We start from the raw sequence: 461,373 nt of genomic DNA on the forward strand, positions 1-461,373 counted from the left end.
TCGGGCCGCACGATGCGGATCGCCACGACGGAGCCGGGCGTGCAGTTCTACTCCGGCAACTTCCTGGACGGCACCCTCACCGGCCCCTCGGGCCGCACCTACCGCCAGGGCGACGGCCTGTGCCTGGAGACCCAGCACTTCCCGGACTCCCCGAACCAGCCGTCGTTCCCCTCGACGGTACTGCGCCCCGGCGACACCTACCGGTCGAGCACGGTACACAGCTTCTCGGCGCGCTGAGGGGGGCGGGGAGGCTTCCGCGGAGAAGGGCTTCGCCCCGCCCCTGAGGGCGGGGCGATTGGCTTACCTCGGCCCTTCGAGGAGCGGGACCGGCCCGTCCGCGACGGGGACGCCGAAGTCCGGGGTGCCGTCCGCCTTCCAGCCCAGGCGCTGGACGCGGGTGTGCCGGTTCGGGTCGTTCAGCGGATCGCCCACGATGTCCTTGTACTGGCGGGCGTGGTAGACGAGGACGTCGGTGCGGCCGTCCTCGGCGACGGTGAAGGAGTTGTGGCCGGGGCCGTACTGCTTGGTCCTGTCGTCGCTGGAGAAGACCGGCCGCGGCGACTTGGTCCAGGACCTCGGGTCCATCAGGTCGCTGCCCGCCTCGGCGGTGAGCAGGCCCATGCAGTAGTTGGCGTCGGTGGCGCTCGCCGAGTACGTCATGAAGACGCGGCCGTTGCGCTGGAGGAACGAGGCGCCCTCGTTCACCTTGAAGCCGACGCGCTCCCAGTCGTACTCGGGTGTCGTCAGTCGTACTTGAGGCCCGGTCAGTGTCCAGGGGCTGGCCATCCGGGAGAGGAAGACGGCCGTGTTGTTGTCCATGCCGGGCTCGTGCTGCGCCCACGACAGGTAGCGCGATCCCCGGTACGTGAAGGTGGTGGCGTCGAGCGAGAAGGTGTCCCAGGCCGTGGTGATCCGCCCCTTCTCCACCCAGGTGCCCTTGAACGGGTCGCGGTGGGAGTTCTCCAGGACCCACATGCGGATCTTCCACACGTCGTGGGCGGGCGCCGCGGCGAAGTAGATGTACCACTTGCCGTCGATGTGGTGGATCTCCGGCGCCCAGATGTGCGCCGCCATCTCACCGCTGGTGTGGCGCCGCCATACGACGGCCTCCTCGGCGGTGGCGATGCCGTGCAGGGTGCGGGCACGGCGCAGGATGACGCGGTCGTACTCGGGGGCGGTGGCGGTGAAGTAGTAGCGGCCGTCGCGGTGGCGGTGGATGTGGGGGTCGGCGCGGTGGGGCACGAGGGGGTTGGCGGGGCGGGCGGCCTTGGCGGCTTCCGGCGCGGCGGCGTGGGCGCTGCCCTGAGCGGCGGCGAGGGCGCCCGCCGCTGTGGCTGTCACCGCCAGGGAGCCCTTCAGCAGCACTCTGCGGGAAGCCAGTTCGCGGCCGTGGTCGTTCATGTGGTCTGCCTTTCGGGGGTGGAGGAGCTGGACGGATCTGCGGTCGTGGCGGGGCCTGGCGCGCCGCCGCCGAGTGCGCGGCGCAGCAGCGGCACGGCGGCCAGGCCGAGCACGGCGACGGCAAGCAGGAACACGAGGTCGGCAGCCAGAACGAGAGCCCGTACGTGGGCAGCGGGAACGCGAGGAAGAACAGCGCCGCCACAAGCACCCGCCGGTCGCGCAGGACGGCGAGGGTGCGGTACGGCTGCTCCCCGGCCGCCGCGCGGTCGGGCGCCAGCCGGCGTACACCGTCCGGGCCGCTCGGCAGCAGCACCAGGACGAGCGGCGCGACGAGTACGGCGGGAATGCCGGTGACGAGGAAGACCCACTGCCGGCCGTCGAGCCCCCACGCCCCGTCGAGGTCCATCAGCACGCCCATGAGCGGGTTGCCGAGGATGAAGGAGAGGGGCGCGGTGAGCATGACTAACGCCCTCCCTCCCTGGCCGGAGCGTCAGTAGGCCACGGGCCAGCCGCTGCCCCAGTTCAGGAGGTTCACGCCCAGCTTGGGCCTTCCGCCGTCCTGGCCGTCGTAGTAGTGGTAGACGAGCAGGTCGCCGTCCACGTCCTTCATGACCGACTGGCCGCCGGGGCCGATGTAGCGGCCGTGCGACTCCAGGACGGGCGTGCCGCCGTTGTCCGTCATCGCGACGCCGTTCTTGTCGCGGTAGGGGCCGGTCACGCTCGTGGCCCGGCCGGCCTTGATCTTGTACGTGGAGCCGGTGCCCGCGCAGCACGTGTCGTACGACGCGAACAGGTAGTAGTAGCCGTTGCGTTTGACGATGTACGGCGCCTCGACGGCCTTGGTGCCCGTCGGCCGGGAGGCGAGGGAGCGCCGCGCCGTGTCGCCCGCGTACCGCTTGCCGGTCGCCGGATCGACGCGGATCATCTTGATGCCCGTCCACCAACTGCCGAAGGACAGCCACCACTTGCCGTCGTCGTCCACGAAGAGGTTCGGGTCGATGGCGTTGTAGTCGCTGCCCGATCCTGACGTGTAGACCACGCCCTGGTCGCTCCAGCTGCCCGGCTCGCCCGTGGCCGACGTCGCGAGTCCGATCGCGGACGTGTTCGAGCCGAAGCTGGAGACGGAGTAGTACATCAGGTACTTGCCGCCGTGGTACGAGATGTCGGGCGCCCAGGCCTCCGGCACGGTGGAGTACCGCGACCACCAGGCGGGCCGGCTGCCGAAGGCGTCCGCGCCGCCCCTGAAGGCGGTCCGGTCGGTGGAGGAACGGTGGCTGATGCCTCCGGCGGTCGCGTAGAGCAGGTACTTGCCCGCCGGGGTGCGGACCATGGTCGGGTCGTGCAGGACGGTGTCCCCGGTGACGGTCCCGGGGTTGGGGTAGGCCGCCGCGGTGCCCGGTACGAGGGCGATCAGCGCGGCGGCGGGGAGGGCGAGAAGCGCGCGGCGTCTCACGGGGCGGGTGGTGCGCAGGAGGGTGCGCAGGTGGATGGGCGAGAGGGTGCGGCTCACACGGGTCTCCTAGGGTCGATGCGTTTCAACTGACCAACTGTTCGACCGTTCGGCTTCAGCCCAGCCTGATCACATTCCAGGACAGCGGCTCCAGGGTGGCGGTCAGGACGCCGTCGCTCAGCCGCGCGCCCGGTACGTCGTGCGGGGTGACGCGCTCCGGCTCGGCCAGCGTGTTGCGGGCCTCGGGGTCCGCGTCCGCCACGGCGCTGTGCTCGACGACGGCGGTCAACTCCGGCTCAATGAGAGCGACTTCGATGGGCAGCGGCTCGGTCTGGCCGCGGTTGACCGCGAAGACGGTGACGGTGCCGTCGTCGGCGCGGACCGCCGTGGCGTGCAGCAGGGGCACCTCGCCGAACTTCGCCGTCTCGTACGTCGGTGAGTCCACGCGCACGTCGAGGACCCGGCCGCGGCCGTACCGGGACGCCTGCGCGAAGGGGTAGAACGTCGTCTGGCGCCAGGCCGGGCCGCCCGGCTCGGTGAGGATCGGCGCGATGACGTTGACGAGCTGGGCGAGGCAGGCGACCGTCACCCGGTCGGCGTGGCGCAGCAGGGCGATCAGCAGCGAGCCGAAGACGACGGCGTCGGTGACGGTGTAGTTGTCCTCCAGGAGACGCGGGGCCTCCTGCCAGTCCTCCTCCGGCTGGAGCGCCGTGCGCCGCTGGTACCAGACGTTCCACTCGTCGAAGGAGAGGTTGATCCGCTTCTTCGACTTGAGGCGGGCCCCCACGTGGTCGCAGGTCGCGACGGCGTTCTCGATGAAGGACTCCATGTCGACGGCCGATGCGAGGAACGAGTCGCGGTCGCCGTCGATCTCCTCGTAGTAGGCGTGCAGGGAGATGTGGTCGACGAGGTCGTAGGTCTCGGCGAGCACGGTCGCCTCCCAGGCCGCGAAGGTCTCCATGGACTGGCCGGAGGAGCCGCAGGCGACGAGTTCCAGGGCCGGGTCGAGCTGCCGCATGGCGCGGGCGGTCTCGGCGGCGAGGCGGCCGTACTCCTCGGCGGTCTTGTGCCCGGTCTGCCAGGGCCCGTCCATCTCGTTGCCGAGGCACCAGAGCCGGATGCCGTAGGGGTCCTTGTCGCCGTGGGCGGCACGCAGGGCCGAAAGGGCCGTGCCCGAGGGGTGGTTGGCGTACTCCTGGAGTTCGAGGGCCTCGGCCACTCCCCTGGTGCCGAGGTTGACGGCCATCATCGGCTCCGCCTGCGGGCCCACCTTGCGGACGAAGCGGATGAACTCGGAGAGGCCGAAGCGGTTGGACTCCGTGGAGCGCCAGGCGAGGTCGAGCCGGCGCGGCCGTTCGTCGACGGGGCCGACGGAGTCCTCCCATTTGTAGCCGGAGACGAAGTTCCCGCCGGGGTAGCGGATGGCGGTGACACCCAGTTCGCGGATGAGGTCGAGGACGTCGCCGCGCAGGCCCGCCTCGTCCGCCGTGGGGTGGTCCGGCTCGTGGATGCCGGTGTAGACGCAGCGGCCGAGGTGTTCGACGAAGGAGCCGAAGAGCCGCGGGTCGACGTCGCCGACGGCGAAGTCGGGGTGGACGGTGAAGCGGGCGGGGCGCGCGGGTCGCGTCATGAGTTCCTCAACAGGTTGGCCGGGGGGCGAGTCTGGACCGGTGGGCGTCGTGCGTCAGTCGGTCTTGATCCGCAGGAACGTCACGGAGTGGGCGGGGAAGGTGTACGAGAAGGAGTCGTCGACTCCGGTGAGGACCGAGTCGACGGGCTTCACCGGCGACTTGTCCTTCGTGTTCTCGGCGGCCGGGTCCGCGGCCAGCGTGGTCACCCGCGCCTTCGGCGCGACCTTCATGCCCCGGCCGAGGTCGACCTTCGTGCGAGCCTGCTCGCCCTGGGCGTTGACGACCTTCACGATGAGGTCACCGGTCGCCTTGTCGCGCGTGACGACCTGGCGGAACGGCTCGGCGGGCTTGTCGTCGGTGAAGGAACCCCACTTCTTGCCGTCGAGGTAGAGCGTCACCTGACGGCCGCGCACCTCGACGCGCAGGTCGTAGCTGCGGCCCGGCTCGATCGCGGTGGTGTCCTCGATCACCGTCTGCTTGGCGCCGCCGACGGTCTTCTCGACGGCGGACCGGGTGTTGTTCCAGCCGCCGAGGTTCCACCAGTAGTGGTTGCCGGTGTCCTTGACGCCGAAGGCGACCATGAAGCCCTCCTTGCCGGACTTCTTGGTGGCCCTCACCTTCAGGTCGTAGTTCTGCCAGCCCTTGTCGCCGGCGGTGACCAGGGTGTTCTCAGCCGTCTCGTCGGACTGGACGTACGCGCCGTCCTCGACGGCCCACGTGCCCTTGCCCGCTGCCTTGGTCCAGCGGCTGTCACCTGCGGAGAAGTCGTCGGAGAACAGGGGCGTGCCGTCCGCGCCGGTCACCGAGACGTCGTCGTAGGCGGCGCTGGTGGCCCAGGTGGAGAGGCCGACGGCGCCGGTGATCGGGACCGAAGTGGTGGGCGTGCCGGTGGACTTGGACGGCACGACCTCGTCGCCGACGTTGCGCATGAAGAGCTTCTGCGTCTCGTAGTTGGCCGAGCCCCACGACTGGCCGTTGTCGAACCAGATCATGTTCGGCTTCCACTGGACGTAGTCCTCGTTGGCGAGCAGCGGCGCGTACGAGGCGAGCTTCACGACGTCCGCGTTGCGCTCCAGGCCGGTCATGAACGCGGCCTCGGAGAGGGCGTTGCCGAAGGTGTTGCCCTGCGAGGCGTACTCGCCGAGGAAGACCTTGGGGCCGCCCCGGTCGTAGGAGTCGTAGCGGTCATTGTTCTCCAGGAACCACTGCGGGCTGTTGTAGTAGTGCTCGTCGACCATCGCCACGTTCGCGTCGCGGTTGAGCTGCCACGCCTTGTCGAAGATGGAACCACTGTCGTCCGGGCCGGAGTTGGAGATGACGGTGATCTCCGGATGCTTGGCCTCGATGGCGGCCCGGAACTCCTTGAAGCGGGCGAAGAACTCCTCGGGGAGGTTCTCCTCGTTGCCGACTTCCAGGTGGGTGAGGCCGAAGGGCTTGGGGTGGCCCATGCGGGCGCGCTTCTTGCCCCACTCGCTGCTCACCGGTCCGTTGGCGAACTCGACGAGGTCGAGGGTGTCCTGGATGTGGCGCTTGAGGAGGGCCGGGTCGTCGGTGGCCTTGTTCTGGCCGCAGCCGGTCACCAGGGCGGGCACGACGGGCAGCGGCATGGCGCCGGTATCCTCGGCGAACTGGAAGTACTCGTAGTAACCGAGTCCGTAACTCTGGTTGTACCCCCAGAAGTTGGCGTTGGTGGCGCGCTTCTCGACCGGGCCTATGGTGTCCTTCCACTGATAGGAGCGCTCGCGCTGCCAGCCGGACTTGTCGTCGTACGCCTCGTGGCTTCCGGTGTTGACCAGGCAGCCGCCGGGGAAGCGCAGGAAGCCGGGTTTGAGGGCGGCGATCTTCTCGGCGAGGTCCTTGCGCAGGCCGTTCGGGCGGCCCTTGTAGGTGTCGTGGGGGAAGAGGGAGATCATGTCGAGCGCGGCGTCCGCCCCCGAGGTGACCGTCAGCCGGCCGGCGGCGGAGGTCCGGGTGGCGGTGAAGGCCGCCTTGTACTTGGCCCAGCCGCCGCGCGCGGTGACGCGGCGCGCGGCGGCGAGCTCGCCCGAGGCGTCGTGCAGGGTGGCCATCAGCGGCGCCCCGTCGGCGTGGTCCGTGCGGGCCCACACGGAGAAGTCATAGCGCTTGCCCTTCTCGACCGCGATGCCGGTGTTGTAGCCGGAGTTGGTGACGGACGAACCGGCGGCCAGGACCAGGTAGTTGCGGTTGCGTTCGTCGAGGCGGCCGCTGTCGTTCGCGACCTTCGCGGTGCCCTTGGTGTCCCAGGAGGTCAGCGGCGTGTAGGTCCGGTTGTCCGCGGGCTCGTACTCGAAGGACCTGTTCTGGACCAGCTCGGCGTAGAGCCCGCCGTCCGCGGCGCGGTTGATGTCCTCGTAGAAGACGCCGTACATCGTGTCGTCGATCTTCGCGCCGGTACCGGCGGCGTCGACGTCGATCGTGTAGTCGGCCGGCTCGGCCGCGGCACTCGGACCGACGGCGAGCGTGCCGGCCAGCAGGGCGGTGACGGTGAGCGCGAGGCTCCCTCGTCTGCGTGCCATGTCATCCCCAGGTGTTCGAAATCTCGGACGTTGGTCAGCAGTTCGAACGGAAACTTAGGAAGCGAAGGGATCTCCCGTCAACGCCTGGGACCAACCCTGCGCAAAGCGTTGACGCGCAAGGAGTTCGACTCTACGGTCCGTTCGAACTGACGGGCGTCATTCGGTATTTCGAACACGCTCGTCCCGGAACACCGCCGTCTCAGAGAGAGGGACGTACTGCCGTGCCTCCATCCCTTCCGACCCGCCGCGGCCTCCTCGGCGGTCTCGGAGCGCTCGCCGTCACCGGCAGCTTCGGCGTCGCGGCCGCTGGGCGCAGCGCCTCCGCCATCGCCTCGGACGCCGATGTCCGCGTCCGCTACTGGAACCTCTTCAGCGGCGGCGACGGCGTCAACATGATCGCCATGCTGGACGCGTTCCGGCGGGCCAACCCCCGTGTGGACGTGAAGGATTCGACGCTCCAGTGGGGCAATCCGTACTACACCAAGCTGGCCATGGCGGCCGCCGGACAGCGCGCCCCCGACCTCGCAGTGATGCACCTCGGCCGCATACCGGGTTTCGCGCCCGGCCGTCTCCTCGACCCCTGGGACGTGGGACTTCTCGCCCAATACGGCGTACGCGAGTCGGACTTCGACCGGGTGCTGTGGAAGCGCGCCGTCGTCGACGGCAAGCTCTACGGCCTGCCGCTCGACATCCACGCCCAGCTCTGCTTCTACCGCCGTGACGTGTGCGGGAAGGCCGGGCTCCTCGGCGACGACGGCGACCTGGCCGCCGTCTCCTCGCCCGAGGAGTGGTTCAGGGTGCTCAAGGCCGCCAAGAAGGCGACCAGGGGCGGCCTCCAGACTCTCGGGATGAAGGCCAACGAGCCCAACTTCAGCTGGTGGTTCTTCCTCTCCTTCTACACCCAGCTCGGCGGCACCTGCCTCAGCGCCGACGGCCGGGACGTCACCTTCGACACCGACAAGGCCGTCCAGGTCCTGGAGTTCCTCCGGCAGCACGTCACCGACGGCTACACCACACCCGTCGGCATCGCCGACGGCGAGATGTTCGTCAACGGCTCGCCCTTCACCTGGGAGGGCAACTGGTCCGTACCGGTCTTCGACGGCGCGCGGCTCGACTACGGCGCCACCCCGCTGCCGGCCGTCTTCGGCGGACCGGCCACCCACGCCGAGTCGCACTGCTTCGTCCTGCCCCACCAGGAGCGGCGCGGCGGCCCCACCGACGAGGGCGCCCACCAGCTGGCCGCGTACGTCGTCCGGCACGCCCTGGACTGGTCGCGCGGCGGCCATATCCCCGCGTACAAGCCGACGTTGAAGGACGCGCCGTACCTGGCGCTGAAGCCGCAGTCCGAGTACGTCTCCGCCATGGACCACATGGCGGTCGAGCCGGGCGTCTGGTTCGCGGGCTCCACCGGCATCCTCGCCCAGCGCATCGGACCGGCCGTCGCCGCCTCCAACTCCGGCTCCGCGAGGCCCGATTCCACGGCCCGGCGGATGCGCGGCGTCTTCGAGAAGCTCCTGACGATGAAGGACCCGATGGCGGGCCGGTCCGCGGCGGACCTGGCCGCGGCCCGCGCCGGAGGTGGCACCGTATGAGCACCGTCGACACCGCCCTGCGGCCGCCCGCCGCACGCCCAGCGGTCACCGTCCACGCCGACTCGGCGCGCACCCGCCTCGCCCGCCGCTTCCAGCACGGCGGCTGGTTCGTCGCCCCGTTCCTCGTCCTGTTCGCGCTGTTCGTGCTGCTGCCGATCGGGCGCGGGCTGTGGCTGAGCTTCACCGACGCCAACATCTCCGGCACCGGAGAGCGCTTCGTGGGGCTCGACAACTACCGGGAGGCCTTCGACACCCCGCTGATGTGGGAATCGCTGGGCCACAGCGCGTACTTCACGCTGCTCGTGGTGCCGTGCGTCGTCGTGCTCGCCTTCCTCCTCGCGATGCTCGCCCACCACATCGAGCGCGCCAAGTGGCTGTGGCGGCTGTGCTTCTTCGCACCGTTCCTGCTGCCGTCCACCGTCGCCGCCAACCTCTGGCAGTGGCTGTTCAACCCCGGCACCGGGATGATCAACCACGTCTTCGGCCTGGACACGCCGTGGCTGACCGACAAGTCCACCGCCATGCTCGCCGCGGTCATCACCACCCTGTGGTGGACGGTCGGTTTCAGCTTCCTACTGTTCCTCGCCGCCCTCCAGAACATCCCCCGGCACCTGTACGAGGCCGCCGCCCTGGACGGCGCGAACGCATGGCAGCGCATGGTGCACATCACCCTGCCGATGCTGCGCACCATCACCGGCCTCGTCGTCACCCTCCAGGTGCTGGCCTCGCTCCAGGTGTTCGACCAGGTCGTGGTGATGCAGGACTTCGGCCCCGGGCCGGAGGAATCGACCCGGACCTTCGTGCAGTACACCCTCGAAGAGGGCTTCACCAGCTACCGCGTGGGCTTCGCCTCCGCGATCTCCATCATCTTCTTCGTCCTCATCGCGGCCGTCGCCCTCGGCCGCATGTGGCTGCTGCGCAAGCGTGAGGAGGGCGTGCGATGAGTCAGGAACGTACGACAGGAAAGTGGACGCCGGGTCAGATCGTGCTCACGGCCCTCGGGACCGCCGTCTCGGCGGCGTGGCTCTCGCCGCTGCTGTGGGCGCTGTTCACGTCCCTGAAGTCGGAGACCGAGGCCGTCGCCGTGCCCACCCACTGGGTGCCGGAGGACTTCACGTTCCAGGCGTGGCGGGCCATCTTCGAGACCGGCAACATCACCGACTGGTTCGTGAACTCCGTCGTCGTCTCGGTCTGCGTCACGTTCGTCGTGGTGCTGGTGAGCGCGCTCGCCGGGTACGGCTTCGCGCGCACCGAGTTCCGCGGCAAGAACGCGCTGCTCGGTCTGGTCATGGCGGGTCTCATGGTGTCGCCCGCGGTGCTCGGCGTCCCGCTGTTCAGCACCGTCCAGTCGATGGGGATGGTCGACACGTACTGGGGCATGATCCTGCCGCAGTGCGCGCCCGCCGCGATGGTGTACATCCTCTACAAGTTCTTCCAGGGCGTCCCCAAGGAGCTGGAGGAGGCGGCGTTCATCGACGGCGCCGGGCGCTGGCGGGTCTTCTTCACCGTCGTCCTGCCGCTGTCACGCCCGTCTCTCGCGGCGGTCGGCATCTTCACCTTCATCGCGTCGTGGAACAACTTCCTGTGGCCCTACATGGTGACCAACAACCCCGACCTGATGACCATGCCGAACGGCATCGCGACGGTGATGAACTCCTACGGCATCCAGTGGGCGCAGCTGATGGCGGGCGGCCTGATGGCGGGGCTCCCGCTGATCATCGTCTTCGTCTTCTTCCAGCGGCAGATCGTCGCCGGGGTGGCGCACACGGGCCTGGCGGGGCAGTGAGCCGAGGGCGCCCCCGTCGGCGTCCGCCGGCGGGGGCCTCTCACGCGCGTGCCGGACTACTTGTAGGTGATGTCCGATGCCGTGAACTTGCAGTACGTGCCGTCGGGGCCACTGCCCGTCTCGACGGGCTCGGCACCGGTGTTGTTGCCGGTGAAGCGCAAGCACGTCTTGATCTTCTTGTTGCTGTCGCCGTGGATACGGATGTTGCGCAGCGCGACGGTGTCCTTGTAGTTGGTGTTGATGCCGACGATCGACTTGCCGGGGGCGGTGATGTCGGCGTCGTTGATGACGATGTTGCGCTGGTACTGCTTGGAGCAGTTGCCGCAGGTGCGGACCAGCTTCCCGAAGCCGGAGACCTGGAACTTGTTTACGACCAGTTTGCCCGCGCCGTTGAACTGGAAGACCTTGTCGTCGGCCTTGCGGGCGCCGCCGCCCTGCACGGCGTACGTCGAACCGGCCGAGGTCCCCTTGAACGTGGCGGCGTCCTCGCCGACATCCTCCCACCACACGTTCTGCAGCGTGCAGCTGCCCATGCAGTGGATGCCGTCGGCGGCGGGCGCGCCGATGATGACGTTCTTCAGGGTCGCCCCGTCCTTCAGCTTGAAGATCGGGTCCTGGCCCTCATCCTGGCCGTCGCCGCCGAGGGCGCCGCTGCCGTAGTAGCGCTTGAGGCCGCCGTCACGGGTGCCGGAGACCTCGATGGTCTTGGGCACGGCCTGCTGGTCCGTGGCCTGCGGCCAGGCGGTGGCCGCCCCCGCGGACGACATGAGGGAGGTGGTGACGAGGGCGGCGCCGGTCAGGCCGAGCGCCGCGACGCCGCCGATGACGGCGCGGCGGCGGGTGAGGGTGCGGCGGTGGCGTACGCGCCCGGTGGCGGTTGAAGTCATGTCCGGATTCCTTCGGTGGACAGAAGTGTGCGTCTTCTGGTCGCCACCGCCCGGCGAAGGGTTGCCCCTCAGAGGCAACCGTTCCTCAGAAGAAGTCACCCCGCCACTCGGTGCGTTCGGCCGCGGTGGCCGCCCGGATCGCGTACCGGTCGCCGCCCACGTCCCGCTTCCCCTCTCCGTGGTCGTACTGCCCGGCGAAGACGTGCTCGCCGGCCGGTACGGTCCGCCCCGCCTTGAGCGTCCACCGGTAGACGAGGAAGCCGTCGCGCTCCCCCACCGACACGTCGAAGTCCTCGACGGGCAGGGAGCGCCAGTTGCCGGTGTCGGCGACCTTGGCGCCGAGGGCGACGCGCAGTTCGACGGTGAGGGAGGTCAGCGGCTTGCGTGCCTTGAGGGTGATGTCGCTCTGGGACCAGTACGTGCTGGAGCCGGGGTCGATCGAGCCGTCCGCCCACAGCAGTTCGGCCGCCGGCACGGACTGCGGGCCGCGCGGCGGCTCGGCGGACTTCGGCGGCCCGGCGGACTTCGGCGGCTTCCGGGCCTCCGGGGCCCCTGACGTGGGGGCTTGGCGGGGGTGCCGCTCGGGCGCCTCGGCGGTGGCGGCGCCGCGGTGCGGCCGGGTGCGCTGGCGGCGGGGGGCGCGTCCGGCGTCGGGGTGGAGCTGGTGGCGACGGACTGCGGGTCGGGGTCCTCACTCCGCAGCGCGGAGGCCACGCCGTACCCGGCCACCGCGCAGACACCGGCGACGGCGGCGGTCGCGGTCACCACGCGCAGCCAGGACGCGCCCGCCCGCGGGGACGGCTTCGGGTGGTGCTCGGGGCGCTCCCCGCGGGCCATGCCCTGCTCGACGCGGGCGAGCATCCGCTCCCGGTCCGGCCGGTGTGCGTGGGCGGCGCCGCGCAGCCTCCTGCGCACTTCCTTGTCGTCGTCCCTCATGTGCTTCCCCCCGTGTCCGCCGTGACCGCGCGCACCCGTTCCCAGGTGGTGTGCGGACCGAGGCGTCGTTGCAGCTCGGCCATTCCCTTCGACGTCTGGCTCTTCACCGTACCCACCGAGACGCCGAGGGCCTGCGCGGTGTCCTTCTCCGAGAGGTCGAAGGCGTGCCGCAGGACCACGCAGGCCCGCTTGCGGAAGGGCAGCGCGCGCAGCGCGTCGCGTACGTCGACCACGGCCGGTATGTCGGGGTCCGCCACGTCCTCGCCGCGGCCGGACCAGAAGAGCGTGACGCGGCGGCGTTCGCGCACGGCGCTGCGGATGCGGCTGCGCGCCATGTTCGCGACGACCCCGCGGGCGTACGCGGCCGGGTGGTCGGCGGCGCGCACCCGGTCCCAGCGGTGCCAGAGCGCGAGCAGCGCGTCGGCCGCCAAGTCGTCCGCGCCGTCGCTCTCGCCGGTCAACAAGTGGGCCAGGCGGGCGAGTTCGGCGTAGTGCCGCTCGAAGAAGGCATGGAACTCGGCGGCCGCGTCGTCGGCGGCCACCGGCACGGAGGTCCCCTTTCCGCAAGCGGGCACTCTAGCCGGTCGTTCGGTTCGCGAAGACATCGGGCAGGGTCACCTCCCCCACGCCGTGGGCGACCGTGCGCCCGTCCACCGTGCGCACGTGGAAGGGCCGGCGGGAGCCGAGGGCGAGGACCTTGAGGCTGTCGCCGTGCCGGGTCGCGCGGAAGACCGCCGCGGGCCGCCCTTCGTGGTCGGGGACGGTCACTTCGGTGTCGTACGCCGCGTCGTACGCCATGTCAGACGCCGTGTCGGGGGCGGTCAGGAGGGTCAGCCCGTCGAGCCAGTCGCCGTCCGGGCGCTGCTCGTCGGCGCCGAGCGGCAGCAGCGCGCCGGGCCGGACGTACAGGGGAAGGCTGTCGAAGCCGTGGGTCTCGCGGCGCCAGCCGGGGCCCTGGACGCGCTCCCCGGTGAGGAGGTGGGTCCAGGTGCCGTCGGGGACGTAGAACTCCACCTCGCCCCCGGCCGTGAAGACCGGGGCGACGAGCAGGTCGGGGCCGAGCATGTACTGCCGGTCCAGGGTGCGGCAGGCCGGGTCGTCGGGGAACTCCAGGATCATCGGCCGCATCACGGGCACGCCGGTGCGGTGGGCCTCGCCGGCCGCCCCGTACAGGTAGGGCATGAGGCGGTGCTTGAGCTTGGTGAACTTCCGGGCCACGTCCACGGCTTCGTCGCCGAACGCCCACGGCACCCGGTAGGAGACGTTGCCGTGCAGGCGGCTGTGCGAGGACAGCAGTCCGAAGGCGAGCCAGCGTTTGAAGACCGCCGGGTCGGGTGTGCCCTCGAAGCCGCCGATGTCGTGGCTCCAGAAACCGAAGCCGCTCAGGGAGAGCGAGAGTCCGCCGCGCAGCGACTCGGCCATGGCGCCGAGCGAGGCGAAGCAGTCGCCGCCCCAGTGCACGGGGAACTGCTGGCCGCCCACCGTCGCGGAGCGCGCGAACAGCACGGCCTCGCCCGCTCCGCGCTCCTTCTCCAGGACTTCGAAGACGGTGCGGTTGTAGAGCTGCGTGTAGTAGTTGTGCATGCGCTCCGGGTCGGCGCCGTCGTGCCAGACGACGTCGGTGGGGACGCGCTCCCCGAAGTCGGTCTTGAAGCAGTCGACGCCTTGGTCGAGGAGGGTGCGCAGCTTGTCGGCGTACCACTCGCGGGCGGCCGGGTCGGTGAAGTCCACGAGCGCCATGCCGGGCTGCCACAGGTCCCACTGCCAGATGTCGCCGCCTGGCCGCCGGACCAAGTACCCGGCCGCGCGGGCCTCTTCGAAGAGCGCCGACTTCTGCGCGATGTACGGGTTGATCCACACGCTGACCTTGAGCCCGCGCTCGCGCAGTCGGCGGAGCATGCCCTGAGGGTCGGGGAAGACCTCGGGGTCCCACCGGAAGTCCGTCCACTGGTGCTCGCGCATCCAGAAGCAGTCGAAGTGGAAGACGGACAGCGGGATGCCGCGCTCGGCCATGCCGTCCACGAACGAGGTGACGGTCTCCTCGTCGTAGGGCGTGCAGAAGGAGGTGGTGAGCCACAGGCCGAACGACCAGGCGGGCGGCAGCGCGGGCCGCCCGGTGAGGGCGGTGTAGCGGCGCAGGACGTCCTTGGGCGTGGGCCCGGCGATGACGTAGTACTCCAGGCTCTGGTCCTCGACGCTGAACTGGACCTGGCCGACGGCCTCGGAGCCGATCTCGTAGGACACCTTGCCGGGGTGGTTGACGAAGACGCCGTAGCCGCGCGAGGAGAGGTGGAAGGGGATGTTCTTGTACGCCTGCTCGCTGCTGGTGCCGCCGTCGGCCTGCCAGATGTCGACGCCCTGGCCGTTCTTGACGTACGGGGTGAATCGCTCGCCGAGGCCGTAGATGAACTCCCCCACGTCAAGGGCGAGTTGCCCGACCATGTGATGCGTTCCGTCCGATGTGGTCGCGAAGGCGGTGCCCCTGCGCTCCACGGCGGTCAGCCGTCGCCCCTCGCCGTCGAGGAACTCCGGGCCCCAGGGCCCGGCGGCGTCCAGGCGCAGGGTGAGTGGGCCGCTGACGAGTTCGGTGACGGTGCCTTCGCGTACGGCGTGTCCCGCGCTGCCGGTGGTGTGCACCGTGAACTCCGGTCCGCGCGCGGCTTTTCCGGCGTGGTGGGTGGTTCGTACGCCAATCACTCCTTCGGCGGGCGAGAAGCATTCGACGGTGATGAGCGGCGAGTTGAGGGTGTCGCCGCGCTCGCGCACCCGCCGCACGGCGGCGTAGGCGGTGAACCTCCCCTCGCCCACGCGCACGTCGCGCACTTCGGTGGCGTATGAGGCGCGCACCCCGTCGCGCATCAGCCAGAAGCCGTCGGTGAACTTCATGCGGCATCCTCCCGCGGGGCGGTGTCGGTGAAGGCGATCCGTGCGAGCCTGACGGGACCGCGTAGCCGTACGCGCAGATCGCGCACGCCCGAGACGGCGAAGCCCGCGCTGCTCGACGTGTAGTGGTACGGGCCGCCGGTCGGCGTGACGGTGACGGTGGTGGCGGTGGTCCCCGCGATGAGGTCGACGGCGCCCTCGCCCGCGGCCTCGACCGTCACGGCGATGACGCCGTCCCCGAAGTCGCAGCACTGGTACATGAGTTCGCCCGTGCCGTCGCCCCTGGCGCGCACCGCGTCGCCCGACGTCGTCGTCCGGTCGACGAGTTCGGTGCCGCGCTGCGTGTCGTAGCCGTTCGCCGCCAGGCCGGCCCTCCGTACCGGCCTGGCGGCGAGCGGCTCGCCGGTGAGCTCGACCGGTGTCATCAGCCGGATGTCCTGGCTGGAGGCCCCGGCGAGCAGTTCGTACGTGCCCGGCGGCAGCGCCCAGCGGTCCTGGCGCACGTCCCAGAACCCCAGGTCACGCAGAGGCACCCGGAATTCGAGGCGGCGCCGGGCGCCGGGGGCGAGACGGACCCTGCGGTGCGCGGCGAGGCGCCGGTGCGGCAGGGCGATGGGCCCGCGGGGGGCGCGGGTGTAGAGCTGCGCCACCTCGTCGGCGGTGACGGCCCCGGTGTTGGTGAGGGTGAACGCCACGCGCAGGGTGCCGCCGTCGCGCTCGGCGGTCAGGTCCTCGTACCGGAAGGAGGAGTAGCCGAGGCCGTGCCCGAAGGGGTAGAGGGGCGTGCCGTCGAAGTACTGGTAGGTCTGCCGGGAGCCGACGATGTCGTAGTCGAGGAGGTCCGGCAGGTCGCTGTCGGCGGCGTACCAGGTCTGCGGCAGCCGCCCGGCCGGGGAGACGTCCCCGGCGATGACGCGGGCGAGCGCGGTGCCCGCGGTCTGACCGCCGTGCGCGGTCCACAGCAGCGCGGGCAGCTCGGCGTCGGCGGCTGCGACCGCGTAGGGGTAGGCGCTGATCAGGACGAGCGCGGTGCGGGGGTTGGCGGCGCGGGCGGCGCGCCACAGCCGTTCCTGGTGGGGCGGCAGGGCGAGGGTCGTGCGGTCCTGGGTCTCGCGGCCGTTGATGTGGGGGTCGTTCCCGGCGACGACGATCACGGTGTCCGCGTCCGCTGCGGCACGGGCCACGGCGTCCTCGCCGCGCTCCAGGACCTCGACCGTGAACAGCTCGGCGCGCTCGGCGGGAAGAACGTCGCCGTCCACGGCAACCTTCGCGCCGTCGGCGGCGACACAGACGTACCCACCCGTCCCCGTATGCCTGAGGAGAACCCCGCCCCCGTGCCCGCGCCCACCCTCAGGTCCGCCCACGCGGCCGTGCCCGCACCCACCCGCGAGTCCGCCCGTGTGCCCGCGCCCACCCGCGTACCCATCCGCGAGTCCGCCCACGCGGCCGTGCCCGCACCCACCCGCGAGTCCGCCCGTGTGCCCGCGCCCACCTTCGCGTCCGCCCGCGTCGCCGAGGCCGTGCCCATCCCCGCACCCATCCTCGCACCCACCCCCGTATCCGCCCTCCCGCCTCACCAGCGCGAACGTCTCCTGTACGACCCAGCCGCCCGGCTGGTCCGCCGACGCGCGGACGAAGCCGTCGGCGGCGACCGAGAGATAGCGCCCGTCGGGTGCCCGCAGCGTGCAGGCCCCATCGCCCCAGTCGACGAGGGCGAACTCGGTGGCGTGCGCCGCGTCCGCGCAGGTGCTGACCGGCGGCAGGTCGGTGCGGCCCGCGAGGAGCGCCGGGTCGAGGGCGCCCGCGGCCGCGCTCTCCTGCGCGCCCCCGGCCACCCTCGCCTGGGCGGCCGCGGCGGACGTCGGGGCCCGCAGCCAGCCGCCCGCGCACTTCAGGCGCACCCGGTCCACGCCCTCGGCGAAGAGCACCCGCTCGGCGCCGAAGCGCTCGCGCAGCCCGTCGAGGGCGGTGCTGCGCCGGATCAGGGTGCCGCTGTACCAGTCGGTCTTGCACTCGTCCGCGAGGAGGCCGACGACCGCGACGCGGGCGCCGCCGGACGGGGGCGCGAGGGGCAGCAGGCCGTCGTTCTTGAGCAGGACGACGGCCTGCTCGGCGGCCTCGCGGGCCAGCTCCCGGTGTTCGGGCGTGTCGAGGTCGCGCGGGCCCGCGGCCGCGTACGGGCCGCCGCCGGGGTCGAACTCGCCGAGCCGCAGGCGGACGGTGAGGTGGCGGCGTACGGCCGCGTCGATGTCGGAGTCGCTCAGCAGGCCCGCCTCCAGGGCGCGCCGCAGCCGTCCGACGACGATCTCCGGGTCCGTGCCGTGGTCGGTGAAGCTGTCGACGCCCGCGACGACGGCGGCGGCGACGGCCTCCTCGTGGGTGGCGAAGTAGTGCTGGCTGTCGACGAGGTTGCTGGGCGCGCCCGCGTCGGAGCAGACGAGCAGCTCCTCGTCGGTCCAGCGCCTCAACTGTTCGCGCAGGTAGGGCGACACGTGGTTGGGGCGGCCGTTGACGAGGTTGTAGGCGGGCATCACGCCGGCGACCGCGCCCGCCTCGACGGCGCCGCGGAAGGCGCGCAGGTCGTACTCGTGCAGGACGCGCGGGCTGACGGAGGCGTTGGAGGTGTCCCGGTCCGTCTCGTTGTTGTGGGCCAGCCAGTGCTTGAGTACGGGCGCGGTGCGCCAGTGCGTCGGATGGTCGCCGCGCAGGCCGCGGGTGTAGGCGGCGGCGAGGGCGGAGGTCAGGTGCGGGTCCTCCGCGTAGCCCTCCTCGTTTCTGCCCCACAGCGGGTGGCGCAGCAGGTTCACGGTGGGCGCCCAGACATTGAGGCCGACGCGCTCGTCGCGGGCGCGCATGGCCCGCGCCTCGACGGCGACGGCCTCACCGATCCTGCGCAGCAGGTCGTCGTTCCAGGTCGCGCCGAGCCCGACGGCCTGCGGGAAGACCGTCGCGGGCCCCATCCAGGCGACGCCATGCAGGGCTTCCTGGCCGGTGCGGAACGCCCCGATGCCGAGCCGGTCGACGGCGGGCGCGAACTGGTGCAGGAGGGCGAGGCGCTCGTCGGCGGTCAGCCGGGACAGCAGGTCGGCCACGCGCTTGTCCGGATCGAGTCCCGGATCACGGAACGGCGGCAGGCTCTCGGTCACGTGCGGGTCCCCTCGGCGGACGGTGAATCGGAGGCGATTTCCTCGAAGCGCTTCGATGCTCCGCGTTACTTGATGTCCATGTCAAGGCGCGAGGCAGGGAAGGCCCCGTTGAACCGCCCGAGACAAGGACGACCCTCAATTCACCCCTCACCCCGGCGACTTCTGGTTCGGGCCCTTGTGACAGCCCCGGGGTTCACTTAATCTCCCCAGCAACATCGAAGCGCTTCGATAGTCGACCGGCGGTATCCGCCGCGTGTCCGGGCGCGCGCCACGAAGGGTTGACGCAATGACGCCGAACTCCCCGTCCACCGGCTCCGGTCGGCACTCCACCGGCTCCAGTCGGCACGCCATCGACTCCGGTCCGCACTCCACCGGCCCCGGCCCGAACCGGAGAAGCTTCCTCGCCTCCTCAGGCTTCGCGGTGCTCGCCGTGGCCGGCGGGGCTCCGCTGCTCGCGGCGTGCGGAGGAGGCGGCGGGTCGAAGAACGAGGGCACGACGACGGGGAAGAAGCTCAAGGACCTGCTCCCGGCGTACGTCGCCTCGGACCTCGTCAGCCCGGACATCCCGGCCAGGAACGGCTCGGCCGCGGGTTTCACCAAGGCCCTGCCCGCGGCCGAGCTCAAGACGTCGGTGCCCGAACGGCTGGGTATGGGCGGAGAGTTCACTGTCATGTCGCCGATCTGGGGGAACGTGCCCAAGCGGGGCAACCCCTACTGGACCGCGATGGACAAGGCCGCGGGCGTCCGCGTCACGTGGCAGAACCAGCAGGGCGACACGTACGGCCAGAAGCTCGGCGCGGTCCTCGCCTCCAGCAGCGTGCCCGACGCGGTGGTCGTGCCCGGCTGGGAGCTGACCGGCAAGATCCCGAGCGCCATCGCCAACAAGTTCGCCGACCTCGGCCCCTACCTGAGCGGCGACAAGGTCAAGGAGTACCCGAACCTCGCCGCGATCCCGACCGGCGCCTGGCAGCGCTCGGTCTTCGGCGGCAAGCTGCGCGGCCTGCCGATGCCGTCCGCCACCACCCCGAACATCGCGCCCTTCCACCGCACGGACCTCTTCGAGAAGGAGGGGCTGAAGGCGCCCACCAGCGCCCAGCAGTTCTACGACCTGTGCAAGCAGCTCAACGCCCCGAAGAGCAAGGTGTGGGCGTGCGGCGACATGACGTGGGCCGCCTGGAACATCTTCGGGGTGCTGCCGGAGAAGCCGTACTACTGGAAGCTGGTCGACGGCAAGCTGGTGAACCGCTACGAGACCGACGAGTACCTCGAAGCCCTGGAGTGGTCGCGCAAGCTGTACTCGGCCGGCTTCGTCCACCCCGACGCGAAGGCGGAGACCGGCAGCATCGGCGACCTGTGCGCGGCGGGCAAGGTCTGGATGTACTGCCATGACCTCTCCGACTGGTACGGCAAGGCCGCCGTGCAGCGCGTGGACGACAAGAAGTTCCGCATGGAGGCCTTCGACTACTTCGCGCCCGACGGCGGAGCCCCCACGCTGTACGCGCGCCCGCCCGCCGACATCTGGACGTTCGTCAGCGAGAAGGCCGACGAGAAAACCGTCCGCGACATCCTCGCCCTCGCCAATTTCACCGCCGCGCCCTACGGTTCGAAGGAGCAGCGGCTGCGGATGTACGGCGTCGAGGGCGTCCACCACTCCCTGAAGGACGGCGTCCTCACCAAGAACGGCAAGGGCAACAACGAGGTCTTCTCGACGTACGAGTACCTGGCCTCGCCCGCGCCCTTCATCGCCTACGCCGATCTGCCGGACGTCACCCGGGGCATGGTCGGCTGGCAGCAGCGTCAGGGCGCGCACACGCGGAAGCCGCTCTTCCACGGCATGATGATCATCGAGCCGACGCGGTACACCGAGCTGAACGCCGAGTTCGAGGACCTGGAGAAGGACATCGTGCGGGGCCGCAGGAAGGTCTCCGACATGCGGCAGGCCGCTGCGGACTGGAAGTCGGGCGGCGGCGACAAGCTGCGCGACTGGTACAAGAAGCTACTCGATGGAACTGGGGCCACGGGCGAGACCGCGGCGGCCGGCGGCTCGGCGTCCTGACATGACACAGAGCACGGCTCGTCCGCCCACCGCCCAACGGAAAACCGCGCCCGCCGACGCCGCGCCCCCGCCCACGGCCTCGCCCCGGGTCGCGCTCCGCCACCGGCTGCGCCGCGACCGCGTCCTGCTCCTGATGGTGCTGCCCGCGCTGCTGCTCCTGCTCGTCTTCAACTACGTACCGCTGATCGGCAACGTCGTCGCCTTCCAGGACTACGACCCCTACATCGCGGACAACGCGTTCCAGGCGATGTCACAGAGCCCGTGGATCGGCTTCGAGCACTTCCGGCACATGGCCGAGGACCGGCTGTTCCGGCAGGCGGTCCGCAACACCCTCGCCATCTTCGTGATCCAGCTGACGCTGTTCTTCCCGGTCCCGGTGCTGCTCGCGCTGTTCGTCAACAGCTTCGTGCGCCCCCGGGTGCGGGCCGTCGCCCAGGCGATCCTCTACCTCCCGCACTTCTTCTCCTGGGTGCTCGTCATCACCGTGTTCCAGCAGATGTTCGGCGGGGCCGGCCTCGTCGCGCAGGTGCTGCGCGACCACGGCCACGAGGGCTTCGACCTGATGACCGACCCCGGCCTGTTCAAGTTCCTGGTCACCTTCGAGATGATCTGGAAGGACGCGGGCTGGGGCGTCATCGTCTTCCTCGCGGCCCTCGCCGCGGTCAGCCCCGACCTGTACGAGGCCGCCGCGATGGACGGCGCGAGCCGCTGGCGGCGTATCTGGCACATCCAACTGCCCGCGCTGCGCCCGGTGGTGGCGCTGCTACTCGTCCTCCAGGTCGGCAACGCCCTCACGGTCGGCTTCGAACAGATCCTGCTCCAGCGCACCGCGGTGGGTCCCACGGCTTCGGAGGTCCTGGACACGTATGTGTGGAACACCGGCCTGGACAACGGCAACTTCGGATACGGCGCCGCCATCGGCATCGTCAAGGGCGTCTTCGGCCTCCTGATGGTGCTCGGGGCCAACAAGGCCGCCCACCTCATGGGCGAACAGGGGGTCTACAAGCGATGAGCGTGCTCGACTTCGGCATCAGGCCCGGCAGCCGGTCCGGCCTGCGCCCGGTGTGGGAGGAGCCGCCGACCCGGGCCGGGCTCGCCACCAAGAGCGTGACGCTGACCCTGGTCTGCCTGGCCGTCCTCTTCCCGGTGTGGGTGGTGGTCGTCACCAGCCTCTCCTCGGTGAAGACGATCACCGAGACGGGCGGCCTGGTGGTGATCCCCCGCGGCGTCACCCTCATCCACTACCAGGAGCTGCTCGGCGGCGGCCAGGTCTCGCGGGCCGCGCTGGTCAGCGTGGGCGTCACGGTCACCGGCACGCTCTTCAGCATGGCGGTGTCCGTCCTGTGCGCGTACGGCCTCTCCCGCCCGGGGTCCGTGCTGCACCGCCCGATCCTGCTGTTGGTCATCGCCACGATGTTCTTCGGGGCCGGGCTGATTCCCACGTATCTGGTGGTGCAGGGCCTCGGGCTCACGGACACCTATCTGTCGCTGATCCTGCCGAGCGCGCTGAACGTCTTCAACATCCTCGTCCTGCGGGCGTTCTTCATGGGCACGGCCCAGGAGCTGATCGAGAGTGCCCGCATCGACGGCGCCGGGGACCTGCGCATCCTGTGGCGGATCGTCATGCCCCTCTCGCGGGCGGTGCTCGCGGTGATCACGCTCTTCTACGCGGTGGGGTACTGGAGCGCGTGGTTCAACGCCTCGATCTACCTCAGCGACCCGGACATGATGCCGCTCCAGAACGTCATGCAGCAGCTCGTCATCAAGCAGCAGCGGCCGACCGGCCTCAGCCAGGCGATCAACACCGGGCACCTGTCGCCGCTCGCCATCCAGATGGCCGTGATGGTGCTGGCGCTACTGCCGGTCGCCATCCTCTCGCCATTCGTGCAGCGGCACTTCAAGCAGGGCATGCTCACCGGCGCGGTGAAGGGCTGACCGGCGATGCCTTCCCTCGACGACGCCTCCCGCGGCCGCGTCCTGTTCGGCGGCGACTACAACCCCGAGCAGTGGCCCGAGGACGTCTGGGCACAGGACGCGCGGCTGATGCGGGAGGCCGGGGTCAACTCCGTCACCCTGGGCGTCTTCTCCTGGGCGAAGCTCGAACCCCGCCCCGGATCGCGGGAGTTCGGGTGGCTGGACCGGCTGATGGACCTGATGCACGACCACGGCATCGGCGTGGTCCTCGCCACGCCGACCTCCTCTCCCCCGCCGTGGCTCGGCCGGCTCCACCCCGAGACGCTGCCGCGTGACGAGAACGGCCAGGTCGAGTGGTGGGGCTCGCGTCAGCACTTCGCGCACTCCAGCGCCGCCTACCGCCACCACGCCGCCGCCCTCACGGAGGACCTCGCCGCACGTTACGCCCGCCATCCGGCGCTCACGATGTGGCACATCAACAACGAGTACTGCACCTACGACTGGGGGGAGACGGCGGCCGCCGCGTTCCGCCGCTGGCTTAGGGCACGATACGCCTCGCTCCGGGCTCTCAACTCCGCCTGGGGCACCGCCATTTGGGGGCAGAACTACGACGCCTGGGAGGAGGTCCTGCCGCCACGCCGCGCGCACTACATGAAGAACCCCACGCAGGTCCTCGACTTCAAGCGCTTCACGTCGGACGCCTTGCTGGAGTGCTACCGCGCCGAACGCGACATCGTCCGCGCCCACACCCCGCACCTGCCGGTCACCACCAACTTCATGCCGCTGTGGCAGGGCCAGGACGGCTGGAAGTGGGCCGCGCAGGAGGACGTCGTCTCGGTCGACCTCTACCCCGACCCCAGGGATCCGCTCGGCGGCCGGCAGGGGGCGCTCGTCCAGGACCTCACCCGCTCCCAGGCGGGCGGCGGCCCCTGGATGCTGATGGAGCAGGCGGCGGGCCCGGTCAACTGGCGCGGCGTGAACCATCCGAAGCCCGCCGGGCTGAACCGCCTCTGGTCCTGGCAGGCGGTGGCGCGCGGCGCCGACGCGGTCTGCTACTTCCAGTGGCGGCAGTCACGCCAGGGCGCCGAGAAGTTCCACTCGGGGATGCTCGGCCACGCGGGCGAGGAAGGCCGCACCTTCCAGGAGGTCAAGCGCCTCGGTGCCGAACTCGCCCGCGTCGGGCCCCGGGTGAGCGGGACCCGCGTACCCGCCGAGGTGGCGGTCCTGCACGACTGGGACTCCTGGTGGGCGGGGCAGCAGGACGGCCGCCCCTCCGCCCGCCTCGACCACGCCCAGGTGCTCGGCGCCTGGCACGCGGCCCTGTGGGAGGCCCACCTCACGGCCTCTTTCGCCCACCCCGGGCACGACCTGTCCGCGTACCGCATGGTCGTCGTCCCGCACCTCTACCTCCTCACCGACCCCGCGATCGCCGACCTCGTCGCGTACGTACGTCAGGGCGGTACCCTCGTCTGCGGTTTCTTCACGGGGGTGGCCGACGGCGACGACCGGGTGCGCCCCGGCGGCATGGACGCCCGGCTGCGGGCGCTGTTCGGCATCCGTACCGTGCAGGAGTGGTGGCCGCTGGAGGACGGGGAGAGCGTCGACTGCGGGGAGTTCACCGGCACGCTCTGGTCGGAGGAGCTGACCGCCGAGGACGATACGGCCGTGGAGGCCCGCTACCTGGACGGTGAGCTCGACGGGCTCCCCGCGGTGCTCCGCCGGGGCCGCGCCTGGTACGTCACCACTCTCCCCGAGCCGGCCGCCCTGCGCGATCTGCTGGCCCGGGTCGCGGCGCGGGCGGGCGTACGGCCCGCCCTGGACGGCCTCCCCCGGGACGTGGAGGCAGTGCGCCGCGGCGACCTGCTGTTCCTCCTGCACCACGGCCGCGGCGAGGTGGGCGTCGCGGTGCCGGGGCGCCACCGCGAGCTGCTGACCGGCGAGGTCGTCGAGGGGACCGTCACGTTGGGGCGGTACGGGGTGGCGGTGCTGGAGGCCGCGCCCCGCCGGGACTGAGGGCGCCCCCACCGGCTCACGGGCCGGTGGGGGCGTTCGCGCACTGTCAGAGGCCACCGGTCTGCACCAGGCGGTTGGGAGAGGACTTGGTCACCGTGAGGATGTCCTTCACCGACTTGTCGACGATCCAGTTGTAGACCTGGGCGGAGGTCGCCGACGGGTGGCGGGCCTTGAGAAGGGTGGCCACCCCGGCGACGTGGGGGCTGGCCATGGACGTGCCGTCCAGCGCCACGCTCCCGCCGCCGAGCCTGGCCGAGACGATGGCGGTGCCGGGGCCGTACATGTCGAGACAGGGGCCGTGGTTGGAGAAGGCCGCCTCCTGGTCCTGGTGGTTGGTGGCTCCGACGGTGAGGACTCGCTGGGCGCTCGCGGGCGAGACGTCGCACGCGTCGACCGCGTCGTTGCCCGCCGCGACGACCGGCAGGACACCGCTGTCCGAGAGAGCCGTCGCGGCCTGGTTGACGGCGTCGCTCCGCGGGCCGCCGAGGGAGCCGTTGAGGACCGCGGGCTGCCTGGCGTTCCTCGCCACCCAGTCGAAGCCGGCGATCATGCCGGCGTACGATCCCTTGCCGTCGCAGCCGAGGACGCGGACGCTGACCAGCCTCGCCTGCCGGGCGACGCCGTAGTTCGCCCCGCCGACGGTGCCGGCGACGTGCGTGCCGTGGCCGTTGCAGTCCTGGCCGTTCCTGCCGTCGCCCATCGCGTCGAAGCCGGGCACGGCACGGCCGCCGAACTCCGCGTGCCGGTAGTCGATGCCGGAGTCGAAGATGTAGGCCGTGGCACCGGCGCCGGTGCTGTTGACGTTGAACTGCTGGTTGAGCGGGAGGTAGGGCTGGTCGATGCGGTCCAGTCCCCAGCTGGCGGCCGGGACGCGGACCGCGGGCGCCGGGCCGACGGTGACCTCCGCGTCCTGCTCGACGGCCGCCACCTCCGGGAGGCCGCGCACGGCCGCGAGCTGCTTCGCGTCGAGCTTGGCCGCGAAGCCGCGCAGCACGTGCTGGTACTCATGGAGCGGGGTGACGCCGACCTGCTGGGTGATCCGGGTGGCCGTCGAGGTGGTGTCGGACTTCAGGGTGACGATGTACTGGTCCGCGATGGGCGCCGACGTGGTGCGCAGCGGTGCGGGCGTGGAGCGCGTCGGCGCCTTCGGACTCGGTTCGGCGGCCGAGGCGGGGAGGGCGGTGAGGGGGAGCAGCAGGAGCAGCGCCGCGCAAGCACAGCGGGCGGAGAGCCTCATTCAGTACTCCGTTCGGGAGTGTCTGCCACAAAGGTCCCTGTGTAGGGCTACAGAGGGACTTCTGTAGGGAAGCAGTACGAACCCTTAGCGGAATATCACCCTCAGGAGTGACGTGACTCCTTACGGTGGCGAACACCGCAATGCGCCCCCTGTGTCAGACCGGGGCGCCCCCCGAACTGGCCCGCACCGTCAGTTCCGGGGCGATCAGTGCGACGTCGTCCGCGCCCTGCCCCGCGAGTTTGGCGACGACGCGCTCCACGGCCCGGCGCCCCATCTCCTCGGCGGGGATGGAGACCGAGGTGAGCCGCACCGAGGCCTGGAGGGCCACCTGGTCCGGGCAGATGGCGATCACCGAGACGTCCTCGGGCACCGCGCGGCCCCGCTGGCGCAGCAGTCCGAGCAGCGGCTCCACGGCCGACTCGTTCTGCACGACGAAGCCCGTGGTGCCCGGCCGTTCGTCGAAGATCCGGGCGAGGGTGGCCGAGGTGGGCCCGTATCCCGCCTCGCAGGGCCGGTGCAGCAGCCGTACGCCCAGCTCGCGGGCCCTGCCGCGCAGTCCGTCGAGGGTGCGCTCGGCGAAGCCGGTGTGGCGTTCGTAGACGGCGGGGGCCTCGCCGATGACGGCGATGTCGCGGTGGCCGAGTCCGGCCAGGTGCTCCACGCAGAGCGCGCCCGTGGCGACGAAGTCGAGGTCGACGCAGGTGAGTCCGGTCGTGTCGGCGGGCAGTCCGATGAGCACGGCGGGCCGCGGGCTTTCGCGCAGCAGGGGGAGCCGCTCGTCGTCCAGTTCGACGTCCATGAGGATCATGGCGTCGGCGAGTCCGCTGCCGGTGACGCGGCGCACGGTCCGCGGGCCCTCGTCGCCGGTCAGGAGCAGTACGTCGTAGCCGTGGGCGCGGGCCGTGGTGGCGACGGCGATGGCGATCTCCATCATCACCGGTACGTACATGTCGGTGCGCAGCGGCATCATCAGCGCGATGACGTTGGACCTGCTGCTTGCCAGGGCGCGGGCGCCCGCGTTCGGGTGGTAGCCGAGCTGATGGATGCTGCGTTCGACGCGTTCCCGGGTGCCGGTGGAGATCGACCGCTTGCCGCTGAGGACGTAGCTCACCGTGCTGGCCGAGACTCCGGCGTGCCTGGCGACCTCGGCGAGGGTGACCATGCGGCTCTCCTGGACTGGACGACGGGACGACGCGACCGACCCTAAGGGGGCGCCCCTGGCCTGTCCATACGCTGAGTCGAAGCGCTTCGACTCCGGTGGGCAGGGGCGGGGCGCCCCGTGGTGCGGTCAGAGCGCCGGGTGCGCGTTCTTCAGGAGCTGCTGGAACTGGGCGGAGAACCAGTGGCCCGAGACCGGCGCGTCCGGCAGGGCGCCGGACCTGTTGTAGTTGTTGCGCGCGTTGCCCTCATAGGTGGGGTCGCACATCCGGTCGAAGCCCTTGCCCTCGTCGTTCGGGATCGCCTTGCTGGAGCCGTCGGACTCGCCCGGCGGCTTCATCCAGACATAGGCGTCGATGCCGGCCGCGGGTGCGGCCTTGGGGCGTTCGCCGAGGCCCGCGCCCGACTGGTTGCACCAGTTGCCGACGTGGATGCGGCGGTCGTAGCGGCCGCCGTTGACGTAGGAGTCGACGTCCGTCGTCGGGCCGGGCCGGGTGGGCTGTGCCGTGCCGCCCCAGCCGTTGCGGGAGGTGTCGATGAGCATGCCGATGCCGGACCGGAAGCCGGTGGCCACCAGCTGGTCGCGGAAGGCCTGGGCGAAGGAGAGCTCGTCGGTGTAGCGGTTCCAGTCGACCCACTTCGACTCGCGGACCGAGCGGCCGCCGACCGTGTCGCCGATGCGGAAGTTCTCCTCCTTCAGGGCGCTGTAGTTGGCGGTGTTGGTGATGAAGCCGTGGACGTTGTCGACGGTGCTGCCCTCGGCGGTGGCGGCCTGGTGGAAGACCTGCGCGGAGGCGGCGAAGTTGTCGTCCCAGCCGATCCAGCCGTGGTGGCCCGCGTCCACGTAGTTGTAGACGTTGGGCACGGCGCCCAGCTGCTTGAGGGCGTAGCCGACGCCCTTCACGTAGTTGCCGTTGGCCTTCATCAGGTCGCAGGCGGGGGTGGCGGTGGGCCGGCCGCCGGTGTTGGTGACGAGGTTGGGCAGTGAGTCGATCTCGACGGTCGTGACGATGCGCAGGTTCGCGTACTTCGCCTCGCCGAGGATCTTCGCGATCGGGTCGATGTAGTCCCGCTTGTAGCGGTCGATCTCGGTGGGGCCGAGCTCGCCGTTGGAGGCCAGGGCCGCGCAGTCCCGGCCCGGCAGGTTGTAGATGACCAACTGGACGACGCCAGCGCGCTGTTGGAGGGCCGCGTCGAGGTGCTGGCGCAGGCCCATCTTGCCGTTGCCGCCCGCGATCGCGGCGATCCGGTCGAGCCAGACGCCGGTGGGCTGGTTCGAGACGGCGGTGCCGCCCGGCTCGGCGGCGGCCTTCTTCGACCACTCGGGGTTCACGTAGACCTTGGCGCCCGCGTACGGGTTGTCGACGCGGGCGGCGGCCGCGGTGGCCCCTGCGGGCTCAGCGGGCTGGTCGGCGAGGGCGACGGCGGTGCCGCCGCTGAGCGCGACCACGGTGGACAGGGCGAGCAGGAGGGTGCGGGATCTTTGGAGGGTGTGTATACGTGTGCGGCTCATGTCGTCTCCGGTGCCTCTCAGGTGTCGAGGGCGCGCAGGTGGTCGCGCAGCCCGATGCCGAACGGGGTGGGTGTGCCGTCGTAGGAGCGGATCAGGGCCGGGCCCGAGGAGCAGTCCCAGGCGTTCCAGGTCCAGCCGAGGTAGGAGAGCCGGCGGTCGTCGAACCACTTCATGACGCGGTCGATGAAGCCGTGGGAGCAGGTGTTCTCGCCGATCTCGCCCGCGACGAGCGGGACGCGGGCGGCGACGGGGGCGAGGGCGCGGTTCCAGCAGTCCTCGTCCGCGCAGGCGTTGAAGTTGTAGACGTGCCAGGCCGCGGCGAGATTGCCCGCCGGGTCGTGGGGCGCGTGCCGGAGCCAGCCGCTCAGGTCGTTGGAGTACGCGATGCCGGCGGCCAGGACCAGGTTGCGGGCGCCCGTCCTGCGTACGGCGTCCAGCAGGTCCTGCATCCCGGCGACCTCGTAGCCGATGCCGGGGCAGGTGCCGCCGTCGCGCCAGCATGCCCAGGCCTGGGCGGTGGTGGGGGTCGCGCGGTCCGGATAGGGCTCGTTGAAGAGGTCGAAGACGACCTCGGGGTCGCTCTTGTAGGTGTGCGCCACCGAGGTCCAGAACGCCGGGGTGTGCGCGGCGCCCGGCATCGGCTTCTGGCAGCCGGCGTGGACGTCGTGGCAGCCGGCGGAGTTGCCGGTGTAGCGGCCGTGCGTCCAGTGCAGTTCGAGGATCGGGGTCATGCCGTGGGCCTGGACGCGCTGGACCAGGCCGTCGACGGCGGAGCGGTAGGCGGCGCCCCGGTAGCGGGGGTCGATGTTGGCGGTGCCGAGCCAGCACTCCTCGTTGAGGGGGATGCGTACGGTGTTGGCGTTCCACTCCGCGATGGCCTTGACGGAGGCGTCGTCGACGGGCCCGTCGAAGAAGCCCCAGCCCTGGACGCAGGCGAACTCGCCCCCGGAGCGGTTGACGCCGAGGAGGCGGTGGGGGGTGCCGTCCGCGCCGACGAGGCGGTTGCCCTCGACGTGCAGGACGGGCGGCGGTCCGGCCGCGGCGGGGCGCGCGGCCGCGGGGGTGGCGAGCCCGCCGGCGACGAGAAGGACGGCCAGCGCGGCGAGGGTGCGCAACAGCCGTTGTGGATGCCGCATGGACGACTCCTTTTCGGTCGGTGAACACGGACCTCTGACGTGCAGTCACCGCCGCGCAGAGAAAAGGTTGCCGGGTTTCCGGGAAATCCCGACGCGTTCGGCAGTCGAATGGATTCGACGACTCGATGCACGCGAGAACCCTTGACAACCCCAAGTGGCACCAGGATTTTGGGAGCGCTCCCACCCCCATCGGAAGAAGGACACCGGCATGCGTTCTTTCCCCGACCACGGAGAATCGAGACCGGAACCCAGCCGCCGCAGGGTGCTGGCCATGGGGGCCGCGGCGGCCGCGCTCCCCGTCGCGGCCGGCCTCGGTCTCGCAGGTCAGCCCGCCCACGCGCGGGCGGCGGCCACCCTTTACGAACAGCGGTTCCTCGACCTCTACGGAAAGATCACCAATCCGGCCAACGGATATTTCTCGCCAGAGGGCATTCCGTACCACTCCGTCGAGACGCTCATTGTCGAAGCCCCCGATCACGGGCATGAGACGACCTCGGAGGCGTACAGCTATCTGATATGGCTCCAGGCCATGTACGGCAAGGTCACCGGTGACTGGTCCCGGTTCAACTCGGCGTGGGAAACCATGGAGAAATTCATGATCCCCACCCGCGCGGACCAGCCGACGAACAGTTTCTACAATGCGGCGAAACCGGCTACGTACGCGCCCGAACGCGACACCCCTGCGCAGTACCCCTCACCCCTCGACCCCTCGGTCGCCCCCGGCGCCGACCCCCTCGCCGCCGAGCTGCGGAGCGCGTACGGCACCGACGACATCTACGGCATGCACTGGCTCCAGGACGTCGACAACACCTACGGCTTGGGCGGCTTTGGCACCGCGCCGACGTACATCAACACCTTCCAGCGCGGCCCCCAGGAGTCGGTCTGGGAGACGGTCACCCACCCGTGCCGCGACGACTTCACGCACGGCGGCAGGAACGGTTACCTGGATCTGTTCACCGGCGACGCCTCGTACGCCAGGCAGTGGAAGTTCACCAACGCGCCCGACGCCGACGCGCGTGCCGTACAGGCCGCGTACTGGGCGCACAAGTGGGCCACCGCGCAAGGGAAACAGGGGCAGGTCGCGGCGACCGTCGCGAAGGCCGCGAAGATGGGCGACTACCTGCGCTACGCGCTGTTCGACAAGTACTTCAAGAAGGTCGGCGACTGCACGTCACCGTCGGGCTGCGCGCCCGGCAGCGGCAAGAACAGCGCGCACTACCTGCTGTCCTGGTACTACGCGTGGGGCGGGGCCCTGGACACCTCGGCGGGCTGGGCGTGGCGCATCGGCTGCAGCCACAGCCACGGCGGCTACCAGAACCCCCTCGCCGCCCACGCCCTCTCCTCGTACGCGGCCCTCGCGCCCAAGTCGGCCACCGGCAGGGCGGACTGGGCGCAGAGCCTGAAGCGGCAGCTGGAGTTCTACCGCTGGCTCCAGTCCGCGGAGGGCGCCATCGCGGGCGGCGCGACCAACAGCTGGCAGGGCCGCTACGCGACGCCGCCGTCCGGCACGCCCACGTTCTACGGCATGTACTACGACGAGAAGCCCGTCTACCACGACCCGCCGTCCAACCAGTGGTTCGGATTCCAGGCCTGGTCGATGGAGCGGGTCGCCGCGTACTACCACCAGACGGGAGCCGCGGACGCCAAGGCCGTCCTCGACAAGTGGGTGTCCTGGGCGCTGGCGCACACCACGGTCGCCGCCGACGGCACATACCTCTTCCCCTCGACGCTCAGCTGGTCCGGGAAGCCCGACACCTGGCACCCGTCGCGGCCGGGCGCCAACGCGAATCTGCACGTCTCGGTCGTGGACCGCACCAACGACGTGGGCGTGGCGGGCGCCTACGCGCGCACGCTCGTCTACTACGCCGCCCGCTCCGGCCACGCCAGGGCGAAGGCGACCGCGAAGGCGCTGCTCGACGGCGCGTGGACGCACCACCAAGACGCCCGGGGCGTCGCGGTGCCGGAGAAGCGCGCCGACTACAACCGCTTCGACGACGCGGTGCACGTGCCGGGCGGCTGGAGCGGGCGGATGCCGAACGGCGACCCGGTGAACTCGTCGTCGACGTTCACCTCCATCCGCTCCTTCTACAAGAAGGACCCGGACTGGCCGAAGGTGCAGGCGTATCTGGCGGGCGGCAGCGCGCCCACCTTCACGTACCACCGCTTCTGGGCACAGGTCGACGTCGCCCTCGCCCTCGGCGCGTACGCGGAGCTGTTGGAGAGCTGAGCGCCCACTCCCCCACCTGATGTGCGAAGGGACCCCCATGCCCCCTGTGCCCCACGCGCACAGAGCGCGCGTACTCCCCGCTCTGATCGGCCTGCTCGGCGGCCTGCTCGTCGGCGGTCCGGTGGCGACCGCCGACGACCACGCCCCCGCGCGAGCGAAGGCCGCCACGGCCGCCGCGTACGACTGGAAGAACGTCCGCATCGACGGGGCGGCTTCGTCCCCGGCATCGTCTTCAACCGCTCCGAGCGCGACCTGGCCTACGCCCGCACCGACATCGGCGGCGCCTACCGCTGGCAGGAGCCGTCGAAGTCCTGGAAGCCGCTGCTGGACTCGGTGGGGTGGGAGGACTGGGGGCATACGGGCGTGGTGAGCCTGGCGTCCGACTCCGTCGACCCCGACCGGGTGTACGCGGCCGTCGGCGCGTACACCAACGACTGGGACCCCGGCAACGGCGCCGTGCTGCGCTCCACCGACCGGGGCGAGACCTGGCGCAAGGCGGACCTGCCGTTCAAGCTGGGCGGCAACATGCCGGGGCGCGGCATGGGCGAGCGGCTGGCCGTCGACCCGCACGACAACGACGTGCTCTACCTCGGTGCACCGAGCGGCAAGGGCCTGTGGCGCTCCACGGACGCGGGCGCCACCTGGAAGCAGGTGACGAACTTCCCGAACCCCGGCAACTTCCAGCAGGACCCGAGCGACACGAGCGGCTACAACTCCGACAACCAGGGCATCGTCTGGGTCACGTTCGACGAGTCGACGGGCTCGGGCGGCACGGAACCCCGAAAGACGCAGACGCTGTACGTGGGCGTCGCCGACAAGGCCAACTCCGTCTACAAGTCGGCGGACGGCGGGGGAAGTTGGTCGCGTGTGGACGGGCAGCCGACCGGGCTCCTCGCCCACAAGGGCGTCCTGGACGCGCAGAACGACTATCTCTACGTCGCGTACAGCGACCGGGCGGGGCCCTACGACGGCGGGAAGGGCCAGGTGTGGCGGTACGCGACGCGGACCGGCGAGTGGAAGGACATCAGCCCGGTCGCGGAGGCCGACACCCACTACGGCTTCAGCGGACTGAGCGTCGACCGGCAGAACCCGGGCACGGTCATGGTCACCGGCTACAGCTCCTGGTGGCCCGACACGCAGATCTTCCGGACCACGGACAGCGGCGCCAACTGGACGTCTGCGTGGGGCTATTCGTCGTACCCGACGCGCGAGAACCGCTACACCATGGACATCTCGTCCGTCCCCTGGCTCTCCTGGGGCGCGCGGCCCGCGCCGCCCGAGCAGTCCCCGAAGCTCGGATGGATGACGGAGTCCCTGGAGATCGATCCGTTCGACTCCGACCGCATGATGTACGGCACGGGCGCCACGGTCCACGGCACGGAGGACCTCACCGACTGGGACGACCCGGGCGGCAGGTTCACCGTCACGCCCATGGTGAAGGGGCTGGAGGAGACCGCCGTCAACGACCTCGTGGCTCCCCCGTCCGGGGCGCCGCTGCTGAGCGCGCTCGGGGACATCGGCGGCTTCCGGCACACGGACGTCACCAAGGTGCCGCCGCTGATGTACGCCTCGCCGAACTTCGCCTCGACCACGAGCCTCGACTACGCCGCGGCCAGGCCGGACGTGGTCATACGGTCCGGCAACGCCGACGCGGCGCCCCGTGTGGCCTTCTCCACGGACAACGGCGCCAACTGGACCGGCGGCCAGGAGCCGCCCGGCGTCACGGGCGGCGGCGCGGTGGCCGCCGCGGCCGACGGGAGCCGCTTCGTGTGGAGCCCGGAGGGCGCGGGGGTGCACACCGCCACCGGGCCGGGTTCGTCGTGGACGGCCGCCAAGGGAATCCCGCGGGGCGCGGTGGTCGAGGCGGACCGGGTGGACCCGAAGCGGTTCTACGGCTTCAAGACGGGCCGCTTCTACGTGAGTTCCGACGGCGGCGCGACCTTCACCGCGACGGCGGCGGCCGGCCTGCCGACCGAGGGGCCGGTGAAGTTCCAGGCCGTGCCGGGAAAGAAGGGCGACGTGTGGCTCGCGGGCGGCACGTCCGGCGGGACGTACGGCCTGTGGCACTCCACGGACGGCGGTACGAGCTTCACGAAGGTCGGCGGCGTCCAGGAGGCCGACACCATCGGCTTCGGCAAGGCGGCGCCCGGCGCCTCGTACCAGACGCTCTACACCAGCGCGAGGATCGGCGGTGTGCGCGGCATCTTCCGCTCCACGGACGCGGGCGCGAACTGGGTGCGCGTCAACGACGCGCGTCACCAGTGGGGTTGGACGGGCGCCGCCATCACCGGCGACCCGAAGGTCTTCGGCCGGGTGTACGTGGGGACGAACGGCCGCGGCATCGTGTACGGCGACACGGCGGCCAAGTAGGCGCGGCGGCCGCAGGGGCCGGTGGACCGGTCCCGCTCCCCGCAAGGGGGAAGGGGGACAACCCCCTACCGGAGCGGTGGGTGGCAGGATCGCCGCAGATGGGCGCGGACGGACATGCTGGGGGCCCGGCAGCGGACGCCGCCGGGCCCCCAGCGGTCGTAGGAGTTGGCTCGTGCGTGAGCAGGCATGGCAGAAGGTTGGTTCGTCCGGGCGGCGGGGCGGTCGGCGCGGAAGTGTGGCGGCGGCGGTCGCGGTGGCCGTGGGCGTCATGACGGCGGGGACGCTTCAGGCACCCGCGGTGTCCGCGGCCCCCCGGCCGGACACGGTCCAGCAAGGCCTGGACGCGCTGGTGCGCGCCGATGGCACGCCCGCCGCGCTGGCGAGCGTCACGGACCGCGAGGGGCGCGAACGTACCTACACCGCCGGGGTCGGGAACCTCGCGACCGGCGCGCCGGTGCCGCGGGACGGCCAGGTGCGGATCGGCAGCAACACCAAGACGTTCACCGCGGTGGTCGCACTGCAACTGGTCGCCGAAGGGAAGATCGCCCTGGATGCCTCGGTCGACACGTATCTGCCGGGCCTGGTGCGCGGGGAGAGCATCGACGGCCGTCGCATCACCGTCCGCCATCTCCTCCAGCAGACCAGCGGGCTGCCCAACTACACCGCGTACGACATCCAGCCGCGGTACCACGAACCCCGCGAACTCCTCGACATCGCGCTGCGGCACGAGGGCCACTTCCTTCCGGGGAAGAAGTGGGAGTACAGCAACACGAACTACGTGCTGGCCGGCCTGATCATCGAGAAGGTCACCCGCCACACCGTGGCCCAGGAGATCGACCGGCGCGTCATCCAACGCCTCGGGCTGCGGCACACCTACTTCCCCGCCCCCCGCGACGCGGCCATCCGCGGACCACACCCCAAGGGCTACTACCAGGACGCGCCGGGCACCGAGCTGGACGACATCACGGAGATCGACCCCTCCTGGGCGTGGGCGGCGGGCCAGCTGATCTCCACCAACTCCGACCTCAACCGGTTCTTCACCGCGCTCCTGGACGGCCGCCTCCTGCCGGCGGCCCAGCTCGCCCAGATGCGGACCACCGTCCGCGCCCCGTACTTCGGCGACGGCGCCCGCTACGGGCTGGGGATCGTCAGCAAACCCCTGTCGTGCGGCGGGCGTTCCTGGGGCCACGGCGGCAGCTTCCCCGGCTACGAGACCCGGGGCGGCGTCACCGCCGACGGCCGCGCGGCGAACGTCGCGGTGACCATGCAGCCGACCGCCGAGGCGACCGCCAAGCATCTGGAGAGCGTCGTGGACACGGCCCTGTGCCGCTGAAGCGAGCCACGCCCAGGACGCCCGGGCTCACCCTCCGCATCCACACCCGCCGCAACCGCCTCCGCCTCCGCCCCCGTCGCCGTCGCCGCAGAGGGACGAGCTTCCGTCGCACGACGCGTCACTGTCACGCGGCGCACCCTGGCCGGACACCCAACCACCGCCGCCCCCCACCGCACCGCCCGAGACCCAGCTCTCACCCTCGCCCCGCCGCGGCGCACACCGCCGCGCGCTCCGGCCCGACACGCGAGAAGTACCTGGGCGACTGGAGGCCGTACGCGTAAGAGATGCCTGGCGGCAACCCGGGCGGCCGCGGCGGCGACTGACGGGACAACACCCCCGCTCGCCCACCCCCTCTCCGGGAGCCTCGCGCGCTACCCGTTCCATCCCCGCAGACGCAGGAAGATCACACGCCTGGCGTGCGTGGCCGCATGGGGTCGGCGGAGGGGACCCAGGGGCGGGCCAGTTTGTAGTACGCGTCGGGGGCGCCGCTCGTGACAAGGGACCGCACCACGAGGTGACCGCGCGGGTTGGCGAAACAGGGCGGTCAGTGGAGCTTTCCTGCTCCCGCCCGGTGGCCCACCACGTACGGCACCGCGCGCGGATGGTCGACGTGGGTGCGCAGGTGGGGTGTCCAGTCCGCGCCGGAGCGGAGAGGGTTGTCGGGGAACTGAGCGTTGTGCGCGGCGATCAGGTCGGTCCGCCTGCCGTTGACGTGGTTGTGGTCGGCGGTGACCGGGGCCTCCTTCCACTTCTTCAGGATCCGCCCGGCGCTGACACCGGTCGGCAGCATGAACGCGTTGTGCTGCGCCACGAGTTGGGACTCCGCGCCGATGCCGAACGAGTACTGGTAACCGTCACGCGGGACGACGAAGTGGTTGTTGTAGGCGTCGACCTTGCCGAAGCGCACGCGCGGGGCGCGCTCGACGACGTCCCGGAAGAGGTTGTGGTGGAGCGTGACGCGGAGTTTGCCGCGGTCGGTGGCGCCCGCGCTGTCGCTGTTGCCGATCATGAGTGTCTTGTCGTGGTCGGCGAAGACGTTCCAGGAGACGGTGACGAGGTCGGCGCCGCGCACGATGTCCAGTTCGCCGTCGTGCCGCTGGTAGAGCTCGCCGTAGTAGGAGGGCAGCGAGCTGTCGGGGTGGGCGCCGTCGGTGAAGGTGTTGTGGTCCAGCCAGACGTGCGTGGAGCCGTACACCACCGCGCTGTCGTACTCCGAGTTCCAGGCACCCCGCGCCCCGTCCGCCGGGTCCCACTGGGGGAAGCAGTCGAGGGGGCTCTCCAGGGTGAGGTCGCGGACGATGACGTTGTCCGCGCCCTTGATCTGGAGGCTGCCGCCGGTGATCCCGGCGTGCGCGCCGACTCCGACGACGGTCGTGTCGGAGGGGATGTACGCCGTGACGGCCGCCGCCTGCCGGGCCGCCGAGGCCGCGCGCAGGTCCTCCTGCTCGCCGCTGACCGGCCGGTCCCTGCCCCACACCGCGGGGTCGTACGCGGCGAGGTACGTCGCGAAGTCGTACCCCTCGGCCTCGAACGCCGCGCAGCCGCCCGTCCCCGTGGCGTCCAGCGTGCCCTTGACCTTGATGATCCGGGGGCCTTCCCCGCCCGCGGAGAGCGCCGCCTTGAACTGCCGCCAAGTGGTGACGGTGTGCGTGCGCGCGGGCCCCGCGCCCGCGCCGCCGGTGGTGCCGCCGTCGGCGGAGGCCCAGCCGTCGTGGGCGGGCAGCACGTCCCGGGGGCCGTGGGCGGGCCCCGGGTGCGCCGTCGCGGTCCACGTCACGGGCATGGCGAGCGCGAGGGCCGTACAGCCCGCGACCACAAGGGAACGGACACGCGTCGTCATGATCTCTCCTCCGCCGGCCAGGTGATCCAGGACTCCGGGACCTCGTCGTCGAGGCGGCGCACGTCGCCCGGCGCGAGCACCCTGCGGTGCAGCAGCTCCGCCGCGACCAGGTGGGCCACGGCGATCGCGCCGGGCGGGTTGAAGTGGGTGTTGTCCTGCTCGGACGCGGTCCAGTTGAAGTACCGCTTCGTCTCCTCGGCGCCGAGCTTGCCCCACAGGGCGAGGGACAGCGCCTGGATGTCGAGGAGCGCCACGCCCTCCTCGGCGGCCAGGTCCCGCATCGCGGCCGGGTAGTCGCCGTGCGTGGGCACGGCGGTGCCGCCCTCGTCGAAGCGCCGGCGCTCCACGGAGGTCAGGAGCACGGGGCGTGCCCCACGCGCCCGCGCCCCCGCGACGTAGTGACGCAGGTGTTCCCGGTACGTCGTCCACGGCTCGGTGTACCGGGCGGGGTCCTCGCGCTTCTGGTCGTTGTGGCCGAACTGGACCAGGAGGAGGTCACCGGGGCCGATGGCGTCGAGGATCGCGGTGAGGCGGCCCTCGTCGACGAAGCTCTTCGAACTCCGGCCGTTCACCGCGTGGTTGGCGACGGTCAGCGCGGGACGCAGGAAGAAGGGCAGGGCCATGCCCCAGCCGGTCTCGGGCGCGGCGGGCGCGTACTTCTGGGCGGCGGTGGAGTCACCCGCGAGGTACAGCGTGCGGCGGCCCGGGCCCGCGGCGGTCACTGGTGCTCCTTCTTCCACTCGGCCTGCGCCTCGTCGAGCTGCTCCGCGAGCGAGTCAAGGAAGTCCTTCGCGGACATCTTGCCGAGGAGCACCTTCTGGAAGTCGGGCTCGTTCTCCGCCTTGCTGATGGTGTTCCAGTCGGGCAGGTGGTACGGCAGTTGCACGATCTTCAGGGAGCCGTCGTTCAGTGCCTCGGCGGCGAGCTTGGTGGGCTCGGACTTCTTCACCCACGGGTCCTTGGCGGCCTCGGTGTTGGCGGGGATGGCGCCCGCCGACTCGTTCCACTTGCTGTTGGACGTGTGCGAGGCGGCGAACTCGATGAACTTCCAGGCGGCCTTCTTGTTCTTGCTCGACTTGAACAGGCCCAGCCCGTCGACGGGGTTGGACACCTGGACGCGTACGCCCGCGCCGGTCGTCGGATTGGGCAGGCCGCGGAACGTGTCCTCGCCGAGCGCCTTCACGTGGTCCTGGTAGGAGCCGAGGTTGTGGCTGAGCATGCCGATCTGGCCGCTGTCCCACTGGGCGACCATCTTGGTGAAGTCGTTGTTGAGGTCGGCGGAGGGCGTGGCCTTCTTGTAGAGGGCCACGTACTTCTTCAGCGCCGCCACGTTTTTGGGATCGTTGACGGTTGTCGCGTCGCCGTCCCAGAAGTCGCCGATGCCGGACTGCCCGTACATCGCGTCGAGGGCCTGCGCGATGGAGCCCTCGCCGCCGCGGATGGTGTAGCCGAAGCGGTTGTTGTCCCGGTCGGTGAGCTTCTCGGCGGCCTCGTAGAACTTCTCCCAGGTGGTGGGCGCCGCCAGGCCCGCGGCCTTGAAGAGGTCGGTGCGGTAGTACAGGACGCCGTTGCTCGCGGACGTCGGGACGGTGTAGAGGTCGACGCCGCCGCCGGCCGCGCGGACGCTGTCCACCATCGCGGAGTTGAGCTTGCCGCGCAGCGCGCTCTTCTCGACGCGGTCGTCGAGCGGTTCCAGGGCGTCCTGCGCGGCGATCCCGGCGAGCATGGCGGCGCCGACGCCGCCGACGTCGGGAAGGCCGCCGCCCTGGATGGCGGTGTCGTACTTGGACTGGACGTTCTCGGCGGGCACACCCACGTACTTGACGTCGATGTCGGGGTTCTCTTTCTCGAAGTCCTCGATGATCTCCTGCCAGATGTCCTGGCGGACGGCCGTGTTGTTGTCCCAGAAGACGACCTCCCCTTTGCCGCTGCCCTCCCCGCCCTTGTCCCCGGCCGCGCCGCTGCCGTCGTCACCGCAGGCGGTGGCGGTCAGCGCGAGGGCGGCGGTCAGGGCGAGGGCGGCGGTCGTGCGGCGTCTGGTGCGCGGGGTCTTCTCGTTCATGTTCGTCATCGGCTCTCTTCTCGGGTTCGGGTCGCGTTTCAGTGGGTGATCCGGGAGAGGGTGCTTTGGGAGTGAGTGATGCGGGAGGGGGTGATGCGGAAGTGGGTGAACAGGGCCGTGCCCGTGGGGCCCGTGCCCTCGGGTGCCGCCGCGAACAGGCCGAGCAGCGCGCCGACCCAGCGCCAGGGCGTGGCGGCGAAGGCGGGGCCGCCGGTGGGCCGGAAGCCGTCGCCGGTCTCGGCGTGGAAGCGGCAGCGGGCGCCCTCGGTGACCTCGACGCGCAGCCGGGCCGTGCCGTGCGGCGCCGGGCGTGGCGGTGCGGCGTCCCGTTCGGCCTCCGTGCCCGCTTCGGCGAACCGGTGTACCAGGCGGACCGTGCCGCCCTCGTCCCGCTCCAGGCCCACCCATGAGTACGCGTCGCCGAGCACCGCCAACCCGGAGCGGGCGCCCGGCACTTCGGCGTCCAGGCGTAACTCCACCTCGACCGCGCACGGCCGCAGGGGCAGCCGCTGGGTGAGCGTGTGCGGCAGGGCGCGTACATCGTCGGCGCGCGCGGTGCGGACGCAGACCAGGCGCAGACCGTCCCCGGAGTGCGAAGTGGCCCAGCCGGTGCGGGGGTTGGCGGTCCACGACCACTGGGGGCCGTGCCGTCCGCCGGGGAAGTCGTCGCTCGTGGCGGGGGCGGACGGCGGCTGCGGCGGCAGGTGCGGCTTGCGGTGTACGTCCACGGGGGCACCCCCGTCCCCGAGCACCGGCCAGCCGTCGGCGCCCCACCGCATCGGCTGGAGGTGGACGACACGGCCGTACGCGCCGCGCTGCTGGAAGTGCAGGAACCAGTCCTCACCGGCCGCCGTGCGCACCCAGCCGCCCTGGTGCGGGCCGTTGACGTCGGTGCCGCCCTGCTGGAGGACGATGCGCTCCTCGTAGGGACCGTGGAAGGTGCGGGACCGGAAGGCGCCCTGCCACCCAGTCGCCACGCCGCCGGCCGGGGCGAGGATCCAGAACCAGCCGTCGTGCCGGTAGAGCTTCGGCCCTTCGATGGTGAACCAGCCGGGAAGCCGGTCACCATCGATCAACACCTTTCCTTCGTCGAGGAGTTCACGTCCGTCGGGGCTCATGCGATGGCCGGTGATCAGGTTCTTCACGCCGGACCGCGACTTGGCCCAGGCGTGCACGAGATAGGCCGCGCCGCTCTCCTCGTCCCACAGGGGGCAGGGGTCGATGAGGCCCTTGCCGGGCTTGAGGAGGTGCGGACGGGCCCAAGGACCGCGTATGCGCGGGGCGTTGATCTGGTACACGCCGTGGTCGGGGTCGCCCCAGAAGATCCAGTAACGCCCGTCGCGATGACGCAGGGACGGCGCCCACACCCCGCGGTCGTGCCGGGGAACGGTGAAGGCCTCGGCCGGTTCGAGGCGGTCCAGGGCGTGCCCGATGAGCGTCCAGTTGACAAGATCCCGGGAGTGCAGCAGCGGCAGCCCGGGAGACCGGCCGAAGCTGGACGCGGTGAGATAGAAGTCGTGCCCGACCCGCAGTACGTCGGGGTCCGACCAGTCGGCGGCGAGGACGGGGTTGCGGTAGGTTCCGTCGCCGAGGTCGCCGAGGTCGCCGAGGTCGCCGGTGGTGTCGGCGGCGGGCGTCCTCCTGCCGGGAGCGGCCGCGCTCACGCCGTCACCGCCTTGCGGACCAGGGCCGCCGCCTCGTCGCGGTTCAGGGTGCCGTCGGCGACGACGGTGACGACGCGGCGTACGAGCGTGTCGCTCGGGGAGATGGGCAGGCGGTCCTGGACTGCGAGGGAGGATCCGACGCCCGGGTATTCGGCGGCGCGTACGAACCATGGGTCTCGGCGGGTCCGGGCCGTGGCCCCGGCGAACACCAGTGTCCAGCCGTCCCCGGTCAGCGCCAGCCAGTCGGCACGGGCCGCGTGCGCGGACTCCTCGCCCTCCGCCTGCGGCGTGAAGACGCGTGGGGGACCGTCCGCCCTGGGGGCGCGCCAGAAGAAGCCGCCGTACGCGGCGCCCGGGCGGCCGTTGGTGGCCGGGCTGCCGAGGGACAGTTCGCCGCCGGTCGCGTTGGTGAGCGCGAACGTGAAGTCCAACGCCCATGCTGCGGCGGCCAGTTCGACGGCGGCGACCGTCCGCCGTTCGCGCAGCAGGACCTCGCCGCCCGCCGTCCAGTCGATGTCCTCGACGAAGCCGTCCGGGTCGCGCAGTTTGAACCCCCGGTGGTGCTGCACCCCGTGGTTGTCCAGCTCCGTCGGCCCCTGGCCGCGTACGAAGGTCCGCCCGCCCCAGAAGTTGTGTCCCGCCACATCGGGCACGGCGACCCCGGCCCCGAGGTGGTGCGGGTGGTCGTCGGGGGCCAGCCCCGTGACGGGCGTCCCGGCGAGCGTGGTGACGGGGTGCAGGTAGGGGCGGGGCGCCATGGCGCGGTCCAGGTCGGGCCGGATGACGTAGCGCGCCACCGGGCGCCCCGCGCAGCGCAGGAGAAGGGAGCCGGGCGGGGGCTGCGAGGAAGGGGAAGTGGTCATGACGTGTTCACCTCGTCGTGAAAGTCACCGGGAAAGTCACCGTGAAGGTCAGGGTGACGGTCACCGGAAGGGTCGTCCTGGCAGGGCGGGCGGGCCCAGGAGACGCCGAGTTCGGAGTAGAGGCAGAGCGTGTCGGCGGCGAGCGCGACCAGCCCGTCGATGCCCTCGACGACGCGCCGCCCGGCGCTCTCACCGGGAGCGCCGCGCCACGCGTCGGCGGGCAGCGCGACGGGGTCGGGTGCGCGCCTGACCGCCTCGACGACCCGCATGAAGGCGCCGGTGGTGGCGGGCGGCACCAGCAGCGGGGCGCGGCCCCTGAGGTGCTCGACCAGGTTCTCCAGGAGGTCGGTCCTGCCGTACAGGGCCGGTGAGCCCACGCTGTCCGTACCGCCGCGCCGCACCTGCACGCGGTCCTGCTTGTACCAGAAGGTGATGCGCCCCTCGCTGCCGTGTACCACGACGTACGGCTCCTCCGACGTGTCGGCGCACAGCGTCGCCGCGACGGTGATCCGGCCGCCGCCCGCCGTGGAGACCCGTACGCACGAGGTGTCGTCGGACTCGATGGCGTGGGCGCGGAAGAGTTCCGTCTCCACGTCCGTGACGTCCTCGGCGGCTGTGCTGCCCGCCAGGGCGAGGGCGGTGGCGACGGCGTGCGCGAGGGGGTTCGTCAGGACGCCGTCGACCACGTCCGCACCGCCCATACGGCGCCGCCCGGCCCACGGCGCCCGCCGGAAGTACGCCTCGTCGCGCACCCATACGCCGGCCCCGCCCACCCCGGTGACCTCGCCGATCGCCCCGTCGGCGACGAGCCGTCGGATGGCGGGGATCGCGTGCGAACCGAGCGACTGGAAGCCGATCTGGACGGCGGTCCCGGCCGCGGTGGCCCCGTCCGCCATCCGCCGGAACTCCGCGTACGAAGGCGCGGGCGGCTTCTCCAGGAGTACGTGGACGCCGCGCCGCGCGGCGGCGAGCGCCAGCTCGGTGTGAGTGGGGATGGGTGTGCAGACGACGGCGACGGCGGCGCAGGTCGAGTCGAGGAGCGCCGCGAAGTCGTCGGACTGCTCGACCGCGCCGAAGCCGACGAGTTCCTCACCGACCAGCGGTTTCAGTTCGCAGACGCCCACCAGGCGGACCAGACCGGCGAGTTGGAGGCGGCGGATGTTCTCCAGGTGCCGGCGGCCGTGGCCGTGGGCCCCCGCGAGGACGACGGGCAGCGGGAGCCGCAGCCCCCGCGTCGTGGCGCTCATCCCTTCACCGCCCCGGCGCTGAACCCGGTGACCAGCCACTTCTGGATGAAGGCGAAGACGATCACGACGGGCACGGCGGCGACGACACCGCCCGCGGCGAGCGCGCCGAGGTCGACGCTGTCGGCGCCCATCAGCGTGGCCAGACCGACCGGGATGGTCTGCTTGCCCTGGTCGCTGAGGAACATCAGGGCGAACAGGAAGTGGTTCCAGCTGTGCACGAAGGCGAAGGAGCCGACCGCGATGAGCCCGGGCCGCAGCATCGGCAGGACGACCGCGCAGAAGGCTCGGAAGCGTCCGCAGCCGTCGACCCAGGCGGCCTCTTCCAGGACGTAGGGCACGTTCTTGATGAACCCGCTGATGAGGATCATCGACAGCGGCAGCTGGAAGACGGTCTCGGCGACGATGACACTGCCCAGCGAGTTGATCATCCGCAGCTCGGCGAAGATCTCGAAGAGCGGTACGAGCATCAGCGCGCCCGGGATGAACTGCGAACAGAGCAGCGCCAGCATGAAGGCACGCTTGATCTTGAAGTCGAAGCGGGCCAGGGCGTAGCCGCCCGCGAGGGCGACGAGTGTGGTCATCACCATGGAGACGACGCCGACGAGCAGGCTGTTCTGGAAGAAGGTCGCGAAGCTGCGCTCGGTCCACACCTTGTCGAAGTGCTCGAAGGTGACCGGCCACGGCACGAGCGAGGTGGAGCCGGTGGGGCGCAGGGCGAAGAGCAGGATCCAGTAGAAGGGGATGAGGGTGAACAGGAGGTACAGCCCGAGGGGGGTGTAGATCTGCCAGCGGGGCGTGCGTCCGATGGCGGAGACCCTGGGCTTCTCCCTCGTCCCTGCCGGGCGGGTGGCGGTGGTGGCGGTCATCTGTCCTGGCCCCCGAACTTGCTGAGCCGCAGATACAGCAGCGAGCAGAAGAGAAGGATGACGAAGGCGATGGCGGTCAGCGCGGACGCGTAGCCGAAGTCGTGCGAGTCCACGGCGATGGACGCGATGCGCAGCGGCAGTGTCGTCGTCTCGCCGGCCGGGCCGCCGCCGGTGAGGGTGTAGAGCAGGTCGACGTTGTTGAACTCCCAGACCGCGCGCAGCAGCGTGGAGAGGATGATCGCGTCCTTCAGGTGCGGCAGCGTGATGTGGAAGAACTGCCGCCAGCGGCTCGCGCCGTCGACCTCGGCGGCCTCGTAGAGGTCCTTGGAGACGGACTGGAGGTCGGCGAGGATGAGGATCGCGAAGAAGGGGACGCCGCGCCAGAGTTCGGCGGCGACGACGGCGGGGAAGACCGTGCCGGTGTCGGAGAGCCAGGACGTGCCGTACGAGCCGATCCCGACGTCGGCGAGGTAACGGGTGATGCCCGTCTGGGAGTTGAAGATCAGCAGCCAGATGGTCGACGTGAGGACGCCGGAGACGGCCCACGGTGAGAAGACCAGGGCGCGGGCCATGGCGCGGCCCACGAAGGTCTGGTTGACGAGCAGCGCGAGCGCGAGGCCGAGCAGCAGTTGCAGCACGACCTCGACGGCCACCCACTGGAGGCTGAAGCCGAGCGTGTGCCAGAACTCGGGGTCGTCGGTGAAGGCGGTGACGAAGTTGTCGAGGCCCGCGAAGCCGTCGCGCCAGGGCTTGGTGGGGTTGTAGTGCCGCAGGCTGTAGTAGAAGACGCTGATGACCGGATAGGCGATGAAGCCGAGCATCAGCAGGGCGGCGGGGGCGATCAGCAGGTACGGGAGGCGGCGCGGGGGCGCCCCGACCCGCCGTCGCCCTCGCCGCGGCCCCCGGTCGGGCGGCGGCTGGGCTGTGCTCGGCGGTGGCTTCGCCACGGCTGCGGCCTGGGCCATGACACTTCTCCGATCGTGGATGTGCGGGTGAAGCGCTTCGCGCACGATGTTCGAAATCTCGGGCAAATAGGGGGACGGGGCGGGAGTTCAGCCCGCGTACGGATCCGGCACCGTGCCCGGCCTCGCCAGGAACGCGAAGTCGCAGCCCGTGTCGGCCTGCGTGACCTGCTCGCTGTAGAGCGCGCCGTACCCCCGCTCGTAACGGGCGGGCGGCGGCGTCCAGGCACGGCGACGGCGCGCCAGCTCCTGGTCGGACACCTCAAGACGCAGGCTGCGCGCAGCGACGTCGAGGGTGATCAGATCCCCCGTGCGCACCAGTGCGAGCGGCCCGCCGACGTACGACTCCGGCGCGACGTGCAACACGCAGGTGCCGTACGAGGTGCCGCTCATCCGCGCGTCGGAGATCCGCACCATGTCGCGCACGCCCCGCTTCAGCAGGTGGTCGGGGATGGGCAGCATGCCGTACTCGGGCATGCCGGGCCCGCCCTTGGGGCCCGAGCCGCGCAGGACCAGGACGTGGTCGGGCGTGATGCCGAGGGCCGGGTCGTGGATGGTGCGCTGCATCGTGCGGTAGTCGTCGAAGACGACGGCGGGGCCGGTGTGCCGCAGCAGGTGCGGCTCGGCGGCGATGTGCTTGATGACGGCGCCGTCCGGGCAGAGGTTGCCGCGCAGCACGGCGACGCCGCCCTCCTCGGCGACCGGGTTGTCGCGGGTGCGGATCACGTCCGCGTCGTGCACGCGTGCCCCCGCGAGCTGTTCGCGCAGGGTGTCGTGGCAGACCGTGGGCCGGTCCAGGTGCAGCAGGTCGGTGATGCGCGACAAGAAGCCGGGGAGTCCGCCGGCGAGGTGGAAGTCCTCCATCAGGTACCGCTCGCCGCCCGGCCGTACGTCGGCGAGCACCGGCACGGTGCGGGCGATCCGGTCGAAGTCGTCCAGCGTGAGCTGCACCCCGGCGCGTCCGGCCATCGCGGTGAGGTGGATGACGGCGTTGGTGGAGCCGCCGAGCCCGAGGACCGTGGTGACGGCGTCCGCGAAGGCGTGCGGCGTGAGGATCCGGGACAGCCTGCGGTCCTCGCGTACGAGGTCGACGATCCGCAGTCCCGACGCCGCCGCCATCCTGTCGTGCCCTGAGTCGACCGCCGGGATGGACGAGGCGCCGGGCACGGTCACGCCGAGCGCCTCCGCCGCCGCGGTGAGCGTCGAGGCGGTGCCCATGGTCATGCAGTGGCCCGGCGAGCGGGCGAGGCCGCTCTCCAGTTCGGTCAGCTCGCAGTCGCCGATGAGCCCGGCGCGGTGATCGTCCCAGTACTTCCACATGTCGGTGCCGGATCCGAGGGTCTCGCCCCGCCAGTGGCCCGGCAGCATGGGCCCGGCCGGCACGAAGACGGCGGGCAGGTCGACACTGGCGGCGCCCATGAGGAGCGCGGGCGTCGTCTTGTCGCAGCCGCCGAGGAGGACCGCGCCGTCGACCGGGTAGGAGCGGAGCAGTTCCTCGGTCTCCATGGCGAGGAGGTTGCGGTAGAGCATAGGGGTGGGCTTCTGGAAGGTCTCGCTGAGCGTGGAGACCGGGAACTCCAGGGGGAAGCCGCCCGCCTGCCACACCCCGCGCTTGACGGCCTGCGCGCGCTCGCGCAGGTGGGAGTGGCAGGGGTTGATGTCGGACCAGGTGTTGAGCACCGCGATGACGGGCTTGCCCAGGTGCTCCTCGGGGAGGTAGCCGAGCTGGCGGGTGCGGGCGCGGTGACTGAAGGAGCGCAGCCCCGAAGAGACGCTGTCGCCGTACCACTGACGGCTGCGCAGCTCCCGCCGCGTACGCTCTCCGGGCGCGCCGTTCACTGAGGCCTCTCCCCCTTCGGGCGCGCCGTTCACAGGGACCACCCCTCGACGATCGCCGCGACCTCGGCGCGCTCGGCCTCCGGCAGCAGACTGCTCGGCGCGCGCACGTCGCGGCGGCACAGGCCGAGGACGGCGAGGGCCTCCTTGACGACCGTGACGTTGTGCGCGGAGCCGTCGGCGGCCCGCAGTTCCTCGAAGCGGCGGATCCGCTCCCACACCTTCATGGCCTCGTCGTGGTCACCGGATCGAAGCGCTTCGATCATGCGCAGCGAAACGCCGGGGGCGACATTCACGAGGCCCGAGGTGAAACCGGTGGCGCCCGCCGAGAAGTACGAGGGCGCGTACGGCTCGGCGAGCCCCGCGACCCATACGAAGCGGTCGAGCCCCGCGTCGCGCGCGAACCCCGCGAACCGCGCCGCGTCCGGCACGGCGTACTTGACGCCGATGACGTTGGGGCAGGCGTCGGCGAGTTCGGCGAGGCGGGCACCCGGCAGGCCGGCGTCCCGCACGTAGGGGACGACCCCCAGGTCCGGCACGGCCTCGGCGATCGCCCGGTGGTAGGCGACCCAGCCCGCGTCGGAGACGTAGGGATGCACGGGCTGATGGACCATCACCATGCTCGCGCCGCGCTCCTCGGCGTGCCGGGCGGCGGTGACAGCGGTCGGCACGTCATGGCCCACGCCGGCGAGCACCACGGCCTCCCCGGCGGCTTCGGCGAGCGTCAACTCCACGACGTCCCGCCGCTCTTGGGGCGAGAGGGCGTAGAACTCGCCGGTGTTGCCGTTCGGCGTCAGGGTGCGCACCCCGCCGTCGAGCAGGCGGCGCAGGATCGTGCGGTGCGCCGCGCGGTCGACGGCGCCGTCCCGGGTGAAGGGCGTCACCGGGATCGCCACGACGTCGGCGAGTGCGGTGCGCTGCGTCTCGAACGTCACTGGGGTTCCCCTTCCCCGGGAAAGGCCCGGCGCACGAACGACTCGATGTGCTCGTGCAGGGCGCGCGCCGCCCCGTCCTGGTCCCCGGCGAGGGCGAGCCGCAGGATCCACTCGTGCTCGGTGGCCTCCCGGGCCCACGACGGGTCGGCGGCCCAGGCCACGGCGGAGACGAGCGCGGCCTGGTCCCGCACCCCGTCCAGCAGCCGCCCGAGGAGCGGGTTGCCGCAGTCCACGTACAGGGCGCGATGGAACTCCCGGTTGGCCAGGGAGCGTTCGGCCGCGTCCTCGGCGGCGTCGGCCCGCACCAGGGCCTCGCGCGCGGCATCGAGTGGGGCGCCGCGCAGCACGGTGCGGCGCAGCGCCTCGGGCTCCAGGAGCAGTCGTACGTCGTAGACCTCGCGCGCCATGGCGGCGTCCACGGTGCGCACGGTGACGCCCTTGTACTGACTCATCTCGACGAGCCCGGTACCGGCGAGGGTTTTCAGGGCCTCGCGCACGGGCGTCTTGGAGACGCCGTACGCGCGGGCGAGTTCCGTCTCGACCAGGGGCTGCCCGGGGCTCAACTCGCCGCTGAGGATGCGGTGTTTGATCGAGTCGAGCACGAACTGCGTGCGCGACGGAATCGGGACCGGGGGCGGCGCCGTGGCCGGGGTCGGGGTCGGGACGGACGTCATGGGCACCCTCAGATCTCGCGTATCGCGTCTCATATATGACGTACGAAGTACGACGCGTAGAAGCTAAGAGGGCGCCCGGGCTTCGTCAATGCTTCTGACAAAACCCTTCTGACAAGAGGGAGTTCGGGGTTCACAAACGGCTCAGCGGCCTCCGAACCGCCGTGCCGCGAGCAGGAGCCGGCGGTCGTAGCCGAACAGCGCCTGGTTCTCCGACGCGTTCCCGGACATCGCGGTCGGCGGCTTCGACGACTCCTCGGCCGCGCTCGGCGCGCACCCCGAGCTGACGACGATCCGTCGGCCCTGGGACCGCATCAGCGCGGCGACGGTACGGGTCCTCCTCGCCCGGATCGGTGGGGAGGAGCCGGCGGCGGTGACCCTGCCGACGGAGCGGGTGCGGCGCGGCTGAAGCCGTGCCTGGCCTGGGCGCGGTCCCCGACGACGGTGAAGCTCCGGGACGGGCAGCGCTGGAGCAGCATCTGCCATTCGGCGTCGGTCAGTTCCTGCTCCTCGTCCACGATGACGTGCGCGAACGGTCCGGCCAGCAGGTCAGGTTCGGCCGAGGGCAGCGCGTTCTCGTCGATCAGGCTGTCCTGGAGGTCCCGCCCGTGCAGCATGCCGAGGGCACCTTCGCTCTCGTCGATCTCGACGTTCTGGAGCAGGCTGCCCATGACGTCGGCCCGGCGCGCCCGCTCGGCGGCGACGGCGGCTTCCTGCCGCTGCTTGCGCGCGGACGCCTCCGAATCGCCGAACCACTGCCGTGCGGCGTCCAGGAGCGGCAGGTCGGAGATGGTCCAGGCCTGGGCGTCCGCGCGCTGGAGCCGGCGCACGTCGTCGGCGCTGGGCCAGGGGGCGCACTTGCGCAGACAGGCCGGTACGGACCACAGGTCACCGACGAGATCACTCGCCTCCAGCATCGGCCACGCGCGGTTGAGGGTGCCGATCAGTTCGCGGTCCTGGAGCAGCGACCTGCGCAGCAGGTGGGGCGGCGGGGCGCGCGGGCGCGGCGCGGCCCGCCGGGGTCAGGACCGTCAGCCCGCCCGGCGCACCACCAGCCATTTCGAGGGCAGTTCCATGCGCGTGCCGTCCGGCGTGAACTCGGTGGTGGCAAGGGGGAGTTCGCCGCTCGTGACGATGTCGAGTCCGGCCTCGGCCACGTACCGCGGCACGGCGTCGTCGACCACCTCGGCGGGGGCGATGCCGTGCGCGAAGATGGGGGCGAGCTTCGGCGGCGGGCCCCCGGGGGCCTGTGCGAGGCCCGTCAGGATGGGCTTGGCCGCCTCGGACAGTTCGACGAGGAAGGCCCTGCCGCGCTCACCGGTCAGCGTCGCGACGCTGTCGACAAGCGCCTGGCGGTCGTCGGGCTCGCACTGGTGGAGGACGCCGCGCATGTAGACGTTCACATCGCCCAGTTCCGCGTGCAGTTGCTCCGCCGCGCCCTTGTCGGCGGCGTCGAGCTGGCGGAACTCCGCCTGGTCCGCGGGGTCGGCGTGCCGGGCATGGGCGAGGGCGGCGACGGACAGGTCGACGCCGAGGACGTGCGGGAAGCGGTCGGCGAGGAAACGGGTCTGGGTGCCGTTGCCGCAGCCCAGGTCGACCATGGGCAGGTCGGTCGCGGCCACGTGCGGTTCGAACAGGGCGAGATGGACGCCGACGGTCAGTGCGGGCTCGGCGTCCCAGATGACGGCGCCCGGTTCGCCCGGGGCCTCGCGCCAGAACGCCTCCCAGGCCTCCCTGTACCGACTCGTGACGCTCATGCCCAGCTCCCCGGGGTGCGACGAGAGCCGCCGAAGCCGACGGCAAGATCGGTCTACCGCGCCCCGCTCCCGCGAACAAGGGCGTCCACGCGATCCTTCACGCCCCAATCACCTTCGGGGCAACGGCAGTTCGAACCAGACCGTCTTGCCGGAGTCGGTGCGGCTCGTGCCCCACTCCTTGGCGAGCGTGCTGACGACCCTGAGGCCGCGTCCGTACTCGTCGCCGGGGCCCGCGCTGAGCAGCGTGGGCAGCGCGGGGTCGTCGTCCTCGACCTCGCACAGCAGTGTCCCGGCGCGGACCAGGCGCAGGTCGAGGCGGCCGCTGCGGGCGTGGCGCACGACGTTGGTGACCAGCTCGCTCACGAGCAGCTCGGCGGTGTCGCCGAGGGCGTCGAGGGCGTCGAGGGACCAGGCCCGCAGCTGCGCACGGGTCAGCTCGCGGACCCGGCTCACCTCGCTCGGCTCGGGGGTGAGCCGCCAGCGCGCCACGTCGTCGCCCGCGATGCCGTTGAGCCGGGCCATCAGAAGGGCCACGTCGTCCTTGCGGCCGCCGTGCGGGTTCAGGGCGCGGATGATCGTGTCGCAGGCCTCGTCCATGGAGGCGGCGGGGTGCGCGGCGGACTCGGTGAGCGTGGCGAGGCCGACGCCGATGTCCTCGCCGCGGACCTCGACGAGTCCGTCGGTGCACATCAGGAGCCGGTCGCCGGGCGCGACCCGTACCCGTACCGACTCGAAGGGGACGCCACCCACGCCGATGGGCGCCCCGGTCGGCAGGTCGAGCAGTTCGCTGCGGCCGTCCTCGGCGCGGACCAGGACAGGCGGGATGTGACCGGCGTTGGCGAGGTTCAGCTCGCCGGCGATCGGATCGTAGACCGCGTAGAGGCACGTCGCGAGATAGTGCTCGCCGAGGCGCTGGGCGAGGTCGTCGAGGTTGCGCAGGAGCTGCTCGGGCGGCAGGTCCAGGGCGGCCATGGTCTGCACGGCCGTACGCAACTGCCCCATCATCGCGGCCGAGTTGAGGCCGTGGCCCATGACGTCGCCGACGACGAGCGCGGTGCGGGAGCCGGGCAGTTTGACGGAGTCGAACCAGTCGCCGCCGACCCGCCCGAGGAGCGTGCCGGGCAGATAGCGGGTGGCGATGTCGCAGCCGGACATGCGGGGCTGGATGTGCGGCAGCATGCTGTCCTGGAGGGTGTCGGCGACGCTCTCCTGGTAGGTGTACATGCGGGCGTTGTCGAGCACGAGGCCCGCGCGGGCGGCCAGTTCGGCGCCGGTGACGCGGTCCATGTCGTTGAAGACGGGCCGCTCCCGGTGGCGCAGCAGGATCATGAAGCCGAGCACCACGTTGCGGGCCTTGAGCGGTACGACGAGCATCGAGCGGTGGTTGATCAGCGGGCGGATGTCGCGCTTCTCGAACTGGGAGGCGATGGCGTTGCCCATCTCCTCGGTGATGCGCGGTACGAGCACCGGGTCGCCGGAGGTCATGCACTGGAAGAACGGCGTGTGTGCCGGGAAGGGCATGGACTCACCGACCGGCACGACGTCGTCCCAGCGGCCCGGCTCGTCGGTGTGCTCCACGGCGACCCGGTGCCACAGCGTGGTCTCGTCCGGCGGCCCCTCGGGGAACCCCTCGCCCGCGACGACCTGCTCGCGCAGATATGTGCCCGCGACATCCGTGAAGCGGGGCACGACCGCCCGGCTGACCTCCAGGATCGTGTGCGACAGGTCGAGGGAGGAACCGATGCGTCCGCTGACTTCGTTGAGGAATTCGAGGCGCTCGCGCACCGCCGCGTATTCGAGGTCCTCGCCCTCGTCGTCACCGGCGTCATGCTCGGCCGCGGGGAGTCCGTACGCGGCGGCCCGCTCGGCGCGCTGCCTGCGCGCCTTGCGCTCGTCGCGCCGGGCCACGCCCCAGTCCGGGGTGACGGGCACCCGGTCGTGCCGACTGAACTCCAGGACCGGATAGCCCAGTTCGAGGACCTGGGCGACGATGCGGGAGCTGTCGTCCACGCTCATGCTCGGCAGGATCTCGGGCAGCCGGGCCGCCAGCTCGTCCGCGCCCGGGAAGTCCGTGTGCAGGGCGAAGCCGGGCGCGATCCGCTCAACCTGCTCGACCAACTTGGCCTGCTCGCCGCGCGCGTCCCGCCCGGCCCGCGCAACCCTCTCGACCCGCTCGCTGCATGCGTCCCGCCCGGCCCGCTCAGCCTGCTCGCCGCGCGCGTCCCATCCGTCCCCGGGCCCCTCGTGCGCGGCCAGCTCAACCCGCTCGCCGTGCTCACCACGCCCGGCCCGCTCGCCACGCGCGTCCCACCCCGCCCGCTCAACCCACCCGACCCGCTCGGCCTGCTCGCCAGGCGCGTCCCACCCTGCCCGCTCAAGCCGCTCAAGCCGCTCGACCCGGTCGCCGCGCTCGTCCCGCCCGACCCCCTCGACCCGCTCGCCACGCGCGTCCCACCCCGCCCGCTCAACCCACCCGACCCGCTCGGCCTGCTCGCCACGCGCGTCCCACCCTGCCCGCTCAAGCCGCTCAAGCCGCTCGACCCGGTCGCCGCGCTCGTCCCGCCCGACCCCCTCGACCCGCTCGCCACGCGCGTCCCACCCCGCCCGCTCAACCCACCCGACCCGCTCGGCCTGCTCGCCAGGCGCGTCCCACCCTGCCCGCTCAAGCCGCTCAAGCCGCTCGACCCGGTCGCCGCGCTCGTCCCGCCCGACCCCCTCGACCCGCTCGCCGTGCTCGCCACCCACGTCCCACCCGGCCCCAGGCCCCTCGTGCGCGGCCAGCGCCTCGGCGTCGGCGGCGAGCACGAGCAGCCGCTCCGGCCCGGGGCCGACCAGCGGGTACGCCCACCAGATGACGTCCACCCGGGCGCTGCCACCCCTCGCCGGCCCGGTCAGCCGCGCCCGGCCCGCCGCGGGATAGGAGATGTGCCCACCGAGGGACGTCTCCAGGTCGGGGCCGAGCCCGGCGTATGCCCCATGGGGCTCATGGTCCTCACGGGCCTCACGGGCCCCGCGACTCTCACGCATCGCGCCGTGGACGGGGAGCAGATCGCCCGCAGGTCGGCCGACGGCCTCCTCCTTCGGGCATCCGAAAAGGCGGCGCGCTCCGGCGCTCCAGTGCGAGACGAGCCCCGCGCCGTCGACGACGACCACGGCCAGGGGGATGCGTCCGGCCACGGCACTCTGCGCCACCGGCCCGTCCGGAGTGCCTCGTTCCATGGCCCATGCTCCTTCCGTGGCGGCGCAAGATCTGAACCGCCACCAACCACCGTACGGCCGGAGCGGGTTGCCGTGCCGGGCAATGCGGTAATTGCCCGTGGCCGAAAAGCTCCGGCGCACGCCCCCCTGGACGCCCCCGTACGTCAGTCCTCGTGGCCCAGTTGAAGGTCCCGCTCGGTGCGTCCGCCGCCCGCGACCTGGAGGACCGTGGCGACCGGCGGGTAGCCCGCCGCGATGACGGTGTACTCGCCGGACGACAGGTCGACGAAGCGGAAGGTGCCGTCGAGCCCGGTGGTCAGGGTGTCGACGACGTTGCCCGCGGCGTCGAGCAGCGTCACGCGCGCGTCCTCGACGGCCCGGCCGCCGCCCGCCCGCACGGTGCCGCGCAGCACCGCGCCGCCCGCGAGCTCCACGTCCTGGCGGGTCTCGCGCGAGGCCTGCACGGTGACCGGCAGCGCGGCGGGACGGAAGGCGGGGGCGCTCGCCGCCAGGGTGTACTCGCCGGCCACCAGCTCGGTCATGACGTAACCGCCCTCGCGGCCGCTGCGAGTGGTGGCGACGACCTCGCCGCGGACGTCGGTGAGGGTGACGGCGGCATCCCGGACGGGCGTTCCGTCGGCGGTCGTCACGGTGCCCGCGAGGCGGCCCGCGCCGCCGAGGACCACGTCGAGTTCGACGGGCCGCTCGCCGACGGTGACCGTGACGGCCTGCGGCTGGTGCCCGCCGGCGGCCGCGATCAGCACGAACGACCCCGATCCCGGTGTCGAGAGGGCGTACCGCCCGTCCTCCCCGCTCGCGCCGCGCCCGATCTGCTGCCCGGTCACGTCGATGAGGGTGAGGGCCGCGCGGGGCACGACGGTGCCGTCGGGGTGCTGCACGGTGCCGCAGACCGGGACCCCGGCCGCGTACGCCGTCGTACGGGCGTGGGGGACGGTCACCGGCGCGGCGGCGGGTGCGTTGGGGGGAGTGGCGCTGGACAACAGGGGGGTCTCCTTGAGGAAGAAGGCGAGCAGCATGCCGAGGACGAGCACCGGCACCAGGTAGAGGAAGATCCGCGGCATCGCGTCGGCGTAGGCCTGGATGTAGCCCTCGCGCAGCGGCGCGGGCAGCGCGTGGACCAGCTGCGGGGTGAGGGACTCGGGGTCGGGCAGGTCCGGGTTCGCCCCGGCGGGGAGCCGGTCCGCGAGGATGCGGGCGAGACGGTCGGCGAAGAGCGTGCCGAAGAGCGCGGCGCCCACGCTGCCGCCGATCTGCCGGAAGTAGTTGTGCGCGCTGGTGGCCGTGCCGAGGTCGCCGGGGCGGACCGTGTTCTGCACGGCGAGGATCAGGACCGGCATGACCAGTCCGATGCCCGCGCCGAGGATCGCCATCCAGACGCTGTACGCGAGGCGGGACGTGTCGGCTTCGAGCCGCGAGAGGAACCACATGCCGACGACGGACAGGGCGCCGCCGAGCACCGGATAGATCTTGTAGCGCCCGGTGTGGCTGATGAGCTGCCCGGAGATGATCGAGGCGCCGACGACGCCGCCCATCATCGGCAGCATCAGGAGGCCGGACTCGGTGGCGCTCGCGCCGTCGACCATTTGCAGGAAGGTCGGCAGATAACTGGCCGCTCCGAAGAGGCCCACCCCGACGACCATGCCCACCAGGGAGGTGAGGTTGAAGACCGCGTCGCGGAACAGGCGCAGCGGAATGATCGGTTCTGCGGCGAACCTCTCGGTGAGGAGGAAGAGCAGGCTCGTCACCACGGCGCCCGCCCCGAGCCCGAGGATCAGCCGGTCGCCCCAGGCGTACTCGGTCCCGCCCCAGCTGGTGAGCAGCACCAGGCAGGTGGAGGCGGCGCCGAGCAGCAGCGCGCCGAGCACGTCGAACCGCCCCCTGCCGACGGGTTTCGGCAGCTTGAGGGCGAGGGTGACCACGAACAGCGTGACCAGGCCGAAGGGCACGTTGAAGTAGAAGCACCAGCGCCAGGAGGCATGGTCGGTGAAGAAGCCGCCGAGCAGGGGGCCCGCGACCGAGGCGAGGCCGAACGCGGCGCCGATCAGCCCCATGTAGCGGCCGCGCTGCCGGGGCGGCACGATGTCCGCGATGATCGCCTGTACGCCGATCATGAGGCCGCCCGCGCCGACGCCCTGGAGGGCGCGGAAGACGATGAGTTCGTCCATGGTGCGCGACCAGCCGGCGAGCGCGGAGCCGGCGACGAAGACGAGAATCGCGAACTGGAAGACGCCCTTGCGCCCGTAGAGGTCACCGAGCTTGCCGTAGATGGGCAGTCCGATGGTGGAGGTGAGCAGGTAGGCGGTGATCGCCCAGGACATCTTGTCCAGGCCGTGCAGCTCCCCGACGATCTTGGGGAGCGCGGTGGCGACGATCATCTGCTCCAGGGCGGCGAGCAGCAGGGCGAGCAGCAGCCCGACGAAGACCATGCGGACGCGGCGGGGGCTGAGCGCCTGTGCCGTCGCGCCGGCTGCCTGCGGTGGCTGTCCCGCCCCTCGGCCGTCCGGTGGCGCGGCCGCCTCGCCGTCCTGCCCGGAGGCCTTCGCCAGCGTCGTCCCACCCACGTACTGCTCCCCTCGTCGCGCCTGCGCCGCCAGCTTTCTCGCATTACGCGACAACTGGGAGCAAGCGCGACGAGTCGCTCTTCAGCGGGACCTCAGGGATGAACGCGCCGGTCGAAGCCCTACGGCGCGCGACGGAGCCGAGCGGAGAACCACTCGAAACGGTGAGCGTGACTACTTCTCCAGCTCGGTGGCGAGATTGCCGAGGACGGCGTCGTAGATCCGCCCGAGGCCCTTGGGCGCGAAGGTCTTCTCGAAGAAGCCGCCGATGCCGCCCGCGCCGTTCCACACGCTGGTGACGACCACGCGGGACTTGCCCTCGCCCGCCGGGGTGACGGTCCAGGTGGTGACCATGGAGGAGTTGCGGTCCTTCTCGACCAGCTCACCGTCGGTGGGCTCGGTGACCTCCAGAAGGCAGTCTCGAACCCGCTTGCTGGTGGCCTGGAGCTTCCAGTGGACCAGGGTGCCCTCGCCGTCGCCGCCTTCGCGTACCTCGTACTCGCTGAAGTGCTCCGAAAGGATCTTTCCGCGCGTGCCGCTGTAGTCGGCCAGCGCGTCGAAGACGTCGTCCGGCTGTGCCGCGATGATCCGCTCCGTGGTCGCCTCGACCTGCGCCATTGCACTTCCTCCAGCACTCGGTTTATCGGGGAGTTCAGGGAGAGCCAACCACCCGGCGCACCGGCCCCCCAAATCGGGGCCGCCGCCGGGACCCGTTCAGACGGGCAGCAGCCGCAGCGAGACCCAGAGCGCGACGGTCGCGAGGAGGAGGGCCGCGGGCGTGGTGAGCAGGCCGAGGCGGGTGAACTCCCGCAGAGGGACGTGGTGTTCGTGCTGGTGGGCGATGCGGCGCCAGAGCAGGGTGGCGAGGAGCCGGCGTAGGTGAGGTTCGGGCCGACGTTCACGCCGATGAGCACGGCGAGGACGGCTCCGGGGCCGGACGGCGCGGCCAGCGGGACCAGCGCCAGGACGGCCGGCAGGTTGTTGATGAGGTTGGCCAGGAGCGCGGCGACGGCGGCGGTGCCGAGCAGCGCGGGCAGGGCCGCGCCGTCCGGCAGGACGTGTCCGAGGGCGTCGCCGAGGCCGTTGTCGACGACGGCCCGCACGACGACCCCGAGGGCGAGGACGAAGGCGAGGAACGGCAGCGAGGCCGAGCGCAGGAGCGCGACCGCGGTGGTGCGCCGCCGCAGGAGGGCGCGCACGGCGAGCACGGCCGCCCCGGCCGCCGCGGCCCAGGCCGGGTCGACGCCGGCGGTGGAGGCGGCCGCGAACCCGGCGAGGGTGAGCGCCACGATGACCAGGGCGAAGCGCGGTGTCCGGGGCGGCTCCGCGGTGTCGCCGCCGTCGGCCGGGGCGTTGAGGTCGGCGGCGAAGAACCGCCGGAAGACGGCGTACTCGACCGCGATGGCGACCAGCCACGGCAGCGTCATCAGGAGGGCGAAGCGGGTGAAGCTCAGGCCGGTCGCGGCGAACGCCAGGAGGTTCGTGAGGTTCGAGACGGGCAGCAGGAGCGAGGCCGTGTTCGAGAGGTGGGCGCTCGCGTAGACGTGCGGCCGGGGCCGGGCGCCCATGCGGGCGGCGGTCGCGAAGACCACGGGGGTGAGCAGGACCACGGTGGCGTCCAGGCTGAGGGCCGCGGTGATGACCGAGGCGAGCCCGAAGACCGCGGCGAGCAGGCGGCGGGGGCGTCCCGCGGCCCGGCGTGCCATCCAGGTGCCGCAGGCGTGGAAGAGCCCTTCGTCTGCGCAGAGCTTGGCGAGCACCAGGACGGCCGCGAGGAAGCCGATCACGGGGCCGAGCCGGGCGGCCTCGTCCCGCACGTCGTCGAGCGGGATCGCCCCGGCCGCGACCACCACACCGGCGGCGGGTACGGCGAAGACGGCTTCCGGGCGGCCGAAGGGACGTACGACCGCGCAGATCAGCACCACAGCCAGGGCGACGACGGACAGGGACTCGACGAACATGCTTCCGATCATGCAACGGGCACGCGAGCGGTTCGTCGCCGGGCCGCCGGATCGCCGGGCCACCGGGCCGCCGGGCCGCACGATCAAGGGAACATGTGTTCTATTCTGGGGCCAGTGCTACCGAGGAGGCGTCATGCGCTGGGAGAACCTCTCCGACGGGCCGCGTCAGGGCACCGCTGATGCCGCGCTGTTCGGCGCGGACGCGGTGACGACACGGACCTTCGACACCCCCGAGTTCGCGGGGATCACCTTCCACGAGATCCGGGCCCGCTCGATCCTGAACCGCGTGCCGGGCGCGTCCCGTATGCCGTTCGAATGGACGGTCAATCCCTACCGGGGCTGCACGCACGCGTGCGTCTACTGTTTCGCGCGCAAGACCCACAGCTATCTGGACCTGGACACCGGCATCGGGTTCGACAGCCAGATCGTCGTCAAGGTCAACGCCGCCGAACTGCTGCGGCGCCGGCTCGCCTCGCCCCGCTGGCACGGCGACCACATCGCCATGGGCACGAACGTCGACTGCTACCAGCGCGCGGAGACGTGTTGCACACCCCGTCAAGAGCCGATGACCTGCGGAAACACGGGAACCCCGCCCCTACCGCGCTGCATCGCCGCAGTCATGGGAGGGGCGGGAGCTAGTCAGCGCGGGTCACGCGGGCATGGTCGCTAAACTCTCGCCGGTAGAGGTCATGGCCGGGGTTCCGGCCCGCGTGTCTCAGTGCCCAAGCCTGCGCATCCTCGGAATTCCCCTGCGGTCCGGACGACTCCCCGCACTCGTGCGTCATGCAGTGCAGTTCAGCGACGATCCCGCCCGCTGGTTCGTGGCGGATGGTGTGGTCTACGAATCGGTACACAGCGCGGGTCGTCATCAGTGCCCCTCGGGGTGCTTCCGCATGAGGACGTTGCAGTCAGACACGGTGGTCATGTCGCCACCCGTTCGGGCACGGTCACGAACGTTGGCCAGCTCTCGGCAACCGGCGCATCCGTCTACGGGCTTCGGCTCCAACTCCGCCACTCTGAGCGGGAGTTCGACCGGCGCTGTGCTGTACCTAGTCGGTTCGGTCATGCGGTCCATGATCCGGAATCCCATACGTAACGCGGTAGTTGACCAGGGTTGACTAATCTAGAAGCACTGCCAGTCAACCCCCAGAGGTTCGCCATGCGTGACGACTTTCCCGATCTTGCCCGCCGGGCACTGCGGGACGCCGGGTACTCCATGAAAGCCGCAGCGCGGGAAATGAACTATGACCCCGCATACCTCTCGCGTGTACTGAATGGCAAACAGCGCCCCTCGGAAAATCTGGCTAACGCCTTGGATTTCCTCGTTGGCGCCGGGGGTTCGCTGGCCGGAACCTTGCTCAGCGAAGACGACTCGGAACGCGTTGCCCGCAGTGCCGAGAATCCCTCTCGACTGGACGCCGGAACCGTTGACGCTCTCGCTGGCGTGCTGGCCGCTTACCGGCGACTGGACGACACAGCACCTCCCCGCAGCGTGATTCCGGCGACCATGGCGCAGATGCAGGAAGTTACGCGGATGCTCAAGGAAGCGCGCGGGCCGCATAGGGACCGCCTATCTGACGTAGCGTCAGAATGGGTCCAATTCACAGGATGGCTATTCGCACAAACGCGCGAATATCCGCAGGGGGTACGGCTGTTGAACGACGCCGTAGAACTTGCCGACGAAACAGGGAACGGCACCCTTGCCGCCCAAGCGCTCAATTTCAAGGGCTACATTGCGCGACAGCAGGGACGACCACAAGGTATTGCCCGCTGGTTCAGAGCAGCAGCGAATACACCCGGCGCGCACCCGGCACAGCGGATCGGGGATTACCTACAGGCAGCGGGCGGGCTCGCTGAAATGGGAGAGCAAGACGCAGCGCTGCGCATGGCCGAGGACGCCGAACGGCTCATGGACAAAGCCGCCGCACTCCCGCCGCCCGAAACCGCGTATTGGCTTACGCCGAACTTTAACCGGCTGAACATGGGGATTTGCACCCTGGCGCTGGGGAGGTACAGCGAGGCGGCCGACCATTTGCGTACCGGTCTCGCTGGCCTGCCTGATGAGCTACGCGACGCCCCTTGGACGTGGGAGCACAAGGACGCGCTACGCCGGGCCGTAGAAGCCGCCTAGCGCGGATACCACCCTTCAACGTTAAGGGGTGACAGGCGGTCGTTTGGGCGACCCAAAAACTTGTACAGATTCACGCCTGCTATACCAGTGCGGTGGCAAAAGGGCCTGAAAGGGAGGCACCCCCCAGGGTATTCCCGCAGAAAAGCCGAGAGACCGCCTACCACAGCGGGCAGACGGTCTCTCTAGCTAGTTCGGATTACTCGGTGTCGGCAAGTGCGCGGTACAGCGTGGCGCGGGAGACACCCAGGGCCTTAGCAATGGCCGAGACGCTTTCACCCTTAGCCTTGCGCGCTTTAGCAGCGGCCAGCTTGTCAGCGTCCATCACAGAGGGACGGCCACCGGTGCGCCCCTGAACCTTAGCAGCGTCCAGACCGGCGCGGGTGCGCTCAACGATCATGTCCCGCTCCAGCTCAGCAAAGGCAACCATCATCGTAAAGAAGAACTTGCCTTCCCCCTTGGGGGAGTAGCTACCGGCCAGCGTCCCCGTCAGAATCCGCAGGCTGATCCCACGGGCGTGCAAATCCTCGGCAATCGTGAGCACGTCCTTAGTGGAGCGGCCCAACCGGTCCAGCTTCCACACGCACAACGTGTCACCCTCGCGCATGTAGTCGAGAGCGGCTATCAGTCCGACGCGGTCGGCATTCTTCCCGCTGGCCTTGTCCTCGAAAATCCGGGAGCAACCAGCGTCGGTCAGAGCGTCCGCCTGAAGCTGCGCTTCCTGAGCGTTCGTGCTGACTCGCTTGTAGCCGATCAGAGTTCCGGAGTTCGTGTTCGTCGCCATGCGTAGATCGTCTCATAACTTGTCTCAAAACACCAGTCGTCTCGGGCTGGTTCTGAGACGGGTTTTGAACACTGTTTCCGGCCGGTGCGGGCCGTCGGCGGGGGTGTCTCACAAACCACCGTTTGATAGACGCCGAATCAGTGATCACGCGCGGTGACGGTCCGCCGGACCTCGCCGGGGCGGGGCGGGGCGGAGCGACACTGCCCGAGGGAATCAACATGACCGCACACCCGTTCTGACCTGGGGTTATGTTGTGAGTGTTGATTCCGACATAGAAAGTAGATCCCCTTAAGAGAACCTATAGAGGAACCCAAAACAGGTCTCAGGAACAGCACTCGACACACCGGCCCCTCTCCGCTGTGTTACGACGTTTTTCCAGCCCGCCGACCCTAGAAGCCCTGCGTGTCTCCTTAACGGCCTTTCGCAGCTTCCCCGGCAACTCCTTCCACCGAGGGGCTGCACGCCGCCTGAGTGGCCGTCTATGGCTTCCTGGGCATAGTAAAGGGGCCCCGCCCGGATCACTCTCCGAACGGGGCTCTTAGTTCCTGCTCAGGCAGCCGTGTCCCACGCGAGCTCATCAAGCCAATTGATCTCCATGCGGGAATCTCCGTCGAACTGGACTCCCCTCTTGGGTGCGCGCCGCACTCGGATTCGCCGGATTGCCAGCCTCAAGAGATCGCGCTTAAGCGGGAGGTCTGCCGCTTCCCATGCTTCCCGCTGTTGCCCCAGTTCCAGCAGAAACGAGATATCGACCGGCCCCGCGCCCTGTATGCCGTCGAGTTCCTTTTGTGCTGCCATGACGGCCGCGTTCGCCTCGGTTAGCTGGGGCGCGAAGAACCGTTCCGAGGGGCCGTCGAACAGTCCAGCGCGCCGGTCCTGCCACAGACGGGAGAGAACGCGCTCTGCGTCCGCCAGAGCGGCCCTAGCGGTCTGTTCTTCCTCGGATGCCTGCGGGTCCTTCCTGGCCGCCCAGCGCTCCGCCACGATGGCCAACAGCGGGTCGTCTAGGTCGGCGGAGTGGAGGCGGGCAGACCACCGCTGAAAGACGTACTCCTCGGCGCTGTACGCGGCGGCATTTGCGGGGGCCGGGCACACTCCGCCAGCGCGGGAGCGCCAACAGGCGTATGACGTTCCAGCACTCGGCATGGACGAGGAACACCCGCAGCATTCGAGTAGGTCAGTGAGCAGATGCTTTGCCTTCCATGACTCGGCGTCTGCCGGGGGCCCGTTCCCGCGTGAGGCCGCCTGAGCCTCGTTGTACTCGTCCTCTTCAAGCAGCGGCGGGCCGACCATGACGCTGACCTTTTCGCCGTTCTCGTTGAGGTAGAGCATCCGGCGCGACCGGTTGTCGGAGCGCCCGGTTATCTGCCAGCCGGCATACGCGGGGTTTCCGATCATGTTCGCCACGGTGCTGAACGCCCAGTTACCGCCAGTGGGAGACGGAACACCGCGCTCATTCAAGCGGCGTGCCATTTCTCGCTTGGTCACTCTGGCTACCGGCCATTCGTACGTGACCAGCCGGGCAATTTCCATCTTGGTTACGTGAGGCTCACCGGGGATGCCAGCGGACGTTTCCGGGTCGCGCTGTAGCTTCCGTTCCTCTATCTCCTCGCCGTCCTCATCGAACGCAGAGACCATGACCACACGCAGACCGTAGGGGGCTACCCCGCTAAGCCACTCGCCATTTTCGAGCTGGAACGTCTTGGTATTCCGCACACGCTCGCTCAGTACCTCGGTTTCCTCGCGGGCGTCCTCGGCTCGCCGGATGAGTTCCGAACGGTCCCGAGGGTTAGCGCTGTCCAGTCCGATCCCGGGGTTGTCGGCGTCGCCGTTGTCGATCAGCAAGCGGCGGGGGCGGCCGTCTGCGGGCTCTACGATTGAGAGAATGGCACCAGCACCCCGGCGGGTCCATCGGTCCAGCCGGAACACCCAAAGGGCTCCGATTTCGCCACGGTCCAAAGCCTGAAGGGCGAGATCCTGCTTAGGTACTTTCTTGGACCGGCGAAAGCGGGATGCCGATCCGACCTCGCGCCATACATGACGAACGGTCAGGCCGAGCAGTTCGGCTGTCTTGCGGCCTCGGGCTTCCTGCGCGCTGACCGAGATTTCCCGGCGACCGGTCTTGCTCTTGACCGCCTGACTCTTCCGACACACCAAGTCGATGAGGTGGCTTGTGTCGTCCGGCTGTGTGTTCATGCCGGACATATTCGCGGGTCAGGGCCGCTTAGGGAAGTGTGCAACCCTCTGAGGGCCGCTACCGCCTGATGCAGGGCATCATCGAGGCGCTGCGCGACCGCGGCAATCCCTTCTCGATCCTCACGAAGGGCACGCTGATCCTGCGCGACCTCGACCTGCTGCGGCAGGCCGCGGCCGTCACGGACGTCGGCATCTGCGTCTCCGTCGGCTTCACCGACCACGAACTGTGGCGCACCGTCGAGCCGGGCACGCCCGCCCCCGAGCGGCGCCTGGACGTGGTCCGCACCCTGACCGGGCACAGCATCGGCTGCGGGGTCCTGATGGCGCCCGTGATCCCGTTCCTGGGCGACCACCCCGACCAGCTGCGCGCCACGGTGCGGGCCATCGCCGCGTCCGGCGCGACCTCCGTGACCCCCCTCGTCCTGCACCTACGGCCCGGCGCGCGCGAGTGGTTCATGGCGTGGGTGGACCAGCACCACCCGCATCTGGTGCGGCGGTACGAGCGGCTGTACGCCGAGGGGGCCTATGCCCCGAAGTGGTACCAGCGCCGCATCACCCGCCACGTGCACGAGCTGGCCGAGGAGTTCGGCATCGGCCCCACGCGCGCGGGCGCCACGCGTCGCCTCCGGGTCCCCGAGGAGCGGGAGCCGACCGCCGGCCCCACCCAGCTCACGCTCCTGTAAGAGCGTCCTGCCAGAACGTCTGCTCCTTTCAGGTCATTCATCGACAGAACAGCCACTTCCGGACGGGGTTTCCGGGACGATGCGCCCGAGGCCGTGGCGTACACGGCCCCGGACCCTCCGCCCTGGGAAGCCTGATGAAGAAACGCGCCGCCGCCCTCTGCTCCCTCGCCGCGCTGACCGGAACCGCCGTGCCGGCCGCCGGGCTGTCGCCCACGGCGAGCACGGTGCCCGCACCGCGCACCGCACAGACCGCCCCGGCGCCCCCGCTCGCATGGAAGAAGTGCGCCACGAAGGCACATCCGTCGCTCCAGTGCGCGTCGTTGAAGGTCCCGCTCGACCATCAGCTGCCCTCGGGCGGACAGATCACCCTCGCCCTGTCGCGCGTCCCGCACACCGCGAAGACGTCCCAGGGGCCGCTCCTGGTGAACCCCGGCGGCCCGGGCGGCAGCGGGCTGACCATGGCCGGGACCGTGGCGAAGGCCCTGCCGAAGGAGGTGGCGGCGCAGTACGACGTCATCGGCTTCGACCCGCGCGGCGTCGGCAGGAGCGAGCCCGCGCTCAATTGCCGCCCCGGTCACTTCGCCCCGGTGCGGCCCGCCGGGATCCCCGTCACGCCGGCCCTGGAGCAGGCCAACCTCGACCGGGCGCGGGCCTTCGCACGGGCGTGCGCATCGAAGTACGCGGGTGTCCTGCCGTTCATCGACACGGTGAGCACAGCCAAGGACATGGACGCCATCCGCGCGGCCCTCGGCGCGCCGCGCCTGAACTATCTCGGCTACTCGTACGGCACGTATCTCGGCGCGGTCTACGCCAAGCTGTACCCGCACCGCGTGCGCCGCATGGCCCTCGACTCCGTGGTCGACCCGACGAGCGTCTGGTACGCCGCCAACCTCCGGCAGAACCTCGCCTTCGACGCCCGCCACAAGGCCCTCATGGCCTGGATCGCCCGGCACGACTCCGCGTACGGGCTTGGCAGGGACCCCGCGAAGGTCGAGGCCCAGTGGTACGCGATGCGGCGAGCGCTGGCCGAGCGTCCCGCGGGCGGCAAGGTGGGCGCCGCCGAACTGGAGGACACCTTCCTCCCCGGCGGCTACACCAACCGCTACTGGCCGCACCTGGCCGCCGCCTTCGCGGCGTACGTGAAGGACAAGGACACCGCCGCACTCCTGAAGGCGTACGAGACCTTCGGCGCGAGCGGCGCGGCCGGTGAGAACAGCTACAGCGTCTACACGGCCGTGCAGTGCAGGGACGCGCAGTGGCCGCGCGCCTGGCGGACCTGGCGCCGGGACCACGCGCGGGTCCACGCGAAGGCGCCGTTCGCCACCTGGAACAACGCCTGGTACAACGCTCCGTGCGCGTTCTGGCCGACGCGCCGTCTGAGCCCGCCGGACGTCTCCAACTCCGCGCTGGGGCCGGTCCTGCTCTTCCAGGCGACCGACGACCCGGCCACTCCGTACGAGGGTGCCGTCACCCTGCACCGCACGCTGGACGACTCGCGCCTGGTGGTCGAGCGGGGCGGCGGCAACCACGGCGTCACGTTGCGCGGGAACGCCTGCCTCGACCGGCACTTGGCGGCGTACCTGGCGACCGGCGAGGTGCCCGGCGGCAGCGGCGAGGCGGACGCGGGGTGCGCGGCGCTGCCGGACCCGAAGCCGTCACCCGCCCGTCAAGGCGCCGCCGGGCGCGGGGCGTTGTCAGTGCCGTGGTCCACCATGGGGGCATGAGCCGACCGACCCGGGTCAGCGCCTCGCGGCGGCGGGCGAGTGACTGGCGGACGTGCGCCGACGGGAAATGACCGATGCCGACGGCCTCAGCGTCGCGGAGGGGGCGCGGCAGCTGCGCGAGAGGCTCGTGCGGGGGCATACCGGCGCGGTGGACCTGATCGCCGAGCGCGCGGACCGGATCGCCGGCTGGGCCTGCGGCCCCGCGCCCGACACCCGCGCGCTGCTGTGTCCCTCAGGGGCGCGGGGAACTGCGCGCCCAGCCCCCCACACACACCCGCAGACCGACGAACAAACCGCACGCACCCCACCCCGCCTCACTCCGGCAGCCGCGCCAGCGCCGCCGCCGCCGCTGCCGCGAGGCGGGGGTGGGCGCAGGCCTCGGTCAGGACCGGGCGGGCCCGCGCGTCGCCCAGCGCTCCCAGGCCCTCCACGCAGGCGAGTGCGATCTTGCCGTAGGGGTCGTGCGGCGCGAGCCTTCGACGCAGGGTGGTGATGAGGGCGGGCGCCGACTCGGGGGCGCGCAGTTCCGTCAGCAGCCGCACGGGATGCAGGGCGTAGGCGACGCGGAGTTCGTTCGTCGCGAGGGCCGCCGCCGCGCGGGCCGTACGCGGATCGCCGAGGCGTGCCAGCGCGTGGGCCGCGGCGGCGCACCGCGGCGGGTCCCGGTGGTTGAGAAGGAGGACGAGCGACTCGAAGGCCCTGCGGTCACCGGCGACGCCGAGCCGGACCGCCGCCAACTCCCGGGCCCACAGCGGGCGGCCGGGAGAGACGAGCACCTCGGCCAGCTCGTCGAGATCACCGGTGGCGACCAGCTCCTCGTACTCCCGTGAGGCCCCCGCCTCGGCCCGTAAACGCCCGGTCACCGTCCGCAACTCCTCATCCATGAACGCGAGCCTAAGCCTTACCCGGCGGTCGCGACGTAGATCACAGGGAACCGGGATCAGGGAGGACTGGCGCGCTCGTTACCCGGCGGTTAATCTCATCTGAGCGGGGCACACTCCCCGTGAGCACGTCCTCACGACGGCCTGGTGACGCAGCCGCCGTGGGTGTCAGTCGGTTCGGTACCCCGGGTACCGAAGGGCACCTCAGGTGCCTCAGGTATCCAGTACGGCACGGCCCCGGGACAGGGCCGGCCGGCCTCTCACCGGGCGTGGACTCTGCGCCGCCCGGACACGACACCTCCCAAACCCCCGCACGCTCCGCGACAGTCGAAGTCGACAGCCGACGTGTCCGCGTGCGCCCCCTCAGTCGTCACTCTCTTCCTGGAGTCCACACATGGACGCTCCCTTGAACGCCCCCTCCCTGAACGACAGTGCGCCGAACGGCACCTCCCTGCACACGGTCGCCGTCATCGGTCTGGGCACGATGGGCACCGGAATCGCCGAGGTCCTGGCCCGTGCGGGCCGCGAGGTCATCGGCATCGACATCAGTCAGGCGGCGGCCACGCAGGCCGTCGCCTCCCTGGAGGCCTCCACGGCCCGCGCCGTGCGCGGTGAGCGGCTCACCGACGAGGAGCGGCGCGACGTCCTCGCCCGCTTCCGCACCTTCACCGACCTGCGGGCCGCCGCCGACGCCGACCTGGTCATCGAGGTCACCCCCGAGTCGTACGAGATCAAGCAGCAGGTCATCCGCGAGCTCGACGGCGTCGTGCGCCCCGACACGATCATCGCGACCGGCACCAACGCGCTGTCGGTGACCCGCCTCGCCGCCGAATCGGCGCGCCCGGAACGGGTTCTCGGCCTGCACTTCTTCAACCCGGCGCCCGCCATGAAGCTGGTCGAGGTCGTCTCGTCCGTGCTGACCTCGCCCGCCGCCGTCGCCACGGTCACCGAGCTGGCGCAGGCCCTCGGCAAGGAGCCCGTCGCGGTCGGCGACCGCCCCGGCTTCGTCGCCGACGGACTGCTCTTCGGCTACCTCAACCAGGCCGCCGCGATGTACGAGGCGAAGTACGCCTCCCGCGAGGACATCGACGCCGCCATGAAGCTGGGCTGCGGCCTGCCGATGGGCCCGCTCGCGCTGCTCGACCTGATCGGCGTGGACACCGCGCGCACGGTCCTGGACGCCATGTACGCCGAGTCGCACGACCGGCTGCACGCGCCCGCGCCGATCCTCAAGCAGCTCAGCGAGGCGGGCCTGACCGGCCGCAAGTCGGGCCGCGGCTTCTACACGTACGCCGAGCCGGGCAGCGCCGAGGTCGTGCCCGACGCGCTGACCCCGCTGGAGGGCGAACGGCACACGCGGGGACGTACCGTCCGCTCCGTGGGCGTCGCGGGTTCGGGGACGATGGCGTCCGGTATCGCGGAGGTCTTCGCCAAGGCCGGTTACGACGTGGTCCTGGCCGCCCGTACCGACGAGAAGGCCGAGACCGCCAAGGCCCGCGTCGGGAAGTCGCTCGCGCGCTCCGTCGACAAGGGCCGGCTGACGGCCGAGGCCGCCGCCCAGGCGCTGGAGCGGATCACTTCGGCCGGCTCCTACGAGGCGTTCGCCGACGTCGATCTGGCCCTGGAGGCCGTCGCCGAGGACCTGGAGATCAAGCGGCAGCTCTTCGCGACGCTCGACAAGGTCTGCAAGCCGGGCGCGATCCTCGCGACGACGACTTCCTCGCTGCCGGTGGTGGCCTGCGCCCGCGCCACCACGCGCCCGCGCGACGTGATCGGCATGCACTTCTTCAACCCGGCCCCGGCGATGAAGCTCGTCGAGGTGGTCCGCACCGTGCTGACCGCCGACGACGTGCACGCCACGGCCCGCGAGGTGTGCGCGACCATCCGCAAGCACCCGGTGGACTGCGGCGACCGCGCCGGGTTCATCGTGAACGCGCTGCTGTTCCCCTACCTCAACAACGCGATCAAGATGGTCCAGGAGCACTACGCGACGCTCGACGACATCGACGCCGCGATGAAGCTGGGCGGCGGCTACCCCATGGGCCCCTTCGAGCTCCTGGACGTCGTCGGCCTGGACGTCTCGCTGGCCATCGAGAAGGTCCTGCACCGCGAGTTCCGCGACCCGGGCCTGGCCCCGGCGCCGCTGCTCGAACACCTGGTGGCCGCGGGCTGCCTCGGCCGCAAGACGGGCCGTGGCTTCCGCGAATATGCCCGGCGCTGAGCGGGCCGAGGAGCACCCGGGGGCGCGGGCGGACTGGGGCGGGCTGCTCGGGCCCCCGGGCGGCCCCGTCCCGCGGGAGCACCGCGCCGTGCGTATGCAGTACGTTCATGGCATGTCCAAGGCCGCCAAGTCCTCACGTACGCCCGCCACGCCCGACGCCCCGGAGAGCGCCGCGGGCAGCCGCGCCGCCGCCCAACGGCTCAAGATGCGCAGGGAGCTGGCGGCGGCGGCCATGGAGCTCTTCGCGTCCAAGGGCTACGAGGCGACGACGGTCGACGAGATCGCCGCGCAGGCCGGGGTCGCCCGCCGGACCTTCTTCCGGCACTTCCGCTCCAAGGAAGAGGCGATCTTCCCGGACCACGACGACACCCTGATCCGCGCGGAGGCGGTGCTCAACGCCGCTCCCCCGCACGAGCACCCGCTGGACACGGTGTGCCGCGGCATCAAGGAAGTCATGAAGATGTACGCGGCCTCGCCCGCGGTCTCCGTGGAGCGCTACCGCCTCACCCGCGAGGTCCCGACGCTCCGGGAGCGCGAGATCGCCTCGGTGGCCCGTTACGAACGGCTCTTCACGCGCTATCTCCTGGGCCACTTCGACGAGCACGCGCACCACGACGGCAACGACGACCCGCTGCTCGCCGAGGTCGCCGCGTCCGCGGTCGTCACCGCCCACAACCACGTGCTGCGGCGCTGGCTGCGGGCCGGCGGCCAGGGCGACGTGGAGACGCAGCTGGACCACGCCTTCTCGATCGTGCGGCGCACGTTCGGCACGGGGATCGGGGCGGGCCGTGACACGCTGCCCGCGGCGGCCCCGGCGACGGTGTCCTCGCAGGGGGAGGTCCTCGTCACGGTGGCCCGGACGGACGCCCCCTTGGACGAGGTCATGCGGACCATCGAGAAGGCTCTCCGGGAGCGAGCGTCTTAGCCCGTTTCGCCCTTTTGATCCTCGGCTTTTGAGGGGGTGCTACCAACCGGTAGCACCCCCTCTGTCATGCCCCGACCCCCCTCTGACCTGCACTGATCGATCATCGGTCAAAAAGTTCTGGCACCGAGTGTCTTGCCGACTGGCACGCGGTGCCATACGTTGATGTTGTCCGGGCGGCCGGCGTGCAGAGATCATCCGTACGCCGGCTGTCCCCTCAAGCCACGGCTTGCGCGTCCGGACGCCTGCGTCACAGGCACCTCTCACGCCCCACCAAGGCGTTGCCGAGCTCCACCCCTTGGCCGAACCGACGGCACACCTCCAAAGCCCCGCCAGCACCCCACGAAACGTCGAGCAGCGTTCTCCCCAGACCGCTTCTTAGCCGGAGGCAACACCGTGAAGGAAATCCTGGACGCGATTCAGTCGCAGGACGCACAGTCCGCCGACTTCGCCGCTCTGCCCCTCCCCGACTCGTACCGCGCGATCACCGTGCACAAGGACGAGACGGAGATGTTCGCGGGCCTGGAGACACGCGACAAGGACCCGCGCAAGTCGATCCACCTCGACGACGTGCCGGTCCCCGAACTCGGCCCCGGCGAGGCCCTGGTGGCCGTCATGGCCTCCTCGGTGAACTACAACTCCGTGTGGACCTCGATCTTCGAGCCGGTCTCCACCTTCAGCTTCCTGGAGCGCTACGGCCGGCTCAGCGAGCTCACCAAGCGCCACGACCTGCCGTACCACATCATCGGCTCCGACCTCGCGGGCGTCGTGCTGCGCACCGGTCCCGGTGTGAACTCCTGGAAGCCCGGCGACGAGGTCGTCGCGCACTGCCTGAGCGTCGAGCTGGAGTCCTCCGACGGCCACAACGACACGATGCTCGACCCGGAGCAGCGCATCTGGGGCTTCGAGACCAACTTCGGCGGTCTCGCCGAGATCGCGCTCGTCAAGTCCAACCAGCTGATGCCGAAGCCGGACCACCTGAGCTGGGAGGAGGCCGCCTCCCCCGGCCTCGTGAACTCCACCGCGTACCGCCAGCTGGTCTCCCGCAACGGCGCCGCCATGAAGCAGGGTGACAACGTCCTGATCTGGGGCGCGAGCGGCGGACTCGGTTCGTACGCCACGCAGTTCGCGCTCGCGGGCGGCGCCAACCCCATCTGTGTGGTGAGCAGCCCCCAGAAGGCGGACATCTGCCGCGCCATGGGCGCCGAGGCGATCATCGACCGCAACGCCGAGGGCTACAAGTTCTGGAAGGACGAGCGCACCCAGGACCCCAAGGAGTGGAAGCGCTTCGGCAAGCGCATCCGCGAGCTGACCGGCGGCGAGGACATCGACATCGTCTTCGAGCACCCGGGCCGCGAGACCTTCGGCGCCTCGGTGTACGTCACCCGCAAGGGCGGCACCATCACCACCTGCGCCTCGACCTCGGGCTACATGCACGAGTACGACAACCGCTACCTGTGGATGTCCCTGAAGCGCATCATCGGCTCCCACTTCGCCAACTACCGCGAGGCGTGGGAGGCCAACCGCCTCATCGCCAAGGGCAAGATCCACCCCACGCTCTCGAAGGTGTACTCCCTGGAGGACACCGGCCAGGCCGCCTACGACGTCCACCGCAACCTCCACCAGGGCAAGGTCGGCGTCCTCGCGCTCGCCCCGCAGGAGGGCCTCGGCGTGCGGGACCCGGAGAAGCGGGCGCAGCACATCGACGCCATCAACCGCTTCCGCAACGTCTGAACGCCCTAAGGAGCAGCGGGACATGACAGAGCGCCAGAAGGACCGGCCGTGGCTCATGCGGACGTACGCCGGTCATTCCACGGCGGAGGCGTCCAACGAGCTGTACCGGCGCAACCTCGCCAAGGGTCAGACGGGCCTCTCGGTCGCCTTCGACCTGCCCACGCAGACCGGCTACGACCCCGACCACATCCTCGCCCGCGGCGAGGTCGGCCGGGTCGGCGTCCCGGTCTCGCATCTCGGCGACATGCGACGGCTGTTCCAGGACATCCCCCTGGAGCAGATGAACACCTCGATGACGATCAACGCCACGGCCATGTGGCTGCTGGCGCTCTATCAGGTGGTCGCGGAGGAGCAGGGCGCGGACATCACCAAGCTCCAGGGGACGACGCAGAACGACATCGTCAAGGAGTACCTGTCGCGCGGGACGCATGTCTTCCCGCCGGTTCCGTCGCTGCGGCTGACCACCGACATGATCACGTACACGGTGGCGCACATCCCCAAGTGGAACCCCATCAACATCTGTAGCTACCACCTCCAGGAGGCGGGGGCCACGCCGGTCCAGGAGATCGCGTACGCGATGTCCACCGCCATCGCGGTCCTCGATGCCGTACGCGACTCAGGGCAGGTCCCCGAGGAGAAGTTCGGGGACGTCGTGGCCCGCATCTCCTTCTTCGTGAACGCGGGCGTCCGCTTCATCGAGGAGATGTGCAAGATGCGGGCGTTCGGGCGGATCTGGGATCAGGTCACGCGCGAGCGGTACGGCATCGAGGACCCCAAGCAGCGCCGCTTCCGCTACGGCGTGCAGGTCAACTCGCTGGGCCTGACGGAGGCGCAGCCCGAGAACAACGTCCAGCGGATCGTGCTCGAAATGCTGGCCGTCACGCTCTCCAAGGACGCACGCGCGCGTGCCGTGCAGCTCCCCGCCTGGAACGAGGCGCTGGGTCTGCCGCGCCCGTGGGACCAGCAGTGGTCCCTGCGCATCCAGCAGGTCCTCGCACACGAGAGCGACCTCCTGGAGTACGAGGACATCTTCGACGGCTCGCACGTCGTCGAGGCCAAGGTCGCGTCCCTCGTCGAGGAGTCCCTCGCGGAGATGGCCCGTATCGAACAGATGGGCGGCGCGATGGCGGCCGTCGAGTCCGGCTACCTCAAGTCGCAGCTCGTCTCCTCGCACGCCGAGCGCAGGGCGCGCATCGAGTCCGGCGACGAGAAGATCGTCGGGGTGAACTCCTACGAGTCCACCGAGCCGAGCCCGCTCACCGCGGACCTGGACGCGGCGATCATGACGGTCGACCCGGCGGTCGAGGCACGTGTGGTGAACGCCCTCAAGGACTGGCGCGACAACCGCTATCAGCCGCCGTTCAACCACCCCCGCCCGTGCAAGGCCCTGGAGCGGCTCAAGGAAGTCGCCGCCGGGACGGGCAACCTCATGGAGGCCACCCTGGAGTGCGCACGCGCCGGTGTGACGACCGGCGAGTGGGCGGGTGCCCTGCGGGAGGTCTTCGGCGAGTTCCGGGCGCCCACGGGCGTCTCCAGCGCCCCCGTGGCCGTCACCGCGGAGGAGGGCACGCCGCTCGCCCTGGTCCGCGACAAGGTCGCCAAGACGGCCGCCGACCTCGGCACCGGCAAGCTCCGCTTCCTGGTGGGCAAGCCCGGCCTCGACGGGCACTCCAACGGCGCCGAGCAGATCGCGGTGCGCGCGCGGGACGCCGGCTTCGAGGTGGTCTATCAGGGGATCAGGCTCACACCCGAACAGATCGTCGACGCGGCGCTCGCCGAGGACGTGCACGCGGTGGGCCTGTCGATCCTCTCCGGCTCGCACGCCGAGCTGGTGCCGGACGTCCTGGTGCGCCTGCGCGCGGCCGGCGCCCACGACATCCCCGTCATCGCGGGCGGCATCATCCCCAACAGCGACGCCGAGGACCTGCGGGCGGCGGGCGTGGCCGCCGTCTTCACCCCCAAGGACTTCGGCATCACGGAGATCATCGGCCGTATCGTCGACGAGATCCGGAAAGCGAACAAGCTCGACCCTCTGGAGGTCCCCGCATGACCGCGCCCATCAACCGGCTCAGCCCGCGTCGCTCCTGCCTCGCGGTCCCCGGCTCCAACCCCCGCTTCCTGGAGAAGGCCCAGGGTCTGGCCGCCGACCAGGTCTTCCTCGACCTGGAGGACGCCTGCGCGCCGCTCGCCAAGCCGGAGGCCCGGCACACCATCGTGAAGTTCCTCAACGAGGGCGACTGGACAGGCAAGACGCGGGTCGTGCGCGTCAACGACTGGACGACCGAGTGGACGTACCGCGACGTGGTCACCGTCGTCGAGGGCGCCGGCCAGAACCTCGACTGCATCATGCTGCCGAAGGTGCAGACGGCCGACCAGATCATCGCCCTGGACCTGCTGCTCACCCAGATCGAGAAGACCATGGGCTTTGAGGTCGGCAAGATCGGCATCGAGGCGCAGATCGAGAACGCGCGCGGCCTCAACAACGTCAACGCCATCGCCGAGGCCTCCCCGCGCGTGGAGACCATCATCTTCGGCCCGGCCGACTTCATGGCCTCCATCAACATGAAGTCCCTGGTCGTCGGCGAGCAGCCGCCCGGCTACCCGGCCGACGCCTACCACTTCATCCTGATGAAGATCCTGATGGCGGCCCGCGCCAACAACCTCCAGGCGATCGACGGCCCCTACCTCCAGATCAAGAACGTCGACGGCTACCGCGAGGTCGCGAACCGCGCCGCCGCCCTCGGCTTCGACGGCAAGTGGGTCCTGCACCCCGGCCAGGTGGAGGCCGCCAACGAGGTCTTCTCGCCCTCCCAGGAGGACTTCGACCACGCCGAGCTGATCCTGGACGCGTACGAGTACTACACGTCCGAGGCGGGCGGCAAGAAGGGCTCGGCGATGCTCGGCGACGAGATGATCGACGAGGCCAGCCGGAAGATGGCGCTGGTCATCTCCGGGAAGGGCCGTGCGGCCGGGATGACGCGCACGTCCACGTTCGAGGCCCCGGAGGCGTAAGACACATGCAGTTCGGCCGTACCTACGAAGAGTTCGAAGTCGGCGCCGTGTACAAGCACTGGCCCGGAAAGACGGTCACCGAGTACGACGACCACCTCTTCTGCCTGCTCACCATGAACCACCACCCCCTCCACATGGACACCAACTATGCGGAGAAGACGACGGACTTCGGGAAGAACGTCGTCGTGGGCAACTACATCTACTCGCTGCTGCTCGGCATGTCGGTCCCGGACGTCTCCGGCAAGGCGATCGCCAACCTGGAGATCGAGTCGCTCAAGCACGTGGCGCCGACGTTCCACGGCGACACGATCTACGGCGAGACGACCGTGCTCGACAAGACGCCCTCGCGCTCCAAGAGCGACCGCGGGATCGTGTACGTGGAGACCAAGGGTTACAAGCAGGACGGCACCCTGGTCTGCATGTTCCGCCGCAAGGTGATGGTGCCCACCGAGACGTACATCAAGGAGCGCGGCGGCGAGCAGCCCGGCCGCCCGGAGCTCAAGTCCCAGGAGAAGTGACGTCATGACCCGACTTGCCCAGACCGCAGGACTCTCCGACGTCCAGCAGGAGATCCTCTCCACCGTTCGGGACTTCGTGGACAAGGAGATCATCCCTGTCGCCACCGAGCTCGAACACCGTGACGAGTACCCGCAGGCGATCGTCGACGGCCTCAAGGAGTTGGGCCTGTTCGGCCTGATGATCCCGGAGGAGTACGGCGGCCTGGGCGAGTCGCTGCTCACGTACGCGCTGTGCGTCGAGGAGATAGCGCGTGGCTGGATGTCGGTCTCCGGCATCATCAACACCCACTTCATCGTCGCCTACATGCTCAAGCAGCACGGCACACAGGAGCAGAAGGAGACGTTCCTGCCGCGGATGGCGGCCGGCGAGGTGCGCGGCGCGTTCTCGATGTCGGAGCCGGGGCTCGGCTCCGATGTGTCGGCGATCACGTCCAAGGGCGTCAAGGACGGTGACGCGTACGTCCTGAACGGCCAGAAGATGTGGCTGACGAACGGCGGGACGTCCACTTTGGTGGCCGTTCTGTGCCGGAGTGACGAAGGACACCCTGAGGGCACCGCCCCCCACAAGTCGATGACGACGTTCCTCGTAGAGAAGGAGCCGGGCTTCGGCGAGGTCCGCCCCGGCCTGACCATCCCGGGCAAGATCGACAAGATGGGCTACAAGGGGGTCGATACCACCGAGCTCATCATGGACGACCTGCGAATTCCGGCCAATCGCGTGCTGGGCGGGGTCACCGGCCGAGGGTTCTACCAAATGATGGACGGGGTCGAAGTGGGCCGTGTGAACGTCGCGGCGCGTGGCTGCGGCGTCGCGCAACGTGCTTTCGAGCTCGGCGTCTCATATGCCCAGCAACGTCACACTTTCGGCAAGCCGATCGCCCAGCACCAGGCGATCCAGTTCAAGTTGGCCGAGATGGCTACCAAGGTCGAGGCCGCCCATGCGATGATGGTCAACGCAGCACGCAAAAAGGACTCCGGGGAGCGAAACGACCTCGAAGCAGGGATGGCGAAGTACCTCGCCTCCGAGTACTGCAAGGAAGTCGTCGAGGACGCGTTCAGGATTCACGGCGGTTACGGCTTCTCGAAGGAGTACGAGATCGAGCGCCTCTACAGGGAGGCCCCGATGCTGCTGATCGGTGAAGGTACCGCCGAGATCCAGAAAATGATCATTGGTCGTCGACTGCTCGAAGAGTATCGGTTCCAAGGCTAAATGCCCCATTTGGGGTGTTTTCTTCGCGAAGAAGATCACACCCTGTCAACACTCTTCGGCCGCCGACTCGGCTTCCTGGCTTGCCCAGTTGTGGCCCGCAACCGATAGCATCCGGAGAAAGCCGCCGTCCCCCGTATCACCGCGCGGCATCATCCGCTACGAAGGTCATCCATGCCCCACAGCCAAACCTCTGCACCACGCGACGGCATTCTCAAGGGACGCCTTGCTCGCGGAGCATCGCCGTGGCTCCTGCCGACCGTCGCCACCGCGGCACTCAGCCTCGCCCGCGCGCGCCGTTCCAAGGGTGCCGCGGCCGTCGCCGTCCCCGCCACCGCTCTGGCGGCAGGGATGCTGTGGTTCTTCCGCGACCCCGAGCGCGAGATCGCTCAGGGCCGGGTCATCTCCCCCGCCGACGGCGTGGTGCAGAGCATCATGCCGTGGAAGGACGGACGGACCCGCGTCGCCATCTTCATGAGCCCGCTGAACGTCCACGTCAACCGCGCGCCCCTCGCGGGCACGGTGACGTCCGTGGAGCACATCCCCGGCGGGTTCGTCCCGGCGTTCAACAAGGAGAGCGAGAACAACGAACGCGTTGTCTGGCACTTCGACACCGAGCTCGGCGACATCGAGATGATCCAGATCGCGGGCGCGGTCGCACGGCGCATCGTGCCGTACGTGCCGCAGGGCACGAAGGTGGAGCAGGGTGAGCGGATCGGCCTGATCCGCTTCGGTTCGCGTGTCGACATCTACCTCCCCGAGGGTGTCGAGGTGGACGTCGAGGTCGGTCAGAAGACCGTGGCTGGGGTGACTCGCATTGACCGTGGTTGATCCTGAGACACAGGCGGGCTGGGTGCCCGAGGCCTTGGAGGACGAGGCCGACGAGGAGATGCCTCTCTCGTTGCGCCTCTCAATAGCGGACACCCTCACCCTCGGTAACGCCACGTGCGGGTTCATGGCGGTGTACTTCACCACCACGGGCATCCTCACGCCGTATCTCCAGGGCAGCACCGAGAGCGGCATGGCGCGGCACTCCGCCGCGACCGCCGTGATCCTGATGCTCTGCGCGGCCGTCTTCGACCTCTTCGACGGGCTCGTGGCACGCAAGCTGCGGTCCTCGCCGATGGGCGCCGAGCTGGACAACCTCTCGGACCTGATCAGCTTCGGTCTCGCACCGGCGTACTTCGTCCTCGTCTACGGCATGGTCGCGGACGACGCGCATCAGCGAGTGGCGGCGCTGGGCGCGATCGTGGTGCTGCTGGCGGTGGTGCTGCGGCTCGCGCGGTTCAGTTGCGTGACCGTGAAGGACGGCACCTTCCAGGGCATGCCCTCGCCCTTCGGGGCGCTCACGGTCGTCTCGATCGTGCTGCTGGAGCTGCCCTTCGTGGCGACCCTCCTCGCGATCATCGGCACGGCCTGGCTCATGGTCAGCCGCGTCGAGTACCCCAAGCCGCGCGGCCCCCTCGCGGTGGCCATGCTCGCGTGGATCGTGGCGGCCATGGGGCTCCTGGCGGCCTGGGCGTTCGACGCGCCGGGCGGCCAGCTGCTCCTCCAGACCGGCTGCGCGCTCCAGGCGGTCCTCGGCGCGGTGATCCCCCTGTTCGCCACCGCCCGACGGGTGAACAACTTCCGGGACAACCGGCGCGAGGCCCGCGCCGCGCAGCTGCCGTAGCTCCCTCCATACCCGGCTCAACCTCTGTACCCGGCGAAAGGGGCCCGAACCATTCGGTTCGGGCCCCTTTCGTATGCCGTCAGCTGCCGGCCGTGTAGCCGCGCGCCGCCTGGGTCGTGCCCGGCTCCCGGACCACCTTCATGCCGCCCGTCGCGCCCATGTCCGGCTGGAGGATGACGCTCTCCTTGGAGGAGGGCGCCTTGGGGTCGGTGAAGTCCTGGCGGACGCCGAAGCCGGAGTCGAAGGCGTCGAGGGTCAGCAGGGCCTTGCCGACGCCGTCCCGCGTGAGGTCCTTGTCCTGGCACGCCTTCTTCAGGGCCTCTCCGAAGACGGAGGCCGCCGTCCAGCCCGCCACGACGCCGTTGTCCAGCGCGTCCTTCGGGTGGGCCTTCTTGTAGTCGGCGACGAGCTTCTTCGCCGCCGCCGTGTCCGCGCCGATCGGCAGCGTCGGCGAGGCCACGTAGTAGTTCTTCGCCAGGGCGGGGCCCGCCTGGGTGGCGAGGAGCTGCGGGGCGAACGCCGAGTTGTTGCCGATGACCGGGACGTCGAAGCGGCCGGCCGCGGCGACGCCCACCAGGGAGGCCGCCTGGCGGGGCCGGCGCTGATCACGACGCCCTTGACCCCGGCCTTCTTCAGGGCGGAGACCTGCGCGGTCATGTCGTTGTCCGTCGGCTTGATCTTCTGCTCGACGACCGTGAGGCCCGCCTTCGCGGCCATGTGCTTCGAGCCCTTCAGGGCGCTCTCGCCGTAGTCGCCCTCGAAGTAGACGTGACCGAGCTTGTCGCCCTTCTTGAGGCCCTTCTCCTTCATCAGGAAGTCGATCGCGTTGATCGTCTCCAGGTCGTACGTCGAACCGATGACCCGCACATACGGGCTGCCCAGCAGGTTCGCCGACCAGGCCTGCGGCAGGACCAGGGCCTTGTCGCCGTCGACGCGCCGCTTGACGGCGGCCACGAAGGGCGAGCCGATGAACTGGGCGAACCCGAGGACCTCCGGCTCCAGCTCGGTGTAGGCGGCGACGGCCTTCTGCGGGTCGTAGCCGTGGTCGCGGACGGTGAGCTTCAGCCGGTGGCCGCAGATGCCGCCGTCGGCGTTGGTCTGGTCGACGTAGAGCTGCTGCGCCTGGGTGACGCTCTTGCCGAGGGTGGCGTAGACGCCGGTCATGTCGGTGAGCACGCCGAGGTTGATGGTCTTGCCGGAGACGCCCTGGCCGGTCTTCACGCCTCCCGCGTTCTTCTCGCCGTCCGTGTCGCCGTCGGTCGCCTTGGAACTGCACGCGGTGAGCGCGAGCAGCGCGGCGAGCGCGGTGGCGGCCGCCGTGGCCCTGGTCAGTGCGTTCATGCTGTCTCCCCTGAAGTGCCTGAAGTTTCTGGAGTGCCTGGAGTGGGTTTGCGGCGCCGGGCGGTGATCCTCACGAGGCCTCCGGGCAGGAAGAGCACCACCGCCACGACGGCGGCGCCGTACAGGTACCGGGCCGCCTCGCCCGGTGAGATCCCGCCCGTGCCCGGCGCCGAGACGAGCGGCAGCGCGTCGCTGTACCGGGTCAGCAGCTGCGGCAGGAGGGAGACGAGGGCCGCGCCGGCGACCGCCCCGGAGACCGAGCCGAGGCCGCCGATGACGATCATGGCGAGGTACTCCAGGGAGAGCGTCATGCCGAAGTAGTCCGGCACCGTGCGCTGGAAGACGAGGGCGAGGAGCACCCCGGCGAGGCCCGCGTACATCGACGACAGGACGAAGACCCCGGCGCGGTAGCGGGCCACCGGCACCCCGATGACGCCGGCGGCGACGCGGTGGTCGCGGATCGCGTTCATGGCGCGCCCCGGCCGCCCGCGCAGCACGCCCCGGGCGAAGAGCCCGCAGGCCAGGAGCAGCACGAGACCGGCGTACCAGAGCTTCTCGGCGGAGCCGAACGGCACGGCCGCGACGACGGTCTCGCGCTCGTCGAAGGTGAGGCCGAAGAGGCTCAGGGGCGGCACGTCGCGCCCGTTGGAGCCGCCGGTCAGGTCGTGGGCGTTGAACAGCACGTGCTGCCCGATGAAGATCAGGGCGAGCGTGGCGATGCCGAGGTAGGCGCCGCGCAGCCGTCCCGCGATGGGGCTGAAGACGCCGCCCGCGAGTCCGGCGAGGGCCACCGCGAGCGCGGCGGCGAGCCAGGTGGGCAGGCCGAGCCCGGTCAGGCCGTCGCCGCCGTCGCCGGCGAGGGCGCAGTAGCCGTACGCCCCGATGGCGAGGAAGAAGGCGTGGCCCATGGAGAGCTGGCCGGTGGCGCCGGTGAGGAGGTTGATGCCGATGGCGCCGATCGCGGCGGCCATCGCGAAGAGGCCCGCCTGGAGCCAGAAGCGGTCCAGGTAGAAGGGCAGGGCGAGCAGCACCAGGGCCGCGGCCGTCCAGGCGCAGGTGCGGCGGATGTCAGACACGGGCGAGCTCCTTCGTGCCGAAGAGCCCGGCGGGCCGGATCAGCAGGATCACGGTCATGACGAGGTAGGGCGCGAGGTCGCCGAGGCCGCGTCCGAGGAACGTCAGTTCGCTCTGGTAGCCGGTGGCGAGGGACTCGGTGACGCCGACGACGAGGCCGCCGACCAGGGCGCCCGTGGTGGAGTCGAGGCCGCCGAGGATCGCGGCGGGGAACGCCTTCAGGGCGGCCAGCGAGGTGGCGCGCTCCAGGCCCGGCGTCGGGAAGACGGTCAGGAACAGCGCGGCGACGGCGGCGAGCGCCCCGGCCACCGCCCAGGCGCCGAGGGAGACCCGGCCGAGCCGTACGCCCATCAGCGCGGCGGTCTCCGCGCTCTCGGCGGCGGCGCGCATGGCCACGCCCCAGGAGGTGTAGCGGAAGGCCAGCAGGAAGACGGTGATGAGCAGGGCGGCCGCGACGAACGCGGCGATGCGGGTGTGGGCGAGGGAGATCGGGCCGAGGGTCAGCACGTCGTCGCCCCAGGGGTCGCCGAGCGGCAGGACGTCGGTGCCCAGGCGCCGGGTCAGCTCGGTGGTGAGCAGGATGTCGACGCCGATGGTGACGATGGCGAGCACGCTGTGGTCGGCGCCCCGGTAGCGGCGCATGACGAGGAATTCCACGGCTGCCCCGACGACGGCCGCGCCCGCGATGCCGACGAGCAGCGCCGGCCAGAAGCCGAGGTCGTCGTGGAGGGAGGCGGTGAGGTAGCCGCCCGCGAGGAGCAGCGAGGCGTGGGCGAAGTTGACCACCTCGGTGGCGCGGAAGATGACGACGAAGCCGAGCGCGATGAGCGCGTAGACGGAGCCCATGGAGAACCCGTTGAGGAGAAGCTCGGTGAAGGTGGTCATGAGCGGGTGTCCCCCTCCCCCAGGTAGGCGCGGATGACCGCCGGGTCGTTCTGTACGTCGGCGGGGGCGCCGTCGGCGATGCGGCGCCCGAAGTCGAGTACGGTCACCACGTCGGCGAGCCGCATCACCACCCCCATGTCGTGTTCGACCAGGACGATCGAGATGCCGAGGCTGTCGCGGACGCCCGCGATGACGGCGGCCGTGCGGCGCCGCTCGTCGCCGGTCATGCCGGCGACGGGTTCGTCGAGGAGCAGCAGGCGTGGCTCCATGCACAGGGCGCGGGCCAGTTCGGCGAGTTTTTGCTGGCCGTAGGGCAAGGAGCCCGCGGGCTGGTCGAGTTGGCGTTCCAGGCCGACGAACGCGGCGATCTCGCGGACGCGTTCGCGGTGCAGGCGCTCCTCGCGGGCCGCCGAGGGGAGCCGGAGCCCGGCGGCGAGGAAGCCGGTGCGGGTCAGGCGGTGGCGGCCGAGCAGCAGGCTGTCGGCGACCGTGGCGCGCGGCGGCAGCGCCAGGTTCTGGAAGATGCGGGCGACGCCGAGTCCGGCGATGTCGTGCGGGCGCAGGGCGGTCAGCTCGTGCTCTCCGAAGCGGACGCTGCCGCCGGTGGCGCGGTAGACGCCGGACAGGACGTTGAAGCAGGTGGACTTGCCCGCGCCGTTGGGTCCGATGACGGCGTGCACGGTGCCGGGGCGGACGGTGAAGCTGACGGCGTCCAGGGCGGTGAGCCCGGCGAAGCGGACGGTCAACTCGCGCACTTCCAGGGGTGGTACGGATCCCGGGGTCACCGTCCGGCCTCCCAGCGCGGCAACGTCGGCAGCGCGCCGAGGCCTTGGCCGGCGTCGGCCGCCGCGTCCTGGTCGACCACGCCGAGGTAGCGGCGGCGTACCTCGTCGGAGGCGGCGAGTTCGTCGGCGGGGCCGGACAGGGCGACCTCGCCGACGTCGAGGACGTACGCACAGGAGGCGAGCTTCAGCGCGAGCGCGGCGTTCTGCTCGACGAGCAGCACGGAGGTGCCCTGGGCGTTGATCTCCCGGATGGTGTCGGCGATGCGGGCGGCCATCAGCGGCGCGAGGCCGAGGGAGGGTTCGTCGAGGAGCAGCAAGCGCGGCGCGGCCATGAGCGCCCTGCCCACGGCGAGCATCTGCTGCTCACCGCCGGAGAGCAGTCCGGCGCGCTGGGCGCCGCGCTCGGCGAGGACCGGGAACAGCTCGTGGACGCGGCGCAGGGCGTCCGCCTTGGCGGCGCGCGACCCGGTCGAGCCGAGCGCCCCGGCGCGCAGGTTGTCGGTGACGGTCATGCGGGCGAACACCCGCCTGCCTTCCGGCACTTGTGAGATCCCGGCGGCGACCACCCGGTCCGGGGCGAGGCCGTCCAGGCGGGTGCCGCCGAAGTGGATGTCGCCCGAGGTGAGCGCCCCACCCTGGAAGGAGAGGGTCCGCGAGACGGCGCGCAGCAGTGTCGACTTGCCCGCGCCGTTGCCGCCGAGCACGGCGACGACGGTGCCGTCCGGCACGTCGAGCGAGACCCGGCGCAGGGCGCGCACGGGGCCGTAGCCGACCGACACCTCCCGTACGACGAGTCCGGAGCCGCCGGAATATCGCATTCCGGTACCTCGTGTGTCGGAACCACCCACGTACCAGCCCTCCAGATCCCGCGCGGCCCGTCCGCCGTCGCGTGGCGCTCACCCCAGCACCGCGGGGGCGGCCCGTCCACGGGCAGCGGGCGAAACGCTGCGGGGGACCAGCGGTGGCGGCGCGCCGTTGTGCACGCGCACAAGACCGCGTGTCAGGGGCCTGCCGGAGAGGGACGGCCCGTGGCATCCTCCGCACCAAGACGCACCAACGACGTCCTGGAGCGCGGCGAGGGGGGATCCATGACCGGGCCCACGAACGGCCGCCGGCCTCGCACCGGCCACGACTGGCGACTCCTCAAGGAAGCGTGCACGGCGCTGCTGCCCCGGCTGCCCGAACTGGTCGATGAGCATCTTCGCCAGCTCTCCGAGCACTCCCCGGTGTTCGGGCACGTCCTGCCGTACGACGTGCACTGGCGCGAGGCCGAGGAGGCCATGCGGATCGGCATCGAGACGATCTCGGCACCCCGGGCCTCACCGCGCCGCGACCTGGAGCACGCGGAGGAGTCGGGCCGTCGCCGCGCCCAACAGGGCCTGCCGCTGGACCTGTTGGTTCACTCGTACCGCAACGCGGGCTATCTGGTGTGGGATTCGCTGCTGGAGGGCGTGGCGGGCAAGGACCCGGAGAAACTGGCGGTCCTGATGCGTTCGGCGACGATGGTGTGGTCGGCGGTGGACGCGCAGGCGGCGGTCGCGTCCGACGCGTACCGGGCCACCGAGCTGGAGCTGCGGCGGCGCACCGACGAGCAGTTGCAGGCGCTGCTCGACGCACTCCTGGAGGGGCGGCAGGCGCCGGGCCTCGCGGCGCGCGCGGCGGCCGGGCTCGACCTGCCCGAGCACGGCCCGTACGCGGTGGTGGTGCTGCGTGCGGAGCGGCGTGACGGGCGGGAGGCGTTCCACCGGCAGATCCAGCGGCCGGGGTTCCGCTTCGTCTGGCGGATGCGGACGGACTGCGAGGTGGGTGTGGTGGCGCTCGGCGCGGACGAGGGGCTCGACGGCCTCGCCCGGCTGCTCGACGGGCGGTGTCCGGGTCCCGGCGGCATCAGCCCCGTGGTGGACGGCCTCGCGGACCTCGGCCACGCGCGGCGCCTCGCGGAACTGGCGCTGCGCACGTGTCCGCCGGACGCGACCGGCATCGTACGCCTGGACCAGCGGATGCCGACCGCCCTGGTGGTGAGCCAGCCGGAGCTTGCGGGGCGGCTGGTCACGGACGTGCTCGGCGAGGTCCTCGCGCTCGAACCGGCGGACCGCGCGGTCCTGCTGGAGACCCTCGACGCGTGGCTGGCGTGCGAGGGCTCGGCGGGACGGGCGGCCGGCCGCCTCTACTGCCACCGCAACACGGTCTTCAACCGCCTGCGCCGCCTGGAGCAGCTGACGTCACGGTCCTTGGCGAGACCGAGGGACCTGGTGGAGGTGGCCCTGGCGGTGGAGGCCCACAGGCTGTCACCGAGCTAGGCAGGGGCGCCCCGTAAGGGGCGCGGGGAGCTGCGCGAGCAACCACCACGCACCCGCACCCCGCACACACACCCCAGCAAGGCAGACGCCCCCGGAACAACCCCGCCCAGGCCCTACGCCAAGTAGTCCCGCCCCAGCCTCGCCGCCAGCTCCTCCAGAATCGGCCCGGCCTCAGCGATGCACCGCGCCACATCAGGCTCAACATCGGTCAGCGCGTACGCCCGCCGGATCCCCGCCCTGCCAAGAGCCTCCGCCGGCAGCGCCAGGCGCCCGCAGACCGCCACGACCTCGACGCCCGCGGCACGGGCCGCCGCGGCCACCCCGGCGGGCGCCTTGCCGTGCAGGGTCTGCTCGTCGAGCGAGCCCTCACCGGTGATCACGAGGGTGGCCCGCTCCAGCGCGGGCGCGAAGCCGAGCACGTCGAGCATGACCTCGATACCGGGCCGGAAGCCCGCACCGAGGCCGACGAGCGCGCCGTACCCGATGCCGCCCGCGGCGCCCGCGCCCGGCGACTGCGCGTACTCCGCGGCCTTGGGGCCGATGGACTTCTCCAGGACGGTGGCGAAGTGGGCGAGCGCGGCGTCGAGCGCCGCCACGTCCTCGGGGGTCGCGCCCTTCTGCGGCCCGTACACGGCGGGCGCGCCCTTCGGCCCGGTCAGCGGATTGTCGACGTCGCTGGCGAGCACGATCTCGACGTCCTTCAGGCGCGGGTCGAGGCCCGACAGGTCGGCGGTGGCCAGCTCCTTCAGCGGACCGCCGCCCGGCGCGACGGGCTCGCCGTCCGCGTCGAGGAAGCGGGCGCCGAGCGCGGCCAGCATGCCCGCGCCGCCGTCGGTCGTGGCGCTGCCGCCGACGCCGAAGACGATGGTGCGGGCCCCCGCGTCGAGCGCGGCGCGGATCAGCTCGCCGGAGCCGTACGTCGTGGAGGTGAGCGGCGCGAAGACGCCCTCGGGGAGCAGCTGGAGGCCCGAGGCCTCGGCCATCTCCACCACGGCGGTGCCGTCCTTGAGTGCGTACGCCGCCGTCACCTGGTCGCCGAGCGGTCCGGTGACGGTGACGTCCCGGCGCTCGAAGCCGCCCGCGACGGCCGCGGCGACCGTGCCGTCACCGCCATCGGCGACCGGCAGCGCCTCGACCGGCACCTCGGGGGCGACGGCGCGCAGCCCGGCCGTCACCCGCTCAGCGACCTGCACGGCCGTGAGCGAACCCTTGAACTTGTCCGCGGCGATGAGCACGTGCTGCGCCTGCTCACGCCGCACCTGCTGCTCGCGTCCCGCCGTCCTTGCAGCGTCCGCCACCTTGCGTTCCCCTTGCTTCCGGCCTTGCTCACGGCAAGGCAGTCGCGCCGCTGCGACCATAACCGCAGGAGGGGCCCCCTGCCCATGGCCGCCTGCGGAACGGCAGAACACATCGCACCGCAAAACCGACCTTTATCAGCACATTCCAGGTCACCGATCCCCGGAAATGATCGATCAGTACCGGTCGGCCGACCGGTCCGGCGCTACCCTTCCCCGATGACCATTCAGGACTACGCCACGTACATAGCGGGCCTCCCGCGCGTCCTGGCCGGAGCCGCCGCGCTCTTGCGGGACGCGGAGGGCCGGGTCCTGCTCGTCGAGCCCAACTACCGCGAGGGCTGGGCGCTGCCCGGCGGGACCATCGAGTCCGACACCGGGGAGACACCGCGCCAGGGGGCGCGCAGGGAGACGCTGGAGGAGATCGGGCTCGACGTGCCGCTCGGGCGGCTGCTCGCGGTGGACTGGGTGCCGCCGGGCCCGCTGCGCCCGCGTCCGCCACTGGTGGCATACCTGTACGACGGCGGGGTGCTGGACGCGGAGCAGCTGAAGTCGATCAGGCTCCAGGAGGAGGAGCTGCTCTCCTGGCGGCTGGTGGCCCCCGAGGACGTCGCGGAGCTGCTGCCGGACGGGACGGGCCGCCGGGTCGCGGCGGCGCTCGACGCGCTGGCGCGCGGTGACGGCCCGGCGGAGCTGGAGGACGGGCACCGGGCCGGCTGACGCTCGGCGCCCGGCCGCCGGGAGGCCGCGGCCTCAGAAGAGCGCGTCCTCGCCGCCGCTCACGCCCACGCCCCCGCCCTCGAAGGCCAGCAGCCGCTGCTTGCGGTCGAGCCCGCCGCCGTATCCGGTGAGGTTGCCGTTGGCGCCGACGACGCGGTGGCAGGGGACGATGACGCTGATCGGGTTCTTGCCGTTGGCGAGGCCGACCGCGCGGGAGGCGCCGGGCTTGCCGAGGTTCTCGGCGAGTTCGCCGTACGTACGGATCTCGCCGTAGGGGATGCGCAGGAGCTCGTCCCAGACCATGCGCTGGAACGGCGTGCCATCCAGCCGCAGCGGCAGGTCGAATTCCTTCAACTCCTTCGCGAAATAGGCTTCGAGCTGGCTGATCGCCTCGCCGAAGGGCGCCGGGTCACGCTCGCCGAACGTCTCCTGCGATGGCCGGTGGCGCTGTTCGCTCATGTACAGACCGCTGAGGACGCCGTCGGTGGCGACGAGGGTGAGCGGCCCGTAGGGGCTGTCGAGGACGGTGTGCAGTCGTTCCATGCTGAAGTCCCTTTACGTTCACGCGGGGATGTGGTTGATCGGGTGGTCGTCGGTGGCCCACAAGTACTGCACCGCGTACGCCCGCCAGGGCCGCCAGGCGGCGGCACGAGCGGTGAGCGCGGCGGGGGTGTGCGGCAGGCCCAGCTCCCGTGCGGTGCGCCGGATGCCGAGGTCGGAGGGGAGGAAGGCGTCGGGGTCGCCGAGCGCGCGCATCGCGATGACCTCGACCGTCCACGGCCCGAAGCCGGGGAGTTCGGTGAGCCGGGCGCGGGCCTCGTCCCAGCCGCTCTCCGCGCCGAGCCGGAGGCTGCCGTCGGCGAGGTGGCGTACGAGCGTGGTCAGGGTGGCGCGGCGGCTGCGGGGCAGGGCGAGGGCCTCGGGGTCGAGCGCGGCGAGGGCCTCCGGGCTCGGGAAGAGGTGGGTGAGGCCGCCCTCGGGGGCCTCCGGGTCCTCGATGGGGGTGCCGTGCGCGGTGACGAGGCGCGCGGCGTGGGTGCGGGCGGCGGCCGTGGACACCTGCTGGCCGAGGACGGCGCGCACGGCGAACTCGGCCTCGTCGACGGTACGTGGCACCCGCCGCCCCGGCGCCTTGTCGACGAGCGGCGCGAGCAGCGGGTCGTCGCGCAACTGGCCGTCCACGGCGGCCGGGTCGGCGTCCAGGTCGAGCATGCGGCGGCAGCGGCTGATGGCGATGGTCAGGTCCCGCAGGTCGGCGAGGCTCAGCCGGCAGCCGATGTGGTCGGGGTGCGGGGTGAGGGCGACGACGCCGTGCCCGTAGGGCAGGCTCAGGGTCCTGCGGTACGCGCCGTCGCGCCACTCCTCGACGCCCGGGACGCCGGTCGCGATGAGGTGCCCGAAGAGGTTGTCGGGGTTGAGCGGGGCGCGGAACGGCAGCCGCAGGGAGAGGGCCCCGGAGGTCGCGGTGGCCGCCCCCGCGGCCTGCTTGGGCGCGCGGGCGCGCAGCTCTCCGGGGGCGAGCGCGAAGACCTCGCGCACCGTGTCGTTGAAGGCGCGGATCGAGGAGAACCCGGCGGCGAAGGCGATCTCCGCCATGGGCAGGGCGGTCGTCTCGATGAGCAGCCGCGCGGTCTGGGCCCGCTGGGCGCGGGCGAGCGCCAGGGGTCCCGCGCCCAGCTCGGCGAGGAGCTGCCGCTCCACCTGGCGGGCGCTGTAGCCGAGCCGGGTAGCGAGGCCGGGGACGCCCTCGCGGTCGACGACGCCGTCGCCGATGAGGCGCATGGCGCGGGCGACGAGGTCGGCCCGCTGGTTCCACTCCGGCGAACCGGGCGTGCTGTCCGGGCGGCACCGCTTGCAGGCCCGGAAGCCGGCCTGCTGGCAGGCGGCGGCGCTCGGGTAGAAGGTCATGTTCTCGGCCTTGGGCGGCACGACAGGGCAGCTGGGACGGCAGTAGATGCGGGTGGTGACGACGGCAGTGAAGAACCAGCCGTCGAAGCGGGCGTCCTTCGACTGAACGGCGCGTACACAGCGCTCGGTGTCGGTGTGCATGCGCTCAAGCATCGCGGATCTCCCCGGGCAGTACTGGCGAGAATCCGACATCGACCTCGCGCGGCCAGGGCCGCCCCGCTAACAACCCTGGGCGGCCGACGCCGCGGCGAACGCGTCGTACGCGGCCTGGTCGAAGAGCACGAACCGCACCTCGTCGAAGAGCGCGGGATCGGCGGCCTCCCGCACGGTCCGCACGGCGACGCGGGCCGCGTCGTCGAGCGGCCAGTGGTAGACCCCCGTGGAGATCGCCGGGAAGGCGACGGTGCGCGCGCCCACCTCGGCCGCGACCCGCAGCGCCTCGCGGTGGCAGGAGGCCAGCAGCTCGGAGCGGTCCTCGGTGGCGGACCACACGGGGCCCACGGTGTGGATCACATGCGCGGCGTGGAGCCGGCCGGCGGTGGTGGCGACGGCCTGGCCCGTGGGCAGGCCCTTGCCGTAGTGAGAGGCGCGCAGGCGCCGGCAGTCGGCGAGGATCTCGGGCCCGCCGCGCCGGTGGATGGCGCCGTCGACCCCGCCACCGCCCAGCAGGGAGGAGTTCGCGGCGTTGACGACGGCGTCGGCGTGCTGCGCCGTGATGTCGCCGAGGACGAGGCTGATGGGTACGGTCACGCGCTAGCTCCTCGTCCATCAGCCCTCAACCGCTTCCACACGGCCTTGGCGGCGTTGTGGCCGGACATGCCGTGGACTCCGGGGCCGGGGGGCGTCGCGGACGAGCAGATGAAGACCGCCGGGTGCTTCGTCGCGTACGGGAACAGGGAGAGCTTGGGGCGCAGCAGCAGTTGCAGTCCGCTGACGGCGCCGCAGGCGATGTCGCCGCCCACGTAGTTGGCGTTGCGCGCGGCGAGTTCGGGCGGGCCGGAGGTGGCGCGGGCGAGGACGCGGTCGCGGAAACCGGGCGCGAACCGCTCCAGCTGCCGCTCGATGGCGTCGGTCAGGTCACCGTCCCAGCCGTTCGGCACGTGGCCGTACGCCCAGAAGACGTGCTTGCCCGCGGGGGCCCGGCTGGGGTCGACGACGCTGGGCTGCACGGTGATCAGAAACGGCGCGTCGGGCGCGCGCCCCTCGCGCGAGGCGGCGTGCAGCGCGGCGCCGATCTCGGCTCGGTCCGCGGCGACCTGCACCGTCCCGGCGGACCGCGCCTCCTCGGCGGTCCAGGGGACGGGGCCGTCGAGGGCGTAGTCGACCTTGAAGACCCCGGCGCCGTACCGATACCCGGCATAGGTGCTGCCGAGGCCGGCGATGCGGGCGAGCGCGGTCGGTGAGGTGTCGAAGACGTAGGCGCGCGCGGGCGGCAGATCGTCGAGCCGCTTGACCTCGTAGTCCGTGTGGACGGAGCCGCCGAGGTCCCGCAGATACGCGGTGAGCGCGTCGGAGATGGACTGGGAGCCGCCCCGGGCGACCGGCCAGCCGCGGGCGTGCGCGGCCAGCGCGAAGACCAGGCCGACGCCGCTGGTGACGATGCCGTCGAGCGGCGCGATGACGTGGGCGACGAGACCCGCGAGCAGGGTGCGGGCCCGGTCGTCGCGGAAGCGGCGCATCAGCCACGTCGACGGGGGCAGGCCCGCGAGACCGAAGCGGGCAAGGGTGACGGGGTCACGCGGCAGCGCGCTCATCGGCAGGGACATGAAGTCCCGCAGCAGGACGTCCCACTTCGGGAGGAAGGGCTCCACCAGGCGTCGGTACGTCCCGGCGTCGCGCGGCCCGAAGGAGGCGGCGGTCTCGGCGACCGAGCGGGCCAGCACGGCGGCGCTGCCGTCCGGGAAGGGGTGCGCCATGGGCAGCCGGGCGTGCAGCCACTCCAAGCCGTACCGCTCCAGGGGCATGGCGCGGAACGCCGGGGAGTTGACGCCCAGCGGGTGGGCGGCCGAGCAGGGGTCGTGGCGAAAGCCGGGGAGGGTCAGCTCTTCGGTGCGCGCGCCGCCCCCCACGGTGCTCCTGGCCTCGAAGACGGCCACGGAGAAGCCGCGGCGGGCCAGCTCGACGGCGGCGGTCAGGCCGTTCGGCCCCGCTCCCACGACGACGGCATCAAGCATCGACGGCACCTTCGGACTCCTTCGTCAGCCGATGGCCACTGCCGCCCAGGATAGGCGGCGGCACTGACACCGCCGCCGCCGCGGTGGACCTTCGCGGGCCGCCGGCTCAGACCTCGCTGGTGAGGAGGTCCACCACGCGCCGGGCCGTGGCCGCGTCGCGCGCCGCGGTGAACGGCAGGGCGTTCCCCCCGGCGGTACGGAACCGCTCGCCCGTCAGCGTCAGGGAGGCGCCGCCCGCCTCGGCGACGAGCAGCAGTCCCGCCGCGTGGTCCCAGGCCAGCTCCCACGAGAACGCGACGGCGTCCAACTCGCCCTTCGCCACGGCGAGATACTCCAGGCCCGCCGACCCGCAGGGCCTTGGCCGTACGCCGTCCACGCGCAGGCCGAGCAGCGCCCGCTTCTGGTCCTCGGTGGTGAAGTCGGGGTGGGAGGTGGCCACTTCGAGGTCGCGTCCCGGCTCGGGCGACCCGGCGGTCAGCCGCTCACCGTTCAGCCGGGCGCCCTTACCACGCACGGCCACGGCGAACTGGTCCAGGGCGGGTGCGTACGTCCAGGAGGCCCGCACCTCGCCGCCGACCGCGAGGGCGACGAGCATGCAGAAGCCGGGGTCGCCGTGGACGAACTGCCTCGTCCCGTCGACGGGGTCGACGATCCATACGGGCGCGTCGCCGCGTATCGCCTCGTACGTGGTGGGGTCGGCGTGCACCGCCTCCTCGCCGACGACGACGGAGCCCGGCAGAAGGGCGGGCAGGTCGGCGGTCAGCCGCTCCTCGGCGCGGCGGTCGGCGACGGTCACCACGTCGTGGGGGCCGCTCTTCTCCACGACGTCGCCTGCGGCGAGCTGCCGGAAGCGGGGGGTCACCTCGGCGGCCGCGGCCTTCCGCAGGGCTTCTTCCACGTCACGTACGCCGTACGTCAAGAACTCATCGATCATCCCCCCATGAGAGCACGCCGCAAGGACCTCGTGTACGCCCCTGAATGACCGCCGGCTGAACGGGGCACGCCCCGGCGGTATCCCACCCCCGCGCCCACCCGCGTACCCGGCGGTATCCCCCACCCCGCCGCTCCGCGCCGGATGTCTGCCACCCACCCGCCCGATACTCGGCGTCGAGACGATGAGGTAGGGCGGGCGGGGGTGCCCGATACCCGGCGGAGCGACGCCGACGCAGGGGCGGGCGGGGGCGCCCGTACCCCGGCGTCACGGCGATGAGGAGGAGCGAGGGGAGGTGTACGGCGGCCGCCCACAACCCCCCGCGCGGGCCCGAGGGGCAGGCATGGCGATCGGCACCGCCCACAGCCGCCCGCGGACGCAACGGACAGGCGTACGGCACCGCCCGCAACCCTCCACGCGAACCCGAGGGGCAGGCATGGCGATCGGCACCGCCCACAGCCGCCCGCGGACGCAAAGGAGCACGGCCGACGACGGTCCGCAGTCGCCCACTCGCCCTCTCGCCCTTCCGCCCTTCCGTCCTCTCGCCCTCTCGCCCTCTCGCCCTCTCGCCCTCTCGCCCGAGGGGAAGCATGAGGCGACGACAGCCCGAGGTCGCGAGCGTGCCCGAGGGGACGTGGGGGTATGTGCGCGCGGAGCACAGTGGTGGTCACCAGGGTGGCGAAGCAGCCAGGCGCCCGCGCCAAGATAGCGAGCACGGACGTACCCCCGCGGCCCCGCCCCACCCACGAACCCAAGGCGACCACCCACCGCACCACAGCCAGGCACCGAGCCGACCACTCACCGCCCCACCCTCACCGCCCCACCGCATACCCCTGCATCCCCCGAGGATTGGCCGCCCCCGACAACACCCCGCTCCCCGGATCCCGCGCCACCGCGCACAACCGCCCCTCCGACCACGCACCTCCCACCAGCACGTCATGCCCCCGACGCCGCAGCTCAGCCACCACCTCCGGGTCCATGCGCGACTCCACGGTCACGCTCCCGGCCCGCATCCCCCGCGGATGGAAAGACCCCGGAAAACCGTCCGTGTGCCAGTTGGGCGCGTCGATCGCGCCCTGTAGGTCAAGGCCGCCCCGGACGGCGCCCCGCAGAGCCACCCCCAAGAAGAAGTGCACCTGCCACTGATCCTGCTGATCACCCCCCGGCGTACCGAAGGCCATGACAGGAACCCCGTCCCGCAGCGCCAAGGACGGCGTCAACGTGGTCCGCGGCCGCCTCCCCGGCGTGAGCGAGTTCGGCAGGCCCTCCTCCAGCCACGCCATCTGAAGCCGCGTACCCAGGGGAAACCCGAGTTCCGGCACGACGGGGTTGGACTGGAGCCACCCCCCGCTGGGCGTCGCGGAGAGCATGTTCCCCCAGCGGTCGACGACGTCCAGGTGGCAGGTGTCCCCCCGCGTCCCCCCGTCCCCGGCCACGGTCGGTTCCCCGCCCCCGGCCGCCGCACCGCCGACCGCGTCGAGGCCACCCCCGCCCCCCGCAGCCACCGCGACCGCATGCGCGGCCAGCCGCGGCTCGCGCCCACCGGGCGACCCGGGCCGCAGCTCGTACGAGGCCTCTTCCCCGATCAGCTTCCGCCGCCCCGCGTTGTACTCCTCGGAGAGCAGCTCACGTATCGGCACGCGACCGGCGGAGCCCCCCGCATCCCCGTACCAGGCCTCCCGATCCGCCATGGCCAGCTTGCAGCCCTCGACCAGGAGATGGACGTACTCGGCGGACCCGTACTCGGGCAGCTCCGCGGCATCGCGCGGCAAGAGCGCGAGTTGCTGGAGGAAGACGGGCCCCTGGCTCCAGCCGCCGGCCTTGCACAGGGTCCAGCCGTTCCAGTCGTACGTGACAGGGTCCTCGTAGAAAGCGGACCACCCCCGCAGGTCCTCCGCCGAGAGCCTCCCGACGTGCCGCTCGCCGCTCGTGTCCATGGTGGGCCGCCCGGCCTGCCGTACGAGCGCCTCGGCGATGAAGCCGGTACGCCACACTTCACGCGCGGCCTCGATCTGCGCCACCCGCAGCCGCTCCCCCGCCTCACCTCCACCGAGGCCCACACCACCCGCGACCGCACCCGCGCCCACCTCCGCGCCCACCTCCGCCTCCGCCTCCGCCTCCGCCAGCAACCGCCGCCACGTCGCCGCAAGCACCGGATTCCGCAACAACTCACCCGTACGCGGCGATTCACCCCCACCCGGCCCCCCGCGGAGATAGATCTCGGCGGAGGACGGCCACTCCTCCTCGAAGAGCCGCCGTACCGTCTCCACGGTCTCACCGACACGCTCGACGGGGGCATGCCCGTCCTCCGCGTACCCGATGGCGTACTTGAGGACGTCCGCGAGGGATTTCGTGCCGTGGTCCCGCAGCAGCAGCATCCACGCGTCGAAGGCGCCGGGCACGGCGGCGGCGAGCGGCCCGGTGCCGGGCACCAACTCAAGCCCCAGGAAACGGTAATGGTCCACGGTGGCGCCCGCGGCGCGGGCCCCTGACCGCAGAGCACGCGCACGTCGCCGCCGACGGGCGCGAGGATGATCGGGACCTCACCGGCGGGCCCGTTGAGGTGGGGCTCGACCACGTGCAGGACGAACCCGGCGGCGACCGCCGCGTCGAAGGCGTTGCCTCCGTCCTCCAGTACGGCCATCGCGGACTGCGAGGCGAGCCAGTGGGTGGACGACACCATGCCGAAAGTGCCTTGCAGCGTGGGACGCGTCGTGAACATACGGCCTCTCACCTCGTCGTTTCCGCGTCGCCCCTGGCAGATCCCGAGCAACCCCGGGCACGTCCGGGCAAGTCCTGGCAAGAACGACTGACCGCCGGGCAGGCGCCCGGCGGTCAGAACCATAACGAGGCGAGACGAGACGTGAGGTGTCGTCTCCACGAGAGAGTCCTCTGCGCCAGGCCGACCGACAGACGCATCGCGCACACGGAGAGCACAGAGAGCACGGAGAGCACAGAGAGTGAAGCCCCGCAGGTCGGCCCGGGCGCCCGCGCAGTCCGACGTCACCCGAACGGCAGGACAGACCGAACCGTTCACCGCGATGCCCGATTTACCCCTTCCTTCCGGGGGTATCCGATACGACATGATCACTATTGGGGTCGAGGAAGAGTACTTGCTGCTCGATCCGGACACGTGCCTGCCGGTACCGCTCGGAGACCAGGTGCGGGCGGCGGCCGGACTGGGGCCCATCACCGAGGACGGTGAGGTCCAGTCGGAGCTGCTACAGGCCCAGGTGGAGGTCGCCACGCCGATCTGCACCGACCTGGAGGAGGTCGGCGGCCACCTGCTGCGGCTGCGGCACGCGCTCGGCGCGGCGGCGGAGCGCAATGGCTGCCGGATCGCCGCCTGCGCGACGGCTCCCTACCGGACGGCGGCTCCCGTGCCGGTGACGCAGAAGGCGCGCTATCTGGCCCTGCGCTCCCAGGCCCCGCAGCTCGTGGCCGAGCAGCTCGTCAACGGCATGCACGTGCACGCCGCCGTGCCGGACCAGGAGACGGGCGTTGCCATCCTGAACCGTATCCGCGTCTGGCTGCCCGCCCTGGTGGCCATGTCCGCGAACTCGCCTCTGTGGGACGGCCACGACACCGGCTTCGCGAGCTGGCGCACCGTGATCTTCGGCCGCTGGCCGGTCAGCGGCCCGCCGCCACGTTTCGCCTCGCTCGCCGACCACGGGAAGCGGATCCGCTGCCTGCTGGACACCGGCATCATCCGCGACACCGGTCAGCTGTACTGGCAGGCCCGCCTCTCCGACCGCTACTCCACGGTCGAGGTGCGCTGCGCGGACGTCCAGCTGCGCGCCGACTCGGCGGTCATGTTCGCCGGGATCGTCCGGGCGCTGGTCGCCACCGCCATACGCGACGAGAAGGCGGGCGCCCCGCCCCCTGAGTGCACGCCGGAGCTGTTGCAGGCGGCGAACTGGCACGCGGCCCGGCACGGCCTGAGCGGCACGCTCATCGATCCGGACGGGCAGCCACGCCGGGCCGGTGACGTGCTGTGCATGCTGCTCGACCACATCACGCCGGCCCTGGACGAGGCGGGTGACACCCGCGAGGTGACCGCGCTGATGCATCGACTGCTCCAGGAGGGCACCTCGGCGGACCGTCAGCTCCGCGCGTTGGCCGACGGCGGCCTGCCCGCCCTCGTGGACCTGATCACCGGCGAAACGGTCGCTCCCTGAGGCCGCCCCGAGCCTTGATGCGGCCCCCCAAGGTTTGAGACAGCACATGGCGCGGGACCAGCGGGGCCGGAGCGATTCCCGTACGCCGCCCTCACGCCGTCCGAACGGCGTCCAAACGCCGCCCGAACGCCGCCCGAGCTGGAGCAACAACCGTCATGCGCGTCCTCGTAACCCACCCCCACGCCTCATGATCCAGAGACCCGACACACCAGATACACCCCACACGTCCGACACACCCCACACCGGCGTCGTCATCGCCACCCGCAACCGCGCGGACAGCCTGGCCCGCACCCTGCGGCGCCTGCTCGACCTGCCCGAACGGCCCGAGATCCTGGTCGTCGACAACGCCTCCACGGACGACACACGTTCCCGGCTCGCCCGCGACTTCCCCGAGGTGCGGGTGGTGGCCCTGCCACGCAATCGGGGCGCTCTGGCCCGTACCGACGGCGTGCGCGCCCTGCGCACCCCGTACGTGGCCTTCAGCGACGACGACTCCTGGTGGGCGCCCGGCGCCCTGGAGCACGCGGCCAAGCTGCTGGACGCGTACCCCCGCCTCGGTCTGGTCTCCGCCCGCACGCTGGTGGGGCCCGCCGAGGGACCCGACCCGCTCAACGACATCCTCGCCACGTCGCCGCTCGGCCCGGCGAGCGACCTGCCGGGCACCCAGGTCCTCGGCTTCCTGGCCTGCGCCTCCGTGGTCCGCCGCAGCGCCTATCTGGAGGTGGGCGGCTTCCACCCGCTGCTGTTCTTCGGCGGCGAGGAGACCCTCCTCGCCTATGACCTCGCCGCACACGGCTGGGGCGTGACGCACTGCCCGGACGTCGTCGCCCACCACCACCCGGACCCGGCCCCGCGCGGCGGCCGCCCGGCCAGGATGCGCCGCAACGAACTCCTGACCCTGTGGCTCCGCCGCCCCCTGCCGCACGCCCTGGCCCGCACCCGCCGACTGGCCGCCGAGGCCCGTCATGATCCGGCCGCCCGCCAGGCCCTGCGGCAGACCCTCGCGCGGCTGCCGGCCGCGCTGCGCGCCCGCCGCCCCCTCCCTCCGCACCTTGAGCAAGCCGCCCGCACCCTGGACGGAGCCATGACCCACAGCACAGCCGTGACCCAAGCACAGCCACGACCCGGAGCACAGCCATGACCGACACCCGCACCACCGTCGTCGTCATCACCCACAACCGCCGCACCGAGCTGCTGCGCACCCTCGACCGGCTGGCCGAGCTGCCCGAAGGACCCGCGGTGATCGTCGTCGACAACGCCTCCACCGACGGCACGGCGGACGCCGTCGCCCGCCACCACCCGTCGGTGCGGCTGCTGTGCCCCGGCCGCAACCTCGGCGCCGTCGGCCGCAACCTCGCGGTCCGTGAGGTGCGTACGCCCTACGTGGCCTTCTGCGACGACGACTCCTGGTGGGCGCCCGGCTCACTGTCCGGCGCCGCCGACCTCCTCGACGAGCATCCCGCTGTCGCCACCGTCACGGCCCGCATCCTGGTCGAGCCGGAGGGCACCGAGGACCCGATCACCGAGGAGCTGCGCAACTCCCCTGTGCACGGGCCGGGTTGGCTGCCCGGCCCCGCCCTCGGTTCCTTCCTGGCCGCGGCGACCGTGCTGCGCGCCGACGCCTTCCGCGCCGCGGGCGGCTTCAACCCCCGGCTGTGGCTGGGCGGCGAGGAGGAGCTGCTCGCCGCGGACCTGGCGGCGGCCGGCTGGTGGCTGGTGTACGCCGATCACCTGACGATCCATCACCATCCCTCCCGGATACGGGACACGACGCTGCGCCGGGCCCACGGCATCCGCAACACCCTGTGGTTCACATGGCTGCGGCGTCCGGCGCGGCCCGCCCTGCGCCGGACCGCGCACCTGGCCCGCACGGTCCCGCGTGACATCGTGTCGGCGCGGGCCTTCGCGGAAGCCGCGGCCGCCCTGCCGTGGGTGGTACGCGAACGCCGGGTGCTGCCCCGCGCGGCGGAGGCACGGCTGCGGGCCCTGGAAGAGGCGCAGCGGCACTCGTCCGCCCGCCGTTACGTGGGCTGAGGCCGAGGCCGAGCCCGGAGCGGTCGCCGCGGGCCGCCACCGTTCAGTCCAGCCCGCGGGCCCGCCGGAACCGCCGCAGCCCTTCGGCCAGTTCGAGCAGCGGCTCCGGATAACCGTGGCGCGCCCGCTCCTCGGCCGGCAGCTTCCACGGCTCATGGACCGCGGCGCCTCGCACCTCACGCAGCTCCGGTACCCAGCGGCGTACGTAGACACCGCAGGGGTCGTAACGCTTGCCCTGGAGCACAGGGTTGAGCACGCGATTGGGGCGGCTGTCCGTGCCGGTCCCGGCCATCCACTGCCAGTTGAGCTGGTTGTTGGCGAGGTCCCCGTCGACCAGCAGGCGCTGGAAGTGGCGGGCGCCCACGCGCCAGTCGACGTACAGCGTCTTCGTCAGGAAGCTCGCGGTCAGCAGCCTGCCGCGGTTGTGCATCCAGCCCTCGTGCAGGAGCTGGCGCATGGCGGCGTCAACGATCGGGTAACCCGTACGCCCCTCCTGCCACGCCCGGATGTCCTCCGCCGCCGATTCCGGTGAGCGCCAGCGGTCGCCGCGCGGGCGGTAGTCGGCGCTCGCCGTCCGTGGCCTGGCCGCGAGCACCTGGTGGTGGAAGTCGCGCCAGCACAGCTGCCGGACGAAGTCCTCGGTGCCGGGGGTCGCGCGGGCGCGGGCGCGGTGGACGAGTTCGACCGGGGAGAGGGTGCCGAAGTGCAGATGGGGTGAGAGCTTCGAAGTGGCGTCGTCCGCGAGGCGGTCCTGGTCTTCGCCGTACCGGTCGATGCCGTCGCGCAGCCATGCGTTCCACCGCGCCCGGCCCTGGCTCTCGCCGCCGCGCGGGAGCCCCGGCGAGAGGCCGGTGAGGTCCTCGCGCGCGGGGAGCGGAAGCGAGTGGACGCGGTCGGGGACGCGTACGGTGCGGGGGGCGCCGAGGACGGCCCGCAGGGCGTGCCCGGACCAGCGGCGGAAGTACGGGGTGAAGACGGCGAAGTGGTCGGAGCCCGCGGGGGTCACCTCGCCGGGCGGGAGTGCGGTGATCACGGCGTCGTGGACGTGCAGGCGGCGGCCGTCCGCCTGCAGTGCCTCGCGCAGCCGCCGCTCGCGGTCGTGCGCGTACCGGCTGACGCCGGCCGCCAGGTGAAGGTCGGCAGCGTCCGCGTCCGCCATGACGGCGCACACCTGTTCGACGAGGTCGCCGCCGCGCACCACCAGGCGCCCGCCGCGGTCGCGCAGCCGCCGGTCGAGGTCGGCCAGGCAGTCTGCGAGGAACGCCCTGCGGTTCGGCCCGGCGAAACCGATGTCCTCGATGGCCCGGTCGAGGACGAAGAGCGGCACCACGGTGTCCGCCCCGGCGAGTGCGGCGCGCAGCGGCGGATGGTCATGCACCCGCAGGTCGGAGGTGAACAGAACGACCGAGGTGTTCACCGAGGTGTTCACCGACGTGTTCGCCGAGGTTTTCACCGACGTGTTCACCGCGCTGCTCCCGCGGGAGACCGGCCGCTCGCCTCACTCCTCTCACTTCCCTCTTTCTCCCGCGCCGCCTCCCGCGCCGCCTCCCTGGACGCGGCCCGGGCGATGTTGCGGGCCATGCCGCCGAAGACGACGGCGTGGAACGGCGAGACGCTCCACCAGTAGGCGTGACCGAGCAGCCCGTGCGGATGGAAGAGCGCGCGCTGCCGGTAGCGGGTGCGGCCCCCGGGGTCCTGCTCGGCCCGCATCTCCAGCCAGGCGAGGCCGGGCAGTCGCATCTCCGCCCGCAGCCGCAGCAGCCGCCCCGGCTCGATCTCCTCGACCCGCCAGAAGTCGAGCGAGTCGCCCACCCGCAGCCGTGCCGCGTCCCGGCGGCCCCGGCGCAGCCCGACGCCGCCGAGCGCGCGGTCCAGCCAGCCCCGCACGGCCCAGGCCAGCGGGAAGGAGTACCAGCCGTTCTCACCGCCGACGCCCTCGACGATCCGCCACAGGGCTTCGGGTGAGGCGTCGACGGCGATCTGGCGCCGGTCGGTGTAGAGGCTGCCGCCCGCCCAGTCGGGGTCGGTCGGCAGAGGGTCGCTCGGCGCGCCGGGCAGCGCCGCCGACGACCAGCGGGTGGCGACCTGCGCCTCCTTGACCCGTTGCAGGGCCAGCGCGAGCGCCTCGTCGAAGGGGATGGGGGCGCCGGGCGGGTCGGGCACGTACCGTCCGATGTCGTGCTCGTCGCAGACCACCTCGTGCCGCAGGGACTCCGCGAGGGGCCGGGCGAGGCCGCGGGGCACCGGGGTGACGAGGCCGATCCAGAGGCTGGAGAGACCGGGGCTCAGCATGGGCACGCGCACGATGAGGCGGCGCGGCAGGGCGGCGACCACCGCGTACCGCCGCATCATCTGCTCGTACGTGACGACGTCGGGGCCGCCGATGTCGAAGGCGCGGTTCACGTCGGGCGGCATGCTCGCGCTGCCGACGAGGTAGCGCAGGACGTCGCGGACGGCGATGGGCTGGATGCGGGTGCCGACCCAGCTCGGCGTGACCATGACCGGCAGCCGTTCGGTGAGGTGGCGGAGCATCTCGAAGGAGGCGGAACCGGAGCCGATGACGACGGCCGCGCGCAGCACGGTGGCGGGGACCTCGGCGCGCAGGAAGATCTCCCCGACCTCCGCCCGGGAGCGCAGGTGGGGGAGAGTTCACGGGGCGGCACGCCCGACGGAGTGAGTCCGCCGAGGTAGACGACGCGCCGTACACCGGCGGAGTGGGCCTGTTCCGCGAAGATCTCGGCCGCCTTCCTGTCGGTCTCCTCGAAACCGTTGCCGGTGCCGAGGGCGTGCACCAGGTAGTACGCGACGTCGACGCATCGCAGCGCCTCGGCCAGCGAGGACGCGTCGGTGACGTCGCCTCGTACCACCTCGGTGCGGGGCGCCCAGGGGTGGTCGCGGAGCTTCTCGGGGGTGCGGGCCAGGCAGCGCACGCGGAACCCGGCGTCGAGGAGTTCGGGGACGAGGCGGCCGCCGATGTAGCCCGTCGCCCCCGTCACCAGGACGCGGGGCCCCGGCTCGCCGCCCGGTGCCGCGTGCCCGCTCATCGCTTCCTCCATGTACTCGCTCGCCCTCACGTACGTCTTCCCTTCCTGCCCCCCGCGTGCCCTCGCTGTCCCTCCCGCCCTATCTTCCGCCCGGCCGGACAATCCGGCACTCGGCTAGCGTTGGGGACGATTCAAAACAGCGAGCCGAGGGCGACGCGTCCCGCGGGCATGGAGGAAGCACGGTGCACGGTGAGTACAAGATCCCCGGCGGCAAGCTCGTCGTGGTGGATCTGGACGTCGAGGGCGGCGAGCTGCGGCACACCCGTGTGGCCGGCGACTTCTTCCTCGAACCGGACGAGGCCCTCGACGCGATCAACGCCGCGTTGGACGGCGCCCCCGCCGACACCGACGCCGCGGGCCTCGCCGCCCGCATCGAGGCGGCGCTCCCCGAGGGCACGGTGCTGTACGGCCTGACGGCGGAGGGCGTGGGGATCGCCGTACGCCGTGCCCTGGCACACGCCACCGACTGGACCGATTACGACTGGCAGCTCGTCCACGAGGGGCCCCAGCCGCCCGCCCTGCACATGGCCCTGGACGAGGTGCTGACGCAGGAGGTCGCGGCGGGCCGCCGCCCGCCGACGCTGCGGGTGTGGGAGTGGGGCGCCCCTTCGGTGATCATCGGCAGCTTCCAGTCGCTGGCCAACGAGGTCGACCAGGAGGGCGCGGCCCGGCACGGGATCGACGTCGTGCGCCGCATCTCCGGTGGCGGCGCGATGTTCGTGGAGCCGGGCAACACCATCACGTACTCCCTCTCCGTGCCCGACGCCCTCGTGCAGGGGCTCTCCTTCCAGGACAGCTACGCCTACCTCGACGACTGGGTCCTCGGCGCGCTCGCCGACATGGGCATCAAGGCGTGGTACCAGCCGCTCAACGACATCGCGACGGACGCGGGGAAGATCGCGGGCGCCGCGCAGAAGCGCGTGGTGGGGCCCGGCGGCGGCGCGGGCGCGGTCCTGCACCACGTGACGATGTCCTACGACATCGACGCCGACAAAATGCTCGAAGTGCTCCGCATCGGCAAGGAGAAACTCTCCGACAAGGGCACCAAGAGCGCCAAGAAGCGGGTGGACCCGCTGCGCCGTCAGACCGGTCTGCCGCGCGAGACCGTCATCGACCGCATGATCGACTCCTTCCGCGCCCGCTACGGCCTCGCCGAGGGCACGGTCACCGACGGGGAACTGGCCCGCGCCCAGGAGCTCGTACGCACCAAGTTCGGCACCGCCGAGTGGACGGCGCGGGTGCCGTGAGCAGTACGTACGCGTCCTGAGCCGTACGGAGGTCGGCCCGCCGGGGCGGCGTCGTCCTCGGGGCTCCGCTGCCAGGCGGTCGTGCCGAGCATGCCGGTCTCGCCGATGTCGAGGCCGCCGTCCGGCTCGATGGTCTGGCGCGGCGCGCCCTTGGCGGTGCCGATCTCGACGTACACGCCGCTGCCGTGCAGGGTGGACGCGTCCACGGCGGAGTACCGCCAGACCAGCGAGGTGTAGGCGGACTGTCCCGGCTTGAGCCTGACGCGGCTCGGTCCCGGGTCGTCCATGGTGGTGACCGGTTCCGTCCCCTTGAGCACCGTCACGTCGAAGAGCTCCCGGTCCACGCCGCGGACGCGGATGTCCGGGTAGCCGTTGAGCTCACGGACACCCTTGCCGCAGTTGGTCGCCTTGACGGACATCGCGCGCAGCCCCGTCGCGGCGGACACCATGCCCGGTGACACGCTGACGCCCGACTTCGGGCAGGGCGGGGAGGACGGGTCCGCGGGGGCATCGGTGGGCTGCGGCCCGAGCGAGAGGTCGGCGGGCCCGGCCGCGTCGCTCGGCTCGGGCGACGTCGCCCCGGACGTCGGTTCGCGCTCCGGGTTCACCTCGCGGTCCAGCTCCGCGCCGAGCCCGCACCCGGACACGAGAAGGGCGGTCGCCGCGAGGGCGACGGCGTACCTGAGCGGCTGTCCCGGTATGGCGGTCACGCAGGGATCATGCCATGGCCACGATGGGCGGCCCCGGCGGCGCACGACAACTCCCCTGACACGGCAGGGGAGTTGTACAGTCCAGCCACCCTTCTCTCCCCCTCCCCTCCCCCTCCCCTCCCCCTCCCCTCCGCTTCGCTTCGCGTGAGATCGCCGGCACCCGCACAGCGTCTTGTCCGTCCCTTTCCCGAACGGCGGCCTGCCCATGAACGACGCCTGCCCTCCTCCCGCGGAGAACGTCACCGCGACGGCCGACCCCCGGTTCACCAACGACGACCTGCTGCCCGTCCCTCCTGAGAGGCGCACCTGGGGCGTGTACAACTACGCCGCCCTGTGGGTGGGCATGGCCCACAACATCCCTTCCTGGACGCTGGCTTCAGGGCTCGTCGCGCTCGGGATGGACTGGAAGCAGGCGGTGCTCGTCATCGCGCTGGCCAATGTGATCGTGCTGCTCCCGATGCTCCTGACCGGGCACGCGGGGCCGAAGTACGGCATCCCCTTCCCCGTGCTCGCGCGCGCCTCCTTCGGGCTGCGCGGCGCCAACCTGCCGGCGCTGCTCCGGGCGGCGGTTGCCTGCTGCTGGTTCGGCATCCAGACCTGGATCGGCGGCCAGGGGATCTTCCTGCTCATGGGCAAGATCTTCGGCGGCTGGACGGATGCCTCGCGGGTCGGCGGCCATCCGTGGACGCTCTGGCTCTGCTTCGTGATCTTCTGGGCGCTCGAACTGGCCATCATCTACCGGGGAATGGAGGCCCTGCGCCGCTTCGAGAACTGGGCGGCGCCCTTCGTCATGGTCGGCGCGGTGGTGCTGCTGGTGTGGATGGCGACGGAGGCGGGCGGGTTCGGCCCGCTGCTGGACCAGCCCTCCGGACTCGGCTGGGGCGCGGACTTCTGGCGGGTCTTCTTTCCCGCCCTCATGGGCATGATCGGCTTCTGGTCCACCCTGTCCCTGAACATCCCCGACTTCACCCGCTTCGGCAAGGGCCAGCGCGCGCAGGTATGGGGGCAGACGCTCGGCCTGCCGACCACGATGACCGCCTTCGCGTTCCTGTCGGTCCTGGTCACCTCCGGTTCGCAGGCGGTCTACGGCACCGCGATCTGGGACCCGGTGGAGCTCTCGGCGAAGACGGACAACGCCTTCGGCCTGCTCTTCGCCCTGGTGACGGTGCTGGTCGCGACCATCTCCGTGAACATCGCCGCGAACGTCGTCTCACCGGCGTACGACCTGTCGAACCTCGCCCCGAAGCTCATCGACTTCCGGGTGGGGGCGCTGATCACGGGCGTGGTCGGGGTGCTCGTGATGCCGTGGAAGCTGACCGCGACCCCCGAGCTGTACATCTTCACCTGGCTCGGGGTGGTCGGCGGGCTGCTCGGCACAGTGGCCGGCGTGATGATCGCCGACTACTGGATCGTGCGCCGCACGGTCCTCGACCTCGCGGACCTCTACCGGCCGTACGGGCGCTACTGGTACGCGGCGGGCTGGAACTGGCGGGCCCTGCTCGCCTTCGCCGTCGGCGGCACCCTCGCGGTGGGCGGCTCCCACTCCGCACCGGGCGAGGGCCCTTTCCCGGAGGACGGCCTGATCCCCGCCCTGGAGCCGCTGGCCGACTACGGGTGGGCGGTCGGACTCGTGGCCGCCCTGCTCCTGTACTGCCTGACCAGTCACGAGAGTTGGCGAGAAGCCCGAAAGGGGAGCCGGGCGCGGGGCGGCGGAGCGGAGCAGTAACATACAGACATGCATGTAGGTGTTGAGCGAGTCACCCAGGCGGACCGACGCGCCCGCACCCGCGGCGCGCTCCTGGAATCGGCGGCGCGGGGCCTGTCCCGCTACGGCTACGGAAACCTCGTACTCGAACAGGTGGCGCGCGAGGCGGGATACACGCGCGGGGCGCTCTACCACCAGTTCAAGGACAAGCAGGATCTGACCCTCGCCGTGATCCGGTGGATCGGCGAGACCTGGACGCGGGAGGTCGAGCCCCTCATCGAGCGGGAGCGGGAGCCCGTCGCGGCCCTGCTCGCGCTGGCGCGCGGCCACGCGGTGTACTGCCGGCGCAACGGCGCGCGGGTGGCGACCGCGCTCCGGCTGGAGTTCAGCGGCCAGGACCACCCCGTAGGCCATGAGATCGAGCGGTCCTACGAACTCCTCGTCACGCGCTGCGAGAACCTCATCGGCGCCGCGCGGGAGGCGGGCGCGATCCCGCACGGCCCGCCGACGCGCACCCTCGCCCTGGCCTTCGTCGGCGCACTCGACGGCACGGTGATCGCCCTGGCCGGTCAGGAACCCCACGACGCGCAGCTCGCCGTCCGCGCCGTCGCGGGCGTCCTCGGACTCGACCCTCGTTCGTCCACACGCACACGCACCGGCACACGCACGCGCACGCGCACCGAGCAGACGGAGGCAGACGCATGAAGCTCCCCGACACCGCCCACACGTCACGGCCCTGGCGAATACACGAGATCACCTCCGACTTCCGCCTCTACGACGTGTGGGCGCTGCCGACGCCGGGCGGCCCCGATGACTTCCCGCTGCTGGTGCGGGACACCGTCGCGGGTGACACGTCGGACAGCCCGTCCGCCGTCGCCCGTGCCCTCTTCGCGATCCGCTGGAAGCTCGGGAAGCTGCTCGGCTGGGACCGCCCGGAGGCCGGTGTCGGCTCGCGGGTGGCGACCCTGCGCGACCGGCTGCCCGCCGATCTGCGCGAAGGCCTGGCGGGGCCGAAGTTCGAGAAGCTGCCCTTCACGTCGGTCTATCTGACGGACGACGAATGGGCCTCGGAAATGAGCAACCGCACCGTCCACGGCGTGATGCACCTGAGTTGGGTGCCCGACGGCGCGGGCGGCCACCGGGGCCAGATGGCCGTGCTGGTGAAGCCCAACGGCCTTTTCGGTAAGGCCTACATGGCTGCGATCGCCCCGTTCCGGCACCTGTTCGTGTACCCGCCGCTGATGCGTGGGATCGGCGAAACGTGGCGGGCGCACAGCCGGTAATCTGCCCTGTATGGGACCGGATCCGTCCGAAGCCGCGGAGCCGCCGCCCGGGTGGGAGGTCGCCCGCCCGGCCGGTGGAGCGCCGTTCGACGGCGTGGAGGTGGCGGGCTTCCGCGACCGGGATGCGATCGGCCTCGACGCGCGGGTACTCCCCCAGCCGGCCGTCACAGTGGTGCTGGAGCTGAGCGAAGACGCGCTGACGGTCGAAGAGGCTTACGGCGGGCGGGTGTTGAGCAGCATCGGCGCCGGACTGTCGCTCGGGCCGGCGCGCATCCGGGGGCGCGGGGTGGACTGCGTCGAGGTCCGCCTCTCCCCTGTCACGGCCTACTCCGCACTGGACGTCGCACCGTCCGACCGCGAGGGCGGAGCCGTCATCGACCTGGCGCACCTGTGGGGCCGCCAGGAGGCTCTGCTGAGAGAGCAGTTGCACGAGGTGCCAGGATGGGGAGCCCGCTTCGCTTTGCTGGAGAAGTTCCTCGCCGAGCGGCTCGGGGCGGGCGTGGCGACGGACCCGGAGGTGGCGGCCACCTGGCGGCACATCGTCGCCCGGCAGGGTCAGGTGCGCGTCGCCGACCTCGCGGCGTCCTGCGGCTGGAGCCGGAAGCGGCTGTGGTCCCGGTTCGGCGCGCAGATCGGGATGACGCCCAAGCGGGCCGCGATGCTCGTCCGCTTCGACCGAGCCGTACGCGGCCTGTCGGCGGGCCGGGACGCGGCCGAGGTTGCGTCGGCGTGCGGTTACGCCGACCAGTCCCATCTGCACCGCGACGTACGGCACTTCGCCGACTGTACGCCGGCTGAGCTGAGCGTCTCGTCGGAGGAACATTCGTCCAAGACGTGAACGGCTCCGGCCGGTGAAATAGGGGCATGCGCACCCCTGCCCGAACGGAGCCACCCATGCCCTCCCGCGTGCCCCGCCCGGCGGCGCCACCAGCACAGACAACACCTGCCGACACGCCTCACACGATGCGGCCCCATGGCCTGCGCGCACCTCACGCCACGAGGCGGGGCGATGGGGCCTGAGACGGGGGCGGGCGGGGCCGGGGGGCGGACGATGCGCCCCGGGGCGGGGGCGGGCGGGGCCTGCCCCGCGGCGATGCGTTCTGACGCGGGGGCGAGCGGGGCCGGAGGTCGGGACGCGCACCCTGACGCCGAGCCGCCCGACACCACCGGCCGGGCGATGCACCCCGACGCGGAGGCGAGCGAGGCCGGGGGCCGGGTGACGCACCCAGACGCGGAGGCGAGCAAGGCCGGAAGCCGAGCCACCCACCCAGACACCGAACCGCCCGACACCACCGGCCGGGCGATGCACCCCGACGCGGAGGGCCGCAGAGCCGGAGCGCGGACGGAACATCCTGACGCGCAGGGCCACAGGACCGCAGAGCCGACGGAACGTCCCGACACGGAGAGCCACAGGACCGCAGAGCCGACGGAACGTCCCGACACGGAGAGCCACAGGACCGCAGAGCCGACGGAACGTCCCGACACGGAGAGCCACAGGACCGCAGGGCCGACGGAACGTCCCGACACGCAGGCACGCGGAGCCGCAGGGCCGACGGAACGTCCCGACGCGCAGGTGCGTCGGGCCGCAGGCCAATCCGGGCACCCCGACGCCCGACCCCGCCCAACCCAGAATGACCCCCATGACGCCCTCGCCCTCGTCCTGCTCCACGGGCTCACGGGCCCGTCGGACTGGTGGGAGCCCGTGGTCCCGGTGCTGGCGCGGGCCCACCGTGTCGTCCGTCTCGACCTCGCCGGGCATGGCGGGTCGGCGCGCCCGTCCGGGAGTGGCGGCGGCGTCCCGGTCCACGTTCGCAGGGTCGCCGCCGCCCTGGACGAGCTGGGCGTGCGCCGCGCCATCGTGGCCGGGCACTCGACGGGCGGCCTGGTGGGCACTGCCCTGGCCGAGCAACGCCCGGACCTCGTAGGGGCGTTGGCGCTCTTCGACACCGGGCCGCCGGATTCCGACGTGGGCCTTGCGCAGCGGTGGCCCGGGCGTCTCGTCACGGTGCCCGTGCTCGGCCGGTGGGTGTGGCGCATGCTGGGCGACGCCCCGGGCGGCCAGGTCCCCGCCACCGCCGCCGCGCGCGAGACCGACATCCCCGACCGGATCGTCATGAGGGTGCGCGGCATGACGTACCTCGCGGCCACCGCGGCCTCGCGGGATGCCTTCGACTGCCTCGGTCAGCGCGAACTCCCGGAAAGGCTCAGCACATTGGACATCCCTCTGTTGGCGGTACTCGGCAGTGAGGACAGTCGTCGGCGGCGCCGGTCGGCCGACCGCTACCGCGCCGTGCCCGGTCTGCGGTTGGAGTTCCTCCACGGCGTCGGCGACGCACCCGCACCGGTGGCGCCCCGGCGCGCCGCGGACCTGCTGCTCGCGTTCCTCTCCGGCGTCGGAAGCGGCGTCAGGAGAACTCCGGGATGACCGACGAGCCGTACGCGTCGATGACGTCCTCCCGGGCGTCGTGCATCGCGTACACGGCGAACTGGTCGACGCCCAACTCCCGTAGCTCCCGAAGCCGTTCGAGATGTGACTCGACGGGGCCGAGGAGACAGAAGCGGTCGACGATCTCGTCGGGCACGAACGCCGCGTCAGGGTTCCCGGCCCGCCCGTGGTGGCTGTAGTCGTAGCCCTGCCGGGCCTTGATGTACGCGGTGAGGGCCTGCGGCACCGCCGACGAGTGCTCGCCGTACCGGGTGACGAGATCGGCGACGTGGTTGCCGACCATGCCGCCGAACCACCGGCACTGCTCGCGGGCGTGCGCGAGGTCGTCGCCGACGTACGCGGGCGCGGCGACGCAGATCTTCACGTCGGACGCCCTGCGCCCCGCGGCGGTCGCCGCGTCGCGCACGGCCTTCACCATGTACTCGGTCAAGTAGGGGTCGGCGAGTTGCAGGATGAAGCCGTCCGCCTTCTGCCCGGCGAGCGCGAGCGCCTTCGGGCCGTACGCCGCCATCCACACCGGAAGTTTCCCGTCCCGCACCCACGGCAGCCGCAGCCGCCGCCCGTCGACGTCCGCCTCGCGCCCCTCGGCGAGGTCACGGATGACGTCGATGGCCTCGCCGAGCCGGGCCAGCGTGTTCGGCTTGCGGCCCGCGACGCGCATCGCGGAGTCGCCGCGGCCGATGCCGCACACGGTGCGGTTGCCGTACATGTCGTTGAGGGTGGCGAAGGTGGAGGCGGTGACCTCCCAGGTCCTGGTGCCCGGGTTGGTGACCATGGGGCCCACCGTCAGCCGCGTGGTGTGTTCGAGGATGCGGCTGTAGATGACGAACGGCTCCTGCCACAGGACGGCGGAGTCGAAGGTCCAGCCGTAGCGGAAGCCGCTCCGCTCCGCCCGCCGCATGAGGCCGACGACCGCCGAGGCGGGCGGGTCGGTCTGGAGCACAAGTCCGAAATCCACAGCGGGACCTCCTGGTCCACGTGCCGGATGAGGTCTCGGAGGTGATCCGAGAAGGGACAATCGTGGACTTCTCCCCGGTCCTTGGCAAGAGCACCTCGCCGTGTCAGCCGTCGCCGGTGGCGCCGCCTCCCCGGGCCAGCGCGGCGAGGTGGTCGTCGACCAGCCGGACCTGGCGGGACGCCGGGAAGGCCGGGGCGTCGAGCAGCGCCTGGACCACCAGGCCGAGCGCGAAGGCCTGGGCGCCGGCGGCGAGGCGTTCGGGGTCGCCGGGGGCGAGTTCGCCGAGCCGCTGGGCCTCCGCGATCAGGTCGCGCAGTGTGTCGCGGCTCTGCGCGTATCTGCGGGCGTGGTCGGCGCGCAGCTGGGGGTCGGCGAGCGCGGTGTCCCAGGACGAGACCCAGATGCGGTTGCCGGCGGTGGCCTCGTCCGTCAGCGGCAGGACGTCCAGGAGCGCGGCCCGTACGGCGGCCAGGCCCTGCCCCGCGGCGCGCCTGGGGCGGGCGGCGGTGCGCCGCTCCAGGAGGTCGAGGGCGTGGGCGACCAGGTCGCGTTTGGTGCGGAAGTAGTGCGTCAGGAGACCGGTGCTCGCGCCGACTTCGGCGGCGACGGCCCGCATGGTCAGCCCGCCGAAGCCGTGCGCGGCCAGTACTCGCCAGACCGCCTCGGAGACGTCGCGGCGGCGGGCTTCGTGATCTCCCTTGGTGCGTGGCATGCTGCTACCGTACATATCCATAACGCTTGTTGTGTGAATGGGGTCCTCATGTTCTCCCTCCCGCTGCGGGACGGCGCCCACCTGCGCCCCCTTGAGACGTGGCACGCCGAGGAGTTCGCCGCCCACCTCGACCGGGCGCGTGAGCACATCCGGCCCTGGGTGGGCGCCGCGTTCGTCACCGACGATCTCGACGGCGCCCGCGCCACCCTGCGCCGGTACGCGGAGCGGCAGGCCGCGGACGGCGCGCGCCTCTACGGCATATGGCTCGACGGCACGCTGGTCGGCGGCGTCATGTTCGTAGCCTTCGACGCGGCGGCGGGCACCTGCGAGGTCGGCTGCTGGCTGGAGCCGGGCGCCGAGGGCCGCGGCCTGATCACCGCGGCGTGCCGCACCGTACTGGACTGGGCGTTCACCACCCGGGGCATGCACCGCGCCGAGTGGCACTGCCGCGCCGACAACGCCCGCAGCGCGGCGGTGGCCAAGCGGCTCGGCATGACCCTCGAAGGGGTCCAGCGCGCATGCTGGCCCTACGCCGGCACCCGCCACGACAAGCAGAACTGGGCGGTCCTTGCCGGGGAGTGGCGGGCCGGCGGCATGGCCGCGTAAGGAGCGGCCACGAGAAGCCACGGCCGGCGGGCGCCGTTGAAGCCTGACGGACGCTGACAGGCCGGCTCGCCGAGGATGCGCCCACCGCTTACGCCCGTGCGGCGCACGATGCCCACGGACGCACCGCCGACCTGAGACGCGGCCGGGCCGGTCTCCAGGACGAGCCCGCGTTCCATGCCGGGGCTGTCCGTTCGGGTTCAGACCAGGTACTGACAAGTGGAGCGCGGCGTGTACACGCCATGCCCCGCCCGGCCCACGAAGCGGCGGTCTTCGATGACCCGTTCGCCGCGGGAGAAGACGGTGTCGACGCGTCCGGTGACCCGTTTGCCCTCGTACGCGGAGTAGTCGACGTTCATGTGGTGGGTGTCGGCGGAGATGACCTGCTCGGCGTGCGGGTCGTAGATCACGATGTCGGCGTCGGAGCCGGGGGCGATCGTGCCCTTCTTCGGGTAGAGGCCGAACATCCGGGCCGGCGTGGCGCAGGCGATCTCGATCCAGCGGCGGCGGCTGATGTGCCCGTCCACGACGGCCTGGTGCAGCAGGTCCATGCGGTTCTCCACGCCCGGAAGGCCGTTGGGGATCTTCGAGAAGTCGCCGCGGCCCAGCTCCTTCTGGCCGGTGAAGCAGAACGGGCAGTGGTCGGTGGAGACGACCTGGAGGTCGTTGGTGCGCAGGCCACGCCAGAGGGCCGCCTGGTGCTCGCGCGGCCTCAGCGGCGTACTGCACACGTATTTGGCGCCCTCGAAGTCCGGCTCGGCGAGGTTGTCGGTGGACAGGAAGAGGTACTGGGGGCAGGTCTCGCCGAAGACGTTCAGGCCCTTGTCGCGGGCGGCGGTGAGTTCGGCGACGGCCTCCTCGGCCGACACGTGGACGACGTACAGCGGGGCGTCGGCGACCCGGGCGAGCTGGATCGCGCGGTGGGTCGCCTCCGCCTCCAGCAGCGCCTTGCGGACCTCGCCGTGGTAGCGGGGATCGGTCTCACCACGGGCCAGGGCCTGTTCGACGAGGACGTCGATGGCGATGCCGTTCTCGGCGTGCATCATGATCAGCCCGCCGTTGGCCGACGCGCGCTGCATGGCGCGCAGGATCTGCCCGTCGTCGCTGTAGAAGACGCCGGGGTAGGCCATGAAGAGCTTGAAGGAGGTCACACCCTCCTCCACCAGCAGGTCCATCTCCTTGAGCGTCCGCTCGTTCACATCGGAGACGATCATGTGGAAGGCGTAGTCGATCGCGCACTGCCCGTCCGCCTTCGCGTAGTACGCGTCGAGCCCCCCACGCAGGGAGTGCCCCACGCCCTGCACCGCGAAGTCGACGATGGTGGTGGTGCCGCCCCAGGCCGCGGCCCGGGTCCCGGTCTCGAAGGTGTCGGCCGAGAAGGTGCCGCCGAACGGGAACTCCATGTGCGTATGGGCGTCGACGCCGCCCGGGATCACGTACTTGCCGGTGGCGTCGACGACGTGCTCGGCGGTCCACGCGCCCGCCGCGGCGGTGCCGCTCGCGGCGAGCGCGGCGATCCTGCCGTCCTCGATCAGCACGTCGGCGTGGATCTCCTCCGCGGCGGTGACGACGAGACCGCCGCGGATCAGGGTGCGGGTACTCATGTGGTGCGCTCCCTCTTCTGCACGGGGGCGGGCAGGGCCGAACTAGGCGCTCCGCAGGGCCCGTTCGAGGATTGCGGCGCCCTCTTCCGCCTCCGCGACGGTCAGCGACAGGGGCGGGGCGACGCGCAGGACGCTGGTGCTGTGGCCGCCCCCCTTGCCGATGAGCAGGCCGCCCTCGCGGGCCGCTTCGAGCACGGCGGCTGCCGCCGGCTGGTTGGGCTCGTCGGTGCCGGGCTCGACCAGTTCGATGCCGATCATCAGGCCGCGCCCTCGCACCTCGCGTACGACGGGCAGCTGGGCGCAGATCGCCCGCAGCCGCTCGATGAGCAGGCCCCCGACGCGCCGGGCGTTGCCCTGGAGATCGTGCTCCAGGAGGTACGTGAGGTTGGCGAGGCCCGCCGCCATGGTGACCGGTGAACCGCCGAACGTCGAGATGGAGTTGGCGTCCAGGGAGTTCATCACCTCGGCGCGGGCGACGACACCGCCGATCGACATGCCGTTGCCGATCCCCTTGGCGAAGGTCAGGATGTCCGGCGGGCCGCTGCGGGCGTGGGCCTGCCAGCCCCAGAAGTGCTCGCCGGTGCGGCCCCAGCCGGTCTGCACCTCGTCGGTAATCCACAGGATGCCGTGCTCGGCCAGGACCTCACGGAATGCGGCGTACAGCCCGTCGGGCGGCGAGGTGAAGCCGCCGACGCCCTGGATCGGCTCGGCGATCAGCGCCGCCACTCCCCCGCGGGCCTGCCCGAGCATGTCCCGCAGGTCCGCCACGCAGGCCGCGGTGAACTCGGCGTCGCTCAGCCCGGCGTACGGGCCGCGGCCGCGGACGCCCCCGTGCACGTACAGCGTCTGGAGCGGCGAGAGGCTGGTGGGCGACCACGACTGGTTGCCGGTGATGCCGACGGACGAGAAGGAACGGCCGTGGTAGCTGTTGCGCATCGCCAGGATCTGGTTGGAGCGACGGTGCGCGGTCGCGAGCAGCAGCGCCGCGTCGTTGGCCTCCGTGCCGGAGGTCGTGAAGAAGACGCGGGCGTCGGGGATGCCCGACAACGCCGCGACGCGCTCGGCGAGTTCGACCATCGGGCGGTTGAGGTAGAGCGTCGAGGAGTGGATGATCCGGCTCGCCTGCTCGCTCACCGCCTTGGTGACCTCGGGCAGGGCGTGCGCCGTCATGGTGGTCAGGATGCCGCCGAAGAAGTCGAGGTACTTCCTGCCGTCGGCGCCCCAGACGTGCCGGCCCTCGCCGTGCGTCAGCTCGATGGGCTGGTGGTAGTAGAGCGCGAGCCACTCGGGCATGACCGCCCTGTGGCGGTCGTACAGATCGGTCACGGCTGCACCAGCCCTTCGTAGGCGTCGGGGCGTCGGTCACGGTAGAACGCCCACTGTTGACGTACTTCCTCGATGAGTCCCAAGTCGAGGTCCCGCACGAGGAGTTCCTCCGTCTTGTCGCTCGCGGTCCCGCCGACGAACTGGCCGCGCGGGTCGACGAAGTACGACGTTCCGTAGAAGTCGTTGTCGCCGTACTCCTCCTGGCCCACGCGGTTGATAGCGGCGACGAAGTACTCGTTGGCGACGGCCGCCGCGGGCTGCTCCAGCTGCCAGAGGTGGGAGGAGAGACCGCGGTGGGTGGCGGAGGGGTTGTAGACGATCTGGGCGCCGTTCAAGCCGAGTTGGCGCCAGCCCTCCGGGAAGTGGCGGTCGTAGCAGATGTATACGCCGACCCTGCCGACGGCGGTGTCGAAGACCGGCCAGCCCAGATTCCCCGGCTTGAAGTAGTACTTCTCCCAGAAGCCCTTGACCTGGGGGATGTGGTGCTTGCGGTACTTGCCGAGGTAGCCGCCGTCGGCGTCGATCACGGCCGCGGTGTTGTAGTAGAACCCGGACTGCTCGACCTCGAAGACCGGGACGACGATCACCATGCCGGTCTCGCGGGCGAGCGCCCGCATGCGGGTGACGGTGGGGCCGTCCGGCACGGGCTCGGCCCAGCGGTAGTGCTCGGGCTCTTGGACCTGGCAGAAGTAGGGGGCGTTGAAGACCTCTTGGAACCCGATGATCTTCGCGCCCCGCCGGGCCGCCTCACGGGCGTGTTCCTCATGCTTGGCGATCATGGATTCGGTGTCGCCGGTCCAGGTCGCCTGGACCAGTGCGGCGCGTACGACGTTGGCCATGAGCTGCTCCTTCACTGCCCTGGGGAGGACAGCCCTTGAGGGGACGTTTGAGGGGACGCCAGAGAGCCTCTACGCCCGTAGATCCGGTGCGTGGATTAGGAGAACGTAAGCCTGTGCCGACGGGGTGAGCAAGACCATCGTCGTCAACCGGCGGAGTCGATCATGTTTCGCACCCGAGCGGGCGAGAAGTGGGCGGCTCGTCGCGTGGCCGGGGTGGCGGTGGGGTGCGGTCTGTTACGGCGGTCTGTTACGGCGGTCTGTTACGTGGTGAAGCCCGCCACGCGCAGGGCGTGCACCAAGTCCCAGTGGTGTTCCTCCGAGACCGACCTGGCCGTGTCCAGGAGCAGCGGGACGAGGCGGTGCGGGTCGGTGTGCGCGCAGCGTGCCGCGTCCTCGGGGGTGCGGACGCGCAGGTAGGAGTCGAGGAGCGCGCGGGCCTCCCGCTCCCGGCCCGCGTCGATCAGCGCGAGGAGCGCCTCGGCGATCTCCGGCGCCGGGCGCGCGACGCCCTGCCGCAGCAGCTTCCGGCAGTCGTCGGCGCGGCCGGCGCCCGCGAGCGCGTCCGCGAGGGCGACCAGGCGGTCGGGGGCAGCGAGGCGGCCTCCCACAGGAGGGTGGACCAGTCCGCGGCCAGGCCCGCGCGGTGCAGTTCCGCGGCGAGCGGCGGGAGGTGGGGGGCGGGCCAGGCCGCGGCCTCCACCAGTACGGCGTGGGCCTCGCCGGTGCGGCCCTCGCGGCGGAGGTGGAGCAGGGCCTGGACGGTTTGGGTGGTGGGGTCGGGGGTGGGGTCGGGGTCGGGGGTGGGAGTGTGGTCGGTGGTGCGGGTGTGGGTGGGCGTGTGGTCGGGGGCGGGGGCTGCGGGTGCTGGTGGTTCGGGGGGCGCCGGTGCGTAGCGGGCGCCGCGGGGGGTCGCGGGGGTGGGTGTGGGGGCGTGGGTGTGGGTGTGGGTGTGGGCCTGGGTGTCGGCCTGGGTCTGGGGCGCGTTCGTGTTCGCGTCCGTGTTCGACAGGCCTGCGTAGCGTGCTCCGCGGGGGCGGCGAGGCTGTTCCGGGACGCGGGCAGGGAGGGACGTGTCCTCGGCGGGCGGCAGGCCGAAGGCGTGGGACAGGCGGGCCAGCCGCTCCTGGAGTTCCGCGCACCGGGCGGTCGCCCGTTCGTGGTCGTCACGCACCCACGCGAGGTCGAGGTTGATGCGGTCCGCCTCGACGGGGGTGGCGGCCTCGGACAGCCGGCGGCTCAGGTCCGCCTGCCGGTCCAGGGCGATCCGCCGCTCCGTGAGCATCATGTCGAGCCGCTCCCCCAGCAGCTCGCGGGCGCCGGGGCGGGCGTCGTACGCGGTGAGTGACGCGCGGTGCAGCGTGCGGGCCCTGCGTGTCTCGCGCTCGGCTTCGGGGATGCCTCGGTCGGCCGCCAGGTCGTGGAGCAGGGCTTGCACCACATCCCAGGGCGGGACCTCCACGCCGTCCAGGCAGGCGCGCATGCCGTCCGGGTCGCGTTGCCAGAACACGCCGCACCAGCCGGTGGCCTGGTCCAGGCATCCCAGCAGTTCTCTCAAGTACCTTGCGAACTCCCCTACTTGGTCCGGGAGTTGTCCCACTGCCATCCGACCAGCACCGCCCCGTGGAGACTGGAGTCTTCCGGTCCGGAAGATAACACCAGATGTGTTACGGGACGACTACACGCAGTTTTCCGGTGGGTTCGGGGCGGGGCGCCCGGGGTTCGTCTGTGGGGCGGGGACGTGGGGGTATGTCCGTGCTCGCTATCTTGGCGCCGGCCCGCGGTTGCTCATCGGCTGGGCATGACCACCACTGTGCTCCGCGCGCACATACCCCCACGTCCCCTCGGGCCGTCTGGCGCCTGCGGCCCGTCGTCGGCCCATGCAGCCCTTGGGCCGTCTGGCTCTGCGGCCCGTCGTCGGCCCATGCAGCCCTTGGGCCGCCTGACGCTGCGGCCCGCCGTCGGCTCGCGCATCCCCTCGGGCGCACACCCGCGGGCGCGGCCCGCCGTCGACCCATGCACCCCCTCGGGCCCACACCCTCGGGCGCGGCCCGCCGTCGGCCCATGCGTCCCCTCGGGCGCACACCCGCGGGCGCGGCCCGCCGTCGGCTCATGCCCTCGCGGGCGCGCGAGGGGCTGCGGGCGGCATTCCACCCCTACCTCGACGCCGAGTTGCCCCCCACCCGCCACCACCTCGACGCCGGATAACGGGCACCCCGGCCCGTCCCTACCTCGGCATCTCGACGCCGAGTATCGGGCGGGTGGGTGGGAGACATCCGGCGCGGAGCGGCGGGACAGGGGATACCGCCGAGCCCCAAGGCCCCGTCACGCCGGCGCCAGCTCACAGCGGAGGACGATCTCGTCCAAGGAGAGGTGCAGGACGGACGCCAACGCCGCCACCGTGAAGAGCGCCGGCGTCGGCGCCCGCCCCGTCTCGATCTTCCGGAGGGTCTCCGCGGAGAGCCCCGCCTCCGCGGCCACCGAGACCATGCTCCGCTCCCCCCGCGCCTCCCGCAGCAACTGCCCGAGCCGCTCGCCGCGCTCACGCTCTTCTGGGGTCAAGGGAGTACGAACCATGCGGCCATCGTACGACGCCCATTTAAATACCGGTATAGTAATGGGCATGGTGGAACTCAAGACAGACCGATCGATCGACGCGATGCGTGAGGCCGGCCGCGTCGTGGCACAGGCGCTCACCGCCGTACGTGAGTCCGCGGACGTCGGCGTATCGCTGCTCGACCTGGACGCGATCGCGCACGCCGTGCTCCGCGAGGCCGGCGCCTCCTCGCCCTTCCTCGGCTACCGGCCGGACTTCGCCCCGGTCCCCTTCCCCGCGGTCCTGTGCACCTCGGTGAACGACGCGATCGTGCACGGCGTCCCGACCTCCTACCGCCTGCGCGACGGCGACCTGGTCTCCATCGACTTCGGCGCCCAGCTCGGCGGCTGGGCCGGTGACTCCGCGGTCAGCTTCATCGTCGGCATCCCGCGCCCCGAGGACGTACGCCTCATCGAGACGGCGGAGCACGCCCTGGCGGCGGGCATCGAGGCGGCGGTCGTCGGCAACCGCATCGGCGACATCGCCCACGCCATCGGCACCGTCTGCCGCAAGGCGGGGTACGGCATCCCCGAGGGGTTCGGTGGGCATGGGATCGGGCGGCGCATGCACGAGGACCCTGGTGTGCCGAACGAGGGCCGCCCCGGCCGCGGCATGCCGCTGCGCCCCGGCATGGCGCTGGCCATCGAGCCAATGGTGATCGCGGGCGGCGGCGACGACTACCACCCCGCGCCGGACGGCTGGACACTGCGGACGAACGACGGGAGCCGCGCGGCCCACGCCGAGCACACCGTGGCGATCACACCGGACGGTCCCAGGATTCTCACGGCACTGTGACACCTCGGGGACACTCACTTACGTAGATCATTCGTACGATGCGTCGGTGAGACGAGAGATCATCGACTATGGGCAGTTCGCGGAGCGGCTGCGGGTGCATCAGCAGGGGCAGGCGCGCTGGGAGTTGCTGGACGCCGTCCAGCGCGAGTGGGGGTATGAGGACCCCGGCGGCGAGCCCGGGCACTCCCGGTGGGGCGGCGAGAACCAGAAGCACGGCATCGACTGGGAGCTGCCGGTCCCCGAGGCCCTCAACGAGTGGTGGGACTCGCCGCTCAACTCCTTCGCCTTCAAGCCCCGCCTGTACTGGGTGCACACCCAGTGGCCGCCGAAGATCTCCGAGCTCGAAGTCGCCTCCGAAAGCGGCCTGTTGGCGGGTGAGGGTGTTGATCGTCGTGTCTGTGTGTTCATGTCGGAGTATCACTACAGCCATGAGTGGGGTTACCTCGCGGCCGAGGCCGGACTGCCCAACCCTCGCGTCGTCGTCAGCGTCGGCGGCGCGTGGGTCGAGCAGAGCCGGTCTTTGTCCGAGTTCCTGATGCAGCTGGCCTTCGAGCGGATGCCCGCGCACTACGGCTGGACGCTGCGGGTCCGCCGGGCCGTCGTCGACGCCGACCCGCGGATCGTCGACCGGCTCCGTTCCTCGTACCGTGAACTGGGGCTCCTGCCCTGGCAGGAGATGGGCACCGACGCGCTCTCGTACGGCGCCCCGGACGCGGTCATACGGCACGGGCGCGGGCCCGGCGCCGACTTCAGGATCGTCATCAACGCCCGTACGCGCGACGCGCTCATCGCGGTCGCCGAGGCCCTGGGCGTCGACTGGTCCGGCGACAAGGCGATCCGCCCGCCGAGCGAGGTGCCCGCGCCCCTGGAGGACCTCGGGCCGGTCTCGTTGGAGGAGGGTGACGCCGACCCGCGGGGGCGCTGGGCGGTCGTCTCCCGCGGCCCCGCCTCTCCGCCCTCCGTGCCCGGCGCCGCCGCCACGCTCGTCGCCGAGCCCGGGGGCGTCAGGGCGGTGGCCGCCGACCAGGACGCGACGACCCTCGTGGCCGGCGACGCGGACGGCCACGTCCACGTCCTGGAGACCGACGACGAGCACCCCGAGACGATCACCCTGTCGCTGCACCGCGCCCCGGTGACCGCGCTCGCCTGCCTGAAGCTGGGCAGCGGCAAGCGTCTCGTACTGAGTGGCGACGAACACGGCGTGATCCGCTACTGGAGCACTCGCCGCAAGCCGCTGCGCGCCCCCTTCGCGCGCCGCCGCACACCCGTGCGCGCGCTGGCCACCGCTCAGCTGGAGACCGGGCCCGCGCTCGCCGCCGCGTGGGCCGACGGCCTGGTCCGCGTCTGGGACCTGGGCTCCGACGCGGTGGCCGCGCTGCGCCTGGGCACCGGCATCACGCACCTCGGCCTCGGTGCGGACTCCTCCCTGCGTGTCACCGACGCGGACGGGACCGCCGTGCTCCGGCTCGATCCCGCGAAGCTCTGGCCGCACCGCGATCTCCAGTTGCGCCTGGACGGTGTCGACTGGGGCTCACTGTGGACCTCCCGCGGCCCCGGCCGAATGATCCCCGACCTGATCGGCAAGGTCGCCTCTGACGACAAGAAGACCGCCATGGACGCGGTGCACGACCTGTACCGGCTGCTGGTCTCCAAGGAGGCGTCCTCGACGGCGGCTGTCCCGGCGATCCCGTTCCTCGTCGAGTTGATGCGGGACCCGGACAACCTCTCGCGGAGCACCCTGCTGCTGCTCATCGCGGACCTCGCCGACGTCCGCGAGGCCCGCGGCGGACGCGGCGACGCCCAGCTCGCCGCCGTCCGCGAGGCGCTGCCCGCCCTGCGGTACCTGCACGACGACCCGGAGTCCTCCATCCGCTGGGCCGCCAACGAACTGGAGCAGAACTGCGCGGCCTCACCCGCGTAGGGCGCGCCAAGGGGGCCTCACCTCAGCGAGGCCCCCGGGACGCGGCGGCTCACTCGGTGGGACGCACCACCATCGCCGAGCCGCCGCCCCTGCGCTCCTTCTCCGCCGCGGCCAGCCACTTGCCGCCCGGCAGCCGCTGGACGCCCGTCGCCGCGCCGATCTCCGGGTTCCGCTTGAAGGAGTGCCCGATCGACTCCAGGGAAGCCCGCAAGTCGCTGTCCCACAGGCCCGGTTCCAGCTCGGTCTGCGCGGCGTTGCGCTGACTCGCGCGCGGCGCGGCGATCGCCTCGACCAGCGGCAGGCCCCGGTCGAGGAAGCCGGTGAGGGTCTGCAGGACGGTCGTGATGATGGTGGCGCCGCCCGGCGAACCGAGCGCCACCACCGGCTTGCCGTGCTTCAGCACGATCGTCGGCGCGATCGAGGAGCGCGGGCGCTTGCCCGGGCCCGGCAGGTTCGGGTCGTGGACCGCCGGGTCGGCGGGCGCGAAGGAGAAGTCCGTCAGTTCGTTGTTGAGGAGGAAGCCCCGGCCGGGGACCGTGATGCCGCTGCCGCCCGTCGACTCGATGGTGAGGGTGTAGGCGACGACGTTGCCCCACTTGTCGGCCGCCGTGAGGTGCGTGGTGTTCTCGCCCTCGTACGTCGTCGGGGCCGCCTTGTCCCCCGATACGCACGCCCTGGGGTGGCGCGGGTCGCCCGGCGCGAGCGGACTCTTGAGTACCGCGTCGTCCTTGATCAGGCACTCCCGCGTGTCCGCGAACCGCTGCTTGAGGAGCTCCTTGGTCGGTACGTCCTCGAAGGCGGGGTCGCCGACCCAGCGGCCCCGGTCGGCGAACGCGATGCGGCTGGCCTCGATGTAGCGGTGCAGGTACTTCTTCTTGGAGGCCTTGGAGAGGTCGGTGCGCTCCAAGATGTTCAGCGCCTCGCCGACGGTGGTGCCGCCGGAGGACGAGGGCGCCATGGAGTAGACGTCGAGCCCGCGGTACGTCGTCCTCGTGGGCTTCTGGCGCTTGACGCCGTAGGACGCGAGGTCCTTCAGGGAGAGGTCACCGGGGCGGGCGACGCGGCCGGACGCCGGGTCGACGGGCGGCTTGTTGACGGTGCGTACGAAATCCTGGGCGAGCTTTCCGTGGTACAGCGCGCCTACGCCCTTGCGGCCCAGCTCGTCGTACGTACGGGCCAGGTCGGGGTTCTTGAAGGTGGAGCCGACCACGGGGAGCTTTCCGCCGGGCAGGAACAGCTTCGCCGAGGCGGGGAAGTCCCGGAACCGCTTCTCGTTCGACTCGGTCTGGGAGCGGAAGGTCTCATCGACCGTGAAGCCGTCGCGCGCGAGGCGTTCGGCGGGCTTCAGGAGCGTGCGGAGCTTTTTGCTGCCCCAGGCGTCGAGCGCCGACTGCCAGGTCGCGGGCGTCCCGGGGGTGCCGACGCCGAGGCCGCTGGTGACCGCGTCCGCGAAGGGGATCGGCTTGCCGTTCTCCAGGAAGAGCCCGGCGTCCGCGGTGCGCGGGGCCGTCTCACGGCCGTCGATGGTGCTGACCTTGCGGGTCTTGGCGTCGTAGTGGACGAAGTATCCGCCGCCGCCGACACCGGCCGAGTAGGGCTCGGTGACGCCGAGAGCGGCCGCGGTGGCGACGGCCGCGTCCACGGCGTTGCCGCCCTTGCGGAGCACCTCGATGCCCGCGGCGGAGGCGTCCGGGTCGACGCTGGCGACCGCGCCGCCGTACCCGACGGCGACCGGTACCTTCGCCGGGGCCGGCGGGGTGTGTTCCGCTGAGCGCGTAGGCGAAGGGGGCGCGGCGGCACCGACCGACACCAATACCCCTCCGACCGCCAATAGCGTCAGATTACGTGCGACAGCGTGACGCATTCGTACCTCCAGTCAACAGCCGTCCGCGCAGCGTAACTTCGCGGCCCCCGCCACGTCAGGACCCCCTCGAACGTGTCTTTGAGGTGCCGCTAGCATGCGCGCCCATGACTGAAGACGTGCGCAACCTCGTCCTCGGCCTGATCGCGGTCGGCCTCGGCGCCCTCCTTGGCTGGCTCGTCCGCGGCCGGCTGTGGAAGCGCGGGCTCCGCCGCAGGCAGGCGTTCTTCGGGCTGCCCGACAACTCCGAGTCCCTGCTCGTGGTCAACCGCGACGCGGGCGGCGGCGAACTGATGGTGGTGCGCCACGACGTGTTCGCGCTCCTGGAGCTCGCCGCGGTGATCAAGGAGTGCGGCGCGCACGCACAGATCGTCGCGCACGACGCGGCCCGGCAGAGCTTCGGCGAGCGCACGGAGTTCTGCGTGGGCAGCCCGGTGGTGAACCGTCGCATGGCGGCGCACATGCACTCGCTGCTCCCGGGCGTGCGAGTGAACGCCGAGCCGGAGCCGGGACCCGACCGCGGCGCGTTCCAGATCGGCGCCGAGCGCTACCGTCTGGAGGCGGGCCTCACGGAGTACGTGCTCCTCGCGCGGCTCACCGCCGGGCGGGGGCAGGAGGCGCGGCCCGTCTTCCTCTTCTGCGGCCAGCGCGCGGTCACCAGCCAGGCCGCCGCCCGTTACCTCGCCCGCCACCACGAGAAGCTCGCGCGCAAGCACGGCAACGACTCGTTCGTGCTGCTGCTGAAGGTCGTCAATTCGCAGGCGTACGGGCCGGACGTCGTCGAGCTCGTCGCGGACGTGACGCGTGCCGCCCAGACCCCGATACCGGCGGCGTCGTCCCGTGCCTCTCACCGCGCGAAGTGATCCCGGTGAGTGATCGCTCCCTTACGGTGGGCCCACACCGCCGGGTGCCTTCTGTGACCTAGCGGGCAATTTCCGGACATGAGGCAACCCGTCGGCCTCGTACGCCCTCTCTCCGTGCAGTCCACATTCGCACGGAGGTACGTTTCCTTGTCCCCGCAGAGCTCTTCGAGCCGTCGGCTCCCCCTTCGCACCCGCCACGCGGCGACCGCGGGAGTCGCGGTCCTTGCCGCCGCCCTGAGCGCCTGCTCGGGCGGCGGTGACGCGGCCGACGGCAAGGCCGCCGCCGAGAAGCCGAAGATCTCGGTGAACCTCACGGGGCAGCGGGCCAAGGCGGGCGGGCCGGTCACGGTGAAGCTGGCCGACGGCAAGCTGAAGCAGGTGACGGTCGCCGACGCCAAGGGCGCGAAGCTGCCCGGCAAGGTCTCGGCGAACGGCACCACCTGGACGTCGCAGCGCGTGGTGGCGCCCGGCACCGCGTACCAGGTCGAGGCGGTCAGCGACCAGGGTGGCAGCGCGAAGGCGTCCTTCAAGACGGCCGCGCCCGAGCAGGTCAACAAGGTGACGCTCGCCCCGGGCAAGAACACCACCGTCGGCGTCGCCCAGCCCTTGTCGATCACCTTCGACCACCCGGTGAGGAACAAGGCCGAGGTCGAGAAGCAGCTGAAGGTGACGACCTCGAACGGCACCACCGGTTCCTGGGGCTGGATCAAGAACTACGACGGTAAGGACCGCGTCGACTGGCGCCCCAAGGAGTACTGGAAGTCCGGCACGAAGGTGAAGCTGGACGCCCGGCTGAACGGCATCGACTCCGGTGGCGACGACTGGTTCGTGCGCGACTACGCGACCGGCTTCACCGTCGGCAAGAGCCAGGTCGTGAAGGTGAACCTGGACAGCAAGACGGCGACGCTGGTGCGCGACGGCAAGACCGTCAAGTCGCTCCCGATGTCGGCGGGCACGCCCGGTGGCGAGAAGGCCTCCTGGGGCGGCACGTCCGTCCTGATGTCGAAGGAGGGCACGATCAACATGCGCTCCGAGACCGTCGGCCTCTCGGGCAGCGACAGCTACAACAAGATGGTCGACTACTCGATGCGGCTGACCTGGTCGGGCATGTACGCGCACGCGGCGCCGTGGAACGTCTCATACTTCGGCAACACCAACCACAGCTCCGGCTGCGTCGGCATGAGCACCGGCGACGCGGGCTGGCTCTACCGCCAGGCACAGATAGGCGACCCCTTCGAGGTCACCGGCAGCGGCTCGAAGGGCGTGCCCGATGTGGGCAACGGCTACGGCGAGTGGAACCTCTCCTGGTCCGACTGGCAGGCCAAGAGCGCGCTGAGCTGATGGTACGTCCGTCAACAATCGTTACCGGGGCGTAACTTACCAACGGGTTACCCCCGGTAAAGCCCTGCGGTTACCGTCGGGTCACTTTGCACCGTCCGAGTGAGGAGTGACCCGTGGGACTGCCGCACCATGCCTTGCGTACGACCGCCGTGGGGACCGTATCGGCGGCCCTCGTCGCCGGTACCGCCCTCGGTCTCGCCCCTGCGGCACAGGCGACGCCTGAGACCGCGCCGCGGCCGGCGAGCGCCGCCGACGTACGCTTCGTCGACATCCCCGGCGACGGCGGCACGATCCTCAAGGCCAACGTCTTCACCCCCAAGGGCGCGCCGCCCGGGGCGAGATACCCCTCGATCGTGCTGCCCACCAGCTGGGCCATGCCCCAGATCGAGTACGTCGCCCAGGCCCAGAAGCTCGCGAACTCCGGCTACGTCGTGGTCAGTTACAACTCGCGCGGCTTCTGGCAGTCCGGCGGCGAGATAGAGACCGCGGGCCCGAAGGACATCGCCGACGCCTCCAAGGTCATCGACTGGACGCTGGCGAACACCCCGGCCGACCCGACGAAGGTCGGCATGGCGGGCGTCTCGTACGGCGCGGGCATCAGCCTGCTCACGGCCGGGCACGACAAGCGGATCAAGGCGGTGGCCGCCCTGAGCGGCTGGGCCGACCTGATCGACTCGATCTACAGCGGGCGCACCCAGCACGCCCAGGCCGCCGCCCTGCTCGGCGGCGCCGGCGCCCTCACGGGCCGCCCGAGCGCCGAACTCCAGCAGACGCTCAAGGACTTCCTCGCCTCCAACCTGGACAAGGAGGACGAGATGATCGCCTGGGGCGCCAAGCGCTCCCCCGCGAACCACCTCGACAAGATCAACGACAACGGCGCGGCCATCATGCTCGGCAACGCCTGGGGCGACACCCTCTTCCCGCCCAACCAGTACGCCGAGTTCTACGAGCGTCTGACCGGCCCCAAGCGCCTGGAGTTCCGCCCCGGCGACCACGCCACGGCGGAGGCGACCGGCCTGCTCGGGCTCCCCAACGACACCTGGACGTCCACCCAGCGCTGGTTCGACCACCACCTCAAGGGCGAGGCCAACGGCATCGACAAGGAGCAGCCTGTCCAGCTGAAGTCCCGCTCCACGGGCGGTTACGAGGGCTACCCGGACTGGAAGTCGGTCGGCCCCACCCGCAAGAAGATCGCCATGGCGGGGACCACCACGATCCGTACGAACGTCGACTCGGGCGCCAACGGCGGCATCGCGATCCTCTCCAACGCCCTGGAACAGTTCCTGAAGATCCCGCCGACGGCCTCGGTGCCGCTGCTGCCGCGCCGCTACACGGGCGTGTGGCAGTCGGAGCGGTACGCGTCGGCCCAGCGGGTGCGCGGGACGGCGAAGCTGCACACCACGCTCACCAGCACCGAGGAGAGCGGCACCCTCGTCGCGTACCTCTACGACGTGGGCCCGCTCGGCCTCGGCAAGCTGGTCAGCAACGCGCCGTACACCTTCCACGGCAAGACGCCCGGCAAGCCGTTCGGCGTGGACCTGGAGCTGTTCTCCACGGCCTACGACGTACCGGCGGGCCACCGACTCGCCCTGGTCGTCGACACGGTCGACCCGCTGTACATCGAGCACAACCCGTCCGGCGCGCAGCTGACCTTCTCCTCACCGCAGGCGGACCCGTCGTACGTGTCCGTCCCGCTGCGCGAGCAGTGATCTCCGGCTGCCGCCGGGAGGGCCTGCCTTCGCTACTGCACTCCCGGCAGCAGCGTCCCTGGTTCGGCCGGCGCGACTTCCGCGGCCTCCGTTTTGGGATTGCGCCGCTGACGCTTGGACACCCACTGGGCGAACCACGACAGCAACATGCACATCCCGATGTAGATCGGTGAGATCACCATGACCACGGGGATGAAGGGCAAATCGTAGTCGAGGTTCGACGCGATCAGCTTCCCGGCATGGAGGAACTCCTCGTAGGTGATCAGAAAGCCCAGTGAGGTGTCCTTCAGGGCCACCACCAACTGGCTGATGATGGCGGGCAGCATGGCGCGCAGGGCCTGGGGCACGAGGACGTAGCCCATGACCTGGGTCTTGCGCATCCCCAGGGCGTACGCGGCCTCTTTCTGGCCGCGCTCCATGGAGTTGACGCCGGAGCGGAAGACCTCGGCGAGCACCGAGCCGTTGTAGAGCGTGAGTCCGGCGACGAGTGCGGGCAGCGGCTGCACCTTCAGCGCCACGAAGACGAAGAAGATCATCACCAGGACGGGCATCGCGCGGAAGAACTCCACCAGGAGCGTGGCCACCCAGCGCACCGGCCGGTGGTCCGAGAGCCGTCCCATGGCGAGCACCCCGCCGAGCGCGAGCGCGAGGACCGCGGAGATCGCGAAGGCCTTGAGCGTGTTGCCGAGCCCCCGCAGGAGCAGTTCCTGGATGCCCTCGTACGCGAAGGGCGACCACTTGGTGGCGGTGAACTGGTCGGTGTCGAAGAGGAGGTAGAGGATCCAGGCGACGAGGGCGAGCACGGCCAGGGTGGAGAACATCCCGTAGACCCTGTGCCGCCGCACGGTCTTCGGCCCCGGGATGTCGTAGAGGGCGGTGGAGTCGTGGGTGAGGGCTTTCATCGGGCGACTCCCCAGCGCTTTTCGAGGATGTTGAAGATCGCGCTGATGGCGAGGGTGACGATGAGGTAGCCGAGGGCGATCCAGACGAAGGTCCAGATGATGTTGTAGCCCAGTTCGTTGAGTGTCTTGTACGTGCCGAGCAGTTCGGTGACGCTGAAGGCGCCCGCGATCGCGGAGTTCTTGGCGAGCGCGATGAGGTTGGAGCCGACGGGCGCGATGACGGACCGGAAGGCCTGCGGCAGGACCACCTTCGACAGGGTCTGCCCGAAGGACATGCCGAGGCTGCGGGCCGCCTCGCCCTGTCCCTTGGGCACGGTGTTGATGCCGGACCTGAGCGCCTCGCAGATGAAGGCCGAGGTGTAGCAGCCGAGGGCGACGACCGCGAACACCTTGAAGGGCAACACGAGCCCGAAGCGCGGCAGGCCCAGCAGCACGGCGAAGAAGAGCAGGGTGAGCGGGGTGTTGCGCAGGACCGTCACCCACACCGTGCCGAAGGCCCGGAAGGAGCCGACGGGCGCGACCCTGAACGAGGCCATGAGGAAGCCGAGCACGAGCGCGAGCAGCGAGGCGTAGACGGTGAGTTCGACGGTGCCGAGGAAGCCGTCGCCGAACGTGGAGAAGTTGTCGGTCAGTACGTTCATGACGCCTCCTCAGTTCGCCGGGTAGCGGTCGATGGCGGGTGGCTTCGGCGCCGGGACGCCGGAGAGCCCGAGGGTGGCGTCGTAGGCCTTCTTCCAGTCGCCGTTCTTCTCGCGGGCGGCGAGGGCGTCGTCGACGGCGAACCGCAGCGCGTTGTCGCCCCGGGGCACCCCGATCCCGTACGGCTCCTTCGAGAACGGCTTGCCGACCACCTTGAGTTCGTCGGGCACCTTGGCCGCGTAGCCGATCAGGATGGCGTCGTCGGTGGTGACGGCGTCGACCTGGTAGGTCAGCAGGTTGTCGACGCACACGGAGTACGTGTCGTACGCGACGAGGGTGGCCTTCGGGTAGTCCTCCTGGATGCGCTGGAAAGGGGTGGACCCCGCGGCCGAGCAGACGCGTTCGCCGTCCAGGTCCCGCGGGCCGTTGATGTCCTCCTCGTCGTGCCGTACGAGCAGGCCCTGGCCCGCCATGTAGTACGGGCCGCCGAAGCCGACGAGCTTCTTGCGGTTGTCGTTGATGGTGTAGGTGCCTACGTAGTAGTCGATCTGCCCGTTCTGGAGGGCGGTCTCGCGGTTGGCGGACGCGATGGTCTTGAACTCGATCCGCCGGGGGTCGAGGCCGAGGGAGGCCGAGATCATCTTGGCGATCTCGATGTCGAAGCCCGAGTAGGTGCCGGTCGCGGGGTCCTTCTCGCCGAGGTAGGGCTGGTCCTCCTTGGCCCCGACGATGAAGCGGCCGCGGCTCCTGGCCTTCCGCCAGGTCCCGGACTCGGGCAGCTGGAAGTTGGCCGCCACCCGGTACTTGGGGAGTTTCCCGGCCGCGGGGCCCTTGGTCGGCGGGCTGCCGTCCTTGCCGCAGGCGGTGGTGACGAGCGCGCACAGGACGAGGGCCGCCAGGAGCCTGGTGGTAGGCAGGGTGGGTCTGCCCATGGTGGCTCTACGCACGGCGGCTCTACGCACCGCGGCTCTACGCATGGTGGGTCTCTTCACGAGCACGTGGCCCCCGTCAGTGCTTGAGGATCTTGGAGAGGAAGTCCCGGGCGCGCTCGCTCTCCGGGTGGGTGAAGAAGGCCTCGGGGGCCCGGTCCTCGACGACGCGGCCATCCGACATGAAGACGACGCGGTTGGCGGCGGAGCGGGCGAAGCCCATCTCGTGGGTGACGACGACCATCGTCATGCCCTCGCGGGCGAGCTGCTGCATGACCTCAAGGACCTCGTTGATCATCTCGGGGTCGAGGGCCGAGGTCGGCTCGTCGAAGAGCAGCGCCTTGGGGTCCATGGCCAGGGCGCGGGCGATGGCCACGCGCTGCTGCTGGCCGCCGGAGAGCTGCGCGGGGTACTTCTCCGCCTGCGTGGCCAGGCCCACGCGCTCCAGGAGTTCACGGGAGCGGCGGTCCGCCTCGTCCTTCTTGCGGCCGCGGACCTTCACCTGTGCCAGTGAGACGTTCTGGAGAACGGTCTTGTGCGCGAAGAGGTTGAAGGACTGGAAGACCATGCCCACTTCGGCGCGGAGCCTGGCGAGTGCCTTGCCCTCGTCGGGCAGGGGCTGCCCGTCGAGTCGGATCTCTCCGGACTGGATGGTCTCCAGTCTGTTGATCGTCCGGCACAGTGTTGATTTCCCCGACCCCGAGGGGCCGATGACCACGACCACCTCCCCCTTGCCGACGGTGAGGTTGATGTCCTGGAGGACATGCAGCTCCCCGTAGTACTTGTTCACATCACGCAGCTCGATCAAAGGATCGACGGCCATGGCAAGACCTGCCCACTCTCAGCTGTGTACGTCCGCGCAAACTATCCACGTGAAAACGGGACCTACTGGACGACACGCTCGCGGGGGCATTAACCGTATTTGAGGCAATCGCGGTTACGTTTCCGCAGCCCCGCCCGTTACGTTTCCGAGGCCTCGGCGTAGATCTGCGACAGCTCGGGGGCTCCGTGCACCGCCCAGTCGAGCCCCGCCTGGACGACCGGGATGTCCCGCCCGGAACGGAGCCGTACGACGGGGCTGCCGCCGCGCCACACGTGCCAGGTGGCGCCCGGCACGGTCCGCACGACGATCGTGCCCAGGTACAGCCCCGCGTCGTTGCCGAGCCACGGCAACAGCTCCGGGTCGTCGCGCCAGCGCGGCAGGAGCTGGTCGAGGGCGGTCAATGACGCCGGGGTGTCGTCCAGTTCGAGCCCCGCCGCGGCCGCCTGGGACCGCAGCAGCTCGCATTCGGAGAGGAGCTCGGCCACGCCCTGCGGGTCCTCCCGGAAGGCCGTCGCGAGCCCCTCACCGGCCGCGTCCGCCGCGGAGTGCCGTCGGCGCCATTTGTCGAGGAACGGAATGTTCATGGTCGGCCTCTCCGTCGATGGCACCCGCGGGAGAACGCGCCGGAACGCGCATGTCCGTATGCCCCGAATGTACCGTGCATGCACGGGACAGGACCGGTCGCTGCGGCCATCAGGACGACCCGGGGCCCCGCGCCCTGTGACCCCGCCCCGGGCGCCTGACCGTCCAGGTGCGTTCGCGCCGTGTTCACGTGCGACACATTGACGCGCCTCTGACACCTCCTTAGTTTCATGGCGCGTCTGTCATCACGCGGGAGGGGACTGTCGTGCGCCGACGAATCCGGGGGGCGGCCGTCGCGCTCTGCCTCTGCGCGGGCCTCGCCCCCGCGGTCTCCGCCGAGGCGGCCCCGCACGGCCCCCGGCCGCTCCCCCTGGAGCGGCTCTTCGACAACCGGGCGGTCAGCGACGACGCCCGGCCCGGCGCCGCGGACTTCGACGGGGCGGGCGGCTCCCTCTCGGCGCGGGACCTGCGGGCCGCGGGGTGGACTCCCGGACGCTCCCTCGGGGTTGACGGCGCGCGGCTGACCTGGCCGCGCACCGAGCCGGGTGAGCGGGACAACGTGCGGGCGAACGGCCAGTCGGTGCGGGTGCGCGGCCGTGGGGACGCCCTCGCGTTCCTGGTGGCGGGCACGGGCGGCGAGGCGAGCGGCACGGGGACGGTGCGCTACCGGGACGGCTCACGCGGCAGCTACCGGCTCACCGCACCGGACTGGCGTTCGGGTCCGTCGGCCACGAAGTCGGTCGCCCTGCCGCACGTCAACACCCCCGGCGGTCAGCGCGCCGAGAAGGCACGGCTGTACGTGGTGACGGTGCCGTTGGTCCGGGGGCGCGAGGTGGCGTCGGTGGCGCTGCCGCGGGACCCGGGCACCCCTGACCTGCACGTGTTCGCCCTGTCGGTGCGGGCGCGGGCCATGGGCTGGACCGGCAGCTGGTCGGCGTCGACCGCCGGGTACGCGGCGGTCGGGCCTTGGAGCGACCGCACGGTACGCCTCGTCGTGCACACCAGCGTGGGCGGGCCCCGGGTGCGCGTCCGGCTCGACAACACCTTCGCGGCGGCTCCGGTGCGCATCGGCGGCGCCACCGTGGCGGTGCAGGCGGCCGGGGCGGGGGCCGAGGGCGAGCCGCGGCGGCTGTCCTTCCGGGGCCGGGCCGGCACCGAGGTCCCGGCGGGCGCCCAGGCCTTCAGCGACCCCCTCGACTTCGCCGTGCCCGCCGACGCCAACCTGCTGGTGAGCTTCCATCTGCCGGGGCCCGTGGCGGCGGCGCCGGTGCACAGCCAGGCCATCCAGCGCTCGTACGTCAGCGATCCCGGCGACCACGCGGCGGACGGGTCCCCGGCGGCGTACACCTCGACGATCACGACGTGGCCGCTGCTCACCGGGGTCGACGTGGGCGGCGGGCCCGGCTCGGTGGTGCTGCTCGGCGATTCGATCACCGACGGGGTGAAGTCGACGCGGGACGCCAACCGCCGCTGGCCGAATGTCCTGGCGCGGCGCCTGCTGAGTCAGTCCGACGTGCCGCGCTACGGCGTCCTCAACCACGGCATCTCGGCGAACCGGGTGGTCACCGACCGCTACTCCGGTGACGGCGTCTCCACTGACACGGGCGGCGTGAGCGCCCTGCACCGCCTGGACCGCGACGTCCTCGCCCAGACGTCGGCGCGCACGGTGGTGGTCTTCGAGGGGATCAACGACGTGCGCTGGGGCACCTCCGCGGACCAGGTGATCGCGGGGCTGCGGGAGATCGCGGAGCGGGCACGGGCCCGCGGCCTGCGCGTCGTGGCGGCGACCATCGCGCCCTGCGAGGGCGAGTCGCTGTGCACGGCGGCGGCGAACGCCCGGCGGGAGGCCGTCAACGCCTACCTCCGCCAGGGCGGCGACTTCGACGCCGTGCTCGACTTCGACGCGGTCCTGCGCGATCCCGCGCGCCCGGCGCGGATGCTGCCCGCCTACGACAGCGGGGACCATCTGCATCCGGGCGACGCGGGTCTCGCGGCGCTCGCGGACTCCGTGGACCTGCGGAAGCTGGTGCCCTGAGCCGGGCCGGGGACCTCAGAGCTCCAGGTCCACCACGACCGGGGCGTGGTCGGAGGCGCCCTTGCCCTTGCGCTCCTCGCGGTCCACGTAGGAGTCGGTGACGGCCTTCGCGAAGGGGTCGTTGCCGTACACGAGGTCGATGCGCATGCCCTTGTTCTTGGGGAAGCAGAGCTGGCGGTAGTCCCAGTAGGTGTACGGGTGGTCGTACTTCAGGGGGCGCGGCACGATGTCCGACAGGCCCGTGCCGCGCAGGTCGGCGAGGGCGGCGCGCTCGGCCGGGGTGACGTGCGTGGCGCCGACGAAGAGCGAGGGGTCCCAGACGTCGTCGTCGGTCGGCGCGACGTTGTAGTCGCCGAGGACGGCGAAGGGGCGCGAGCCCTTCGCGTCCCCGGCGACGGCGGCCTTCAGGGCCTCGAACCACTGGAGCTTGTACGCGTAGTGGGCGTGGTCGACCTCGCGGCCGTTGGGCACATACACCGACCAGAGGCGGACCGGGCCGCAGGTCGCGGAGATCGCGCGGGGCTCCTCCACGCCGTCGTAGGCGGGGTCGCCCGGCAGGCCCTTGACGACGTCTTCGAGGCCGACCCTGGAGATCAGCGCCACGCCGTTCCACCTGCCGGTCGCGTGCACCGCCGACTCGTAGCCCAGCTCGCTCAGCTCGGCGGCCGGGAAGCCCTCGGCCGTCGTCTTGGTCTCCTGGACGCACAGCACGTCCGTGCCGGTGCTCTCCAGCCAGGCCAGGAGCCTCGGGAGCCGAGCGGTGATCGAGTTCACGTTCCAGGTCGCAATGCGCATGCCTCACAACCTACCGGCCGCCACCGACAGTCAGAGTTCGGCCGTCTCCCCGGGGGTCAGCCGCAGGTGTTCGGCGCCGCCCAGGGCCCCGATCTGGCGGTCGTAGATCGGCCGGGCGAGGTCGGTCAGCAGGGCGTCGTGGATGTCGTAGGCGCGCTGCGGCTTGACCTCTCGTACGTACTCGATGATCTCGGAGATCTTGCTCCAGGGCGCCATGACCGGGAGCATCAGCGTCTCCACGGGCCGGTCGGGGACGGTCAGCGCGTCACCGGGGTGGAAGACCGAGCCGTCCACGAGGTAGCCGACGTTGGTGATGCGCGGGATGTCCGGGTGGATCACGGCGTGCAGCTCGCCGTGCACCTGCACGTCGAACCCGGCGGCGGTGAACGTGTCGCCGTGCCCGACGGTGTGCACGCGGCCGGGGAAGGCGGCCGAGATCTTGTCCGCGACCGCCTTCAGGGTCCAGATCTCGGTGCCGGGGCGGGCCTCCATGGCCGCGCGCAGATGTGCCTCGTCGAAATGGTCGGGGTGCTCGTGGGTGACGAGGATGGCGTCGACGCCGGCGGTGGCGTCGTCCTCGCTGAAGCCGCCCGGGTCGACGACGAGCGTGCGTCCGTCCTTTTCGAGACGCACGCACGCGTGGGACTTCTTCGTGAACGTCATGCGCTTCGCGCGCGTGGGAGCGTTGTCCGCGGGGGTCGTCATGCCAGTCATCCCCCCATCCTGCTACTCCGGCGGCGTGGTTTCCTCACGGATCACGGCCTGCGCGACCTTGAACGCGGAGTTGGCCGCGGGGACGCCGCAGTAGACGGCGGCCTGGAGCAGCACCTCCTTGATCTCGGCCGGGGTGAGGCCGTTGCGCAGCGCGGCGCGGGTGTGGAACGCCAGCTCGTCCAGGTGGCCGCCCGCGACGAGGGCGGTGAGGGTGACGCAGCTGCGGGAGCGGCGGTCCAGGCCGGGGCGGTTCCAGACCTCGCCCCAGGCGTAGCGGGTGATGAGCTCCTGGAAGTCGCCGGAGAAGTCGTCGGCCGAGGCCAGGGCGCGGTCCACGTGGGCGTCGCCGAGGACCTCGCGGCGGACCTTGAGCCCCGCCTCGTAGGGGTCGTTCCGGACGGCGCCGACGACCGCCTCGGGCTGCTCGGCGGCGGCGATCTCGGCCACGGCGGCGACCGGGGCTGGCGGAGTCATGGACTTCGGGGACAGGACGGGCTTGACGGGCGGCGGCGCGATCGCCGCGTGGCTCTCCTGCCAGGCGGTGGAGAAGTGGCGTACGAGAAGGTCGGTGACGGCGGCGGGCTGCTCGACGGGCGCGAGGTGCGAGGCGCCCGGCACGACGGCGAGCCGCGAGTCGGGAATGCCGGCGACGAGGGTGCGGGCCTCGCCCTGCCCCGTGACCTGGTCCTCGGAGCCGACGAGGACCAGCGTGGGTACGCCGATCCGGCCCAGCTCGGCGCGGACGTCGAAGGCGGCGAGGGCCTCGCAGGCCGCGATGTAGCACCCGGGGTCGGTGGTGCGCACCATCTGCACGGCCCAGTCGGTGATCGCGGGCTGCGCGGCGGCGAAGCCGGGCGTGAACCAGCGCTCGGGCGCGGAGCGGGCGATGGGGTCGAGGCCGTTGCTGCGTACGATCACCCCGCGCTGGCGGAACTCGTCGGCGGTGCCGAACCGCGGCGACGCGGCGATCAGGGCGAGCGAGGCGACCCGCTGCGGGTGCCGCAGCGCCAGCTCGATGCCGATGGCGCCGCCGAAGGCGCAGCCCGCGTACCCGAAGCGCTGCACGCCCAGCTCGTCGAGCGTGGCCAGCAGCCGCTCGGCGAGTTCCCCGACGGACCCGCACGGGTGTGCGGGCGCCCCGCCGTGTCCGGGCATGTCGAAGCGGAACACACGCCAGTGGCGGGTCAGTTCGGGTATCTGCCGGTCCCACATGTGCCATGTGGTACCGAGGGAGGCCCCCAGGATCAGGACCGGGGCCTCTTCTGGCCCGTCAAAGCGGTATTGCAGGGTGTTCGACGACGTCTCACTCACGCCCCAGACCCTCTCACGTCTCACCTCCAGCCCTACCGCCAGGGCCAGAAGGCGTGGGGAGACGCGGGCATGGACGCCATGGGGAGCGCTTCCACCGTCAAGGTGATCGGCAGCGAATCGACGATCCCGACTTCGCCGCAAGCTCAGCCGCCTGATCGGCGACCACGGCGTGGAGACCACGTCCACCTCGCGCTCGGAGCCCAGACCCTGTCGCACACCCCGCCCGCCACGGACGCCACCACCACTTTCGAGGCGCCCGGCGGCACCGTCACCTTCACCCTTGACCACGCCCTGCCCGCCACCCAGATCACCGGCCCGTCGTCCTGCGCCTGTGGGCATCGGCGACCAGCCCCGACATGGAGCTGTTCCCACCCTGCGGCAGCCGCGCGCCGACGGCACCGAACACCACGGCAGCAACCCCACCGGCAAACCCGGCCCCTGGCCCAGGGCTGGCTGCGCGCCTGCCACCGCTCCACCGACCCCGCCCGCAGCCTCCCCTACCGGCCCTGGCCCAGCCACAGCCGCGCAGTCCTGCGCGGCGCACCCCGATCGGGGTGCGCAGGGGCGTTTCGGCACGCGGCGGGCGCGCCGCCTCAGGCCACGGGCTGATCGGATGATGCGGCGGCACGGCGGTATTCGGCGTTGATGCGCTGAGCTTCTTCGAGTTGGTCTTCGAGGATGATGATGCGGCAGGCGGCTTCGATGGGGGTGCCCTGGTCGACGAGTTCGCGGGCGCGGGCGGCGATGCGCAGCTGGTAACGGGAGTAGCGACGGTGGCCGCCTTGGGAGCGCAGCGGGGTGATGAGTCGGTGTTCTCCGATGGCCCGGAGGAAACCCTGGGTGGTGCCTATCATTTCGGCGGCCCGGCCCATGGTGTAGGCGGGGTAGTCGTCGTCATCAAGCCGGTCGAACGAGTCGTCTGCTGTCATCGCACCTCTCTGTGGAACGCGTTGAGGGGCCCTGGTGCCGTACTGGCACCAGGGCCCCGAAGGAACTGCTACACCATCTGCCGACCCTGATCCTGCGTCGGCCTTCTGTTTCCGCGGACCCGGCCTGCGAGCTGCCGGGGTTGCGGGGATCGCGGATGCGTGACCGGAGACCACCTCACTATCGATGTCCTGCGGTACCCGGACTCAATGTTCTTCCGTCCGGGCGATCCTGATGGCGCCAGGCTCCTCCGTTCTTCCCTCTGAACTGAACCGCTTACTTACCTTGCGGGTACTGCTTACTGCTGTTACTGCGGTACTGCACTTTCTGAACTGCGATTGCGGTACTGCTCACGGTGGCCCCTGATCACTGCGGGCCACCCGGTCCGGTCGCCAGTCCCGTCGCCGTCCTGCAACAACCCTGGCTTCGAAACTCCGCCACCGCGCCGTCCTGCGGAACTGCTGGTACTGCTGCCCGGCAGTACATCCCTGCCGGGGCCTTGCTTCGATCTCGACTACGAGAGAAACCATAACCACACCAGCACCCAATGTCTACCCCAGCCACCACAGATTTTCGCTCGCCAGGAACGCAGAAGGTCGGCCTCTGCCGCGCAAGGGTCCCGTGGCACGGCAGCACGAACCGGGAAACACCCGCTCTGAGCAGCGGCGGGATACGCGTCCTCGGCGTCGCGAACAGCGTGGCTTCCCCGGTCGGCGACACGCATGAGCAGCCGGACACACCCGACGGACGGGGGGCTATGGGCGGTTTATGCGTCCAGGACAGGGCACAAGCACCGGGCATGCAGGACTCGGCTTGACGATCAGAGAGCAGGTGCCCGATGGACACGATGAGCGTCACCGTCGTACCCGTCCGCTCCGCGGCGTCCGTCGCCGACGCACGCGAGAGGACCCGGGACTTCCTCACAGGTCTCCCACAGCCGGCGATCGCAGCCGAGGCTGCCGACACCGTGGTCCTGGCCGTGTCGGAACTCGTCACCAACGCCCTGCGCCACGGCGGCGGCACCTGCACCCTGGACCTGACCGCGCACCCGGACAGCATCGAGGTGGCAGTGCACGACAACAGCCCCCGGAAACCGCGCATGCGCACCCCGGATCTGAACGGCGGCACCGGCGGATTCGGCTGGCCCATGGTCAACCGCCTCGCCCACGCCACCGCGGTGACCCCCCGGCCATCCGGCGGCAAAACCGTAAGCGCCCTCCTCAGCCGGTAGCGCCAGGGCCCTTGTGCTGACCGACGGGACCTCAGAACCGCGTAACCTGCCGCCGCGCCCTTGTCATCGCTCGGGTCTTCCTCGGCTCGACATCCCTGGCCGCCTGCACGGCTTCGGAAGCAGGCCCCGGCCTGCCGAGGACATCAACCGCTGACGAGGACCCCGCCACGGCTGGACGCCGGCGGAGGAAGCCGGGCACGCGGGTCCCGACCGCAAACACCGGCTGCTGAACCGGATCGAGTGGCATGCCGACGAGGTCCTGGACGACGTGGGTGACATTACGTCGTCGAACATCTCGGGGACCGGGAACGCTGTCGGCGGGCTGGAATCGACGACAGCGTCGCCTTCGAGACGAAGGCGGCCATGGCCAAGGCCACGGTCCGCCGGTCCATCGCCGACAAGGTCCCCTTCGGCTGGGTGACGGCGGACGCCGCCCACGGCTACAGCAAGGGCCGGCGGTTCCATCGACCACCGCGTCCACGACCTGTTCCCCGGCCTACCGCGGCAGAATTGGCAGCGCCGTTCCTGCGGGGAGGGTCCCACGGCCCGCGGATCCAGGACTGGGCCCGCGTCGAGGTCCGGCCCTGGCACCGCGAGGACCGCCGGCACTGGCTTCTCGCCCGCCGCAGCGTCGGCAGACCCGAGGAGATCTCCTACTACCTCGCCTACTGCCCCGCCGACACCACACTGGACGAACTCATCCGCATCGCGGGCAGTCGACGGGCCGTCGAGGAGCGCTTCCAGAGCGCGAAGCAGGAATGCGGCCTGCACGACTACCAGGGTCCGCTGCTACCCCGGCCGGCACCGCCACATCACCTTGGCCATGGCAGCCCACGCCTGCCTGACCGACACCGTGGCGGTACGAGACGCCCCCGGGGTCTCAGCCCCGGCGGCCGGAGCCCGGCCGCACCGTCACCTCCACCTCCGTTCCGTCGGACGCCCGCACGCGCACCTGTCGTGCCTGCCCGGGCGGCACACTTCGGGCGCTGGGGTGTGCCGTGCGGCCCGACACCTCGATCCGCCAGCCGGTGGCGCTCGGCGGCAGGGACAGCACGGTGGTGCCGGGGCGGCGAGTCGACCGGTAGGCGAGGCGGTACTTCGCGCGGGCCGGGTCGTGGGTGTCGGCGCGCACGGTGCCCGCGACCGCCGGGGCGTACGGCGTGGCGGTGCGCTCCTTGTTCGTGCGCAAGCGGCCGTCGCGGTCGAGGGCGCAGTAGCCGCCGCCGTAGCACCAGACGTAGGCCGCCCAGCCCGAGGAGTAGCGGGTGAAGGAGGCGAGCGCGTCGTCGTGGAAGCGGCGCATGTTCGGCAGGCCGCTGTTCAGCGGGCCCCACTCGCCCACCACGACGGGGACCGAGTGCTCGCGCGGGTAGGCGGTGACGGCGTTCTCGTACGCCGTGATCCAGCCGGCCGCCGGGTCGTAGTCGGCGCCCGCCTCCATCGCGGTGTTGTAGAAGTGCGGGGCGTAGACGACGCGTTCGTCGGGGATGCCGCCCAGGCCGGTGGGCACGCCTTCGCCGACGATCGGGGTCGGTTCGATGAACAGGTGGTTCGAGCGGTCCCGGGTGCGGATGGCGGCGGCGAGGCGGCGGTACATCGGGGTGAGCTGCGTCGCCTCGATGCGGCGTGCGGCAGCCGCCAGGTCCTCGCCCGCGCGCAGCTCCCCCATCGGTTCGTTGAGCAGGTCGTAGCCGAACACCGCGGGGTGCCCGCCGAAGCGGTCCGCCAGCAGGCGCCACATGCGGGCCTGCGCGCGCCGCAGGTCCGCGTCCTCGTAGAGATGGGTGAAGGCGCGCTGGACGGCGGGTTCGAAGTACTCGGCGAACCAGTCCTCGGGGTGCGGGGTGAACGGCAGCCCGTCGGTCCGCGTCGCCCACGCCGGGATCCCGCGGTGGCCGAACGCGGGCCCGAACACGTCCTGGTGGGCGTCGATGACGACGTGGACACCGTGCTCGTGCGCCCAGTCGAGGATGCGCCGGATCTTGCGCAGGTACGACTCGCTGTAGCGCCCGCGCCGCGGCTCCAGGTCGTCCCAGAAGACCAGTAGGCGTGCGAAGTTGAAGCCGTGGGCCCGCAAGTCGGCGAAGTGCCGCTCGGTGATCGCGCTGAGGGCGTCCGGGCCGTGGTGGATCTTGTCCTCGACGTTCCAGCCGCGCAGGGTGAGTGTGCGTCCGCGGGCGTCGGTGAGACGGGGTATGCCGGCGGCGGTGGGGGCAGTTGCGGGCCCGCTGCCGGAAGCGGCCCCCGTGACGGCGCCGGAATCGGTGCCGGTGCGCCCGCTCTCCGCTCCCCCGAAGCGGCCGGAGCCAGGCCCGCGCCGAGCAGGGCGGTGGCGATCAGGGCGATCAGGAACACCGGGCCGAGGTGCTGCCGCGTGAAGCGCTTGCCCATGACGGACCTCCGGCACTCGGGAACGCGCGGTCACGTACGTGTGTCCGCTCGGCACGCACCGTACGTATCAGGAACCGCTCGCACAGACCAGCGAACCGACAGCGCGGGCGGCCGGGAATCCGTCGGGACGGGTCGGAGCCCGGCACCGCGCTCACCCGCGCCACCGGTCCGCCGGATAGCACTGGAACGGCTGAGGAGGCGGACGCTCGGCCGAAGCCTCCAGGCACGGCGAGGTTCCCAGCCTGGAGGCTGGGAACCTCGCCGTGGGAGCGCTGCTCAGTGGCCGGCCGTCGTGCCGCCCCCGCCGTAGGAGCGACGGGCCGCGTCGGCGGCCTTGTCGGTCTGAGCGTCGTACTTGTTCCCGGTACGCTCATCGACCGCACGTTCTGCGCTCTCGACACCCTTGTCGGCCTGATCCGGGTGGCCCTTGGCCAGTTGCTTGGCCTTGTCCGCCATATCGCCCAGCTTGCCCATGGGATTCCTCCTGTAGCAGTGCGGATGTGTCGTCGTACGTTGCAGCTCGCGGCCCCCCTCCTTTGCGGCATGACCCGCTGCTATGCCTGATCAGTCCTCGCGGTCTCGTGGCCGGACTGAGTCACGAGCCTTGTGGCACGAGCCTTGTGGCGGGATTCGACAGCGGGCGGCTGAGGGGTGAGCCGGGTTCAGTTGCCGGTGGAGGTGACGCCGAACATCAGGGTGCGTCGGGCGACGTCGTAGTGGACGGTTCCGGTGTTCTCCAGCAGGTCCTGCAGAACGTCGGCGTCGTCGGCCTCCACGGTCAGGACCTCTTCCCAGGCCCCCTCGTCCAGGACGAGCTGGAGGGTGAAGGTGCCGCGGGCGCCGGCTTCGCCGGCTACCCAGCTGAACTGGTAGTGGCTGACCTGACGGACCTTGATGCTGTCGTCGGTGAGCGGCTGCTTGACCCTGGGCATGCGTTCTCCTCGTGCATCAGACGGTGTGGTGTACGGCTCGGGCCCGGTGGGCTCGTTCTCCGTCATAGGGCGGGGGTCCTGTTGTCAGCGACCGGTGTCGTGGTCGGCGGTGTCGGCTTCGATGCGCTCCTTGCGGACCTGGCCGCGGACGGTCTCTTCCTCGACGTGTTCCTCGGTGTTCAGACGCACCCGCTCCACCGGAACCGCTTCGGTCTCCACGACGGGACGCTCGGCGTGGAGCGTGACCTCGTGCTCGGCCTCTGAGATCTCAGGGCCGGACAGGGCCTGGTCGGCGTTGGCTTCGGTGATCGGCTCGCGTTCGACGCGGACCTCTTCGTGCCGGACGGGGACGGTCTGCTGGACCTCCTCTGTCACCACGTACTTGCGCAGGCGGGCCCGGCCGGTTTCCTGCCGTTCGGTGCCGACGTGCATCCGCTCCTCGGAGCGGGTCATCGCCTCGTCGGCCGAGCGCCGCGTCGAGGTGTCGCCGCGGGCCCAGCCGCCGTCACCGGGCTGGTTGGCCTGCTGCCAGGCTTCGTCCCAGGTGATGCCGTAGTGCTCGTAGAGGCGGTGTTCCTCGTCCTCGGACAGGTGTCCGCCGGAATCGACGTCGACGTTGGGTGCGTCCTTGACGGTGTCCTTGGCGTACGGGACCTCAAGGTGCTCCTCGACCACGGTGGCGTCCTGGATCGGCACGAACGACTCGCTGGTACCGAACAGACCGGTCTTGACGCTGACCCACGCCGGGTGACCGGTGACGTCGTCGAGGAAGACGTGCTTGGCTTCGCCGATCTTGTTGCCCTCGGCGTCGTGGACCGGATGGTCCAGCACGGTCGGGATCTGCTCTCGGGTGATCATCGTGACCCTCCTTCTTCCTCGGTGTCGGGCTCTCCTTCCGATTCACCGGCATTCACGGGACGAAACATCGCAAGTGCACGCAAACTGAATCCTGTTTCCGTCCTGTGGGGTCCGGTTACCCATCTGGCATGGCACCGACCCCGGAACCACATCAGCGTCGAAACGATCCCGGCAGCGACGGCGGCACCGACCGCCGCGACAACCGCACGAGCGGCACGTCCGATGCCCCACGCGGTTCAGAGAGCATCGGTCCCGATCCGGAAGTGGAACGCAACGCCCCCGATGAGCCGACTGCCATGCCCAAGAAGTCGTGGTGGGTGCTGCTCAAGCGCACGGCGAAGGAGTTCAAGGACGACGAACTCGCCGACCGGGCGGCGAGCCTGACGTACTACGGCGTCCTCTCCCTCTTTCCGGCCCTGCTGGTACTGGTGTCGCTGCTCGGCATCGCGGGCAAGTCCGCCACCCAGCAGGTCATGGACAACCTGCAAAAGCTCGCCCCCGGCCCGGCCCGGGACATAATCTCCAATGCCGTTCAGCAACTGCAGGGCAACGGCGGCACCGGCTCGCTCATGGCGATCGTCGGTCTGGTGCTGGCCGTGTGGTCGGCCTCCGGCTACATCGCGGCGTTCATCCGCACCTCCAACGCCGTCTACGACATGCCCGAAGGCCGCCCCGCCTGGAAGGTGCTGCCCCTGCGCCTGGCGCTGACGGTCGTCCTGATGGTGCTGGCGGTCGTCAGTGCGCTCATCGTGGTGTTCACCGGCCCCCTCGCGCAGCGGGCGGGCTCCGCACTCGGTATCGGCGACGGAGCCATGACGGCGTGGTCGATCGCCAAATGGCCGGTCCTGGTCCTGCTCGTCATCATCATGATCGCGATCCTGTACTGGGCCGCACCCAACGCCCGGGGCCGCGGCTTCAAATGGGTGACCCCCGGCAGTCTCCTCGCCCTGCTGCTCTGGATGATCGCCTCGGCCGGCTTCGCGCTGTACGTGGCGAACTTCGCCTCGTACAACAAGACCTACGGCACCCTGGCCGGCGTCATCATCTTCCTGGTGTGGCTGTGGATCACCAACCTCGCGGTGCTGCTGGGCCTGGAGTTCGACGCGGAGATGGCCCGTCAGCGGGCCATAGAGGGCGGCCACCCCGAGAACGAGGAGCCGTACGTCGAACCCCGCGACACCGCCAAATGGACCGAGGAGGACCGCCGCCGCCTGGACTGAACCCGTCCGTAGAAGCAGGTCGCCCAGGCCGCCCGCCCACGCCCGAGCGGGCGATCGCAAGTGTCAAGTCCGACGTGCCCGAGATCAAGGAGAAAGCGTACCGATGAGTGACAAGCCGCAGTCCCCCAACGAGCCCCCTACGCCCGAGGAACTGCGTGAGAAGACCGAGACCACGCGCGAGCGGCTCGGGCAGACGGTGGAGGCTCTGGCCGGTAAGGCAGATGTGAAAGCACAGGCTCGGCAGAAGGCCACTGAGGTGAAGGTGCAGGAGAAGGCGATGCAGGTCAAGGACAAGACGGCCCAGGCCGCGAAGGTGGCGCAGGACAGGCTCCCCGAGCCGGTCGCGGCGAAGGCCGCCCAGGCCAAGGACCAGCTCACCCAGGCCGCAGCCACGGTGGCGAGCAAGCTCCAAGAGGGGACCCCACAAGAGGTCACCGAGAAGGCGTATCAGGTCACGCAGTCCGCGCGTCGGCGTCGCGGGCCCTTGTTGGCGGTAGCCGCCGTCGCGCTGCTGGTGCTGGTCAAGAAGCGCGGCAACAAGGGACGTCGGTGAAAGCGTCCAAGATCGCCTACAAGCCCGTTGGCCTGGCCCTCGGCGCAGCCAGCGGTTTGATCGCCGGGGTGGCGTTCAAGCAGACCTGGAAGATGCTCGGGCACGACGAGGACGCCCCTGATGCCACCGATCGGGACCGCTCCTGGCAGGAGGTTCTGCTCGCCGCGGCCGTGCAGGGAGCAATCTTCGCTGCCGTCAAAGCCGCCGCCGACCGGGCCGGCGCCGCCACCCTGCACCGCCTGACCGGTACCTGGCCCGGCTGACGCACGCCGTCCGCCTGCGCCCCGAGGAGGCCTGCCGTAGCACCTGGATCTGCTCCGCAGCGCAGAGTCCGGGCGGGTAGCGGTGGACCTCTGGCGCGAGAGGGTGGGCATCCTTGCCGATCCCCTGACCCGGGCTCTGGGCCCGGGCGGATACCTCCCGAGCCGGACCGCGCGACCGAAGTCCTCGGGTGTGGACGGAGTTCCTGCTGCCGGGGTTGTGGCGGACCGTCCAGGCAGCGGGACATCGGCCGCCACACGCAGGTCCTCGATCCGGCCGTTGGCGCACGAGCCGATGAACACCGTGTCGATCTCGATGGTGTCCATGCGCCTGCCCGGAGACAGATCCATATACGCGAGGGCCCGCTCGGCGTAAGGCGACAGTTCGGTGACGTCCACTGTCACCTCACGGTCGAACCGGGCACCGGGATCGGTGGTCAGCGTCTTCCAGTACGCCACGCCCTCGTCCCACATGAGGCCCGTCGGGGAGGCGGGCAGTGGCGAGTACGTGCTCCACGTCGCTGGTGCCGATGCCGAACGCGAGCGCTCCGAACGCGCCGTGCGTGGAGGTGTGACGGTCACCGCATACCACCGACATTCCGGGCTGTACGAACCCGTACTGCGGGCCGACGACGTGCACGATGCCCTGCACGCGGGCGCCGAAACGAAAGAGCCGGATTCCTGTCTCCGAGTAGGTGTCCCGCAGCCTCTCGATCTGCTTGCGGATCATCTCATCGACGACAGTCGACGAGATGGGCATGAACCCGGGCCCGAGCCTGGACACCGCCACAGGGCTGCGCTTCGAGCCAACCGTGCAGGGCGCCCTCCAGCAGGTACGGCGACGGCCCCTCGCCCGCTGTCGGCCCGTCAACTCGGCCTGAACGGCGGCGAAAGAAGCCAGGCCGGATCCGCGCCGGCGCACGCGCTCAAGGGACCGCCCGTCAGGAAAGCCGACACAGAAGAAATTACGGTATGCCCGTTTTGAAGTGAAAGACGAGACTTCCGACGCACTCGTTCGTGAATTGGGTCACGCCGACTTCCGTGATCACGGGGGGCCGCAGGACGCATTTCCGTTCCATAGAAAGAGAGTTGAGTTTTGGATCAAAGCGGGCCGGTGAATTTGATCATTCGGTAATGATCTCTCACATTCCCCATTCGAATTCCGGCCTTGTTCCGTCCGGACTTTCTCGCTTAATGTCACCGTCGAACCGGATGGAACGCCGAATCCTGCCGCCGTCCGGAAACCCTTACACCCACCCACTCACTCACGCACGGCAGGAGCGGGGGAACCAGGTAAGCCGCCGATCCGGTTTCCGGAACGGCTCGGGGTGAAGTCGCATGCGCAGTGCGACCGGACATCTCCCGTCCGAACCCGACAGCTCACCTCGTAGGCGACGGAGAGGAATTTCGTCATGCCCGCAAAGGGAAAGCACCGCCGCCCCAAGTCCAGCTCTCTCCACCGGGGCATCGCCGCCGTGGGAACGGGCGGAGCCGTGCTCGTGCTGCCGGTGCTCGGCGCGACCGCCGCCGGTGCCGCCACCACCGGCGCGGCGCAGGCCGGTACGGCCGTCAAGCCGGCCGCGACCCCGGACACCCACGTCGTCGCCGCGGGCGACTCCCTCTCCAAGATCGCCCGGGAGCACTCCTTGAGCGGCGGCTGGAAGAAGCTGTACGAGGACAACCGCGGCGTCCTCGGCGACGACCCCAAGCTGATCCACCCCGGTCTCAAGCTCACTCTCGGCAAGAAGAGCACCGCCGAGCCCGTGAAGAAGACGGCCGCCTCCCCGGCTTCCGTCGAAACCGCCGCCGCCCCGGCGAAGAAGTCGTACACCAACAACCTCGACGGCTGGATCAAGGAGTCGCTCGACATCATGGCCCGGCACGGCATCCCGGGCACGTACGAGGGCATTCACCGCAACATCATGCGCGAGTCCTCCGGCAACCCCTGGGCCATCAACAACTGGGACGTCAACGCTGCCGCCGGCACCCCGTCGAAGGGGCTCCTACAGGTCATCGGCCCCACGTTCGCCGCCTACCACGTGCCCGGCACGTCGACCGACAGTTACGACCCGGTCGCCAACATCACCGCCGCCTGCAATTACGCGGCCGACCGGTACGGCTCGATCGACAACGTGAACGGCCCGTACTAGACCGCCCTCCGACCGCGCCCCGTGCGGTCGTCCCCGGTGAGCCCCGGCACGCCCTGTGGCCGGGGCTCACGGCATGCCGCCGAGCCGGCGCGTCGGCGGACCACTCGGCGACGCCGCCACCGTGCAGGACGGTGGGGGCAGAGACTTGCAGAGATTCCTATGCAGAGAAAGCTCTGCAACATACGCTGTCGCCATGACCGACGAACCCGAACGCGCATCACGGACCGCCAAGCCCGCCCGGCGCCTCGACGCGCGCAGTCTGCGGGGGCTGGCCCATCCACTGCGGATGAACATCTTCGAACTGCTCAGGCTCGACGGCCCTGCCACCGCCACCAGGCTCGCCGAACGCCTCGGCGAGAACACCGGCACCATCAGCTGGCACGTGCGCCACCTCGCCGAGCACGGCTTCATCGAGGAGGAAACCGAACGGGGCACGAAACGCGAGCGCTGGTGGAGAAGCGTCGACGTCGTCAATGAGCTGAACACGGCCGATTTCCGCGATGATCCCGACACCCGGGGCGCGCTCTCGCTCTACCTGCGCGAACTGGCGCAGCAGTACTTCAGCCGCGTCGTGAACTACTTCAGCGAGGACTGGGACGACCAGTGGCGGAGCGCCGGCACCGTCTCGGACTGGAGCGACCTGCGGATGACCCCGACTCAGCTGGCGGCGCTCAACGCTGAGCTCATGGCTGTCATCGCACGCCATACCCCTGCGCCGGACGCCGAGCCCCGCCCGGACGCGCTCCCCGTCGTCGTGCAGCTCCAGTCCTTCCCCCGCAAGGAGCGTGGCACCGGGTGAGCCGTGGCGTACGCGGCGGCCTCCTGCGCCACCACCGCGATTTCCGGCTGCTGTGGTGCGGCGAGACCGCCGGCAAGTTCGGCGCGTCCGTCACCGGGGTGGCGATGCCGCTGGTTGCCGTCTCCACCCTGCACGCCAGCACGTTCGAAGTCGGCTTGCTGAGCGCCACTGCGTGGGCCCCTTGGTTGATCATCGGCCTCCCGGCCGGTGTCTGGGTGGACCGGCTGCGGCGCAGGCCCATCATGCTGGCCGCCGCCGCGGCCTCCCTCGTGCTCTTCGCCAGTGTCCCGTTCACCGCGTGGTCCGGCCGGCTGAGCATCGGTCTCCTGCTGGCCGTCGCCCTGCTGACGGGCACGGCAGCGGTGTTCTTCCAGACCGCATACAGCGCTTACCTCCCCAGCATTCTGGAACCCGACGACCAGCCCGAGGGCAACGCGAAACTGCACGGCAGCGCATCCGCCGCGCAGATCGCCGGGCTCGGCTCCGGCGGCCTGATCGCACAGGTGACAGGTGCGGTGAACGGGATGTTCGCCAACGCCGCGACGTTCGCCGTCTCCCTCCTCTGCCTCGCGGGCATCCGGCATCGCGAGCCACGCGTCACAAGAACCGGGCGTCGCCCCGCTTCACTGGTCGGTGAAGTCCGCGAAGGCCTGCGGCTGGTCGCCGTGGACCCCTGGATTCGCACGTTCACACTCTTCGGAGCCGCCTCCAACCTGGCCCTTATGGGATACCAGTCAATCCAGGTGGTCTTCCTGGTCCGCAGCGTCGGCCTGCCCCCGGGGACGGTCGGCGCGCTCATCGCGGCGACCAGTGCCGGGGGCGTGGCCGGGGCAGTCGCCGCACGCGGGGTCGCTCACCGGATCGGCACGGCCCGCGCGACGCTCCTGTTCGAACTGGGGCTTCCCCTGCTCGGTCTGCTCATCCCGCTGACCGTGGGCGGAGCCGGAGTGCTGCTTTTCGTGACGGGTGGCTTCAGCGTCTCCGCAGGTGTCGTCGCCGGCAACATCATCAAAGCGAGCTTCCAGCAGCGCTACTGCCCGCCGGACCTCCTCGGTCGCCTCACCGCGAGCACAGCATTCCTCAGCTACGGAACGATCCCCATCGGAGCACTGCTCGGCGGCGCGCTGGGAACCGCGCTCGGTCTCCGCACCGCCATGGCCATCACGACAGCGGGGGTACCGCTCGCCGCGCTGATCCTGCTCTTCTCCCCGATCCGGCGATCCAGGGACCTGCCGACGTCCCGTCGGCCGACGGGCAGTTCCCCACTCCCGCTGCATGCCGGCGGCAAGGCGGCCTCGCCCAGGTCGTCCGGAAGCACCGCGTCCGCGGCATGGGCGAGTGGATCAACGGTCAGCTGCCCGCGTGGACGAGAACGAGGGCGGCGGAGGCCAGGCACAGGCTGAGGACCTGCGCGAAGCGGAGCCGCTCGCGGTCGATCAGCATGGCCAGCAGCACCGTGATGACGGGATAGAGAGCCGAGATGGGTCCCGCGACGCTCAGGTGACCGGCCCTCGACGCGGTGAGGAACAGCGCGTTGGCCGCCATGTCGCACACAGCGACGCCGAGGGCCCACTGCCGTGCCGTGCCGGTCAGGCGCAGCGTAAGGCCGGCGTGTCGTACGCGAAGGCCGCAGACGGCCAGTGAGCCGATCCGTACTCCGACGAGTGGCCAGAGGCCGGAGCTCTCCGGTGCCCGCGCCAGTACGACGTAGAAGACGCCGAAGGCCGCTCCGGCCAACAGGGCCAGCCCCACCAGGCCTCGCGGCACCTTCCCTCCGGCCTGGCCCGGGCCGAGGCCGATCAGTCCGATCGCGGCCACCGCGCAGACCAGTCCGACGACGGCTGCCGCACTCGGCGCGCCGTCGGACAGCAGCCCCGCGGCAAGCGGGACCAGCGCCGCGGTGACGCCTGTGACCGGTGCGATCACGCTCATGGGCCCCGCCGTGAGGGCGCCGTAGAGCAGCACCAACGCCACCGCGCCGACGGCCCCACCGGCGGTGCCCCAGCCCAGCGCAGCCCAGGAAGGCCCTGTCGACGGTACGACCAGCAGCAGCACCGCCAGCAGAGGCAGACTCGCCGTCTCCGCGACCACGACCACCGCACGCGGGTCGAACGTCCGGGACGCCTTACCGCCACAGTAATCCGCGGTGCCCCACGCCACCGCCGACGCCGCGGCGCTGAGTTCGGACATCACGGGGCGACCTCCGTCACTCCGCCACCAGCAGGAAGGCGGGTGCCCACCAGTAGTCGAAGAGGTACTGAGGGGGCAGCGGAGCGAAGCCCGCGTCGCGCAGGTCCTCGACCCACCGGCTGATCGGCTGTTCGTGGTGCCTCTGGTGTTCCTGGCTGCCCAGCATTCCCAGGAGCACCGGTATCAGGAAGCCCTGCGCCACCACCGAACGGTCCGCGCCGTCGTACTCGCGAATGCCCCGGTCGTAACGCGACGTCAGATACCGGAACCACTGCGGGGCGAGACCCTCGCCCAGCGCGGGAACGTCGAATTCGGCGAATGCCAGGCGGTCGGTCCGCGGACGCAGCCACCGCAGCAGCTCCCGGCGCTCCTGCCTGTCGACGGCCAGAAGCGCGAAGGTTTCCTGGACGAGATCCCAGTGCTCGGTGGAGCAGGTGGCCGTGAACTCCTGGACGGTGACGGGATGTCCGCGGTGCGGCACACCGCGTCGGCTCAGCTCCGCCGTGACGAGGCCGAGCCGCTGCGCCGACGGCTCGATGGAGTCGACGTGCCCCACGTCGGCGGTGAGAGACGGCAGCAGGCCGTGGCCCTCCCCGGAGCCGATGTCCAGCAATCTCCCGGGGCGGTGCGCGGCATACTGCGAGCGCAGCGCCTGATGCGTCGCCTGGTACAGCCCCACGTTTCCGCCGCCTTGCGCGAACGCGGTGAACGCCTCCGGCTCCGCGTAGACGTCCGCCGCCGGCTTCCCGGACCGCAGGTGGCGTTCCACCTCCTGGTAGACCCCGTGCCGCGGCTCCAACGCGGCTGCCCGTGCGCTGAGTTCGGCCGCTGACAGCACGTCACCGCAGCGGTGCGCGACCATGGCCGCGTAGAAGAACTCCTCGGCGGACGTCGCCGATGACGCCAGCTCGTCGGCCTTCGCACCTTCCACCAGGGCCTGATGCATGTGTTCCAGGGACATGCTCCTCCTCAACTGTCGGGGTGAGTCGCCGGCCGTCATTCCGCGTGCTTCTGCCGGGCGACCCAGCCGTTCGCGGCGCCCATGTCGATCACTTTCTGCGCGTACTCCCACAGCGGCGCCGACGCGTCCCCGATGACGGACTTCCGGGCCCGTACGTCGGCGTCCGTGACGCCGGGAGTGCGCCACGTCCCTCCCTTGTTGGCGAAGTTCAGCAGCAGTGGCTGGAGCCGGTCCATGGCCTTGGCGAAGCGCGCCTCTGGCGTCTTACGCGCCTCGAACTCGTCCCACAGGGCCCGGAACCGGCTGTGCTGGTCGGCGGGGAGCATCGCGAAGAGCCTGCGTGCCGCCCGCTGTTCCCGCTCCTCCTGATCGGCGGCGCCGGTCGTGTCGTACAGGAACGTGTCTCCCGCGTAGATCTCCACGAGATCGTGCACCAGGACGAGGGCGAGGGTCTTGCTGACGTCGACGGGCTCGTCCGCGTACTCGGCGAGGACCAGTGTCATCAGCGCCAGGTGCCAGGAGTGCTCCGCGTCGTTCTCGCGGCGGTCGGCGGACAGCAGCGGGCTCCTGCGCACGATCGTCTTGAGCCGGTCGACCTCCAAAATGAAGTCGATCTGCTGGTGCAGTCGTTCGGGTACGCCGTCGGGTTGCTGGACCGATGCGGCGAGGGCGGGCGCGTCTTCGTACGTCAAGGCGGGACTCCTGTACGGCGGTCAGGCGGGACTGAGGTATTGGACGATGATGCTGCCGGTCAACAGTGCTGTCGTCACCAGCAGCACAGGGTGGGGGCGGCGGCGTGCGGTGACGTCGGCGACGAGGCAGACGAGGAAGGCGGCCGCCATCGCCTGGTCGATGGCGAGCGTGGCGACGGTCGCGGCGACCGCGGTGCCGGTGACGGCCCAGTGCAGCCCGCGCTCCTCGCGCGGGCGGCTGCCCGTCACCATTTTGACGGCCACGAACAGCAGCGTGCCGGTCGTCGCCGTCACCGGTATGTACGTGAGCACCGGCCCCAGAACGAGACACGTCAAGAGAAGGACGCCGGTCACGACCGCCGCGATCCCGGTACGCGCACCGGCCCGTATGCCCACGGCGCTCTCCACGAACACCACGAAGCTCGACGAGCCGGCCGCCGAGCCCGCCACCGTGGCCCCGGCGTCGGTGAACAGTGCCTGCCGCATGCCGGGCACGCCTCCCTCGCCGTCTTGCAGCGGGGTGCGGTTCGACAGGCCGACGACCTTGGCGATACTGCCGAAGAAGTCGAGCGCGAAGAGGACGAGGATCACGCTCCACGCCCGGGCGTCGGTGATGACGCCGAGGTCGAACCGGAAGAGCGCGGCCAGGCCGTCGCCCGGATCGAACCGGCCCGGCCCCTCGGCTTCGCCCTGGACGGTCAAGTGGAGCGCGGCCACGGCGATCCCGGCAAGGGCGGCGACGGAGCGTCCACCCAGCCGGTCCACGAGCAGTGCGGTGCCGAGTCCGAGGTACGCGGCCCACGCATGGGGCGAGGCGAGGTCACCGAAGCCGGACAGGTGCCCGTCCGACGAGCGCAGGACGCCGGCGATCTGGAGACCGACCAGGCCGATGAAGACGCCGACGGCCGCGGTGAGGGCGGGCTTGGCCTCGGCCGGGATCGCGTCGATGACGGCTTGCCGCAATCGCATGGCCGATACCACGAGCATGGCCACCCCCGACCAGAAGACCATGCCGAGCGCCTGCGGCCAGGTGTAGCCGAGCAGGCCGACGACGGACACGGCCACGATCGTGTTCATCTCCATGCCCGGCGCCACCGCGAACGGCAGCCGGGCCCACAGCCCCATGGCCACGGTGGCGAGGCCACCGATCACCGCCGTGGCGACGAACGCCGCGGAGCGCGGGATGCCTCCTTGGGCCAGTACCGCGGGATTGACGACGACGATGTACGACAGGGCCATGAAGGTGGAGGCTCCGGCGAGCACCTCCCGGCGCCATGTGGAGCCGCGCGCGGTGAGCGAGAAGTACCGGTCGACGGCGCCGCGAGCGTCGCCGGACGCCGCCACGGCCGGTCCGGGGTCTCGTCCGGACGGGGCCGGGACCCTCATGGCGACGTGGTGCGTGGCTCGGCGGCCCGCGGGCTGATCGTGTCGCCCACGTCGCCGAGGATCAGCCTGTCCCCGGCGTCCGGGTCCACGGCGTAGTACTTCTCGTTCAACGTGCCCGAGACGTGGCCGATGTGGAGGTTCAAGGTGATACCGAGCCGCTCGGCGCACCGGGTGAGTGCCAGGGCTCCCTGGCGGGTCGAGTGGCAGGTGAACACGTCGACGACGGCTCCCGCGCGCACGGTGAGCCGCAGCATCGCCATGAGGGTGACCCCGGTGGCCACGACGCCGTCGATGAGGACCATCCGCCGCGCCTGGTGCGGCAGCCGGTCGTCCACGCCCACGAGCAGCCCCTGGTCCACATGGACGCGTTTGGCCTGCGGCGTCCAGTACCGGTCGCTCGAACGGCAGCCCAGCGTCTCGGCGAGGATACGGCCCTCGCGCTCGGGCGCCACGATCTCCGTGCCGGGCCGGTTCGTATGGTCCGCGACGCGCAGGGGCAGCATGCCGTACAGGTCGATCAAGGCCTGGAAATAGTGTTCGCGGTCGGCCGGTCGCTGGTGCGGGAGGTTGGCCACCGTGGTGATCGTCTCCATCCGCTCCGCCACCGCGGGTTCCGTGTCCGAGGCGACGCGTACGTTCGGTGGCAGCGGACCCGGCGCGTGCAGTTCCGACAGCTCGCTCGTGGTGAAGCGCACCAGGTGGCTGAAGTGTGTTCCGTACGCGCGCTCCAGGTCGTGGACGAGCCGCTGGTCGTCCGGTGCGAGCGTGTTCCGGTCCGGGAAGTGGGGGCCGCTCATCGCTGTCCTCCGGTCTCGCTGCCGACGGGGTGTGGGGAAGAGTGGGCGGAATCGCGCCGACGTGTCAGGAAGCAAAGGGCGGTCGGAACCGCGGCGACGGCCACGACGACGGTGACGCAGAGGGCCCGTACGAAGGCGGACGCGTCGGGCCGCTCGCCGTGGATCATGACCAGCGCCGCGAGTCCGACGGACCCTCCTATGTACTGGGCGGTGGTGACCAGGGCGCTGCCGGTTCCGTTGCTCTCCTCCGGCAGGTCACGGGTGCCGGTGATGAACATGCCGGTGAACGCCATGCCCTGGCCGAGGCCGCTGAGCAGCAGCCCCGGGAGGACTCCCGCCGCGTAGCCGCCGGAGACGGACACCGCGACCGTCAGGGCGAGGAGGCCGACCGCACCGGTCAGGTACGCCGTGGCCAGCAGGGCCCGCAGCGTCCACCGCCCGGCGAGGTACCCGGCCAGGGTGTTGCCGACGATGATGGCCCCGGCGAGGGGGAGGAAGGCGAGGCCCGCCGCCAAGGCGCTGTACTCCCGCACCTGTTGCAGATAAAGCGTCACGAGGTAGAACTCGGCCCCGAAACTGGCCATGTACAGCGCCGCCACGCCGCAGGCGACCCGCAAGGTCGGCACCCGCAGAAGCGTCGTCGGAATGAGCGGCCCCGCGCCCCGCCGCTGAGTCAGGACGAACAGTCCCGCGGCCGTCAGCGTGGCGGCGCCGGCCGTCGTCACCACCGGCACGGAGGGACGGGCACGGGAGAATTCCGTGAACACGAGGACGAGGGCTGTGACTGCCGCTGACGCCGACAGCGTCGCGGGCAGGGCGATGGGCGTACGCCGACGGCCCCGGCCCCGCATGACCCTGCCCGCCGCGAGCAGACAGATTGCCACGATGGGCAGGTTGACCAGGAAGATCCAGCGCCATGACGCTACGGCGAGCAGTCCGCCGCCCGCCACCACGCCCAGTGCGAGGCCGGCGGCCCCGGTGGTGCCCCACACGCTCAGGGCACGGTCCCGGGGCGGCCCGGCGGGATAGAAGGAGCCGAGCAGGCCGAGAGTGGCCGGCACCAGAAGGCCCGCCGCGACGCCCTGACCGGCGCGCGCGGCGATGAGGGACCACACGTCCTGCGACAGGCCTGCCGCCAGGGACGACATGGCGAAGAGCGCCTGGGCGGCGAGATAGACGCGCCCGCCGCCGAAGGCGTCCGCCAACTGGCCGCCCAGGAGCAGGAATCCGGCGAAGAAGATCGCGTACGCGCTGACGATCCACTGTAGTGACACGTCGGAGAAGCGCAGGTCCGCGCCGATGTCCGGCAGGGCCACGTAGATGATGGAGAAGTCGAGTGCCACGAGCAGTTGCGCACCGGCGAGCGCCGTCAGCAGCCGGGGTCCTGCGGTGGGGGTGTGGAGGGGCGGCACAGGTGGGTGACCTCCGAACTGGCCCGAGGCGGCGGGCGCCCTAAGTGTCAACGCCCGAGGGCGGTTTCATGTCCGGTCACAACGTAGGCGAGTTCTGCGGCCCCTCGCGGTTCCGGCCCGCACGCCACCCCCGCGGTCGGGTCAAGCGGCGGACGAGGACCGATAGAAGCGCAGATGCGCCGCGCCCGCGGTCGCGAAGCCTTCCCGCAGCTCCCGGGACAGGGACAGGTCGTGGGGACCCTGTCCGACGAGTGGTTTCCGGACGGCCTCGCGCAGCGCGTCGGTGAGGTCCTCCAGCTGACCGGCACGGACCAGCCGTCCCGCGGAGTAGCGGCTGAGCATGCGCGGCAGATGGCCGGAGTCACTGGCGATCACATGGCGACCGCAGATGACAGCCTGCGCGACCGACAGCGAGTACGGCTCTCCGTGTGTCCCCCGGTCGATGGTGGGGTGGACGACGATGTCGCTCTGGCTGATGGCCGCCCAGCTCTGCTCCGGCGTGTAGTGGACGAAGTGGATCCTTCCCTTCTCCTGCCATCCGCGCGCCCGTTCGAGGAGCTCTTCGGAGATGCCGGGCGGCCAGACCAGATGACGGGTGCCGGCGTGCACGAAGTGCAGGTCCGCCCCCTCTTCCAGCAGGACGAGCGCGGCCTCCAGGCTCAGATGGGAGCCCTTCCAGCGGGTCATCCGGGTGGGTTGCAGGACCACGGTTCTGTCGCGGCACGGCAGCGAGTACTCCCCCTCGGCCTCGGCAAGCGTCAACGGCAGTACGGTGACTTCCCGGCCGCCCAGCCTGCGACGCGTCTCCTCCGCGACGAACGGCGAGTGAGCCACCATGCGGCCCGGCAGCCGGGCGAGGAGCTCCCACTGGTCGGGCTGCTCGTCGATGTTGTGCAGGTCGAAGACGAACCGGCCCCGCCAGCCGCGGCCTTGAAGGGCGTCGACCACCGCCGACGTCACGGACGGTTTGTGCCATTGGGGGTTGTGCCAGTGGACGATGTCGGCCCGGGCGCAACGGCCGACCAGTGCCGTGATGTCCGACGCGGCCGCGGGCACCTCAAGGTCGAGGGCGGCGTCGTACGCGGCGCCCAATGACTCCCGGGTGCCGGAGACGGTCTCGACGTCGCACGGCAGGGTGCCGAGCTGGCGGACGACCGCGTCCAGATGGGCCTCCACCCCTCCGGTCACCGGCCGCGCGGCCCAGTGGATGTGCAGTACGCGCACGATCGCCTCACCTCCCTTCCGCTGCGGCATCGGCAGGCGGGACGTCCTCGGCCAGGCGGAAGCCCATGGCGTAGAGCGAACGCGGGTAGGGGCCGTGCCGGCGCTGGCAGCGCGCCAGGTCCCGGAACCGGTTGAAGGCCCCGCCGCGGGCGATCCGGTAGGCGCCGAGCCGTTTGTACAGGTCGTCCCGCACGAGCTGCCCGCCCGGGTAGGGGCGGTAGACACTGCTGGTGTACTCCTCCACGTTGCCGGCCATGTCCAGCGCGCCGCACCAGCTTCGCCCGGCGGGAAACGCGCCGACGGGCGTGGTCATGAGGAGCCCCGACTCCAGTGTGTTGGCCGCGTCCGGGCTCCACTCTCCGCCCCAGGGGTAGCGAAGGCCCTCCGGGCCGGCGGCGGCGTACTCCCACTCCTGCTCCGTCGGCAGGCGGAACACCCGGCCGGTCCGCTCACCGAGCCACCGTGCGTAGGCGTCGGCGCTCTCCGGGGTGATCGTGTGAACGGGATGGTTGGCGGTGGCGGGCGTGAAGCGGCCGTAGTGCCAGCTGCTCGGGATCTCGCGGCGGCCGGTCTCGTGGAGGAAGAGCGCGTACTCGGTGTTGGTGACCGGGTACGCGGCGATCCGGAACGCGGCGACAGGGCAGGGGTGGCGCGGGCATTCCTTCTCGACCCAGGACCGCTGGACGCCGAAGCGGGCGGAGTCCTGGTGGAGCGCGTCGACGTCGTCCTCCGGGGTACCGATGAGCGCCTGTCCGGCAGGCACATCCAGCATCGGCGGGTCGTCCTCACGGATCCGCGGGTCCCCCGCCAGGGCCAGCGCGGTGCCCACGGCGAGCAGGACGTCCGGGCCGAGTGACGCGTCGTCCATCATGGCGGCCGGCTCGTCACCGCCGAGACCGGCGACGAGGTGGGCAGGGCTCAGGGTCTCGGCGCGGGGCCGGACGTAGTGGTCGGGCAGCCCCATCGCGGCCCGGTCGGTCAGGGCGTTGATGTCGGCGTCGACGAGGTCGGCGTGCACGATCTCCGTCACAGCGCCTCCTTCTGCGGTGTCACGGTGTCCAGCGCGCCCGGCGCAGGCTGCGTGACGCCCAGTGCGCCGAGATGGCCCATCAAGTTGTCCTTGACCTCCAGATACGCCTCGTTGTACGGCGTCCGGAAGCCGCCGAGCGGCACGCGGGCCGTCACGTCGACTCCCCACTCGGCGAGCTGGCTCAGCTTCTCGGGGTTGTTCGTCATCAGCCGGACCCGGCGCACCCCCAGATGGCGCAGGCACTCGGCGGCGAGGCGGAAGTCCCGCCCCTCGGCGGGGAAGCCCAGGGCGAGATTGGCGCTGATCGTGTCGTGCCCCAGCGATTGCAGGGCGTAGGCCCGGATCTTGTTGGCGAGGCCGATGCCTCGCCCTTCCTGGCGGAGCATGTAGAGCAGGATGCCGTTGCGGGAGTCGATGACAGCCGTCAGTGCCGCCGCGAGCTGCGGACCGCAGTCGCACTTGGCGGACCCGAGGACGTCCCCGGTGAAGCAGGCGCTGTGGACGCGGACGATCGGCGCCTCGCCCGTGTCGGGGCGAGGAGCCGCTGTCCGCAGGGCCACCGCTTCCTCGATGTCCACGCTGTCCGGGGAGATCCGGCCGAAGACCGTCACCTGCATCAGCGTGGAGCCGACGGGTATCGGAGCGCTCGCCAGTCGTGTCACCACGTCGTCGTCGGATATGCCCATCAACCGCTCCTCTACCGCGACGCCGGGACCGGCGAGGCATCGGCGCTCGCGTCCACCTCGTACACACGACCGTCGTAGGACGAGGCCAGGAACCGTCCGGGGCGACCGGCCGCGCTCAGACTCGACACCCCCGCGGTGGTGGGGCGGACGTCGACCACGCAGGTGTCCGAGCCGAGATCGTGCACGGTTATCCGCCCGTGGTAGCCGCCCGTCGCGACCAGGCCGGTGTGCGGGTCGACGGCCACACACTTGATGCTGTTGCCGTGGGGTGTCGCTACGGCCGCCTCCTGTTGGCCTGCGGGTGTCCAGACCCGCAAGGTCAGGTCGCGGCCCACGCTGACGAAACGTCCGTCCGGGAGGCTTGCCGCGCCGTTGGCGATACGTGTGTGGGCTGCGTCGTTCCGCGTGATCGGGGCCAGGTCCGGCAGACGGTGCCAGGTGGCCGCCCCGGTGGCGCAGACGCTGAAGAGAGTGTTCCCGTGCACGGCCATGCCCTTGATGGCGTTCTGCTGGATGCGGTGCTCCGCGACGAACTCGATGCCGTTGTGGGCGGTGCCGCGGAACAGCAGTGCCTCGCCGGTGTAGGTGCCGACGACGAGGAGGTCGCCGTCCGTGGAGCCGTACACAGCGGCGCAGTTGAGGGGTGAGCGGTGCTGGTGCACCACCTTGCCGGACACGGCGTCATGCAGGGAGCCGAGCTGTCCTCCGGTGACGACGGTGCCGTGGAAGGGGATCAGGAAGTTGCAGCAGCTGCCGATCTCGGACACCTTCGCACCGTCGCGCCGCACGGTGCCGCTGTCGCCGACGGAGAAGACACCGGCCGGAGCGGCGGTCACGGCGTTGAGTCCTGGAGTCGGTTCGACGCGGTCGAGGTTCCAGCTTCCGTCACTCCGGTCGAAGACGGCGTACGACGAGCCGAACGTGCCGAAGGCCCACCGGGTGTCGTCGAGGCGGGCGCACGAGCGGAGCCATACGTCGGCGGGGACCTCGGAAGTCATCACATGCGTGAGCCGGTGCCCCTGATCGAGCCGCCACAGCCGGACGGTGCGGTCATAACTCGAACTGAGGAGAAGGCTGTTCGCGGGGTCGAAGCCGAGGCGCTTGATGCCGGCGTCGTGGACGCGGTGCCGTGTCGTGCCCGTCGGGCCCAGGAGGATCAGTTCGCCCTCGTCGTTTCCCAGGGCGAACTCCTCGTCGCCGAGGACCGCGACGGTGTCCGTCTCCACGTCGCCGAGGTCGATGGTGTCGACGAGTTTGCCCGCGACCGTGTCCCACCGGCGGACCGTGCCGTCGTCGCTGGTGGTCACCAGCTCCGTGCCGCCGCGCACCCACTCCACGGAGAGCACGTCCGCCTCGTGGCCTTCCAGGCGGTGGATGAGGCGGCCGTCCAGGTCGTAGACGCGTGCGATGTGGTCACGCGAGACGGTTGCCACGAGGCGCTCGTCCGGGGAGATCACCGTCATCTCGACGTCGTCCTTGTGATCCACCAGAACAGTGATCAGCCGCATTTCGGGAACCGACCACAAGCGCGCCGAATAGTCGCTGCTCGACGTGGCGAGAATCCGTCCCGAGGGGGAGAACCGGCACTGGTTGGCCAGATGATCGTGACGTGCCTCGGTGACGGCGGTGTGGGTGGCCGCGTCCCAAAGGATCACTTTGTTGTCGTAGCCGGCGGTTGCGACCCAGTCGCCCTTGGCGTCGATTCCGCTGATGGGCGACGTGTGTTTGATCATCGGTTCCTCCCGCTTGAGTGCAAGAAATCGCGCGTGACGTCGTCAAGACGATCGGGGGGTCGAGGGGTAGCGAGCGGGATCTTCGCTCTGCAGACGAAGCAGCCGACTCTGCGGCCGAGGCGGGCGCGGGACGCGCCTCCTCTGCGGAAACCGGCAACGAGCAGCGAATCTATGAGGCGTCACATGCCGAAGTCAACTTTCCTTTCGTCTGTGATTCAAGCTGTCCAATTCGGAGCGGCACCCCGGACAGGGCGGATGAGATTCAGCCAGTATCCGGTCTCCCGAAATTCCCGCGGGCGATCGTCACCAAGCGTCATAGAGCCATGTGGGCCGCACCGCAGGCGCCCCGATCTCCTATTTGATCAGAGCGGGAAGCCCGTCCCGAAGTGACCAGTGCGGCAGATGCGAAAGAGCCAGTACGCCTTTCCGGTCTTGCCGGGGATGACCATTGCCCCCTTCCATGAGGAGGCGAGCCGTGATGGTCTCCGAAAACATGATCGGCGTTGAGGAATTGCATGAGCGAGCGGCCATGGTGGCGCGACGCTGTCATCTATCACATCTATCCGCGTAGCTTTCTCGACACGAACGGCGACGGTTCGGGCGATCTGCCCGGCGTCACCGCCCGCCTCCCCTACCTGGCCGACCTGGGCGTGGACGCGCTGTGGCTGTCGCCCTTCTACCTCTCTCCCATGGAGGACTTCGGGTACGACATCACCGACCACACCGCCGTGGACCCGCTCTTCGGGAAGCTGGACGACTTCGACACGCTCGTCGAGACCGCCCACGCGCACGGAGTGAAGGTGTTGATCGACTACGTGCCCAACCACACCTCCAGCAGGCACCGTTGGTTCCTGGACTCCCAGCGGGGCCGTACGGACCCACGGCGGGACTGGTACGTCTGGCGCGACCCGGCACCGGGTGGCGGCCCCCCGAACAACTGGATCACCCTGTTCGGCGAGCCGGCTTGGAGCCCGCACCCGGAAAGCGGCCAGTACTACCTGCACTCCTTCCTGCCGTCCATGCCCGACCTCAACTGGCGTCACCCCGAGGTCCGCCGGGCCATGCTGGACGTCGCCCGCTTCTGGCTCGACCGCGGTGTGGACGGCTACCGCATCGACTGCGTTCCGCTGGTCGCCAAGGACCCCCTGTTCCGCGACAACCCACCGGCCGAACCCCTCGCCATGGCCCAGCACCGCCCCATGGGCGCCTATGACGGGCAGCGGCACATCCACGACCAGGGCCACCCCGACCTGCACGACATCTACCGCTCTCTCCGTGCGCTGCTGGACTCCTACGGCTCCGGCCAGGAACGCGTGGCGATCGGGGAGATCCACGAACACGACTGGCCCCTGTGGAGCACCTTCTTCGGACAGGACCTGGACGAGATCCACCTACCGCTGAACTTCGGTCTCCTCAAGGCACCGTGGAGACCCGCGGACGTCGAGAAGCTGCTCCGCGACGTACAGGACGCCCTGCCCGCCGGGGCCACGCCGGCCTGGGTGCTGGGCAGCCACGACGAGCCCCGGGTGGCCTCCCGCATCGGTGCCGCGCAGGCACGGAACGCCATGATGCTGCTGCTCACCCTCCCGGGCACGGCCCTCCTCTACTACGGTGACGAACTCGGCCTGCCCAACGGCGAGTTGGCCGCACACCGCGCCCAGGACCCGTGGGGCGTCCGCGACCAGAGCCTCAGCCGCGACCCGGCCCGCACCCCCATGCCGTGGACCCCGGGGCCCACAGCGGGATTCACCCGCGCCCCGGCCGAACCGTGGCTGCCGGTGGTCGTCCCCGAAGGCGGTTCCGCCGCCGAGCAGGTCACCGACCCCACCTCGTTCCTCGCTCTGACGCGTTCGCTGCTGCGACTGCGCCACGACCACCCCGCGCTCGCCGGGGACGCGCTGGAGTTCCAGAGCGGCCTGCCGGAGGGAGTACTGGGCTATCAGCGGCGTGGACACCGCCCGGGCGACGCTCTCCTGGTGATGCTCAACTTCACGGACAGGGCCGTGCGGCTGCCCCGCGCCCACGGCGGCCCGGCGGCGGCCGGCCGATGGGTGCGCCTCGTGTCGACCTGCCCCGAGCCCGGGCCGGGGCAGGCCGTCGACGCCCTGGCCCCCCACGAGGGAGTCATCTGCGGGCCCCGGCCGGCGGCGGGCCACGAAAGGATGCCGAATGGAGCCGCGTGACCTGACCCGGCCGCGCCGACGTACGACCAAGGCGGCCACGGTCCGCGTGGAAGCGGGCAGCCGGACGTTCCTCGCGTACGACTCCGCTGCCACCGCTCAGCATGTGGCGCTGATCGCCACGTTCGCGCCGCCCGAAGGCGACGCGGCAGGGTGGCCGCGTGAACTGTTCGCCGCGTTGCGTGCCGCCCCTGTCCTCACGGCCCCGTTCACCTTCCGGCCCGCCCGCCCACGGCTCGGCGTCCTCACCCCGGCCTGGCAGGTACTCGCCGGGCACGAGATCGACCCGGACCACCATGTACGGCGCTCCGCGCTCCCCTCGCCCGGCGGGCCGAGGGAACTGGACGCCTTGGTGGCCCGGCTGCACTCCCAGCCCCTGGACCCGGAGCGGCCTCTGTGGGAGTTCCACCTCATCGAGGGGCTCGCTGACCACCGGGTCGCCTTCTACTTCAAGGGCCACCACGCCTTGGTGGACGGCGTCGGCTTCCTCGCACACCTGAAGCACATGTTCACAGCCGCCCCGACCGCATCCGTGCGACCGTTCTGGAGCGTCCCGAATGAGCCGAGCCCGCCGAGCGCGCCGGGCGAGCCGTCCTCGGGCACCGGCCAACAGCTGCGCCACGGACCGGGCGGCAAGGCGTCCGCCGTGGCGGATCTCGTCAGTGCGGCCAGGCTCATCGCCCGGGACGCCCGCGGGCCGCGCGACCCGGCACGTGCGCTTCCTTACGCGGCGCCGAGGTCGACGCTGAACGGCCGCATCGGACGGCAACGGGTCGTCGCGACGTCGAGCTGCGCGTTCGAACGGCTGCGCTCAGCGGCACGGGCAGCCGACGTGACGGTCAACGAAATCTTCCTGGCCATGTGCGGCGGAGGACTGCGCCGCTATCTGCGCGAGTTCGCCTCCCTGCCCGAGCGGACGCTGACCGCGGGCACTCCGGTGTCGACGCGCGCCCCCGGCGACGACACCACCCTGATCGCCCACGCCATGACCGCGATGAGTCTCGGCACGGACATCGCCGACCCGCTCGACCGGCTGAAGCTGGTCGCACGCTCCAGCTCCCTCGCCAAGGAGAGGGTCCGGCGGCTGCCCAGCGGCGTCGCCGCGGCCTACGGCGCCGCCTTCTCGACGCCGTTCCTGGTCCAGCACCTCGCCGGGCTCGGCGGCAGGACGCGGACGCCGTACAACGTGGTGGTCTCGAATGTGGCCGGCCCTGTGGAGCCGCGGTACGTCTGCGGCGCCCGGCTCGAATCGCTGGCGGCGGTCGGCAGCATCTGTCACGGCATGGCGCTGTTCATCGCGGCGATGACCGGGGGCAGCCGGTTCACCGCCGTCTTCACCGGTGACCGCCGCACCGTCCCGCACGTGCGCGAACTCGCGCGGTACACCGGCGACGCCCTGGCCGAGCTGGAGGACGCGCTCGGCTGTGCCGGCGATCCGGCGCCCGCGCGGCGCCGGTGAGCGGGCCCCACCCCCCGAATCCCAGCCGGAAGGAATCCGATGCCCACTCCGATCATCCTGGACTGCGACCCCGGCCACGACGACACCTTCGCGATCCTGCTCGCCGCGGGCAGCGACCGCGTCGACCTGCGTGCCGTCACGGCCGTGGCGGGCAACCACGTGGTGGAGAAATCCGCTCTCAACGCACGGCGCGTCCTCAGCCTCACCGGGGTCACAGGCGTCCCGGTGGCGGCGGGCCACGCCGGACCGCTGCTCGGGGAGCACGCCGCGCCCCGGCAGGGCGACCAGTACGGCGGCCCGGATGTGCACGGCAACTCCGGACTCGACGGCTGGGACTTCGCGGAGCCCACGGTCCCGCAGGACGAGCGCCATGCCGTGGAACTCATGATCTCGGTACTCACGGAGTCCACCGAACCGGTCACCATCGTGGCCACCGGCCCGCAGACCAACGTGGCCGCTCTCCTGCTCGCCGCTCCGCACCTGCGTCCGAAGATCCGCGAGATCCTCTGCATGGCCGGCTCGACGCACCGGGGCAACTTCCTGCCCTACTCCGAGGCCAACGTCCTGTTCGACCCCGAGGCGGCGAGCATCGTCCTGAACAGCGGGGTCCCGGTCACGTACTGCGGTCTCAATGTCACCCACCAGGCCCTGGTCACCGCGGAGGTGCTCGCCGAGATCGGCTCCGTGCCCCGGCTCGGTGAAGCGGCCGAGGCGCTGCTGCGGTTCCGGTCGGGAACCTACGACAGGATCTGGGGCATGCCGGAACCCCCGCTGCACGACCCCGTCGTGGTCGCCATGCTGATCGATCCGTCCTTGGTCGGCTGCCAGGACGCCAACATCGTCGTGGAACTGCACGGCGCGTTCACCCGGGGCGCCACAGCCATCGACCTGGCCGGTGTGACCGACCGCAAACCCAACGCGCGGGTCGCGCTGGAGCTGGACGCGCCGAGGTTCTGGCAGCTCCTCACCGACACCCTGCGGAAGTTGGCGTGACGTGACGGAACTCGACGAGGCACTGACGTATCTGCGGGACTGCGGACCCGAGTGGGGGCCGGGGGTGAGCAACCACGGGCCCATGGCCGCTGAGGCGCTGGTCCGCCTCGGCCGCTCGGAAGCGGTCGGCCGCTTCGTCAGCGACTACCGGAAGATGCTCTACCGTGACGCGCCGGTTCGGGCGGTGGCGATCGACGGCGCCAACTGGCGGGCGGCACTGGGCAACATGCGACTCCTCGGGGACTGGAACGCCTTCTTCCGGGACCGTCTCGCCGAGCGGCCCTGGCGGGAGGTTCTCGCCCACTGGTGGCCCCGGCTGCTGCCCGGGCTGCCGGCCGGCGGCGGGCACGGGGTGATCAGAACCGGGCACGCCGTGCGCGCGCTGGCCGAGAAGGAGACACCCGAACGCGTCGACGAGCTCGCGCTCGGCCTCGGCTACTGGGCCGCCCGGTACCAGGAGGTCCCGGGCAGTGGACGGTTCCTCGGCTCACGGAGCGTGACGCGTGTCTGGGGCGAGGTGCCGAAACTCCACACGCGGCAGGGCATCGGTGAGATCTTCCGTATCAGGCTGGAGGCGCTGTATCTACAGCCCGACTTCGGCTCCGTGGTGGACGAGGTGGCGGAACCGGAGGACGCGTACGAACTGCTGAGCGTCGTCACCAGGCTCGCGGCGCACGGCTATCTGACCGACAACCACGAGAAATACATGGGGTTCGTGCACGCGCTCACGGTGCCGGCCGCGGTGCGTCTGGTACTCGGTCACCTGCCCGTCGAGCAGCACCTCCCCAGCGTCGCGGCCGCCTGGCAGTTCACCGCCGCGATCCGCAGCGTCTACGGCACCGGCCACCGGGAGCCCGCGGCGCCGGTCACGCCGGTGGACTACGAGACTCTGACCGACAGAGCGGTCGCGACCGGGGACCCGCACGCCATCAAGTACGTCGAGGCGTGCCGGCGGGAGGATCGCACGGCCCCCGATCCGATCTACGCGGTGGTCGCGACCGACTGGATCCGGCGCATGGAAGACGGCACATGGATCGAATGACGGGCTTCACACCGCGCTCGGGTGAACGCGCCGAGGCCCCGCGCTCCGTACGGGAGGCCGCGATGGACGCACCGCTCGACCTGCTGAGCCTGGACACACCGTCCTACGTCTACGACCTGGCCGAAGTTCGGCGCGCGCACGCCCTGTTGACCTCCGCGCTGCCGCTCGGCGCGCCCCTGCACTACTCCCTCAAGGCCAACCCGCACCCCGCCGTCCTGAAGCAGCTCGCCGCGCTCGGATGCCGTGCCGAGGTCTGCTCTCCCGGAGAGCTCCGCGCGGCACTGAGGGCGGGCTTCTCCGCGGCCGGGACGCTGTACACCGGCCCCGGGAAGTGCGACGCCGATGTACGCGGAGCCGTCGCCCAGGGGGTGCGCCGGTTCTCCGTGGACTCGCCGGGCGGCCTCGACCAGCTCGACCGCGTGGGTCGTGAGCACGGTGTACGGCTGTCGGCGCTGCTACGGATCAACCCGCAGGAGCCACCGCACGGCGCGGGCCTCGCCATGACGGGCGGCCCGTCCCAGTTCGGTGCGGACCTGTCGTGGCTCCACGAGGAGCCCCTGCTCTTCGCCGGCCGCGCGTACGCCCGACTGGTCGGCGTCCACCTCTATATGGGGAGCAATCTGGCGGACGAGAAAGCGTTGCTGACGGTCTTCGAACACGCGCTCCGGGTCGCAGGCGAGGCTCAGGAAGCGCTCGGTTGCGAGCGGTTCGAGGTCCTGGACCTCGGCGGAGGATTCGGAGCTCCGTACGCGACACGAGGGCGGCTGCCGGTGTTCGCCACCCTCAGGGAACGGCTCGGCGTACTGCTCGACCGTGCTTTCCCCGCGTGGCGGACCGGCTCGCCCGAGGTCTTCTTCGAGTCCGGCCGCTATCTGTCGGCCGCGTGCGGGCAGCTGCTGACCAGAGTGCTCGACGTGAAGCGGTCGCACGGGTGCCGGATCGTGGTGCTCGACGCCGGGATCAATCACCTCGGCGGCATGTCCGGTCTCGGCAGGGAGCCGCGTATCGACCCCGAGTTGCTGACCACGGCGGACGGACGGAACGCCGGCCACGAGACCATCGTGACCGGACCGCTGTGCCATCCCCTGGACAGCTGGACGAGAAACGGTCTCCTCCCCGATGTGGAACCAGGGGAACTCATCGCCGTGCCCAACGTCGGCGCCTACGGCCTCCACTCGTCGCTCGCGCTGTTCCATGGACACCCCATGCCCCTGGAGGTGGTGGTCGATGACGGCCGGGAGATCGAGCGCAGCCGGATCACCGTGGGCCGGGAGCGGTACGGGACGTGATCTCCTCGACCGCTCGGACGGCGGGACCGGGGTGTCCACCCGCCCGGCGCACCGGTGCCGTCGCCCCGGGCCTCATCCTGCGTCCCCGCCCCGGTGTCCCGATGCGGATCGACGTGCCGGCGCGGCACCCCTTCGTCATCGTCATGCGCGACGACAGCGCCCATTGCGTACACGAGTTGACCGGCCGTCTCGCGGCCCGCAGCCGGGTGCCGCGGGCGCACCTCGTCACCACAGTGCGGGCGAAGTACCTGCGATTCCAGCAGGAGGTGCGCGACGGATTGCGCCAGGCGATGGCGCGGCCCGACGGCGTCACCTTCCACGTGGCGGACCCGGTCGCCCTGGAGCGGGCGGTCCGCAGTCGCGTGGGGGAGCGCGCCCTGATCAGCCTGGACCCATTGGTGGCGCACGCGCACGGCCACCTCCGGCTCTCCCGGGGGTTCCTGCTGGGCGGTGGCCGGAGTGTCGGCCTGGTCGCCAGGCCGGGCGCCCCCCGGATCGCCGACCAGCTGGCGGCGCTCCGTGCGCGGCTCGCGGGCGCCGAGTGCGCTCTCGTCGAGGACGACGTCTGCACCGGGGGTTCCGTCGAGGCGGCGACCCGCTTGCTCCGGGCGGCGGGCATCCGGGTCGCCCACGTGGTACCCGGCATACGGCTCACGGCTCCCGGCGGGGCGTCCACCACCGGCGTCCCCATGCACCCGGTGATCGACTACCGGATGCCGCGCAGCGGTGCGGTGGACCTGACGGACTCCCGCAACTACCTGCTGGGCATGTCGGGGCTGGCGGTCCGGCTGCCGCGGAGGCAATGGGGGCGAGCGCCGTACTGGCTCCCCTTCGTCAGCGCGGCTTCCCGCATCGGCATCAGCCCCGGGATGGAACGGGCGTTCGCGAAGGGGATGTTGGAGGCCAACGCCCGCTTCTTCACCGAGGTCGAGCGGACGGCCCGCTACCGGATACGGGTGGGCGATCTCTGTCCGGGCGGCCGGCGGTTGCTCACCTCGCTGGAGATCGCGTGGACGTCGACCCCTGTTCTCGCTGTCCTGGAGCAACTGGCCTCCTCTCCGGACCGCTACGTCGAGATCGTCCAACGGGCCAAAGAGCGTGAGGTCGAGGGCCGTTGAGAGGCCGTCCCCATGGATTCGACGCCATCCTCCTGGACGTGAACGGGACCCTCTTGCCGTCCGGCACGTCGTCGTCCCACGCCAGTCGCCGTGTACGGCGCCTGCTGCGCGAGGCGCTGGCCCTGTCGTATGCCCGCGGCTACGCCGTCGGCCTCTGTTCCGACTCGCCGCTGGAGCAGCTGGGGGAATTCGGCGAACGCGTGGGCCTGGGAGCGGCTTCGACGTTCCCCGTGGTGGCGGAGAACGGCAACATCGTCTCCTTCGACGGCGCCGTGCGCCTCATGACGCCGTTCCCCGCGTCGGGCGCCGTACGCGGCATCGTCGGCGATGTCGCCGCGGCGCACGGGGCCGAGCGGCTCAAGGACACGTCGAGTCCCGAATTCGGCGGTACGCCCGTGAGCCACCGGACCTGGGCGTTCGGTGCGAACCGGCGGGCCTCGGTCAGTGTGTTCGCGCCACCGCCCCTCATCACCGAGGCCGCCCGCACCCTGGCCGGGTGGGCGCGGGACCACGGCGTCGAGCTCGGCCTCGACCGCAGTGCGCGCCACGGCTTCCTCGGCGTTCATCCGTACACCCCCTGGCACTCGGGCAAGCGGCGCACGCTGGAGGTGCTCGCCCGGGAGGGGCACCGGCTGCTCATGGTCGGTGACTCCCTCGCGGACTGGGTGCCCGCGGGGCGTGGTGTGCGGTGCGCCTTCGTTGCGAACGCCGCCATCCCCGAACCGGTGCGCGCGTCGGCGTGGTTCGTCTCCTCCCGTCCCGGTCCTGACGGAGTCGTGGATGTGCTGCGCCGAGCGGCGACCGCACCGCACCGGCCCCCACGGCTCCCGAAGGCCGCACCGCCCGCCCCGAAGGAGTGACTCGTGTCCCGTGTCCGTGTCGGCATACTCGGCTGCGGCATGATCGCCCAGCTCATGCACCTGCCCTACCTCACCGAGTTGGAGGACCGCTTCGAGATCGCCGCGCTGTGCGATCAGGACAAGGCGCTCGCCCAACGGGTCGCCGCCCGCCACCGAGTGCCGCGGGTGCACGACTCGTGGGAGAACCTGTTGGACACGGTGCCGTCGCTCGACGCCGTCCTCATCCTCAACAAGGACCACTTCGCCCCCGCGCTCATGGCGCTGGAACGAGGCATCCACACGTTCACCGAGAAACCCTTGTGCTACACGCAGGGCGAGGCCGAACAGCTCGTCGGCACCGCGGAGCGCACGGGCGCCAAGCTCATGGTCGGGTACATGAAACGCTACGACAGCGGGGTGCGGCGAGGGCTTGAGGAGATGCGCCGGATCTCCGCGCCGCGCATGGCACGCGCCCACATCGTCGTGGGGCCCGACTACGGCAACTGGATCATCCCGGAAATCCAGCGGATCGACCGCCCGGCCGGCGCGGAAGCGGACTCCGGGACCGACGGGCGCACAGCGAAAGCCCGCGGCGAACTCGGTACCGGGTCGCCCGCTCTCCTGGCCGCCTACATGGACATGTTCGGTGTCTGGAGCCATGACATCAACGTGCTCCGCGCGGCCTTCCCCGCCGCGCCCACGTCCGTCACAGCTCGTGTCTCCCCCGACGGCGGCACGCTCACCGCGCTGCTGGGCCACGCGGACGGGTTGCAGTGTGTCTTTCTCGGCGGGAAGACCTCGGTGCGTCTCTTCGAGGAGAACCTCACCGTGTGGGGGTCCGACCGCGTCGTGGAACTCCACATCTCGAACCCCTTCCTCCGCCACGTTCCCTCGACCGTACGCGTACGCCAGGACGAGGCGCCGTCGTCGGGGCGGCCCCGTCCGCTCACCGTCGAGCGGACGGTGGACGGTTCGCACCACGAGGCGTTCAAGGCCCAGTTGTGCCACTTCCACGCATGCGTGACCACCCCGGAGCTCCAGCCGCTCACGAGCGGGCAGGAATCGCTGGAGGACATCCGCCTGATGCTCGCCATCCTGCGGTCGGCCCGCTGAGCTGGTCACGGGAAGAGACGTGGCCAAAGGGACACGCGACCCGACCGGCCACATCGGCGCGCCAGACCCGCCGATACGATCAAGCCATGCTCTCCTCGACGGCCCGTCGCTACCTGCTCAGCGGCCCGCTCATCGCGGCGCTGCTCGCCTTCGGCTACTACGCCGCGCAGCCCGTCCCGGCCGGTTGCACCCTGTCGTCCGAGCCGTACGGCTCCCAGTTCGAGGCGAGGGACATGCAGGCGTCGGGCGGCGGGCAGTGCGAGGGACGGGCCCGCTTCATGGCGTGGCTGAGGAAGTAGGCCGGTTCACCGGCCCGGCGTGTCGGCCGCCCACACCGCAGCGATGGCCGTGAACACGGCCCGATAGGACGCGGCTGTAGCGGTGTTGGCCGGGTGAGGGCGAGGGTGACGAGCGCGGCCAGGCCGACGGCGCCGCCGATCTGCCGGGTGGCGTTCATCAGGCCCGAGGCGGCGCCGGCGTCGTGCTCGGCCGTGCCGGAGGTGACCGGGGTGATCAGTAGGACCATTCCGGCCGACATCACGATCGCCGGCCCAGCGGGCCCTCCGCGTATCCGCTGTCCGCGCCGATCCGGCTCTGCCAGACGAATCCGGCCGCCGACAGCAGAGCGGCCAGGACGATCAGGGTCCGGAGGGCCCGTGCGGTGCCCGCCTTGGTGCGGGTGTCGCTGAACCTGGTGGAGTACTACTTCGAGACGAAGGCCCAGCTGCTGCACGCCGCCCTGGAACGCCTGGAGCAGCAGAGCCACCGACCCCGAACTGGCCGCGCGGCGCGTGGCCGAGGGACCCGACCGCCAGGAACGGCAGCTGACCGCCGTGCTGGAGCAGGCCAACGGGACGGCGCTCTGGACCGGCAGCGGGACGCGGCGGCGGAGGCGGCTCACCTGTTGTCCCTCAGCCACGGGCTGGGCACCTGCGTCCTGATCGGCCGGCGCGGCGCGGACGCCGCCACGGAGGTCCTGTGCGCCCACCTCGGCCAGCTCTTCGCGCAGGCCCCACACGCCGGCCTCCGGTGAGTCCGGATCACGGCAGGACGCCCGGCACGGCCGCGGAGGAATGGTCCGTGGATTGCCGGGCACGCGGACGTAGGTATCCGAATGATCGGGGACCGTAGAACAGGAGGATTTGTCGTGTCGTTCCTTTGGGCCATCATCGCAGGACTCATCATCGGCCTGCTGGCCAAGCTCGTTCTGCCCGGTCGTCAGCCCATCCCCCTGTGGCTGACGGTTGTCCTGGGCATCGTCGGCGCCGTCGTCGGCAATGCTCTCGCCAGTGCGTTCGGTGTACGGGACACCGGCGGCATCGACTGGATCCGGCATGTCTTCCAGGTCGGCGTCGCCGCCGTCCTCATCTCCTTGGTGACCCCTCTGTGGGCCCGACGACACGCTTGATCCGATCCCGCCCCCAAGCCCCCGGCGTCCCGCGCCGGGGGCTTCGCGTGCGCTGCGTGCCGGGCCCCGGTGGGCCGGGGCCCGGCACGCGCCGCTACGTCCAATGGCGCAGGGCGAGGCGGGGAGCCCGCCGGGTGAGCCAGGCGCAGGCCAGGCCGACGGCGGCACCGGCGACGACGTCGCTGGGATAGTGGGCGCCGCTCTGCACACGCTCGACCGCCACCATCGCCGCCGGTACCGCGCACGTGACGCCGGCGGCCGGCCAGGTGGGGAGGACGGCGGCGGTGAAGGCGACCGCGGCCGCCGTGTGCCCGGAGGGGAAGGAAGAGGAGTCGGGGCGGTCGTCCGCCTCGTCGTGCGGGAACCACTCCTTCGGCGGCCGGGGCCGGTCGGCCAGCTGCTTGCACACGCCGTTCGACGCCAGCTGCGCCACCGTCATGGCGGCGAGACCGGCGGCCGCCGCCGTGCGGCCGCGCCACCCGCCGAAGCACGCCATCGCGACGGCGGCCCCGCACCACAGCTTCGTGCTCTCCGCCGCCTCCTCCACTCCGGACAGCACCTTGCCCGCACCCGGCGCGACGCGCCGGGCCACCTGCTGTGTCACCACTCGATCAACCTCACGCACAACCGTCAACAGCTTCATGCGCACCAGGTATCCCGAAGCGCCCCGGGTTACGCAGGTCTTGATCACCTGTAGCCGACCGGCCGAGCCGGTCGGCTTCTCTTCTCCCCTGCCTGCCGGGCCCCCCACTGCTAGCATGAGACGTATGGCACGAGGTATCTGGTCGCAGAAGGTCCGCTCCGCCCGCTGACGGCGGCGCCTTCTTCTCTCTGCTGAATCCGCGCTCGCCGTCCCGGTTCCCGCCGGGCGGCCTTTTCGCGTTGCCCGGCTCCACTGCGAGCTGCGGAGCATTCCTTGAACCCCACCTCGACCACCCCCGAGGCCATGTCCCTGCCCGTCGAAGCGGGCGGTGGTGCCCACCTCCGTGCCGACGGCGTCATCGTCACCCGCGGGTCCAGGCGCGTCCTGAACGATGTCTCGGTCACCGTCTCCGCCCGGTCCCGGATCGCCGTCGTCGGCGAGAACGGCCGCGGCAAGACGACGCTGCTGCACGTCCTCGCCGGCCTGCTCACGCCCGACGAGGGCACCGTGCACCGCAACGGCACGCTCGGCCTGGCCCGCCAGGAACTGTCCGCGCGGGACGGCGCGACCGTCGGCACCCTGACGTCCGAGGCACTGGCCGCCTCGCTCGCCGCCCTCGGCGCGCTGGACGAGGCGACGCGCGCCCTGGCCGAGGGCCACCCCACCGCCGACGACCGCTACGCCGCCGCGCTCGACGCCGCCACCCGGCTCGACGCGTGGGACGCCGAACGCCGCGTCGACGTCGCCCTCGAAGCCCTCGGCGCCTGCACCGACCGCGGCCGTCCGCTGTCGACGCTGTCGGTCGGGCAGCGCTACCGGGTCCGCCACGCGTGTCTGCTGGGCGCGCGGCACGACGTCCTGTTGCTGGACGAGCCGACCAACCATCTCGACGCCGATGGGCTCGCCTTCCTCACCCGCAGGCTGCGCGAGCACGACGGGGGCCTCGCCGTCGTCAGCCACGACCGTGCGCTGCTGCGCGACGTGGCGGACCGCTTCCTCGACCTCGACCCGACCCGCGACGGCAGGCCGCGCCTGTACGCCGGTGGGTACGACGCCTGGCAGGACGCCCGGCGGCGTGAGCGCGAGCGCTGGGAACAGGACCACGAGGAGCAACAGGCCGAGCACCGGCGCCTACAGGACGCGGTGTCGAAGGCCCGCGACCGGCTCTCCACCGGCTGGCGGCCCGACAAGGGCACCGGGAAGCACCAGCGCCAGTCCCGCGCCCCGGGTGTCGTACAGGCCCTGCACCGGCAGCGGAACGCGCTGGACGCGCACCGGGTCGACGTGCCCGAACCGCCGCCGGCCCTGCGGTGGCCGGACCTCGGGGTCCGGCCGGGCGCACCGCAGTTGCGGGCCCACGGCGTCGCCGTCGAAGGGCGGCTGGCCGGCCCCGTCGACCTCACCCTCGACGGCGGCGACCGGCTGCTCGTCACCGGGCCGAACGGAGCCGGGAAGTCCACGCTCCTCGCGGTCCTCGCCGGCGCCGTCGAGCCGACGCACGGGCACGTCCGGCCGGCGCGGGGGCACGGGTCGTCCGGATCTCCCAGGAGACCGCCGAGCAGGAACCGGGACTCACCGCCCGCGAGGTGCACGCCCGTCACGTGGGGCGCCTCGTGGCCCGCGGCGCGCTCCGCGACGCCGACGCCGTCCCGCTCGGAGCGCTCGGGCTGCTGGACGCCGAGGCGACGCGCACTCCGGTCGGACGGATGTCGCAGGGTCAGCGGCGGCGTCTCGACCTGGCGCTTGCCCTGGCCGGGCGGCCCGGCCTGGTGCTGCTCGACGAGCCGACGAACCATCTGTCGGCCGCGCTGGTCGACGAGTTGACCGAGGCGATCCGCGCCACGGACGCCGCCGTCGTCGTCGCGACGCACGACCGGCAACTCCTGCGGGACCTCGCGGACTGGCCCCGGCTCCGCCTGGCCTGAGGGAGAAATCCGGGGGTCGCAGGGGAGAGGACGGTGGGCCGGTCAGGCCGTGTGGCGGGGCGGCGGGCCCACGTCCGCGTGCCGGCCGGGCCGCAGGGCGGCGTGGCGTTGGCCGGGGCCGGGGCCGGAGCGCGCCGCCAGGGCGTCGGCGACGGCACCGGTGGCGAACGCGTAGACGGTCTTGTGCAGCAGGTCCACCACGAGTTCCTTGCGCGGCCAGGTCCGCGGCGGGGCTCCGACTCCTGTGGCGTTCTCCAGGATCTGGTCGTTGGTCAGGCGCACCACGGCGAACTGCGCCGAGGACACCGGCCCGCGCAGCCCGGCGTGCGCCATCACCGACCGCAGTACGCCCAGCAGCGCGCCCTGCCCGTAGTGCATCGCCCAGTTCGCCGCCAAGGGCTGGCGGCCGGGCCGCTCCCCCATGCCTGTCAGCCGTTCCAGGGTGCGCGCCGGCACGTAGGAGTCAGGCCTGCCCGTCAGGCGCTGCTCCGCCTTCTCGCCCAGCGTCATCACCACGACTCCGGCCGTACCCGCCAGGAGTCCCTGCCACAGTGCGCGTTTGATCATGCCCCTACGGGTTCCCCCTCTGCGCGCTCCCATCGCTTCTCCGGTGCGGGTGGTACACGCGCGGCAGCGGCGCCTCACCCGGATGCGGCGCCGGGCGGGCTTGTGCGGACCGACGCGGGTAGACGTAGCCCAGCCGTAGCCCGCCCGAGCCGTCCCCGTCAGGACTTTCCGGAGACCCAGCCGATTCAGGAGATGCAGCCGCGATGAGCAGCAGCCGACCGGTCCCGACCGACCCCATGGGTGCCCCGCCACGTCCGCGCCGGTCGCTGGTGGTGTCCGTGCTGATCGGAGTGGCGGTGATGGCCGCCGTCGACGAGATCGTCTTCCACCAGGTCCTCCACTGGCACCACTTCTACGACCGGTCCACCCTGGGGGTCGGCCTGTTGTCCGACGGGTTGCTGCACACCGGTGAACTCCTCGCACTCGTCGCCGGGTTCTTCCTCTTCGCGGACCTGCGCCGACGCCGTGCCCTGTCCGCCGCGCACGCCTGGGCCGGGTTCTTCCTGGGCCTCGGCGTCTTCCAGCTGTTCGACGGGATCGTCGACCACAAGCTGCTGCGCCTGCACCAGGTCCGCTACGGGGTCGACGTCACCCCTTACGACTGGGCGTGGAACGTCACCGGCCTCGTCCTGCTGCTCATCGGTGCCGCCCTGACCGTGCGCGCCGGCCGCCGCGCGGCACGCGACCGGTCGACGGCGTGAGCCCGGCCGACGCCGACACCTCCGCCTACGCCTATGCCGGTCACGGTGGGGCCGGGCTCTTCGGGGCCGTCGTCGCCGTGGCCGCGCTGACGGTCGTACTCGCCTACCTGGCGGCCGCCACTCGCCTGCGCCGACGCGGTGACGCCTGGCCCCGGCACCGGGACGCGTCCTTCACCGCAGGCGGCGCCGCCCTCGCCCACGCCTTCGTCGGTACGCTGCCGGGCGGGCCGTTCACCGCGCACGTCGGCCAGCACCTCGCCGTCGCCATGGCCGCCCCGCTGCTGCTGGTCCTGGGCCGCCCCCTCACGCTCGTCTGGCGCGTCGTGCCGCCGGGACCGGCCCGCCGTGGCCTGCTGACCGTCGCGCGTTCCCGGCCCGCCGCCTGGCTGCTGTTCCCTCCCCTGGCGGCCCTGCTCGACATCGGCGGCCTGTGGCTGCTCCACCGCACGCCGCTGCTGGCCGCCACCCACCACCGGCCGCTGCTCGGGGCCGCCGTGCACGCCCATGTCCTGGCCGCCGGGCTGCTGTTCACCTTCGCCGTCTGCCGGCTCGACCCGGTGCGCCACCGGTGGGGTCTCGCCTGGCGCGGTGGCACCCTGCTGGCCGCCGGGTGGGCCCACGCCGTCCTCGCCAAGAGCCTCTACGCCGCTCCGCCGCCGGGCACCGGCTTCACCGCCGACGACGTCCACACCGCCGCCCGGCTGATGTACTACGGCGGCGATCTCGTCGAGGTCGCCCTCGCCACCGTGCTCGCCGCCCAGTGGTACGCCGCCGCCGGCCGCGCGCTGCGCCGTCGCGGGTCGCGGGCGCCGGGGGCCGCCGGACAGCACGCTGCCGGGGCCCCGGCAGGGCCCCGGCAGACGAACCGGGGACTGGCGCACGCCCGTGGCGGGCGTACGGTCAGTCGTCGAGCATGATGCGGTACCGCGCGATGCCGTGCCGCATGGTGATCTCGGCCTGGCCCTCGGCCTCGCGGTACTTGCCCGTGCCGCCGGTGACCTTCGAGTAGCCGCCGTGCGGGAGCGGGCCGTAGTGGTCGATGGTGTCGCTCAGGCTGATGCCGCCCTTGTCGGTCCGCAGCACCCGGTGGCACAGGGCGACGTACCCGCGACGGTTCACGTCGACCACGCTGCAGTGCGCCGAGGCGTCGCCGATCTTCTTGCCGGGGTGGCCCTTGCGGTTGGTGTAGAGGTGCGAGTGGATGGTCCAGTCGACGCCGACACGCGCGTGCTTCGGTCTGCTGTCCGACTGCTTGACCGCCAGCCAGTCGAGGACCTTCACGTCCTCCTTCTCCTTGGCCTCCGGCCGGGGGGCCGCCTCGGCGGTGCCGACCAGGGCGGTGCCGGCGAGCATCGCGGAAGCGGCGGTGAGCACACCGGCGCGGAGCAGCCGGGTACGGGAACGGGTGCGCGGCAAGGGAACCTCCCAGAGGTGGGGCGAGTGGAACGAGCCCACCTCAACTCCGGCGGGGCGCCACGGGTAGTGACCTGGCCGCAAGGATCACCCGCCTGGTCGCGCGGTGTCACCCGTCGGCAGGCGGCCACCGCCCCCGGGTCCGCTCGCAGACCGCGGGGAACGGCATCACGCTGACCTCGCAGCGCACCGGCGCTCTTCGACGGCGCCCGGCTCCCCGGCCACGCGGCGGGCGGGGACGGCCTGGGAGGACCTGGGGGTGGCGGCGGCTGCGTACGAGGGGGGCGGCCGCCGGGTGAGGGTCGTGCTGCGCGGCCGTCAGGGTGTCGTCGTCGACACCACGTACACCATGGGGTGCTGGGCGTTCGCGCGGTCCACGACGACGTCCAGCGTGGGCACCGGGTCCTTCTGCTCGTGGGTGAGGCCCGACCAGGGGCCGGGGCCCGTGAACTCCCAGCCGACGACGTTCTGGTCGCGCTTGCTGATGGTGATGTCCTTCGGCTTGAGCGCGCTCGTCTCCGTGCCGACCTGGCGCAGGAACTTGTCCAGGCCCTCGTTGCTCGTGAGGAACTGGACGTAGAGGCGGCTGGTGCGCCAGTTGTTCGTCTCGTAGTAGGCGACCTCCGCCGAGTACGGCGGGATCGGCACGTCGTACAGGCGGCGCTGCACCCTGGACGGCCAGCCCTCGGTGAGGCCGGTCGCGGAGTACTTGTCCTCCTTGTCGCGGCCGCTGTTGCGGCTCTGGTTCGCGGAGATCACCAGGTACCCGGCGGGGATGCCGATGAGGAGCACGATGATCGTCGCCGTCAGCCAGCGGCGGCGGATCATGTGACGGCGGTCCTCGGTCCTGCCTCCGTCGCGGCCCGCTTCGGGCGGGCCGGGGAGGTCCGGGGGCGTGGGTTGGCGGGGGACGGTCATCTACGGGGTTCCCTGCGAAGTGCGGTCGTCGGTGCGGCGGGCCTCGGCGAAGCGCTCGTAGCGTTCGTGGCGCTCGACGCGGCGGCGGTTGGCGCGGCGGAAGCGGCGGGCGACCAGGCGGGCCAGGTCGGCGGCGCCCACCATGCCCGCCTCCGGGCCGAGCTGGGCGCGGGCGATGCGGGCCTCGGGGCGGTAGCCGCGGCCGGTGAGGTGGCGGCGGAAGGCGTCGCGGGCCGGGCCGATCAGGAGGTCGTCGGCGGCGCTGACGCCGCCGCCGATCACGAAGCAGGACGGGTCGAGGGCGGCGGCGAGGTTGGCGATGCCGACGCCCAGCCACTGGCCGATGTCCTGGAGCAGTTCGACGCACATCGCGTCGCCCTCACGGGCCAGCTCGGTGATGAGGGGGCCCGTGATGTCGGGGACGTTGCCCTTGACGCGCTCGATGATGCCGTACGCCACCGGGGAGTCGGCGGCGGCGAGCTCGCGGGCCTCGCGGACCAGCGCGTTGCCGGAGCTGTACTGCTCCCAGCAGCCGCGGTTGCCGCACGGGCAGCGGTGCCCGCCGGGGACGACCTGCATGTGCCCGAACTCGCCGGCGACGCCGAACTTGCCGCGCTTGACCTGGCCGTCCTCCAGGATCGCGCCACCGATGCCGGTGCCGAGCGTGATCATGACGAGGTGGTCCTCGCCGCGGCCCGCGCCGAAGCGCCACTCCGCCCAGGCGGCGGTGTTGGCGTCGTTGTCCACCATGACGGGGACCGCGAGGCGGCCGGAGATGCGGTCGCGGAGGGGTTCGTTGCGCCAGGACAGGTGGGGGGCGAACAGGACGCGGTTGCGGTCCGCGTCGACCCAGCCGGCCGCGCCGATGCCGACCGCGTGCACGTCGTGCCGGTCGGAGAGGTCGAGGACCAGCTCGACGATGGTGTCCTCGACGACCCGGGGGCTCTTGGACTTGTCCGGGGTCTCCGTGCGGAGCGTCTCCAGGATGTTGCCGTCGGGGTCGACGACCCCCGCCATCACCTTGGTACCGCCGATGTCGATGCCGACGGTGTTGACGCGGGGGGCCGTCAGGAGGGATCGGCGTTCGCGCGTGCCCACGGTCCGCAGGACGGTGGCTCGTGCGGAGCCGCGGTGCGCGAGGTCGCGGTAGGTGCTCATTGCGGCGATTCTGCCTCACTCTCGTGGGGGCGCGCACAACGGGATACGGGGTGTGCGCCCCCGTAGGGGCGCGGGGCTGCGACATGTGCGGCTCCGCCGCGGAGCGCGCTCAGCCGAGGAAAAGCCGCAGACGCGCCTGCGGCCACGTCGCGGCTTGTCGCGCAGTTCCCCGCGCCCCTACCGGGCGCTAGACGTCCCGGCCCTCCAGTTCGTGACGGAGGTCGTCCAGTTCGCTGCCGCCCGCCATCTCACGGGTCAGCTCGTCGAGGGTGATTTCCTCGCGCGCGTAGGAGCCCGACATCATGCCCCGCTTCAGGAGCACGAAGCGGTTGCCGACCAGATACGCGTGGTGGGGGTTGTGCGTGATCAGGACCACGCCGAGGCCCTGGTCCCGCGCCGCGGCCACGTACTTCAGGACGACGCCCGACTGCTTGACGCCGAGCGCCGCCGTCGGCTCGTCGAGGACGAGGACCTTCGCGCCGAAGTAGACGGCGCGCGCGATCGCCACGCACTGGCGTTCGCCGCCCGAGAGGGTGCCGATGGGCTGGTCCACGTCGCGCAGGTCGATGCCCATGCGCAGCAGCTCCGCACGCGTCGTCTCGCGCATGAAGTCGACGTCCATGCGCTTGAAGGGGCCGACGCCCTTCGTCGGCTCGGAGCCGAGGAAGAAGTTTCGCCAGACCGGCATCAGGGGGACCACGGCGAGGTCCTGGTAGACGGTGGCGATCCCGCGGTCCAGGGCTTCGCGCGGCGAGCCGAGCCGCGCGTCCTCGCCCTCGATGCGGAAGCCGCCCGCGTCGTGCTGGTGCAGCCCCGCGATGATCTTGATGAGGGTGGATTTGCCGGCGCCGTTGTCACCGAGGACGCAGGAGATCTCGCCCGCGTGGACCTCCAGGGAGACACCTTCGAGGGCGCGGATGTTGCCGTAGTACTTGCTGACGTCGTCGAGCTCGACGAGCGGGGTCCGCTCCGCCGTGGGCGTCGCGTCGGTCTCTTCCGTCATTTCGTCGCCTCCGCGCGCTTGCGGACCCAGTGGTTGAGCAGGGTGGCCAGGAGCAGCATCACGCCGAGGAAGAACTTGAACCAGTCGGGGTTCCACTCGGCGTAGACGATGCCCTTGCTGACCATGCCGAAGATCAGCGCGCCGACGGCCGCGCCGACCGCGGAGCCGTAGCCGCCGGTGATCAGGCAGCCGCCGATGACGGCCGCGATGATGTAGATCAGTTCGTTGCCGACGCCCTCGCCGGACTGGACCACGTCGTAACTGAACAGCAGGTGCTGGCCGGAGATCCAGGCGCCGAAGGCGACGCCCATGTAGAGGCCGATCTTGGTCGCGGCGACCGGGACGCCGACCGCGCGGGCCGCCTCCTCACCGCCGCCGACCGCGAAGATCCAGTTGCCGACGCGGGTGCGCAGCAGGATCCAGGTGGCGACCGCGATCAGGGCCAGCCACCACACGATGGTGATCTTGAAGTCGACGCCGCCGAGGGTGATCGTGGAGGCGAAGACGTCCTGGGCGGAGGAGAAGCCCTCCATGTCGGCGATGGACTTGGTGGAGACGGTCTCGCTGATCAGCTTGGTGAAGCCGAGGTTCATGCCGGTCAGCATCAGGAACGTACCGAGCGTGATGATGAAGCTCGGCGGGTCGGTGCGGGTCAGCATGACGCCGTTGAAGACGCCGACCGCGAGGGTGGCGACGAGGGAGACGAGGACGCCGACCCAGACGTTCGCCGTCATCTGGTAGCTGAACATCGAGGAGATCAGCGCGGACGTCGTCACCAGGACGCCCGCCGAGAGGTCGAACTCGCCGCCGATCATCAGCAGCGCCACCGGCACGGCCATGATGCCGAGGGCGGAGGCCGCGTACAGGACCGTGGCGAGGCTGGAGGCCTGGAGGAAGCTGTCCGCGACGATCGAGAAGAAGAGGAAGACGGCGACGGCGCCGACGACCGAGCCCAGCTCGGGGCGGCCGAGCAGCTTCTTCAGCGGCGAGGACTTCAGCAAGCGCTCGTCGCTCTGGGTATCCGGAGCCGGCGCGGGCGCTGTGGCGGTCATCGGGTCCCTCGCTTCGCGTATTCCTCAAGCTCGTCGGCCTGGTCCTTGGTCACGATCTGCGGGCCGGTCAGGACGGGCTTGCCGCCGCCGAGCACGTCGGCGTTGTACTTGTACAGCCAGAGCAGGTCGACGGCCTGGTAGCCCTGGAGGTAGGGCTGCTGGTCGACGGCGAAGCCGAGGTCGCCGGACTTCAGGCCCGCGGCGACCTTCTCGTTCAGGTCGAACGTGTCGACCTCGGCCTTGCTGCCCGCGCTGTCCGCGGCCTTCACGGCGGTGTCCGCGAAGGGCGCGCCGAGGGTGATGACGGCGTCGATCGACTTGTCGCTCTGGAGGCGCGCCTCGATGGAGGACTGGACGTCGGGCATGGTGGTGCCGGTCACGTAGAGGTTCTGCATCGTGCCGTCGAAGGTCTTCTTGGCGCCCTCGCAGCGCTGCTCATGGCCTACGTTGCCCTGCTCGTGCAGGATGCACAGCGCCTTCTTCTTGCCGCGCTTGTTCAGCTCCTCGCCGACGGCCTCGCCGGCGATCGTCTCGTCCTGGCCGATGTGCGTGAGCGCGCCGAACTTCTTGGACTCCGCGGAGCCGGAGTTCACCGTGATCACCGGGATGCCGGCCTTCTTCGCGCGGGCCAGGGCGCCCTTCATCGCGTCGGGCTTGGCCAGCGTGACGATGATCCCGTCGACCTTCTTGTCGATGTACGAGTCGACGAGCTGGGCCTGCTGCTGGGCCTCGTCGTCATGGGCGTACAGGAACTTGATGTTGTCCTTGACCGCGGCCTGCTTGGCGCCGCTCTGCACGATGTCCCAGAAGGTGTCGCCGTCACCGGAGTGCGTGACCATGCCGAAGGTCCAGCGCGGCGTGTCCACCGCGGCCCTGCCGCCCGCCGCTGCCGCCTTGCGGGCGTCCTCCGCGCGCTTGCCGCCGGTGCTGCTGCATCCGGTCAGCCCCGCGGTCACACCGAGCACCGCCACCAGCGCGGCCCCCACCGCGCGTACCCCTGTCTTCACCCTTGTCACGACGCCGTGCCCTTCTAGCTCTACTGCTCCGTGCGGCCGGTCCGGATCCCCGGCCCCAGCCGCCCAAGTATCGACCACGCGGATCGCCCGAGTGCGGTGGGGGGAGTTCTAGCGGCGGGCGCGCGGCAGCGTCAATGACTTTGTCAGAACATTCTGTCGACCGTGAGCCACGTGGGCCCCACGGCCACGGAAGGCGCCTACGGCCGTACGAGGAGCTGGAACTCGAAGGAGTAGCGCGACGCCCGGTAGACGTGCGCGCCGAACTCCACCGCGCGTCCCGTGTCGTCGAACGTCGTGCGCCGCATGGTGAGCAGCGGGGCGCCCGGCGGCTCGGCGAGGCGTTCGGACTCCTCCGCGGTGGCGGCGCGGGCCCCGACGGACTGCCGCGCGCTGTGCAGGGCCAGGCCGGTGGCGCGCATCAGGCGGTAGAGCCCGGTGGCCTCAAGGCGCGCGGTGTCGAGGTCGAGGAGTCCTGTCGGCAGGTGGTTGGTGAGATACGCCATGGGCTCGCCGTGGGCCAGCCGCAGCCGCTCGACGCGGTGCACCTCGTCGCCCTCGGCCACGCCGAGCGCGGCGGCGACCTCGGCGGAGGCGGGCTCGACGGTGTTGCGCAGGACGCGGGTCTCGGGGCGCTGGCCCGCCGCCTCAAGGTCGTCGTAGAGGCTGCTGAGCTCCAGGGGGCGCTTGACCTGGCTGTGCACGACCTGCGTGCCGACGCCCCGGCGCCGTACGAGCAGGCCCTTGTCGACGAGGGACTGGATGGCCTGACGGACAGTGGGCCGGGAGAGGCCGAGCCGTCCGGCGAGCTCGATCTCGTTGCCGAGGAGGCTCCCCGGAGTCAGGGCGCCGCGCTCGATCGCCGACTCCAGCTGCTGGGCGAGCTGGAAGTAGAGCGGGACCGGGCTGCTGCGGTCGACGCCGAGCCGGAGGGTCACGGCGGGGTCGCCGGCCCGCTGGTCCTGAGCTGGTTTGGCGGCTGGTTTGGACACGGGCCGAGCGTAGTCCCGGCGCATGATGACGGGAAGTTCTGTTGACAGGACCGTGCAATTGTCCGGACAAACGATTGACAGGGCGGGGCACACATGACGAGGGTGGACGTCATGCGCATCGGACTGATCGGAACGGGCCGTATCGGCACCTTTCACTCGGCGGCCCTGAGCCGTCACCCCGACGTGACGTCGCTCGTCGTCGCCGACGCGGACCCGGTGCGGGCGGCCGACCTCGCCGGGCGGACCGGGGCGGTGGCCGCGCCCTCGGTGGAGGACGTCTTCACGCTCGGGGTGGACGCCGTGGTGATCACGGCGGCGACCGCGGCCCACGCCGAGCTGATCGGCCGGGCGGCGCGGGCCGGGCTCCCGGTGTTCTGCGAGAAGCCCATCGCGCTCGACCTGCCGGGCACGCTGGCCGCGCTCGCCGAGGTCGAGACCGCGGGCACGGTGCTCCAGCTCGGCTTCCAGCGGCGCTTCGACGCGGGGTACGCGAAGGCGCGTGAGGCGGTGCGGGCGGGCCGGCTCGGGCGGCTGCACACCGTACGCGCGATCACCTCGGACCCGGCGCCGCCCCCGGCCGCGTACCTGCCGCTGTCCGGCGGCCTCTACCGCGACTGCCTGGTCCACGACTTCGACGTGCTGCGCTGGGTGACGGGGCGCGAGGTGGCGGAGGTGTACGCGACCGGCTCCGACGCGGGCCCCGCCATGTTCCGCGAGGCGGGCGACGTGGACACCGCGGCGGCGGTGCTCACCCTCGACGACGGCACGCTCGCCACGGCGACGGCGACCCGGCTCAACGGCGCGGGTTACGACGTACGCATGGAACTCGCCGGTGAGCTGGGCCAGTTGGCGGTCGGCCTGGACGACCGCACTCCGCTCACCTCGGCGGAACCGGCGGGCCCGCCCGCGCCGGTCACGCCGTGGCCCGGCTTCCTGGAGCGCTTCGCCCCCGCGTACGAGGCGGAGCTGGCCGCCTTCGTCGAGGTCGTACGCGGGGAGCGGGCGAACTCCTGCGACGGCCGTGAGGCGCTGCACGCGCTGCGGATCGCGGAGGCGTGCGAACGGTCGCGGCGGGAGCGGCGGCCGGTGCCGATGACGGAGATCCCCACGGGTTGAGGCGCCGCGCCCCGGCCCTCAGGCGGTGGAGAGCACGGTCCCCTGGGCGACGGCACACAGGGTCCTCGCGTCCTCGTCTCCCCCGTCGCCCACGCTGAACAGCTCGCAGCGCACCACCGCCTGGCGGCGGCCCGTGTGGACGACTGCGGCGTGGGCGACGAGTTTCGCGCCGGTCGCGGGACGTACGTACTGGATGGAGAAGCCGGAGGTCAGCACGGCCGGGCCGAGCGTGGTGCCCGCGGCGAACGTGATGCTGTTGTCGGCGGCGTAGGCGAGGACGCCGCCGTGCAGGAAGCCGTTCTGCTGCCGCAGTTCCTCGCGGGCGCCGATCTCCAGCGTGGCCGCGCCCTCGCCGAACCGCGTGATGCGCGCCCGCACGAGCCTGCTGAACGGCTGGGCGTCCAGGACCTTCTGGGCCATGGCGAGATCGATGGGCTCGGGCGGCGTCTCAGTCATGCACGATTACTACCACCGCCCGGAACCGTCCGGAACCGCCCGGCGAGGGGGCCGCCCGGTGGAGGGGGCCGCCTCAGCCGTCCTCGTCCAGCAGCCCCGCGTCGTGCGCCAACAGCGCGACCTGCACCCGGTTGTTGAGGTCCAGCTTCGTCAGGATGCGGGAGACATGGGCCTTGACCGTCGCGACACTCAGGAACAGCTGGGCCGCGATGTCCGCGTTCGAACCGCCCCGGCCCACCGCCACGGCGACCTCCCGCTCGCGCTCGCCGAGCGCGTCGAGCCGCGCCAACGCCCTTCGCCTGCGCTCCAGTTGAGGGTCTGCGCCCCTCACCTGCGAGATCAGCTGCCGGGTGACCGTCGGGGAGAGGACCGGCTCGCCCGCGGCGACCGCGCGGACCGCCGCGACGATCTGGGCGGGCGCCGTGTCCTTCAGGACGAAACCGGCGGCGCCCGCCCGCAGGGCCCGTAGGACCTGTTCGTCGGCGTGGAAGGTGGTCAGGACGATGACCTCGGGGGCGTCGGGGCGCTTGCGCATGGCCTCCGTGGCGGCGAGCCCGTCCATCGTGGGCATGCGGATGTCCATCAGGACGACGTCGGGGCGGACTTCGCCGACCAGCGGGGCGACCTCGGTGCCGTCGCCCGCCTCGCCGACGATCTCGATGTCGTCCGCGCCGCCGAGCATGAAGGAGAGTCCGGCGCGCACCAGCGGGTCGTCGTCGACGAGGAGCAGCCTGATCGGTTTCATGACGCCCACGGTAGCCAGGCCTCCAGGTGGAATCCGCCGCCGGGCCCCGCCCCGTGGGCGAGGCTGCCGCCGGCGAGCTGGGCACGTTCGGCGAGTCCGATCAGGCCCTGGCCGGAGCCGGGCACCGTGGGCACGTCGCCGGGCGGCGCGGGATTGCGTACGGTCATCGTCAGGCCTTCGCCGGGCGCGCCCGTGACGGTGACGGTGACCTCGGCGCCGGGGGCGTGTTTGCGGGCGTTGGTCAGGGCTTCCTGTGCGATGCGGTACGCGGTGCGGCCGAGGGCGGCGGGCACGGCCGCGGGGTCCGTGACGCGGTTGTCGAGGACGACCTCCATGCCCGCCTCGCGGCACTCGGCGACCAGGGTGTCCAGGGCGGCGAGCGTGGGCTGCGGGCGGCCCGATGCCTCCGTGTCGCCGCCGCGCAGGACGCCGATCACCTGGCGCAGGTCCTGGAGGGCCTCATGGGCGCTCTCCCGGATGACGCCCGCCGCGCGGACGATCTCCGGGCGGGGCGCGTCGGGGCGGAACTCCAGGGCGCCCGCGTGGACGCTGAGCAGGGTGAGGCGGTGCGCGAGGACGTCGTGCATCTCGCGGGCGATGGCCTCGCGGGCGAGCCGCTGGGCCTGTTCGGCGCGGAGCGCGGCCTCGTTCTCGGCGCGCAGCGCCCGGTCGTGCAGGCTGAGCAGCAGCTCGCGGCGGGAGCGCACGAACATGCCCCAGCCGATGACCGTCAGGGTGACCAGCACCCCGAAGGCGATCGACACCCCGTACGGCATCTCGGCGTCCGGGCGCATCCAGTACGCGAAGGGGATCATCGCGATGGAGGCGGCGCCGATCCACGCGACGTAGCGGAAGGGCCGGTGCACGGCGAGGGTGAAGAGGGCGACGGCCGCCGCGCCGCCTCCCGTGTCGGAGACCAGGCCGACCGGCACCATCGCGGCGGCGAGGCCCACCGGCCACCGTCTGCGCAGCCAGACCGCGGCGCAGGCGAGCGCCCCGACGACCTGGTCGAAGTCGGCGAGGTCCTGGGCGACGTGCGGGTTGGAGCTGATGGCGTCGGCGCCCACCATGCCGAGGAGGACGGCCGCGCCGAAGCAGGTGAAGTCGGCGAACCAGTCGCGTACGGTCCGCCGCCCCCGGCCCCCGGCGCCGCTCCGGTCGAACTCCCGGGCAAGGGTGGAGGGCAGCGCCCAGGGCCTCCCGGGGGGTCGCGTGGGTTCAGTACCGCTCATGGTCGACAAATCTACGCACCGGCGGCGGCTGGAGACGGCCGTGGACGTCCGTCGCGGGTGATCGTCCACCAAAGTCGCGGGCGTCCCCGACTTTCGGACCGGTCCGCCGGACAGATCCTCGCCCCGCGGCCGATGCGCGCGGGGAAGGCGCGGAGCGAGGATCTCGACCATGAAGCGGCTTCTGGAATTTCTCGGTTTTCTCCTGCTGGTCCAGGGCGCCGGCGGCGCGGTCCACGACCTCACCGACGAGCGGTACGGCTGGGGCCTGCTGAGGCGCTTCGGCTTCCTGGAGAGTTACGAGCTGTACGCGAGCATCGCCATGATCGTGCTGGCGGTCGCGCTGTTCGCCGCCGCGGAGAGCGGAAAGGCGGACTGACCGCGCGCGACGCCACACGGCCCGGCGTCACATCACCCGGCCGGCCTCAGCAGCCGTGGTCCACCAGGTCGAACGAGGCGTAGTGGTCGGCGGTGTAGTAGTCCTCCCGGCTCTTCTCGCCGGTGACGATGCGGCGGGCGCCGCGATCGTCGGAGCCCGGCGTGACCACGGTGTACTCGTGGTAGTAGCCGGAGCCCTGCCGCGGCAGCTCACCCTCGCGGTTCTGGAAGACGGTGCCGTCCTGCGGGTACGGGTAGGGGCCGCCCGCCTCGATGAGCTTCAGGGTGTCGTGCGCTTGCGGGGGCAGCGCGGAGTAACAGATGTCGCCGACCGCGGTGACGGAGTACGACGACGCGGACGCGGCGGGAGCGGTGGGGGCCGCGCTCGCGGAGGCCGTGACAGGGCCGCCGACAAGGAGGGCGGCGGCGAGGGCGGTGACGCCGAGGATTCGTGGGGGGATTCGCATGGGATCAGTGTGACGCGCGTAGAGGTTGGCGTGTCAACGTCAAGTGCCCGAAATTCTCCACGAGTTAACTTTCCCGGCCCGGCCGTTCACGCAGCGCACCGCGCCCCCAGCTGGTCCCCACGAGAACCAGCGCCCCGCCCAACGCACCCACCAGCCCCAGCCGTTCGCCGCCCAGGGCGATGCCGGCCGCCGCGGCCCACAGCGGTTCCGTGCCGAGCAGGAGGCTGACCCGGGAGGGCGAGGTCCGCCGTACCGCCCACATCTGCACGTAGAAGGCGAAGAGCGTGCAGAAGACGGAGAGGAAGAGCAGCCCCGCCCATTCCCGCGCACCGAAACCCACGGCGACGGACCACGGCGACCGTCCCGTGCCGACGGCCGCGAGCACCGCGAACACCCCCACCGCGGCACCGAGTTGGACCGTGGTGAGGGAGAGCGAGTCCGCGTCGCGCACGGCCTTGATTCGGGACATGGCCAGGACGTGGACCGTGCGGGCGAGAGCCGCGAGGAGGATCAGCAGGTCGCCGGCCGAGGGCCGCGTGAAGCCGCCGCCCTGGGTCAGCAGGACCACGCCGAGGACGGACAGGCCGGCCGCCGCGAGGAACGCGCGCGGCGGCCGGGTACGCCGCACGGCGGCCTCCGCGAGCGGCGTGAAGATCATGGTGAGGCTGATGATGAGGCCCGCGTTGGTCGCCGAGGTGTGGACGACCCCGTATGTCTCCAGGAGGAAGATCACGCTGAGGATCAGCCCGAGGACCCCGGCCCCGCGCCACTGGGCGCCGGTCAGCGCGCGGAGCGAGCGCCACCCCGTCACCACGAGCGCGGGCAGCACCACGGCGAACCGCAGCACGAGGACGGCGACGACGGTGTGGGTCGTCGTGATGCCCTTGGCGGCGAGGTAACTGGCGCCCCACACCACGGCGACGAGCAGGACGGGCAGATCGGTGCGCCAGGCGCTGCGCGGGGCGAGCGTGGCGGGGGCGGTGAGCGTCGACACGGGGCACGGTCTCCAACGGGTGCGGCGATGTGGAGACTTCGGCGGCTCTCACGCGGAGCACACACCGTAGCGGGCGAAGATCGCGAGGTGAAGACGTGACCGGCCCCGGAGCGGCCGCTAGTAGCTGCCGTACTCCGGCCGTCCCGCACGCTCGTACGTGCTGATGACGACGCCCGTGGAAGTCGTACGCGACCGCGCGAGCCGGAAGGCGGTGGGCGGGACGCCCTCCGTGAAGAGCCGCTTGCCGGTGCCGAGGACGACGGGGAACGTCAGCAGGTGCAGGGTGTCGATCAGGCCGTGCCCCAGCAGGAACCGCGCGAGACCGCCGCTGCCGTGCATCTGGAGCTCGCGCCCCGGCCGCTCCTTGAGCGCGGTGACGTCCTTGACCAGGTCGTCGCGGCCGATGATGTGGGCGCCCTGCCAGTCGGCGCTGGTCAGTGTGGTGCTCGCGACGTATTTGGGCAGGTCGTTGAGCTTGGTGGCCACGAGGTTGTCGGGGTCGTGCACCGCGGGCCAGTACCCGGCGAAGATCTCGTACGTCCCGCGCCCGAGCAGGAACGCGTCGGCCTGTGCGAAGACCTCGTCCACGAAGGCGCCGAAGTCGTCGTCGCCGTAGGGCACCGACCAGCCGCCGTGTTCGAAGCCACCGCCGCGGTCCTCGTCCGGGCCGCCCGGCGCCTGGAAGACACCGTCGAGGGTGAGGAACTGGGTGAATGTGATCTTCATGGCGAACACCTCTCCTCCGGTAACGCGGTCCGTCACCTACTCAGACCGTGCCACTGGCCGGAAGTCATCGCTGCCCGAGGAGCGCCCTCGCAGATCCGCGTCCGTTTCCCGCCGGCCCCCGGCCGGGACGACGCCTTTCATTGAACCCGCAAGCACTTATTCGTCACACAGAACGAGAACGAGGTAGGGACATGCCTTCTCTCACCGGCAGGACCGCCCTGGTCACCGGCGGCAGCCGCGGCATGGGCGCGGCGATCGCGCTGCGCCTGGCGCAGGAAAGCGCGGACGTGGCCCTCACGTCCGCGCACAGTGAGGCGGCGGCCCATGAGGTCGTCGCGAAGATCGAGGCCATGGGGCGGCGCGGCTTCGCGATCCGGGCGGACGCGGCCGATCCGGGGACGCCGCGGGCGCCGTGGCACGCGCCGCCGGCGACCTCGGCCACCTGGACGTCCTCGTCAACAACGCGGGCATCGGAGCCCTCGGTCCCCTCGCCGACCTGTCGCTCGCCGATGTCGACCGGGTCCTGGCGGTCAACGTACGCGGGGTCTTCCTGGCCTCCCAGGCCGCCGCCGGACGGCTCCGCGACGGCGGCCGGATCATCACCATCGGCAGCTGCGTGGCCCAGCGGGTCCCGGGCCCCGGCTCCACGCTCTACGCGACGAGCAAGGCCGCGCTGATCGGCCTCAACAAGGCGCTGGCACGGGAGTTGGGCGGGCGCCGGATCACGGCGAACCTGGTCCAGCCGGGCCCCATCGACACCGACATGAACCCGGCGGACGGACCCTTCGCCGGCGGACAGAGTGCCATGACGGCACTCGGCCGCTTCGGTTCCGCCGACGAGGTGGCGTCCCTCGTGAACTACCTGGCCGGGGACGACGCCGCGTACCTCACGGGCACCGAGCTGTCGGTGGACGGCGGTCACGCGGCGTAGGGCCCGCCGGAAAGGGATGCGGGGCGCACCGGGGCTGTCCACCCGGTGCGCCCCACGTTCTGCGGGGGCGGGTCAGCCGCCCAGCTCCTGGTGGCGGGCCGCCAGCTTGGCCGCGCCGTCCTGCGTCAGCTCACCGAACAGACGCAGGCGCGAGATGCCGCCGTCCGGGAAGATGTCGACGCGTACGTGTGTGCCGACGACCGGGGTGTCCAGGACGAAGCGGTGGTTGGTGTCGGGCTGGAGGCGGGTGCGGGGCAGCGCCTCGGTCCACTCGCCGCTCTCGCCGTCGCGTACGGAGAGCGAGGCCCACCCGGCGGAGTTGCCCTTGAGGTAGGCGGTGTCGATCTCGACGGCGCGGATCTCGGACTGCTGGACGAGCCGGTAGCGGATCCAGTCGTTGCCGGTGTCGCGGCGGCGGCGCGTCTCCCAGCCGTCGTCCATCTTGCGGGAGCGGCCCGGCTGGATGGTGTTGGTGGCCGGGGAGTAGAAGCGGTCGGAGGCGTCCTCGACCTGGCCGCCGTTCTCCAGGGCGACGACGTCGAAGGTGCCGAGCGCGGCGAGCCACTTCGGGTCGGCGGCGACCTCGCCGTAGACGCGGAGGCGGGCGATGCCGCCGTCCGGGTGCTGGTTGACGCGCAGGTGCGTGAAGCGCTGCTCGACGTCGACGGCGAAGCCGTTGGCGGCGTGTCCGCCGACGGGGGTGCGCGGGACGAGGGTCGTCCACTTCACGTCGTCGCCGCTCAGCTCCTCGGGCGTCGGGGAGCCCTCGACGCTGGTGCCCTCCACGGACACGGCCTGCGGGTAGTTGCCGCGGAAGTGGGCGGTGTCGACGACGATGCCGCGGACGACGCCGGGCGCGCCGAGCCGCACGAGGGCCCAGTCGTGGTCGGCCTCGGTGGGCCACGGGTGCTCTGCGGAGACACCACGCCGGCGGCGGGTCTCCCAGCCGTCCATGACCTTGCCCTTGTGCCCGAAGTGTTCGGGGTCGAACACGGCGGGGTGCGGGAGCAACAGGTTCTCCCGCATCGCGAAGAACTCGTCGTTGGCGGCGATCACCCCGGCGCCGAGCTGCCGGTCGGCGAGGTTGGCGTACTGGGTGAAGGGGAAGTCGGCCGTGCGGTAGTCGGCGTAGGGCTCGCCGCCGCCGTAGGGGCTCGCGTCGCCGGTGAAGTGCGGAATCGCCGTCACTGTGTCAGTTGTTCCTTTCCAGAAGTCGGCCCGCGGGTTCGGTGAACTCGCCGCCGTGCAGGATGCGTTCGCCGCGCAGCCAGGTGGACTTCACGACGCCGCTGAGGGTCTTGCCCGCGTACGCCGTGACCCGGTTCCTGTGGTGCAGCTCCGCGGGGTCCACGGTGAAGGTCTCGTCGGGCGCGAGGACCGCGAAGTCGGCGTCGCGGCCCGCCTCGATGGCGCCCTTCTGGTCGAGTCCGACCAGTTCCGCGGTGCGCGTGGACATCCAGCGCACCACGTCATCGAGGGAGTGACCGCGCTTGCGTGCCTCGGTCCATACGGCGGGCAGGCTCAGCTGGAGCCCGGAGATGCCGCCCCAGGCGGTCGCGAAGTCGTCGGTCTTCAGGTCGGCGGTGGACGGGGAGTGGTCCGTGACGATGCAGTCGATGGTGCCGTCGGCGAGCGCGTCCCACAGCAGGTCCTGGTTGCCGGCCTCCCGGATGGGCGGGCAGCACTTGAACTCGCTGGCGCCGTCCGGGACTTCCTCGGCGGTCAGGGTCAGGTAGTGCGGGCAGGTCTCCACCGTCAGCCGTACGCCTTCGCGCTTGGCGGCGGCGATCAGCGAAATGGCGTCCGAGGACGACAGGTGCAGGACGTGCACGCGGGCACCGATGCGCTTGGCGACGGCGATGAGCCCCTCGATCGCGGTGTCCTCCGAGACACGCGGCCGGGTCTGGAGGTAGTCCGCGTACTTGGGGCCGCTCTTGTGCGGGGCGGCGTCCAGCTCGTGCGGGTCCTCGGCGTGCACGATCAGAAGACCGCCGAAGCCGGCGATCTCGGCCATGGAGGTGGCGAGCTGGTCCTGGTTGAGCTCGGGGAACTCCTCGACGCCGGAGGGCGAGAGGAAGCACTTGAACCCGAAGACACCGACGTCGTGCAAGGGCTTCAGATCGGCGACGTTGTCGGGCAGGGCACCGCCCCAGAACCCCACATCGATGTGCGCCTTGCTGCGGGCGACGTCCTGCTTGGTGCGCAGGTTGTCCACCGTCGTCGTCGGAGGCAGGGAGTTGAGCGGCATGTCGACGAGGGTGGTGATGCCACCGGCGGCGGCGGCGCGGGTGGCGGTCCAGAAGCCCTCCCACTCCGCGCGGCCGGGGTCGTTCACGTGGACGTGGGTGTCGACGAGGCCGGGCAGCAGGACGTCGTCACCGAAGTCCTCCAGGCGCGCACCGTCCGGCACCGCGGCGTCGTACGCGCCGACGGCCACGATCTTCCCGCCGGAGACGGCGACCGAGGCGGCGCGCGTCCCCTCCGGGGTGACGACGCGGGTGGAGCGCAGCACCAGCTCCACACCCGCGGCAACGCTCGTGTCCACGTCCACGTCCTTCTCGGACACCCGTGTCCCCTCTCTTCTGTTCCGCTACACAGACCTTTTGCTTCCGCTTAACGGAATTCAACGTTCTGTTGAAGGAGTTTTCACGCTCGTAAGCACGGCGTCAAGGGTTGACTTCGACACCCGGCACTCCCCACACCTCCGACTGGACGTTTCCACAGAGTGAAATTAGGATTCCACCACGCAGAACGTAGCTACCCACAATCACACCGCCATGGACCACCGGACAAGCCTGCGAAGACACGGACAAAGCCCCCCTGACCGGCTATGACGCCCCCACGCGCGAGACCCCTTGGCAAGAACCGCCCGGTAGGCTGCTTCCTTGCCCGCCAGCACCGAAAGGAACGCGCCGTGCCGACGTCAAGCGCCAACGACGCCCCTGCTGAAGTCGCCGCCTCGAAGCCCCCCGCCGCGAGCGGTGGCGTCCAGTCACTTGAGCGCGCCTTCGATCTGCTCGAACGGATGGCGGACGCGGGTGGCGAGGTCGGCCTCAGCGAACTCTCCGCGAGCAGCGGCCTTCCCCTCCCCACGATCCACCGCCTCATGCGCACGCTCGTCGCCTGCGGGTACGTACGTCAGCAGGCCAACCGCCGCTACTCGCTCGGCCCGCGCCTGATCCGCCTCGGCGAATCGGCCTCGCGGCTGCTCGGCACGTGGGCGCGGCCGTATCTGGCGCGGCTCGTCGAGGAGACCGGCGAGACGGCCAACATGGCGCTGCTCGACGGCGACGAGATCGTGTACGTCGCGCAGGTGCCGTCCAAGCACTCCATGCGGATGTTCACCGAGGTCGGCCGGCGGGTCCTGCCGCACTCCACGGGGGTCGGCAAGGCGCTGCTGGCGCACACGCCGCCGGAGGAGGTGCGGGCGCTGCTGGCCCGTACGGGGATGCCGGCGGCCACGGAGAAGACGATCACGACGCCGGACGGATTCCTCGACGCGCTTGAGGAGGTCCGCCGGGCGGGGTACGCCGTCGACGACAACGAACAGGAGATCGGCGTACGGTGCCTTGCCGTGCCGGTGCCCAACTCGCCCACGGCGGCGGCGATCTCGATCTCCGGCCGGCGGGACGGGTGACGGAGGTGGCGACGGAGAGGATCGTGCCGGTGCTGCAACAGGTGGCGGTGGAACTCTCCGCGGCCCTGGTCAGCGCAGGCCCAGCCACTTCCGCCTGACGGAACACCCCAGAGTGCCCGGCGGCATCCCCTCCCCCGCCGCTCCGCGGCGGATGTCACCCACCCCCCGAAACTCGGCGTCGAGACGTCGAGGTAGAAGCAGGAGGGCGGGGGCACCGCCCGCAGCCAGCCCCCCCCCCCCCGTGAGCAGGGCAGGGCAGGGCAGAGCTGGGCAGGGTACCGCCCGACGGGCACAGGCCGACGACGGCCCGCGGCCGCGTACGCGCCCGAGGGGACGCGGGGGTATGTGCGCGCGGAGCACAGTGGTGGTCACCAGGGCGCCGAAGCAGCAAAGGCCCCACGCCAAGATAGCGAGCACGGACATACCCCCGCGGCCCCGTCCTCCCGACGAACCCAAGGCGCCCGGCCCGCACCACACCCGCACACCCCAGCCGCCCCCCAAGGCGCCCCCCGCCTCCCGCCCCACACGACGACGACGGCCTAAGCCAACCCCGCCCCCGCCCCGGCCCCGGCCCGCAACCGCCCGTCCACCATCCCCACCACCCGGTCCGCCACCGCAAGTCCCGCGCGGTCATGCGTGACCAGTACCGTCGCCGTCCCCCGCTCCCGCGTCAGCCCCGCCAACAACTCCAGCACCGCAGCCCCCCGTTCATGATCCAACGCACTGGTCGGCTCATCGACCAGCAGCACCGCCGGCCCGTTCATCAGCGCCCGCGCGATCCCCACCCGCTGCCGCTGCCCGCCGGACAGCTGATGCGGGCGCCGGCCCGCCTCCCCCTCAAGGCCCACCGAGACCAACAGCTCCCGCGCCCGTTCCCGGACCCGCCCCGCCGCACGTCGCCCGCGCCGCCCGTCCACGTGCGCCATCAACTCCAGCTGCTCCACCGCCGTCAGCGACGCCAGTAGATTCGGCTGCTGGAAGACGATGCCGAGGCGCCGCCGCCGCAGCTCCGCCTTCTCGGCCCGGCTCAGCGCCGCCGTCTCCACGCCGTCCACCACGACCCGCCCCCGGTCGGGCGTGACCAGCGTCGCCGCGACGGCGAGCAGGCTGGACTTGCCGGACCCGGACGGCCCCACCACCGCGGTCAGGGTCCCTCCCGGCACAGCGAGCCCCACCCCGTCCAGCGCGGTCAAGCGCCCCGCGCCGTCGGGATACGTAAGCGTGACGTCCTCCAGCAGCAACGAGATCGCCCCCGACGCCGCCACCGCCACCGACCCCGACCCCGACTGACCGACCGAACTCATCGAGCACTCCCCAACGCGACCAACGGATCAACGGCGGTGATCCGCCGTACGGAAAGACCGGCCCCGACCACGCCCAGCGCGACCATCACCGCGGCGGGCCACAGCACGGTCGACGGCTCCAGGACGAACGGGACGTCGCCGCCGCTGATGGCCCCGCCCACCGCGACCGCGATCCCGGTCCCCACCGCCGTACCGGCGACGAGCATCGCGACGGCCTGCCCGAGCGCGTCCCGCAGCAGATAGGCCGTGGAGGCGCCGAGTGCCTTCAGGACGGCGATGTCGGCGCCCCGCTGGATCGTCCACACGGTGAAGAACGCCCCTATGACCAGCGCGGAGATCACGAACAAGAAGCCCCGCATCAACTGCAGGGAGCCGTTCTCGGCCTGGTAGGAGCCGATGGCGGTGAGCGCGCCGTCGAGCGACTTCGTCTCGGTCCCGGCGGCCTCGTCCCCGGCCGCCAGATCGACGCCGCCCCCGGTCCGCAGTGCGATCACCGTCGCCTGCGCCTGCGCCTGCTCCTGCTCCTGCTCCTGCTCCTGCTCATCCCCGAACGTCCCGCCGCGCCCGAGCCGCTGCCAATCGTCGAGGGAGACCCACACGACGGGCGTATGGCTGTACGAGGCGTCGGACGCGACCCGCGCGACCCGCGCCTCGACGCCGGTGCTCCCCAGCCGGACACCGTCACCGACACCGGCTCCCAGCTCGTCGGCGGCCTTCGCGGAGAGCACCGCCCGCCCCGGCGCGACGCCGTCCGGCGCGATCCCGGAGTCCGGCTCGACGCCGAAGGCGGAGACCGCGCCAGACCGCTCGCCCGAGGTGGCGTTCAGGGTGCTGATGCCGATGGGTTGCGCGGAGGTCACGCCGGGCCGCTTGGCCCACTCCTCCCAGGCCCGCTGGGGCACCAGCGAACCGGTGAAGGAGACGGACCGGCCGTCGGGCGGCGCGGCGAACGCCAGGTGGTCGGCGGGCAGGCCGGTGATGGCCGAGGTGTTCTCCCTGGCCAGCCCCTCGGTCAGCCCGGACAGCAGACCGACGAGCAGAGTGATGAGTACGACGACGGCCCCCATCAGGGCGAACCGCCCCTTGGCGAACCGCAGGTCTCTCCATGCGACGAACATGCCCCCACCCTGTGTCCCGGGGCCCGGACCGGGCATCGCGCCACAGCACGGTTCACCCGAATCGAAGTGCGGAGCGCCCTTTCAACCTTTTGGTTGACGGTCCCGGCAACCGGCACCCGTACGGTGGAAGGCCCACAGCCCCCAGACCGCACCCAGACCGCACCCCACCGGAACCACATGCCCGGAACACGCACGAACCCGCTCCCCACCGCCCCCGTCACCGCCCCCGTCACCGCCCCCGCCCCCGTCACCGTCCCCATCCCCGTCGCCCCCACCCTCCGCCTCTGCCTGCACGCCCTGCTCGCCGGCCTGCTCACGCTGACCGCGGTCAAGGCGCTGACGGCGCCGGCGCGGCGCACCCCGCCGGAGTCGTCGCCGCGGCGCTGCTCATGGCGGCCGTATACGCGGCGGGTACGCGCAGCGCGGCCGTGGCCCGCTCGCGCCGCGCGGCGGCATGGTGGCTGGTGGCGCTGGCCGCGGCCTGGCTGGTATTGCTGGCGCTCTCCCCGGACGGGCTGTGGACCGCGTTCCCGCTCTACTTCCTGCAACTGCACCTGCTGCCGATCCGCTGGGCGCTGCCCGCGGTGCTCGTCACGGCGGCGGCCGCCATCGGGAGCTTCCTGGTGCACAGTTCACGGGTGACGCCGGGCAGTTTCATAGGGCCGCTGCTCGGCGCGGCGGTGGCCGTGGTCACGGTCCTCGGCTACGAGACGCTGTACCGGGAGAGCGAACGCCGCCGGGAGCTGATCGACGAGCTGATGGCCACCCGCGCCGAACTGGCCGCCGCCGAGCGGACGGCGGGCACGCTGGCGGAGCGGGAACGGCTGGCCCGGGAGATCCACGACACGCTCGCGCAGGGCCTGTCATCGATCCAGTTGCTGCTGCGGGCCGCGCAGCGCGCGCTGCCGGACGGCTCCGCCGCCGCCCCGCACATCGAGCGGGCGCGGGCGGCGGCGCAGGACAACCTGGCCGAGGCCCGCCGGTTCGTACGCGCGCTGTCGCCGCCCGATCTGGAGCGCGGTTCGCTCGCCGGGGCCCTGGAGCGGCTGAGCGCGTCGAGCACGGCGCCGCGTGTCCGGTTCTCCGTGAGCGGCACGCCGACCGAGCTGCCCACGCCGTACGAGGTGGCGCTGCTGCGCGTCGCGCAGTCCGCCCTGGCGAACACGGCGCGGCACGCGGAGGCGGCCCGCGCCGAGATCACGCTGACGTTCATGGACGCGTCGGTCACGCTGGACGTGGTGGACGACGGCCGCGGCTTCGACCCGGCGGGCGGCGTCGGCACCGCCCCGCGCGACGGCGACCCCGGCGGGGGCCTCGGCGACGCCGACTCCGGCTTCGGGCTCCCCGCGATGCGGGCGCGGGCCGAGTCGTTGGGCGGCACGTTCACGGTCGAGTCCGCCCCCGGTCAGGGCACGGCCGTCGCGATCTCGCTGCCCTTGCCGCTGCCCGCGGCGCCCGCACGGCCCGAGGAGGCCGCGGCGTGACGCGGGAACCGGGAGCGGCGGTCCGGCTGTTGCTCGCCGACGACCACCCCGTCGTACGGGCGGGTCTGCGCGCGGTCCTCGACGCGGAGCCGGACTTCGAGATCGTCGCCGAGGCGGCGACGGCGGAGGCGGCGGTGGAGCGGGCCGCGGCAGTTGGGCCGCAGCGCGTGGACGTGGTCCTCATGGACCTCCAGTTCGGCGCGGGGATGCATGGCGCCGAGGCGACGGCCGCGATCACCGCGCGCGAAGGGGCGCCGCGGGTCCTGGTCCTCACCACGTACGACACGGACGCGGACATCCTCGCTGCGGTGGAGGCGGGCGCGGCGGGCTACCTCCTGAAGGACGCGCCGCCCGAGGAACTGGCCGCGGCGGTCCGCACGGCGGCGTCGGGGCGGTCGGCCCTCGCGCCCGCGATCGCGCACCGGCTGATGGACCGGATGCGGGCGCCGGCGGAGGCGCTGAGCCGCCGCGAGCTGGAGGTGCTGCGCCTGGTGAAGGACGGCCTGTCGAACCAGCGGATCAGCAAGGAGCTGTTCCTGAGCCAGGCCACGGTGAAATCCCACCTGGTGCACATCTACGCCAAGCTCGGCGTGGACTCCCGCACGGCGGCGGTCGCCGCGGCCACCGCCCGTGGCCTGATCCGCAGCCGCCCCTGACCTCACCCGCCCAGGACCTCACCCGCCCAGGACCTGCGGCTCGCACGACCGGAGCCTGCCACTCGCACTCCCCCGCCGGCTCACCCCGCCGGCTCACTCCCCCGCCAGCGCGAAGTCCTCCGCCGTCATGTCGCGCAACGCCCTGCGCAGGCGCCGCGGCACCGTCGGGGCCGGGACCGTGAGGATCGGGCAGTCGGTGCGGGAGCGGACGCGGCGGTGGATCCGGGTCGGGCGGTGTCTGCCGGGGCGGGTGCCGAGGACCAGGAGGTCGTCGGGGTGGGCGGCGAGTTCGCTCAGGGCCCGGACCGGGCGGGCCCGGATCACCCGGCGCTCCGTCCTGACGCCGGGCGCCGCACCGCCGAAGACGTCGTCGAAGGCGCGGTCGAGGCGGGTCCGCGCCTCGCCCCACCAGTGGCGGGCCCACTCCCGGTCGGGGTGGCGCAGATGCAGCGCCTCGCCCTCCGGCGGCTCCCAGGCGGTCACCGCGACGAGCACGCGCCGGCTGCGCCGGGCCTCTTCGGCGGCGACGCGCAACGCCGCGAGGCTCGCCGGCGAGCCGCTCACCCCGACGACCACACGCCCGCACACACGCTCGGTTCCGGTTCCGTTCCGCGTCCACCCCATCGGGTGCCCCTCCCAGGCCAAACAAGCTGACTGAAGCCGACGGGAAGGGAGTCTGTACGCTGATTGGCCTGGAGAGCAGGGCCAATCGGCGGGAGTTGGCATGGCAGAGGCACGAGCGGTCCAGAGCATGGACAGCGTGGGCAGCGCGTCCAGGAGGGTGGACCGAAGGCTGGGCAGCCGCCGGCTGGCCGATCTGCTGACCGGCACCGCGGGCCGGCGCCCCGGCTACCGCGCGCTCGCCCAGGGCGTACGTACCCTCCTGCTCGACGGCCGCGTCCCCCTGCACACCCGGCTGCCCGCCGAGCGCGAGCTGGCCGCGGCCCTGTCGGTGAGCCGGGCCACCGTCACGGCGGCGTACGACGTCCTGCGCGAGGGCGGCTACGCGCGCAGCCGTCGCGGCGCGGGCACCTGGACCGAGCTGCCGGAGGGGCAGCGGCCGTCCAGCGTGGCGGCGTTGCTGGTGGGCGACGACGTGCTCGACCTGGCGGTGGCGGCGCCCGGGGCCCCGGAGGCGGAGCTGAGCGCGGCGCTCGGCGCGGCGGGCGCGATGCTGGCCGGGCACGCGCCGACGCCGGGGTATCACCCTTACGGCATACCGGAGTTGCGGGCGGCGGTCGCCGAGCGGTTCACACGGCGTGGCCTGCCCACGCTCCCCGATCAGATCCTGATCACCACGGGCGCGCAGCACGCGCTGTCCCTGACCCTGACGCTGCTCGGCAGGCAGGGCGACCGGGTCCTGGTGGAGAACCCCTCGTACCCGAACGCCCTGGACGCGATCCGCGGCGCGGGCCTGCGCGCGGTGCCGGTGCCGGTCACGGACGACGGCTGGGACAGCGGGCTCGTCGAGTCCTCGCTGCGGCAGGCGGCGCCCCGTATCGCGTACCTCGTCCCGGACTTCCAGAATCCGACGGGGCGGCTGATGCCGCGCGAGCAGCGGGTGCGCATCCTGGAGACGGCCCGCGCCACGGGCACCTGGCTGCTGGTCGACGAGACCATCGCCGACATCGCGCTGGACGTCCCGCCGCCCGCGCCGTTCGCCTCGCTCGCGCCGTTCGGCGCGGGTGAACAGGTGGTCACGGTGGGGTCGTTGAGCAAGTCGCACTGGGGCGGGCTGCGGATCGGCTGGGTGCGGGCGGGCTCGAAGCTGATCACCGAGCTGGCGATGGCGCGGGTGCCGGTCGACATGGCGACGCCCGTCATCGAGCAGTTGGTGGCGCTCCATCTGCTGCGGGGCATGGACGACGTACTGCGCGAGCGGCTGCCGCGGCTGCGGGCGCAGCGGGACGCGCTCGCGGCGGCGCTGGCCCACCACCTCCCGGAGTGGCACTGGCGGCTGCCGCCGGGCGGCCTCTCGCTCTGGGTGGACCTGGGACGCCCGGTGGCGTCTTCCCTGGCCCGCGCGGCGCTCGCGCACGGCGTACGGATCGAGGGCGGTTCACGCTTCGGGGCGGACCCGGGCACACACGAACACCGCCTGCGCATCCCGTACACGCTGCCGCCCGATCTCCTGGAACAGGCGGTGTCCCGCCTGGCGGCGGCATCGACGGAGGACCTGCGAACCGCAGGTGACGACACGGGTCGCCGCCACTGGGTGGCATAACGGCAACGCGCCCCCGCCCTTGCCCCCACCCCTCAGCGTCCCCCGCCTCGCCGAACATCTCCACCGCCCCCCGCACCCCCGCCAGGCCCGGCGCCAACGCGCTGACCGAGCCGATCGCGCCCGCTACGAGGAGCAGAGAGCGCCGCAGGCGGGGGATCTCCGGGGTGCCGCCGTCGGCCATCGCGGCGAGTGCCGCCAGTTCGTCCTCGGCGATGCCCCGGTCGGTGAATTCGATCGGGTGCGCGGCCAGTTCACGGCGCAGCCGGGACACGGCGGTGCGCAGTTCGGCCACCCGGGGGTCCTCGTCGCTGCCCGTCACTCGTCTCTGCCCCACGCTTCGCAACACAGTTCTCCCCCTCGCACGCCTTCGTGCGGCTGTTCTCGTGCGTCTTCCGGCGGCCCCGGGTGGCGCTGGTCAGGCGCCGGGGGCCGCAGATCAGTAAACCGCCCCCGACATGGGCAGCGCCACTTTCCGGCCGTGGCCGCGGCCGGAACGGGCTGCCCCGATCGGGTGTATCCAAGAGGCATGACGACAGAACCGATGAACGCGCGCCCCAAGGCCACGGACGCCGCCGAAGTCACCGGGCTGCTGCTGGCGGCCGGCGGCGGGCGGCGCCTCGGCGGGCGACCGAAGGCGCTCCTGGAGCACCGGGGCCGCCCCTTGGTGGAGCACGCGGTGGCGGTGCTGCGCGAGGCCGGCTGCACGCGGGTGCACGTCGTCCTGGGCGCCGCCGCCGACACCGTACGCGCGCGTGCCTCGCTGCCCGGCTGCGTCCTGGTCGACAATCCGGAGTGGGAGCAGGGCATGGGATCGTCCCTCCGGGCCGGCCTGGCCTCGCTCCGGGACACGGGGGCGGACGCGGCGCTGGTCTCGCTCGTCGACCAGCCGGGCATCGGCGCGGCGGCGACGGCGCGCGTGCGGGACGCCTACCGGTCGCCGTCGACGCTCGCGGCGGCCGCGTACGACGGGGTGCGCGGCCATCCCGTGCTGTTCGGTTCCGCGCACTGGGCGGGCATCGAGGCGACCGCGGTCGGCGACCGGGGGGCACGCGACTATCTGCGGGCGCATGCCGCCGCTGTCACGCTGATCGAGTGCGGGGAGGTGGCCGAGGCGTATGACATCGACACGGCGGCGGACCTGATCCACTTGGAGTGACCGGGGTGGCACTCAGCGACACGTTCTGTCGACGAAAAGAATCTCGACATCAACAAACGATTGAACTTCCACCATGAGGAAACTAGTATCCACTGACCAGAAGGCCCGTTCCCTCGGACGGGGCCCCGCAGCCGTACCTCGGCCCCCGTGGCACTCAGTGCCATCGCGTCTGCCCGGCGGCTCGCCCGGCACCGTCCGTGCAGCTCTCTGAAGGAAGTGACAGCTCATGTCCGCACTAGCGCCGTCGCCGCTGGCCATCGTCGACGCAGAGCCCCTGCCCCGGCAGGAAGAGGTGCTCACCGACGCGGCCCTCGCCTTTGTGGCCGAGCTGCACCGGCTGTTCACGCCCCGGCGTGACGAGCTCCTCGCCCGGCGTGCCGAGCGCCGTGCCGAGATCGCCACCACCTCCACCCTCGACTTCCTCCCGGAGACCGCCGCGATCCGCGCGGACGACTCCTGGAAGGTCGCCCCGGCCCCGGCCGCGCTGAACGACCGCCGGGTGGAGATCACGGGTCCGACCGACCGCAAGATGACCATCAACGCCCTGAACTCGGGCGCCAAGGTCTGGCTCGCCGACTTCGAGGACGCCTCCGCGCCCACCTGGGAGAACGTGGTCCTCGGCCAGCTCAACCTCACCGACGCCTACGAGCGCCGCATCGACTTCACCGACGAGCGCACCGGCAAGTCGTACGCCCTCAAGGACGCCGGCGAGCTCGCCACGGTCGTCATGCGCCCGCGCGGCTGGCACCTGGACGAGCGCCACCTCCAGGTGGCGGGCCGCCCGGTCCCCGGCGCGCTCGTCGACTTCGGCCTGTACTTCTTCCACAACGCCAAGCGGCTCATCGAGCTCGGCAAGGGCCCGTACTTCTACCTCCCGAAGACGGAGTCGTACCTGGAGGCGCGCCTCTGGAACGACATCTTCGTCTTCGCCCAGGACTACGTCGGCATCCCGCAGGGCACGGTCCGCGCGACCGTCCTGATCGAGACGATCACCGCCGCGTACCAGATGGAGGAAATCCTCTACGAGCTGCGTGACCACGCCTCGGGCCTCAACGCGGGCCGCTGGGACTACCTCTTCTCCATCGTCAAGAACTTCCGTGACGGCGGCGAGAAGTTCGTCCTGCCGGACCGCAACCAGGTCACGATGACCGCCCCGTTCATGCGCGCGTACACCGAACTCCTCGTGCGCACCTGCCACAAGCGCGGCGCGCACGCGATCGGCGGCATGGCGGCGTTCATCCCGTCCCGCAAGGACGCGGAGGTCAACAAGGTCGCGTTCGAGAAGGTCAAGAACGACAAGGACCGCGAGGCCGGCGACGGCTTCGACGGTTCTTGGGTGGCGCACCCGGACCTGGTCCCGATCGCCATGAAGTCCTTCGACGCGGTGCTCGGCGACAAGCCGAACCAGAAGGACCGGCTGCGCGAGGACGTGCGCGTCTCGGCCGCCGACCTCATCGCCATCGACTCCCTCGACGCGAAGCCCACGTACGAGGGCCTGGTCAACGCCGTCCAGGTCGGCATCCGCTACATCGAGGCGTGGCTGCGCGGCCTCGGCGCCGTCGCCATCTTCAACCTCATGGAGGACGCCGCCACCGCGGAGATCTCGCGCTCGCAGATCTGGCAGTGGATCAACGCCGGTGTCGTCTTCGAGAACGGCGAGACCGCGACCGCGGACCTCGCCCGTGAGGTGGCGGCGCGGGAACTCGACGCCATCCGCGCCGAGATCGGCGACGAGGCGTTCGCGGCCGGCAAGTGGCAGCAGGCCCACGACCTCCTCCTCCAGGTCTCCCTGGACGAGGACTACGCGGACTTCCTGACGCTCCCGGCTTACGAGCAGCTGCGCTGACACCTGTCGCGCGTACGTCTCCCGATCCGCCCCCGGCACCGCACAGCGCCGGGGGCGGATCGCGTGCGTCAGCGGGCAATCCGGGGCGCCGTCGGCTACGTATCACCCATGTACGCCGACCCGCGTCCTGAAGGATCACCGCGTGAATGATGTCGTCCGCATCGGCTCCCGGTCAGCGCCCGGACCCGACCTCCAAGAGCTGGTCGCCCGCGTCGCCCGCGGCGATCAGCAGGCCTTCTCCGGTGTCTACGACGCCGTGGCGGGCCCCGTCCTCGGCGTCGTCCGCGGGGTGCTGCGCGACCACGCCCAGTCCGAGGAAGTCACGCAGGAAGTACTGGTCGAGGTGTGGCGCACCGCGCCCCGCTACCGGCCCGACCTCGGCACGGCGATGAACTGGGTGCTCACCCTCGCCCACCGTCGCGCGGTGGACCGCGTCCGCTCGGTGGAGGCGTCGGCGGCCCGCGAGCACAAGGCCGCCCTGCTCTCCCGCACCCCGGAGTTCGACGAGGTCAGCGAGGAGGTGGAGACCCATCTGGAGCGGGAACAGGTGCGCCGGTGCCTGCGCGCCCTGACCGAGGTCCAGCGTCAGTCGGTGACGCTCGCCTACTACCGCGGCCTGACCTACCGGCAGGTCGCCGAACTCCTCGCCCTGCCCTTGGGCACGGTCAAGACCCGCCTGCGCGACGGACTCATCCGGCTGCGCGACTGCCTGGGGGTGAACGCGTGAGCGCCACCGCCGATCTGCACACCCTCACGGGTGCGTACGCCGCGAACGCGCTGGACGACGCCGAACGTGCCCGGTTCGAGGAGCACCTCGCGCTCTGCCCGCCGTGCGCCCAGGAGGTACGGGAGCTGACCGCGACCGTCGCGCGGCTCGCGACGGCGGCGGCCGTCGCACCCCGCCGTGCCATGAAGGACGAGGTGCTCGCACGCATCGCCACGGTCCGTCAGGACGTACCGCACGGCGAACCGGACGCGAGTACGGGTACGAAGCCGCGCAGGGCACGCGGGGCGCGCGACGCCTCCCGCTGGGCCCTGGCGGCGTGCCTCGCCGCGGCCGTGGCCTTCGGGGGCACGGCGGTCTGGCAGCACCAGCGGGCGCAGGACGCACGCGAGCAGGCCCGGCAGGCCCAGGAGCAGGCCGGGCAGCGGTCGCAGGAACTCGCGGAGGTGCTGGCCGCCCCCGACGCCAGGTCCCGCACCGGCACGTTCGAGGGCGGGGCCAGGGGCACGGTCGTGGTGTCCAAGCGCCTCGACAAGGCCGTGTTCGTGGCAGGCGACATGGCGCGGCCGCCGCGGGGCAAGGTCTACCAACTCTGGTTCGACGACGGCGAGGCCATGCGTCCGGCCGGTCTCATGGACCCCGCCCGCCCGACCGAGGCGGTGCTGATGCGGGGCGAGGTCGGCGACGCGAGGGGCATGGGCATCACGGTGGAGCCCGCGGGCGGCTCGGCCCGGCCGACCTCGGCACCGGTGGCGCTCATGCCTTTCCCGGCCTGAGGTACGGGGCTGCGTGAGGTCCGGCGCTGTCGGGCGTTCGGCGCCAGACGCACGGTGCTGCCACTCCCCCGCCCCCTCCCCGCGGCGCCACTGACGCACCACACAGACACCGCCATCGAGGGCCCCGCACACCGGATTTCACTCGATCGGGGAACCCACCCATCCGCAGGGCCGTCGGCCACGGATACCCCACGTGAAGACAGAACGGAAGGTCCCGCGGCGGCACGCCGACCGGTGGCGCGTGGCGGCCGGTGCGCTCAGCGGGCTGCTGGCCGGATGCGCGGCGCTGGCGGTGGCGGAACTGCTGTCCGCGGCGGTCCGCCCCGAGTCCGGTCCCGTGGTCGCGGTCGGCGGCGCCGCCATCGACCGCACGCCCGCCGCCGTCAAGGACTGGGCGATCCAGCGCTTCGGGACGGACGACAAGCTCGTCCTCCAGGCGGGCATCCTCGCCGTGCTGGCCCTCCTGGCGATCGCGCTGGGCCTGCTGGCCCTGCGCCACCGCCGGGCGGGCTCGGCGGGCGTGCTGCTCTTCGGCGCGATCGGCGCGGTCGCGGCGACCACCCGCCCGGACTCGACAGGCCTGGTCGACGCGGTGCCCTCGCTCGTGGGCTCGGTCGCCGGTGCCGCGCTCCTGTACGTACTGATGGGACGCCTCGTACCACGCGCTGCCGCGGCCACGCCGGACGGTGCCGGCGGCGAGGGATGGGACCGGCGCGGTTTCCTCATCGCCGCGAGCGCCGCCGCGGCCGCGTCGGCGGGGGCCGGTGTCCTCGGCAAGTCGCTGAACGCCGCGAGCGGCAAGGACGCCGTCGCCTCGCGCGCGGGCGTCGCGCTCCCGGCCCCGGCCTCGGCCGCGTCCCCCGCACCGAGGACGGCGCAGCTGCGCGTGCCGGGCATCAGCTCCTTCGTCACGCCCAACAAGGACTTCTACCGGGTGGACACCGCGCTCGTGGTCCCCAAGGTGAACGCCTGGACCTGGCGGCTGCGGATCCACGGCAAGGGCGTCGGGCGCGCGAGGACCCTGTCCTTCGCGGACCTGCTGCGGCGCGACCTGATCGAGCGGGACATCACGCTCACCTGCGTGTCGAACGAGGTCGGCGGCCCCTACGTGGGCAACGCCCGCTGGATCGGCGTGCCGTTGGCGGAGCTGCTGGAGGAGAGCGGCGTCGTACCCCCGTCCCGGGGCGGCCCGGCGGACCAGCTGGTGGCCCGGTCCGTGGACGGCATGACCATCGGCACTCCCGTGGAGGACGTGATGGACGGCCGCGACGCACTGCTCGCCGTGGGCATGAACGGCGAGCCGCTGCCCTTCGAGCACGGCTTCCCGGTGCGCATGCTGGTCCCCGGGCTGTACGGCTATGTGTCGGCCTGTAAGTGGATCAGGGACATCGAGCTGACCACGTTCGACGACTACGACCCGTACTGGGTGCAGCGGGACTGGGCCAGGAAGGCGCCCGTCAAGACCCAGTCGCGGATCGACACCCCCAAGCCCTTCGCGCGGCCCAAGGCGGGCACGGTGATGGTCGCCGGGGTCGCCTGGGCGCAGCACCGCGGCATCGACAAGGTCGAGGTGCGTGTCGACGACGGCCCCTGGCGGCCCGCCGATCTCGCCGCCGAGGACACCCGGGACACCTGGCGCCAGTGGTCGTTCCGGTGGAAGGCCACTCCCGGGGGCCACACCCTCACCGTGCGGGCGACCGACCGCACGGGCACGGTCCAGACCGAGCAGCGGACCCGCACGATCCCCGACGGGGCGAGCGGATGGCATTCGGTGGTGGTCACCGTCGACTGAGCCCCTCCCCGCTCCCGGCACCGGCGCGAGCCCCCCGCTCGCACCCGAGAAAAACAATCCCCGCGGATCAGATCCGTACCGCGGCCGTCTCCCAGGAGAAAGAACCATGAACACCACACCCCGCCGCCTGCGCCGCACCGCTCTCGCCGTCGCCTCGGTCGCGTTCCTCCCGCTGGCCCTCACGGCCTGCTCGGACGAGAGCGAGGACAGCTCCTCGTCCTCCGACGCGTCGAAGTCGTCGGCCGCCGAGAAGAAGGCCGACGAGAGTCCCTCCGAGGACACGGCCGCCATGACGGAGCCGTTCGGCCCCGCCTGCGCGTCCGTGCCCAAGGACGGCGAGGGCAGCTTCGACGGCATGGCCAAGGACCCGGTCGCCACCGCGGCCTCGAACAACCCGGCGCTGTCCACCCTGGTCACGGCCGTCAAGAAGGCCGGTCTGGTCGACACGCTCAACAACGCCGAGGACATCACCGTCTTCGCGCCGACGAACGACGCCTTCGCGAAGATCCCCAAGGCGGACCTGGACAAGGTCCTCGGCGACAAGGCCCAGCTCACCAAGATCCTCACCTACCACGTGGTCGGGGAGAAGCTTGAGCCCAAGGATCTGGAGAAGGGCTCCTACGCCACGCTGGAGAAGAGCAAGCTGACGACGTCCGGTTCCGGGGAGTCATTCAAGGTGAACGACTCGGCCGACGTGGTCTGCGGCAACGTCGAGACCTCCAACGCGAAGGTCCACATCATCGACACGGTCCTGATGCCCAAGAGCTGACGCCCGTCCGCTCTCCCGCGACCGGCTGACGGCGCGCGCCCCTTCCCCCGGCGGGCGCGCGCCGTCAGCCCGAGTGCGTCGACCAGTCCTGTTTCGCCGCCGGCTTGCCGTGCAGGTCCGGGACCCGCTTCAGCCAGGCCGGGCGGCCCGCCTCCGTGGCGGCGGCGCGGCGCGCGTCGGCCGCGGCCAGTTCGCCGCGGGTGGGGAAGCCGGTGGGCAGCCAGGCCGCGGAGGAGCGGGCGCGGGCCAGGAGGTGACCGACGTAGGCCTCGCGCACCTCGTCGGGCGAGGCGAAGCCGGACTCGTCGGCGAGCCAGGCCTCCGGGACGAGGCCGACGATGTCGCGCAGCACGGACTCCGTGACGAGCGGGGCCAGTTCGGCGTCGGCGGCGGCCATGTCGGGGCCGTAGCCGCCGAGGGCGTGGTGGCGGAAGTCGTACGCCTTGTCGGGCGCCGACGCGCCCCAGCGGTGGTGGAAGACGAGGGCGGCGCCGTGGTCGATGAGCCACAGCTTCGGCGGCCGGGTGCCGAAGGTGGGCCAGACCATGAGATTGGAACTGTGCACCGTGCGGTCGACGTTGGCCGTGAGGGCGTCGAGCCAGACGACCTTGCCGGCCTCCAGCGGATCCACGTCGATGGCTTCCGGGGTGAAGTCCTTCGCGCCCGGCAGCAGATCCATGCCGAGGTTGAGGCCCGCGCTGGCGCGCAGCAGGTCCTGGACCTCCTGATGCGGCTCGTCGCCGGCGACCGCCGGGTCGAAGTGGACGAGGACCAGCTCGGGAAAGCGCAGACCGAGGTGGCGTGCGAGCTCTCCGACGACGATCTCGGCGACCAGCGCCTTGCGGCCCTGGGCGGATCCGGTGAACTTCACGACGTACGTACCGAGATCGTCGGCCTCGACGACGCCGGGGACGGAGCCGCCGGTGTGCAGGGGCTCGATGTAGCGGGTCGCGGTGACCTCTTTCAGCATTTTCTCAGGCCACCCATCTGTTCCCCCTTGCTTCCGGCCTCCGGCATGACGTGAGCATAGTGGCCGAGGGTGCCCGGACCATCAGAGAGTGCGCGGCAGCGCCTTCTCGCCGCCGCCTGTGCGGCGGGTGGCCCGGTGAGCGGCGAGCGCGTCCGCGGGCGTGGCATGGATGGGCATCAAAGTGTCGACTCCGGTCAGCGTGAGGATGCGCATCAAGCGGGCGGGGACGGCGGCCAGGGCAAGGGAGCCGTCCGCGTCGTTCGCCCCGTGCCAGATGCCGATCAGCGCGCTGAGGCCGGAGGAGTCGCAGAAGGTGACGCCCGTAAGGTCCAGGATGAGGTGGGGCTGTCCCTGGTTGATCACGTCGAGTGCCGTGCTGCGTACGGCGGAGGCTGTATGCCGTTCCATCGCGCCCGTGACGACGGCGACCGCGAGAGGACCGGAGGTGTGCTGGACGCTGAGGTGCGCGTCATCGGTCGGTGTGGTCATCTCTCCTCACCGCTGAGCTGGGGAAGGGCGGTGGTGTGGGCAGTGGTGGATACGCCGGGGGCGTCGACCGTGTCCGGCCTGGGGACGGACAGGGCCAGCAGTGCGACATCGTCTCCGTCGCCGTCCGGCATCGTTTCCAGCAGGGCGACGACGTTGTCCACCAGAGTCGTGGCGCTGGTCGGGCCGGTCTGTTCGTGAAGGAAGGCGGTGAGTCCTTCCTCGCCGAGCATGGTCCCGTCGCTGGTTCGGGCCTCGGTCAGACCGTCGGTGTACAGCAGGAACCCCTCGCCCGGCGCCAGGGAGAAGCTCGTCTGGGCGAAGGGCGCCTCGGGGAAGGCGCCGATGAGCATGCCCCCCTTGGGGCGTACGGCCTTCACCCACACGCCCGTTTCGTCGTCCGCCGGCCGCAGATGGTAGGCCGGGGGGTGCCCACCGGTCGCGACCGTGATGTGAAAGCCGCCTGTCTCCTGCCGGGTGAGCAGCCCGAACACGGCGGTACAGAAGCGGCTGCCGGCCGCCGCGTCGGTCAGCAGGGCTGTGTTCAGCGCACCCAGCACGGCGACCGGGTCGGACTCGTGGTGAGCTGCCGCGCGAAGGGTGTAGCGGGCCAGTGAGGTCACGCTCGCCGCCTCGGCTCCCTTGCCGCACACATCTCCGAGGAAGAACGCCCATCGCCCGGCGTCGAGAGGGAAGACGTCGTAGAAGTCGCCGCCGACGTCGTGGACGGAGGCGGTGTGATAGTGGCAGGCCAGCTCCAGCCCTGGGACCGCGGGCAGCGACGGGGGCAGCAGGGTGCGCTGGAGGGTGGAGGCGAACGCGGCGATGGCGGCCTTGTCCTTCTCCGCCTGCTCGCGTGCCTTGCGCTCCGCCTCCGCCCGCTCGTGCTCGATCTCGGCGTGCCAGCTCTCCGCCAGCCGCCGCTCCTGTTCATGGCGCACTGCGGCCAGCGCGGCAAGACGCAGTTCGAGTTCGTCCATCACGATCGCCGCGAGGTCGGCGAGGGTGGCGGTGTCGTCCTCGGTGATGGAGCGCGGCTTGGTGTCCAGGATGTTCACCGTGCCCAGCCGGTGTCCATCCGCGGTGGTGATCGGGGCGGCTGCGTAGAAACGCACTCCCAGCGGACCTGTCACCAGGGGGTTGCCCCGGGCGACGTCGTCGAGGAGGGTGTCGGGGATGACCAGGGCGTCGTCGCGCAGGACGGCCGAGCCGCACAGGCCGGGGTCCCGGCCGATCTCGCTGACATCTTCCAGTCCGTGGGCGGCCTTGAACCAGATCCGGTCGGTGTCCACGATCGTCACCGTCGCGACCGGCACGTCGAAGAGGCGGGCGGCCATCGCCGCGACGCGGTCGAACGCTCCGTCCGGCGGGGTGTCGAGGATGCTGTAGCGGCGTACCGCCGCTATCCGCCCGACTTCCGTGTCGGGATCGGCGACTGCGTTGGGACGGCTGAGTTCTTCTCGCCCCGCGTCTTCCTCGGGTACCGAAACCTGCTGGGGCATCGGCCTGCTGCCTTTCCATCCGGTCCATCCGGCCGACGGGCGCGGCGCGAACCGGGGCAGCCTAAAGGGAACCCCCGTTCCATGGCCAATGCGGTCCCGGCGTGCAGGGATGGGGTGAGGCCGGCAGGCGGGCGTCCATCGGCTTGCCGGGGGACAGCGGATGTCGACGGCGGAGAACCGCGTCACGGTTCCGCCCGAGGTCGCCCACCCTCACCAGTGGCCCCGAAAGAGGCCCGTGCGCTGTCGAGGGCGTTCTTCGACCGGCTCGCCGTGCTCATGATCGGGGGCTGATCCAGGCCGTCGATGGCTTCGAACTGATGCGCGACGTTGGGTTCGTCACACCAGATCGCGCAGCTGGTGCCTCCGTACGCAGCGTCCGTTCCGGCTCGGTGTCACCTCCACGTGGGTCACAGACCGTGCACGGTGGTGAGGTCGGTGAGTCCGGAAATCGTCAGTACGGGAGCGAGGAGGGGAGTGGCCACGAGCTGGAGGCGGTCGGCGCGTGAGAACAGCACGTCGAGACCGGCGCTGTCCAGGTACTCCACGCCGGTGAGGTCGAGGACGACCGGCTCTTGCGCGGTATCCAGTGCCGTGGCGAGGGCGTCGGTGTTGGTCATGTCGATCTCGCCGACGGCTGTCAGCAGTGCGGTGCCATCGGGCCGCCGACCGGGGGTCAGGGTGAGCGGGGTGGTCATCACGAGATCCTTGTGTGCATGTGGACGGTGGTACCTGTGGAGTCGGAGGTGACGGTGACGTGCTCCATCGTGGCTTTCATCAGAGTCATGCCGCGCCCGCGGTGCGTGTTCGCCCCCGGCTCGGGGGGCTTCCACTGTCCGGTGTCGGCGACGACCAGGCGCAGGCCGTCCACGTATGCCTCGACCCGCAGGTGAACGGGGGCGCCCGGGGTGTGGCGGTGGCCGTGCTCGATGGCGTTGGCGCAGGCTTCCCCGGCTGCGACCAGGACGTTCTGCGCGGTCTGCGGGGCAGCCGGCACCGTTCGAGCCAGGCGCGCAGGGTCTTGCGGACCGACGCGAGCTGCGCGGACTCGGCGGGGAAGGTCATGTCCAGCGGGGCGGGGTGCCGGTACAACAGCAGGGCGACGTCGTCGTCGTAGCCGTTCTCGGGGGCCAGGTGGGTCATGACCTGTGTCGCGAGGTCGTCCACGGCGACGTCCCTGCCGTTCTGGACGGCCTTGCCCGCCTCGTCGATGCCCGCCCTCAAAGAACGGCGGCGGCGTTCGACAAGGCCGTCGGTGTACAGCAGAAGGGTGGCGCGGGAGGGGAGGGTGCACTCCGCCTCGGGGCGTGGTCTGCCCGGGCGGACGGCCAGTGGGATGGACCGTCCGTCCTCAAGAAGGCGGGTGGTGCCGTCGTGGAGGGCGAGGATGCCCGGCGGGTGCCCGGCGCTGGAGTAGATCAGCCGGCCGGCCTCGGGGTCGAGTACGCCGCAGAAGACCGTGGTGCACAGCGCGCCCGGGATGGCGGCGGCGAAGTGGTCCAGGGCCATGAGGGTCTGGGCGGGGTTCGCGTCTTGCAGGAGCAGGGCCCGGCAGGCACTCCGGAGTTGACCCATGACGGTGGCCGCTGCCAGCCCCCGGCCGACACAGTCGCCGACGACGATGCCGATCCGCCCGTCGGGCAGCGGCACCGTGTCGTACCAGTCACCGCCCACCTCCAGGGGCCGGGTAGCCGGTTCGTAGCGGACGGCGAAGCCCTCGGGCAGGCAGGAGGGTCCCAGGATGGCCCGTTGCAGGGCGAGGGCGGTCTCGCGCTGCTGGTCGATCTGATGGACGCGGACCAGGCCCTGGGCGAGACGCCCCGCGAGGAGTGACAGCAGCAGCTGGTCCTCGTCTGTGAAGGGCCTGTTCGGGCCCAGGTCCACCCACAGGACCATGGGGCCCTCGGGGTGCTCCACGGTGATGCCCGCGCTGCAGTGCTCGGCGACGGGGGTCAGCAAAGGGCGCCCGCGCTGGGCGATGAGCGCCTCGCGCCGCTCGACGGGCAGCTCCTGCCAGTCCGGTGTGGCGGCTGTCGCGGTCAGTTCGGGTTCCGAGTGATGGCCGAAGACGACGGCCATCACCTGCTCGGCTCGCCACAGTCGGTTCAGCTCGCTCAGTGCGCCGGTCAGCGCCTCGGACAGGCTGGTGGCCTGGGAGACCTTCAGGCTCAGCGCCGCCAGGGCGCTGTCGCGCTGGATGGCGTAGTGCTCGGCGGTGACGTCCCGGAAGGTGCCGACGGTCACGCGGTGACCGGTGTTGGGGTCCTGTGCCTGGTTGAAGGCGGCTTCGATCCACAGCCGGTGCCCGTCACGGTGGGTGACGGGGATGGTGTAGCGGCCGTGTCCCTCATTCATCAGACCCGCGAAAGCCTCGGCCACCCGCTGATGGGCGTCCGGATCGCTGCCGGACTCCGGCCACCAGGGGTGGATCGGCGCGTAGGGCAGCTCTTCGGGCCCGTACCCGAGGATGTCGGTGAACGCCGCGTTGATCTCCACGACGGCGCCCTTCTCGTCACAGACGAAGAAGGCCTCCTGGAGGGAGTCGATCAGCGCGGTCCGCCAGCGGGCGTGGTGGGTGCGCAGCCGGGACAGTTCCACATTGGCCCGTACCCGTGCCAGCAGTTCCGCCGCGGCGAAGGGTTTGACGAGATAGTCGTCGGCGCCCGCCTCCAGACCCTCGATGGACGCCTCCTGCCCGGCCCGCGCGGAGAGCAGCAGGACGGGCACGGCCGCGGTACGCGAGTCCGTACGCAGCTCCCGCACCAGGGACAGCCCGTCCAGGCGGGGCATCATGACGTCGCTGACGACGACGTCGGGGAGGTCGGTGCGGACGGCACGCAAGGCTTCGTATCCGTCGGAGACCGCCTCCACCCGGTGTCCGGCCCCCCGCAGGATGCGGCTCAGGTACTCGCGCATGTCGGCGTTGTCGTCGGCGACCAGCACTCTTGCCGATGCGGCGGTCGGCCGGACGGCGTAGGCCCTGGCGCTGTCGGGTGCCGTCACTACGGGCAGGTCCGGCTCGCAAGCGCCCGTGGGCAGCCAGCGCAGTGCTTCCAGGACGTACGGCTCGGCGGTGGAGGAGACCGCCCGGGCGCAGGCGGACGGCGCGAGGGCGTCGGCGGGCAAGTGCGCGGAACCGAAGGGCAACCGGATGGTGAAGGTGGTGCCCTTCTCCGCCGCGCTCTCGGCGGTGATCGTGCCGCCGTGCAGGCCGACGAGTTCCTTGACCAGGGCGAGACCGATGCCGCTGCCCTCGTTCGAACGGGAGCGGGATGTCTCGATGCGGTGGAACCGCTCGAAAAGCCGCGGCATCTCCTCGGCGGGCACCCCGATGCCCGTGTCGGCGACCGTGACGGCCGCGTGGTCGCCCTCGGCGCTGACCGCGACGCGGATGGAGCCCGCGAAGGTGAACTTCAGCGCGTTGCTGAGCAGGTTGAGGACCACCTTCTCCCACATGTCCCGGTCGATGTACACGGGCTCGTCCAGCGGGGCGCAGTCGACGTCGAAGGCAAGGCCGGCCTTGTCCACGGCCGAGCGGAAGACGCTGGCCAGCTCGGTGGTGACCACCGACAGATCGGCCGGCTCGTACCGGGCCCGCATGCGTCCGGCTTCGATCCGGGAGAAGTCCAGCAGGCTGTTGACGAGCTTGCCGAGCCTGAGACCGTTGCGGTGGATGGCCGCCAGTTCTTCGCGCAGCCGGGAGTCGGCGTCGTCGAGCTGTGCGCGGAGCTCTTCCACCGGGCCCATGATCAGGGTGAGCGGTGTGCGGAACTCGTGACTGATGTTGGAGAAGAACGTGGTCTTCGCCCGGTCCAGTTCCGCCAGTTCCTCGGCGCGCTGCTGCTGGGCCTGGTAGCTGCGCGCGCTGGAGATGCCGGCCGCGAGGTGGCCGGCGACCAGTTCGATAAAACCGCCGTATTCCGCGTCCAGCGGGCGGTAGCGGTTCAGCCCGGCCGCCATGAACCCGTAGGGGTGGCTGCCCTGCTGGAGAAGGGGTACGACCAGCGCCCTGGTAGGCGGCTTCGGCCACGGCCCGGCGGGCAGGTCGGTGAACGGGGCACGGTCCAGGTCCACGGCCGTGGACTCTCCGCGGGCCAGCGCCTCGACCGGCCACACGGAATCCTTGTCCTTGTCGGCTGCGAGAACGGGGGGCGCCGCGGGGTGTCCGACGGTCAGGCCGGTCGAACCGGCCAGCCGCGCGGTGCCGTCCGCATCGAACAGATAGGTCAGTGTGAAGGGCAGGTCGTGCGGGTTGCGGCCGAGCTGATGACCGGCGAGGGCCAGCATCTCCTCCTCGGTCCGCACGACACTCGGATCCGAACCGAGGTCCCGCAGCGTCGCCATCCGCCGTTCACCGATGACGCGTTCGGTCTCCTCGCTGACCACGCACAGCATCCCGACCACCACGCCGGAATCGTTCCGCAAAGGGCTGTAGGAGAACGTGTGGTAGCTCTCCTCCCTGTATCCGGACCTCTCCAGGAACAGCAGCAGGGCCTCGTCCCAGGTGGCCTTCCCGGTGTTCAGCACAGTCTGGATGCGCGGGCCGATGTCCCCCCAGATCTCCTCCCACACCTCGTCGGCCGGACGGCCCAGGGCCCATGGGTACTTCTGGCCGAGGGTGTCCCGGCGATAGGCCGCGTTGCAGAAGAACGTCAGGTCGGGGCCCCACGCCATCCACATGGGAAACCGGGACGAGAGCAGGATGTCCACCGCTGTCCGCAGGCTCTGGGACCAGCGGTCGGGTGGCCCCAACGGCGTCGCGGTCCAGTCCACCGCGGCGAGATCACCGCCGACTGCCTCATCGGCTGCGAACACACCGGCTGCGAACACATCGGCGGCCGAAGTCGGCGGCCGGCGTTCAGCCCCCGCGGAACGCGTCACAGGAAACCCTTTCATCCACGCCACCCGGCCCCGCCACCGTGCTGAGCGGGTCCGGGCCGACCCATACGTCCCACGTCTTCCACGCGGGGCGTCGGAATCGAACAGGCCGGTACGGGAGCGCCGGCCCTGGCACGTTCTTCCACCGATACCGTGCCCGCGCTGCTCCTGTCGATGCCGGCCGCCCGTAGGATAGGTCGGCCCGACGGAGCATCGTCACTCGGTATGGTGACGGCACTACTCACGCGGGGGCGGTCGCCATGACCTCACGTACGCCGATACGTCCCCTCGCTCCCCCTCCGGCGAGGACAGACGTATGGCCGCGGGCACAAACGCACTCGCGGACGCGGCTGGTCACGGTTCCGTCGAATCCGTCTCCCTCACTGACCGGGCCGGCGCGCGGTGGGCACAGCATCCGCTTCTCCGCGCCCGTGCCGCTTCGGCTCCGCCGACAAGCGCCGATCGGCTGCCCCCGCGTGCATCGCCGGCGAACGCGTCCGGCGGGCCGACGCCGAACCTATGATCGACGCTCCGCCGTCCCCGCCCACGGGCCGCCATGCCCTGTCCGTGCCAGTACCGCCCGCATCACCCCACCAGGAGAACCGGTGACCGAGCCCGCCCTGACCGTCGACCAGAAGATCCACCGCCCCGGCATCGTCCTGCTGACGGTGGCCGGTGAACTCGATCACCACACGGCACCCGAACTCGCCCAGGCATTGCAGAAAGTTCCGTTCGCCCCAGGCTCCGCCCTGGTGATCAACCTCTCCGGTCTCACCTACTGCGACTCCACCGGCATCACCGTGCTCGTCACCACCTACCACCGCGCAGAGGCCGCCGGTTGTTCCCTCAGCCTGGCCGGACTCAGCCGGGAACTCACCCGCATCTTCCACATCATCGGCCTTGACCAGGTGTTCAGCGTCCACCCCACCGCCGACGACGCCCTCGCCACGCTGAGCCACGGCGAGCAGTAGTGAGGGGTGGAGGCGTCAGAGCCGATTCCCCCTGCGGAGAACCAGCTACGCCGGCGTGACGAGACCGAGGGGCACCTTCAGTCGGAAGCCGCGGGTGGCGAGCTCGGCCTGATCCGGAGGCCATCGTCACCGGCCGCCGAAGACGGTGGATCATGGCTGCAGCATCTGTTGTGCTCCCAGGGGGAACTCGATGACCAGCATCACCGGCACGCTCGTACGGCGTGCCCAAAGACCGACGGCAGCTGTCGCGGCCGCGGCCGTCGCACTCGTCGCAGCGGCCGGGTGCGGCTCCAGCGGCGGACACGCGCATGCGAACCGCACAGCAGCCCGCGCCGAACCGTCGGCCGCCGACGGCGCCCGAGCCGCCAAGCTCATCGGCAAGGCGATCGACGTGACGCTCGGTCAGGACTACCTCCGCTCGACCCGGCGGATGAGAACCGAGGGCACTACCGTCATGCACAGCGCGGTACGCGGCGACATGACGGCATGCCGGACACACGCCCGGAAGGGCGCCAAGAGCCTGGACTGGGTCGTCACTCCGTCGGCGCTCTACACACGCGGCAGCAAGGAAGCACTCATGCTGTCGCCCGAAGCCAAGCAGGACCCGGTACGTGTGAAGGTGATGGCTGACCGGTGGGTGAAACGTAACGCCGGCGTCCACGGCATCATGCGCGACATGTGCGCGTCGAAGACCCGGCGGGACTGGCTGAAGGAGCGGCTGCCCTCCCTGGACGAGCTCAGGGAGGTCACCCCGACGCAGCGCCTGGTGAAGACGCGGGGACGGCCCACGACCAAGATCACGTACGAGTGGGAGGGGGAGCCGGTGGAGTTCCACGTCGCCGCCCAAGGCACTCCGTTCCTCCTGCGGGTCACCAACCCCGCCGAAGACCTCGATGAGTCGTTCAGCGACTTCGGCGAGCCGTTCCGCGTGACCGCGCCGCCGGGATCGGCCACCGAGTACGAGATGGCGGCAGAGGTTCTCGCGGCCCAGTGACTCGCTCGGCGGCGCACGGTGCGTCGCCGAGCGAGTGGCCGTGCGTGCATGGCCGGTTCAGGACGGGGCAAGCTGAGCGTCTGGGAGGTGGAGGATGCCATGACCATGACTGAGCAGCCGGTGGAGCCGGCGGGTGACGTGGCCTGCTGTCCGCGCCACGAGCGCCCCGGTCGCCCCGGGCGCCGCGGACAGGGGCCCGGCGAGGAGGCGCCGGAGACAGCGAGCGAGCGGGTCAACCGGCGCTGGCACGAGATCCTGCAGGAGACGCGGGTCGCGCAGACGGGCGTGCAGATCCTCTTCGGTTTCCTGCTCAGCGTGGCCTTCACCCCGCTGTTCCGGGAGTTGGAGACCTTCGACCGCGCCACCTACGTCGTCACCGTGGTGCTGGGCGCGGCGGCCACCGGCGCCCTGATAGCGCCCGTCTCCCTCCACCGCTTCCTGTCGGGGCAGCGGATGAAGGACGATCTCGTGGCGGTGGCCGGCCGTCTGGTGGTGTGCGGCATGGTGCTCCTCGCGCTGACCATCGGCTGCACACTGCTGCTGATCCTCCGCGTGACAGTTACCGGGGCCCTCGCCGAAGTACTCGTCGGGGCGGTCATGCTGTGGTTCGGTGTGTGCTGGTTCGCGCTGCCGCTCGCCCTGCGGCGCCGCGCCGCTCGGCGGTCCCCTACCGACGACGCCTAGGGCGCGGCGGGTTCCTCACGGACGGTCCCACGGACGCTCCTGACGGACGTTCCCCACGGACGTACCCCACGGACGTACCCCACGGACGTACCCCACGGACGTACCCCACGGACGTACCCCACGGACGTTCCTCACGGACGTTCCCCACGCAGACGGAAGGCGCAGGCATGACTTCGCAGAACGCCGCGCCCGCGGGCCGGCCGCTGTACGGGTGCATGGGGCTCGGCGGGGCCCGGGACACCGCTCCGTACACCGCCTCGGACATCGCGCACGCCGAGGCCGCCGTCGAGGCGGCGCCGGCCATCGGCATCACGGCGTTCGCCCATGCGGACATCTACCGGCACGGCAAGTCCGAGGCGGTCTTCGGTGAACTGCTCGCCCGCGCGCCGGAGCTGCGGGGGCGCGTCGTCGTGCAGACCAAGTGCGGCATCCGGCAGGCAGCCGACGGCCTGCCCGGCATGTAGGACCTGCGGGGGCCGAGCATCGTGCGGCGCGTCGAGGAGAGCCTCTCCCGGCTGCGCACCGACGTCATCGACGTACTGCTCCTGCACCGGCCCGACCCGCTGGCGGACCCGGAGGAGATCGCGGAGGCGTTCGCCTCGCTGCACGGGCAGGGCCTGGTGCGTCGCTTCGGGGTGTCGAACATGAGCGCCGCGCAGATCGCGCGCCTCCAGGCGTACGTCGATGTGCCGTTGGTGGCCAACCAGTTGGAGATGAGCCTCGCCGACCGGGACTGGGTCGAGGCCGGCGTCCTCGTCAACACGCCGGCCGCGGCGGCGAACGGCTTTCCGCACGGGACGATCGAGTACTGCCACGCCCACAAGATCCAGCTCCAGGCCTGGGGCGCCCTCGCGCGGGGCCGCTACACCGGCACGCAGGACTCGCCGGCCAGGCAGCTCGTCGCCGATCTCGCCGAACGCAAGCGGACGACACCGGAGACGATCCTGCTGTGGTGGCTCCAGCGCCATCCCGCCCGGATCGCCCCGGTCATCGGTACGAGTCGGCCCGAACGCATCCTCGCCTGCCGTGACGCCGTGAGCCGCGATCCCGAACTCACCCACGAGGAGTGGTACGAGCTGTGGGTCACCGCCCGGGGCGGCCCCCTGCCCTGACCGTCGGGGCCGGTGGCGTCACGACGCGCGCAGCGCCTTGGCGAGGACGGAATCGCCGGAGACCTCGATCCGGCCCTCCCGCACGCCCTGCCCGACGGTGAGCTCGCCGCGGCTCAGCGCCACGCACGTTCCGGCGTCCAGCGCGACGCGGGCGTCCGGCTCGTCCGGCGCGGGTCCGTCGCCGTAGCTTCCGGCGCCGCCAAGGCGTACGTGGAAGTGCCCCTCGTCGAGCCGTACCTCCACCACGCCTTCGAGCCCGGCCCCCGCCAGGCGCCGCAGCAGCGGCAGGGCGAACCAGTGGGCGCGTACCGCGTCCGTGGGTCTGCGTTCCGCCAGGCCGTGCGCTCCCCATCCGGCGAGGGCTTCCAGGACGGGGAGCAACGCCCGGCCGCGCTCGGTGAGTTCGTAGACGTACGCCGCCGCGGGCGGGGGCAGGCGGCGGCGGGTGGTCAGGCCTTGCTGCTCCATGTCCTTCAGGCGCGAGGCGAGGACGTCGGTGCTGACGCCCGGCAGGTCGGCGTGCAGGTCGGTGTAGCGGCGGGGGCCGACCAGCAGCTCCCTGACGACCAGGAGGGTCCAGCGGTCGCCCACGGCGTCCAGGGCGCGGGCCGCGGCGCAGTACTGGTCGTAGCTTCGGCGAGGTGACATGGGACGCAGTCTAGACAGGTTGTTGGACTTTCCAAGGCGGGACTTGGTAAAACCAAGTAACTCACGTCACGGGAGGCGCACCGCATGGAGTTCCGGCAGTCGAGCAAGCTCAGCGAGGTCTGTTACGAGATCCGGGGCCCCGTCATCGAGCACGCCAACGCCCTGGAGGAGGCGGGCCACAGCGTCCTGCGCCTCAACACCGGCAACCCCGCGCTCTTCGGTTTCGAGGCGCCCGAGGAGATCGTCCAGGACATGATCCGGATGCTTCCGCGCGCGCACGGCTACACGGACTCGCGCGGCGTCCTGTCCGCCCGCCGCGCGGTCGCCCAGCGCTACCAGGCGCTCGGCCTCGACGAGGTCTCCGTGGACGACGTCTTCCTCGGCAACGGCGTGTCCGAGCTGGTCACCATGGCCGTGCAGGCGCTGCTGGAGGACGGCGACGAAGTCCTCATCCCGGCGCCCGACTTCCCCCTGTGGACGGCCGTGACGACTCTCTCCGGAGGCAAGGCCGTCCACTACGTGTGCGACGAGTCCGCGGACTGGTATCCCGACCTCGACGACATGGCCGCGAAGATCACCGACCGGACCAAGGCCGTCGTGATCATCAACCCCAACAACCCGACGGGCGCGGTCTATCCGAAGGAGATCCTGGAGGGCATCCTCGACCTCGCCCGGCGGCACGGCCTGATGGTCTTCGCCGACGAGATCTACGACCAGATCCTCTACGACGACGCCGTCCACCACAGCGTCGCCGCGCTCGCGCCCGACCTCGTCGTCCTCACCTTCTGCGGGTTGTCCAAGACGTACCGGGTGGCGGGTTTCCGCTCGGGCTGGCTGGTCGTGACGGGGCCGCAGCAGCACGCGCGGAACTACCTGGAGGGCCTGACGATGCTGGCCTCCATGCGGCTGTGCCCCAACGCGCCCGCGCAGTACGCCATTCAGGCCGCGCTCGGCGGCCGCCAGTCCATCCGCGAACTCACGGCCCCCGGCGGGCGGTTGCACGAGCAGCGGGACCGGGCCTGGGAGAAGCTGAACGAGATCCCCGGCGTCTCCTGCGTCAAGCCGAAGGGCGCGCTGTACGCCTTCCCGCGCCTGGACCCGAAGGTCCACCCGATCCACGACGACGAGAAGTTCGTCCTGGACCTCCTCCTCCAGGAGAAGATCCAGGTGGTGCAGGGCACCGGCTTCAACTGGCCCCGCCCCGACCACTTCCGTATCCTCACCCTCCCCCACGCCGACGACCTCGACGCGGCGATCAGCCGCATCGGCCGCTTCTTGAGCGGATACCGCCAGGGTCTGTGACATGCCGGAGGCCGCGCGGCCGCGCCCCGAAAGGGGCGCGGGGAACTGCGCGACCAGCCACAACCGGCCCGCAGATGAAGGCCGCTGGTCCAGCCGAGCGCTGAAGTACGGCGCCTACGCCGAGGCCGACGGCGTCATCCGGGGGATGATCCACACCCCCTTCGCACTTCGAGATCCGCCGCCCGCACCTCCCCGCGCCGGGCCGGGGCGGCCACCTGGTGCTGCTCACCGGCCGCCGGGCCGACGGGCGGCTGCACCTCCACAACCCGTCCGGCGTCGACGCGGTGACGCGCACCGCGGCCATGTCCGCCGCCGAGTTCGAGCCGTTCTTCGCGGGGCGGGGCGTGTTGCTGCGCTGACAGGCGCTCGGCCCCGCTGCCGGATGGCCCGCATGATGCGTGGGGGCGGGGTCGCCGTCCTGGGCGGCAGCGTGGCGGGGTGCGCGGCGGCGGTGGCCGCGCTGCGTGGCGGCGCGGACCAGCGGGCCGTCCGAAGCCGCGGGTTTGTCGTGACGGGGCGCGCAGTTCCCCGTGCCCCTGGCGGGGCCGCGGCCTCGGTGGGCCGTCCCCGTGCCCCTTCCTGGGCCGTCGTTTTGGGGGATGGGGGGCAAGATCAATAGGATCCGGCGATGATCACAAGAAAACGGCCGGCGGCCTGGGTCATCGCCCTGCTCGCCGCCCTGACCGCCGGGGTCGTCACGGCAGGCCCCGCTGCCGCCGATGACGACGACGGACCGGCGCGCCCCGCGCCCAAGGTCGAGCTGGTGCTCGACGTCAGCGGGTCCATGCGGGCCCGCGACATCGACGGCAAGTCCCGGATGGCCGCCGCCAAGCAGGCGTTCAACGAAGTCCTGGACGCGACCCCGGACGAGGTCGCGCTCGGCATCCGTACCCTCGGCGCCAACTACCGCGGCGACGACCGCAGGACAGGCTGCAAGGACACCGAGCTGCTCTACCCCGTGGAGCGGCTCGACAAGGCGGGCCGCACCGACGCGAAGACCGCCGTGGCGACCCTCGCCCCGACCGGCTGGACACCGATCGGCCCGACGCTGCTCAAGGCCGCCGACGACCTGACGGACGACACCGCCGAGCGCAGCCGCCGCATCGTGCTGATATCCGACGGCGAGGACACCTGCCGGCCGCTCGACCCGTGTGTCGTGGCGCGGGAGATCTCCGCGAAGGGGATCCACCTCACCATCGACACGCTCGGCCTGGTGCCGGACGCCAAGACCCGCGACCAGCTGAGCTGCATCGCGGAGGCCACCGGCGGGACGTACACCTCGATCCGGCACACCGACGAACTGGCGGGCCGTGTCAAGCAGTTGATCGACCGCGCCGCCGATCCGGTGGTCACCCCGGTGGAGGCCGAGGGCGCCGCGCGGTGCACGGACGCGCCCCGGCTGAAGTCCGGCCTCTACACCGACCGCGAGGAGTTCGGCGAGCACCGCTGGTACCGCGTGGACGTGCCCGCGGGCAAGGAGCTGCGCGCCTCCGTGAGCGTGTCGGCCGACCGCGCCGTCAACCAGGAGTACGGCGTGCTGCTGCGCGCCGAGACGCCCGGCGGGCGTGAGATCGTACGCGGCCAGGAGTCCGGTGACGGCCGTACCGACGTCATCTCGACGGGTCTGCGCTATCCGAGGCCGGAAGCGGACGACACGGACGACATGGACGGGGCCGACAAGTACGGGGCGACGGAGACTGTCTGTCTGCGTGTCAGCAACTCCTTCTCCGCGCCCGCGTCGGTGAAGAGGACGCCGGGCCTGCCGGTCGAGCTGGCCGTCGACCTGGTCGACTCCCCCGACGAGGCCTCGGACGTGGCCGCCTTCGGGCTCGGCCACGGCTGGTGGCTGCTCGGTCTGCTCGTACTCGTCGGCTTCGTCGCCGGTCTGGTCTGGGGCTGGCTCTCGCGCTGGCGTTTCGCGGTCTGGAGGACCAACTGATGGACCGTTCGACGCGTACGACACGTGTGTCACGTGTGTGGGGGCGGGCGGCTCTGCTGGCCGCGGCCGCCCTGCTGGCCTTCCCCGGAGCCGCCGCCGCCGACGGTGGCGACAAGGCGGACGGCGACACGCCGACCGAGGCGGGCACGTCCTTCCGTACCGCCACCGCGATCCGCCCCGACCAGGAGGCCACCGCGGAGGCGTCCACGGGCGACTACCTGTACTGGGCGTTCCCCGTCGACACCGGGCAGCGGGCCACCGTGCACGCCACGGTGAAGCTGCCGGACGCGGCGGCGCGGCACGCGGCCTCCACCTGGCAGGTCGATGTGTACGACGGTCTGCGGCGCCGCCAGGCCTGCCGGCTCGGCACGCCGAAGAAGACGGTGGCGCCGGACACCGGGTCGGTCTCCCTCTCCTGCACGCTGCGTACCGTGCGGGCCTGGTCGGAGCAGTGGGCGAACGATCCGCTGCCGGGCACGTACTACCTGCGGCTCACGGTCACCGGCCTGAAGGCCGACGACCTGGGGCTGCCGGTGCGGGCCGAGACGAAGGTGACGACGACCGACGCGGGTGGCGCGCAGGCCGTCGACGGGGCGCTCGGGGAGCCGTTGGTGCCGGGCGCGGGCTCGGACCGGCAGCGGCCCGCCGCCGCCACGGAGCCGGAGGACGGCTGGGCCTCCGGCTGGTGGTCCTCGCGCTGGATCTGGACGGCGGCCGGCGGCATCCTCGCGTCGCTCGCCGGCGTCGGCGGATACGCCCTGACCCGCGGCTCGGGCCGTCCCGCGCGGGTACCGCAGGGCCTGTAGCCGTCCCGGCGGGGCCGCCACGCGGGTGAGCCGCGCGGCGTGGCAGTCTCGGTGGTGGCCGGACCGCACGGTCCGGCCACCACCGGAAGAACAGGAATGGCGCGACCATGGGCGATCTGCTCCTCGTCCGGCACGGCGAGACGGAGTGGTCCCTCTCGGGGCAGCACACCGGCTGGACGGACATCCCCCTCACGGACAACGGCAGGCGGCAGGCCCGCTCGCTCGCCCCGCTCGTCGGCGGGTTCCGGATCGGGGCGGCATTCACGAGCCCGCTGCGGCGTTCGCGGGAGACGGCGGAGCTCGTCGGGTTCCCGGACGCGTACGTCGACCCGGATCTGCGCGAGTGGGACTACGGCGGGTACGAGGGCGTGACGACCGTCGCGATCCACCGCACGCGGCCCGACTGGTATCTCTTCACCGACGGGGTCGCGCCCGGCCCGCCGGAGCACCCCGGCGAGAGCCCGGAGCAGGTCGGCGAGCGCGCCGACCGCATGCTGGCCAAGGTGGACGCGGCGCTCGCCAACAACGAGGGCAGCGTGGTCCTCTTCGCCCACAGCCACTTCCTGCGCGTCCTGACGGCACGCCGCCTGGGCCTGCCCGCGTCGGGCGGCTCGATGTTCCTCCTGGCCACGGGCACGGTCAGCCGGCTGAGCACGGAGCATGGACGCCCGGTGGTGGCGAGCTGGAACCTACGGCCGTAGAGCGGGATCGGGGCGAACAACGACCACAACGGCCGTCACGGCCCCACCGCCAACCGCCCCCGGTCAGTCACCCGTTCACGAAGACGCCGGCATTCGACAGGGACGTTCTTGATCATCAAGACTGCCCGTATGCGATACGGCGTGAATCTCCTCAACTTCGGCTCCGGCACCACCCCCGACTCCCTCGTCCGGCAGGCGAGCGACGCCCGGGAACTCGGCTTCGAGTTCGCGATGATCTCCGACCACATCGCGGTGACCCCGGACGTCCACGAGGTCTATCCGGCGCCGTTCTACGACCAGTTCGTGCTCGCCGCGCACCTCGCGGGGCGCGTGCCGGGGCTGCGGCTCGGCACCACCATCACCGTGATCCCCTACCGGCACCCCTTGCAGACCGCGCGGCTCGCCGCCAACATCGACCGGCTCAACGCCGCCGGGTTCATCCTCGGCGCCGGAGTGGGCTGGTCCGCCGCCGAGTACGAGGTGCTGGGCATCCCCTTCCGCGAGCGTGGCGCGATCACCGACGAGTACCTCACCGCCATCCGCGCCGCCTGGCGCGAGGACCCGACGTCCTTCCGGGGCGCCTACGTCTCGTACGAGGGCGTCCGCACCGCTCCTGCCCCCGCGACCCGCCCCCGGCTGCCGGTCTGGGTCGGCGGCAACTCCCCCGCGGCACAGCGCCGCGCGGCCCGGCTCGGCGAGGCCTGGCATCCGTTCATGCCGACGCGGGACGCGCTGACCTCCGCGCTGCCCCGCATCGCGGCGGAGGCCGAGGCCGCGGGCCGCCCGGTGCCGGACCTCGCGCCGCGGCTCCAGATCCGGCTCGGGGAGCGGGCCGACACGTCCGACCGTCCCCTCGGGCACGGCACCGTGGACCAGATCCGCGGCGACCTGGAGACCCTCGCCGAGCTGGGCGCCACGGACGTACTGCTGGACACCTACCCCGGTTCCCCCGGCGAGCGGGCGGGCGCCGACGAGGACCGGCGGGTGCTGGAGCTCCTGATGTCAGTGGCACAGGGCACCATCGGTACCAACTGACGGTTCCGACGCGGAAAGGGGTGCGTGCCCAGTGAAGCCACCCACGGCCACGCAGCGACGGATCATCGAGGCGGCGGACCCGGTCACCGGGCGGCTGTCCGGGACCGAGGCCCAGCTGACGGGCCTGGTGCGGGCGCGCCTGGCCTTCCGCCACCCCCGGCCCCCGCACGCGTACTTCCTGACACCCGCGGGTCATCGCCTGCGGGACGAGGCCGCCGCGCGCCCGCCGGAGCCCGCCGCGGCCCCGGCCGAACCCGCTGCCGCCCCCGGCGTCTTCGCCGCGCGCACCGGCACGGAGACGTCCGTGACCGGGAGCGAGGGCCCCGCCCGCGCGCGGGAGGTCCGCAGCGCCTGGGAGGGCCTGGTCGAGCTGCGCCGCATGACGAACCCCGACGGCGCCCGCGACCGCCCCTGCGCATGGGAGCGCACGCATCTCGTGCAGGCGGCGGCCCTGGCCCTGGAAGCGGCAGGCCTGCGGCCCGCCCGCCCGGCCCACGACCAGGGACACGGTGGCTACGAGGTGTCGGGCACCCCGCAGCCCGAGGCCGTCGCCGTGCGCGAGCCGTCCCCGGATGGCCTGCGGGCCTGTGCGGCGGCCCTGGAGCGGGCGGGCTGGCAGGTCGGCGAGCACGCCGGGCCTCGTGGCGCCCGCTATCTCCTGGCTTCGCCGAGGCGCACATGAACGCGTTTCGCGCCAGATGTGACACCTCATCCAGAAGTCCAGCGACATCCAGTAGTCCAGCGAAGGGAACACCATGGCAGAGCCCTTTTCCGTGAGCGTCGGCGTCCGTGGATACGAGACGGACTCACAAGGCCACCTCAACCAGGCCGTGTATCTCCAGTACGCCGAGCACGCCCGCTGGTCGCTGCTGCGCGCGTCCGGCATCGCGCAGGCCGACCTCCTGGCGGAGGGCGTCGGCCCGGTCGTCCTGGAGAGCACCATCCGCTATCTCGCCGAGCTGCACGCGGGTGACGAGACGACGGTGAGCTGCGCGTTCGTATGGGGTGAGCGAAAGACCTTCCGCGTCGAGCAGACCATCACCAAGGCGGACGGCACGGTCGCCGCGACGGTCTCCAGCGTGGGCGGGCTGCTCGACCTGGAAGAGCGACGGATGGTGGCGGAGCCGCGCGAGCGCTTCCGGGCCCTGGCGGCCGACCCCGCCCGGCTCGGACTCTGACGCGCCGCACCCACGTGGACGCGTAGCGCGTACATGACATCTTTACCCGACCGACCCATGGCATTCACACAGGCGTACGCACATCCGTGCCACTCTCCCGGTGAGAGAACAGTCAACTCGCGTAGACCGCGCGCCCGTTCGGTGGGCGCTCGGCGCGCGGGGCCTCCGGGAAAGGACACACCCCACATGCCCGTGCCGCGCGTACGCCGCTGGAAACCCCTCGCCCTGACCGCCGCCGCGCTCGTCGGCATCACCGTGCCCGCCACGGCCACGGCGACCACGGCCGCCGGCGCCCATGGCGACACGTATGACGCCAGCACGTACTACGACGACACGTACTACAAGGACGCGCTCGGCAAGACCGGCCCCGCACTGAAGTCCGCCCTGCACACGATTATCAGCAAGCAGACCAAACTGTCGTACAGCCAGGTCTGGGACGCCCTGAAGACCACCGACCAGGATCCGGCCAACAGCTCGAACGTCATCCTGCTCTACACCGGCACCTCCCGGAGCAAGAGCAGCAGCGGCGGCGACCAGGGCGACTGGAACCGCGAGCACGTCTGGGCCAAGTCCCACGGCGACTTCGGCACGGCGACCGGGCCCGGCACCGACATCCACCACCTGCGCCCCGAGGACGTCACGGTCAACAGCATCCGTGGCAACAAGGACTTCGACAACGGCGGCGGCGCCGTCTCCGGGGCCCCGGGCAACCTCACCGACGGCGACTCGTTCGAGCCACGCGACGCGGTCAAGGGCGACGTGGCCCGCATGATCCTCTACATGGCCGTCCGCTACGACGGCGGGGACGGCTTCCCCGACCTGGAGCCCAACGACAAGGTGGCCAACGGCAGCGCGCCCGCCATCGGCCGCCTGCCGGTGCTGAAGCAGTGGAGCGACGAGGACCCGCCGGACGCGTTCGAGAAGAACCGCAACCAGGTCATATTCGACAAGTTCCAGCACAACCGGAACCCGTTCATCGACCACCCGGAGTGGGTGGAAGAGGTCTGGTGACGTCGCGCCGCGGGAGTGGCCGACCGGTCTTGTCCGGGGCATCGGGTGTGGCAGGGGTCTTCGTTGAGCGTCGATGGCCAACGAGGGCAGCCGTGTTGCGCGTCCATTTCACCGGCAGTGACCTGGAGAACGTGCGGACCGCCCGCCGTCCGGACCCGCTGTGGGAGATCGTCTGCGGTCTGTGCCGCTTGCAGAAGCGGGACGGCGCGCTCACCTTCGGCCCGTGGCGGCGGACGGCCGGCGGGCTGATCCGCCGGGGCGGGGCGGCCCGAGAGGCGGCGTCGGCACTGACCCGCCTGGTGCCGGCCGCTGCCTACTTCCCGGACTTCCTCACTCCGCCCGCCGAGAACCGCCCCGACCGCCCCGACCGCCCCGACGGCCCCGACCGCCTCCAGGCGGGCACCGAGCAGGCGCTCGCGACGCCGCGACGCCGTCTGTGTCACGAACTGGCCCCGCTGTCGGCGAGCGGCGGACGGCTGTCGGCGGGCGCGGAGCTGGCCCGTGGTGACGTCACCGCGCTGACCGCCCTGGGCGGCGACCTCCGTAGGTAGCACCGGAATTTCGTCGCACCCGGCCGATGGCCGTGTGGGAGTCGCCCGTGCTCACCGTCGGCTGTCCGGTCGAGCGCGATCCGCGTCTGGAGGGCCGGGGCGTGTTGCTGATTCCGTGGATATGTGGCCGGGCGGCTACCTGGACTGAGCGGCACCCGCGCCCGTACGCCGGACCGGACCGCACGGGATCAGCGGGCTGGCCAAGTTGCGTGAGTCCATCACAGCGGCGAACCGCCGGTCATGACGGGAGCGGGTGAGGACATCCCGGCCGCACCTCGACGAAGAGCGCCGGTCGTTTGACCTTGACGCTACGTCAACTTCTGGCATCGGGGCCATGTCGATCACTGTTCTTGACACCTGTACCGCCATGAGGCGGATCCTGCTGGCCCCGGTCGCGGACCGCGTTGACCTGCTGCGTTCGATGCTGGAGCCCACCAGGGGCATGTACCGCCACTACCCCGGCGAGGTCGACCTGGTGGCCATGCACCTCGAAGCGTCCGGGTTCCCCATCGACCGCGACGAGGAGCGTTGCCTCGACGCGGTCGAAACCCTGGCGGCGGCCGGAGCCCGGGAGCGGATGCGACGCGCCCTCGACGACGCTCTGGCCGTACTGCTGGAGGCGACGCCGGGGCTGGGGTCCCCGGACATCACCGTACTGTTCGTGCTCGGCGATCCGGGTGACGAACACTTCATGGGGCCTTGCCGAGGAGTGACCCGGTTCGGCGGCATCTCGGGCCACATCGTGATCACGCTCTGGCCCTTCCCCGAGAACGTGGAACGGCTGAAGGCCACCGCTGTGCACGAACTCCACCACAACCTGCGGTTCGGCCATCGGCGCGGGCGCCGACGGCACCGTCTGGGGCGTCAACTCCGCCGGGAACATCTACCGTTACACCGGCGATCTGCCCGGCTGACCCCGCTCCTCGTCGTACGCCGCCCGTGACGCGCGATCGTCACGCGGTGACGTTCGGCCCAGCCGGTGAGCCGGAGGGGCGTACCGTGCGGCATCGCGGCCCGCGCCCTGTAGGGGGTCGGCGGCGCGATGCCCGGCCGCTTCGGCCCCTACCCCACGCGGCCGGCGGGTCTCGCCCTGATCACGCTCGGCCTCGCCCTCCTCGGCCGCCTGCCCGCCGACGGCTACCGGCTCGCCCTTCGGGTCGCCACAGGCATCGCCGCGGCGGGCACCGCGCCGGCCGCCACGATCCTGCGCTCCGCCTCCGACAGGGGCAGGTGAGCCCAGACCGTCTTACCGACTTGCCGCGCCACCACACCCCACTGGCCGGCCAGTGCCGCCACGATCACGAGCCCTCGGCCCGACTCCCCCTCGGGGTCCGGGATTTCGGGCGTCTCCGGAGGCATGAGTTCGGTTCTGGTGTCGGTCACCTCGATACGGAGCGTATCCGCGCCCAGCGCCAGGCGGACCTCGAAGTCACGGCCCGGCACGCGGCCGTGAGTCGCCGCGTTCGCCGCGAGTTCGGCGAGGACCGCCTCCGCGGTGTCGGACAGTTCGCTGTCGTACGTGATGCCCCAGCCGTCCAGGTGATACCTGGCCAGCCTGCGTGCGAGCCGGGCGCCCCGAGGCGTCGCGCTGAGGCGTTGCGTGAATTCCCGCGTCGCGGTGGCGGGTTGCGCTTGGGTCAGCATGGCCTCCACGGTGACCCATCCTGGCCCCATGCACCAGACCCCAAACTCGTACGCTCAGTAAGCGTACGAGTACGAAGGGTAGACATTCGGGGTAACGGTGCGTAACCATTGAGGCGTTGGCGGGGACGGATACGCGAGCGTCGGGGGTTACTCATGATGTCGTCAAGCAGCAAAGAGCCCGAGGCGTCGGACGGTCTGAAGACCTTCGGCGCTGTCCTGAAGAGCTTCCGCAAACGCGCGGGGTACACCCAGGAGGAGCTGGCCACCGAGGTCGGCTGCTCCTCGCACTTCCTCGCGTCCATCGAACAGGGGAGGCGGTTCCCACCGCCCGGTTTCGTCGACCGGTGCGAGGCGGCACTCGACGCGTTCGGCACGCTGCGGCTCGCGGCGAACCAGCTCACGCGGAAGCCGGGGCTGGCCAAGTGGTTCCGGCAGTGGGCCGATATGGAGAAGGAGGCGATCGCTCTCTACACGTACGAATGCCGGTTGATCCCAGGGCTGTTGCAGACCCCGGCGTACGCCCGCACGCTCTTCGCCAATCAGCTGCCACCGTTCAGCGACGAGCAGGTCGAGGAGAAGCTGGTGGCCCGGATGGAGCGGCAGCGACTGCTGACGGAACGGCCCAACACGGCGTACAGCTTCATCCTTGAGGAACACCTGTTCCTGCGGCACGTGGGTGGGCATGACGTCACCATGGAACTCATCGACCACGTCCTGGCGCTCGCCGAGCACAGGAACATCGAGGTGCAGATCATGCCGTTGAAGGGGGAGAGCCATGCGGGGCTCGACGGTCCCATGCGATTGCTGGAGAGCCCGGAGAACAAGTGGTTCGCCTACGCTGAGGGGCAGGAGAGCGGCCAGTTGATTTCCGACCCGAAAGTGGTCAGCACGCTCCAGATGCGGTATGCCAAGATGCGCTCCCAGGCTCTCTCGTTCGAAGACTCGATGAGCCTGCTGAAGCGGATGCGAGGAGCATGATGAGCACCCCCGACCTGGCCTGGTTCAAAAGCAGTTACAGCAGCGGTTCCGGAGATGACTGCGTCGAAATCGCCCTCACCTGGCGCAAGTCCAGCTACAGCGGCGGCTCCGGCGACGACTGCGTAGAGATCGCCCCCTGCCCCGCCGCCATCCACGTACGCGACTCCAAGAACCCCGAGGGGCCCCAGCTCGCGCTGGAGCCCCGCGCCTGGGCGCGGTTCGTGAGTTACACCTCTCACGGCTGACGCTGGGCCTCCACCAACTCCCTGGCCTCCTCGTCCGTCGCCACCGACGGCGGGGAGCCCTCCAGGGGCTTGCGGGCCGTCTCCTTCATCGCGGCGACCGCGACGATGCCGACCAGGCCCGCGAGCATCGTGTAGAACGCGGGCATCAGGTCGTTGCCGGTGGCCCCGATCAGCGCGGCGACGACCAGTGGTGTCGTACCGCCGAAGAGCGAGACGGAGATGTTGAAGCCGATGGAGAGCGAGCCGTAGCGCACATCCGTGGGGAAGAGGGCCGGCAGCGAGGAGGACATGACGCCCAGGTAGCAGACCAGGGCGAGGCCGAGGATCAGCAGGCCGGTGAAGACCGCCACCGTGCCGCCCCGCTTGATCAGCAGGAACGCCGGGAGCGCGAGGACGAAGAAGCCGACCGAACCGGCCATCAGGACCGGCTTGCGGCCGATGCGGTCCGAGAGACGGCCCACCGAGTTGATGAGCGCCATCAGGATCAGCATGACGACGACGATGGACAGCAGGCCGCCGGTCTCGCCGAAGCCGAGCTGGGTCAGGTACGTCGGCATGTACGACAGCAGCATGTAGTCGGTGATGTTGAACGCGGCGACGAGCGCGACGCAGAGCAGCATCGCCCGCCACTGGCCGACGAAGGATTCCTTGAGGGACTTCTTCTGGCGTTCGGCGGCGGCGCCGTCGCCCTCCTCCATCTTCTGGAAGGCGGGCGACTCGTCGAGCTTCAGCCGCAGGTAGAGGCCGATGAGGCCGAGCGGGGCCGCGGCCAGGAACGGGACGCGCCAGCCCCAGGACCGCATGGCGTCGTCGCTGAGCAGCGCGGTGAGGGTGGTGACGAGGACGGCGGCGACCGTGTAGCCGATCAGGGTGCCGAACTCCAGGAAGGAGCCCCAGAAGCCGCGGCGCTTGTCGGGTGCGTACTCCGCGATGAAGGTCGCCGCGCCGCCGTACTCGCCGCCCGTGGAGAAGCCCTGCACCATGCGGCAGAGGACCAGGAGGACCGGCGCCCAGACGCCGATCGAGGCGTAACCGGGTATCAGGCCGATCGCGAGGGTCGCGGTCGACATCATGATCATGGTGAGCGCGAGGATCTTCTTGCGGCCGACGCGGTCGCCGAGCGGGCCGAAGAACATGCCGCCGATGGGGCGCACCAGGAAGGCCGCGGCGAAGGTCGCGAGCGAGGAGAGGGTCTGCGCGGTGGCGTTGCCGGACGGGAAGAACTCCTTGCCGATGATGACGGCGAGGTAGGCGTAGACGCCGAAGTCGTACCACTCCATGGCGTTGCCCAGCGCGGTCGCCTTCACCGCCCGCTTGACCTGGGCCTCCTCGGTGACGGTGATGTCGGACTGGCGCAGGCGCGGGTGCTTGCGGCGGTACATCGCGCGGAAGAGCGTGCGGTGGCGGGCGACGGCTTCCGGAGCGGGCGGTGTGGGTGTTGCTGGTGTTTCGGGCGCGCTCACGGTGCAGTCAGTCACTTTCTTGGCCGGAATCGGTTGGCGTCGACCGAACTCGGTCGGACTCGGTCGGTATCGGACACACGTTGATGATCATTCGTCTGCCCTGCCGGGTGTCGATCAACACTGCCAATCCCCGGACCGGGAGGCACTCGCCATTGGTCCTCCGGCCGATGGCCCCAAGTCCCCCTTCCGCGGGACTTGGGGCCTGATCCCGGCTCAGCGGCGCGGACACTCCTTCCACGCCATGTGGTAGACGGTGCTGATGTCGCCGTCCGTGGAGTCCATCGTCATGAAGCTGGCCTTCGCGGGGTCCGAGGTGCCCGCGTCGACGCGCAGCTCGGTGTTGATGTTGAAGTTCCGCCGCTCCCCGCAGGGCGCCCAGACGAGCTGCGCCCAGTCCGTGGAGTCCGTGGCCTGCCAGTTGTCGTTGTAGGCGCCCTTGAACTCATGGGTCTTCGAGGCCGTGCTCGGGGAGCCCTGGAAGTAGTACGAGGCCTTCTCGATGCCCTTGGCACCCGGCTGGAGCGAGGCGTAGCCGCGGTAATCCACGCTCGCGATGGCGTAGGTGAAGCCGTGCGGGACGTGCACGATGAGGTTGAGCTGGCAGTTCTTGCGGAACGCGGTGGGGTCGGCGCCGGCGCCCGCCTGGGCGAGGTAGTCGCTGTAGGTGACCGTGAAGGCGGTGTTGTCGGCGGAGACGGCCACGGCGGCGGTCCCGAGGGGGCAGCCCGAACCGTTCACCGTGGCGACCTCGATCACGATCTTGTCCGGGGGCGGCTCCAGGATGCCCGTCGTGTCGTGCGCGGGAAGCGTCGAGCCGAGCAGCGCCGCGACGGCGCCGGACAGCAGCAGTGCACCAGCCATGATTCTCCGTTCCATTGCGAAGGAGGGGGGTTGGAGAAGTGCTGTGATGCGTGAGCCAGGGGGAGCGTACGGACCAGGGGGTTCCGTAGCCAGAGCGATGTCCGGCCATATGCGTTGGGAGCCTGTGCGAAATTCCCTTGCCTAATGGTCAAGAGTCGTTGACCATTGTCTGCGTGCCTATCGATGATCTTCCCGAGACGTTTCACGTCACCACGGACGAACAGCTGCGCGCCGTCTCCAATCTGACGCGCCACCGGATCATGGCCGTGCTCCGCTTCGAGCCTGCGACAATCACCCAGATCGCCGAGCGGGTGGGCCTCGCGAAGGGGAGTTCCAGCTATCACGTGCGGCTGCTGGAGCGGGCCGGCCTGGTGAAGGTGGTACGGACGCGGAAGGTGCGGGGTGTCACCGAGCGGTACTACGCGATGGCCGCGCGGTCGATCGTGCTGCCGGATCCGGGCGAGGGAGGGCCGGATGTGCTGATGCGGCATGCGGTGGCGGACCTGGAGGCATCGCCGGCGGAGGCCGAGCGGCACGTACGGATGGCGCATCTGCGGCTCACCGAGGAGCAGTTCGCGCAGCTGGGGGCGCGGCTTCAGGCACTGGCGGACGAGTACCGGGAGCTGTCCGATCCGTCGCTGCCGGACGCGTCACTCGTCTTCGCACTGTTCCACCCGGCACCGCGCCAGCAGGCCGAGGGGGGCGCCAAGTGACCTCAGGCCTCCGGAAGTTGCCGACCGGGTTCGGACGGCTGTGGACCGCGCAGACGGTGTCCTCGCTCGGTGACGGAGTGTCGCATGCCGCGCTGCCGCTGCTCGCGCTGACGCTGACGCGGGATCCGATGGCGCTCGCCGTCGTCACAGCCGCCGGGACGCTGCCGTGGCTGCTCTTCGGGGTGCTCGGCGGTGCGCTGGTGGACCGCTGGGACCGTCGGCGCACCATGTGGGTCACGGACGCGGCGCGTGCGGCGCTGCTCGCGATACCGGCGGCAGCGGCCGCGCTCGACGGCTTGAGCATTCCGCTGCTCGCGGCCGTCGCCTTCCTGCTCGGCCTCGGTGGACTCTTCTTCGACACGGCCGCCACGGCCTATCTGCCGGATCTGCTCAGCCGCGACCCCGCGCTCCTTGAGCGCGCCAACTCCCGCCTGCGCGGTGCTCAGACCGCCATGTCCGGCTTCGCGGGGCCGCCTGCGGGCAGTGCGCTGCTCGCGCTCGGGCGGGCCGTTCCGCTGCTCGCCGACGCGGTGTCGTTCATGGTCTCCGCACTGCTCGTACAGACGCTGCCCGCCATACCCCCGCCCGTGCCGGAGGTCCGCGAGTCGCTGCTTGTGCAGGCACGGGCCGGGGCCTCGTACGTATTCCGGGACCGGTTGCTGCTCGGGCTCGCGCTCCGCCCGGCGGTCGGGAACGTCGCCTTCCTCGCCGTGGAGACCGTCCTCGCCCTCTTCGCGCACGACCGCCTCGGCATCGACACCTACGGCTTCGGCCTGCTCCTCACAGCGGAGGCCACCGGCGGTCTGCTCGGCGCGGGCATCGCCTCCCGCCTCGGCCGCCGACTCGGCACCGGCACCGCACTGACCTGCACGGCCGCGGTCGAAGGGCTTGCCATCCTGGGCCTCGCCGCTGCCCCGAACCCGTACGTGGCCGGGCTGGCGCTCGCCCTCTGCGGGGCCGGTATGGGCGCCACGATGGTGCTCGCGCCCTCCCTCCGGCAGGCGATCGTCCCGGCCCGCCTCATGGGCCGGGTCGCCTCCACCTCCCGCATGCTGGCCATGTGCGCCGCCCCCCTCGGGGCCTTCCTCGGCGGCTGGCTGGCCACCGCCTACGACATCCGTACCCCGCTCTACGCCGCCGCCGGCCTCCTCCTGGTGATGACGGCCGTCACGGCGTCCATGACCAGCAACCGCCGGGTCGAGGCGGCGCTGCGTGCCGCCGCCCCGGCAGGCACCGCCGACGGATCCGCACGCGCCACGTCTTGACGGGTATACGTCACACCGAAACACTGGTAGGAAACCTTCCTAACAGTACGCGGAACGACGAACTCCCCCTTCAGGAGGCCCTCGTGCAGACCCCCCACTCCCCTCACATACGCCCGCGTCCCCTCACCTCCCGCCGCACCCTGCTCGCCTTCATCGGCGCCTCGGTCGTGGCCGGCCCGGTCATCGCCTCGCAGACGGGCTCCGCCACGGCGTCCCCGCTGCGGGCCGGCGGGCTCGACGATCCGGCGAAGAAGGAGATCGCCATGAAGCTCGTGTGCAGCGCCGAGAACTCCAGCCTCGAATGGAAGAAGTACTACCGCTACATCGAGGACATCGACGACGGCCGCGGCTACACCGCGGGCATCATCGGTTTCTGTTCCGGCACCGGCGACATGCTGGACCTCGTCGAGCTCTACACCCGGCGCAAGCCCGGCAACGTCCTCGCGAAGTACCTGCCCGCGCTGCGCGAGGTCGACGGCACGGACTCGCACGAGGGTCTCGACCCGACCTTCACGAGGGACTGGGAGAAGGCCGCCGAGGACCCGGCGTTCCAGAAGGCGCAGAACGACGAGCGCGACCGCGTCTACTTCAACCCCGCGGTCAAGCAGGGCAAGACGGACGGCATCGGCGTCCTCGGCCAGTTCTGCTACTACGACGCGATCGTCATGCACGGCGACGGCAGCGACTCCACCAGCTTCCGCAACATCCGCAAGCGCGCGCTGCGTTCGGCGAAGACCCCGGCGCAGGGCGGCGACGAGGTGACGTACCTCAACGCCTTCCTGGACGCGCGCGTCTGGGCGATGAAGCAGGAGGAGGCCCACGAGGACACCAGCCGCGTCGACACCGCGCAGCGCGTGTTCCTGAAGAAGCGGAACCTCAACCTGGACACGCCGCTGGAGTGGAAGGTGTACGGGGACCCGTACCGCATCGGCTGACGGGCAGCCCCCCTTCGGTCCTGCGCCGTCACGCGGGGCGCCCACGCGTCCCGCGCGACGGAGCGCACTCTCACGCGCGACACTTACCTCACACACGCCCCTCACACACGCCCCTCACGCACCTCATGCACGCCCCTCACGCACCTCACGCACCTCTTGCCTCAGGTGGGCGGGGATGGATACGGTCCCGGCCAACTCCCGTCTACGCGCGTCCTCGCGCGTCGGCGCGCACCGAGATGAGAGATCCATGTTCCTTCGCATGACCGTGCTGACCGCCGCCACCGCCGCACTCGTCACAGCGGGGGCCGCCACGGCCCCCGCCGCGGGCGGCGGCTGGCAACAGGTCGGCGCCGACATCACCTCCGGCGTCAGCGGCCTCGCGTTCAGCGGCCGTACGCACGGCACCACGCACGCGCTGGTCGTACGCGACAACAAGAAGCCCGGCCAGAACCGCGTCGCCGCGCTCACCTACCGCCCGGGCCGTTCCGCCGCCGTCGAGCCGCTGGCCTGGACCGGCGGCAGCGAGCCCATCGACCTGGAGGCCATCGAGGCGGTGCCGGGCGCCCCCGGCGAGTACGTGGCCCTCGCCAGCCGCGGCCTTGTCTACCACCTCAAGACGGCCGGCACCCGGGTCGAGGTCCTGGACACCTCCCCGCTCCCGGCGATCGCCGACGGCGACGACTACGAGAGCTTCGCGCTGACCTCGAAGCCCGGCAAGATGGCCGCCGTCTGGGCCGACCGGGGCGCGGGCAAGGACCGCCCCTCGACACTGCGCGCCGCCCCCTTCGCCTTCAACAAGTACGGCGAGGCCGACTTCGGCCCCGTCACCACCGCCCGCTACCGCGCCCCCTGGCCGGGCGGCCCTGTCCGCCATGCCTCGGACATCTCGGTCACGGCATCGGGCCGTCTCCTGATCAGCTCGGCGTCGGACCCGGGCGACGACGGACCGTTCGACTCGGCGGTCAGCGACGCGGGCACGGTGTCCGTCACCCGCACCGGCAAGGTCCGCCTGAGCGTCAGCAAGTCCCCCGACGTCCTGCGGAAGTTCAAGGGCCACAAGATCGAGGCCGTGGAGTGCGTACCGAACTCCCGCACCGCCCTCCTCGGTACGGACGACGAGAACACGGGCGGCGCGGTCAACTCCGCGAAGCTGTGCGGAAGCCGCTAGGGCACTCGCCTCCGGGTGAGCACGCACTAATCAGTGCGTACTTGTGAGGCGTGACGGGCTGTTCAAGGGTGAAGGGGTTCCCCTTCACCCACCCGTACAGGATCATTCATGAGCAGCAAGCCGGCCGTCAGCGTCATCGGGCTCGGCGAGATGGGGCAGGCGCTGGCCGGGGCCCTGCTCGCCGCCGGGCACCCCACCACCGTCTGGAACCGCAGCGCGGCCAAAGGCGACGCGCTCGTGGCGCGCGGAGTCGTGCGGGCCGCATCGGCCCAGGAGGCCGTTCTCGCCTCGCCTTTGGTCATCGCCTGCCTGCTGGACCACGACACCACGTACACCGTCCTGGAGCCCGCAGCCGGAGCCCTGCGCGGGCGGGCCCTGGTCAACCTCGCCAACAGCACGCCGGATCAGGCCCGCCGCGCCGAGTCCTGGGCCGAGGGGCTCGGCGCGGACTATCTGGACGGCGGGATCATGGCGATCCCCTCGACCATCGCGACCCCGCAGGCGTTCGTGCTCTACAGCGGCCGGGAGCGGCATGTCACGGCGCACCGAGGGACGTTGGAAGCGATGGGCGCGGCGCGGTACCTGGGCACCGACGCGGGGCTCGCCTCGCTGTACGACTTGGCGCTGCTCAGCGCGATGGACATGATGTTCCACGGCTTCTTCCACGCGGTCGCCCTGGCCACGTCGCAGAAGGAGGGCAGCGCGAGCGGGGTCACCGAGCTGCTCGTCCCGTGGCTGAGCAGCATGCTCCAGATGCTGCCCCCGCTCGCGGCCGACGTGGACGCCGACCGGGAGTCGGGAGCCGCCCCCGGCTTCGCGCAGGGCCTCGACGTCGTGCTCGCCGGTGCGCGCAACATGGCGCAGGCGGCGCGGGACGCGGGGGTGCGGGCCGATTACTTCGAGCGGTCGGGCGCGGACCTGGAGGAGCAGATCGCGCAGGGGCGGACGCTGTTCGCGGCGCCCGAGGCGGTGCGGCGGCTCAGGGTGAACGGGTGACCGCCGCCGGGGCCGCATCCGCCGGAGCCGGGGCCGGGGCCGAAGCCGGGGCGATGGGGTCCGAACTCGGCTTCGTACCCTGGTGGTTGAAGACCAGGTTGAGGGCCACGGCCAGCAGGCAACCCGTGGAGATGCCGGAGCCGAGGACGATCTGGGCCCAGGCGGGGAACGCGTCGTAGAAGCCGTCCGAGAGGGCGGGGGCGAGACCCGCGCCGAGGGTGACGACGACGATCAGGGCGTTGTCGCCCCGGTGCAGGTCCGCCTGGAGCAGCGTCTGGATGCCGCTGACCGCGATGGAGCCGAAGAGGAAGAGGCTGACGGCGGCCAGGACCGGCATCGGGACGACGGAGATGAGGGCCGCCGCGGCCGGGCTGAGGCCGATCAGCACGAGGATGGCGCCGCTGAGCGCGACGACGAAGCGGCTGCGCACCTTGGAGATCACGACCAGGCCGATGTTCTGCGCGAAGGCGCTGGCGTGGAAGGCGTTGAAGAGGGGACTGAGCGCCGAGCCGAGGGCGTCGGCGCGCAGGCCGCGGGCGATGGTCTTCTCGTCGACGTCCCGTTCGACGATCTTGCCGAGGGCGATCATGTCGGCGGTGGACTCGGTGAGGATCACCAGCATGACGACGCACATCGAGATGATCGCCGGGAGGTTGAACTCCGGGGCGCCGAAGTGCAGCGGAGACGGGATGCCGACGGGGTCCGCGCCCTCCAGCTTCGAGAAGTCGGCGAGGCCCATCGGAATCGCGAGCAGCGTGCCGAAGATCATCGCGAAGAGCATGCTGATCTGCTTGAGGAAGCCGCGCGTGAAGCGCTGAAGCAGGAGCATGACGAGGACCGTGGCGCCCGCGAGGCCGATGCTCTTCGGCTCCGGGGTGCCGGTCGTGGAGTCGTCCACGATCCAGTCGTACGCGACCGGGATGAGGGAGACGCCGATGAGCGTGATGACCGAGCCCGTCACGACCGGCGGGAAGAAGCGGACGAGCCGCGAGAAGTACGAACTGACCAGGAAGCCGAAGACACTTGAGACGATGATCGCCCCGAAGACGATCGGCATGCCCGCCTCGACGCCGCCCCGCGTGGCGATGATCGTCAGCATCACGCCGACGCCCGCGAACGAGACGCCGTTGACGAAGGGCAGCTTCGAGCCGATGAAGGTGCCGATGCCGAGGGTCTGAAGGAGGGTCGCGATGCCCGCCATCAGCAGGCTGCCGCCCATGAGTACGGCCGTGTCCGCCGGTGACATCTTTGCCGCGACGGCCACCACGAGCGGAACGGAGACCGCGCCGGCGTACATGGAGGCGACGTGCTGGAGGCTCGCGACGAGCATGCGGCCGGGCGGCAGGATCTCGTCGACGGGGTGGACCTCGGGGCCGGCCGCCCGCGCGTCGGGGGCCTTCGCTTCAGAACTCATGGGTGGCGCTTCTTCCGTTGCGTGACGCCGGAAGTCGGCCCCGTGCCGCGGGAGTTCACGAGACACGGCAGAGGCCGACCGGACCCGACTGGAAAGTAACTTCCGCCATACGGGTGGCGGCGCCACGACGGTACGTCAGTGCACCCCGGCTGCGGAAGACCCCGTGGCCGAGGAGTGCGTACGCTGCTGCGCGATCTCCCCGCCCGGCTCCATCGGCGCCGTCACCTCGTCGTCGTCGCGGCCCTTGCCGATGTGGTTGAAGACGAGGTTCAGGAGCACGGCGGCCACACAGCCCGTCGAGATGCCCGAGTCGAGGATGATCTTCGCGGTCTCCGGGAACGCGTGGTAGAACTCCGGCGCCGCGATCGGGATCAGGCCGACGGCCAGCGAGACCGCCACGATCAGGACGTTGTTGTCGCGCTCCAGGTTCGCCTTGACCAGCGTCTGGATGCCGCTCGCCGCGACCGAGCCGAAGAGCACGACGCCCGCGCCGCCGAGCACCGGGCGCGGCACGACCGCGATCAGCGAGGCCGCCATCGGGCACAGGCCCATCAGGACGAGGAAGCCGCCGCCCGCGGCGACCACGAACCGGCTGCGGATCTTCGTCATCGCGACCAGGCCGATGTTCTGCGCGAAGGCGCTGCACATGAAGCCGTTGAAGAGCGGGCTGACCGCCGAGCCGAGGCAGTCGGCGCGCAGGCCCGCCGCGATGGTCTTCTCGTCGGCGGGGCGGCCGACGATCTCACCGAGGGCGAGCATGTCGGCCGTCGACTCCGTCATCGAGACGACCATGACCACACACAGCGAGACGATGGCGGCGGCCGCGAACTGCGGGGCGCCGAAGTGGAACGGCGTCGGGAAGCCGACGATGTCCGCCTCGCCGACCGGGCTGAAGTCGGTGACGCCGAACGGGATCGCGACGAGCGTGCCGACGACCAGGCCGAGCAGGACAGCGATCTGCTTGACGAAGCCGGTGGTGAAGCGGCGCAGCAGCAGCACGATGACGAGCGTGATGCCGGCGAGGGCGAGGTTCTTCGTCGAGCCGTAGTCGTCGGCTCCCGGCACCGGGCCCTGGGCCCAGCCGAAGGCGACCGGCATGAGCGAGATGCCGATGAGGGTGATAACCGTACCGGTGACCACGGGCGGGAAGAACCGCACCATCTTGGAGAAGAACGGCGCCGCGATGAAGCCGAGCACACCGGCGACGATGACCGCGCCGAAGATGATGGGGAGCGCGTCGTCCTTGTCGTTCGTCGAGTCGACGACGGCGAGCATCGGCGCGACGCCGGCGAAGGTGACGCCGTTGACGAACGGCAGGCGGGCGCCGATCTTCCAGATGCCGAGCGTCTGGAGGAAGGTCGCCAGCCCCGCGGTGAACAGACACGCACCGGTCAGGAAGGTGAGTTCCTTCGCGGAGAGGCCGACGGCGGCGCCGACGATGAGCGGCGGGGCGACGACACCCGCGTACATGGCCGCCACGTGCTGAAGACCGGTCGTCGCCATCTTCAGGGGCGGGAGCTTCTCGTCGACCGGATGGACGGCCGGGGGTATGGCGGCTTCGCCGTCGCCCTCGGACGACTCTGGGGTGGTGCCTTGCTTGGTGAACCTGGGCTGAGTGGCCACGGTGGCTCCTCCGGTTGTTTTCCAGCCCCGGCTGGGCGCCGGCACTTTTCGCTTCTGGGAGGTGGGGGGTGGTGCGTGGTGCAAGGACTTGCTCGGTATTCGGTTGTGGAAACGCGCCCAGGTAGTACTGACCGCCCCGGGAACGTGAAGCTTTGGGCCACGTTCCCGGGGCGGCACTTGAGCAGCCCGCTCGGCTGCTCAAGTCCGGTCAAGGGCCGTCCCCCCTGACCGGAGTTCTTGGGTTCAGCTCCCGGCGGCGATCCGCGCGAGGCGCTGCGCCTCGTCCCGCGTGGAGCGGGCGATGGCGTCCTCGTCGGCGTGCAGCAGGCGGCCGTTCTCGACGACCGGCCTGCCGTTGACGAGGGAGAGGGTGACCGGGGCCGCCGCGCCGAAGACGATGGCGGTCACCGGGTCGGCGATCGAGGCGTGCCCGATGCCGTCGATCTTCCACAGGACGAGGTCGGCGAGCTTGCCGGCCTCCAGGGAGCCGATCTGCGTGGCCCGGCCGAGGACCTGGGCTCCGCCGTACGTGCCGAGCCGCAGCGCCTGGCGGGCGTTGAGCGCGGCTTCCTTGTGGGCGCCGAGGCGGTTGATCAGCAGGGCGTTGCGCAGCTCGGTGTGGAGCTCGCCGGACTCGTTGGAGGCGGTGCCGTCGACGCCGAGGCCGACGGGGACGCCCGCCTTCAGCATGTCGGGGACGCGGGCGATGCCGGCCGCGAGGCGCGCGTTGGAGGAGGGGCAGTGCGCCACTCCCGTACCGGTGCGGGCGAACGCGGCGATGTCGGAGTCGTTCATGTGGACGCAGTGCGCCATCCACACGTCCTCACCGAGCCAGCCGGTCGACTCGAAGTAGTCGGTGGGGCCCATGCCGAACAGGTCGTGGCAGAACTTCTCCTCCTCGACCGTCTCGCTGCCGTGGGTGTGCAGACGTACCCCCAGGCGGCGGGCCAACTCGGCGCCCTGCTTCATGAGTTCGGTCGACACGGAGAACGGCGAGCAGGGGGCCACGGCCACCTGCGTCATCGCGTCGAAGGAGGCGTCGTGGTGCTTCTTGACGGTCTCCTCGGTCGCGGCGAGCGCGCCCTCCAGGGTCTCCACGGCGAAGTCCGGCGGCAGGCCGCCGTCCTTCTCGCTGCGGTCCATGGAGCCGCGGGCCAGGGTGAAGCGCACGCCCATCTCGGAGGCGGCGCGGATGATCGACCCGGAGAGGTCGCCGGAGCCCTTGGGGAAGACGTAGTGGTGATCCATGGCGGTGGTGACACCGCCGCGGGCCATCATGCCGAGGGAGCCCTGCGCCGCCGCGTACGTCATCTGCTCGTCGATGCGCGCCCACGTCGGGTACAGCGCCACCAGCCAGTTGAAGAGGTTGTGGTCGGTGGCCAGGCCCCGGGTGATCCACTGGTAGAAGTGGTGGTGGGTGTTGACCAGGCCGGGCGTGGCGAGGTGGCCGGTGCCGTCGACACGGCGTACGACGTTCTCCAGGCCCTCGGGCGCCTTGCCCGCGCCGATGGACTCGATCTTGTTGCCCGCGACGACGATGTGGCCCGAGGCGTACTCGGTGTCCTGGGCGTCGACGGTCGCGATGGCGACGTTCTCGATGACGATGCGGTCTGCCGATGCTGCCATGGTGCTTCCTTACTGGGTGAGTGGCGATGAGGGCACGGCATGACCCTAGGAAGATTTGAGTGCCGCGGCCGCGCTCTGCGCGCTGCCGCGGGTGCCGAGATGGTGGAAGAACAGGTTGAGCGCGACCGCGACGAGCGCCCCGGCGCTGATGCCGGAGCCGAGGACGGTCTGTGCCCACGCGGGGAACTGGGCGTAGAAGGTGGGCGCGGCGAGCGGGATGATGCCCGCCCCGAGCGACACGGCCACCAGGATGATGTTGGAGCTGTCGTCCAGGCCCGCCTCGGAGAGCGTACGGATGCCGCTGACCGCGATGGAGCCGAAGAGCACGATGCCCGCGCCGCCGAGGACCGGCATGGGGACCACGTTGACGACCGCGCCGAGGACCGGGAAGGCGCCGAGGACGATGAGCGCGGCGCCCGCGACGGCGACGACGTAGCGGCTGCGGACCCGGGTGAGCGAGACGACGCCGACGTTCTGGGCGAAGGCGGAGGTCGGGAAGCCGCCGAAGACGGGGCCGACGAGCGTGGCGATGCCGTCGGTGCGCAGGCCCCGGGTGATGGTCTTCCCGTCGGTCTTGCGCTCGCAGATCTCGCCGAGGGCGAGCATGCCGGCCGCCGACTCGGTCATCAGGACCAGCATGACGATGCAGAGCGAGAGGATGGCGGCGGGCTGGAAGACCGGGGCTCCGGCGGCGAACGGCGTGGGCAGCGCGGCCAGCGGCGCGGACTGCACGGAGGTGAAGTCCGCCATGCCGAACGGGATCGCGGCCAGCGTGCCGATGAACATGCCTGCCAGCAGGGCGACTTGCTTGAGGAAGCCGCGCGCGAAGCGCTGGAACATCAGGATGACGACGAGCGTGAAGGCGGCGAGCGCGAGGTACTTCATGTCGCCGAACGTCGGGTCGGTGTCGTCGCCCCCTTGCGCCCACTTGACGGGCACGGGCATCAGCGTGACGCCGATGAGGGTGATGACGACGCCGGTGACCAGCGGCGGGAAGAAGCGCAGCAGCTTGCCGAAGAAGGGGCCGACGGCGAGGCAGAAGACGCCCGCGACCATCACCGCGCCGTAGATCGCGGGGAGTTGGTCGCCCTTGGCGTTGGTCTCGGCGATGGCGAGGATCGGTGCGATGCCGGCCGAGGAGGCGGCGTTCACGAACGGCAGGCGGTTGCCGACGAATCCCTTGACGCCGAGGGTCTGCAGGATGGTGGCGAGACCGGCGATCAGCAGTCCGGCGGCGATCAGCCGGGTCTGGGCCACCGTGTCCAGGCCGCAGGCCTGGCCGATGATGAGCGGAGGGGTGACCACACCCGCGTACATGGCGGCGATGTGCTGGAGCGCGGCGGGGACGAGCCGCGAGGGGTGGAGCTTCTCATCCACCGGGTGACAGTCGGGAGTTGAGCCTTCGTCACCTACGGGTGGGGTGGAACACGGGCCTTCTGCCGGCCCCTTTGCAGGCTGTGCCATTGCTGTTCCCTCCGGTGTGGCGCGCCCCCGCCCACTGCGGTGGGGCGGGGGCGCGCGTCCCGCGTCAGAGGTTGGTCATGTCGACCGGGATCTTCGGCTCGACGCCGTCCCGCAGGATGGTGGCCTCGATGAGGCCGTAGGGACGGTCGGCGGCGTAGTAGACGGCTCCGTCCTTCGCCTCGTTGTCGAGGCCGAAGGCCGAGAGGTCCTGACGGAAGTGGTGCTTGTTGGGCGCGGAGAAGCGGATCTCGTCGATCTCGCTGCGGTTGTTGATGACCCGCGAACCCATCTGGTACAGCGTCTGCTGGAGGGAGAGCGAGTAGGTCTCCACGAAGGCGTGCAGGATGTGCTTCTTCGCCTGCTCGTACGACCGCTCCCAGTTCGGCATGCGCTGCTCGTCGCTGGTCCAGTTGTGCCGCCACCAGGTGGACAGGGAGGTGGCGAGGATACGGTCGTAGTCCTCCTGGAGCGTCGTGTACTTGTCCTTGATGTAGCCCCAGAACTCGGAGTTCGTGGAGTTCATCACGGTCAGGTCCTTCAGTCCCGAGAGGACCTCGAACTCCTGGCCGTCATAAGTGATCTGGGCCAGCCGCGTCTCCTGGCCCTTGCGGACGAAGGAGTGCTTGACCTCGTCGGCGCCGATGAACTTGGCGTTGCTGTCGGAGCCGCCGATGCGCTCCCAGGAGTACTCCTCGATGCGGATCCGCGCGCGGTGGATCGAGGGCTGGCTGTCCACGAAGTGCCGGGCGAGGTGGATGCCGTACTGCTCGGCGGACTCGATGCCGTACTCCTTGGCGAACGCGAAGCAGGTGTTCTTCGTCGTGTCCGTCGGCAGGCAGTTGGCGTTCGAGCCGTTGTAGTGGACGTCGTCCAGGTCGCCGGAGAGGGCGACGGAGACGTTCAGGTCCTTGATGTGGTGGGTGTCGCCGTCCCGCGTGATCTTTACGACCCGGTTCTCAGCCTTGCCGTACTGGTTCTGTCCCAGAATGGTGGGCATGTCTGCTAGCTCCCTCGGTAAACGGAGTAGCCGAACGGGTTGAGCAGCAGCGGTACGTGGTAGTGCTCGCCCGGCGTGACGGCGAACGTGATCGCCACCTCCGGGAAGAACGCTCCGGTCGCACCGCTGTCCCGATTCGCGGGGGCGTCCTGCTGCGCCTCGGCTTGCTGGTTGTTCTGCTTGGTCAGGAAGTACGGCTCGGTCTCGAAGTCGAGGCGTACGTGGGTGGTGCCCTCCGGCAGCGCCGGCAGGTCCTTGCAACGCCCGTCCGCGTCGGTCGCGCTGCCGCCGAGCGTCTGCCACCGCGCGTCCGGGCCGCTGCGGGCGGAGAGTGCGATGGCGACGCCCTCCGCGGGGCGTCCGACGCTGGTGTCCAGGATGTGCGTGGACACTGACGCGGTCGTTTCGGTGCTCATGCGGTCTCTTCCTCTTCCAGGAGGCGGGTCAGACGGATGCGGTTGATCTTGCCCAGTTCGGTGCGGACGATTTCCCGCTCCTGCTCGGGCGAGTTGCCGATCCGTTCCTTGACCGCGTCCCGCATCTGCTCACCGGTGCGGCCGGTGGCGCAGATCAGGAAGACGTGGCCGAACCTCTCCTGGTACGCCAGGTTCAGTTCGAGCATCTCGGCCTTGAGTTCCTCGGAGGCGCCGGCCATGCCCCGCTGTTCGCGGGAGGAGGTCGGGTCCCCGGGCTTCGGGCGGCCGATCGGCGGGTGCCCCGCCATCGCCTCGGCCAGGTCGTCCGCGGTCAGCTCGGCCATGGCGGCGTCGCTCGCGGCGAAGAGTTCTTCGGCGGTGGCGTAGGGGCGCCGGGAGAGGAGCTTGCTCCCCCAGGCCGAAGAGGCACAGGCCTCGTGGAGGGCGACGGTGGCCGTGGCCTCCGGCAAGGCGTTGAACCGGGCGATCCCCGTGGGGGGTGTGGGGGTTTCCCCCACAGAACGCTGCGTACTCGAAGTCACGGGAAGCCTCCGTGGCCTTGTGCTGGACGGGCTGCGGAACAGCTAAGACCTTCAACAACGCAGCGTCAACACTTTGTTGAAATAACTTGAACAAAGAAGCCGCCACCCGGCGATACGGGTGACGGCTCGAACGCGCAGCGTAAGGGAATCGCCATTCCCCCCGGCGTCATTCCCCCTTCGCGGCGTTTTCCCGGTTCAGGTAGTTGTAGACAGTGAAGCGGGAGACGCCCAGGGCGCCCGCCACCGTCTCCACGCCATGCCGGACGGCGAACGCGCCGCGCGCCTCCAGTATCCGCACGACCTCCTGCTTCGCCTTGCGGTCCAGCTCCGAGAGCGGCTTGCCCCGCTTGCGCTCCAGGGCGAGCAGGATGTGGTCCAGCGAGTCGGCGAGCTGCGGCAGGCGCACCGCCACCACGTCCTCGCCCTCCCAGGCCAGGACCACGTCATCGGCCCCGGCCTGGTCCGGCGGCATCATCTCGCCGCCCATGGCGTCCACCAGCGGCTTGACCGCGGTGACGAAGGGGTCGTCCCCGAAGCCGGTCACTTATCCGCCTCCCCCGGCAGGCCCCGGCCGCCCGGCAGGCCCGGCTCCCCGATGACGTTGACCTGGAGCGAGACCCGGGTGGCGCCCGCCCCCAGGGACTGGCGCAGCATCGCGTCGACGGCGGTCAGGACCGCGTCGACGTCGCCCTCGGCGGTATTGCCGAACGGGCCTACGTCGACCGCGTCCAGCGGGGCCCCCTGGATGACCTCGCGGGCCACCAGCGCATGCTGCGGGGCCTCGTCGAGATCGAAGGGTTCGGTCGTGAACTCCACTCTCAATCGCACGCGGCCCAACCTACTGCCGCGTCGGGATTTTTCGGCAGCCCCCTCTTGACAGCTTCCGCAGATCGAAGGCACTCTTCCATCAAGCAGAAATGAACTTCCGCAATACGGAAGGAGCGCGGAAGCCCCATGGGATACTCCGACCAGCGCTTCAATGTGAACCTGTCGATCCTCTTCACCGAGCTCCCGCTCCTGGAGCGCCCCGCGGCCGCCGCGAAGGCCGGCTTCGGCGCGGTCGAGCTGTGGTGGCCCTGGGTCGACGCCCCCACCCCCGAGCAGTCCGAGCTCGACGCCCTGAAAAAGGCGATCGAGGACGCGGGCGTCAAGTTGGTGGGCCTGAACTTCTACGCCGGACAGCTGCCCGGCCCCGACCGCGGCGCCCTGTCGATCCCCGGCGAGGAGAGCGAGAAGTTCCGCGCGAACCTCGCGGTGGCGGCGGACTTCGCCGAGTCGCTCGGCTGCACGGCGCTCAACGCGCTGTACGGCAACCGCGTCGACGGCGTGGACCCTGCTCTCCAGGACGAACTCGCCCTGGAGAACCTGGTGCTGGCCGCCCGCGAGGCGGACCGCGTCGGCGCGATCCTGCTGATCGAGGCGCTCAACGCCCCCGAGTCGCCGAAGTGCCCCATCGTGAGCGCGCCCAAGGCGATCGAGATCGTCGACAAGGTGAACGCCGCGACCGGCCTCGGCAACGCGAAGTTCCTCATGGACCTCTACCACCTGTCCATGAACGGCGAGGACCTGCCCGCGGTCATCGAGCGGTTCGCCGCGAAGACCGGGCACGTGCAGATCGCGGACAACCCCGGCCGCGGCGCCCCCGGCACGGGTTCCCTGCCGCTGGAGGCCCTGCTCGACCAGCTGCGGGACACCGGCTACGAGGGCTGGGTCGGCCTGGAGTACAAGGCGGGCGAGCGCCCCAGCGAGGAGTCCTTCGGCTGGCTGCCCGCCGAGGCCCGCGCCGCGCGCTGAGCGCCAACCCATAGACGTACGAAAGCTTCAGAGCAGTCAGAGAGGCACCCTCATGAGCACCCTCGCAGATTCCTCCCACCCTGCCCGCCCGGCGGTCGCGTGGATCGGACTCGGCATCATGGGCTCCCCCATGTCCGAGAACCTGATCAAGGCGGGTTACTCCGTCACCGGCTTCACCCTTGAGCAGGACAAGCTGGACCGGCTCTCGGCCGCCGGCGGCACCGCCGCGAAGTCCATCGCGGAGGCCGTCAAGGACGCCGACGTGGTCGTCACGATGGTGCCCGCGTCGCCGCAGGTCGAGGCCATCGCGTACGGCCCCGACGGCATCCTGGAGAACGCCAGGGCGGGCGCGCTGATCGTCGACATGTCCTCGATCACCCCGCAGACCTCCGTGGACCTCGCCAAGGCCGCCAAGGAGAAGGGCCTGCGCGTCCTGGACGCCCCGGTCTCCGGCGGCGAGGCGGGCGCCATCGAGGCCGTCCTGTCCATCATGGTCGGCGGTGAGCAGGCCGACTTCGACGAGGCCAAGCCGCTTCTGGAGGCCCTCGGCAAGACCATCGTGCTGTGCGGTCCGCACGGCTCCGGTCAGACCGTGAAGGCCGCCAACCAGCTGATCGTCGCCGTCAACATCCAGGCGTGCGCCGAGGCCGTGGTCTTCCTGGAGAAGTCCGGCGTGGACCTGAACGCCGCCCTCGACGTCCTCAACGGCGGTCTCGCCGGCTCGACCGTGCTGACCCGCAAGAAGGACAACTTCCTGAACCGGGACTTCAAGCCCGGCTTCCGGATCGACCTGCACCACAAGGACATGGGCATCGTCACCGACGCCGCCCGCAACGTCGGCGCCGCCCTGCCGGTCGGCGCTGTCGTCGCCCAGCTGGTCGCCTCCCTGCGCGCGCAGGGCGACGGCGGTCTCGACCACTCCGCCCTGCTGCGCTCCGTCGAGCGCCTGTCGGGCGCCGAGCTCTAGTCACCGGGCTCTCCCAAGACTTCCGGGCCGCGGCGGCGCTGACACCTGTCCTGTCGCGCCCAGGCGCCGCCGCGGCCCGGAACCCCGTCATCAACTTCAACAAACTGTTGACGTAGCAGTTCAGGGGTCCTTACGCTCCGAACACCTCAGCAGTCACAGCACGGAAGGTCACGATGTCGAAGCGCGTGCTTACGACCGAGTCCGGCGCCCCCGTCGCCGACAACCAGAACTCCGCCACCGCCGGCGTCGGTGGCCCGATCCTCCTCCAGGACCAGCACCTGCTGGAGAAGCTCGCCCGCTTCAACCGTGAGCGCATCCCGGAGCGTGTCGTGCACGCCCGGGGCTCCGGCGCGTACGGCTACTTCGAGGTGACGGACGACGTCACCGGCTTCACGCACGCCGACTTCCTCAGCGAGATCGGCAAGCGCACCGAGCTGTTCCTGCGCTTCTCGACCGTGGCCGACAACCTCGGCGGCGCGGACGCGGTCCGTGACCCGCGCGGTTTCGCGGTGAAGTTCTACACCGAAGAGGGCAACTACGACCTCGTCGGCAACAACACCCCGGTGTTCTTCATCAAGGACCCGCTGAAGTTCCCCGACTTCATCCACTCCCAGAAGCGCGACCCCTTCACGGGCAAGCAGGAGCCGGACAACGTCTGGGACTTCTGGGCGCACGCCCCCGAGGCCACGCACCAGATCACCTGGCTGATGGGCGACCGCGGCATCCCCGCCTCGTACCGCCACATGAACGGCTACGGCTCGCACACCTACCAGTGGACGAACGCCAAGGGCGAGGCCTTCTTCGTCAAGTACCACTTCAAGACGAACCAGGGCATCCGCTGCCTCTCCAGCGAGCAGGCCGCCGAGATCGCGGGCAAGGACGCGAACTCGCACCAGACCGACCTGCTCCAGGCCATCGAGCGGGGCGTGAACCCGTCCTGGACGCTGCACGTGCAGATCATGCCCGCGTCCGAGGCGGCGGACTACCGCTTCAACCCGTTCGACCTCACCAAGGTGTGGCCGCACAAGGACTACCCGCTCCAGCGCGTCGGCCGCCTGGTCCTCGACCGCAACCCGGACAACGTCTTCGCCGAGGTCGAGCAGGCCGCGTTCTCCCCGAACAACTTCGTGCCGGGCATCGGCCCCTCGCCCGACAAGATGCTCCAGGGCCGTCTGTTCGCCTACGCGGACGCGCACCGCTACCGCCTGGGCGTCAACCACACCCAGCTCGCGGTCAACGCCCCCAAGGCGGCCAAGGCCGACAACTACGGGCGTGACGGCCTCATGGCGTCCAACGCGTACGGCCGCGACCGCAAGAACTACGAGCCCAACTCCTACGACGGCCCGGCCGAGACCGGCCAGCCGCTGTCGGCGCCGCTCGCGATCGCCGGCTACACAGGCACGCACGCCGCCCCGACCCACACCAAGGACGACGACTTCTTCCAGGCCGGCGAGCTCTACCGCCTGATGTCCGAGGACGAGAAGTCGCGTCTGGTGGCGAACATCGCCGGTGGCCTCTCGCAGGTCTCCCGCGACGACGTCATCGAGAAGAACCTCGCCCACTTCCACGCCGCCGACGCCGACTACGGCAAGCGCGTCGAGGAGGCTGTCCGCGCCCTGCGCGAGGACTGAGCGAGCGAGTAACTCCCAGGCTGCGCCGGTGGGTTGACGGGAGGTCGACCCACCGGTGCTGAGCCCGCGCCGCCGTCACGGACCCGGATGAGGGGTGGTACGTGACGCGGGCGGGCGGGCGCGGTCCGCGGCGGCTCTGCGAGCCAGTGCGGTGGTCAAGGTCCGACGGCTCCTCTCTCGACCTGAGGGAGGGGAACCGACGGTCCATCGCATCCGCCGCGGTCCCGACCCCTCGCACGGGGTCCACGGACTCCGCCCGGCAGCACGTATGCATGTTTCGCCAGTCGCGCGCCGTCGGGCGGGCACCACTTCACATGTCGCACGGCCAGAGCGCCGGGTACGGACGGTCCCGTACCCGGCGCTCTTTCGCGTGGGGAGCTCAGCTCACCTTGTCGCCGGATTCCAGGGTCGCGATCATCCGCTCCAGGCGGGCCGCTCGCGTGGCGGCCGTCCTCGCCGTCATCAGGCGGTGCAGCACCGTGTAGCGCTGGGACCTGGTGAGGCCGTCGAACGTCCGCCGCGCCGCCGGACTCGCCGCCAGCGCGGCCGTCAGGTCGTCCGGCACCGTGGCGTTGCGCTGCGACTCGTACGCCGCGTCCCAGCGCCCGTCCGCCCGCGCGGCGGCGACTTCCGCGAGGCCCGGTTCGCACATGCGGCCCTCGGCGGTCAGTTCCGCGACCCGGCCGATGTTCACCTTCGACCACAGGCTGCGCGGGCGGCGCCGGGTGATCTTCTGCAGGTAGTGGACGTCGTCGTACGACGTGCGGTGGCCGGTGATCCAGCCGTAGCAGAGCGCCACGTCGTTGACCTCCGCGGCCGTCACCGAGGCCACGCCCGAGCCCTTCTTGGCGAGCTTCACCCAGATCCCCGGGGAGTCGCCGTGGTGCTCGTCCAGCCAGGCCGCCAACCGCGGTTCGTCGGCGCAGAACACGACCTTCAGGCCGTCCGGTGAGTCCATTTCCATCAGGCCACGCTACGGGAACACGTGTGCGTTCGCAGGAGATTGGCCGGGCACGGCGAAGGGGCGGTCCACCCCCCTCGGGTGGACCGCCCCGGTCATGTCAGCCGCGGTCTCAGACCTTCAGCGGACGGATCGCCGTCGGCGCGTGGCCCGGCTCCGTCGCGATCTCCTCGAACTCCTTGACGTCGCTGATGTCGGCGGTCGGGCTCATCGAGATGTTCGTGATGCGCTCCAGGATCGCCTCGACGACCACCGGCACGCGGTACTCGGCCGCGAGCTTCTTGGCCTGCTCAAGCGCCGGCAGCAGCTCGTCGGGCTCGGTGACGCGGATCGCCTTGCAGCCGAGGCCCTCGGCGACCTTGACGTGGTCCACGCCGTAGACGCCGAGCTCCGGGGAGTTCTGGTTCTCGAACTCCAGGTTGACCTGGAAGTTGATCTCCAGGCCGATCTGCGCCTGGCGGATCAGGCCGAGGTAGGCGTTGTTGACCAGGACGTGGACATACGGGATGCGGTGCTGCGCGCCGACCGCCAGCTCCTCGATCATGAACTGGAAGTCGTAGTCGCCGGAGAGGGCGACGACCGGGCTCTCCGGGTCGGCCTTGGCGGCGCCGAGCGCGGCCGGGATGGTCCAGCCGAGCGGGCCCGCCTGGCCGCAGTTGATCCAGTGGCGCGGCTTGTAGACGTGCAGCATCTGGGCGCCGGCGATCTGCGAGAGGCCGATCGTGGTGACGTAGCGCGTCTCGGGGCCGAAGGCCTTGTTCATCTCCTCGTAGACGCGCTGCGGCTTCATGGGCACGTTGTCGAAGTGCGTGCGGCGCTGGAGGGTCTCCTTGCGCTTGAGGTGGGAGGCGACCCACTCCGAGCGGTCGGGCAGCTCGCCCGCGGCCTTCAGCTCCTTCGCGACCTCGACGAACAGCTCCAGCGCCGCCTTCGCGTCGGAGGCGATGCCGTAGTCGGGGGCGAAGATCTTGCCGATCTGGGTCGGCTCGATGTCGACGTGGACGAACTTGCGGCCCCGGGTGTACACGTCCAGCTTGTAGCCGGTGTGGCGGTTGGCCCAGCGGTTGCCGATGCCGAGGACGAAGTCCGACTCCAGGAACGTCGCGTTGCCATAGCGGTGGCCGGTCTGCTGGCCGACCATGCCGGCGTTCAGGTCGTGGTCGTCGGGGATGGTGCCCCAGCCCATCAGGGTCGGCACGACCGGGGTGTTGGTGAGCTCGGCGAACTCGACCAGGAGGTCGGAGGCGTCGGCGTTGATGATGCCGCCGCCCGCGACGATCAGCGGGCGCTCGGACTCGACGAGGAAGCGGATCGCCTTCTCGATCTGGGCGCGGGTCGCGGCGGGCTTGTAGACCGGCAGCGGCTCGTACGTCTCCGGGTCGAACTCGATCTCGGTCTGCTGGACGTCGATGGGCAGGTCGACGAGGACCGGACCCGGGCGGCCCGAGCGCATCAGGTGGAAGGCCTGCTGGAAGATGCCGGGGACCTGCGCGGCCTCCAGGACGGTCACGGCCATCTTGGTGACCGGTTTGGCGATCGTCGCGATGTCGACGGCCTGGAAGTCCTCCTTGTGCAGGAGGTGCGTCGGCGCCTGCCCGGTGATGCACAGGATCGGGATGGAGTCGCCCGTCGCGGAGTACAGACCGGTGATCATGTCGGTGCCCGCGGGGCCCGACGTGCCGATGCAGACGCCGATGTTGCCCGGCTTCGACCGGGTGTAGCCCTCGGCCATGTGCGAGGCGCCCTCGACGTGGCGCGCGAGGGTGTGGTCGATGCCACCGCCCTCCTTGAGCGCCTTGTAGAAGGGGTTGATCGCGGCGCCCGGCACACCGAACGCGTTGACGACGCCCTCGCGCTTGAGGATCTCAACTGCCGCGCGGGCAGCGGTCATACGAGCCATGGGGTTCTCCTGCTTCGACAGCTACGACAGCTTTCGGCTGCCGGATACGGCTGGCGGATCCGGCTCCCGTCGCGCCCCGCGGTGAGCTTCTGTTTCCGCATTGTGGAAAGAATGTTCTGCTATATGGAAGCAATGTAAGGGCGTGGGCCGGAGACCGTCAAGAGTCGTCCGCGATCCGGCCCCGGGGCGGGCCGCGGGCGTGGAGGATGGCAGGAGACGGCGTGAGGGGTGCGGGCCGCACCCCGGCAGGCGCGACGGCACGGCGCGGCGGGCGGTGAGGACCATGACGGACGGCGGCATGCCGGTGCGGTGCCCGGGCTGCCGGCGCGAACATCGGTACGCGCCCCCTTCCCTGCCCTGCGCGTGCGGCGCCCCGCTCACCCCGCCGATGGCGCGCGGTGCGCCGCCGACGCCGGTCACCGACCGGAGCTGGGCGGACGAGTGGGTCACCGTCCGCTGCTGGACCTGCGGCCGCCGGTGCCAGTGGCCGCAGCCGGAACTGGACTGCGCCTGCGGGGCCGTCCTGCGCCTCGCGGTCATCCCGATACCGAGAGCGCCGGGGCCCCCGGGGCGTGCGGCACCGGCCACCCCGGCCCCCGATCCCCTGCCGCGCGCCGCGCCGCGCCTTTGGCGGCCCGCCTTCCGGCCGGTCATGGTCCGGGACGCCCGCGACGCTGTGTCCGTGGCCGCGCTGTACCTGCGGTGGCTCGGCTACCCCGACACCCGCAGCGCCGCGCGGCGCCCGCCCTCGGGGGCACGGATCACCGCGCGCGGGATGCTGGCCGAGGTCGACTCCGGCCCGCGGCGCACCGCGGCCCGCGCCGTCGAATGCCTGTGGCTCACCGCGATGACAGCGGCGGGCGACACCCCCGTCGCCTGCGCCTTCTTCTGCCTGGCCGGATACACCGACGAGGCCCGCGCCCGCGCGGACACGCTCCGTGTACCGCTGTTCGAGATGGCCCGCGCCGGGGCACCGCGGCCGGTGAACGGCGCGGCGGAGGCGCTCGTCGCGTACGACGCCTGAGGCCTGCGGGGGCGATGGAAGCGGAATTAGTACACACATTCGAACGGGGTTACGCTGGTGTCATGGCACGGCACCAGCTCCAAGGGTCACTCTTCGACCAGGGCGACGAACCGCGGCTGCGCCCCTTGGCCGGAATCCGCAGGACGGTCCTCGGCGACGGGGCGTGGATCGACCTCCTGCCGGGCTGGCTCACCGGCGCCGACGCCCTCTTCGAACGCCTCGCCGCGGACGTCCCGTGGCAGGCCGAGCGCCGGCAGATGTACGAGAGGGTCGTGGACGTGCCGCGCCTGCTCGCCTTCTACCGCGCCGGTGAACCGCTGCCGCACCCCGTCCTCGACGAGGCGCGGCGGGCACTGTCCGAGCACTACGCCGCCGAACTCGGCGAGGAGTTCGCGACGGCCGGCCTGTGCCACTACCGCGACGGGCGCGACAGCGTGGCGTGGCACGGCGACCGCATCGGCCGGGGCGCCCGCGAGAACACGATGGTCGCCATCCTCTCCGTGGGGGCCCCTCGCGACCTGCTGCTGCGCCCCCGACGCGGCGGCGCGACCGTCCGCCACCCGCTCGGGCACGGCGACCTGATCGTGATGGGCGGCTCCTGCCAGCGGACCTGGGAACACGCCGTCCCCAAGTCGGCCCGGGCCACCGGAGGCCGCATCAGCATCCAGTTCCGCCCGCGGGGAGTGCGCTGAGCGCTGCCCCTCTCAGGCCCGGGAAGCGCGGGAGGCGCCGGGCCTCAGGTGCGGCAGATGGCGGGCCAGGGCCAGCGCGGCCAGTACCGCGACGAGCCCGCAGACCCCCCGCCAGCCGAAGGTCCCGTAGGAGCGCGCGCCGAGCCAGGAGCCGATGCCGCCGCCGAGGTAGCCGCACGTCATGTACGCCGTGTTGAGCCGGGCGCGCGCCGCGTCGCTCAGCGCGAAGATCCGCACCTGATTGGCGATCATGCCCGACTGCATCGCGACGTCGAGCAGCAGCGACCCCACGGCCAGCGCCACGAGCCCCACCGTCCCGCCGACACCGCCGAACAGGAGGACGGCCGCCGCCGCGAGGACCGCGAGGGCGGCGGCGAGGTTGACCGCGTCGGGGCCGCGCCGGTCCACCTGGCGCCCCGCGACCGGCGTACTGATCATGGTCCCGGCGTTGACCAGGGCGAGCAGCCCGACCGCCGAGGCCCCCAGCCCGTACGTGGGGCCGGTGAGCAGGAGGGCGACGCCGGTCCACAGCGCGGAGAACGCGCCGAAGAGCATCGCCTGGTAGAAGCCGGAGCGCCGCAGCTCCGGCTCGGTGCGCAGCAGCCGGAGCGACGCGCCGAGCAGCACCGGATAGCTCTGCCGCGAGGGGGCGGCGGTCCTTGGCAGCGCGCGGGAGAGGACGAGCGCGATGAGCAGGGCGACGGCCGCGGACATCAGATAGGGGGCGCGCCAGCCCAGCCACTCGCCGAGGCTGCCGCCGAAGGTGCGGGAGAGCAGCATGCCGCCGATGGAGCCGCTGAGCAGGGTGCCGGTGACGGCGCCGCGCCGGTCGTCGGGGACCAGCCCGGCGGCCATGGGCGCGACGATCGGGGCGATGACGGTGGTGACGCCGACGAGGACGCTCGCGGCGACGAGCGGCACCGGGCCCGGCGCCAGCCCCGCGCCGAGCAGGCCGAGCCCGGTGAGCGAGAGCAGCGCGACGATGAGCGGCCGGTAGGGGATGCGGTCGCCGAGCGGTACGAGGAGGAAGATGCCGCCCGCGTAGCCGAACTGGGACGCCGTGACCACCAGGGTGGCGGTGTCAGCCGACACGTGCAGCCCCTCGGCGACCAGCGGGCTGGCTGCCTGCGGGAAGTAGACGTTGCCGACGGCCGCGCCGCACACCACGGCGAGCAGCAGCACCATGCCGCGCCCGAGGCCGGCCGGTGCGTCACCGGGGCCCGCCGCCGAGTGGGTCCGCGGGCCCGGGGCCGGGTGCGCGTCGCGCCGCGCACCGCGGCCGGTCGCTTTCTCGATCACCGGCACACGATCGCTGCCCGCCCGCCGCGGCACAACCGGTTTTGGCCGGGACATGCCCGCGCCTCAGCGGACCTCACGGCGGACGCCCCAGCGGACGTCACTCCCCGTACCGCTCCCTGAGTTCGATCTTGCGCACCTTGCCCGAGACCGTCATCGGGAAGAACTCCAGGACGCGCAGCCCGGCGGGCACCTTGTAGTGCGCCAACCGCCCCTCGCAGTAGGCCCGGAGCTCCTCCAGTGTCAGCGTGTCGTCGGGGCCCCGCAGGATGACGCAGGCCAGCGGCACCTCTCCGTACCGCTCGTCGGGCACGCCCACCACCTGGACGTCGGCGATCTTGGGGTGGCCGTACAGGAACTCCTCGATCTCGCGCGGGTAGATGTTCTCGCCGCCCCTGATGATCATGTCCTTGATGCGGCCGACGATCTGTACGTACCCGTCCTCGCGCATGACGGCCAGGTCACCGGTGTGCATCCAACGGCCGGAGTCGATGACCTCGGCGGTCCGCTCGGGCTCGTTCCAGTAGCCGAGCATCACGCTGTAGCCGCGGGTGCACAGCTCGCCGGAGGCGCCGCGCGGCAGGGTGATGCCGGTTGCCGGGTCGACGACCTTCACCTCGATGTGCGGCAGGACGCGGCCGACCGTGCCGGTGCGGCGCTCCAGGTCGTCGTCGCGGCGCGTCTGGGTGGAGACGGGCGACGTCTCGGTCATGCCGTAGCAGATGGAGACCTCGCGCATGTGCATCTCGGCGACCACGCGCTTCATCACCTCCACCGGGCAGGGCGAGCCCGCCATGATGCCGGTGCGCAGTGAACTCAGGTCGTACGACGCGAAGTCGGGGAGGTTCAGCTCCGCGATGAACATCGTCGGTACGCCGTACAGCGAGGTGCAGCGCTCCCGCTCGACGGCGCGCAGCGTGGCTTCCGGGTCGAAGGACGGCGCGGGGATGACGACGCACGCGCCGTGCGAGGTGGCGCCGAGGTTGCCCATCACCATGCCGAAGCAGTGGTAGAAGGGGACGGGCAGGCAGACGCGGTCCCGCTCGGTGTAGCCGACCGTGCGGCCCACCCAGTAGCCGTTGTTGAGGATGTTGTGGTGGGAGAGCGTGGCACCCTTGGGGAAGCCCGTGGTGCCCGAGGTGTACTGGATGTTCACCGGGTCGTCGCAGCTCAACTCCGCCTCGCGGGCGGCCAGTTCGTCGGCCGTGACCGACGCGGCGGCTTCGATCAGCGCGTCCCAGGAGCCGTCCTCGATGTAGTGGACGGCGCGCAGTTCGCGGCAGCGGGGCCGCACCTCGTCGACGAGCGCGCGGTAGTCGCTGCTCTTGTGGGCCCGTGAGGCGACCAGGAGCGAGACGCCCGCCTGATTGAGTACGAACTCCAACTCGTGGGCCCGGTAGGCGGGGTTGATGTTCACCATGATCGCGCCGATGCGCGCGGTGGCGTACTGCACGAGCACCCACTCCGCGCAGTTCACCGCCCAGATCCCGACCCGGTCGCCCTTGGCCACCCCGGAGCCGAGGAAGCCGCGCGCCAGCCGCTCGACGGCGGCGCCGAACTCCGCGTACGTCCACCGGGTGCCCGCGGCGACGTCCACGAGGGCGTCGCGGCCGGGCCAGGCGGCGACGGCCCGGTCGAGGTTGCGGCCGATGGTGTCGCCGAGGAGAGGGCTCTCCCCGATGCCATGGGCGTACGAGAGTTCAGCCGTACCGGCCGCCTGGGCGCGCCCCGTGTCCGCCTTCTGCCACATGACGTCAAGGATGCCCCGCTGATCCCTCGCCGCCTACCCCCGTACGCGATCACGGCGGCGGCTTCGCGTGCCCGTCCGCCCTCCATCACTTGCGATCACTTGCGGCATTTCAGACCGTTCACTCCCCCGGAGCCACAACAATGTGCGCATGGGTGATGACTGGAAGCAACGACTCAACCAGCTCCACGCCGGTCTGGTGCGACGCGACGATCCCGCCGAGCTGGTGACCGAGGCCGACGCCGTCGACGCGTCGTACCGCTATCCGCATCTCGCGGTCCGCGGGCCCGTCTTCGGTCTCGCGGTGCAGGATCCCGCGGTCGGACCCTCATGGCGGGTGCTGAAGCCGATCATGGACGGTATGCCCCAGCAGGCGAGGGACGCGCTCAACTCGGAGCTGTGGTTCAAGGCCAAGGACGACACCGACGACCCCTCCGTGCGCCGGGAGCTGCTGGCCGCGGTCGCCGTTCTCGAACGCCAGCCGGTCGACGAGCTGGAGGTCCTCGGTGTGCGCTACCGCGTGGTGCGCGGCGACGAGTTCGCCCGCACCGGCCCCGACGGCCTGGAGCCGCCCCGGCCGACGGACCCGGAACCGGCCGACCGTTCGTGGACCGGGCGGCACAACGCCCCGTCCACGGACCCCGGTTTCACGCTCGACCCGGCCGCGGACACCCCGGGGCTGATGACCAGCGCCCTGAAGCTGGGGCTGCGGGATTTCCGTTACGTCGGCGCGCGGTTCCCCGCCGACGTCCGCGCGGACTCCGAGCGGGCCGTCACCACCCATCCCGACATCGCTCTCCTGCCCGTCGGCTTCGGCGTGGCCGAGCGCGGCGAGAAGGGGTGGCGACCGCGGACCGCCCTGATGCCCACCCCGCACGACGCCCGTCGGATGCTGTACGACGCGATGACGGAATCCTGGCCGCTGTTCCACGAGTTCGACGCCGAGGAGAAGGCGGCGCACGCGCGGGCCGCCGAGAAGTTCAAGGCCACCGGTCACGCCCATGAGGCGCGCGTGGGCGACACCCTGTACCGGATCTGCCGCACGGAACGGCTGGTCCGCTTCGGCCCCGACGGCCCGGAGCCGCCCCGCCCCTCGGACGTGGACTCCTACGGCCCCATGAAGATGCACCCGACGATGGACGAGGACGGCACGCTCCACTACGGCGACTGAGTCACCGCAGCTGGCGCCGGACCAGTTCCCGCAGCCGCCCGTCCGGGTCCGCCAGCAGGTCCGCGGGCGGGCCCTGCTCCACGACGCGGCCCTCCGCCATGACGAGGACCCGGTCGGCGTCCATGACGGTGGTCAGGCGGTGGGCGATGACGACGCGCGTGGCGTTCAGGGCGCGGGTGCTGTCGATGACCGTGCGCTGCGTCTCGTTGTCCAGGGCGCTCGTCGCCTCGTCGAAGAAGAGGACGCGGGGGCGGCGGATCAGCGCCTGGGCGATCATCAGCCGCTGGCGCTGGCCGCCGGAGACCGCCCCGCCGCCGGAGATCATGGTGTGCAGGCCCATCGGCATGCGCTTGATGTCCTCGGCGAGACCCGCCATGGCGGCGGCCTCCCACGCCTCCTCCTGTGTGTAGGACTCGGCGCCGCAGATGCACTCCAGGATGGAGCCGGTGAGCGGCTGGGCGTTCTGCAGGACGACGCCGCACTGGCGGCGTACGGCCGCCTGGTCCAGGGCGGCGAGGTCCTGGCCGTCGTAGAGCACGCTGCCGGAGAGCGGCTCGTCGAAGCCGATCAGGAGGCGCAGCAGCGTCGACTTGCCGCAGCCGCTCGGGCCGACGACGGCCACGAACTCGCCGGGCCGGATCGTCAGGGACACGTCGTCCAGGACGAGCGGGCCGTCGTCGGTGTAGCGGAAGGACAGGCCGCGCGCCTCGATGGCGCCCTGGAGCTCGCCCGGCTGGGTACTTCCGGCACGCACCTCCGGCGCCTCGTCGAGGACCGGTTTGATCTGCTCGAACATCGGGAGCACCGCGGCCGCCGAGATCAGCGCGCCTGTGAGCTGGGTGACGGAGGTGAGCAGCATTGTCACGGCGGTGCTGAAGGTGAGGAACTCCCCCGCGGTGAGGCTGCCGCGGGCCGGGCCCGCGAGGAGGACGAACATGACGAGCGTACAGAGCGGCAGATGGACGGAGTTGAGGACGGTGGTCGCGTTCTTGATGCGGCCCGCGCGCCGTTGCAGCTCCCGGCTGCGCGCGAACTCGCCCGCCCAAGCCGCGTACGCGAAGCTCTCCGCCCCGGCGACGCGGAGTTTGGGCAGGCCGCGCAGGGTCTGGAACGCCTGGTTGTTGAGCCTGTTGCCGAGCTCCACCAGGCGCCGCTGCCAGCGCAGTTCGGCGAGGCCGAGCGCGAGGAACACGGTGGCGATGACGGCCAGCATGGCGAGCGCGGCCAGGGCGAGGGGCACGCTGTAGAAGAGCAGCAGGGCCAGGTTCATCGCGCCGATCGTGCTCGCTTGCAGGGCGACGGGGCCGATGCCCGACAGGACGCGGCGGATGGCGCTGACCCCCATGGCGGCGCTCGCCAGCTCGCCGGTGGAACGGGAGGCGAAGAAGCGGGTGGGCAGCCTCAACAGCCGGTCCCAGACGGCCGGTTGCAGCGCGCTCTCCATGCGGCCCTCCATCCGTAGGACGGTGAGGTTCTGGAGCAGCATGAACGCCGCCGAGACGACGCCGGTGACCATGACGGCCAGCGACACCAGGACGATCAGGCTCTTCTCGCCGTTCGGGACGAAGACGCCGAGCACCTGTCCCGTCGCGATCGGCACGAGAGCGCCGATCGCGACCGTCACCAGTCCGGCGAGCGCGAGGTCGCGCAGGTCGCCCCGGGTGCCCCGCAGGCTGAAGCGGAAGAGCCGCCACGGCGTCAACGGCCGCTCGGGAAGCGGCCGGTAGAACATGACGCCCTGCGGCTCGAACTCGTCCGCGTTGTTCTTGTCGACTCGGGCGCGGCGCCCGGACGTGGGGTGCACCGCTTCGTAGCCGCCGCGCCGCCACAGCAGGGCGACCGGCGCCCCGCTCGCCGCGCGGTGGCCCACCAGCGGGCCCGCGTTCTCGCGCCACCAGCGTCCGCCGAGGCGGACGGCGCGGGTACGGACGCGCGAGGCCACCGCGATCCGCTCCACCGGGTCGATCCGCTCACTCACCGCACCGCTGTCCGCGGCTTGGGCCAGGGTGATGCCCGCCGCTTCGGCGACCAGTCGGCAGGCGGCGAACGTGGCGTCGTCACCGCCGCGCGATCCCGTGCGGCGCGCGCCGCCCCCGCGCGAGCGGCCGATGGAGGCGATCAGGGTGCGGTCGGCCTGCTCGCGGACGTTCTCGCCGGCCTTGATGCCGGCCGCCGCGCGGTCCTCGTGGGCCCGCTCCAGGCGTTCGATCCAACGGTCGAGCGTGGAGAGCAGCCGGTATTGCTGGTTGACCATGCGCTGCCACAGCGCGGCGTCGACGAGCAGGTCGCCCGCGGCCTCGGCGCTGTAGGCGGCGCCGTACTGGACGCTGCCCGGCGCGACCGGCATCCAGAGGATGTCGTCGTCGGTCACCACCTCGTCTCCCATGGTGCGGCCGTCGAGCGGCGCCTCGAACAGGACCCGGTGGCCGCGTCCGATGCCGAGCGCGAAGGCGTGCTCCAGGAGGCTCAGGGCGGTGTCCTGGGAGTCGTACTGGGTGTCGTACCGACTGGGGTACCGCTGCTCGTGGGACCAGGTGTCGCCGAAGTCCGGGCGGTACAGCTCGCGCAGCGGGACGCGGCGCAGCTCGCAGCCCGCCAGGGGGCGGCCGACGAGGCTGTGCTGGGGGCCCTCGACGGGGCCGAGGAGCAGCGCGCCGGGCTCCAGGCGGCCGAGGTAGTGCCAGTGGCCCTGCTGCACGACGTCGACGGCGAACAGGTCGAGGGCGCCCGCCACCACGAGCCACAGCACCTGCGGGCCCTCCAGGTGCACGCTGCGCAGCCCCGCGCAGTCGACCGGTGTGCCGAGGGCGCCGAAGGAGGCGGCGACCGGGTCGGCCGGGTCCTGCGTGTGCATGTGCTGCTCCGAGGTCACCTCAGTGCTCCCTGACCAGGTCGGCGTAGGGGCCACCGGCGGCGAGGAGGTGTTCGTGCTGCCCGCGCTCCACGACCTGGCCGTGGTCGAGGACGACGATCTCGTCGCTGTCGCGCACCGTGCTCAGGCGGTGGGCGATGACGACGCAGGCGCAGCCGCGGCGCCGCAGGTTGTCGATGATGACCTGTTCGGTCCCGGCGTCCAGGGCGCTGGTCACCTCGTCGAGGACGAGGACGCTGGGGCGGCGGACCAGGGCCCGCGCGATCTCCAGGCGCTGGCGCTGCCCGCCGGAGAAGTTCCGCCCGTCCTGCTCGACGCGGCCGTGGATGCCGCCGGGCCTGCGGGCCACGACCTCGTACAGGCAGGCGTCCGTGAGGGCGGTGACGACGTCGTCGTCGGGAATGGAGGGGTCCCACAGCGCGATGTTGTCGCGGATCGTGCCCTCGAAGAGGAAGACGTCCTGGTCCACGAAGGACACGGAGGCGGTGAGCGCGCCGCGCGGGATGTCCTCCAGGCGCTGCCCGTCGATGCGGATCGTGCCCTCCCACGGGCTGTAGAGGCCCGAAAGGAGCCGGGAGACGGTCGACTTGCCGCTGCCCGAGCCACCGACGAGTGCGACCTGCTGCCCCGGCCCCACCGACAGGGAGAAGCCGGTCAGGAGCGGCTTGTCGAGGGGGCTGTAGCCGAAGGTGACGTCTTCGAGGGTGACGTGGCCCTTGAGGCGGCGGGTGCTCGCGGCCGGTTCGGGGCGGGAGTAGAGCGAGTCGACGGGGAAGTTCTCGACGTCCTTGAGGCGGGCGACGTCGGCGGCGAAGTCCTGGATGCGGCCCGCGACGCCGTTGAGGCGGGTGATGGGCGCGGTGAAGCGCGTGACGAGCGCCTGGAAGGCGACGAGCAGCCCGATCGACAGGTGTCCCTCGACCGCGCGCAGGCCGCCGATCCACAGGATCAGGGCGCTGTTGAGGGTCGCCAGCGTCGGCGCGACGACACCGAGCCAGGCGCTCGGCACGCCGAGGCGCTGCTGCTCCTCCAGGGTGGTGGCGTGCTGGCCCGCCCAGCGCCGGAAGTAGCCGTTCTCGCCCCCCGTGGCCTTCATGGTCTCGATCAACTGGAGGCCGGTGTAGGAGGTGTTGGTCAGTTTGGCGGTGTCGGCGCGCAGTTTCTGGGTGCCGGTGGCGCGCAGCCGGATGACGACACGCATCGCCACGACGTTCAGCAGGGCGATGCCGACGCCGACGAGGGTGAGCTGCGGATCGTACGTCCACAGCAGCGCCGCGTAGAGGAGTACGACGATGCCGTCGACCCCGGCGGCCGTGAGGTCGCGGGCCAGGGTCTCGGCGACCGCGTCGTTGGAGGCGAGGCGCTGCACGAGGTCGGCGGGGCTGCGCTGGGCGTAGAACGTGACGGGCAGCCGCAGCAGGTGGCGGAAGAAGCGGGCGCTGCCGAGGGTGGAGGAGATGATGCGGCCGCGCAGCAGGTTCGCCTGTTGCAGCCAGGTCAGCACCACGGTGAGCGCCACCATCGCGCCCATGGAGGCGAACAGCACGCCCAGCAAGGAGGTCTGTTGGCCGATCAGGAACAGGTCGATGTATGTGCGGCTGAGCGCGGGCAGCGCGGCGCCGACCGCGACGAGCAGCAGGCTGGCCAGGAGCGCGGCGAGCATCGTGCCCGTGGTGCCGCGCAGCCGGGCCGGGAGGGCCTTGAGGACGCCGGGCCTGCGGCCGCCCGGCCGGAAGTCCTCCCCCGGTTCGAGGACCAGGACGACCCCGGTGAAGCTGGTGTCGAAGTCCTCGGAGGGCACGAAGCGGCGGCCCTTGTCGGGGTCGTTGATGTACACGCCCCGGCGGCCGAGGCGGCGCCCCATGCCGTCGTAGACGACGTAGTGGTTGAACTCCCAGAAGAGGATGGCGGGCGCCTTGACGTCGGCGAGCGCGGCGGGCTCCATCTGCATGCCCTTGGCGGTGAGGCCGTAACTGCGCGCCGCTTTGAGGACGTTGCTGGCCCGTGAGCCGTCGCGGGAGACGCCGCACGCGATGCGCAGCTCCTCCAGGGGCACGTGCCGCCCGTGGTGGGCTAGGACCATGGCGAGGGCGGCGGCGCCGCACTCCACGGCCTCCATCTGGAGCACGGTGGGGGTACGGACGGTCCTCGGCCGCCCGCCCTTCGGCGCGGGGCGCGGCGGCGCGGCGCGGCGGCGGCCGCGCCGCGGGGGCCCGGGGCGGTGCCTGCGGCGGCCGCCGGGGGGCGGCAGCTGCTGCTGGTGTGCCGGGGAGGGATGCGGTGCTGCGGTCACGGAAGCAGCCAATCGATCGGGCGCTGCTCGGCGAGGTGGACGGCGCCGGTGGCCAGGGTCATGGAGTCCGGCGTGAAGGGCGGGCCGCCGGCGGTCGACCAGGCGTAACCGGAGTTGGTGCCGGGGGACTTGTCGAGGCGTACGAGCACGGCGACGGGCGGGCCGTCCTTCGTGAACTGCCCGGCCAGTTCCTTGTCGCCGAGGAAGCCGGTGATCTTCTGCCGGGTCTGCGCGGCCCGCCCGACCGCCTTCACATGGCCGCGCAGCGTCCCGTACCGCTGAGTGGGCACGGACTGGACCGTGAGGTCGACCGGGGCGCCGACGGGCACGGTGGCCGCGCTGTCGGCGGGCACGTACAGCATCGCGAGGAGCGGGTCGCCGGTGCCCGCCACGCGTTCCAGGGCCGCGACGTCGGCGCCGGTGGTGACGACGGTGCCGATCCGCGCGAGGAGGGTGGTCACCCGGCCGGCGGCGATCGCGCGGACGGCCTTGTCGCCCTGCTGTGTACGGACCTTCAGCACGGGGGCGCCCGCGTCGAGCCGTTCACCCTCTTTGGCGTAGACGCCGGTGACCTGCCCGGTGACGGGGCTCTGGAGGACGTAACTGCCCTGGCCGTGGGTGAGGATGCCGGGCGCCCGGAGCGTCGAGGCGACCGAGCCGGTCACCGCCCAGACGCTCGCGGCGGCCATGACGACGAGGGTGACGGCGAGGACGAGCAGGCCCTGGGGGCGGGCGTAACGCACCGGAAGGTCGAGTTCCTCGGGCGACTGCAGCTTGGACAGGGCCTGCTGGCGGAACTGCACGGAACGCTTTCCTTACTCACGTCTGCCTGCCTGTGGCGTCCGTGAGCCCCGGGACCAGACCAGTGGTCCCGGGGCTCACGGATCACGCGTCTCGGTGAGCGAAGGCTCAGAGACCGGCGGTCAGGCCGGAGGCCAGGCCCGTGACGACGCCGGTGTTCACGCCCGTGGCGCTCTCGACGGTGCCGACGACACCGGCCACGACGCCGGAGACGGGGGCGATGGAGTCGACGGTGCCCGTGACGTTGCCCGCGACATGGGCGACGAGGCCGCCGGAGACGTTGTCGAGGTCGGCGTCGGAGATTTCGAGGGTCTCGACCTGCGGGGTGTTGTTCATGGTGTGAGCTGCCCTTCTCATGAAAGTCATGAATGTTGCAAAGGTGTTTCCAACATTGCGGAACTTGGGGTGCGAATTCCGCGTCGGCCAGGATCAAAGCACGTTCGCAGCTCGCACATCCAATCGCCCGAGCACCGGTCGGCCGCGGTGGTGACCTCGCATCACCGCTGCGTGCAGGCGGTTTCACCGCGCGGGGGCAGCTCCTTCACAAGATTCACAGAAGGAAATCGAGGGCATGACGGGACTCCCTTCAACAAATCGGACACGGGCCCGGCGAAAAGCACGCCCTGTACCCCCTGCACGGGAATTCATGTGGGATACCTCGTGAATGGCGTGACCGGAGTGCGCATTCGGTGTGCAGGTTCATTGAAGGCATGCCGAATCGTGGCCGATGGGGACACCGGGGGCGATGCCCGGTCAGTTCACGCCGCGCTCCCGCCCCGCCCAGTACGGCTCGCGCAGCTTGAACTTCTGGATCTTGCCGGTGGCCGTGCGCGGGATGGCGTCGCGGAACTCGACGGTCGTCGGCGCCTTGTAGCCGGCCATCCGCTCCTTGCAGTGGGCGATGATGTCCGACTCGCGCGCCGTCGCGCCCTCCGCGAGGACCACCAACGCCTTGATCGTCTCGCCCCACTTCTCGTGCGGCACCCCGATGACCGCGACCTCGGCGACCGCGGGGTGGCTGAAGATGGTGTCCTCCACCTCGATCGACGAGACGTTCTCGCCCCCCGTGATGATCACGTCTTTCTTCCGGTCGGAGATGGTCAGATGGCCGTCGGCCTCGTCGAACGTGCCGCCATCGCCCGTGTGGAACCAGCCGTCCTCCAACGCGGCGGCGGTCTCCTCCGGCTTGCCCCAATAGCCTTCGAGCACGACGTTGGACCGGGCCAGGACCTCGCCCGCGTCCGAGACCTTCAACTGCACGCCGAGCGCGGGCAGGCCGGCACGGGCGAGCTTGTGGGCCCGCTCCTCGGCCGGCAGCTCCAGGTCCGCGGCCGTGGCCCGGTTGAAGGTGAGCAGCGGGGACGTCTCGGTGAGCCCGTAGATCTGTGTGAACTCCCAGCCCAGCTCGGCCTCCACGCGCTGGATCAGCCGGCTCGGCGGCGGGGCGCCCGCGCACACGATCCGCACCCGGTCGCGGCCGGGCACCTCGCCGGACCAGGCGGCCGCCGCGTCGAGGACCGCGTTCCACACCGCGGGCGCGCCGCACATGAGCGTGACGCCGTGCTCCTCCACGCGGCGCAGGATCTCCGCGCCGTCCACCTTGCGCAGGACGACCTGCTTCACGCCGAGCCCGGCCATCACGAACGGCATGCCCCAGCCGTTGCAGTGGAACATCGGCAGGGTGTGCATGTAGACGTCCCGCTCCCACACTCGGGTGTGCAGGCCGAACGTCAGTCCGTTGACCCAGATGTTGCGGTGCGTCAGCTGCACTCCCTTGGGGCGGGCCGTGGTCCCCGACGTGTAGTTGATCGTCGCGGTGGCGTCCTCGTCGGGGTTCGCCCACGGGCGCGGCTCCACGTCGAAGCGCATCAGCTCGGTCTCGGTCTGCTCACCGAGCACGAAGCGGTGGCGCGCCTTGACGCCCGACAGGGCGTCGTCCAGCTCCGGGTCCACGAGCAGGACGGAGGCGCCGCTCTGCCGCACGACGTACGCGACCTCTTCCGGCTTGAGCCGGAAGTTGACGGGCACACAGATCCGTCCGCTCATCGGGACGGCGAACAGCAGTTCAAGGAGCCGGGCGGAGTTGTGACTGACGACCGCCACCCGCTCGCCCTCGCCGACGCCCAGCGCGTCGAGACCGGCCTGCCAGGCCCGGACCCGCTCGCCGAGGCGCCCATACGTCGACTCCGGCACCACCGGGGCGGGTTGGATCGGTTCGTCGATCACGCCCGGGTCGGCGGCGAAGCCGAGCTCCGCCCGGTGGAGGAAGTCCGTGACGGTCATCGGTGTGCGCATCGCGCTCTCTCCTGACATCGGGAACCAACGCTACGTAGCATCGTGTGAGTCATGACGCGGGTCTCACTACCCCCGGACGGGGGTGTCGCAAGCTCTGGGGCCGGAGGGAGGGGCGCGTGTCGACTGACGGCGGTGAGTCGGTGGAGATGCGGACCGCTCTGCTGCGGCTGCGCCGCGGCACGGGGCTCCCGATCGCCTTCGCAGGACTCGTCGAGGGGCAGCGCCAGGTGCGGATCGGCGAGCTGAGCGGCACGGAGACGCGTGCGCTGTACGGGCTTGCGGTCTCGTCGGGCAACGGCCTCGGCGGCAAGGCGCTCGCCCTCTCACGGCCGTGCGCGGTCACGGACTACAGCGTCTCGCGGCACATCAGCCACGAGTACGACGCGGCGGTCGAGACGGAGGGCCTGCGGTCGGTGCTCGCGGTACCGGTGGTGGTGCGCCACCGGGTGCGGGGCGTGCTGTACGGCGCGCTGCGCGCGGCCCAGCCGCTCGGCGACCGGGCCCTGTCGGTGGCGGTGGCCGCGGCGCGGGACGTGGAGCGGGCTCTCGTCGTACGCGATGAGGTGCGGGCGCTGCTGGCGGCGGCCCGCGAGCCGGTCGCGGGCCCCGGGGCGTGGGAGCCGGTCCGCGAGGCGCACGGCGCGCTGCGGGCGCTGGCCCCGCGCATCGCGGACCCCGCGTTGCGCGCCGAGATCCTGTCGGTGTGCGGCACGTTGGCGTCGGCGACGACACTCCCGGAACGCGATCGCGCGCGCCCTGTCGCCCTCGCCCCGCGCGAGGTGGACGTCCTCGCCTGCGTCGCGGCGGGCGTGACGAACGCGGTGGCGGCACAGCGGCTCGGCCTGCGCCCCGAGACGGTGAAGGGCTATTTGCGCTCGGCCATGCGGAAGCTGGGGGCGCACACGCGCCTGGAGGCGGTGGTGGCGGCGCGGCGGGCCGGGTTGTTGCCGTAGGGCGCACTTGTCGCTGTCAGGCGGGCGGGGCTGCCACCGTAGGGCACGCACCTGTTGTCGCCACCGGGCGCGACTGTCGCCGTCCGGCGGACGGGGCTGGTGCCGCAAGCCGCGATGGTTGCCACCCGACGGACGAGCGCGATGGTTGCCACCCGACGGACGAGGCTGCCACCGCAAAGCACCCGCCTCATGTCGCCACCGGACGTGGCTGTCGCCGCACGGCGAGCGGGGCTGGTGCCGCAAGCCGCGCTTGTCGCCGTCCGAGGGACGAGGCTGCCACCGCAAAGCACCCGGCCCATGTCACCACCGGGCGCGACTGCCGCCACATGACGGATGGGGCAGCCGCCGTAGGGCACGCACCTGATGTCGCCACCGGACATGGCTGTCGCCGCACGGCGGACAGGGCTGGTGCCGCAAGGCACTGGTTGCCACCCGACGGACGAGGCTGCCACCGCAAAGCACCCGGCCCATGTCGCCACCGGACGTGGCTGTCGCCGAACGGCGAGCGGGGCTGGTGCCGCAAGCCGCGCTTGTCGCCGTCCGAGGGACGAGGCTGCCACCGTAGGGCACGCACCTTTGTCACCACCGGGCGCGACTGCCGCCGAACGGCGAGCGGGGCTGGTGCCGCAAGGCACACTGGTTGCCGTCCGAGGGACGGGGCCTTCGTGGGGCCCCGCCCTTGCCGTTCGGCGGCGTTACGTGTCGGCGCTACTTGTCGGCGGTCAGCTTGCCGGCGACGCCCCAGCTGTCCGCCGGGGTCTCGTGGATCCAGACGTGGACGGTCTCGGCCGGGATGCGGTACGCGTCCACGAACGCGTCGGTGATCTGCTTGACCAGCTCCCGCTTCAACTCGACGTCGCGGGGACCCTGCTGGACGGTGACGATCGGCATGACGGAACTCCCATACGTGGGGCAGGCGGCCCGGCGAACCGGGCTACCGGCGGCTTCGCCCCGGATCGGCCGGGGCTTTCGGTACGCCCCCAGTCCAGCCCAGCCGTGCCCCGCCACCAAGGGCCAGACGGCGACCGCAGCGATCAGTTCCCGTGATCGCCGCAGGTCACGGGCGCCGCGGCCGCGCACGCGGCGAGAAAGACGTCCAGCTCCGGCGGCGGCCCGGCGGACCGCACCGCGAGCCCCGTGGTCAACGCGGGGCCCGGCGCGCGGAACGGCACGAACGCCACGCGCGGACTGTGCAGCACGCGCGCGTGCGCCGCGTACACGACCGTCCACTGCGGTACGACGCCCGCGCCGATGGTGGCGAGCGTGTCCTGCAACGAACCTCCCGCGGGCCCGGGCAGCGGCTCGAACCCGGCGTCGTGACAGGCCCCCACGACGAGGTCGACCAGGGCCGGGTTGTTGCGCCGCGCGGTGATGGTCAGCGGTAGCGCGGCGAGGTCGGCGAGGTCCAGCTCCGGCCGCGCGGCCAGCGGATGCGAGGCCGGGACGACGGCCACCAGCGGGTCGTCCCACAGCGGCACGATCCGCACACCGGGCACGGGCTCCCCGGACCGCACGAAGGCCGCGTCGGCCCGCCCGTCGAGAACCTGTTCGAACCGCTCGCGCACGGTCCCCGACACGAGTTCCACCGGCACGCCGGGCGCCCGTACGGCGAACTCGGCGAGGACCCGGTCCAGGTGCTCCCCGAGCCCGGTACTCGTCGCGAGCCGCAGCCCCGCGGGCCGGACGACGGCGGCCCGCGCCCGCTCGGCCGCGGCGAGCACCGCACGCGCCTCGGGCAGCAGCCGCTCCCCCGCCCCGGTGAGCCGCACATGACGGGGCGAACGGTCGAAGAGCGCCGCGCCCAACTCCCGCTCAAGGCGCCGTATCTGCTGGCTGACGGCGGACTGGACGATGTGCAGCCGCTCGGCCGCGCGCCCGAAGTGAAGCTCGTCGGCGACGGTCACGAAGTAGCTGAGCTGCCGCAGTTCCATGCGGAGAAGCCTAGGCGGGCGTCAGCGGTCGACGACGGCCCCGAACCGGATGTCGTACGAGGGCCGGGCCTCCGTCCCGGCGATCCGCGTCAGCATCCGCTCGGCCTCGCGCGTCAGCTCCTCCCGCTCGCTGCGCCCCGTGCTGCCGAACGGCTCGATGGTCAGCACGGCCTCCCCGCGCCTGTCGTCCTCCACCAGCCGCCACACACCGGCGAGGAACCCGTCGAGCAGGAAGACGCAGTACGCGAAGTTTCCCTTCCACATGCGCCCCTTGTACTCGGCGGGCACGACGCGGGTCCGGTCCGCGTGGGAGAGGAGGAGGTTGTCGAACTCGGGAAGGAAGCGGGGCGGGGCCGGGCTGTCCGCGTCGGGGCGCGGCGCGTCGGGCAGGTCGAAGAGCTCGACGCCGTTCTCGTCGCGGAACGTCCGCAGCCGGGGCCGCAGGCGCTCGAAGACCTCCCGCATGCGGGTGAGCCGCGCCCAGGTCTGCATGTCCTTGACGGAGGCGGGCCCGAAGGCGGCGAGATAGCGCAGCACGACGTCCTCGGCGACCGCCCCCCGCGTGACGTCCGCGTCCACGCCCGCCCCCGCTTCTGTGTCGGGGCCGAGCCACTTGCCGACGGTGGTGAGCGCGACCTGTCCGCCGCGCCGCCACAGCCCGCGCGGGGTCACCTGGACCAGCGGCAGCGTGCAGCGGGCGGCGATCGCCAGGGCCTGCGGGTCGGCGTCGGGCCACCGGACGAGCAGGGCCTCGCGCAGCTGCTTCATGGTGCGGGGCTCGACCTCGACGGCCTCGCGCGCGGCCTCGGCGAGTTCGCCCAGGTCGACACCGGTGAGGCCGCGGCGGAACAGGTTCAGCTCGCGTACGAGGGCGTCCTGTACGAACGGCCGCAGGGTGCGGGCGTCGGTGGCGGTGTGCAGGTGAATGGTGGAGCGCAGCGTGACCATGCGGACCAGTTCGCGCGACTCCAGGAGCGCGGACAGCTCGCGCGGGTCGAAGTCCGCGAGGCGCGCGGCGAGGGCGTAGTAGGGCGGCTTGACGTTCTGCGCCTGGAGCCCGACGAGGTGGGTGACGGCGTCCTTGACGGACAGCTCGCGGGAGCGGCGCAGGAGGAGCTGCCGTGCGAGCGTGGCACGATTGAGCGCGCGCCTGCCCAGCACGGGGGCGTCGCCGCGTACGAGGGCGTCGCCGCCGGTCAGGGCCCGGGCCCCGGTCGTCTTGGTCATGGAGCTGACGCTAGCGGTCCTTGCGGACAGCTACGGTCCGCAATCCGGGGAGAGCGGCGCGGTTCGCGTCGCCGTCACGTCCGGGTCTTTTGGGGCGTATATCCTACTCCGTGGCCATCTAGACATACGTTCGACACGACCTGGAGGCGGCCAGCATGGCGGAGCGCCGAGTCCGTCCGGCATCGACCGCGAAGAAGCACACGTGGCGACGCGCGACACGGCCCCCGGCGGCCCCACCCTCTGCGGACCCGAAGCCGCCCGCATCCGCCGGGGCCGCCGGGGACCAGAGGGAGGCGGACAGCGTCATCCAGGCCGCGCTGTACCAGGGCGGGGTCCGCGTGGCGACGCCGTCCTCCCTCGCGGACACCTTCCGGGAGCTGCGCGAACAGCGGGACGGCATGGCCTGGATCGGCCTCACCCGGCCGACCGAAGCCGAACTGCTGTCGCTCGCCGCCGAGTTCGACCTGCACAAGCTGGCCGTCGAGGACGCGATGGAGGCCCACCAGCGCCCGAAGCTGGAGCGGTACGGCGAGACGCTCTTCGTCGTCCTGCGCGCCGCCCGCTACCTCGACGCCCCCGAGGAGGTCGACTTCGGCGAGCTGCACGTCTTCGTGGGCCCCGACTTCGTCATCACGGTGCGGCACGGCGCGGCCCCCGACCTCTCGGCGGTCCGCCGCCGCATGGAGGCGACCCCCGAGCTCCTCACACTGGGCCCCGAAGCGGTGCTCTACGCGATCCTCGACGCGGTGGTGGACGGCTACGCCCCGGTCGTGGCCAGCGTCCAGAACGACATCGACGAGATCGAGACCGAGGTCTTCAGCGGCGACCCCGAGGTCTCCCGCCGCATCTATGAACTCTCCCGCGAAATGGTCGAGTTCCAGCGCGCCACCCGCCCCCTGGTCGGCATGCTGCACGCCCTGATGGCGGGCTTCGCGAAGTACGGCACGGACGAGGAACTCCAGCGCTACCTGCGCGACGTGGCCGACCACGTCACCCACACCAGCGAACGCGTCGACGGCTTCCGCCAGGCCCTGACCGACATCCTCACGGTCAACTCGACCCTGGTGACGCAGCAGCAGAACGCGGAGATGCGCGCACTGGCGGAGGCGGGCTTCGAACAGAACGAGGAGATCAAGAAGATCTCCTCCTGGGCGGCCATTCTGTTTGCTCCCACACTCGTGGGAACGATCTACGGCATGAACTTCGACCACATGCCGGAACTGCACTGGGTGTACGGCTACCCTTTCGCGATCCTGCTGATGGCGGTGGTGTGTTCGAGCCTGTACGTGGTTTTCAAGAAGCGGGACTGGCTGTAGAGGTCCGGCCACCCGCCTCGGGCATGAAGTGGGCGGCGTGGACCCTGACCGCGACCTGGCAGTTCGCCCGTTTACCCGGGGCCCCGCAGTACTGCGGGGCCACTGCGGCCGACATCCGGCCGTCCTTGTTGATCCGCCGCTGCACCGGCACCGGGTCCCAGGTGGACTGGTTCGCCGTGTCTCACTCCTTCATGTCGTCCGCGTCGGCGTCCGTCTGGGGCAGTGCGGGCTGCTCCGTATTCTCGGTCCCGATACCCGGGTTCAGGTTGCGCATCTTTTCCAGGAGCCCTTCGAGGCGAGAGACCGGCTGCGTCTCAAGAAATGCTGAGACGTCTGCCCCACTGATGAACTGCGGTACCGGCGCCTGAGTGATCTCCTTGAGCATTCTGAGCACCATGACGTTGTCAAGGCCGAGGGCCTCGATGTCGGCCGCGAGATCCAGATCCTTACGCCGCTTCTCCGCCCGCATGCGCACGACGTCGGGTCGGCTTCTGCAGCATCTCGTTCAGCGCCTCGTCCTCCGCGCGGAACTCGCCCAGATGGGTACCTTTGGATTCCACTCCCCACTCTCTGAGTTCGTTCTCCACCAGAGAGGCAAGGTCGAGACGGGTACCGCGGTAATTGTTCAAGAAATCCCGCACTGTCAACGCAGTGGCGATCTGGCTGAAGTACGAAGCGACCATGGCATCCAGTACACGCTGCACGAAGCGCTGGACGGGCTGCCGATCGTGCTGGAGGCCACCGATTCCCGAGAACTGGCCCCCACCGTGCCTCCTGACCGACTCGGGAGCGGACGCCGCTGGAATTCGGAGAAGCTGCTTCACGTCCACGAACAGCCGGTATCCCTGCACGGTAGCCGTGATCCGATCCAGATGCGCGTCATAGTTCATATATTCTTCTCCGGGCATCTTCTCATCCCATTCCAGCGTGGGAAGATGCGTCGGAATCAGCACGACACGGACGAAATACGGGTTGAGTGCACAGACCGTTCCCCCGCTCAGAGTCTCCTCCTGCATGCCCCGCCAGCCGCCGTTCTTGAGGAAGATCCAGGGCGGACGGTATCCCTGATGGCCCGGCACAGTCGGTCCCGGCCGGTCGTCCTCCGGCTGCGCGCCGTCGAGCGCGATCACCACGCCGGTCTGGTCGGCGGAACTGACCCCATGCACTGAGGCTAGCCCCTGGCTGCGAAACTCAGATGCCTTTCACACCATCGGTCCCGGCTGCGCCAAAGGCCGACGGTATCGCGTCAGCGACTGGCCTGCCGATGTGCTCCAAGCGATATCGGACCCCCGCCGACGCGTAACGCCGCTGCGGCGCCCAGTACGGCCTCGGTGGTAATCCGGCGACCAGTTCCTACTCGTCCCCCGTGCTCCAACCCGCACGGGATCCAGCCGCACGCCGCAGGCGCGGGGCGCATGGAGACCGGTCCCGGAGTACGCGGCCAGGCCGGTGGCCCGCCAGGCGTGCGCGCCCGCGGCGGTGCCCGGCACCGGCCGGGCCGCTGCGATCACAAGGCGTGTATCGGCGTCCAAGATGACCCGCACGGTCGCCGAGAACCGGTAGTTGCGGCCGGAGGACCCGACCTCGGCACACCGTCGAGCACGAGACGCCAAAGCGCGGGCTGTAGCCTCACTCACTCCCGCAAGGTGTAGAAGCGCATCGGTGAGTTCGGCGTGAAACCGATGCGCGGGTATACGGGGGCCCCGGCGACGGTCGCGTGCAAAGTGGCGCGGGTCAGCCCGGTGGCTCGGGCGCCCTCGTGAAGCGCCTTGCGCGTGACCGCCTCGCCATAGCCCCTACGCTGCCACTGCGGGTCGGTGGCGACGAAGGCGACGAAGAGGCGGCCCTGCGCTTCGACCGTCGCGGCACACGCCACCGGAACGTCGCCTCGCATGCCCAGGTAGGCGTACATCTCGCTCTTCCAGTGCGCGGATCCGACCAGACCGTCGCGGCCTTCCTCCAGGGGGAACCCGTAGGCCCTCGACTGGAGGTCCGCGTAGGCCCGCAGGTGCTCGTCGGTGCGCACCCGCACGAAGGTCAGGTCCGGGTGGACCGGGTCGGGGATGGGCAGTAGGTCTCCGGCCATGCCCCTGCCGGGGAAGGCGTACTGCAAGCCGGCCTGCTCGGCCGCCGTGGTCAGCGCAGTGCGCGCGTCGTCGTCGAGGAGGCCCTCAAAGAGCCACAGGAAGCCCGGGTGCTTCTTCGTGCGCATGATGTCCGCCGCCTGGCTCAGGCGTTGTGCGACGAGATCGGCTCCTGCTCCTGGGTCGGTCAGCGTGATGCAGTTGTAGAACGAGAATCGGCAGTCGGCCCAGCGGACGGCGATGCCGGGGAGGTCGCGCACATCCGCGTCCGCATCGCGGTCGAGCACCAGGGCACGCCAGGCCACGGTGAGCTGCTGTGCCGATTCGATGGACTCCGTGAGGCCGGTCACCGTGCTCCCGCAGGTCGTTGGGGTCGTTGGGGTCGTTGGGGTCGTTGGCGCTCCGGTGCCGGGAGCGCGCGGTGTCGCTGTCATCAGATGATGCCTTCGAACTGTCCGTCCTCGGTGGGGGAACTGGAGCGGGGCACGTGGTAGGAGTCGCGTCCGAAGCGCCGCCACAGGGCGGCTATGAGGAAGGCCACCACTACGGCGACGGGGGTGTAGTTGAAGGTGGTGGCGGTGATCGGGCTGCTCTGCGGCAGCAGGAACAGCACCGTGACCGCGGCCGCCCACACCACCGCCACCCAGCCGATCGGCAGGCTCCAGCGGCCCAAGTGCCAGGGCCCTGGGGTGAACCGGTCCCGGTGGAGCAGTCGCAGCAGCACCGGGATGGCGTAGGCCGAGGTGAATCCCACGACCGAGATGGCGGTCACCGCGGCGAATGCCGCCGAGGAGTACAAGGACGGCAGCGCCAGCACGAAAGCCACGGCGACCGCGAGCCAGACCGCGTTGGCGGGGATGGCGGAGCGGCGGCTGATCTTCTTCCAGAGTCCCGATCCGGGCAGGGCACCGTCCCGGGCGAAGGCGTAGATCATCCGGCTGGCGCTGGCGGTCACGGTGTATCCGCACAGGAACTGGGCCACGATGATCACCAGCAGCAGGGCCTTGGCCGCCGCCATGCCCAGCGCGTCCAGGAGGATCTGCGCCACTGGTACACCGGTCGGGCTGTCCAGGGTCGCGGTGTAGTCCTGGACGGCGAACAACAGCGTGATCAGCAGGATGCCGCCGGCGATCCAGGACACCGCCACCGAGCGGAAGACCCCGCGAGCCGCGGCGACGGAGGCGTGGTTGGTCTCCTCGCTCAAGTGGGCCGAGGTGTCGTAACCGGCCAGGGCGAACACCGGCAGCAGCATGCCCAGCAGAATCACGTATACCGGTGCGCTCCAGCCGGTGTTGTTGGTGAACTCGGAGAAGACGAAGCCGGCCGACTGGTGGTGGGAGGGCAGGAACGCCAGGGCGCCGACGATGACGACGGCCCCTGCCAGGTGCCACCACGCGCTCAGGGACGTCAAGATGTTCATCAGCCGGGTGCCGAACAGGTTCAGGACCGCGTGCAGCGCGAGGATGACCGCGTACAGGGCCAGCAGGGAGCCCGGGGTCGGCGTGTAACCGAACTGCAGGTTCATCCACGCGGCGGTGAACGTGGCGATGCCGTAGTCCTGGGCGGCGATTCCGCCGAGCAGGCCCAGGAGGTTGAGCCAGCCGGTGTACCAGCTCCACCGCTCCCCTCCGAGCTGGCGGGCCATGTAGTACAGGCCGCCGCTGGTGGGGTATCGGGAGGTGATCTCCGCCAGGGACGCGGCCAGGCACAACACCAGCGGCCCGACGGCGAGCCACCCCCACGTGATCACCGCGGGGCCTCCCGAGTTCAGGCCGTAGCCGAACAGCAGCAAGGTCCCCGACATGATCGAGATGACCGACAGGGAAGCCGAGAAATTGCCGAAAGCCCCCATCCGGCGGTGGAGTTGCTGGGTGTAGCCCAGCGACTGGAGGATGCGTGCGTCCTCCCCGTCGTCGTCGACCGGGATCGGCTGCTGGCGCGGTGCTCTTACCGAAGTCATTGGTTCTCCGCACAGGAAGGCTGAAGCAGGGGGGATGCAGGCGGGTGGCTGCCGGGCCGTCGACGGGACGTGGCGGCGCCCGCCCGTGAGGGCTGGCCGGCGGTCAAGGATGTTCTCCCGAACGCCGCGGGTGGGATCTCAGGCAGGCGACGCGGTCCTCCTCGAACGCCTTCCGCCACTGGCCGTCGGGGTGCCGGGTGTCGTACTGCCACGGGGCAGGAGTGGCGAAGTCTCCGATGGCATCGAACACTTCGGTGGCCCACTGGGCGAAGCCGCCCCTCGCCAAGGAGTAGGCGAGGTAGTTCAGGTCCAGCTGGGAACTGGTGGCCGGATCGCACTTCCGGAACCAGCCCTCGAATGCCTGCGTGACGGCCCGGGTGGTGTCCTCTCTGGTCCACAGGAGATTCAGCATGACCTCAGCGCCGTTCTCCCGTCGCTCCCGGTGCTCCTGCACACGGGCGTAGAGAGGCAGCAGAAGCAGTGGCGAGTCGGGCGGCGCGAAGGAGACCGTCCAGCGGGCGAAGTCCGTCGCGACGGCCTGGCGGCCCGCCGGCCCGGGCGGGCCTGGAGCGCCTGGGACATGCGGTGCCATGCCTCGCGGTTGAACGGACCTCGCCGGTGCGCTTCCCCCAGCAGGCCCCATGGCCCGCCGGGCAGCAGATACTCATGGGGTGGTGGCGCCACGTGATGCTCCGGGTAGCGTCCGGTCGTGTCCGCTTCGGCCAGGGCCAGGCGGCAGATCCAGGGCACCGCGTCGTCGGGATTCCCCTCGCTCGCCTTGTGGCACGCGTCCCGGGCCCTGGCCACCAGTTTCTCCAGGTCCCCTGCCCGGCGGTAGTCACGCGCCCAGTTCCTTCGGTGGGCTTGCAGCACCCGTTCGGTGGCGACTCTGGCGTACATCACCCGGGCGGCGAGGCTCTCCGGTTCCTCTTTCAGCCACAGCTCCACAACGTTGGCCCGAGCTGCGACAACTCCAAGGACCTGGGTGCGGGATGTCCACTGCGGCCAGTTGCCCGTCCGGGCCAGCACCTGCCGCATCTGCATCCAGTAACCCGCCTGGATGTCCTGCACTGCCGTATAGAGGTCTGCGTCTCGGCCGGCCGGGTTCGCCTGGCCGGCCGGGTTCGAACTCTCCATCAGCGCACCCCTCGGCCGGCCGGGCACAAGGCGGGCCGCTGGGAGCCGTCAGCCGGAGCCGCCGGGGCCACCGGAAGGCGGCACTCCGCTGCTCGGCGTCTTCTCGCTCTGTATCCCTTCACGCGGCGACCGGCCGGTTCGGACGGCGCTGCCGAGACCTGGTGGCGCGGCCCGGCCGCGCAGGGCGTGCGCTGCGGCTCGCCGGGTGATGTGAGCACGACACCGAACGGTGTGCACGGGCGAGCATAGGCAGAGGAACCTCGGGACAGTCGGGACGGGCGGCACGGTCAAGCAAGGGACAGCTGTGCGGGCCGGCGAGCGGGGTGGCGACGGCCGCCGGCGCAGCACCGGGCCGGTGGCTCCCACTTTCGGCCGGTAGCCAGTGCCCGACAGGTACTTAAGTGCCTGGAGAGGCGCATGACCAGAGAATCCCGAGATTGTTCAGTTGCCCAGCTACAGGTTTCGGCCATGCGACAGGCCGGCGTCGCCATCCGTGACCGCATCCGCCGACCGCAGCACTCGGACGGTGCGCCGCCCGGGGGCTCGGACGCTCGCGGCCGCGTGCTCACGGGGCATGGGGAACGGGGCACCAGAGGTCCGCCCATGTCCGCTCAGGACGGCGGAGCGACACGATCTTCTCCGGGGAAGCCGATGCCGCCCTTTGTCGTACCGAGGCCACCGCCACCGGATGGGAGCGCACCGCCAACCCTTCAGCGCGGCGATGGCGTTGCGGGACCGATGGGTAAGCCGCTTGCCCGTGGGGCGAGTTGGGGCACGCCGATGGTGCGCGGGCGCCGTGAGGGGCACTGCGTTCAGGCGTGCACGGGTGTCCTGGTGGCGACCTTACAGCCGCGGGATCATTCGGCCAGTTCGGAGCGGTAGTCACTGACGGTGAGCAGACGTCATTGCGGGCGGAAGTGTGCGGCCTGGAGAGCGGTGAGCCGGGCCCCGCGACGCGAACGGCAGGTGCGGACGGGGACGTCCGCACCTGCCGAGAGGTCGAGCGGGTTACTGCGCGGTGATCAGCGCACGTCGACGTAGTCGCCGGCGGCCTTGACCGCCGGAGTCGTCGAGTTGCCGGCGAAGTTCCAGCGGAAGTAGCCGTCGCTGGCGGCCTTGACCGTGGTCTTCAGGTTGCCCTTGGTGTCGGACTTCACCGTCTTCACGGCCGTGTAGGTCGTCGTGCCCTTCTTCTTGAACTCCAGCTTCACGGACTGGTTGGTGTAGCCCGCGTACTTGTGGGTCTCCCAGTTGGCGCGGGTCAACGCGCCGGTGATGGTGAGCGTCTTGCCCTTCTGGATCGGCTCCGGCGAGGCGTTCGCCGTCAGCTTGGAGAGGCGCTGCACCTTGAAGGCGCCGGCCTTCTCCACGAGGATGGTGTCGATGTCGTTCGCCGTCACCAGCGCGTCGACGTACCAGGCACCGGCCGGGCTGTTGTCGTAGAAGTCGGTGTCGGGGTCGAGCGTGAACTTCGCGGTGCACGTCGAGGTCGTCCCGCTCGACGCCTCACACGTGGGCGCCGACGACGGCAGCGCCATCGAGGAGTTCGGGCCGTACAGCGTGATGTCGGCCTCGTCGATGCCCGAGTCGTCCGACGCGGTCACGGAGACCGAGAAGCTCTTCGCGGCGGTGGTGCCGAGCACGATCGGCTTGCCGCCGTTGACGGTGACCTGATCGATGGTCACGTCGCCGGACGGAGCGGCGAAGGCGTTGGGTGCCGCGAAGCCGGTCACGGCCAGGGCCGAGCTGAGCACGGCGATACGGATGCGGTGGCGCATGAATCCCCCCACGGGATGACGCCGGGTCAAATGGACTGCCCGGCAATGTTGTTGTGAACGCAATGACCTTACGTTCTTCACGGCGAGTTCATCATTGTGTTGATCGCCACGCGCGCCCCGTACAACCTTGTGCCGTGTCCGGTACCTCAGCGGTGTTCGGGCAGGTCGGCCTCCGCCGGCCGGCCGGAGGGCGTGCGCGGCGCCTCGGCCGACGCCGACGACGCGGCCCGCGTGGTCCTCTTCCCGCAGAAGGCCGCCTCCAGCGTCCCGCCGAGCGCCGTGTTCGCCGCGCCCCGGTTCGAGGTGTTCGCCATGGCGGAGAGCGCGCGGCGGCCGTCACGGGTGGCGAAGGCGTAGGTGTAGTAGCCCTGGACGGTGCCGGTGTGTCCGTAGACCTGGGTTCCGCACGACAGGTCGTAGCGGCGCAGTCCGAGTCCGTAGAACCGGGTCTGGGTGGTGTCGGTCGGGGTGACCGTGGTCATGGCGTCCAGCATCCGGGGCGAGAGCAGTCTGCCCCGCATCAGCGCGGTGGTGAAGGTGTTCAGGTCGGCCGGGTCGGAGATGACCGCGCCGGCCGTCTGCGCCCAGGAAGCGGTCTGCTCGGTGGAGTCCACGAGCGGTGCCCCCGCCTCGTCGGGGTGGAGGTAGCCGCGCACGTGCGTCCCCGCGATCCGGGCCCGCGGGTGGACGTAGGAGGTGTGACGCAGTCTCAGTGGCTTGATGACGCGCTGCTCGTACTGCTTGGCGACGGTGGTGCCCGTGGCCTTCTCGATGAGCATGCCCACGACGACGAAGTTGGCGTTGGAGTACTTGTAGGCCGCGCCGGGCTGGGTGGTGCGGGGTTCGGCCAGCGAGAGGTCGACCAGCTCCTGGTAGGTGAAGACGCGGTTGCGCACGGCCTCGAAGCCGGGCACGGTCTTGGCGAACATGGCGTCGGTGTAGTCGGCCAGGCCGCTGCGGTGGGTGAGCAGGTGGCGGACCGTGATGCGGTCGTCGGGCAGCAGCCCGGGGAGGTAGCGGTTGACCGGCGCGTCGAGCTTCAGCCGTCCCTCGTCGACCAGTTGGAGCAGTACGACGCTGGAGAACGTCTTGCTGACGCTGCCGATGCGGAAGCGTGCGGTGGTGTCCATGGCCGCGCCGGAGACGCGGTCGCGGACACCGGCGGTGCGCGTCCGGACGCCGTCGGGTCCGGTGAAGCGGGCCATCGCACCCGGAGCTCCGTTGGCCATGGCGGCGTTCAGGGCCGCGGTCACCCCGTCCATGTCGGGAGCGGGTGCGGAGGGGGCCGTGGGGGCGGGGACCGTAGGGGCCGCGGGGGCCGCCGGTGTCGCGGAGGCCGCGGTGGCGGGGGCGAGAACGCCGGTGAGGGCGGCGATCAGGGTGGCGCTCATGACCAGACGTCGGTGCGTCAACTGGGGCACGTGGCTTCCTCGTTCTCGACTCGGCGGAACAGCGGCACACGCGTGCGGTGTGCCGTGCGGGCCGGGGAGAGGCGATCACCGCGTACTGTCCCCGATCCCATGGAGCATGAGGGCCAACGCCTCACGTCGGTTCCCGTCACGGGCGGCCGGTGTCACGTCCGATAGCGTGGCCGGGGTCCACAGGAACACATCTCACAAAACGGCCGGCCCATTGATACCTGTTATGTCGCGAATATCGCCGCGGACGGACCGCGGACCCGAGCGCCCCACGTGGCGCGCACCCCGCGTGATCCTGTGGACCGCGGCGGTCCTGGTCGCCCTCGGTTTCCTGATCGCCCTGGAGATCGTCGCGCGCCGCCACGGCGTACCGGGGCCGATCACCACTCAGGCGCGCGAGGTGATCTTCGCGCCGAAGCCGGGGCCGCTGTACGGCGGTCTGGCGCTGATGATGGTGGTGCTCACCTGGCGGCAGCGGTTCATCGCGGCCGCTTTCGCGGTCGGCGTCGACATCGTCTTCGTCCTGGTGCGGTGGGCGGTCGACGCCGACGTGCCCGAGGACCAGTACTTCGGCAACGGCGCGCTGTGGGCGATCCTGGGCTGCGCGGTCGTCGCGCTCACGCGCCGCACCGGACCGGAACGCGTCCTGATGCTGAAGGGCGTCGGCCTGGGCCTGCTCCTCGTGACGGGCCGCAAGACCGGTGACGCGTGGCTGCTCATCACGTCGAAGACCCGCCCGACCGTGCTCGACCCGTACGTGGCCATGGCCGATCACGCGCTCGGCAACCCGTCGTGGCTGGCGCAGGCTGCTCAGGGCCACCGGCCCGGTCGGCACGCACGTACTCGACCTGGTCTACGCCCAGCTGGCGGTCGCCGCGATCGTCGTCGCCCTGTACCAGCTGCGCCACGTGGCGGCCGAGCGCCGCTTCCCCCGCCACCACCTGGTGCGCACCTTCCTGCTGATCGGCCTGCTCGGGCCGGGCATCTACATGCTCTTCCCGGTGGTCGGGCCGATCTTCGCCTACGGTCCCGGCACCTCCGGCACCGGCGGCGTGGAGTGGGCGGTGGCCGACCTGTGGCCCCACACGCTGCCGCCGGTCGGTGTCCCGCACCCGGTGCCGTACGACGGGATCACCCCGCGCAACTGCATGCCCAGCCTGCACACGGCATGGGCCACCGCGATCTTCGTCCACACCCGCAAGGGCCCCCGCCTCCTGCGGTTCGCGGGGGCGTTTTGGCTGATCGCCACCCTCGGCGCGACGCTGGGCTTCGGCTACCACTACGGCGTGGACCTCGTCGCCGGCGTGGTGTTCGCGCTCACCGTCGAGGGCGCTCTGCGGACGTTCGACCGCGGCTGGGACCGGTCGGGAATCCAGTTGGTCGCGTACGGCACGACCGTCTTCGCCGCGCTCCTGGTGGCGTACCGCTACCTGCCGCTGGAGATGGCCGCGCGTCCGTGGGTGTTCGGACCCCTCGTCCTGCTGTCGATGGCCTCAGTGATCTACGCCTACGTACGGACGACCCGGCCGTGGGAGCCGAAGGCCGCACCGGGGCTACCGTCGGTGAACCTTCGGGCGCCGCAACGCGTCTGATACACCACGACCGTGTGCGGTGGCCCTCCGGCGGCTCCGGCACAAGGAGCGGAAGGACAGGGACGAATGGCGAGACTCGATCCGATCGCGCGAAGGTTCCGGCAGCTCTTCGCCGTCCTGGACACCGACGACGACGGGTTCGTCACCTGGGAGGACCACCAGCGGACGGTGGACGCGTACGCGGAGAACTACGCGCTCGCTCCGGACGACCCACGGCTCGCGGCGCTGGCGGGAGCGTACTGGGCGCAGTGGCTGGGCCTCCTGGCGAAGTCGGCGCCCGGACGGTTCCGGCTGTCCCAGGACGAGTACGTCGCGGCGCACCGCGCGGTGGGCTACGACTCGGACCGCCCCGACCTGCTGGAGAACCTGGCGAAGGCGCTCTTCGTGGTTTTGGACTCCGACGGCGACAAGAAGATCAGCAGCGACGAGTTCGCCGCGTACCTCGCCTTCCGTGGTGTCTCGGGCGAGGACGCCCCGCTGGTCTTCCAGCGCCTCGACCTGGACCGCGACTCCTACCTCTCGCAGCGCGAGATCGCCCGCGCGCTCCGCGCCTTCCACCTCAACAACGACGGTCTCCACGCGCCGGGCGGCATCTTCCTCGGCATCCACTGAACGATCCTTGAGCGACCCCTGGGCGATCCCTGAGCCATCCTTGGGCGATCCCTGAGCATCGACCGCACCCGCCGGACCCGTCGTACCGCTCCTATAACATGCTCTGGGTCACGATGCCCGCCCCGACCCGCCGCCCTTCACTAGAAAACATCGGCCAAACAATTGCTGACTACATCATCGCGAATACTCTCGCGCGAAAACTTCAGAACCCTGTTCGCCGCATGGCGTAAGCCCAAGCCGATGCTGTGGACCGCGGCGGGTGTGGTGACCCTCGCCTTCCTCATCGCGCTGGAAATCGCCGCGCGGCATTACGGCGTGCCCGGGCCGATCACCAACCAGGCGCGCGAGGTGGTATTCGCGCCCAAATCGGGGCCGCTGCTGTACGCCAGCATGGCCCTGATGCTGGTGGTGCTGCCCTGGCGGCAGCGGTTCATCGCGATCGGCGCCGCGGTCGGCATCGACATCGTCTTCTTCCTGGTGCGGTGGGTGGTCGACGCCAAGATGATGTTCGGCAACGGCGCCCTGTGGGTGATCATGGGCTGCGCGGTCATCGCCGTCACCCGCCGCACCGGCCCGGAACGCCTCCTGCTGCTGAAGGGCGTCGGCCTGGGCCTGCTCCTCGTGGCCGGCCGCAAGACCGGCGACGCGTGGCTGCTCATCACGTCGAAGACCCGCCCGCAGGTGCTCGACCAGTATGTGGCGACCGCCGACCACGCGCTCGGCAACCCGTCGTGGGTCGCGGGCCGAATCGTCGACGCCACCGGTGCGGTCGGCGCCCACGTGCTCGACTACGTCTACATCCAGCTCGCGGTGGCCGCGGTCGTCGTCGCGCTCTACCAGCTGCGCAACGTCGCGTCCGAGGGCCGCTTCCCCGGCCACCACCTGGTGCGCACCTTCCTGGTGATCGGCCTGCTCGGCCCGGGCATCTACATGATCTATCCGGTGGTCGGGCCGATCTTCGCCTACGGCACCGACGGCGGACACTGGGCCGTGGCGGACCTGTGGCCGAACACGCCGCCCGCGGTCGTCACCCCGCAGCACATGCCGTTCAACGAGATCACCCCGCGCAACTGCATGCCCAGCCTGCACACCGCGTGGGCGACGACGATCTTCATCCATTCCCGCCGGGGTCCACGCGTTCTGCGCTTCGCGGGCGTCTTCTGGCTGATAGCCACCTTGGGCGCGACGCTGGGATTCGGATATCACTACGGCGCCGATATCGTCGCCGGTGTGGTGTTCGCGTACACGATCGACGCGGCGCTGCGCGCATACGACCGGGGCTGGGACCGGGCGGGAATTCAACTGGTCGTCTACGGCACGGTCGTCTTCACCGCGTTCCTCGTTTCCTATCGCTATCTGCCGATGGAGATGGCCAGGTATCCGTGGCTGTTCGGACCGCTTCTCTTGGTGGCGATGGCCTCGGTGGTCTACGGCTATATGCGGACCGCCAGGCTGTGGGAGCCGAAGGCGGCACCGGCGAAGCCGCTGGAGCCGCAGCCGGAGCTCGTCTGACCCAGGCCGGTCCAGGCGGGGGGGCTGAGCGCTTCCGGGGGAGCGGGGCGGTATTCCGCCCCGCTCCCCCTTCGCGTTCTCAGCGCTCGCCGGACACCGTCGAGCGGTCCGGTCGTGGCTGGCCAGGCGCGGGCGCGTGGGGTCCGTGCGTCAGCCGCCCTTCTTGCCCGTCGCCTTGCGTACGCCGTCCTTCGTGCGGTCCATCAGCGCGGCGGCCGGGCCGAGCTCCATGTTCGCCGCGCCGGACTCCACGCCCGGGTGGGGGCGGGTCGGAGCCATGGCCTCCGCCGCCTTGACGGCCTTGGCCATGGCGGCGAGGTTCGCGGCGTCGGTGCTGCGCCGGATGTGCTCGTAGCGCTCCTCGGCGGTCTCGTACACGGCGAGCAGCCGCACCAGGCGGCGGAACGCGTCCCGCCGTTCGTCGCCCGTGGCCTTCTCCACCTCGTCGAAGAGGTTGCGGATGCCGCCGTGCTGCCACATGAGCAGCGAGACCACGTCGTTGTCGGCGGCGCGGTCGTCCCCGGCGTGGGGCGTGAGGAGTTCGGACATCTGCGGCCCCCTCACTTCTCGCGCGGGGCGGGGCCGGGGTGCTCCCCCTCGGACCTGCGTGTCGAGCAGCTCGCGCAGGTACTGCTTGTTCGGCTCGAAGGTCCTCCTCGATGAGCCCGATCTCCTGGTCCCGGCTTGCGCTTCGCCTCCGGGTCCATGGCGTCAGGGGCGAGCTGGTGGCTGAAGAGGACCGCCTCTCACGTCAGCTGCGCAGCCGACGGTGTGGAGGGCGGAGTACCCGCGCTGCGGCGGTCCACCCCACCGGAATGTGCGGGGAGCCCCCTGTCCTGCCCGCCCTCGCGTGGCGGTGACGGTCGACTGAGCGCGACAATTGATCCGACCGGTGTGGCCCCTGGGCCGCCGGCGTCGCCACACCGTGCGAATGCGGAGGTTGTCGTGGTCCATCCGCGAGGCATGTGAGGTAGTTTGCCCCCTTTTGCGGGGGGTACCGGCTATGCAGGAGGCGATCATTTCGCTCCCTGGCCCGACGGCCAGGAGAAACGACACCACCGACTGGAACCCGGAGCCACCATGCGCCTTTCGTTTCTGCAACCGCTCCTGGACCATCCCGGCCCCTGGGCGACCGTGTACTTCGATCCCGGACAGGCGGACGAGTCCGGCGCCAAACGGCGCGAGCTCTCCATACGGGACGTCTGCCGCACCCTGGAGCAGCAGGGCGCCGACGAAGCCACCACGGAAGCCGTCCGCGCCGACCTGACGGGGCTGTCGCCCGCACAGGACCCGGCGGGCCGTGCCCTGTTCGCCACCGGCGGTGAGGTGGTGCTCGGCCACCGCCTGTCCCGGCGGCCGCAGGCGTCGTCGGCCTCCTGGGCCCCGCTGCCACGGCTTGCGCCGCTGCTGGAGCTGGCCGGTCAGGACCCCGTGTGCCTCGTGGCGTTCATCGACCGTACCGGCGCCGACTTCGAGCTCCGGGAGGCGGGGAGCCGCCCGCAGGACTCCGGGCACGTGGAGGGCGAGCAGTGGCCGGTGCACCGCACGGCGACGTCCGACTGGTCCGAGCGGCACTTCCAGCTCAAGGTGGAGAACACCTGGGAGCACAACGCCGCGCAGGTCGCCGAGGCGCTGGCCGCCGCCCATGAGGAGTCCGGCGCCGACGTCGTGGTGCTGGTGGGCGACCCGCGTGAGCGGCGCTCGGTGCACGACAAGCTCCCGGAGGAGGTCAAGGCCGTCACGGTCGAGACGGAGCACGGCGGCCGGGCCGCCGGTTCCGGCTCCACGGCGCTGGAGGAGGCCATCGAGAACGCCCGGCAGGAATGCCTGAAGCGGCGCGTCGAGCAGACGCTCGACCGTTTCCGGGCGGGCCGTGTCGGCACCGACCGGCCGACGGACGCCGTGGAGGGTGTGCCCGCCGTGGTGGACGCCGCCCGGCAGCACCGCATCGACACCCTCCTCGTGCGGCCCGGAGGCCCCGATCTGCACCAGGAGATGTGGGCGGGTCCCGAGCCGGACCAGGTGGCGGTGCGCCGGACGGACGCGGACGCCCTCGGCGACGGCTCCCCCGTCCCCGTACGCGCCGACGACGCGCTGCTGCGCTCCGCGGCGGCCACCTCGGCCGACGTGCTGATCATCCCCTTCGAGGAGGTGAGCGACGACATTCCGGCAGGAGGACTCGGCGCCCTGTTGCGCTGGTCGTACGAGCCGAGTGCGGCATAGGTACACCCGGGACACCCGGAACATCCGGGACCCCCGTACCCCTGTGCCCGCGAGAAAGGGAGGTGCTTGCCGTGGACCGAGGCAGCAACCCGGTGAGTCCGCGCAAGGACGACGAGTTGAAGCACGAACTGGAGGGCTATCTGCGCTCCGGTCAGCGCACACACGTCGAGGAGGCGAACGACCCCGAGCCGCCGGCCGACGACGACGTGACCGTGGACCCGAGTGGTCCCGTCCCGCCGCCGGGCGAGGAACGGGAGCGTGCCCGCTCCTCCGCCGAGGCCGAAGCCACACGTCTGGAGCTGAGCCGCCATCTGGAGCGCGGTACGTTCCCGGCCGACCGGCAGACACTGCTGACGACGCTGGAGGCGCACCATGCGCCGGACTCCGCGCTGCGAGCGGTACGGCGGCTGCCCGAGGGAACGACGTACGACAGCGTGACCGATGCCGTACGCGCCCTGGGAACCGGATAGTCCCCACAGCCCGGGCAGTCACGGAAACCGACACGCTGCCCTGAGTCCCCGCCCTGGTCCGGCCGCGCGACAGCGGTACGCGCGTGGCCCCGTCCGCACCCCGAACCAAGCACTCCGAACCACCACTCAGCTGGAGGTGGACGTCATGTCATCAACGTCCCCCAGGACGCAGTCCTCCATGGAAACGCACCCCGACATCGTCGACATACGCGAACGCCACGAGATGGCGGAGCGCGCGGCGAGCACGCCCAAGGTCCAGGCCGTCGAGACGCTGGCGTTCCTCACCGGCCTCTACCTGGCGGCCTCCCCGTGGATCGCGGGCTTCAACGGCCTGACGCGGCTGACGGTCACCAACCTGATCGTCGGCATCGCCTACGCCCTGCTCATGAGCGGCGGCTTCGGGCGGGCCTACGAGCGCACCCACAGCATGGCGTGGGCCTGCTGCGCCCTCGGCGTGTGGACGATCGTCGCGCCGTGGGTCATCGCCGGTGACGTCAGCACCACCAGGTCCGTGGTCAGCAATGTCATCACCGGTGCGGTGATGCTGCTGCTGGCCCTGGCCGCCGCCATGGCCGCCCGGGGAGACAAGTCCGACTCCGCCGGGCACGGCAGGGCGAAGGCCTACCGCCGGCCCCCGCTGACCGCCGGGCGGCCGGACCACGGCGCGCCCCTGGCACCGCGGTGCCAGGGGCGCGCTCCTGTGTCAGTCGCTGGTCAGCCGCTCGTACGCCGCAGCGGTCCCCAGGGGCCCGCCTCGCGGGCCACTTCCTCGCGGGCCTCGTCGATCATCCTCGCGTCGATCCAGGCCAGCGGCTCGACGTCCTGGACCAGCGGTTCGTTGTCCGGGCCGCGGGCGCACTCGTGGCCGAGCAGGATCCAGGGGCGTACCCCGGGCCCCTTCTCGCGCGGCAGGTGCGAGTAGTCGTGCAGTCGGCGTGCCACCCACAGCTCGACGGGGCGGTCCTCCCACCAGGGCTCGACGCCGAGGGGATTGGCCGAGAGCCCGGGCATGCGTACGCCCGTCAGGTCGTCCCTGCTCATCACCTTGCCGAGGTCCGTCGCGGGCCCGCGGGACCAGCGCACGTACAGGCCCTCGTGCAGGCCCTCGTGCCGCTCCACGAGGCGGGCCAGTTCCCGCAGGGTATGGAGAACCGGCAGGTCGCCGTCCGAACAGCTCATCCAGGAGGTCGCTTTCCTTGTTCGACACCTTCAGACATATCCCGTATACCCCGTATGCCCCGTATACCCCGATGGAGCAGGTCGCACGGTCAGATCGTTTGGAGGAGTGTGTCGCGGGCACTTCGGAAGACCGGCGCGCGACCATCAGTGGGCGGGCGCGACCATCCGGAACACACAGCACGAGGTAGTCATGAGCGACCAGAACATGGCGGACGACGCCTACCAGCCCACCGGTGACAACGAGGAGCAGGAGGACGCGGCGCCGCTGGACCTCCAGGACACGCTGGACGAGCGCGGCTACGACGACATGCTCGACGAGGGCTACTCGCCGCCGGAGAAGCCGCTGGGCGTGAACAAGACCGGCACCACGGCGGCGGAGCAGCACGAGGGCGAGACGCTCGACGAGCGGCTGCGGCAGGAGGTGCCCGACACGGAGCCGCCCGCGGGGGACGGTGTCGGCGATCTGCCGGGCGGCGAGGGCGAGCCGATCGACCCGGAGGCCGGCGGCGACCGCGCGGGACGGCTGGTGGCCCCGGACGAGGGCGCGCACACGGACACCACGAAGGAGGTCGTCGCCACGGACGAGGGCATCGACGGCGGCGCGGCGTCCGCGGAGGAGGCGGCGGTCCATGTCATCCCCGAGGAGGACCTGCCGCCAGCCCCCGATGACCGGGGCTGAGGCCCCCGGTGGCCGTCACGCGACGCGGTGCCCCCGCACCGCGGGGCCGGCCGGTCTCCCGGCCTGGGGCGGATTCCCCCGTGCCCCATACGGGCGCGGGTTCCCGCGCCGCCCCGGGCGCCGCGCGTCGGTCCCGGATCGCCGGCCAGGCCCCCCGGCCAGGGACGGCCAGGGCGCCGACCGGTTCTCCAGCCCTGGGACGGGGACGGACTTCTACCCGCGCCCCTCACGGGCGCGGGTTCTCCCGTCGCCAGTGGGGACGCGCGTCGGGCCCGGCACGGCCGGCCACGGAGGCGCATCTGGGGCACAGGCGCCGTACGCGGTCGGCGGCGCCGCCGGACTCCGGGAGGGCGTCCGTCCACGGCACGTGCGGGAAGCGCGTGAGCTGTGACTTGGTCAGGGAGAGTCCGCAGACGGTCTCGTTGCGGCCGGGCCGCCAGGCGTGCGCCTCGCCCGCGGGCAGCCGCCGACGGCCCTCCTCCTCGTCGATCCACTGCCCGGAGGCCGCCACCGCGTACGTCGTGCGTCGGGCCATCAGAACCTCCTTTTCGCTGATCGTGTCCTCGCGGAATCCATCGCGCAGAATCCACCGCACTTCTTGGAGGCGTCATGACGGCCGACGAAACCCATGAACACCGCTGCCGCGGCTATCAGCGCTACGACGAGCGGGACACCGTGCCCCTCGCTGGGTACGCCACCCTCGCCATGGCCTTCGCGGCGACCACCGGCACTCTCGCGGTGCTGGCGCGCCGACGCGGTGTCACCCTGCCGGAGCGGGTGCCGCCGTGGGACGTGCTGCTCCTGGGCGTCGCGACGTACAAGACGGCCCGGCTGCTCACCAAGGCCAAGATCACCGGTTTTCTGCGGGCGCCCGTCACCCGCCGCGTGGAGGACACCAAGGCGGGCGAGGTCATGGACGAGCCCCTCGGCGGCAACGCCGTCAAGCAGGCGGTGGGCGAGCTGGCGACCTGCCCGTTCTGCGCGTCGACGTGGTCGGCGACGGGCCTTGTCGGCGCGTATGTCCTCGCCCCTCGCGGCGCCCGGCTGGTGGGCGCGGCGTTGAGCGCCATGACGCTCGCCGACTGGCTCCAGTACGCCTGGACCTGGACGCAGGAGAACGCCGAGGGCTGACGGCGCGCAGCGTGAGTGGCCGGCCGCGCGAGGCGGCCGGCCACTCAGGTCACCGAAGCCTCACGCCTCAGCGGGTGACGGTGTGCCGCTCGTTGGGGACGCAGTGCGTCATGGTCAGACCGCTGACGTCGCGCGGCGGGTTGTCGCCGAGGTTCGCGAGCCGCTTGCGGTCCTCGTCGGTCAGGTCCTGGCTCGCCAGCGGCTGGAGGTGCGCCACGTCCTTCGGGGTGATGCCGATCCCCTCGCCGACCTTGAGGCCCAGCTCGTTCTCGACGAGCAGGAAGTGCCAGACCATCCGTTCCTGGATCTCCCGGGGGCACTGGGAGAGCAGGTTGACGAAGTTCTTGACGAGGTCGTCCCGCTCCCACTGCTCCATCAGGCAGTAGCGCTGGCCGGCCTGGAGGTAGTCGTTGGTGAGCGGGATGCGCTTGCGCGTAAGCCTGCCGTGGATCTCCGGCCCCTGCTCGTCGTGGGTCGGGTACTGCCCCTCCCGGAGGCCACCGGTGATGGACGGCTCGTAGTTGACGATGGGGTTCTCGCCGCCGCCGTCGACGTGATACGTCATCAGGCCGTCGCGCTGGTTGGTGCGCACGTCGGCGTTCTTGGCGTGGTTGACGGGCAGCTGGAGGTAGTTGGGGCCGACGCGGTAGCGCTGGGTGTCGCTGTAGGAGAAGGTGCGGCCGACCAGCATCTTGTCGTCGGAGAAGTCCAGGCCGTCCACGAGCACGCCGGTGCCGAAGGAGATCTGCTCGTTCTCCGCGAAGAAGTTCTCCGGCATCCGGTCGAGCACCATCCGGCCCACGGGCTTCGGCGGGAAGTCCTGCTCGGGCCAGGTCTTCGTGTCGTCGAGCGGGTCGAAGTCCAGCTCGGGGTGGTCGCCGTCCTCCATCACCTGGACGAGCAGCTCCCACTCCGGGTAATCGCCGCGCGCGACCGCCTCGTACAGGTCCTTGGTGGCGTGTCCGAGGCCCTCGGCCTGTACGTTGGCCGCGTCCTCCTCGGTCATGCTGCGCACGCCCTGCCTGGGCATCCAGTGGTACTTGACGAGGAGGGTCTTCCCCTCGTCGTTGACCCACTTGTACGTGTTGACGCCGAAGCCCTGCATGTGGCGGTAGTCCGAGGGGATGCCGCGCGGGCTGAAGAGGTTGATCAGCATGTGCATGGACTCGGGGGTCTGCGACATGAAGTCGAAGATCCGCCGGGGCTGCTGCTCGAAGGTCACGGGGTCCGGCTTGAGCGCGTGGATGACGTCGGGGAACTTGATGGCGTCCCGGATGAAGAAGACGCCGAGGTTGTTGCCGACGAGGTCCCAGTTGCCGTCCTCGGTGTAGAACTTCACCGCGAAGCCGCGGGGGTCGCGGGCCGCCTCGGAGGAGTCGCGGCCGCCGATCACCGTGGAGAAGCGGACCGCGACGTCCGTGCGCTTTCCGGCCTCCTGGAAGAGCTTGGCGCGGGTGAAGCGGCCGATGGGCTCGTCGCCGAACTTCCCGTACGCCTCGAAGTAGCCGTACGCGGTCACGCCGCGGGCGTGGACGACGCGCTCGGGGATGCGCTCGCGGTCGAAGTGACTGATCTTCTCCAGGAACTGGTAGTTCTCCAGCGTCGCCGGGCCGCGGGCGCCCACGGTGCGCTGGTTCTGGTTGTCGTAGACCGGGTGGCCCTGCCGGTTGGTGAGCGTCTTGCGGTCGTCACCCGGAGCGGGGCCCTTGCTCGATACGTCCGTCACGATCTGTCGACTCCTTCAGCCCGATTTGTCCCTTTTGCTGCTATTCATCAAGCTAAGCGTGTTGCCCTCCGGGCGCCGCTCAGCTGTTGGTGTCGGAGCCGCCCGGGTACCCGCCCAGCACTCACCCACCCACCCATCCGTTCCGCGACGCGATCCGACGCCGCTTTCCGGCCGGCGGGCCGGTGCGCGGCACAGAAGGAGACCTCATGAGCGCCCCCAGCACCGCTTCCGCCGCTTCGGCCGCCAAGGTGGCCGTCGTCACCGGCGCCGACTCCGGCATCGGGCGGGCCACGGCCGTCCGGCTCGCCGAGGCCGGGATGGACGTCGGGATCACCTGGCACAGCGACCGGGAAGGCGCCGAGCGGACGGCCGAGGAAGTGGGCGAGCACGGCCGGCGCGCGGCCGTCGCCCGCATGGACCTGACCCGGCTGCCCGACGCCGCGCGGGTGGTCGACGACCTCGCCGAGCAGCTCGGCCGCGTCGACGTCCTGGTCAACAACGCCGGTACGGGCACCGCGACCCCCTACCTCGACCTGGGGCACGAGGACGTACGGCGTGTCCTGGACGTCGACCTCGTCGGGCCGTTCCTGTGCGGTCAGCACGCCGCGCGCCGCATGATCCGGCAGGGCGACGGCGGCCGCATCGTCAACGTGACCTCGGTCCACGAGCACCAGCCGCGCGTGGGCGCGGCCCCGTACTGCGCCGCCAAGGGCGGTCTCGGACTGCTGACCCAGGTGATGGCCCTGGAGCTCGCGGAGCACGGCATCACCGTCAACTCCGTCGCGCCCGGCGAGATCGCCACGCCCATGACCGGGCAGGAGGACACGGACGTGCACGACGAGTCCCGCCCGGGCATCCCGCTCGGCCGGCCCGGTGACGCCCGGGAGATCGCCGCCGTCATCGCCTTCCTCGCCGGTCCCGACTCCTCGTACGTGACCGGCGCGTCCTGGGTCGCCGACGGCGGCATGGTGCGGATGGGCCCGCAGGCCGGATCGCACCTGCGGAGCGACGAGTGGCGGCGGCCGTAGCGACGAGCGTGAAGAGGTGGGACGCCGCCGCCTGCGGTATAAGGGAAATCCACTATCGTGCACATATACGCACATATGTGCACCACCGCCGCACAGCGAACTGGCCCGTGTCGAACCCGGCGGTCCGGGTACCGGTGCTGCCTGGGCAGGGAACGTCGAAGACCGCCGGCCTGCACGCTCAGTGCAGCAGCCGGCGTCCGGAAACGGAGCAGCAGGTGACGTCGAACGCAGAAGGCACCGCACGGTACATCGCCCCCGACGGACGGAAACCGGTCACCGGGCCCGTCATGGGGGACCCGCAGCACGTCGTGGGGACGCAGGACCTTCCCCCCGACCTCAACCAGGCCATCCTGGAGGCGACCAAGCAGGTCGCCGCCGTCCTCAAGAGGAACGACCACGACTTCGCCCTCGCCGGCAGCGTCGCCGTCTACGCGCACGGCGGGACCGGCAACCTCCAGCACGACGCCGACTTCTGCATCAAACCCGAGGACGCCGAAGCGGTCGCGGCCACCCTGGAGGAGGCCGGTCTGGCGGTGTACGCGCCGCCCGAGGACTGGCTGCTCAAGGCCAAGTGCCTCGGCCAGGACATCGACCTCATCTTCCGGCTGGCCCATCAGCCGGTGACCGCCGAGCTGCTGGGGCGGGCCACGGAGCTGCCGGTGGACTCGGTGCGCATGCCGGTCCTGGCGCCGACCGATCTGATGCGGGCCCTGCTCGCCGCCTTCTCCGAGCACCACTGCGACTTCGGCGCCGTCCTGCCGATCGCGCGGCAGCTGCGGGAGATGGTCGACTGGGAGGCGGTGCGCGACGAGTGCGGGGACGCGCCGATGCCGTCCGCCTTCCTGTATCTCCTTGAGCGCCTGGACGTCATCGCACCGCGAGGAGGAGACCGATGAACGACCAAGCCAACGTCGAGTACCGCATCGCCCACCTGAAGGAGCGGCTCGCCGCGGAGGAGCTGGGCGAACTCGGCATCCGCATCGAACACCGCGGTTCGTCCGTGAACGTCGTCGGGACGGTGCCCAGCTCGCACTGCCGTGCGGAGCTGCTGCGGACCGTGAACGACCAACTGGCCGGTCTCACCGTCCACTGCGACATCGTGGTGGCCGACGCCGCGGCCCCCGACCACCCGGAGGAAGTCGTATGATCCGCATCGCTGCCGTGGGCGACATCCACATGGGCCTCGACAGCAAGGGCCTGCTCAGGCCCGCCTTCGAGACGCTCCCGAACTGCGCCGACCTGCTTCTCCTCGCCGGGGACCTCACCCGTCACGGCACGGTGGAAGAGGCGCGGGTGGTCGCCGAGGAGGTGTCCGGTCTGCCGGTGCCGGTCGTCGCCGTGCTCGGCAACCACGACCATCACGACGAGCGGCCCGAGGAGGTCACCGACGTCCTGCGCGACGCGGGCGTACGGGTCCTCGAAGGGGAGGGCACGGTCGTCGAGGTCGACGGGGCGCGGGTGGGCGTCGCGGGCACCAAGGGGTTCGGCGGCGGGTTCGTCGGGCGCAGCGGGAGCGAGTTCGGCGAGCCGCTGATGAAGGAGTTCATCCGGTACACCCGCCGCTGCGCCGAGGGCCTGCGGACCTCGCTGGACGAACTGGCCGCGCAGGGGTGCGACACGAGGGTGGCGCTCACCCACTTCGCCCCGGTGGCGGACACCCTCGCGGGCGAGCCCCTGGAGATCTATCCGTTCCTCGGCAGCTATCTGCTGGCGGAGGCGGTCGACGAGGCGGGCGCGGACCTGGCCGTCCACGGTCACGCGCACGCGGGCACGGAGCACGGCATGACCAGCGGCGGCGTACCGGTGCGCAATGTCGCGCAGCCCGTGATCCGCAAGGCCTTCAACGTCTACCACTTGACGGGCGGCCGCTCCGCCGAGACCGCGGCGGCCGCCACCGGCAGCGCGTAGTCAGGCGCCCTTGGTGAGGAGTTTCTGTACGCCGCGCACCACGTCCTGGGCGGTGACCTCGGTCAGGCACGGGTGGCCGGGCACCGGGCAGTGGCGGGCGCGGGTGGCCGCGCAGGGGCTGTTCTGGTCGCCGAGGAGGACGGTGGGCACGCCGTAGGGGCCCCGGCGTTCGGCGGGGACGACCGGGGCGAAGACGGAGACCACCGGGGTGCCGGCCGCGGCGGCGAGATGGGCGGGGCCGGTGTTGCCCGCGATGACGACGTCGGCCGCCCGCAGCACGCCCGCCAGGGTCCGCAGGTCCGTGCGCCCGCCGAGGTCCACGGCGGTGCCGCCGCTGACCTCGTGGGTGAGGGCGGCCTCGCGGGGGCCGCCGGTGACGACGACGCGGTGCCCGGCGTCGGCGAGCAGGGCGACCGCTTCGGCCGCGCGGTCGGCGCCCCAGGAGCGCGCGGGCGTGCCCGCCCCGGGGTGCAGGACGACGTAGGGGCCATTGCCGGTGAGGGCGGCCGTGTCCGGGGTCGGCAGGACGCGGAGCCTGCCGTCGTCCCCGGCCCTCGGCAGGAAGCCCAGGGCGGCGGCGGTGTCGAGCGCCGCCTCGGCGTCGTGGCGGCCGGGCAGCCGCCGGTGGGGGCCGTCGATGAGGCTGCCGGAGTCGTCGGCGCTGTCGGCCCCGATGTGACGTACGTACGCCATCCGCAGCAGGAGCGCGGCGGGCAGCGGGCTCTGTTCGAAGGAGGTGAGGACGAGCGCGACGTCGTACGACTCGTCCCGCAGCCGCTCCAGGAGACCGTCGACGTCCGCCTCGTCCACCGTCGGGGGGCGCGGGCCGGTCCACGGCGCCTCCCATACGAGGATGTCGTCGACGTGGGGCAGCAGCCGCGCGGCCTCCTCGCCGCGCGGCCCGCACATCAGCGTCACGTGGTCGGCCCGGGTGGCGACCGCGCGGATCGCCGGACCGGCCAGCAGGACCCCGGTCATGCCGTCCAGGCAGACGACGATCGCCTTCACCGGCCCGCCTCCCTGCGGGCATCGTCACCATGAGCACGCACGGTGCACGCCTCCCTCGGCGCTCGGCACGTTCCGGGGGCCGCTCCGCGCGGGCCGGTCGATGAGGTCGGCGACGGTGCGCTTGAGTCCTTCGCCCAGGGACACCTTGGGCGTCCAGCCGAAGATCTCGTGGGCGAAGCCGGTCTGGGCGCGGGGCGGCTCGGCACCGTCGTCCTCGACCCCGGTGAACTCCAGGCGGGCGTCCGAGCCGGTCAGGTCGAGCACCCGGCGGGCGATCTCCTCGACGGTCGCCGTCGGCTCGCCGCCGATGTCGACCGGCCGCACCGACCGGCTCGCGGCGACGAGGAGCACGCCTTCGACCGTGTCGTCGACGTAGCAGAGCGAGGGCCTGCGGCCGCCGTCGCCGGGGACGGTCACCGGCCCGCCGCTCAGGGCCTGCCGGACGAGGTCCGGGATCAGCGGGCCGTCCTCGGGTCCCATGCGCGGCCCGTACGCGGGAAAGAGACGCACGATCCCCGCGTCGGTCTCCTTGGCGCTCACGAACGCGGTGGTCAGGGCCTCCGAGAAGCGCTGGGCCCCGTCCCGCGCGGGGCGGGCGCCGCCGCCGGGGTGCGTTCCGGTGCGGCAGGTGGAGGCGAGCAGGAACCGCGCGCCGTCCCGGTCGGCCACGGCGAGGGCGTTGCGGGTGCCCAGGGTGTCGGCGTCGGGCGGGTCCGCGGGGCGTGGCGCGAAGACGGCCCGGGGGGCGGCGCAGGCGGGGTGGAGCACGAGGTCGTACGGTCCGGGGAGGGTGTCGCGGCAGCCGGGCCGCGCGATGTCCCGCTCCAGGTAGCGGAAGCCGGGGTGGCCCGCCAGATGTTCGACGTTGTGAGCCGAGGCGGCCGGCACGTCGTCGACGCAGTCGACGTCGACCCCGGCGTCGAGCAGGCGTTCGCACAGATGGGAACCGAGGAAGCCGGCGCCCGAGGTCACCACGGCCTTCTCCCACGGGGGCGGGACCACCGGCGCCATGGAGAACATCGCCGATGTCATGGGACGACCTTCCTTCCGCCGAAGTGCCGATGGGTGTGCGTGCCGGGGTCCGGGCGCGTCACGGCCAGGACGGCTCCTTGCGGGGGACGACGACCAGTTCGGACACGGCGCTGCCGGCCGGGACCGACAGGGCGTACAGGACGGTGTCGGCGACGATGTCCGGGCTCTGCAGCATGGACACGTCGGCGTCCGGGAAGCGCTCCATGATGAACGGGGTCTCCATGCCGCCGGCGATGATCCCGGTGACACCGATGCCGACGCAGTCGCGCTGCGCCTCCTTGAACAGCGTGTGGGTGAACGCGCGGAGGCCCGACTTGCCGGCCGCGTACGGTCCGGCCTCGGTCCAGGTGCGGTTCGCGGCGGTGGACAGGATGTTCACGATGTGGCCGCCGCCGCGGGCGATCATGCGCCGGTAGGTCTCCAGGCACAGATACATCGGTCCGAGCAGGTTGGTCTCGACGACCCGTGTGACCTCGGTCGCCGTCAGGTGCTCGATCGGCTTGGAGACGTCCACGGCGGCGTTGTTCACCAGGATGTCGACGAACTCCCCGGCCTCCTCCAGGTCCCGGAAGACGGCGGCGACCGCGGCGGCGTCGCGTACGTCCATCTCCACGAAACGGGCGTCGAGGCCCTCGCGGCCCAGTTCGTCGCAGAGCTCCTGGGCCAGGTCCTTGCGGACGTCGGCGACGACGACCGCCGCGCCCGCCCCGGCCAGTTTCCTCGCGATCGAGGCGCCGAGGCCCCGGGCGGCGCCGGTCACCAGCGCCTGCTTGCCATGGAGGTCGACCCGCGCTCCGCCACCCATGCCTGTGCCTTCCTTCGTGCGCCTGTCGGCGGCTCGCTCTCGGCCACCGCTCCGCTTCCCACTGTGACGCCGAGCGGGCGCTCCGGCACCTCGGGCCGGGCCACCCGGCGCACGGCGCACGGCTGTGGCCCCGGTCACCGCGGCGCGCCCCGCACCCGTGCGCGTATGCCGTTGGGCGAGCGTGTGAGCAAGCACACCAGAAGTGCCAAAACACGTGCTCCGGTGGTGAGTTGGGGTCGTTCGGCGCGGCGCCCGACGGCGTGGCGGCCCGGCTCGTGAGCACCGTCTGTCAGCATGGTCAACGCCGTACATCCGGAACGTCCGCCCGCCCCAGGCGCGCCGAGAAGACGTCCTTCCGGCGGCGCGGCGCCCCCTCCCAGATCCGGTGGAGTGACCGCGCAGTGCTGCCCGGTGTCCGTGCTCCCGCCGATCCCCCGCCTGGGTCCCTGCGGACCGCTTCCGAGTCTCCGAGTGCCTGTGTCTTCCTCCCCTGCCCCTGCCCCCGCCCCCGCCGTGGACGTCTCCCGGTCCCCGTGGCGCTCCTTGAAGTACCGCAGCATGCGCTGGTGGTCCGTCGCCAACTTCGTGTCCAACGCCGGTACGTGGATGCAGCTGACCGTGCAGAACCTCCTGGTCCTGCAGATCACCGGGTCCGCCGCCGCCACGGGCCTTTCCATGTCGGTGCAGGCCGCGCCCGCGCTGCTCATGAGCCTCGTGGGCGGCGCCGCCGTCGACCGCTGGCCCCGTAAGCTCACGGCCGCCGTCAGCCAGGCGCTGCTGGGCGCCATCGCCTTCACGACGGCCGTCCTCGTGGCGTGCGGGGGGCTCAATCTGACCGTGCTCATGGCGCTGGCCGCCGTCACCGGTGTCATCGCCACGGTCGACGGTCCCGCGTGCGCGCTGCTGGGCAACGACCTCGTGCCGCCGGAGGACGTGCCGTCCGCCATCGGCGTGGGCTCGCTCGTCCACAGCGCGGGGCGCCTCGCCGGCGCGGCCCTCGGCGGTGTCACGGTCGCCTTCCTCGGGACGGCCGCCGCGTATGCCGCCAACGGGGTGTCCTTCCTCTTCGTCGCCTCCGTCATCCCGTTCCTCCGTCCCGCGTACGGGGCGGTGCGGCAGGCCGCGCCCGCGCGGCGCGGGGCCAAGACCGCGGGCCAGGACGCGGCGGCCGACATGACCGTGCGGCAGGGCCTGATGTTCTTCATGCGGCGGCCGCGGCTTGTCGCCCTCGCGGGCGTCACCGGCATCAGCGCGGTCTTCGGGCGGAACTACACGCTGACCCTGGCCGTGCTCGTCACCGGGCCGCTCGCCGGGGGTGCCGGGTCGTTCGGCACGGTCTCCACGGTGCTGGCGGTGGGCGGCATCATCGGCGCCGTCCTCGGTGCGCGGCTGCGGCGGCCGTCGGTGCGGCTCGTGGGCATGCTGGCCGCCGCGGGTGCGCTTCTTCAGGTGGTGGCCGGGTTCTCCCCGTCGTTCGCCGTGCTGCTTGTCCTCGTGCTGCCGATGGCCGTCGTGGAGTCCGTCTCGGACACCGCGGGGAAGACCGTCCTCCAGACCGACCCGCCCGCGCACCTGCGGGGCCGGGTGCTCGGCGTGTGGGGAAGCGTGAGCACGGCCTGGGGGCTCGCGGGGCCGCCCGCGCTCGGGCTCCTCATGGAACTGGCCGGGGCGCGGGGGGCGCTGGTCTCCGGGGGCCTGATCATCGCGGGGGCCATCGGCGCGGGGTTCGTGCTGCGCGGGCGGCGGAATGTCACCGTGCCGGTGCTTGTCCGCAAGGGGGACGTGGCGGTGGCGCCGGCCGCTGCGCTGAGTACGGCGGCCTGATCCCGCCGGGGGTCGAGGGCGCGGGGCGCGGTCGCGTCTGCCGGGTGGGGCTTGTTGGCGGGTGCGGGTGGCTGGTGGCCGGCCGCGCAGTTCCCCGCGCCCCTGAGGGGCGGGGGGGGTTGGCTTGTTTTGCGGGTGCGGGCTGCGTTGCGGCTGAGCGCGCAGTTCCCCGCGCCGCTGACGGGGCGCCACTCGCGCCCCCTGGGGGCGCGGGGAACTGCGCGCGCAACCACGACTCGCCCGCACCCGTAGAACAAGCCCAGCCCGGCAACCCCCAGGGGCGCGGGGAACTGCGCGAGCAGCCACCGTCAACCCGCAGCCGCAGTCCGCTCCCCCCGCACCGGCAGCCCCCGCACCGCCTCCAGCACCTCCTCCACCGTGATCCGCAGCAACCGCTGATCCGGGAGGAGTCCATGCGCGTCGCCCGGCCTGGGCTCGTCCCCCATGCCGTCGGGACGCCACAGCGCCCGGTGTCGCGGACCGGGCGGCGGCCCCCAGAGCCGTGGGGCGACCGGGCCGAACAGCACCACCGACGGCGTCCCGAGCGCCGTCGCCAGGTGGGCGAGCCCCGTGTCCCCCACGACCACGCACCGCGCGTACGCCACCAGTGCCGCCAGCCGGTCGAACGGCACATCCGCCGCGCCGCCCAGCACGGCGTCCGCCGGCAGCCCCGCCCCCGTCGCCACGCGGCGCGCGGTGGCCTCCTCCCCCGCCCCCGCCGTCACGACGACCTGGTGACCGTCGGCGGCCAGCTCCCGTGCCACGGCGGCGAACCGCTCCGGTGGCCAGCGGCGGGCCCCGGCGTCGGCTCCGGGATGCACGACGACCGCGCCGGGCGCCGGGGAGGGCGTGGCCGGCACGGGGATGCGCAGGTCCGCGGGGTCCGACGGGAGGCCGTACCAGGAGAGCAGGCGGCACCACCGCTCCCGCTCGTGCTCGTCGTCCCGCCAGGCGGGGCCTTCGATGTCGGGGGTCCCTGGATGCGCGTACGCCATGAGGCGCCGGGGGCGCAGCCGCTGGAGGAGCAGGTGGCTCGGGGGGCCGTTGCCGTGCAGGTCCACGGCGAGGTCCGGCGGCGGCCCCGTCCAGGGCAGGTCGCCCGGCACCGCCCGGCCGGGGGCCGACGCGGGCAGCAGCCGGTCCACCAGGCCGGTCGCGGTGGCTGGCGCCGCCAGCCTTTCGGGCGCCGCCAGCACCATCTCGTGGTCCGGCAGCCGACGCCGCAGGGCGCGCAGCGCGGGTACGGCGGTCAGCAGGTCCCCGAGGCCGAGCGAGCGCAGCACCAGCACCCGGGGGCGGTCGCTCACGGCCGGGTTCCCGCCGCCGCGGCGGCCCGGCGGGCCAGCAGGGTGGTGGAGCGGCCGTCGAGGTAGGGCAGGACGACCGCCTGGCCGCCCCACGCGTGCAGCGCCTGCGCCTCGGGCAGGTCCTGGACGGAGTAGTCGCCGCCCTTGACCCACACGTCGGGCCGCAGCCTGTTCAGCAGTTCCTGCGGGGTGTCCTCCTCGAAGACGGCGACGGCGTCGACGCTGCCGAGCGCCTCCAGGACCCGTACGCGGTCCGCCTGTTGGTTGAGCGGGCGGCCGGGGCCCTTGCGGCGGGTCAGGGACGCGTCGGAGTTGAGGCACACGATCAGGCAGTCGCCGATGCGCCGGGCGCTTTCGAGGAGGCCGACGTGACCGGCGTGCAGCAGGTCGAAGCAGCCGCCGGTCGCCACCACCGTGCCGCCGCGCGCCCGCACCCGCTCCGCAACGGCGAACGCGTCGGTGCCCGGGGTGTCCTGCGGGCCGGAGGCGGGCGTCGTCCGCCACAGGGCCGGGTTCGTGGCGCCGCCCGCCGACACGAACGCGGCGGCCTCGGCCACCGCCCGCTGGAGCGCTTCCTCCGGAAGCGAGCCGTCCGCGAGCGCCGCGGCCGTGGTCGCGGCGAAGCAGTCTCCGGCGCCGCACGGGTCGCCGGTGGCGTGGTACGGCGACGGTACGAGCATCGGCGTACCGGAGCCGGGCCTGGTCAGCAGGACGCCGCGCTCGCCCAGGGTCACGGCGACCCCGGCCGCCCGCCAGCGGTCGGCGAGTTCGGTGCCCCGCTCGGCGTAGGACCGCAGGCTCTCGCCGTCGCCCGGGCACAGGACGCGGGTCTCCGCCGCGTTGGGGGTGACGAGCCGGGCGCCGGGGACGGGGGCGTCACCCTTGGGGTGCGGGTCCCACACCAGGGGGATGCGCGGGGTGACGGCCGCCAGGTGCTCGCGTACGGCGCTCGCCGTGTGCCGTCCGTAGTCGGCGACGAGGACGGCGTGGGCCTGGGCCAGCGCCTCCCGTACGGCGGCGTCGGGCTCGCCGGGTGTGCCGCCGCCCCGGTCGATGCGCACCAGGGGGCGGCCGGACGCCATGACGCGGGTCTTCACCGGCAGGGTGCCGTCGAGCGGCAGCTCCACCAGCTGTACCCGGCCCTTCAGTTCGCGGCGGACGGCTTCGCTCGCGGGGTCGTCGCCGAGCGCGGTCACGAGGATGACCTCGCGGCCGCCGCGGGCCGCCAGGGCGGCGGCGAGCCCCGCGCCGCCGGGGTGGCGGCGGTCGGCGGTCACGTCGACGACCGGGGCGGGGGCGTCCGGGGAGAGCCGGGTGGCGACCCCTTCGATGTCCTCGTCGAGCAGTACGTCTCCGACGACGACCAGCGGTTTCGGTCCGGTCACGGCGTCCTCCCGTTGACGGGGACCGCGGCGGGCGGCGCGGTCCGGGCGACAGTGGCGGTCACGGGGGCGGGGCGTTCGGTGAGCGCCGCGTCGAAGGCCTCGCAGAGCAGGTGGACGGCGACGAGGTGGGCCTCCTGCACGGTCGCCGTGGTCTCGCCGTCGACGTACAGCCGTTCGTCGGCGGCTTCGCCGAGCGGGTTGGGGCCCGGCCCGGTGAGCGCCCACACGCGCAGCCCGGCGGCGCGGCCCGCCACGGCGGCGGTGATCAGGTTGGCGCTGCGGCCCGACGTGGACAGCAGGATCAGGATGTCGCCGGGCCGGCCGTGCGCGGAGACCTGGCGGGCGAACACGTGGTCGAAGCCGTAGTCGTTGCCGATGGCGGTCATGCTGGAGGTCTCCGCGTGCAGGGAGATGGCCGAGTACGCCGGCCGCTCCTGCCGGTAGCGGCCCACGAGCTCCGCGGTCAGGTGCTGGGCCTGGGCCGCGCTGCCACCGTTGCCCGCGGCCAGCAGCCGGCTGCCGGCGGGCAGGGCGACGGCGAGCCGGCCGCCCCACTCCGCGATCCGGCCGAGGCTGTCCCGGCGCAGTCGGCGAAGCGCGTGCTCCAAGGACCGGCAGTGCAGATGCGCGGCATCGAGTGCAGGGGATTCGGTCATGCTTGTCCGGGCTGCCGCGCGCCCCTGGGGACGGCGACGGGCCCGCACCTCCTTCGGATGTCGGTGCTTCCGCGGTCGGTCGGGAAGGGGGGTGGGCGGGCCCCCGGGGGGCCGGGGGGTCCCGCGACGGCCGAGCGGATGATGCCGGTGGCCGGACCGCCCGGGGGCCCGGGGGGCTTCGCGACGGCCGGGCGGACGCGGGTGGCCGGACCACCCGGGGACCCGGGGTGCTCCGCATCGGCCCGGCGGGCGCCGGTGGCGCCGAGGGCGCCCCGAGGTGGCAGGGCGCGCGGCCCGGACGCGACCACCCCGGCCGGGCACGTGAACCCGGCCGCCGTCCCCGCCCGCGGCGGCAGGACACGTCGCCCGGGCTCGCGGGCGGGGCGCGGGCTCACACCGCTCCCGCCCCCGTCGCGACGGGCTGCGCGTCCAGGACGTCGCAGTACTCCGCCTCGGTGGCCGCCGCGACCCGTGCCCAGCCGAACCGGCGCAGGGTCCGGCGGCGTCCCGCCTCGCCGCACGCCTCGCGCGCCGCGGGGTCCGCGAGGAGTTCGGCGACGGCGGCGGCGAGTGCCTCGGGGTCGCGCGGCGGCACCAGGCGGCCGGTGGCCGGATCGGCGACCGTGTCCAGCTGGCCGCCGACCGCGCTGGCGACGACGGGCCTGCCGCACGCCATGGCCTCCAGGGGGACGATGCCGAACGGTTCGTAGTCCGCGGGGCACAGCACCACGTCGGCCGCGCGCAGCAGCGGCGGCACGTCGGTGCTCGGCACGCCGCCGGTGAAGCGGACCCGGTCGGCGACGCCCGCCTCACGCGCGAGCGCGCGCAGCCGCCGTACCTCCGGGTCCTGGTCGAGCCGGTCGGCAGGGGGGCCGCCGACCACGACAAGCTCCGCCTCGGGCAGCAGCGCGAGCGCGGCGATGGAGACCGCGGCGCCCTTGCGCGGGACGAGGCGGCCCAGCTGGAGCAGTTGGTACCGCTCGGCGCCGCGCTCGGCGACCGGCCCGCGCGGGGTGAACAGCTCGGTGTCGACGCCGCACGGCACGACGCCCGCCTTGGCGGCGGGGATGCCCATCCTGCCGAGTTCGACGACCTCGTCGCGGCAGGTGGCGATGACCCGGTCGCAGCCGAACCCCACCTCCGTCTCCAGGGCGATCCGCTGCGGCGGGCTGGGGTCGGCGAGCTGCTGATGGCGCCGTTTCACGGTGCCGAGCGCGTGATACGTGTGCAGGAGCGGCAGCCCCAGTTCACGCGTGGCCCACAGGGAGGCGAGCCCCGACATCCAGAAGTGCGAGTGCACCAGGTCGGGCGGCCGGCCGCGCCAGGTGCGGGCGAGGTAGCGGCCGAACGCGCCCATGTGGGGCAGCAGTTCGTCCTTGGGGATCTGCTCGGGCGGACCGGCGGGCACGTGGTGCACCTCCACCTCGTCGCGCAGCGCGACCCGTTCGGGGAGGTCGCGCGCGTCGCGGCGGGTGTAGACGGTGACGCGGTGGCCGCGGTCGGCGAGGGCGCCCGCGAGGCAGGCTACGTGCACGTTCTGGCCGCCCGCGTCGACGCCGCCGAGCGCGGCGAGCGGACTCGCGTGCTCGGAGACGAGCGCGATGGACAGCCTTCCGGGACCGAAGGGCCCGGGGGTTGTGACTGTTCCAAGGGAGCGGAGAGAGCGAAAAGAGGGGGTCATGAGCACGCCTCCGTCAGCACGCGCTCCCAGTCGTGGAGGAAGCGCTTGAGTCCGTACCGTTCGAGAGCGGCCTGGCGGGCACGGGCCCCGTCCTCGGCCGCGGCCTCCGGTTCCTCCAGGTAGCGCCGGGCGGCCCGCGCCAGGACCTCGGGCCGGGTGGACAGGGTGCCCGCGCCGGGCGGGACGGCCTCGACGGCCTCCGTGGTGGCGAGCGCCACCACGGGCATGCCCAGGTGCATGGCTTCGAGGAGGGAGAGGCCGAGGGAGGTCCAGCGCACCGGGTGCAGGTACAGGCGCCGTTCCGCGAGCGCGCCGTGCAGTTCGCTCTGCGGCAGGTCGGCACAGCGGCACCGGTCCTCGGGGAGGCCGAGGTGCGCGGCGAGCCCTTCGGTGCGCATGCCGAAGACGTCCAGCGGGGCCGCCTCGCTCAGAGCGGGGAGGAGGTCCGTGCCGGTGCAACGGCCGCGGCGCACCGGTTCGTTGACGACGAGGGCGGCGCGGGCGAGGCGGCCGGTGTAGCGGTGCCCCGGGTCGACGATGCCGTGTTCGATGACCTCGGTGCGGGTGGTCCCGCAGTCCCAGAACAGCCGGTTGAAGTGGGTGACGTGGACGAGCGTCAGGTCGTCGCGGTCCTTGCACGGGTGCCGGGTGTCGGGGACGTCGCCGTCCGGGGCGTTGTGCTCCAGATATACGGCGGGCACGTCCCGCCCGGGGCGGCGTCCGCCGAGCCAGCGTGCGGCCAGCTCCAGTTCGTGGGGGCGCTGGAGGACGACCAGGTCCACCTCGGCGTCCCGCAGCTGCTCCGGGGTGAGCTCCCGCACCGACGCGGGCCAGGGGAACGTCCGGGCCCGGCCGAGCCCGTCGGGGCCGCGGTCCGGTGTGACGGGAACGTGGTAGGTGTGGGGGCCCTGGACGAACGCGGTCGTCCAGGAGCCGTGCACGTGCCACAACAGGATGTTCATACGCTTGCTCCTCGTTCCGTCCCGGGCCTGCGGCCCTGCGCGGTCATCGGATCGGTGGGGGTCTCGCCGGGCGGGTACGGCTCGGCGGGCCGGCCGCGCGGTCGGTGAGCCTCGCCACGGCGGCGAGCACCTCGGCGTCGTCGACTCCGTCGAGGCAGGGGTGGCCCGCCAGTGGGCACTGGCGCGCCCGGGTGTCCGCGCACGCCGCGTGCTGGTCGCCCAGGAGGACGTGGGGCACGCCGTAGGGCGCCCAGCGCTCGGCCGGCACCACCGGCGCGAACAGGCAGACGACGGGGGTGCCCACGGCGGCGGCGAGGTGCGTGGGCCCGGTGTTCCCGGCCACCACCACCTGCGCCCGGGCCATGACACCGGCCAGACGCCGCAGGTCGGTGGCCCCGCCGAGGTCCAGCGCGTGCCGCCCCGCGACCTTCGCGGTCAGATCGCGTTCGTTCGGGCCGCCGGTGACGACGACCCGGTGACCGGCGGCGCTGAGGGCCGCCGCGGCGCGCTCGGCCCGCTCGGGGCTCCAGGCCCGCGCGGGGACGGCGGCACCGGGGTGGAGCACGACGTACGGTTTGCCGCCGGTCAGGGGCAGGGTGTCCGGTGTGGGCTCGACCCGCAGTGCCCCGTCGTCGCCGGGCGGCAGCGCGAAGCCGCAGGCCTCGGCGAGGTCGAGGGCGGCCACGGCTTCGTGGCGGTGGGGCAGCCGCTGGTGGCGCAGGTCGAGGAGGGTGCCGGGGTAGTCCTCGCTGTCGGCGGCGGTCCAGCCGACCCCGGCCAGCTTCAGCAGCAGGGCGATCGGCAGCGGGCTCTGATGGTAGGAGACCAGCACCAGGGCCCGGTCGAACCGTCCCTCCGTCACCTGTGTCAGCAGCTGTTGTGTCGCCACGTGCGACACGGGCGCCGGTTCGAGCCCCACCCACGGGGCGTCGTACACGAGGACCTCGTCGACGTCGGGCAGCAGCCTGCCCGCCTCCGCGCCCTGCGGACCGCACAGCAGCGCGGTGTGGGAGGAACCGGCCGCCACGGCGCGCACGGCGGGTCCTGCCAGCAGCACGTCGCCCGCGCTGTCCATGCGTACGACGAGGCTGCGCGGCCGTCGGGAGGCCGGCCCTGAGTCGGTCATCGCTCCTCCACCTCCAGCGGGCGGTGGCCTACGTCGCCGGGGTCGGCGCCGAGCGCCAGGCGTACGGCGGTGAGCAGGTCGGAGGCCACGGTGTCGGCGGCCTCGATCTCCTCTGCGCGGGTGACGGGGGTGGGGACGAGGACGCCGCGTGCCCCGGCGGCGCGGGCGGCCGTCATGTCGGCCCCGATGTCGCCGATGACGGCGGCCCGCGCGGCCGGGACACCGAGCCGTTCGCAGGCGGCCAGGATCAGGCCGGGCGCCGGTTTGCGGCAGCGGCAGCCGTCGTCCGGGCCGTGCGGGCAGACGGCCCACACCTGGAACGGCCCGAGCAGTTCATCCACGCGCCGCCGCACCGCCTCGACCTGAGCACGGGTCAGCAGGCCCCGGGCGACGCCCGACTGGTTGCTCACGACGCCGACGGGGAGACCCGCCGCCCGAACGGCGTCGACGGCGTCCCGCGCGCCCGGCATGAGCCGCACCCGCGCGGGGTCGCCGTTGTAGGGCACGTCGACGACGAGCGTTCCGTCCCGATCGAAGAGGACGGCCGCAGGCAGAGCCCCAGGCCGCGCCGGCCGCCGCCGCTGGGCGGGGCCGTCGGCCAGCCAGGGCCCGCGGTCGGGAGTGGAGAGGAGGGGGCTGCCGGGGGCGGGAGCAAGGGGAGCCAGGAAGGCTCGGTCGACGCCGTGGGGCGCGCGGGCACCGCCGGCCGGGGTACGGTCGCCACCGCCCCGGATGCGATCGGCACCGCGCGGGACAGGATGCCGGACGGCCGAGCCCCCGGCCACCCAGCGACCGATGCCGGGCACGCGGCCAGCCGGGCCGGCGACCGGCCAGCGGTCATCGCCGGACGCGGAAACAATCGAGCCACCGGCCGGCCAGGGGCCATCACCGTCGCAGGCGGAAGCAACCGCGCCACCGACCCGGCAGGAACCGTCGCCGCCAGGGGCGCAAGCGGCCGAACCCCCGACCAGCCAGCGACCCTCGCCCGACACGCAAGCCGTCGGGCCACCGGGCGGCCGGCGGTCATCGTCGGCGGAGGCGGAAGCCGTCGGCTCGGCGGTCGGCCGAGGTCGGCCCTGGTCCGGAGCGCATGCCGTCGGGTATGGGGTCGTCCCGGGGCGGCCGTTCATCGTCGTATCCGTTCCTCGCCGGCCGGGCGCGGTGGCATGGCGGGCGCGTGGCCGAGTGTGTCCGCGTACGGGTCGAGCGGCGTCGCCCCGCGGTGGGCGACCTGGCCGCGCAGCCAGTGCCAGACGGCGGCGGGCGGGATGAGGACACTGGTCATGGCCATGGTGAGCACCTCCTCGCGGTCCCGTGGGCCCGGCAGGATTCTGGCCAGGGCGAATTCGGCGGTGCCGGTCAGCCAGGCCGCGGCGCAGACGGTGGTCGCCGCGGGTTTGCGCAGGGCGGCGCAGGCCAGGGTGGAAACGGCCGCCGCGGTGACGGCGAGGTGGCGGGGCAGGCGGCCGCGGGGCGCGGCGGCCCTGGTCCACCAGTCGCGGCCGTGCAGGCGGGTCATGAGCACGTCGTCGGCGTTGCCCCTCTGGAGGCGTACGGAGACCCAGCGGTCGGCCGGGCGTACCGGATGGGCCGTGGCGCGGGTGCCCGCGGTCACCGGCCAGCCGGCGGCGAGCGCCCGCAGCGCGAGGTCGGCGTCCTCCCGGAAGGCGCGCCGGAACCGCTCGTCGAAGCCTCCGACGCTCTCCAGGGCCTCGCGGCGGTAGGCCATGTCGGCGGTGATCCACCGCGCGGTGGCGAGCCCGGCGGTGTTGCGTTCCCAGTCGGTGGGCCTGCGGTCGGCGGGGAGCGGGACGTCGATGCGGGCGGTGACGGCGCCCACCGTGCCCTCCGTGCCCTCGTCGGCCGCCGCCGCGGCGAGGTCGAGGGCGAGGTCGTCGCACCAGGTGGGTCCGGGCACCACGTCGTCGTCGAGGAAGACGATCCACGGCACCCGGCCGGCCGCGCGCCAGCCCGTGTTGCGCGCGGCGGCGGGGCCGCGGGCCTGCCCCCTCACGACGGTGGTGAGGGGGCGCAGGGCGGCCGGGATCTCGACCGGCAGGGGCGTCGTGGTCGTGCCGTCCGTTCCCGGGCGGTCGTCGACGAGGATCACGCGCTCCGGCTTCGGCCCCTCGGCGTCGGCCAGCGCGCGCAGGGTCGCGGCCAGGCTCGGCCTGCCGAGCGTCGGTACGACCACGGCGTACGCACCCTCGGCGGCGCCGGTGTCGTGCGGGTCCATGGCGTGCCCGGTCATCGCGGTCCCCCTCCCCCGGACGCCTGGGGTTCGAGTTCGGGGCCCTGGGGTTCGGCCGCCCGGAAGAGGTCCTGGCGCCGTATCGCGTACGGGCCGATGGCCAGCAGGTCGACGGGCGAGGAGCCGAAGCACTCCAGTGCGTCGCGCGGGTCGTCGACCATGGGGCGGCCCGCCGTGTTCAGGCTGGTGTTGACGACGACCGGCAGACCGGTGAGCTTCTCGAACTCGCCGAGCATGCGGGCGACGAGCGGCTCGCGCGCCGCGTCCACGGTCTGGATGCGGGCCGTCCCGTCGACGTGGACGACGGCCGGGATCCGCTCCCGCCAGGCCTCGGCCACGTCGTGCACGAAGAGCATGTACGGGCTCGGCATCGGCCCGTCGAAGATCTCGGGGGCGCGGTCGGCGAGCACCATCGGGGCGACGGGCCGGAACTGCTCGCGGCCCTTGACGTCGTTGAGCCGTTCGAGGTTGCCCGCGTGACCGGGGTGGGCGAGCAGCGAACGGTGGCCGAGGGCCCGCGGGCCGTACTCGGAGCGGCCCTGGAACCACGCGACGATGCGGTTGTCGGCCAGCGCCCGCGCGACGGTCGCGGCGATGTCCGGCGGCCGTTCGAACGCCACGGCGGCCGTCTTCAGCCAGGCGCCGAGTTCCGCCTCCGACCAGTCGCGGCCGAGGTCGGCGCCGGTCATGGGCTCCGGGTCGTCGCCGTGTCCGGCCGCGAGCAGCAGCGCGCCGCCGAGGGCGGTGCCCGCGTCGCCCGCGGCGGGCTGCACCCACACCTGGGAGAAGGGGCCCTCGCGGGCTATGCGGGAGTTGGCGACGCAGTTCAGGGCGACACCGCCGGCGAGCGTGAGCACGCGGTGGTGTGTCTTGCCGTGCAGCCAGCGCGCAAGGTCGAGGAGGGTCTCCTCCAGTACCCCCTGGGCGCTGGCGGCCACGTCCGCGTGGGCCTGCGTCCACGGCTCGTCGGCGCCGCGCGGCGGGCACAGCTCGTGCCAGGGCACGGCGGTGGCGTGGAAGCCTCCGTCGCCCGTCGGGTACACGTGCCGGCGCAGCTCGGCCAGCATGCGCGGGGTGCCGTGGGAGGCCAGGGCCATCACCTTGAACTCGTCGGAGGAGCGGAGGAATCCGAGGTGCGCGGTCAGCTCCTCGTAGACCAGGCCCAGGGAGTGCGGCAGGTCCTGCGCGTACAGCGGTTCGAGCTGGTCGCGGACCCGTCGCGCGGCGAGGTGCGAGGCGCGTTCGCCCCGACCGTCCAGGACCAGGACGGAGGAGTCCCCGGCGTCGGGTGCGGCGAAGGCGCTGGAGGCGGCGTGCGCCATGTGGTGCGGTACGAAGCGCACGATGCCGGGATCGAGGCCGGGCAGCGCGGCCTTGAGGAAGCCGGGGGCCTCGCGTGCGTACGTCTGCCGCAGGTGGTCCCAGGGGTCGTCGAGCCCCATGTCGCCGGCCGGGCGGGCGAGTTCGGGGTCGTAGGAGTAGGTGACGGCGTCGAGGTCCTCGGGCCGCAGGTTGGCCCTGCGCAGGCACCAGGCGGCGGCCTGCTCGGGCAGTTCCCAGGCCGAGAACGGCACGGGGCGTTTCCCGTGCTTGCGTCGGGAGAATCGTTCCTCCTCCGCGGCGGCGACGGTGCGGCCGTCGATCACGAGGGCGGCGGCGGGGTCGTGGAAGAGTGCGTTGATTCCGAGGATGCGCATGAGGGGTCCGGGGTTCTGTTGGCGGGAGGGGGCACGGGGCCGGGTGCGGGAGGCCGGGGTCTGCGCGGGCCGGCCGGCGCCCGGCAGGAGGCCGGGTGCGGAAGGCCGGGTGCGGAAGGCCGGGATCTGCGCGGGACGGTGCCCGGCAGGGGGCGGTCGCCGGTCCGGGTCAGTGATCCGCCGTGGCGCGGAACCAGTCGATCGTGCGGCGCAGGCCTGTCACGGCGTCCACGCGCGGTTCCCAGCCGAGCTTGTCGCGCGCCAGCGTGATGTCCGGGCAGCGGACGGCCGGGTCGTCCGTCGGCCGGTCGATGAAGCGGATCTCCGAGCCGGCGGAGCCGGAGCCGGAGCCGGTGAGGCCGATGATCAGGCGCGCCAGTTCGAGCATCGTGATCTCGGCGGGGTTGCCGATATTGACGGGGCCGCGCATGCCGTGGGCGGCCGCCGCGAGGATGCCGCCCACGGTGTCGTCGACGTAGCAGAGCGAACGGGTCTGCTGTCCGTCACCGGTGACGGTCAGGGGCTCGCCGGCCAGGGCCTGGCGGACGAAGGTCGGCACGGCGCGGCCGTCGTGGCCCCGCATGCGCGGCCCGTAGGTGTTGAACAGCCGCACGATGGCGGTGTCGGTGCCCTCGGCGTCGGCGTGGGCCGTGGTGAGCGCCTCGCCGAATCGTTTCGCCTCGTCGTACACGCTGCGCGGGCCCACGGGGTTCACATGGCCCCAGTACCGCTCGTCCTGCGGGTTCTGCTGCGGGTCGCCGTAGACCTCGGAGGTCGAGGCGAGCACGAAGCGGGCGCCGGAGCGGTGGGCGAGCCGAAGGGCGTTGCGGGTACCGAGGCTGCCCGTCTCCAGGGTGTGCAGGGGCATCCGCAGATAGTCGGCCGGGGAGGCGGGGGACGCGAAGTGCAGGACGAGGTCGGGCGGCCGGTCGACGTCGATCCCTTCGGCCACGTTCGCCTGTATGACGGTGAAACCGGGGCGGTCGAGCAGCGGTGCGACGTTCTCCGCCCGTCCGGTGCTGAAGTCGTCGACGCAGGTCACCGCGGTGCCGTTGGCGAGCAGGGCGGTGCACAGGTGCGAGCCGACGAAGCCCGCGCCGCCGGTGACGACGGCGTGTTCCCAGGTACGCGACACAGGTGCGGTCATGCAGCTCTCCTCCGTACGCGGTGACGGCGTGCGGCGCCGGCCACCGGCCGCTCCGACGGCGCCGAAGCACCGTCCAGTCCCGCAACAGCCTCTGTCACCTGAGCGGTGACGGCCCGGCGGTGTACGGCATACGGGTGACTCACCCGGAGTGAGGGCCCGGCGGGGGCGGGGCGCACAGCGGCGGGACCCGGCACTTTGGCCAGGTCCCGCGGGCGCGTGGGGGAGCTGGGGGGTCAGTCGGTGGAGAGCGCTTCGAGGAGGTCGCCGACCTGAGGGTCGGGGAGGTGGCGGGCGACGTCCGCCTGGGCGACGACGCCGACGAGGTCGTGGCCGTCGATGACGGGCAGCCTGCGGACCTTGTGGGTGGTCATGGTGCGCAGGATCTCCGCGGTGTCGTCGTCCGCACCGATGGTGACGGCCTCGCCCTGGGCGAGTTCGCCCGCGGTGGTCGATTCGGGGTCCTTGCCCTTGCCGAGGACTTTCACGACGATGTCGCGGTCGGTGAGCATGCCTTTGAGCTTGTTGTCCGTACCGCAGATCGGCAGCGCGCCGACGCCGAGTTCGGCCATCTTCCGGGCGGCCAGCAGCACGCTCTCATCGGCGCCGATGCACTCGGCGCCGCCGGTCATGATGTCTCTCGCCGTAGTCATGTCACTCCATTGCTGTGAGCGGCCCGAAAGGGGCCTCTTGTGGGGGGGGTGCGTGCGCGGCGGCTTCTCATTGGGGCAGGGCCGCCGTGCGCCTATTCTTCGGCGCGGTTCCGGCAGGAGATAAAAGAAATTCCGCCAAATGCGGAGCCGGGCGGGCGCAGGGCGGACGCGGGGCTGACGCGCGGCGGGCGCGGGCGGCGATACGGCGCGGTTCAGCGCCGACCGGGCAACGCGATTCAGCGCGGCTCGGCGAGGCTGTGCGCGGAAGCCGTGCTCAGCGGCCCAGGCAGCGCGGTCGGCGCGGGCTCAGCTCCCGAGGCCGCCGCTGCCGAAGCTGCCGCCGTCGCCCTTGCGGTGGTCCGCGGGGTCCTGCGAGGCACAACGGTGCGTACTCGACTGGCCGTACCCCTCTTTCAGCTCATGCGGGAGGAGCCGACCGCCGTCCCGGGGTACTTCGTCCGGCTCGCGGTATTCCCGCTCTTCCCTGACCGGGCCTTCGTAAGGCCGTTTCGGCTGTTCCTCCACGCGCGGCGGGCGGGATTCGCGGGAGCGCACCCGCTGCCCCCAGAAGAAGGCGCCGAGAAGGACAGCGACCACCACGACACCGGCGGCCCACATCGAGAGGGCGGCGGTGTGCGAGATAGCAAGTTCCCACTGCATGGATTCCATATGAGTGTTCTACCCGCCCTGTCCGAAAAATAGCTGGGGATGGGACCTGCCGATTCACCCGGATGATTCACCCGGGCCATCGACTCCACGGATTCCTTCGGTGACGCCGAGAAAACCGCCGGAAAGCGGCAGGGGTCGGAAAGCGGCATGGCCGACCGGCCGACCGACGCCTTACGGGTGGTCGGGCTTCTGTTCCGGCGGCGTACCGCCACCCTTGCCGCCGCCCTTGGCACCGCGGTCCGTCCCGTGCGGCTCGCCGCCCTTGCCCTGCGGGGTCCGGGGCTGCGACGCCTTGGCCGAGCCACTCTCCTGTGGTGTGGCGCCGCCTTTTCGGCTGCGCCGCAGCTCTGGTTGCTGGGGATTCGACATTCCAGTTCCTCTCCTTACGGGTTTCCTCCGGGGGACGGATTTCCTCTGGGGGCTCTCACCGGCCGGGCCTCCCTCAGTCGAGGAAGCGGGACGCCACGCGCAGGTCGGACACGAGCCCCGCGAACGCCTCGTCCCTGTCCTTCGAGCGGAGTACCGCCGAAGGGTGCACGGTGGCGAGGAGGCGGCGGCCGCCGCCGCCCTCGTCCTCGTCCTCGGCGGCCAGCGGCAGGTCCGCGCCGGACGCCAGGGCAAGCAGGGCGCCCCGTGACTCGGTCACCTTGAAGGAACCGCCCAGCAGCGACTTGCCGGCCGTCGCGCCGAGGGCCACCACCAGCTCAGGATCCACGCGCCGCAGCTCGGCCGCGAGCCAGGGGCGGCAGGCGGTCAGTTCCCGGAGGTTCGGCGGCTTATGGATGCGGCGCTTGCGGCCCTCGGTGACGGGGGCGAACTTGAAATGCTTGACCGCGTTGGTGAAGTACGCCTGCTCCTCGTCGAGCCCCGCCTCGCCGAGCGCCGAGCGGAGCAGCCGTCCGGCCGGGCCCACGAAGGGCTCCCCCGCGCGGTCCTCCTGGTCGCCGGGCTGTTCCCCGACCAGCATGAGGCGCGCGCGGGCGGGACCGGCACCGAACACCGTCTGCGTGGCGTTCTCGTACAACGGGCAGCCACGGCAGTCGGCGGCGGCACGGCGCAGCGCCGGGATGCCACCCCGTGCGGGCACGTACGGCAGCGCCCCGTCGGGTGCTTCCTGGTCCGAGCCCGGCATGGCGCCTCCTACCCAAAGCGTCCCACCACGCCCGCTCCCCGGCCATCCGGAAGCCTCAGCACCCACTGCCACCGCCAGCCACCAGCCACTATGAACCGACTGTATACGCAGTGTGTATAGTGCTCACATGCCTGCCGTGAACATGCCTTTCGCAGCCTTGAAGATGACGCGCCAGCCGAAAAGGTTGCCTCGCACCGCCTCCGCCCTCGCGGCAGGGGCGGCCCTCGTCCTCGCGCTGACCGGGTGCACCAAGCTCGACACCACCTCGCCCAGCACCGTCCGCAAGGCGGGCGCGGACGCCAAGGCCGCGGACCAGGGGAAGTTCGGCACGGTGGACTGCCGCAAGGCCAAGTGCGTGGCGCTGACCTTCGACGCGGGCCCCAGTGAGAACACACCCAGGCTGCTCAAGATCCTCAAGAGGGAGAAGGTCCCCGCCACCTTCTTCACGCTCGGCAAGAACCACATCGTGAAGTACCCCGAGCTCGTGCGGCAGATGGACGCCAAGGGCCACGAGGTGGCGAGCCACACCTGGTCGCACAAGATCCTCACGAAGATCGACCTGGCCGAGGCGCGCGAGGAGCTGGAGCGCCCGAACAAGGCGATAGAGAAGCTCATAGGCAAGAAGCCGACGCTGATGCGCCCGCCGCAGGGCCGCACGAACGAGGACATCAACAAGCTCTCCAAGGAGCTCGGGCTCTCGGAGGTCCTGTGGACCGTCACCGCGAAGGACTACACGACCAATGACTCCAAGCTGATCCAGCAGCGGGTCGTCGACCAGACCAAGCGGGACGGCATCATCCTGCTCCACGACATCTACAAGGGCACCGTGCCGGCCGTGCCCGGCGTCATCGCCGAGCTGAAGCAGCGCGGCTACGTCTTCGTGACGGTCTCCCAGCTGCTCGCGCCCGGCAAGGCCGAGCCCGGCAAGGTCTACCGCTAGTCGCCGGCCTCCGGGGCGGGAACCTCGTTAACCTCGGTGACGTGGCACTCTTCCGGTTCACCAGGGAAACGTCCCTGCCGCCCGCCGAGGCATGGCGCCGTCTCACCACATGGGAGCGGCACGGCGAGGCCGTCCCGCTCACCCGCGTCACGGTGCGCACTCCCCCGCCCACACGCGTGGGCACGGTCTTCGTCGCCCGCACCGCGCTCGGCCCCGTCGGCTTCGACGACGTGATGGAGGTCGTCGACTGGCGGCCCCCCGAGGGCGCAACGCCGGGCCGGTTCCGCCTGGAGAAGCGGGGCGGGGCCGTCATGGGCTGGGCGGAGATCGAGGTGGGGCCCGGTCCCGTCGGCTCCCGGATCGTCTGGCACGAGGACCTGCGGCCACGGCTGCTGCCGCCGCTCTTCGACGGCGTGCTCGCCGCGGTCGCCCGGCCCGTGTTCGCCCGGGTCGTCACCCGCCTCACGAAGGCGTGAGCGCGTCCGACCGCCCCCGCGGCGCCCGGGCCTGCCGGATGGGCCTCCTTCGGCTCAGGCCACCGACCCGATCCGCCCCGCCGGCTCGTGCGCGCCGTCATGGTGGATCGGCGTGTGCGCGCCGGTGAGCGAGACACCGCTGCCGCCACGCCGGTTGGCGACGATCTCCGCGGCGATGGACAGGGCGGTCTCCTCGGGCGTACGCGCGCCGAGGTCGAGGCCGATGGGCGACCGCAGCCGGGCCAGTTCCAGCTCGGTGACGCCGACTTCGCGCAGCCGGGTGTTGCGGTCCTCGTGGGTGCGGCGCGAGCCCATCGCGCCGACGTAGGCGACGGGCAGCCGCAGCGCGAGGCGCAGCAGCGGTACGTCGAACTTGGCGTCGTGGGTCAGCACGCACAGCACGGTGCGGGCGTCGACGCCGGTGGTCTCCAGGTAGCGGTGCGGCCACTCGACGACGATCTCGTCGGCGTCGGGGAAGCGCGCGGCCGTCGCGAAGACGGGCCGCGCGTCGCACACGGTCACGTGGTAGCCGAGGAACTTGCCGATACGTACGAGCGCCGACGCGAAGTCGATCGCACCGAACACGATCATGCGGGGCGGCGGCACGCTCGACTCGACGAGCACCGTCAGTGGCGCTCCGCACCGTGACCCGTCCTCGCCGATCTCCACGGTCGCCGTGCGCCCCGCGTCGAGCAGGGCGCGGGCCTCGCCCGCGACCGTGCGGTCCAGCTCCGGATGTCCGCCGAGGCCACCCTCGTACTCGCCGGAAGGACGTACGAGGAGGGCGCGGCCCATGAGGTCGGCCGGCCCGGAGGTGACGCGGGCGACCGCCGCCGCGCGCCCCGAGGAGGCGGCGGCGAGGGCTGCTGCGAGCACCGGTCGCGACGGGGAGTCCGCGCGGACCGGGGTGACGAGGATGTCGATGACTCCGCCGCAGGTCAGACCCACTGCGAAGGCGTCCTCGTCGCTGTAGCCGAAGCGTTCGAGCACGGTTTCGCCGTCCTCCAGCGCCTGCCTGCACAGTTCGTAGACGGCGCCCTCCACACAGCCGCCGGAGACCGAGCCGATGGCCGTGCCGGACGCGTCGACCGCGAGGGCGGCGCCGGGTTGCCGGGGCGCGCTGCCGCCGACCGCCACGACCGTGGCGACGGCGAAGTCACGTCCCTGCCCGATCCACCGGTCCAACTCGTCGGCGATGTCCAGCATCTCGGCCTCCTCAAGGCTCTACGGGTGTGCGGAGGGCTCGGCGCCTCAGTGGACGCCCAGCCATCCTTCGATGGGGCTGAGGGCGAAGTACACGAGGAAGATCAGCGTCAGACCCCACATGAAGGCGCCGATCTCCCTTGCCTTCCCCTGGGCGATCTTGATGGCGACCCAGGCGATGACACCCGCCGCGACACCCGTGGTGATGGTGTACGTGAAGGGCATGAGGACGACGGTCAGGAAGACCGGGATGGCGGTGGCCCGGTCGGCCCAGTCGACGTGCCGGGCGTTCATCATCATCATCGCTCCGATGACGACGAGCGCGGCGGAGGCGACCTCCTGCGGCACGATCGCGGTGATCGGCGTGAAGAAGAGGCAGGCCGCGAAGAACAGGCCGGTGACGACCGAGGCGAGGCCGGTGCGGGCGCCTTCGCCGACGCCGGTCGCGGACTCGACGAAGACGGTCTGGCCGGAGCCGCCCGCCACGCCGCCGATGGCGCCGCCGGCGCCGTCGATGAACAGCGCCTTGGACAGGCCGGGCATGCGGCCCTTCTCGTCGGCGAGGTTGGCCTCCGTACCGACGCCGATGATGGTGGCCATCGCGTCGAAGAACCCGGCGAGCACCAGCGTGAAGACGATCATGCCGACCGTCATCGCGCCGACCTTCTCCCAGCCGCCGAACTCGACGGCGCCGAAGAGCGAGAAGTCGGGCGAGGAGACCGCGCTGCCGTGCAGTTCGGGGGCGCCGTTGGCCCACTGCTTGGGGTCGATGACATCCAGGGCGTTGAGGATGAGGGCGACGACCGTGCCGGTGACGATGCCGATCAGGATCGCGCCGGGGGTGTTGCGCGCCTGGAGCATGAAGATGAGGAGCAGGGTGCCCGCGAAGAGCAGGACGGGCCAGCCCGAGAGTTCGCCGGCCGGGCCGAGCGAGAGCGGGGTGGCCTTGCCCGGGTGGACGAAACCGCCCTTGACCAGGCCGATCATGGCGATGAACAGGCCGATGCCCATGGTGATGCCGTGCTTCAGGGCGAGCGGGATCGCGTTCATGATCATCTCGCGGAGCCCGGTGACCACCAGAAGCATGATCACGACGCCGTACATCACGCACATGCCCATGGCCTGCGGCCAGGTCATCTCGGGCGCGACCTGGGACGCGATCACTCCGGAGACGGAGAGTCCGGCGGCCAGGGCCAGGGGCACCTTGCCGACGAAGCCCATCAGGAGCGTGGTGGCCGCGGCGGCGAGCGCCGTCGCGGTGACCAGGGCCTGATGGCTCATGGTGTTGCCCGCCGCGTCCTTGCCGGACAGGAGGACGGGGTTGAGCAGGACGATGTACGCCATCGCCATGAAGGTGGTGATTCCGCCGCGCACCTCGCGCGCGACCGTGGATCCTCTCCGGGATATGTGAAAGTACCGGTCGAGCCAAGACCTGCCGGCCGGGACGCGTGAGCCGGAGCCCGCGTCCTCTGCGGTGGTCTTCGGCTCCACTGACGACTGGGTCATGGTGCCTACTCCCAAGGTTCACAGGGGCACCCGCAGAGCTGCGGGATTTGGGATGGTGCGTTGGCTGCACGACCCGGGGGACGGCCCGAGACGAACGACATCGGAGGTTTTCGAAGGAGGGGGTCCGGGGACGGCAGTCCCCCGGCCCCTTCTTGCTCCGCCTCCACCCCGGCCAGGGGTTACGTGCCGGTGAGGTGTTCGGGCCGTACCGGCGTCTTGTTGAGCTCCAGACCCGTCGCGTTCCTGATGGCCGCGAGGACCGCCGGGGTGGACGAGAGGGTCGGGGCCTCGCCGATCCCGCGCACTCCGTACGGAGCGTTCGGGTCGGCCAGTTCGAGGTAGTCGACCGGGATGGTCGGCGTGTCGAGGAGGGTCGGGATCAGATAGTCCGTGAAGGAAGGATTCTTCACCTTCGCGGTCTTCGGGTCGACGATGATCTCCTCCATCACCGCCACGCCCAGGCCCTGGGTGGTGCCACCCTGGATCTGGCCGATGACGGAGAGCGGGTTGATCGCCTTGCCGACGTCCTGGGCGCATGCCAGTTCGATGACCTTGACCAGGCCCAGCTCCGTGTCGACCTCCACCACCGCGCGGTGCGCGGCGAAGGCGTACTGGACGTGGCCGTTGCCCTGGCCGGTGACGAGGTCGAAGGGCTGGGTGGGGCGGTGGCGCCACTCCTCCTCGATCTCCACGGCCTCGTCCTCCAGGACGTCCACCAGGGAGGCGAGGGCCTCGCCGCCGTCGGTGACGACCTTGCCGCCCTCCAGGAGGAGTTCGGCGGTCGCCCACGCCGGGTGGTACGAGCCGAACTTGCGCCGGCCGATCTCCAGGACCTTCTCGCGCACGATCGAGCAGGAGTTCTTGATGGCGCCGCCGGTCATGTACGTCTGACGGCCCGCGGAGGTCGAACCGGCCGAGCCCACCTGGGTGTCGGCGGGGTGAATGGTGACCTGCTGGACGCCGAGCTCGGTACGGGCTATCTGCGCGTGGATGGTGACGCCGCCCTGGCCGACCTCCGCCGCGGCGGTGTGGACCGTGGCGACGGCCTCGCCGTTGATGACCTCAAGGCGGATCTTGGCGGTCGAGTAGTCGTCGAAGCCCTCGGAGAAGCCGACGTTCTTGATGCCGACCGCGTAGCCGACACCGCGGACGACGCCCTCGCCGTGCGTGGTGTTGGACAGACCGCCGGGCAGCGCGCGGACGTCGGCGCCCTCGCTGGACTCCCACTGGCGCTCGGGCGGCATCGGGCGGGCCTTGACGCGGCGCAGCAGTTCGGCGACCGGCGCGGGCGAGTCGACCGGCTGGCCGGTCGGCATGATCGTGCCCTGCTCCATGGCGTTCTTCTGCCGGAACTCCACCGGGTCCATGCCCAGCTTCGCGGCCAGCTTGTCCATCTGCGCCTCGTAGGCGAAGCACGCCTGGACCGCGCCGAAGCCGCGCATGGCGCCGCAGGGCGGGTTGTTGGTGTAGAGGCCGATCGCCTCGATCTCGACGTCGTCGACGACGTACGGGCCGACCGAGAGGGACGCGGCGTTGCCCACGACCGACGGCGTGGACGACATGTAGGCGCCGCCGTCCAGGACGATCTTGCACTTCATGTGCGTGAGCTTGCCGTCCTTGGTGGCGCCGTGCTCGTAGTAGAGCTTCGCCGGGTGCCGGTGGACGTGGCCGAAGAAGGACTCGTAGCGGTTGTAGACCATCTTCACCGGCTTGCCCGTGCGCAGCGCGAGCACGGAGGCGAGGATCTGCATCGAGATGTCCTCGCGGCCGCCGAACGCGCCGCCGACGCCGGCCATCGTCATCCGCACCTTCTCCTCGGGCAGGCCGAGGCAGGGCGCGATCTGCTTGAGGTCGGAGTGCAGCCACTGGGTGGCGACGTACAGGTCGACGCCGCCGTCCTCGGCGGGTACCGCGAGGCCGGACTCGGGGCCGAGGAAGGCCTGGTCCTGCATGCCGAAGGTGTACTCGCCGGTGACGATGGCGTCGGCCTTCTTGGCGGCCTCGGCGGCGTTGCCCCGGATGATCGGCTGGCGGTGCACGATGTTCGGGTGCGTGACGTGGCCGGCGTGGTGGTCGCCGCGGTTCTCGTGGACCAGGATCGCGTCCGGCGCGAGCGCGGAGGCCTCATCGGTGACGAGGGGCAGCTCCCGGTACTCGATCTTGATCTTGGCGGCGGCGCGGCGCGCGGTCTCCGGGTGGTCGGCGGCCACGAGGGCGACCGGCTCACCGTGGTGGCGGACCTTGCCGTAGGCCAGGACAGGGGTGTCCTGGTACTCCATGCCGTAGTTCTTCGCGGCGGGCAGGTCCTCGTGCGTCAGGACGGCGTGGACGCCGGCCGTCGCGATGGCCTCGGAGGTGTCGATGGACACGATCTCGGCGTGCGCCACCGTGGAGCGCAGGATCTGGCCCCACAGCATGTCCTCGTGCCACATGTCCGAGGAGTAGGCGAACTCGCCGGTGACCTTCAGGGTGCCGTCGGGGCGGAGCGTGGACTCGCCGATGCCGCCCTTGCTCTTGGCGCCCTGGGTGACCTTCGCGGGGATACCGGTCGTACGGGTGTCGGCCATGGCGTCAGGCTCCCTGGCTCGGAACAGTCTCGGACTGGCGCGCGGCGGCGAGACGTACCGCGTCCATGATCTTCTCGTAGCCCGTGCAGCGGCACAGGTTGCCCGAGAGCGCCTCGCGGATGTCCGCGTCGGACGGGCTCGGGTTGCGCTCCAGCATCTCGTCGGCCGCGACGAGCAGGCCGGGGGTGCAGAAACCGCACTGGACGGCGCCCGCGTCGATGAACGCCTGCTGGATCGGGGACAGTTCGCCGCCCTCGCCGGTCTGCGAGTCCTGCGGCTTGGCCTGCCACTGCTGGGCGTCCTGGAGCGACGTACCACCGGAGGTGCCGGAGGTGCCGCACGCGCCGGTGCCGCAACCGCCGTGCTGCTCGCGCTGCTTGGCGTAGTCGGCGAGGCCCTCGACGGTGACGACGTCCCGTCCCTCGGCCTGTCCGGCGGCGACCAGACACGCACACACCGGCACGCCGTCGAGACGGACGGTGCAGGAACCGCACTCGCCCTGCTCGCAGGCGTTCTTGGAGCCGGGCAGGCCCATGCGCTCACGCAGCACGTACAGGAGGGACTCGCCCTCCCATACGTCGTCGGCTTCCTGCGGACGGCCGTTGACCGTGAAATTGACACGCATTACGCGACTCCCTCCGTGCTGCTGCGGCCGTTGCCGCGGTACGACTCCCAGGTCCAGCCCAGCGTCCGGCGGGCCATGATCCCGACGGCGTGGCGGCGGTAGTTCGCCGTGCCGCGCACGTCGTCGATCGGGTTGGCGGCTCCGGAGGCGAGCTCCGCGAACTGCTTGGCGATCGAGGGGGTGATGATCTTCTTGCTGTCCCAGAAGCCGCCCTCTTCGAGAGCCGCGTTCAAGAACTCCTCGGCGGCCTTCGCGCGGATCGGGGTCGGCGCGGCGGAGCCGATGCCGGTGCGCACGGTCCGGGTCTCGGGGTGCAGCGCGATGCCGAACGCGCACACGGCGATGACCATGGCGTTGCGCGTGCCGACCTTGGAGTACTGCTGCGGCCCGTCGGCCTTCTTGATGTGGACGGCCCTGATCAGCTCGTCCTCGGCGAGGGCGTTGCGCTTCACGCCGGTGTAGAAGTCGTCGATCGGGATCAGGCGCGAGCCGCGCACCGACTCCACCTCGACCTCGCAGTCGGCGGCGAGCAGTGCCGGGTGGGCGTCACCGGCCGGGGACGCCGTGCCGAGGTTGCCGCCGACGCCGCCGCGGTTGCGGATCTGCGGCGAGGCGACCGTGTGCGAGGCGAGGGCGAGGCCGGGCAGCTCCGTGCGCAGCTCCTCCATGATCTGGGTGTACGGGACGGACGCGCCGAGCCGGACCGTCTCCTCGCCCGTCTCCCACTCGCGCAGCTCGGCGATGCGGTTGAGGTCAAGCAGGTATTCGGGACGACGGTGGTCGAAGTTGATCTCGACCATCACGTCGGTGCCACCCGCAATCGGCACAGCCGTGGGGTGCTCGGCCTTGGCGGCGAGCGCCTCCTCCCAGCTGGCGGGGCGAAGGAAGTCCATGAGGCTCTCTTCTTCGTGTCGAGGGTCGTTCGCTGCGAGGGACCCGGAGATTCCGTATGAGGGATTCCGTTCAGGCCACTCGGGCCGTTCGTCCCTCGACTGCTCGTTCATCTGCTGTTAACGCGGAGTGGGGCAAGTACACCGCTCGCTCGTCCGGTGGGGTCAGTCACCGAAACCATGAAGGAGTTGGCTGGCCAAGCCGCGCGTCTTGTAGATTCGTATGAAGAACGGGCCTCAGTAACCTCGCGGAATCCCCCGGGAAACCGCGGGCCCCCGGCGGCACAAGGCCCCGGACCTGACGAGCCCACGTGCTTGTACACCACATTCGAGACAGATCGGCGGCGACGACACCATGCGGCTGCGCGCACTCCTGGACACCGACGCGCTGGGCCTGCGGCTGCTCGGCGGCGAGGACGAGCTGGACCGCACCGTGCGCGGTGTGATGACCACGGACCTGCGGGACCCGAGCCGCTATCTGGCGGGCGGTGAACTGGTCCTGACCGGCCTCGCCTGGCGCCGTGACGCCTCCGACACCGAGCCGTTCGTCCGCGTCCTCGCGAGCGCGGGGGTGGCGGCGCTGGCCGCGGGCGAGGCCGAGCTGGGCGATGTCCCCGCCGACATCGTCGAGGCCTGCGCCCGCCACCGGCTGCCGCTCTTCGCGGTCAACGAGTCCGTGGCCTTCGCGACGATCACCGAACACGTCGTACGCCAGGTCTCCGGCGAGCGCGCGGGCGACCTCGCGGCCGTGGTCGACCGGCACCGCCGCCTGATGACCTCCGGCCCGGCGGGCGGCGGCCCCGACGTCGTCCTCGACCTGCTCGGCACCGATCTGGACCTGCGGGCCTGGGTGCTCTCGCCCGCCGGGCGCACCATCGCCGGGTCCGGCGCCGCGGGTATGGCGCTGCCGGGCGCCGTCTGCGCGCGGCTGGCCGGGGAGCACCTGGCCGCCGCCCGCACCGGGCGGCGCGGGCCGCACCGCGTGGCGGTGGAGGGCGTGACGTACTCGCTGTTCCCCGTTCGCGCCAGTGGCCGGGGAGCGGGCGGCGCCTCGCGCGACGTGCGCGAGACGGTGCTCTCCGACTGGGTCCTCGCGGTCGAGGCCGACGCGGGCGACTGGCCCGAGGAGCGGCTCGACCTGCTCCAGGGCGTGACGCAGCTGATCGCGGTGGAGCGGGACCGGCGGGACGCCGCCCGCACGGTGCGCCGCCGCCTGGCCCAGGAGGTCCTGGAGCTGGTGCAGACCGGCGCGGCCCCGGCGGAGATCGCCGCGCGGCTGCGCGTCGCCGCGCCCGTGCTGCTGCCCGGGCTCGGCGCGGCCCCGCACTGGCAGGTCGTGGTGGCCCGCGTCGAGTGGGACGGCGGTGACATCGAGGGCGGCCCGGTCGCCCAGGCCCTCCTGGAGGAGATCCTCGTCGACCCCGTCACCGCGGGGCCCGAGCCGTCCGACCGGATCGCGGTCGCGCACACCGGCGACGAGGCCATCGCGCTGGTGCCGCTCCCCGCCGTCTCCACCGAGCACGACGGCTCCGAGACGGGGCTGCTCGCCGACGCCCTCCTGGCATCGGTCCGCGACCCGCTCTCGGCGGGCCTCGACGGCGACGGCCGCCTCACCCTCGGCGTCAGCGCCGCCGTGCACTCGGCGGAAGGACTCCGCGGCGCCCTGGAGGAGGCGCGGCACGCCCGCCGGGTCGCCGCCGCCCGCCCCGGCCGGGTCTGCGCGGCCGGGCACCAGGAGCTGGCCTCGCACGTGCTACTGCTCCCCTTCGTCCCCGACGACGTGCGCCGGGCGTTCACGGCACGGCTCCTGGACCCGCTGCGGGAGTACGACCAGCGGCACCGGGCCGAGCTGATCCCCACCCTGGAGGCGTTCCTCGACTGCGACGGGTCGTGGACGCGGTGCGCGGCGCGGCTGCACCTCCACGTCAACACGCTGCGCTACCGGGTGGGCCGTATCGAGCAGTTGACGAGCCGTGACCTCTCGCGCCTTGAGGACAAGCTCGATTTCTTCCTCGCCCTGCGGATGAGCTGAGGAAATCCGGTCGGGGCGCCCGGCAGGCCGTGGCGCCCCGAAGCCCCTTCCGCTGCCCGCCCTTTGTGAATTCTTTCACCCGGCCTCTTGGCCGGACGCCGCCATCCATGCTGAGATTCGCCCACGGCTCAACGGCTCGGACTCAACAGCCCATTGGTGTGCTCGGGGAGGGCAACGTGGCGCATACCGCCATGTCTGGTACCGGAACGATTGCAGGGAACGATCCACTCCAGACCGCGGTATGGCGGCTGCGCTCGCGCGGCTGCTGGACCGACGCGGCCGCGCTGCTGGCCTCGCGGACCGGGGCGGCGCCGGCACTCCAGCGGGCGGGCCTCCTCGTCGAGCGCTGCCTGTTCACCGGGGACGGCTGGGGCGAGGCCGAGGACGGGCTGCGGACCGCGGAGGCGCTGGCCGAGGACGACGACGACCGCGGTGCGGCGGCCTGCGAGCGGGGCCAACTCGCTTACGCCTCCACGGTGTTGGGGGTACGTGACCGGGCCGACGAGGCGCGTACGGCGCTCGGCAGGGCGGCCGCGCTGCTCGCGCCGAACGCGGCGGGGCGGCCGCTGCTCGACTTCCGCCGGGGGCTGGTCGCCGAGCACATCGCGGATGCGCCGCAGGCCGCGAAGGCCGCGTACCGCAGGGCGCACGCGGGGGCCACGGCGCGCGACGATTCCCTGCTGCTCTCGTTCACCTGGCGGCATCTCGCCGGACTCGCCCTGCGGGACGGGGAGTTGGTGGAGGCGCGGCACGGCTTCGCCGAATCCCTGCGGATCCGGGAGGAGTTGGGGTACCTGGTGGGGACGGCGCCGGCGCTGGCCGCGCTGGCGGACGCGGAGCCGGAGCCGGAGGCCACGCGGCTGCGCGCCGAGGCCACGCGGTTGTTCCGCCTCCTCGGTGGAGTACCCGCCTGGCTGTCCCACCACCTCACACCTCCGGCACCGGCGGTCTGACCTGGCGCCCGGGGCGCCGGCCCCGGGCGTCAAGTCAAGTCAAGTCAGGTCGTCAGGCTTCCGCACCGCGGGCCGTCGGGACGGCTGACGCGGTCCGCTTGTCACGGTACGGGGCCAGGAACGCGGTCAGTGCCGACAGCATCTCCTCAGGGGCTTCCTCGGCGGGGTAGTGGCCGCACCCCGGGACGACAAGGCTCTCCACATCGTCGGCGGCGAGCTTCATCGTCGCGCCGACCGACGCGCCCAGGTTCTCCGCTCCCCCGATCGCCAGCACGGGGAGGGACAGTCGTCGACCCATGCGCTTCTGGTTCTGCGCGATGGTCGTATCGAGTGCGCGGTAGAACTCGAAGCTGGAGCGCAGGGCTTCCGGGTCGGCGGCGAGGGTGTCGATGTAGTGCTGGACGGCGTAGTCGGGCAGTGCCTTCGCCGATTTCGTGGCGAACTGGTGACCGAAGTAGAGATGCTCCCGCCCGCTGACCAACTGCTCGTTGACGTCGGCGAGGCGGTTGAAGGCGAAGTGCCAGAGGCGGTCGTTGGCCTCTTTGCCGCCGAAGAGAGGTGGCGTGGATGAAACTCCCGGGATCGTGGCCTCGGCGACGGCCAGCCGGTCGAGCCGGTCAGGGTGATCCGCGGCCAGGGCATAGCCGGTCCACATCCCGATGTCGTGACCGACCATGGCGAAGCGCTGATGCCCCAGCGACTCCATCAGCGCCACCATGTCGCGTGCGAGCGTGCCGGTGTCGTACCCGTCGCGGGGTTTGTCGGACAGCCCGACACCGCGCGGATCGACCGCGACGACGTGGAAGTCCTGAGCCAGCGCGGGCATCAGAAGGCGCCAGGCGTACCACGTCTGGGGCCAGCCGCCCAGCAGGAGCAGCGCGGGCCCTTCGCCACCGGTGACGGCGTGCAGGCGCAGTGCGCCGGTGTCGACGTAGCGGCTGGTGAAGGTCTCGGTGAAGCCAGGCGGGAGGTTCGGCGCGCGCGAGACGGAACCGGGGCCGTCGGGAGCGGGCAGGCGGGTCGACGACAGACTCATGATCATCCTTTGTCGCAGGGCTTTGGCAGGGGCCTTTCGAGCTGAGCGCTGGAAGCACTGGCCGCCACGCTAGCCATCTTGGATCGATCGGTCAAAGATTTTTTGACCGATCGATCCAAGATCGGTCCAAGGAGGGAGGTAGGCTCATGGCAGACAGGGAAACGGGAGGTGCGCCGTCGTGTCCGGCCGGAAGCAATTCGATGTCAGTGCGGCCCTGGACCAGGCCATGCGAGTGTTCTGGCAGCGCGGGTACGCCGACGCCTCGCTGGATGCCCTCGGTTCGGCAACGGGTCTGGGTCGCGGCTCCCTCTACGGCGCCTTCGGCGGCAAGGACGCCCTGTTCCGCCAGTGCCTCGACCGCTACGCGTCGATCTACGGCACGCGCCATGAGCAGGCGTTCGCCGCGCACCCCGGTGATCCGGTGCGCGCGGTCGAGGCGTTCTTCGACGTGGCCCTGGCCCGTATCGCCGACCCGTCGGTCCCCGTGGGCTGCCTCATCACCCAGTCCGCCGCGCAGTCACCGACCCTGCGCGAGGAGAACAACATCCACGTGCGCCGCCTGCTCGACGCGCAGCGCCAACGGGTACGCGCGGCGTTGGCGGACTCCCCGGCCGACGCTCAAACGCTCGACGAACTCGCCGCGTTCGTCGTCGCCGTCAACCAGTCGCTGGCCGTCCTGAGCCGTGCCGGGTCTTCGGATGCCGAGCTGCGGTCCGTGGCCCGGCTCGCCTGCACAACGGTGGCGGACACCCTCGCCCGGGCGGCATCCGAGGATCTCGCCCCAGGCTCCCCAGGCTGACGAGCACCGCCTCCACCGCGACTCGGCCTTCCGCGGTCCGGCATGCCCGCGGCTTGCGAGGGGCCGACGTGACCGCACGGCACCGCCCCGCCTCCCCCTACGCCCCCGCGAAATGCTCCCCCACCAGCCCCGGCACCACCGCGAGGTCCTGGGCGATCAGCGCCTCCAGCAACGCCATGTGCTCCGCCGCGTCCGCCACCAGCTCCGCCCGCCGCCCCGCGACAGGGCCGCTGACCAGCGGCCACTGCGACCGCCGGTGCAGATCGTCCGCGACCTGGACCAGCTGCCGGTTGCCCGACAGGGAGAGCACCGCGCCATGGAAGGCGCGGTCGGCCTCGGCGTAACGCGCCAGGTCACCGCCGGCCGCCGCCGCCACGGTCGCCTCGGCGAGCGGCAGCAGCCCGGACCAGCGCGCCGCGGGCACCGTGCGGGCGAGCCGCAGCATCACCGGCACCTCGATCAGCGCCCGCACCTCCGCCAGCTCCGCCAGTTCCCGGGCGCCGCGCTCGACGACCCGGAACCCGCGGTTGGGCACGACCTCCACCGCGCCCTCGGACGCCAGCTGCTGCATCGCCTCGCGCACCGGCGTCGCGGAGACCCCGAAGCGCTCGCCGAGCACCGGCGCCGAGTACACCTCGCCGGGCGTGAGCTCGCCGCCCACCAGCGCGCTCCGCAGGGCGTCGAGGATCTGACCGCGTACGGAGTTGCGTCGTATGAACCCCGCCCCCGCCCCGGCCCCGGCCTGCTCCACGACGTCCACCCGCGTCCACCCGCGTCCACTCGCTGCGACCTGGAGCCCCGCCCCAGAGGTCTGCACTTGAAAGGTACGAGAGGCACCATAGGCGGACAGGACCGCGGTTGAAACCTCGATCACGTCGGGTAAGGTAAGGCTAACCTGCAATCGATCGCGATTCGGTGGTCCCCGCATGTCCGTTCCCACCTTGGCCGCGCCCGCCCAGAGCGTCTCCAGTGCCGTCGCGGACTCCTATGCCCGCCTCACCGAGGTGTTTCCAGGACTGCGCGTCATCGAACTCGGTCCGAAGGAGCAGGCCGCACACGGTGGCGGCTGGGTCGCCGCCGCCCGGCTCGCGGAGGGCGGGGCCGACCTCGACGCGTTCCTCGCGTGGGACAGCGCGCAGGTCCTGAAGGACTACGGCACGCGGGCGCGGCCCGACGTGGTCGCGAGTTTCGGTCTGCACCGGTACGCCTGGCCCGCCACGCTGCTGATCACCGTCCCGTGGTTCCTGCACCGCCGCGTCCCGCGTCTCCCCGTGGCCAACGTCTCCTTCCACCGCGCCCTCGGCCGGATGGCCGTCCGCACGGAAGGCTTCGCCTGCCTGCCGGGCGATCCGGCCGCCGCGCTGCCCGGCGCCCGCGTCGTACCGGACGAGGAGGCGCTGCGCGCGGAGGTACGGGCGGCGGTCGCCGCACACATGGGCCCGCTCCTGGACGCCTTCGGCCCGAGGATGCGGCGCCGCTCGCGCGGCCTGTGGGGCGTCGCCACCGACGAGATCGTCGAGGGTCTGTGGTACGTCGCGCATCTCCTCGGCGAGGAGCGCCGCGCGATGACGGAGCTGGAGCTGCTGCTGCCCGGCGCCACGAAGCCGTACGTGGGCACGGCCGGTTTCCGGGAGCTGACGGGCCCGAACGGCGAGGCGCTGCCGACCCGGGACCGGGCGAGCTGCTGCATGTTCTACACGCTGCGCCCCGAGGACACCTGCGCCACCTGCCCGCGCACCTGCGACGCCGAGCGCGTCGCGCGGCTGAGCGCCGCCGCCACGGCCGGCTGAACCACCCGCGATCACCCGTCGACCACGCGTGAACCACCCCAACGCGTCGTCTTTTCCCTCGCATTAATCGAACTCAACGGCCGCTTCTCCGAAGCCAGTTCGAGCGAAACCGGGTCATGTGTGCTCCCTCGCACCCCCTTGGCGTTCTCTTGCCCCGAAACCCCCTTGAGCGCTGCTCCGTTCGGGTCACTATGGCGCCCGAAACGCCCTACCGCGATGCAAGGGACCCCAGATGAGACTGACCGACATATCGCTGGACTGGCTGCTCCCCGGTGGCGTCCTGCTCCTGGGCATGCTGGTGGCGGTGGCGGTGCTCGCGCGCGGCAAGCGAGGCCACGACAAGGCGGCGAAGGCGGGCACGGGCGACGACTCGTGGCAACGCAGCGAGGAGCGCCGCAGACGCAAGGAAGCCATCTACGGCACCGCGTCCTACGTCCTGTTGTTCTGCTGTGCGGCGGTGGCCGCCGCTCTCTCCTTCCACGGCCTCGTCGGCTTCGGCCGGCAGAACCTCAGCCTCTCCGGCGGCTGGGAGTACCTCGTGCCGTTCGGCCTCGACGGCGCGGCGATGTTCTGTTCCGTCCTCGCCGTGCGCGAGGCCAGCCACGGTGACGCGGCGCTCGGCTCGCGCCTGCTGGTCTGGACGTTCGCCGGAGCCGCGGCCTGGTTCAACTGGGTGCACGCGCCCCGGGGTCTCGGCCACGCCGGTGCCCCGCAGTTCTTCGCCGGGATGTCGCTGTCGGCGGCGGTGCTCTTCGACCGCGCGCTGAAGCAGACCCGCCGGGCGGCGCTGCGCGAGCAGGGCCTGGTGCCCCGTCCGCTGCCGCAGATCCGTATCGTGCGCTGGCTGCGCGCCCCCCGCGAGACGTTCGGCGCCTGGTCGCTGATGCTCCTCGAAGGCGTACGCACCCTGGACGAGGCCGTGGAAGAGGTCCGGGAGGACCGGCGCGAGAAGGAGCGCACGCGGCTGCGCAGGCGCGATCAGGAGAAGCTGGACCGTGCCCGGCTCAAGGCGATCAGCCGCGGCCACCGGGGCTACGCCCGCGGCGGCCGTCAGGTGGAGGTGCAGGCCGTCGCTCCGGCCGCCGGGTCCGCGCAGGTCGGCGCGGACCCTGCCATAGCGGCGCAGGAACAGTCGCCGGTACGCGCCCGTCCCTCCCTCCAGGCCGTCAAGGCCGACGCTGAGGCCGCCGCCCCCGTCACCGTGGACCTCACGGCGGAGGACGACACCCAGACCCTGCCCCGGCTGGACTCGCTGGAGCAGAAACTGAAGGACCTTGAGCAGCAGTTCGGCTGAGACGGCGCGGTGGCGGCGGGGCGGATCCGCTTCACGCCGTGCCGCCGCCGTTCAGTTCGAACCACACCACCTTCCCCACCCCGTGGGCGCGTACGCCCCAGGCGTCGGCGAGGGACTGCACGAGGACCAGGCCCCGGCCGTTCGTACCGCTGTCGGCGTCCGGTACGCGCGGCTCAGGGCGGCGTCCCACGAAGTCCCGCACCTCGACGCACAGGCTGCGCCGGCTCAGGGTCGCGGTGACGATCGCGTCGTGATCGGTGTGCACCAGCGCGTTGGTGACCAGTTCGCTGGTGAGCAGCTCGGCTATGTCGGCCCCGGCCGGTTTCCCCCAGCGCCGGAGGAATTCCCGCAAGGCGCCCCTGACCTCGGACACCGCTGACAGATCGGCCCTTCCCAGCCTGCGCCGGAGCTGGACCTGGTCCGGTCCCGTCCGCGCCCCGTCGCCTCCCTCGGTGAACGCGTCCCGTACATCCGTCGAAATGGCCCCGGTTCCCCCGGGGCCGCCACCACGTGACTGCCTCGTCATGACCCCCGCCCACAAAGCGATGACCTTGCCTCTCAGCTCGAACAACCTCACGGAATGCATGCCCCGGCCCACAGGCGGCACTCCTGTCGGATCAGCAAACTATGGCGCGGGTGGCCCGGAGCCCTGGGGGGAAGTGAAGCGGTGGACCCCCGCCACCGAGTGTTTCGAGGAGCGCGCGTGCACGACGACAGACTGCTGGTGGAAGGCCGCCTGGAGCGGGCGCTGCGCCAGTTCATCCGCCCCGCCCAATACGCGCACAGGGTGCCGCTCACCCTCTCCGTCTGGCATGCGCCGGGCGAACCTGTGGCCGTCTCGGCCGCTCTGGAGGCGGTGTACGAGCCCTTCGCGACCGGTGCGGAATGGGGAAGTCCCTGGTCGACGAGTTGGTTCCGGCTTCAGGGGCGGGTGCCCGACCAGTGGCGTGGGCGCCGTGTGGAGGTGGTCGTCGATCCCGGTTTCACGGGGGACGGGCCGGGGTTCCAGGCGGAGGGTCTGGTGTACGACGCGTCGGGCGTGCCGCTGAAGGGCGTCCACCCCCGCAATCGGCATATTCCGGTGGCCTCGCCCGCCCGGGGTGGTGAGCCGGTGCACTTTCTCCTGGAGGCGGCGGCCAACCCCGCTGTCCTGCACGACTTCATGCCGACGCCCCTGGGCGACGTACTGACCGCGGGTACTGGCCCTATCTACCGATTCGCGTCTGCTGATCTCGCCGTACTGGACGAGGACGTATGGCGGTTGACACTGGACATCGAGGTCCTGTCCGAGCTGATGGCCGAACTGGATGCCGGCCGTCCGCGTCGGCACGAGATCCTCCGGGCGCTTGAGGACATGCTCGACGCGCTCGATCTGCACGACGTGCCGGGCACGGCGGCCGCGGGGCGCGCGGCGCTCGCCGGTGTTCTCGCCAAGCCCGCGCACGCGAGCGCGCACCGCGTGTCGGCGGCCGGGCACGCCCACATCGACTCGGCGTGGCTGTGGCCCCTGCGCGAGACGGTGCGCAAGGCCTCGCGGACCTTCGCCAATGTGACGGCGCTGGCCAAGGAGTATCCGGAGCTGGTCTTCGCCTGTTCGCAGGCCCAGCAGTACGCGTGGGTGAAGGAGCACCAGCCGCTCATCTGGGAGCGCGTCAAGGAGGCGGTGGTGGACGGCACTTGGGCGCCGGTGGGCTCGATGTGGGTCGAGTCGGACGCCAACATGCCGGGCGGTGAGGCGCTCGCCCGGCAGATCACGCACGGCATGCGGTTCTTCCGGGAGGAGCTGGGCGTCGAGACGGAGGAGATCTGGCTGCCCGACTCCTTCGGATACACCGCCGCCTTCCCGCAGTTGGCGAAGCTCGCGGGCGTCCGGTGGTTCCTGACCCAGAAGCTGAGCTGGAACCAGTCCAACAAGATGCCGCACCACACCTTCTGGTGGGAGGGCATCGACGGCACCCGGGTCTTCACCCACTTCCCGCCCGTGGACACCTACAACTCGCAGTTCCACGGCGCCGAACTGGCCCACGCGGAGCGGAACTTCGCCGACAAGGGCCGCGCCTCCCGCTCCCTGGTGCCGTTCGGCTGGGGTGACGGCGGGGGTGGCCCCACCCGCGAGATGATGGAGCGGGCACGGCGGCTGCGCTCCCTGGAGGGTTCGCCGCGCGTCGAGATCGAGAAGCCGTCGGCGTTCTTCGCGGCGGCCGAGGAGGAGTACGGCGCGCGGGCCCCGGTCTGGTCGGGCGAGCTGTATCTGGAGCTGCACCGCGCGACGTACACCACCCAGGCCGCGACCAAGCGCGGCAACCGCCGCAGCGAACACGCCCTGCGCGAGGCGGAGTTGTGGTGCACGGCGGCAGCGGTGCGCGATGCCGCGTACCTCTATCCGTACGAGGCCCTGGACCGGCTGTGGAAGACGGTCCTGCTGCACCAGTTCCACGACATCCTGCCGGGGTCGTCGATCGCGTGGGTGCACCGGGAGGCCCGGGAGACGTACGCGCGGGTCCTCGCCGAACTGGAGGAGATCACCGCGTCGGCCGTACGCTCCCTCGGCGCGGGCGGGCCCGCCGTGCTGAACGCCTCGCCGTACGCCCGCGACGAGGTCGTGGACAGCGGGGACGGCGCGCTGGTGCGGGTCGACGTGCCCGCGCTCGGCACGCGGAGCCTGGAGGACGCGCGGGGCCCGGGTCCCGGCGCGGTCGCGCACACGACCGGCGACACGATCCTCCTGACCAACGAGCACCTGAGCGTGGCCGTCGACGCCGCCGGGCTGCTGACCTCCGTACGGGACCTGGCGGCGGACCGCGAGGTCCTCGCGGCGCCCGGCAACCTCCTCCAGCTGCACCCCGACCATCCCACGCAGTACGACGCGTGGGACCTCGACCGGCACTACCGGCACCGGCACACCGACCTCACGGACGCCGACTCCGTCGAGCTGGTCGAGGACGGGCCGCTGCGCGTCACGGTGCGGGTGGTGCGCTCCTTCGGGGCGTCGCGGATCACCCAGGAGATCCGGCTCGCGGCGGGCAGCCGGCGCGTCGATGTCGTCACGGACGTCGAGTGGCGGGAGTCGGAGAAGGTATTGAAGGCCGCGTTCCCGCTGGACGTGCACGCCGAACGGGCCGCCGCCGAGATCCAGTTCGGCCACGTGCACCGGCCCACGCACGCCAACACCGGTTGGGACGCGGCGCGTTACGAGATCTGCGCGCACCGCTGGCTTCGGGTGGCCGAGGAGGGTTATGGCATCGCGCTGCTCAACGACTCCACGTACGGGCACGACGTGACGCGCGTGGAGCACGGCGGCACGCTCGGCACCACCGTGCGCCTGACGCTGCTGCGGGCCCCGCACAGCCCGGACCCGGAGACCGACCGGGGCACGCACCGCTTCACGTACGCGCTGCTGCCCGGCGCGGGCACGGGGGACGCGGTGGCGGAGGGGATCGCGCTCAATCTGCCGCTGCGGGTGGCCGCCGCGCCCGTCCTCGCGCCGCTGGTGAGCGTCGACCACCCGGCGGTCACCGTCGAGTCGGTGAAGCTCGCCGACGACCGCAGTGGCGATGTGATCGTACGGCTCTACGAGTCGCGCGGTGGGCGGGCGGCGGCCACGCTCGGCACGTCGTTCCCGGTGGCGCGGGCGCAGGTGACCGACCTCCTGGAGCGGCCGCTGAACGAGGCGGACACGGGCGAGGCGGGGCTGACCCTCGCGCTACGGCCGTTCCAGATCGTCACGCTGCGGCTGCGGCCCGCGTGACCGGCGCGGGTGCCGGGGCCGGTGTCGCTCACGGCCTCGGCACGTTGCGCAGGTTCGAGCGGGCCATCTGGAGCATCCGGCCCACGCCGCCGTCCAGCACGATCTTTCCCGCGGAGAGCGCGAAGCCGGTCACCATGTCCGAGCTGATCTTGGGCGGCATGGAGAGGGCGTTGGGGTCGGTGACGATGTCGACGAGGGCCGGGCCCTTGTGGGCGAAGGCGTCCTTCAGGGCGCCCGCGAGCTGCTTGGGCTTCTCCACGCGGACGCCGTACGCCCCGGCGGCGCGGGCCACGGCGGCGAAGTCGGGGTTGTGGTTGGCCGTGCCGTGGTTCGGCAGCCCGGCGACCATCATCTCCAGCTCCACCATGCCGAGGGAGGAGTTGTTGAAGAGGACGACCTTCACCGGCAGGTCGTGCTGGACGAGGGTGAGGAAGTCGCCCATCAGCATCGAGAAGCCGCCGTCGCCCGACATCGAGACGACCTGGCGCTCGCGGTCGGTGAACTGCGCGCCGATCGCCTGCGGCAGGGCGTTCGCCATCGAGCCGTGGCTGAAGGAGCCGATGATGCGGCGCCTGCCGTTGGGGGTGAGGTAACGGGCCGCCCAGACGTTGCACATACCGGTGTCGACGGTGAACACCGCGTCGTCGGCGGCGACTTCGTCGAGGACGGAGGCGACGTACTCGGGGTGGATCGGGGTGTGCTTCTCGACCTTGCGGGTGTACGCCTTGACGACACCCTCCAGGGCGTCGGCGTGCTTCTTCAGCATCTTGTCGAGGAACTTGCGGTTCGACTTGGGCGAGACGCGGGGCGTGAGGCAACGCAGTGTCTCGCGGACGTCGCCCCAGACCGCGAGGTCCAGCTTCGAGCGGCGGCCGAGGTGCTCGGGGCGCACGTCGACCTGGGCGATCTTGACGTCGTCGGGCAGGAAGGCGTTGTACGGGAAGTCCGTGCCGAGCAGGATCAGCAGGTCGCACTCGTGCGTGGCCTCATACGCGGCGCCGTAGCCGAGCAGGCCGCTCATGCCGACGTCGAACGGATTGTCGTACTGGATGAACTCCTTGCCCCGCAGCGCGTGGCCGACCGGGGACTTGATCTTCTCGGCGAACTGCATCACCTCGGCGTGCGCGCCCGCCGTGCCGCTGCCGCAGAAGAGAGTGACCTTGCCCGCCTCGTCGATCATCTGCGCGAGCTTCTCGATCTCCGCGTCGCCGGGGCGCACGGAGGGCCGGGACGTCACCAGGGCGGTCTCGGCGGCCTTCTCGGGGGCGGGCTCGGAGGCGATGTCGCCGGGCAGGGACACGACGCTGACACCGGACCGGCCGACGGCGTTCTGAATGGCGGTCTGGAGCAGGCGCGGCATCTGCTTCGGGCTGGAGATCAGTTCGCAGTAGTGGCTGCACTCCTGGAACAGCCGGTCGGGGTGGGTCTCCTGGAAGAAGCCGAGGCCGATCTCGCTGGAGGGGATCTGCGAGGCGAGGGCGAGCACGGGGGCCATGGAGCGGTGCGCGTCGTACAGGCCGTTGATGAGGTGGAGGTTGCCCGGCCCGCAGGAACCGGCGCAGGCGGCGAGCCTGCCGGTGATCTGGGCCTCGGCGCCGGCCGCGAAGGCGGCGGTCTCCTCGTGCCGGACCTGGACCCAGTCGATGCCCTTCGTCCGGCGGATGGCGTCCACGACCGGGTTGAGGCTGTCGCCGACGACTCCGTACAGGCGCTGGACGCCCGCGCGGACGAGGATGTCGACGAACTGCTCGGCGACGTTCTGCTTGGCCATGCTGCACGCACCTCTTCATCCTTGGAACTCTCGGACCCGGTACTCGCTGTGATCGCGTTCAAACGCCCTCGGGTCCATGAATTCACAGGTGCGGCGGTCATGCCTCCCAAACGGCGGCGGCCGTGCGGTCGTCCGCGTAGCCCTTCACCCGCACCTGAATGTCCGCGAGGAAGGCCGCGAGGCCCGGGGCGGGGCCCTTCTGCCACCTGTCCGTGAGGTGCTCGGCCAGCGCGGGTTCGCCGCGCAGCGGGTCGGCGAGGCCGCCGCTGCAGAGCAGGAGCGTGTCACCCGGGCGGGCGACGGAGGCGCGGAAACGGAAGGGGTCGGGCGGGGGCTCGGGGGCGGGTTCGTAGGGGCTCGGGGGTGTGGTGATGCCGAGGTCCATGGTGAGGTGGTCGCCCTCCGGGGTCCGGGTGGGCGGGGAGCCGAAGCCGACCACGGCGTCGCCGGTGGCGTCGGCGACGCGGGGCTCGATGTCCTGCCACGCGCCGTCGCGCAGCCGGAAGAGGCCGCCCGCCCCGACGCCGAAGAAGACGCGGGTGCGGCAGCGGGGGTCGGCGGGCAGGAGGAGGCAGCGCAGGGAGGCGGCGTACTCGTGCGGGGCCAGGCCGAGGTCGGTGGCGCGTGCCCGGAGCTTGCCGAGGCTGCGGTCGGTGAGGCGGTGCAGGCCCGACTTCAGGTCGCCGCGCCGGGCGGCCCTGATGTCCTCGGCGAGCCGCTGGTGGCTGCGGCCCACGGCCCGGCCGATCCACGCGCAGGCTTCGGCGGCCGCGCGGTGGGCGCCTGGGGCGGCACGGGCGCCGGTGGCCATGGCGACCAGCACCAGGGCGTCCTCGCCGGCGCCGAAGCGGGCGGTCAGCAGGGAGTCGCGGCGCGCCTCGCCTCGGTATCGGGGGGAGTCGCCGCGCACGGAGGCGGCGCGCAGGGTGGAGCTTCCGTACCGCGCCCCGTCGAGCACGGTGTCGGCGACGAGATCACCGAGGTCGTCCGGGTCGGCGGCGGGCAGGGCGGTGGGCTCGGCGTCGTAAGTGGGCGGCCCGTCACCGACGTGGCCGGGCCCGAAGGGGGCGGGCCCGAAGGGGGCGGGGCCGACGGGGGCGGGAGCCGGCACGGCGATCCGCGGGGCTCTGGGTGACCCCGACGCCACGGCCCCCGCCCCGGCTCCGGCTCCGGCTCCGGCCCCGGCTCCGGCTCCGGCTCCGGCTCCGGCTCCAAAGGTCACCGGTCCGCTGGGCCCTCGGGGCGGCTCCCACGGAGCGGGGCTCCATGGGGCGCGACGGGTGGAGGCGGTGGAGGGGCTGGGCGGGGCGAGTGGGGTGAACCGGCCGGGGGCGAGTGGGCCGGGTCGGCCGGATGAGCCGTCCGGAGTGGGGCGCCCGCTCGGGGCAGAGGTGCCTGGTGGCTCGGGGGTGTCCGCCGGGGGCTGCGACTCGGGTGGGGTGGAGGAGGAGGTGGAGGAGGTGGAGGAGCCTGACGGAACGGGTCGGCCGGGCCGGGTCGGCGGGTCGGACGCACCTCGCGGGGTCGGCAGGCCGGACGTGCCCGGTTGGTGGATCGGCGGGGCGGGTGGGGGGGTTGGGCCGTGAGGGGCGGGCTTAGGGTCCCCGGCCTTCCGGTCACCCGCCCGGGGCGGCCGTTCCTCGCTCACCGCGTCCGCCGCCGAGGCGAACCTGTCGTCAAGAGTGTCCGGCGCGGGCGTCGGGCCCGTGTCCTGCGTGGCGTCGTCGTACAGCTGCCCCCACCAGTCGTCGTCGCGGCCGGTGCGCCTCTCCCCCTGCTGGCTCATGCCCCTATTTTCCACCGCGGAGGCCGTACGAAAACGGTGCATCCGGAAATTTTGGCCGTCTTGGCGACAAAGGGGCCGCCGGGCGGGCCCACCCCCCACAGGAGGACCGCCCGGCGGCGTCTGTGTGGCCGGCGCACGTCGCAGGCGCCGGGCCACGGTCTGAGTGACGGAGCCGCCGTGAACGTCCGTCAGGCGGTTCTTCCGCCACGCCTGTTCACCGGAGGCGCCCGTGGTCCACGGTCGCGCTCCACGTGCCGGCGTGCTCGGCGGTCGTCGCCGCCTTCCACGTGTCGCCCTCGTCGTAGGAGGTACGACAACTTCACCTCGGTGAGCGCACCCGGCCTGTAGCCCGCGTGCCCCGTGACGCCGAGTTCAATCCGTCGGCCGTCCCTTGGTGCCGCGGTGGCGTCACCTTGTCACGGGGGTGGGCGCTACGGGGATGATGTTCCGGGGCGGGTTCACGCCGTGGCTGTTTCCCGCCACGGCGCCGTCGGAGCGGAGCTTCACGGCACCGTCGGAACGGAGCTTTGAGGAGGCGCGTCGCCGCATGCTGGCAGCGATAGGTCTGGACGAGACGCACGAGGCGGCGTACCGGGCGCTGGTGGCGGTGGGCGCCGTCGACGTCTCCGACCTCGCCCGCAGGCTCGCCCTCGGGGAGTCCGAGACGGAGCGGGCGCTGCGCCGCCTGGAGCGGCACGGCCTGGCCGCGCAGGCGTCCGGCAGGGCGGGCCGCTGGGTGGCCGCACCGCCCGGCGTCGCGCTCGGCGCGCTGCTCACCCAGCAGCGGCACGAGCTGGAGAAGGCGGAGCTGGCAGCGGCCCTGCTCGCCGAGGAGTACCGCGCGCAGGCCGCCGAGCCCACCGTCCACGACCTGGTCGAGGTGGTCACCGGGGCCGCCGCCGTCTCGCAGCGCTTCCTCCAGTTGCAGCTGGGGGCGAGCGACGAGGTGTGCGCGCTGGTGACGGGCAGCCCCATCGCGGTCACCGGCGTGGAGAACAGCGCCGAGGAGCAGGCCGCGGGCCGTGGCGTCCGTTACCGCGTGGTGGTCGAGCGCGCCGTCCTCGACCTGCCCACCGGCCTGGTCGAGCTGTCGGCGGCGATCGGCCGCGACGAGCAGGCGCGGGTCGTGGACCGCGTGCCGACCAAGCTGGTCATCGCCGACGGTTCGCTCGCGATGGTGCCGCTCACCTCGCGGACCGCCGAGCCCGCCGCCCTCGTCGTGCACGCCAGTGGGCTGCTCGAATCGCTGACGGCCCTCTTCGAGGCGGTGTGGCGGGAGGCGCTGCCGCTGCGCCTCGGCGAGGACGGCGGCACGGTCCGCGAGGACGCCCCCGAGGGCCCGGACGGCACGGACCTGGAGATCCTCTCGCTGCTCCTCGTGGGCCTGACCGACGCGAGTGTCGCCAAACAGCTCGACCTCGGGCTGCGCACGGTGCAGCGCCGGGTGAAGCGGCTGATGGAGCTGACCGGCGTGACGACACGGCTCCAGCTGGGCTGGCACGCGTACGAGCGCGGCTGGGTGGCGCGCCGCCCGCGTACGCCGCAGGGCTAATCTGACCTGCGCTTTCGCCGGATCTGCGGCACTCTGGGCAGATGGGAGCGTGGGAACTCCTGCTGGTCGGCGTGGTCATGCTGCTCGGCCTGTGCGGAGTACTGGTGCCCGGGGTGCCGGGGCCGTGGCTGGTGTGGGCCGCCGTCCTGTGGTGGGCGCTACAGGATCCGAACGGGCTCGCCTGGGGTCTCCTGGTCGGCGCGTCCGTAGTCCTGCTCGCGGCCCAGGCCATGCGCTGGCAGCTGCCGCCCCGCAGGCTCCGGCAGAGCGGCGCCACCCGGCGGATGGCCGTCTTCGCCGGGGCCGGGGCACTGCTGGGCTTCTGCGTGGTGCCGGTGATCGGCGCGATCCCAGGTTTCGTCGGCGGGATCTATACCGGGGAGCGGCTGCGGCTCGGCGGCCACGGCGAGGCGGTGGCGGCGACGCGGACGGCCATGCGGATGGGCGGGACGAGCGTACTGACGGAGTTGTTCGCGTGTCTGCTGATCCTGGGGGCGTGGCTCGGGGCGGTGTTCTGGGGCTGATGGGAGCGGCACACGGCCCCCGGCCCGCAGGGGCCTGCGGGCCGAATCGCCGTGAGACCCGCCGCGACGCGTGCGAAGCCAGGCCGGTTCTCCTGCCCGGCGCGATTCGAGCGCGTGCCTCGTGGTTATTCGGTGACCCCGCAGAAATCCCTTGTCACGGAGGCAGCGGAAGCGGAGGGCATCAGTACCGCGGTTGCCAGGTAGTCCTCTGTGCGCTGCCAGCGGCCTCGCAGGACACGCGGAGTGCGGTGACTCGGGAGGTTGGTGCTCTTCGGCGCGAGGGCTGCGGTAAAGGTCCGGGTGTGAGGGTCGAGACTGATCACACAGTGGAGGAAATCGAGCCATTGGCCGGTCAGCGGGAACCACGCCTTGTAGACGCTTTCCTTGGCGCTGAACAGCAGCCGGTCCCAAGCCGTGTCGGGGTGTGTTGAGGTCAGCCGGTCGAGGTCGCGGCGTTCCGGCTCGCTGCATATCCGTGAGAGAACCCGTGGCGGCAAGGGGCCATGCGGCTCAGCGTCGATGCCCAGGCCCACGAACACCCGAGCGGACGCCACCGCTGCCGCACGGTAGCCGTCGCAGTGAGTCATGCTGCCGACGAACCCCTCCGGCCAGCTCGGGGCCCCACCGTTGGCCGGGACCAGAGGGGCTTCGGGTCCGCCCAGCCGGCGAAGGGCGGTGCGGGCACACCAGCGCACGGTTGCGTACTCGCGGCGGCGTGCGTCAGGCGCTCCGACCATCCGGGCTGCCTCCTCCGGGAAGAGGCGCACCGCGCGGTCGCTGAAGGTTTCCACGACAGCGACCCCGTCGAGCGTTCCTTCCAACAGGGCGGACAAGGTCCTCATGCGGTCTGCGGCTCCGGCACGGAGGTGGACGTCGTGGGGGCCCGGTCCCTGTCCTCGTCCTTGTCCTTGTCCTTGTCCTCGTCCTCGTCCTCGTCCTTGTCCTCGTCCTTGTCCTTGTCCTTGTCCTTGTCCTTGTCCTTGCGCGAGAGTGCGTTGAGCAGAGGCGTCGTGAGCGCTGTTGTGACGAGAGCCATCAACACCATCGAGGAGAAGAGTTGGACCGTCAGCAGCCCCATGCTCAACCCGACGTTCAAAAGCACCAGTTCGGTCAGACCGCGGGTGTTCATGAGCGCACCCAGGGCGGTCGCGTCCCTCCAGCTCATGCCGGAGAGGCGAGCAGAGCAGGCGACGCTTCCCAGCTTGCCGAGGCAGGCCACACCGGTGATGGCCGCGGCTTGCAGGAGCCCCGCCCCGGTGAGTGACGTGAGGTCCACGGAGAGGCCGGTCACGACGAAGAAGATCGGCAGGAGCATCTTGCTCACGTTCTCCAACGGCACGTGGGCCGCTTGGTGCAGGAGACTGTCGGCCGTGGGACGAGGCGTCACCAGTCCGAACATGAACGCCCCGAAAATGGCGTGGATGCCGATGTGCGACGTGGTGACGGCGGAGACGAACGCCCCAGCGGCGAGCATCGGCGCGGCGTACGGAAAGTGTTGGGGCCGCATGCGGGCGCACACTCCTGCGAGGAGGGGACGCACCAGCCGGAGCATGACGACGACGTACAGCAGGGACCATCCGATGACGCCGAGGAAACCGGCCGCGCCGGCGGCATTGGACATGGCGACGACGACGGCGAGCATGCACCAGGCGAGCAGATCGTCCATCGCCGCGAGCCCGAGGGCCAGGGTCCCGATCCGCGTTCCCTGAAGGCCGCGCTCGGCCACGATACGCGCGAGCACCGGGAAGGCCGTGATGGACATGGCGACGCCTAGGAACAGCGCGAACTCGGCGAAGGGAATGGTGTGGCCTGCGACCTTGCTGTTCGAGCCGTAGATCGCCCATGCGAGTGCGCCCCCGAGAAGCAGGGGGATGAGCAATGAGCTGAGTCCGACCGCTCCGGCCAGGCGCAGCTGCCCTCTGATGGCCCGCCGGTCGAATTCCCAGCCGATCAGGAACATGAACAGGAGTACACCCACCTGAGATACGACACCCAGGGACGTGCGTACCTCGGAGGGGAAGAAGATGTTCGGCAGGTCGCCGGGGAAGAGACCGAGCACACTCGGCCCCAGGCAGATGCCGGCCGCTATCTCGCCGACTACGGCGGGCTGGCCGACGCGGCGGGCCAGCAAGGTGAAGAGCATCCCCGCAGCGAACGTGAGGGCTATACCGCCGACGGCCGTGACGGCAATTGATTCAGGGCCGGACACTCGTTCTCCAAGTCGTGAGTGTGGGGTCGTGACGACGCACTCGCCCGGCGAGTGGACGAGCCGGATGAGGTCTGCCATGGGGTGCTCCGCAACGGGTCGCGGAGCACCCCATGGCATAAGAGGCGCGGGTCAGCGTGCCGCCGGGGGGAAGCGGGAGTGGAGGTGGGTCCAGCCCTCCTGCCAGTCACCGAGGTCCGAGCCCTCGTTGATGTGGCCCTTGTCGCCTACGTTGATCAGCGAGGAGCTGAACAGCTCAGCGTTGGCCGTGGCACTGCGCACAGACGCGTACGGGTCGGTCTCACTGGCGACGACGACTGACGGGAACGGCAGTCGCCCGTGCCGGGCGGAGTCGAAACCCGTCGCCTGACGAGGGAAGTTCGCACCGTTGACGTCAGGAACCGCGACCAGGAAAGCGCCGACGACATCCGGGTCCTGGTGCTCCGCCGCCCACTCGGCGAGCAGTGTGCAGCCGAGGCTGTGTGCGATGACGAGCTTGGGTCCCTGAATGGAGCGCAGGCTGCTGTCGAGTTCCGCGACCCACCTGTCCCGAACAGGCTCGTCCCAGGAGGAGTGCTCGACCCACACCGAGGGCGACAGCCGCTTCGACCACTGCGACTGCCAGTGCCGGGGGCCGGAGTTGTCGATGCCGGCCAGGAAGACATGCGTGAGAGAGGCCATGGTCACACCTCGTATTCGACGCCGACACCGTCGAACCGCAGGCGGTCCTGGACCACGACGCGCTCACCGTGCTTGTCGTATCCCGTCAGCAGGCCCGCTTCCATCAAGCGGATGACGATCTGCGAGCTCACCTCCTGCTTCCCGGTGCTGTTGAGCTGCTTGATGAGCTCCTTGTAGCCGACGTCCTCCTTGGTGAGCTTCTGGAAGATCTCGCGGTGCTCTTCCTCAAGCGGGAACTTGATCATGTCGCGGCCGCTTTCGTTGGCCAGGACCTGCTTCTGCTCAAGGTGGAAGGAGAGGGGCTCGACCTTGTAGTACGGCTTGAGCAGTACCTCATCACCGGTCCAGGCCAGGCGGGTGATGCGGTTGAGCTGCTTGGTCAGGCCGCCGATCCAACGCACGCGAGCCGCGTTGAGCTCCTCCTCGGAGAATTCGTCGCTGAGCTCCTGCCGCTGGTGGCGGCCGATAGCGATCATGGTGGAGGCGCGGTCGCGGAAGTCCGCGACCGACGCGGTGGGGTTCTGCGCGTCGTCCTCGACGAGCCGGTCGAACCACTTCTTGCGGCTCAGGCGCGCGTCATCGGACTCGGTGATCCGGCGCTTGAGCCAGAACTCGGACTCGGGCTCCGTGAACGAGGCGAACGTGTAGAAGGAAGCGAGGAACTCGTGGTACTGCTCGTAGGTCTCGCGGTAGCTGCGGTTGTACCACTCGTGGACGGCGCCGAGCTCTGACTCGTCCTGCGCGATCCGGTCGATGGCGGAGGCCGCTGACACCGCGGACTGGGTGGCGAGGTGCACGCCCTGCGAGAAGAGCGGGTCGGTGAAGCAGGCGGCGTCACCGACGAGGAAGTAGCGGCCGTCCGAGAAGTGATCGGATTCGTACGACCAGTCGTGGACGATGCGCACCTCGTCGGTCCTCTCGGCGTCGCCGAGGAGGTCGGTGACCCGCTTGGCCTTGGCCAGGGTCTGCTCGTAGAAGCGCTCCGGCCCCAGCTCCTTGACTTCAGCAGCCTTCGACCGGTCGACCACCAGGCCGACGCTGTAGAGGTCGTCCTTCACCGGGATCATCCACACCCAGCCGTCCTCGAAGGTGATCGAGTACGTCGTCCCGTGGAGGTCGCCCTCGAAGGGGTCCTTGAGGTTGAAGTAGGACCAGACGGCGAAGTTCTTGTAGAACTCGTCGTAGCGCCGGACCTTGAGCTGTCGGGCCAGCGGGCTGCCGGAGCCGCCGGCGTCGATCACGAAGTCGCTCTCGACCGTGCGGGTCGTCTCGCCTTCCCGGACGGTCAGGGTGACCGTCTTGTCGGAGGAGATGTCGACGTTGGTCACGGGAGTGTTCTCGTGGACGGCGACCCCGCGCTCCTTCACCTCATCCAGGAGCAGCTGGTCGAACTCCTCGCGCTTGACCTGGATGGCGTGTCCGAAGACCCAGGGGGCCGTCTTGGCCGTGGCGAACGAGAAGGTCCACGGGGCCTGGTCCTGCCCCCAAAGGAAGGTCGCCGAGGGCTTCTTCACATAGTTCTGCGCATCGATCCTGTCCTGGAGCCCGAGGCGATTGAGAATGGACAGGGTGCCGGGCAGGAAGGACTCGCCCACCCGGTAGCGGGGGAACTGTCCCTTCTCGAACACCTCCACCTCGTGGCCCAGCTTCTGCAGCGTCAGCGCCGCGACGCATCCACCGGGGCCGGCCCCGATGATGGAGATCTTTGCCTTCTTCATGCTTTCTTCCTGTTCCGTGATACCAAGAGATTCGGTGCTATGGCAGTGAAGGGTGGAGAGGGGTACGGCGGCCTAATCCGCGCCGAGGACCTTCAGGCGCGGTGGCGCGAAGTAGCTCTTTCGACTGGCAGCGTTCTCGAACAGGGTCAACCCTGCCTGGAACTTGCTGAAGCTGCCGATCGATATTTCGGGCGTGACCGTGCACGACAGGCCGAAGAAATTGTCGTCTCCTGCCGTAACACTGTTGCCGCAGTGAAAGTTCGGAGAGATGAAGTTGTTCGAGCCGAAGCGTGAATGATTCCCCACGGTGCAGTGGTAGTTGAGCACGTTGAACGCACCCAAGCCGGCATTGACGCCCACATAGCACTCGGGACCGATGATGTTTCCCGGGCCGGTGAGCTGCGCAGGGTCCACTCTGGCGGTCGGGTGGATGATGTTCTCTGCGACAAGGCCGTACTTATCGATGTATCCATCGATGAGCCTGCGTCGCTGCGTCATGTCCGACACCGCAAGCACCACTCGCGCGCCCGCCTTCGGCACGAAGTCGTCGAGCGGGGCGCAGCGTTCCGTCGGGACGTGCACCGGTTCGTCTGCGATCCGCAGGTACTGCCCGATCCGGACCTCGTCCCTTTCCGTGGTGGCGTCTTCCACATATCGGGAGATCTCGGCAGCGAACTTCCCTGCTCCGATCACAGTGATCTCGGTCATACCGAGATCCGCTTCTTCTTGAACCGTTCCGATACGTTGGCGGCGTCCACCAGGTTGACCTTCGTCGGAATCTTGAACGGGTCGACCTTATCGGTGAGGAAATCCGTCACATGCCTGCGGAGCTGAGCACGAGTCATCTCTCCGTCGGGAACGATGTCTGCGCAGACCGACTGTCCTGTAATGGCGTTGGGTTTGCCGTAGACGGTGCAGTCGGCGATCAACGGGCTTGCCATGAGCAAGGATTCAAGCTCCAGCGGAAGCACCTTCTCTCCGCCGACGTTGATGATCTCCTTGGCGCGCCCCTTGATCTTCAGGTAGCCGTCGCCGTTCTCCTCGACGAGGTCCCCGGTACGGAACCACCCGTCCTCGGTGAGGGAGTCGCTCGGGTAGTTCAAGTATCCGAGGAACTGCGTCGTGCTCTTCAGCTGAAGTTCCCCGTCGACGACCCGGTACTGGACGTTCCCATCCTCGATCTTGAAGAAGGTGCTCTTCGACGACTCGCTGGTGGTCGTCGAAATACCGGTCTCGCTCGTACCGAAGGTCTGCAGGAGGCGTGCTCGGGGAAATGCCGCGTTGACCCTCTTGAGGAGCTCCTCCGGCATGGGCTCCGTGCCGTACGTGATCAGGCGTAGACAGCTGAGGTCATGCTGCTCGTGGAAGCCGGCGATGAGGATCAGGTTGAGGAAGGTCGGGCTGGTGGGAAGCAGCCTGATGCGGTGCTCTTCGATCAAGGCGCAGATCTCTTCCGGGGTACGGCGGCGGGGCAGCACCGCCGTGCCACCCAGGCGGAGGACGCCGAGCAGGGAGTTGATCCCGCCGATGTGGTCGAACAGCAGGAACATCAAGACCTTTGAGGGCTTGCCGCCCACACGGGCCTTCTTGCCCAACTTCTCCCCCACCAGGGAGTCGAAGTTGTGCAGGATCGCCTTCGGCGCTCCGGTGCTGCCGCTGCTGAGCAGGACCAGTCCGGACGCTCCCTCGCTCACGAGACCGGCGTAGGCGTCCGAAGCCTCAGCCGTGCCGTCCAACTTCTCGATGGTCACCTTGTCAGCGCTCTTGAGCACGTACTGGGGTGCACAGGAGTCGCTGACCGTGGCGAGCGTCGCCTCGGTCAAAGAGACGACGGGGACAATGATGTTGCGATTCAGGTAGAGGGCGAAGAGGGCAGCTATGGAGGTGAAGGTGAAGTCACCGTTGAGCACGACCGCGTCGTGCGGTCGTACCTGCTGCGCCTCCAGCTCCTTGCCCAGCTCCCTGACCCGGTCAGCCAGGTCCGCATAGCTGTACGAGGTCTCGCCATGGATCACGGCGGTTCTGTTGCCGAGCTCATCGAATCGTTCGAGCAGTTCATTTCTCATTCAGTGGACTCCGCCCAGGAATAGCGTCTCTCCGGTGACGAACCCGGATTCCTGAGAAACGAGGAACTCCACGGGTCCGACGATGTCGTCGACCGTGCACATGCGCGTGAACGTCTGCCGCTTCAGCAGTGCGTCGATCTTCTCTGTGGGCACCGTCCGGGTGAGAACGGTGTGTACGGGCGGCAGGCCGATCCCATTGACCCGAATATTGAAGTCCGCCAACTCCTTACTCATGACTCGTGTCAGCTGTTCCACCGCTGCTTTGCTCGCGGAGTAGACCAGCTGTCCCTCCAGAGCCCACGGCACGGCGATCGTTGAGACATTCAAGATCGCTGGAGAGGATGACTTGCTCTTCTGCAGCAGCTTCGCCGTCTCCCTACAGCAGTTGAGAACAGCGAAGAAGTTGACGTCGAAGATGCGGCGTGCCGTGTCGTCCGGCGTCATCATGAAGTGATTCATGGTGGCCACACCGGCGTTGTTGATCACCGCGTCCAGGCTTCCATGGGTCGCGCGGATCGCGCGGCACATGGACTTGATCGCCTTGGCGTCGGTGAGGTCCACCTCATGGTGCGTGTACTGCGGGTGATCGATGGTCGCGGGTCTCCTGCTACAGCCCACCACTGAGTGGCCGCGTGCGAGGAAGTGCTGCGCCAGCGCCTTGCCGATTCCCGTACGGGTGCCTGTGATCAATATGTTCATGACGAGCGCGCAGCAATGAACCCGCCGCGCTCAGGCACCTTGCCCCACAAGCGCGCCGCCGGCGTTCTGCTCCTCGCCCCGTGCCAGCGCGATCTCTTCCTCGATGAACGCGATGAGGCGGCGGCCGCTGCTGAACGGGCTCACGCGACGGGAGACCGCCTTCTCGGAGGTGAGCGAGATCTCCACGTCGAACTCGTCCTCCAACCCTTCTTCGACAAGGACGAGGAAGTTCACGAGGTGCATGGAGTCGAACACGGCTGCGTCTCCGTAGAAGCTGACATCCAGCAGGTTCTCGGTGGGGATTTTCTCGTCTCGTCGCTCGTTGAGCTCCTCGATGACGTTGCCGAGCACAGTGAGCAGTTGTTCCTGCATGGCAGTACCTCTCTGTAAGAGCCGGTATGGGTGGGGGTGATTCAGTGAGCGTCGGCAGTGACTGCCGGCCCGGAGCCGGTGTCAGTCGGCAGCGTGTGGGGCGCGAGTTCCGTACGGGCCAGCCGAGCACCGATCGCGGTCACCGCCGCGGCCGCGCCTGCGAAGAGGACGGCAAGGGCGACCAGCCCCGTGGTCTCCCGGCTGAGCAGCAGGGCGAGGAGAGCCGGGCCCACGATGTTCGCGATGGCGGTGCCCAGGCTGAACACGGAGAGGTACTCGGTGCGTTGGGCTTCCGGGGCGTGGCGGTAGGACAGCTCCCAACCACCGGCCCCCTGCAGCAGTTCGCCGCAGGTGAGCACAGCTGTGGCAGCCAGGAGCACAGCGACGGTCACCCACCCCACGGATTGCAGGGTGACGATGAGCAGCAGGTTGTATGCCGCGAGCGCGAGCCCGGCCCGACGCAGTGCCCTTGTGCCGTCGCGGGAACTCTTCACATTCTTTGCGAAGTACACCTGGAAGGCGATCGCCAGCACCGTGTTCACGGTGAACAGGACACTCAACAGGCCCGCTGGTGCGTCTGTCGACTGGACGATCCACAGGGGCATGCCGATGCTCAGCAGGACGGTGTGCAGGAACAGCACGCCGTTGGTGACGGTCAGTCCCAGGTAGCGGCGGTCGCGGGCCACCGCCGCGATACCGCTGTACCAGCGGGACGGCTTGTGCTCGGCTTCGGGCACGTCGACCTTGAGGAAGCCGAACAGGCCGGCTGCGAGCAGGCAGCAGGCCGCGCCCGTCAGCAGAACCGCCTGCAGTGCTCGGGTGCCTCCCAGTGAGAGGAAGGGCGCGGCGGCCAATGCCCCCAGCGACATGCCGACGTTGATGACAGAGCTGATGACCCCGAGGGTGCGCGTGCGGTCGGCCTCCCCGGCGGCCGCGTTGATCAGGATCTGGACCATCGGGAAGACCGGTCCCTGCGAGATCATGAAGAGCGACGCGAAGAGCGTGAAGGTCACGGCGTCCTGTGCGAACGCCAGTGCGGCGAACCACACGGCCCGCCAGGTCTGGAGAAGGCGGAGCAGCCTCAGAGGGCCCCAGCGGTTGGCCAGCATGCTGACCGGCACCGTGGTCAGAAAGCCCACCAGGCCCGCGATCGTGAGCCCGGTACCGATCTGAGCCACGCTCAGGCCTACGCCCTTGACGAAGTAGACGGTACTTCCGGCCAGGTAGAGGCCGCTGCTCGTCGCGTAGACCACGACGCCGATGGCGATGATGCGGGCGCTCCGGTTCGGCAACGCATAGTTGCTGAACAGGCGCCGCAACGCTGTTCCGATCATGAAGCACTTCCGGTCTGGTCGAGCGGGTCGACTTCTGCCGCGACCAGCTGTGCCGCGCGGTCCAGCACGTTCTGGCAGTCCTGCGGGGTCTCCCCCGTGACCAGGAGTGCGGCCAGCCGTGGAACGACCCCGCGCGGGGGAAGCCGCAGCTCCGTTCCGGGCTCGGCCAAGCGCACTACCTCGGCGACGCCGGGTACGGCTGCCGCGGCGCGGACATCGAGCGAACGGACCATGGAGTCCTGGGGCGGGTAGACGAACCGGACCTCGGCACAGATGTCACGCTGCTGCCGAACGTCGGGTTCGTCGCCAAGTGCGAGAGTTGCGGCTGCCGCGGTGAGGTCGACTCCTGTGGCCAGTCGGCCGAGAAGAGGGATGAAGTCACCGCCGAGGCGGCCGTTGAGTTCCACCAGGCGGGGCCGGCGGCAGTCAGCCGCACTTCGGCGTGCGTGACTCCGGTGCTGATACCCAGCAGTCGGTGCGCCTCATGCACCAGGTGCGTGAGATCGTCCGCCCAGGGCTCGTGTCGCCACGGGGCGACCAAGTGGCCCACCTCTTCGAAATACGGCGCGAACCCGAGACGCTTGTGCGCCACGTTGAGAACCTGAACGTCCGAGCCCCGAACGACGGAGTCGACGCTGATCTCCGGGCCGTCGAGGAACTCCTCAAGCACCAGGCCGTCGAGCGAGTCGATGCCGGGGAAGCTCGCTTCGGCGGAGACCCGGAACTGGGTACGCAGCTCCTCGGCGTTGTGTGCGATGACCACGCCGACACTGCCGGCCAGAGAACGTGGTTTGACCACCACGGGGTAGCCGATCGAGTCCGCTGCCTTCAGGGCCTCACCGAGCCCGTGGACGTGGGCGAACCTGACGGCGGGCAGTCCCGCGGCTCGCAGCAGCTGACGGGTGGCCAGTTTGTCGCGGCAGTTGCGTACGGCTGCGGGAGACATGTGGTTCAGGCCCAGGCCGTGGGCAGCTTCCGCGGTCGCCTCCAGGAGCGCCTCGTCCCAGGTGAGGATCCCGACCCGCCCGCGGGTGGTGAGGGCGAGGTCGGAGACGGCCCGCACCAGCGTGTCGGGAGCGGTGTCCGTGACGTGCCGATGAGCGGAGACATAGGGCTCTTGCCAGCTGGGCGCCGTCGGGGTGACGAGGGCGAGGTCCGTCCTCCTCGACGCGGAGGCGAAGGCGTATTCACGGTAGGCGTGGCCGCCGCTGCCGATGACGACCAGCAGATCGGGAGCGGTGTCGTCAAGGGGAGTACACCGGTAGTCGAAACCGAGGACCGTGCGCTCCACGGCCCGCTGCACCTCCGCGGAGCTTGCGGCCCTGAAGCGGAAACGGGCTCCGGAGTGCTCGTAGCCGGGCACGGCGCTGAGCGTCTGGCCCTTGGCGGGAATGCGTTCCGCGTACGGCCCCTGCTCGGCGTCCCACTGCTTCTCGGCTGCCGTGACACGGCACGGACGCGCAGCCGGGGTGGGCACCAAGAGCCAACCGGCGCACTCACCCGGCTGGTCGCTTACGGCGCGCTGAGCGAAGTCGGGCACGGGCGCGCCGGCCTGGAGGGCGAAGGCGACGTGCATGAGGTCGACTCCGTGCACCTCGCGCCACAGGAAGGGGATCTCCGCCCCGCCGGGACGAGCCCCGACCTCAAGCACGTGCAGCTGTGGCGCCTCGGACGAACCCGAGAGGAACAGCTCAAGGTGGAACACCCACGGCTCCGCCGACATGGCGCGCGTGACTCGCTGGGTGAACGCTTCGATGTGCGCCAGGAGTTGGGGGTCGTCCAACTCGACGGAGCCCAGCGACGATCCTTCGGTGAAGGCAAGACAGGTATTGAGGTAGCGCGAGGCCCGCCAGGCGCCCAGGCCGTCCGCGGTCGCGACCCCGTCGACATGCACGATGTCATGGGGCAGATAGGGCTGGACCAGCATCGCCTCGTCCGAGGGAAACGTGTACCCGGCCACATCGGCTGCGGAATCCAGGCGTACGACACCTGCACTGGCTGTGCCCCGCACCGGCTTGACCAGGATCGGCCAGCCGTGCGCCGCGCCGAACTTCCTGAGAGCCGCGTGGTCCGGTGCCGGCTCGGTGGCCGGGAGGGGAACACCGGCTGCGGCCAGCTTCCGGGCCATGGCGAGTTTGTCCCTGAAGGGCGCCAGCGCCGCGAGCTGCTCACCGGGAACGCCCAGCTCCTCGCGGAGCTCGGCGGCCATGTCCAAGTCGACCTCGTGCAGGGCGATGATGCGACTCGGGTGACCGAACTCCTCGACCAGAGTCCGGACGGCGGCTCGTACCTGCTTTCCGTCCTCGGTGCTGCTCACGGTCTTCACTGCCGCCGCCTGCTCGGGCAGCGAGGCAGTGGAGCGGGGCGTGGCGACGTAGGTGACTCGGTGGACGCGGTGGTCGATGTAGGAGCCGTAGTCCGCGTATTCGTCGGTCCAGCGATGGAGGACGATGAGGTGGTCTGGCACTTTCCCTCCCTAGGGAACGGGTCTGCGGGGCGGGCCGTTCGGCGGCCCCAAGGGGAAGGACGACAGGGAGAGTCGGTGTTCAGCGAGATGCGCCGGACGCCACAAGGACGTCCTCGAAGCCGTGCAGTATCCCTGTGACCGTGTCGAACCCTGTGGCGGATGAGTTCTCGCGCAAGGTGCAGGTCAGTACGTCACCGTCCTGGACCTGTAGGTACAGCGGGGCTCCGATGTTCCGGCCGCCTGTGCCCGTCTCCATGTCCAGTGGCGGTGTGGTCTGCCCCGCCTGGTACTCACCGAGGTAGTTGAAGAAGTAGCGGAAGAACCCGCTGACCGATCCTTCGAACGCTCCGTTGACAGTTCCCGCGTAGCCGTTCGCACGTCCTACTTCGAGCATGTCGTCCACGTTGTACGCGCCGTGCTTGTAGGAGCGGACGAGCTCCCAGTGGACCTTGGTGACGAAGGCGTCGAACTCCTCCGCCGGATCGACGGTCACCAACAGGGGGACGATCTGGTTCTGCGCGGCGACCAGTGACTCCCAGCGGGGGTCGCTGCGGTTGTTGGTGTAGACGGCGACGAGGACTTGCTCTTCGCCTGTCTGCCGCGCCAGTGAAGCGCAGAAAGCGGCGATGAGCACGGAGGGGGCCGAGACGTTGAGACGGTCCGCGATCCGCCGCGCTGCCTGCGCGCCAGCGGATGAACCATGGCGGGCCCAGCGGCTGCTCACTGCCTCAGGAGCCCTGTCGCGGGCCATCGGCGGCGCTGACCGCAGGATCTCTTGCCAGTGCTTGCGGGCGGACCGACGCCGGCCTTGCCGGGTGTCGGACCATTGATCGGCGGCGAGATCGAGGCAGTTGGGTGCCGAGGCGGGAAGTTGCCGTCCTGCCAGGAGAGCCGAGAACTCCTCGGACAGTTGGTTGATGGCCCATGCGTCGACGGCAATGTGATGGAAGCAGATCACCAGCCAGGCCGCGGCCCCCTGCGCCGTGACGATCCGCGCTCTCCAAGGGCGGTCCGCGGCCAGGTCGAACGGAACAGCGGCCAAGTCTTCGGCGACAGCGGCCGGTTCGCCCTCCGTCACATCGAGACCTGCCGGTGCGGGTGTCCAGACGACTTGGGTCAGACCGTGCTCGACACTGTCCTCGAATCGGGTCCGCAACGACGCGTGGCGCTCTTCGAGAACCTCAAGCGCCCGCTCCACGGATTCCTTGGTCGCCCCGGAGGGCAGAGCCCACACTTGTGGAAGGTTGCAGGCAACGGACGGAATGTTCTGAATGGACCGCCACAAGGAAAGCTGCCCGAACGTGGCGGGGCCCCGGTTGAGTATGGCCTGTTGCATGACGTGCGAACCTCAAGATCTGAATAGATACCTGAGATCCGAAGTGGCGGCGTTGGCACATGGGCGCACGTCAGAGTAAGCCCAGCCTCAAGGCATCGCTAAGAGTGAACTAGCTGTATTCGCAGAGCCGGCGCCGACACACGATCGCCAATGATCGGAACCCTGATGAAGGGGGTGCAGACGCCAGGAGCCGCTCCGGGCCGGCTTCATTGCACGGCTGGGCGGCGTCAAAGAGAGCCAACTTGGCATATGCCGTTGGCACGGGCTTGAACCTAGATGCATCGGTGACGCACGGTCAAGAGGTGGCCCACTTACCGAGACAACTCCCCGAGAGGGTCGATAACGCCGCCCTTTCGCATTGTTCACGCCATTCGGTTACCAATGTCCGGTTCTGGATAATTTAGGGTAGGCGATCCCGGTCAGTGGGTGTAGCGAGTCCATCCCCTGGCCGGGCACGCAGACCTCGTGGCCGTACGGGGCGTCCACGTAGGCAAAGCCACTGCCGCAATCGGCTTGATGCTTCCCGTGCCGGTGCAGAAGCCTCGAATTCGATACTCAGAACTGTTCGATGGTTCGGTTTGACACCGGAGTGACGCCACCTCCCAGTAACTTCGAGCCGCGAAGAGGTGCATTAAGGCTGCGCTCGAAGAGTGAGATTTCGAGTGGCCCGAGAAGACGAAATTCAAGTCGACTGCCGGTTACGGTCGTGACATCCATCAAGTACCCCCAGGTAAATCCTTGCTGGATACATATACCAAAAGCCCGTTAACCTCGGTAAAGTTTGTGATCTTGGCCACAGGTGAGCGGTACGGGGGAATTGAGCGTTTCGTGAACCCACCGTCTCAACAGGCGAGAGGGCTGCCGCGGTATTGCCCGAATAGGTGGGCAATAGTCCCGACGGGTCCCCCGAATGCCGCGCTCAAGGTTTGGAGATTCCGCCGATCGGGGTCCGCCGCTGCGGGCGGTGGTCCGCCCGCAGGTGGCGCAGGGCGTACGAGCGCCACGGGCGCCAGGCGTCGCGGACCGGCTCCGCTTCGCCGGGGAGGGCCACATCGGGGTCGCCGAGGGCCCGCATCCTGATCAGCGCGGCGGTACGCGCGTCCAGGCCGGGCAGGGCGAGCAGCGCCGCCTCCGCGTCGTCCCGGTCGGCCCCCGCGTCCAGGCGCAGGGCGCCGTCGGCGAGGGCGGTCGCCAGCGTGCCGAGGGGGCCGGGCCCGTCGGCCAGTTCGGCGGGCGTGGGGAAGACGTGCGTGAGCCGGCCGCACGCGGCGTCCAGCGCCTTGCCGTACCGCTCCACGAGCCGCTGTGCGCCGGCCCGCCCCACGAGGGCCCGCACCGCGAACTCCTCCGGGTCGGCCGCGCCCGGCGAGCGCAGGCCGGGCCGGGCGGCGACGAGCGGGGCGAGGCGGGGATCGCCGCCGAGCCGCTCGTCGACCGCGTACGGGTCGGCGTCCAGGTCGAAGAGGCGGCGCAGGCGCTGCACGGCCGTGGTGAGGTCGCGCAGGTCGGCGAGGTGCAGTCGGGCGTCGAGCCAGCCGCCGCGGTGCACGGCCGCGGAGCCCGGGCCGTCCCCGGCCCCCGGCGGCGAGGGCGCCTCCTCGACGGCCACGATCCCCGTGCCGTGGGGCAGTCGGAGCGTACGCCGGTAGGTGCGGGCGCCGTGCTCGCCGGTGACCTCCTCGATGCCGGGCACCGCCTCCTGCCCGAGCAGATCGAAGACCGGCGCCGCCTGGTAGGGCCCCCGGTGGGCGAGGCGCAGCGGGATGCCGGCGGCGGGTGTGGCGCGGGCGGTGCCGCGCCGGGGGGCGGCGGCGCGCAGGGCGGTCGGCGTGAGCGCGTACACGGCCTTGATGGTGTCGTTGAACTGGCGGACGCTGGCGAAACCGGCGGCGAAAACGATCTCCGTGATCGGCAGGTCCGTGGTCTGGAGCAGTACGCGCGCGGTGTGTGCCCGCTGCGCCCGGGCGAGCGCGACGGGGCCCGCGCCCAGTTCGGCGGTGAGCTGGCGCTGCACCTGCCGGGCGCTGTAGCCGAGGCGTACGGCGAGCCCGGGCACGCCCTCGCGGTCGACGACGCCGTCGCTGATCATGCGCATGGCGCGGCCCACGACGTCGGCGCGTACGTTCCACTCGGCGGAGCCGGGGACGGCGTCCGGGCGGCAGCGGCGGCAGGCGCGGAAGCCCGAGGTCTGGGCGGCGGCGGCCGTCGGGTAATAGCGGACGTTCTGCCGCTTGGGGGTGACGGCGGGGCAGCTGGGACGGCAGTAGATGCCGGTCGTCTCGACGGCGAAGAAGAACGCACCGTCGAAGCGGGCGTCCCGGCTGCGCACCGCCTCGTATCGGGTCTCCTCATCGATCACGCCTCCATTGTGGAGCCGCGGGGGGACTCGGGCTGGCGGAATTCGGACACGGCGCTGAGCGCTCCGGGCAGAGGGCCCCGGAGGACTGGGCGCCCCGGAAAAGGGCGGGAAACCGCGCGCCCGGCCACGACCGGCCCGCAGCTCCCACAACCCTCACCCGCCCGAGCTCAGCGCAAGCGCCCCCGCTTGATCTCCATCGCCGCGCGCCCCTCAGCTTCCCGCATCCGCCACTCGCGCCGCACCTCCGCGCGGGCCCGCGCGTCGGTCTTGGCGGCCATGCGCTGGTTCTCGCGGATCAGCTTGCGGTAGCTGTCGAGGCGGCGTTCGGACAGCGTGCCGTCCTCCGCCGCGGCGAGCACGGCGCAGCCGGGCTCCGCGGTGTGGGCACAGTCGTGGAAGCGGCAGCTCTCCGCCAGTTCCTCGATCTCGGAGAAGACCTGCCCGACGCCGGTCTCGGCGTCCCACAGGCCGACGCCGCGCAGCCCCGGCGTATCGATGAGGACGCCGCCCGCGGGCAGCAGCAGGAGGTTGCGGGTCGTCGTGGTGTGACGGCCCTTTCCGTCGATGTCACGGATCGCCTGGACCTCCATGATGTCGGCCCCGGCGAGCGCGTTGGCCAGCGTCGACTTGCCCGCGCCGGACTGGCCGAGGAGCACCGACGTGGAGTCGGAGACGACCGCGGCGAGCACGTCGACGCCCTGCCCGGCGGCGGCGCTGACCGCCAGCACCTGTACGCCGGGCGCGGCGGCCGCCACGTCCTGGACGAGGTGCGCGAGCGTGGCGTCGTCCGGCACGAGGTCGGCCTTGGTGAGCACGACGACCGGCTGGCCACCCGACTCCCAGCCGAGTGCGAGGAACCGCTCGATCCGCCCGAGGTCGAGCTCGGCGGCGAGCGAGACCGCGATGACGGCGTGGTCGACGTTGACCGCGAGGATCTGCCCCTCGGACCGCTTGGACGAGGTGGAGCGCACGAAGGACGTGCGGCGCGGCAGCTGCGCTCGTACGTAGCGGGGGTCGTTGCCGTATGGGTCGACGGCGGCCCAGTCACCGGTGCAGATGACCTTCAGGGGGTCGCGCGGTGTGACGAATTCGGTGTCGGCCCGCACGGTCCCGTCGGCGGTGACGACGTCGCACTGCCCGCGGTCCACGCGGACGACCCGCCCGGGCAGCAGCCCCTGCGCGGCGTACGGCGCGAACGCGGCCTCCCACTCCGCGTCCCAGCCGTACGGGGCCAGGGGGTGCGAGGTGGGCGAGGCAGGCGAGGACGAGCCCGGAAGAGAAGAGAGCGGAAGAGAAGACGAAGAGGAGGAAGAAGACGAAGACGAGGAAGACAAGGGGTGACCCTTCACAGGGCGGCCCCGGCACACGCGTACGAAGACGCGCGGAAAAGGGATGTTCGGTCAGCCGGTGGCCACGGAGGTGTACTTGATGAACTTCCGGATGCGGGCTGCGGCGCCCATCGCGACGACCGTCATCGCTCACACCTCCTGGTCCTGTGATGCCGGCACCGGCGACCGGAAAACGGCCGCCGAGGAACGAGACGCAGCTTAGATCCGGATGTCCGCGCCGCGCCATCGATTTATCGGCGGGGCGTCCGCTCCGGCCGCGGCGCCGCGCGGGGCCGCGCGGCCTGGGTGACGTTCGCCGTCATCCCGGCGCGGGCCTCGTCACCGGACGCCTTGGCGGGGTCGCCGCCGGCGACCTCGACCCCAGGCGCGGCGGGCTGTCTCGCGGTGTTCGGGCACCGGGCGTCCAACCGGCCGCACAGCGCCGCGTACACGCCCCGCAGGCGTTCCGCAGGGTGCCCCCTGCCAGGCGGCCGGGGCCGCGATGGCCTGGGTGACGTTCGCCGTCATCGTGGCGCGGTCCGCCCGCAGCGGCGGGGGCAGTTGGCGTCGCAGCGCGAACCGGTCCGTGCCGCAGCCAATGTCCCGTACGCGGCGAGCCGCGGGCGTCCGTCTGTAGGTGTCAGGCGTAGGCGTAGGCGTAGGCGTCAGGCATGAGACGTTGCCGACGGTCATCGGGGCGTTTCCGCTGCCCGTGCGGCGCGCCACTCGGGTGCGAGGACCGCCCAGATCTCGGTGTCCTGCCGCACGCCCCGGTAGAGGTCGTTCTCCCGCTGGACCCCTTCGAGGCTCATGCCGAGCCGCTTGGCCACCTCGATACTCGGCCGGTTCCCGGAGGCCACCAGCCACTCCACGCGGTGCATCCCGCGCACGTCGACCGCCCAGTCGACGATGACGCGCACGGCACGGGTCACCAGTCCGCGGCCGGAGGCGGCGGGTTCCAGCCAGCAGCCCGCCTCACAGGTGCCGGACGCCGTGTCGAAGACCCGGAAGAGGACGCCGCCGACGAGGTGCCCGTCGAGCCGGATGCCGTAGAGGCGGCCGGTGTCGGCGGCGGTCCTGTCGGCGTACACCTGGAGCCAGCGGCGCGCGGCCGCCAGGTCGGCCGTGAGGTCGGGCAGGCCGACGTAGCGGCCGATGAAGTCACGTCCCCGGTCCATGTGGGCCAGGAACTCCTCGGCCTGCCAGGGCTCCAGCGGGCACAGTTCGGCTCCGTCGCCCAGGGGTATCGCGAACATCCTCTTCGTCCTCCACAGTGGCCGCGCGTGGTCTCCGGGATCCTCGCACGCCCACCGGGCGGGCGCCGCACCGTCATTGGGGTCCGTCGGCACGCTTCGTAGTGGGCCGGAATGTGCCCTAGGCCGGCGCCCGCGCCACCTGGCGCTCGGCGGAACGCCGAACCGGCGCGCTCGGCGAGGCACTCCGGCGACGCGTGACCTCGCGTCCGGCGCCCGAGCGGCCGTGGACGCGGAACGGTTGAACGGAGGGGGTAATTCCGGACAGTTCCGCCACGGTGGCGATCTGGCCGGTCTTGCCGTGGACGAGATAGATGCCTCAGGCATCGAATGAGGGAACGGGCATGTACGGAAACATCTGCGCTTGCGAGGTACGTCCATGACGGAGCCGACGAAGTCCGGACCCATCACCAATGCCACTACTGCCACTACTGCCACCATCGCAACAACTGTCACCGCCACCGGCCCCACCCCCGCCCCCCTCCTCCCTGTCCCGTTCCCCCAGGACCGCGCCTGCCCCTACCACCCGCCCACCGGCTACGCGCCCCTGCGGGAGGCCCGCCCGCTCTCGCGCGTCACCCTCTTCGACGGGCGGCCCGTATGGCTGGTGAGCGGGTACGCCGTGGCCCGCGAACTCCTCGCCGACCCCCGGCTCTCCGCCGACCGCGGGCACGAGGGCTTCCCCTCGCCGACCGAACGCTTCGCCCGCGCCCGCAGGCGGAGGGTCGCGCTGCTCGGCGTGGACGACCCCCGGCACAACGCCCAGCGCCGCATGCTGATCCCCAGCTTCTCGGTCAAGCGCATCGCCGCGCTGCGCCCGCGCGTCCAGGAGACCGTCGACCGGCTGCTTGACGCCATGGAGGCGCAGGGCCCGCCCGCCGAGCTGGTGGGCGCGTTCGCGCTGCCCGTGCCGTCCATGGTGATCTGCGCCCTGCTCGGGGTGCCCTACGCCGACCACGACTTCTTCGAGGAGAGGTCACGGCGGCTGCTGCGCGGCCCGACGGCCGAGGACACCGAGGCCGCACAGGACGAACTCGACGACTACTTCTACGCGTTGATCGACCGCAAGCGGCGCGAGCCGGGCGACGGCCTCCTCGACGAGCTGATCCACCGGCAGCTCGCCGAGGGCGCGCTGGACCGTGGGGAGCTGGTCGGCCTGGCGACGATCCTGCTCGTCGCGGGGCACGAGACGACGGCGAACATGATCTCCCTCGGTACGTTCACCCTGCTCCAGCACCCCGAGCGGCTGGCCGAGCTGACGGCGGGTTTCGCTGCCGACCAGTCGCTGACGCCCGCCGTGGTCGAGGAGTTGCTGCGCTATCTCTCCATCGCGGAAGGGCTGCTGCGGCTGGTGAAGGAGGACATCGAGATCGCGGGCAGCACGCTGCGCGCCGGTGACGGCGTCGTCTTCTCCACCTCGCTCATCAACCGCGACGACGCGGCGTACGAGGCCCCGGACGCGCTGGACTTCCACCGCGGGAGCCGCCACCACCTCGCCTTCGGATTCGGCGTCCACCAGTGCCTGGGCCAGAACCTCGCCCGGATGGAGCTGGAGACCGCCCTGCGGTCCCTCTTCGAACGCCTGCCGGGGCTGCGTCTCGCTGTTCCCGCCGAGGAGATCCCCTTCAAGCCGGGTGACACCATTCAGGGGATGCTGGAACTCCCCGTCACCTGGTAGGAGTTGACCATGACACACGACACGACGAGCAACGTGATCCGCGTCGACGTCGACCAGTGCGTGGGCGCGGGCATGTGCGCGCTCACCGCACCGGGCGTCTTCACGCAGGACGACGACGGCTTCAGCCAGGTACTGCCGGGCCGTGAGGACGGCGGCGGCGACCCGATGGTGGGGGAAGCCGTGCGGGCGTGCCCGGTGCAGGCCATCAGCGTGGAGGTGGTCGCCGACTAGACGCCACAAGGCGTACGTGGCAGGGGGCGCGTTCAGCTTCGCAGCGTGACCGAGAAGCTCTTGCCGTACGCGTGATGGGTGTCCACGTCGATCCGCGTGCCGCCGGGGGCCCGGCTCACCCGTACGCCCTCGTCCGCGGTGACCTGGTGGAGGCGGCGGCCCCGGAGCAGGACCGTGATCCTGTCCCGGTCCATCGTGGGGTCGGACACGGCGACGGTGGTGGTGGTCGCGCCGCCACGGCCCTGGCGGCGCACGACGACGGACGCCGGCCCCTCCACGCGCAGCCCGGCAGCCTCGTGCCGCCCCGGCGTGAAGAAGTTGGCGGCCGTCAAGCCGAGACCCGAGTGTGAGATGGCCTGGAGGCGCGGTGAGTTGGCGAGGACCTTGAGCGGCCCATGGCGGTGGGCGCGCAATCGGTCCTCGGAGGCGTTCGGCACCAACGCGTAGGCGAGGCGCGCCGGTCGGGCCCCGGCGGCCCCGTCGACCGTCACACCGAACACCGAACGCGTCACGGGAGTGTCGGGATTGGCGGTGCGCACGACCCGGCGGCTGCGCGTGACCCGCTCCAGGGTGACGCGCACCGGCGGAGTGTCGTGGAAGACGTAGCCGACGGCGGTGCCCTGCGTGGCGTTGGCGTAGCGCAGCCAGCGCAGGTCGGCGGTGCCGGGGCCGGACCAGGCGCGGCCGTCGCCGCGCGCCCCGGTGAGCGTGACGCGGTCGTCGGGGGCGGCGATGCGGGCGTCGACGGTCGTGGTCACGGCCCGACCCCCGGCGGCCCCGACACCCGCGGCGAGCACCATGATCTCCTCGTCGAGCAGGAACCACGACTTCGTCGCCCGCGCGCCGCGGTACACGACGAAGTCGTCCGGGAGCAGCGCCCGGTCGCGGTAGGCGGCGTCGCTGGACTGCACCAGGCCCGCCGCGCCGTACGCCCCGAGGACGGCGCCGCCCGACCACGCGTTCGTGCCGCGCGGGAAGTAGACGTACTTGTTCTGCGACTCGGAGGAGGAGGTGAAGTGGAGTGGGTGGCCGGGGTTGTCGTAGTACGCCTTGCCGTACAACTCCGGTACTGTGCGCCGCTGTTCGACCGGTGCGGTCACGCCCGCGAGGCCGTACGGCGAGACCGTCGTGAAGTAGTCGACGCCGTACGCCTGGGTCTGGTTTTGGCCCGAGAGGTAGAGGTAGTGCGCGCCGTCGCCCTGGAACCACGGCATGAGGTTCTCGCCGTTCATGTACTCGTACTTGCTGATCCGGTCGGAGCTGCGGGCGAGCGCGAAGGCGTAACCGGGCCTGCGGTGCACGGTCTTGTCCATGGCGTTGAAGGCGACGCTGCGTTCGGCGGGGTTGAGGTCGGCGGGCGGCACGGAGGCGTCGCCGATGATGTCGGCGTAGCGCACGATGCTGACCGGGGAGACGAAGCGGGCCGGGTCGAGCGCGGTGCGCGAGGTGGCCCTGATGTGCTTGACGTAGCTCTTCAGGGCGGTGGCCTCGGCGCCGGCCGCGAGCGAGGCGAGGTCGACGACGGCCTCCACGACCACCGCCACGTCCGTGTATCCAAAGTCCGTGCGCGCCACGGCCCGGCCCTTGACGATCTCCATCATCCAGCCCTCGAAGATCAGCGGGGCGAAGCCGTCCTTCACCCAGCCGTACACGGTCGGCACCAGCTTCCCGCCGTGCGCGAATCCCGTGCCGTCGAGGATCTTGAGGGTCTGCACGATCCGGCTGAGGAGGCCTTTGCCGTACGAGCCCGTGTACGCGACGGAGGCGTGCTGGATGAAGGAGCCGTCCGCGTAGTGGCCGTCCGTCACGCCGTGCCGCAGGTGGTAGGGGTCGATGGTGAGGAAGACGGTGAGCTGGTCGGTGAGGGCCTTGCGGATGCGGGCGTCGCCCGCCGCGTCCCCCAGGAGGGCGCCCTGGAGGACGCGGTTGGTGGTGATGTCGGCGAGGTTGGCGCCGGTGTGGAAGCGCGAGTCGAGGTTCACGTCGCCGTTGGTGCCGTTGCGCAGGTAGGCGTCCATGGAGGCGACGTAGGTGCGCACGAGCTCCGGGCGGTGGGCGCGCGCCTCGTCCGCGAGCAGCACCAGGGTCTTCGAGACGTGCTGGGAGATGCCGATCTCCCAGTGGAACCAGTTGCCGTAGTAGCCCTTGGACCGGTCGCCGTAGTAGTGCTCGTGCAGCCAGGCCAGGCCGTCGAGCACGCGGCGCTGGACGGTGGTGTCACCGTGCAGGCCCCCGGCTCCGGGGGCGCGGGTGGCGAGGGCGGTCTCGTACAGGCGGCGGTAGGCGGTGTTGAGGTTCGCCTCGTCGGTGCCGAGCGCGAGGCCCGCGAAGAGTTCGCCCTGGCCCGCGTCGTCCATGGCCTTCAGGTTCGCCCGCGCGGCGCGTTCGACGGCGGCGAGCTTCGCGGCCGTCTCCGGCCGGGCGTTGGACGCGGCGGTTCCGGCGAGCACCGCCACGGTGTTGGCGAGCAGCTGGGCGCGGCCCTTCGCCGCCGTGGCGGCGTCCGCCCGGCCCGTGGGGAGCACCGCCAGGAGTCCGGCGGCCGACAGGGCGGACAGCAGGCGTCTGCGGGTGATCTCCATGGCGGCCTCCACCGGCGGCGTATGGGGGTATAGGGGGCGGCGTTTCTGGTGTTCCTGACTGTGGGCGGGCTCGGACGAGTGTTCAGGCGGGCGGAGTCAAGCAGATGCCCCCGGCCGCGACAAGGGTCCGCGCGGCGACGCGCCGGACGGCGTTGCTACCGTCCCTCTGATCTTGACGCGGTTCGCGGAAGGACCACGGAAGTCACGGGGGGCTGCTCGCCCTGTGGGCGCGGTCGCGGTGCGCGGCGGGCCCGACCTACCACCGCATCAAGGTCACCCCGCAGCTCAGCTTCACCGATGGCCTGCGACAGAGCACGACTGCTGGAGCCGAAGGAGCGACGGCAGCTCTCACGGAAGGCACGGGCTGTGCTCGACCGCTATCTCGCGGCGCCGGACGGCTGGCCGAAGCGCGCGCTGCCGGGACACGAAGGTCATGGGAGAGGTGGCGCGGCTGACGTGGGGGACGAGGGCGGGGCGGGTGGTGCTCACGTCCTGCGGGGCGCTGGTCGCCCTGGCCGTGACCGCGGGCGGCTACTACTGGTGGGGCGGGCCGCACGAGCGCCGCGCGGCGCGGCAGGTGCTCGCCGGAGCCTGCGACGGCATGCTGCCTCCGCCGAACTCCTGGACTTCCTCGGCGAGGGGCCGCTCAAGAGCGGGCCCGGCCGGACCGGCCTGCCGGAGGCGCACGGCGACCTGCGTCAGGTGACGTGTGCCGTCAGCCGCAGGACCGAGCACCACGCCGGTCGTCCCACGCACGACGCGTCGGTCGAAGTCGCCGTGGAGAGCGCGCCGGAGCGGCGCGGGAGCGGTTCCGCCGAGGAGCGCGTGGCCGCAGCCGCGGGACGCTACGGCGCGTTGCACCCGGAGGTGTCGAGCGAGCTGCCGCCCGCCGCGCTCGGCCGGGGCCGGCAGGGCCTGTTCACTACCGGCGGGGGCTTCATGAGCTCGGCCGCCCAGGAGTCGGCGACCACCACGGTGCTCCTGGACTGCGCCCGCGACCGCGGCGGCCCGCTCGTCACGGTCGACGTGGGAGAGGAGGACGTCACGCTCGACGACCCGCGCCGCCGCACCGCCTACGCGCGGATCGCCACCGCGACGGCCGCGAAGGCCTCGCGGTCCTGGGGCTGTGACGCCCCGCTCGGCAAGCCGCTGCGCACCGTCGCCCTGCCGATGAACGCCGACGAGGACGTGCCGCTCGCCGACGCGTCCGGCTCCTGCCGCGGTGTCCCCGGCCGGGGCGCGCGGGTGTCCCGGGCGTGGGAGGGCAGGCCCGCGGGCGGCCCGGTCGAGGTGTGCGTGGTCGGGGGCGGCCCTACCGGCACGCCGGCCGGGCCCCCGGGGGGCGATGCGCGGAGCTACCGTCTCGTCGCGTACTACGGGCCGTACGCACAGGCCGAGCGGCTGCGGCAGCAGGAGCGGCACGGCCGGTACTCCGAGGAGCCCGTCCCCGGCGAGGCCCCGGCGGGGCGGCTGCCGGGCGGTGGCCACTGGGCGAGCGCCGCGTGCCACGACGGCTTGGGCCCCGCCCTGTTCACGGTGCGGCCGAGCGACGCGACGGACGCAGAGGCGGACGAGACGGACGAGTCGGATGAGTCGGATGAGTCGGACGGCCTGACGGTGGACGCCGCGCCCCGAAGCCGTCCGCCGCCGACCTGGCGTACGAGCGCGCCGCGCTGAAGGACTTCGCCCGGCGCTCGGCGAAGGAACACGGCTGCCCGGCGCCGAAGCTGCCCTGAGCCGCCGAGCGTTCCCTCACCCCTGCCGGGTGCCGCCGCGCCCCGCGATGTGCGGGGGCGGTTCGGTCCCGGCGGGCAGCAGCGGGTCGGCGACGGGCGCGCCCCAGGTGGCGGTCAGCGGCAGGTTCCCCGCCCAGATGCCGAGCGCGGCGTCCGGGCCGTCACCGTCCTCCGGTGGCCCGACGGCCGTCTTGACGGAGGCCTCGGCGAGGGAGAGCGCGAGCAAGGTGGTCGCGGCGAGCTCCTTGCGGCTGGGGCGGCGGGCGTAGTCCCACTGGCCCGGTGTCGCGTGCTCGGTGAGCAGGCGCAGGCCGCGCAGTTTCTCGTCGGGGTCGGTCACCGTGCGCGGGACGCCGTGGATCATCGCGCTGCGGTAGTTGACGCCGTGTTCGAACACCGAGCGGGCGAGGACCAGTCCGTCGACGTGCGTGACGGTGACGCAGACCGGTGCCTCGGGGTCGGCGGCCAGGCTGCGGCTGGCGACGGAGCCGTGCAGGAAGAGGTGCGTGTCGTCACGGCCGTACACGGTGGGCACGACCATCGGGTGGCCGTCGACGACCACACCGAGGTGGCAGACGAAGCCCGCGTCCAGGATCGCTTCGAGGTCGGCGCGTGCCAGGCTGCCCTGTGCGCGCAGGCGGCGGTGGCGCGTGCGGTCGGTCACGGGCAGGTCCGGGGGCAGCGCTGACGGCTGTGATGCTCTGTTCACGGCAGGCCAAGTTACTGATATAGCGCGTCAGCTGCCACACTTCTGCGGAATCTGTTGTTACGTATGACCATGAGCGCGATATCCGCACCCCGCCTCACGTCCGTCCAAGCCGTGCCCGAAAAGTCCATCAACTCCCGCTCCGAAACAATGGTGAGCCGCCACCCGGGCACGGTCTGATGGAGCGCATGGATCTCCGCATGGACCTCCGCGACCACGACGGCCACCACGAGGACATCTCCCCCGGCACCGGCACCCTCCCGCCCCGCGCGTGGTACGCGACGTCGGACGCCCCGGCCCTCTCCCTCAACGGAACCTGGCGCTTTCGCCTCTCCCCCACCGCCGACGCCGAGGACGACGCGTTCGCCGCCGACGACCACGACAGCGGCGCCTGGGACGAGATCACGGTCCCCGGCCACTGGGTCCTCCAGGGCCACGGCGCGCCCCAGTACACCAACCAGCTCTATCCGTTCCCGGTGGACCCGCCGCGGGTGCCGGCCGAGAACCCCACCGGCGACCACCTGCGCACCTTCGGCCTCCCCGCCGACTGGCCGAACCCCGGTACTGACACCGGCACCACGGTCCTGCGCTTCGACGGGGTCGAGTCCTGCGCCCGCGTCTGGCTCAACGGCAGGGAGCTCGGCGACTTCAAGGGCTCCCGGCTCGCCCACGAGTTCGATGTCGGCGCGCTGCTGCGCCCCGAGGGCAACGTGCTCGCCGTCCGCGTCCACCAGTGGTCCGCCGGCTCATACCTGGAGGACCAGGACCAGTGGTGGCTGCCGGGCATCTTCCGCGACGTGACGCTGCTGCACCGGCCCGAGGGCTGCGTGGGCGACCACTTCGTCCACGCGTCGTACGACCATCGCGCGGGGACGGGCACGCTGCGGGTCGACGCGGACATCCAAGGGCGCGTCACCGTAGGCGAGTTGGGCATCGACGTGGCGACGGGCGAGGAGGTCGCCGTGCCCGTCGAGCCGTGGACCGCCGAGACACCGAGGCTCTACGACGGAGTCCTGGCGACGGCGGGCGAGCGCGTCCCGCTGCGGATCGGCTTCCGCACGGTGGCCCTGGAGGGCGGGCTCATCAAGGTCAACGGACGGCCCCTCCTCTTCCGGGGTGTGAACCGCCACGAGTTCCACCCGAAGACGGGCCGCGCCCTCGACCTCGACACCATGCGCGCGGACGTCCTGCTGATGAAGCGGCACAACATCAACGCCGTCCGCACCAGCCACTATCCGCCCCACCCCGCCTTCCTCGACCTGTGCGACGAGTTCGGCCTCTGGGTCATCGACGAGTGCGACCTGGAGACCCACGGCTTCCAGGCCGTGGACTGGCGCGGCAACCCCGTCGACGACGACCGCTGGACGCCCGCGCTCCTTGACCGCGCGGCCCGCATGGTCGAGCGCGACAAGAACCACCCGTCGGTCATCATGTGGTCGCTGGGCAACGAGTGCGGGACGGGTCGCGGCCTGACCGCCATGGCCGAGTGGATCCGCGCACGGGACGGCGGCCGCCTCCTGCACTACGAGGGCGACAGCTCCTGCGCGGACACCGACGTCCACTCCCGGATGTACGCCGATCACGCCGAGGTCGAGCGGATCGGCCGGGGCGAGGACGCGGACCCCGGCAGGCGCCGCGAACTCCCGTTCATCCTGTGCGAGTTCGGGCACGCGATGGGCAACGGCCCCGGTGGCCTCAGTGAGTACCAGCGGCTCTTCGAGACGTACGAGCGGCTCCAGGGCGGCTTCGTCTGGGAGTGGATCGACCACGGCATCGCGCACTCCGCGTACGGCTACGCCTACGGCGGTGACTTCGGCGAGGAGCTGCACGACGGCAACTTCGTCTGCGACGGGCTGCTGTTCCCCGACCGGACTCCCTCACCCGGCCTGGTCGAGTACAAGAAGGTGATCGAACCGGTCCGCGTCGATGGCGACGGCCGCGACGGCACCGTCCTCATCACCAACCTCCACGACTTCGCGGACCTCGCCCACCTGGCCTTCACCTGGTCGTACGAGGTGGACGGCGTGAGCGTCGCCGACGGCACCCTGCCGGTGCCCGCGACCGGCCCCGGCGAGCGCGCCGAGGTGAAGCTGCCGCCGGCCCGGAGCACGGCACGGACGCGGAGACCCGGTGGACGGTGCGGGCGGTGCTCGCCGACGACACGGCGTGGGCGGCGCGCGGCCATGTGGTGGCGTGGGCCCAACTGACCGACGGGACGGCCGTGTTCCCGCCGCCACCGAGCGGCGTGGCCCCGGCGCGCGAGGACCGTCACATCCTCCTCGGCCCGGCCGTCTTCGACGCCGACGGAAGCCTGCTGTCCCTCGGCGGCCTGAAGATCAGGGACCTGCGCCTGGACGTGTGGCGGGCGCCCACCGACAACGACAACGGCATGCCCTGGCGCCCCGAGACCCCGCCCGCCGCGCAGTGGCGCACGCTCGGCCTCCACCGGATGCGACACCGCGTGGACGGCGTCGAGTTGGGCGTGGACGCCGTGACCGTACGCAGCCGGGTGGCGCCCGCGGCGAGTGACCTCGGCCTGCGGGTGGCGTACCGCTGGCAGTCGGACGGCAGCCGCCTGGCGCTGTCGCTGGAAGTGGAGCCGGAGGGCGTGTGGACGGTGCCGCTGCCGCGCGTCGGGATCCGCTTCGGGCTGCCGGGCGCGGCCGGGCCGGTCCGGTGGTTCGGCGGCGGCCCCGGCGAGGCGTACCCCGACACCCGGGCGGCCTCGCTCGTCGGCGTCTGGGAGGCGGACCTCGACGCCCTGCACACCCCTTACGTACGCCCGCAGGAGAACGGCGCCCGCCCCGACCTGCGCTGGGCGGAAGTCGGCGGGCTGCGGATCGACAGCGGTGACGGCCCGTGGTTCACCGCCCGCCGCTGGACCACCGAGCAGCTCGACGCCGCCCGGCACCGCACCGACCTCACCCCCGGCGACACCGTCTGGGTCAACCTGGACATCGGCCAGCACGGCATCGGCTCCGGGTCGTGCGGCCCCGGCGTCCTGCCGCACCATCAACTGCGTGCCGGGCCGCAGAGGTTGCGTATCACCTTCTCCACCGCCGTGACCCGGGGAAACGGAGCCGCCCGGCACTAGACTGGACTGGCACGCAGACCCCACGTGCCGCCCTGGGGGGAGGGAGCACCCCGTGTCACACCAGCGGCTCGGCCGCGGCCCGTCGCGGCCCGACCCCACGCCCGGCCCCGCCCCCGACCCGGCCCCCGACGCGCCGCCGGGCCGGTTCGTGGGCTGGCTCGGCGGCTTCGGCTGCGCCGCCGCCGGGTACGCGGTGTTCCAGTCCCTGGTAGGCGTGTTGCCGGACGCGATATCGGCGGACGCCGCGCGGTACGGCATCGCGGCGGTGAGCGGCCTCGGCGTGGGCCTCGCCGCCTGGCTGTCGGCCGCGCTGGTGAGGGCGAGGACGGAGCGCACGGGTACGACGGCCGCCGGGGACGGCACGGACGGCGCGGATCCAGCCGGGACCGCCCGCCCCGGGCACCTGGGCCACCCGGGGCTGACGGGCCTGCCCCGGCCCCGCGGGCCGCGCCCCGGGCCGGCGCCCGCCGAGCCCGCCGCACCCGCGCCCGGCCCGCTGCCGGCGCTCCTCGCCGCCTCCCACGCCACGCTCGCCGCCGGGCTGACCACCCTCGACGACCCCGAGCGGGGCAGGCTCACCGGCTGGCCGCACGCCCTGGACGAGCAGACAAGCCCGGTGCGGCCCACGCCGACGGGCACCGCCTACGGCCTGCACGCCGTCCTCGAACTCTCCGTCCCCGACGGCCGGGTGAGCGTCAGCGACCTGACGCGGACGCTGTGGCGGCTGCGGCTCCAGGACGGCGGCTGGGCGGCCCGCTCCCAGGGCGCCAAGCCGCGCCCCGAGGTGACGGCGCTCGCGCTCGGCGCCCTCGCCCGGGCGGGCGCGGACCCGGAGCGGGTCGCCGCCGAGGCGTCCCGCTGCGCCGCGGCCTTCACCGCGGAGCTCGAACCGTCCGGCTTCGGCCGCACCCACGTGGTGACCACGATGCTGCGCGGGCTGCTGCGCGCGGCGCCGCGCTCCCCCGACGTGGCCCGGCTGCGGGACGAGCTGGTCGACCGCACGATCACCGATCCGGCCAGGGAACACCGACGCTGCTGGGGCGCCACCCTGCGCGGCCCGGCCACCCGCCCCTCACCCGTGCACACCGCGCAGGCCGTGGTCGCCCTCGACCGGACGGCCCGCGTGCTGGACGAGGACGCGAACATCCGCGCGGCCCGCGAGGACGGCGTGCGCTGGCTGCTCTCCTGCCCGCAGCCGCTCCACGAGGCCTGCGTGGACCTGACGAACACACAGGAGGAGGTGCGCCGCCCCCACCCGGTCGACTCGTGGCGCCAAGAGGTGCTGTTCGTACGGCACTTCACCGCGGCCTGGATGGTGCGGGCGCTCCTGACGCCGGGCGCCTGGCGGGTCGCCGTGGACGACGGGCGCGAGGAGCAGTGGCACGCGCTCCTCGCGAGCGCCGTCGGCTCGGTGTGGAGCCAGCAGGACGACGGGATATGGAACTGGGACGGGCATGATCTCGGCCGTCCGCTGTGGATGACCTATCAGGGCCTTTCGGCGCTGCGGGCCCATGCCGTATGGATGTATCAGCCCGGCGCCTGAGCCCCGGGACCGGCGCGGGCGCGCGGACGAGGGGAAGAGCTGTGGGTGCTCGGCACGTGCACAGGGCCAGGCGGCTGCTCGAAGCGGTGCTGGACGGCCCGGCGGAGGACGACCTGGTACGGGCCGCCCGCACCGTCGTCGCCGAACTGGGCTCCCCTGAGCGGCTGTTGCCCCTGGTGGCGGAGCTCGCGGCGGGGGCCGGTGACCCCTCGGGGTGCGCACTCCTGTCGTACCGCCATGTCCTCGGCTTCGACAAGCTGCTCCTGATCGACGGCGGGCCCCGGCACAGGTTGCGCGCCCACGTGTGGCATCCGGGGGCCGACGCGCGCGAGGACGTCCACAACCACCGCTCCCCGCTCGCCTCCCGCGTGGTGCGGGGCGCGCTCGGCATGGAGCTGTACGACGCCGTCGAGGAGGCGGGCGACGGGGGCGGGCAGTCCGCCGCGCGATACCGGGAGTCCCTCTCGGGGGCTGGGGGCGACTGGCTGCTGGAGCCGGCCGGCCGGGCGCGGCTGCGGCTCACGCAGAGCGCCGTGTACGCGGCGGGCAGCGGGTACGCCCTGCCGTCGTATTCCCTGCACCGGGCGTGGTGCGCTTCGTCGGAGGTGACGGTGACGCTGTTCCTGGAGACGGGGTCGGGGCGGCGGCGCTACACGGACGTGTTCACCGGGCCCGAAGAAGCCGCGGAAACCGCGGAAACCGCGGTATCGACGGTATCCGGGGAGTCGGACGCGCCGACACGCTCGGTGGTGAAGGAGCCGCTGGAGGTGGCGGACTACCTGGCGGAGCTCAAGATCCTCGCGGGGCTCATCGGATGAAGGCCTGACTCATCGGCTGAAGGCCTGGCGGACGATGTCGCGGTTGTAGTCGTCGATGTCGACCGTGCCCAGGTCGGCGGGGAGCAGCCAGCGGTGCTCCTGGTCGGGGAGCGGCAGCGCCACGTCGAAGGTGAGCGGTTCGACGAGGAAGTTGTCCTGCCAGTTCTTCACCTCGTGGCCGCGGTAGGTGCTGAGGAACGACGACTCGCCCACCTTGCGCACCACCTTGCCGAGCAGGCCGGTCTCTTCCTTCAGCTCTCTGAGGACGCCGTCGCGCGGACTTTCGTCCGGTTCGAGCTTTCCGCAGGGCACGCCCCACACCCGGGGCAGGAACCGCTCGGTCTCGCTGCGGCGTACGAGCAGGACACGGCCGCGATGGGCCACGACGGCCGCCGCGAGCCGGTTCTCGCCGGGATAATCCATACCTTCCACCGTAGCGGGGAATCGAGGGTCCGGACAGCCGGGAAGGCCGTGTCCGATTCCTTCAAGACCCGCCACCGGTACGCCTCCTACGCTCGCGGCCATGAACAGCACACCCACTCCCACACCCGCCCCACGGTTCGATCTGATCGGGCTCGTCGTCTCCGACATGGCCGCCTCGCTCGCCTTCTACCGCCGCCTCGGCCTGGAGTTCGCCGAGGGCTCCGAAAGCGCGCCGCACGTCGAGGCGGTGCTCCCCGGCGGGCTGCGCGTCGCCTTCGACACGGAGGAGACCGTGCGGTCCTTCCATGAGGCGTGGCGTCCGCCCGTCGACGGGGGACGGATCGGGCTCGCCTTCCACTGCGGGACGCCCGAGGGCGTCGACTCGGTCCACGAGGAGCTGACGGCCGCCGGGTACAAGAGCGAGCTGACACCCTTCGACGCGCCCTGGGGGCAGCGGTACGCGGTCGTGCTCGACCCGGACGGCAACGGCGTCGACCTCTTCGCGCCGCTAGTGACCGCCGCCCAGTAGTTCGGTGAGCGGCATGCCCGTCAGCTCTTTGACGTCGCGGGCGAGATGTGCCTGGTCGGCGAAGCCCGCCACGGTCGCGGTGTCCGCGTACGGCAGCCCTTCGCGGGCCAGGGCGAGCGCGCGCTGGAGGCGCAGCACGCGGGCGAGCGTCTTCGGGCCGTACCCGAAGGCGGGCAGGGAACGGCGCTGCAGCAGGCGGGCGTTGACGCCGAGCGCGGCCGCCGTCTCGGCGACCGACCGGCCGGCGTCCAGGGACCTGACCACCTCCGCGAGGAACGGGTCGGGCGGCCCGGCATCGGCGGCGCGCCCCAGGGCGAGGCCCTCCAGCGCGGCCACCGGATCAGGTGCGCCGTCCACCTGCCCGGCCAGGCGGCGAGCGGTCGCCGCGCCCCACAGGTCGGCCACCTCCACGCGTTGGTCCCGCAGCTCGTGGGCCGGGACGCCGAGGAGGGCGGGGGCGGTGCCGGGATGGAAGCGGATGCCGACGTAGCGGCCGCCGGGCTCCGTGGCGCCGGGGTCGTACGCACGGGTGTCCGGGCCCGCGACGAACAGTCTGCCCTCCGTCCACAGCAGGTCCATGCAGCCGTCGGGCAGCACGGGAGGGGCGTCGCCGGGGGCACCGGTGGCCGTGCGCGTCCACACGACCGCGCCGCTCAGCCGGGACGGCCGCTCCCGGTAGGTTCCCTGGCGGTACGTCCCCTGGTCACCGGTCTTGTGGGCCACGTAGGGAAGGCTACGCCCCGCGGGGCCGCGGCCTCGGGGCGGGAGAACCGGATCGCGGAGTTCGGGGTGCCGCCCGAGGAGGCGGAGTTCCTGGGGAGGTCCTGGGCCGGGAGCCCAGGGGCTCTACGGGCTTCACCAAGGAGTGTGCGCGGGAGGCCGCATTCAGCCCCTCCGGCGTTTGAGGAGCGGGGCCCGGGGCGGAGCCCCGTGCACGCCGGGGGGCCGACGGATCACTCCGGGGGCTGGTCCGTGCCGTTCTTCTTCGCATGCGTCCGCAGCCGCGACGTCACGTCATCCGGAGGAAGGAAGCGGGACCACCGCTCGGGGAACTCGGAGGGCATCTCCGGGTCGTCGGGATCCAGTCCCTCGCGCGCGGCCGCCGCGCGGGCGATGACCTCGGCGGCCTGGGCCTCCCTTATGCGGTCGTTGGCGGCGCGCGCCGCGGCCGTGGCGACGGACGGCCAGACGCGGTCGATCGCCGCGTTGACGGCCGCGCCCACCAGGACCGCGAAGGCCGAGACGCCGATCCACAGGAGGACGGCGACCGGCGCCGCCAGCGAGCCGTAGATGGTGGGGCCCTCCACCGTGCTGGTGAGGTAGATGCGGAGCAGGAAGCTGCCGAGCACCCACATGGCGAGGGCGATCAGCGCGCCCGGCATGTCCTCGACCCACGGCGAACGCACCGGTACCGACACGTGGTACAGCGTCGTCAGGAAGACCACGGAGAGGATGACGACGACCGGCCAGTAGAGGATCTGGACGACCGTCGTCGAGCCCGGCAGCAGCTTCACCACCGCGTCGGGGCCCGCCACCATCAGCGGCAGCGCGACCGAGCCGATGAGCAGCGCCACGATGAAGAGCCCGAAGGCGAGCAGCCGTGTCTTGACGATGCCGCGCACGCCGTCGAGGCCGTACATCACGGTGATCGTGTCGATGAAGACGTTGACGGCGCGCGAGCCGGACCACAGGGCGAAGACGAAGCCGATGGAGATGACGTCGGGGCGGCCGACCTTCATGACGTCTTCCAGTATCGGCTGCGCGATCTGGCTGACCCCCCGGTCGGACAGGACCGTGCGGGACGCCTCAAGGATGTTGTTCTCGACGCTGGCGATGGTATTCGCGCCGGTCCACCGGTCGACGTAGGCGAGCAGCCCGATGAGGCTCAGGAGCAGCGGCGGCACGGAGAGCAGCGTGAAGAACGCCGCCTCGGCCGCGAGCCCCAGGATGCGGTACTCGATGCATGAGTTGACGGTGTCCTTGAGCAGCAGCCAGGCGGTCCTGCGCTTGGAGACGTCGCGGTACAGAGCGCGGGCCCGTTTCCAGCGTCCGGAGGGCCGCCCGGGTGTTTCATTTGCCTGGTGCACCTCCTTACCGTAGCGGCATGGCAGCCACCACCCACACAGTGACCAACCAGGCTCCGCCCCTGGTGGGATATGACGTATTCGCTTCCGACCGGGCCCTCGTGGAGGGCGTCGAGCGGCATCTGGACCCGGCGCTCCTCGATTCCGCCCGCGAGGACCTCTCGCTGCTCGGCCGCAGCGCCGGTTCCGCCCAGGCGCAGGAGTGGGGAGCGCTCGCCAACGCGTACCCGCCCGTGCTGCGCACCCACGACCGGTACGGCAACCGGATCGACGAGGTCGACTTCCACCCGTCCTGGCACCGGCTCCTCGGCAAGGCGGTCGGCGGGGGCCTGACCGCGGCCTGGTCGCGGCCGGGCGGGCATGTGCGGCGCGCGGCCGGGTTCCTGGTGTGGACCCAGACCGAGGGCGGCCACGGCTGCCCGGTGTCGATGACGCACGCGGCGGTGCCCGCGCTGCGCGCCGACCCGGCGCTCGCCGCCGAGTGGGAGCCGCGTCTGACCTCGACCGTCTACGACCAGGGGCTGCGCCCCGCCTCGCAGAAGGCGGGCGTCCTCTTCGGGATGGGCATGACGGAGAAGCAGGGCGGCAGCGACGTACGGGCCAACACGACGCGCGCGTCGGCTCTCTCGGAGGAGGGGACCTACCAGCTGACGGGCCACAAGTGGTTCTGTTCGGCGCCCATGTCCGACGGCTTCCTGGTGCTGGCGCAGGCCGAGCAGGGGCTGACGTGCTTCCTCGTGCCGCGCGTCCTGGAGGACGGCACACGCAACGCCTTCGCCATCCAGCGGCTCAAGGACAAACTGGGCAATCGCTCCAACGCCTCCAGCGAGGTCGAGTTCGACGGGACGTGGGCGCGCCGGGTCGGCGAGGAGGGGCGCGGGGTGCGCACCATCATCGAGATGGTCGCGGCGACCCGTCTCGACTGTGTGCTGGGTTCGGCCGCGCTGATGCGGCAGGCCGTCGCGCAGGCGGTGCACCACGCCACCTACCGGGAGGCGTTCGGCGGCAAGCTGCTCGACAAGCCACTGATGCGCAACGTCCTGGCCGATCTGGCGCTGGAATCGGAGGCCGCCACGACGCTGGCGCTGCGGCTGGCCGCGGCGTACGACGACGGGAGCGAGCAGGAGCGGGCGTTCCTGCGGCTCGCGGTGCCGGCCGCCGAAGTACTGGGTGACCAAGCGGTGCACGCCGATGGTGGGCGAGGCCCTGGAGTGCCTGGGCGGCAACGGCTACGTCGAGGAGTCCGGGATGCCGCGGCTGCTGCGCGAGGCGCCGCTCAACTCCATCTGGGAGGGGTCGGGCAACGTCCAGGCCCTGGATGTCCTGCGGGCGCTCCAGCGTGAGCCGCAGGCCCTGAACGCGTTCCTCCAGGAGGTCGGCCGGGCCCGGGGCGCCGACCACCGCCTGGACGGCGCGATCAAGGGCCTGCTGACCGAACTGGCCGACCTGGAGGGCATTGAGGCGCGGGCCCGGCGGCTCGTGGAGCGCATGGCGCTGGTGCTCCAGGGGTCGCTGCTGGTGCGGTACGCGCCCCCGGAGGTGGCCGACGCGTTCTGCGCCTCACGGCTCGGCGGGGACTGGGGCGCGGCGTTCGGCACGCTGCCGCACAGTCTGGATCTGGCCTCGGTGGTGGAGCGGGCCGCTCCGCGGTCCTGAACGGTGACTCGGGGGGACACGGGGGTGGTGCTGCGCCGACACGGCACCACCCCCGCACTTCAGGCCCCTTGAGGAGCGTGAACACCGCACGGGCGGTGTGGTGACCAGATTCAGTCACCGCACAGCCGTTCGCGAGAGTTGCATGAGGTTGCAACGTGGACGGCGTCCGACGCCCGTTGATTCATCGTCGAACCATCACCTCGGGCGGCGTGCACAAGGCACGATGAGGGGACGCCTCGTACGCACTGGTCTGGCCGGAAAGGACCCAGTGGTGATGAACCCCTCGACGATCGATCTCGCGCGGATCTCCGCGATGGATCTCGCGCACGCCGCGCGGCTCCTGAAGGGGGTGCGGGACGCGACGCTCTCCGGGCAGCGGCCGCGCGTCATGCCGCGGCCGGTGATCGGCGAGTCCTGGGGGCGCATGCTGACGGTCGGCGTCGACCCGGACCGCGACGTCCGCTCCCGGCTGCTCGGCGAGGAGGAACTGGAGGAGCGCCGTCGCGCCTCGCCCCTCCTGCCGATCCTGCCGGTCCTGCGGGAGGCCCTGGTCACGGTGGCGGACGCCGCGCAGCACATCATGGTGGTCTGTGACGCGGACGGCAGGGTGCTGTGGCGCGAGGGCAGCTCCGCGGTGCTGCGCAAGGCGGACTCGCTGGGCTTTGAACCGGGCGCGGACTGGAGCGAGGGCGTCGTCGGCACGAACGGCGTCGGCACCCCGCTGGTGGTGCGCCGCCCCGTGCAGGTCTTCTCCGCGGAGCACTTCGTGCGGACCCACCACGCCTGGACGTGCACGGGCGCGCCGGTGACCGATCCGCGGGACGGGACGCTGCTGGGCGTCGTCGACGTCAGCGGCCCGCTGCGGACCATGCATCCGGCGACGCTGGCCCTGGTCGACTCGGTGGCCAAGCTCGCCGAGGCCAGGCTGCGCGAGCGGCACGTGGCGTCGCTGGAGCGGCTGCGCGCGGTGGCCGCCCCGGTCCTCGCGCGTCTGACGGGCCGGGCGCTGGCCGTGGACGTGCACGGCTGGACCGCCGCGGTGACGGGCATGCCCGCGGCGGACCGGCTGCGGCTGCCCAAGGCCCTCGCGGCGGGCCGCGCCTGGCTGCCCTCGCTGGGCACCTGCCGGGTGGAGCCGCTGCCCGGCGGCTGGCTGCTGCGGCCGGAGGATCCGCACGAGGCGCCGGAGCCGCTGCCCGCGACCCGGGTCGTGCTGGACGTGAGCGGGGCGCGCCGGTGGACGCTCGCGATGCTCGGCGGGGCCCGCGACTGGACCCACGACCTGAGCCCGCGCCACGCGGAGCTGCTCTATCTCCTGGCCACGCACCGCACGGGGCGCAGCGCGTCGGGCCTGGCCGAGGACATGTTCGGCGACCCGGCGCGGACGGTGACGGTGCGGGCCGAACTCTCCCGGGTGCGGCGCTACTTGGGCGCTCTGCTCGCCCACCGCCCCTACCGCTTCCACGAGGACGTCGAGGTGGAGCTGATCCTCCCGGACCGTCCGGCGAGCCTGCTGCCGCACTCGACGGCGCCGGCGATCCGGCGGGCGAGGAGCGTGGCGGAGCCTTGAGCCCCTTCACGGCCTGGAGCCCCTCACCGCCTGGAGCCTCCCCATGGCCTTGCGCCCCCTCATGGCCTTGTGCCCCCTCGTGGCGTCCCGTCGTGGGGCCGTGATTCGCTGAGCCCCATGAGTCTCACTGTCACCACGTGGTCGCTGGAGCAGACGTCTCCCACCGATCTGCTGCCCGCCGCCGCGCCCGACGGCGATGTGCGGATCGTGCGCGCCCAAGTGCCTTCGCCCGAGTTCAGCCGGTTCCTGTACGCGTCCGTCGGCGGGGACATCAGCTGGACCGACCGGCTGTCCTATACCTACGCCGAGTGGCAGAAGCTGCTGGAGCGGCCGGGCGTGGAGACGTGGGTCGCGTACGACAGGGGGACCCCCGCCGGGTACGTGGAACTGGCGGCGCAGGGCGAGCGGGGGGACGCGGCGCCGGGCGTCGTCGAGATCGTGTACTTCGGGCTGCTGCCGGCCTTCCGGGGGCGCCGGATCGGCGGGCACCTCCTCTCGTACGGGGTGGCGCGCGCCTGGGACCTGGCCGAGCGGTGGCCGGAGCTCGCGCCGACCGAGCGGGTCTGGCTGCACACGTGTTCCCTGGACGGCGAGCACGCCATGGACAATTACCTGCGGCGCGGCTTCAAGCTCTTCGACACCAAGGTCGACCAGGAACCGGAAGTCGCCGCTCCTGGCCCGTGGCCGGGGGCCGAGCGCGGCTGACGCACCCCGCCCGCCCTGTCGATCTCTGTGACCCATACCACCCTTGTCCACGATGCGGGACAAGGGTGTCCACATTTTGGATAATGCTGGACTGGGCCGAAAGTCCCGTGACACGCTTCCGTCATGGATCGCACTGGAATTGCCTTGGTGAGTCGACGTCACGTCGACCTCGGCCGCATGTCCAGCGCCATGTGTCCGGCTCGCTGATCAGCTCAGCACCGCCGCACATCTGATCACTCGACTTCCCTGACTCCCTCCCTGCGCAGCGCCGCGCGCGCATCTCCGCATGCGCCCATATTCGCAGGTCAGAGCTCGCTTTCCGCTGCCCCCGAAGGACGTACCCCCATGCCCGCCACCCCAGAGAAGCCCGCCTCAGCCACGCCCCGCCGCAAGGCGAGCCGTCACCGCGGCGAGGGCCAGTGGGCCGTGGGTCACTTCACGCCGCTGAACGGGAACGAGCAGTTCAAGAAGGACGACGACGGTCTCAATGTGCGGACACGCATTGAGACGATCTACTCCAAGCGCGGCTTCGACTCCATCGACCCGAACGATCTCCGCGGCCGGATGCGCTGGTGGGGGCTGTACACCCAGCGCAAGCCCGGGATCGACGGCGGCAAGACGGCGATCCTGGAGCCGGAGGAGCTGGACGACGAGTTCTTCATGCTGCGCGTGCGCATCGACGGCGGGCGGCTGACCACCGAGCAGCTGCGCGTCATCGGCGAGATCTCCGAGGAGTTCGCGCGCGGCACCGCCGACCTCACCGACCGGCAGAACGTGCAATACCACTGGATCCGCATCGAGGACGTCCCCGAGATCTGGCGGCGGCTCGAAGCCGTGGGGCTCTCCACCACCGAGGCCTGCGGTGACACGCCCCGCGTCATCCTCGGCTCGCCGGTGGCGGGCATCGCCGAGAACGAGATCATCGACGGCTCCCCCGCCATCGACGAGATACAGCGCCGCTTCATCGGCAACCCCGAGTTCTCGAACCTGCCGCGCAAGTTCAAGTCCGCGATCTCCGGCTCCCCGCAGCTGGACGTCGCCCACGAGATCAACGACGTCGCCTTCGTCGGCGTGCACCACCCCGAGCACGGCCCCGGCTTCGACCTCTGGGTCGGCGGCGGCCTGTCCACCAACCCGAAGCTGGGCGTGCGCCTCGGCGCCTGGGTGGCGCTGGAGGACGTACCCGACGTCTACGGCGGCGTCATCGGCATCTTCCGCGACTACGGCTACCGCCGGCTGCGCAACCGCGCCCGGCTGAAGTTCCTCGTCGCCGACTGGGGCCCGGAGAAGTTCCGCCAGGTCCTTCAGGACGAGTACCTGGGGCGCGAGCTCATCGACGGGCCCGCGCCCGAGCAGCCCGCCGGGACCTGGCGCGACCACCTCGGCGTGCACCGGCAGAAGGACGGCCGCTTCTACGTCGGCTTCGCGCCCCGCGTCGGCCGCGTGGACGGCGCCACCCTCACGAAGATCGCCGAGGTCGCCGAGGCGCACGGCTCGGGGAGGCTGCGCACCACCGCCGAGCAGAAGATGATCGTGCTCGACATCGAGCAGGAGCAGGTCGACTCGCTCGTCTCCGCCCTGGAGGCGCTGGACCTGAAGGTCAACGCCTCGCCGTTCCGGCGCGGCACGATGGCCTGCACGGGCATCGAGTTCTGCAAGCTCGCCATCGTCGAGACCAAGGCGCGCGGCGCCTCGCTCATCGACGAACTGGAGCGCCGCGTGCCGGAGTTCGACGAGCCGATCACCATCAACATCAACGGCTGCCCGAACGCCTGCGCCCGCATCCAGGTCGCCGACATCGGCCTCAAGGGCCAGCTGGTCCTGGACGACGACGGCAACCAGGTCGAGGGCTACCAGGTGCACCTGGGCGGCGCGCTCGGCCTCGACGCCGGCTTCGGCCGCAAGGTCCGCGGTCTGAAGGTCACCGCCGACGAACTGCCCGACTACGTCGAGCGGGTCCTCAAGCGCTTCCAGGAGCAGCGCGAGGACGGCGAGCGCTTCGCCGCCTGGACCGCCCGCGCCTCCGAGGAGGCCCTGAAGTGAGCGAGCGAGCCGCCCCCTTCCACTGCCCCTACTGCGGCGACGAGGACCTGCGCCCGAACGAGACCGGGCACGGTGCCTGGGAATGCGCGGCGTGCAACCGGGCCTTTCAGCTGAAGTTCCTCGGGCTCCTCGCCCGGGGCGTTCAGCACACCGACGGCGGAGGCGATCAGATATGACGTCCACTCAGACAGTGCGTACGGACGACGAGTTGAGGGTGCTCGCCGAGCAGGCGGGGCGCGACCTGGAGGACGCCTCCGCGCTGCAGATCCTCCAGTGGGCCGTCGACACCTTCGGCACGCGGTTCTGCGTGACCTCCTCCATGGAGGACGCGGTCGTCGCCCACCTCGCCTCGCGGGCCATGCCGGGCGTCGACGTCGTGTTCCTCGACACCGGCTACCACTTCCCGGAGACCATCGGCACGCGCGACGCCGTCGAGGCCGTGATGGACGTCAACGTCATCACACTGACGCCGCGTCAGAGCGTCGCCGAGCAGGACGCCGAGTACGGCCCGAAGCTGCACGACCGCAACCCCGACCTGTGCTGCAAGCTGCGCAAGGTGCAGCCCCTGGAGGACGGCCTCAAGGGGTACGCCGCCTGGGCCACCGGACTGCGCCGCGACGAGTCGCCGACCCGCGCGAACACGCCGGTCGTCGGCTGGGACGTCAAGCGCCAGAAGGTCAAGATCTCGCCGATCGCCCGCTGGACGCAGGACGACGTCGACGCGTACGTCGCCGAGCACGGCGTGCTCACCAACCCTCTCCTGATGGACGGTTACGGCTCGGTGGGGTGCGCTCCGTGCACCCGCCGTCTGCTGGAGGGCGAGGACGCGCGCGCCGGCCGCTGGGCCGGGAACGCCAAGACCGAGTGCGGGATCCACGGATGACCGCGGGACAACGAGCAGTTCAGGAGAACCACGTGACCGGAGCCACCGTCTGGCTCACCGGCCTGCCCAGCGCCGGCAAGACGACCATCGCGTACGAACTGGCGGGCCGCCTGCGCGAGGAGGGCCGCCGCGTGGAGGTCCTCGACGGCGACGAGATCCGCGAGTTCCTCTCGGCGGGGCTCGGCTTCAGCCGCGAGGACCGGCACACCAACGTGCAGCGCATCGGCTTTGTCGCCGAACTCCTCGCCCGGAACGGCGTGTTGGCGCTGGTCCCGGTCATCGCGCCGTTCGCGGACAGCCGTGAGGCGGTGCGCAAGCGCCACCAGACGAACGGCACCGCGTATGTGGAGGTGCATGTCGCGACGCCGGTTGAGGTCTGCTCCGTACGCGATGTGAAGGGCCTGTACGCCAAGCAGGCGGCGGGCGAGATATCCGGGCTCACCGGGGTCGACGACCCCTACGAGGAGCCCGCATCGCCCGATCTGCGCATCGAGTCGCAGGACCAGACGGTGCGGGAGTCCGCCGCGGCCCTGCACACGCTGCTCGCCGAGAGGGGTGTCCTGTGAGCGACGCATGCGCGGCCACCCGGCCGCTGACGACCACGAGGCCCGCACCCCTGCGCCGTGCAGGCGGAGAAGCGAACGAAAGGGGTGCAGCATGACCACCGTCGCCACGACGACCGGCGAAGGCACGGACAGCCCGTACGCCCTCAGCCACCTGGACGCCCTGGAGTCCGAGGCGGTACACATCTTCCGCGAGGTGGCGGGCGAGTTCGAGCGGCCGGTGATCCTCTTCTCCGGCGGCAAGGACTCCATCGTCATGCTGCACCTGGCGCTGAAGGCGTTCGCCCCGGCGGCGGTCCCCTTCTCGCTGCTGCACGTGGACACCGGGCACAACTTCCCCGAGGTCATCGAGTACCGCGACCGCGCGGTGGCCGAGCACGGGCTGCGGCTGCACGTCGCGTCCGTGCAGGAGTACATCGACGCCGGGAAGCTGCGCGAGCGCACCGACGGGACGCGTAATCCGCTCCAGACCGTGCCGCTCACGGAGAAGATCCAGAGCGAGAAGTTCGACGCGGTCTTCGGCGGCGGGCGCCGCGACGAGGAGAAGGCCCGCGCCAAGGAGCGGGTGTTCTCGCTGCGGGACGAGTTCTCGCAGTGGGACCCGCGCCGCCAGCGCCCCGAGCTGTGGCAGCTCTACAACGGCCGCCACGCCCCCGGCGAGCACGTCCGCGTCTTCCCGCTGTCCAACTGGACCGAGCTGGACGTGTGGCAGTACATCGCCCGCGAGGACATCGAGCTGCCGCAGATCTACTTCGCACACGAGCGGGAGGTGTTCAAGCGCTCGGGGATGTGGCTGACCGCGGGCGAGTGGGGCGGCCCGAAGGACGACGAGACGGTGGAGAAGCGGCTGATCCGCTACCGCACGGTGGGCGACATGTCGTGCACCGGCGCCGTCGACTCCGACGCCACCACGCTGGACGCCGTCATCGCCGAGATCGCCGCCTCCCGCCTCACCGAGCGCGGGGCGACCCGGGCCGACGACAAGCTCTCCGAGGCCGCGATGGAAGACCGCAAGCGCGAGGGGTACTTCTAACCATGAGCAACACCACCGCCACCACAGAGCAGTTGGCCGACCTGTCGGCCACCACCCTGCTGCGCTTCGCGACCGCCGGGTCCGTCGACGACGGCAAGTCCACCCTGGTGGGCCGCCTCCTGCACGACTCCAAGTCCGTCCTCACCGACCAACTGGAGGCCGTCGAGCGCGTGTCGGCCAGCCGCGGCGCCGACGCCCCCGACCTGGCGCTGCTCACCGACGGCCTGCGGGCCGAGCGCGAGCAGGGCATCACCATCGACGTGGCGTACCGCTACTTCGCCACCGCGCGGCGCCGGTTCATCCTCGCCGACACCCCGGGGCACGTGCAGTACACCCGGAACATGGTCACCGGCGCCTCCACGGCCGACCTCGCCGTGGTCCTCGTCGACGCCCGCAACGGCGTCATCGAGCAGACCCGCCGCCACGCCGCGGTCGCCGCCCTGCTGCGCGTCCCGCACGTCGTCCTCGCCGTCAACAAGATGGACCTCGTCGCCTACGAGGAGCGGGTCTTCGCCGAGATCGCCGGGGAATTCACCGCGTACGCGGGCGAGTTGGGCGTCCCGGAGATCACCGCGATCCCCATCTCCGCGCTGGCCGGCGACAATGTCGTCGAGCCGTCCGCGAACATGGACTGGTACGGCGGCCCCACTGTCCTTGAGCACCTGGAGACGGTCCCGGTCAGCCACGACCTGACCTCGTGCCACGCGCGGCTGCCCGTGCAGTACGTGATCCGCCCGCAGACCGCCGAGCACCCCGACTACCGCGGCTACGCGGGGCAGATCGCCGCCGGCACCTTCCGCGTCGGCGAGTCCGTGACGGTCCTCCCCTCGGGCCGCACCTCGCAGATCGCCGGGATCGACCTGCTGGGCAAGGCGGTGGACGTGGCGTGGACGCCGCAGTCCATCACCCTCCTCCTGGAGGACGACATCGACATCTCGCGCGGCGACCTGATCGTGCCGAGCGGTGACACCCCGCCGACCTCGCAGGACATCGAGGCGACGGTCTGCCATGTCGCCGACACGCCGCTGAACGTCGGCCAGCGGGTGCTGCTCAAGCACACCACCCGCACGGTCAAGGCGATCGTCAAGGAGATCCCCTCGCGGCTGACTCTGGACGACCTGTCCCAGCACCCGGAGCCCGGCCGGCTCGTCGCCAACGACATCGGGCGCGTGAAGGTCCGCACCGCCGAGCCCCTCGCGCTCGACTCCTACGCGGACTCGCGGCGCACCGGATCGTTCCTGCTGATCGACCCGGCGGACGGCACGACGCTCGCCGCGGGCATGGCGGGCGAGGCGTTCGCCACGACCCCGGCGGCCGGGGACGCGGCCCCGGCCGACGACGACGGCTGGGACTTCTGACATGCCCTGCCTCGACATGTTCTCGACCTTCGCGAAGGAGGGCGGCCGCATCGGCAGCGGCGCCCTCGGCAGCGGGCAGGGCGGGGTCGCGCGATGTGCGGCGTGACGCCTGCGGCGGGGGCGGTGCACGCGCACCGCCTGCGCGCCCACGGCCGCCCCGTCCCGCGGGGCGCCCTCGTACGACGTACGCGAAGACGAAGACCTGCCGACCTCCCGGCCACGACCTGACGGCGTGCGCCCGGGCCGACGAGAGGAACACCTCCCGTGCCTGCACCACGTACCCGACGCGCCGCCCTGCTGGTGCTGCCGCTGCTGGCCCTGACGCTCGGCGCCTGCGGCTACGGCTCCCAGGCGGTCGAGAACGAGGGCAAGGCCAAGATCGCCGCGGGTGCGAAGAAGATCGACGGCCTGGACAGCGTGAAGATCGGGTACTTCCCGAACCTCACGCACGCCACCGCCCTGGTCGGCAACCGCGAAGGGCTGTTCCAGAAGGAACTGGGGGGCACGGAGGCGACGTACTCGCAGTTCAACGCGGGTCCCTCGGAGATCGAGGCGCTGAACGCGGGCTCGATCGACATCGGCTGGATCGGCCCCTCGCCCGCCATCAACGGCTACACCAAGTCGGCGGGCAAGAACCTGCGCATCATCGGCGGTTCGGCCTCCGGCGGCGTGAAGCTCGTGGTGAACCCCAGGAAGATCAAGTCCCTGCACGACGTCAAGGGCAAGAAGATCGCGACGCCGCAGCTCGGCAACACCCAGGACGTGGCGTTCCTGAACTGGATCGCCGAGCGGGGCTGGGACGTCGACGCGCAGAGCGGCAAGGGCGACGTGTCGGTGGTCCGCACGGACAACAAGATCACCCCGGACGCCTACCGGTCCGGTTCCATCGACGGCGCGTGGGTGCCCGAGCCGACCGCGTCCAAGCTGGTCGCCGAGGGCGGCAAGGTCCTCCTCACCGAGGCGGACCTGTGGCCGGACAAGAAGTTCGTGATCACGAACATCATCGTGCGGCAGAGCTTCCTCAAGGAGCACCCGAAGGCCGTCGAGGCCGTGCTGCGCGGCGCGGTGAAGACCAACGCGTGGATCGAGAAGAACCCGGGCAAGGCGAAGGCCGCCGCGAACGCCCAGCTCAAGGCGGACTCCGGCAAGGCCCTGCCCGCCGAGGTGCTCGACCCGGCGTGGCAGTCCATCCGGACGACCGACGACCCGCTGGCCGCCACGCTGGAGACGGAGGCGGACCACGCGGTGGCGGCCGGCCTCCTGGAGAAGCCGGACCTGCGGGGCATCTACGACCTCCGGCCGCTGAACAAGGTCCTCAGGGCCGAGGGCAGGTCCCCGGTCGACGACGCCGGTCTCGGCGTCAAGTAGAGCAAGCAGATCAAGTAGCCGTCCAAGCAGCCCGCCCAGCAGCCGAGTTCCCAGGAGGTGACGACCATGGCGACCACCCTCGCCAAGGCCGCGGAGGATATCCGCACCGAGACGGCGCACGCCGCCCGCATCGAGCACGTCTCGAAGTCCTTCGGCGGACCCGCCGGGTCCCAGCTCGTCCTCGACGACATCTCGCTCGATGTCGCGCCGGGCGAGTTCGTCACCCTCCTCGGGGCCTCGGGCTGCGGGAAGTCGACGCTGCTCAACCTGGTCGCCGGGCTCGACAAGCCCTCGGCGGGCGCCATCACGACGGACGGCCGCCCGGCCCTGATGTTCCAGGAGCACGCGCTCTTCCCGTGGCTGACCGCGGGCAAGAACATCGAACTCGCCCTGAAACTGCGCGGCGTACCGAAGGCGGAGCGCCGCCCGAGGGCCGAGGAGCTGCTCGAACTGGTGCGGCTGCACGGCGCGTACCGCAAGCGGGTGCACGAGCTGTCCGGCGGCATGCGCCAGCGCGTGGCGCTGGCGCGGGCCCTGGCGCAGGACAGCCGGCTCCTGCTGATGGACGAGCCGTTCGCGGCGCTCGACGCGATCACCCGCGACGTGCTGCACGACGAGCTGACCCGCGTCTGGCGCGAGACGAACGTCTCCGTCCTCTTCGTCACGCACAACGTCCGCGAGGCCGTGCGCCTCGCCCAGCGCGTCGTGCTCCTCTCGTCGCGTCCCGGCCGGGTGGCGCACGAGTGGCGGGTCGGCATTCCGCACCCGCGCCGCATCGAGGACTCCGCCGTGGCGGAACTGTCCGTCGAGATCACCGAACAACTGCGTGGGGAGATCCGCCGCCATGGCCAGCACTGAGACGTCCGGTCCGGTCAGTGGGACGACCGGTCCGGCCACCGGGACGTCCGGCAAGGAGGACGGCCAGGACCTCGCCGGTCTTGAGGCGGGGCTCGACGCCCTGGAGACGACGGCGGGGCCCGCGCGCACGCCGGTGCGCCAGATCCTGACGCAGAAGGTGCTGCCGCCGCTCACCGCGGTGCTGCTGGTCCTGGTGGTCTGGCAGGCACTGGTCTCCTTCGACGTCGTGGACGACCCGAGCAAGCTGCCCTCGCCGTCCGCGGTGTGGGACGAGGTCCGCGCGGCGTGGCTCCAGGGCACGCTGTTCGACTACATCTGGACGTCCGTCTCACGCGGCCTGCTGGGCTTCCTGCTCGCCCTGGCGATCGGCACGCCGCTCGGCCTGGTCGTCGCCCGCGTGCGGTTCATCAGGGCCGCGATCGGCCCGATCCTCTCCGGACTCCAGTCGCTGCCGTCGGTGGCGTGGGTGCCGCCCGCGGTGCTGTGGCTGGGCCTGGAGAACAAGATGATGTACGCGGTGATCCTGCTCGGGGCGGTGCCCTCCATCGCCAACGGTCTGGTGTCGGGCGTCGACCAGGTGCCGCCGCTGTTCCTGCGCGCGGGCCGCACGCTCGGCGCGAGCGGCCTGCGGCACACCTGGCACATCGTGCTCCCGGCGGCGCTGCCCGGATATCTCGGGGGGCTCAAGCAGGGCTGGGCGTTCTCCTGGCGTTCGCTGATGGCCGCCGAGATCATCGCGTCCTCGCCGGAGCTCGGCGTGGGGCTCGGCCAGCTCCTGGAGAACGGCCGCAACGCCAGTTCCATGCCCATGATCTTCCTCGCCATCTTCCTCATCCTGATCGTCGGCATCGCCATCGACCTGCTCATCTTCAGCCCCTTGGAGCGGCGCGTGCTGCGTGGCCGCGGGCTCCTCGTGAAGAGCTGACCACCATGCGCCGACCAGCCCTCCCCCCGCACCGGCCCGTGCTTGTCGTCATCGCCCACGGCAGCCGCGACCCGCGGCACGCCGCGACCGTGCACGCGCTGGTGCGCCAGGTGCGGTCGCTGCGCCCCGGGCTGCGGGTGGAGACGGCCTTCCTCGACTTCGACACCCCTTCCGTGCCGGCCGTGTTGGACCGGCTCGCGGCGGAAGGCGTACGCGACGTCGTGGCGCTCCCCTTCCTCCTGACGCGCGCGTTCCACGCCAAGGCGGACATCCCGTCGGTGCTGCGCGAGGCCCCCGCGTCCCTGCGCGTCCGCCGGGCGCCGGTCCTCGGCCCTTCCCCGCTCCTCCTGACCGCCCTGGAGCAGCGGTTGTACGAGGCGGGGCTCGACCCCGCCGACAAGTCCTCGACCGGGGTCGTGCTGGCCTCGGCGGGGTCCTCCGACCCGGAGGCGATCGCAGTGATCGCTGATATCGCGCGGGAGTGGCGGCACACCGGTTGGTGCGCCGTGCGGCCTGCGTTCGCCTCCGCATCTCTGCCGCGCACGGAAGACGCCGTGCGCGCGCTGCGGGACGTACCGGGGGTACGGCGGGTGGCCGTCGCCCCCTACGTCCTCGCGCCCGGCTTCCTGCCGGACCGCATCGCGCGGGGCGCCGCGGAGGCCGACGTACTGGCGGACGTGCTCGGCCCGGCGCCGGCGGTGGCGCGGCTGCTCGTGCGGCGCTACGAAGAGGCCTACGTGCCGGACAGCTGCCCTGTTGCTCCTCTGGCGCGGATTCCCGCACTGGCCTAGCTTGTGGGTCCATGACCCCGAGCCGTTCCCGCACGCTCTGGCTGCGGACCGAACCCCTGCATGCGGTGATCTACTTCGAGGAGCGCTGCCGCGGCCTAGGCCGGGCAGTGGGCCTCAAGGGCTTCTGGATGGGGTACTTCGCCGCCCGCACCGCGCCGATGGGCCGCGTGGGGCCCGGCGTCGCCTCGGCGGCGCTCGGTGTCTTCGCGCCGGGCATGGTGGCGCGCGCCCTGCCGTCGGCCTGGGAGTACGCCTCACCGGACCGCGTCGTCGAGGAGCGGGCCCGCCTCGCGGCGCGCGCGCTGCGCAAACTGGTCCCGGACATCGCGGTGTTGACGACCTCCGCCAATGGCCCGCTGACGGCCCTGGTCGAGGAGGCGCCGCCGCTCGCCCGCCCGCTCTTCGCCGCCAACCGCGACCTGACGGACCGCGTGGATCCGGTCGAGCGTCTGTGGCAACTGGTCACGTGCGTACGGGAGTTCCGGGGCGACGCCCATATCGCGGCCCTCGCCGACCACGGCCTGGACGCCCGCGAGGCCCTCGCCCTGGCCGCCGCGACCGGCAGGGTCGACGCCTCCCGCATCCGGCAGGACCGCGGCTGGAGCGAGGAGGAGTGGCAGACGGCCGCGGACCGCCTGCGCGGCCGGGGCCTGATCGACGCGGCGGGCCGGGTGACCGAACGGGGCGTCACGGAACGCGAGTCGGTGGAGGACGACACGGACCGCCTGACGGACCGCCTCCTGCGCCCCCTCCCCAAGTCCACCACGGACACCCTCCTCACCGCCCTCCACCCGGGGGCGCGCGCCATCGTGAACTCCGGCATCGTGCCGTTCCCCAATCCGATCGGGTTGCCGCGGGTGGTGGGGTGAGAGGGGTACGGCGGACCGGTGTCGCGCGGCGGCGGTGAAACCGCTTGCTCCGGTGCGGCCCGGCCCCTTAACGTCTCGCGGATGACACCCGAACTGCGGTCCGAACGTCTTGCGCTCTCGGCCTATGTCGCCGCCGACGAGGCGCTCTTTGTCGCGCTGTTCCAGGACGAGGCCGTGGGCCGCTGGTTCGGGGAGGGGGTGCAGAGCGCCGCCGAGGACCGGGCGCTGTTCGGGCGGATCTTCAGCCTCGTCTACGCCGAGGAGCGCTTTCCCGTCTGGGCGGTCCGGTACGAGGGGCGCTATGTCGGGCACGCCGAGATCAAGCCCTCCCCCGAGTCCTGGCTCGACGGCCACGAGATCGTGTACGGACTGTCCCGGGAGAGCTGGGGACTTGGGCTCGGGACCGAGCTGGCACGGCTGCTGACCTCGTACGGCCATGAGTCGCTGGGGCTCGCCGAGGTGCACGCGACCGTGGACTCGGAGAACACCGCCTCCCTCTCCGTCCTCAAGCGCCTCGGCTACACGCAGGGCCGTGCGATACCCGAGGACAACGGCAGGACCACCTTGCTGCTCACCTCCCGGCTCCCCGCGCCGCCGCCCGCCGGCGGATGAACCGGCGGGGGCCCGAAGCGGTCAGGAGAAATCGAGGCCGCCCGTGCGCGTGCGCTTCGGCTCGAAGAGGTCCGGGTGTCCCGCCAGCACCGGTCCCGGCCGGCGTCGTGGCTGCGGCGCAGCACCTCGTCGTACGCGGCGTCGTCCGCCACGGCCGCGAGCTCTTCCGGCAGGCCCAGCTCTCACCCTCACGCGGATCGCCGGGTCGCGGCGGCGCTCGACTCCAGAATCCAGCGGGAGGCGATCCGGGCGAAGGAGCGGGCCGGGTCGTCGCACGCACGCGTCCGGGGCCTCACGCCTCGCTGAACGGCGTCCCCTGATGGAACCAGAGCCGCCACCCGTCCTCCGTCCGCCGCCACAGCGAACTGCGGTGCGCACGCCGCCCGTTGTTGTCCGTGTCGAACGTCAGGTGCACCAGGTCGTCGGCGAGCTGGACGCCGCGCATGCGCGAGGTCGTCGTGGGGCGGCTCGCGGGCTCGGGGGCGGCCGTGAGGACCCGTACGATCGAATTCCGGTCCCAGCGCGTCCCGGAGGCCCCGAACTCGGTGAACTCGGGGTGCAGCAGCTCTCCGAAGAGAGCGGGCGAGGCGCGCACCTCCGGGTCGAGGAGGCGCAGTTCGCCCTCGATGGCGGCTTCGACGGCGGGGGTGCGGTCAGTCACGGGTCATCTCCGCGAGCCGGGTGACGGTGTTCCAGTTGCGGGTGGTGGCGACGAGGCCCTTGTCCAGGCCGGGTCTCGACAGCTGTTCGGCGAGCTTGGAGCGGCCGAGCCCGTCGGGCGCGTACAGGTAGAGTACGCGATCGCCGAGCCTGAACTGCGCGGGCAGGAAGGCACCTTGGCCGATGGCGGCGAAACGGGCCGCGTCGACCGGCGCGGAGAAATAGGTGACATGGAGCTGCCTGGCCTCAAGGCCGGCGGCCGAAAAGGGACAGGCGTCCGCCACCGCCCGCAGATACGCGCCGTCACGCACCAGCACGTCGACGGCGAAGCCGAAGTGCTCCTCGATCGCCGCCCGCAGCTCGGCGGCGAGTGACTGCTCGTCACCGCGGGCTGCCGTGAAGACGGCGTTGCCGCTCCGCAGATACGTCTGTACGCCGCCGTGCCCGAGGCCCTCCAGGAGCGCGCGCAGCTGGGCCATCGGCCCCTTCTTGTGGCCGCTCACGTTGATGCCGCGCAGCAGCGCCGCATACGTCCTGTTCACCATGCGCACACGATAGAGCGGCCGTCGTGCCCCGTGGGGGTGGGCACGACGGCCGCGGCTCAGCGGGTGCCGAGGGTCACTCGACGACCTTCAGGAGCTTGTTGGGCGTGCCCGCGCTCGGGTTGGAGATCTTGTCCGGGGTGGCGCCGTCGGTCAGGGCCTTGGCGACGTCCGCGGGCTTGGCGTCCGGGTGGGCGGCGACGTAGACGGCGGCGGCGCCGACGACGTGCGGGGTGGCCATCGACGTACCGGAGATCGTGTTGGTTGCGTCGTCGCCGGTGTTCCAGGCGGACGTGATGTCCGAGCCGGGGGCGTAGATGTCCACGACGGAGCCGTAGTTGGAGAAGTCCGACTGCTTGTCGTCCTTGGTGGAGGAGGCGACCGTGATGGCCTCCTTCACGCGGGACGGGGAGCCCTGGGAGGCGTCGGTCGACTCGTTGCCGGCGGCCACCGCGAAGGTGACGCCCGAGGCGATCGCCTTCTGGACGGCCGCGTCGAGCGCTTCGTCCGCGCCGCCGCCGAGGCTCATGTTGGCGACGGAGGGGCCCTGGTGGTTCTTGGTGACCCAGTCGATGCCCGCGACGACCTGCTCGGTGGTGCCCGAGCCGTTGTCGTCGAGCACCCGGACGGCGACGATCTTCGCCTTCTTGGCGACGCCGTGCGACTCACCGGCGATGGTGCCGGCGACGTGCGTGCCGTGGCCGTTGCCGTCGTCGGCGTTGTCGTCGTTGTCGACGGCGTCGAAGCCGGAGACGGCGCGGCCGCCGAAGTCCTTGTGGCTGACGCGGACACCCGTGTCGATGACGTACGCGGTGGCGCCCTCACCGGCCGCGTCGGGGTACGTGTACTTCTTGTCGGCGGCGGTGTCCGCCTGGTCGATGCGGTCCAGGCCCCACGACGGCGGGTTGTCCTGGGTGGCGTCGATGGTGAACTTCTTCGACTGGACGACCTTGCCGACGGCCGGGTCGGCGGCCAGGCGCTTGGCCTCGGTCTCGCTCAGGCCCTTGGCGGAGAAGCCGTTGATCGCGGAGGAGTAGTTCCGCTTGAGCTCACCGCCGTACTCCTTGGCGAGGTCGGACTTCGCGTCCTTGCCCGCCTTCTCGTCGAGCATCACGATGTAGCTGCCGGCGACGGCGCCCTTGGCGTCGGCGCCGTAGACCTTGCCCTCGGCGGGGGTGGCCGCTCCGGCGAAGGAGGTCGCGAAGACGGTGACCCCGACCGCGGTGGCGGCGGTGGCTATCGCGGCGGTGAGCTTCATCGTGCGGGCGCGCTTGTGTGTTGCCATGAAGAGGGGTCTCCTCAGTGCTGTGTGGGGGGTTGTGGGGGGTATTCAGCTGTCTTGTCAGAGGTGTGCCACGGCGACAAGTTCGTCGCGACGTCCCCTGACGCCCGGAAGATCTCCGGGTGTTGGGACGAAACCCTGACCGATTGACGCGCGCAGATCAATACCTACATGCAGCTGTGACTTGTTCAACAAGGTTCTGTAATAACAAACCGGCTGTGGCGCGACGGAACGGACATCACCAAGTACGCCGCGCCACGCGCGGCTAGACGGCGACCGGCGTCTTCTGCTCCTCGAAGGAGTCGATGGTCCGCGTGAAGTCCCGCGTCGAGAGCAGCAGCTTGTAGATGATGGCGAGTTCGAAGACGAGCAGGAGCGCGCCGGAGACGATCGTCGCGGGCACCACCACGTCGAAGAGCGGGCCGATCATGAAGACGCCCATCTGGAACTCGATGCCGCTCACCAGGTGCGCGCGGATGCGGTGGCGCAGCAGGAAGGAGCGGGCCCGCAGGTAGGCCGGGAACTTCCGGCGGAACTCCTGGTGCAGATCGATGACTTGAGGCTTGGCGGCAACCGGTGCCGCCTCCCCGTCGGCACCGGCGTCCTCGGGCGCCTCCGGGTCGTAGGGGGCCTCGCCCGCGGCCCGCTGGAGGTCCTGCTCGATGTCCGCCGAGGGGTTCTCCCGCAGCAGGTCCTCCATGAAGGCGAGCTCCGCCTGGTTCTGCGCGCGCCGCGCGGCCCGCATGCGCGACTTGATCTGCTTGCGCATGGTGTGGCGGATCTTGAAGATCTCCAGCGAGTTGATGTACCGCAGGGTGTCGAGCGCCACCACGGCGAGCGCGAGCCAGATGTACAGGGTGTCGCCTGTGCGGTCGTACTGGCCGCCCATCAGGGCGACGCCGCACACCATGACGCGGATGCGGTCGAAGACGAAGTCGAGCCAGGCGCCGAAGACCGAGCCCTGCCCGGTGAGGCGGGCGACCTTGCCGTCCATGCAGTCGAGGATGAAGCTCAGGTGGTAGATGACGGCGCCGAGGGCGAGCCACTTCCAGTCGGCGAGCGCGAAGCACGCGGCGGAGCCGAGACCGAGAAGGAACGCGCCCCACGTGATCTGGTTGGGCGTGATTCTCGTACGCATCGCGGTGAACCGCACAAGCGGCGTGGCGACCGGGTCGACAAGCAACACGGTCCACCACGCGTCGCGCTTCTTCTGAGTGATGCGACGCACCTCGGCGAGGGGCGGTATATCTCGACGCATGGGGTTCAACTTCCTGGCGTTCGACCAAAGTTCATCTCACGCTAGGGAAGGATTCGCCCAAGGAACAAGATCTACGGAGTGCAACCTTTCACGGGGGGTAACGGTCAACCTTTCGAATCGAGTCGATGGCCATTCCAGGACATTGGTGCGTTACCAGAGCGTTATCGAATGAGTGGAACCCCGAGCGGCATTACGGAGCGTCACGTCGCGACTGCCCGGTCCGCGCCTTCGCCAGCTCCTCCTCGATGAGGCCGGCCGCCATCCGCGTGCCGCCCTCCGCCGCCATCGAGGCTTGGATCCCGGCCAGCCGCCGGGCGACTTCGGGATCGTCGGCCAGCGCGAGCACCGCCTCGCGCAACGCCTCGGCGGTCGCCTCCTCCATCGGCAGCTGCCGGGCGACGCCGAGTCCCTGCAACATGTCGGCGTTGCCGAACTGGTCGGTGGCCAGCGGCACGGCCACCATCGGTGTCGCGGTGGCGAGGCCCTCCTGGCTGCCGCCCGCGCCGGCGTGCGTGATGAACGCGTCCGCCTTCTTGAGGATCGCCAACTGCGGCACCCAGGGGTGCACCTCCACGTTCGCGGGCAGCTCGCCCAGTTCGCCCGCGTCGACGTGCTTGCCGACCTGGAGCACCATGTGCCAGCCCGGCAGGTCCCCGAAGGCCTTGACGCACTCGCGGTAGAAGCCCGGATGCTTGGTGAAGGCCGAGCCGAGCGAGACCAGCAACACCTTGCGCGCACCGGCGGGCCGCTCCCACTCCCCCTGCTCCGCCCGCTCGCCCTGGCAGGCGCCGACGAAGGTGTGCACGCCCTCGTCGACCCGGTCGGCGAACGGCTGGAGGGCCTTGGGGATCAGCACCAGGGAGCGCGGGGGCCGACCGACGAAGGAGTCGGGGACCTGGGCGATGCCGTTCTCCGCGAGCCAGGACGCGAAGCGCGCCAGGTAGGCCCGGCCGCGCTCGGAGGCCTTCAGCTGCGCCTGCATCGGCTCAGCCACCTCTTCCTCGTATCCGTCCCAGGCGACGAGGTTCGGCGAGAGGGAGATCTCGGGGACGCCCCAGCGGCGGGCCAGGACGCGCGCCGGGTAGGACGTGATGTCGTACAGGACGAGGTCGGGTTCGTCGCCGTCGTAGGCGCGCGCCAGCTCCGGCAGGGCCTGGATCGCGTCGGTGAGGAACGGTTCGAGGTTGTCGACCAGTTCCGTGCCCCACGCCTCCGGGTCGTCGTCCGGTGACGGCAGGGTCGTCTCGTAGGGTCTGGGCTCGGCGCCGGTCTCGGCGACCTTCGCCGCGAAGGCGTGCGGAATGGCGTACGTGACGCGGTGGCCGCGGGCGACGAGCTCCCGGATGACTTCGAGGCTCGGGTTCACGTGCCCGTGGGCGGCGATCGAGAACATGGCTACGTGGGCAGGGCGAGGCGTGGTCATGCACCGACCCTAAACGAGACGAGACGTCTCGTGCAAGCATTCTTCTACGAGACTTCCGGCTCGCTCCCGGCGGCTTCGTTGTAGCGCAGCAGGTACTCCGCGAAATTCGACAGATCCGGCCCGCTCCACTCCGCCAGCCGCTCCTTGAATGCCACCCGGCGCGCGGCACCGACCTGCGCCAGCACCTCGTGGCCGCGCTCGGTGAGGTGCAGCACATGGACCCGGTGATCGGCCGGGTCGAGCCGCCGCTCGACGAGCCCGGCCTTCTCCAGCGCCCCCACCTGCCGGCTGATCGTCGACTTGTCGAGGGTGTAGTGCGCGGCCAGGTCCGTGGCCCGGCAGCCGCCCTCGTGCTCCAGGTGGCCGAGCAGCGTGAAGGACACGAGCGACAGCTCGGGGTGCATCCGCGCGGCGGTGGCGCGCGCCCGCCGGGCGAAGGCCGTCATCTCCCGCTGGATGATCTCGATGGAATCGTCCCGCGTGCCGGGCCACGGCCCGGACGTGTCTCGATCGGTCACGATTTCTCCCTCTCCCTTAATGGTTGTAGAGTACAACATAAGAGAGAGTTGCATATACCAACCATCCCTTCTGGCCCACCATCCGACCGGAGTCACCCATGTCCGCCACCGCGGAAGCCGCAGCCGCAGTCACCGCCCCAGCCGCCCCTCGAACGCGCGACGTCCTGCGCCATGTCCTCCTCCACCTCGTGACGCCCCTGCTCATGTGCCTCGGCATGGGCCTCGCCTATATGGGCGCCTTCGTCACGCCCGAGCCGAACGACATGCCGGTCGCCGTCGTCGGTTCGGGTCCGCAGGTCCAGGTCCTCGCACAGAGCGTCAAGGACAAGGCGGGCGACGCGCTCGACGTACGCACCCTCCCCGACCGCGAGCGGGCCATCGACGCGCTCACGTCCCTGGACATCGCCGGGGCCTTCGTGCCCGACGCCAAGAAGCCCGAGCTGATCGTGGCCTCCGCCGGGTCCGACATGAGCGCGCTGGCGGCGCAGAAGATCTTCACGCCGGTCGCGGCCGGGCAGGGCGCCCCGCTGAAGGTCACCGATGTGGCGAAGCCGGTCGCCGACGACCCCACGGGGCAGGGCCTGTTCTTCCTGCTCGTCGCCGTCAGCATCGGCTCGTACGCCTCGGTCGCCGTGCTCGGCGCCGCCGGCGCGGGGCTGCGGATGCGGGCCCGCGCGGGCCTGGTCGTGGGGGTCTCCTTCGCCGTCAGCCTGATCGGCGCGGCGCTCGCGGGCCCGATCTTCCACCTGGCGCACCAGGGCCTGTGGGGCGTGTGGGCGATGTGCTGGCTCTACTCGGCCGGGGTCCTCTTCATCGGCGTGGGCCTCCACACCTTCCTCAAGCGGTGGACGACGCTGACGATGATGGTGCTGTTCGTGATGCTCAACTTCACGACGTCGGGCGGTCTGTTCCGGCCCGAGCTGCAGAACGGCTTCTTCGGCTCGCTGCACGCGTTCTGGAACGGCGCGGGCTTCGTCGAGGGCATCCGCAGCCACCTCTACTTCGGCGGCCACGACCTCGGCTCCCGCGTCTGGACGCTGGCCGGCTGGCTGGGGCTCGGGCTGTTGCTCGTCGGTGTCGCGGGGCTGTGGGAGCGGCGCGGGCGCGTGGCGGCGGCGCCGGTCGCGGCCTCCCGCGAGGCGGGCCGGGCCGAGCAGGAGGAGGAGATGGAGGAGTCGGTCGGGGTGTGACAACCCCGGACCGCCCCGGTGAACTGCGGACCACCCCGGTGAACTGCGGACCACCTCGGGTGCCCCTTAGCGCTGATACCGGGCCAGCACCAGATTGCCGTCCTTCACCAGCCGCTTCCGCAGCTCGTCGAGGCCGATCGCCCCGCTGTAGTACTCCTGGAACGCGGGGGTGGCCACCTTGTCCTTCCACTCCGGATAGCCCCGCACCGACTGGGCGGGGGCCGAGCGCAGGTCCTCGGCGAGGGCCGTGCCCACCGCCCAGTCGTTCTTCTCCGTGTGCAGCGCGGGGTCCTTCAGGGCCTTCTCGCCGGTCGGCAGCATCCAGTCGCCGCGCGCCAGCTTCACCATGTTCTGGGGCTGGAGGAAGAAGTCGAGGAACTCGGCCGCCTCCTTCTTGTGCGGGCTGTCCTCGGAGACGGACAGGGTCTGCGGGCTGACGCCCTGCGCGAGCCCCTCGGACCCGGCGGGCGCGGGAAGCACCTGCCAGTCGAAGCCCTCGGGGGCCTGCTGGGCGATCTGCTGGCGGTAGGAGAAGCCGAGGGGCACCATCGCGTACTTGCCGCCGAAGAAGCCGGGCAGGGTGTCGGAGCCGCCCATGCCGAGGGTCGTGCCGGAGGCGCTCTTGTCGTTGTTGACCTGGTCGTGGACCGTGCGGGGCATGATCGCGTCGGCCTTGCCGAAGCGGACGTCGACCTTGCCGTCCTCGCCGCGGTTGAACATCCGGCCGCCCGCCGACAGGGAGAGGTTCAGCGTCGCGGAGACCGGTTCCTTCAGGGGCCAGGCGACGCCGTACTTCCCGTCCTCGCCGTCGCCCAGCTCCTTGGTGACGTCCCTGAACTCCGCCCAGCTCCACGGCTTTTCGGGGGTGGGAATCCGTACGCCCGAATCCTTCAGCCACTTCGCGTTGGCGATCAGGACACGCGGTTCCTGGAGGAACGGCACGCCGTAGACCTTGCCGCCGAACGTCGTCGTCTCCCAGCTGCGCCGCGGGATGTCGGACTTCAGGCGGTCGGGGAGCAGCTCGCCGAGGTCCGCGAGATAGCCGCCGTACGCGAAGTCGGCGAGGTCGTCGGAGGCGTCGTGGATGATGTCGGGCGCCTCGCCGCCCTCGAAGGAGGTGAGCAGCTGGTCGTGGACGCTGTCCCAACTGCCCTGGACATACTCGACCTTGACGTCGGGGTGAGTGGCGTTCCACTCCTCGACCAGGGCCTTGTTGGCGTCGACGGACTCCTTCTGCCAGGCCAGGGACTGGAACTGGAGGGTGATCTTCCCGTCGTCGCCGTCACCGTCGCCGGAGTCGGCGGTGCAGCCGGCCAGGAGCAGGGCGAGAGCCGTCGCGGTGGCGGTGAGGCCGGTCAGCGGCCGTGCGCGTCGTCCCATCAGGCCTTCACCGCCCCGGCCAGCATGCCGCCCGTGATCCGCTTCTGGATGATCGCGAAGATGACCAGCGACGGGATGGTCGCGAGGAACGCGGCGGCGGCGAGCGGCCCGAGGTCCGCGACGCCCTCCGCGCCGATGAAGCGGTTGAGGATGACCGGCAACGTCTGCTTCTCCGGGGTCTTGAGCAGGACGAGCGCGAAGAAGAACTCGTTCCATGCGGTGATGAAGGCGAACATCGCCGTGGCCACGACGCCGGGCGCCAGCAGCGGGGCGACGACCGACACGAACGTCCGTACCCTGCCCGCGCCGTCCACCGCCGCCGCCTCCTCCAGCTCGGCGGGGACCGCGCGGACGTACCCGACGAGCATCCACAGCGCGAAGGGCAGCGACCACACCACGTACACCATGATCAGGCCGAGCAGGGAGTTGATCAGGTGGAGGTTCTTCAGGATCAGGAAGAGCGGGATGATGATCAGGACGAACGGGAACGCCTGGCTGATCACCACCCACCCGGTGGCCGCCTTCGCGAGGCGCGTGCGGTGTCTGGCCATGACGTACGCCATCGGGGTCGCGATGACGACGGCGATCAGGGCCGCGCTGAGCGCCGCGATCAGGGAGTTCCCGGCGGCCTGGAGGAGCGGCTGCTCGTCGAAGGCCTGCCGGAAGTTGTCCAGCGTCGGGTCCTTCGGGATCCAGGTGGGGTGCAGGCTGCCCAGTTCCCGCGCGGGCTTGAAGGCCGTGGAGATCAGCCAGAGGAACGGGAAGGCGAGGAAGACCAGATAGGCGGCGAGCGCCGCGTACTGCGCGGCGCGCGCCGACTTCTTCGTACGGATCATGCCTCGTCGCCTCCCTTCAGCCGGCCCGCGAGGTAGCAGGCGAGGATCACGGAGATCACGGCGACCATCACGCAGCCCATGGCCGCGGCGTAGCCGAACTGGCCGTAGCGGAAGGCCTCCTCGTAGGCGAAGAGCATGGGCAGGCGGGTGCGGCCGCCGGGGCCGCCCTGGGTGAGGACGTAGACCAGGGCGAAGGAGTTGAAGTTCCAGATGAAGTTGAGCGCCGTGATGGCGAGGGCGACCGGCTTGATCGCGGGCCAGGTGACCGTGCGGAAGCGGCGCCAGGCACCCGCGCCGTCCATCGCGGCGGCCTCGTGCAGCTCGCGCGGCGTGTTCTGGAGTCCGGCGAGGAGCGCGACGGTGGTCTGCGGCATGCCCGCCCAGACGCCGACGACGATCACGGCGAGGAGCGCGGTGCCCGTGCCGGTCAGCCAGTCCTTGCCGTCGCCGAGGCCGAGGTCGGCGAGTGTCTCGTTCAGGACGCCGGCGTCCGGGTGGTAGACGAGGCGCCACATGATACCGACGACGACCTCGGGCATCGCCCAGGGGATGATCGCGAGCGCCCGCGCCAGCCAGCGCAAGCGCAGGTTCTGGTTGAGCAGCAGCGCGAGGCCGAGCGCGAGCAGGAACTGCGGCACGGTGACACCGGCCGCCCACAGCAGCCCGATGCGGAACGAGTCCCAGAACAGCGTGTCGTGCAGCAGGTCCTGGAAGTTGAGGGCGCCGATCCACTGGGTGGGCTCGGTGCGGCCCGCCTGGGAGTCGGTGAACGCCAGCACGATGCCGTAGAGGAGCGGGCCGACGCTGAGGACGAGGATCGGGATCAGCGCGGGCAGGACGAGGAACCACGCGCCGTGGTCCGCGGGCGGCTGTCCCGGCGTGCCTCTCGCTGACCGCTTCGTCACGGTCGCCAATGTCACGGAATCGGCTCCTTCGGGCGGCTCGTACGGGTCTGGCCGCCCTGGCGGCCCCCGTCATCGTGCTGATGTGATCTTGTTACGTCAAGCAGCTGCGCATCCCGCGCACGGTGGTTGGCCTGTGCGAATGCGAGACTGTCGGCGGACGGGGCACCGGGGGCGGGAAGAACGGGAGGAACGGGAATGGACGAGGCACGGGCGCGGGCCGTACTGGACGCGGCGGACCTGCCCATTCCGGTAGGCGGCGCCGAGTTGCTGGCGCTGGGCGAGAACGCGGTGTTCGGCGTCGGCGAACTGGTCGTCAAGGTCGGCCGCGACGCCCCCGGGCTCCTCGACCGGGCGCGGCGCGAGCTGGGCGTGGCCCGGTGGCTGGAGCGGGCGGACGTCCCCGCCGTGCGGGCCGCCGAGAGCGAGCCGCAGGCCGTGGACGGCCACCCGGTCACGCTCTGGCACCGTCTCCCGGCCGCCGTGCGCCCCGCCGAACCGCGTGACCTCGCCGCACTGCTGCGTCTCGTGCACGACCTGGAACCCCCCTCCTTCGCACTGCCGCGCCGCGAACTGCTCGGCGGCGTCGAGCGCTGGCTGCGGCTCGCGGGCGACGCCGTCGACCCGTCCGACGCGGACTATCTGCGCGAGCGACGGGACGGCTTCGCCGCCGCCGCGGCCGCGCTGATTCCGCACCTGCCGCCGGGGCCGATCCACGGCGACGCACTGCCGCGCAACGTCCTGGTCGGTCCCGACGGTCCCGTCCTCGCGGACCTGGAGACCTTCTCCTTCGACCTGCGCGAACACGATCTGGTCGTCATGGCGCTCTCCCGCGACCGGTACGGCCTCGCGCCCGAGGCGTACGACGGGTTCGTCGCCGCCTATGGGTGGGACGTGCGGGAGTGGGAGGGGTGCGCGGTGCTGCGCGGGGCGCGGGAGACCGCCAGCTGCGCGTGGGTCGCGCAGCACGCGCCCGCCAACCCCAACGCCCTGGGCGAGTTCCGCCGCCGGGTCGCGTCCTTGCGGGACGGTGACGCGACGGTCCGCTGGCACCCCTTCTGAGGGGCTAGCTCGCCGCCCTCAGGGGCCACACCCTGTCCACCACCGCGTCCGGATTGCCCTTCCCGCGCAGGAAGTTCTGGAAGTCCGCCGCCCACTGCGCATACCACTCGATCTGGCGGCGGTGGAGCTCCGCCGGGCCGAGGGAGGCGACCTTGGGGTGGCGGTCGGCTATGGCACAGGCGAGGCGGGCCGCGGCCTGGGCGTCGGCCGCCGCGTCGTGGGCGTCCTCCAGGACCACGCCGTACTCCGTGCAGACCGCCTCCAGGTTCCGCTTGCCCTTGCGGTAGCGGTCCACGGAGCGGTCGATCGTGTACGGGTCGATGACCGGGCCGGGCTCCGCGCCGCCGAGCCTCTCCCTGAGCGAGGGCAGGCCGTACCGCCTCAGTTCGGCGGAGAGCAGGCTCAGGTCGAAGACCGCGTTGTACGCGATGACCGGGACGCCCGACTGCCAGTACGAGACGAGGACCTCCGCGAGCGCGTCCGCCACGGCGTCGGCGGGCCTGCCCTCGGCCGCCGCGCGTTCGTTCGTGATGCCGTGAACCGCGACCGCGTCGGCCGGGATCGGTACTCCCGGGTCCGCAAGCCAGGTGCGGCGCCCCAGCGTCTCGCCGGCCCTGACCTCGATCACCGCCGCGGTGACGATGCGCGCTTCGTCCGGATCCGTCCCGGTCGTCTCCAGGTCGAAACCGATCAGCAGCTCCTGGTGCCAGCCCATGGCCGCCCCCTTCTTCGTGGTGCTTTCCCCCAGTGACCACCACGATCCCATGCGCCACTGACAATCCGAGGAGCGCATTCCGCTTTCGGGGCCGGACCGAGGGTCGGAGGTGGCTCAGGACACCGGCCGCGAGTCCGCCCACGCCACCTCGAACTCCTCGCGATATGTCGAGAAAAGACCGCTCTCTCCCATATCGCCGGTATCGCCGGATCTCACTACGCGACCGCCGCCCCGCAGCACCAGCACCGGCGCCTCCATGCCACGAGTCCTGCGCAGATACGACTGGACGACGGCGATGCCGTCCGCCCCGTCCCCGTCCACCAGATACGCGGTGAAGCGCGGCGTCTCGTCGAAGACCTGGATCTCGAAGGCGCCGGGATCGCGCAGCCGGGCCCTGACCCGCCGCGTGTGCAGGATGTTCATCTCGACGGAACGGCTCAACTCGCCCTTCTTGATGCCCAGCTCGCGCTCCCTGCGCTTGACCGCGCTGCTCGCCGGGTTCAGGAAGAGCAGCCGCACCCGGCAGCCGGACTCGGCGAGCCGCACCAGCCGGCGCCCGGAAAAGTTCTGCACGAGGAGGTTGAGGCCGATGCCGATCGCGTCGAGCCGGCGGGCACCGCCGAAGATGTCCTCGGCCGGAAACTGCCGCAGCAGCCGCACGCGGTCCGGATGCACGGCCACCACGTCCGCGTAGCGGTCGCCGACCAGGTCCTCGACGGCGTCCACGGGCAGGCGCCGCGCGGAGGGCGTGTCGGTCCCCGCGCCGAGTATGTCCAGGAGCTTGGCCGAGGCGCGCTCGGCCTGGGCGAGCACGGCCTCGGACAGGGCGCGGTTGCGCGAGACGACGTTCCGGGTGACCTCCAGCTCGTCGAGGGCCAGTTCGACGTCGCGCCGGTCGTCGAGGTACGGCTCGAAGCACGGCCAGTGCTGCACCATCAGCTCGCGCAGCTGCGGCAGCGTGAGGAAGCTGAGGACGTTGTCGTCCGCCGGGTCGAGCAGATAGCCCTTGCGGCGGCTGACTTCCCGTACGGCGACGGCCCGCTGCACCCACTCCTGGCCCGCGGGTCCCGCGGCGGCCACCACCCACTCGTCGGCGTGGACGGGTTCGTACACGGGCCGCAGAACAGCGGCCACGACCGCGCGCAGCCGCTGTTCCACCAGATTCAGCCAGATGTAGGCCCGTCCGGCACGCTGGGCGCGCGTACGGACCTCGCGCCAGGCGTCGGTGTCCCAGTCCAGTTCCGGTCCGATCTGAGATCCCATCTCCATCGGCCGTGCCAACGACACCGCTCCGGCGGGTACGTCCGCGGAGCTCCCCTCGTGACCCTCGTCACCAGGGGGCAGCTCCCGCCCACCCGAGCTCACCCGCGCACCGCCTTCCGCTCCCCCGGCCACTCCCCCGGTCAACGATCAAGGAAGGGTACTCCGGGAGCGGCGGACGGTGCAGCCGGATGCACAGGGTGTCTCATCAACCGCCCATGGGAGGCTGACCGTTCTGGCCCGCGAGGTCCTGCGGAGTGAGCGGGCTCATAGCGGTGACGTCGCGCGCGGCCAGCGAGAAGCCCTGCCAGTGGACCGGCATCGGCTGCTGGTCCTCGTCCCGCGCGATGTGGTGGAAGCCGATGTGCACCCAGGTGATGGGGTGCGTGAGGGTCTGGCCGTTCACCCACTTGTCGACGCTCGCCGGAGCGCCCGACGGACAGCCGATGTTGTTGCTCGCGTACTGCTCGCACTTCTTGTACTGGGTGAAGTACACGTCGTGCTTGGTGAAGGGCCGCCCGGCGTGCTTGTTGCTGGGGCCGGGCACGATCTCGTACGACCTGGGGTGGCCGTCCTTGTTCTTGCCCGCGCCGCTGACCACGCGCCACCAGCGCATGTCCTTGCGGTCGCCCGCCAGCTCCTTGGTGACCTTGGTGCGGGTGGTCTTGGTGGTGGGGCTGCCCTGGCCGGTGGGCGGGGTGACCGTGGAGTCGTACTGCTCGACCTTGGCCTTCGGGGAGCCGTCCAGGCCGAAGTTGAGCCGCCAGAAGACGTTGTGCGCGTGGCTCTCGGCCTTGGCCTGGTCGCCCTTGCCGATCGGCCAGCCGCGGCTGTCGCCGCCGTCGTAGTCGTACGGCGAGAGGCTGCCGGTCGCGCCCACGTTGGACGTGATGGTGCCGTCCGAGGAGAAGCGCCACTCGGTGATGTACTCGTACCAGGACGCCTTGTTCACCGTGTAGACGAGCAGGTCCTTGCCCTGGCCGGTGTAGACCTTGCCGGTGCCGCCGGTGCTCGCGTCGTCGTTCAGGCGGTACGCGTGCCCACGCGCGCGCGTGGTGGTGCACAGGCCCTTCACGTTGCCCCGGTGCGGGACCTTGACGGTCTTGATGGTGCCGCCGGGGCACTCGCCGGGCGAGAGGTCCTGGAGAGCCTGGCCGAAGTCGGTCCCGGTGACGTCGTCGTACTCGGCCTCGCCGTCGTCGTAGGGGACGTGCACCTGGGCGAGGCGGGCGCTGGTCAGGACGGGTATCGGCTTGGCCTCGCCCTTCGGCTGGTAGCTGATCTTGTCGAGTATCAGCCCGGAGAGCGTGTTGTAGTGCCAGCACATGCGCCAGGTCGTGCCGCCGTCGACGGTCTGCTCGATCTTGTAGGCGTCACTGCAGTCCGCCGCGGGAGCGTTGGGCGCCTTCGGTGCGGCGGAGGCGGGGGCGGCGACGCCCAGGGCGCCGCCGAGGAGCGCGGAGACCGCGACGGCCATGGTGGCCTTGTTGCGGGCGCGCGAAAGTCTGTTGACGTGCATTGCGGAATGAACTCCCTCGTACGAGGAGAAGTTGATGTCGGTGTGCTGGTGCGGGTCGGGCCCGGCACCGTGCCGTGCAGGTGGCCGGAATCAGCCGAGGCGGCCGACCTTGCGGGTGCTCAGGTCGACGACGAGGGACCGGGTGTCGATCCACGGGCCGTTCTTGACCTTCGTGACGACCTGGAGGCACCGGTGCTTGCCGCACTCGGTCAGGCCGGACGGCACGCGCTCGACGGTCTCCTTGCGGAAGACCATGCCGCTCAGCTGCAACTGGCCGGGGCCGGTCAGCGCCTTGCCGGTGGCGTGCTTGAAGTCCTTCTTCAGGCCCTTGCCGAGCGGGTCGGCGATCAGCAGCCTGGCGCCCTCGACCAGTTCCTCCTGGCTGGGCGGCGGCTGGACGTTCTGCGCGGTGGTCGTGTCGTCCACCTTGCCGGTCTCCAGATTGACCGTCTTGGTGACGACGGCGTCCTTCTTGTAGTCGTAGTAGACGACTTCGGCCCGGCGTGGCGCCGCGGCTCCGGCATCGGTCGGGTCCGGCTCGCTGAGGTTCGTGGACAGCAGCTGCGGGCCGCGGTCCCCCTCGACGTCCCGGGCACTGGCGCGCAGCTGCCCGCTGACCGAGGCCTTCTCCGCGCGCTCGATCTCCTCGTCGGTCAGCGGGTCGCTGCCGACGCCCTTCGCACCCTCCTCGGGCGCGGCCTGGATGACGCCGTCCTTCGCGACGGCGTCCTGCTTCGCCGCTGCCGCGTTGGCCTGGCGGTCCCCCGACTCGCCCGCCTGCGACCCCGGCAGATTGACGCCCACCAGTACGGCGGTGGCGGCCGCCGCGACCGCCGCGCCCGCCACCACCTTCCCCAGGTTGCGTCTGACTATCTCTCGCACTGCTCCCCCTACTCCCCTGGCGCCCCATTCATGGGCATGCCGAGTATGTGGTCAGACGGTTAGACGGGTTCAACTCGGGGGTGGTTGCTCCACTTTCGGGGAGACTCTGGCCAAAGTGGCCCTGCCCCGAGGGGGCATTAGTGAAAGAGTCGTATTCATGCAGGTCTGGCCTGGGCAGGCGTACCCCTTAGGTGCCACGTACGACGGAGCCGGCACGAATTTCGCGGTCTTCTCCGAGGCCGCAGAGCGCATGGAGCTGTGTCTCCTGCACGACGACGGGTCGGAGACGGCCGTCGAGCTGCGCGAGTCCGACGCGTTCGTGCGGCATGCCTACCTCCCCGGCGTCATGCCGGGACAGCGGTACGGCTTGCGGGCGCACGGCCCCTACGCACCGGAGCAGGGACACCGCTGCAACTCCGCGAAGCTGCTGCTCGATCCGTACGCGCGCGCGGTGAGCGGGCGCGTCGACTGGGGCGAGGAGGTGTACGGCTACCACTTCGAGGACCCCGGCAGGCGCAACGACCTCGACTCGGCGCCGCACATGATGACGTCCGTGGTCGTCAATCCGTACTTCGACTGGGGCGACGACCGCCCGCCCCGCACCCCGTACAACGAAACCGTGATCTACGAGGCCCATGTGAAGGGCCTGACGATGCTGCACCCGGACCTCCCGGACGAACTGCGCGGGTCGTACGCGGCGCTCGGCCATCCGGCGATCATCGAGCACCTGACGAAGCTGGGGGTGACCGCCCTGGAGCTGATGCCGGTCCACCAGTTCGTGAACGACCACCGCCTGGTGGACATGGGCCTCAACAACTACTGGGGCTACAACACCATCGGCTTCTTCGCCCCGCACAACACGTACGCCTCCTGGGGCGACCGCGGCGAACAGGTCCTGGAGTTCAAGCAGGCCGTGAAGGCGCTGCACGAGGCGAACATCGAGGTGATCCTCGACGTCGTCTACAACCACACCGCCGAGGGCAACCACCTCGGCCCCACCCTGTCCTACAAAGGGCTGGACAACGCCTCGTACTACCGCCTCATGGACGACCCCCGCTACTACATGGACACCACGGGGACGGGCAACTCGCTCCTGATGCGCTCGCCGCACGTCCTCCAGATGATCATGGATTCGTTGCGGTACTGGGTCACGGAGATGCATGTCGACGGCTTCCGCTTCGACCTCGCGGCGACGCTCGCGCGCCAGTTCCACGAGGTGGACCGCCTGTCGTCGTTCTTCGACCTGGTGCAGCAGGATCCGGTGGTCAGCCAGGTGAAGCTGATCGCCGAGCCCTGGGACGTCGGCGAGGGCGGCTATCAGGTGGGCAACTTCCCGCCCCTGTGGACCGAGTGGAACGGCATGTACCGCGACACGGTGCGCGACCTTTGGCGGGGGAGCCACGCACCCTCGCGGAGTTCGCGTCCCGGCTGACCGGCTCGTCCGACCTCTACCAGGACGACGGGAGGCGCCCGCTGGCCTCCATCAACTTCACCACCTGCCACGACGGTTTCACGCTGCGCGACCTCGTCTCGTACAACGAGAAGCACAACGAGGCCAACGGCGAGGGCAACAACGACGGGGAGAGCCACAACCGCTCGTGGAACTGCGGCGCCGAGGGCGAGACGGACGATCCGGCCGTACTCGCCCTGCGCGAGCGGCAGATGCGGAACTTCATCGCCACGCTGATGCTCTCCCAGGGCGTGCCGATGATCAGCCACGGCGACGAGTTCGCGCGGACGCAGGGCGGCAACAACAACGCGTACTGCCAGGACAACGAAGTGGCGTGGGTGCGCTGGCCGGACGGCGAGAGTTCGGTCCTGGAGTTCACACGCGCGATGGCGATGCTGCGGCGCGACCATCCGGTTTTCCGCAGGCGCCGGTTCTTCCACGGCCGGCCGGTGCAGGGCACACGCGACGAACTGTCCGACATCGCCTGGTTCACCCCGGCGGGCGACGAGATGGAGGACAGCGACTGGAACGCCTCGCACATGCGGGCGCTGACGGTGTTCATGAACGGCAACGCCATCTCGGAGCCGGGGCCGCGCGGTGAGCGGATCTCCGACGACTCGTTCCTGCTGCTGTTCAACGCGTCCCCGGAACCGCTGGAGTTCGTGGTGCCGGTCAACCACGGCCGCCAGTGGCAGGTGGTCGTCGACACGGCGCGTCCGGAGGGCGTGCCGGAGGGAGCGGGGCCGAAGGTGCGGGCCGGGGACCGGCTGACGCTGACCGACCGGAGCCTGGCGGTGCTGCGCCGCCCGGCGTGACACGGGCGCCGTCCCCCGGGGCGGTGGCTCAAACGCTGTCCCCGGGGGCGGTGGCTCAGGCCGCCGCCCCCGCGGGGCTCTCTTCGGGTGTCTCGGCGGGCTTCTCGTGGCGGGCGACGAGGGCGATGACGAAGGCGACGGCCGCGGCGCAGCTGCCGAGGGCGAAGGCGGCCCCCGCGCCGTGCGCCTCCGCCAGGCGCCCCGCCACGGCCAGCGTCACCGCCTGGCCGCCGACGAACGCGCTCGCCGCGAACGTCATGCCCTCCGCGAGCCGTTCCGTCGGCACGGCGCGCTCCGTCAGCGCGAAGCCCGTGATGAGGTTCGGGGCGTAGATCGCGCCGAACAAGGTGACCACTACGTAGAGGCCCACCAGGCTGTCCGTCCACACCAGGGGCAGCGACAGGAGAGCGGCGGCGGCCGTCGCCACCCGCCAGCGCGCGAGCAGCCCGAAGCGTTCGGGCAGCGCGGCCATGGAGAGCCCCACCACGGCGCTCATGACGCCCATCGCCGCGTAGACGAGCCCGGCCTGGCCCGGCTGCCCCAGCTCCTGCGTCAGGGCCGTGATGCCCGCCCCGCAGGCGCCGAGCAGCACGCCGAGGAAGACGAGGCCGAGCCGCACCACGTACACCGAACGCGGCAGCCGGGGCCGGACCGCCGCCCCACGCGCGCGTGCCGGTTCCCGCGGGGCGTCGCGCTCGGCGGTGCGTCCCGTCGGGTGCAGGGCGAAGCCCGTCCCGCAGACGGCGACCAGGAGCGCCGCCGCGGCGAACGCGTACGCCGGGTGGCCCGCGACGGCCGCAAGACCCACGAGGGCGGGGCCGAGCACGAAAGAGAGCTCGTCCATGGTGCTCTCCAGGGACAGCACGGTGTTCGCGAGCCGGTCGTCGCCGCCCTTGGCGCGGATCAGCGGGACGACGCGGGCCCTGGACAGCGGGCCGATGCCGGGGATCGTCGCGCCGGCGAGCACGCCCAGGGCGACGAGGGCGGGCGTGGGCAGGTCCGCGACGGCTCCCGCGGTGTACGCGGCGATCGCGACGGCGTTGACGAGCGAGAAGGCGAGCACGACGGTGCGCTGGCCGTGCCGGTCAGCGAGGCGGCCGACGTACGGCCCGAGGGTGACCTGGCCGAGCGCGAGCGCGCAGGCGACCACGCCGCCGGTGGCCAGTGAACCGCTGGTCTCGGTGACCAGGAGCACGCTGCCGAACTGGATCATGGCCACGGGCAGCCTGCCGAAGAACGAGATGACGGGCAGCACCGCCCCGGTCATGCCGAGCACTGTGCGATACGCGTCGCGCGTGCTGTCGCGCGTGCTGTCGCGCGTGCTTTCCCGCGTGCTGTGAGCCATCGTCCGACGCTAGCGACGCCGTCGCGTGGACATGGAGGAGCGGATGACACGAAAGCCCGTGAGGCGGGTACGTACTTTCGCATGACGCCAGAGCATTCCAGGCCCGCGGTGCCGCCTTCGCCGACCGCCACGTACCGGCTCCAGCTCCAGCCGGAGTTCCCCTTCGCCGCCGCGGAGGCGGCCGTCCCCTACCTCGCCTCGCTCGGCGTCTCGCACCTGCATCTGTCGCCGGTCCTTGAGGCGGTGCCCGGGTCGACGCACGGCTACGACGTGGTGGACCACGCGCGCGTGCGGGACGAACTGGGCGGTGAGGACGGGCTGCGGTCCCTGGCGCGCGCCGCCCGGGAGGCCGGGCTCGGCCTGGTCGTGGACATCGTGCCGAACCACATGGCGGCGGCGCCGCGGCACAACAGGGCGCTGTGGGAGGTGTTGCGCGAGGGCCCCGGGTCGCCGTACGCGCGTTGGTTCGACATCGACTGGGAGGCGGGCGGCGGGCGTGTCCTGCTGCCGTTCCTCGGGGGCAGGCTCGGGGACGAGCTGACGGCGCTGCGGGTCGACGGCGACGTGCTGCGCTACCACGACCACGCCTTCCCGATCCGTGAGGGCACCGGGGAGCTGCCGCTGCCCGAACTGCTGGACGCGCAGTGGTACCGCCTGTCCTGGTGGCGGCTGGCTCGTACGGAGTTGAACTACCGCCGGTTCTTCACCATTTCGGATCTGATCGGGGTGCGGGTCGAGGACCCGGAGGTCTTCGACGCGACGCACGGGAAGATCCTTCAGCTGCTGCGCGAGGGGGTCGTGGAGGGGCTGCGGATCGACCACCCGGACGGGCTCGCGGAGCCGGGGGCGTATCTGCGGAAGCTGCACGAGGCGACCGGTGGGCGCTGGACGGTCGTCGAGAAGATCCTCGCGGACGGGGAGCAGCTGCCCGCCGCCTGGCCGGTGGCGGGCACCACCGGCTATGACGCGCTGCGCCACCTCGACGGCGTCTTCGTCGATCCGGCGGGCGCCGGGGAGCTGCTCGGCCAGTACCGCCGCTTCGCCGCGCCGTCGGCGGACCGGGGCGGCGAGTGGGACGCGACGGTGCGCCGTGCCGCGTACAAGGTGGTCACGCGGGAGCTGGCCGCCGAGGTGGACCGGCTGACGCGCGAGGCGTCGGCGATCTGCGCGGCCGATCCCGCGCTGCGCGACCACGCGCCGTGGGCGGTCCGCACGGCGTTGCGGGAGCTGCTGGTGCGGCTTCCGGTGTACCGGCCGTACGTGTCCGGGGGCGCCGCCCCGGAGACAGTGCTGACCGTGCGGGCCGCTCAGGAGGCGAAGGCCGCCTTCACCGTGCCCGAGGAGGCCGCGACGGTCGATGTCGTACGGGACCTGGCGCTGGGCCGTGTCGGCGTGGCGGAGGGTGATCCCGGCGGTGCCGTGGCGGGGTTTCGGGCTCGGTTCGCGCAGGTGGCGTCGGCGTTGCGCGCCAAGGCCGTCGAGGACACCGCGTTCTACCGGCACGCTCCGGTTCTGTCGGCCGCGGAGGTGGGGGGTGCGCCCGAGCGCCCGGCGGTCCCGGTGGAGGCCTTCCACGCGTACTGTGCGCGCGTGCAGCGTGACTGGCCTTATACCGGCACGGTTCTGACGACGCATGACACCAAGCGCAGTGCTGATGTGCGGGCGGCCATCGCCGTCCTGACGCAGTGTCCGGGGCGCTGGGCGGACCTCCTCGTCGAGCTGACCGAGCAGACGGCGCGCGCGGGCGGGGTGTGCGCGCCTGATCAGCAGCTGGCGTGGGCGGCCTGGCAGACGGCGGTCGGTTTCGGCTTCCCCTATGACACGCGGTTGCAGGACGCGCTCCTGAAGCATGTGCGGGAGGCGGGCCTGCACACCGGCTGGACCGAGCCGAACGAGGCCTATGAGAAGGCGGTGGGCGCCTTCATGGAGGCCGGGCCGTGCGGGCCGCCGTTGTACGAGGTGGCGTCGTTCGCACGGGAAGTGGCGCCCCATGTACGGGCGAACATCCTGGGGGCGGCGCTCCTACAGCTGACCATGCCGGGAGTACCCGACCTCTACCAGGGGACGGAGGGTGAGTACCGCGCCCTGGTCGATCCGGACAACCGGCGGCCCGCGCGCTTCCAGCCGCACGTCCTGGAGCGGCTCGACACGCGCCGGGAGCCCTGTGACCTGTCGGAGGAGAAACTGGCGCTCACGGCGGTGGCGCTGCGGCTGCGGAGGCGGCGCCCGGAGCTGTTCGGGGACGCCGGGGCGTACGAGCCGCTGGCGGCCGAGGGGCCGGGGGCCGCGCACTGTGTGGCGTACGCGCGGGGCGGGGAGGTCGTGGTGGCGGTGACGCGGTTGTCGTTGCGGCTGACAGAGGGCAGTGACGACGAGGGAGAAGGGGTCGAGGGAAGCGAGGGGGCTGGCGGGAGACGGAGCTTCCGCTACCGGCGGGACGGTGGGTGGATCTGCTCGCGCCCGGCCGGGGAGCCGATGGGCGGGAGTTCGAGGGGCGCGCGCGGGTGGCGGAGCTCTTCGCCGAGTCGCCGGTGGCGCTGCTGGAGCGGGTCCGGGAGGGGGCTGCGGGGCGCGGGGCGGCGGTCTGAGGGACGGGGCGGTCCGGGCACCGCGACAGTGGCGGGCGCCCGGCGCGGCGCCCGCCACGCGCGCGTACGGCGGGGACCCGGCCGGTGGCCGGCAGGCCTCCCCGGCTGGGTTCAGCTGCCGACGAGGCGGAAAGCCATGGGGCGGGGCCCAGATGATGGCGAGGCGGCAGACCATGGAGGCGGGGGCCGGGCTCAGGCGACCGCGAGGCAGCGGAACCCCGCCCGGCCAAGCACGCGAGCGCGGCGGACCCCGGCCGCACACCGTCGTACCGTCGCGGCACCCGGCCGCACACCAGCCACGCACGGCGATCAGCACCACGCGCGCGGAGGCCGCGGCCCGGTCCGTGTCAGCTGACGGCGAGGCGGAAAGCCATCCGGCCGAAGCTCACCAGGTCGCCGTCCTGGACGAGGGCCGCGCCGGTCACCCTGCGGCCGTTCACCGTCGTGCCGTTGGTGGAGCCGAGGTCGCGCAGCACCCACATGCCACCCTGGCGGCGCAGCTCGGCGTGGACGCGGGAGACCGTGTCGTGGCTGAGCCGCAGGCCGTTGGCGGGGTCGCGGCCTATCCGCAGCGGGTACGGGCTGTCGGGCGAGGGCAGCAGCAGTTTCGGCAGCCGCTCGGCCTGCCAGGCCCTGCGCAGTTTCATGGTGAATCCGGAGACCGCGCCCACACCGCCGAGCACCATGCGCGACCAGCGGCCCTCGGTCCGCAGGTCGGCGGTGAGGGCGGCCAGCTCGTCGGGCTTGCGGGCGGCGAGCGCGAGCTCCATGCGCCGCACGAACGTGTCGTGCGAGAGCCTGCCGACGGCCGCGCCCTCCTTGAGTGCGTCCAGCGCCCGGTCGCGCTCGGCGTCCGTCACCCGCGCGGGGTACGTGGAGAACTCGAAAGAGGATGTCACCCATGGATTGTCGGGCAACCCCGGCCCAGGTGTCCAGAATGGGCGGGGGCGGGGCGGGAGCCGATCGATCACTTCCGCCCACGGACCGACCACTTCTGACGCACCATGGGGTGCGGGTGCGAGTGCGAGTGTGGCGAGACAGGCGGACAGCGGACGAGGGGGCACGTCGGTGAGGTTCGAAGTGTGGGCGCCGGAGGCCGGGCAGGTCACGCTGGAGTGCGCGGGCGCCACGCGGGCGCTGGAGCGCGACGGTGAGCGCGCGGGCTGGTGGACCGGGGACGCCGCGGCGCAGGACGGCACGCGGTACGGGTTCTCGCTGGACGGCGGCCCTGTCCTGCCCGACCCGCGTGCGCGGCGCCAGCCGGACGGCCCGGACGGGCTCAGCGCGGTCGTCGACCACGACCGGTACGTGTGGCGGGAGCCGTGGGCCGGGCGCGGCGTGCGGGAGGCGGTGCTGTACGAACTGCACGTGGGAACCTTCACGCGCGAGGGCACGCTCGACGCGGCGGCGGCCCGGCTCGGGCATCTCGCCCAGCTCGGCGTGACGCATGTGGAGTTGATGCCGTTGTGCCCCTTCCCCGGGCGGCACGGCTGGGGGTACGAGGGGGTGTCGCTGTGGGCGGTGCACGAGGCGTACGGCGGTCCCGAGGCGCTGAAGAGATTTGTCGACGCGGCGCACGGCCACGGTCTCGGCGTGGTCCTGGACGTCGTCCACAACCACCTCGGCCCCTCGGGCAACTACCTGCCCGCGTTCGGTCCGTACTTCACGGAGAGGCATCAGACGCCGTGGGGCGCGGCCGTGAATCTGGACGCGCCGGGTTCGGACGAGGTACGCGCGTATCTGATCGGCAGCGCGCTGGCCTGGCTGCGCGACTACCGCCTGGACGGGCTGCGGCTCGACGCGGTGCACGCGCTGCGCGACACGCGGGCGCTCCACTTCCTGGAAGAACTGGCCACGGCCGTCGACATGTTGGCCGAGAGGCTGGACAGGCCGCTGTCCCTGATCGGCGAGTCCGACCTCGGTGATCCCCGGGTCGTCACCCCGCGCGCGCGGGGTGGCCTTGGCCTGCACGCGCAGTGGAACGACGACTTCCATCACGCGCTGCACACCGCGCTCACCGGCGAGTCGCAGGGCTATTACGCGGATTTCGCGCGGGCTCCGCTGGCCGCGCTCGGCAAGACGATGACGCGCGGCTTCTTCCACGACGGGACGTACTCGTCGTTCCGGGGCCGCTGCCACGGCCGCCCGGTGGACCGCGCGCGGACACCCGCCCACCGCTTCCTCGGCTACGCCCAGACCCACGACCAGATCGGCAACCGCGCCCAGGGGGACCGGCTCTCCGCGTCCCTGACCCCCGGTCTGCTCGCCTGCGCGGCGGCGCTCACGCTCATGGGCCCCTTCACGCCGATGCTGTTCATGGGTGAGGAGTGGGGGGCCACGACGCCCTGGCAGTTCTTCACCGATCACACCGACCCCGAGCTCGCCGAGGCCGTACGGCGGGGCAGGCGGCGGGAGTTCGCGGAACACGGGTGGGCGGAGGAGGACATTCCGGACCCGCAGGACGCGGCCACGCGTGAGCGGTCCTGTCTGGACTGGTCGCAGCCGGATTCGGGCCACCACGCGCGCCTGCTGGCCTGGCACCGCGAGCTGATCTCCCTGCGCCGCGCCCGCGCCGACCTGATGGACCCCGACCTGGCGGCGGTGCGGGTCGCGTACGACGAGGACGCGCGCTGGTTCGCGTTCCGGCGCGGGGACCTGAAGATCGCCGTGAACCTCGGCAAGGAGCCCGCGGCCGTACCGCTGGGCCACAATCACGCGCGTATCCTCGCCGCCTGGGAGGCCGTCGCGCCGCCGGACGCACATGGCGTGCTGCGGTTGCCCGCGGAGTCGTGCGCCGTCGTGGGCGTCGCGTAGGGCACGGCGGGCCCGTCGAGAGGGCCCCTCAAGGGATCCGTCAGGGGGAGGGACACAGACCATGAAGCAGCGTTTTCTCGGCCGGACCGGGCTGCGCGTCAGCGAGCTGTGCTTCGGGGCGATGATGTTCGGCAGCGGCGCGGACGAAACGACGTCGCACCGCATGCTGGACGCGTTCACCGAGGCGGGCGGCACGTTCATCGACACCGCCGACATGTACGGGCGCGGGGTGTCGGAGGAGATCCTCGGCCGCTGGCTGAAGAGCCGCCGCAGGGACGAACTCGTCATCGCCACCAAGGTGTTCAGCACGATGGGCGAGGCGCCGAACGCGGGCGGGCTGAGCCGCAAGCACATCCTGTCGGCGGTGGACGCGAGTCTGCGCCGTCTGGGCACCGAGTACATCGACCTCTACCAGACCCACGTCTGGGACGCGACGACGCCGGTCGAGGAGACGCTGTCCACCCTGGACACCCTCGTGAAGGCGGGCAAGGTGCGCTACCTGGGGGCGAGCAACCACTCCCCCGCCCAGCTCCAGAAGGCCCTGGACGTGGCGCGGGCGCGCGACTGGGAGCCGTACTGCTGTCTGCAACCGCTGTACAACCTCCTGGCGCGCGAGAGCGAGTGGGAGCTGCTGCCGCTCAGCGCGGCGGAGGGCGTCGGCGTCATCCCGTACAGCCCGTTGCAGGGCGGCTGGCTGACGGGCAAGTTCCGGCGCGGCATGGCGGCGCCGCCGGAGGGGGCGCGGGGGTCGGGCGCCTGGCGGCAGCGGGACACCGAGGAGACCTGGCGGGTCGTCGACGCGCTGCTCGCGGTCGCCGAGGAGGCGGGCCGCCCGCCGTCGCAGGTGGCGCTGCGGTGGCTGCTCCAGCGGCCGGGGGTGACCGCGCCGATCGTGGGGGCGCGGTCCGTGGAACAGCTGACCGACAATCTCGGCTGCGTGGACTGGGAGTTGACGCCCGAGCAGCAGGAGCGGCTGACATCGGCGAGCGCGCGGCCGCTGCCGTATCCGTACGACGTCCTGGCCTACTATCCGGGTCGCGAGCCGCGCACTGGGCCCCGCACGGACTTCGCCTGACGGTTGCCGGAGTGGGTCTCAGCCGACGATCGCCATCTCGCGGGCGGTGCCGTTGAGGCGCCGTACGCCGGCGTCGGTGGCGGTCACGATGTCCTCGATGCGCACGCTGAGGCGGCCGGGCAGGTAGATGCCGCGCTCTGCGGAGAAGCACATGCCCGGCACGAGCGGCTGCTCGACGGCCCGCCCCGCGCCAGGGGCCTCCAGGGTGGCACGACGAGCACGGGGGCCTGCCCGGCGGCCGGCACGAGGACGGTCAGGCGCTCGGTGAGCGCCGTCGGCCGGTAGCCGGTGAGCCGGACGAGGCCGGGTCCCGGCGCGACGAGAACGCCCGCGAGCCCGGCGTCGGTGGCGGACGCCGCGGCGCGTTCCGTACGGGCCTTGCAGTCGTCGGCGGTGAAGGGGGTGGGAGCGAGGTGGGCCGGGGCGCGGTGCTCATGGGGCCTTCTCTTGGCTACGCGAGCATCCCCCCCCGCCGGGGACCGGGGGGCGAGCCCGATTCCGGGGGCGTAGGGGGGCGGCTCCGAGGGCCCTCGGTCCCGATGGGGTCGGTGGGGTCGATGGGGTCGATGGGGTCGATGGGGTCGGTGGGGTCGATGGGGTCACGTCACGACGCCCGGCCGGGTGGGAAGGGTCTGGCGGGTGCCGTCCTTGTGGCGCACCGTCAGGGTGACCTCCTTGCCGGGGCGCGCGGCGGCGACCGCCGAGGCCAGATCGGCCGCCGAGCCGACGCGGGTCCGGCCGAACCTGAGCACGGTGTCGCCGCGCACGAGGCCCGCCGAGTGGCCGGGGCCGGGCATGTGCACGCCGACGATCAGGGCGCCCACGGCGCTGCCCCGCCTGCCGCCCGGGCCGGCGGGCGCGTCGACGGCCTCGACGCCCAGGGTGGCGGCCCCGGCGGGCTGCACGCGGCCGGACTTCGACGCCGCGGGCGGCAAAGCCACGGGCTTGGCGGCGCCATGCCGCGGAGCACCGGGGTTCACAGCGCCCGGCTTCGGAACACCGGAGTTCGCAGCACCCGGCGTCGCAGCACCAGGGCTCGCAGCGCCCGGCTTCGGAGCGCGAGGAGTATGAGAATGCGCAGCGCCCGGCTTCGGAGCGCCAGGGATGCCGGCACCCGGCTTCGGGGCCTCGGGCTGCCGGGCCGGGGCGTCGTCGTTCACGAGCGGCTGGGCCGCGTCCGGCGAGGGCGTCGGCCGCCGCATCTCCGTGAACGCGCTCACCCCCGCGACTGTCTTGCCCACGGTGCCGATGCCGATCCCGGAGAGCACCAGGAGCACCGCCAGCAGAACGCCGGACAGCACAGCCGCCGGCCGCCTGCCGCGGCGCCTCTCGGTGCGCGGCCGGCCGCTCGTGTCGGGGTGGTCCTCAGGGTCCCGGCACGGGCTCTGGCCGGGGCTCTCACCGCTGCCACCGCCGGTGCCCCGGCCCGGCAGCGGCTTGGGACGCAACGTGCTCTGATCCATGGCTCGCCTCCGGCCCCAGCTCTACCCGGCGTGCCCCGGCGACGATGCCTCACGAATGGGTGACGTCAGGGACGCATGAGGTCCGGCTGTGCGCCGAGCGCGGCGGCGGGCCCGCGACGGCTCGCGCCCCCGCCCCGTCGTGCGGGCACCGGCGCGGGCCGCCGCGCGGCACGTGGAACTAGCGCGCGTGCCCGCCGGAGCCTGACGCGTCAGGGCGCCCATGGTTACCGTGACCGCCGCCGTGGCCCGCCCCGTGGTCGAACTTCAGCGCCTCCTTCGGCATCACCACGAAGGGCCGCATCATGCCCATGTCCTCGTGCTCCAACAGGTGGCAGTGGTACATGAAGCGGCCGTACGCGCCGTCGAACTTGCCCATGACCCGCAGCATCTGCCCACCCGGCACCCGAAAGACGTCCTTCCAGCCTCGCTCGTTCGGGGCCAGTGGGATGTCTGTCTTCGGGTCGAAGGCGACCGGGGCGCGGGTGCCGCCGAGGGTGACGTCGAAGCCCGATACGTCGTACGCGTCCCGGCCGAGGATCTGGAAGTCCGCCAGGTGGATGTGCATCGGGTGGAGCACGGGCGGGTTCACCGCGAGGTTGAGGAAGCTCCACTGCTCGTGGCTGCCCTCGGCGATGGTGAAGCCCAGGCCGTCGTTGAAGGTGCGGGCGGTCCGGCGGTAGGTCTTGGTCTTCCCGTCCTCGCCGCGCACCTGGATGATCCCCTCGGTCGGGACACGGAAGTCACCCGGCTCCTCGACCTCGGCCATCTCCCAGATCTCCGGATGGCCGCCGCCGCCCTTGGTGGCGGGCGGCGTCAGCACGATCAGCCGGTGGCCGTGCTCGATGTCGTGCGTCAGCGGGCGGAACGAACCCGAGAGGACCTCCGGCAGTTCGAAGGTGTCCGGCTCGGCGCACTCCCCCACGCGGAACTCCATGACCTGCGGATACCGCACATCATTGGCCGCGTCCGGCACGCCGGGCGCCTGGCCGCGCCCCTTGTTGACAAGGCGCAGCCGCTGACCCGCGAGTCCCCGGAAGTCGATGAGGAGGTCCATGCGCTCGGCGGGCGCGACGGTGAGGGCGGGCAGCGCTCCCTCGAAGTCGACCGGCACGGGGCGCGGCAGGAGGCCGCCGTCGCTGCCGATCTGGTGCAGGACGCCCTGTACGGGGTTGTCGTCCTCGTCGATCAGGACCAGGTCGTAGGTGCGCGCGTTCGACGCGTTGACCAGGCGGAAGCGGTGCCAGGCCGGGGCGACGTCCGCGTACGGCCAGATGCGGCCGTTGACCGTGGTGTAGGGGCCTGTGAAGGGCAGGGAGACCGGCTTGCCCGCCGCGGCGTTCTCAGGGTTCTTCGGGTCGACGATGACGGTCTTGTGCAGGAGGCGGCCGTTGAGCCGGCCGTCGTCGTCCGTGTCGAGGTTGCGGTCGGCGAGCAGCAGCGGTATCTCCCGCTCGCCCGAGGGGAGTTGCAGCGCGTCCTCCTCGTCGTCCCGGACGAGGTAGGTGCCGTACAGGCCCGCGAAGACGTTCCACCGGGTGATGTTCATGGCGTGGTCGTGGTACCACCACTGGACCGCCTGGTGGTCGTTCGGGTATTCGGAGAGCTGGGCGTCGCCGAAACCCACGGCGTTGTCCGCCCAGCCGTCGTTGCCGCCGCCCGTCTGCGCGCCGTGCAGATGCGTCACCGACCAGGCGGGCAGTGCCGCCACGTCCTTGTTCGGCGGGACACCCGCGCGGCCGGGCTCGGTGCTGGGCGGCGGGTCCTTGCGCGGGTCGCCGCGCGGGACCTCGACGGCCGTGACCGGATACTCGCTGCCGTCCGGGATGCGGTTGGTCCAGGCGATACGGACGCGCTGCCCGCGCCGCGCCTCGATGGTGGGCCCCGGCACCGAGCCGTCGTACCCCCACATCAGGGTCGGCGGCAGCTGCGGGTGCAGGCGCACCCAGGTCGGCCGCAGCGCGATCTCCGTCTCCTCGCGCACGTCGGCGGAGTCGGGACGCAGGACGGGCGGGACGGTCAACGGCGCCACGAACGGCTCCAGTTCGCCATCCCTGACGGAAGTCCTGTCGGAGGCCGCGGCCGCGGCCTCCGACAGGACTTCCGGTGCGTCGCCCGGTGCTTCGTCCGGTGCTTCGTCCGGCAGCCGGTTCGTGACACGCTCGATGATGTCGGTCAAGATCGAACACCCCCGTGTTCTTCCCCCATGTCGCGGCCCGGTCGCAGGCCGCCTTCACTCAAGAGGACTCCCGACACGTCACGAGGGTTCCACGAATCCAGCATTCCGGATAAATCCCCCGAACGAGACCGTCCGGGCGGGGAGGGGAGCGCGTCAGCGCAGCCCGGCGATCGAGGGAACGCCCGGCGCCCGGTCCGGCAAGAAGCCGTGCGCCCGCCTCGCCAGGTCCTCGGCGCCGTACCGGCGGCAGCCGCTGTGCCAGTTCAGGATGCCCGCCAGCCAGTTCTGGAGCTCCTCCACGTAGCCGTCCATGACGGCGCGCCCCTCGGCGGACAGCCCGAAGTCCTCGTACAGGACGGGGAACTCGTGCTCGGCCACGTGCTGGAACTGCCGCATGCGCTGTGTCATCAGGTCGTGGATGATGCCGAGCCCGGTCGGGTAGTCGCAGCCGAAGAAGTTCTGCACGACCAGGATGCCGTTGTGGACCTCGCCCTCGTACTCGATCTCCTTCTGGTACGAGAAGACGTCGTTCAGGAGCATCGCGTAGTCCATCGCCGCGTTCTCCAGGGAGCGGACCGGGCCGCTGCGGTAGACCTCCGGGGGCACGGCGGGGCCGTGGCCCATGCGGCACAGGCTCATGGTGAGTTCGGAGCCGAAGGTGGCGCGGCGCATCTCCAGGTAGTCGACCGGGTCGGGGATGCGGTTCTGGAGCTGGTTGGCCAGCTCCCACAGCCAGCTCTCCGTCATGACCACCACGGTGTTCCGTGTGGTGCGCCGCTGCTCCGGGGTCATGTCCCGGGTGGTGCGCGTCCACAGGTCGGCGAGAGCGCGCTCCATGCCGTTGGCGGGCACGGTGGCCGGCGCGCCCTCGATCGGCATGCACCCGGCGAGCCGCTCCGTGCAGAGCCTCGCGGCGGCGAAGTCACGGCGGTGGCCGAAGACCAGGGGGTAGTAGTCGTCGCCGTAGGTGCCCCAGGCCAGCCACTGCGAGCTGAGGTCGAGGGCCTCCGCCGTGCCGTCCGGGCCGATGCCTGCCGCGCACAGCGGAAGGTCGTACGCGTCGAGTTTGTCCTCGTCCCAGACGCCCTCCTCCAGGATGCCCATCGCGTGCGACCAGGCGGTGAGCCGGGGCCGCGCCGCGTCCAGGTGCGGGTTGAGCCGCAGCGGGAACGGCATGAGGAAGTCGGGCAGGAGCGAGGGACCGACCTTCTGGTACGGGACGTGGGTGAAGGCGCGCAGCCGGCCCGCCCCGGCGGCCGCGAGCAGCGCGCCCACGTCGGCGGCGGACGTGCCGAGGCCGGTGGGCCCGGCGAGCGGTGACGTGGCGAGCGCGCCCTCGTTCATGTACCGGCTGGAACGCAGGTGCCATTCGTGGCCGCCCGACTGCCAGTCCTGGAGCCCTCGGGCGTACGCGGCGACAGCGGCGACCTCGGACGGGGTGAGCCCCTTCTCCAGGGCGAGGGCGGGCACTTCGGTGACCGCCGTGTGTTCGAACTGGTGCAGGCGGGAGGTCAGGATGTCGTTGACGGTGTCGGCGGCCTGCTGGGTCGTGCAGCCGAAGAAGGTCTCCAGGACGAGCACGCCGTTGCTCAGCTCGCCCTCGTCCTGTACCTCACGCTGGTACGAGAAAAGGTCGTTGCGCAGGTGGACGCCGTCGGAGAACGTCTCCATGAGCACGCGCAGCGGCCGGGTCCCGGCGACGGCGGCGGGCACTTCGGCGGTCGCGTACTCCACGAGCCCCGCGGACCAGGGGGCACCGCCGACCTTGCGGCGCATCTCGATGTACTCGACGGGGTTGGCGACCCGCCCTTCGTTGATGTTGGACAGCTCCCACAGGGACTCGTTGAGGAGGTGCTCGGTGGACTGCGCGAAGCGGCGGCGCCAGTCGGCGGACATCGCGGGCACCGTGCGCGCCCACAGGTCCGCGAGACCCGCCTCGACGGGGTTGCGCGGCTCGGGCACGGGCGTCGCGAGGTCCATGGGCATGAAGAGGGGCAGCCGGTCGAGGTGGGCCTTGCCGGCTGCCCGGTCCTGGGTGCGTTTGTACATGTCCAGGAAGTGGTCGTCGAAGAAGAAGACCCACACGTACCAGTCGGTGATCAGCGACAGCGCCGGGCCGTCGCAGTCGGGGTGGGTGTACGCGCACAACAGGCCGTAGTCGTGCGCGTCGAGGTCGCTCTGCTCCCAGATGCCGGAGCCCTCCAGCATGCCCATGTCGCGCGCCCACCGCGAGGAGTGCGCGCGCGCCTCCTCCAGGTGCGGGTTGAGCCGCGCGGGATACGGCATGTAGAAGTGCGGCAGTTCGAACGGCTGCGTCATGGCCCCCGCCCTACCCGTGTCCCTGCGCCGTCATCCGGACGGCCGCAGATGATCGCACCATCGCGTGAACCGGGGGCGCACCGGGGGCGCGAAGAGGGCGCACGGAGGCGAGGGCGGCGGCCGGGATGCGCCTCACTGAATCACCGGTTTCCCCGCCTGCGCACGGCTCACGCCTCTAGGCTGCGGACCACCGCCCCGGAAGGAACCACCTCCATGACCGATGCGCTCGACGCGCCGCTGCGAGCGGAGCTGCTCCTCGACCACGAGGTCCCCGAGGACCTCGGCCGGGAGCTGGTCGCCGCGCTCGACGGGCTCGGCGCCCCGCCGGTCCGCGTCCGCCGCGCCCTCGCCCATCGCGGGGCGGCCGACGTCCCGTGGATCGTCCTGGCGTCCCTGCCGCTCCAGGCGTTCCTCAGCGGGCTCGGCGCGGAGGCGGTCAAGGACGCGTACACCGCGTTCAAAGCGGTCGTACGAAGGACAGCGCGCCCGGGGTCTCCCGCGGGGGGCGGGGCCCGGCCCCTGGTGCTCCAGGACCCGGCGGGCGGGGTGAGCGTCGTGCTGGAGCCCGACCTGCCCGCGGAGGCGTACGAACTGCTCGTCGGTCTTGACCTGACGCGGTACACGGTGGGGCCACTGCACTACGACCGCGCCCAGGGCCGTTGGCGCTCGGTCCTTGACGAGGCCGCCGGCTGACGCGCCGGCAGGAGGACGCGGCGGGGCGTTCGCCGCGGATCGGGGGCTGACTGTGACTGCGCAGACCGCGGACGCCGCGGACACGGAGCTGGGCCGCGCCGAACGGGCGTGCGCCGACGGGGAGTCGGCGCTGGCGCGGGGGACGGCCGGGCGGCGGAGGAGTGCTTCCGGGAGGCGCTGGTGTTGGTGTCGGGCGGGGCGGTGGGGGTGGAGGTGGAGGTGGGGGCGGCTCCGGGGCTGGGGTTGGGGTTGGAGCCGGGGTCGGGGTCGGAGCCGGGATCGGGGTCGGAGCCGGGATCGGGGTCGGAGCCGGGATCGGGGTCGGAGCCGGGGTCGGGGTCGGAGCCGGGGTCGGGGTCGGAGCCGGGGTCGGGGTCGGAGCCGGGGTCGGGGTCGGAGCCGGGGTCGGAGCCGGGGTCGGGTCTGGGGGCTGTTCCAGCCTCGGTTTCAGGTTCCGTGTCGGCCGGAGCAGGGAGCGGTGGGGATGGCTGTGCCGGTGCGGGCGAGGGTGACTTCCGTGGCGCCGGGGGCGAAGGCACTGGCCTGAGTGAGGAGGCCGGGCGGGACGGCGGCCCTGGCCCGGTCCCTGGCCCGACCGCCGACCTCGACTCCAGCCCTGGACCTGCCACCGGTCCTGGGCCCGGCTCCGACTCCAGCCCCGGACCTCCCGTCGGCCCCCGGCTCAGCTCCGACTCCAGCCCCGGACCTCCCGTCGGCCCCCGGCTCAGCTCCGGCTCCGACTCCGGCCCCGGGCCGGCCACCGGCCCCCGCCCCGGCTTCGAAGAGGCCGCGCGGCGGATCGTGGCGTGGGCCCGGACCGGTGTCGGGCGGGTGCGGCTCGCCGACGGGGAGGTCGACGCGGCGGTGGCGGAGTTCGGGCGGGCGCGGCGGCTGCGGCCCGGCGCCGCGGGGCCGCTGCACTGGCTGGGCTGCGCGGCCGCGCACCGCGGGGACCTCGCCGCCGCGCGGAGCCACCTCACCGCGGCACTCGCCTGCGCCGTTCCGCACCGCCGCAGCCTGGTGCAACGCGCCTACGTCCACGCCCGCGCGGGCGATCGGGAGGCCGCCCTCGGTGACCTGCGCGCCGCGTCGCGCGTCGCCCCGTTGGACGACGAGGCCCGCTGGGTCCTCGCCGCGCTCTCGGGCCGCCCCGCGCGCGAGGTGGCGCTGCGGCTGCGCAAGGCCGCGGTCACGGGGCTGATGGGTGTCGAGCGCGGGCGGCACGGCGGCGGTGCGGGCGGACCCCGAGCGTGCGGCGGCCCCGAGGTCCGGGAGCATGCCGCTTGGGCGCGGGCCGGGGCGTTGATCGACGCGGCTCGGCGGCTCGACCGGGAGCCGGGCCCCTTCGCCCCGCTGGCCGCCGTCGTCCTCGTCCGCGGTGGACGGCGCGAGGCCGCCCTGGAGTTGCTCACCGAGGCCGCCCGGCACGATCCCGCCGACCACCGGGTCACCCACGCCCTGGCGCTCGCCCTGCTCAACTCGCCGGACAGGGACAGCGGTTCGGGGTGGGAGCGGTGCGTCGCCGCCTGGGCGGCCCTGCTGCACGACGCGGGGTTCTGGGAGCGGGTCCTGGCGGGCGCCGCCCGGCGGTACGGCGTGGCCGTGGAGGCGTCGCTCGTACCCGTGCTGCGGGCGGGGCTGCGCGAGGCGCTGGAGCGGCGCATGCCCGATGACGACGCCGGTACGCGCGTCGCTCCGGGGCCGCTGCTCCGGCGTGAGGCCGACGCCGCGAAGCTGCTCGCCGCCCTCGGCGGCTTTCCCTCGGCCCAAGGCGGTGGGGTGCCGTTGTTCTGCGGGCCGCTGCGCATCGCGGAGCTGGGCAGGGCGGCGGAGTTCGGGGCGTTCGCCGCCGCCCATGAGGCCCGCGTCCTCCAGGCCGCCGCCGGGCCCGGCCGCCTGTCCGGTGCCGCCGACCCGGCCTCCGGGCCTTCATCGACGTACTCCTCCCTGACGTACTCCTCCCTCACATACGCCTTCTCCGAACTCGGCCTCGCGCAACTGCTGTTGGGCCTGGACAAACCGGGCGATGCCCTCGCCGCGCTCTCCGAGCTGCGCTGCCCCGCGTGCCGGGCGGGGCGCGGCGGGCCGGGGGCGGCGGCCGTGTGTGAGCCAAAGTGCGCGCGCTTCGACGAGCTGAATCCCGGGTACGCCGGGCTCCCGGACAAGCACCGCAGGCTGTCCCTCGACGCGCGTGGCCTGGCCCTGGAGGCGCGGCTCAGCATGGGCCGGGCCGAACTGGCCGCCCTACGGCCGGACTTCAGGGCGGCGGCCACGTACTGGCGGCGGGCCCTGGTCCACAGCCGGGAGCTGGAGCGGTACCGCGAGACGCAGACCGCCATCGTCGACATGGCGCTCGGCGCGGCGCGCGCGGCGCACCGTGCGGGACGGCTCAGCCTCGCCGTGTCCACCCTGGAGACGGCGCGTTCGGTGATCGGCGCCAATGAACGCGGGCGGTTGGAGGGGCAGTTGGCGCGCGTGCTCGCGGACCGCGGCATCTCCGTGGCCAACGACCCAAAGGCGTTGCTCGACGAGCCCGCCGCCGATCTGCGCCGCTCGGTCGCGTTCAATCCGCACCTGCTGCGGGCGCAGGTCAGCCTGGGTGTCGTGCTGCGCGGGCTCGCCGCGGCGCGCTGGAGCTCGGGCAGCCTGGCCGGTGCGCGGGACACGCTGCGCGAGGCCGTCGACCAGCTCTCCGCCGCGCTGGCGCACTTTCCCGACGACCCCGACCTGGTGGAGCAGCGGGAGGCCGCGGTCGCCGATCTCGACCACGTCATGTGGCAGCCCGACGAGAGCGGGCAGTGACGGCCGTGCTCGCCTACGAGGAACTGCGCATCCGGGTCCGCCGCGTCGGCGCCGCCCGCTATCTCGTGACGGCCAACGGCCCGGCGAGCGCCGCCGAGATCATCGCGGTCGGCGGGGAACCGGCGGCGTTGCGTGAACAGTGGGAGCGGCTGATCACGGCGGAGCTGGCACTCGCGCCGATGGGCGAACAGCACACCGTGCGGCAGCTGCGCGAGCTCGGCCGCGGGGTGTTCAGGCTGCTGTTCGACGGCGAGGGGAAGGCTCCGGAGGTCGCGCAGAGCGGCACGGGCTGCGGCGCGGCGGGTGAGGGGATCGGTCCGCGTGTCGGGGCCTGTGTCGACGCCGCGCTCGACCGTGCCCAGCGGATGCGGCCACCGCGCGGGCTCCGTCTCCGCTTCGATCTGCCGCCCGAACTGCGCGACCTGCCGCTGGAGGCGCTCTGCGCGCCGCCCGGCAGCCCGCAGCAGTCGCTCGCCCTCAACCACGGCTATTCGCTCGTGCGTTCACTGCCGGGCGGGCCGCTGGGGCAGCGGCTGCCCGACGCCGCGGACGAGCCGAGCCTGATCCGGCTCCTCGTGGCCTGCGCCTCGCCCGCCGGTCCGGCCCCGCTGCGCGTCGCGTCCGAGGTGGCCGCCCTCCGCCACCACCTGCCCGAAGTCGCCGTGCAGACCACGGTGGTGGAGCGGGCCACGCGCGCGAACCTGGAGGCGGCGCTCGCCGCGCACCCCGACCTTCCCACGGCCGTCGTGCTGATCGCGCACGGGGCGTACGACCACGAGATCGGCAAGGGCGTGGTGGCCCTGGAGACGGAGAGCGGCGGCGTCGACCGGGTGCCCGCGGATCTGCTCAGCGGGATACTCCTGAAGGCGCGGCGGCTGCGTCTGGTCGCCCTCAACCTCTGTTTCGGGGCGGACAGTTCGCCTCTCGAACCCTTCTCCGGGGTCGCGCAGGCGCTGATCGGTGGAGGCGTGCCCGCGGTGGTGGCGATGCGCGGGATGGTCAGCGACGCGTCGGCAGGGGCCTTCAGTCCCGAACTCCTGAAGGGCATCGCGGCGAACAGGACCGTCGACGAGTCCATGGCCGCCGCGCGGCTGCACCTCTCCCACCAGCCGGACCACACGGCGGTGGAGTGGGCGACGCCCGCGCTGTTCCTGCACGAGGAGTGCCGGCATGGCTGGCTGTTCAAGGCGCGCGAGGTGCGGGACGACGATGTCGGCCCCGGGGCGGTGGCGGACCCGCTGCGGGAGGGCGCGGACGCGCTGCGGACGTTCCAGAGCCCTGTCGGTCACGTCGGGTCGGCCGTCCTGATCGGCGCGGCACGTTTTCAGCGGGACCTCGGGCACTGGTCGCAGGTGCAGCGGATTCTGCGGACGCCGACCCGGAGTTACGCCGACGAGCAGCGCCGGATGTGCGCCGAGGCCGCCTTCGAGCTGGCCTGGCCCGAGGTCGAGAAGCTGTGCGAGCTGCTCGCCGGGGAGCGGGACACGGCGGGCGCGGCGGCTCAACTCGCCGTCGTCGCGTCGCGGTTGCCGGTCCCCGTCCCTGACTGCCTCGCGGCGGAGGTGGCCGAGCTGGAGCGGCTGGCCGCGCTCGTCGGGCAGGCGCGGGCCGCCGAGGCGTCGGCCGACTGGGCCACCGCCATCAGCCGTTACGAGGAGGTGCTCGCCGCGCGGCCCGCCGGGTTGCGGGACGTGACGGAGAGGCTGGCCGCCGCCCGGGACGAACTCCACGTGGCCCGGACCTGCGAGGCCGCGGAGCGGGCACGGCGGGCGGGCGACTGGGCCACGGCCGGCCGTGCCTACGGCGCGGTCCTCGCGCTGCGTCCGGGGCACGGGGCGGCCACGGCGTGGGCCTCGTACACCGAGGGGCGCGCCGCCGAGGCGGCCGAGGACTGGCAGGCGGCGGAGTCCGCGTACGCGGCGTGCGCGGAGCTGGCGGACGCGGCGGCGCGGGCGGCGTACGCGCGGGGCCGGGCGGCGGCGCGGGACGGGGACTGGCCGGCCGCCCGGGAGGCGTTCACTCAGGCGGGGCCCGAGCGGGGCGCGTGGGGCGCGTACGCGGCGGGACGGGCGGCGGAGGCGGACGGTGCGTGGGGCGCGGCGGCGGAGGGGTACGCGGCGGCGGACGGCTTCCTCGACAGTGGCGTACGGCACCTTTACGCGCGAGGGCGCGGCGCGGCGGACGCCGGTGACGTCGTCGAGGCGCTCACCTCTGTGTCGGCGGCGGCCGCGCGGGGCTGGGACACGGAACCGTTGCTCGGGGAGCTGCGGCACCGCGTGTACGAGGCGGCGCTCCGCGCGGCGGAGTCCGCCGACTGGCCGACGGCGCTCGGCCACGTGACGCTCTTGCCGCCGGGCTACCGCGCGGCCGGAGTGCTCCTCCTGTACGTACAGGGCCAGTTGGCGGCGAGCGCGGGTGACTGGGCGGGGGCGGCGGAGGCGTTCGGGGAGGCCACCGAGGGGCACGGCCCCGGGCCCACCGGCGACGCGCCCCACCTCCGGGTGTACGCCCTGGGCCGCCTCTGCCAGGAGCGGGGCCGCTGGGCCGAGGCGCTCGCGCACTTCGCGGGGCTGCCCTCGGAGTTGGCGGACGTACCGGACCGGGTGCTGTACTCCCGGGGGCGGGCCGCCGACGAGCGGGGCGAGTGGACCGGCGTCATCGACGGTTTCGGGCGACTGCCCGACACCTACGCGGACGGCGAGGTGGGTGTCCGGCGCCGTTACGCACGCGCGCGCGTCGCCGCCGATCTGCGCGCCGACTGGCCCGCGGTGCTGAGCCTGCTCACCGGAGTCCCGGACGCGGCCCGCGAGGGAGCCGTGGCCGCGCTGCGCCGCAAGGCGGAGGGCCGCCAGGCGGAAGCGGCGGGGGACTGGGCGTCGGCGTGCGAGATCCACGCCCGCGCTTTCCCGGACGGCCCGCCGGACTTGCCGCCCGCGAGCCGCGAACCGGCGCCGGGTGACGGCCTGGGGGCCACGCCCGACCCGGCCCCCGACGACCCGGACGCCACAGGCCGCGGCGATGCCCCGGACGCCGGACACGACACCGCACCCGGCAGGAGCCCGAGCCCCGCCTCCCACCACGACCAGCACACCACACCCGCCACCGACGACGATGTGGCCCCGGGCCTGACACGCCACACCGCACCCGGCAGGGGCCCGGACTCGGCACCCGACACCGACCGGGCCCCGGGCGCCAAGCGCGGCACCGGACCCGGCAGGAGCCCGAGCCCCGCCTCCAACCACGACCAGCACACCACACCCGCCACCGACGACGATGTGGCCCCGGGCCTGACACGCCACACCGCACCCGGCAGGGGCCCGGACTCGACACCCGACACCGACCGGGCCCCGGGCGCCAAGCGCGGCACCGCACCCGGCAGAGCCCCCGACCTCGCCCGCGACACCGGCCCGGGCAAGGGCCCGGACCTCACTCCGCCTTCCGCACCCGACCGCAACCAGCACGCCACGTCCGGCACCGGCCTCCGGGGCACTCCGAACGCCGGCCGCGGCGTCGCCCCCGCCAGGTACCCGAGCCCCACCCCCGCCCACAGCCCGCACGCCACGTCCGGCACCGGCCCCACCGGGGGCCCGCACGCCGCATCCGGCCCCGACCGCGACCCGCACGCCACGCCCGACACCGACCCCGGCGGAGACTCCGACCCCACGCCACTCGACCCCGCCCCCGGCCGCACCCCCCTCGACGAAGCCACCCACCTCTACCGTTACGCCCTCGCCCGCGCCCACGAACTGGCCGGCCGCTGGACGGACGCGCTCCGTCTCTATCAGGTCATGGACGAGCGGTGGGCCGACGTCGGCACGCGGCGGCGGTATGTGCGGGCCCGTATCGACGAGGACGGGGCCGAGGGAGGTGAGGCCTGGCGGCGGGTCGTGGGGGCGTATGAGGCGTTGGAGCGGGCGGAAGGCCATGGCATGGACGTCGGCGTCGACGTCGGCGTCGCCACCCGGGGGCGGTACGCGCGGGTGCGGCTCGCCGAGGCGGAGGGGGACTGGGCCTGTGTCGTCGCCGAGGCCGACGCGCTCGGGGCGTACCGGGACGCGTCCGCCGTCGCCGCCTACGCGCGCGGACGCCTCGCCGACGCGCACCAGGAGTGGCAGCGGGCCGCCGACGCCTTCCGGGGGTGCCCGGGGTACCGGGACGCCGACGCCCATTTGGCTTATGCCCAGGGGCGGTTGCTGGAGTCCGCGGGCAAGTGGAGCGCGGCCGTCGCCGCGTACGAGCGGGCCCGCGGCGTGCTGGGCCGCGCCGACGTGCGGTGCCGCAGGCTGCGGCGGCTCCTCGCGCTGCTCCCCTGGGCGGACGGCATCATCAGCGCCCCCCTGGTCGCCGACCCGTTCGCGCTGCGCGACCAGGCCTTCCCCTACCTCGCCCTGCGGGACGCCGGCGTCGACCCCGGCGCCTCCATGGACGTGGTGAAGAACGCCTCGTACGCGCTGCTGGAGCGCGGTTCCATGTCCTGGCACGAGCGCGTTGCCCTGGAGCGGCTGCGGCTGCCGGGCAGGCGGTTGCGGCTCGACGCCCTGCTCTACCGGTGGCACTCCCGCGAAGCCCTGCGCGACGCCCTCGCCGGGCTCTCCCCGGACGAGGGGCCCGGCCTCCTGGACGCCCTGTGCGAGCGCTTCCCGCGCGACGCCCCGCTGCTGCTGCTCCTCGCGCGGGACCGCGAGGCCGCCGCGACCGAGTGGGAGCGGCGCCTGAAGCAGGCGCCCGGTGACATGGCCGTGGTGCACGGCCTGGCCGCGGCCCGGCTGTGGCAGGCGCAGGAGCTGGAGCAGACCGGCGCGTGGGAGCACGCGGTGAGTGCCTGGGAGGCGGCGCTCGCGTACTGGGCGACGCTGCTGAGCGACGACGAGTACTGGGACGGCTGGCGCGCCGAACGTGCCGCCTGCTACGAACGGGACCTCACCCACGAGGACATGGCGTCACTGCGCTGGGAGCTGAGCCAGCACCTCTTCGGCCAGCTGTCGGCCTTCGAGCAGCGGCACACCGAGCAGGACCAGCCCCAACAGGCCGCTTCCTACCGGGCGTTGGCGGGGCTCCTGGAATCGGAGCTGGGCGGTGCCCGCGTACTGAAGGACGTGGGCGGCCTGCCGTCCGTGCCGGGCGCGGGCGCCACGCTGGCCTGCGGGCCGCGCTATCTGCGGCTGCTGCGCCTCCAGGAACCCCTTGGTGAGCTCGTCGCGAGCCTCGACGCGGCGGCCCAGCGGGGCAAGGATCCCGGCGAGTACGCGGTGCGTGAGCTGCGCTGGGCCTTCTCGGAGCTGGCACGCGGCTTCGCCCTGTCGGAGGTGCGCAAGTTCGGCCACGCCCTGCGCGCCCTGCCCGCGCTGCGCACGCTGAGCACCCTGCCGAAGGACTGCGCGGGCCCCGCCTCGGCCGCCGGGCACGCTGAAGAGTGCGCGTACTGCCAGGACTTCCTGCTGCGCAACCCCGCGTACGTACAGCTGCCGCGCCGGCACGCCCGCCTGCTCCAGGACGGCGTCGAACTGGCCGTGCACGTCCGCCTCGCGCTGGCGAAGGCCGCGCTGACGCGGGGCGACGGCGGGCTGGACGAGGCCCTCGGGCACTGGCGGGAACTGGTGCGGGTGTCCCGCGACGCCGGGATGCAGGCCCGCTCGAAGAAGGCCGTGATCCGCACGGTCCTCGGCCGGGTCGAGGCTCTCACCGGGGAGGACGGCGTGCAGCTCGGCCCCTGTCTGGACGAGGCCGTCACGCTCGTCGAGTCCGCCACGGCCGTGCTGCACCCCCTCGACCGTGAGCTGCTCGGCCAACTGCACGCGAGGCTGTCGGCGTTGCTGTCCATGCGGGGCGTGTGGCGCGGCTACACCCGCACCAAGCACGGCATGCGCTCCGACGTGTACGGCGCGGAGGCCGACCTGCGCCGCGCGCTCGCCCTCAACCCGGAGTCGAGCCACGCCCGCGACAACCTCGCGCGGGCCCTCGTGTTCACCCTGGACGAGCGGACGTACGAGGTGCCCGCACGTCTGGAGCTGCTCCATGAGGCGCTCGACCTGCTTGACGTCGGCCTCGGGCAGGCCCTGACGCACCGTTACCGCGAGACGCTCGGCGAGGCGCTCGACGAGATGGAGAAGCTCATCACCCGGCATCTCGGCGTCGGGGGCATGGGTGATTTGATCCGCAGCGACGGCCAGGAGACGCCACCGGACGACGACGATCTGCCGTTCTGGGCCGCGGAGTTGACGGCCAAGGCGGAGCGGGCGCTGCGCGGCGGGGAGATCCTGTGGGCGCTGCACCATCTGATCCGCGCCACCCGCGCCGAACCCACCGACAGCCGGATCAGGCAGGCCCTCCTCGACGCGGCGCGCCGCTGGCTGGCCGAGCTGAGGCCCGACCGAGCACGGAGCACGACCCCGCGAGGAACCCCCGAGACCGAAGCAGGAGGCAGTGTCGCGTGATCAAGGACCCCGACGCGAGCTGGGAGGGCCCCTTCCCCTATGACGCGCTCGCCCCGGCCGGTGTGACCCCCTGGACGACGCACGCCGACATGCGGGACGTCTCCTTCGAACTGCTCGCCCGGCATCTGATGACGCCGGTCACCCAGCAGGCGTGGGACGAGCTGCGCGGCGTACGCCGCAGGCTGCTCGTCGACCTGCTCCTGTACGACGTGGACCTGGCCGCTGAACTTCCGGGCGCCGCGGCCGAGTTCGAACGGCTGTTGGTCACGCTTCAGCCACCGATGCCCGTGGACGAGCCGAGCGGCGTACCGCCCACCCCGCTTCCGGAGGCCACCACGCGGCTCCTGGACGACCTGATCCGCTTCGATGTCTGATCCGACGGCACGGCTCGCCTACGAGCACGCCCGCGACCTGGCCGCCCGCGACGCGGCCCATCAGGCCCTGACCGAACGGCTGTTGCTGCGCTTCGCCGACGTCCTTGACTCCTTCGACCGGCTCCTCGCGGACGGCGCGGCGAGCGACGTCCGGACGTACCGCGGAAGCCTCACGCTGATCGCCGGGCAGCTGGAAGCGGCGCTGGCCGAGGAGGGAATGGAAGGGGTCGGGCGGGTCGGGGAGCGGGCGGAGCCGGCGACGCACCACGTGGCCGAGGTGCGCCCCGCGCCTCCCGGCGCCGGTGCCGACGAGGTCCTTGAGATTCTCCAGCGCGGGTATCGATACCGGGGGCACGTGCTGCGCGCCGCCCGGGTGGTCGTCGCCGTGGACGGCGACACGGTGGACGGCGACACGGTGAAACACGGCACGGAGCAACGGACGGAGCGGGAATGAAGGCCATCGGCATCGACCTCGGCACCACCAACAGCGCGGTCGCCGCCCACGATCCGCACCGCGCGGACATCGCGGTGCTCACCAACAGCAAGGGCGAGCGGCTCACCCCGTCGGTCGTCGGCATCGCGCACCGGGACGGCAAAAACCAGCCGCTGGTCGGCGAGGACGCGCTGAACTGGGCGATCATGCAGCCCAAGGAGACCATCGCCTCCGTGAAGCGCCTGATGGGGCGGGACTTCGCCGACGCCTCCGTGGTCCAGGCGCGCGACCGGATGAGTTACGAGATCGTCGCGGGCCCCGAGACGGACCCCGCGCGCATGTGATGCTCGGCGGCCGGGCCCGCACCCCCGCCGAGATCTCCAGCGTGATCCTGGACAAGCTGGTCAGGGACGCCTCGCGCACCCTCGGCGAGCCGGTGACGCACGCCGTGATCACCGTGCCCGCCTACTTCCGTGACGCGCAGCGCGCCGCCACGCGTGAGGCCGCCGAGAAGGCGGGCCTGGTGGTGAAGAAGATCGTGGACGAGCCGACGGCCGCCGCGGTCGCCTTCGGCCTGCACAAGCCCGGCGGGGCGCGCAGCCGGGTCCTCGTCTACGACCTCGGCGGCGGCACGTTCGACATCTCCGTCCTGAACGCCGTCAAGGACCAGGAGGGCCGCAGCCAGTTCCAGGTGCTGCGCTCGGCGGGCGACATCTGGCTGGGCGGCGACGACTTCGACCTCGCGATCGTGGAGCACATCATCGCGTGGATGCGTGAGCAGCACCGCGTGGACCCGGCCGGTGACAAGGCGTTCCTCTTCCACGCGAAGAAGGCCGCCGAGCGCGCCAAGCGGGAGCTGAACGACATGGAGGAGACGTACATCGTGATCCCGGCGGCGTACCGGGGCGCGGACGGTGTCATCGACGTCGAGATGAAGCTGACGCGCGTCGAGTTCAACGCCATGATCGCGCCGCTGGTCGGCCGGACCATGTCACTCGTCCAGGAGACCCTCGCGCGGTACGAACTGTCCACGGACGACATCTCGGACGTCCTCCTGGTGGGCGGCGGCACGCTCACGCGGCCCGTGTACGAGGCGGTCGAGGCGTTCTTCGGCGCGGACAAGGTCCGCAGGAACATCAACCCCATGGAGTGTGTCGCGTTCGGCGCGGGCGTCCTCGCCGAGACGCTGCGCGGCGTGGAGTGCTCGGACCCGGAGTGCGCGAAGGTCAACGAATACGGGGCGAGCGCCTGCGTGGCGTGCGGCCGGAGCCTGGCCGACGGGCGGTCCAAGGGCGACACGGGCCTGTACGAGTCGACGCCCATGGCGATGGGCATCGCCGCGATCAAGGGCAGCCAGCGCGACGTGTTCGTCGAGATCATCGAGGCGGGCTCGCCGTACCCGCTCTCCGAGCCGCGCCAGCGCACCTTCCACGCGACGGACAGCCGCCGCATCCGGGTGCCGGTGTACGAGGGCGACAGCAAGGTGGCGAGCGAGAACCACGAGCAGGGCGTGGTGGAGTTCGAGCTGCCGCAGGAGATCGAGGTCAACCGCCAGGTGGACGTCTCCTTCAACTACTCGGCGGACCGCATCATCACGGTGAGGATCAGCGTGCGCGGCACCGACATGGTCCTGGAGGCCACGCCCAACCGGGAGAAGCCGCGCACCCCGCCGCCCGAGCCGGTGGAGGAGCTGGTGGACAGCGCGGTCCTGCGCGAGCAGCTGGCGTTCGCCGAGCGGGAGGCCGACCACTTCCTGAAGCGGTACGGGCCCTACATCGAGCCGGTGCAGGCGATGAAGGTGCGCCGCGACATCGAGCAGGCGCAGCGGGCGGTGGCGATGGGCGACAGCGGCGAGTACAAGCGCCTGACCGAGCTGCTGCTCGACGACATGTACCGCCAGTGCGGTCTGGCGAGCCAGTTCCGCCAGGCCGAGCTGGCCTCGGAGGGCGCGCCACCGGAGACGGTCCGGCAGATCAACGAGGCGGTCGAGTACGTCAAGCAGGCCCACCGGCAGGGCAACCGCGTCCAGACCGCCCAGCAGGCGCGCAACCTCGTGAACCTGGTGGCGGTCGCCCAGTCCGAGCGTGCCGTGCCGACGCTCCCCGACAAGCCGGACTACGAGGGCATCCTGCGGTTCGCGGACGAGACGGCCGGCGGATGACACGGGAGCGGCAGGACGACCGCGAGGAGCGCCCCGCGTCGGGTCCGGCCCCCGTCAGTCTCGGGATCGACTTCGGTGCCACCGGGCTGCGGGCGCTCTTCGCTCGGCAGGACCGGCCGGGGCGGCGCCTGGAGGTGGGGGCCGGGTACGGGCCGTGGCTCCTGTGCGAGCCTGCCGTGACCGGCGAGCTGCCGGTGGCCTTTCCCAGCCTCAAGAGCCGTCTGGGCAGCGGGCGTCCGGTGCGGGCGGGCGGCACGCCCAGCTCGCCGGCGGTCGAGGCGGACCGGCTCGTGGTGCGTCTGCTGCGGTCCCTGCGGGAGCGCGTGGAGGCGGCGGCGCCGGGGCGGGTGACGCAGACCGTGATCAGCGTGCCCGCGCGGTTCGGCTCGGCGCAGCGGGCGGCGCTGCGGGACGCGGCGCGCGAGGCGGGGCTCGATCCCGCGCGGCTCGTCAGCGACTCCATGGCCGCGGTGATCGGCCACACGACGGAGCGGGACAGCGGCACGTTCCTGGTGTACGGCATGGGGTACGAGGGGTTCGAGCTCGGCCTGGTCCGCAGCGTGCGCGGCCATTTCCGCTCGCTGGGTTACGAGGGCGGGGCCACGTCGGGCGGTCGCGCGTTCGACGCGGAGCTGTTGTCGTCGGCGGTCAGGCTGCTGCGCAGGCACCGCGGTCCGGGCTCGGTCGAAGAGCTCGACGCGGCCATGTGGCTGAGGCTTCGCGCGCGCGGGCAGGAGGCGCGGGAGGCGCTCGGGTCGGCGGGCGGTCCGGAGGCGGCGCTGCTCGACCTGGAGCTCGGGGCGGGGCCCCCGCTGTGGATGCGGATCGCGCGGCACGACCTCGACGCGTACCTGGACCGGCATGTGCGGCGCACGCTCGACCGGGCGCGGACGCTGCTCGACCAGGCGGGGATGCGGACCGAGGACATCGACACGGTGCTGCTGGTGGGCGGCAACACCCGGATGGACCAGGTGCGTTCGCGGGTCGAGGGGCTCGGTGGCCGGAGCGTCCTGGCACCGCCCGGGCTGCTGGCGCTCGGCGCGTTGAAGCACGCGGTGCGGCTGGCGGGCGGCGCGGCGTCCTCGGGCCCCTCGGCCCTGGAGGAGGGCCCGCTGGAACCGGCCACGGCCTCCCAGGACACCCTCTCGGACGCGCCGCCGCTCACCGCGACACTGGTGGGCGCCGAAGCGGTGGCCGGACAGGACGGGGGCCCCGCACCGGCTGCGGGCGCCGCCGCTCCTGCCTTCGGGGCCGCGCGTGACCCCCGCGAGGCCGTGGCGCTGCTCGAAGCGCGCGCCGACCGGGAGTCCCTCGGCGGCGGCCGCGACGTCGAGCGGGCGCGGCTGCTCGTCCGTCAGGGACACCGGGAGACGGCCGCCGCCCTGCTCCGCGAGATCATCGCCGAGGCGCGGGAGCTGCTCGACGACCTGGACCGGCCGGACCCGCCCGCGCCCCGCCCCGCCACCGCACTGCCGGAGCCGCCCGCCCCGGAGCCCGCGCCCGCCCCGGTGCTCGACTACGCCTCGCAGCGCCAACTCGCCCGCGCCCAGGCGCTGTTGTCCCTCGGCCGGTACGACCACGCGGTGCAGGCCGCGCACGTCGCCTGGCAGGACGCGGCGACCAGGCCGGCCGGCGCCGACATGCTGGACGCGATGATCGACGTGCACTGCGTGGCCGCGATGGCCGACATGTCCCCCGAGCACTTCGCCGACGCCGAGCGGTGGCTCAACTGCGCGTACAACCACGACCCGACGAACGTCCGCGTGCGCGGCCTGCTCGCCGAGCGGACCTACCGGCACGCCGTGGAGCTGGACCGGCGCGGTGAGCGGGATGAGGCCGTCGAGGCCCTGGGGAAGTGCCTGACGTGGGACCCTGAACACGCCGACGCCGAGGCGCTGTTGCGGCGACTGAACCGTGACGGCAGGAACCGGCGGGGCAGGGGTGACGTCCTCGGGTAGAGGACCCGCAGCCCGGCCCCGCACGCCAGGGAGGAACCCGCTTGACGCCCGCACAACTGCTCGACAAAGCCTTGATCATCAAGGAGTTGCGGCGGCTTGCTGCCCTGCCGGCCCTGGAGCCGCGCGGCGCCGAACTGACCGCCCTGCACCGGGACCTGGGCTCGATGACCCGGCTCGACAGCTGGGCGGAGCTCGACCTCGTACAGACATACGTACGCCCGGAGAGCGTGCGGACACCGCCGGAACAGACGTCGGGGCGCCGCGACCGCCTCCTGGAGGCGGTGCTCGGGATCCTCGTCTTCATCCCGCTCCTGATCACCTGGTTCGGCCTGCGGGAGGCCGTGCGGGCGTACAGCGAACTGGCCGAGGAGAACCGCAAGCAGGCGACGCGACCCTTTCTCCAGCTGTGGCAGTCGGGCTTCGGCGGACACCTGTCGCCGCTCGGACGGTTCGAGAACGTGGCCTTGATGGCCGTCCTGCTCATCGCCCTGCTCGTGGGCCTGTCGGTGTGGCACGCGCGCGTGCGGGCACGGGCGGAGCGCGACGACGCGGCACGGGAGGCCGAGAAGGAGCGGTTGCTCGCCGAGCTGGCGTCGGTGCTCACGCGTACGCAGATGCTGCTCGCACCGCACCGCAGCGCCTCCCCGCAGCAGTTCACCGCCGAGCTGACGAAGGCCGCCACGGAGATGGGCGCCCTCGCGACGAAGGCCGAGCGGAGCCACAACGCGCTCAGCGGCGCGATGACGTCCGTGGGACAGGCCACCGACGAGCTGAAGAGCGCGGCACTGTCCCTCACCAACGAAGTGCCGAGGCTCGGCGCCGTGGCGGACCGCATCAACACTGCCCTGCGCGACGGTACGGCGGCGACCGCCAAGGCGGGCCGGGCCAACGCGCTCGCGGCCCGCGGGATCGCCGACCACGTCAAGGCAGCCGGCGACACGGTCCAGGCGTCCCTGAAGGCCCTGGTCGCCGCGCAGCAGTCACTCGTCGCGAAGTCGGAGTCGGTGGCGCGGGCGACGGAAGCGGCCTCGCAGGCTCTGGTGACGAGCACCGGCCGCACGGGCGACGCCGTGGACGGCATGCGCGAGGCCACGGAGCGGTGGGACGCGGCGGCCGCCCACTGGCAGGACGCGGCGGCCCGCCTCGACGCCCGCATGGACACCCTCGCGGGGGCGCTGCCCTCCCTCGCGTTCTCCCCGGCCGCGGCCCCGGGCCCGGCCCCCGCACCGGCCCCCGGCGGCCCGTACACCGGGAACGGTCACCGCAACGGCACACCCACCGAGGGCCGCGGTGCCGTATCCCCGCCGCCCGCTCCCCGGGACGGAGGCTCCGCGTGACCCGAGGGCGGCCGGGGCGCGGGCGCGGCGGGCGGCTCGGCGTGGTCGCCCTGGCGGGATGGCTCTTCGCCGACCTGCTGCTCGTACTCGCGCTGGTGTCGATGGCCGACCGCCCGGACCCGCAGGCCGACGACCGCCCCAAGCCCTCGCCGTCGAAAAGCGGTTCCCCCTCCCCCACCCCGACAGGGCCCCGCTCCGTGGACCGCCACCCCGAGGAGTTCAAGGTGTCGGGCAGGGACAAGGGCGACCTCGTCTCGCAGATCGCGAAGAGCACCCGCAAGTGGTCGGGCCGCACGGCCGCACTCGTGCTGACCTTCGGCGGCGGCCCGAACGGCACGGCCTACGCCCACCGCGTCAACGGCCTGCTCGGCAAGGGCCGCCCGGACATGTTCACCAAGAAGACGGCGACGGACGACTTCCACAACCTCGGCGAACGGCCCGGGACCGCCGAGGTCCGGGTGTACTTCTACACGGCGCCGGGCGGCTGAGCCATGGCCGTCCTGCGCCCCGGCGAACACCCGAGGGCGAGCGGCGCCCGCCCGCCGCTGCCCGCCCTGCCCCGCACTCCCGGGATGCGGGGGTACGTCGCGCTGCGCGAGGCCCTGCGCGAGGAAGGCTTCCGGCACGCGGCGGACGTGCTGCGGGCCCCGGCGGCCGCGCCCGCGGCGGACGCCCTCTTCGGCACGCTCCCGAGGGCCGACACGGACGACGGCTTCCGGGTCCTGGACGGGCTCTGGTTCCCCGGCCGCGGCGGCAGCTGGCGGCGCGTCGACCAGCCGTACGTCCATGAGGCGATGGCACGCTGGCAGAGCTCGCCGGATCCGCGCGCCCCCCGGGCCGCGGCTCTGCTGGCCGTCCTCGCGACGGTCCTGATGGAGGACGCGATGGGCCTGCGCCGCATCGTCCTGTGGGAGGTGTGCTGCCTCCTCACCGAAGGCGGCTCCCGGGGCGGCGGCGCGCCGGGAGCCGCCGAGGCCGTCGCGCTCGGCGTGCACCGCGGCGAGGCGGCGCAGCTCGCCGCCGCGGTGGCCGCCGGGTTCCCCGGGCCGGGGCCCGCACGACACGCCGCGGAGACCCTCGCCGACGTCTGGCCGGGGGAACGGCTGCGCGAGGCGGAGCGGGTCGTGGCGCGGCTGCCGAGCGCCTCGGTCTACCTGGACGGGCCGGACGACCACCGTCTGGCCGCGCTCGTCGGCTCCGTGCGCGCGCGAGCCGCGGAAGTGGGCCGGCTCACCGCCGAGGCCGCGGAGTCGGAGGCTACCGGCGCCCTGCGCGCGTCCGCCAGGGCCTGGCTGGGCGCGCTCCGTCTGGCCAGGGACGACGCCGACGCCCAGGCGGGCCTGCTGCGGGTGGCCGCGCTGCTGGCCGACGACCCCTTCGCCCCGGCGGAGGCCGTGGTGAGCGCCACGGCCGACGACCGGGAGGTACGGCTGTCCTGGCGCCCGCCGCAGCGCCCGGCCGACGGCGTCACCTACCGCGTCCTGCGCTTCCCCGACGGCGCCCCGCACCTGGCGGTCGAGACGGCGGCGGGCGGGACGGGACCGTGCGGCGTCGACGCCGACGCCCCCGTGGGCCGCCCGCTGCGCTACGCCGTCTTCCCGCTGCGGTCGCAGGGCCGCGTCGCCGGGGTGCCGCGCGTCACCCGCCCGGTGCTGCTCACGCCCGTCGTGACGGAGCTGCGCGCCGCCGTGGTGCCGGGCGGCGTACGGCTGCGCTGGCGGCCCGACCCGGTGGCGGCCGAGGTGCGGGTGACGCGTTCGGGCGCCGCCGACGACGCCACGGGCTGGGGCGGGCGGTCGCTGGTGCGCGTGGACTGCGCCCACGACCGGCTGCTCGACACGCCGCTCGCCCCGGGGACGTACACGTACGAGGTGCGCTGCGGCTACCGCGATCCGGCCGGCGACCTCGTGTGGTCCCGTGGCGTCACGCTCGACGTGCGCGCCGAGCGGTGGCCCTCACCGGTGGAGGAGCTGACGGTGCGGCGGCACCCGGACGGCGGGCGGGTGACCATCGCCTGGCGGCCGCCCGCGGTCGGTGACGGGATGCTGCTGCCCTGGACGGCGGGGCCGGTGGCACCGGGCACGGACGTGTCGGACCTCGTGGGGGCGGTGGACCGCATCCCCGCGACCTCGGTCGGCGCCGAGTCGTGCGCGGAGCTGGTCCCGCCGCCCGAGCGGCGCGTCCGCGTGACCGCGGTGAGCGTGCTCGGTGAGCGGGCCGTGTCCGGGCCGAGCGTCGTCATCGAACACCCGGCGGCCATCGCTGATCTGACGGTACGACGGCTGGGCGCCGACCGGGCCGAGGTACGGTTCGCGTGGCCCGAGCCGGCGGTCCTGGTCCGGGTGGCGTGGAGCGACGGGACGCGGGGCGGGGAGCGCCGGGTGCCGCGCAGCGCGCTGCTCGTTGGGCGGGTGGAGATCCCGGTCTCCGCCGAGGAGTGCGCGGTCACCGCGGTGCCGCTGCCGCGCCCCGACGCCGTGGCCATCGACACGGCGCCGGCCCGCGCGGTACTGCCCGCGGCACCCCCGCCGCCTCCGCCGCCTCCGCTGCCGCCCGCGGCGCCTTGGTGGCGGGGGTGGTGGGGGCGTTGGCGGCAGCAACGACCGTGAGGCGGCGGGGGCGCGGGGCGCCCGGGGTCACTCCTTGACCACGGCCTCCGTGCCGCCGCCGAACTCGATGAGCAGCCCGGACCGCAGCGCGATCGTCTTGCCCGGCTCCACGTCGCGTACCGTCCCGTCCTCCTTGCGCGCCGTCCACACGGTCTTCGTACGGTTGGTGAGGCCGAACCGGCCGCGCTGCTGCGGGTGTTCGGTGACCTCGCCGACCACGGCCGTGAAATCGTGCCGGTCGGGGTCGTCGCGCAGGTGGTGGGCGAAGACGCGGGCGCTCGGGGCGAGCCGGATACCGCGGCGGGTGCGCAGCGCGCCGGCACCGGTGGTCAGTTCGAGGCGGGGTGGCAGAGTGAGGGTGGTGCGGCACTTCCAGCACTCGGGCGGCGCGCCGTCGGGCTGGGTGAGGTTCTGCTTGCCGCAGACGCCGCACTGGGTGATGGCGTCGAGGACCTGGCTGAGCGCGTCGCGCCACACCGTCTCGCGCACCCGCACCGCCGGGTTGCGCAGCCCCTTCGTGAACGTGTCGATGAAGAGGTCGCGCAGGATCTTCGGCAGCGCGCCCCATGTCGCGACGACGGTCGGCTGCTCGCCGGGCACGGGGCGGTTGCGGGTGTCGGACGGGTCGTAGACGAAGACCGGGTCGGTTCCGTACAGCCGCCGTTTGGCGGCCTCGTCCATGCAGCGGATGTTCAGCGCGAGGGCGCCGTTGAAGGGGTGGTCGTTCATCAGGAGCAGGAAGAGCAGCACGGCCAGGGAGTGCAGGTCGCTCTGGGTGCCGGGCTGTCTGCCCTGGTCGCCGCGGACCAGCTCGGGTGCCATGAAGTCCATCGTGCCCGCGACACCGGCCTCGGCACCCTCCACGACGGCGTTGTCGTTGTCGCAGATCAGGACGTCGCCGGTGCGCGGGTCGAAGAAGATGTTGCCCCAGTTGATGTCGCGGTAGGCGATGCCGCGGGAGTGCAGGGCGCGGTAGGCCTCGACGGTGTGCAGCGCCACGGTGACCAGGGTGCGCATGGTCGCCGCGGACACCGAGGGGTCGCGGCGGAACAGCGCGGGCAGGTCGCAGAAGCGTGCGGGGCGTACGTCCATGACGTACCCGAAGCCGGGCTGCTTGCCCTCGGGGTCCATCACGAGGGAGCGGGGCCACAGGAAGCGGGGGTCGTCCCAGCCCTTGGCGATGAGCCCTTCGAGGATCTCCCGCTGGCGGGCGTCGGCCAGCTGGGGGTAGTACCACTTCACCGCCTGGTCGCCGGTGGGTGTCGTCACGCGGTAGACCTCGCCCTGGCCGCCGGAGCCGAAGAGCTCGGCGACCTTCAGCTTCTCCCCCGACTCGGCCACCAGGGTCTTTCCGGCGGCGAGCATGCCGTTCACCATGCTGTTCCTCTCTGCCCGCGAGGCCTTCGCGGCCTCACGTCTCGTGGCTGTGCTGTGGGGTCTGTGGGGTCCATGAGGGCGCCGTGACGGCGCCCACGAGGGTCGTGTCGTCCCCGGAGTAGGTGGCGGCGCGCGCCAGCCAGTCCGGGAGCTGTTCCTGGACGGCCGCCACGCCGTGCCGGGCGGCGCGGTCGCCGACGCCGGTGGCGAAGTCCAGGAACCCCTGGTGGTCGGCGAAGCTCTTGGAGAGTCCGTCGGTGGAGAGCAGTACGCATGGCGGGACGCCACCCGTGAACGGCTGCCAGTGCGAGCGCGTCTTGCGCCACGGCTCGGGCTCGCAGAGCGAGTCGGTCTCGTCGCCCATGTCGGGGCCGGTGGAGAGCGGGGTGTGCGGGGCCCCGGCGTCGTCGACGAGCACGATGTCCCCGTCGCCCAACTGCCAGCAGAACACCATGTGTTCGGTGAGGACGGCACCTATGAGGGTGCTGCCGTAAGCGGCGAGGTCCGGGGGCCCCTCGCGGTCGCGCGCCGTGGCCCCGCGCCCCGCCGTCAGTGAACGGGCGCCGTGCGCGGGTGCGTTGCGGTCGTGCAACAGGGCCCGTTCGTGCCAGCGGTGGCCGACCTGCTGCGGCAGGCGGCGCGCCTCCTCACGCAGCGCGGTCCACCCCGTGGCGTCGCCACCGACGCGGACGGCCTCGTACGCGAAGGGCCGCGCGCACGCGGTGAACTCCTCGACGGCCCAGAGCGCCCCGAGGTCGCTGCGGAAGTGCGCGGCGCTGCCGTGCCCGTCGGCGACCGCGAGGACGACCGCGCGGCCCCCGGCGACGGGCAGGGCGGCGCTGCGGTCCTGGCTGTACTTCTTCGCCACTCCTTTGACCGCACCGCTGAGCAGCGCCCAGGGTGCGGCAGGCGTCTGGGCGCCGGTCACCGGTTCCGGTCCGGTCGCCGTCTGCGGTCCGGTCACCAGATGTCGTCTTCGCCCTTGGTCATCGACGGGACGTCGATCGGCACGTGGGGCTTCGCGCCGTCGTCGACCTTCGGTGTGGAGGCGTCCTTGACGACCGCGGTGGACATCCAGCGGATGGCCGCGGCGAGCTGGCGGGGGTTCTTCGCCTGGAGCGGCTCCAGTTCGGGGTTGCCGAGGAACTCCTTGAGCATGCTCTTGTCGGCGTCGTCGCCGATGGCCACGGCGACGCGCACGGCCCGCTTGCCCCACGGGGTGGCGTCGATGGCGCGCAGCCCGGCGCGCCAGTCGTCGGTGGGCTGCCCGTCGGAGGCGAGCGCGAGGACCGGCGGCAGGGCACGCTGCGGCATGGGCGGGGTCTGGAGCGCGCCGGCCGCCAGTTTGAACGCGGCGCCCATGTCCGTGCCGCCGTAGATGTGGACGTCCTCCCAGGCGAACCGGTCGACCGGGGTGGGCTCGCTGACGTGCCAGCTCGCCCCGCTGGCGAAGGTGATGGCCCGCACGAGCAGGGAGGCGGCGGGGTTGGACTGGGCGGCCTGCTGCATGTCGGGGATGGCCTCACGGATGGCGAAGTTCAGCTCGCCGATCTTGCCGTTCACGCCCATGGAGCCCGAGCAGTCGAGCATCCAGATGAAGTGCACGGGGCGGCTGGCCATGCTGCCGCCGGGGAAGTTGTCGACGACGACGGTCTCGCTGGTGTCGCTCACGCTGGTCCTTTCCTGTGGAGCGTGCAGGGTGCATGTGCGCGGCCCCTCGGCCGCCTTGCCCGAAACGTGCCCGGAAGCGGTCACTCGTCCCGCTGCTTGATCCGGTGGCGCCACGCCGTCCATTCCTGGAGGTCCTGGCCCTCGCGCAGGTCCTGTCCCTTGCGCTGGAAGACGGTGGCCACGCGGCCGAGGTGGTGGTCGTCCAGGTGCGCGAGGACGGGCGCGAGGACCTCGTCGAGCAGTTCCGCGGCGGTCCTGCGCCAGTCGTCGCTGACGCCGTGCCGGTGCCGTGGCCGCCAGACATGGAAGTACGCGGCCACCTCGGCCGGCTGGTGCGGCAGTTCACGCGAGAGCCGGTCCCGGGTGCCCTCGTCGAGGAAGTACGCGCGGTAGGTGCCCAGCAATTCGGGTCCGGCGGTGAACAGGAGCCGCAGCCCGTGGGGGTCCCACACGTCCAGGGGGTTCGCCCGGGCGAGGGCGCGGCCCGTCCGCTCCCCGATGCCCTGCCGCAGGACCGGGCTCTTCGGTGCGACCCTGCGGAACAGCTCTTCAAGGCGCTTGAGCGAGAACCGGTCGACGCCGAGGCGGCCGTCGGCGAGGTCCTGGGCCGTCACGAGCAGGTCGGCGGTGTGGCGCTCGAAGGCGCCGAGCAAGCCGTCGTCGCGCATGTCGCGGGCGAAGGCGACCAGTTCGGGGTCGCAGCGGTCCGGGTCGCTGAGCCAGCCGGTGATGCGGCGGCCGAGGTCGGCCTCGACGATCAGGCGGGGCGTGCAGGTGCGGGCGATCCAGGGCTGCTCGGCGCGGTCCGGCGGGGTGTTGCGCCACACGATGTGCCACAGCAGCCGCAGCGTCGTGACGTCCTTGATCCGTCGGCCGGGCACGAGTTCGGTGAGCCGCTCGAAGAGTTCCGCCCCGCGCAGGTGGTCCGGGGGACCGGACCAGCGGGCGGCGGCCTCGGCGTAGCGGAAGGCGGGCGGGGCGTCGTCGATGTGCCGCCGCAGCCAGTCGCCCTGCGGGGAGCATGCCAGTTCCCGCAGGCGGTCGAGCTTGCGGTCGGTGAAGTCCACGAGGATCAGGCTCAGCACCTGGTGGGTGAGGGGGGGATGGCCGACCTCTTCGAGGACCCGTACGGCGTGCGCGCAGTCGCGCCGGTCGGGGCGGAGCAGGCTGCTCGCGAGCCGGTCCATGGCCTCAGCGAGTCCGGGGCCGCCGTCGGCGCCCACGGCGAGGGCGAGCCGCAGTGGCTCGGTCCAGGTGGGGATGGGGCCGCGCAGCCTGCGGCGCAGGGCGTCGTCGGCGCGGTCGCCGTACTCCGCGCGCAGCTGCCGCCAGCCTTCCTCGCCGAGCGGGAGCCCTTCGAAGGCGGTCAGGTCGGGCAGCGCGTCGCGGGCGCGAGGGGCGTCGAGGTGGTGCTTGACCAGGGCGAGCGCCAACGGCCGCGCGGCTTGGGCCTGTTCGCCCGCAAGGTCTCGGCAGAGCCGTCCGAGCGCGTCGAGGGTACGGGAGTCGGCCTCACCCCGCGCCACGGACCGGGTGAGGTCCTCGAAGACCGCGCGCAGGCAGTCGCCGCCGAGTCCCGCGAGGTCGGCGCCCGAGGGGGCACCCGCCGCGCCCTCGCGACCGGCCTCTGCTCCTGCCCCCGCCCCCTTGCCTCCGGAGATGAGCGGAAGCAGCGCGAAGGCGTCGTCGGCGTGTGCCGCCGCGCCGGGCGTGGGGCGCGGCGGATTCCCGGAGATCCACCGCTCGGCTGTGAGCTGGGCCCAGGCGTCGGATGCGGCGGGCGGGCTCTGGGGGCCGCCGGTGCCGTCGTGTACGCGGTACAGATACGTGACGGTCGCGTCGTCGGTGCGGTCGAGCCCGGCGGCCGGGCCGGTCCCGATGATCTGGTGCGGGGCGCCGTGCGGGTCGGTGGTCCAGGTGGTGAACGTCAGCGCGGGGACGTAGGCCTCGGGCAGCGAGGCGCAGGCGAGGGCGATCCAGTGGGCCACGGTCTCGGGGTCTTCCTCGACGAGGACGATCTGGCGGCCCGCGGGGTCGTCGAAGAGACGGCGCACATCAGTGAGGAAGGGCGCGACGCGGTCCGCGTGCGTCCGGGCGAAACGCACGAGGCGCTCGCGGTCGAAGTGCGCCTCGGACACAGGCAGTTCGGACTCGACGAACCCGGCGGCGAGCGTCTGCCCGGCGTCCGGCTCCCAGGCGGCGGAGCGCCAGGCGTCGATCGGCCACGCGGGCCCGGGTCCCGGGGTGTCGGCGCCCAGGTGCAGCGCCTCCACGCGCTGTCCCGGCAGCGCCGCGCACAGGAGGCGGCCGCCGTCCGGCAACAGGCTGTAGCTCAGCTCGGAGCCCGCTCCGATGATCCGCTCGACGGCGGCGCTGAACTCCCGTATCTGTTCCTGTTCTGGCTCCCGCCGCTCGGCGGGGATCGGACGGACGGCTCCGGTGTCCGGCTCCTGGACGAGCCGGTAGCTGAGGCGGCGGATGGCCATGCCACATTCTGACCAACCGTGGCGCCGTGCCGCAGGCCGTCCGCCAAGTTCACCCCGGACACTCCCGGCTCGGCCCGCGCGCCCTTGCGCGGCCGGGTGGTTGCGGTCACCGTGGTCGCGGGCCGGCGCCGACCGGACCTGCCGGCGATCGGAGTCGATGTGGCCTCCTTCCTGCTCCCCCGCACCCTGCTCGGCGAAGGCCCGCACAAGGTGATCGCGGTCCACGGCTGGTTCGCCGACCGGTCGGCGTACGATCCGGTGCTCGCGGATCTCGACACGGAGTCGTTCCAGTACGCGGTGGTGGACCTGCGCGGCTACGGCGAGGCCAAGGAAGCGGTCGGCGCGTACACGACGGGTGAGGGCGCGGCCGACGTCCTCGACCTCGCCGACCGGCTCGGGTGGGAGCGGTTCTCGCTGGTCGGCCACTCGATGGGCGGCAGTGTCGCCCAGCGCGTCCTGGCTGCCGCCCCGCACCGGGTGCGCCGTCTCGTGGGCGTGTCGCCCGTGCCCGCCTCGGGGCTGCGGCTGCCGCCCGAGCAGGGGGAGCTGTTCGCCTCCGCCGCGCACATCCCGGAGAACCGGCGCGCCATCATCGACTTCACCACGGGTGGTGTGCGCCCCCGCGCCTGGCTGGACCGCATGGTCGGCCGCTCGCTCGCGGTCAGCGACGCCAAGGCGTTCCGCGCCTGGCTGGACTCCTGGGCGGGCGAGGACTTCCACGCCGAGGTCGAGGGATCGCCCGTGCCCGCGCTCGCCGTCACCGGCGCGCTCGACCCGGCGCTCTCGGCCGATCTGATGCGGGGCACGTGGCTGCGCGCGTACCCGCGGGGGGAGGTGGCCGAGCTGCCCGGGGCGGGGCACTACGCGATGGACGAGGTGCCGCTCGCACTCATCCGTGCGGTGGAGGACTTCCTGCGGGCCGACAGCGGAAGCCCGGAAGGTTCCGGCGCGTGAGTCCGCCTGAGGGAACGACCACGCCGCCGGTCCCGGTCCCCGACGTCTTCGACCCTCGCCTGTACGCGGCCGGGGTCCCCCACGAGCGGTATCGCGTGCTGCGCGACCACCACCCGGTGGCCTGGCAGGAGGAGCCCGGCCTGCTGGGCTGGCCGGCGGGTCCGGGGTTCTGGGCGGTGACCCGGCACGCCGACGTCGTGCGGGTCCTGAAGGACGCGGCCACCTTCTCCTCGTATCTCGGGGCCACCCAGATCCGTGATCCCGACCCGGACGACCTGCCGTTCATCCGGCGCATGATGCTCAATCAGGACCCGCCGGGCCATGGGCGGTTGCGTAGGCTGGTCAGCCGGGCCTTCACGCCGAAGCGGGTCGCGCGGTTCGAGGCGCGGGCGCGTGAGCGGGCGCGCGTCCTGCTGGCCGGGGGCGTGGAGCGGGCGCGTGCCGGGGACGGCACCTTCGACGTCGTCACCGCCGTCACCGACGACTACGCTCTGCTGAACCTCGCCGATCTGCTCGGCGTCCCGCCGGACGACCGCGGGCTCCTGCTGCACTGGACGCGGCGTGTCATCGGCTATCAGGATCCTGATGAGGCGGCTGAGACCGCCCAGGGGGCCGAGGCGGCTCCTTCGGCCCGCGGGCTCGGCGGTGCCACCGCTCCCGTCAATCCGCGCTCGCCCGCGATGCTGCGCGACATGTTCGACTACGCGCGGACGCTGGCCGCGTACAAGCGCGACCATCCGGCCGACGACATCCTGACGACGCTCGCCACGGACGCCGAACTCACCACAGCCGAGCGGGAGATGTTCTTCTTCCTGCTCACCGTGGCGGGCAACGACACCGTGCGCTCGGCCGCTCCGGGCGGGCTGCTCGCGCTCGCCGAGAGTCCCCGTGAGTACGAACGGCTGCGTCACGGCACGGTCGGCCTCGCCACGGCCGTGGACGAACTGCTGCGCGTGCACCCGCCGGTGCTCAGTTTCCGGCGCACGGCGGCCCGTGACACGGAGCTGGCGGGGGTGCGGGTGGCGGCCGGCGACAAGGTCGTCGTCTTCCACGCCTCGGCCCACCACGACGAGCGGGTCTTCGCCGACCCGCACCGCCTCGACCTGGCCCGTTCGCCCAACCCCCAGGTGGCGTTCGGCGAGGGGCCGCACGTCTGCCCGGGCGCGCACTTCGCCCGGCTCCAACTGCGGGTGTGCTACGAGGAAGTGGCCCGCGCGCTGCCCGTACTGCGGCTCGCGGCGCCGCCCCGGCGGTTGGTCTCGCACTTCATCAACGGCCTGAAGTCGCTGCGGCTGGAGGTCCCCGCGTAAGGTGCGTGCGATACCACCAAGATCGATTCGGCTGCGCCCGGACGCGCATCCGGGACGCGGACCCGAGACCGGAGTAACGACGATGCACGCGGCAGCCGAGGACGAGGACGAGTTCCACGACGAGATCTTCCCCTTCGTGCCCGCTCCGGAGGACGGCAGCCGCTGGCAGGCCCCCGCCGACCTCGAAGAGCATCTGTACGAGCTCTGCGAGGCCGACGACGCGTACACGTATCTGCGGGCCGTCGCCGTGGAGGGCCTGTACCGGCCGGTGGCGCTGCACGAGAAGGACTCGGACGCGGACGCGAGCCCGCTGCTCACCGTCGACCTGCCGGACGGCCGCAAGGCGGCGCAGGTGTACACCGCCGGGCTGCTGCCGCGTCCGCACCCCGCCGTCGTCTACGAGTTCGTCACGCTCGGCGCGCTCGCCGAGGGCTGCCCGGACGACGTCGACATCCTGGTGATCAACGCGGCGACGCCCTGCGAGCAGTACTACCTGACCACCGACGAGGAGCGGCAGGTCTGGGCCGACCTGCACGAGCGCCACCACCGGGACGGCGGCCCCGGCGACCGCATCGAGACGCGCCGCACCGGGGCGCCCGGGCCGGGCCCGCTGCTGCACGGCCTGGCCTGCGGCGCGCACCTGTGCTTCGCCAACGGCGACCCGTGGAACACCCTCGACTGGCACGGCGCGGGCCATCACAACGAGGTGGGCCGCCTGGCCGAGTCCTGGGGCGTCCACAGCCGCGAGGAGTGGCTCGCCACCCAGGAACGGCTGCTGAGCCGTGAAGTCTCCCCCTGGTACTGGGACTTCGTCCTCGGCGCCCGCCTCGCGGTGATCGCCGAGGTCAGCCCCCGGCTCGACCCGGAGCGGTGGCGGGAGTGCGTCGAGGTCACCCTGCGCAACCGCGTCGTGGAGACCGGCGGCCCCGACACCCCGCACCGGCCGGGCGCCGACCCGGAGCTGGACGACTTCGTGGCGGCCATGCGCGGCCTGGTCGGGAAGATCCTGCGGTACGAGGCCCGTTTCCGCGCCGACGAACTCCTGCCGCCGGACGGCTTCGTGCACACCGTCGCGGCCTGGGACATCGGCCGCGCCTCCAAGATGGCCCGCTGGGGACGGGGCGCGCGGTACGCGACCGAGGCGGAGCTGCGCGCCGCCGTCGAGCGGACGTCGCGGGCCGCGCAGGCGGCGTACGGGTCGTGGGAGGAGTTCTCGGCGGGGTACGTCCTGGGCCGCTGCCTCCACTTCGACGAGGAGTCCTTCGGCTCCTGGTACACGGACGTCCTGCACGCCCACCGCGCGCTGACCACGGACCCGGACAGCCCTTGGCTGACCGTGCCCTTCGTGTGAGCGGGGTGACGGGACCGTTCAGCTGAGCGGGGCGGTCCGGTCCGCCGCGTGCCGGCCGGCGGTCCAGCCCTCCAGGGACGGCTTCCACTCCTCGGCGAGGAGCCCGAGCAGCACCTCGTCGAGGAACTCGCCGAGCACCCAGGCCGAGGAGCGCAGCACACCCTCGCGTACGAAGCCGTTGCGCTCGGCGGCGCGCAGCATCGCGGTGTTGTCCGCCAGCGTCTCTATCTGGAGCCGCCGCATGCCGCGCACGACGAAGCCGTAGTGGCACAGCACCGCGACCACGTCCGCGCCGTACCCCTTGCCGCGCGCGGACGGCAGGAGCCCGAGGCCGATGTGGGCCGAGCGGTGGTGGTTGTCGATGCCCCACAGTGTCGCGGTGCCGACGAGCGTGCCGCCCTCCAGTTCCACCACGGAGAACGGGACGCGCCCCTCCTCCTTGTCGTCCACGACGAGGCGCGGGTCCTTCGAGCCGGGCGTGATCGGCCGCCACGGCGCGCCATCGGCCCGCGAGCCGATGACCACGTCGTCGTAGAGCTCGGTCCGCAGAACCGGTATGTCGTCCTCGTGGCGGGCCCTGAGCCCGATCTTGTCGCCCTTCAGCATGGGGGATTCCTATCCGACGCGGCCGACCCGCGGCAATCCAATAAGAGCCGGGCCCGCGTTCATCACGATCGGATCTCACTCGCCCCTGAGCTCCCTCTCCGCTCTTGCCACCGCCGCGTGTAATCGTTTCCAATCCTCTGTGTAATCGATTCCACAAGGAGGTGGACCGACGATGGCCTCAAGCTCGGTGAGCATCAAGGACGTCGCGGCCGAGGCCGGCGTGTCCGTCGCCACCGTGTCGCGGGTGCTGAACAGCCACCCCTCGGTCAGCCCCGCGGCCCGCGCCCGCGTGATCGCGGCCGTCGAGGCGCTCGGGTACCGCCCGAACGCCGTCGCCCGCTCCCTGCGCACCGACCAGACGCGCACCCTCGGCCTGGTCATCAGCGACGTGCTCAACCCGTACTTCACCGAGCTGGCCCGCTCCGTCGAGGAGGCGGCCCGCGCGCTCGGCTACAGCGTGATCATCGGCAACGCGGACGAGCGGCCCGAACTCCAGGACCACCACGTACGGACCCTCCTGGACCGGCGGATCGACGGGCTGCTGGTCTCCCCCACCGACGGCGGCTCCCCGCTGATGCTGGACGCGGTGCGCGCCGGCACCCCGATGGTCTTCGTGGACCGGTGGATCCCCGGCGTGGACGTCCCCGTCGTCCGCTCCGACGGGCGCCAGGCCGTCCGGGACCTGGTCGCCCATCTGCACGGCCTCGGCCACCGCAGGCTCGCCATCATCGCGGGCCCGGCCGCCACGACGACCGGCAGCGAACGCGTCGAGGCCTTCCGCGACGCCCTGCGCGAGCACGGCATCGCCCTGCCCGACGCCTACATCGGCCAGGGCGACTTCCAGGCCGCCAGCGGGCGCCGTGCCACCGAGCGCTTCCTCGCCCTGCCCGAGCCGCCCGACGTCGTCTTCGCCGCCGACAACCTCATGGCGCTCGGTGCCCTCGACGCCATCCGCGCGCACGGCCTGCGGGTCCCGCGCGACATCGGGCTCGCGGCCTTCGACGACATCCCGTGGTTCGTGCACACCGACCCGCCCGTCACCGCGATCGCCCAGCCGACGGGTGACCTGGGCAGGGCCGCCGTGCACGCCTTGATCGACCGGATCGAGGGCAGGAGCCCGCGATCCGTGACCCTGCCCGCCCGCCTCGTCGTCCGGCGTTCCTGCGGCGAGAACACCGATGAGCGCGGCGACGAGGACACCGGCGAGAACACCTCCGTACGACCCCGAAGGAGCAACCGTGAGTGACCAGAGCGAGTTGCTGCGCATCGAAGGCATCCGCAAGACGTTCCCCGGTGTCGTCGCTCTCGACTCCGTCGACTTCGATCTGCGCCGCGGTGAGGTGCACGTCCTGCTCGGTGAGAACGGGGCGGGCAAGAGCACCCTCATCAAGATGCTCTCCGGGGCCTACCGCCCCGACAGCGGTCGCATCGTCGTGGACGGCGAGGACGTACGCATCCATGGCGCGCAGGACGCCGAGCGGCTCGGGATCGCCACCATCTACCAGGAGTTCAACCTCGTACCGGATCTGACGGTCGCCGAGAACATCTTCCTGGGGCGGCAGCCGCGCCGCTTCGGGATGGTCGACCGCAAGAGGATGGAGGCCGACGCCGAGGAGCTGCTGAAGCGGGTCGGCGTGCAGGTGTCGCCGCGCGCCAAGGTGCGCGAACTGGGCATCGCACGGCTCCAGATGGTCGAGATCGCCAAGGCGCTGAGCCTGGACGCGCGCGTGCTCATCATGGACGAGCCGACCGCCGTCCTCACCTCCGAGGAGGTCGAGAAGCTCTTCGCCATCGTGCGCGCGCTGCGCGAGGACGGTGCCGGCATCGTCTTCATCACCCACCACCTCGAAGAGATCGCCGCGCTCGGCGACCGCGTCACCGTCCTGCGGGACGGCCGCAGCGTCGACCAGGTGCCCGCCTCCACCCCGGAGGAGGAGCTCGTCCGGCTCATGGTGGGGCGCAGCATCGAGCAGCAGTATCCGCGCCGACGCCCGGACGCCGGGCCGCCGTTGCTGTCCGTCGAGGGGCTCACCCGGGACGGGGTCTTCCACGACGTCAGCTTCGAGGTGCGGGCCGGTGAGGTCGTCGGGCTCGCGGGGCTCGTCGGTGCGGGCCGCACCGAGGTGGCGCGCGCGGTCTTCGGTGCGGATCCGTACGACGCGGGCAGCGTGGGCGTACGCGGTGAGCGCCTGCCCCGGCATGACGTGAACGCCGCGATGGGCGCGGGCATCGGCCTCGTACCGGAGGACCGCAAGGGCCAGGGCCTGGTCCTCGACGCGTCGGTGCGGGAGAACCTCGGCCTGGTCACGCTGCGGTCGGCGACCCGGGCCGGGCTCGTGGACCGCAAGGGCCAGGCGAGGGACGCCGCCCGGATCGCCGAGCAGCTGAAGGTGCGCATGGCCGGGCTCGGCCAGCACGTGCGCACGCTCTCCGGCGGCAACCAGCAGAAGATCGTCATCGGCAAGTGGCTTCTGGCGGATGTCAAGGTGCTGATCCTCGACGAGCCGACGCGCGGCATCGACGTGGGCGCGAAGGTCGAGATCTACCAGCTGATCAACGAACTGACGGCCTCCGGGCACGCCGTCCTGATGATCTCCAGCGACCTGCCCGAGGTGCTCGGCATGAGCGACCGGGTCCTGGTCATGGCGCAGGGCCGGATCGCCGGTGAACTCACCGCCGACGAGGCGACCCAGGACGCGGTGATGGCGCTCGCCGTCAGCGCGGCGGCCCCAGCGGATACCCCAACGGACATACGGAACGACGAAGATGAAGAAGCGGAGGGCTCCCGTGGCCACTGAAACCCTGAAGCGTGACGCGGGCGGCACGGGTGGCACGGCCACGCTCCGCCGCGTCCTGCTCGACAACGGCGCGCTGAGCGCCCTGATCGTCCTGGTCGTGGCGATGTCGCTGCTCTCCGGCGACTTCCTCACCACGCAGAACCTGCTCAACGTGGGCGTGCAGGCCGCCGTGACGGCGATCCTGGCGTTCGGCGTGACGTTCGTGATCGTGTCGGCCGGCATCGACCTGTCGGTCGGTTCGGTGGCCGCGCTGTCGGCCACCGTCCTCGCCTGGTCGGCGACTTCGGAGGGACTGCCGGTCTGGCTCGCGGTCGTCCTCGCCGTCGGCACGGGCATGGCGTGCGGGTTCGTCAACGGCCTGCTGGTCTCGTACGGGAAGCTGCCGCCGTTCATCGCGACGCTCGCGATGCTCTCGGTGGCCCGCGGCCTGTCCCTGGTGATCTCGCAGGGCAGCCCGATCCCGTTCCCCGACTCGGTCTCGCATCTCGGAGACACGGTGGGCGGTTGGCTGCCGATCCCCGTGGTCGTGATGGTCGTGATGGGCCTGCTGACGGCTCTGGTCCTCGGCCGGACGTTCATCGGCCGCTCCATGTACGCGATCGGCGGCAACGAAGAGGCGGCCCGCCTCTCCGGTCTGCGCGTCAAGCGCCAGAAGCTCGTCATCTACGCGCTCTCCGGCCTCTTCGCGGCCGTCGCGGGCATCGTGCTCGCCTCCCGTCTGGTCTCCGCGCAGCCGCAGGCCGCGCAGGGGTACGAACTCGACGCCATCGCCGCGGTCGTCATCGGCGGCGCGAGCCTCGCGGGCGGCGTCGGCAAGGCGTCCGGGACGCTCATCGGCGCGCTGATCCTCGCGGTGCTGCGCAACGGCCTCAACCTCCTCTCCGTGTCGGCCTTCTGGCAGCAGGTCGTGATCGGTGTCGTCATCGCGCTGGCGGTTCTGCTGGATACACTGCGCAGGCGGGCCGGGGCGACTCCCGGAGCCTCCTCGGGCGCTTCCGGCGGGCTGCGGGGCAAGGGGCCGCAGGCGGCGAAGTACGCGGTGGCCGCCGTGGTCGGCGCGGCGGTGATCGGCGCGGTCTCCTTCTTCAACTCGGGTCCCTCGGGCACCTCGACGAAGGTCGGCATGTCGCTGTCCACCCTCAACAACCCCTTCTTCGTGCAGATGAAGCAGGGCGCGCAGGCCGAGGCCGAGAAGGCGGGGATCGACCTGACCGTCACCGACGCGCAGAACGACGCCTCCCAGCAGAGCAACCAGCTCCAGAACTTCACCGGCGAGGGCGTCAAGTCCATCATCGTCAATCCGGTGGACTCCGACGCGGCGGGCCCGGCCGTGCGCGGCGCCAACAAGCAGGACATCCCCGTGGTCGCCGCCGACCGCGGGGTGAACAAGGCGGAGACCGCCACGCTCGTCGCCTCCGACAACGTGGCGGGCGGCAGGCTCGCGGCGAAGACCCTCGCCGAGAAGCTGGGCGGCAAGGGCAAGGTCGTCGTCCTCCAGGGCACGCCGGGTACCTCCGCGAGCCGCGAGCGCGGGCAGGGCTTCGCCGAGGGCATCAAGGCGTACCCAGGGATCGACGTCGTCGCCAAGCAGCCCGCGGACTTCGACCGCACCAAGGGCCTGGACGTCATGACGAACCTCCTCCAGTCCCACAAGGGCGTGAACGGCGTCTTCGCCGAGAACGACGAGATGGCGCTCGGCGCCGTCAAGGCGCTCGGCGCCAAGGCGGGCACGTCCGTGCCGGTGGTGGGCTTCGACGGCACCCCCGACGGGCTGAAGGCGGTCGAGGCGGGCACGCTGTACGCGTCCGTGGCGCAGCAGCCGAGGGAACTGGGCCGGATCGCCGTGGAGAACGCGGTGCGGGCGGCGCAGGGCAAGAAGGTGCAGGAGACGGTGAAGGTACCGGTGAAGGTCGTCACGTCGAAGAACGTGCAGGATTTCTCCTGACCGCCTCGCAGCATCACCGTACGAAAGCAGGGAACAGCACATGAACGACGCCGACACCGCTGACAGCACCGACTACGAGCTGCTTGTCGTGGGCTCCGCCAACGCCGATCTGGTGGTCGGCGTGGAGCGGCGCCCCGCGGCCGGCGAGACGGTCCTCGGCTCCGACCTGGCCGTCCACCCCGGCGGCAAGGGCGGCAACCAGGCCGTCGCCGCGGCCCGGCTCGGCGCCCGCACGGCGCTGCTCGCCCGGGTCGGCGACGACGCCCACGGCACTCTCCTGCTGGAGGCGCAGCGCGCGGCCGGCGTGGACACCGCCGGTGTCCTGGTGGGCGGCGCGCCCACCGGCGTCGCGCTGATCACGGTCGACCCGTCGGGCGACAACAGCATCGTGGTCTCGCCCGGCGCCAACGCCCGCCTCACCCCCGAGGACATCCGGGCGGCGGGCGGGCTGCTCGCGGCGGCGCGGGTGGTCTCCAGCCAGCTGGAGATCCCCCTGGAGACGGTCGCCGAGGTGGTCCGCGCGCTGCGGCCCGGCGCCCGCTTCGTCCTCAACCCGTCGCCGCCGGCGCCGCTGCCCGCCGAGGTCCTCGCCGCCTGCGACCCGCTGGTGGTCAACGAACACGAGGCCCGCGTGATCCTCGGTGACGACGCGGGTGACGCCCCGGAGGAGTGGGCGCGGGGGCTGCTCGCGCTCGGCCCCCGGTCCGTCGTGATCACGCTGGGGTCGGCGGGCGCGCTCACCGCGGACGGCTCCGACGTCGTACGGGTGCCGAGTCCGAAGGTCGACGCGGTGGACACGACCGGCGCGGGCGACGCCTTCACCGCGGCGCTGGGCTGGCGGCTCGGGCTCGGCGAGGACCTGCCGACGGCGGCCGCGTACGCGGTGCGGGTGGGTGCGGCGGCGGTGACGCGCGAGGGCGCGCAGGCCTCTTACCCGACGGCTTCGGAGCTTCCCGCGGCCGCTCCGGAGGTCCCGGAGGTCCCGTCCCCGTGAAGAGGTCGGGCATCCTCAACCGTCATCTCGCGGGCGCGCTCGCGGAGTTGGGACACGGCGACACGGTCCTGGTCTGCGACGCGGGCATGCCGATCCCGGCGGGCCCGCGCGTGGTGGACCTGGCGTTCCGTGCCGGGGTCCCCGCCTTCGCGGAGGTGCTCGACGGCCTGCTCGCCGAGCTGGTGGTGGAGGGCGGGACGGCGGCGCGCGAGATCCGGGAGGCGAACCCGGACGCGGCGCTGCTGCTGCGCGAGAGTCTGCCGGCGCTGGAGCTGGTCGCCCACGAGGAGGTGAAGCGCCTCTCGGCGGGCGCCCGCCTCGTGGTCCGCACCGGGGAGGCCCGCCCGTACGCGAATGTGCTGCTGCGCTGCGGGGTCTTCTTCTGACGCCGGCCGACATCGAGCGGAGGCCGAAGAGTCGTCCGCTATACGAACACCACTGACCGTATTCTGACCGGTTTCCTCTCTTGACGGGAGATCGTCGCGCCCTCAACATCAGGCAACGCACAGCTCCAAAGGCGCCCCGCGGCACCCGCGTCGCGGGGCGTTTCGTACGTTCCGTCCCCCTCGCTGTTCGGAATACGGAGCCCCACACATGAACCTCTTCAGACGTGCGGCCGTCGGTGCCGCCACCGTGGCCATCGGCGGCCTGCTCGCCACCGCCGCTCCCGCCATCGCCGCGCCCGCCGCCCCGTCACCCACGCTCGCGGCGCCCGACCTCCCGCTCGCCAACGTCAAGGCGCACCTGACCCAGTTCCAGTCCATAGCCTCGGCCAACGGCGGCAACCGCGCCCACGGCCGCCCCGGCTACAAGGCCTCCATCGACTACGTCAAGGGCAAGCTGGACGCGGCCGGGTTCACCACGACCGTGCAGCAGTTCACGTCCGGCGGCGCCACGGGCTACAACCTCATCGCGGACTGGCCGGGCGGCGACCCGAACAAGGTCCTCATGGCGGGCGCGCACCTGGACAGCGTCTCCTCCGGACCCGGCGTCAACGACAACGGCTCGGGCTCGGCGGGCGTCCTGGAGACGGCGCTCGCGGTCTCCCGCGCGCAGCTCAAGCCGACGAAACACCTGCGGTTCGCCTGGTGGGGCGCCGAGGAGCTGGGCATGGTCGGTTCCCGGTACTACGTCAACAACCTCCCCACCGCGGAGCGTTCAAAGGTCAGCGGCTATCTGAACTTCGACATGATCGGCTCGCCGAACGCCGGCTACTTCGTCTACGACGACGACCCGGCCATCGAGAAGACGTTCAAGGACTACTACGCCGCTCTGAACGTCCCGACGGAGATCGAGACCGAGGGCGACGGCCGCTCCGACCACGCCCCGTTCAAGAACGTCGGCATCCCCGTCGGCGGTCTCTTCAGCGGCGCCGAGCGCGCCAAGTCCAGCGCGCAGGCGCAGAAGTGGGGCGGCACGGCGGGCCAGGCCTTCGACCGCTGCTACCACTCGTCGTGCGACACCACGACGAACATCAACGACACCGCCCTGGACCGCAACAGCGACGCCATCGCCCACGCCGTATGGACCCTCGGCACGGACACCCCGGTCCCGCCCGGTGACGCGTACGAGAACACCACCGACGTCGCCGTCCCGGACAACGGCGCCGCGGTGACCTCGACGGTGAACGTGGCCGGCCGCACCGGCAACGCCCCGGCCGCCCTCAAGGTGGACGTCGACATCCGCCACACCTGGCGCGGCGACGTGGTCATCGACCTGCTCGCCCCGGACGGCACCGCGTACCGCCTGAAGAACTCCAGCGGCAACGACTCGGCGGACAACGTCATCGCGACGTACACGGTCGACGCGTCCAGTGAGAGCGCCAACGGCGCCTGGAAGCTGCGGGTACAGGACGTGGCGGCGCAGGACACCGGCTACCTCAACAGCTGGAAGCTGACCTTCTAGCCCACGCCCCGGCACGCGTTTCCTCACCAAAGGGTTCCGCGCTGCACGGGTCCCGCGCTGCACGGATTTCGCGCTGCAAGGATTTCGCGCTGCAAGGATTCCGCAAGCGCCGCGCAAGCCTTCCGCCCGGACTTCGGGGCATCCCCCGGCCGAAGCCCGAACACCCAACGGGAGTCCACACCACCGGGGGAGACGAGACCATGGCGGTTGAGAGCAGCACCACCTCCACGGGGCCGTTACCCGGGTCCGGAGCCCTCTCCGGACCCGGGCACGACTCGCAGTGGCTGACCCTGACCCACTGCAAGCGCGTCCTCGTCGTCGTCCACACCGAGGTCTACGGCAGCCGGCTGCGGGACGTGCTCCCGCTGCTGGAGTCGGACCTGCGGATCCAGACCCACTTCACCATCGCTCCGCACGCCTTCAACGCGGGGGCGGAGCGCACCCTGCGCGCGCTGAACAGCGCCGTACTGCCCTGGGAAGAGGCGGTGCGCCGGGAGTTCGACCTGGTGCTCGCGGCCGGTTCGCAGGGCATCGACCGGCTGCGCGGCCCCCTGCTGCGGATGCCGCACGGCGCGGGCCACATCAAGCTGTCGCGTACGGCGGACGACCGCGACCCGGGGGCGCCGCGCACCGTCGGGGAGCTGGGGCGGCAGTACCTGACCCGCGACGGCGAGGTGGTGCCGAAGGCGCTGGCCCTCGCCCACCGCGAGGACCTGGCCACCCTGGCCCGCACCTGCCCCGAGGCGCTGCCCGTCAGCGAGGTGGTGGGCGACGCCTGTCACGACCGGGTCGTGGCGAGCCTGCCGCTGCGCCGCCGCTACCGCACGGCCCTCGGCCTGCGCCGCGGGCAGCAGCTGATCCTCGTCTCCTCCACGTGGGGGCTCGGCTCGTCGTTCAACCGGCTGGACGCCCTCCTGCCCCGGCTCCTGACGGAACTCGACCCCGCGCGGTACCGCATCGCGGTCCTGGTGCACCCCAACGTCTGGTCCGGGCATGGCGACTGGCAGGTCCGGTCGTGGCTGGCCGCCGCCGAGCGGCGGGGCATCACCGTACTGCCGCCGGACACGGACTGGCGTGTTCCGCTGATCGCCGCCGACTGGGTGATCGGCGACCACGGCTCCGTGACGCTGTACGCCACACTGACCCGCGCGGTCATCCTGCTGGCCCGCTACCCCGGCGCCGACATCAACCCCGACTCCCCCGCCGTCGAACTGGCCCGCGCCGCGCCCGCCCTGTCCCCGGCACACCCGCTGCCGGAGCAGCTCGCGTACGCGCGTTCCGAGTACCCCGCCGAGGAGTACGCGCGGATCGGGCGGCGCATCTCCTCGGAGCCGGGGCGGTTCGCCCGCAACACCCGCAGGCTGATGTACCGGCTCCTGGGCATCGGCCAGCCCGCCTACGAGGCGTCGCTTCCGGTACTGCCGGTGCCGGCGGCTCCGGCGGGCATGGGGGCGGCCGGCGGGATCCCGGCGTGAGGGCGCCGGCCGTGTCCGCCGTGGCGGCCGCGCCGCCGGGCCCGGCGGACACGTACGCCCCCGTGATCGTCTGCCTCGACTGCCCCCACCTGTGTCACGTCACGGGCCGTCCCGGAGGCGAGACGTGGCGGCAGTGTGCCGATGTGCTCTACGCGGGCCGCCCGCGCCGCGGCCCGGATACGGTGCCGCTGGCCCTGCGCACCCTGGAGCGCTATCCCGGCTGCCTGCTGGTGGTGGTCCGCCGGGCGGGCGGCGACCAGGTGACGCACGCCCGGCGCGGCTCCCGGTGGGCCGGGCCGTCCGTGGAGACGAGAGAGGCGGTGGAAGGGGACGTCGTACCCCTGCTGCGCGTGTGGTACGGGGAGGTCCTGCTCGGGCGTTCCCCCGGCCGGACCGGGCAGTGCCCTGGGGGCCGGGGGGTCAGCCAAGACCGTTCAGGCGCCCTTCGAGCCGCCGCACATCGGGAGCGCTGACGCTCCGGTAGCGGGCCAGGGACCGGTCGTACCAGGCCCTGGCCCGCTCCGTCTCCCGGCGGTCCTCGGCCGCCTCGCCGAGCATCTCCAGGACGCGCCCCTGCCAGTGCACGGACCCGGCGCTCTCGAACTCGCCGAGCGCCTTGGTCAGTTGCGCCTCCGCCGCCTCGACCGCGGCCGCGTCGTCGCCCGCGCACCTCAGTGCGGCCTGGCCGAGGAAGGCCAGGGCGCGGGCCGCGTCGTAGAGGTCGCCCTCGGCCATCAACGCGGCTCTGGCTGCGGCCAGTTCGGGCAGCGCCTCCTCGGGGCGCCCGTCCGCCAGCGCGACGTCGCCGAGGCAGATCCTGGTGAGGGCCGCTCCGCGCGCGTATCCGATCGCCTCGCGCAGTGGCAGCGCCAGGCGGAAGCAGCGGAGGGCCTCGGGCAGCCGCCCGGCCAGCCGGTGCGACTGGCCGAGGCCGTGCAGCGCCTGGGCCTCGGCCCGGCGGGCGGCCGTCAGCACGTCCGGGCCACCGGTGCCGGGTCCCTGCCGACCGGGGTGCGTCTCCCGCACCGAGCCCACGCCCTCCCGCGCCACAGCCGCTCCCTCTCGCGACGCAGCCGCCTCCTCCCCCGCCACAGCCGCTCCCTCCCGCGGAGCAGCCGCACCCTCCCCCGCTACGACCACTTCCTCTCGCGCCGCGGCCACTCTCTCCCGCGCCGCAGCCACTTCCTCTCGCGGCGCAGCCACTCCCTCCCCCGCCACGACCACTTCCTCCCGCGCCACAGCCGCTCCCTCTCGCGGCGCAGCCACCTCCTCCCCCGCCACAGCCACTCCCTCCCGCGGAGCAGCCACCTCCTCTCGCGCCACAGCCACTCCCTCCCCCGCCACGACCACTTCCTCCCGCGCCACAGCCGCTCCCTCTCGCAGCGCAGCCACCTCCTCCCCCGCCACAGCCACTCCCTCCCGCGGAGCAGCCGCACCCTCCCCCGCCACGACCACTTCCTCTCGCGCCGCGGCCACTCTCTCCCGCGCCACCTCCAGCGCCTGCCCGAACCAACCGACCGCCGCGTCGGGCCGTCCCGCGTTGCGCAGCCCGGCGCCGCCGGAGGTGAGCATCTGGCTCTCGGCCTCCCTGTTCCCCGCCCGGCGGGCCGCCGCGAGTCCGGTCTCGTGGGCCTCGACCCACAGCTCGTACGGGCGAAGGCGCAGGAAGAGCGGCCACATGGCGTCGGTGAGCATCCACGCGGTGTCGTGCCAGCCGTGCTCGGCGGCGGTGCGCAACGCGGCCATCAGGTGGGCCCGTTCGGCGTCGAGCCAGGCGAGCGCGCCGTGTGCGTCGGCGAACGGCGGGGGCGGCGCCGGACGGTGGGCGTAGCCGCGCGGCAGGATGCGGTGGCTGGGGGTGAGGAGGGTCTCCGCCTCGGTGGCGGCGTACAGGTAGAAGTCCACGACGCGCCGCACCGCCGCTCCGCTGCCGGCGGAGCCCTCGTGTTCGGCGGCGAGCTGTCCCGCGTGCGCCCTGACCAGGTCGTGGAAGCGGTAGCGACCGGTCCCGGTGCGGGGCTCGGGGCCGAGGTCTTCGAGGAGGTTCACCTCCGCCAGCTCGTCCAGCAGCTGGTCCGCCTCCCGCGTGCTCAGGTCGCAGGCCGCGGCGGCGGCCTCGACGCCGAGCAGGGGCACCGGCGCCAGGCCCAACCTCCGGTAGCCGCACGCGAGTTCCGGGCTCAAGAGGCGGTACGAGGCGTCGAGGGCGGCCCGCACGGCGTACTCCCCCTCGACGCGCAGCACGTCCAGCGCGCCGCCCGCGCCGCCCCCGAGCGCGCCCGCCATCGCCGCCAGCGGCTGCCTCGGCCGCGATGCCACCCGCGCCGCCGCGACGCACACCGCGAGCGGCAGGCCCGCGCACGCCTCGGCCACCGCCAGGGCGGCCTCGGGCTCCCGGGTGACGCGGTCGGCACCGATCCGGCGGCGGAGCAGCTCCACGGCGTCACCGGTGCCGAGCACGTCCAGCGGGTGGAACGTCGCGCCGTCCATGCCGAGGCCGCTCAGCCGCCCCCGGCTCGTCACCGCCGTGAGCGCGCGGGCGCCGCCGGGCAGCAGCGGGCGGACCTGCGCGGCGCTGAGCGCGTTGTCCAGCAGTACGACGACGCGGCGTCCGGCGGTCGCCGAACGCCACAGGGCGGCCTGCTCCCCCAGGTCGGCGGGGATGCGCTCCTGTCCGAGGGCCCGCAGGAACTGTCCGAGCAGTTCTCCCGGCCGTGCGGGGCCGCCCTCGGAGTGGCCGCGCAGATCGGCGTAGAGCTGGCCGTCTGGGAAGGCGTCGGCCAGGCCGAGCAGCCAGCGCCTGGCCAGCGTGGTCTTGCCGACCCCGGCGGGGCCGCTGATGACCGCGATGACCGGCGCCGTCCGCGCCTCGGCCGCCCGCAGGTCCAGTTCGGCCAGCTCCCGCACCCGGTTGGTGAAGTGGTCCGGTACGGGGTGGAGTTGGCGCGGGATGCCGAGGCCGCCGGGTGCGGCGGGGGCGGGCGCGGCGGGATGGATGTGCACGCCGCCGTGGATGCCGTGGGCCTGGATGGCGGCGCCCTGGATGCGGGCCGTCCCGTCGATGGAGTTGGCGACGTCCGCGGGGGCGGGTGCGAGGGCGCCGGGACCGAGGGTGGCCGTGATCCAGTGCCGTAACTCCCGCGCCAGCTCGGGGCGGTGCGCGGCCTGCTGGGCGAGGGCGGCGCCCAGTGCCCGGTGGGTCTCACCGGTGGCCTCGGTCTGCTGCGCCGACGCCCAGGCGCGGAACAGATCCGCCGTGGCGGCGTCGGCCGAGGCGCTCACCGTGTCGAGCAGTGCGCGCCGCGCCCCCGGCCGGGCGGCCGCCAGTGTCAGGGCGGCCGTCAATTCCAGGGCCGTCACCTGGTCCATGGCGCCGCCTCTCCAGAGATCCACGGCTCACACCGTTTCAGCGTCCTACCCGCCAGGCACTCGCGTCAGACCGAATACCCCGCCCCGGAAGAACGGTTAAGCCAGAACAAGCCAATGAAGTGAACCAATGGCCGTCACTATTTGAACGATATCGACCTCATGCGATTCTTTGGTGCTCATTCACAGCACAGGCCGACCGGCGGACGGGGGCACTCGTGGAGATCGGGATTCGCGTCCTGGGAAACGTCGCCCTGGAATACGACGGGCGAATCGACCTCCTCGGCTCCGCCAAAGAACGCCTCGTCCTCGCGGCCCTCGCCCTCGACGCGGGCCGCCCCGTCTCCCTGGACTCCTTGATCCACCGCCTGTGGGACGACTCCCCGCCCGCCAAGCCGCGCGCGGGACTGCACACCTACGCCGCCCGGATCCGGCGGCGCCTGCGGGAGAGCGCCGGCGACGGGCTGCTCGTCCAGCGGGCCCACACCTACCTGCTCGATGTCCGCCCCGAGCAGGTCGACTGCCACCGGTTCGAACAGCTGGCCGCCCGGTCCCGCGCCCTGACCGACGGCGCCGACGCCGCCAACGACAACGCCGCCCTCGCCCTGCTGCGGGAGGCGGCGGGCCTGTGGCACGGCGAGCCGCTGGCGGGGCTCGGCGGTCCCTGGGCCGAGAGCATCCGCGAGAGCCTGGCGCAGAAGCGGCTCGCCGCCCAGCTGACCCGGATCGGGGCGGAACTGCGCCTGGGGCACTACGCCGAACTCGTCCCGGACATCGCCGCGCTGCTGGAGCGGCATCCCGACGACGAGACCCTGGCCGCCCAGCTCATGACCGCGACCTACGGCTGCGGCAGACAGGCCGAGGCCCTGCACGTGTACGAGAGCGTGCGCCGCCGGCTGCGCGAGCGTCTCGGCACCGATCCGGGCGAGACCCTCACGCGACTGCACCGCCTCGTCCTGAACGGCGCCCCCACGCACCAGCTGCTCCCCCGCCACGAGCCCGCCGCCACCGCCCCGCACACCCTGCCCCGTCACGCCGAACTGGTGGGCCGACAGGCTGAGTTGGCGGCGATCACCCGCGCGGCGGAGCGGGGGACGGCGCCGTGATCGCGTTGCAGGCCATCTCGGGCATGGCGGGCGTCGGCAAGACGCTGCTCGCGCTGCACGCGGCCCGGCGCCTGGAACCCCTGTTCCCCGACGGGCAGCTCCACCTCGATCTGCGCGCCCACTCCCCGGGCCGCTCGCCCCTGTGCGCCACGTCCGCCCTCGGGGCACTGCTGCGCATGCTCGGGGTCCCCGCGGCGGACCTCCCGGACCAGCTCGACGACCTCGTCAGCCTGTGGCGTACGCTGCTCAGCCACCGCCGCGCCGTCATCGTCCTGGACGACGCGGCCGACCCCGAGCACGTGCGGCCCCTGCTGCCCGGCCCCTCCCCCTCGCTGATGATCGTCACCAGCCGCCGCCGGCTCTCCGGGCTGCCCGGGGTCCGGCCGGTCCTGCTCGACGTACTCCCCGAGGAGGACGCGGTCGCCCTGTTCCGGGAGCTGGCCGGTGAGGGCCGCACACCGCGCGTCCGCGAGGTCACCGCCATCGTCCGGCTCTGCGGACGGCTCCCGCTGGCCACGGAGCTCGCCGCGAGACGCCTGGCCTCCCGCCCCTCCTGGACGACCGGCCATCTGCTGCACCGGCTCACCCACGGGCACGGCAGACTGCGCGAGATCCGGGACGGCAACCAGGAGATGGCCCGCGCCTTCGAGGTCTCCTACTCCACGCTGCACCCCGAGGAAAGATCCGTTTTCCGGCTTCTCGGTCTGCACCTCGGCCCGGATTACGACGCTTTCAGCACGGCCGCGCTCACTGATCTCACATTCGACCGTGCGGAACGCATACTCGAAGGTCTCCTCGACGCCCATCTCATTCAGGAACCGGCACCTGACCGATACACCACTCATGATCTTCTCGCCGAATACTCGCGCATGCTGGCGGCATCCGAACTGGAGCCCGCAGAGCGGGAAAGCGCCCGGCGCCGACTGATCGATTTCTACGTACAGGCATCCGACGCGGCGGACCGGCTCATCGCCCCGCGCCGCCCGCGCCCGCACCTTCCCCGCCGTCTATCCGCATACCGGATACCCGCGTGGAGCGGCGCCGCCGACGCCCGGCGCTGGCTGACCGCGGAGTGCTCCGCGCTGATCGCCGCGGAGCGCCACTGCCGGACCCACGGCCGCCCGCACGAGGCGGCGCTGCTCGCCGGGTCCCTCGCAAGCTTCCTGCTGGAGGAGCGGTATTCGGCCGACGCCCAGGGCATGCACCGGGCCGCCGCGGAGCACTGGCGGAGCCTCGCCCACCCGGAGGCCGAGGTGTACGCGCTGGTGGACCAGGGCACCGCGCTGTCGCGGAGCGGCCAGTACGAGCAGGCCCTGACCGTCCTCGGGCGGGCGTTGCGCACGGCCCGGGACATCGACGGCACGACGGTGGCGCAGGTGCTGCACGCCCGGGGCGTGCTGCTGTGGAACCTCGGCCATCTGCCGGAGGCCCTCGCCGACCAGGAGGAGACCCTCGCGCTGCGCACGCGTTCGGGCGATCCGTGGCAGATCGCGCGCTCGCGCAACAACCTCGGGATCACGCACCTTTACCTGGGTGATTTCACGGCCGCCCGTGATCATTTCCATGCGGCACTCGCCCTGTTCCGTACGGCCGGTGACGCGCACGAAGAGGCGCATGTGCTCAATAACCTGTCGGATCTCCAGCAGCGCGTGGGCGAGAGGGAATCCGCGCGGAGATATCTCCAGGAGGCCCGGAAACTGCTCGCCATTTCCGGCACCGCCGCGGAGCACGCCATGGCGCAAGTCAATCTCGCCAATACGATGGATTCGCCGCGGGAACTCCATGCCATGCTCGACCTGTACCAGGATTCGCTCAGCGCGTTTCAGCGTCTCGGCGACCGGCGCAATGCCTCGATAACCCTGCACGGAATGGGCCTCGCCCTGCACGCGGCGGCCCGCTTCGAGGAGGCGGCCGAGCACCACACGCACGCGCTGGACCTGGCGCGGAGCATCGGCGCGGCCCACGAGGAAGCGCAGGCCCTGCGTGGCCTGGGGGCGGCG

At 71.7% G+C, this 461,373-nt stretch carries 372 protein-coding genes, 33 pseudogenes and 1 riboswitch (2 of these 406 cut by a window edge); of the genes and pseudogenes, 186 read left to right on the top strand and 219 right to left on the bottom strand.

The annotated features are described in order from the left end of the window. Window positions 1–237 carry the final stretch of an aldose epimerase family protein gene (locus tag ACOBQB_RS05005; protein ID WP_423589082.1) on the top strand. 933 nt of this gene lie to the left of the window's left edge, so the window shows 237 of its 1,170 coding nt (coding positions 934–1,170); its start codon lies beyond the left edge, outside the window; it ends in the stop codon at window positions 235–237. Between the two features lie 63 nt (window positions 238–300). Here the strand turns inward: ACOBQB_RS05005 and ACOBQB_RS05010 are convergent, their stop codons facing one another. From ACOBQB_RS05010 to ACOBQB_RS05025, 4 genes are all read right to left on the bottom strand, one after another. Further along, complete coding sequence (locus ACOBQB_RS05010) at window positions 301–1,401, bottom strand: family 43 glycosylhydrolase (RefSeq protein ID WP_423589083.1); 1,101 nt, start codon at window positions 1,399–1,401, stop codon at window positions 301–303. A gap of 490 nt (window positions 1,402–1,891) precedes the next feature. Next, on the bottom strand, window positions 1,892–2,872 hold the full coding sequence (locus ACOBQB_RS05015; RefSeq protein WP_423590408.1) for an arabinan endo-1,5-alpha-L-arabinosidase: 981 nt from the start codon (window positions 2,870–2,872) through the stop codon (window positions 1,892–1,894). A 94-nt stretch (window positions 2,873–2,966) separates the two neighbouring features. Then, window positions 2,967–4,481, bottom strand: a complete 1,515-nt coding sequence (locus tag ACOBQB_RS05020) for an alpha-N-arabinofuranosidase (RefSeq protein WP_423589085.1) — start codon at window positions 4,479–4,481, stop codon at window positions 2,967–2,969. 54 nt (window positions 4,482–4,535) lie between these two features. After that, window positions 4,536–7,019 (bottom strand): alpha-L-arabinofuranosidase C-terminal domain-containing protein, encoded by a 2,484-nt coding sequence (locus ACOBQB_RS05025; RefSeq protein WP_423589087.1) that lies wholly within the window; start codon window positions 7,017–7,019, stop codon window positions 4,536–4,538. Window positions 7,020–7,240: 221 nt separating this feature from the next. On the opposite strand from ACOBQB_RS05025, the gene ACOBQB_RS05030 reads away from it, so the two are divergent. Genes ACOBQB_RS05030 through ACOBQB_RS05040 form a run of 3 tightly spaced genes read left to right on the top strand, consistent with a single transcriptional unit; the run spans window position 7,241 to window position 10,397 of the window. Then, window positions 7,241–8,611: an extracellular solute-binding protein gene (locus ACOBQB_RS05030; RefSeq protein WP_423589088.1), complete on the top strand. Its 1,371-nt coding sequence runs from the start codon at window positions 7,241–7,243 to the stop codon at window positions 8,609–8,611. Further along, on the top strand, window positions 8,608–9,555 hold the full coding sequence (locus ACOBQB_RS05035; protein WP_423589090.1) for a carbohydrate ABC transporter permease: 948 nt from the start codon (window positions 8,608–8,610) through the stop codon (window positions 9,553–9,555). Before ACOBQB_RS05030 ends, ACOBQB_RS05035 begins: the two co-directional genes overlap by 4 nt. Continuing rightward, entirely contained in the window at window positions 9,552–10,397 is an 846-nt protein-coding gene (locus ACOBQB_RS05040) for a carbohydrate ABC transporter permease (RefSeq protein WP_423589092.1), read from the top strand. Before ACOBQB_RS05035 ends, ACOBQB_RS05040 begins: the two co-directional genes overlap by 4 nt. Window positions 10,398–10,453: 56 nt before the next feature. Here ACOBQB_RS05040 and ACOBQB_RS05045 read toward each other — a convergent pair whose 3' ends face one another. The 5 genes from ACOBQB_RS05045 to ACOBQB_RS05065 all read right to left on the bottom strand — a co-directional run bounded on the left by ACOBQB_RS05045 (window position 10,454) and on the right by ACOBQB_RS05065 (window position 18,249). Then, complete coding sequence (locus ACOBQB_RS05045) at window positions 10,454–11,284, bottom strand: pectate lyase (protein WP_423589093.1); 831 nt, start codon at window positions 11,282–11,284, stop codon at window positions 10,454–10,456. An 85-nt stretch (window positions 11,285–11,369) separates the two neighbouring features. Beyond that, entirely contained in the window at window positions 11,370–11,759 is a 390-nt protein-coding gene (locus ACOBQB_RS05050) for a hypothetical protein (protein ID WP_423589094.1), read from the bottom strand. Window positions 11,760–12,216: 457 nt separating this feature from the next. Beyond that, window positions 12,217–12,768: a SigE family RNA polymerase sigma factor gene (locus ACOBQB_RS05055; protein ID WP_359772702.1), complete on the bottom strand. Its 552-nt coding sequence runs from the start codon at window positions 12,766–12,768 to the stop codon at window positions 12,217–12,219. 28 nt (window positions 12,769–12,796) lie between these two features. Next, window positions 12,797–15,106 carry an alpha-xylosidase gene (yicI, locus tag ACOBQB_RS05060; RefSeq protein WP_423589096.1) on the bottom strand — a complete coding sequence of 770 codons (2,310 nt, stop codon included), beginning with the start codon at window positions 15,104–15,106 and terminating at the stop codon, window positions 12,797–12,799. Next, window positions 15,103–18,249: a glycoside hydrolase family 3 C-terminal domain-containing protein gene (locus ACOBQB_RS05065; RefSeq protein WP_423589098.1), complete on the bottom strand. Its 3,147-nt coding sequence runs from the start codon at window positions 18,247–18,249 to the stop codon at window positions 15,103–15,105. Before ACOBQB_RS05065 ends, yicI begins: the two co-directional genes overlap by 4 nt. Before the next feature lie 286 nt (window positions 18,250–18,535). Between ACOBQB_RS05065 and ACOBQB_RS05070 the strand changes: the two genes are divergently transcribed. The 4 genes from ACOBQB_RS05070 to ACOBQB_RS05085 are packed head-to-tail and all read left to right on the top strand — an operon-like array spanning window position 18,536 to window position 24,232. Beyond that, complete coding sequence (locus tag ACOBQB_RS05070; RefSeq protein WP_423589099.1) at window positions 18,536–20,305, top strand: extracellular solute-binding protein; 1,770 nt, start codon at window positions 18,536–18,538, stop codon at window positions 20,303–20,305. 1 nt (window position 20,306) lies between these two features. Continuing rightward, entirely contained in the window at window positions 20,307–21,317 is a 1,011-nt protein-coding gene (locus ACOBQB_RS05075; RefSeq protein ID WP_423589101.1) for an ABC transporter permease, read from the top strand. Beyond that, window positions 21,314–22,240, top strand: a complete 927-nt coding sequence (locus ACOBQB_RS05080) for a carbohydrate ABC transporter permease (RefSeq protein WP_423589102.1) — start codon at window positions 21,314–21,316, stop codon at window positions 22,238–22,240. The genes ACOBQB_RS05075 and ACOBQB_RS05080 overlap by 4 nt, the downstream gene beginning before the upstream one ends. 6 nt (window positions 22,241–22,246) lie before the next feature. After that, the gene (locus ACOBQB_RS05085) at window positions 22,247–24,232 is read left to right on the top strand and encodes a beta-galactosidase (protein ID WP_423589103.1); all 1,986 of its coding nucleotides are present in this window, start codon (window positions 22,247–22,249) and stop codon (window positions 24,230–24,232) included. Between the two features lie 46 nt (window positions 24,233–24,278). Here ACOBQB_RS05085 and ACOBQB_RS05090 read toward each other — a convergent pair whose 3' ends face one another. The 4 genes from ACOBQB_RS05090 to ACOBQB_RS05105 form a co-directional block, all read right to left on the bottom strand. After that, on the bottom strand, window positions 24,279–25,469 hold the full coding sequence (locus ACOBQB_RS05090; protein ID WP_423589104.1) for a S8 family peptidase: 1,191 nt from the start codon (window positions 25,467–25,469) through the stop codon (window positions 24,279–24,281). Window positions 25,470–25,623: 154 nt separating this feature from the next. After that, the gene (locus tag ACOBQB_RS05095) at window positions 25,624–26,631 is read right to left on the bottom strand and encodes a LacI family DNA-binding transcriptional regulator (RefSeq protein WP_423589106.1); all 1,008 of its coding nucleotides are present in this window, start codon (window positions 26,629–26,631) and stop codon (window positions 25,624–25,626) included. 126 nt (window positions 26,632–26,757) lie between these two features. Beyond that, window positions 26,758–28,140: a glycoside hydrolase family 6 protein gene (locus ACOBQB_RS05100; RefSeq protein WP_423589107.1), complete on the bottom strand. Its 1,383-nt coding sequence runs from the start codon at window positions 28,138–28,140 to the stop codon at window positions 26,758–26,760. Window positions 28,141–28,157: 17 nt separating this feature from the next. After that, complete coding sequence (locus ACOBQB_RS05105) at window positions 28,158–29,276, bottom strand: glycoside hydrolase family 5 protein (RefSeq protein ID WP_423589108.1); 1,119 nt, start codon at window positions 29,274–29,276, stop codon at window positions 28,158–28,160. A gap of 283 nt (window positions 29,277–29,559) precedes the next feature. Between ACOBQB_RS05105 and ACOBQB_RS05110 the strand changes: the two are divergent. The 3 genes and pseudogenes from ACOBQB_RS05110 to ACOBQB_RS05120 all read left to right on the top strand — a co-directional run. Next, window positions 29,560–31,503: pseudogene (locus ACOBQB_RS05110) on the top strand (glycoside hydrolase family 48 protein); the annotation flags it as partial. A gap of 37 nt (window positions 31,504–31,540) precedes the next feature. Continuing rightward, window positions 31,541–33,873: pseudogene (locus ACOBQB_RS05115) on the top strand (xyloglucanase). Between the two features lie 172 nt (window positions 33,874–34,045). Then, complete coding sequence (locus ACOBQB_RS05120; protein WP_423589110.1) at window positions 34,046–35,206, top strand: serine hydrolase domain-containing protein; 1,161 nt, start codon at window positions 34,046–34,048, stop codon at window positions 35,204–35,206. Between the two features lie 544 nt (window positions 35,207–35,750). On the opposite strand, the gene ACOBQB_RS05125 is transcribed toward ACOBQB_RS05120, so the two are convergent. The 11 genes from ACOBQB_RS05125 to ACOBQB_RS05175 all read right to left on the bottom strand — a co-directional run bounded on the left by ACOBQB_RS05125 (window position 35,751) and on the right by ACOBQB_RS05175 (window position 48,155). Further along, on the bottom strand, window positions 35,751–37,046 hold the full coding sequence (locus ACOBQB_RS05125; RefSeq protein WP_423589111.1) for a pectate lyase family protein: 1,296 nt from the start codon (window positions 37,044–37,046) through the stop codon (window positions 35,751–35,753). Then, window positions 37,043–37,768, bottom strand: coding sequence for a rhamnogalacturonan acetylesterase (locus ACOBQB_RS05130; protein WP_423589112.1), 726 nt, complete (start codon window positions 37,766–37,768; stop codon window positions 37,043–37,045). Before ACOBQB_RS05130 ends, ACOBQB_RS05125 begins: the two co-directional genes overlap by 4 nt. Continuing rightward, complete coding sequence (locus ACOBQB_RS05135; RefSeq protein WP_423589114.1) at window positions 37,765–39,117, bottom strand: ABC transporter substrate-binding protein; 1,353 nt, start codon at window positions 39,115–39,117, stop codon at window positions 37,765–37,767. Before ACOBQB_RS05135 ends, ACOBQB_RS05130 begins: the two co-directional genes overlap by 4 nt. Before the next feature lie 29 nt (window positions 39,118–39,146). After that, a complete protein-coding gene (locus tag ACOBQB_RS05140) occupies window positions 39,147–40,772 on the bottom strand; it encodes a family 43 glycosylhydrolase (protein WP_423589116.1) in 1,626 nt (541 codons plus the stop codon). Then, window positions 40,769–41,635 carry a PmoA family protein gene (locus ACOBQB_RS05145; RefSeq protein ID WP_423589118.1) on the bottom strand — a complete coding sequence of 289 codons (867 nt, stop codon included), beginning with the start codon at window positions 41,633–41,635 and terminating at the stop codon, window positions 40,769–40,771. The genes ACOBQB_RS05140 and ACOBQB_RS05145 overlap by 4 nt, the downstream gene beginning before the upstream one ends. Then, window positions 41,632–42,882 carry a Gfo/Idh/MocA family protein gene (locus tag ACOBQB_RS05150; RefSeq protein WP_423589119.1) on the bottom strand — a complete coding sequence of 417 codons (1,251 nt, stop codon included), beginning with the start codon at window positions 42,880–42,882 and terminating at the stop codon, window positions 41,632–41,634. Before ACOBQB_RS05150 ends, ACOBQB_RS05145 begins: the two co-directional genes overlap by 4 nt. Then, window positions 42,879–43,748, bottom strand: a complete 870-nt coding sequence (locus ACOBQB_RS05155) for a carbohydrate ABC transporter permease (protein ID WP_423589121.1) — start codon at window positions 43,746–43,748, stop codon at window positions 42,879–42,881. Before ACOBQB_RS05155 ends, ACOBQB_RS05150 begins: the two co-directional genes overlap by 4 nt. Beyond that, window positions 43,745–44,713, bottom strand: a complete 969-nt coding sequence (locus ACOBQB_RS05160; RefSeq protein ID WP_423589123.1) for a carbohydrate ABC transporter permease — start codon at window positions 44,711–44,713, stop codon at window positions 43,745–43,747. Before ACOBQB_RS05160 ends, ACOBQB_RS05155 begins: the two co-directional genes overlap by 4 nt. Before the next feature lie 87 nt (window positions 44,714–44,800). Then, window positions 44,801–46,549 carry an L-arabinonate dehydratase gene (gene araD, locus ACOBQB_RS05165; protein WP_423589124.1) on the bottom strand — a complete coding sequence of 583 codons (1,749 nt, stop codon included), beginning with the start codon at window positions 46,547–46,549 and terminating at the stop codon, window positions 44,801–44,803. A gap of 29 nt (window positions 46,550–46,578) precedes the next feature. Next, window positions 46,579–47,481 carry a dihydrodipicolinate synthase family protein gene (locus tag ACOBQB_RS05170; protein ID WP_423589126.1) on the bottom strand — a complete coding sequence of 301 codons (903 nt, stop codon included), beginning with the start codon at window positions 47,479–47,481 and terminating at the stop codon, window positions 46,579–46,581. Then, window positions 47,478–48,155: a GntR family transcriptional regulator gene (locus ACOBQB_RS05175; protein WP_423589127.1), complete on the bottom strand. Its 678-nt coding sequence runs from the start codon at window positions 48,153–48,155 to the stop codon at window positions 47,478–47,480. Before ACOBQB_RS05175 ends, ACOBQB_RS05170 begins: the two co-directional genes overlap by 4 nt. 223 nt (window positions 48,156–48,378) lie before the next feature. Between ACOBQB_RS05175 and ACOBQB_RS05180 the strand changes: the two are divergent. Continuing rightward, window positions 48,379–48,561 (top strand): annotated as a pseudogene (locus tag ACOBQB_RS05180) (substrate-binding domain-containing protein); the annotation flags it as partial. Here ACOBQB_RS05180 and ACOBQB_RS05185 read toward each other — a convergent pair. The 6 genes and pseudogenes from ACOBQB_RS05185 to ACOBQB_RS05210 form a co-directional block, all read right to left on the bottom strand. After that, window positions 48,551–49,138 (bottom strand): annotated as a pseudogene (locus ACOBQB_RS05185) (AAA family ATPase); the annotation flags it as partial. The pseudogenes ACOBQB_RS05180 and ACOBQB_RS05185 overlap by 11 nt on opposite strands. Before the next feature lie 45 nt (window positions 49,139–49,183). Then, complete coding sequence (locus ACOBQB_RS05190; protein WP_423589129.1) at window positions 49,184–49,909, bottom strand: class I SAM-dependent methyltransferase; 726 nt, start codon at window positions 49,907–49,909, stop codon at window positions 49,184–49,186. A 108-nt stretch (window positions 49,910–50,017) separates the two neighbouring features. Then, window positions 50,018–53,128, bottom strand: coding sequence for a SpoIIE family protein phosphatase (locus ACOBQB_RS05195; protein ID WP_423589132.1), 3,111 nt, complete (start codon window positions 53,126–53,128; stop codon window positions 50,018–50,020). Window positions 53,129–53,271: 143 nt separating this feature from the next. Continuing rightward, window positions 53,272–55,689 (bottom strand): MFS transporter, encoded by a 2,418-nt coding sequence (locus tag ACOBQB_RS05200; protein ID WP_423589134.1) that lies wholly within the window; start codon window positions 55,687–55,689, stop codon window positions 53,272–53,274. 171 nt (window positions 55,690–55,860) lie between these two features. Further along, on the bottom strand, window positions 55,861–56,304 hold the full coding sequence (locus ACOBQB_RS05205; protein ID WP_423589136.1) for an SRPBCC family protein: 444 nt from the start codon (window positions 56,302–56,304) through the stop codon (window positions 55,861–55,863). A 96-nt stretch (window positions 56,305–56,400) separates the two neighbouring features. Continuing rightward, window positions 56,401–57,647: pseudogene (locus ACOBQB_RS05210) on the bottom strand (SLC13 family permease). Window positions 57,648–57,780: 133 nt separating this feature from the next. On the opposite strand from ACOBQB_RS05210, the pseudogene ACOBQB_RS05215 reads away from it, so the two are divergent. Next, window positions 57,781–58,185, top strand: a pseudogene (locus tag ACOBQB_RS05215) (radical SAM protein); the annotation flags it as partial. 330 nt (window positions 58,186–58,515) lie between these two features. On the opposite strand, the gene ACOBQB_RS05220 reads toward ACOBQB_RS05215, so the two are convergent. Further along, window positions 58,516–58,713, bottom strand: coding sequence for a hypothetical protein (locus ACOBQB_RS05220; protein ID WP_423589138.1), 198 nt, complete (start codon window positions 58,711–58,713; stop codon window positions 58,516–58,518). Window positions 58,714–58,806: 93 nt separating this feature from the next. Here ACOBQB_RS05220 and ACOBQB_RS05225 point away from each other — a divergent pair, with 93 nt between their 5' ends. Continuing rightward, on the top strand, window positions 58,807–59,778 hold the full coding sequence (locus ACOBQB_RS05225; RefSeq protein WP_423589140.1) for a helix-turn-helix domain-containing protein: 972 nt from the start codon (window positions 58,807–58,809) through the stop codon (window positions 59,776–59,778). A gap of 196 nt (window positions 59,779–59,974) precedes the next feature. Here ACOBQB_RS05225 and ACOBQB_RS05230 read toward each other — a convergent pair whose 3' ends face one another. Both ACOBQB_RS05230 and ACOBQB_RS05235 read right to left on the bottom strand, forming a co-directional pair. Further along, window positions 59,975–60,559: a recombinase family protein gene (locus ACOBQB_RS05230; protein ID WP_423589142.1), complete on the bottom strand. Its 585-nt coding sequence runs from the start codon at window positions 60,557–60,559 to the stop codon at window positions 59,975–59,977. A 549-nt stretch (window positions 60,560–61,108) separates the two neighbouring features. Next, window positions 61,109–62,755, bottom strand: a complete 1,647-nt coding sequence (locus ACOBQB_RS05235; protein ID WP_423589145.1) for a recombinase family protein — start codon at window positions 62,753–62,755, stop codon at window positions 61,109–61,111. 41 nt (window positions 62,756–62,796) lie between these two features. Here ACOBQB_RS05235 and ACOBQB_RS05240 point away from each other — a divergent pair. Together ACOBQB_RS05240 and ACOBQB_RS05245 are read left to right on the top strand one after the other, a co-directional pair. Further along, window positions 62,797–63,438 (top strand): annotated as a pseudogene (locus ACOBQB_RS05240) (radical SAM protein); the annotation flags it as partial. 134 nt (window positions 63,439–63,572) lie between these two features. After that, window positions 63,573–65,162, top strand: coding sequence for an alpha/beta hydrolase (locus ACOBQB_RS05245; protein ID WP_423589147.1), 1,590 nt, complete (start codon window positions 63,573–63,575; stop codon window positions 65,160–65,162). A gap of 314 nt (window positions 65,163–65,476) precedes the next feature. Here ACOBQB_RS05245 and ACOBQB_RS05250 read toward each other — a convergent pair whose 3' ends face one another. Continuing rightward, window positions 65,477–66,046, bottom strand: a complete 570-nt coding sequence (locus tag ACOBQB_RS05250) for an adenylosuccinate lyase (protein WP_423589149.1) — start codon at window positions 66,044–66,046, stop codon at window positions 65,477–65,479. Window positions 66,047–66,437: 391 nt separating this feature from the next. Between ACOBQB_RS05250 and ACOBQB_RS05255 the strand changes: the two genes are divergently transcribed. The 9 genes from ACOBQB_RS05255 to pssA all read left to right on the top strand — a co-directional run bounded on the left by ACOBQB_RS05255 (window position 66,438) and on the right by pssA (window position 77,329). Then, window positions 66,438–68,264 (top strand): 3-hydroxyacyl-CoA dehydrogenase family protein, encoded by a 1,827-nt coding sequence (locus ACOBQB_RS05255; protein WP_423589151.1) that lies wholly within the window; start codon window positions 66,438–66,440, stop codon window positions 68,262–68,264. Between the two features lie 112 nt (window positions 68,265–68,376). Beyond that, window positions 68,377–69,189 carry a TetR family transcriptional regulator gene (locus tag ACOBQB_RS05260; protein WP_423590410.1) on the top strand — a complete coding sequence of 271 codons (813 nt, stop codon included), beginning with the start codon at window positions 68,377–68,379 and terminating at the stop codon, window positions 69,187–69,189. Window positions 69,190–69,582: 393 nt separating this feature from the next. Then, the gene (gene ccrA / locus ACOBQB_RS05265) at window positions 69,583–70,920 is read left to right on the top strand and encodes a crotonyl-CoA carboxylase/reductase (RefSeq protein WP_423589153.1); all 1,338 of its coding nucleotides are present in this window, start codon (window positions 69,583–69,585) and stop codon (window positions 70,918–70,920) included. 22 nt (window positions 70,921–70,942) lie between these two features. Further along, entirely contained in the window at window positions 70,943–72,970 is a 2,028-nt protein-coding gene (locus tag ACOBQB_RS05270; RefSeq protein ID WP_423589156.1) for a protein meaA, read from the top strand. Next, entirely contained in the window at window positions 72,967–73,932 is a 966-nt protein-coding gene (locus tag ACOBQB_RS05275) for an HpcH/HpaI aldolase/citrate lyase family protein (RefSeq protein ID WP_423589157.1), read from the top strand. Before ACOBQB_RS05270 ends, ACOBQB_RS05275 begins: the two co-directional genes overlap by 4 nt. A gap of 5 nt (window positions 73,933–73,937) precedes the next feature. Continuing rightward, complete coding sequence (locus tag ACOBQB_RS05280) at window positions 73,938–74,450, top strand: MaoC family dehydratase (RefSeq protein ID WP_423589159.1); 513 nt, start codon at window positions 73,938–73,940, stop codon at window positions 74,448–74,450. A 4-nt stretch (window positions 74,451–74,454) separates the two neighbouring features. After that, window positions 74,455–75,660: an acyl-CoA dehydrogenase family protein gene (locus ACOBQB_RS05285; RefSeq protein ID WP_423589161.1), complete on the top strand. Its 1,206-nt coding sequence runs from the start codon at window positions 74,455–74,457 to the stop codon at window positions 75,658–75,660. Window positions 75,661–75,831: 171 nt separating this feature from the next. After that, on the top strand, window positions 75,832–76,488 hold the full coding sequence (locus ACOBQB_RS05290; RefSeq protein ID WP_423589163.1) for a phosphatidylserine decarboxylase: 657 nt from the start codon (window positions 75,832–75,834) through the stop codon (window positions 76,486–76,488). Further along, window positions 76,475–77,329, top strand: a complete 855-nt coding sequence (gene pssA, locus ACOBQB_RS05295; protein WP_423589165.1) for a CDP-diacylglycerol--serine O-phosphatidyltransferase — start codon at window positions 76,475–76,477, stop codon at window positions 77,327–77,329. The genes ACOBQB_RS05290 and pssA overlap by 14 nt, the downstream gene beginning before the upstream one ends. A gap of 79 nt (window positions 77,330–77,408) precedes the next feature. Here pssA and ACOBQB_RS05300 read toward each other — a convergent pair. The 5 genes and pseudogenes from ACOBQB_RS05300 to ACOBQB_RS05320 form a co-directional block, all read right to left on the bottom strand. Beyond that, a pseudogene (locus ACOBQB_RS05300) lies at window positions 77,409–78,670 on the bottom strand (ABC transporter substrate-binding protein). Next, window positions 78,667–79,746: a branched-chain amino acid ABC transporter permease gene (locus ACOBQB_RS05305; RefSeq protein ID WP_423589167.1), complete on the bottom strand. Its 1,080-nt coding sequence runs from the start codon at window positions 79,744–79,746 to the stop codon at window positions 78,667–78,669. Before ACOBQB_RS05305 ends, ACOBQB_RS05300 begins: the two are co-directional and overlap by 4 nt. Beyond that, complete coding sequence (locus ACOBQB_RS05310) at window positions 79,739–80,629, bottom strand: branched-chain amino acid ABC transporter permease (protein ID WP_423589169.1); 891 nt, start codon at window positions 80,627–80,629, stop codon at window positions 79,739–79,741. Before ACOBQB_RS05310 ends, ACOBQB_RS05305 begins: the two co-directional genes overlap by 8 nt. Continuing rightward, window positions 80,626–81,429, bottom strand: coding sequence for an ABC transporter ATP-binding protein (locus ACOBQB_RS05315; protein WP_423590411.1), 804 nt, complete (start codon window positions 81,427–81,429; stop codon window positions 80,626–80,628). The genes ACOBQB_RS05310 and ACOBQB_RS05315 overlap by 4 nt, the downstream gene beginning before the upstream one ends. Continuing rightward, entirely contained in the window at window positions 81,411–82,232 is an 822-nt protein-coding gene (locus ACOBQB_RS05320; RefSeq protein ID WP_423589171.1) for an ABC transporter ATP-binding protein, read from the bottom strand. Before ACOBQB_RS05320 ends, ACOBQB_RS05315 begins: the two co-directional genes overlap by 19 nt. 270 nt (window positions 82,233–82,502) lie before the next feature. Here ACOBQB_RS05320 and ACOBQB_RS05325 point away from each other — a divergent pair, with 270 nt between their 5' ends. Continuing rightward, window positions 82,503–83,714, top strand: coding sequence for a PucR family transcriptional regulator (locus ACOBQB_RS05325; RefSeq protein WP_423590413.1), 1,212 nt, complete (start codon window positions 82,503–82,505; stop codon window positions 83,712–83,714). 113 nt (window positions 83,715–83,827) lie between these two features. Here the strand turns inward: ACOBQB_RS05325 and ACOBQB_RS05330 are convergent, their stop codons facing one another. Next, window positions 83,828–84,949, bottom strand: coding sequence for a glycerate kinase (locus ACOBQB_RS05330; RefSeq protein ID WP_423590415.1), 1,122 nt, complete (start codon window positions 84,947–84,949; stop codon window positions 83,828–83,830). Window positions 84,950–85,228: 279 nt separating this feature from the next. On the opposite strand from ACOBQB_RS05330, the gene ACOBQB_RS05335 reads away from it, so the two are divergent. Beyond that, complete coding sequence (locus ACOBQB_RS05335; protein WP_423589173.1) at window positions 85,229–85,729, top strand: NUDIX domain-containing protein; 501 nt, start codon at window positions 85,229–85,231, stop codon at window positions 85,727–85,729. A 33-nt stretch (window positions 85,730–85,762) separates the two neighbouring features. Here ACOBQB_RS05335 and ACOBQB_RS05340 read toward each other — a convergent pair whose 3' ends face one another. The 6 genes and pseudogenes from ACOBQB_RS05340 to ACOBQB_RS05365 all read right to left on the bottom strand — a co-directional run bounded on the left by ACOBQB_RS05340 (window position 85,763) and on the right by ACOBQB_RS05365 (window position 93,464). After that, window positions 85,763–86,272 (bottom strand): methylated-DNA--[protein]-cysteine S-methyltransferase, encoded by a 510-nt coding sequence (locus ACOBQB_RS05340; RefSeq protein WP_423589175.1) that lies wholly within the window; start codon window positions 86,270–86,272, stop codon window positions 85,763–85,765. Between the two features lie 18 nt (window positions 86,273–86,290). Further along, window positions 86,291–87,778 carry an AlkA N-terminal domain-containing protein gene (locus ACOBQB_RS05345; protein WP_423590417.1) on the bottom strand — a complete coding sequence of 496 codons (1,488 nt, stop codon included), beginning with the start codon at window positions 87,776–87,778 and terminating at the stop codon, window positions 86,291–86,293. Between the two features lie 78 nt (window positions 87,779–87,856). Next, window positions 87,857–88,387 carry an O-acetyl-ADP-ribose deacetylase gene (locus ACOBQB_RS05350; RefSeq protein ID WP_423589178.1) on the bottom strand — a complete coding sequence of 177 codons (531 nt, stop codon included), beginning with the start codon at window positions 88,385–88,387 and terminating at the stop codon, window positions 87,857–87,859. Next, window positions 88,384–89,811: a phytoene desaturase family protein gene (locus ACOBQB_RS05355; RefSeq protein WP_423589180.1), complete on the bottom strand. Its 1,428-nt coding sequence runs from the start codon at window positions 89,809–89,811 to the stop codon at window positions 88,384–88,386. Before ACOBQB_RS05355 ends, ACOBQB_RS05350 begins: the two co-directional genes overlap by 4 nt. A 106-nt stretch (window positions 89,812–89,917) precedes the next feature. Beyond that, window positions 89,918–90,745, bottom strand: coding sequence for an inositol monophosphatase family protein (locus tag ACOBQB_RS05360; RefSeq protein WP_423589182.1), 828 nt, complete (start codon window positions 90,743–90,745; stop codon window positions 89,918–89,920). An 809-nt stretch (window positions 90,746–91,554) separates the two neighbouring features. After that, window positions 91,555–93,464: pseudogene (locus ACOBQB_RS05365) on the bottom strand (gamma-glutamyltransferase family protein). A 361-nt stretch (window positions 93,465–93,825) separates the two neighbouring features. Between ACOBQB_RS05365 and ACOBQB_RS05370 the strand changes: the two are divergent. The 3 genes from ACOBQB_RS05370 to ACOBQB_RS05380 all read left to right on the top strand — a co-directional run bounded on the left by ACOBQB_RS05370 (window position 93,826) and on the right by ACOBQB_RS05380 (window position 96,954). Further along, window positions 93,826–94,920, top strand: a complete 1,095-nt coding sequence (locus ACOBQB_RS05370; RefSeq protein ID WP_423589184.1) for a carboxylate-amine ligase — start codon at window positions 93,826–93,828, stop codon at window positions 94,918–94,920. Between the two features lie 187 nt (window positions 94,921–95,107). Next, a complete protein-coding gene (locus ACOBQB_RS05375) occupies window positions 95,108–96,061 on the top strand; it encodes a glycosyltransferase family 2 protein (RefSeq protein ID WP_423589186.1) in 954 nt (317 codons plus the stop codon). Then, window positions 96,058–96,954 (top strand): glycosyltransferase family 2 protein, encoded by an 897-nt coding sequence (locus ACOBQB_RS05380; RefSeq protein WP_423589188.1) that lies wholly within the window; start codon window positions 96,058–96,060, stop codon window positions 96,952–96,954. Before ACOBQB_RS05375 ends, ACOBQB_RS05380 begins: the two co-directional genes overlap by 4 nt. A 43-nt stretch (window positions 96,955–96,997) precedes the next feature. Here the strand turns inward: ACOBQB_RS05380 and ACOBQB_RS05385 are convergent, their stop codons facing one another. Further along, entirely contained in the window at window positions 96,998–98,371 is a 1,374-nt protein-coding gene (locus ACOBQB_RS05385; RefSeq protein WP_423590418.1) for a cryptochrome/photolyase family protein, read from the bottom strand. Window positions 98,372–98,415: 44 nt separating this feature from the next. Then, window positions 98,416–99,998 (bottom strand): annotated as a pseudogene (locus tag ACOBQB_RS05390) (SDR family oxidoreductase). A 182-nt stretch (window positions 99,999–100,180) separates the two neighbouring features. On the opposite strand from ACOBQB_RS05390, the gene ACOBQB_RS05395 reads away from it, so the two are divergent. Further along, window positions 100,181–101,245: a lipoate--protein ligase family protein gene (locus tag ACOBQB_RS05395; protein ID WP_423589190.1), complete on the top strand. Its 1,065-nt coding sequence runs from the start codon at window positions 100,181–100,183 to the stop codon at window positions 101,243–101,245. Here the strand turns inward: ACOBQB_RS05395 and ACOBQB_RS05400 are convergent. Then, window positions 101,140–101,955: a DUF4232 domain-containing protein gene (locus tag ACOBQB_RS05400; RefSeq protein WP_423589192.1), complete on the bottom strand. Its 816-nt coding sequence runs from the start codon at window positions 101,953–101,955 to the stop codon at window positions 101,140–101,142. The two genes, ACOBQB_RS05395 and ACOBQB_RS05400, sit on opposite strands and share 106 nt — an antisense overlap. Before the next feature lie 205 nt (window positions 101,956–102,160). On the opposite strand from ACOBQB_RS05400, the gene ACOBQB_RS05405 reads away from it, so the two are divergent. The 5 genes from ACOBQB_RS05405 to ACOBQB_RS05425 all read left to right on the top strand — a co-directional run bounded on the left by ACOBQB_RS05405 (window position 102,161) and on the right by ACOBQB_RS05425 (window position 107,368). Beyond that, window positions 102,161–103,681, top strand: a complete 1,521-nt coding sequence (locus tag ACOBQB_RS05405) for an NCS1 family nucleobase:cation symporter-1 (RefSeq protein ID WP_423589194.1) — start codon at window positions 102,161–102,163, stop codon at window positions 103,679–103,681. A 9-nt stretch (window positions 103,682–103,690) separates the two neighbouring features. Then, window positions 103,691–104,365: a TetR/AcrR family transcriptional regulator gene (locus ACOBQB_RS05410; RefSeq protein WP_423589195.1), complete on the top strand. Its 675-nt coding sequence runs from the start codon at window positions 103,691–103,693 to the stop codon at window positions 104,363–104,365. Next, window positions 104,362–104,943, top strand: a complete 582-nt coding sequence (locus tag ACOBQB_RS05415; RefSeq protein WP_423589197.1) for a DUF2867 domain-containing protein — start codon at window positions 104,362–104,364, stop codon at window positions 104,941–104,943. Before ACOBQB_RS05410 ends, ACOBQB_RS05415 begins: the two co-directional genes overlap by 4 nt. A gap of 10 nt (window positions 104,944–104,953) precedes the next feature. Next, window positions 104,954–105,781 (top strand): helix-turn-helix domain-containing protein, encoded by an 828-nt coding sequence (locus ACOBQB_RS05420; RefSeq protein WP_423589199.1) that lies wholly within the window; start codon window positions 104,954–104,956, stop codon window positions 105,779–105,781. A gap of 465 nt (window positions 105,782–106,246) precedes the next feature. Beyond that, window positions 106,247–107,368: an alpha/beta fold hydrolase gene (locus tag ACOBQB_RS05425; RefSeq protein ID WP_423590420.1), complete on the top strand. Its 1,122-nt coding sequence runs from the start codon at window positions 106,247–106,249 to the stop codon at window positions 107,366–107,368. Here ACOBQB_RS05425 and ACOBQB_RS05430 read toward each other — a convergent pair. After that, window positions 107,349–108,347, bottom strand: coding sequence for a TIGR03842 family LLM class F420-dependent oxidoreductase (locus tag ACOBQB_RS05430; protein WP_423589201.1), 999 nt, complete (start codon window positions 108,345–108,347; stop codon window positions 107,349–107,351). The genes ACOBQB_RS05425 and ACOBQB_RS05430 overlap by 20 nt on opposite strands. A gap of 103 nt (window positions 108,348–108,450) precedes the next feature. Beyond that, entirely contained in the window at window positions 108,451–109,059 is a 609-nt protein-coding gene (locus ACOBQB_RS05435) for a TetR/AcrR family transcriptional regulator (protein WP_423589203.1), read from the bottom strand. Between the two features lie 48 nt (window positions 109,060–109,107). Here ACOBQB_RS05435 and ACOBQB_RS05440 point away from each other — a divergent pair, with 48 nt between their 5' ends. Beyond that, complete coding sequence (locus ACOBQB_RS05440; protein ID WP_423589204.1) at window positions 109,108–109,665, top strand: GNAT family N-acetyltransferase; 558 nt, start codon at window positions 109,108–109,110, stop codon at window positions 109,663–109,665. A gap of 197 nt (window positions 109,666–109,862) precedes the next feature. Here ACOBQB_RS05440 and hydA read toward each other — a convergent pair whose 3' ends face one another. The 4 genes from hydA to ACOBQB_RS05460 form a co-directional block, all read right to left on the bottom strand. Next, window positions 109,863–111,266, bottom strand: a complete 1,404-nt coding sequence (gene hydA, locus ACOBQB_RS05445) for a dihydropyrimidinase (RefSeq protein ID WP_423589206.1) — start codon at window positions 111,264–111,266, stop codon at window positions 109,863–109,865. A gap of 42 nt (window positions 111,267–111,308) precedes the next feature. Beyond that, complete coding sequence (locus ACOBQB_RS05450) at window positions 111,309–112,592, bottom strand: aspartate aminotransferase family protein (RefSeq protein ID WP_423589208.1); 1,284 nt, start codon at window positions 112,590–112,592, stop codon at window positions 111,309–111,311. Then, on the bottom strand, window positions 112,589–113,431 hold the full coding sequence (locus ACOBQB_RS05455; protein ID WP_423589210.1) for a nitrilase-related carbon-nitrogen hydrolase: 843 nt from the start codon (window positions 113,429–113,431) through the stop codon (window positions 112,589–112,591). The genes ACOBQB_RS05450 and ACOBQB_RS05455 overlap by 4 nt, the downstream gene beginning before the upstream one ends. A gap of 460 nt (window positions 113,432–113,891) precedes the next feature. Next, on the bottom strand, window positions 113,892–114,986 hold the full coding sequence (locus ACOBQB_RS05460) for a hypothetical protein (RefSeq protein WP_423589212.1): 1,095 nt from the start codon (window positions 114,984–114,986) through the stop codon (window positions 113,892–113,894). A 506-nt stretch (window positions 114,987–115,492) separates the two neighbouring features. Here ACOBQB_RS05460 and ACOBQB_RS05465 point away from each other — a divergent pair. Next, a complete protein-coding gene (locus tag ACOBQB_RS05465; RefSeq protein WP_423589214.1) occupies window positions 115,493–115,636 on the top strand; it encodes a hypothetical protein in 144 nt (47 codons plus the stop codon). 117 nt (window positions 115,637–115,753) lie between these two features. On the opposite strand, the gene ACOBQB_RS05470 is transcribed toward ACOBQB_RS05465, so the two are convergent. Then, window positions 115,754–116,005: a helix-turn-helix domain-containing protein gene (locus ACOBQB_RS05470; protein WP_205035386.1), complete on the bottom strand. Its 252-nt coding sequence runs from the start codon at window positions 116,003–116,005 to the stop codon at window positions 115,754–115,756. A 46-nt stretch (window positions 116,006–116,051) separates the two neighbouring features. Here ACOBQB_RS05470 and map point away from each other — a divergent pair, with 46 nt between their 5' ends. Both map and ACOBQB_RS05480 read left to right on the top strand, forming a co-directional pair. Beyond that, a complete protein-coding gene (gene map, locus ACOBQB_RS05475; RefSeq protein ID WP_423590422.1) occupies window positions 116,052–116,819 on the top strand; it encodes a type I methionyl aminopeptidase in 768 nt (255 codons plus the stop codon). A gap of 46 nt (window positions 116,820–116,865) precedes the next feature. Continuing rightward, window positions 116,866–118,740: a hypothetical protein gene (locus ACOBQB_RS05480; protein ID WP_423589215.1), complete on the top strand. Its 1,875-nt coding sequence runs from the start codon at window positions 116,866–116,868 to the stop codon at window positions 118,738–118,740. 49 nt (window positions 118,741–118,789) lie between these two features. Here ACOBQB_RS05480 and ggt read toward each other — a convergent pair whose 3' ends face one another. After that, a complete protein-coding gene (gene ggt / locus ACOBQB_RS05485; RefSeq protein ID WP_423589216.1) occupies window positions 118,790–120,604 on the bottom strand; it encodes a gamma-glutamyltransferase in 1,815 nt (604 codons plus the stop codon). Between the two features lie 104 nt (window positions 120,605–120,708). Between ggt and ACOBQB_RS05490 the strand changes: the two genes are divergently transcribed. From ACOBQB_RS05490 to ACOBQB_RS05500, 3 genes are all read left to right on the top strand, one after another. Then, window positions 120,709–121,464 (top strand): hypothetical protein, encoded by a 756-nt coding sequence (locus tag ACOBQB_RS05490; protein ID WP_423589218.1) that lies wholly within the window; start codon window positions 120,709–120,711, stop codon window positions 121,462–121,464. Window positions 121,465–121,611: 147 nt separating this feature from the next. After that, entirely contained in the window at window positions 121,612–122,805 is a 1,194-nt protein-coding gene (locus tag ACOBQB_RS05495; RefSeq protein WP_423589219.1) for a L,D-transpeptidase, read from the top strand. 113 nt (window positions 122,806–122,918) lie between these two features. Next, window positions 122,919–124,514, top strand: coding sequence for an alpha/beta fold hydrolase (locus tag ACOBQB_RS05500; protein WP_423589220.1), 1,596 nt, complete (start codon window positions 122,919–122,921; stop codon window positions 124,512–124,514). Between the two features lie 32 nt (window positions 124,515–124,546). Here the strand turns inward: ACOBQB_RS05500 and ACOBQB_RS05505 are convergent, their stop codons facing one another. The 5 genes from ACOBQB_RS05505 to ACOBQB_RS05525 all read right to left on the bottom strand — a co-directional run bounded on the left by ACOBQB_RS05505 (window position 124,547) and on the right by ACOBQB_RS05525 (window position 128,391). Beyond that, entirely contained in the window at window positions 124,547–125,416 is an 870-nt protein-coding gene (locus ACOBQB_RS05505; RefSeq protein WP_423589221.1) for an amino acid ABC transporter permease, read from the bottom strand. Continuing rightward, a complete protein-coding gene (locus ACOBQB_RS05510) occupies window positions 125,413–126,057 on the bottom strand; it encodes an amino acid ABC transporter permease (RefSeq protein WP_423589223.1) in 645 nt (214 codons plus the stop codon). The genes ACOBQB_RS05505 and ACOBQB_RS05510 overlap by 4 nt, the downstream gene beginning before the upstream one ends. 9 nt (window positions 126,058–126,066) lie before the next feature. Beyond that, window positions 126,067–126,987 (bottom strand): glutamate ABC transporter substrate-binding protein, encoded by a 921-nt coding sequence (locus tag ACOBQB_RS05515; RefSeq protein ID WP_423589225.1) that lies wholly within the window; start codon window positions 126,985–126,987, stop codon window positions 126,067–126,069. Between the two features lie 76 nt (window positions 126,988–127,063). Continuing rightward, a complete protein-coding gene (locus ACOBQB_RS05520; protein ID WP_423589227.1) occupies window positions 127,064–127,807 on the bottom strand; it encodes an amino acid ABC transporter ATP-binding protein in 744 nt (247 codons plus the stop codon). A 137-nt stretch (window positions 127,808–127,944) separates the two neighbouring features. Next, complete coding sequence (locus tag ACOBQB_RS05525) at window positions 127,945–128,391, bottom strand: DUF6278 family protein (protein ID WP_423589229.1); 447 nt, start codon at window positions 128,389–128,391, stop codon at window positions 127,945–127,947. A 263-nt stretch (window positions 128,392–128,654) separates the two neighbouring features. On the opposite strand from ACOBQB_RS05525, the gene ACOBQB_RS05530 reads away from it, so the two are divergent. Continuing rightward, window positions 128,655–130,424 carry a GDSL-type esterase/lipase family protein gene (locus tag ACOBQB_RS05530; RefSeq protein WP_423589230.1) on the top strand — a complete coding sequence of 590 codons (1,770 nt, stop codon included), beginning with the start codon at window positions 128,655–128,657 and terminating at the stop codon, window positions 130,422–130,424. Window positions 130,425–130,439: 15 nt separating this feature from the next. Here ACOBQB_RS05530 and ACOBQB_RS05535 read toward each other — a convergent pair whose 3' ends face one another. The 3 genes from ACOBQB_RS05535 to pcaC all read right to left on the bottom strand — a co-directional run bounded on the left by ACOBQB_RS05535 (window position 130,440) and on the right by pcaC (window position 133,244). Next, the gene (locus tag ACOBQB_RS05535) at window positions 130,440–131,219 is read right to left on the bottom strand and encodes an exodeoxyribonuclease III (protein WP_423589231.1); all 780 of its coding nucleotides are present in this window, start codon (window positions 131,217–131,219) and stop codon (window positions 130,440–130,442) included. Window positions 131,220–131,249: 30 nt separating this feature from the next. Further along, complete coding sequence (locus ACOBQB_RS05540) at window positions 131,250–131,882, bottom strand: MBL fold metallo-hydrolase (RefSeq protein WP_423590423.1); 633 nt, start codon at window positions 131,880–131,882, stop codon at window positions 131,250–131,252. A 63-nt stretch (window positions 131,883–131,945) separates the two neighbouring features. Next, window positions 131,946–133,244: a 4-carboxymuconolactone decarboxylase gene (gene pcaC / locus ACOBQB_RS05545; protein WP_423589232.1), complete on the bottom strand. Its 1,299-nt coding sequence runs from the start codon at window positions 133,242–133,244 to the stop codon at window positions 131,946–131,948. A gap of 24 nt (window positions 133,245–133,268) precedes the next feature. On the opposite strand from pcaC, the pseudogene ACOBQB_RS05550 reads away from it, so the two are divergent. Further along, a pseudogene (locus tag ACOBQB_RS05550) lies at window positions 133,269–133,443 on the top strand (TraM recognition domain-containing protein); the annotation flags it as partial. 394 nt (window positions 133,444–133,837) lie between these two features. On the opposite strand, the gene ACOBQB_RS05555 reads toward ACOBQB_RS05550, so the two are convergent. Then, window positions 133,838–134,173, bottom strand: coding sequence for a MerR family transcriptional regulator (locus ACOBQB_RS05555; RefSeq protein ID WP_423589233.1), 336 nt, complete (start codon window positions 134,171–134,173; stop codon window positions 133,838–133,840). Between the two features lie 836 nt (window positions 134,174–135,009). Here ACOBQB_RS05555 and ACOBQB_RS05560 point away from each other — a divergent pair. Beyond that, window positions 135,010–135,402: an ATP-binding protein gene (locus ACOBQB_RS05560; protein ID WP_423589235.1), complete on the top strand. Its 393-nt coding sequence runs from the start codon at window positions 135,010–135,012 to the stop codon at window positions 135,400–135,402. Between the two features lie 163 nt (window positions 135,403–135,565). Beyond that, window positions 135,566–136,249 (top strand): annotated as a pseudogene (locus tag ACOBQB_RS05565) (hypothetical protein); the annotation flags it as partial. Between the two features lie 33 nt (window positions 136,250–136,282). Here ACOBQB_RS05565 and ACOBQB_RS05570 read toward each other — a convergent pair. The 4 genes and pseudogenes from ACOBQB_RS05570 to ACOBQB_RS05585 form a co-directional block, all read right to left on the bottom strand. Further along, window positions 136,283–137,793: pseudogene (locus tag ACOBQB_RS05570) on the bottom strand (glycoside hydrolase family 5 protein). Between the two features lie 276 nt (window positions 137,794–138,069). Further along, entirely contained in the window at window positions 138,070–138,267 is a 198-nt protein-coding gene (locus tag ACOBQB_RS05575) for an antitoxin (RefSeq protein WP_423589236.1), read from the bottom strand. A gap of 188 nt (window positions 138,268–138,455) precedes the next feature. Further along, complete coding sequence (locus ACOBQB_RS05580; protein WP_423589238.1) at window positions 138,456–138,725, bottom strand: hypothetical protein; 270 nt, start codon at window positions 138,723–138,725, stop codon at window positions 138,456–138,458. An 84-nt stretch (window positions 138,726–138,809) separates the two neighbouring features. Further along, complete coding sequence (locus ACOBQB_RS05585) at window positions 138,810–139,583, bottom strand: YsnF/AvaK domain-containing protein (protein WP_423589239.1); 774 nt, start codon at window positions 139,581–139,583, stop codon at window positions 138,810–138,812. Window positions 139,584–139,711: 128 nt separating this feature from the next. Here ACOBQB_RS05585 and ACOBQB_RS05590 point away from each other — a divergent pair, with 128 nt between their 5' ends. The 3 genes from ACOBQB_RS05590 (at window position 139,712) to ACOBQB_RS05600 (ending at window position 141,619) form a co-directional block, all read left to right on the top strand. Further along, window positions 139,712–140,803 carry a YihY/virulence factor BrkB family protein gene (locus ACOBQB_RS05590; protein ID WP_423589241.1) on the top strand — a complete coding sequence of 364 codons (1,092 nt, stop codon included), beginning with the start codon at window positions 139,712–139,714 and terminating at the stop codon, window positions 140,801–140,803. 103 nt (window positions 140,804–140,906) lie between these two features. Then, entirely contained in the window at window positions 140,907–141,356 is a 450-nt protein-coding gene (locus ACOBQB_RS05595) for a DUF3618 domain-containing protein (protein WP_423589242.1), read from the top strand. Beyond that, complete coding sequence (locus ACOBQB_RS05600; protein WP_423589244.1) at window positions 141,353–141,619, top strand: DUF4235 domain-containing protein; 267 nt, start codon at window positions 141,353–141,355, stop codon at window positions 141,617–141,619. Before ACOBQB_RS05595 ends, ACOBQB_RS05600 begins: the two co-directional genes overlap by 4 nt. Window positions 141,620–141,865: 246 nt before the next feature. On the opposite strand, the pseudogene ACOBQB_RS05605 reads toward ACOBQB_RS05600, so the two are convergent. Further along, window positions 141,866–142,376 (bottom strand): annotated as a pseudogene (locus ACOBQB_RS05605) (aconitase family protein); the annotation flags it as partial. Window positions 142,377–142,860: 484 nt separating this feature from the next. Next, window positions 142,861–143,025, top strand: a riboswitch (cyclic di-AMP (ydaO/yuaA leader). 3 nt (window positions 143,026–143,028) lie between these two features. Between ACOBQB_RS05605 and ACOBQB_RS05610 the strand changes: the two are divergent. From ACOBQB_RS05610 to ACOBQB_RS05620, 3 genes are all read left to right on the top strand, one after another. Beyond that, window positions 143,029–143,766 carry a transglycosylase SLT domain-containing protein gene (locus tag ACOBQB_RS05610; protein ID WP_423589245.1) on the top strand — a complete coding sequence of 246 codons (738 nt, stop codon included), beginning with the start codon at window positions 143,029–143,031 and terminating at the stop codon, window positions 143,764–143,766. 193 nt (window positions 143,767–143,959) lie between these two features. Continuing rightward, window positions 143,960–144,565, top strand: coding sequence for an ArsR/SmtB family transcription factor (locus ACOBQB_RS05615; RefSeq protein ID WP_423589246.1), 606 nt, complete (start codon window positions 143,960–143,962; stop codon window positions 144,563–144,565). Beyond that, complete coding sequence (locus ACOBQB_RS05620; protein WP_423589248.1) at window positions 144,562–145,968, top strand: MFS transporter; 1,407 nt, start codon at window positions 144,562–144,564, stop codon at window positions 145,966–145,968. Before ACOBQB_RS05615 ends, ACOBQB_RS05620 begins: the two co-directional genes overlap by 4 nt. On the opposite strand, the gene ACOBQB_RS05625 is transcribed toward ACOBQB_RS05620, so the two are convergent. The 10 genes from ACOBQB_RS05625 to ACOBQB_RS05670 form a co-directional block, all read right to left on the bottom strand. Continuing rightward, window positions 145,916–146,755: an EamA family transporter gene (locus tag ACOBQB_RS05625; RefSeq protein ID WP_423589250.1), complete on the bottom strand. Its 840-nt coding sequence runs from the start codon at window positions 146,753–146,755 to the stop codon at window positions 145,916–145,918. The two genes, ACOBQB_RS05620 and ACOBQB_RS05625, sit on opposite strands and share 53 nt — an antisense overlap. 16 nt (window positions 146,756–146,771) lie before the next feature. After that, the gene (locus ACOBQB_RS05630; protein WP_423589252.1) at window positions 146,772–147,716 is read right to left on the bottom strand and encodes a class I SAM-dependent methyltransferase; all 945 of its coding nucleotides are present in this window, start codon (window positions 147,714–147,716) and stop codon (window positions 146,772–146,774) included. Between the two features lie 35 nt (window positions 147,717–147,751). Beyond that, window positions 147,752–148,408, bottom strand: a complete 657-nt coding sequence (locus ACOBQB_RS05635) for an HD domain-containing protein (RefSeq protein ID WP_423589253.1) — start codon at window positions 148,406–148,408, stop codon at window positions 147,752–147,754. A 21-nt stretch (window positions 148,409–148,429) separates the two neighbouring features. Beyond that, entirely contained in the window at window positions 148,430–149,794 is a 1,365-nt protein-coding gene (locus ACOBQB_RS05640) for a solute carrier family 23 protein (protein ID WP_423589255.1), read from the bottom strand. Continuing rightward, window positions 149,791–150,591, bottom strand: a complete 801-nt coding sequence (locus ACOBQB_RS05645; protein WP_423589256.1) for a phosphoribosyltransferase — start codon at window positions 150,589–150,591, stop codon at window positions 149,791–149,793. Before ACOBQB_RS05645 ends, ACOBQB_RS05640 begins: the two co-directional genes overlap by 4 nt. Beyond that, complete coding sequence (locus tag ACOBQB_RS05650; RefSeq protein WP_423589257.1) at window positions 150,588–152,003, bottom strand: MFS transporter; 1,416 nt, start codon at window positions 152,001–152,003, stop codon at window positions 150,588–150,590. Before ACOBQB_RS05650 ends, ACOBQB_RS05645 begins: the two co-directional genes overlap by 4 nt. Before the next feature lie 141 nt (window positions 152,004–152,144). Beyond that, a complete protein-coding gene (locus ACOBQB_RS05655; RefSeq protein WP_423589259.1) occupies window positions 152,145–153,227 on the bottom strand; it encodes a glycosyltransferase family 4 protein in 1,083 nt (360 codons plus the stop codon). A gap of 7 nt (window positions 153,228–153,234) precedes the next feature. Beyond that, on the bottom strand, window positions 153,235–154,257 hold the full coding sequence (locus ACOBQB_RS05660) for a formylglycine-generating enzyme family protein (protein WP_423589261.1): 1,023 nt from the start codon (window positions 154,255–154,257) through the stop codon (window positions 153,235–153,237). Further along, a complete protein-coding gene (gene ribA / locus ACOBQB_RS05665) occupies window positions 154,254–154,943 on the bottom strand; it encodes a GTP cyclohydrolase II RibA (RefSeq protein WP_423589263.1) in 690 nt (229 codons plus the stop codon). Before ribA ends, ACOBQB_RS05660 begins: the two co-directional genes overlap by 4 nt. A gap of 11 nt (window positions 154,944–154,954) precedes the next feature. Then, window positions 154,955–156,676, bottom strand: a complete 1,722-nt coding sequence (locus ACOBQB_RS05670; protein ID WP_423589264.1) for a WD40 repeat domain-containing protein — start codon at window positions 156,674–156,676, stop codon at window positions 154,955–154,957. 515 nt (window positions 156,677–157,191) lie between these two features. Between ACOBQB_RS05670 and ACOBQB_RS05675 the strand changes: the two genes are divergently transcribed. The 11 genes from ACOBQB_RS05675 (at window position 157,192) to ACOBQB_RS05725 (ending at window position 168,117) form a co-directional block, all read left to right on the top strand. Next, on the top strand, window positions 157,192–158,859 hold the full coding sequence (locus ACOBQB_RS05675) for an alpha-amylase family glycosyl hydrolase (RefSeq protein WP_423589266.1): 1,668 nt from the start codon (window positions 157,192–157,194) through the stop codon (window positions 158,857–158,859). Next, window positions 158,846–160,315 (top strand): wax ester/triacylglycerol synthase family O-acyltransferase, encoded by a 1,470-nt coding sequence (locus tag ACOBQB_RS05680; protein WP_423589268.1) that lies wholly within the window; start codon window positions 158,846–158,848, stop codon window positions 160,313–160,315. Before ACOBQB_RS05675 ends, ACOBQB_RS05680 begins: the two co-directional genes overlap by 14 nt. Window positions 160,316–160,354: 39 nt before the next feature. Then, window positions 160,355–161,308 (top strand): nucleoside hydrolase, encoded by a 954-nt coding sequence (locus ACOBQB_RS05685; RefSeq protein WP_423589269.1) that lies wholly within the window; start codon window positions 160,355–160,357, stop codon window positions 161,306–161,308. Between the two features lies 1 nt (window position 161,309). Then, window positions 161,310–162,350 (top strand): questin oxidase family protein, encoded by a 1,041-nt coding sequence (locus ACOBQB_RS05690; protein WP_423589271.1) that lies wholly within the window; start codon window positions 161,310–161,312, stop codon window positions 162,348–162,350. Continuing rightward, window positions 162,338–163,639 (top strand): type III PLP-dependent enzyme, encoded by a 1,302-nt coding sequence (locus ACOBQB_RS05695; RefSeq protein WP_423589273.1) that lies wholly within the window; start codon window positions 162,338–162,340, stop codon window positions 163,637–163,639. Before ACOBQB_RS05690 ends, ACOBQB_RS05695 begins: the two co-directional genes overlap by 13 nt. Before the next feature lie 101 nt (window positions 163,640–163,740). Next, a complete protein-coding gene (locus ACOBQB_RS05700) occupies window positions 163,741–164,757 on the top strand; it encodes a hypothetical protein (protein WP_423589274.1) in 1,017 nt (338 codons plus the stop codon). 38 nt (window positions 164,758–164,795) lie between these two features. Beyond that, entirely contained in the window at window positions 164,796–165,617 is an 822-nt protein-coding gene (locus ACOBQB_RS05705) for a hypothetical protein (protein WP_423589276.1), read from the top strand. Between the two features lie 3 nt (window positions 165,618–165,620). Then, the gene (locus tag ACOBQB_RS05710) at window positions 165,621–166,709 is read left to right on the top strand and encodes a Gfo/Idh/MocA family protein (RefSeq protein WP_423589278.1); all 1,089 of its coding nucleotides are present in this window, start codon (window positions 165,621–165,623) and stop codon (window positions 166,707–166,709) included. Window positions 166,710–166,795: 86 nt separating this feature from the next. Continuing rightward, window positions 166,796–167,008 carry a hypothetical protein gene (locus ACOBQB_RS05715; protein WP_423589280.1) on the top strand — a complete coding sequence of 71 codons (213 nt, stop codon included), beginning with the start codon at window positions 166,796–166,798 and terminating at the stop codon, window positions 167,006–167,008. Window positions 167,009–167,370: 362 nt separating this feature from the next. Next, on the top strand, window positions 167,371–167,742 hold the full coding sequence (locus ACOBQB_RS05720) for a hypothetical protein (RefSeq protein WP_423589281.1): 372 nt from the start codon (window positions 167,371–167,373) through the stop codon (window positions 167,740–167,742). 114 nt (window positions 167,743–167,856) lie between these two features. Further along, on the top strand, window positions 167,857–168,117 hold the full coding sequence (locus tag ACOBQB_RS05725) for a GlsB/YeaQ/YmgE family stress response membrane protein (RefSeq protein ID WP_423589283.1): 261 nt from the start codon (window positions 167,857–167,859) through the stop codon (window positions 168,115–168,117). A 94-nt stretch (window positions 168,118–168,211) separates the two neighbouring features. On the opposite strand, the gene ACOBQB_RS05730 is transcribed toward ACOBQB_RS05725, so the two are convergent. Then, window positions 168,212–168,721, bottom strand: coding sequence for a phosphatase PAP2 family protein (locus ACOBQB_RS05730; RefSeq protein WP_423589285.1), 510 nt, complete (start codon window positions 168,719–168,721; stop codon window positions 168,212–168,214). A 342-nt stretch (window positions 168,722–169,063) separates the two neighbouring features. Between ACOBQB_RS05730 and ACOBQB_RS05735 the strand changes: the two are divergent. Further along, window positions 169,064–170,215, top strand: a pseudogene (locus ACOBQB_RS05735) (ATP-binding cassette domain-containing protein); the annotation flags it as partial. Window positions 170,216–170,298: 83 nt separating this feature from the next. Next, window positions 170,299–170,685, top strand: a complete 387-nt coding sequence (locus ACOBQB_RS05740; RefSeq protein ID WP_423590424.1) for an AAA family ATPase — start codon at window positions 170,299–170,301, stop codon at window positions 170,683–170,685. A 42-nt stretch (window positions 170,686–170,727) separates the two neighbouring features. Here ACOBQB_RS05740 and ACOBQB_RS05745 read toward each other — a convergent pair whose 3' ends face one another. After that, a complete protein-coding gene (locus ACOBQB_RS05745; protein ID WP_423589287.1) occupies window positions 170,728–171,252 on the bottom strand; it encodes a hypothetical protein in 525 nt (174 codons plus the stop codon). A gap of 203 nt (window positions 171,253–171,455) precedes the next feature. Between ACOBQB_RS05745 and ACOBQB_RS05750 the strand changes: the two genes are divergently transcribed. After that, complete coding sequence (locus ACOBQB_RS05750) at window positions 171,456–171,953, top strand: DUF2243 domain-containing protein (RefSeq protein WP_423589289.1); 498 nt, start codon at window positions 171,456–171,458, stop codon at window positions 171,951–171,953. Continuing rightward, on the top strand, window positions 171,950–172,870 hold the full coding sequence (locus tag ACOBQB_RS05755; RefSeq protein WP_423589290.1) for a cytochrome c oxidase assembly protein: 921 nt from the start codon (window positions 171,950–171,952) through the stop codon (window positions 172,868–172,870). Before ACOBQB_RS05750 ends, ACOBQB_RS05755 begins: the two co-directional genes overlap by 4 nt. On the opposite strand, the gene ACOBQB_RS05760 is transcribed toward ACOBQB_RS05755, so the two are convergent. From ACOBQB_RS05760 to ACOBQB_RS05790, 7 genes are all read right to left on the bottom strand, one after another. After that, window positions 172,854–173,369, bottom strand: coding sequence for a hypothetical protein (locus ACOBQB_RS05760; protein ID WP_423589292.1), 516 nt, complete (start codon window positions 173,367–173,369; stop codon window positions 172,854–172,856). The two genes, ACOBQB_RS05755 and ACOBQB_RS05760, sit on opposite strands and share 17 nt — an antisense overlap. A 315-nt stretch (window positions 173,370–173,684) precedes the next feature. Further along, window positions 173,685–174,284 (bottom strand): sugar kinase, encoded by a 600-nt coding sequence (locus tag ACOBQB_RS05765; RefSeq protein ID WP_423589293.1) that lies wholly within the window; start codon window positions 174,282–174,284, stop codon window positions 173,685–173,687. Beyond that, a complete protein-coding gene (locus ACOBQB_RS05770; protein WP_423589294.1) occupies window positions 174,285–175,442 on the bottom strand; it encodes an ROK family glucokinase in 1,158 nt (385 codons plus the stop codon). A gap of 187 nt (window positions 175,443–175,629) precedes the next feature. After that, window positions 175,630–176,445 carry an ATP-binding cassette domain-containing protein gene (locus ACOBQB_RS05775; RefSeq protein ID WP_423589295.1) on the bottom strand — a complete coding sequence of 272 codons (816 nt, stop codon included), beginning with the start codon at window positions 176,443–176,445 and terminating at the stop codon, window positions 175,630–175,632. Beyond that, window positions 176,442–177,497, bottom strand: a complete 1,056-nt coding sequence (locus ACOBQB_RS05780) for an ABC transporter permease (RefSeq protein WP_423589297.1) — start codon at window positions 177,495–177,497, stop codon at window positions 176,442–176,444. Before ACOBQB_RS05780 ends, ACOBQB_RS05775 begins: the two co-directional genes overlap by 4 nt. After that, window positions 177,494–178,483, bottom strand: a complete 990-nt coding sequence (locus ACOBQB_RS05785) for a sugar ABC transporter substrate-binding protein (RefSeq protein ID WP_423590426.1) — start codon at window positions 178,481–178,483, stop codon at window positions 177,494–177,496. The genes ACOBQB_RS05780 and ACOBQB_RS05785 overlap by 4 nt, the downstream gene beginning before the upstream one ends. A 227-nt stretch (window positions 178,484–178,710) precedes the next feature. Further along, complete coding sequence (locus ACOBQB_RS05790; protein ID WP_423590428.1) at window positions 178,711–179,448, bottom strand: GntR family transcriptional regulator; 738 nt, start codon at window positions 179,446–179,448, stop codon at window positions 178,711–178,713. A gap of 165 nt (window positions 179,449–179,613) precedes the next feature. On the opposite strand from ACOBQB_RS05790, the gene ACOBQB_RS05795 reads away from it, so the two are divergent. Then, window positions 179,614–180,618, top strand: a complete 1,005-nt coding sequence (locus ACOBQB_RS05795) for a Gfo/Idh/MocA family protein (RefSeq protein WP_423589299.1) — start codon at window positions 179,614–179,616, stop codon at window positions 180,616–180,618. An 18-nt stretch (window positions 180,619–180,636) separates the two neighbouring features. On the opposite strand, the gene ACOBQB_RS05800 is transcribed toward ACOBQB_RS05795, so the two are convergent. From ACOBQB_RS05800 to ACOBQB_RS05810, 3 genes are all read right to left on the bottom strand, one after another. Next, entirely contained in the window at window positions 180,637–181,074 is a 438-nt protein-coding gene (locus ACOBQB_RS05800) for a PaaI family thioesterase (protein ID WP_423589300.1), read from the bottom strand. A gap of 73 nt (window positions 181,075–181,147) precedes the next feature. Continuing rightward, entirely contained in the window at window positions 181,148–181,819 is a 672-nt protein-coding gene (locus ACOBQB_RS05805) for a response regulator (protein ID WP_423589301.1), read from the bottom strand. Continuing rightward, the gene (locus ACOBQB_RS05810; protein ID WP_423589303.1) at window positions 181,816–183,051 is read right to left on the bottom strand and encodes a sensor histidine kinase; all 1,236 of its coding nucleotides are present in this window, start codon (window positions 183,049–183,051) and stop codon (window positions 181,816–181,818) included. The genes ACOBQB_RS05805 and ACOBQB_RS05810 overlap by 4 nt, the downstream gene beginning before the upstream one ends. 169 nt (window positions 183,052–183,220) lie before the next feature. Between ACOBQB_RS05810 and ACOBQB_RS05815 the strand changes: the two genes are divergently transcribed. Next, on the top strand, window positions 183,221–183,427 hold the full coding sequence (locus tag ACOBQB_RS05815) for a hypothetical protein (protein ID WP_423589305.1): 207 nt from the start codon (window positions 183,221–183,223) through the stop codon (window positions 183,425–183,427). Window positions 183,428–183,473: 46 nt separating this feature from the next. Here the strand turns inward: ACOBQB_RS05815 and ACOBQB_RS05820 are convergent, their stop codons facing one another. From ACOBQB_RS05820 to ACOBQB_RS05830, 3 genes are all read right to left on the bottom strand, one after another. After that, entirely contained in the window at window positions 183,474–183,893 is a 420-nt protein-coding gene (locus ACOBQB_RS05820) for a ribonuclease domain-containing protein (RefSeq protein ID WP_423589307.1), read from the bottom strand. A 64-nt stretch (window positions 183,894–183,957) separates the two neighbouring features. After that, window positions 183,958–184,887, bottom strand: a complete 930-nt coding sequence (locus tag ACOBQB_RS05825; RefSeq protein WP_423589308.1) for a DMT family transporter — start codon at window positions 184,885–184,887, stop codon at window positions 183,958–183,960. Window positions 184,888–185,004: 117 nt separating this feature from the next. Then, on the bottom strand, window positions 185,005–185,613 hold the full coding sequence (locus tag ACOBQB_RS05830; protein WP_423589310.1) for a dihydrofolate reductase family protein: 609 nt from the start codon (window positions 185,611–185,613) through the stop codon (window positions 185,005–185,007). A 191-nt stretch (window positions 185,614–185,804) separates the two neighbouring features. On the opposite strand from ACOBQB_RS05830, the pseudogene ACOBQB_RS05835 reads away from it, so the two are divergent. Continuing rightward, a pseudogene (locus ACOBQB_RS05835) lies at window positions 185,805–186,544 on the top strand (SDR family oxidoreductase). Between the two features lie 72 nt (window positions 186,545–186,616). Here ACOBQB_RS05835 and alc read toward each other — a convergent pair. Both alc and allB read right to left on the bottom strand, forming a co-directional pair. Beyond that, the gene (gene alc, locus ACOBQB_RS05840) at window positions 186,617–187,732 is read right to left on the bottom strand and encodes an allantoicase (protein ID WP_423589311.1); all 1,116 of its coding nucleotides are present in this window, start codon (window positions 187,730–187,732) and stop codon (window positions 186,617–186,619) included. 4 nt (window positions 187,733–187,736) lie between these two features. Continuing rightward, on the bottom strand, window positions 187,737–189,110 hold the full coding sequence (gene allB, locus ACOBQB_RS05845; protein ID WP_423589313.1) for an allantoinase AllB: 1,374 nt from the start codon (window positions 189,108–189,110) through the stop codon (window positions 187,737–187,739). Window positions 189,111–189,458: 348 nt separating this feature from the next. Here allB and ACOBQB_RS05850 point away from each other — a divergent pair. Beyond that, a pseudogene (locus ACOBQB_RS05850) lies at window positions 189,459–190,279 on the top strand (IclR family transcriptional regulator). A gap of 441 nt (window positions 190,280–190,720) precedes the next feature. Here the strand turns inward: ACOBQB_RS05850 and ACOBQB_RS05855 are convergent. Both ACOBQB_RS05855 and ACOBQB_RS05860 read right to left on the bottom strand, forming a co-directional pair. Next, the gene (locus ACOBQB_RS05855; protein WP_423590430.1) at window positions 190,721–191,428 is read right to left on the bottom strand and encodes an ABC transporter ATP-binding protein; all 708 of its coding nucleotides are present in this window, start codon (window positions 191,426–191,428) and stop codon (window positions 190,721–190,723) included. Window positions 191,429–191,481: 53 nt separating this feature from the next. Beyond that, on the bottom strand, window positions 191,482–192,603 hold the full coding sequence (locus ACOBQB_RS05860) for an ABC transporter permease (protein WP_423589315.1): 1,122 nt from the start codon (window positions 192,601–192,603) through the stop codon (window positions 191,482–191,484). 258 nt (window positions 192,604–192,861) lie between these two features. Between ACOBQB_RS05860 and ACOBQB_RS05865 the strand changes: the two are divergent. Both ACOBQB_RS05865 and ACOBQB_RS05870 read left to right on the top strand, forming a co-directional pair. Then, window positions 192,862–194,087 (top strand): annotated as a pseudogene (locus ACOBQB_RS05865) (sensor histidine kinase). After that, window positions 194,084–194,743, top strand: a complete 660-nt coding sequence (locus ACOBQB_RS05870) for a response regulator (protein ID WP_423589317.1) — start codon at window positions 194,084–194,086, stop codon at window positions 194,741–194,743. The pseudogene ACOBQB_RS05865 and the gene ACOBQB_RS05870 overlap by 4 nt, the downstream one beginning before the upstream one ends. 93 nt (window positions 194,744–194,836) lie before the next feature. On the opposite strand, the gene ACOBQB_RS05875 is transcribed toward ACOBQB_RS05870, so the two are convergent. Further along, window positions 194,837–195,367: a universal stress protein gene (locus ACOBQB_RS05875; RefSeq protein ID WP_423589318.1), complete on the bottom strand. Its 531-nt coding sequence runs from the start codon at window positions 195,365–195,367 to the stop codon at window positions 194,837–194,839. 100 nt (window positions 195,368–195,467) lie between these two features. Between ACOBQB_RS05875 and ACOBQB_RS05880 the strand changes: the two genes are divergently transcribed. Further along, on the top strand, window positions 195,468–196,967 hold the full coding sequence (locus tag ACOBQB_RS05880) for a PLP-dependent aminotransferase family protein (protein WP_423589320.1): 1,500 nt from the start codon (window positions 195,468–195,470) through the stop codon (window positions 196,965–196,967). A gap of 46 nt (window positions 196,968–197,013) precedes the next feature. Here ACOBQB_RS05880 and ACOBQB_RS05885 read toward each other — a convergent pair. Beyond that, window positions 197,014–197,313 (bottom strand): annotated as a pseudogene (locus ACOBQB_RS05885) (DUF5955 family protein); the annotation flags it as partial. A 180-nt stretch (window positions 197,314–197,493) separates the two neighbouring features. Between ACOBQB_RS05885 and ACOBQB_RS05890 the strand changes: the two are divergent. The 6 genes from ACOBQB_RS05890 (at window position 197,494) to ACOBQB_RS05915 (ending at window position 204,030) form a co-directional block, all read left to right on the top strand. After that, the gene (locus tag ACOBQB_RS05890; protein WP_423589322.1) at window positions 197,494–198,123 is read left to right on the top strand and encodes a nucleotidyltransferase family protein; all 630 of its coding nucleotides are present in this window, start codon (window positions 197,494–197,496) and stop codon (window positions 198,121–198,123) included. Between the two features lie 226 nt (window positions 198,124–198,349). Further along, window positions 198,350–199,969, top strand: coding sequence for a malate synthase A (gene aceB / locus ACOBQB_RS05895; protein ID WP_423589323.1), 1,620 nt, complete (start codon window positions 198,350–198,352; stop codon window positions 199,967–199,969). Window positions 199,970–200,111: 142 nt separating this feature from the next. After that, on the top strand, window positions 200,112–200,696 hold the full coding sequence (locus tag ACOBQB_RS05900; protein WP_423589325.1) for a sigma-70 family RNA polymerase sigma factor: 585 nt from the start codon (window positions 200,112–200,114) through the stop codon (window positions 200,694–200,696). After that, window positions 200,693–201,469 carry an anti-sigma factor gene (locus ACOBQB_RS05905; protein WP_423589326.1) on the top strand — a complete coding sequence of 259 codons (777 nt, stop codon included), beginning with the start codon at window positions 200,693–200,695 and terminating at the stop codon, window positions 201,467–201,469. The genes ACOBQB_RS05900 and ACOBQB_RS05905 overlap by 4 nt, the downstream gene beginning before the upstream one ends. Window positions 201,470–201,662: 193 nt before the next feature. Next, window positions 201,663–203,261: a molybdopterin-dependent oxidoreductase gene (locus ACOBQB_RS05910; protein ID WP_423589327.1), complete on the top strand. Its 1,599-nt coding sequence runs from the start codon at window positions 201,663–201,665 to the stop codon at window positions 203,259–203,261. Between the two features lie 106 nt (window positions 203,262–203,367). Beyond that, window positions 203,368–204,030: a fasciclin domain-containing protein gene (locus ACOBQB_RS05915; protein WP_423589328.1), complete on the top strand. Its 663-nt coding sequence runs from the start codon at window positions 203,368–203,370 to the stop codon at window positions 204,028–204,030. Between the two features lie 64 nt (window positions 204,031–204,094). On the opposite strand, the gene ACOBQB_RS05920 is transcribed toward ACOBQB_RS05915, so the two are convergent. From ACOBQB_RS05920 to ACOBQB_RS05940, 5 genes and pseudogenes are all read right to left on the bottom strand, one after another. Beyond that, window positions 204,095–205,000 carry a HipA family kinase gene (locus ACOBQB_RS05920; RefSeq protein WP_423589329.1) on the bottom strand — a complete coding sequence of 302 codons (906 nt, stop codon included), beginning with the start codon at window positions 204,998–205,000 and terminating at the stop codon, window positions 204,095–204,097. A gap of 81 nt (window positions 205,001–205,081) precedes the next feature. Further along, on the bottom strand, window positions 205,082–205,489 hold the full coding sequence (locus ACOBQB_RS05925) for an STAS domain-containing protein (protein WP_423589330.1): 408 nt from the start codon (window positions 205,487–205,489) through the stop codon (window positions 205,082–205,084). Beyond that, window positions 205,486–206,988: a PP2C family protein-serine/threonine phosphatase gene (locus tag ACOBQB_RS05930; protein WP_423589331.1), complete on the bottom strand. Its 1,503-nt coding sequence runs from the start codon at window positions 206,986–206,988 to the stop codon at window positions 205,486–205,488. Before ACOBQB_RS05930 ends, ACOBQB_RS05925 begins: the two co-directional genes overlap by 4 nt. A gap of 407 nt (window positions 206,989–207,395) precedes the next feature. Continuing rightward, window positions 207,396–207,683 (bottom strand): STAS domain-containing protein, encoded by a 288-nt coding sequence (locus ACOBQB_RS05935; protein WP_423589333.1) that lies wholly within the window; start codon window positions 207,681–207,683, stop codon window positions 207,396–207,398. Further along, a pseudogene (locus tag ACOBQB_RS05940) lies at window positions 207,683–211,881 on the bottom strand (SpoIIE family protein phosphatase). The gene ACOBQB_RS05935 and the pseudogene ACOBQB_RS05940 overlap by 1 nt, the downstream one beginning before the upstream one ends. Window positions 211,882–212,468: 587 nt before the next feature. Between ACOBQB_RS05940 and ACOBQB_RS05945 the strand changes: the two are divergent. The 4 genes and pseudogenes from ACOBQB_RS05945 (at window position 212,469) to ACOBQB_RS05960 (ending at window position 215,624) form a co-directional block, all read left to right on the top strand. Further along, the gene (locus ACOBQB_RS05945) at window positions 212,469–212,834 is read left to right on the top strand and encodes an STAS domain-containing protein (RefSeq protein ID WP_423589334.1); all 366 of its coding nucleotides are present in this window, start codon (window positions 212,469–212,471) and stop codon (window positions 212,832–212,834) included. 190 nt (window positions 212,835–213,024) lie between these two features. Next, entirely contained in the window at window positions 213,025–213,828 is an 804-nt protein-coding gene (locus ACOBQB_RS05950; RefSeq protein WP_423589336.1) for a hypothetical protein, read from the top strand. Between the two features lie 99 nt (window positions 213,829–213,927). Beyond that, window positions 213,928–214,512 (top strand): DUF6328 family protein, encoded by a 585-nt coding sequence (locus ACOBQB_RS05955; protein WP_423589338.1) that lies wholly within the window; start codon window positions 213,928–213,930, stop codon window positions 214,510–214,512. Window positions 214,513–214,727: 215 nt separating this feature from the next. Continuing rightward, a pseudogene (locus tag ACOBQB_RS05960) lies at window positions 214,728–215,624 on the top strand (aldo/keto reductase). Between the two features lie 18 nt (window positions 215,625–215,642). On the opposite strand, the gene ACOBQB_RS05965 reads toward ACOBQB_RS05960, so the two are convergent. Then, the gene (locus tag ACOBQB_RS05965; protein WP_423589339.1) at window positions 215,643–216,272 is read right to left on the bottom strand and encodes a winged helix-turn-helix transcriptional regulator; all 630 of its coding nucleotides are present in this window, start codon (window positions 216,270–216,272) and stop codon (window positions 215,643–215,645) included. A gap of 84 nt (window positions 216,273–216,356) precedes the next feature. Here ACOBQB_RS05965 and ACOBQB_RS05970 point away from each other — a divergent pair, with 84 nt between their 5' ends. From ACOBQB_RS05970 to ACOBQB_RS06020, 11 genes are all read left to right on the top strand, one after another. Beyond that, on the top strand, window positions 216,357–217,574 hold the full coding sequence (locus ACOBQB_RS05970; RefSeq protein ID WP_423589341.1) for a pyridoxal phosphate-dependent aminotransferase: 1,218 nt from the start codon (window positions 216,357–216,359) through the stop codon (window positions 217,572–217,574). 218 nt (window positions 217,575–217,792) lie between these two features. Continuing rightward, window positions 217,793–217,933, top strand: a complete 141-nt coding sequence (locus tag ACOBQB_RS05975) for a hypothetical protein (protein ID WP_423589343.1) — start codon at window positions 217,793–217,795, stop codon at window positions 217,931–217,933. Window positions 217,934–218,202: 269 nt separating this feature from the next. Further along, on the top strand, window positions 218,203–219,513 hold the full coding sequence (locus ACOBQB_RS05980) for a VWA domain-containing protein (RefSeq protein WP_423589345.1): 1,311 nt from the start codon (window positions 218,203–218,205) through the stop codon (window positions 219,511–219,513). Further along, window positions 219,513–220,319 (top strand): hypothetical protein, encoded by an 807-nt coding sequence (locus ACOBQB_RS05985; protein WP_423589347.1) that lies wholly within the window; start codon window positions 219,513–219,515, stop codon window positions 220,317–220,319. The genes ACOBQB_RS05980 and ACOBQB_RS05985 overlap by 1 nt, the downstream gene beginning before the upstream one ends. A gap of 107 nt (window positions 220,320–220,426) precedes the next feature. Continuing rightward, window positions 220,427–221,020, top strand: coding sequence for a histidine phosphatase family protein (locus tag ACOBQB_RS05990; RefSeq protein WP_423589348.1), 594 nt, complete (start codon window positions 220,427–220,429; stop codon window positions 221,018–221,020). A 129-nt stretch (window positions 221,021–221,149) separates the two neighbouring features. Beyond that, a complete protein-coding gene (locus tag ACOBQB_RS05995) occupies window positions 221,150–222,055 on the top strand; it encodes a TIGR03619 family F420-dependent LLM class oxidoreductase (RefSeq protein WP_423589350.1) in 906 nt (301 codons plus the stop codon). A 31-nt stretch (window positions 222,056–222,086) separates the two neighbouring features. Continuing rightward, the gene (locus tag ACOBQB_RS06000) at window positions 222,087–222,737 is read left to right on the top strand and encodes a hypothetical protein (RefSeq protein ID WP_423589352.1); all 651 of its coding nucleotides are present in this window, start codon (window positions 222,087–222,089) and stop codon (window positions 222,735–222,737) included. 73 nt (window positions 222,738–222,810) lie between these two features. Next, window positions 222,811–223,233, top strand: coding sequence for an acyl-CoA thioesterase (locus ACOBQB_RS06005; RefSeq protein WP_423589353.1), 423 nt, complete (start codon window positions 222,811–222,813; stop codon window positions 223,231–223,233). A 186-nt stretch (window positions 223,234–223,419) separates the two neighbouring features. Continuing rightward, window positions 223,420–224,244, top strand: coding sequence for an endonuclease I family protein (locus ACOBQB_RS06010; RefSeq protein WP_423589355.1), 825 nt, complete (start codon window positions 223,420–223,422; stop codon window positions 224,242–224,244). Between the two features lie 92 nt (window positions 224,245–224,336). After that, a complete protein-coding gene (locus ACOBQB_RS06015) occupies window positions 224,337–224,795 on the top strand; it encodes a hypothetical protein (RefSeq protein ID WP_423589357.1) in 459 nt (152 codons plus the stop codon). Window positions 224,796–225,129: 334 nt separating this feature from the next. Beyond that, window positions 225,130–225,738, top strand: a complete 609-nt coding sequence (locus ACOBQB_RS06020; RefSeq protein ID WP_423589359.1) for a DUF2268 domain-containing putative Zn-dependent protease — start codon at window positions 225,130–225,132, stop codon at window positions 225,736–225,738. 194 nt (window positions 225,739–225,932) lie between these two features. Here ACOBQB_RS06020 and ACOBQB_RS06025 read toward each other — a convergent pair whose 3' ends face one another. Beyond that, window positions 225,933–226,439, bottom strand: coding sequence for an ATP-binding protein (locus ACOBQB_RS06025; protein WP_423589361.1), 507 nt, complete (start codon window positions 226,437–226,439; stop codon window positions 225,933–225,935). Window positions 226,440–226,592: 153 nt separating this feature from the next. Between ACOBQB_RS06025 and ACOBQB_RS06030 the strand changes: the two genes are divergently transcribed. Together ACOBQB_RS06030 and ACOBQB_RS06035 are read left to right on the top strand one after the other, a co-directional pair. Continuing rightward, on the top strand, window positions 226,593–227,417 hold the full coding sequence (locus ACOBQB_RS06030; protein WP_423589363.1) for a helix-turn-helix domain-containing protein: 825 nt from the start codon (window positions 226,593–226,595) through the stop codon (window positions 227,415–227,417). Continuing rightward, entirely contained in the window at window positions 227,417–227,662 is a 246-nt protein-coding gene (locus ACOBQB_RS06035) for a DUF397 domain-containing protein (RefSeq protein ID WP_423589365.1), read from the top strand. The genes ACOBQB_RS06030 and ACOBQB_RS06035 overlap by 1 nt, the downstream gene beginning before the upstream one ends. Here ACOBQB_RS06035 and proP read toward each other — a convergent pair. Together proP and ACOBQB_RS06045 are read right to left on the bottom strand one after the other, a co-directional pair. Further along, the gene (gene proP, locus ACOBQB_RS06040; RefSeq protein ID WP_423590432.1) at window positions 227,653–229,044 is read right to left on the bottom strand and encodes a glycine betaine/L-proline transporter ProP; all 1,392 of its coding nucleotides are present in this window, start codon (window positions 229,042–229,044) and stop codon (window positions 227,653–227,655) included. The genes ACOBQB_RS06035 and proP overlap by 10 nt on opposite strands. 294 nt (window positions 229,045–229,338) lie before the next feature. Next, the gene (locus tag ACOBQB_RS06045) at window positions 229,339–229,986 is read right to left on the bottom strand and encodes a DUF4360 domain-containing protein (protein ID WP_423589367.1); all 648 of its coding nucleotides are present in this window, start codon (window positions 229,984–229,986) and stop codon (window positions 229,339–229,341) included. Between the two features lie 173 nt (window positions 229,987–230,159). Between ACOBQB_RS06045 and ACOBQB_RS06050 the strand changes: the two genes are divergently transcribed. From ACOBQB_RS06050 to ACOBQB_RS06070, 5 genes are all read left to right on the top strand, one after another. After that, entirely contained in the window at window positions 230,160–230,699 is a 540-nt protein-coding gene (locus ACOBQB_RS06050) for an ArsR/SmtB family transcription factor (RefSeq protein ID WP_423589368.1), read from the top strand. Beyond that, window positions 230,696–231,964, top strand: a complete 1,269-nt coding sequence (locus tag ACOBQB_RS06055) for an MFS transporter (protein WP_423589370.1) — start codon at window positions 230,696–230,698, stop codon at window positions 231,962–231,964. The genes ACOBQB_RS06050 and ACOBQB_RS06055 overlap by 4 nt, the downstream gene beginning before the upstream one ends. An 83-nt stretch (window positions 231,965–232,047) precedes the next feature. Then, a complete protein-coding gene (locus tag ACOBQB_RS06060; RefSeq protein WP_423589371.1) occupies window positions 232,048–232,899 on the top strand; it encodes a chitosanase in 852 nt (283 codons plus the stop codon). Window positions 232,900–233,158: 259 nt separating this feature from the next. Continuing rightward, window positions 233,159–234,067 (top strand): hypothetical protein, encoded by a 909-nt coding sequence (locus ACOBQB_RS06065; protein ID WP_423589373.1) that lies wholly within the window; start codon window positions 233,159–233,161, stop codon window positions 234,065–234,067. Window positions 234,068–234,175: 108 nt separating this feature from the next. Then, a complete protein-coding gene (locus ACOBQB_RS06070) occupies window positions 234,176–235,063 on the top strand; it encodes an NAD(P)-binding domain-containing protein (RefSeq protein WP_423589375.1) in 888 nt (295 codons plus the stop codon). Here ACOBQB_RS06070 and ACOBQB_RS06075 read toward each other — a convergent pair. From ACOBQB_RS06075 to ACOBQB_RS06115, 9 genes are all read right to left on the bottom strand, one after another. Next, a complete protein-coding gene (locus ACOBQB_RS06075) occupies window positions 235,047–236,477 on the bottom strand; it encodes a nucleobase:cation symporter-2 family protein (RefSeq protein ID WP_423589377.1) in 1,431 nt (476 codons plus the stop codon). The two genes, ACOBQB_RS06070 and ACOBQB_RS06075, sit on opposite strands and share 17 nt — an antisense overlap. A 135-nt stretch (window positions 236,478–236,612) precedes the next feature. Then, complete coding sequence (locus ACOBQB_RS06080) at window positions 236,613–237,980, bottom strand: nucleobase:cation symporter-2 family protein (RefSeq protein WP_423590434.1); 1,368 nt, start codon at window positions 237,978–237,980, stop codon at window positions 236,613–236,615. 363 nt (window positions 237,981–238,343) lie between these two features. Further along, on the bottom strand, window positions 238,344–239,726 hold the full coding sequence (locus tag ACOBQB_RS06085) for an 8-oxoguanine deaminase (RefSeq protein WP_423589379.1): 1,383 nt from the start codon (window positions 239,724–239,726) through the stop codon (window positions 238,344–238,346). Between the two features lie 45 nt (window positions 239,727–239,771). Beyond that, window positions 239,772–241,190, bottom strand: coding sequence for a nucleobase:cation symporter-2 family protein (locus tag ACOBQB_RS06090; protein WP_423589380.1), 1,419 nt, complete (start codon window positions 241,188–241,190; stop codon window positions 239,772–239,774). A 64-nt stretch (window positions 241,191–241,254) separates the two neighbouring features. Next, complete coding sequence (pucL, locus tag ACOBQB_RS06095) at window positions 241,255–242,187, bottom strand: factor-independent urate hydroxylase (protein ID WP_423589382.1); 933 nt, start codon at window positions 242,185–242,187, stop codon at window positions 241,255–241,257. A 5-nt stretch (window positions 242,188–242,192) separates the two neighbouring features. Then, window positions 242,193–242,603 (bottom strand): hydroxyisourate hydrolase, encoded by a 411-nt coding sequence (gene uraH / locus ACOBQB_RS06100; protein WP_423589383.1) that lies wholly within the window; start codon window positions 242,601–242,603, stop codon window positions 242,193–242,195. After that, the gene (gene uraD / locus ACOBQB_RS06105) at window positions 242,600–243,121 is read right to left on the bottom strand and encodes a 2-oxo-4-hydroxy-4-carboxy-5-ureidoimidazoline decarboxylase (RefSeq protein ID WP_423589385.1); all 522 of its coding nucleotides are present in this window, start codon (window positions 243,119–243,121) and stop codon (window positions 242,600–242,602) included. The genes uraH and uraD overlap by 4 nt, the downstream gene beginning before the upstream one ends. A gap of 190 nt (window positions 243,122–243,311) precedes the next feature. Continuing rightward, window positions 243,312–243,689, bottom strand: a complete 378-nt coding sequence (locus ACOBQB_RS06110) for a helix-turn-helix domain-containing protein (protein WP_423589386.1) — start codon at window positions 243,687–243,689, stop codon at window positions 243,312–243,314. Continuing rightward, entirely contained in the window at window positions 243,686–243,973 is a 288-nt protein-coding gene (locus tag ACOBQB_RS06115; RefSeq protein ID WP_423589387.1) for a hypothetical protein, read from the bottom strand. Before ACOBQB_RS06115 ends, ACOBQB_RS06110 begins: the two co-directional genes overlap by 4 nt. Before the next feature lie 126 nt (window positions 243,974–244,099). Between ACOBQB_RS06115 and ACOBQB_RS06120 the strand changes: the two genes are divergently transcribed. From ACOBQB_RS06120 to ACOBQB_RS06130, 3 genes are all read left to right on the top strand, one after another. Next, window positions 244,100–244,939: a TIM barrel protein gene (locus ACOBQB_RS06120; protein WP_423589389.1), complete on the top strand. Its 840-nt coding sequence runs from the start codon at window positions 244,100–244,102 to the stop codon at window positions 244,937–244,939. A gap of 52 nt (window positions 244,940–244,991) precedes the next feature. After that, a complete protein-coding gene (locus ACOBQB_RS06125; RefSeq protein WP_423589390.1) occupies window positions 244,992–245,906 on the top strand; it encodes a 2-hydroxy-3-oxopropionate reductase in 915 nt (304 codons plus the stop codon). A gap of 173 nt (window positions 245,907–246,079) precedes the next feature. Beyond that, window positions 246,080–247,537, top strand: coding sequence for a catalase (locus tag ACOBQB_RS06130; protein ID WP_423589392.1), 1,458 nt, complete (start codon window positions 246,080–246,082; stop codon window positions 247,535–247,537). Between the two features lie 379 nt (window positions 247,538–247,916). On the opposite strand, the gene ACOBQB_RS06135 is transcribed toward ACOBQB_RS06130, so the two are convergent. Then, on the bottom strand, window positions 247,917–248,495 hold the full coding sequence (locus tag ACOBQB_RS06135; RefSeq protein WP_423590436.1) for a YdeI/OmpD-associated family protein: 579 nt from the start codon (window positions 248,493–248,495) through the stop codon (window positions 247,917–247,919). A 115-nt stretch (window positions 248,496–248,610) separates the two neighbouring features. Next, window positions 248,611–250,398, bottom strand: coding sequence for a glyoxylate carboligase (gene gcl, locus ACOBQB_RS06140; protein WP_423589393.1), 1,788 nt, complete (start codon window positions 250,396–250,398; stop codon window positions 248,611–248,613). A gap of 283 nt (window positions 250,399–250,681) precedes the next feature. Here gcl and ACOBQB_RS06145 point away from each other — a divergent pair, with 283 nt between their 5' ends. Both ACOBQB_RS06145 and ACOBQB_RS06150 read left to right on the top strand, forming a co-directional pair. After that, complete coding sequence (locus tag ACOBQB_RS06145) at window positions 250,682–251,422, top strand: hypothetical protein (protein WP_423589395.1); 741 nt, start codon at window positions 250,682–250,684, stop codon at window positions 251,420–251,422. 62 nt (window positions 251,423–251,484) lie between these two features. Further along, window positions 251,485–252,114 (top strand): alpha-ketoglutarate-dependent dioxygenase AlkB, encoded by a 630-nt coding sequence (locus ACOBQB_RS06150; protein ID WP_423589397.1) that lies wholly within the window; start codon window positions 251,485–251,487, stop codon window positions 252,112–252,114. Window positions 252,115–252,126: 12 nt separating this feature from the next. On the opposite strand, the gene ACOBQB_RS06155 is transcribed toward ACOBQB_RS06150, so the two are convergent. Both ACOBQB_RS06155 and ACOBQB_RS06160 read right to left on the bottom strand, forming a co-directional pair. Further along, window positions 252,127–253,299, bottom strand: coding sequence for an MFS transporter (locus tag ACOBQB_RS06155; RefSeq protein WP_423590438.1), 1,173 nt, complete (start codon window positions 253,297–253,299; stop codon window positions 252,127–252,129). Between the two features lie 211 nt (window positions 253,300–253,510). Next, entirely contained in the window at window positions 253,511–255,160 is a 1,650-nt protein-coding gene (locus ACOBQB_RS06160; RefSeq protein ID WP_423589398.1) for an AMP-binding protein, read from the bottom strand. Between the two features lie 148 nt (window positions 255,161–255,308). Between ACOBQB_RS06160 and ACOBQB_RS06165 the strand changes: the two genes are divergently transcribed. Beyond that, window positions 255,309–256,328 carry a DUF5954 family protein gene (locus ACOBQB_RS06165; RefSeq protein WP_423589399.1) on the top strand — a complete coding sequence of 340 codons (1,020 nt, stop codon included), beginning with the start codon at window positions 255,309–255,311 and terminating at the stop codon, window positions 256,326–256,328. Window position 256,329: 1 nt separating this feature from the next. Here ACOBQB_RS06165 and ACOBQB_RS06170 read toward each other — a convergent pair whose 3' ends face one another. The 5 genes from ACOBQB_RS06170 to ACOBQB_RS06190 all read right to left on the bottom strand — a co-directional run bounded on the left by ACOBQB_RS06170 (window position 256,330) and on the right by ACOBQB_RS06190 (window position 264,589). After that, on the bottom strand, window positions 256,330–259,182 hold the full coding sequence (locus ACOBQB_RS06170) for an NHLP bacteriocin export ABC transporter permease/ATPase subunit (protein WP_423590439.1): 2,853 nt from the start codon (window positions 259,180–259,182) through the stop codon (window positions 256,330–256,332). A 19-nt stretch (window positions 259,183–259,201) separates the two neighbouring features. Continuing rightward, window positions 259,202–261,451 (bottom strand): NHLP family bacteriocin export ABC transporter peptidase/permease/ATPase subunit, encoded by a 2,250-nt coding sequence (locus ACOBQB_RS06175; protein ID WP_423590441.1) that lies wholly within the window; start codon window positions 261,449–261,451, stop codon window positions 259,202–259,204. A 38-nt stretch (window positions 261,452–261,489) separates the two neighbouring features. Continuing rightward, window positions 261,490–262,296 (bottom strand): HlyD family efflux transporter periplasmic adaptor subunit, encoded by an 807-nt coding sequence (locus ACOBQB_RS06180; protein ID WP_423589400.1) that lies wholly within the window; start codon window positions 262,294–262,296, stop codon window positions 261,490–261,492. 106 nt (window positions 262,297–262,402) lie between these two features. Then, window positions 262,403–262,630, bottom strand: a complete 228-nt coding sequence (locus ACOBQB_RS06185) for a type A2 lantipeptide (RefSeq protein WP_399935833.1) — start codon at window positions 262,628–262,630, stop codon at window positions 262,403–262,405. Window positions 262,631–263,047: 417 nt separating this feature from the next. Further along, window positions 263,048–264,589, bottom strand: coding sequence for an AMP-binding protein (locus ACOBQB_RS06190; RefSeq protein WP_423589402.1), 1,542 nt, complete (start codon window positions 264,587–264,589; stop codon window positions 263,048–263,050). 146 nt (window positions 264,590–264,735) lie between these two features. On the opposite strand from ACOBQB_RS06190, the gene ACOBQB_RS06195 reads away from it, so the two are divergent. Further along, a complete protein-coding gene (locus ACOBQB_RS06195) occupies window positions 264,736–265,542 on the top strand; it encodes a LuxR C-terminal-related transcriptional regulator (RefSeq protein ID WP_423590443.1) in 807 nt (268 codons plus the stop codon). A 708-nt stretch (window positions 265,543–266,250) separates the two neighbouring features. On the opposite strand, the gene dmpI is transcribed toward ACOBQB_RS06195, so the two are convergent. From dmpI to ACOBQB_RS06210, 3 genes are all read right to left on the bottom strand, one after another. After that, window positions 266,251–266,433, bottom strand: coding sequence for a 4-oxalocrotonate tautomerase DmpI (dmpI, locus tag ACOBQB_RS06200; protein ID WP_423589404.1), 183 nt, complete (start codon window positions 266,431–266,433; stop codon window positions 266,251–266,253). 143 nt (window positions 266,434–266,576) lie between these two features. Then, the gene (locus tag ACOBQB_RS06205) at window positions 266,577–267,473 is read right to left on the bottom strand and encodes a LysR family transcriptional regulator (RefSeq protein ID WP_423589405.1); all 897 of its coding nucleotides are present in this window, start codon (window positions 267,471–267,473) and stop codon (window positions 266,577–266,579) included. 21 nt (window positions 267,474–267,494) lie between these two features. Further along, complete coding sequence (locus ACOBQB_RS06210) at window positions 267,495–268,700, bottom strand: winged helix DNA-binding domain-containing protein (RefSeq protein WP_423589407.1); 1,206 nt, start codon at window positions 268,698–268,700, stop codon at window positions 267,495–267,497. Window positions 268,701–268,855: 155 nt separating this feature from the next. Between ACOBQB_RS06210 and ACOBQB_RS06215 the strand changes: the two genes are divergently transcribed. Further along, window positions 268,856–270,016: a magnesium and cobalt transport protein CorA gene (locus tag ACOBQB_RS06215; RefSeq protein WP_423589409.1), complete on the top strand. Its 1,161-nt coding sequence runs from the start codon at window positions 268,856–268,858 to the stop codon at window positions 270,014–270,016. 34 nt (window positions 270,017–270,050) lie between these two features. On the opposite strand, the pseudogene ACOBQB_RS06220 reads toward ACOBQB_RS06215, so the two are convergent. The 9 genes and pseudogenes from ACOBQB_RS06220 to ACOBQB_RS06260 all read right to left on the bottom strand — a co-directional run. After that, window positions 270,051–270,188: pseudogene (locus ACOBQB_RS06220) on the bottom strand (transposase); the annotation flags it as partial. Window positions 270,189–270,197: 9 nt separating this feature from the next. Further along, the gene (locus ACOBQB_RS06225) at window positions 270,198–270,485 is read right to left on the bottom strand and encodes a hypothetical protein (protein WP_423589410.1); all 288 of its coding nucleotides are present in this window, start codon (window positions 270,483–270,485) and stop codon (window positions 270,198–270,200) included. Continuing rightward, window positions 270,463–271,149, bottom strand: coding sequence for a hypothetical protein (locus ACOBQB_RS06230; RefSeq protein WP_423589411.1), 687 nt, complete (start codon window positions 271,147–271,149; stop codon window positions 270,463–270,465). The genes ACOBQB_RS06225 and ACOBQB_RS06230 overlap by 23 nt, the downstream gene beginning before the upstream one ends. Window positions 271,150–271,425: 276 nt before the next feature. Further along, window positions 271,426–271,611 (bottom strand): annotated as a pseudogene (locus ACOBQB_RS06235) (IS5/IS1182 family transposase); the annotation flags it as partial. A 38-nt stretch (window positions 271,612–271,649) separates the two neighbouring features. Continuing rightward, window positions 271,650–272,450: a GNAT family N-acetyltransferase gene (locus tag ACOBQB_RS06240; protein WP_423589412.1), complete on the bottom strand. Its 801-nt coding sequence runs from the start codon at window positions 272,448–272,450 to the stop codon at window positions 271,650–271,652. A gap of 83 nt (window positions 272,451–272,533) precedes the next feature. Further along, window positions 272,534–274,060 (bottom strand): amino acid permease, encoded by a 1,527-nt coding sequence (locus ACOBQB_RS06245; RefSeq protein WP_423589413.1) that lies wholly within the window; start codon window positions 274,058–274,060, stop codon window positions 272,534–272,536. Between the two features lie 103 nt (window positions 274,061–274,163). Continuing rightward, window positions 274,164–274,652 (bottom strand): hypothetical protein, encoded by a 489-nt coding sequence (locus ACOBQB_RS06250; RefSeq protein WP_423589415.1) that lies wholly within the window; start codon window positions 274,650–274,652, stop codon window positions 274,164–274,166. Window positions 274,653–276,219: 1,567 nt separating this feature from the next. Beyond that, entirely contained in the window at window positions 276,220–276,975 is a 756-nt protein-coding gene (locus tag ACOBQB_RS06255; protein ID WP_423589416.1) for a DUF5707 domain-containing protein, read from the bottom strand. 146 nt (window positions 276,976–277,121) lie between these two features. Continuing rightward, window positions 277,122–278,366 carry a serine hydrolase domain-containing protein gene (locus ACOBQB_RS06260; RefSeq protein WP_423589418.1) on the bottom strand — a complete coding sequence of 415 codons (1,245 nt, stop codon included), beginning with the start codon at window positions 278,364–278,366 and terminating at the stop codon, window positions 277,122–277,124. A 253-nt stretch (window positions 278,367–278,619) separates the two neighbouring features. On the opposite strand from ACOBQB_RS06260, the pseudogene ACOBQB_RS06265 reads away from it, so the two are divergent. The 3 genes and pseudogenes from ACOBQB_RS06265 (at window position 278,620) to ACOBQB_RS06275 (ending at window position 282,109) form a co-directional block, all read left to right on the top strand. After that, a pseudogene (locus ACOBQB_RS06265) lies at window positions 278,620–279,985 on the top strand (phosphatase PAP2 family protein). A 66-nt stretch (window positions 279,986–280,051) separates the two neighbouring features. Then, window positions 280,052–280,597 (top strand): EF-hand domain-containing protein, encoded by a 546-nt coding sequence (locus ACOBQB_RS06270; RefSeq protein ID WP_423589420.1) that lies wholly within the window; start codon window positions 280,052–280,054, stop codon window positions 280,595–280,597. 240 nt (window positions 280,598–280,837) lie between these two features. Next, a complete protein-coding gene (locus tag ACOBQB_RS06275) occupies window positions 280,838–282,109 on the top strand; it encodes a phosphatase PAP2 family protein (RefSeq protein ID WP_423589422.1) in 1,272 nt (423 codons plus the stop codon). Window positions 282,110–282,259: 150 nt separating this feature from the next. Here the strand turns inward: ACOBQB_RS06275 and ACOBQB_RS06280 are convergent, their stop codons facing one another. Next, window positions 282,260–282,658, bottom strand: a complete 399-nt coding sequence (locus tag ACOBQB_RS06280; protein ID WP_423589424.1) for a hypothetical protein — start codon at window positions 282,656–282,658, stop codon at window positions 282,260–282,262. A 531-nt stretch (window positions 282,659–283,189) separates the two neighbouring features. On the opposite strand from ACOBQB_RS06280, the gene ACOBQB_RS06285 reads away from it, so the two are divergent. The 3 genes and pseudogenes from ACOBQB_RS06285 to ACOBQB_RS06295 form a co-directional block, all read left to right on the top strand. Next, complete coding sequence (locus ACOBQB_RS06285) at window positions 283,190–284,332, top strand: Vms1/Ankzf1 family peptidyl-tRNA hydrolase (RefSeq protein WP_423589426.1); 1,143 nt, start codon at window positions 283,190–283,192, stop codon at window positions 284,330–284,332. Window positions 284,333–284,403: 71 nt separating this feature from the next. Continuing rightward, on the top strand, window positions 284,404–284,802 hold the full coding sequence (locus ACOBQB_RS06290) for a DUF2795 domain-containing protein (RefSeq protein WP_423589428.1): 399 nt from the start codon (window positions 284,404–284,406) through the stop codon (window positions 284,800–284,802). A 178-nt stretch (window positions 284,803–284,980) separates the two neighbouring features. Continuing rightward, window positions 284,981–285,427 (top strand): annotated as a pseudogene (locus ACOBQB_RS06295) (SPW repeat protein); the annotation flags it as partial. Between the two features lie 89 nt (window positions 285,428–285,516). Here ACOBQB_RS06295 and ACOBQB_RS06300 read toward each other — a convergent pair. Further along, complete coding sequence (locus ACOBQB_RS06300) at window positions 285,517–285,981, bottom strand: DUF6098 family protein (protein WP_423589430.1); 465 nt, start codon at window positions 285,979–285,981, stop codon at window positions 285,517–285,519. Between the two features lie 190 nt (window positions 285,982–286,171). Between ACOBQB_RS06300 and ACOBQB_RS06305 the strand changes: the two genes are divergently transcribed. Further along, a complete protein-coding gene (locus ACOBQB_RS06305) occupies window positions 286,172–286,660 on the top strand; it encodes a DUF5709 domain-containing protein (protein WP_423589432.1) in 489 nt (162 codons plus the stop codon). Between the two features lie 226 nt (window positions 286,661–286,886). Here the strand turns inward: ACOBQB_RS06305 and ACOBQB_RS06310 are convergent, their stop codons facing one another. Beyond that, a complete protein-coding gene (locus tag ACOBQB_RS06310) occupies window positions 286,887–287,195 on the bottom strand; it encodes a hypothetical protein (protein ID WP_423589433.1) in 309 nt (102 codons plus the stop codon). A gap of 74 nt (window positions 287,196–287,269) precedes the next feature. Here ACOBQB_RS06310 and ACOBQB_RS06315 point away from each other — a divergent pair, with 74 nt between their 5' ends. Further along, the gene (locus ACOBQB_RS06315) at window positions 287,270–287,791 is read left to right on the top strand and encodes a DUF1360 domain-containing protein (protein WP_423589435.1); all 522 of its coding nucleotides are present in this window, start codon (window positions 287,270–287,272) and stop codon (window positions 287,789–287,791) included. A 67-nt stretch (window positions 287,792–287,858) separates the two neighbouring features. Here the strand turns inward: ACOBQB_RS06315 and ACOBQB_RS06320 are convergent, their stop codons facing one another. Beyond that, entirely contained in the window at window positions 287,859–289,517 is a 1,659-nt protein-coding gene (locus ACOBQB_RS06320) for a catalase (protein ID WP_423589437.1), read from the bottom strand. 206 nt (window positions 289,518–289,723) lie between these two features. On the opposite strand from ACOBQB_RS06320, the gene ACOBQB_RS06325 reads away from it, so the two are divergent. The 4 genes from ACOBQB_RS06325 to ACOBQB_RS06340 all read left to right on the top strand — a co-directional run bounded on the left by ACOBQB_RS06325 (window position 289,724) and on the right by ACOBQB_RS06340 (window position 292,453). Then, window positions 289,724–290,545 (top strand): SDR family oxidoreductase, encoded by an 822-nt coding sequence (locus ACOBQB_RS06325; protein WP_423589438.1) that lies wholly within the window; start codon window positions 289,724–289,726, stop codon window positions 290,543–290,545. A gap of 215 nt (window positions 290,546–290,760) precedes the next feature. Next, window positions 290,761–291,441, top strand: a complete 681-nt coding sequence (locus ACOBQB_RS06330) for a nucleotidyltransferase family protein (RefSeq protein ID WP_423589440.1) — start codon at window positions 290,761–290,763, stop codon at window positions 291,439–291,441. Continuing rightward, entirely contained in the window at window positions 291,438–291,692 is a 255-nt protein-coding gene (locus tag ACOBQB_RS06335) for a hypothetical protein (RefSeq protein WP_423589442.1), read from the top strand. Before ACOBQB_RS06330 ends, ACOBQB_RS06335 begins: the two co-directional genes overlap by 4 nt. After that, window positions 291,689–292,453, top strand: a complete 765-nt coding sequence (locus ACOBQB_RS06340; protein ID WP_423589443.1) for a metallophosphoesterase family protein — start codon at window positions 291,689–291,691, stop codon at window positions 292,451–292,453. The genes ACOBQB_RS06335 and ACOBQB_RS06340 overlap by 4 nt, the downstream gene beginning before the upstream one ends. Here the strand turns inward: ACOBQB_RS06340 and ACOBQB_RS06345 are convergent, their stop codons facing one another. From ACOBQB_RS06345 to ACOBQB_RS06355, 3 genes are read right to left on the bottom strand one after another with little or no spacing between them, the layout of a single operon-like run. Then, window positions 292,454–293,461, bottom strand: a complete 1,008-nt coding sequence (locus ACOBQB_RS06345) for a glycosyltransferase family 9 protein (protein ID WP_423589445.1) — start codon at window positions 293,459–293,461, stop codon at window positions 292,454–292,456. 24 nt (window positions 293,462–293,485) lie between these two features. After that, entirely contained in the window at window positions 293,486–294,493 is a 1,008-nt protein-coding gene (locus tag ACOBQB_RS06350; protein ID WP_423589447.1) for an NAD-dependent epimerase/dehydratase family protein, read from the bottom strand. 58 nt (window positions 294,494–294,551) lie between these two features. Further along, window positions 294,552–295,298 carry an SDR family oxidoreductase gene (locus ACOBQB_RS06355; RefSeq protein ID WP_423589449.1) on the bottom strand — a complete coding sequence of 249 codons (747 nt, stop codon included), beginning with the start codon at window positions 295,296–295,298 and terminating at the stop codon, window positions 294,552–294,554. Between the two features lie 513 nt (window positions 295,299–295,811). Here ACOBQB_RS06355 and ACOBQB_RS06360 point away from each other — a divergent pair. Beyond that, window positions 295,812–297,122 carry an MFS transporter gene (locus ACOBQB_RS06360; RefSeq protein ID WP_423590444.1) on the top strand — a complete coding sequence of 437 codons (1,311 nt, stop codon included), beginning with the start codon at window positions 295,812–295,814 and terminating at the stop codon, window positions 297,120–297,122. Window positions 297,123–297,430: 308 nt separating this feature from the next. Here ACOBQB_RS06360 and ACOBQB_RS06365 read toward each other — a convergent pair whose 3' ends face one another. The 14 genes from ACOBQB_RS06365 to ACOBQB_RS06430 form a co-directional block, all read right to left on the bottom strand. Continuing rightward, the gene (locus tag ACOBQB_RS06365; protein WP_423589451.1) at window positions 297,431–298,429 is read right to left on the bottom strand and encodes a glycosyltransferase family 9 protein; all 999 of its coding nucleotides are present in this window, start codon (window positions 298,427–298,429) and stop codon (window positions 297,431–297,433) included. Further along, window positions 298,426–299,814 (bottom strand): D-glycero-beta-D-manno-heptose 1-phosphate adenylyltransferase, encoded by a 1,389-nt coding sequence (gene rfaE2 / locus ACOBQB_RS06370; protein WP_423589452.1) that lies wholly within the window; start codon window positions 299,812–299,814, stop codon window positions 298,426–298,428. The genes ACOBQB_RS06365 and rfaE2 overlap by 4 nt, the downstream gene beginning before the upstream one ends. Then, window positions 299,811–300,470 (bottom strand): D-sedoheptulose-7-phosphate isomerase, encoded by a 660-nt coding sequence (locus ACOBQB_RS06375; protein ID WP_423589454.1) that lies wholly within the window; start codon window positions 300,468–300,470, stop codon window positions 299,811–299,813. The genes rfaE2 and ACOBQB_RS06375 overlap by 4 nt, the downstream gene beginning before the upstream one ends. Before the next feature lie 391 nt (window positions 300,471–300,861). Then, window positions 300,862–302,151: a glycosyltransferase gene (locus ACOBQB_RS06380; RefSeq protein ID WP_423589456.1), complete on the bottom strand. Its 1,290-nt coding sequence runs from the start codon at window positions 302,149–302,151 to the stop codon at window positions 300,862–300,864. Beyond that, window positions 302,148–303,113, bottom strand: a complete 966-nt coding sequence (locus ACOBQB_RS06385; RefSeq protein WP_423589458.1) for a glycosyltransferase — start codon at window positions 303,111–303,113, stop codon at window positions 302,148–302,150. The genes ACOBQB_RS06380 and ACOBQB_RS06385 overlap by 4 nt, the downstream gene beginning before the upstream one ends. A 43-nt stretch (window positions 303,114–303,156) precedes the next feature. Continuing rightward, window positions 303,157–304,239, bottom strand: coding sequence for a glycosyltransferase family 9 protein (locus tag ACOBQB_RS06390; protein WP_423589459.1), 1,083 nt, complete (start codon window positions 304,237–304,239; stop codon window positions 303,157–303,159). Then, window positions 304,236–305,045: a D-glycero-alpha-D-manno-heptose-1,7-bisphosphate 7-phosphatase gene (locus ACOBQB_RS06395; protein ID WP_423589462.1), complete on the bottom strand. Its 810-nt coding sequence runs from the start codon at window positions 305,043–305,045 to the stop codon at window positions 304,236–304,238. Before ACOBQB_RS06395 ends, ACOBQB_RS06390 begins: the two co-directional genes overlap by 4 nt. Before the next feature lie 320 nt (window positions 305,046–305,365). Next, entirely contained in the window at window positions 305,366–306,490 is a 1,125-nt protein-coding gene (locus ACOBQB_RS06400; protein ID WP_423589464.1) for a glycosyltransferase family 2 protein, read from the bottom strand. Next, window positions 306,487–308,187, bottom strand: coding sequence for a carbamoyltransferase (locus tag ACOBQB_RS06405; protein ID WP_423589466.1), 1,701 nt, complete (start codon window positions 308,185–308,187; stop codon window positions 306,487–306,489). Before ACOBQB_RS06405 ends, ACOBQB_RS06400 begins: the two co-directional genes overlap by 4 nt. 169 nt (window positions 308,188–308,356) lie before the next feature. Beyond that, a complete protein-coding gene (locus ACOBQB_RS06410; protein ID WP_423589468.1) occupies window positions 308,357–309,334 on the bottom strand; it encodes an NAD-dependent epimerase/dehydratase family protein in 978 nt (325 codons plus the stop codon). Between the two features lie 233 nt (window positions 309,335–309,567). Then, window positions 309,568–309,984 (bottom strand): CBS domain-containing protein, encoded by a 417-nt coding sequence (locus tag ACOBQB_RS06415; RefSeq protein ID WP_423589469.1) that lies wholly within the window; start codon window positions 309,982–309,984, stop codon window positions 309,568–309,570. Between the two features lie 306 nt (window positions 309,985–310,290). After that, the gene (locus tag ACOBQB_RS06420) at window positions 310,291–310,653 is read right to left on the bottom strand and encodes a DUF6479 family protein (protein WP_423589471.1); all 363 of its coding nucleotides are present in this window, start codon (window positions 310,651–310,653) and stop codon (window positions 310,291–310,293) included. 171 nt (window positions 310,654–310,824) lie between these two features. Continuing rightward, entirely contained in the window at window positions 310,825–311,022 is a 198-nt protein-coding gene (locus ACOBQB_RS06425; protein ID WP_423589473.1) for a hypothetical protein, read from the bottom strand. Between the two features lie 73 nt (window positions 311,023–311,095). Then, window positions 311,096–311,785: a UdgX family uracil-DNA binding protein gene (locus tag ACOBQB_RS06430; RefSeq protein WP_423589474.1), complete on the bottom strand. Its 690-nt coding sequence runs from the start codon at window positions 311,783–311,785 to the stop codon at window positions 311,096–311,098. 142 nt (window positions 311,786–311,927) lie between these two features. On the opposite strand from ACOBQB_RS06430, the gene ACOBQB_RS06435 reads away from it, so the two are divergent. Beyond that, window positions 311,928–312,725 (top strand): polysaccharide deacetylase family protein, encoded by a 798-nt coding sequence (locus tag ACOBQB_RS06435; protein WP_423590446.1) that lies wholly within the window; start codon window positions 311,928–311,930, stop codon window positions 312,723–312,725. A gap of 41 nt (window positions 312,726–312,766) precedes the next feature. After that, window positions 312,767–313,201, top strand: a complete 435-nt coding sequence (locus tag ACOBQB_RS06440) for an SRPBCC family protein (protein ID WP_423589476.1) — start codon at window positions 312,767–312,769, stop codon at window positions 313,199–313,201. Between the two features lie 54 nt (window positions 313,202–313,255). Here ACOBQB_RS06440 and ACOBQB_RS06445 read toward each other — a convergent pair whose 3' ends face one another. From ACOBQB_RS06445 to ACOBQB_RS06465, 5 genes are all read right to left on the bottom strand, one after another. Continuing rightward, entirely contained in the window at window positions 313,256–314,407 is a 1,152-nt protein-coding gene (locus ACOBQB_RS06445; protein ID WP_423589478.1) for an XdhC family protein, read from the bottom strand. Between the two features lie 45 nt (window positions 314,408–314,452). Further along, entirely contained in the window at window positions 314,453–315,910 is a 1,458-nt protein-coding gene (locus tag ACOBQB_RS06450; RefSeq protein WP_423589480.1) for an NCS2 family permease, read from the bottom strand. Window positions 315,911–316,089: 179 nt separating this feature from the next. Continuing rightward, window positions 316,090–318,477, bottom strand: a complete 2,388-nt coding sequence (locus ACOBQB_RS06455) for a xanthine dehydrogenase family protein molybdopterin-binding subunit (RefSeq protein ID WP_423589482.1) — start codon at window positions 318,475–318,477, stop codon at window positions 316,090–316,092. 4 nt (window positions 318,478–318,481) lie between these two features. Then, on the bottom strand, window positions 318,482–319,102 hold the full coding sequence (locus tag ACOBQB_RS06460) for a (2Fe-2S)-binding protein (RefSeq protein WP_423589483.1): 621 nt from the start codon (window positions 319,100–319,102) through the stop codon (window positions 318,482–318,484). Next, on the bottom strand, window positions 319,102–319,995 hold the full coding sequence (locus ACOBQB_RS06465) for an FAD binding domain-containing protein (protein ID WP_423589484.1): 894 nt from the start codon (window positions 319,993–319,995) through the stop codon (window positions 319,102–319,104). The genes ACOBQB_RS06460 and ACOBQB_RS06465 overlap by 1 nt, the downstream gene beginning before the upstream one ends. A gap of 352 nt (window positions 319,996–320,347) precedes the next feature. Between ACOBQB_RS06465 and ACOBQB_RS06470 the strand changes: the two genes are divergently transcribed. Next, the gene (locus ACOBQB_RS06470; RefSeq protein ID WP_423589485.1) at window positions 320,348–322,024 is read left to right on the top strand and encodes a PucR family transcriptional regulator; all 1,677 of its coding nucleotides are present in this window, start codon (window positions 320,348–320,350) and stop codon (window positions 322,022–322,024) included. A gap of 191 nt (window positions 322,025–322,215) precedes the next feature. Beyond that, window positions 322,216–322,977: a hypothetical protein gene (locus ACOBQB_RS06475; RefSeq protein WP_423589486.1), complete on the top strand. Its 762-nt coding sequence runs from the start codon at window positions 322,216–322,218 to the stop codon at window positions 322,975–322,977. Window positions 322,978–323,029: 52 nt separating this feature from the next. Here the strand turns inward: ACOBQB_RS06475 and ACOBQB_RS06480 are convergent, their stop codons facing one another. Further along, on the bottom strand, window positions 323,030–324,013 hold the full coding sequence (locus ACOBQB_RS06480; RefSeq protein WP_423589487.1) for an alpha/beta fold hydrolase: 984 nt from the start codon (window positions 324,011–324,013) through the stop codon (window positions 323,030–323,032). Window positions 324,014–324,191: 178 nt separating this feature from the next. On the opposite strand from ACOBQB_RS06480, the gene ACOBQB_RS06485 reads away from it, so the two are divergent. Beyond that, on the top strand, window positions 324,192–324,812 hold the full coding sequence (locus tag ACOBQB_RS06485; protein ID WP_423589489.1) for a TetR/AcrR family transcriptional regulator: 621 nt from the start codon (window positions 324,192–324,194) through the stop codon (window positions 324,810–324,812). Window positions 324,813–324,909: 97 nt separating this feature from the next. Here ACOBQB_RS06485 and ACOBQB_RS06490 read toward each other — a convergent pair whose 3' ends face one another. Then, complete coding sequence (locus tag ACOBQB_RS06490) at window positions 324,910–325,572, bottom strand: GntR family transcriptional regulator (protein WP_423590448.1); 663 nt, start codon at window positions 325,570–325,572, stop codon at window positions 324,910–324,912. Window positions 325,573–325,738: 166 nt separating this feature from the next. On the opposite strand from ACOBQB_RS06490, the gene ACOBQB_RS06495 reads away from it, so the two are divergent. Together ACOBQB_RS06495 and ACOBQB_RS06500 are read left to right on the top strand one after the other, a co-directional pair. Continuing rightward, window positions 325,739–326,602: a (2Fe-2S)-binding protein gene (locus ACOBQB_RS06495; protein WP_423589491.1), complete on the top strand. Its 864-nt coding sequence runs from the start codon at window positions 325,739–325,741 to the stop codon at window positions 326,600–326,602. 232 nt (window positions 326,603–326,834) lie between these two features. Then, window positions 326,835–327,896, top strand: a complete 1,062-nt coding sequence (locus ACOBQB_RS06500) for a DUF2637 domain-containing protein (RefSeq protein WP_423589493.1) — start codon at window positions 326,835–326,837, stop codon at window positions 327,894–327,896. A gap of 31 nt (window positions 327,897–327,927) precedes the next feature. Here ACOBQB_RS06500 and ACOBQB_RS06505 read toward each other — a convergent pair whose 3' ends face one another. After that, window positions 327,928–328,422 carry an ATP-binding protein gene (locus tag ACOBQB_RS06505; protein ID WP_423589495.1) on the bottom strand — a complete coding sequence of 165 codons (495 nt, stop codon included), beginning with the start codon at window positions 328,420–328,422 and terminating at the stop codon, window positions 327,928–327,930. A gap of 177 nt (window positions 328,423–328,599) precedes the next feature. Here ACOBQB_RS06505 and ACOBQB_RS06510 point away from each other — a divergent pair, with 177 nt between their 5' ends. Beyond that, the gene (locus tag ACOBQB_RS06510; protein WP_423589496.1) at window positions 328,600–331,644 is read left to right on the top strand and encodes an alpha-mannosidase; all 3,045 of its coding nucleotides are present in this window, start codon (window positions 328,600–328,602) and stop codon (window positions 331,642–331,644) included. Window positions 331,645–331,672: 28 nt separating this feature from the next. Here the strand turns inward: ACOBQB_RS06510 and ACOBQB_RS06515 are convergent, their stop codons facing one another. Continuing rightward, window positions 331,673–333,415, bottom strand: a complete 1,743-nt coding sequence (locus ACOBQB_RS06515; protein WP_423589497.1) for a pyruvate dehydrogenase — start codon at window positions 333,413–333,415, stop codon at window positions 331,673–331,675. Window positions 333,416–333,512: 97 nt separating this feature from the next. After that, window positions 333,513–334,526: a protein phosphatase 2C domain-containing protein gene (locus tag ACOBQB_RS06520; protein WP_423589498.1), complete on the bottom strand. Its 1,014-nt coding sequence runs from the start codon at window positions 334,524–334,526 to the stop codon at window positions 333,513–333,515. Between the two features lie 1,222 nt (window positions 334,527–335,748). On the opposite strand from ACOBQB_RS06520, the gene ACOBQB_RS06525 reads away from it, so the two are divergent. Both ACOBQB_RS06525 and ACOBQB_RS06530 read left to right on the top strand, forming a co-directional pair. Further along, window positions 335,749–336,753, top strand: a complete 1,005-nt coding sequence (locus ACOBQB_RS06525) for a helix-turn-helix domain-containing protein (RefSeq protein ID WP_423589500.1) — start codon at window positions 335,749–335,751, stop codon at window positions 336,751–336,753. Between the two features lie 41 nt (window positions 336,754–336,794). Further along, the gene (locus ACOBQB_RS06530; protein WP_423589502.1) at window positions 336,795–337,277 is read left to right on the top strand and encodes a DUF456 domain-containing protein; all 483 of its coding nucleotides are present in this window, start codon (window positions 336,795–336,797) and stop codon (window positions 337,275–337,277) included. Between the two features lie 125 nt (window positions 337,278–337,402). On the opposite strand, the gene ACOBQB_RS06535 is transcribed toward ACOBQB_RS06530, so the two are convergent. The 15 genes from ACOBQB_RS06535 to ACOBQB_RS06605 form a co-directional block, all read right to left on the bottom strand. Beyond that, window positions 337,403–338,119 carry a 4'-phosphopantetheinyl transferase family protein gene (locus tag ACOBQB_RS06535; RefSeq protein WP_423589503.1) on the bottom strand — a complete coding sequence of 239 codons (717 nt, stop codon included), beginning with the start codon at window positions 338,117–338,119 and terminating at the stop codon, window positions 337,403–337,405. Continuing rightward, a complete protein-coding gene (locus ACOBQB_RS06540; protein ID WP_423589504.1) occupies window positions 338,116–339,420 on the bottom strand; it encodes a cation:proton antiporter in 1,305 nt (434 codons plus the stop codon). The genes ACOBQB_RS06535 and ACOBQB_RS06540 overlap by 4 nt, the downstream gene beginning before the upstream one ends. 195 nt (window positions 339,421–339,615) lie before the next feature. Then, entirely contained in the window at window positions 339,616–340,164 is a 549-nt protein-coding gene (locus ACOBQB_RS06545) for an RBBP9/YdeN family alpha/beta hydrolase (RefSeq protein WP_423589505.1), read from the bottom strand. A gap of 2 nt (window positions 340,165–340,166) precedes the next feature. Next, the gene (cmlS, locus tag ACOBQB_RS06550) at window positions 340,167–341,882 is read right to left on the bottom strand and encodes a chloramphenicol-biosynthetic FADH2-dependent halogenase CmlS (protein WP_423589506.1); all 1,716 of its coding nucleotides are present in this window, start codon (window positions 341,880–341,882) and stop codon (window positions 340,167–340,169) included. A gap of 72 nt (window positions 341,883–341,954) precedes the next feature. Continuing rightward, window positions 341,955–342,590 (bottom strand): hypothetical protein, encoded by a 636-nt coding sequence (locus ACOBQB_RS06555; RefSeq protein WP_423589508.1) that lies wholly within the window; start codon window positions 342,588–342,590, stop codon window positions 341,955–341,957. Continuing rightward, window positions 342,587–343,948, bottom strand: coding sequence for an ANL family adenylate-forming protein (locus tag ACOBQB_RS06560; RefSeq protein WP_423589510.1), 1,362 nt, complete (start codon window positions 343,946–343,948; stop codon window positions 342,587–342,589). Before ACOBQB_RS06560 ends, ACOBQB_RS06555 begins: the two co-directional genes overlap by 4 nt. Further along, on the bottom strand, window positions 343,949–344,647 hold the full coding sequence (locus ACOBQB_RS06565; protein ID WP_423589512.1) for an SDR family NAD(P)-dependent oxidoreductase: 699 nt from the start codon (window positions 344,645–344,647) through the stop codon (window positions 343,949–343,951). It abuts the gene before it with no gap. Window positions 344,648–344,677: 30 nt separating this feature from the next. Next, the gene (locus ACOBQB_RS06570) at window positions 344,678–345,019 is read right to left on the bottom strand and encodes a hypothetical protein (protein ID WP_423589514.1); all 342 of its coding nucleotides are present in this window, start codon (window positions 345,017–345,019) and stop codon (window positions 344,678–344,680) included. A gap of 41 nt (window positions 345,020–345,060) precedes the next feature. Then, window positions 345,061–346,338 carry an MFS transporter gene (locus tag ACOBQB_RS06575; RefSeq protein ID WP_423589516.1) on the bottom strand — a complete coding sequence of 426 codons (1,278 nt, stop codon included), beginning with the start codon at window positions 346,336–346,338 and terminating at the stop codon, window positions 345,061–345,063. 11 nt (window positions 346,339–346,349) lie between these two features. Continuing rightward, on the bottom strand, window positions 346,350–346,586 hold the full coding sequence (locus ACOBQB_RS06580) for a hypothetical protein (RefSeq protein WP_423589518.1): 237 nt from the start codon (window positions 346,584–346,586) through the stop codon (window positions 346,350–346,352). After that, window positions 346,529–348,820 (bottom strand): ATP-grasp domain-containing protein, encoded by a 2,292-nt coding sequence (locus ACOBQB_RS06585; RefSeq protein WP_423589519.1) that lies wholly within the window; start codon window positions 348,818–348,820, stop codon window positions 346,529–346,531. Before ACOBQB_RS06585 ends, ACOBQB_RS06580 begins: the two co-directional genes overlap by 58 nt. A 79-nt stretch (window positions 348,821–348,899) precedes the next feature. Then, entirely contained in the window at window positions 348,900–350,156 is a 1,257-nt protein-coding gene (locus tag ACOBQB_RS06590) for a condensation domain-containing protein (RefSeq protein ID WP_423589520.1), read from the bottom strand. Window positions 350,157–351,075: 919 nt separating this feature from the next. Further along, entirely contained in the window at window positions 351,076–352,512 is a 1,437-nt protein-coding gene (locus tag ACOBQB_RS06595) for a DNA-3-methyladenine glycosylase 2 family protein (protein WP_423590450.1), read from the bottom strand. Between the two features lie 170 nt (window positions 352,513–352,682). After that, window positions 352,683–353,750 (bottom strand): ribosome small subunit-dependent GTPase A, encoded by a 1,068-nt coding sequence (rsgA, locus tag ACOBQB_RS06600; protein WP_423590452.1) that lies wholly within the window; start codon window positions 353,748–353,750, stop codon window positions 352,683–352,685. Window positions 353,751–354,532: 782 nt separating this feature from the next. After that, complete coding sequence (locus ACOBQB_RS06605) at window positions 354,533–355,099, bottom strand: GNAT family N-acetyltransferase (protein WP_423589522.1); 567 nt, start codon at window positions 355,097–355,099, stop codon at window positions 354,533–354,535. A gap of 376 nt (window positions 355,100–355,475) precedes the next feature. Between ACOBQB_RS06605 and ACOBQB_RS06610 the strand changes: the two genes are divergently transcribed. Next, window positions 355,476–356,774: a cytochrome P450 gene (locus ACOBQB_RS06610; RefSeq protein WP_423589524.1), complete on the top strand. Its 1,299-nt coding sequence runs from the start codon at window positions 355,476–355,478 to the stop codon at window positions 356,772–356,774. A gap of 9 nt (window positions 356,775–356,783) precedes the next feature. Continuing rightward, on the top strand, window positions 356,784–357,005 hold the full coding sequence (locus tag ACOBQB_RS06615; RefSeq protein WP_423589526.1) for a ferredoxin: 222 nt from the start codon (window positions 356,784–356,786) through the stop codon (window positions 357,003–357,005). A 32-nt stretch (window positions 357,006–357,037) separates the two neighbouring features. Here ACOBQB_RS06615 and ACOBQB_RS06620 read toward each other — a convergent pair whose 3' ends face one another. Continuing rightward, complete coding sequence (locus ACOBQB_RS06620) at window positions 357,038–359,587, bottom strand: polysaccharide lyase family 8 super-sandwich domain-containing protein (protein ID WP_423589528.1); 2,550 nt, start codon at window positions 359,585–359,587, stop codon at window positions 357,038–357,040. A gap of 297 nt (window positions 359,588–359,884) precedes the next feature. On the opposite strand from ACOBQB_RS06620, the gene ACOBQB_RS06625 reads away from it, so the two are divergent. Continuing rightward, window positions 359,885–361,264 carry a hypothetical protein gene (locus ACOBQB_RS06625; RefSeq protein ID WP_423589530.1) on the top strand — a complete coding sequence of 460 codons (1,380 nt, stop codon included), beginning with the start codon at window positions 359,885–359,887 and terminating at the stop codon, window positions 361,262–361,264. A 75-nt stretch (window positions 361,265–361,339) separates the two neighbouring features. Here ACOBQB_RS06625 and ACOBQB_RS06630 read toward each other — a convergent pair whose 3' ends face one another. Then, window positions 361,340–362,032 carry a pyridoxamine 5'-phosphate oxidase family protein gene (locus tag ACOBQB_RS06630; protein WP_423589531.1) on the bottom strand — a complete coding sequence of 231 codons (693 nt, stop codon included), beginning with the start codon at window positions 362,030–362,032 and terminating at the stop codon, window positions 361,340–361,342. 197 nt (window positions 362,033–362,229) lie between these two features. On the opposite strand from ACOBQB_RS06630, the pseudogene ACOBQB_RS06635 reads away from it, so the two are divergent. The 3 genes and pseudogenes from ACOBQB_RS06635 to ACOBQB_RS06645 all read left to right on the top strand — a co-directional run bounded on the left by ACOBQB_RS06635 (window position 362,230) and on the right by ACOBQB_RS06645 (window position 367,484). Beyond that, window positions 362,230–365,123 (top strand): annotated as a pseudogene (locus tag ACOBQB_RS06635) (glycoside hydrolase family 2 TIM barrel-domain containing protein). Window positions 365,124–365,175: 52 nt separating this feature from the next. After that, window positions 365,176–366,666 carry a hypothetical protein gene (locus ACOBQB_RS06640; protein ID WP_423589533.1) on the top strand — a complete coding sequence of 497 codons (1,491 nt, stop codon included), beginning with the start codon at window positions 365,176–365,178 and terminating at the stop codon, window positions 366,664–366,666. 41 nt (window positions 366,667–366,707) lie between these two features. Then, the gene (locus ACOBQB_RS06645) at window positions 366,708–367,484 is read left to right on the top strand and encodes a hypothetical protein (RefSeq protein WP_423589535.1); all 777 of its coding nucleotides are present in this window, start codon (window positions 366,708–366,710) and stop codon (window positions 367,482–367,484) included. Between the two features lie 9 nt (window positions 367,485–367,493). Here the strand turns inward: ACOBQB_RS06645 and ACOBQB_RS06650 are convergent, their stop codons facing one another. After that, on the bottom strand, window positions 367,494–367,907 hold the full coding sequence (locus ACOBQB_RS06650; RefSeq protein ID WP_423589536.1) for an NUDIX hydrolase: 414 nt from the start codon (window positions 367,905–367,907) through the stop codon (window positions 367,494–367,496). Between the two features lie 100 nt (window positions 367,908–368,007). On the opposite strand from ACOBQB_RS06650, the gene ACOBQB_RS06655 reads away from it, so the two are divergent. Next, window positions 368,008–368,436 (top strand): VOC family protein, encoded by a 429-nt coding sequence (locus tag ACOBQB_RS06655; RefSeq protein WP_423589538.1) that lies wholly within the window; start codon window positions 368,008–368,010, stop codon window positions 368,434–368,436. Here the strand turns inward: ACOBQB_RS06655 and ACOBQB_RS06660 are convergent. Continuing rightward, on the bottom strand, window positions 368,416–369,159 hold the full coding sequence (locus ACOBQB_RS06660; RefSeq protein WP_423589539.1) for a DUF6597 domain-containing transcriptional factor: 744 nt from the start codon (window positions 369,157–369,159) through the stop codon (window positions 368,416–368,418). The genes ACOBQB_RS06655 and ACOBQB_RS06660 overlap by 21 nt on opposite strands. A 230-nt stretch (window positions 369,160–369,389) precedes the next feature. Beyond that, window positions 369,390–370,523, bottom strand: a complete 1,134-nt coding sequence (locus ACOBQB_RS06665; protein WP_423589541.1) for a YihY/virulence factor BrkB family protein — start codon at window positions 370,521–370,523, stop codon at window positions 369,390–369,392. A gap of 17 nt (window positions 370,524–370,540) precedes the next feature. Between ACOBQB_RS06665 and ACOBQB_RS06670 the strand changes: the two are divergent. From ACOBQB_RS06670 to ACOBQB_RS06745, 16 genes and pseudogenes are all read left to right on the top strand, one after another. Beyond that, window positions 370,541–372,176 (top strand): annotated as a pseudogene (locus ACOBQB_RS06670) (acyl-CoA dehydrogenase family protein). A gap of 274 nt (window positions 372,177–372,450) precedes the next feature. After that, window positions 372,451–373,746, top strand: coding sequence for a GAF domain-containing protein (locus ACOBQB_RS06675; RefSeq protein WP_423589542.1), 1,296 nt, complete (start codon window positions 372,451–372,453; stop codon window positions 373,744–373,746). Window positions 373,747–373,863: 117 nt separating this feature from the next. Beyond that, window positions 373,864–374,451, top strand: a complete 588-nt coding sequence (locus tag ACOBQB_RS06680; RefSeq protein WP_423589543.1) for a GNAT family N-acetyltransferase — start codon at window positions 373,864–373,866, stop codon at window positions 374,449–374,451. A 123-nt stretch (window positions 374,452–374,574) separates the two neighbouring features. Beyond that, window positions 374,575–374,658, top strand: coding sequence for a putative leader peptide (locus ACOBQB_RS06685; RefSeq protein ID WP_330166862.1), 84 nt, complete (start codon window positions 374,575–374,577; stop codon window positions 374,656–374,658). 138 nt (window positions 374,659–374,796) lie between these two features. Continuing rightward, complete coding sequence (locus ACOBQB_RS06690; RefSeq protein ID WP_423589544.1) at window positions 374,797–376,494, top strand: nitrite/sulfite reductase; 1,698 nt, start codon at window positions 374,797–374,799, stop codon at window positions 376,492–376,494. Continuing rightward, window positions 376,491–376,670 carry a hypothetical protein gene (locus ACOBQB_RS06695; protein ID WP_127909339.1) on the top strand — a complete coding sequence of 60 codons (180 nt, stop codon included), beginning with the start codon at window positions 376,491–376,493 and terminating at the stop codon, window positions 376,668–376,670. The genes ACOBQB_RS06690 and ACOBQB_RS06695 overlap by 4 nt, the downstream gene beginning before the upstream one ends. Next, a complete protein-coding gene (locus tag ACOBQB_RS06700) occupies window positions 376,667–377,377 on the top strand; it encodes a phosphoadenylyl-sulfate reductase (RefSeq protein WP_423589545.1) in 711 nt (236 codons plus the stop codon). Before ACOBQB_RS06695 ends, ACOBQB_RS06700 begins: the two co-directional genes overlap by 4 nt. Further along, window positions 377,374–377,943, top strand: a complete 570-nt coding sequence (cysC, locus tag ACOBQB_RS06705; RefSeq protein ID WP_423589546.1) for an adenylyl-sulfate kinase — start codon at window positions 377,374–377,376, stop codon at window positions 377,941–377,943. The genes ACOBQB_RS06700 and cysC overlap by 4 nt, the downstream gene beginning before the upstream one ends. A gap of 91 nt (window positions 377,944–378,034) precedes the next feature. Then, window positions 378,035–378,973: a sulfate adenylyltransferase subunit CysD gene (cysD, locus tag ACOBQB_RS06710; protein WP_423589548.1), complete on the top strand. Its 939-nt coding sequence runs from the start codon at window positions 378,035–378,037 to the stop codon at window positions 378,971–378,973. Between the two features lie 2 nt (window positions 378,974–378,975). Next, window positions 378,976–380,331 (top strand): sulfate adenylyltransferase subunit 1, encoded by a 1,356-nt coding sequence (locus ACOBQB_RS06715; protein ID WP_423589550.1) that lies wholly within the window; start codon window positions 378,976–378,978, stop codon window positions 380,329–380,331. 264 nt (window positions 380,332–380,595) lie between these two features. Further along, window positions 380,596–381,699: an aliphatic sulfonate ABC transporter substrate-binding protein gene (locus ACOBQB_RS06720; protein ID WP_423589551.1), complete on the top strand. Its 1,104-nt coding sequence runs from the start codon at window positions 380,596–380,598 to the stop codon at window positions 381,697–381,699. A gap of 66 nt (window positions 381,700–381,765) precedes the next feature. Next, the gene (locus tag ACOBQB_RS06725; protein ID WP_423589553.1) at window positions 381,766–382,557 is read left to right on the top strand and encodes an ABC transporter ATP-binding protein; all 792 of its coding nucleotides are present in this window, start codon (window positions 381,766–381,768) and stop codon (window positions 382,555–382,557) included. Next, window positions 382,544–383,482, top strand: a complete 939-nt coding sequence (locus tag ACOBQB_RS06730; protein ID WP_423589554.1) for an ABC transporter permease — start codon at window positions 382,544–382,546, stop codon at window positions 383,480–383,482. The genes ACOBQB_RS06725 and ACOBQB_RS06730 overlap by 14 nt, the downstream gene beginning before the upstream one ends. 5 nt (window positions 383,483–383,487) lie before the next feature. Beyond that, the gene (locus tag ACOBQB_RS06735; RefSeq protein ID WP_423589556.1) at window positions 383,488–384,273 is read left to right on the top strand and encodes a sirohydrochlorin chelatase; all 786 of its coding nucleotides are present in this window, start codon (window positions 383,488–383,490) and stop codon (window positions 384,271–384,273) included. A gap of 11 nt (window positions 384,274–384,284) precedes the next feature. Continuing rightward, entirely contained in the window at window positions 384,285–385,142 is an 858-nt protein-coding gene (locus tag ACOBQB_RS06740; RefSeq protein WP_423589557.1) for an SCO6745 family protein, read from the top strand. A gap of 81 nt (window positions 385,143–385,223) precedes the next feature. Then, on the top strand, window positions 385,224–385,754 hold the full coding sequence (locus ACOBQB_RS06745) for a GNAT family N-acetyltransferase (RefSeq protein WP_423589559.1): 531 nt from the start codon (window positions 385,224–385,226) through the stop codon (window positions 385,752–385,754). Between the two features lie 21 nt (window positions 385,755–385,775). Here the strand turns inward: ACOBQB_RS06745 and ACOBQB_RS06750 are convergent. The 7 genes and pseudogenes from ACOBQB_RS06750 to ACOBQB_RS06780 form a co-directional block, all read right to left on the bottom strand. After that, window positions 385,776–385,936 (bottom strand): annotated as a pseudogene (locus ACOBQB_RS06750) (disulfide bond formation protein DsbA); the annotation flags it as partial. Window positions 385,937–386,046: 110 nt separating this feature from the next. Further along, window positions 386,047–386,415, bottom strand: a complete 369-nt coding sequence (locus ACOBQB_RS06755; protein ID WP_423589561.1) for a DUF4440 domain-containing protein — start codon at window positions 386,413–386,415, stop codon at window positions 386,047–386,049. After that, window positions 386,408–386,959 carry a DUF1697 domain-containing protein gene (locus ACOBQB_RS06760; protein ID WP_423589563.1) on the bottom strand — a complete coding sequence of 184 codons (552 nt, stop codon included), beginning with the start codon at window positions 386,957–386,959 and terminating at the stop codon, window positions 386,408–386,410. Before ACOBQB_RS06760 ends, ACOBQB_RS06755 begins: the two co-directional genes overlap by 8 nt. Window positions 386,960–387,032: 73 nt before the next feature. Then, complete coding sequence (locus ACOBQB_RS06765; RefSeq protein WP_423589565.1) at window positions 387,033–388,241, bottom strand: S8 family serine peptidase; 1,209 nt, start codon at window positions 388,239–388,241, stop codon at window positions 387,033–387,035. A 262-nt stretch (window positions 388,242–388,503) separates the two neighbouring features. Next, window positions 388,504–389,496, bottom strand: a complete 993-nt coding sequence (locus tag ACOBQB_RS06770; RefSeq protein ID WP_423589567.1) for a CDP-alcohol phosphatidyltransferase family protein — start codon at window positions 389,494–389,496, stop codon at window positions 388,504–388,506. A gap of 190 nt (window positions 389,497–389,686) precedes the next feature. Further along, on the bottom strand, window positions 389,687–390,919 hold the full coding sequence (gene mgt / locus ACOBQB_RS06775; protein ID WP_423589569.1) for a macrolide-inactivating glycosyltransferase: 1,233 nt from the start codon (window positions 390,917–390,919) through the stop codon (window positions 389,687–389,689). A 44-nt stretch (window positions 390,920–390,963) separates the two neighbouring features. After that, a complete protein-coding gene (locus tag ACOBQB_RS06780; RefSeq protein ID WP_423590454.1) occupies window positions 390,964–391,365 on the bottom strand; it encodes a MarR family winged helix-turn-helix transcriptional regulator in 402 nt (133 codons plus the stop codon). A 170-nt stretch (window positions 391,366–391,535) separates the two neighbouring features. Here ACOBQB_RS06780 and ACOBQB_RS06785 point away from each other — a divergent pair, with 170 nt between their 5' ends. Next, the gene (locus tag ACOBQB_RS06785) at window positions 391,536–392,627 is read left to right on the top strand and encodes a hypothetical protein (RefSeq protein WP_423589571.1); all 1,092 of its coding nucleotides are present in this window, start codon (window positions 391,536–391,538) and stop codon (window positions 392,625–392,627) included. A 66-nt stretch (window positions 392,628–392,693) separates the two neighbouring features. On the opposite strand, the gene ACOBQB_RS06790 is transcribed toward ACOBQB_RS06785, so the two are convergent. From ACOBQB_RS06790 to ACOBQB_RS06800, 3 genes are read right to left on the bottom strand one after another with little or no spacing between them, the layout of a single operon-like run. Further along, entirely contained in the window at window positions 392,694–394,007 is a 1,314-nt protein-coding gene (locus ACOBQB_RS06790; protein WP_423589573.1) for an ABC transporter substrate-binding protein, read from the bottom strand. Further along, entirely contained in the window at window positions 394,007–394,843 is an 837-nt protein-coding gene (locus tag ACOBQB_RS06795) for a carbohydrate ABC transporter permease (protein ID WP_423589574.1), read from the bottom strand. Before ACOBQB_RS06795 ends, ACOBQB_RS06790 begins: the two co-directional genes overlap by 1 nt. Next, window positions 394,840–395,763, bottom strand: coding sequence for a carbohydrate ABC transporter permease (locus tag ACOBQB_RS06800; protein WP_423589576.1), 924 nt, complete (start codon window positions 395,761–395,763; stop codon window positions 394,840–394,842). Before ACOBQB_RS06800 ends, ACOBQB_RS06795 begins: the two co-directional genes overlap by 4 nt. A gap of 180 nt (window positions 395,764–395,943) precedes the next feature. Between ACOBQB_RS06800 and ACOBQB_RS06805 the strand changes: the two genes are divergently transcribed. Beyond that, window positions 395,944–396,807 (top strand): phosphotransferase enzyme family protein, encoded by an 864-nt coding sequence (locus ACOBQB_RS06805; RefSeq protein WP_423589578.1) that lies wholly within the window; start codon window positions 395,944–395,946, stop codon window positions 396,805–396,807. Window positions 396,808–396,811: 4 nt separating this feature from the next. Here ACOBQB_RS06805 and ACOBQB_RS06810 read toward each other — a convergent pair whose 3' ends face one another. From ACOBQB_RS06810 to ACOBQB_RS06825, 4 genes are all read right to left on the bottom strand, one after another. Continuing rightward, a complete protein-coding gene (locus ACOBQB_RS06810) occupies window positions 396,812–397,522 on the bottom strand; it encodes a 3'-5' exonuclease (protein WP_423589580.1) in 711 nt (236 codons plus the stop codon). A gap of 114 nt (window positions 397,523–397,636) precedes the next feature. After that, a complete protein-coding gene (locus ACOBQB_RS06815) occupies window positions 397,637–398,887 on the bottom strand; it encodes an SAV2148 family HEPN domain-containing protein (protein WP_423589582.1) in 1,251 nt (416 codons plus the stop codon). Window positions 398,888–398,990: 103 nt separating this feature from the next. Further along, window positions 398,991–400,301, bottom strand: coding sequence for a copper amine oxidase (locus tag ACOBQB_RS06820; protein ID WP_423589583.1), 1,311 nt, complete (start codon window positions 400,299–400,301; stop codon window positions 398,991–398,993). A gap of 90 nt (window positions 400,302–400,391) precedes the next feature. Further along, on the bottom strand, window positions 400,392–401,183 hold the full coding sequence (locus tag ACOBQB_RS06825; protein WP_423589585.1) for a Tat pathway signal sequence domain protein: 792 nt from the start codon (window positions 401,181–401,183) through the stop codon (window positions 400,392–400,394). A gap of 157 nt (window positions 401,184–401,340) precedes the next feature. On the opposite strand from ACOBQB_RS06825, the pseudogene glgX reads away from it, so the two are divergent. After that, window positions 401,341–403,448 (top strand): annotated as a pseudogene (gene glgX / locus ACOBQB_RS06830) (glycogen debranching protein GlgX). Window positions 403,449–403,503: 55 nt separating this feature from the next. Here glgX and ACOBQB_RS06835 read toward each other — a convergent pair. Further along, window positions 403,504–404,793, bottom strand: a complete 1,290-nt coding sequence (locus ACOBQB_RS06835; RefSeq protein WP_423589586.1) for an MFS transporter — start codon at window positions 404,791–404,793, stop codon at window positions 403,504–403,506. A gap of 81 nt (window positions 404,794–404,874) precedes the next feature. On the opposite strand from ACOBQB_RS06835, the pseudogene treY reads away from it, so the two are divergent. Then, a pseudogene (treY, locus tag ACOBQB_RS06840) lies at window positions 404,875–407,381 on the top strand (malto-oligosyltrehalose synthase). Between the two features lie 347 nt (window positions 407,382–407,728). On the opposite strand, the gene ACOBQB_RS06845 reads toward treY, so the two are convergent. After that, complete coding sequence (locus tag ACOBQB_RS06845) at window positions 407,729–408,280, bottom strand: FHA domain-containing protein (RefSeq protein ID WP_423589588.1); 552 nt, start codon at window positions 408,278–408,280, stop codon at window positions 407,729–407,731. A gap of 169 nt (window positions 408,281–408,449) precedes the next feature. On the opposite strand from ACOBQB_RS06845, the gene treZ reads away from it, so the two are divergent. Continuing rightward, window positions 408,450–410,195: a malto-oligosyltrehalose trehalohydrolase gene (treZ, locus tag ACOBQB_RS06850; protein WP_423589589.1), complete on the top strand. Its 1,746-nt coding sequence runs from the start codon at window positions 408,450–408,452 to the stop codon at window positions 410,193–410,195. 61 nt (window positions 410,196–410,256) lie between these two features. Next, window positions 410,257–411,270, top strand: a complete 1,014-nt coding sequence (locus ACOBQB_RS06855) for an aldo/keto reductase (RefSeq protein WP_423589591.1) — start codon at window positions 410,257–410,259, stop codon at window positions 411,268–411,270. 18 nt (window positions 411,271–411,288) lie between these two features. Here ACOBQB_RS06855 and ACOBQB_RS06860 read toward each other — a convergent pair. The 5 genes and pseudogenes from ACOBQB_RS06860 to cyc2 all read right to left on the bottom strand — a co-directional run. Continuing rightward, window positions 411,289–411,447 (bottom strand): annotated as a pseudogene (locus tag ACOBQB_RS06860) (M24 family metallopeptidase); the annotation flags it as partial. After that, window positions 411,436–411,767: pseudogene (locus ACOBQB_RS06865) on the bottom strand (hypothetical protein); the annotation flags it as partial. The pseudogenes ACOBQB_RS06860 and ACOBQB_RS06865, both read right to left, overlap by 12 nt. 102 nt (window positions 411,768–411,869) lie before the next feature. Continuing rightward, entirely contained in the window at window positions 411,870–412,733 is an 864-nt protein-coding gene (locus ACOBQB_RS06870) for a PDZ domain-containing protein (RefSeq protein ID WP_423589593.1), read from the bottom strand. 178 nt (window positions 412,734–412,911) lie between these two features. Beyond that, entirely contained in the window at window positions 412,912–414,909 is a 1,998-nt protein-coding gene (phsA, locus tag ACOBQB_RS06875; protein ID WP_423589595.1) for an O-aminophenol oxidase PhsA, read from the bottom strand. Window positions 414,910–415,062: 153 nt separating this feature from the next. Beyond that, on the bottom strand, window positions 415,063–417,228 hold the full coding sequence (cyc2, locus tag ACOBQB_RS06880) for a germacradienol/geosmin synthase Cyc2 (RefSeq protein ID WP_423589597.1): 2,166 nt from the start codon (window positions 417,226–417,228) through the stop codon (window positions 415,063–415,065). 213 nt (window positions 417,229–417,441) lie between these two features. On the opposite strand from cyc2, the gene ACOBQB_RS06885 reads away from it, so the two are divergent. From ACOBQB_RS06885 to ACOBQB_RS06930, 10 genes and pseudogenes are all read left to right on the top strand, one after another. Beyond that, entirely contained in the window at window positions 417,442–417,921 is a 480-nt protein-coding gene (locus ACOBQB_RS06885) for a hypothetical protein (RefSeq protein WP_423589599.1), read from the top strand. 801 nt (window positions 417,922–418,722) lie between these two features. Further along, complete coding sequence (locus tag ACOBQB_RS06890) at window positions 418,723–420,723, top strand: hypothetical protein (RefSeq protein WP_423589601.1); 2,001 nt, start codon at window positions 418,723–418,725, stop codon at window positions 420,721–420,723. Then, on the top strand, window positions 420,696–427,157 hold the full coding sequence (locus ACOBQB_RS06895) for a CHAT domain-containing protein (RefSeq protein WP_423589603.1): 6,462 nt from the start codon (window positions 420,696–420,698) through the stop codon (window positions 427,155–427,157). The genes ACOBQB_RS06890 and ACOBQB_RS06895 overlap by 28 nt, the downstream gene beginning before the upstream one ends. Further along, complete coding sequence (locus ACOBQB_RS06900) at window positions 427,154–427,531, top strand: hypothetical protein (RefSeq protein ID WP_423589605.1); 378 nt, start codon at window positions 427,154–427,156, stop codon at window positions 427,529–427,531. Before ACOBQB_RS06895 ends, ACOBQB_RS06900 begins: the two co-directional genes overlap by 4 nt. Further along, window positions 427,524–427,985 carry a nucleotide exchange factor GrpE gene (locus tag ACOBQB_RS06905; protein WP_423589607.1) on the top strand — a complete coding sequence of 154 codons (462 nt, stop codon included), beginning with the start codon at window positions 427,524–427,526 and terminating at the stop codon, window positions 427,983–427,985. The genes ACOBQB_RS06900 and ACOBQB_RS06905 overlap by 8 nt, the downstream gene beginning before the upstream one ends. Continuing rightward, a pseudogene (locus ACOBQB_RS06910) lies at window positions 427,982–430,125 on the top strand (Hsp70 family protein). The gene ACOBQB_RS06905 and the pseudogene ACOBQB_RS06910 overlap by 4 nt, the downstream one beginning before the upstream one ends. After that, entirely contained in the window at window positions 430,122–432,083 is a 1,962-nt protein-coding gene (locus ACOBQB_RS06915) for an Hsp70 family protein (protein WP_423589609.1), read from the top strand. Before ACOBQB_RS06910 ends, ACOBQB_RS06915 begins: the two are co-directional and overlap by 4 nt. Before the next feature lie 41 nt (window positions 432,084–432,124). Then, window positions 432,125–433,420 carry a hypothetical protein gene (locus ACOBQB_RS06920; RefSeq protein WP_423589611.1) on the top strand — a complete coding sequence of 432 codons (1,296 nt, stop codon included), beginning with the start codon at window positions 432,125–432,127 and terminating at the stop codon, window positions 433,418–433,420. Continuing rightward, the gene (locus ACOBQB_RS06925; RefSeq protein WP_423589613.1) at window positions 433,417–433,908 is read left to right on the top strand and encodes a hypothetical protein; all 492 of its coding nucleotides are present in this window, start codon (window positions 433,417–433,419) and stop codon (window positions 433,906–433,908) included. The genes ACOBQB_RS06920 and ACOBQB_RS06925 overlap by 4 nt, the downstream gene beginning before the upstream one ends. A gap of 3 nt (window positions 433,909–433,911) precedes the next feature. Then, a complete protein-coding gene (locus ACOBQB_RS06930) occupies window positions 433,912–436,029 on the top strand; it encodes a hypothetical protein (RefSeq protein ID WP_423589615.1) in 2,118 nt (705 codons plus the stop codon). Between the two features lie 27 nt (window positions 436,030–436,056). Here ACOBQB_RS06930 and ACOBQB_RS06935 read toward each other — a convergent pair whose 3' ends face one another. The 4 genes from ACOBQB_RS06935 to ACOBQB_RS06950 all read right to left on the bottom strand — a co-directional run bounded on the left by ACOBQB_RS06935 (window position 436,057) and on the right by ACOBQB_RS06950 (window position 441,563). Beyond that, window positions 436,057–437,406, bottom strand: coding sequence for a protein kinase domain-containing protein (locus ACOBQB_RS06935; RefSeq protein WP_423589617.1), 1,350 nt, complete (start codon window positions 437,404–437,406; stop codon window positions 436,057–436,059). A 34-nt stretch (window positions 437,407–437,440) separates the two neighbouring features. Beyond that, window positions 437,441–438,370, bottom strand: coding sequence for a protein phosphatase 2C domain-containing protein (locus ACOBQB_RS06940; protein WP_423589618.1), 930 nt, complete (start codon window positions 438,368–438,370; stop codon window positions 437,441–437,443). Then, the gene (locus ACOBQB_RS06945) at window positions 438,367–439,026 is read right to left on the bottom strand and encodes a vWA domain-containing protein (RefSeq protein ID WP_423590456.1); all 660 of its coding nucleotides are present in this window, start codon (window positions 439,024–439,026) and stop codon (window positions 438,367–438,369) included. The genes ACOBQB_RS06940 and ACOBQB_RS06945 overlap by 4 nt, the downstream gene beginning before the upstream one ends. Before the next feature lie 131 nt (window positions 439,027–439,157). Beyond that, window positions 439,158–441,563, bottom strand: a complete 2,406-nt coding sequence (locus ACOBQB_RS06950; protein WP_423589620.1) for a GTPase-associated protein 1-related protein — start codon at window positions 441,561–441,563, stop codon at window positions 439,158–439,160. A 159-nt stretch (window positions 441,564–441,722) separates the two neighbouring features. Here ACOBQB_RS06950 and ACOBQB_RS06955 point away from each other — a divergent pair, with 159 nt between their 5' ends. The 3 genes from ACOBQB_RS06955 to ACOBQB_RS06965 all read left to right on the top strand — a co-directional run bounded on the left by ACOBQB_RS06955 (window position 441,723) and on the right by ACOBQB_RS06965 (window position 445,178). Next, window positions 441,723–442,517, top strand: a complete 795-nt coding sequence (locus ACOBQB_RS06955) for an alpha/beta fold hydrolase (RefSeq protein ID WP_423590458.1) — start codon at window positions 441,723–441,725, stop codon at window positions 442,515–442,517. Continuing rightward, window positions 442,514–443,827 (top strand): cytochrome P450, encoded by a 1,314-nt coding sequence (locus tag ACOBQB_RS06960; RefSeq protein WP_423589621.1) that lies wholly within the window; start codon window positions 442,514–442,516, stop codon window positions 443,825–443,827. The genes ACOBQB_RS06955 and ACOBQB_RS06960 overlap by 4 nt, the downstream gene beginning before the upstream one ends. Before the next feature lie 82 nt (window positions 443,828–443,909). Beyond that, window positions 443,910–445,178, top strand: a complete 1,269-nt coding sequence (locus tag ACOBQB_RS06965) for a DUF1266 domain-containing protein (protein ID WP_423589623.1) — start codon at window positions 443,910–443,912, stop codon at window positions 445,176–445,178. Between the two features lie 18 nt (window positions 445,179–445,196). Here ACOBQB_RS06965 and ACOBQB_RS06970 read toward each other — a convergent pair whose 3' ends face one another. Then, window positions 445,197–445,784 carry a GNAT family N-acetyltransferase gene (locus tag ACOBQB_RS06970; protein WP_423589624.1) on the bottom strand — a complete coding sequence of 196 codons (588 nt, stop codon included), beginning with the start codon at window positions 445,782–445,784 and terminating at the stop codon, window positions 445,197–445,199. Between the two features lie 172 nt (window positions 445,785–445,956). Here ACOBQB_RS06970 and ACOBQB_RS06975 point away from each other — a divergent pair, with 172 nt between their 5' ends. The 8 genes from ACOBQB_RS06975 to ACOBQB_RS07010 all read left to right on the top strand — a co-directional run bounded on the left by ACOBQB_RS06975 (window position 445,957) and on the right by ACOBQB_RS07010 (window position 455,374). After that, window positions 445,957–447,030, top strand: coding sequence for a LacI family DNA-binding transcriptional regulator (locus ACOBQB_RS06975; protein ID WP_423589626.1), 1,074 nt, complete (start codon window positions 445,957–445,959; stop codon window positions 447,028–447,030). Continuing rightward, window positions 447,023–448,582, top strand: a complete 1,560-nt coding sequence (locus ACOBQB_RS06980) for a sugar ABC transporter ATP-binding protein (protein WP_423589627.1) — start codon at window positions 447,023–447,025, stop codon at window positions 448,580–448,582. Before ACOBQB_RS06975 ends, ACOBQB_RS06980 begins: the two co-directional genes overlap by 8 nt. Then, window positions 448,572–450,527, top strand: coding sequence for a substrate-binding domain-containing protein (locus ACOBQB_RS06985; RefSeq protein ID WP_423589628.1), 1,956 nt, complete (start codon window positions 448,572–448,574; stop codon window positions 450,525–450,527). The genes ACOBQB_RS06980 and ACOBQB_RS06985 overlap by 11 nt, the downstream gene beginning before the upstream one ends. A gap of 40 nt (window positions 450,528–450,567) precedes the next feature. Continuing rightward, window positions 450,568–451,521: a ribokinase gene (locus ACOBQB_RS06990; RefSeq protein ID WP_423589629.1), complete on the top strand. Its 954-nt coding sequence runs from the start codon at window positions 450,568–450,570 to the stop codon at window positions 451,519–451,521. Beyond that, a complete protein-coding gene (rbsD, locus tag ACOBQB_RS06995; RefSeq protein WP_423589630.1) occupies window positions 451,518–451,907 on the top strand; it encodes a D-ribose pyranase in 390 nt (129 codons plus the stop codon). The genes ACOBQB_RS06990 and rbsD overlap by 4 nt, the downstream gene beginning before the upstream one ends. A gap of 208 nt (window positions 451,908–452,115) precedes the next feature. After that, window positions 452,116–453,426: a M28 family metallopeptidase gene (locus ACOBQB_RS07000; RefSeq protein WP_423589631.1), complete on the top strand. Its 1,311-nt coding sequence runs from the start codon at window positions 452,116–452,118 to the stop codon at window positions 453,424–453,426. Window positions 453,427–453,626: 200 nt separating this feature from the next. Next, entirely contained in the window at window positions 453,627–454,901 is a 1,275-nt protein-coding gene (locus ACOBQB_RS07005) for a hypothetical protein (RefSeq protein ID WP_423589632.1), read from the top strand. Window positions 454,902–454,912: 11 nt separating this feature from the next. Further along, a complete protein-coding gene (locus tag ACOBQB_RS07010; RefSeq protein ID WP_423589633.1) occupies window positions 454,913–455,374 on the top strand; it encodes a hypothetical protein in 462 nt (153 codons plus the stop codon). Here the strand turns inward: ACOBQB_RS07010 and ACOBQB_RS07015 are convergent. After that, on the bottom strand, window positions 455,322–458,294 hold the full coding sequence (locus tag ACOBQB_RS07015) for an ATP-binding protein (RefSeq protein WP_423589634.1): 2,973 nt from the start codon (window positions 458,292–458,294) through the stop codon (window positions 455,322–455,324). The genes ACOBQB_RS07010 and ACOBQB_RS07015 overlap by 53 nt on opposite strands. A 191-nt stretch (window positions 458,295–458,485) precedes the next feature. Between ACOBQB_RS07015 and ACOBQB_RS07020 the strand changes: the two genes are divergently transcribed. Together ACOBQB_RS07020 and ACOBQB_RS07025 are read left to right on the top strand one after the other, a co-directional pair. Next, entirely contained in the window at window positions 458,486–459,373 is an 888-nt protein-coding gene (locus tag ACOBQB_RS07020) for an AfsR/SARP family transcriptional regulator (RefSeq protein ID WP_423589636.1), read from the top strand. Beyond that, window positions 459,370–461,373: the 5' portion of an ATP-binding protein gene (locus ACOBQB_RS07025; RefSeq protein ID WP_423589638.1), read on the top strand. It continues 195 nt past the right edge of the window; only the first 2,004 of its 2,199 coding nucleotides appear in the window; the start codon lies at window positions 459,370–459,372; its stop codon lies off the right edge, out of view. The genes ACOBQB_RS07020 and ACOBQB_RS07025 overlap by 4 nt, the downstream gene beginning before the upstream one ends.

This window comes from Streptomyces sp. G5(2025), assembly GCF_049542075.1.
GTDB lineage: Bacteria > Actinomycetota > Actinomycetes > Streptomycetales > Streptomycetaceae > Streptomyces.

Coding starts and splice junctions, on each gene's coding strand:
- ACOBQB_RS05010 (WP_423589083.1), bottom strand. CDS start 1,401: ATGAACGACCACGGCCGCGAACTGGCTTCCCGCAGAGTGCTGCTGAAG.
- ACOBQB_RS05020 (WP_423589085.1), bottom strand. CDS start 4,481: ATGACGCGACCCGCGCGCCCCGCCCGCTTCACCGTCCACCCCGACTTC.
- ACOBQB_RS05025 (WP_423589087.1), bottom strand. CDS start 7,019: ATGGCACGCAGACGAGGGAGCCTCGCGCTCACCGTCACCGCCCTGCTG.
- ACOBQB_RS05035 (WP_423589090.1), top strand. CDS start 8,608: ATGAGCACCGTCGACACCGCCCTGCGGCCGCCCGCCGCACGCCCAGCG.
- ACOBQB_RS05040 (WP_423589092.1), top strand. CDS start 9,552: ATGAGTCAGGAACGTACGACAGGAAAGTGGACGCCGGGTCAGATCGTG.
- ACOBQB_RS05045 (WP_423589093.1), bottom strand. CDS start 11,284: ATGACTTCAACCGCCACCGGGCGCGTACGCCACCGCCGCACCCTCACC.
- yicI (WP_423589096.1), bottom strand. CDS start 15,106: ATGAAGTTCACCGACGGCTTCTGGCTGATGCGCGACGGGGTGCGCGCC.
- ACOBQB_RS05070 (WP_423589099.1), top strand. CDS start 18,536: ATGACGCCGAACTCCCCGTCCACCGGCTCCGGTCGGCACTCCACCGGC.
- ACOBQB_RS05075 (WP_423589101.1), top strand. CDS start 20,307: ATGACACAGAGCACGGCTCGTCCGCCCACCGCCCAACGGAAAACCGCG.
- ACOBQB_RS05080 (WP_423589102.1), top strand. CDS start 21,314: ATGAGCGTGCTCGACTTCGGCATCAGGCCCGGCAGCCGGTCCGGCCTG.
- ACOBQB_RS05085 (WP_423589103.1), top strand. CDS start 22,247: ATGCCTTCCCTCGACGACGCCTCCCGCGGCCGCGTCCTGTTCGGCGGC.
- ACOBQB_RS05090 (WP_423589104.1), bottom strand. CDS start 25,469: ATGAGGCTCTCCGCCCGCTGTGCTTGCGCGGCGCTGCTCCTGCTGCTC.
- ACOBQB_RS05095 (WP_423589106.1), bottom strand. CDS start 26,631: ATGGTCACCCTCGCCGAGGTCGCCAGGCACGCCGGAGTCTCGGCCAGC.
- ACOBQB_RS05100 (WP_423589107.1), bottom strand. CDS start 28,140: ATGAGCCGCACACGTATACACACCCTCCAAAGATCCCGCACCCTCCTG.
- ACOBQB_RS05105 (WP_423589108.1), bottom strand. CDS start 29,276: ATGCGGCATCCACAACGGCTGTTGCGCACCCTCGCCGCGCTGGCCGTC.
- ACOBQB_RS05125 (WP_423589111.1), bottom strand. CDS start 37,046: ATGACGACGCGTGTCCGTTCCCTTGTGGTCGCGGGCTGTACGGCCCTC.
- ACOBQB_RS05135 (WP_423589114.1), bottom strand. CDS start 39,117: ATGACGAACATGAACGAGAAGACCCCGCGCACCAGACGCCGCACGACC.
- ACOBQB_RS05145 (WP_423589118.1), bottom strand. CDS start 41,635: ATGACCACTTCCCCTTCCTCGCAGCCCCCGCCCGGCTCCCTTCTCCTG.
- ACOBQB_RS05150 (WP_423589119.1), bottom strand. CDS start 42,882: ATGAGCGCCACGACGCGGGGGCTGCGGCTCCCGCTGCCCGTCGTCCTC.
- ACOBQB_RS05155 (WP_423589121.1), bottom strand. CDS start 43,748: ATGACCGCCACCACCGCCACCCGCCCGGCAGGGACGAGGGAGAAGCCC.
- ACOBQB_RS05160 (WP_423589123.1), bottom strand. CDS start 44,713: ATGGCCCAGGCCGCAGCCGTGGCGAAGCCACCGCCGAGCACAGCCCAG.
- ACOBQB_RS05175 (WP_423589127.1), bottom strand. CDS start 48,155: ATGACGTCCGTCCCGACCCCGACCCCGGCCACGGCGCCGCCCCCGGTC.
- ACOBQB_RS05190 (WP_423589129.1), bottom strand. CDS start 49,909: ATGAGCGTCACGAGTCGGTACAGGGAGGCCTGGGAGGCGTTCTGGCGC.
- ACOBQB_RS05195 (WP_423589132.1), bottom strand. CDS start 53,128: ATGGAACGAGGCACTCCGGACGGGCCGGTGGCGCAGAGTGCCGTGGCC.
- ACOBQB_RS05205 (WP_423589136.1), bottom strand. CDS start 56,304: ATGGCGCAGGTCGAGGCGACCACGGAGCGGATCATCGCGGCACAGCCG.
- ACOBQB_RS05220 (WP_423589138.1), bottom strand. CDS start 58,713: ATGACCGAACCGACTAGGTACAGCACAGCGCCGGTCGAACTCCCGCTC.
- ACOBQB_RS05225 (WP_423589140.1), top strand. CDS start 58,807: ATGCGTGACGACTTTCCCGATCTTGCCCGCCGGGCACTGCGGGACGCC.
- ACOBQB_RS05230 (WP_423589142.1), bottom strand. CDS start 60,559: ATGGCGACGAACACGAACTCCGGAACTCTGATCGGCTACAAGCGAGTC.
- ACOBQB_RS05235 (WP_423589145.1), bottom strand. CDS start 62,755: ATGAACACACAGCCGGACGACACAAGCCACCTCATCGACTTGGTGTGT.
- ACOBQB_RS05245 (WP_423589147.1), top strand. CDS start 63,573: ATGAAGAAACGCGCCGCCGCCCTCTGCTCCCTCGCCGCGCTGACCGGA.
- ACOBQB_RS05250 (WP_423589149.1), bottom strand. CDS start 66,046: ATGGATGAGGAGTTGCGGACGGTGACCGGGCGTTTACGGGCCGAGGCG.
- ACOBQB_RS05255 (WP_423589151.1), top strand. CDS start 66,438: ATGGACGCTCCCTTGAACGCCCCCTCCCTGAACGACAGTGCGCCGAAC.
- ACOBQB_RS05260 (WP_423590410.1), top strand. CDS start 68,377: ATGTCCAAGGCCGCCAAGTCCTCACGTACGCCCGCCACGCCCGACGCC.
- ACOBQB_RS05270 (WP_423589156.1), top strand. CDS start 70,943: ATGACAGAGCGCCAGAAGGACCGGCCGTGGCTCATGCGGACGTACGCC.
- ACOBQB_RS05275 (WP_423589157.1), top strand. CDS start 72,967: ATGACCGCGCCCATCAACCGGCTCAGCCCGCGTCGCTCCTGCCTCGCG.
- ACOBQB_RS05280 (WP_423589159.1), top strand. CDS start 73,938: ATGCAGTTCGGCCGTACCTACGAAGAGTTCGAAGTCGGCGCCGTGTAC.
- ACOBQB_RS05285 (WP_423589161.1), top strand. CDS start 74,455: ATGACCCGACTTGCCCAGACCGCAGGACTCTCCGACGTCCAGCAGGAG.
- ACOBQB_RS05290 (WP_423589163.1), top strand. CDS start 75,832: ATGCCCCACAGCCAAACCTCTGCACCACGCGACGGCATTCTCAAGGGA.
- ACOBQB_RS05310 (WP_423589169.1), bottom strand. CDS start 80,629: ATGACCACCTTCACCGAGCTTCTCCTCAACGGGTTCTCCATGGGCTCC.
- ACOBQB_RS05320 (WP_423589171.1), bottom strand. CDS start 82,232: ATGCGATATTCCGGCGGCTCCGGACTCGTCGTACGGGAGGTGTCGGTC.
- ACOBQB_RS05325 (WP_423590413.1), top strand. CDS start 82,503: ATGACCGGGCCCACGAACGGCCGCCGGCCTCGCACCGGCCACGACTGG.
- ACOBQB_RS05335 (WP_423589173.1), top strand. CDS start 85,229: ATGACCATTCAGGACTACGCCACGTACATAGCGGGCCTCCCGCGCGTC.
- ACOBQB_RS05340 (WP_423589175.1), bottom strand. CDS start 86,272: ATGGAACGACTGCACACCGTCCTCGACAGCCCCTACGGGCCGCTCACC.
- ACOBQB_RS05345 (WP_423590417.1), bottom strand. CDS start 87,778: ATGCACACCGACACCGAGCGCTGTGTACGCGCCGTTCAGTCGAAGGAC.
- ACOBQB_RS05355 (WP_423589180.1), bottom strand. CDS start 89,811: ATGCTTGATGCCGTCGTCGTGGGAGCGGGGCCGAACGGCCTGACCGCC.
- ACOBQB_RS05360 (WP_423589182.1), bottom strand. CDS start 90,745: ATGATCGATGAGTTCTTGACGTACGGCGTACGTGACGTGGAAGAAGCC.
- ACOBQB_RS05370 (WP_423589184.1), top strand. CDS start 93,826: ATGATCACTATTGGGGTCGAGGAAGAGTACTTGCTGCTCGATCCGGAC.
- ACOBQB_RS05375 (WP_423589186.1), top strand. CDS start 95,108: ATGATCCAGAGACCCGACACACCAGATACACCCCACACGTCCGACACA.
- ACOBQB_RS05380 (WP_423589188.1), top strand. CDS start 96,058: ATGACCGACACCCGCACCACCGTCGTCGTCATCACCCACAACCGCCGC.
- ACOBQB_RS05405 (WP_423589194.1), top strand. CDS start 102,161: ATGAACGACGCCTGCCCTCCTCCCGCGGAGAACGTCACCGCGACGGCC.
- ACOBQB_RS05410 (WP_423589195.1), top strand. CDS start 103,691: ATGCATGTAGGTGTTGAGCGAGTCACCCAGGCGGACCGACGCGCCCGC.
- ACOBQB_RS05415 (WP_423589197.1), top strand. CDS start 104,362: ATGAAGCTCCCCGACACCGCCCACACGTCACGGCCCTGGCGAATACAC.
- ACOBQB_RS05420 (WP_423589199.1), top strand. CDS start 104,954: ATGGGACCGGATCCGTCCGAAGCCGCGGAGCCGCCGCCCGGGTGGGAG.
- ACOBQB_RS05425 (WP_423590420.1), top strand. CDS start 106,247: ATGCACCCCGACGCGGAGGGCCGCAGAGCCGGAGCGCGGACGGAACAT.
- ACOBQB_RS05435 (WP_423589203.1), bottom strand. CDS start 109,059: ATGCCACGCACCAAGGGAGATCACGAAGCCCGCCGCCGCGACGTCTCC.
- ACOBQB_RS05440 (WP_423589204.1), top strand. CDS start 109,108: ATGTTCTCCCTCCCGCTGCGGGACGGCGCCCACCTGCGCCCCCTTGAG.
- hydA (WP_423589206.1), bottom strand. CDS start 111,266: ATGAGTACCCGCACCCTGATCCGCGGCGGTCTCGTCGTCACCGCCGCG.
- ACOBQB_RS05455 (WP_423589210.1), bottom strand. CDS start 113,431: ATGGCCAACGTCGTACGCGCCGCACTGGTCCAGGCGACCTGGACCGGC.
- ACOBQB_RS05465 (WP_423589214.1), top strand. CDS start 115,493: ATGCGTCCCCTCGGGCGCACACCCGCGGGCGCGGCCCGCCGTCGGCTC.
- ACOBQB_RS05470 (WP_205035386.1), bottom strand. CDS start 116,005: ATGGTTCGTACTCCCTTGACCCCAGAAGAGCGTGAGCGCGGCGAGCGG.
- map (WP_423590422.1), top strand. CDS start 116,052: ATGGTGGAACTCAAGACAGACCGATCGATCGACGCGATGCGTGAGGCC.
- ggt (WP_423589216.1), bottom strand. CDS start 120,604: ATGCGTCACGCTGTCGCACGTAATCTGACGCTATTGGCGGTCGGAGGG.
- ACOBQB_RS05490 (WP_423589218.1), top strand. CDS start 120,709: ATGACTGAAGACGTGCGCAACCTCGTCCTCGGCCTGATCGCGGTCGGC.
- ACOBQB_RS05505 (WP_423589221.1), bottom strand. CDS start 125,416: ATGAAAGCCCTCACCCACGACTCCACCGCCCTCTACGACATCCCGGGG.
- ACOBQB_RS05510 (WP_423589223.1), bottom strand. CDS start 126,057: ATGAACGTACTGACCGACAACTTCTCCACGTTCGGCGACGGCTTCCTC.
- ACOBQB_RS05515 (WP_423589225.1), bottom strand. CDS start 126,987: ATGGGCAGACCCACCCTGCCTACCACCAGGCTCCTGGCGGCCCTCGTC.
- ACOBQB_RS05520 (WP_423589227.1), bottom strand. CDS start 127,807: ATGGCCGTCGATCCTTTGATCGAGCTGCGTGATGTGAACAAGTACTAC.
- ACOBQB_RS05525 (WP_423589229.1), bottom strand. CDS start 128,391: ATGAACATTCCGTTCCTCGACAAATGGCGCCGACGGCACTCCGCGGCG.
- ACOBQB_RS05535 (WP_423589231.1), bottom strand. CDS start 131,219: ATGCGCATTGCGACCTGGAACGTGAACTCGATCACCGCTCGGCTCCCG.
- ACOBQB_RS05540 (WP_423590423.1), bottom strand. CDS start 131,882: ATGACGTTCACGAAGAAGTCCCACGCGTGCGTGCGTCTCGAAAAGGAC.
- ACOBQB_RS05555 (WP_423589233.1), bottom strand. CDS start 134,173: ATGACAGCAGACGACTCGTTCGACCGGCTTGATGACGACGACTACCCC.
- ACOBQB_RS05560 (WP_423589235.1), top strand. CDS start 135,010: ATGGACACGATGAGCGTCACCGTCGTACCCGTCCGCTCCGCGGCGTCC.
- ACOBQB_RS05575 (WP_423589236.1), bottom strand. CDS start 138,267: ATGGGCAAGCTGGGCGATATGGCGGACAAGGCCAAGCAACTGGCCAAG.
- ACOBQB_RS05580 (WP_423589238.1), bottom strand. CDS start 138,725: ATGCCCAGGGTCAAGCAGCCGCTCACCGACGACAGCATCAAGGTCCGT.
- ACOBQB_RS05585 (WP_423589239.1), bottom strand. CDS start 139,583: ATGATCACCCGAGAGCAGATCCCGACCGTGCTGGACCATCCGGTCCAC.
- ACOBQB_RS05590 (WP_423589241.1), top strand. CDS start 139,712: ATGGCACCGACCCCGGAACCACATCAGCGTCGAAACGATCCCGGCAGC.
- ACOBQB_RS05595 (WP_423589242.1), top strand. CDS start 140,907: ATGAGTGACAAGCCGCAGTCCCCCAACGAGCCCCCTACGCCCGAGGAA.
- ACOBQB_RS05610 (WP_423589245.1), top strand. CDS start 143,029: ATGCCCGCAAAGGGAAAGCACCGCCGCCCCAAGTCCAGCTCTCTCCAC.
- ACOBQB_RS05615 (WP_423589246.1), top strand. CDS start 143,960: ATGACCGACGAACCCGAACGCGCATCACGGACCGCCAAGCCCGCCCGG.
- ACOBQB_RS05625 (WP_423589250.1), bottom strand. CDS start 146,755: ATGTCCGAACTCAGCGCCGCGGCGTCGGCGGTGGCGTGGGGCACCGCG.
- ACOBQB_RS05630 (WP_423589252.1), bottom strand. CDS start 147,716: ATGTCCCTGGAACACATGCATCAGGCCCTGGTGGAAGGTGCGAAGGCC.
- ACOBQB_RS05640 (WP_423589255.1), bottom strand. CDS start 149,794: ATGAGGGTCCCGGCCCCGTCCGGACGAGACCCCGGACCGGCCGTGGCG.
- ACOBQB_RS05645 (WP_423589256.1), bottom strand. CDS start 150,591: ATGAGCGGCCCCCACTTCCCGGACCGGAACACGCTCGCACCGGACGAC.
- ribA (WP_423589263.1), bottom strand. CDS start 154,943: ATGGGCATATCCGACGACGACGTGGTGACACGACTGGCGAGCGCTCCG.
- ACOBQB_RS05670 (WP_423589264.1), bottom strand. CDS start 156,676: ATGATCAAACACACGTCGCCCATCAGCGGAATCGACGCCAAGGGCGAC.
- ACOBQB_RS05675 (WP_423589266.1), top strand. CDS start 157,192: ATGAGCGAGCGGCCATGGTGGCGCGACGCTGTCATCTATCACATCTAT.
- ACOBQB_RS05680 (WP_423589268.1), top strand. CDS start 158,846: ATGGAGCCGCGTGACCTGACCCGGCCGCGCCGACGTACGACCAAGGCG.
- ACOBQB_RS05685 (WP_423589269.1), top strand. CDS start 160,355: ATGCCCACTCCGATCATCCTGGACTGCGACCCCGGCCACGACGACACC.
- ACOBQB_RS05695 (WP_423589273.1), top strand. CDS start 162,338: ATGGATCGAATGACGGGCTTCACACCGCGCTCGGGTGAACGCGCCGAG.
- ACOBQB_RS05700 (WP_423589274.1), top strand. CDS start 163,741: ATGCGGATCGACGTGCCGGCGCGGCACCCCTTCGTCATCGTCATGCGC.
- ACOBQB_RS05715 (WP_423589280.1), top strand. CDS start 166,796: ATGCTCTCCTCGACGGCCCGTCGCTACCTGCTCAGCGGCCCGCTCATC.
- ACOBQB_RS05745 (WP_423589287.1), bottom strand. CDS start 171,252: ATGATCAAACGCGCACTGTGGCAGGGACTCCTGGCGGGTACGGCCGGA.
- ACOBQB_RS05750 (WP_423589289.1), top strand. CDS start 171,456: ATGAGCAGCAGCCGACCGGTCCCGACCGACCCCATGGGTGCCCCGCCA.
- ACOBQB_RS05765 (WP_423589293.1), bottom strand. CDS start 174,284: ATGACCGTCCCCCGCCAACCCACGCCCCCGGACCTCCCCGGCCCGCCC.
- ACOBQB_RS05770 (WP_423589294.1), bottom strand. CDS start 175,442: ATGAGCACCTACCGCGACCTCGCGCACCGCGGCTCCGCACGAGCCACC.
- ACOBQB_RS05775 (WP_423589295.1), bottom strand. CDS start 176,445: ATGACGGAAGAGACCGACGCGACGCCCACGGCGGAGCGGACCCCGCTC.
- ACOBQB_RS05780 (WP_423589297.1), bottom strand. CDS start 177,497: ATGACCGCCACAGCGCCCGCGCCGGCTCCGGATACCCAGAGCGACGAG.
- ACOBQB_RS05795 (WP_423589299.1), top strand. CDS start 179,614: ATGCGCATCGGACTGATCGGAACGGGCCGTATCGGCACCTTTCACTCG.
- ACOBQB_RS05800 (WP_423589300.1), bottom strand. CDS start 181,074: ATGACTGAGACGCCGCCCGAGCCCATCGATCTCGCCATGGCCCAGAAG.
- ACOBQB_RS05805 (WP_423589301.1), bottom strand. CDS start 181,819: ATGAAACCGATCAGGCTGCTCCTCGTCGACGACGACCCGCTGGTGCGC.
- ACOBQB_RS05810 (WP_423589303.1), bottom strand. CDS start 183,051: ATGAGCGGTACTGAACCCACGCGACCCCCCGGGAGGCCCTGGGCGCTG.
- ACOBQB_RS05815 (WP_423589305.1), top strand. CDS start 183,221: ATGAAGCGGCTTCTGGAATTTCTCGGTTTTCTCCTGCTGGTCCAGGGC.
- ACOBQB_RS05820 (WP_423589307.1), bottom strand. CDS start 183,893: ATGCGAATCCCCCCACGAATCCTCGGCGTCACCGCCCTCGCCGCCGCC.
- ACOBQB_RS05830 (WP_423589310.1), bottom strand. CDS start 185,613: ATGAAGATCACATTCACCCAGTTCCTCACCCTCGACGGTGTCTTCCAG.
- ACOBQB_RS05860 (WP_423589315.1), bottom strand. CDS start 192,603: ATGTTCGTCGCATGGAGAGACCTGCGGTTCGCCAAGGGGCGGTTCGCC.
- ACOBQB_RS05875 (WP_423589318.1), bottom strand. CDS start 195,367: ATGGGGTGGACGCGGAACGGAACCGGAACCGAGCGTGTGTGCGGGCGT.
- ACOBQB_RS05880 (WP_423589320.1), top strand. CDS start 195,468: ATGGCAGAGGCACGAGCGGTCCAGAGCATGGACAGCGTGGGCAGCGCG.
- ACOBQB_RS05890 (WP_423589322.1), top strand. CDS start 197,494: ATGACGACAGAACCGATGAACGCGCGCCCCAAGGCCACGGACGCCGCC.
- aceB (WP_423589323.1), top strand. CDS start 198,350: ATGTCCGCACTAGCGCCGTCGCCGCTGGCCATCGTCGACGCAGAGCCC.
- ACOBQB_RS05915 (WP_423589328.1), top strand. CDS start 203,368: ATGAACACCACACCCCGCCGCCTGCGCCGCACCGCTCTCGCCGTCGCC.
- ACOBQB_RS05920 (WP_423589329.1), bottom strand. CDS start 205,000: ATGCTGAAAGAGGTCACCGCGACCCGCTACATCGAGCCCCTGCACACC.
- ACOBQB_RS05925 (WP_423589330.1), bottom strand. CDS start 205,489: ATGACCACACCGACCGATGACGCGCACCTCAGCGTCCAGCACACCTCC.
- ACOBQB_RS05930 (WP_423589331.1), bottom strand. CDS start 206,988: ATGCCCCAGCAGGTTTCGGTACCCGAGGAAGACGCGGGGCGAGAAGAA.
- ACOBQB_RS05935 (WP_423589333.1), bottom strand. CDS start 207,683: ATGACCACCCCGCTCACCCTGACCCCCGGTCGGCGGCCCGATGGCACC.
- ACOBQB_RS05950 (WP_423589336.1), top strand. CDS start 213,025: ATGACCAGCATCACCGGCACGCTCGTACGGCGTGCCCAAAGACCGACG.
- ACOBQB_RS05955 (WP_423589338.1), top strand. CDS start 213,928: ATGACCATGACTGAGCAGCCGGTGGAGCCGGCGGGTGACGTGGCCTGC.
- ACOBQB_RS05965 (WP_423589339.1), bottom strand. CDS start 216,272: ATGTCACCTCGCCGAAGCTACGACCAGTACTGCGCCGCGGCCCGCGCC.
- ACOBQB_RS05970 (WP_423589341.1), top strand. CDS start 216,357: ATGGAGTTCCGGCAGTCGAGCAAGCTCAGCGAGGTCTGTTACGAGATC.
- ACOBQB_RS05980 (WP_423589345.1), top strand. CDS start 218,203: ATGATCACAAGAAAACGGCCGGCGGCCTGGGTCATCGCCCTGCTCGCC.
- ACOBQB_RS05985 (WP_423589347.1), top strand. CDS start 219,513: ATGGACCGTTCGACGCGTACGACACGTGTGTCACGTGTGTGGGGGCGG.
- ACOBQB_RS05990 (WP_423589348.1), top strand. CDS start 220,427: ATGGGCGATCTGCTCCTCGTCCGGCACGGCGAGACGGAGTGGTCCCTC.
- ACOBQB_RS05995 (WP_423589350.1), top strand. CDS start 221,150: ATGCGATACGGCGTGAATCTCCTCAACTTCGGCTCCGGCACCACCCCC.
- ACOBQB_RS06005 (WP_423589353.1), top strand. CDS start 222,811: ATGGCAGAGCCCTTTTCCGTGAGCGTCGGCGTCCGTGGATACGAGACG.
- ACOBQB_RS06010 (WP_423589355.1), top strand. CDS start 223,420: ATGCCCGTGCCGCGCGTACGCCGCTGGAAACCCCTCGCCCTGACCGCC.
- ACOBQB_RS06020 (WP_423589359.1), top strand. CDS start 225,130: ATGTCGATCACTGTTCTTGACACCTGTACCGCCATGAGGCGGATCCTG.
- ACOBQB_RS06025 (WP_423589361.1), bottom strand. CDS start 226,439: ATGCTGACCCAAGCGCAACCCGCCACCGCGACGCGGGAATTCACGCAA.
- ACOBQB_RS06030 (WP_423589363.1), top strand. CDS start 226,593: ATGATGTCGTCAAGCAGCAAAGAGCCCGAGGCGTCGGACGGTCTGAAG.
- ACOBQB_RS06035 (WP_423589365.1), top strand. CDS start 227,417: ATGAGCACCCCCGACCTGGCCTGGTTCAAAAGCAGTTACAGCAGCGGT.
- proP (WP_423590432.1), bottom strand. CDS start 229,044: ATGTACCGCCGCAAGCACCCGCGCCTGCGCCAGTCCGACATCACCGTC.
- ACOBQB_RS06045 (WP_423589367.1), bottom strand. CDS start 229,986: ATGGCTGGTGCACTGCTGCTGTCCGGCGCCGTCGCGGCGCTGCTCGGC.
- ACOBQB_RS06065 (WP_423589373.1), top strand. CDS start 233,159: ATGACCGTGCTGACCGCCGCCACCGCCGCACTCGTCACAGCGGGGGCC.
- ACOBQB_RS06070 (WP_423589375.1), top strand. CDS start 234,176: ATGAGCAGCAAGCCGGCCGTCAGCGTCATCGGGCTCGGCGAGATGGGG.
- ACOBQB_RS06075 (WP_423589377.1), bottom strand. CDS start 236,477: ATGAGTTCTGAAGCGAAGGCCCCCGACGCGCGGGCGGCCGGCCCCGAG.
- ACOBQB_RS06080 (WP_423590434.1), bottom strand. CDS start 237,980: ATGGCGACGACCGGTCTTCAGCACGTGGCGGCCATGTACGCGGGTGTC.
- ACOBQB_RS06085 (WP_423589379.1), bottom strand. CDS start 239,726: ATGGCAGCATCGGCAGACCGCATCGTCATCGAGAACGTCGCCATCGCG.
- ACOBQB_RS06090 (WP_423589380.1), bottom strand. CDS start 241,190: ATGGCACAGCCTGCAAAGGGGCCGGCAGAAGGCCCGTGTTCCACCCCA.
- pucL (WP_423589382.1), bottom strand. CDS start 242,187: ATGCCCACCATTCTGGGACAGAACCAGTACGGCAAGGCTGAGAACCGG.
- uraH (WP_423589383.1), bottom strand. CDS start 242,603: ATGAGCACCGAAACGACCGCGTCAGTGTCCACGCACATCCTGGACACC.
- ACOBQB_RS06120 (WP_423589389.1), top strand. CDS start 244,100: ATGGGATACTCCGACCAGCGCTTCAATGTGAACCTGTCGATCCTCTTC.
- ACOBQB_RS06125 (WP_423589390.1), top strand. CDS start 244,992: ATGAGCACCCTCGCAGATTCCTCCCACCCTGCCCGCCCGGCGGTCGCG.
- ACOBQB_RS06130 (WP_423589392.1), top strand. CDS start 246,080: ATGTCGAAGCGCGTGCTTACGACCGAGTCCGGCGCCCCCGTCGCCGAC.
- ACOBQB_RS06135 (WP_423590436.1), bottom strand. CDS start 248,495: ATGGACTCACCGGACGGCCTGAAGGTCGTGTTCTGCGCCGACGAACCG.
- gcl (WP_423589393.1), bottom strand. CDS start 250,398: ATGGCTCGTATGACCGCTGCCCGCGCGGCAGTTGAGATCCTCAAGCGC.
- ACOBQB_RS06145 (WP_423589395.1), top strand. CDS start 250,682: ATGACGGACGGCGGCATGCCGGTGCGGTGCCCGGGCTGCCGGCGCGAA.
- ACOBQB_RS06150 (WP_423589397.1), top strand. CDS start 251,485: ATGGCACGGCACCAGCTCCAAGGGTCACTCTTCGACCAGGGCGACGAA.
- ACOBQB_RS06155 (WP_423590438.1), bottom strand. CDS start 253,299: ATGGTGCTGCTGCTCGCCGTGGTGTGCGGCGCGGCCGTCGGCAACGTC.
- ACOBQB_RS06160 (WP_423589398.1), bottom strand. CDS start 255,160: ATGTGGCAGAAGGCGGACACGGGGCGCGCCCAGGCGGCCGGTACGGCT.
- ACOBQB_RS06165 (WP_423589399.1), top strand. CDS start 255,309: ATGGGTGATGACTGGAAGCAACGACTCAACCAGCTCCACGCCGGTCTG.
- ACOBQB_RS06170 (WP_423590439.1), bottom strand. CDS start 259,182: ATGCACACGCAGGACCCGGCCGACCCGGTCGCCGCCTCCTTCGGCGCC.
- ACOBQB_RS06185 (WP_399935833.1), bottom strand. CDS start 262,630: ATGAACAACACCCCGCAGGTCGAGACCCTCGAAATCTCCGACGCCGAC.
- ACOBQB_RS06190 (WP_423589402.1), bottom strand. CDS start 264,589: ATGCGCACACCGATGACCGTCACGGACTTCCTCCACCGGGCGGAGCTC.
- ACOBQB_RS06195 (WP_423590443.1), top strand. CDS start 264,736: ATGCGGACCGCTCTGCTGCGGCTGCGCCGCGGCACGGGGCTCCCGATC.
- dmpI (WP_423589404.1), bottom strand. CDS start 266,433: ATGCCGATCGTCACCGTCCAGCAGGGTCCCCGCGACGTCGAGTTGAAG.
- ACOBQB_RS06205 (WP_423589405.1), bottom strand. CDS start 267,473: ATGGAACTGCGGCAGCTCAGCTACTTCGTGACCGTCGCCGACGAGCTT.
- ACOBQB_RS06210 (WP_423589407.1), bottom strand. CDS start 268,700: ATGACCAAGACGACCGGGGCCCGGGCCCTGACCGGCGGCGACGCCCTC.
- ACOBQB_RS06215 (WP_423589409.1), top strand. CDS start 268,856: ATGGCGGAGCGCCGAGTCCGTCCGGCATCGACCGCGAAGAAGCACACG.
- ACOBQB_RS06225 (WP_423589410.1), bottom strand. CDS start 270,485: ATGCGGGCGGAGAAGCGGCGTAAGGATCTGGATCTCGCGGCCGACATC.
- ACOBQB_RS06245 (WP_423589413.1), bottom strand. CDS start 274,060: ATGACTTCGGTAAGAGCACCGCGCCAGCAGCCGATCCCGGTCGACGAC.
- ACOBQB_RS06250 (WP_423589415.1), bottom strand. CDS start 274,652: ATGGCACCGCATGTCCCAGGCGCTCCAGGCCCGCCCGGGCCGGCGGGC.
- ACOBQB_RS06255 (WP_423589416.1), bottom strand. CDS start 276,975: ATGCGCCACCGCATCCGTATCGCCGTGCTCAGCTCGGCCCTGGCCGTG.
- ACOBQB_RS06260 (WP_423589418.1), bottom strand. CDS start 278,366: ATGAGCGCCACCCTGATCGCCGCCCTCACCGGCGTTCTCGCCCCCGCC.
- ACOBQB_RS06270 (WP_423589420.1), top strand. CDS start 280,052: ATGGCGAGACTCGATCCGATCGCGCGAAGGTTCCGGCAGCTCTTCGCC.
- ACOBQB_RS06275 (WP_423589422.1), top strand. CDS start 280,838: ATGCTGTGGACCGCGGCGGGTGTGGTGACCCTCGCCTTCCTCATCGCG.
- ACOBQB_RS06280 (WP_423589424.1), bottom strand. CDS start 282,658: ATGTCCGAACTCCTCACGCCCCACGCCGGGGACGACCGCGCCGCCGAC.
- ACOBQB_RS06285 (WP_423589426.1), top strand. CDS start 283,190: ATGCGCCTTTCGTTTCTGCAACCGCTCCTGGACCATCCCGGCCCCTGG.
- ACOBQB_RS06300 (WP_423589430.1), bottom strand. CDS start 285,981: ATGAGCTGTTCGGACGGCGACCTGCCGGTTCTCCATACCCTGCGGGAA.
- ACOBQB_RS06305 (WP_423589432.1), top strand. CDS start 286,172: ATGAGCGACCAGAACATGGCGGACGACGCCTACCAGCCCACCGGTGAC.
- ACOBQB_RS06310 (WP_423589433.1), bottom strand. CDS start 287,195: ATGGCCCGACGCACGACGTACGCGGTGGCGGCCTCCGGGCAGTGGATC.
- ACOBQB_RS06315 (WP_423589435.1), top strand. CDS start 287,270: ATGACGGCCGACGAAACCCATGAACACCGCTGCCGCGGCTATCAGCGC.
- ACOBQB_RS06325 (WP_423589438.1), top strand. CDS start 289,724: ATGAGCGCCCCCAGCACCGCTTCCGCCGCTTCGGCCGCCAAGGTGGCC.
- ACOBQB_RS06335 (WP_423589442.1), top strand. CDS start 291,438: ATGAACGACCAAGCCAACGTCGAGTACCGCATCGCCCACCTGAAGGAG.
- ACOBQB_RS06340 (WP_423589443.1), top strand. CDS start 291,689: ATGATCCGCATCGCTGCCGTGGGCGACATCCACATGGGCCTCGACAGC.
- ACOBQB_RS06350 (WP_423589447.1), bottom strand. CDS start 294,493: ATGACATCGGCGATGTTCTCCATGGCGCCGGTGGTCCCGCCCCCGTGG.
- ACOBQB_RS06355 (WP_423589449.1), bottom strand. CDS start 295,298: ATGGGTGGCGGAGCGCGGGTCGACCTCCATGGCAAGCAGGCGCTGGTG.
- ACOBQB_RS06375 (WP_423589454.1), bottom strand. CDS start 300,470: ATGACCGAATCCCCTGCACTCGATGCCGCGCATCTGCACTGCCGGTCC.
- ACOBQB_RS06380 (WP_423589456.1), bottom strand. CDS start 302,151: ATGACCCCCTCTTTTCGCTCTCTCCGCTCCCTTGGAACAGTCACAACC.
- ACOBQB_RS06385 (WP_423589458.1), bottom strand. CDS start 303,113: ATGAACATCCTGTTGTGGCACGTGCACGGCTCCTGGACGACCGCGTTC.
- ACOBQB_RS06390 (WP_423589459.1), bottom strand. CDS start 304,239: ATGACCGACTCAGGGCCGGCCTCCCGACGGCCGCGCAGCCTCGTCGTA.
- ACOBQB_RS06400 (WP_423589464.1), bottom strand. CDS start 306,490: ATGACCGGGCACGCCATGGACCCGCACGACACCGGCGCCGCCGAGGGT.
- ACOBQB_RS06405 (WP_423589466.1), bottom strand. CDS start 308,187: ATGCGCATCCTCGGAATCAACGCACTCTTCCACGACCCCGCCGCCGCC.
- ACOBQB_RS06410 (WP_423589468.1), bottom strand. CDS start 309,334: ATGACCGCACCTGTGTCGCGTACCTGGGAACACGCCGTCGTCACCGGC.
- ACOBQB_RS06415 (WP_423589469.1), bottom strand. CDS start 309,984: ATGACTACGGCGAGAGACATCATGACCGGCGGCGCCGAGTGCATCGGC.
- ACOBQB_RS06420 (WP_423589471.1), bottom strand. CDS start 310,653: ATGGAATCCATGCAGTGGGAACTTGCTATCTCGCACACCGCCGCCCTC.
- ACOBQB_RS06425 (WP_423589473.1), bottom strand. CDS start 311,022: ATGTCGAATCCCCAGCAACCAGAGCTGCGGCGCAGCCGAAAAGGCGGC.
- ACOBQB_RS06430 (WP_423589474.1), bottom strand. CDS start 311,785: ATGCCGGGCTCGGACCAGGAAGCACCCGACGGGGCGCTGCCGTACGTG.
- ACOBQB_RS06435 (WP_423590446.1), top strand. CDS start 311,928: ATGCCTTTCGCAGCCTTGAAGATGACGCGCCAGCCGAAAAGGTTGCCT.
- ACOBQB_RS06445 (WP_423589478.1), bottom strand. CDS start 314,407: ATGCTGGACATCGCCGACGAGTTGGACCGGTGGATCGGGCAGGGACGT.
- ACOBQB_RS06450 (WP_423589480.1), bottom strand. CDS start 315,910: ATGACCCAGTCGTCAGTGGAGCCGAAGACCACCGCAGAGGACGCGGGC.
- ACOBQB_RS06455 (WP_423589482.1), bottom strand. CDS start 318,477: ATGGCCGACACCCGTACGACCGGTATCCCCGCGAAGGTCACCCAGGGC.
- ACOBQB_RS06460 (WP_423589483.1), bottom strand. CDS start 319,102: ATGCGTGTCAATTTCACGGTCAACGGCCGTCCGCAGGAAGCCGACGAC.
- ACOBQB_RS06465 (WP_423589484.1), bottom strand. CDS start 319,995: ATGGACTTCCTTCGCCCCGCCAGCTGGGAGGAGGCGCTCGCCGCCAAG.
- ACOBQB_RS06470 (WP_423589485.1), top strand. CDS start 320,348: ATGCGGCTGCGCGCACTCCTGGACACCGACGCGCTGGGCCTGCGGCTG.
- ACOBQB_RS06475 (WP_423589486.1), top strand. CDS start 322,216: ATGTCTGGTACCGGAACGATTGCAGGGAACGATCCACTCCAGACCGCG.
- ACOBQB_RS06480 (WP_423589487.1), bottom strand. CDS start 324,013: ATGAGTCTGTCGTCGACCCGCCTGCCCGCTCCCGACGGCCCCGGTTCC.
- ACOBQB_RS06495 (WP_423589491.1), top strand. CDS start 325,739: ATGTCCGTTCCCACCTTGGCCGCGCCCGCCCAGAGCGTCTCCAGTGCC.
- ACOBQB_RS06500 (WP_423589493.1), top strand. CDS start 326,835: ATGAGACTGACCGACATATCGCTGGACTGGCTGCTCCCCGGTGGCGTC.
- ACOBQB_RS06505 (WP_423589495.1), bottom strand. CDS start 328,422: ATGACGAGGCAGTCACGTGGTGGCGGCCCCGGGGGAACCGGGGCCATT.
- ACOBQB_RS06515 (WP_423589497.1), bottom strand. CDS start 333,415: ATGGCCAAGCAGAACGTCGCCGAGCAGTTCGTCGACATCCTCGTCCGC.
- ACOBQB_RS06525 (WP_423589500.1), top strand. CDS start 335,749: ATGCTGGCAGCGATAGGTCTGGACGAGACGCACGAGGCGGCGTACCGG.
- ACOBQB_RS06530 (WP_423589502.1), top strand. CDS start 336,795: ATGGGAGCGTGGGAACTCCTGCTGGTCGGCGTGGTCATGCTGCTCGGC.
- ACOBQB_RS06535 (WP_423589503.1), bottom strand. CDS start 338,119: ATGAGGACCTTGTCCGCCCTGTTGGAAGGAACGCTCGACGGGGTCGCT.
- ACOBQB_RS06540 (WP_423589504.1), bottom strand. CDS start 339,420: ATGCTCTTCACCTTGCTGGCCCGCCGCGTCGGCCAGCCCGCCGTAGTC.
- ACOBQB_RS06545 (WP_423589505.1), bottom strand. CDS start 340,164: ATGGCCTCTCTCACGCATGTCTTCCTGGCCGGCATCGACAACTCCGGC.
- cmlS (WP_423589506.1), bottom strand. CDS start 341,882: ATGAAGAAGGCAAAGATCTCCATCATCGGGGCCGGCCCCGGTGGATGC.
- ACOBQB_RS06555 (WP_423589508.1), bottom strand. CDS start 342,590: ATGACCGAGATCACTGTGATCGGAGCAGGGAAGTTCGCTGCCGAGATC.
- ACOBQB_RS06560 (WP_423589510.1), bottom strand. CDS start 343,948: ATGAGAAATGAACTGCTCGAACGATTCGATGAGCTCGGCAACAGAACC.
- ACOBQB_RS06565 (WP_423589512.1), bottom strand. CDS start 344,647: ATGAACATATTGATCACAGGCACCCGTACGGGAATCGGCAAGGCGCTG.
- ACOBQB_RS06570 (WP_423589514.1), bottom strand. CDS start 345,019: ATGCAGGAACAACTGCTCACTGTGCTCGGCAACGTCATCGAGGAGCTC.
- ACOBQB_RS06580 (WP_423589518.1), bottom strand. CDS start 346,586: ATGGTCCGTTCGCTCGATGTCCGCGCCGCGGCAGCCGTACCCGGCGTC.
- ACOBQB_RS06590 (WP_423589520.1), bottom strand. CDS start 350,156: ATGCAACAGGCCATACTCAACCGGGGCCCCGCCACGTTCGGGCAGCTT.
- ACOBQB_RS06605 (WP_423589522.1), bottom strand. CDS start 355,099: ATGTTCGCGATACCCCTGGGCGACGGAGCCGAACTGTGCCCGCTGGAG.
- ACOBQB_RS06610 (WP_423589524.1), top strand. CDS start 355,476: ATGACGGAGCCGACGAAGTCCGGACCCATCACCAATGCCACTACTGCC.
- ACOBQB_RS06615 (WP_423589526.1), top strand. CDS start 356,784: ATGACACACGACACGACGAGCAACGTGATCCGCGTCGACGTCGACCAG.
- ACOBQB_RS06620 (WP_423589528.1), bottom strand. CDS start 359,587: ATGGAGATCACCCGCAGACGCCTGCTGTCCGCCCTGTCGGCCGCCGGA.
- ACOBQB_RS06625 (WP_423589530.1), top strand. CDS start 359,885: ATGGCCTGCGACAGAGCACGACTGCTGGAGCCGAAGGAGCGACGGCAG.
- ACOBQB_RS06650 (WP_423589536.1), bottom strand. CDS start 367,907: ATGGATTATCCCGGCGAGAACCGGCTCGCGGCGGCCGTCGTGGCCCAT.
- ACOBQB_RS06655 (WP_423589538.1), top strand. CDS start 368,008: ATGAACAGCACACCCACTCCCACACCCGCCCCACGGTTCGATCTGATC.
- ACOBQB_RS06675 (WP_423589542.1), top strand. CDS start 372,451: ATGAACCCCTCGACGATCGATCTCGCGCGGATCTCCGCGATGGATCTC.
- ACOBQB_RS06680 (WP_423589543.1), top strand. CDS start 373,864: ATGAGTCTCACTGTCACCACGTGGTCGCTGGAGCAGACGTCTCCCACC.
- ACOBQB_RS06685 (WP_330166862.1), top strand. CDS start 374,575: ATGGATCGCACTGGAATTGCCTTGGTGAGTCGACGTCACGTCGACCTC.
- ACOBQB_RS06690 (WP_423589544.1), top strand. CDS start 374,797: ATGCCCGCCACCCCAGAGAAGCCCGCCTCAGCCACGCCCCGCCGCAAG.
- ACOBQB_RS06700 (WP_423589545.1), top strand. CDS start 376,667: ATGACGTCCACTCAGACAGTGCGTACGGACGACGAGTTGAGGGTGCTC.
- cysC (WP_423589546.1), top strand. CDS start 377,374: ATGACCGCGGGACAACGAGCAGTTCAGGAGAACCACGTGACCGGAGCC.
- cysD (WP_423589548.1), top strand. CDS start 378,035: ATGACCACCGTCGCCACGACGACCGGCGAAGGCACGGACAGCCCGTAC.
- ACOBQB_RS06715 (WP_423589550.1), top strand. CDS start 378,976: ATGAGCAACACCACCGCCACCACAGAGCAGTTGGCCGACCTGTCGGCC.
- ACOBQB_RS06725 (WP_423589553.1), top strand. CDS start 381,766: ATGGCGACCACCCTCGCCAAGGCCGCGGAGGATATCCGCACCGAGACG.
- ACOBQB_RS06730 (WP_423589554.1), top strand. CDS start 382,544: ATGGCCAGCACTGAGACGTCCGGTCCGGTCAGTGGGACGACCGGTCCG.
- ACOBQB_RS06735 (WP_423589556.1), top strand. CDS start 383,488: ATGCGCCGACCAGCCCTCCCCCCGCACCGGCCCGTGCTTGTCGTCATC.
- ACOBQB_RS06740 (WP_423589557.1), top strand. CDS start 384,285: ATGACCCCGAGCCGTTCCCGCACGCTCTGGCTGCGGACCGAACCCCTG.
- ACOBQB_RS06745 (WP_423589559.1), top strand. CDS start 385,224: ATGACACCCGAACTGCGGTCCGAACGTCTTGCGCTCTCGGCCTATGTC.
- ACOBQB_RS06760 (WP_423589563.1), bottom strand. CDS start 386,959: ATGGTGAACAGGACGTATGCGGCGCTGCTGCGCGGCATCAACGTGAGC.
- ACOBQB_RS06765 (WP_423589565.1), bottom strand. CDS start 388,241: ATGGCAACACACAAGCGCGCCCGCACGATGAAGCTCACCGCCGCGATA.
- ACOBQB_RS06770 (WP_423589567.1), bottom strand. CDS start 389,496: ATGCGTCGAGATATACCGCCCCTCGCCGAGGTGCGTCGCATCACTCAG.
- mgt (WP_423589569.1), bottom strand. CDS start 390,919: ATGACCACGCCTCGCCCTGCCCACGTAGCCATGTTCTCGATCGCCGCC.
- ACOBQB_RS06780 (WP_423590454.1), bottom strand. CDS start 391,365: ATGACGGCCTTCGCCCGGCGGGCGCGCGCCACCGCCGCGCGGATGCAC.
- ACOBQB_RS06785 (WP_423589571.1), top strand. CDS start 391,536: ATGTCCGCCACCGCGGAAGCCGCAGCCGCAGTCACCGCCCCAGCCGCC.
- ACOBQB_RS06790 (WP_423589573.1), bottom strand. CDS start 394,007: ATGGGACGACGCGCACGGCCGCTGACCGGCCTCACCGCCACCGCGACG.
- ACOBQB_RS06795 (WP_423589574.1), bottom strand. CDS start 394,843: ATGATCCGTACGAAGAAGTCGGCGCGCGCCGCGCAGTACGCGGCGCTC.
- ACOBQB_RS06805 (WP_423589578.1), top strand. CDS start 395,944: ATGGACGAGGCACGGGCGCGGGCCGTACTGGACGCGGCGGACCTGCCC.
- ACOBQB_RS06810 (WP_423589580.1), bottom strand. CDS start 397,522: ATGGGCTGGCACCAGGAGCTGCTGATCGGTTTCGACCTGGAGACGACC.
- ACOBQB_RS06820 (WP_423589583.1), bottom strand. CDS start 400,301: ATGCACGTCAACAGACTTTCGCGCGCCCGCAACAAGGCCACCATGGCC.
- ACOBQB_RS06835 (WP_423589586.1), bottom strand. CDS start 404,793: ATGGCTCACAGCACGCGGGAAAGCACGCGCGACAGCACGCGCGACAGC.
- ACOBQB_RS06855 (WP_423589591.1), top strand. CDS start 410,257: ATGAAGCAGCGTTTTCTCGGCCGGACCGGGCTGCGCGTCAGCGAGCTG.
- ACOBQB_RS06870 (WP_423589593.1), bottom strand. CDS start 412,733: ATGGATCAGAGCACGTTGCGTCCCAAGCCGCTGCCGGGCCGGGGCACC.
- cyc2 (WP_423589597.1), bottom strand. CDS start 417,228: ATGACGCAGCCGTTCGAACTGCCGCACTTCTACATGCCGTATCCCGCG.
- ACOBQB_RS06885 (WP_423589599.1), top strand. CDS start 417,442: ATGACCGATGCGCTCGACGCGCCGCTGCGAGCGGAGCTGCTCCTCGAC.
- ACOBQB_RS06905 (WP_423589607.1), top strand. CDS start 427,524: ATGTCTGATCCGACGGCACGGCTCGCCTACGAGCACGCCCGCGACCTG.
- ACOBQB_RS06915 (WP_423589609.1), top strand. CDS start 430,122: ATGACACGGGAGCGGCAGGACGACCGCGAGGAGCGCCCCGCGTCGGGT.
- ACOBQB_RS06930 (WP_423589615.1), top strand. CDS start 433,912: ATGGCCGTCCTGCGCCCCGGCGAACACCCGAGGGCGAGCGGCGCCCGC.
- ACOBQB_RS06935 (WP_423589617.1), bottom strand. CDS start 437,406: ATGGTGAACGGCATGCTCGCCGCCGGAAAGACCCTGGTGGCCGAGTCG.
- ACOBQB_RS06945 (WP_423590456.1), bottom strand. CDS start 439,026: ATGGCCAGCCGCCCCGTGCACTTCATCTGGATGCTCGACTGCTCGGGC.
- ACOBQB_RS06950 (WP_423589620.1), bottom strand. CDS start 441,563: ATGGCCATCCGCCGCCTCAGCTACCGGCTCGTCCAGGAGCCGGACACC.
- ACOBQB_RS06965 (WP_423589623.1), top strand. CDS start 443,910: ATGCACGCGGCAGCCGAGGACGAGGACGAGTTCCACGACGAGATCTTC.
- ACOBQB_RS06970 (WP_423589624.1), bottom strand. CDS start 445,784: ATGCTGAAGGGCGACAAGATCGGGCTCAGGGCCCGCCACGAGGACGAC.
- ACOBQB_RS06975 (WP_423589626.1), top strand. CDS start 445,957: ATGGCCTCAAGCTCGGTGAGCATCAAGGACGTCGCGGCCGAGGCCGGC.
- ACOBQB_RS06990 (WP_423589629.1), top strand. CDS start 450,568: ATGAACGACGCCGACACCGCTGACAGCACCGACTACGAGCTGCTTGTC.
- ACOBQB_RS07000 (WP_423589631.1), top strand. CDS start 452,116: ATGAACCTCTTCAGACGTGCGGCCGTCGGTGCCGCCACCGTGGCCATC.
- ACOBQB_RS07005 (WP_423589632.1), top strand. CDS start 453,627: ATGGCGGTTGAGAGCAGCACCACCTCCACGGGGCCGTTACCCGGGTCC.